The organism is Roseburia sp. OM02-15 (assembly GCF_003481835.1).
In the GTDB taxonomy this organism is placed as follows: domain Bacteria; phylum Bacillota; class Clostridia; order Lachnospirales; family Lachnospiraceae; genus Eubacterium_I; species Eubacterium_I ramulus_A.
In genome coordinates this window covers 1-461,373 of the sequence record NZ_QULX01000001.1, presented here as the reverse complement: position 1 = coordinate 461,373, position 461,373 = coordinate 1, and the positions used below count along the sequence as shown (strand labels likewise).

General features: G+C 42.7%; 405 protein-coding genes, 3 tRNA genes, 1 other RNA gene, 14 pseudogenes, 3 riboswitches and 1 other annotated feature (1 of these 427 only partly in view). Of the genes and pseudogenes, 156 read left to right on the top strand and 267 right to left on the bottom strand.

Annotated features, from left to right (window positions below):
• The 28 genes from DXB15_RS02150 to DXB15_RS02015 all read right to left on the bottom strand — a co-directional run.
• Positions 1-912 carry the 5' portion of an AraC family transcriptional regulator gene (locus tag DXB15_RS02150; protein ID WP_109214666.1) on the bottom strand. The gene continues 24 nt to the left of window position 1, outside the view, so the window shows 912 of its 936 coding nt (coding positions 1-912); it begins with the start codon at positions 910-912; its stop codon lies beyond the left edge, outside the window.
• A gap of 317 nt (positions 913-1,229) precedes the next feature.
• The gene (locus DXB15_RS02145; protein WP_118701877.1) at positions 1,230-2,996 is read right to left on the bottom strand and encodes a cache domain-containing sensor histidine kinase; all 1,767 of its coding nucleotides are present in this window, start codon (positions 2,994-2,996) and stop codon (positions 1,230-1,232) included.
• Positions 2,974-4,530 carry a helix-turn-helix domain-containing protein gene (locus tag DXB15_RS02140; protein WP_118701876.1) on the bottom strand — a complete coding sequence of 519 codons (1,557 nt, stop codon included), beginning with the start codon at positions 4,528-4,530 and terminating at the stop codon, positions 2,974-2,976. Before DXB15_RS02140 ends, DXB15_RS02145 begins: the two co-directional genes overlap by 23 nt.
• Positions 4,527-6,089, bottom strand: a complete 1,563-nt coding sequence (locus DXB15_RS02135) for a DUF3502 domain-containing protein (protein ID WP_158582170.1) — start codon at positions 6,087-6,089, stop codon at positions 4,527-4,529. Before DXB15_RS02135 ends, DXB15_RS02140 begins: the two co-directional genes overlap by 4 nt.
• Positions 6,090-6,550: 461 nt before the next feature.
• On the bottom strand, positions 6,551-6,967 hold the full coding sequence (locus DXB15_RS02130; protein WP_109214662.1) for an HAAS signaling domain-containing protein: 417 nt from the start codon (positions 6,965-6,967) through the stop codon (positions 6,551-6,553).
• A gap of 496 nt (positions 6,968-7,463) precedes the next feature.
• Entirely contained in the window at positions 7,464-7,979 is a 516-nt protein-coding gene (locus DXB15_RS02125) for a hypothetical protein (protein ID WP_109214661.1), read from the bottom strand.
• A 296-nt stretch (positions 7,980-8,275) separates the two neighbouring features.
• Positions 8,276-9,634: a M20 family metallopeptidase gene (locus DXB15_RS02120; protein ID WP_187119633.1), complete on the bottom strand. Its 1,359-nt coding sequence runs from the start codon at positions 9,632-9,634 to the stop codon at positions 8,276-8,278.
• 9 nt (positions 9,635-9,643) lie between these two features.
• Positions 9,644-9,901 (bottom strand): hypothetical protein, encoded by a 258-nt coding sequence (locus tag DXB15_RS02115; protein WP_109214660.1) that lies wholly within the window; start codon positions 9,899-9,901, stop codon positions 9,644-9,646.
• A 147-nt stretch (positions 9,902-10,048) separates the two neighbouring features.
• Positions 10,049-10,621 (bottom strand): NUDIX hydrolase, encoded by a 573-nt coding sequence (locus DXB15_RS02110; protein ID WP_109214659.1) that lies wholly within the window; start codon positions 10,619-10,621, stop codon positions 10,049-10,051.
• Between the two features lie 152 nt (positions 10,622-10,773).
• Positions 10,774-11,919 carry a hypothetical protein gene (locus DXB15_RS02105; protein WP_118701874.1) on the bottom strand — a complete coding sequence of 382 codons (1,146 nt, stop codon included), beginning with the start codon at positions 11,917-11,919 and terminating at the stop codon, positions 10,774-10,776.
• Positions 11,920-12,438: 519 nt separating this feature from the next.
• A complete protein-coding gene (tuf, locus tag DXB15_RS02100; protein ID WP_044964739.1) occupies positions 12,439-13,626 on the bottom strand; it encodes an elongation factor Tu in 1,188 nt (395 codons plus the stop codon).
• A 106-nt stretch (positions 13,627-13,732) separates the two neighbouring features.
• Positions 13,733-15,850, bottom strand: a complete 2,118-nt coding sequence (fusA, locus tag DXB15_RS02095) for an elongation factor G (protein WP_118701873.1) — start codon at positions 15,848-15,850, stop codon at positions 13,733-13,735.
• 15 nt (positions 15,851-15,865) lie between these two features.
• The gene (gene rpsG / locus DXB15_RS02090; RefSeq protein WP_207657009.1) at positions 15,866-16,336 is read right to left on the bottom strand and encodes a 30S ribosomal protein S7; all 471 of its coding nucleotides are present in this window, start codon (positions 16,334-16,336) and stop codon (positions 15,866-15,868) included.
• 198 nt (positions 16,337-16,534) lie between these two features.
• Positions 16,535-16,954 carry a 30S ribosomal protein S12 gene (gene rpsL, locus DXB15_RS02085; protein ID WP_109214647.1) on the bottom strand — a complete coding sequence of 140 codons (420 nt, stop codon included), beginning with the start codon at positions 16,952-16,954 and terminating at the stop codon, positions 16,535-16,537.
• A gap of 292 nt (positions 16,955-17,246) precedes the next feature.
• Entirely contained in the window at positions 17,247-20,960 is a 3,714-nt protein-coding gene (gene rpoC / locus DXB15_RS02080) for a DNA-directed RNA polymerase subunit beta' (RefSeq protein ID WP_109214646.1), read from the bottom strand.
• Between the two features lie 18 nt (positions 20,961-20,978).
• Positions 20,979-24,839, bottom strand: coding sequence for a DNA-directed RNA polymerase subunit beta (gene rpoB, locus DXB15_RS02075; protein WP_109214645.1), 3,861 nt, complete (start codon positions 24,837-24,839; stop codon positions 20,979-20,981).
• A 197-nt stretch (positions 24,840-25,036) separates the two neighbouring features.
• On the bottom strand, positions 25,037-25,414 hold the full coding sequence (gene rplL / locus DXB15_RS02070; RefSeq protein ID WP_109214644.1) for a 50S ribosomal protein L7/L12: 378 nt from the start codon (positions 25,412-25,414) through the stop codon (positions 25,037-25,039).
• 82 nt (positions 25,415-25,496) lie between these two features.
• Positions 25,497-26,057: a 50S ribosomal protein L10 gene (gene rplJ, locus DXB15_RS02065; protein WP_109214643.1), complete on the bottom strand. Its 561-nt coding sequence runs from the start codon at positions 26,055-26,057 to the stop codon at positions 25,497-25,499.
• A 78-nt stretch (positions 26,058-26,135) separates the two neighbouring features.
• Positions 26,136-26,282: a sequence feature (ribosomal protein L10 leader region), on the bottom strand.
• A gap of 80 nt (positions 26,283-26,362) precedes the next feature.
• On the bottom strand, positions 26,363-27,055 hold the full coding sequence (gene rplA, locus DXB15_RS02060) for a 50S ribosomal protein L1 (protein WP_109214642.1): 693 nt from the start codon (positions 27,053-27,055) through the stop codon (positions 26,363-26,365).
• A 57-nt stretch (positions 27,056-27,112) separates the two neighbouring features.
• Positions 27,113-27,541, bottom strand: a complete 429-nt coding sequence (gene rplK / locus DXB15_RS02055) for a 50S ribosomal protein L11 (protein WP_109214641.1) — start codon at positions 27,539-27,541, stop codon at positions 27,113-27,115.
• Positions 27,542-27,589: 48 nt separating this feature from the next.
• A complete protein-coding gene (nusG, locus tag DXB15_RS02050; protein ID WP_109214640.1) occupies positions 27,590-28,105 on the bottom strand; it encodes a transcription termination/antitermination protein NusG in 516 nt (171 codons plus the stop codon).
• 20 nt (positions 28,106-28,125) lie between these two features.
• The gene (gene secE, locus DXB15_RS02045) at positions 28,126-28,332 is read right to left on the bottom strand and encodes a preprotein translocase subunit SecE (protein ID WP_109214639.1); all 207 of its coding nucleotides are present in this window, start codon (positions 28,330-28,332) and stop codon (positions 28,126-28,128) included.
• Positions 28,333-28,358: 26 nt separating this feature from the next.
• Positions 28,359-28,508: a 50S ribosomal protein L33 gene (gene rpmG / locus DXB15_RS02040; RefSeq protein WP_021740506.1), complete on the bottom strand. Its 150-nt coding sequence runs from the start codon at positions 28,506-28,508 to the stop codon at positions 28,359-28,361.
• Between the two features lie 227 nt (positions 28,509-28,735).
• Complete coding sequence (locus DXB15_RS02035; RefSeq protein ID WP_118701872.1) at positions 28,736-31,444, bottom strand: SpaA isopeptide-forming pilin-related protein; 2,709 nt, start codon at positions 31,442-31,444, stop codon at positions 28,736-28,738.
• 17 nt (positions 31,445-31,461) lie between these two features.
• Positions 31,462-32,319, bottom strand: a complete 858-nt coding sequence (locus tag DXB15_RS02030; protein WP_109214637.1) for a hypothetical protein — start codon at positions 32,317-32,319, stop codon at positions 31,462-31,464.
• Entirely contained in the window at positions 32,294-33,214 is a 921-nt protein-coding gene (locus DXB15_RS02025) for a class C sortase (RefSeq protein ID WP_158582169.1), read from the bottom strand. The genes DXB15_RS02030 and DXB15_RS02025 overlap by 26 nt, the downstream gene beginning before the upstream one ends.
• On the bottom strand, positions 33,208-34,071 hold the full coding sequence (locus DXB15_RS02020; RefSeq protein WP_109214635.1) for a class C sortase: 864 nt from the start codon (positions 34,069-34,071) through the stop codon (positions 33,208-33,210). Before DXB15_RS02020 ends, DXB15_RS02025 begins: the two co-directional genes overlap by 7 nt.
• A gap of 8 nt (positions 34,072-34,079) precedes the next feature.
• Entirely contained in the window at positions 34,080-36,305 is a 2,226-nt protein-coding gene (locus DXB15_RS02015; protein ID WP_118701870.1) for a SpaH/EbpB family LPXTG-anchored major pilin, read from the bottom strand.
• Between the two features lie 657 nt (positions 36,306-36,962).
• Here DXB15_RS02015 and fliB point away from each other — a divergent pair.
• The gene (gene fliB, locus DXB15_RS02010; RefSeq protein WP_118701869.1) at positions 36,963-38,123 is read left to right on the top strand and encodes a flagellin lysine-N-methylase; all 1,161 of its coding nucleotides are present in this window, start codon (positions 36,963-36,965) and stop codon (positions 38,121-38,123) included.
• A 532-nt stretch (positions 38,124-38,655) separates the two neighbouring features.
• Complete coding sequence (locus DXB15_RS02005; RefSeq protein WP_118701868.1) at positions 38,656-40,353, top strand: glycoside hydrolase family 13 protein; 1,698 nt, start codon at positions 38,656-38,658, stop codon at positions 40,351-40,353.
• Between the two features lie 384 nt (positions 40,354-40,737).
• On the opposite strand, the gene DXB15_RS02000 is transcribed toward DXB15_RS02005, so the two are convergent.
• The 11 genes and pseudogenes from DXB15_RS02000 to DXB15_RS17180 all read right to left on the bottom strand — a co-directional run bounded on the left by DXB15_RS02000 (position 40,738) and on the right by DXB15_RS17180 (position 53,390).
• Positions 40,738-40,890 (bottom strand): hypothetical protein, encoded by a 153-nt coding sequence (locus tag DXB15_RS02000; RefSeq protein ID WP_330427440.1) that lies wholly within the window; start codon positions 40,888-40,890, stop codon positions 40,738-40,740.
• 8 nt (positions 40,891-40,898) lie between these two features.
• The gene (locus DXB15_RS01995) at positions 40,899-41,831 is read right to left on the bottom strand and encodes a carbohydrate kinase family protein (RefSeq protein WP_118701867.1); all 933 of its coding nucleotides are present in this window, start codon (positions 41,829-41,831) and stop codon (positions 40,899-40,901) included.
• Between the two features lie 111 nt (positions 41,832-41,942).
• Positions 41,943-42,209: pseudogene (locus tag DXB15_RS01990) on the bottom strand (ABC transporter permease); the annotation flags it as partial.
• Positions 42,210-42,357: 148 nt separating this feature from the next.
• The gene (locus DXB15_RS01985; protein ID WP_109214629.1) at positions 42,358-45,582 is read right to left on the bottom strand and encodes a hybrid sensor histidine kinase/response regulator; all 3,225 of its coding nucleotides are present in this window, start codon (positions 45,580-45,582) and stop codon (positions 42,358-42,360) included.
• The gene (locus tag DXB15_RS01980) at positions 45,572-45,796 is read right to left on the bottom strand and encodes a response regulator (RefSeq protein WP_242979773.1); all 225 of its coding nucleotides are present in this window, start codon (positions 45,794-45,796) and stop codon (positions 45,572-45,574) included. Before DXB15_RS01980 ends, DXB15_RS01985 begins: the two co-directional genes overlap by 11 nt.
• Entirely contained in the window at positions 45,784-45,966 is a 183-nt protein-coding gene (locus DXB15_RS01975) for a hypothetical protein (RefSeq protein WP_181369251.1), read from the bottom strand. Before DXB15_RS01975 ends, DXB15_RS01980 begins: the two co-directional genes overlap by 13 nt.
• Positions 45,967-46,017: 51 nt before the next feature.
• Positions 46,018-48,846, bottom strand: coding sequence for a transporter substrate-binding domain-containing protein (locus DXB15_RS01970; protein ID WP_118701866.1), 2,829 nt, complete (start codon positions 48,844-48,846; stop codon positions 46,018-46,020).
• A gap of 405 nt (positions 48,847-49,251) precedes the next feature.
• The gene (locus DXB15_RS01965; protein ID WP_118701865.1) at positions 49,252-52,050 is read right to left on the bottom strand and encodes a response regulator; all 2,799 of its coding nucleotides are present in this window, start codon (positions 52,048-52,050) and stop codon (positions 49,252-49,254) included.
• 93 nt (positions 52,051-52,143) lie between these two features.
• Positions 52,144-52,219, bottom strand: a riboswitch (cyclic di-GMP riboswitch).
• 133 nt (positions 52,220-52,352) lie between these two features.
• On the bottom strand, positions 52,353-52,670 hold the full coding sequence (locus DXB15_RS01960; RefSeq protein ID WP_109216757.1) for a helix-turn-helix domain-containing protein: 318 nt from the start codon (positions 52,668-52,670) through the stop codon (positions 52,353-52,355).
• Between the two features lie 214 nt (positions 52,671-52,884).
• Positions 52,885-53,097: an LPD25 domain-containing protein gene (locus tag DXB15_RS17185; RefSeq protein WP_243115584.1), complete on the bottom strand. Its 213-nt coding sequence runs from the start codon at positions 53,095-53,097 to the stop codon at positions 52,885-52,887.
• A complete protein-coding gene (locus tag DXB15_RS17180; protein ID WP_243115583.1) occupies positions 53,076-53,390 on the bottom strand; it encodes a hypothetical protein in 315 nt (104 codons plus the stop codon). The genes DXB15_RS17185 and DXB15_RS17180 overlap by 22 nt, the downstream gene beginning before the upstream one ends.
• A 253-nt stretch (positions 53,391-53,643) precedes the next feature.
• On the opposite strand from DXB15_RS17180, the pseudogene DXB15_RS01950 reads away from it, so the two are divergent.
• The 7 genes and pseudogenes from DXB15_RS01950 to DXB15_RS01920 all read left to right on the top strand — a co-directional run.
• Positions 53,644-54,003, top strand: a pseudogene (locus tag DXB15_RS01950) (conjugal transfer protein); the annotation flags it as partial.
• Between the two features lie 169 nt (positions 54,004-54,172).
• Positions 54,173-54,859 carry a response regulator transcription factor gene (locus DXB15_RS01945; protein ID WP_005342931.1) on the top strand — a complete coding sequence of 229 codons (687 nt, stop codon included), beginning with the start codon at positions 54,173-54,175 and terminating at the stop codon, positions 54,857-54,859.
• A gap of 101 nt (positions 54,860-54,960) precedes the next feature.
• Positions 54,961-55,899, top strand: coding sequence for an ABC transporter ATP-binding protein (locus DXB15_RS01940; RefSeq protein ID WP_035403278.1), 939 nt, complete (start codon positions 54,961-54,963; stop codon positions 55,897-55,899).
• Positions 55,877-56,572 (top strand): ABC transporter permease, encoded by a 696-nt coding sequence (locus tag DXB15_RS01935; RefSeq protein ID WP_106493214.1) that lies wholly within the window; start codon positions 55,877-55,879, stop codon positions 56,570-56,572. The genes DXB15_RS01940 and DXB15_RS01935 overlap by 23 nt, the downstream gene beginning before the upstream one ends.
• 15 nt (positions 56,573-56,587) lie before the next feature.
• Positions 56,588-57,325, top strand: coding sequence for an ABC transporter permease (locus DXB15_RS01930; protein ID WP_035403273.1), 738 nt, complete (start codon positions 56,588-56,590; stop codon positions 57,323-57,325).
• Between the two features lie 9 nt (positions 57,326-57,334).
• Positions 57,335-58,234: a sensor histidine kinase gene (locus tag DXB15_RS01925; protein WP_035403270.1), complete on the top strand. Its 900-nt coding sequence runs from the start codon at positions 57,335-57,337 to the stop codon at positions 58,232-58,234.
• 231 nt (positions 58,235-58,465) lie between these two features.
• Positions 58,466-59,521 (top strand): annotated as a pseudogene (locus DXB15_RS01920) (tyrosine-type recombinase/integrase); the annotation flags it as partial.
• A gap of 279 nt (positions 59,522-59,800) precedes the next feature.
• Here DXB15_RS01920 and DXB15_RS01915 read toward each other — a convergent pair.
• Genes DXB15_RS01915 through DXB15_RS01905 form a run of 3 tightly spaced genes read right to left on the bottom strand, consistent with a single transcriptional unit; the run spans position 59,801 to position 62,427 of the window.
• On the bottom strand, positions 59,801-60,382 hold the full coding sequence (locus tag DXB15_RS01915; RefSeq protein WP_118701864.1) for an SLATT domain-containing protein: 582 nt from the start codon (positions 60,380-60,382) through the stop codon (positions 59,801-59,803).
• Entirely contained in the window at positions 60,360-61,238 is an 879-nt protein-coding gene (locus DXB15_RS01910; protein ID WP_118701863.1) for an SMODS domain-containing nucleotidyltransferase, read from the bottom strand. Before DXB15_RS01910 ends, DXB15_RS01915 begins: the two co-directional genes overlap by 23 nt.
• Positions 61,239-61,263: 25 nt before the next feature.
• On the bottom strand, positions 61,264-62,427 hold the full coding sequence (locus DXB15_RS01905; RefSeq protein ID WP_118701862.1) for a DUF262 domain-containing protein: 1,164 nt from the start codon (positions 62,425-62,427) through the stop codon (positions 61,264-61,266).
• A gap of 179 nt (positions 62,428-62,606) precedes the next feature.
• Here DXB15_RS01905 and DXB15_RS01900 point away from each other — a divergent pair, with 179 nt between their 5' ends.
• Together DXB15_RS01900 and DXB15_RS01895 are read left to right on the top strand one after the other, a co-directional pair.
• Positions 62,607-62,843 (top strand): helix-turn-helix domain-containing protein, encoded by a 237-nt coding sequence (locus tag DXB15_RS01900; protein ID WP_118701861.1) that lies wholly within the window; start codon positions 62,607-62,609, stop codon positions 62,841-62,843.
• Between the two features lie 17 nt (positions 62,844-62,860).
• Entirely contained in the window at positions 62,861-63,850 is a 990-nt protein-coding gene (locus tag DXB15_RS01895) for a BstXI family restriction endonuclease (protein ID WP_118701860.1), read from the top strand.
• A gap of 28 nt (positions 63,851-63,878) precedes the next feature.
• On the opposite strand, the gene DXB15_RS01890 is transcribed toward DXB15_RS01895, so the two are convergent.
• From DXB15_RS01890 to DXB15_RS01845, 10 genes are all read right to left on the bottom strand, one after another.
• A complete protein-coding gene (locus DXB15_RS01890) occupies positions 63,879-64,898 on the bottom strand; it encodes a DNA-methyltransferase (RefSeq protein ID WP_118701859.1) in 1,020 nt (339 codons plus the stop codon).
• Between the two features lie 302 nt (positions 64,899-65,200).
• Entirely contained in the window at positions 65,201-65,608 is a 408-nt protein-coding gene (locus DXB15_RS01885) for a TnpV protein (protein ID WP_118701858.1), read from the bottom strand.
• Between the two features lie 10 nt (positions 65,609-65,618).
• On the bottom strand, positions 65,619-67,115 hold the full coding sequence (locus DXB15_RS01880; protein WP_187119635.1) for a coiled-coil domain-containing protein: 1,497 nt from the start codon (positions 67,113-67,115) through the stop codon (positions 65,619-65,621).
• 103 nt (positions 67,116-67,218) lie between these two features.
• Positions 67,219-67,485 carry a hypothetical protein gene (locus DXB15_RS01875; protein WP_118701857.1) on the bottom strand — a complete coding sequence of 89 codons (267 nt, stop codon included), beginning with the start codon at positions 67,483-67,485 and terminating at the stop codon, positions 67,219-67,221.
• The gene (locus tag DXB15_RS01870; RefSeq protein WP_118701856.1) at positions 67,460-67,687 is read right to left on the bottom strand and encodes a DUF5348 domain-containing protein; all 228 of its coding nucleotides are present in this window, start codon (positions 67,685-67,687) and stop codon (positions 67,460-67,462) included. Before DXB15_RS01870 ends, DXB15_RS01875 begins: the two co-directional genes overlap by 26 nt.
• A 174-nt stretch (positions 67,688-67,861) precedes the next feature.
• Positions 67,862-68,104, bottom strand: coding sequence for a complexin-2 (locus DXB15_RS01865; protein ID WP_118701855.1), 243 nt, complete (start codon positions 68,102-68,104; stop codon positions 67,862-67,864).
• A 91-nt stretch (positions 68,105-68,195) separates the two neighbouring features.
• The gene (locus DXB15_RS01860; protein WP_118701854.1) at positions 68,196-69,350 is read right to left on the bottom strand and encodes an AAA family ATPase; all 1,155 of its coding nucleotides are present in this window, start codon (positions 69,348-69,350) and stop codon (positions 68,196-68,198) included.
• Positions 69,347-69,670, bottom strand: a complete 324-nt coding sequence (locus tag DXB15_RS01855) for a plasmid mobilization protein (RefSeq protein WP_118701853.1) — start codon at positions 69,668-69,670, stop codon at positions 69,347-69,349. Before DXB15_RS01855 ends, DXB15_RS01860 begins: the two co-directional genes overlap by 4 nt.
• Entirely contained in the window at positions 69,648-70,748 is a 1,101-nt protein-coding gene (locus tag DXB15_RS01850) for a site-specific integrase (protein WP_118701852.1), read from the bottom strand. Before DXB15_RS01850 ends, DXB15_RS01855 begins: the two co-directional genes overlap by 23 nt.
• Positions 70,749-70,769: 21 nt before the next feature.
• Entirely contained in the window at positions 70,770-70,952 is a 183-nt protein-coding gene (locus tag DXB15_RS01845; RefSeq protein ID WP_022250156.1) for a helix-turn-helix domain-containing protein, read from the bottom strand.
• 232 nt (positions 70,953-71,184) lie between these two features.
• On the opposite strand from DXB15_RS01845, the gene DXB15_RS01840 reads away from it, so the two are divergent.
• From DXB15_RS01840 to DXB15_RS01755, 17 genes are all read left to right on the top strand, one after another.
• A complete protein-coding gene (locus tag DXB15_RS01840) occupies positions 71,185-71,709 on the top strand; it encodes a helix-turn-helix domain-containing protein (RefSeq protein WP_118701851.1) in 525 nt (174 codons plus the stop codon).
• Positions 71,710-72,572: 863 nt separating this feature from the next.
• Positions 72,573-72,887 carry a YdcP family protein gene (locus DXB15_RS01835; RefSeq protein WP_025580204.1) on the top strand — a complete coding sequence of 105 codons (315 nt, stop codon included), beginning with the start codon at positions 72,573-72,575 and terminating at the stop codon, positions 72,885-72,887.
• A gap of 21 nt (positions 72,888-72,908) precedes the next feature.
• Positions 72,909-73,286 (top strand): YdcP family protein, encoded by a 378-nt coding sequence (locus tag DXB15_RS01830; RefSeq protein WP_118701850.1) that lies wholly within the window; start codon positions 72,909-72,911, stop codon positions 73,284-73,286.
• 35 nt (positions 73,287-73,321) lie between these two features.
• Positions 73,322-74,719: an FtsK/SpoIIIE domain-containing protein gene (locus tag DXB15_RS01825; protein ID WP_118298623.1), complete on the top strand. Its 1,398-nt coding sequence runs from the start codon at positions 73,322-73,324 to the stop codon at positions 74,717-74,719.
• A gap of 151 nt (positions 74,720-74,870) precedes the next feature.
• Positions 74,871-76,094, top strand: coding sequence for a MobT family relaxase (mobT, locus tag DXB15_RS01815; protein ID WP_118701891.1), 1,224 nt, complete (start codon positions 74,871-74,873; stop codon positions 76,092-76,094).
• A gap of 51 nt (positions 76,095-76,145) precedes the next feature.
• Positions 76,146-76,367 (top strand): hypothetical protein, encoded by a 222-nt coding sequence (locus DXB15_RS01810; RefSeq protein ID WP_002570387.1) that lies wholly within the window; start codon positions 76,146-76,148, stop codon positions 76,365-76,367.
• Between the two features lie 185 nt (positions 76,368-76,552).
• On the top strand, positions 76,553-77,059 hold the full coding sequence (locus tag DXB15_RS01805) for a superinfection exclusion B family protein (protein WP_011861920.1): 507 nt from the start codon (positions 76,553-76,555) through the stop codon (positions 77,057-77,059).
• Positions 77,060-77,132: 73 nt separating this feature from the next.
• A complete protein-coding gene (locus DXB15_RS01800; RefSeq protein ID WP_055227446.1) occupies positions 77,133-77,627 on the top strand; it encodes an antirestriction protein ArdA in 495 nt (164 codons plus the stop codon).
• 25 nt (positions 77,628-77,652) lie between these two features.
• Positions 77,653-78,141: an antirestriction protein ArdA gene (locus DXB15_RS01795; RefSeq protein ID WP_055227448.1), complete on the top strand. Its 489-nt coding sequence runs from the start codon at positions 77,653-77,655 to the stop codon at positions 78,139-78,141.
• Between the two features lie 93 nt (positions 78,142-78,234).
• Positions 78,235-78,627: a conjugal transfer protein gene (locus DXB15_RS01790; protein ID WP_077715683.1), complete on the top strand. Its 393-nt coding sequence runs from the start codon at positions 78,235-78,237 to the stop codon at positions 78,625-78,627.
• The gene (locus tag DXB15_RS01785; protein ID WP_118701849.1) at positions 78,611-81,061 is read left to right on the top strand and encodes an ATP-binding protein; all 2,451 of its coding nucleotides are present in this window, start codon (positions 78,611-78,613) and stop codon (positions 81,059-81,061) included. The genes DXB15_RS01790 and DXB15_RS01785 overlap by 17 nt, the downstream gene beginning before the upstream one ends.
• On the top strand, positions 81,061-83,442 hold the full coding sequence (locus DXB15_RS01780) for a CD3337/EF1877 family mobilome membrane protein (RefSeq protein ID WP_118701848.1): 2,382 nt from the start codon (positions 81,061-81,063) through the stop codon (positions 83,440-83,442). The genes DXB15_RS01785 and DXB15_RS01780 overlap by 1 nt, the downstream gene beginning before the upstream one ends.
• Complete coding sequence (locus tag DXB15_RS01775) at positions 83,439-84,443, top strand: bifunctional lytic transglycosylase/C40 family peptidase (RefSeq protein WP_118701847.1); 1,005 nt, start codon at positions 83,439-83,441, stop codon at positions 84,441-84,443. The genes DXB15_RS01780 and DXB15_RS01775 overlap by 4 nt, the downstream gene beginning before the upstream one ends.
• 16 nt (positions 84,444-84,459) lie before the next feature.
• Positions 84,460-85,368 carry a conjugal transfer protein gene (locus tag DXB15_RS01770; protein ID WP_118701846.1) on the top strand — a complete coding sequence of 303 codons (909 nt, stop codon included), beginning with the start codon at positions 84,460-84,462 and terminating at the stop codon, positions 85,366-85,368.
• 72 nt (positions 85,369-85,440) lie between these two features.
• Positions 85,441-86,019, top strand: a complete 579-nt coding sequence (locus DXB15_RS01765) for a TetR/AcrR family transcriptional regulator (protein WP_118701845.1) — start codon at positions 85,441-85,443, stop codon at positions 86,017-86,019.
• Positions 86,020-86,040: 21 nt separating this feature from the next.
• Positions 86,041-86,805, top strand: a complete 765-nt coding sequence (locus DXB15_RS01760; protein WP_118701844.1) for a nucleoside phosphorylase — start codon at positions 86,041-86,043, stop codon at positions 86,803-86,805.
• Positions 86,806-86,857: 52 nt separating this feature from the next.
• On the top strand, positions 86,858-87,034 hold the full coding sequence (locus tag DXB15_RS01755; RefSeq protein ID WP_118701843.1) for a cysteine-rich KTR domain-containing protein: 177 nt from the start codon (positions 86,858-86,860) through the stop codon (positions 87,032-87,034).
• A gap of 87 nt (positions 87,035-87,121) precedes the next feature.
• Here the strand turns inward: DXB15_RS01755 and DXB15_RS01750 are convergent, their stop codons facing one another.
• Positions 87,122-87,478: a helix-turn-helix domain-containing protein gene (locus tag DXB15_RS01750; protein ID WP_118701842.1), complete on the bottom strand. Its 357-nt coding sequence runs from the start codon at positions 87,476-87,478 to the stop codon at positions 87,122-87,124.
• Between the two features lie 596 nt (positions 87,479-88,074).
• Here DXB15_RS01750 and DXB15_RS01745 point away from each other — a divergent pair.
• The 4 genes from DXB15_RS01745 (at position 88,075) to DXB15_RS01725 (ending at position 90,723) form a co-directional block, all read left to right on the top strand.
• Positions 88,075-88,497, top strand: a complete 423-nt coding sequence (locus DXB15_RS01745) for an RNA polymerase sigma factor (RefSeq protein ID WP_022615780.1) — start codon at positions 88,075-88,077, stop codon at positions 88,495-88,497.
• A complete protein-coding gene (locus DXB15_RS01740) occupies positions 88,494-88,733 on the top strand; it encodes a helix-turn-helix domain-containing protein (RefSeq protein ID WP_009255079.1) in 240 nt (79 codons plus the stop codon). The genes DXB15_RS01745 and DXB15_RS01740 overlap by 4 nt, the downstream gene beginning before the upstream one ends.
• Positions 88,734-89,307: 574 nt before the next feature.
• The gene (locus tag DXB15_RS01730; protein ID WP_011861908.1) at positions 89,308-89,502 is read left to right on the top strand and encodes a DUF3173 domain-containing protein; all 195 of its coding nucleotides are present in this window, start codon (positions 89,308-89,310) and stop codon (positions 89,500-89,502) included.
• A 36-nt stretch (positions 89,503-89,538) separates the two neighbouring features.
• Positions 89,539-90,723, top strand: a complete 1,185-nt coding sequence (locus tag DXB15_RS01725; RefSeq protein ID WP_118701841.1) for a site-specific integrase — start codon at positions 89,539-89,541, stop codon at positions 90,721-90,723.
• An 80-nt stretch (positions 90,724-90,803) separates the two neighbouring features.
• Here the strand turns inward: DXB15_RS01725 and guaA are convergent, their stop codons facing one another.
• Positions 90,804-92,348: a glutamine-hydrolyzing GMP synthase gene (gene guaA / locus DXB15_RS01720; RefSeq protein WP_109215054.1), complete on the bottom strand. Its 1,545-nt coding sequence runs from the start codon at positions 92,346-92,348 to the stop codon at positions 90,804-90,806.
• A gap of 457 nt (positions 92,349-92,805) precedes the next feature.
• On the opposite strand from guaA, the gene DXB15_RS01715 reads away from it, so the two are divergent.
• Positions 92,806-93,336, top strand: a complete 531-nt coding sequence (locus tag DXB15_RS01715; protein WP_109215055.1) for a nitroreductase family protein — start codon at positions 92,806-92,808, stop codon at positions 93,334-93,336.
• A 653-nt stretch (positions 93,337-93,989) separates the two neighbouring features.
• Here DXB15_RS01715 and DXB15_RS01710 read toward each other — a convergent pair.
• The 7 genes and pseudogenes from DXB15_RS01710 to DXB15_RS01675 all read right to left on the bottom strand — a co-directional run bounded on the left by DXB15_RS01710 (position 93,990) and on the right by DXB15_RS01675 (position 98,073).
• Positions 93,990-94,571, bottom strand: coding sequence for a M48 family metallopeptidase (locus DXB15_RS01710; RefSeq protein WP_118701840.1), 582 nt, complete (start codon positions 94,569-94,571; stop codon positions 93,990-93,992).
• A gap of 170 nt (positions 94,572-94,741) precedes the next feature.
• A pseudogene (locus DXB15_RS17655) lies at positions 94,742-95,221 on the bottom strand (hypothetical protein).
• Between the two features lie 276 nt (positions 95,222-95,497).
• A complete protein-coding gene (gene spoIIID, locus DXB15_RS01700; protein ID WP_109216464.1) occupies positions 95,498-95,755 on the bottom strand; it encodes a sporulation transcriptional regulator SpoIIID in 258 nt (85 codons plus the stop codon).
• A 90-nt stretch (positions 95,756-95,845) separates the two neighbouring features.
• Positions 95,846-96,139 (bottom strand): hypothetical protein, encoded by a 294-nt coding sequence (locus tag DXB15_RS01695; protein ID WP_118701839.1) that lies wholly within the window; start codon positions 96,137-96,139, stop codon positions 95,846-95,848.
• Between the two features lie 232 nt (positions 96,140-96,371).
• On the bottom strand, positions 96,372-96,983 hold the full coding sequence (locus DXB15_RS01685; protein WP_118701837.1) for a methyltransferase domain-containing protein: 612 nt from the start codon (positions 96,981-96,983) through the stop codon (positions 96,372-96,374).
• Between the two features lie 307 nt (positions 96,984-97,290).
• Positions 97,291-97,497, bottom strand: a complete 207-nt coding sequence (locus tag DXB15_RS17175) for a PspC domain-containing protein (RefSeq protein WP_256385899.1) — start codon at positions 97,495-97,497, stop codon at positions 97,291-97,293.
• A gap of 363 nt (positions 97,498-97,860) precedes the next feature.
• Entirely contained in the window at positions 97,861-98,073 is a 213-nt protein-coding gene (locus DXB15_RS01675) for a hypothetical protein (protein ID WP_109216468.1), read from the bottom strand.
• Between the two features lie 305 nt (positions 98,074-98,378).
• On the opposite strand from DXB15_RS01675, the gene DXB15_RS01670 reads away from it, so the two are divergent.
• Positions 98,379-98,897, top strand: a complete 519-nt coding sequence (locus tag DXB15_RS01670; RefSeq protein ID WP_109216469.1) for a transcriptional regulator — start codon at positions 98,379-98,381, stop codon at positions 98,895-98,897.
• Here DXB15_RS01670 and DXB15_RS01665 read toward each other — a convergent pair.
• The 4 genes from DXB15_RS01665 to DXB15_RS01650 form a co-directional block, all read right to left on the bottom strand.
• Positions 98,891-99,142 carry a helix-turn-helix transcriptional regulator gene (locus tag DXB15_RS01665; protein ID WP_256385898.1) on the bottom strand — a complete coding sequence of 84 codons (252 nt, stop codon included), beginning with the start codon at positions 99,140-99,142 and terminating at the stop codon, positions 98,891-98,893. The genes DXB15_RS01670 and DXB15_RS01665 overlap by 7 nt on opposite strands.
• Before the next feature lie 196 nt (positions 99,143-99,338).
• Positions 99,339-100,991: a Na+/H+ antiporter NhaC family protein gene (locus tag DXB15_RS01660; protein ID WP_118701836.1), complete on the bottom strand. Its 1,653-nt coding sequence runs from the start codon at positions 100,989-100,991 to the stop codon at positions 99,339-99,341.
• 216 nt (positions 100,992-101,207) lie between these two features.
• Entirely contained in the window at positions 101,208-101,774 is a 567-nt protein-coding gene (locus DXB15_RS01655; RefSeq protein ID WP_118701835.1) for a 4'-phosphopantetheinyl transferase family protein, read from the bottom strand.
• A gap of 10 nt (positions 101,775-101,784) precedes the next feature.
• A complete protein-coding gene (locus DXB15_RS01650; RefSeq protein WP_109216473.1) occupies positions 101,785-102,981 on the bottom strand; it encodes a pyridoxal phosphate-dependent aminotransferase in 1,197 nt (398 codons plus the stop codon).
• A 219-nt stretch (positions 102,982-103,200) separates the two neighbouring features.
• Here DXB15_RS01650 and DXB15_RS01645 point away from each other — a divergent pair, with 219 nt between their 5' ends.
• Together DXB15_RS01645 and DXB15_RS01640 are read left to right on the top strand one after the other, a co-directional pair.
• Positions 103,201-103,893: a GntR family transcriptional regulator gene (locus DXB15_RS01645; protein ID WP_109216474.1), complete on the top strand. Its 693-nt coding sequence runs from the start codon at positions 103,201-103,203 to the stop codon at positions 103,891-103,893.
• 113 nt (positions 103,894-104,006) lie between these two features.
• Positions 104,007-104,444, top strand: a complete 438-nt coding sequence (locus DXB15_RS01640) for a GatB/YqeY domain-containing protein (RefSeq protein ID WP_118701834.1) — start codon at positions 104,007-104,009, stop codon at positions 104,442-104,444.
• 192 nt (positions 104,445-104,636) lie between these two features.
• On the opposite strand, the gene DXB15_RS01635 is transcribed toward DXB15_RS01640, so the two are convergent.
• The 3 genes from DXB15_RS01635 to DXB15_RS01625 form a co-directional block, all read right to left on the bottom strand.
• Complete coding sequence (locus DXB15_RS01635) at positions 104,637-105,782, bottom strand: C40 family peptidase (protein WP_118701833.1); 1,146 nt, start codon at positions 105,780-105,782, stop codon at positions 104,637-104,639.
• 256 nt (positions 105,783-106,038) lie between these two features.
• Entirely contained in the window at positions 106,039-107,604 is a 1,566-nt protein-coding gene (locus tag DXB15_RS01630; protein ID WP_118701832.1) for a DUF3794 domain-containing protein, read from the bottom strand.
• 14 nt (positions 107,605-107,618) lie between these two features.
• Positions 107,619-108,032, bottom strand: coding sequence for a protease complex subunit PrcB family protein (locus DXB15_RS01625; RefSeq protein WP_118701831.1), 414 nt, complete (start codon positions 108,030-108,032; stop codon positions 107,619-107,621).
• Positions 108,033-108,243: 211 nt separating this feature from the next.
• Here DXB15_RS01625 and DXB15_RS01620 point away from each other — a divergent pair, with 211 nt between their 5' ends.
• Positions 108,244-108,978: a lysophospholipid acyltransferase family protein gene (locus DXB15_RS01620; protein WP_118701830.1), complete on the top strand. Its 735-nt coding sequence runs from the start codon at positions 108,244-108,246 to the stop codon at positions 108,976-108,978.
• A 192-nt stretch (positions 108,979-109,170) separates the two neighbouring features.
• Here the strand turns inward: DXB15_RS01620 and DXB15_RS01615 are convergent, their stop codons facing one another.
• The 3 genes from DXB15_RS01615 to DXB15_RS01605 all read right to left on the bottom strand — a co-directional run bounded on the left by DXB15_RS01615 (position 109,171) and on the right by DXB15_RS01605 (position 112,667).
• Entirely contained in the window at positions 109,171-110,580 is a 1,410-nt protein-coding gene (locus DXB15_RS01615) for a UDP-N-acetylmuramoyl-tripeptide--D-alanyl-D-alanine ligase (protein WP_243115581.1), read from the bottom strand.
• Positions 110,573-111,637: a D-alanine--D-alanine ligase family protein gene (locus DXB15_RS01610; protein WP_109216480.1), complete on the bottom strand. Its 1,065-nt coding sequence runs from the start codon at positions 111,635-111,637 to the stop codon at positions 110,573-110,575. The genes DXB15_RS01615 and DXB15_RS01610 overlap by 8 nt, the downstream gene beginning before the upstream one ends.
• Before the next feature lie 154 nt (positions 111,638-111,791).
• Positions 111,792-112,667, bottom strand: a complete 876-nt coding sequence (locus tag DXB15_RS01605; RefSeq protein ID WP_118701829.1) for a helix-turn-helix domain-containing protein — start codon at positions 112,665-112,667, stop codon at positions 111,792-111,794.
• A 308-nt stretch (positions 112,668-112,975) separates the two neighbouring features.
• Here DXB15_RS01605 and ymfI point away from each other — a divergent pair, with 308 nt between their 5' ends.
• Positions 112,976-113,704 (top strand): elongation factor P 5-aminopentanone reductase, encoded by a 729-nt coding sequence (gene ymfI, locus DXB15_RS01600; RefSeq protein WP_243115580.1) that lies wholly within the window; start codon positions 112,976-112,978, stop codon positions 113,702-113,704.
• Positions 113,705-113,950: 246 nt separating this feature from the next.
• Here ymfI and DXB15_RS01595 read toward each other — a convergent pair whose 3' ends face one another.
• From DXB15_RS01595 to DXB15_RS01585, 3 genes are all read right to left on the bottom strand, one after another.
• Positions 113,951-114,637 carry a MerR family transcriptional regulator gene (locus tag DXB15_RS01595; protein ID WP_109216483.1) on the bottom strand — a complete coding sequence of 229 codons (687 nt, stop codon included), beginning with the start codon at positions 114,635-114,637 and terminating at the stop codon, positions 113,951-113,953.
• A 169-nt stretch (positions 114,638-114,806) separates the two neighbouring features.
• Entirely contained in the window at positions 114,807-117,545 is a 2,739-nt protein-coding gene (locus tag DXB15_RS01590) for a sensor histidine kinase (RefSeq protein ID WP_118701827.1), read from the bottom strand.
• Positions 117,546-117,560: 15 nt separating this feature from the next.
• Positions 117,561-118,268: a response regulator transcription factor gene (locus DXB15_RS01585; protein WP_118701826.1), complete on the bottom strand. Its 708-nt coding sequence runs from the start codon at positions 118,266-118,268 to the stop codon at positions 117,561-117,563.
• Positions 118,269-118,769: 501 nt separating this feature from the next.
• On the opposite strand from DXB15_RS01585, the gene DXB15_RS01580 reads away from it, so the two are divergent.
• Complete coding sequence (locus DXB15_RS01580; protein ID WP_118701825.1) at positions 118,770-120,029, top strand: glycosyltransferase family 2 protein; 1,260 nt, start codon at positions 118,770-118,772, stop codon at positions 120,027-120,029.
• A 316-nt stretch (positions 120,030-120,345) separates the two neighbouring features.
• Here DXB15_RS01580 and buk (DXB15_RS01575) read toward each other — a convergent pair whose 3' ends face one another.
• Together buk (DXB15_RS01575) and DXB15_RS01570 are read right to left on the bottom strand one after the other, a co-directional pair.
• The gene (buk, locus tag DXB15_RS01575; protein WP_118701824.1) at positions 120,346-121,416 is read right to left on the bottom strand and encodes a butyrate kinase; all 1,071 of its coding nucleotides are present in this window, start codon (positions 121,414-121,416) and stop codon (positions 120,346-120,348) included.
• 221 nt (positions 121,417-121,637) lie between these two features.
• Positions 121,638-121,934, bottom strand: a complete 297-nt coding sequence (locus DXB15_RS01570) for a hypothetical protein (protein WP_109216841.1) — start codon at positions 121,932-121,934, stop codon at positions 121,638-121,640.
• Between the two features lie 495 nt (positions 121,935-122,429).
• On the opposite strand from DXB15_RS01570, the gene DXB15_RS01565 reads away from it, so the two are divergent.
• Genes DXB15_RS01565 through DXB15_RS01550 form a run of 4 tightly spaced genes read left to right on the top strand, consistent with a single transcriptional unit; the run spans position 122,430 to position 128,655 of the window.
• Complete coding sequence (locus DXB15_RS01565) at positions 122,430-125,630, top strand: thioester reductase domain-containing protein (RefSeq protein WP_109216840.1); 3,201 nt, start codon at positions 122,430-122,432, stop codon at positions 125,628-125,630.
• Positions 125,631-125,633: 3 nt separating this feature from the next.
• Complete coding sequence (locus DXB15_RS01560) at positions 125,634-126,551, top strand: acyl-CoA dehydratase activase-related protein (protein WP_109216839.1); 918 nt, start codon at positions 125,634-125,636, stop codon at positions 126,549-126,551.
• Complete coding sequence (locus DXB15_RS01555; protein WP_109216838.1) at positions 126,551-127,699, top strand: 2-hydroxyacyl-CoA dehydratase; 1,149 nt, start codon at positions 126,551-126,553, stop codon at positions 127,697-127,699. The genes DXB15_RS01560 and DXB15_RS01555 overlap by 1 nt, the downstream gene beginning before the upstream one ends.
• A complete protein-coding gene (locus DXB15_RS01550) occupies positions 127,696-128,655 on the top strand; it encodes an acyl-CoA dehydratase activase (RefSeq protein ID WP_109216837.1) in 960 nt (319 codons plus the stop codon). The genes DXB15_RS01555 and DXB15_RS01550 overlap by 4 nt, the downstream gene beginning before the upstream one ends.
• A 314-nt stretch (positions 128,656-128,969) precedes the next feature.
• On the opposite strand, the gene DXB15_RS01545 is transcribed toward DXB15_RS01550, so the two are convergent.
• The 8 genes from DXB15_RS01545 to DXB15_RS01510 form a co-directional block, all read right to left on the bottom strand.
• Complete coding sequence (locus DXB15_RS01545) at positions 128,970-129,569, bottom strand: DUF6465 family protein (protein ID WP_118701823.1); 600 nt, start codon at positions 129,567-129,569, stop codon at positions 128,970-128,972.
• 228 nt (positions 129,570-129,797) lie between these two features.
• A complete protein-coding gene (aroA, locus tag DXB15_RS01540) occupies positions 129,798-131,102 on the bottom strand; it encodes a 3-phosphoshikimate 1-carboxyvinyltransferase (protein ID WP_118701822.1) in 1,305 nt (434 codons plus the stop codon).
• Positions 131,103-131,119: 17 nt separating this feature from the next.
• Positions 131,120-133,612: a transglycosylase domain-containing protein gene (locus DXB15_RS01535; RefSeq protein WP_118701821.1), complete on the bottom strand. Its 2,493-nt coding sequence runs from the start codon at positions 133,610-133,612 to the stop codon at positions 131,120-131,122.
• A gap of 326 nt (positions 133,613-133,938) precedes the next feature.
• On the bottom strand, positions 133,939-135,318 hold the full coding sequence (locus DXB15_RS01530; protein WP_118701820.1) for an MATE family efflux transporter: 1,380 nt from the start codon (positions 135,316-135,318) through the stop codon (positions 133,939-133,941).
• A 474-nt stretch (positions 135,319-135,792) separates the two neighbouring features.
• Positions 135,793-136,296 (bottom strand): CarD family transcriptional regulator, encoded by a 504-nt coding sequence (locus DXB15_RS01525; protein WP_109216738.1) that lies wholly within the window; start codon positions 136,294-136,296, stop codon positions 135,793-135,795.
• Between the two features lie 372 nt (positions 136,297-136,668).
• Complete coding sequence (gene minE / locus DXB15_RS01520) at positions 136,669-136,956, bottom strand: cell division topological specificity factor MinE (RefSeq protein ID WP_109216737.1); 288 nt, start codon at positions 136,954-136,956, stop codon at positions 136,669-136,671.
• A gap of 13 nt (positions 136,957-136,969) precedes the next feature.
• Positions 136,970-137,761: a septum site-determining protein MinD gene (gene minD / locus DXB15_RS01515; protein ID WP_109216736.1), complete on the bottom strand. Its 792-nt coding sequence runs from the start codon at positions 137,759-137,761 to the stop codon at positions 136,970-136,972.
• 58 nt (positions 137,762-137,819) lie between these two features.
• Positions 137,820-138,518 carry a septum site-determining protein MinC gene (locus tag DXB15_RS01510; protein WP_109216735.1) on the bottom strand — a complete coding sequence of 233 codons (699 nt, stop codon included), beginning with the start codon at positions 138,516-138,518 and terminating at the stop codon, positions 137,820-137,822.
• Positions 138,519-138,983: 465 nt separating this feature from the next.
• Between DXB15_RS01510 and DXB15_RS01505 the strand changes: the two genes are divergently transcribed.
• Complete coding sequence (locus tag DXB15_RS01505; protein ID WP_158582168.1) at positions 138,984-140,000, top strand: magnesium transporter CorA family protein; 1,017 nt, start codon at positions 138,984-138,986, stop codon at positions 139,998-140,000.
• 3 nt (positions 140,001-140,003) lie between these two features.
• Here the strand turns inward: DXB15_RS01505 and DXB15_RS01500 are convergent, their stop codons facing one another.
• The 21 genes and pseudogenes from DXB15_RS01500 to DXB15_RS01400 all read right to left on the bottom strand — a co-directional run bounded on the left by DXB15_RS01500 (position 140,004) and on the right by DXB15_RS01400 (position 157,855).
• Positions 140,004-140,735: a sulfite exporter TauE/SafE family protein gene (locus tag DXB15_RS01500; protein ID WP_118701819.1), complete on the bottom strand. Its 732-nt coding sequence runs from the start codon at positions 140,733-140,735 to the stop codon at positions 140,004-140,006.
• A gap of 328 nt (positions 140,736-141,063) precedes the next feature.
• Positions 141,064-141,813: an ATP-binding protein gene (locus DXB15_RS01495; protein WP_118701889.1), complete on the bottom strand. Its 750-nt coding sequence runs from the start codon at positions 141,811-141,813 to the stop codon at positions 141,064-141,066.
• 187 nt (positions 141,814-142,000) lie between these two features.
• Complete coding sequence (locus tag DXB15_RS01490) at positions 142,001-142,543, bottom strand: TIGR00730 family Rossman fold protein (RefSeq protein WP_109215958.1); 543 nt, start codon at positions 142,541-142,543, stop codon at positions 142,001-142,003.
• Between the two features lie 302 nt (positions 142,544-142,845).
• Positions 142,846-143,562, bottom strand: coding sequence for a metallophosphoesterase (locus tag DXB15_RS01485; RefSeq protein WP_109215957.1), 717 nt, complete (start codon positions 143,560-143,562; stop codon positions 142,846-142,848).
• Between the two features lie 230 nt (positions 143,563-143,792).
• Positions 143,793-144,389 (bottom strand): hypothetical protein, encoded by a 597-nt coding sequence (locus DXB15_RS01480; RefSeq protein WP_118701818.1) that lies wholly within the window; start codon positions 144,387-144,389, stop codon positions 143,793-143,795.
• Positions 144,390-144,415: 26 nt separating this feature from the next.
• A pseudogene (locus DXB15_RS17650) lies at positions 144,416-144,562 on the bottom strand (helix-turn-helix transcriptional regulator); the annotation flags it as partial.
• Between the two features lie 219 nt (positions 144,563-144,781).
• Positions 144,782-144,979 (bottom strand): hypothetical protein, encoded by a 198-nt coding sequence (locus tag DXB15_RS01470; RefSeq protein WP_118701817.1) that lies wholly within the window; start codon positions 144,977-144,979, stop codon positions 144,782-144,784.
• Positions 144,976-145,773: a prolipoprotein diacylglyceryl transferase gene (locus DXB15_RS01465; protein WP_118701816.1), complete on the bottom strand. Its 798-nt coding sequence runs from the start codon at positions 145,771-145,773 to the stop codon at positions 144,976-144,978. The genes DXB15_RS01470 and DXB15_RS01465 overlap by 4 nt, the downstream gene beginning before the upstream one ends.
• Before the next feature lie 73 nt (positions 145,774-145,846).
• Positions 145,847-146,098 carry a hypothetical protein gene (locus DXB15_RS01460; protein ID WP_118701815.1) on the bottom strand — a complete coding sequence of 84 codons (252 nt, stop codon included), beginning with the start codon at positions 146,096-146,098 and terminating at the stop codon, positions 145,847-145,849.
• Between the two features lie 213 nt (positions 146,099-146,311).
• Entirely contained in the window at positions 146,312-148,261 is a 1,950-nt protein-coding gene (gene lysS, locus DXB15_RS01455) for a lysine--tRNA ligase (protein WP_118701814.1), read from the bottom strand.
• Between the two features lie 19 nt (positions 148,262-148,280).
• Positions 148,281-148,760 carry a transcription elongation factor GreA gene (gene greA, locus DXB15_RS01450; RefSeq protein ID WP_109215128.1) on the bottom strand — a complete coding sequence of 160 codons (480 nt, stop codon included), beginning with the start codon at positions 148,758-148,760 and terminating at the stop codon, positions 148,281-148,283.
• A 35-nt stretch (positions 148,761-148,795) separates the two neighbouring features.
• The gene (locus DXB15_RS01445; RefSeq protein ID WP_146190188.1) at positions 148,796-149,488 is read right to left on the bottom strand and encodes a hypothetical protein; all 693 of its coding nucleotides are present in this window, start codon (positions 149,486-149,488) and stop codon (positions 148,796-148,798) included.
• A gap of 218 nt (positions 149,489-149,706) precedes the next feature.
• Entirely contained in the window at positions 149,707-150,681 is a 975-nt protein-coding gene (gene dusB, locus DXB15_RS01440; RefSeq protein ID WP_118701813.1) for a tRNA dihydrouridine synthase DusB, read from the bottom strand.
• Positions 150,682-150,820: 139 nt separating this feature from the next.
• On the bottom strand, positions 150,821-151,591 hold the full coding sequence (locus DXB15_RS01435) for a type III pantothenate kinase (protein ID WP_109215125.1): 771 nt from the start codon (positions 151,589-151,591) through the stop codon (positions 150,821-150,823).
• Positions 151,592-151,610: 19 nt separating this feature from the next.
• Positions 151,611-151,943 (bottom strand): DUF6145 family protein, encoded by a 333-nt coding sequence (locus tag DXB15_RS01430; protein ID WP_118701812.1) that lies wholly within the window; start codon positions 151,941-151,943, stop codon positions 151,611-151,613.
• Between the two features lie 71 nt (positions 151,944-152,014).
• Positions 152,015-153,004, bottom strand: a complete 990-nt coding sequence (locus DXB15_RS01425; RefSeq protein WP_118701811.1) for a biotin--[acetyl-CoA-carboxylase] ligase — start codon at positions 153,002-153,004, stop codon at positions 152,015-152,017.
• A gap of 129 nt (positions 153,005-153,133) precedes the next feature.
• Positions 153,134-154,132, bottom strand: coding sequence for an ornithine carbamoyltransferase (argF, locus tag DXB15_RS01420; protein ID WP_109215122.1), 999 nt, complete (start codon positions 154,130-154,132; stop codon positions 153,134-153,136).
• 211 nt (positions 154,133-154,343) lie between these two features.
• A complete protein-coding gene (locus DXB15_RS01415; RefSeq protein ID WP_109215121.1) occupies positions 154,344-155,273 on the bottom strand; it encodes an SPFH domain-containing protein in 930 nt (309 codons plus the stop codon).
• 120 nt (positions 155,274-155,393) lie between these two features.
• Positions 155,394-155,837 carry an NfeD family protein gene (locus DXB15_RS01410; protein ID WP_177956980.1) on the bottom strand — a complete coding sequence of 148 codons (444 nt, stop codon included), beginning with the start codon at positions 155,835-155,837 and terminating at the stop codon, positions 155,394-155,396.
• Between the two features lie 237 nt (positions 155,838-156,074).
• Positions 156,075-157,220, bottom strand: coding sequence for a cell wall hydrolase (locus DXB15_RS01405; protein ID WP_109215120.1), 1,146 nt, complete (start codon positions 157,218-157,220; stop codon positions 156,075-156,077).
• Positions 157,221-157,534: 314 nt separating this feature from the next.
• Positions 157,535-157,855 (bottom strand): hypothetical protein, encoded by a 321-nt coding sequence (locus tag DXB15_RS01400; RefSeq protein WP_109215119.1) that lies wholly within the window; start codon positions 157,853-157,855, stop codon positions 157,535-157,537.
• Positions 157,856-158,253: 398 nt separating this feature from the next.
• On the opposite strand from DXB15_RS01400, the gene DXB15_RS01395 reads away from it, so the two are divergent.
• A complete protein-coding gene (locus tag DXB15_RS01395; protein WP_118701810.1) occupies positions 158,254-159,321 on the top strand; it encodes an undecaprenyldiphospho-muramoylpentapeptide beta-N-acetylglucosaminyltransferase in 1,068 nt (355 codons plus the stop codon).
• A gap of 270 nt (positions 159,322-159,591) precedes the next feature.
• On the opposite strand, the gene ribH is transcribed toward DXB15_RS01395, so the two are convergent.
• The 7 genes from ribH to DXB15_RS01360 form a co-directional block, all read right to left on the bottom strand.
• On the bottom strand, positions 159,592-160,053 hold the full coding sequence (gene ribH, locus DXB15_RS01390) for a 6,7-dimethyl-8-ribityllumazine synthase (protein ID WP_109215117.1): 462 nt from the start codon (positions 160,051-160,053) through the stop codon (positions 159,592-159,594).
• A 139-nt stretch (positions 160,054-160,192) separates the two neighbouring features.
• Positions 160,193-161,398 carry a bifunctional 3,4-dihydroxy-2-butanone-4-phosphate synthase/GTP cyclohydrolase II gene (locus DXB15_RS01385; protein ID WP_118701809.1) on the bottom strand — a complete coding sequence of 402 codons (1,206 nt, stop codon included), beginning with the start codon at positions 161,396-161,398 and terminating at the stop codon, positions 160,193-160,195.
• Between the two features lie 109 nt (positions 161,399-161,507).
• Entirely contained in the window at positions 161,508-162,164 is a 657-nt protein-coding gene (locus tag DXB15_RS01380) for a riboflavin synthase (RefSeq protein ID WP_109215115.1), read from the bottom strand.
• A gap of 146 nt (positions 162,165-162,310) precedes the next feature.
• Entirely contained in the window at positions 162,311-163,414 is a 1,104-nt protein-coding gene (gene ribD, locus DXB15_RS01375; RefSeq protein ID WP_118701808.1) for a bifunctional diaminohydroxyphosphoribosylaminopyrimidine deaminase/5-amino-6-(5-phosphoribosylamino)uracil reductase RibD, read from the bottom strand.
• Positions 163,415-163,672: 258 nt separating this feature from the next.
• Positions 163,673-163,830, bottom strand: a riboswitch (FMN riboswitch).
• Between the two features lie 216 nt (positions 163,831-164,046).
• The gene (locus tag DXB15_RS01370) at positions 164,047-165,054 is read right to left on the bottom strand and encodes a lysylphosphatidylglycerol synthase transmembrane domain-containing protein (protein ID WP_158582167.1); all 1,008 of its coding nucleotides are present in this window, start codon (positions 165,052-165,054) and stop codon (positions 164,047-164,049) included.
• Positions 165,055-165,111: 57 nt separating this feature from the next.
• On the bottom strand, positions 165,112-166,056 hold the full coding sequence (locus tag DXB15_RS01365) for a D-2-hydroxyacid dehydrogenase (protein WP_118701806.1): 945 nt from the start codon (positions 166,054-166,056) through the stop codon (positions 165,112-165,114).
• Positions 166,057-166,301: 245 nt separating this feature from the next.
• Positions 166,302-167,525: an MFS transporter gene (locus DXB15_RS01360; RefSeq protein WP_109215111.1), complete on the bottom strand. Its 1,224-nt coding sequence runs from the start codon at positions 167,523-167,525 to the stop codon at positions 166,302-166,304.
• A 329-nt stretch (positions 167,526-167,854) separates the two neighbouring features.
• Here DXB15_RS01360 and DXB15_RS01355 point away from each other — a divergent pair, with 329 nt between their 5' ends.
• Positions 167,855-168,736, top strand: coding sequence for an AraC family transcriptional regulator (locus DXB15_RS01355; protein ID WP_109215110.1), 882 nt, complete (start codon positions 167,855-167,857; stop codon positions 168,734-168,736).
• Positions 168,737-168,964: 228 nt separating this feature from the next.
• Here the strand turns inward: DXB15_RS01355 and DXB15_RS01350 are convergent, their stop codons facing one another.
• From DXB15_RS01350 to DXB15_RS01250, 20 genes and pseudogenes are all read right to left on the bottom strand, one after another.
• Positions 168,965-173,086 (bottom strand): fibronectin type III domain-containing protein, encoded by a 4,122-nt coding sequence (locus DXB15_RS01350; protein ID WP_118701805.1) that lies wholly within the window; start codon positions 173,084-173,086, stop codon positions 168,965-168,967.
• Positions 173,087-173,164: 78 nt separating this feature from the next.
• A complete protein-coding gene (locus tag DXB15_RS01345) occupies positions 173,165-173,911 on the bottom strand; it encodes a hypothetical protein (protein WP_118701804.1) in 747 nt (248 codons plus the stop codon).
• A 215-nt stretch (positions 173,912-174,126) separates the two neighbouring features.
• Positions 174,127-180,045 (bottom strand): endo-alpha-N-acetylgalactosaminidase family protein, encoded by a 5,919-nt coding sequence (locus DXB15_RS01340; RefSeq protein WP_118701803.1) that lies wholly within the window; start codon positions 180,043-180,045, stop codon positions 174,127-174,129.
• Positions 180,046-180,760: 715 nt separating this feature from the next.
• Positions 180,761-182,113: an MATE family efflux transporter gene (locus DXB15_RS01335; protein ID WP_118701802.1), complete on the bottom strand. Its 1,353-nt coding sequence runs from the start codon at positions 182,111-182,113 to the stop codon at positions 180,761-180,763.
• A gap of 54 nt (positions 182,114-182,167) precedes the next feature.
• Positions 182,168-182,626 (bottom strand): GNAT family N-acetyltransferase, encoded by a 459-nt coding sequence (locus DXB15_RS01330; protein WP_118701888.1) that lies wholly within the window; start codon positions 182,624-182,626, stop codon positions 182,168-182,170.
• Positions 182,595-183,191, bottom strand: a complete 597-nt coding sequence (locus tag DXB15_RS01325) for a histidine phosphatase family protein (RefSeq protein ID WP_118701801.1) — start codon at positions 183,189-183,191, stop codon at positions 182,595-182,597. Before DXB15_RS01325 ends, DXB15_RS01330 begins: the two co-directional genes overlap by 32 nt.
• A gap of 235 nt (positions 183,192-183,426) precedes the next feature.
• The gene (gene tnpB / locus DXB15_RS01320) at positions 183,427-184,530 is read right to left on the bottom strand and encodes an IS200/IS605 family element RNA-guided endonuclease TnpB (RefSeq protein WP_118701800.1); all 1,104 of its coding nucleotides are present in this window, start codon (positions 184,528-184,530) and stop codon (positions 183,427-183,429) included.
• A gap of 18 nt (positions 184,531-184,548) precedes the next feature.
• Positions 184,549-184,954: pseudogene (gene tnpA, locus DXB15_RS17645) on the bottom strand (IS200/IS605 family transposase).
• A gap of 75 nt (positions 184,955-185,029) precedes the next feature.
• Positions 185,030-185,683 (bottom strand): HAD family hydrolase, encoded by a 654-nt coding sequence (locus tag DXB15_RS01310; RefSeq protein ID WP_118701799.1) that lies wholly within the window; start codon positions 185,681-185,683, stop codon positions 185,030-185,032.
• 241 nt (positions 185,684-185,924) lie between these two features.
• Positions 185,925-186,161: pseudogene (locus DXB15_RS01300) on the bottom strand (transposase); the annotation flags it as partial.
• Positions 186,162-186,310: 149 nt separating this feature from the next.
• Complete coding sequence (locus DXB15_RS17165; RefSeq protein ID WP_109215103.1) at positions 186,311-186,538, bottom strand: hypothetical protein; 228 nt, start codon at positions 186,536-186,538, stop codon at positions 186,311-186,313.
• A 202-nt stretch (positions 186,539-186,740) separates the two neighbouring features.
• A complete protein-coding gene (locus tag DXB15_RS01290) occupies positions 186,741-187,418 on the bottom strand; it encodes a LysR family transcriptional regulator (RefSeq protein WP_118701798.1) in 678 nt (225 codons plus the stop codon).
• A 6-nt stretch (positions 187,419-187,424) separates the two neighbouring features.
• On the bottom strand, positions 187,425-188,903 hold the full coding sequence (gene malQ, locus DXB15_RS01285; protein ID WP_118701797.1) for a 4-alpha-glucanotransferase: 1,479 nt from the start codon (positions 188,901-188,903) through the stop codon (positions 187,425-187,427).
• A gap of 267 nt (positions 188,904-189,170) precedes the next feature.
• Positions 189,171-190,049, bottom strand: a complete 879-nt coding sequence (locus DXB15_RS01280) for a carbohydrate ABC transporter permease (RefSeq protein WP_021737521.1) — start codon at positions 190,047-190,049, stop codon at positions 189,171-189,173.
• Positions 190,049-190,891 carry a carbohydrate ABC transporter permease gene (locus DXB15_RS01275; RefSeq protein WP_109215100.1) on the bottom strand — a complete coding sequence of 281 codons (843 nt, stop codon included), beginning with the start codon at positions 190,889-190,891 and terminating at the stop codon, positions 190,049-190,051. Before DXB15_RS01275 ends, DXB15_RS01280 begins: the two co-directional genes overlap by 1 nt.
• A 101-nt stretch (positions 190,892-190,992) precedes the next feature.
• A complete protein-coding gene (locus DXB15_RS01270) occupies positions 190,993-192,360 on the bottom strand; it encodes an ABC transporter substrate-binding protein (protein WP_109215099.1) in 1,368 nt (455 codons plus the stop codon).
• A gap of 83 nt (positions 192,361-192,443) precedes the next feature.
• On the bottom strand, positions 192,444-194,087 hold the full coding sequence (locus DXB15_RS01265; RefSeq protein WP_109215098.1) for a sugar ABC transporter substrate-binding protein: 1,644 nt from the start codon (positions 194,085-194,087) through the stop codon (positions 192,444-192,446).
• Complete coding sequence (locus DXB15_RS01260) at positions 194,077-195,771, bottom strand: sensor histidine kinase (protein ID WP_118701796.1); 1,695 nt, start codon at positions 195,769-195,771, stop codon at positions 194,077-194,079. The genes DXB15_RS01265 and DXB15_RS01260 overlap by 11 nt, the downstream gene beginning before the upstream one ends.
• Positions 195,743-197,275, bottom strand: a complete 1,533-nt coding sequence (locus DXB15_RS01255) for a response regulator (protein ID WP_118701795.1) — start codon at positions 197,273-197,275, stop codon at positions 195,743-195,745. Before DXB15_RS01255 ends, DXB15_RS01260 begins: the two co-directional genes overlap by 29 nt.
• Positions 197,276-197,278: 3 nt before the next feature.
• On the bottom strand, positions 197,279-199,537 hold the full coding sequence (locus DXB15_RS01250; protein ID WP_118701794.1) for a glycogen/starch/alpha-glucan phosphorylase: 2,259 nt from the start codon (positions 199,535-199,537) through the stop codon (positions 197,279-197,281).
• Positions 199,538-199,731: 194 nt separating this feature from the next.
• Here DXB15_RS01250 and DXB15_RS01245 point away from each other — a divergent pair, with 194 nt between their 5' ends.
• Positions 199,732-200,598 carry a helix-turn-helix transcriptional regulator gene (locus DXB15_RS01245; RefSeq protein WP_158582166.1) on the top strand — a complete coding sequence of 289 codons (867 nt, stop codon included), beginning with the start codon at positions 199,732-199,734 and terminating at the stop codon, positions 200,596-200,598.
• Positions 200,599-201,004: 406 nt separating this feature from the next.
• On the opposite strand, the gene DXB15_RS01235 is transcribed toward DXB15_RS01245, so the two are convergent.
• From DXB15_RS01235 to DXB15_RS01145, 19 genes are all read right to left on the bottom strand, one after another.
• Positions 201,005-202,780 carry a Na/Pi cotransporter family protein gene (locus tag DXB15_RS01235; protein WP_118701791.1) on the bottom strand — a complete coding sequence of 592 codons (1,776 nt, stop codon included), beginning with the start codon at positions 202,778-202,780 and terminating at the stop codon, positions 201,005-201,007.
• Between the two features lie 210 nt (positions 202,781-202,990).
• On the bottom strand, positions 202,991-203,467 hold the full coding sequence (locus tag DXB15_RS17160; RefSeq protein WP_243115575.1) for a YibE/F family protein: 477 nt from the start codon (positions 203,465-203,467) through the stop codon (positions 202,991-202,993).
• Positions 203,468-203,535: 68 nt separating this feature from the next.
• On the bottom strand, positions 203,536-204,201 hold the full coding sequence (gene phoU / locus DXB15_RS01225) for a phosphate signaling complex protein PhoU (RefSeq protein WP_118701790.1): 666 nt from the start codon (positions 204,199-204,201) through the stop codon (positions 203,536-203,538).
• Positions 204,202-204,310: 109 nt separating this feature from the next.
• Positions 204,311-205,069 carry a phosphate ABC transporter ATP-binding protein PstB gene (pstB, locus tag DXB15_RS01220; RefSeq protein ID WP_109215090.1) on the bottom strand — a complete coding sequence of 253 codons (759 nt, stop codon included), beginning with the start codon at positions 205,067-205,069 and terminating at the stop codon, positions 204,311-204,313.
• 85 nt (positions 205,070-205,154) lie between these two features.
• Positions 205,155-205,991 carry a phosphate ABC transporter permease PstA gene (pstA, locus tag DXB15_RS01215; RefSeq protein ID WP_118701789.1) on the bottom strand — a complete coding sequence of 279 codons (837 nt, stop codon included), beginning with the start codon at positions 205,989-205,991 and terminating at the stop codon, positions 205,155-205,157.
• Positions 205,991-206,851 (bottom strand): phosphate ABC transporter permease subunit PstC, encoded by an 861-nt coding sequence (gene pstC / locus DXB15_RS01210; RefSeq protein WP_118701788.1) that lies wholly within the window; start codon positions 206,849-206,851, stop codon positions 205,991-205,993. The genes pstA and pstC overlap by 1 nt, the downstream gene beginning before the upstream one ends.
• Positions 206,852-207,021: 170 nt before the next feature.
• Positions 207,022-207,957 (bottom strand): substrate-binding domain-containing protein, encoded by a 936-nt coding sequence (locus DXB15_RS01205; RefSeq protein ID WP_118701787.1) that lies wholly within the window; start codon positions 207,955-207,957, stop codon positions 207,022-207,024.
• Between the two features lie 657 nt (positions 207,958-208,614).
• Complete coding sequence (locus DXB15_RS01200) at positions 208,615-209,109, bottom strand: gamma carbonic anhydrase family protein (protein WP_109215102.1); 495 nt, start codon at positions 209,107-209,109, stop codon at positions 208,615-208,617.
• Between the two features lie 255 nt (positions 209,110-209,364).
• Positions 209,365-210,228, bottom strand: coding sequence for an L-serine ammonia-lyase, iron-sulfur-dependent, subunit alpha (sdaAA, locus tag DXB15_RS01195; RefSeq protein ID WP_118701786.1), 864 nt, complete (start codon positions 210,226-210,228; stop codon positions 209,365-209,367).
• A gap of 137 nt (positions 210,229-210,365) precedes the next feature.
• Positions 210,366-211,031, bottom strand: coding sequence for an L-serine ammonia-lyase, iron-sulfur-dependent subunit beta (gene sdaAB, locus DXB15_RS01190; RefSeq protein ID WP_118701785.1), 666 nt, complete (start codon positions 211,029-211,031; stop codon positions 210,366-210,368).
• Positions 211,032-211,060: 29 nt separating this feature from the next.
• Positions 211,061-213,388, bottom strand: coding sequence for a transglutaminase-like domain-containing protein (locus DXB15_RS17155; protein ID WP_243115574.1), 2,328 nt, complete (start codon positions 213,386-213,388; stop codon positions 211,061-211,063).
• 15 nt (positions 213,389-213,403) lie between these two features.
• On the bottom strand, positions 213,404-214,603 hold the full coding sequence (locus tag DXB15_RS01180; RefSeq protein ID WP_158582165.1) for a DUF58 domain-containing protein: 1,200 nt from the start codon (positions 214,601-214,603) through the stop codon (positions 213,404-213,406).
• A 5-nt stretch (positions 214,604-214,608) separates the two neighbouring features.
• The gene (locus DXB15_RS01175; protein ID WP_118701783.1) at positions 214,609-215,544 is read right to left on the bottom strand and encodes an AAA family ATPase; all 936 of its coding nucleotides are present in this window, start codon (positions 215,542-215,544) and stop codon (positions 214,609-214,611) included.
• Positions 215,541-220,058 carry a leucine-rich repeat domain-containing protein gene (locus DXB15_RS01170; protein WP_118701782.1) on the bottom strand — a complete coding sequence of 1,506 codons (4,518 nt, stop codon included), beginning with the start codon at positions 220,056-220,058 and terminating at the stop codon, positions 215,541-215,543. Before DXB15_RS01170 ends, DXB15_RS01175 begins: the two co-directional genes overlap by 4 nt.
• Before the next feature lie 256 nt (positions 220,059-220,314).
• The gene (locus DXB15_RS01165; RefSeq protein ID WP_118701781.1) at positions 220,315-222,033 is read right to left on the bottom strand and encodes an ATP-binding protein; all 1,719 of its coding nucleotides are present in this window, start codon (positions 222,031-222,033) and stop codon (positions 220,315-220,317) included.
• A 201-nt stretch (positions 222,034-222,234) separates the two neighbouring features.
• Positions 222,235-224,178 carry a diguanylate cyclase gene (locus DXB15_RS01160; protein ID WP_243115573.1) on the bottom strand — a complete coding sequence of 648 codons (1,944 nt, stop codon included), beginning with the start codon at positions 224,176-224,178 and terminating at the stop codon, positions 222,235-222,237.
• A 278-nt stretch (positions 224,179-224,456) separates the two neighbouring features.
• Positions 224,457-224,807: an Hpt domain-containing protein gene (locus DXB15_RS01155; protein WP_109215080.1), complete on the bottom strand. Its 351-nt coding sequence runs from the start codon at positions 224,805-224,807 to the stop codon at positions 224,457-224,459.
• 475 nt (positions 224,808-225,282) lie between these two features.
• Entirely contained in the window at positions 225,283-226,557 is a 1,275-nt protein-coding gene (locus tag DXB15_RS01150; protein ID WP_109215079.1) for an MFS transporter, read from the bottom strand.
• A 428-nt stretch (positions 226,558-226,985) separates the two neighbouring features.
• Complete coding sequence (locus tag DXB15_RS01145) at positions 226,986-227,885, bottom strand: LysR family transcriptional regulator (RefSeq protein WP_109215078.1); 900 nt, start codon at positions 227,883-227,885, stop codon at positions 226,986-226,988.
• Between the two features lie 308 nt (positions 227,886-228,193).
• Here DXB15_RS01145 and DXB15_RS01140 point away from each other — a divergent pair, with 308 nt between their 5' ends.
• On the top strand, positions 228,194-229,144 hold the full coding sequence (locus DXB15_RS01140; RefSeq protein WP_109215077.1) for a flavodoxin family protein: 951 nt from the start codon (positions 228,194-228,196) through the stop codon (positions 229,142-229,144).
• A 164-nt stretch (positions 229,145-229,308) separates the two neighbouring features.
• On the opposite strand, the gene DXB15_RS01135 is transcribed toward DXB15_RS01140, so the two are convergent.
• Positions 229,309-230,796, bottom strand: a complete 1,488-nt coding sequence (locus DXB15_RS01135; protein ID WP_118701779.1) for a D-alanyl-D-alanine carboxypeptidase family protein — start codon at positions 230,794-230,796, stop codon at positions 229,309-229,311.
• 842 nt (positions 230,797-231,638) lie between these two features.
• On the opposite strand from DXB15_RS01135, the gene trmB reads away from it, so the two are divergent.
• Positions 231,639-232,283 (top strand): tRNA (guanosine(46)-N7)-methyltransferase TrmB, encoded by a 645-nt coding sequence (trmB, locus tag DXB15_RS01130; protein ID WP_109217006.1) that lies wholly within the window; start codon positions 231,639-231,641, stop codon positions 232,281-232,283.
• 65 nt (positions 232,284-232,348) lie between these two features.
• Here the strand turns inward: trmB and DXB15_RS01125 are convergent, their stop codons facing one another.
• The 6 genes from DXB15_RS01125 to metG all read right to left on the bottom strand — a co-directional run bounded on the left by DXB15_RS01125 (position 232,349) and on the right by metG (position 239,371).
• Entirely contained in the window at positions 232,349-232,660 is a 312-nt protein-coding gene (locus tag DXB15_RS01125; protein ID WP_109217005.1) for a GIY-YIG nuclease family protein, read from the bottom strand.
• A 596-nt stretch (positions 232,661-233,256) separates the two neighbouring features.
• Complete coding sequence (locus DXB15_RS01120) at positions 233,257-234,072, bottom strand: M23 family metallopeptidase (RefSeq protein ID WP_242979839.1); 816 nt, start codon at positions 234,070-234,072, stop codon at positions 233,257-233,259.
• 214 nt (positions 234,073-234,286) lie between these two features.
• On the bottom strand, positions 234,287-235,333 hold the full coding sequence (locus DXB15_RS01115) for a SpoIID/LytB domain-containing protein (RefSeq protein WP_109215730.1): 1,047 nt from the start codon (positions 235,331-235,333) through the stop codon (positions 234,287-234,289).
• 283 nt (positions 235,334-235,616) lie between these two features.
• The gene (gene rsmA, locus DXB15_RS01110) at positions 235,617-236,501 is read right to left on the bottom strand and encodes a 16S rRNA (adenine(1518)-N(6)/adenine(1519)-N(6))-dimethyltransferase RsmA (protein WP_118701778.1); all 885 of its coding nucleotides are present in this window, start codon (positions 236,499-236,501) and stop codon (positions 235,617-235,619) included.
• Between the two features lie 126 nt (positions 236,502-236,627).
• The gene (locus DXB15_RS01105; RefSeq protein WP_118701777.1) at positions 236,628-237,395 is read right to left on the bottom strand and encodes a TatD family hydrolase; all 768 of its coding nucleotides are present in this window, start codon (positions 237,393-237,395) and stop codon (positions 236,628-236,630) included.
• On the bottom strand, positions 237,395-239,371 hold the full coding sequence (gene metG / locus DXB15_RS01100; protein WP_118701776.1) for a methionine--tRNA ligase: 1,977 nt from the start codon (positions 239,369-239,371) through the stop codon (positions 237,395-237,397). The genes DXB15_RS01105 and metG overlap by 1 nt, the downstream gene beginning before the upstream one ends.
• A gap of 407 nt (positions 239,372-239,778) precedes the next feature.
• Here metG and DXB15_RS01095 point away from each other — a divergent pair, with 407 nt between their 5' ends.
• Positions 239,779-241,149: an MATE family efflux transporter gene (locus DXB15_RS01095; protein ID WP_118701775.1), complete on the top strand. Its 1,371-nt coding sequence runs from the start codon at positions 239,779-239,781 to the stop codon at positions 241,147-241,149.
• A 324-nt stretch (positions 241,150-241,473) separates the two neighbouring features.
• On the opposite strand, the gene DXB15_RS01090 is transcribed toward DXB15_RS01095, so the two are convergent.
• From DXB15_RS01090 to DXB15_RS01030, 13 genes are all read right to left on the bottom strand, one after another.
• Entirely contained in the window at positions 241,474-241,971 is a 498-nt protein-coding gene (locus tag DXB15_RS01090) for a zinc ribbon domain-containing protein (protein ID WP_146190205.1), read from the bottom strand.
• A gap of 329 nt (positions 241,972-242,300) precedes the next feature.
• Positions 242,301-243,611 (bottom strand): phosphomethylpyrimidine synthase ThiC, encoded by a 1,311-nt coding sequence (gene thiC / locus DXB15_RS01085; protein ID WP_118701774.1) that lies wholly within the window; start codon positions 243,609-243,611, stop codon positions 242,301-242,303.
• 104 nt (positions 243,612-243,715) lie between these two features.
• On the bottom strand, positions 243,716-244,246 hold the full coding sequence (gene thiW / locus DXB15_RS01080; RefSeq protein ID WP_118701773.1) for an energy coupling factor transporter S component ThiW: 531 nt from the start codon (positions 244,244-244,246) through the stop codon (positions 243,716-243,718).
• A gap of 125 nt (positions 244,247-244,371) precedes the next feature.
• On the bottom strand, positions 244,372-245,553 hold the full coding sequence (gene cytX / locus DXB15_RS01075) for a putative hydroxymethylpyrimidine transporter CytX (RefSeq protein WP_109215722.1): 1,182 nt from the start codon (positions 245,551-245,553) through the stop codon (positions 244,372-244,374).
• Positions 245,554-246,363, bottom strand: coding sequence for a bifunctional hydroxymethylpyrimidine kinase/phosphomethylpyrimidine kinase (thiD, locus tag DXB15_RS01070; RefSeq protein WP_109215721.1), 810 nt, complete (start codon positions 246,361-246,363; stop codon positions 245,554-245,556).
• Between the two features lie 93 nt (positions 246,364-246,456).
• Positions 246,457-247,257 carry an HAD family hydrolase gene (locus DXB15_RS01065; RefSeq protein ID WP_118701772.1) on the bottom strand — a complete coding sequence of 267 codons (801 nt, stop codon included), beginning with the start codon at positions 247,255-247,257 and terminating at the stop codon, positions 246,457-246,459.
• Positions 247,254-247,910: a thiamine phosphate synthase gene (thiE, locus tag DXB15_RS01060; protein WP_118701771.1), complete on the bottom strand. Its 657-nt coding sequence runs from the start codon at positions 247,908-247,910 to the stop codon at positions 247,254-247,256. Before thiE ends, DXB15_RS01065 begins: the two co-directional genes overlap by 4 nt.
• A complete protein-coding gene (gene thiM, locus DXB15_RS01055) occupies positions 247,897-248,718 on the bottom strand; it encodes a hydroxyethylthiazole kinase (protein WP_118701770.1) in 822 nt (273 codons plus the stop codon). The genes thiE and thiM overlap by 14 nt, the downstream gene beginning before the upstream one ends.
• A gap of 215 nt (positions 248,719-248,933) precedes the next feature.
• Positions 248,934-249,042: riboswitch (TPP riboswitch) on the bottom strand.
• A 177-nt stretch (positions 249,043-249,219) separates the two neighbouring features.
• Positions 249,220-249,420 (bottom strand): hypothetical protein, encoded by a 201-nt coding sequence (locus tag DXB15_RS01050; RefSeq protein WP_118701769.1) that lies wholly within the window; start codon positions 249,418-249,420, stop codon positions 249,220-249,222.
• 46 nt (positions 249,421-249,466) lie between these two features.
• Entirely contained in the window at positions 249,467-250,654 is a 1,188-nt protein-coding gene (gltS, locus tag DXB15_RS01045) for a sodium/glutamate symporter (protein ID WP_118701768.1), read from the bottom strand.
• A gap of 35 nt (positions 250,655-250,689) precedes the next feature.
• On the bottom strand, positions 250,690-251,646 hold the full coding sequence (locus DXB15_RS01040; protein WP_118701767.1) for a TAXI family TRAP transporter solute-binding subunit: 957 nt from the start codon (positions 251,644-251,646) through the stop codon (positions 250,690-250,692).
• A 197-nt stretch (positions 251,647-251,843) separates the two neighbouring features.
• On the bottom strand, positions 251,844-253,067 hold the full coding sequence (gene tyrS / locus DXB15_RS01035; RefSeq protein WP_109215714.1) for a tyrosine--tRNA ligase: 1,224 nt from the start codon (positions 253,065-253,067) through the stop codon (positions 251,844-251,846).
• 569 nt (positions 253,068-253,636) lie between these two features.
• Positions 253,637-255,010: a sigma-54 interaction domain-containing protein gene (locus DXB15_RS01030; protein WP_118701766.1), complete on the bottom strand. Its 1,374-nt coding sequence runs from the start codon at positions 255,008-255,010 to the stop codon at positions 253,637-253,639.
• 370 nt (positions 255,011-255,380) lie between these two features.
• Here DXB15_RS01030 and DXB15_RS01025 point away from each other — a divergent pair, with 370 nt between their 5' ends.
• The 4 genes from DXB15_RS01025 (at position 255,381) to DXB15_RS01010 (ending at position 260,781) form a co-directional block, all read left to right on the top strand.
• A complete protein-coding gene (locus DXB15_RS01025; protein WP_109215712.1) occupies positions 255,381-256,160 on the top strand; it encodes a cyclase family protein in 780 nt (259 codons plus the stop codon).
• Positions 256,161-256,251: 91 nt separating this feature from the next.
• The gene (locus DXB15_RS01020; RefSeq protein WP_109215711.1) at positions 256,252-258,210 is read left to right on the top strand and encodes a sodium:solute symporter family protein; all 1,959 of its coding nucleotides are present in this window, start codon (positions 256,252-256,254) and stop codon (positions 258,208-258,210) included.
• Between the two features lie 95 nt (positions 258,211-258,305).
• Entirely contained in the window at positions 258,306-259,481 is a 1,176-nt protein-coding gene (locus DXB15_RS01015; protein WP_118701765.1) for a thiolase family protein, read from the top strand.
• A 4-nt stretch (positions 259,482-259,485) separates the two neighbouring features.
• Positions 259,486-260,781 carry an acetyl-CoA hydrolase/transferase family protein gene (locus tag DXB15_RS01010; protein WP_118701764.1) on the top strand — a complete coding sequence of 432 codons (1,296 nt, stop codon included), beginning with the start codon at positions 259,486-259,488 and terminating at the stop codon, positions 260,779-260,781.
• A gap of 420 nt (positions 260,782-261,201) precedes the next feature.
• Here the strand turns inward: DXB15_RS01010 and DXB15_RS01005 are convergent, their stop codons facing one another.
• The 22 genes from DXB15_RS01005 to DXB15_RS00895 all read right to left on the bottom strand — a co-directional run bounded on the left by DXB15_RS01005 (position 261,202) and on the right by DXB15_RS00895 (position 286,840).
• Positions 261,202-262,173 carry an enoyl-CoA hydratase/isomerase family protein gene (locus DXB15_RS01005; RefSeq protein ID WP_109215708.1) on the bottom strand — a complete coding sequence of 324 codons (972 nt, stop codon included), beginning with the start codon at positions 262,171-262,173 and terminating at the stop codon, positions 261,202-261,204.
• A 371-nt stretch (positions 262,174-262,544) separates the two neighbouring features.
• A complete protein-coding gene (locus tag DXB15_RS01000) occupies positions 262,545-264,500 on the bottom strand; it encodes an oxidoreductase (protein WP_243115572.1) in 1,956 nt (651 codons plus the stop codon).
• A 496-nt stretch (positions 264,501-264,996) separates the two neighbouring features.
• Complete coding sequence (locus DXB15_RS00995) at positions 264,997-265,719, bottom strand: transaldolase family protein (RefSeq protein WP_158582164.1); 723 nt, start codon at positions 265,717-265,719, stop codon at positions 264,997-264,999.
• A 46-nt stretch (positions 265,720-265,765) separates the two neighbouring features.
• On the bottom strand, positions 265,766-265,984 hold the full coding sequence (locus tag DXB15_RS00990) for an SDR family NAD(P)-dependent oxidoreductase (protein WP_118701762.1): 219 nt from the start codon (positions 265,982-265,984) through the stop codon (positions 265,766-265,768).
• A gap of 50 nt (positions 265,985-266,034) precedes the next feature.
• The gene (locus DXB15_RS00985; RefSeq protein ID WP_118701761.1) at positions 266,035-266,340 is read right to left on the bottom strand and encodes a LysR family transcriptional regulator; all 306 of its coding nucleotides are present in this window, start codon (positions 266,338-266,340) and stop codon (positions 266,035-266,037) included.
• Positions 266,341-266,407: 67 nt separating this feature from the next.
• Entirely contained in the window at positions 266,408-267,337 is a 930-nt protein-coding gene (locus DXB15_RS00980; RefSeq protein ID WP_109215704.1) for an ABC transporter permease, read from the bottom strand.
• Complete coding sequence (locus DXB15_RS00975; protein WP_118701760.1) at positions 267,337-268,839, bottom strand: sugar ABC transporter ATP-binding protein; 1,503 nt, start codon at positions 268,837-268,839, stop codon at positions 267,337-267,339. The genes DXB15_RS00980 and DXB15_RS00975 overlap by 1 nt, the downstream gene beginning before the upstream one ends.
• On the bottom strand, positions 268,839-269,798 hold the full coding sequence (locus tag DXB15_RS00970; protein ID WP_109215702.1) for an ABC transporter permease: 960 nt from the start codon (positions 269,796-269,798) through the stop codon (positions 268,839-268,841). The genes DXB15_RS00975 and DXB15_RS00970 overlap by 1 nt, the downstream gene beginning before the upstream one ends.
• A 102-nt stretch (positions 269,799-269,900) precedes the next feature.
• Positions 269,901-271,094 (bottom strand): sugar ABC transporter substrate-binding protein, encoded by a 1,194-nt coding sequence (locus DXB15_RS00965; protein ID WP_109215701.1) that lies wholly within the window; start codon positions 271,092-271,094, stop codon positions 269,901-269,903.
• A gap of 305 nt (positions 271,095-271,399) precedes the next feature.
• Positions 271,400-272,587, bottom strand: a complete 1,188-nt coding sequence (locus DXB15_RS00960; protein ID WP_118701759.1) for a sugar ABC transporter substrate-binding protein — start codon at positions 272,585-272,587, stop codon at positions 271,400-271,402.
• Between the two features lie 188 nt (positions 272,588-272,775).
• Entirely contained in the window at positions 272,776-273,744 is a 969-nt protein-coding gene (locus DXB15_RS00955) for an ABC transporter permease (RefSeq protein ID WP_118701758.1), read from the bottom strand.
• Positions 273,744-275,249: a sugar ABC transporter ATP-binding protein gene (locus tag DXB15_RS00950; protein WP_118701757.1), complete on the bottom strand. Its 1,506-nt coding sequence runs from the start codon at positions 275,247-275,249 to the stop codon at positions 273,744-273,746. Before DXB15_RS00950 ends, DXB15_RS00955 begins: the two co-directional genes overlap by 1 nt.
• Entirely contained in the window at positions 275,249-276,217 is a 969-nt protein-coding gene (locus DXB15_RS00945) for an ABC transporter permease (RefSeq protein ID WP_109216922.1), read from the bottom strand. The genes DXB15_RS00950 and DXB15_RS00945 overlap by 1 nt, the downstream gene beginning before the upstream one ends.
• 30 nt (positions 276,218-276,247) lie before the next feature.
• Complete coding sequence (locus DXB15_RS00940; protein ID WP_158582163.1) at positions 276,248-277,273, bottom strand: zinc-dependent alcohol dehydrogenase; 1,026 nt, start codon at positions 277,271-277,273, stop codon at positions 276,248-276,250.
• A gap of 485 nt (positions 277,274-277,758) precedes the next feature.
• Positions 277,759-278,400: an RpiB/LacA/LacB family sugar-phosphate isomerase gene (locus DXB15_RS00930; RefSeq protein WP_109216919.1), complete on the bottom strand. Its 642-nt coding sequence runs from the start codon at positions 278,398-278,400 to the stop codon at positions 277,759-277,761.
• Positions 278,401-278,530: 130 nt separating this feature from the next.
• Positions 278,531-280,288: a dihydrolipoyl dehydrogenase gene (lpdA, locus tag DXB15_RS00925; protein ID WP_118701755.1), complete on the bottom strand. Its 1,758-nt coding sequence runs from the start codon at positions 280,286-280,288 to the stop codon at positions 278,531-278,533.
• 31 nt (positions 280,289-280,319) lie between these two features.
• Positions 280,320-281,669: a dihydrolipoamide acetyltransferase family protein gene (locus DXB15_RS00920; protein WP_109216924.1), complete on the bottom strand. Its 1,350-nt coding sequence runs from the start codon at positions 281,667-281,669 to the stop codon at positions 280,320-280,322.
• A 135-nt stretch (positions 281,670-281,804) separates the two neighbouring features.
• Entirely contained in the window at positions 281,805-282,785 is a 981-nt protein-coding gene (locus DXB15_RS00915) for an alpha-ketoacid dehydrogenase subunit beta (RefSeq protein ID WP_109216917.1), read from the bottom strand.
• Positions 282,786-282,799: 14 nt separating this feature from the next.
• Positions 282,800-283,753 (bottom strand): thiamine pyrophosphate-dependent dehydrogenase E1 component subunit alpha, encoded by a 954-nt coding sequence (locus DXB15_RS00910; protein ID WP_109216916.1) that lies wholly within the window; start codon positions 283,751-283,753, stop codon positions 282,800-282,802.
• Between the two features lie 371 nt (positions 283,754-284,124).
• Positions 284,125-284,613 carry a VOC family protein gene (locus DXB15_RS00905; protein WP_109216915.1) on the bottom strand — a complete coding sequence of 163 codons (489 nt, stop codon included), beginning with the start codon at positions 284,611-284,613 and terminating at the stop codon, positions 284,125-284,127.
• A 62-nt stretch (positions 284,614-284,675) separates the two neighbouring features.
• Complete coding sequence (locus DXB15_RS00900) at positions 284,676-285,758, bottom strand: iron-containing alcohol dehydrogenase (RefSeq protein ID WP_118701754.1); 1,083 nt, start codon at positions 285,756-285,758, stop codon at positions 284,676-284,678.
• Positions 285,755-286,840: an iron-containing alcohol dehydrogenase gene (locus DXB15_RS00895; RefSeq protein ID WP_158582162.1), complete on the bottom strand. Its 1,086-nt coding sequence runs from the start codon at positions 286,838-286,840 to the stop codon at positions 285,755-285,757. The genes DXB15_RS00900 and DXB15_RS00895 overlap by 4 nt, the downstream gene beginning before the upstream one ends.
• A gap of 456 nt (positions 286,841-287,296) precedes the next feature.
• On the opposite strand from DXB15_RS00895, the gene DXB15_RS00890 reads away from it, so the two are divergent.
• From DXB15_RS00890 to DXB15_RS00875, 3 genes are all read left to right on the top strand, one after another.
• Entirely contained in the window at positions 287,297-288,079 is a 783-nt protein-coding gene (locus DXB15_RS00890) for an SDR family NAD(P)-dependent oxidoreductase (protein WP_199670971.1), read from the top strand.
• Between the two features lie 209 nt (positions 288,080-288,288).
• Complete coding sequence (locus DXB15_RS00880) at positions 288,289-289,290, top strand: VOC family protein (protein WP_118701752.1); 1,002 nt, start codon at positions 288,289-288,291, stop codon at positions 289,288-289,290.
• A 121-nt stretch (positions 289,291-289,411) separates the two neighbouring features.
• Positions 289,412-290,251 carry an SDR family oxidoreductase gene (locus DXB15_RS00875; protein ID WP_158582161.1) on the top strand — a complete coding sequence of 280 codons (840 nt, stop codon included), beginning with the start codon at positions 289,412-289,414 and terminating at the stop codon, positions 290,249-290,251.
• Between the two features lie 687 nt (positions 290,252-290,938).
• On the opposite strand, the gene DXB15_RS00870 is transcribed toward DXB15_RS00875, so the two are convergent.
• The 5 genes from DXB15_RS00870 to DXB15_RS00850 form a co-directional block, all read right to left on the bottom strand.
• Positions 290,939-292,105 (bottom strand): thiolase family protein, encoded by a 1,167-nt coding sequence (locus DXB15_RS00870; RefSeq protein WP_118701751.1) that lies wholly within the window; start codon positions 292,103-292,105, stop codon positions 290,939-290,941.
• Between the two features lie 14 nt (positions 292,106-292,119).
• Positions 292,120-293,205 carry a butyrate kinase gene (gene buk / locus DXB15_RS00865; protein WP_118701750.1) on the bottom strand — a complete coding sequence of 362 codons (1,086 nt, stop codon included), beginning with the start codon at positions 293,203-293,205 and terminating at the stop codon, positions 292,120-292,122.
• 2 nt (positions 293,206-293,207) lie between these two features.
• Entirely contained in the window at positions 293,208-294,119 is a 912-nt protein-coding gene (locus DXB15_RS00860; RefSeq protein ID WP_118701749.1) for a phosphate acyltransferase, read from the bottom strand.
• A gap of 198 nt (positions 294,120-294,317) precedes the next feature.
• Entirely contained in the window at positions 294,318-295,109 is a 792-nt protein-coding gene (locus DXB15_RS00855; RefSeq protein WP_242979917.1) for an SDR family NAD(P)-dependent oxidoreductase, read from the bottom strand.
• A 198-nt stretch (positions 295,110-295,307) separates the two neighbouring features.
• On the bottom strand, positions 295,308-296,150 hold the full coding sequence (locus DXB15_RS00850; protein WP_109216744.1) for a 3-keto-5-aminohexanoate cleavage protein: 843 nt from the start codon (positions 296,148-296,150) through the stop codon (positions 295,308-295,310).
• Positions 296,151-296,513: 363 nt separating this feature from the next.
• Between DXB15_RS00850 and DXB15_RS00845 the strand changes: the two genes are divergently transcribed.
• Positions 296,514-297,419 carry a 3-hydroxyacyl-CoA dehydrogenase NAD-binding domain-containing protein gene (locus DXB15_RS00845; RefSeq protein WP_118701748.1) on the top strand — a complete coding sequence of 302 codons (906 nt, stop codon included), beginning with the start codon at positions 296,514-296,516 and terminating at the stop codon, positions 297,417-297,419.
• 133 nt (positions 297,420-297,552) lie between these two features.
• Positions 297,553-299,088 (top strand): sigma-54 interaction domain-containing protein, encoded by a 1,536-nt coding sequence (locus tag DXB15_RS00840; protein ID WP_118701747.1) that lies wholly within the window; start codon positions 297,553-297,555, stop codon positions 299,086-299,088.
• A gap of 467 nt (positions 299,089-299,555) precedes the next feature.
• Here the strand turns inward: DXB15_RS00840 and DXB15_RS00835 are convergent, their stop codons facing one another.
• The 3 genes from DXB15_RS00835 to DXB15_RS00825 form a co-directional block, all read right to left on the bottom strand.
• Entirely contained in the window at positions 299,556-300,284 is a 729-nt protein-coding gene (locus tag DXB15_RS00835) for a FadR/GntR family transcriptional regulator (protein WP_118701746.1), read from the bottom strand.
• Between the two features lie 143 nt (positions 300,285-300,427).
• Complete coding sequence (locus tag DXB15_RS00830; RefSeq protein ID WP_109216740.1) at positions 300,428-300,973, bottom strand: ECF transporter S component; 546 nt, start codon at positions 300,971-300,973, stop codon at positions 300,428-300,430.
• Positions 300,974-301,121: 148 nt separating this feature from the next.
• Positions 301,122-301,880 carry an amidohydrolase family protein gene (locus DXB15_RS00825; protein ID WP_109216739.1) on the bottom strand — a complete coding sequence of 253 codons (759 nt, stop codon included), beginning with the start codon at positions 301,878-301,880 and terminating at the stop codon, positions 301,122-301,124.
• A gap of 322 nt (positions 301,881-302,202) precedes the next feature.
• Between DXB15_RS00825 and DXB15_RS00820 the strand changes: the two genes are divergently transcribed.
• A complete protein-coding gene (locus DXB15_RS00820) occupies positions 302,203-302,847 on the top strand; it encodes a trimeric intracellular cation channel family protein (RefSeq protein WP_109216442.1) in 645 nt (214 codons plus the stop codon).
• A gap of 369 nt (positions 302,848-303,216) precedes the next feature.
• Here the strand turns inward: DXB15_RS00820 and DXB15_RS00815 are convergent, their stop codons facing one another.
• From DXB15_RS00815 to DXB15_RS00740, 17 genes are all read right to left on the bottom strand, one after another.
• Entirely contained in the window at positions 303,217-304,032 is an 816-nt protein-coding gene (locus DXB15_RS00815) for a hypothetical protein (RefSeq protein ID WP_118701744.1), read from the bottom strand.
• A gap of 7 nt (positions 304,033-304,039) precedes the next feature.
• Positions 304,040-304,588, bottom strand: a complete 549-nt coding sequence (locus DXB15_RS00810; protein ID WP_109216444.1) for a helix-turn-helix domain-containing protein — start codon at positions 304,586-304,588, stop codon at positions 304,040-304,042.
• 247 nt (positions 304,589-304,835) lie between these two features.
• Positions 304,836-305,003: a hypothetical protein gene (locus DXB15_RS16865; protein WP_158582160.1), complete on the bottom strand. Its 168-nt coding sequence runs from the start codon at positions 305,001-305,003 to the stop codon at positions 304,836-304,838.
• Positions 305,004-305,129: 126 nt separating this feature from the next.
• Positions 305,130-305,391: signal recognition particle sRNA large type (gene ffs, locus DXB15_RS00805), an RNA gene on the bottom strand.
• A 213-nt stretch (positions 305,392-305,604) separates the two neighbouring features.
• Positions 305,605-306,099, bottom strand: a complete 495-nt coding sequence (gene tadA, locus DXB15_RS00800; RefSeq protein WP_118701743.1) for a tRNA adenosine(34) deaminase TadA — start codon at positions 306,097-306,099, stop codon at positions 305,605-305,607.
• Between the two features lie 19 nt (positions 306,100-306,118).
• The gene (locus DXB15_RS00795) at positions 306,119-307,240 is read right to left on the bottom strand and encodes a nitrogenase component 1 (RefSeq protein WP_118701742.1); all 1,122 of its coding nucleotides are present in this window, start codon (positions 307,238-307,240) and stop codon (positions 306,119-306,121) included.
• On the bottom strand, positions 307,237-308,574 hold the full coding sequence (locus DXB15_RS00790; protein ID WP_118701741.1) for a nitrogenase component 1: 1,338 nt from the start codon (positions 308,572-308,574) through the stop codon (positions 307,237-307,239). Before DXB15_RS00790 ends, DXB15_RS00795 begins: the two co-directional genes overlap by 4 nt.
• On the bottom strand, positions 308,575-309,348 hold the full coding sequence (locus DXB15_RS00785; protein ID WP_109215792.1) for a nitrogenase iron protein NifH: 774 nt from the start codon (positions 309,346-309,348) through the stop codon (positions 308,575-308,577).
• Positions 309,345-309,620 (bottom strand): TM1266 family iron-only hydrogenase system putative regulator, encoded by a 276-nt coding sequence (locus tag DXB15_RS00780; RefSeq protein WP_109215791.1) that lies wholly within the window; start codon positions 309,618-309,620, stop codon positions 309,345-309,347. Before DXB15_RS00780 ends, DXB15_RS00785 begins: the two co-directional genes overlap by 4 nt.
• Before the next feature lie 260 nt (positions 309,621-309,880).
• Complete coding sequence (gene hypE / locus DXB15_RS00775; protein ID WP_118701740.1) at positions 309,881-310,888, bottom strand: hydrogenase expression/formation protein HypE; 1,008 nt, start codon at positions 310,886-310,888, stop codon at positions 309,881-309,883.
• A 247-nt stretch (positions 310,889-311,135) separates the two neighbouring features.
• On the bottom strand, positions 311,136-312,191 hold the full coding sequence (gene hypD / locus DXB15_RS00770) for a hydrogenase formation protein HypD (protein WP_118701739.1): 1,056 nt from the start codon (positions 312,189-312,191) through the stop codon (positions 311,136-311,138).
• Complete coding sequence (locus DXB15_RS00765; RefSeq protein WP_109215788.1) at positions 312,191-312,400, bottom strand: HypC/HybG/HupF family hydrogenase formation chaperone; 210 nt, start codon at positions 312,398-312,400, stop codon at positions 312,191-312,193. The genes hypD and DXB15_RS00765 overlap by 1 nt, the downstream gene beginning before the upstream one ends.
• Before the next feature lie 49 nt (positions 312,401-312,449).
• Positions 312,450-315,038 (bottom strand): carbamoyltransferase HypF, encoded by a 2,589-nt coding sequence (locus tag DXB15_RS00760; protein ID WP_118701738.1) that lies wholly within the window; start codon positions 315,036-315,038, stop codon positions 312,450-312,452.
• A gap of 289 nt (positions 315,039-315,327) precedes the next feature.
• The gene (locus DXB15_RS00755; RefSeq protein ID WP_118701737.1) at positions 315,328-316,365 is read right to left on the bottom strand and encodes a nitrogenase component 1; all 1,038 of its coding nucleotides are present in this window, start codon (positions 316,363-316,365) and stop codon (positions 315,328-315,330) included.
• A gap of 4 nt (positions 316,366-316,369) precedes the next feature.
• Complete coding sequence (locus DXB15_RS00750) at positions 316,370-317,650, bottom strand: nitrogenase component 1 (RefSeq protein WP_118701736.1); 1,281 nt, start codon at positions 317,648-317,650, stop codon at positions 316,370-316,372.
• Positions 317,651-317,708: 58 nt separating this feature from the next.
• Positions 317,709-318,470 (bottom strand): nucleotide-binding protein, encoded by a 762-nt coding sequence (locus DXB15_RS00745; protein ID WP_109215784.1) that lies wholly within the window; start codon positions 318,468-318,470, stop codon positions 317,709-317,711.
• 813 nt (positions 318,471-319,283) lie between these two features.
• Positions 319,284-320,099: a MerR family DNA-binding transcriptional regulator gene (locus tag DXB15_RS00740; RefSeq protein ID WP_158582159.1), complete on the bottom strand. Its 816-nt coding sequence runs from the start codon at positions 320,097-320,099 to the stop codon at positions 319,284-319,286.
• Positions 320,100-320,387: 288 nt separating this feature from the next.
• Between DXB15_RS00740 and DXB15_RS00735 the strand changes: the two genes are divergently transcribed.
• Together DXB15_RS00735 and DXB15_RS00730 are read left to right on the top strand one after the other, a co-directional pair.
• Complete coding sequence (locus tag DXB15_RS00735; protein ID WP_022036366.1) at positions 320,388-321,185, top strand: hypothetical protein; 798 nt, start codon at positions 320,388-320,390, stop codon at positions 321,183-321,185.
• Positions 321,186-321,484: 299 nt separating this feature from the next.
• A complete protein-coding gene (locus DXB15_RS00730; RefSeq protein ID WP_118701734.1) occupies positions 321,485-323,518 on the top strand; it encodes an NlpC/P60 family protein in 2,034 nt (677 codons plus the stop codon).
• Positions 323,519-323,822: 304 nt separating this feature from the next.
• Here DXB15_RS00730 and DXB15_RS00725 read toward each other — a convergent pair whose 3' ends face one another.
• On the bottom strand, positions 323,823-324,896 hold the full coding sequence (locus tag DXB15_RS00725) for a DUF6128 domain-containing protein (protein WP_147404749.1): 1,074 nt from the start codon (positions 324,894-324,896) through the stop codon (positions 323,823-323,825).
• Positions 324,897-325,066: 170 nt separating this feature from the next.
• On the opposite strand from DXB15_RS00725, the gene DXB15_RS00720 reads away from it, so the two are divergent.
• Together DXB15_RS00720 and DXB15_RS00715 are read left to right on the top strand one after the other, a co-directional pair.
• Positions 325,067-325,492 (top strand): Fur family transcriptional regulator, encoded by a 426-nt coding sequence (locus tag DXB15_RS00720; RefSeq protein ID WP_118701732.1) that lies wholly within the window; start codon positions 325,067-325,069, stop codon positions 325,490-325,492.
• A gap of 52 nt (positions 325,493-325,544) precedes the next feature.
• Positions 325,545-326,087 (top strand): NADH peroxidase, encoded by a 543-nt coding sequence (locus tag DXB15_RS00715; protein WP_021738063.1) that lies wholly within the window; start codon positions 325,545-325,547, stop codon positions 326,085-326,087.
• Between the two features lie 431 nt (positions 326,088-326,518).
• On the opposite strand, the gene DXB15_RS00710 is transcribed toward DXB15_RS00715, so the two are convergent.
• The 14 genes from DXB15_RS00710 to DXB15_RS00650 all read right to left on the bottom strand — a co-directional run bounded on the left by DXB15_RS00710 (position 326,519) and on the right by DXB15_RS00650 (position 340,159).
• Positions 326,519-327,541 carry a S66 family peptidase gene (locus DXB15_RS00710; RefSeq protein ID WP_118701731.1) on the bottom strand — a complete coding sequence of 341 codons (1,023 nt, stop codon included), beginning with the start codon at positions 327,539-327,541 and terminating at the stop codon, positions 326,519-326,521.
• A 225-nt stretch (positions 327,542-327,766) separates the two neighbouring features.
• Positions 327,767-329,680: an ABC transporter ATP-binding protein gene (locus DXB15_RS00705; RefSeq protein ID WP_330427435.1), complete on the bottom strand. Its 1,914-nt coding sequence runs from the start codon at positions 329,678-329,680 to the stop codon at positions 327,767-327,769.
• A complete protein-coding gene (locus DXB15_RS00700) occupies positions 329,670-331,415 on the bottom strand; it encodes an ABC transporter ATP-binding protein (protein WP_118701885.1) in 1,746 nt (581 codons plus the stop codon). Before DXB15_RS00700 ends, DXB15_RS00705 begins: the two co-directional genes overlap by 11 nt.
• 90 nt (positions 331,416-331,505) lie before the next feature.
• Positions 331,506-331,958: a MarR family winged helix-turn-helix transcriptional regulator gene (locus DXB15_RS00695; RefSeq protein ID WP_109215777.1), complete on the bottom strand. Its 453-nt coding sequence runs from the start codon at positions 331,956-331,958 to the stop codon at positions 331,506-331,508.
• A gap of 116 nt (positions 331,959-332,074) precedes the next feature.
• Complete coding sequence (locus DXB15_RS00690) at positions 332,075-332,332, bottom strand: hypothetical protein (RefSeq protein WP_118701729.1); 258 nt, start codon at positions 332,330-332,332, stop codon at positions 332,075-332,077.
• A gap of 79 nt (positions 332,333-332,411) precedes the next feature.
• Positions 332,412-332,549 carry a hypothetical protein gene (locus DXB15_RS16860; protein WP_158582158.1) on the bottom strand — a complete coding sequence of 46 codons (138 nt, stop codon included), beginning with the start codon at positions 332,547-332,549 and terminating at the stop codon, positions 332,412-332,414.
• A 271-nt stretch (positions 332,550-332,820) separates the two neighbouring features.
• Positions 332,821-333,369 carry a 2-oxoacid:acceptor oxidoreductase family protein gene (locus tag DXB15_RS00685; protein ID WP_109215775.1) on the bottom strand — a complete coding sequence of 183 codons (549 nt, stop codon included), beginning with the start codon at positions 333,367-333,369 and terminating at the stop codon, positions 332,821-332,823.
• Between the two features lie 12 nt (positions 333,370-333,381).
• Positions 333,382-334,119, bottom strand: coding sequence for a thiamine pyrophosphate-dependent enzyme (locus DXB15_RS00680; protein WP_109215774.1), 738 nt, complete (start codon positions 334,117-334,119; stop codon positions 333,382-333,384).
• 17 nt (positions 334,120-334,136) lie between these two features.
• Positions 334,137-335,213 (bottom strand): 3-methyl-2-oxobutanoate dehydrogenase subunit VorB, encoded by a 1,077-nt coding sequence (vorB, locus tag DXB15_RS00675; protein WP_109215773.1) that lies wholly within the window; start codon positions 335,211-335,213, stop codon positions 334,137-334,139.
• A gap of 15 nt (positions 335,214-335,228) precedes the next feature.
• On the bottom strand, positions 335,229-335,432 hold the full coding sequence (locus DXB15_RS00670; protein ID WP_109215772.1) for a 4Fe-4S dicluster domain-containing protein: 204 nt from the start codon (positions 335,430-335,432) through the stop codon (positions 335,229-335,231).
• Positions 335,433-335,530: 98 nt separating this feature from the next.
• Positions 335,531-336,262 (bottom strand): nucleotide-binding protein, encoded by a 732-nt coding sequence (locus DXB15_RS00665; protein WP_109215771.1) that lies wholly within the window; start codon positions 336,260-336,262, stop codon positions 335,531-335,533.
• Positions 336,263-336,955: 693 nt separating this feature from the next.
• Complete coding sequence (locus DXB15_RS00660; RefSeq protein ID WP_118701728.1) at positions 336,956-338,254, bottom strand: TIR domain-containing protein; 1,299 nt, start codon at positions 338,252-338,254, stop codon at positions 336,956-336,958.
• Between the two features lie 284 nt (positions 338,255-338,538).
• The gene (locus DXB15_RS16855; protein WP_158582157.1) at positions 338,539-338,709 is read right to left on the bottom strand and encodes a hypothetical protein; all 171 of its coding nucleotides are present in this window, start codon (positions 338,707-338,709) and stop codon (positions 338,539-338,541) included.
• Positions 338,710-338,737: 28 nt separating this feature from the next.
• Positions 338,738-340,159 (bottom strand): hypothetical protein, encoded by a 1,422-nt coding sequence (locus DXB15_RS00650; protein WP_118701726.1) that lies wholly within the window; start codon positions 340,157-340,159, stop codon positions 338,738-338,740.
• A 629-nt stretch (positions 340,160-340,788) separates the two neighbouring features.
• On the opposite strand from DXB15_RS00650, the gene DXB15_RS00640 reads away from it, so the two are divergent.
• Entirely contained in the window at positions 340,789-341,553 is a 765-nt protein-coding gene (locus tag DXB15_RS00640) for a PIG-L family deacetylase (protein ID WP_118701724.1), read from the top strand.
• Here the strand turns inward: DXB15_RS00640 and DXB15_RS17640 are convergent.
• The 18 genes and pseudogenes from DXB15_RS17640 to dnaA form a co-directional block, all read right to left on the bottom strand.
• Positions 341,480-341,668, bottom strand: a complete 189-nt coding sequence (locus DXB15_RS17640) for a response regulator (protein WP_118701723.1) — start codon at positions 341,666-341,668, stop codon at positions 341,480-341,482. The two genes, DXB15_RS00640 and DXB15_RS17640, sit on opposite strands and share 74 nt — an antisense overlap.
• Positions 341,669-341,943: 275 nt before the next feature.
• A complete protein-coding gene (locus tag DXB15_RS00630) occupies positions 341,944-343,092 on the bottom strand; it encodes a PucR family transcriptional regulator (RefSeq protein WP_158582155.1) in 1,149 nt (382 codons plus the stop codon).
• A 630-nt stretch (positions 343,093-343,722) separates the two neighbouring features.
• Positions 343,723-344,328: a cytidylate kinase-like family protein gene (locus DXB15_RS00625; RefSeq protein WP_118701721.1), complete on the bottom strand. Its 606-nt coding sequence runs from the start codon at positions 344,326-344,328 to the stop codon at positions 343,723-343,725.
• Between the two features lie 161 nt (positions 344,329-344,489).
• Positions 344,490-344,852, bottom strand: a pseudogene (locus tag DXB15_RS00620) (M20/M25/M40 family metallo-hydrolase); the annotation flags it as partial.
• Positions 344,853-345,398: 546 nt separating this feature from the next.
• Positions 345,399-346,439: pseudogene (locus DXB15_RS00615) on the bottom strand (amidohydrolase family protein); the annotation flags it as partial.
• Positions 346,440-346,460: 21 nt separating this feature from the next.
• Positions 346,461-346,766 carry a hypothetical protein gene (locus DXB15_RS00610; RefSeq protein ID WP_118701720.1) on the bottom strand — a complete coding sequence of 102 codons (306 nt, stop codon included), beginning with the start codon at positions 346,764-346,766 and terminating at the stop codon, positions 346,461-346,463.
• Positions 346,767-346,889: 123 nt separating this feature from the next.
• Positions 346,890-347,627 (bottom strand): YoaK family protein, encoded by a 738-nt coding sequence (locus DXB15_RS00605; protein ID WP_118701719.1) that lies wholly within the window; start codon positions 347,625-347,627, stop codon positions 346,890-346,892.
• A gap of 410 nt (positions 347,628-348,037) precedes the next feature.
• Positions 348,038-348,526 (bottom strand): iron-containing alcohol dehydrogenase, encoded by a 489-nt coding sequence (locus DXB15_RS00600; RefSeq protein ID WP_118701718.1) that lies wholly within the window; start codon positions 348,524-348,526, stop codon positions 348,038-348,040.
• Positions 348,507-348,659 (bottom strand): hypothetical protein, encoded by a 153-nt coding sequence (locus DXB15_RS16850; RefSeq protein WP_158582154.1) that lies wholly within the window; start codon positions 348,657-348,659, stop codon positions 348,507-348,509. Before DXB15_RS16850 ends, DXB15_RS00600 begins: the two co-directional genes overlap by 20 nt.
• Positions 348,644-348,811 carry a hypothetical protein gene (locus DXB15_RS17495; RefSeq protein WP_330427431.1) on the bottom strand — a complete coding sequence of 56 codons (168 nt, stop codon included), beginning with the start codon at positions 348,809-348,811 and terminating at the stop codon, positions 348,644-348,646. Before DXB15_RS17495 ends, DXB15_RS16850 begins: the two co-directional genes overlap by 16 nt.
• 97 nt (positions 348,812-348,908) lie before the next feature.
• The gene (locus DXB15_RS17490; protein ID WP_334294927.1) at positions 348,909-349,151 is read right to left on the bottom strand and encodes an aminotransferase class III-fold pyridoxal phosphate-dependent enzyme; all 243 of its coding nucleotides are present in this window, start codon (positions 349,149-349,151) and stop codon (positions 348,909-348,911) included.
• A 257-nt stretch (positions 349,152-349,408) separates the two neighbouring features.
• Entirely contained in the window at positions 349,409-349,663 is a 255-nt protein-coding gene (locus DXB15_RS00590; RefSeq protein ID WP_109215675.1) for a hypothetical protein, read from the bottom strand.
• Complete coding sequence (gene gyrA / locus DXB15_RS00585) at positions 349,650-352,178, bottom strand: DNA gyrase subunit A (RefSeq protein ID WP_109215674.1); 2,529 nt, start codon at positions 352,176-352,178, stop codon at positions 349,650-349,652. The genes DXB15_RS00590 and gyrA overlap by 14 nt, the downstream gene beginning before the upstream one ends.
• 441 nt (positions 352,179-352,619) lie before the next feature.
• Positions 352,620-354,536, bottom strand: a complete 1,917-nt coding sequence (gene gyrB / locus DXB15_RS00580) for a DNA topoisomerase (ATP-hydrolyzing) subunit B (protein ID WP_109215673.1) — start codon at positions 354,534-354,536, stop codon at positions 352,620-352,622.
• Between the two features lie 10 nt (positions 354,537-354,546).
• Entirely contained in the window at positions 354,547-355,629 is a 1,083-nt protein-coding gene (recF, locus tag DXB15_RS00575; RefSeq protein ID WP_118701717.1) for a DNA replication/repair protein RecF, read from the bottom strand.
• Positions 355,626-355,835, bottom strand: a complete 210-nt coding sequence (locus DXB15_RS00570) for an RNA-binding S4 domain-containing protein (protein WP_021738089.1) — start codon at positions 355,833-355,835, stop codon at positions 355,626-355,628. Before DXB15_RS00570 ends, recF begins: the two co-directional genes overlap by 4 nt.
• A 90-nt stretch (positions 355,836-355,925) precedes the next feature.
• Positions 355,926-357,038 carry a DNA polymerase III subunit beta gene (gene dnaN, locus DXB15_RS00565; protein ID WP_109215671.1) on the bottom strand — a complete coding sequence of 371 codons (1,113 nt, stop codon included), beginning with the start codon at positions 357,036-357,038 and terminating at the stop codon, positions 355,926-355,928.
• 374 nt (positions 357,039-357,412) lie between these two features.
• Positions 357,413-358,762 carry a chromosomal replication initiator protein DnaA gene (gene dnaA / locus DXB15_RS00560; protein ID WP_118701716.1) on the bottom strand — a complete coding sequence of 450 codons (1,350 nt, stop codon included), beginning with the start codon at positions 358,760-358,762 and terminating at the stop codon, positions 357,413-357,415.
• A gap of 233 nt (positions 358,763-358,995) precedes the next feature.
• Here dnaA and rpmH point away from each other — a divergent pair, with 233 nt between their 5' ends.
• The 8 genes from rpmH to rsmG all read left to right on the top strand — a co-directional run bounded on the left by rpmH (position 358,996) and on the right by rsmG (position 366,399).
• On the top strand, positions 358,996-359,130 hold the full coding sequence (rpmH, locus tag DXB15_RS00555) for a 50S ribosomal protein L34 (protein ID WP_021738092.1): 135 nt from the start codon (positions 358,996-358,998) through the stop codon (positions 359,128-359,130).
• A gap of 64 nt (positions 359,131-359,194) precedes the next feature.
• Positions 359,195-359,557, top strand: a complete 363-nt coding sequence (gene rnpA, locus DXB15_RS00550) for a ribonuclease P protein component (RefSeq protein ID WP_109215669.1) — start codon at positions 359,195-359,197, stop codon at positions 359,555-359,557.
• Complete coding sequence (gene yidD, locus DXB15_RS00545) at positions 359,554-359,763, top strand: membrane protein insertion efficiency factor YidD (protein ID WP_021738094.1); 210 nt, start codon at positions 359,554-359,556, stop codon at positions 359,761-359,763. Before rnpA ends, yidD begins: the two co-directional genes overlap by 4 nt.
• A 17-nt stretch (positions 359,764-359,780) precedes the next feature.
• A complete protein-coding gene (locus DXB15_RS00540) occupies positions 359,781-361,082 on the top strand; it encodes a YidC/Oxa1 family membrane protein insertase (protein WP_109215668.1) in 1,302 nt (433 codons plus the stop codon).
• A 14-nt stretch (positions 361,083-361,096) separates the two neighbouring features.
• A complete protein-coding gene (gene jag / locus DXB15_RS00535) occupies positions 361,097-361,723 on the top strand; it encodes an RNA-binding cell elongation regulator Jag/EloR (protein ID WP_109215667.1) in 627 nt (208 codons plus the stop codon).
• Positions 361,724-362,148: 425 nt separating this feature from the next.
• Positions 362,149-363,525: a tRNA uridine-5-carboxymethylaminomethyl(34) synthesis GTPase MnmE gene (gene mnmE / locus DXB15_RS00530; protein ID WP_109215666.1), complete on the top strand. Its 1,377-nt coding sequence runs from the start codon at positions 362,149-362,151 to the stop codon at positions 363,523-363,525.
• A gap of 233 nt (positions 363,526-363,758) precedes the next feature.
• Positions 363,759-365,666, top strand: a complete 1,908-nt coding sequence (gene mnmG / locus DXB15_RS00525) for a tRNA uridine-5-carboxymethylaminomethyl(34) synthesis enzyme MnmG (protein ID WP_118701715.1) — start codon at positions 363,759-363,761, stop codon at positions 365,664-365,666.
• Positions 365,667-365,670: 4 nt separating this feature from the next.
• A complete protein-coding gene (rsmG, locus tag DXB15_RS00520) occupies positions 365,671-366,399 on the top strand; it encodes a 16S rRNA (guanine(527)-N(7))-methyltransferase RsmG (RefSeq protein ID WP_109215664.1) in 729 nt (242 codons plus the stop codon).
• A gap of 199 nt (positions 366,400-366,598) precedes the next feature.
• On the opposite strand, the gene DXB15_RS00515 is transcribed toward rsmG, so the two are convergent.
• Entirely contained in the window at positions 366,599-367,549 is a 951-nt protein-coding gene (locus DXB15_RS00515) for an alpha/beta hydrolase (protein ID WP_109215663.1), read from the bottom strand.
• Between the two features lie 1,011 nt (positions 367,550-368,560).
• Here DXB15_RS00515 and DXB15_RS00510 point away from each other — a divergent pair.
• The 20 genes from DXB15_RS00510 (at position 368,561) to DXB15_RS00410 (ending at position 382,052) form a co-directional block, all read left to right on the top strand.
• The gene (locus DXB15_RS00510; RefSeq protein WP_109214822.1) at positions 368,561-369,328 is read left to right on the top strand and encodes a ParA family protein; all 768 of its coding nucleotides are present in this window, start codon (positions 368,561-368,563) and stop codon (positions 369,326-369,328) included.
• Between the two features lie 5 nt (positions 369,329-369,333).
• Positions 369,334-370,263: a ParB/RepB/Spo0J family partition protein gene (locus DXB15_RS00505; protein WP_118701714.1), complete on the top strand. Its 930-nt coding sequence runs from the start codon at positions 369,334-369,336 to the stop codon at positions 370,261-370,263.
• Positions 370,264-370,394: 131 nt separating this feature from the next.
• The gene (locus DXB15_RS00500) at positions 370,395-370,922 is read left to right on the top strand and encodes a DUF4446 family protein (protein ID WP_330427429.1); all 528 of its coding nucleotides are present in this window, start codon (positions 370,395-370,397) and stop codon (positions 370,920-370,922) included.
• Positions 370,923-370,925: 3 nt separating this feature from the next.
• A complete protein-coding gene (locus DXB15_RS00495) occupies positions 370,926-371,813 on the top strand; it encodes a DUF3881 family protein (RefSeq protein ID WP_242979788.1) in 888 nt (295 codons plus the stop codon).
• Between the two features lie 385 nt (positions 371,814-372,198).
• Positions 372,199-372,275: transfer RNA gene (locus tag DXB15_RS00490), tRNA-Arg, on the top strand.
• Between the two features lie 557 nt (positions 372,276-372,832).
• The gene (locus DXB15_RS00480; protein ID WP_009146480.1) at positions 372,833-373,048 is read left to right on the top strand and encodes a hypothetical protein; all 216 of its coding nucleotides are present in this window, start codon (positions 372,833-372,835) and stop codon (positions 373,046-373,048) included.
• Positions 373,045-373,974, top strand: coding sequence for a DUF6017 domain-containing protein (locus tag DXB15_RS00475; RefSeq protein WP_002304312.1), 930 nt, complete (start codon positions 373,045-373,047; stop codon positions 373,972-373,974). Before DXB15_RS00480 ends, DXB15_RS00475 begins: the two co-directional genes overlap by 4 nt.
• Before the next feature lie 6 nt (positions 373,975-373,980).
• Complete coding sequence (locus tag DXB15_RS00470) at positions 373,981-374,808, top strand: ParA family protein (RefSeq protein ID WP_002304313.1); 828 nt, start codon at positions 373,981-373,983, stop codon at positions 374,806-374,808.
• Complete coding sequence (locus DXB15_RS00465; RefSeq protein ID WP_002304314.1) at positions 374,765-375,691, top strand: ParB/RepB/Spo0J family partition protein; 927 nt, start codon at positions 374,765-374,767, stop codon at positions 375,689-375,691. Before DXB15_RS00470 ends, DXB15_RS00465 begins: the two co-directional genes overlap by 44 nt.
• A gap of 8 nt (positions 375,692-375,699) precedes the next feature.
• A complete protein-coding gene (locus DXB15_RS00460) occupies positions 375,700-376,227 on the top strand; it encodes a hypothetical protein (RefSeq protein WP_002304315.1) in 528 nt (175 codons plus the stop codon).
• Positions 376,228-376,281: 54 nt separating this feature from the next.
• Positions 376,282-376,923 carry a DUF3846 domain-containing protein gene (locus DXB15_RS00455; RefSeq protein ID WP_002588969.1) on the top strand — a complete coding sequence of 214 codons (642 nt, stop codon included), beginning with the start codon at positions 376,282-376,284 and terminating at the stop codon, positions 376,921-376,923.
• Between the two features lie 10 nt (positions 376,924-376,933).
• Positions 376,934-377,245: a DUF5720 family protein gene (locus DXB15_RS00450; protein WP_002304317.1), complete on the top strand. Its 312-nt coding sequence runs from the start codon at positions 376,934-376,936 to the stop codon at positions 377,243-377,245.
• A gap of 36 nt (positions 377,246-377,281) precedes the next feature.
• Complete coding sequence (locus DXB15_RS00445) at positions 377,282-377,764, top strand: PcfB family protein (protein ID WP_002304320.1); 483 nt, start codon at positions 377,282-377,284, stop codon at positions 377,762-377,764.
• Entirely contained in the window at positions 377,764-379,515 is a 1,752-nt protein-coding gene (locus tag DXB15_RS00440; RefSeq protein ID WP_002588968.1) for a VirD4-like conjugal transfer protein, CD1115 family, read from the top strand. Before DXB15_RS00445 ends, DXB15_RS00440 begins: the two co-directional genes overlap by 1 nt.
• Positions 379,516-379,527: 12 nt before the next feature.
• Positions 379,528-379,848 carry a hypothetical protein gene (locus DXB15_RS00435; RefSeq protein WP_002304332.1) on the top strand — a complete coding sequence of 107 codons (321 nt, stop codon included), beginning with the start codon at positions 379,528-379,530 and terminating at the stop codon, positions 379,846-379,848.
• Positions 379,849-379,853: 5 nt separating this feature from the next.
• Positions 379,854-380,246 carry a helix-turn-helix domain-containing protein gene (locus tag DXB15_RS00430; RefSeq protein ID WP_002304334.1) on the top strand — a complete coding sequence of 131 codons (393 nt, stop codon included), beginning with the start codon at positions 379,854-379,856 and terminating at the stop codon, positions 380,244-380,246.
• An 83-nt stretch (positions 380,247-380,329) separates the two neighbouring features.
• Positions 380,330-380,488 carry a Maff2 family mobile element protein gene (locus DXB15_RS00425; protein WP_118701713.1) on the top strand — a complete coding sequence of 53 codons (159 nt, stop codon included), beginning with the start codon at positions 380,330-380,332 and terminating at the stop codon, positions 380,486-380,488.
• A 136-nt stretch (positions 380,489-380,624) separates the two neighbouring features.
• The gene (locus DXB15_RS00420; protein WP_015514784.1) at positions 380,625-380,834 is read left to right on the top strand and encodes a helix-turn-helix domain-containing protein; all 210 of its coding nucleotides are present in this window, start codon (positions 380,625-380,627) and stop codon (positions 380,832-380,834) included.
• A gap of 269 nt (positions 380,835-381,103) precedes the next feature.
• On the top strand, positions 381,104-381,583 hold the full coding sequence (locus DXB15_RS00415; RefSeq protein WP_015514785.1) for a hypothetical protein: 480 nt from the start codon (positions 381,104-381,106) through the stop codon (positions 381,581-381,583).
• 43 nt (positions 381,584-381,626) lie between these two features.
• A complete protein-coding gene (locus DXB15_RS00410; RefSeq protein ID WP_022261510.1) occupies positions 381,627-382,052 on the top strand; it encodes a hypothetical protein in 426 nt (141 codons plus the stop codon).
• Positions 382,053-382,096: 44 nt separating this feature from the next.
• On the opposite strand, the gene DXB15_RS00405 is transcribed toward DXB15_RS00410, so the two are convergent.
• Complete coding sequence (locus tag DXB15_RS00405; RefSeq protein ID WP_006859270.1) at positions 382,097-382,918, bottom strand: helix-turn-helix domain-containing protein; 822 nt, start codon at positions 382,916-382,918, stop codon at positions 382,097-382,099.
• A gap of 251 nt (positions 382,919-383,169) precedes the next feature.
• Between DXB15_RS00405 and DXB15_RS16845 the strand changes: the two genes are divergently transcribed.
• The 26 genes and pseudogenes from DXB15_RS16845 to DXB15_RS00270 all read left to right on the top strand — a co-directional run bounded on the left by DXB15_RS16845 (position 383,170) and on the right by DXB15_RS00270 (position 413,181).
• Positions 383,170-383,361, top strand: coding sequence for a hypothetical protein (locus DXB15_RS16845; RefSeq protein ID WP_154314213.1), 192 nt, complete (start codon positions 383,170-383,172; stop codon positions 383,359-383,361).
• A 92-nt stretch (positions 383,362-383,453) separates the two neighbouring features.
• Positions 383,454-383,639, top strand: coding sequence for a hypothetical protein (locus tag DXB15_RS00395; protein WP_033118356.1), 186 nt, complete (start codon positions 383,454-383,456; stop codon positions 383,637-383,639).
• Positions 383,640-383,972, top strand: a complete 333-nt coding sequence (locus DXB15_RS00390) for a hypothetical protein (RefSeq protein ID WP_006859272.1) — start codon at positions 383,640-383,642, stop codon at positions 383,970-383,972.
• Positions 383,969-384,271, top strand: coding sequence for a DUF3847 domain-containing protein (locus DXB15_RS00385; protein ID WP_006859273.1), 303 nt, complete (start codon positions 383,969-383,971; stop codon positions 384,269-384,271). The genes DXB15_RS00390 and DXB15_RS00385 overlap by 4 nt, the downstream gene beginning before the upstream one ends.
• Before the next feature lie 287 nt (positions 384,272-384,558).
• On the top strand, positions 384,559-384,918 hold the full coding sequence (locus DXB15_RS00380) for an SdpI family protein (protein ID WP_006859274.1): 360 nt from the start codon (positions 384,559-384,561) through the stop codon (positions 384,916-384,918).
• Between the two features lie 152 nt (positions 384,919-385,070).
• Positions 385,071-386,660: a MobQ family relaxase gene (gene mobQ, locus DXB15_RS00375; RefSeq protein WP_006859284.1), complete on the top strand. Its 1,590-nt coding sequence runs from the start codon at positions 385,071-385,073 to the stop codon at positions 386,658-386,660.
• Between the two features lie 64 nt (positions 386,661-386,724).
• Complete coding sequence (locus DXB15_RS00370) at positions 386,725-387,366, top strand: CHC2 zinc finger domain-containing protein (protein WP_014081132.1); 642 nt, start codon at positions 386,725-386,727, stop codon at positions 387,364-387,366.
• 13 nt (positions 387,367-387,379) lie between these two features.
• Complete coding sequence (locus tag DXB15_RS00365; RefSeq protein ID WP_007884071.1) at positions 387,380-388,672, top strand: virulence-associated E family protein; 1,293 nt, start codon at positions 387,380-387,382, stop codon at positions 388,670-388,672.
• A 242-nt stretch (positions 388,673-388,914) separates the two neighbouring features.
• Positions 388,915-389,112, top strand: coding sequence for a hypothetical protein (locus tag DXB15_RS00355; RefSeq protein ID WP_006858666.1), 198 nt, complete (start codon positions 388,915-388,917; stop codon positions 389,110-389,112).
• 6 nt (positions 389,113-389,118) lie between these two features.
• A complete protein-coding gene (locus DXB15_RS00350; protein WP_007884068.1) occupies positions 389,119-390,783 on the top strand; it encodes a recombinase family protein in 1,665 nt (554 codons plus the stop codon).
• 89 nt (positions 390,784-390,872) lie between these two features.
• A pseudogene (locus DXB15_RS00345) lies at positions 390,873-390,956 on the top strand (Maff2 family mobile element protein); the annotation flags it as partial.
• 25 nt (positions 390,957-390,981) lie between these two features.
• Entirely contained in the window at positions 390,982-391,848 is an 867-nt protein-coding gene (locus DXB15_RS00340; protein ID WP_002304374.1) for a VirB6/TrbL-like conjugal transfer protein, CD1112 family, read from the top strand.
• Positions 391,849-391,865: 17 nt separating this feature from the next.
• The gene (locus DXB15_RS00335; protein WP_002304375.1) at positions 391,866-392,300 is read left to right on the top strand and encodes a PrgI family protein; all 435 of its coding nucleotides are present in this window, start codon (positions 391,866-391,868) and stop codon (positions 392,298-392,300) included.
• Entirely contained in the window at positions 392,260-394,647 is a 2,388-nt protein-coding gene (locus DXB15_RS00330; RefSeq protein ID WP_002588967.1) for a VirB4-like conjugal transfer ATPase, CD1110 family, read from the top strand. The genes DXB15_RS00335 and DXB15_RS00330 overlap by 41 nt, the downstream gene beginning before the upstream one ends.
• A gap of 3 nt (positions 394,648-394,650) precedes the next feature.
• Positions 394,651-396,387 carry a C40 family peptidase gene (locus tag DXB15_RS00325; protein WP_002304377.1) on the top strand — a complete coding sequence of 579 codons (1,737 nt, stop codon included), beginning with the start codon at positions 394,651-394,653 and terminating at the stop codon, positions 396,385-396,387.
• Between the two features lie 14 nt (positions 396,388-396,401).
• Entirely contained in the window at positions 396,402-396,659 is a 258-nt protein-coding gene (locus tag DXB15_RS00320) for a DUF4315 family protein (protein WP_002304378.1), read from the top strand.
• Positions 396,649-397,332 carry a DUF4366 domain-containing protein gene (locus DXB15_RS00315; protein WP_002578950.1) on the top strand — a complete coding sequence of 228 codons (684 nt, stop codon included), beginning with the start codon at positions 396,649-396,651 and terminating at the stop codon, positions 397,330-397,332. Before DXB15_RS00320 ends, DXB15_RS00315 begins: the two co-directional genes overlap by 11 nt.
• A gap of 151 nt (positions 397,333-397,483) precedes the next feature.
• Positions 397,484-398,716 carry an ATP-binding protein gene (locus tag DXB15_RS00310; protein ID WP_002304383.1) on the top strand — a complete coding sequence of 411 codons (1,233 nt, stop codon included), beginning with the start codon at positions 397,484-397,486 and terminating at the stop codon, positions 398,714-398,716.
• 177 nt (positions 398,717-398,893) lie between these two features.
• Entirely contained in the window at positions 398,894-400,969 is a 2,076-nt protein-coding gene (locus DXB15_RS00305) for a DNA topoisomerase 3 (RefSeq protein ID WP_002578949.1), read from the top strand.
• The gene (locus DXB15_RS00300) at positions 400,966-401,811 is read left to right on the top strand and encodes an LPD16 domain-containing protein (RefSeq protein ID WP_002304387.1); all 846 of its coding nucleotides are present in this window, start codon (positions 400,966-400,968) and stop codon (positions 401,809-401,811) included. Before DXB15_RS00305 ends, DXB15_RS00300 begins: the two co-directional genes overlap by 4 nt.
• 13 nt (positions 401,812-401,824) lie before the next feature.
• Positions 401,825-402,421, top strand: a complete 597-nt coding sequence (locus DXB15_RS00295) for a YodL domain-containing protein (protein ID WP_002304389.1) — start codon at positions 401,825-401,827, stop codon at positions 402,419-402,421.
• Entirely contained in the window at positions 402,418-402,624 is a 207-nt protein-coding gene (locus tag DXB15_RS00290; protein ID WP_002578948.1) for a transposon-transfer assisting family protein, read from the top strand. The genes DXB15_RS00295 and DXB15_RS00290 overlap by 4 nt, the downstream gene beginning before the upstream one ends.
• Positions 402,625-402,642: 18 nt before the next feature.
• Positions 402,643-410,973, top strand: coding sequence for an LPD11 domain-containing protein (locus DXB15_RS00285; RefSeq protein ID WP_118701712.1), 8,331 nt, complete (start codon positions 402,643-402,645; stop codon positions 410,971-410,973).
• Entirely contained in the window at positions 410,973-411,305 is a 333-nt protein-coding gene (locus DXB15_RS00280; RefSeq protein ID WP_002578947.1) for a plasmid mobilization protein, read from the top strand. Before DXB15_RS00285 ends, DXB15_RS00280 begins: the two co-directional genes overlap by 1 nt.
• Positions 411,306-411,421: 116 nt before the next feature.
• Positions 411,422-411,706: a hypothetical protein gene (locus tag DXB15_RS00275; protein WP_002578946.1), complete on the top strand. Its 285-nt coding sequence runs from the start codon at positions 411,422-411,424 to the stop codon at positions 411,704-411,706.
• A 62-nt stretch (positions 411,707-411,768) separates the two neighbouring features.
• Positions 411,769-413,181, top strand: coding sequence for a relaxase/mobilization nuclease domain-containing protein (locus DXB15_RS00270; RefSeq protein ID WP_002578945.1), 1,413 nt, complete (start codon positions 411,769-411,771; stop codon positions 413,179-413,181).
• A 301-nt stretch (positions 413,182-413,482) separates the two neighbouring features.
• On the opposite strand, the gene DXB15_RS00265 is transcribed toward DXB15_RS00270, so the two are convergent.
• The 3 genes from DXB15_RS00265 to DXB15_RS00250 form a co-directional block, all read right to left on the bottom strand.
• Positions 413,483-413,746, bottom strand: coding sequence for a topoisomerase DNA-binding C4 zinc finger domain-containing protein (locus tag DXB15_RS00265; protein WP_118219135.1), 264 nt, complete (start codon positions 413,744-413,746; stop codon positions 413,483-413,485).
• A gap of 145 nt (positions 413,747-413,891) precedes the next feature.
• On the bottom strand, positions 413,892-414,629 hold the full coding sequence (gene erm(B) / locus DXB15_RS00255; protein ID WP_118219131.1) for a 23S rRNA (adenine(2058)-N(6))-methyltransferase Erm(B): 738 nt from the start codon (positions 414,627-414,629) through the stop codon (positions 413,892-413,894).
• Positions 414,630-414,647: 18 nt separating this feature from the next.
• Positions 414,648-415,280, bottom strand: coding sequence for an N-terminal phage integrase SAM-like domain-containing protein (locus DXB15_RS00250; RefSeq protein ID WP_235844072.1), 633 nt, complete (start codon positions 415,278-415,280; stop codon positions 414,648-414,650).
• Positions 415,281-415,662: 382 nt separating this feature from the next.
• Between DXB15_RS00250 and DXB15_RS00245 the strand changes: the two genes are divergently transcribed.
• Complete coding sequence (locus DXB15_RS00245) at positions 415,663-416,040, top strand: helix-turn-helix domain-containing protein (protein ID WP_002578940.1); 378 nt, start codon at positions 415,663-415,665, stop codon at positions 416,038-416,040.
• Between the two features lie 162 nt (positions 416,041-416,202).
• Here the strand turns inward: DXB15_RS00245 and DXB15_RS00240 are convergent, their stop codons facing one another.
• Positions 416,203-416,757, bottom strand: a complete 555-nt coding sequence (locus DXB15_RS00240) for an ImmA/IrrE family metallo-endopeptidase (protein ID WP_002304410.1) — start codon at positions 416,755-416,757, stop codon at positions 416,203-416,205.
• Positions 416,758-416,808: 51 nt separating this feature from the next.
• Complete coding sequence (locus DXB15_RS00235) at positions 416,809-417,258, bottom strand: helix-turn-helix domain-containing protein (RefSeq protein ID WP_002304411.1); 450 nt, start codon at positions 417,256-417,258, stop codon at positions 416,809-416,811.
• A gap of 286 nt (positions 417,259-417,544) precedes the next feature.
• Here DXB15_RS00235 and DXB15_RS00230 point away from each other — a divergent pair, with 286 nt between their 5' ends.
• The 19 genes and pseudogenes from DXB15_RS00230 (at position 417,545) to DXB15_RS00135 (ending at position 431,803) form a co-directional block, all read left to right on the top strand.
• Positions 417,545-418,108, top strand: a complete 564-nt coding sequence (locus DXB15_RS00230) for a hypothetical protein (RefSeq protein WP_002304412.1) — start codon at positions 417,545-417,547, stop codon at positions 418,106-418,108.
• A gap of 262 nt (positions 418,109-418,370) precedes the next feature.
• Positions 418,371-418,676 carry a helix-turn-helix transcriptional regulator gene (locus tag DXB15_RS00225; protein ID WP_002304413.1) on the top strand — a complete coding sequence of 102 codons (306 nt, stop codon included), beginning with the start codon at positions 418,371-418,373 and terminating at the stop codon, positions 418,674-418,676.
• A gap of 514 nt (positions 418,677-419,190) precedes the next feature.
• Positions 419,191-419,598: a type II toxin-antitoxin system PemK/MazF family toxin gene (locus DXB15_RS00220; protein ID WP_002578938.1), complete on the top strand. Its 408-nt coding sequence runs from the start codon at positions 419,191-419,193 to the stop codon at positions 419,596-419,598.
• A 6-nt stretch (positions 419,599-419,604) separates the two neighbouring features.
• Positions 419,605-419,841: a helix-turn-helix domain-containing protein gene (locus DXB15_RS00215; protein ID WP_002304418.1), complete on the top strand. Its 237-nt coding sequence runs from the start codon at positions 419,605-419,607 to the stop codon at positions 419,839-419,841.
• 126 nt (positions 419,842-419,967) lie between these two features.
• A complete protein-coding gene (locus DXB15_RS00210) occupies positions 419,968-420,582 on the top strand; it encodes a helix-turn-helix domain-containing protein (protein WP_243036904.1) in 615 nt (204 codons plus the stop codon).
• Positions 420,583-420,586: 4 nt separating this feature from the next.
• Entirely contained in the window at positions 420,587-421,960 is a 1,374-nt protein-coding gene (locus tag DXB15_RS00205) for a site-specific integrase (RefSeq protein ID WP_002304423.1), read from the top strand.
• An 85-nt stretch (positions 421,961-422,045) separates the two neighbouring features.
• Positions 422,046-422,351, top strand: a complete 306-nt coding sequence (locus tag DXB15_RS00200; protein ID WP_002304425.1) for a hypothetical protein — start codon at positions 422,046-422,048, stop codon at positions 422,349-422,351.
• Between the two features lie 764 nt (positions 422,352-423,115).
• Positions 423,116-424,060 (top strand): ParB/RepB/Spo0J family partition protein, encoded by a 945-nt coding sequence (locus tag DXB15_RS00190; RefSeq protein ID WP_118701711.1) that lies wholly within the window; start codon positions 423,116-423,118, stop codon positions 424,058-424,060.
• Positions 424,061-424,074: 14 nt separating this feature from the next.
• Entirely contained in the window at positions 424,075-424,860 is a 786-nt protein-coding gene (locus tag DXB15_RS00185; RefSeq protein ID WP_118701883.1) for a ParA family protein, read from the top strand.
• Positions 424,850-425,026 (top strand): annotated as a pseudogene (locus DXB15_RS00180) (ParB/RepB/Spo0J family partition protein); the annotation flags it as partial. The gene DXB15_RS00185 and the pseudogene DXB15_RS00180, both read left to right, overlap by 11 nt.
• A 231-nt stretch (positions 425,027-425,257) precedes the next feature.
• The gene (locus tag DXB15_RS00175; protein WP_118701884.1) at positions 425,258-425,575 is read left to right on the top strand and encodes a hypothetical protein; all 318 of its coding nucleotides are present in this window, start codon (positions 425,258-425,260) and stop codon (positions 425,573-425,575) included.
• 64 nt (positions 425,576-425,639) lie between these two features.
• Positions 425,640-426,242: a Type 1 glutamine amidotransferase-like domain-containing protein gene (locus DXB15_RS00170; protein ID WP_118701710.1), complete on the top strand. Its 603-nt coding sequence runs from the start codon at positions 425,640-425,642 to the stop codon at positions 426,240-426,242.
• Positions 426,243-426,296: 54 nt separating this feature from the next.
• Positions 426,297-426,815, top strand: coding sequence for a ClbS/DfsB family four-helix bundle protein (locus DXB15_RS00165; protein WP_118701709.1), 519 nt, complete (start codon positions 426,297-426,299; stop codon positions 426,813-426,815).
• A gap of 268 nt (positions 426,816-427,083) precedes the next feature.
• Positions 427,084-428,424: an MATE family efflux transporter gene (locus tag DXB15_RS00160; protein ID WP_118701708.1), complete on the top strand. Its 1,341-nt coding sequence runs from the start codon at positions 427,084-427,086 to the stop codon at positions 428,422-428,424.
• Between the two features lie 22 nt (positions 428,425-428,446).
• On the top strand, positions 428,447-429,799 hold the full coding sequence (locus DXB15_RS00155; RefSeq protein ID WP_118280434.1) for an MATE family efflux transporter: 1,353 nt from the start codon (positions 428,447-428,449) through the stop codon (positions 429,797-429,799).
• Positions 429,793-429,984, top strand: a pseudogene (locus DXB15_RS00150) (LysR family transcriptional regulator); the annotation flags it as partial. The gene DXB15_RS00155 and the pseudogene DXB15_RS00150, both read left to right, overlap by 7 nt.
• A gap of 88 nt (positions 429,985-430,072) precedes the next feature.
• Positions 430,073-430,657 (top strand): LysE family transporter, encoded by a 585-nt coding sequence (locus DXB15_RS00145; protein WP_118004843.1) that lies wholly within the window; start codon positions 430,073-430,075, stop codon positions 430,655-430,657.
• Positions 430,658-430,741: 84 nt separating this feature from the next.
• On the top strand, positions 430,742-431,506 hold the full coding sequence (locus tag DXB15_RS00140; RefSeq protein ID WP_118701707.1) for a class I SAM-dependent methyltransferase: 765 nt from the start codon (positions 430,742-430,744) through the stop codon (positions 431,504-431,506).
• Between the two features lie 87 nt (positions 431,507-431,593).
• A complete protein-coding gene (locus tag DXB15_RS00135; protein WP_008392833.1) occupies positions 431,594-431,803 on the top strand; it encodes a DUF6219 family protein in 210 nt (69 codons plus the stop codon).
• A 301-nt stretch (positions 431,804-432,104) separates the two neighbouring features.
• Here the strand turns inward: DXB15_RS00135 and DXB15_RS17005 are convergent.
• From DXB15_RS17005 to DXB15_RS00115, 4 genes and pseudogenes are all read right to left on the bottom strand, one after another.
• A pseudogene (locus DXB15_RS17005) lies at positions 432,105-432,352 on the bottom strand (ATPase); the annotation flags it as partial.
• Between the two features lie 36 nt (positions 432,353-432,388).
• Positions 432,389-433,522: a sensor domain-containing diguanylate cyclase gene (locus DXB15_RS17135; protein WP_243115570.1), complete on the bottom strand. Its 1,134-nt coding sequence runs from the start codon at positions 433,520-433,522 to the stop codon at positions 432,389-432,391.
• A 213-nt stretch (positions 433,523-433,735) separates the two neighbouring features.
• Positions 433,736-434,149, bottom strand: coding sequence for a hypothetical protein (locus DXB15_RS17130; protein WP_243115569.1), 414 nt, complete (start codon positions 434,147-434,149; stop codon positions 433,736-433,738).
• 250 nt (positions 434,150-434,399) lie between these two features.
• Positions 434,400-434,564, bottom strand: a pseudogene (locus tag DXB15_RS00115) (ATPase); the annotation flags it as partial.
• Positions 434,565-434,603: 39 nt separating this feature from the next.
• Between DXB15_RS00115 and DXB15_RS17825 the strand changes: the two are divergent.
• From DXB15_RS17825 to DXB15_RS00100, 3 genes are all read left to right on the top strand, one after another.
• Positions 434,604-434,717 (top strand): hypothetical protein, encoded by a 114-nt coding sequence (locus DXB15_RS17825; protein ID WP_118701706.1) that lies wholly within the window; start codon positions 434,604-434,606, stop codon positions 434,715-434,717.
• Between the two features lie 66 nt (positions 434,718-434,783).
• A complete protein-coding gene (locus DXB15_RS00105) occupies positions 434,784-435,119 on the top strand; it encodes a hypothetical protein (protein WP_118701705.1) in 336 nt (111 codons plus the stop codon).
• 283 nt (positions 435,120-435,402) lie between these two features.
• The gene (locus DXB15_RS00100; RefSeq protein WP_158582153.1) at positions 435,403-438,714 is read left to right on the top strand and encodes a DEAD/DEAH box helicase; all 3,312 of its coding nucleotides are present in this window, start codon (positions 435,403-435,405) and stop codon (positions 438,712-438,714) included.
• Positions 438,715-439,345: 631 nt separating this feature from the next.
• Here the strand turns inward: DXB15_RS00100 and DXB15_RS00095 are convergent.
• Positions 439,346-440,548 carry a replication initiation protein gene (locus DXB15_RS00095; protein WP_118701703.1) on the bottom strand — a complete coding sequence of 401 codons (1,203 nt, stop codon included), beginning with the start codon at positions 440,546-440,548 and terminating at the stop codon, positions 439,346-439,348.
• A 1,373-nt stretch (positions 440,549-441,921) separates the two neighbouring features.
• On the opposite strand from DXB15_RS00095, the gene DXB15_RS00085 reads away from it, so the two are divergent.
• The 3 genes from DXB15_RS00085 to DXB15_RS00075 all read left to right on the top strand — a co-directional run bounded on the left by DXB15_RS00085 (position 441,922) and on the right by DXB15_RS00075 (position 444,654).
• On the top strand, positions 441,922-442,155 hold the full coding sequence (locus DXB15_RS00085) for a hypothetical protein (protein ID WP_109214837.1): 234 nt from the start codon (positions 441,922-441,924) through the stop codon (positions 442,153-442,155).
• Positions 442,156-443,370: 1,215 nt separating this feature from the next.
• Positions 443,371-444,276 (top strand): precorrin-6B methylase, encoded by a 906-nt coding sequence (locus tag DXB15_RS00080; RefSeq protein WP_118701701.1) that lies wholly within the window; start codon positions 443,371-443,373, stop codon positions 444,274-444,276.
• 3 nt (positions 444,277-444,279) lie between these two features.
• A complete protein-coding gene (locus tag DXB15_RS00075; RefSeq protein ID WP_118701700.1) occupies positions 444,280-444,654 on the top strand; it encodes a DUF3783 domain-containing protein in 375 nt (124 codons plus the stop codon).
• A 354-nt stretch (positions 444,655-445,008) separates the two neighbouring features.
• Here the strand turns inward: DXB15_RS00075 and pta are convergent, their stop codons facing one another.
• Complete coding sequence (gene pta, locus DXB15_RS00070) at positions 445,009-445,983, bottom strand: phosphate acetyltransferase (RefSeq protein WP_118701699.1); 975 nt, start codon at positions 445,981-445,983, stop codon at positions 445,009-445,011.
• Positions 445,984-446,118: 135 nt separating this feature from the next.
• Positions 446,119-446,784 carry a DUF1638 domain-containing protein gene (locus DXB15_RS00065; protein ID WP_118701698.1) on the bottom strand — a complete coding sequence of 222 codons (666 nt, stop codon included), beginning with the start codon at positions 446,782-446,784 and terminating at the stop codon, positions 446,119-446,121.
• A 297-nt stretch (positions 446,785-447,081) separates the two neighbouring features.
• On the opposite strand from DXB15_RS00065, the gene DXB15_RS00060 reads away from it, so the two are divergent.
• Both DXB15_RS00060 and DXB15_RS00055 read left to right on the top strand, forming a co-directional pair.
• Positions 447,082-447,154, top strand: a tRNA-Lys gene (locus tag DXB15_RS00060).
• A 416-nt stretch (positions 447,155-447,570) separates the two neighbouring features.
• Complete coding sequence (locus tag DXB15_RS00055) at positions 447,571-448,740, top strand: cation diffusion facilitator family transporter (RefSeq protein WP_118701697.1); 1,170 nt, start codon at positions 447,571-447,573, stop codon at positions 448,738-448,740.
• 7 nt (positions 448,741-448,747) lie between these two features.
• Here DXB15_RS00055 and DXB15_RS00050 read toward each other — a convergent pair whose 3' ends face one another.
• Positions 448,748-449,563, bottom strand: a complete 816-nt coding sequence (locus DXB15_RS00050; RefSeq protein ID WP_118701696.1) for a MerR family transcriptional regulator — start codon at positions 449,561-449,563, stop codon at positions 448,748-448,750.
• Between the two features lie 230 nt (positions 449,564-449,793).
• Here DXB15_RS00050 and DXB15_RS00045 point away from each other — a divergent pair, with 230 nt between their 5' ends.
• The 9 genes from DXB15_RS00045 (at position 449,794) to DXB15_RS00005 (ending at position 461,108) form a co-directional block, all read left to right on the top strand.
• A complete protein-coding gene (locus tag DXB15_RS00045) occupies positions 449,794-451,134 on the top strand; it encodes an MATE family efflux transporter (RefSeq protein WP_109216325.1) in 1,341 nt (446 codons plus the stop codon).
• A gap of 42 nt (positions 451,135-451,176) precedes the next feature.
• Positions 451,177-452,430: an arginine deiminase gene (arcA, locus tag DXB15_RS00040; protein ID WP_118701695.1), complete on the top strand. Its 1,254-nt coding sequence runs from the start codon at positions 451,177-451,179 to the stop codon at positions 452,428-452,430.
• Positions 452,431-452,641: 211 nt separating this feature from the next.
• Positions 452,642-453,487, top strand: a complete 846-nt coding sequence (locus DXB15_RS00035) for a fumarate hydratase (protein ID WP_109216323.1) — start codon at positions 452,642-452,644, stop codon at positions 453,485-453,487.
• Between the two features lie 16 nt (positions 453,488-453,503).
• Entirely contained in the window at positions 453,504-454,058 is a 555-nt protein-coding gene (locus DXB15_RS00030) for a Fe-S-containing hydro-lyase (protein WP_118701694.1), read from the top strand.
• A 177-nt stretch (positions 454,059-454,235) separates the two neighbouring features.
• On the top strand, positions 454,236-455,723 hold the full coding sequence (locus DXB15_RS00025) for an efflux RND transporter periplasmic adaptor subunit (RefSeq protein ID WP_118701693.1): 1,488 nt from the start codon (positions 454,236-454,238) through the stop codon (positions 455,721-455,723).
• An 18-nt stretch (positions 455,724-455,741) separates the two neighbouring features.
• Positions 455,742-456,524, top strand: a complete 783-nt coding sequence (locus tag DXB15_RS00020) for an ABC transporter ATP-binding protein (RefSeq protein ID WP_279233038.1) — start codon at positions 455,742-455,744, stop codon at positions 456,522-456,524.
• Positions 456,518-457,843 carry an ABC transporter permease gene (locus tag DXB15_RS00015; RefSeq protein ID WP_118701692.1) on the top strand — a complete coding sequence of 442 codons (1,326 nt, stop codon included), beginning with the start codon at positions 456,518-456,520 and terminating at the stop codon, positions 457,841-457,843. Before DXB15_RS00020 ends, DXB15_RS00015 begins: the two co-directional genes overlap by 7 nt.
• A 97-nt stretch (positions 457,844-457,940) precedes the next feature.
• Positions 457,941-460,856: an SF1B family DNA helicase RecD2 gene (gene recD2, locus DXB15_RS00010; protein ID WP_118701691.1), complete on the top strand. Its 2,916-nt coding sequence runs from the start codon at positions 457,941-457,943 to the stop codon at positions 460,854-460,856.
• A gap of 164 nt (positions 460,857-461,020) precedes the next feature.
• Positions 461,021-461,108, top strand: a tRNA-Ser gene (locus DXB15_RS00005).
• Here DXB15_RS00005 and DXB15_RS17110 read toward each other — a convergent pair.
• Positions 461,090-461,373: hypothetical protein (locus tag DXB15_RS17110; protein ID WP_207666150.1), on the bottom strand; the 284-nt coding region annotated here is incomplete at its 5' end. The two genes, DXB15_RS00005 and DXB15_RS17110, sit on opposite strands and share 19 nt — an antisense overlap.

Sequence of the window (461,373 nt, the reverse complement as noted above, 5' to 3'; positions counted from 1 at the left end):
GTTATAATTCATCGGATTATCGATTTCTTTTCCCGATTGTTTGCGCCATTCTCTTGGTGTTGTCCCGACAAATTTACGGAAATTTCTTATAAATGCACTGTCTGTCCGGAATCCTGCCTGGATTCCCGCATCACCAATACTGCAATCCGTATAACGAAGCAGCTCACATGCTTTTTTTACCCGAAGCAGGTTGATATAGTCTCCCGGTGTGATTTTCATGTATTCGCTGAATTTTCTCCGGAAATGCGTCTCGCTTAAGTGACTGAGCTGCGTCAGATTCTCAATGCGGATTTCTTCTTTGTAATGAGCATCCATATATTCCACTGTTTTTAAAATATCTGCCAGATATCGGTTGTGATACGTCATCGGCTCCTGCTCCCGGTCTCCCGGATTGAACCGGATGATCATCAAAAGCAGCGACAGAAGGGCTCCATTTACGGAATCCGTATAAAATTCATTCTTCTCCCGCAGTTCATCCAGCAGAATCAGCATCTGCTTTCCGACTTTCAGATCCATCTCTTTTGTGATCACGAACATCCTGCTGTGCAGTCGTGCGATCAGTTCCTCTGCCATCCTGCCTCTGTTTAAAAACTGTTCTTTCAGAAATTTTTCACTGTCCACATACAGATATTCCCATTTCTGCAGGTTATTGTCTTCGCCCTCTGTTCGATGCGGAAAGTTTCTTGGAATCACAATAACGGTTCCCGCCCGATATGATACAAGTTCATCGCCAAAATGCATGACACCTTTTCCCGAATAACAATATCCAAGTTCCAGATAATTGTGAAAATGCATGGGATCTGCTCCATAGCGTGTAATCCATTTTTCTCCAAGCAGCGGCAAAACCGGCATTCCCTGTGGCATTTCATAATAGCGAAATTCCACATTTTCTTTTTCCAGATGATTTTTCATAATTCCTCCAAAGACGAATACCTGTCTCTCATTCGCTTTCCATTTGCTGCTCACAAATATTCGTTTTCATCTTCAGCATTTACATAATCTGATTGTAACAACTCTGATTTTTTATTATACTTCTATCCCACACAGTTTTTTACGTTTTCTTCCATTTTCTGTTCTGTGTTTCTTTCTGGTTTTATTATATTCCATGGAATATGCACAATTTAAGAGGACTTTTTTTGTATTTTCTGCCATTTTTCAAACAAAAAAAGCACATGGAAGTTTGCATTTTCTTCCATGTACTTTCAAAAATTACCTGTCTGTTTTAATTTTTACCCGTTGTATTCTTCCATATCCTCTTTTTTGGGGAATTTCAATGTGATGGCGGTTCCGATTCCCGGTGCACTGTTGCAAATTACCTCAGCATTTTTCTCATAAAAAATCATCAGACGCGTTTTTACATTAGATAAACCGTAGTGTGTCTTACCATCATCCGGCGACGCTTCGTCCAGCATCTTTGGATCCATGCCCACACCATCATCCTGTACCTGAAGAACAATCTCATCCCCCATTAATCGTCCGGAAAGCCGCACCGTTCCGCGACCGCCGTCTTTTTCATCAATTCCGTGACTGACTGCATTTTCCAGAAGCGGCTGCAACGTGATTTTCGGAATCAGATATGGAAAAATTTCCTCATCAACATCCAGTAAAAATTGCAGTTTTTTCTTTTTGCGCATTACCTGAATTTCCATATATGCCTGACACATCCGGATTTCCTCACCGATCGTAATGATATACGCGCCACGACTCAAAACCATCCGGTAAAACCGTGACATGGAGGACAGTACACTTCGAATATTGTCTGTCTCACCTTTTACTGCCATCCAGTTCATCATGTCTAACGTATTATACAAAAAGTGGGGACTGATCTGCGCCTGCAGCGCATAAAGCTGTGCTTCCGATTTTTCTTTACCTAGCACATACTGTTCTTCCAGCAAATGCTGAATCTGTTCCACCATTTTATTGTAACGTTGCGTCAGTCTGCCAAGTTCATCTCTGTATTCCGGTACCGAAATTGACTCCATTATCCCCTGATCTACTGCTTCCATGGTAGTATCCAACTTGCGGATACGTCCCAGAAACGGTCTGGTCCCAAGCTGCAACAGCACGAAAGAAATCCCACAGACTATGATATAAAAAATGAGCATTTCCCGGATGATTTTTCCTGACTCCTGCATCAGAACGTTCCGCGGAACAATAGAAACCAGTGCCATACCACCTTCTTCCAGCTTTTTATTGCGCACAAGCCACGCACCATTTTCCACATGAGTATCCCCTGATGTTCCCTCTAATTTTGGCAGACGTTCCTCCGATATTTTTTGACTGCCACCGGACAAAAGAATCGTATCATTCTCATCCAGCAGATATAGCGTCTGCTGATCCATCATCCCATTCATACTGTCTCTGACGGCATCCACAGGAATCATGACTGCTACGATTCCAAGCAGTTCCGAATACTGCTCTGTATTCCAGATTGCCCGAAAATTTGCCAGATAACTTTTTTTCTGACCATAGCGATTCTTTTCATGTACCACGCGCCAGGAAGCTCCCGCCGTCTGTTCCAGATTTTGGGCATCTACCTTCCATTTAGTCAGATCATTTAACGGTCGATAACAGGTATTTCCGCTTTGTGAAATCAAAAATTTTTCCGGAATATAATACAAAATGGAAATATCATCGGAACTCAGTTCCAGCTGATAGGTATAATCCGACAACGCATCGAATTTCTGCAATTCCTGAACCAGACCGTCACTGTCATCACTGCGCAAAGCATCTCCTACCTGGTCAGACACTGTGACCAGCGAACCGATACGCCCGATGCGATCCTGAATATTATCCATAGTCTGTTCCATCCGGTCAAAGTTCTTATCCATGGTATACAGCTGCATCTGACTGGATTTTTGCACCATTCGATACAGCGTAATGCCAAAAATAACCGTGATCGGCAGAATACCGATTCCGAAAAAAAGCAACAACAGCTTTCTGGACAATTTCCAGTGATAAAAAAATGGCAGTTTACGTTGTCCCTTTTGTTTCATAACGCTTCCCCATCATCTTTCTGTAATCCGTCGGTGGCATTTTCCGATTTTCCCGGAACGCTTTTGCAAAATAATTTCCGTTGGAATAGCCGCATTTTGTCGCAATTTCATCCACCGTCTCATAAGTCTGCGTCAGCAATTGCTCCGCACGTTCCATACGCATTTCACTGATATACTGCTTGATTGTCATGCCAAGTTCCTGCTTAAAAAGCTGGTTCAGATACGTCGCAGACAACCCAAAATGATCTGAGATCATCTGACCGCCAAGGGCACTGTCTGACAGATGCTGACTGCAATAGGTACGGATATCACTGACCACCCGGCTGTATCCTTTCTGTTTCTCCAGACACTGTTCCATTCCCTGCAGCAACTGATAAAACCGTTTTTTCAGCTCCTGAATGTGCCTGCTGCCTGACAAATATTCCATATAATGCTCCACTGTCTCCAGTCCTGCATTTTTCAGGCTTTCCGGATAATCCTTCAAAATCTGACTGGCAAAGGTTTTTGTCAGTGAAATAAGCTGTGCGCCTTCCGGTATTACATCCTTCTGCGCGCAAAATTGTTCCAGCTGCTCCCAATACCAGTCACGGACACGCCACGGATTTTCCCGGTAAGTCTGAAGAAACACCTGATAAATTCCCGGATCGATAAATTCGTGTTTTACCAGATGCTGTAACTCCAGATAACGTACTTCCGGTTGAAAAAATCCCTGTTCCATGGCAAATTGTGCCATGCGGCTGCTGTTGTACACCTCTGATAACCGCTCCACAAAATATCCCACCGCAACGGTATACTCCGGGTATTTTGCCACAAACTGATGCAGCTTACGGCGAATCTCCTGCTGCCGCTTTGCTCCGCATGCCACAACTGCAACGGAAGTAGTAGCAGCCTCTGATTCCGGCATCAAATCAAACAACAGGAAATCCGTACTGTCTGCCAGATATTGTTCCAGCTGCTCCCTGCACTGCTCCAACTCTGTCATTTCATTCTCAAATCGGATTTCTACACACAGATATTTCTCATCTCTGGCACATACAAATCCGCAATTCTGGCAGATTTCTTCCAACAGTTCTTCCGCTATGTTTTTCTGCTGTAATAAGTGCAAAAATCTTGTCTTCTGATAGGAAATATTTTCTTTCTGCAGTTGTACTGTTTCCTGCTGTCTGCGGATTTTTCCTACTGCTTTTTCCAATGCCTCCAAAACTGCCTCCGGCTGAATCGGTTTTTCAATAAAAGCCACTGCCGACAGATCAATGGCATCCTTTAGATACTTTGTCTGCATATATCCCGTGATAAATATAATCTTGCACTCCGGCACCAAACGAATTGCTTCTTTGCAAAAATCAATGCCATTTTTCTGCGGCATACGAATGTCTGTAATGATCAAATCCGGCAGATACCATGACACGGTGTGCAGAGCCTCTTTGCCATTTTCTGCCTGCATTACTTCTTCGATTCCATATAATTCCCATGGAATGTTCTCCGCAAGTCCTTCCCTTGTATACACATCATCGTCCACAATCAGAAGCTTCATGATCGTTCCTCCCAATACTGATCCAGCTGTTGCTGCAAAATATTCAGATATTCCTGCAATCCTGCCTCGTACAGCTTGTCAATTGCCGTCTGATAATCTGCATCAATATCATCCGACACGCCACAACATAACGGCAGCAGATAGTCCTTGCGTACTTCCTCCAGCCGACTTTCAAGCTCCTTTAATCCATTATCTTCCCAGGTAAAATCAATGAGCGGATTGTCCGGTGCAGTTTTTTCTACTTCCTGCTGCCGCTTTTGCAAATCTGTATATACCTGTGCCCACTGCTTATCCTCAATATATTTCGGCAGCTCCAGCGTATGATCCGGGCTTCCTACCCAATAGGAAAAAGCGTCTTTACTTACAATTTCTTCATGTGAGATCTCACCGTCTTTTTTTTGATAATGAATCCCTTCCACCCCATAAGATATCAGGTTATAGAAATCCTGATCTGTATGCAGTTTTTCCAGAATCTTTACTGCCATTTCCGGATTCTGGCACTTCGCAGACACGGAAATACAGGACAATTCCTTTCCACTTCTTGTTTTTGTGATATTTCCACTGTACAGATCATAATCGAAAAATCCATATTCCCACTCCGGATGCTTTTCATACAAAACTGGTACATAGGTATCATTTACAGACCAGATCGGTGCATTTGTCTCACACGGTTTTTCATCCCCAAGCAACATTTCAAGAGCCGTCATACCCTCATTATCTGAGGAAGCTAAAATACCAGGATTCAGGATTCCATCCTGATACCACTGATGCACCACATCCAGAATCCGTCGAAATTCCTCTGTCTCAAAACGGCTCACCACGTTTTTCCCGTCTGTGGCATCCACCACCGCATACGGCATAGTATGAATTGATTCAATCTCCTGATATTCTTTGTTAAAAATCGGCCACAGAGCAGTCCATACCCGATTATCTGTAATCAATAAAGCGTTTTCATATCTTGGATCAGCTTTCGCGGCATACAGATAATTCTGCATACTCTCGAAATCTGTCACTTCCGGAAGATTCCAGTCCTTCAATAAATCACTTCGATAAAAAAATCCACCACCGGTATCACTGATGGAATCTGCCTTAAACTGCGGGATTCCATACAAACCACCGTTCCACTCCAGATTCGTCAGAAAATCCGCCCGGTAATCCTCATAATGAGCAAACAGATCCGGCACCAGATCACGATACTGATTCAGATCCAGAAATGCCCCTTTTGCTGCCTGCTGATAATAATCCGAAAAGTTGCCATTTGAGATAAAATCGTACTCACCGGAAGCGATCGCCATATTAAGCTGTGAACGCTCATCTCCCCATGGAATATAGTCAAACCGCAGATGACATCCCAGTTCTTTCGTCATCTCATCCAGTTCTTCGTAAAATTCATCCATTCCATTTTCCGGCATAGTTCCAACAGTGATCGCCCTCAAGGTCACATATGTATCCGCTTTTGCTTCGGAATCTGCCTCCTGTTTCGTCGCAGTTCCACATCCGCTCAGACTTAATGCTGCTATGGTACTAAATAACGTCAGATATCCAGCTGCCTTTTTCATCGTTACTGCTCTCCCCTGATTTTCCTCTTTCTGCCAATTCCAAAATCCCCTATACATATTTGCTGTAAAATGTGCATAAGGCAACGCACGATATACTTTCAAGAATGCTCCGGCATTCTTGTTGCGAGGTGCGCGTCATGCAATTGCATGACATACTTCAACTGCGCACCTCTGTAATCCTGCCGGAGGCTATATCAGATGGGGGATTGGCTCCCACCACTGATACTAGCTTGTTTCTCACCACCTATAGGACGCCACTGAAAAAGTCCTTATTTTGTGCAAAACAGTACAAGATAAAGTATACTTGTATGTTTTGTGCTACTATATATTGTATGTAAAAACGGTTTTTCAGTGGCGTCCCTATAGAGGTGGGAGTCATCTCCCATCTGATATACTTCTCCTGCACATCCCAGGATCCTCATCTAACACAAGATCTAATGCATTATTATAAAAATCTCAATCTAATGCATTATCGTAGAAATCAATACTGAAATACCAAGTACCGCACCCAGAATGATCAGTGTTCCATACCAGGTATTCAGTTTTAATTTTCCAAGACGAACGTCCCATCCTTCGTTCTCAATAAATTCCGCATGAAATCCATGCTCCGGATTCTGAACATTCGCATTGATCTCCTCTGCTGTCATATTTCCAATAGATTCGCGCTGCTGCTGTTTTTCCAGTTTTTCATAATGCTCTACAATCATATCTGCAACTTTCGCCGGATCACCCAGTTTGCGCATAACCTGCTCCATGGTCTTTCCGCCGGCAACCTGTTCCTGAATATAATCCTCATAAATGTGCATCTGATCGGTGATCTGATCGTCACTTAATCGACCTTCCAACTGTAATTTTAAAATATATAAAAAATCATCCATTTATTTTATCTCCTTCATCGTCATAGTTCTTCTTTTCATTATGATATTTTGCTGTTTTAAGAATTTGCCTTCCTCTTGTTACAATATTTCTTATATCAGAAATTTGCATCTTCCCTTATTATAATATTTCTTATTTTCGGTTACTTGCATTATCCCATTTTTCTAACATATAAAATAATTATACCGCATATAAAAAGAGACTGCAAAATTTAATTTCGGTACATCTATCAAACTTTGCAATCTCTTTCCTTATTTTCTGTTTTCTTTTTCTTAGGTAAAACGGACATTCGCAATCCGCTTTCGCTACTTGCTCATGAACGCAGTCGCTTTGCGCCCTGTCAGTGGGAGCTTAACTCCCACTGACATAAGCATCCCCCTTACCCACCACTTAGTGCTCTACGCACTTGAAGCGGGGAAATGCTTATTCTGCGTTCAAAATATGCATCCTGTAATCCCCGGCTTGCTTCTCCTAAAAATATTTGTCTGTAGCCATATATCAGGAATCCGCCTCCACGTAATATAACGTATCCGTATCGGTATCATAAATCGCAATACTGAAATTATACGACACACGCTCCAGAATCTGCTCATCACTATTCTGCTGTTCTGACTCCGCCTGCCGATCCACAAAGTAATAATATCCGTGTTCTACTCTTGGAAGCTGTTCCTCTGAAAAAGAAACATATGGACCGACAACCGTTACCGATAATCCCTCATCATATGTAACACCATAAAGCAATGCTTCTAAATTTTTTGTCAAAGGAAATGGCTTCCAGGCAGAATCTGCCTGAATCTGTTTTAATAAGGAATCATCCGCAAATGTCCATGTCTGCAAAGAATCTCCATCCCCATGAGAACCACTATGGGTATCTACATTTTCAATTAGGTTTCCCTGTGCCAACGCAAGATCCAGTGTCTTCGAAATCCGTGCCATCTCAACGGAATTTGTCAATTGTTGATTTCCTGATGCCCCTAAAAACAATGACAACATGATAACCCAAAACATTTTCATCGGCTTTTCCCCTTTCTCATTTCCAAAAATATTTAAGTCGAACGCACGTAAGACTTGGTGCGTGATTCTGGTCAGAGTAAACTGTGACATATTCTTTTCAGAATCTCTGCACTCTACACTTCGTTTTTTGAAGCTATCACTTATTATAAAATCGAAACGTTAGATTTTTTGAAAAGAACCTTTAAAATTTTTTTAATTTTATTTCTCTTTTTCACTAGAGAAATAGCCGATATTCATATTTAGAGGACGTGTGTCATTCATCACTTTCCTGAGTACATTTCTATCTTATTTTCCCTCTAAATTGCCAGAAGATTTTTGATTGCTTCCATATAGATCAGAACCGCTTCTTCCATTTCGGATACCAGAATAAATTCATCTGCACTGTGAATATGATAATCCATATCCAGTTTTTCCGGACCAAATGCAATAATATTTTTCAAAGATTTCGCATAAGTTCCGCCACCGATTACCATCGGTTCATGCTCAGTATCTCCTGTCACGTCCACGTATGCTTTATACAATGCTTCTACCAGCGGAGACTCCCGCGGGAAAAACAGCGGATCACCGATTTCTTCTATCTCGATCCGACCATTTTCATCTTCCAGTCTGCCTTCGCACATTTTGCGAACATCTGCTTCTTTGAAAGTAACCGGCACACGAATGTCAATGGTACAGGAAATTACGCCATCCTCTGTTTTTACAATTCCGTTACAGAATGTCAGATCGCCATAAGCGTCCTCACACTTCAAACCAATTCCGGCTCCATCACAGGAAGTTCCAAGGTGTGTGTTATAAAATTTTACAAAATCATCCTCAAAACCTGCTTTTTCCAAACATTCAAATGTTACGCCAGCTGCATTGATACCAAGTGCCGGTGTACTTGCATGCGCCGGAACACCTTTTGCATAAATTTCAATCTGACCGTTTTCTTCTGTTACTTTGTACTCCTGAAGTTTTGTGTCACCAAGCGCAACTTCCAATTTTTCTTTTAATCCAGCTTCTGCCGGAATCACGGTTGTACAACTGTCGCATACCGCATTGGATACAAAACCTCCATTCATGGAAATAATTTTGGTATGTTTGGAATATGCCATCATAGACATATGTCCTTTTTCGCCATGAATACACGGGAAATTTGCATCCGGTGTAAATCCGCAGGACAACTCCTCAGCGACCCCATTATAATGTTCCATACATTTCGAACCGGTCTCCTCATTGCATCCCATGATCAGACGTACCCGTTTATTCAGCTTCACGCCGGAATCACGAAGCAGCTTCATTGCATAAAGCGCCTCAATCACCGGACCTTTATCATCTGTCGTTCCACGTCCATATACATAATCTCCTTTGCGTGTCAGCACGAAAGGATCATAACTCCAATCTCCACCAACCGGCACGATATCCAGATGTCCCGCGATTCCTACGATTTCTTCGCCTTCGCCCATCTCCGCGTAACCGCAATAATTGTCCAGATTTACGGTATGAAAACCAAGTTCTTCTGCAATTTTCAGTCCTTCGCTTAATGCTTTTGCAGGACCTTCGCCAAATGGTTTGCCCTCTGTCGGTGTGCCAAGTTGAGAGTCAATCGCTACCATTTTACCTAAATTTGCAATCATCTCCTCAGATAATGCATGAATTTGTTCTTTGATATCCATAGTTCCTCCTTATGCATCAAAATCTACTTCAAATACGCCTTCCGGTGTACGCATTGTCAAAATTCCCAAATTAAAATCTTCATCCCGAACGGTAATATGATACTCGAAAACTACATCTTCCTCAAATTTTGATAACAACAGATATACTCCATTCTCTTTTCCATCTATCTGGTCACAGATATCGTTGTATACTGCCTCACCGGAAATCTCTCTCGGATAACCGGATGCCTTTATTTTCTGCTCAATCAGTTCATATAATTCGTTCATACTATGCCCTCTTTTCTACTATTTTTTAATATTATCAAAAATCACTATTTTTCTTTTTGTTATAATATATATTTATAAAAACACTTATTTTTCCTATTCCTTTTGCTATCAGCACTGCTTTTAAGTCAAAAAAATCGTTTATATTTTTTAAATCGTATATGCCGCTTTCTTTATGAGTTTCGCATATACATGTTCCACAAACCACGGCTCCGTTGATTTTTTCAATGCTTCTTCTGGCGTAAACCATGCCACACCACTATTTTCATCTGCCTTTATCGAAACCGCTTCTTCTGAATCAGCTTCCAATAAATATGTCACATTAAAATGCAAATGACTGGAAACATATTTTTCATTTTTCCAATGACCATCTACGGTAAGCGATTCCACTGAAAAAATATCCTTCGACACCGGAGTCACATTGGAAATACCAGCTTCTTCTTTCACTTCCCGAACCGCCACAGATAACAGATCTATCTCACCATCCGCATGACCACCTAACCATGACCAGGAATTATAAATATTGTGATATACCATCAGCACTTTGCTTCTGTCCTTATTTACCACCCAGGCAGATGCCGTCATATGTGCCACGACATTTTCGCGTAAAAATGCATTGTCGTTATTTTTTATCCACTCCAGAATGAGCGGTTTATCCATTTCTTCCTGCTCGTTATATGGCTGATATTGTTCGATACTGGCAATCAGCTCCTGTCGTGTCATAATTTTGTTCTCCCTGTTTTTATATTTTTCAAAATGTATCTTGATCTTCTCGCAGACTCATAGCATTTCTACGCCCATTCCGCCACATATTGATTTTAAATATTTCTATGTTTTAGAAGGCATCAGCAATACATAAAAAGTATCTTTCCTTTTTATCTATAATCATCTATTTTAAATCCGCATGCTTCAAATGCTGCTTTCTGATTCTGCTCCAATTTCAGCATTCTTCCTTCAGAATATGCAATGCTCTGATATTTTTCACTGCCAAAGAACACTTCTTCCTTTGTCGTCAGTTCTGGATTCTTATCTAACAACAGATCTGTATACCATTGTTGCATAATGACAGTTTGTGGCTCACCATTTACCTCCAGCATGATTTTTACATTATCATTTGTCACTGTTGATGTATAACGAACCCCATCGTAAATTACATCATAATTCCAGGAGTTCGCATTATAATCTTCCAGATCATTAAATGCAAACCAGTAGCCCTCATCCAGATTATATTTATCCAGACATTTTGCCACAGTCTCAGGAGACACTGTTAATTCAATCGCATCGCTGCCATTGTTTGCTTCTTTCACAGCAGTTTGAAGCTCAGATTTTCTACCGGCAAGCTCCTGCAAATAGGCTTCTGCATAGATGCCTTCATAAGTTGTCTCCGGACTCCATGTAAATTTATACCATTTATCATCTTCGCCGTCTACCTCTACCAGCTCATAATCCGGCTTAAAAGCAAAAAGATCATTCAAAACTTCATTTTCAAATACTTTTCGAAATATTGGTGCTGTATCACCTAATGTAACTCCATTCTCATCTGTACACGGAACGCCAACAAACGCTACTGGTTCCATTGCACCATCGTCAGTTACATTATCGAATACCCCTTCATTTCTTGCAGTATCTAAATCAATGGCACCTGCAATGCCACATAGTGATGCCATCAATTGTTGCAACACTGTTTCTTTATCTCTATTGTCACACACATCTTGATTTGTATAATTTTCTGTATTAATATAAGTCTCATTTCCATCGGAATCTGTTGTTGCTTCCATGTTGTCTGCTGTCACATACAATTCTTTTGCATCTATGATTCGATACTCTGCCTGAATGTAGTCTATCTGTTTTTCCTTTTGTTCCGATTTTGAACTATTTTTATTATTTGAAGTATCAGTTTCACTATCTAAACTCACAGATACATTATCTTTATTGTTTGCCTTATCAGAATTTCCACATGCTGTCAGACTAACTGCAACCATTGCTACACATAATAAAATTGCCACCATTCTCTTTTTCAAATTTTATGTCCTCCTCCAGCAAAATATATATGCCCTCTATATTGTAATCCAATGCATTTTTCTCTAATTTACAAAAGTCCCCTACTTTTTATTATTTTTTATATTTTAACATAAGCAATCTAAAAATTCTATCTGACTATTTACATTTGATTTAAGTTCCTTTTTAAGTTTCTATTTTATTTTCTAAAAAGCAAATCAACATTCGATCATATTCAAGTCGAACGCACGTGAGTCTTGGTGCGTGATTCTGGTCAGCGCAAGCTGACATCTTCTTTTCAGAATCACTGCACTCTACACTCCGTTCCGGTCGGCGCAAAACCATTGTCTCCCAGACAATGTGCGCCCTCGCGGAGCATTTATCTCAGTAGGAGATTGAACTCCCACTGAGAAATACTTGTTACTACTCACCACTTGCAGAAGTGGGAGTCTCAACTCAGACTGAGATGAATGTAAAAAAGGCTCCCAGGAAATCTGGAAGCCTCTTATTATACTATATTGTATTACAGTATCAGCAAGTGATTACTCGATGATTGTAGCAACACGACCTGATCCTACAGTACGTCCACCTTCACGGATAGCGAATGTAAGACCCTGCTCCATAGCGATTGGGTGGATGAGCTCGATTGTCATCTCTACGTTATCGCCAGGCATACACATCTCTGTACCTTCTGGAAGGTTGCAAACACCTGTTACGTCAGTTGTTCTGAAGTAGAACTGCGGACGATAGTTGTTGAAGAACGGTGTATGACGGCCACCCTCATCTTTTGTCAGTACGTAAACCTGAGCTGTGAATTTTGTATGGCATGTTACTGTACCTGGTTTTGTAAGAACCTGACCTCTTTCGATGTCCTCTCTCTTAATACCACGAAGTAATGCACCGATGTTATCACCAGCCTGAGCCTCGTCTAACAGTTTACGGAACATCTCGATACCAGTAACAGTTGTTTTCTGAATCTCCTCTTTGATACCAACGATTTCAACTTCCTCGTTGATGTGAAGAGTACCACGCTCTACTCTACCTGTAGCAACTGTACCACGACCTGTGATTGTGAATACATCCTCTACTGGCATAAGGAATGGCTGATCTGTTGCACGCTGCGGATCCGGAATATACTCATCAACTGTGTCCATGAGTTCCATGATCTTGTCGCCCCACTCGCCCATCGGATCTTCAAGAGCTTTTAAAGCAGATCCTTTGATGATCGGGCAGTCTGTGAAGTCATACTCTTCCAGAACTTCTGTGATCTCCATCTCTACTAACTCAAGCAGCTCCTCATCGTCTACCATATCACATTTATTCATGAATACAACGATGTAAGGAACACCTACCTGACGGGAAAGAAGGATGTGCTCTTTTGTCTGAGCCATAACACCGTCAGTAGCAGCTACTACAAGGATAGCACCATCCATCTGAGCAGCACCAGTGATCATGTTTTTAACGTAGTCAGCATGACCTGGGCAGTCAACGTGTGCATAGTGACGTTTTGCTGTCTGATACTCAACGTGAGCTGTAGAAATTGTGATACCACGCTCTCTCTCTTCTGGAGCTTTATCGATATTCTCGAAATCTACTTTCTCGTTTCCTTCTACTCTCTCAGCTAATACTTTAGTGATAGCAGCTGTTAAAGTTGTTTTACCGTGATCAACGTGTCCAATTGTACCAATGTTACAATGTGGTTTGCTTCTGTCAAATTTAGCTTTTGCCATTTTTGCGTCCTCCTTAAAATTGTATGCCTTCGGCATTCATAATTCTTAATTGAATCTTATCACTCGATACTTCGATTATATTAAAAAGGTCAAAGTATTTCAAGTTTTATTTTGCTTTTGCGGAAATAATTTTATCCTGTACAGACTTCGGAACCGGCTCATATTTCTCGAAGAACATTGAGTAGTTACCACGTCCCTGTGTTTTGGAACGTAAGTCTGTAGAGTATCCAAACATCTCTGCCAGCGGTACATAACCTCTAACGATCTTTCCACCGCCAAGGTCATCCATACCTTCGATACGTCCACGACGAGAGTTAATATCACCGATTACGTCACCCATGTACTCTTCCGGCATAGTAACTTCTACTTTCATGATCGGCTCAAGAAGAACCGGGCTTGCTTTCTGCATAGCCTCTTTGAAACACATAGATCCGGCAATATGGAATGCCATCTCAGAGGAATCGACCTCATGATAAGATCCGTCGTAAACTGTAGCTTTAACACCTACAACCGGGAATCCAGCAATGATACCAGCCTTAGCTGCTTCTTCAATACCTTCTCCAACTGCCGGGATGTACTCTTTCGGAATAGCACCACCAACAACTGCGGACTCAAACTTGAATGTCTCTTCTCCGTTTGCATCCATCGGCTCGAATTTAACTTTACAGTGTCCGTACTGTCCACGTCCACCAGACTGTTTTGCATATTTGTATTCCTGATCAACAGGTTTTGTAAATGACTCTTTGTAAGCAACCTGAGGAGCACCAACGTTTGCCTCTACTTTGAACTCACGAAGCAGACGGTCAACGATGATTTCCAGATGTAACTCACCCATTCCGGCGATGATTGTCTGGCCTGTCTCAGTGTTTGTATGAGCACGGAATGTAGGATCTTCCTCTGCAAGTTTTGCAAGAGCTTCACCCATCTTGCCCTGTCCAGCTTTTGTTTTCGGCTCGATAGCAAGCTCGATAACTGGCTCTGGGAACTCCATGGACTCTAAGATTACCGGATGCTGCTCGTCACAGATTGTATCACCTGTTGTAGTGATCTTGAATCCAACTGCGGCTGCGATATCACCTGAGTAAACTTTGTCCAGCTCAGTTCTCTTGTTAGCGTGCATCTGAAGGATACGTCCAACACGCTCTTTTTTATCTTTTGTTGCATTCAGTACATAGGAACCGGAATTCATTGTACCGGAGTATACACGGAAGAATGCAAGTTTTCCTACGAACGGGTCTGTCATGATTTTGAATGCAAGAGCAGAGAACGGCTCTTCATCAGAAGAATGTCTCTCTACTTCATTACCATCAAGATCAACACCCTTGATAGCAGGAATATCTGTCGGTGCCGGCATGAAATCTACAACGGCATCTAACAGTTTCTGTACACCTTTGTTTCTGTAAGCAGTACCACAGCAAACCGGTACAGCTGTACACTCACATGTAGCTTTTCTTAAAACAGCTTTTAACTGCTCAACAGACGGCTCTTCGCCTTCCAGATACATCATTGTCAGATCATCATCTAACTCACAGATTTTCTCTACTAACTCATCATGGTAAAGCTCTGCCTCATCCTGCATATCTTCCGGAATCGGCTCAATGCTGATGTCTTCACCTTTCTCATCGTTGTAGATATAAGCCTGCATCTCGAATAAGTCGATGATTCCTTTGAAGTCATCTTCTTTTCCGATCGGAAGCTGTAAGCAGATTGCGTTTTTACCTAAACGCTCACGAATCTGGTCTACTGCTCCGTAGAAGTTTGCACCAAGGATGTCCATCTTATTGATGAATGCCATACGTGGTACATTGTATGTGTCTGCCTGACGCCATACGTTCTCTGACTGAGGCTCTACACCACCCTTTGCACAGAAGACACCAACGGCGCCATCCAGTACACGAAGGGAACGCTCTACTTCTACTGTAAAGTCAACGTGACCTGGAGTATCGATGATGTTGATACGGTACTCTTTAGCACCCGGTGCAGGTTTATTTTCTTTCTGCGGTGTCCAGTGGCATGTTGTAGCAGCTGAAGTAATTGTGATACCTCTCTCCTGCTCCTGCTCCATCCAGTCCATGGTAGCAGTACCTTCGTGAGTATCACCAATTTTATAGTTAATACCAGTGTAATAAAGGATACGCTCTGTTAATGTAGTTTTACCTGCATCGATATGAGCCATGATACCAATATTTCTGGTTCTCTCAAGCGGATATTCTCTTCCTGCCATGGTGATTTCCTCCTCTTAGAATCTGAAATGGGAGAATGCTTTGTTTGCTTCTGCCATCTTGTGCATGTCTTCTTTACGTTTTACAGATGCGCCTGTATTGTTAGCTGCATCCATAATCTCATTTGCCAGTCTGTCTGCCATTGTTTTCTCTCCTCTTTTTCTGGAGAACATTGTTAACCAACGCAGTCCAAGTGTCTGACGTCTGTCCGGTCTTACTTCGATCGGTACCTGATATGTTGCACCACCGATACGTCTAGCCTTTACTTCAAGTACAGGCATAACGTTGTTCATAGCCTCTTCGAATACTTCGATAGCCGGTCTTCCGGTTTTCTCTGCAACACGATCAAAAGCTCCGTATACAATTTTCTGAGCTACACCTTTCTTACCATCTAACATGATGTTGTTGATAAGTTTTGTAACTACTACGTTATTGTACATAGGATCTGCTAAAACTTCTCTTTTCTGATTATGTCCTTTACGTGGCACGGTACTTCCCTCCTTAATCATGGTCTTGGCTTGCTGTCTTTCACAGCAGTTTCTTAATCGATTAATTCAACGGTACTCACATGTGTCTTTCTAATGTGTTCATGCTGGGAACATCTATCTTTATCTATTATCGTCGATAAAAAGAATTCCAACACTTACAATAGTTCTGTTTGTGATACTATTGGTCTTTTACAGGTCCTATTTGCCTGCTTTCGGTCTCTTAGCGCCGTATTTGGAACGAGCCTGACGTCTGTTTGCTACGCCTGCTGTATCCAGTGTTCCTCTGATGATATGGTATCTTGTACCTGGTAAGTCTTTTACACGACCACCACGGATCAGAACAACGCTATGCTCCTGTAAGTTGTGACCTTCACCCGGAATGTAGCTTGTTACTTCGATTCCGTTAGAAAGACGAACTCTGGCGATTTTTCTAAGAGCTGAGTTAGGTTTTTTCGGGGTTGCAGTCTTAACTGCTGTACAAACACCTCTCTTCTGCGGAGAAGCTGCATCTGTAGGTTTTTTCTGTAAAGAGTTGTAACCTTTCTGTAATGCAGGTGCTGTAGATTTCTTAGCAGATGTCTGACGACCTTTTCTTACTAACTGGTTAAATGTTGGCATTCTATTCACCTCCTGTATATTTTGTAAAAAAGTTTCCTGTGCGCTTTTGTGCACACTAAAATAGTATAGTGATTGTCTAATAGCTTGTCAAGCGTATTTTTCTGATTTTTCCCAGTTTTTTCTGTTTTTATACATATACAATGTGTTGCTTCTATATAAAAAGCAGATAATGATATTGTTTTATCCAATAACAGCGGATCAAATGTTATTTATAAAGAACTTTTACAACCTCTGACAGACATTTCTAATTGCAAAAAGACGATGCCCTACGGCACCGCCTTTTCTTTATATCTTATTCTGTTACAGTCTCTTCTGCATCTGCAGCTTCTTCTGTCTCAGTCTCAACGTCGATATCTTCTGCATCAATCTCTGTCTCAACATTTTCAACAGTTTCATCGCCTGCTAACAAATCGTCGCCCAACAGATCATTTGCATCAATCTCTGCATTCTCATCAATATCAGAATCCAGACGGATAGAACGATATCTCTTCATACCTGTTCCTGCCGGAATCAGTTTACCAATGATTACGTTCTCTTTCAGACCGATCAACGGATCAATCTTACCTTTGATTGCTGCCTCTGTCAGAACTTTTGTTGTCTCCTGGAAGGATGCAGCTGACAGGAATGAGTTGGTTGCCAGGGAAGCTTTGGTAATACCAAGCAGTACCTGTTTTCCTTCTGCCGGCTCTTTTCCTTCTGCAGCCAGTCTCTCATTTTCCTCCTCATAATCAAGGAAGTCAACCATGGTTCCTGGCAGGAAATCAGAATCTCCGTTGTTCTCGATACGGATCTTCTTCAGCATCTGACGAACGATAACCTCAACGTGCTTATCATTGATTTCTACACCCTGCAGACGGTATACACGCTGAACTTCCTGAAGCATGTAATCCTGAACTGCACGAACACCTTTGATCTTCAGGATATCATGCGGATTTACACTACCTTCGGTAAGCTCATCACCAGCTTCAAGGAATGCACCATCAGTGATCTTGATTCTGGAACCGTAAGGGATGAGGTAAGCTTTTGTCTCACCTGTCTCCGGGCTAGTAACGATGATCTCACGTTTTTTCTTTGTATCTTTAATAGTAGCAACACCAGCAAACTCTGTGATGATAGCAAGTCCTTTCGGTTTTCTTGCCTCAAAAAGCTCCTCAACACGAGGAAGACCCTGTGTGATATCATCACCGGCAACACCACCGGAGTGGAAAGTACGCATTGTAAGCTGTGTACCAGGCTCACCGATAGACTGAGCAGCGATAATACCAACTGCCTCACCAACCTGTACTGCCTGACCGGTTGCCATGTTTGCACCGTAGCATTTTGCACAAACACCGACTTTAGAACGGCAGGTAAGAATTGTACGGATTTTTACTTTTTCAAGCGGTTCTCCGTTCTCATCTACACCTTTGCTCATAACCAGAGCTGCACGTTTCGGTGTGATCATATGATTTGCTGCAACAAGTACGTTTCCGTCTGCATCGTGAATATCTTCACATGCAAAACGTCCTGTGATACGCTCCTGGAGGCTCTCGATTTCCTCTTTGCCATCCATGAATGCACTTACGTACATACCAGCAGTCTCACTTCTATCTTTACAGCAATCTGTCTCACGAATGATCAGATCCTGTGAAACGTCTACCAGACGTCTTGTCAGGTATCCGGAATCGGCGGTACGAAGCGCTGTATCGGACATACCTTTACGTGCTCCATGGGCAGACATGAAGTACTCCAATACGTCAAGTCCCTCACGGAAGTTTGATTTAATCGGCAACTCGATTGTTTTACCAGTTGTATCAGCCATCAAACCACGCATACCAGCCAGCTGTTTGATCTGTTTATCAGAACCACGGGCTCCGGAGTCAGCCATCATGAAGATGTTGTTGTATTTATCAAGTCCGGATAACAGCTCATGTGTAAGCTCATCATCAGTCTCTTTCCAAGTCTCAACAACCTCTTTGTAACGCTCTTCCTCTGTGATAAGTCCACGTTTGTAGTTCTTTGTAATAAGATCTACAGTATCCTGTGCCTGTTTGATCAGTGCCGGTTTCTTCTCCGGTACTGTCATATCAGAAATAGATACGGTCATAGCAGCTCTTGTAGAGTACTTATAACCCATTGCTTTAATATCATCCAGAACTTCTGCTGTGGTTGTAGCACCATGGATGTTGATAACTTTCTCAAGGATCTGTTTCAGACCTTTTTTACCAACATGGAAATCTACTTCCAGTACCAGATCATTTTCCGGTTTGCTTCTATCTACAAATCCAAGATCCTGTGGCAAGATTTCATTGAAGATGAAACGTCCAAGTGTAGACTCAACAGTTCCTGTCTTCTCTGTGCCATCCGGCATTTTCTTTGTCACACGTACATGGATTCTGGAATGTAATTTTACATATCCGTTCTCGTATGCAAGAATTGCTTCATTCAGGTTCTTGAAGTAATGGCCTTCACCAATACTTCCCGGTCTCTCCTGTGTCAGATAGTAAATACCAAGAACCATATCCTGAGAAGGAACGGCTACCGGACCACCATCGGACGGTTTTAACAGGTTGTTCGGGGACAGCAACATGAAACGGCACTCTGCCTGTGCTTCCACAGAAAGTGGAAGATGGACAGCCATCTGGTCACCATCGAAATCGGCATTGTATGCGGTACAAACAAGCGGATGCAGCTTGATTGCTTTACCTTCTACAAGGATCGGCTCAAATGCCTGAATACCAAGTCTGTGCAGTGTAGGAGCACGGTTCAACATAACCGGATGCTCTTTGATAACTTCTTCCAGAACGTCCCATACCTCTGTCTGAAGTTTCTCTACCATTTTCTTTGCGCTTTTAATATTATGAGCGGTTCCGTTTGCAACCAGCTCTTTCATAACGAACGGTTTGAACAGCTCGATTGCCATCTCTTTCGGCAGACCACACTGATAAATTTTTAATTCCGGTCCTACTACGATTACGGAACGTCCTGAATAGTCAACACGTTTACCAAGCAGGTTCTGACGGAAACGTCCGGATTTACCTTTCAGCATATCGGAAAGAGATTTTAATGCTCTGTTACCAGGTCCTGTAACCGGTCTTCCACGACGACCGTTATCGATCAGGGCATCTACTGCCTCCTGAAGCATACGTTTCTCATTACGAACGATGATATCCGGTGCTCCAAGCTCTAACAGTCTTCTCAGACGGTTATTACGGTTGATGATACGACGATACAGATCATTCAGATCGGATGTTGCGAAACGACCACCATCCAACTGTACCATCGGACGTAAATCTGGTGGGATAACCGGGATAACAGTCATGATCATCCACTCCGGTCTGTTACCAGACTCACGGAATGCTTCTACAACTTCCAGTCTCTTGATGATTCTTGCACGTTTCTGGCCTGTAGCAGTCTTTAATGCTGCTTTCAGTTCAACAGAATCTTTCTCAAGATCGATTGCTTCCAGAAGCTCTTTGATGGATTCTGCACCCATACCTACACGGAAGGATTTTCCGTATTTTTCGTATGCTTCCTGATATTCTGCTTCGGACAGAACCTGCTTATACTGCAGGTCTGTCTCGCCTTTGTCAAGTACGATGTAAGAAGCGAAATACAGTACTTTCTCCAGTGTTCTCGGAGAAATATCAAGGATTAATCCCATACGGCTCGGGATTCCCTTGAAGTACCAGATATGAGATACCGGAGCTGCCAGCTCAATATGTCCCATACGCTCTCTACGAACGTTAGATTTTGTAATCTCAACTCCGCATCGATCGCAGACAACGCCTTTATAGCGGATTTTTTTATACTTTCCACAATGGCATTCCCAGTCTTTGCTCGGTCCAAAAATACGTTCACAGAACAAACCGTCTTTTTCTGGTTTCAAAGTTCTATAGTTAATGGTTTCCGGTTTCTTTACTTCGCCCCGGGACCATTCCAATATTTTTTCCGGTGAAGCCAGTCCGATGCGGATGGCATCGAACGCTATGTTTGTGCCGACTTCTTTATTGTTTGTTTCTGGCATTTACAACGCTCCTTCCTCTTATTCTTCATCAAGAATGCTATCATCAAATCCGTCCATGAAATCATCTGTCTGAGCATCATTCTGATCGTCTTCTACATTTACCAGTTCTTCTTTTTCATTGAATTCCTGTTTTGAGAATCCCATCTCTCCGAAAGACTCTTTTTCTTCATAATTGAAGTTTCTGTCTCCGGAAATGATTGCGTTCAGATCTGTATTTCCATATTCGCTTGTTTCAAGCAGTTTTACTTCTTCGCCGTTCTCGTCTTCCAGTGTCACATCCAGACCAAGTGACTGTAACTCTTTCAACAGTACCTTGAAGGACTCCGGAATACCAGGCTCAGGAATATTATCACCTTTGATAATTGCTTCGTAAGTTTTTACACGTCCGATCACATCATCAGATTTTACTGTCAGGATCTCCTGCAGTGTGTATGCTGCACCATAAGCCTCCAGTGCCCATACCTCCATCTCTCCGAAACGCTGTCCACCGAACTGAGCTTTACCACCCAGAGGCTGCTGTGTAACGAGGGAGTAAGGACCAGTAGAACGTGCATGAATCTTGTCGTCTACCAAGTGATGCAGTTTCAGGTAATGCATGTGTCCGATTGTTACCGGGCTGTCAAAATACTCACCGGTACGTCCATCACGCAGTCTTACTTTACCATCACGGGAAATTGGAACACCTTTCCACAGTTTACGATGATCTCTGTTCTCATACAGGTAATCAAGAACTTCCGGAAGTAATTCCTCCTCATGTTTCTCTTTGAATTCTTCCCATGTTAAGTTTACATAATCATTTGCCAGATCCAGAGTATCCATGATATCTGTCTCTTTTGCACCTGCAAAAATAGGTGTGGCAACATTAAATCCAAGTGCTTTTGCAGCAAGGCTCAGATGAATCTCCAGCACCTGTCCGATATTCATTCGAGAAGGTACACCCAGCGGATTTAACACGATATCCAGCGGACGACCATTCGGAAGGAATGGCATATCTTCTACCGGAAGTACACGGGAAACAACACCCTTGTTACCATGACGGCCGGCCATCTTATCACCAACAGAGATTTTTCTCTTCTGTGCGATGTAGATACGAACTGCCTGATTTACACCCGGTGATAACTCGTCACCATTTTCACGGGTAAATACTTTTGCATCTACAACAATACCATACTCACCATGCGGTACTTTTAAGGAAGTATCACGTACTTCTCTTGCTTTCTCACCAAAGATTGCACGAAGCAGTCTCTCCTCAGCTGTCAGTTCTGTCTCTCCCTTCGGAGTTACTTTACCAACAAGGATATCACCGGCACGAACCTCGGCACCAATACGGATAATACCTCTCTCATCCAGATCTTTCAGTGCCTCATCACCAACACCCGGAACATCTCTTGTAATCTCTTCCGGTCCCAGTTTTGTATCACGTGCTTCTGCTTCATACTCTTCAATATGAATAGATGTATATACGTCATCCTGAACAAGACGCTCACTTAACAGTACAGCATCCTCGTAGTTATAACCTTCCCATGTCATAAATCCGATCAGTGGGTTTTTACCAAGACCAAGTTCTCCGTTTGCTGTAGAAGGACCATCAGCAATAACCTGACCTGCCTCCACATGATTGCCTTTGAACACGATTGGTCTCTGGTTGTAGCAGTTAGACTGGTTGCTTCGTGAGAATTTTGTCAGCTTGATTGTCTCTCTGCTTCCATCATCATCGTATTTGATTGTAATTTCATTAGAGCAAGCGCGCTCGATCACACCGGCACGTTTTGCCACTACACAAACACCGGAGTCAACTGCTGCTTTCGGCTCCATACCAGTACCAACTACCGGCGCTTCTGTTGTAAGAAGCGGTACAGCCTGACGCTGCATGTTTGCTCCCATCAGGGCACGGTTCGCATCATCGTTCTCAAGGAACGGAATTAATGCGGTAGCAACAGAGAATACCATCTGCGGAGATACATCCATGTAATCAAATAATGTCTTATCATACTCCTGTGTCTCTTCTCTGAATCGACCAGATACAGAGTTACGAACAAAATATCCGTTCTCATCCAGCTTCTCGTTCGCCTGTGCTACATGGTAATTATCCTCTTCATCTGCTGTCATGTATACAACTTCGTCTGTTACACGCGGATTTTTAGGATCAGATTTATCAATTTTACGATATGGTGCCTCTACGAAACCATACTCGTTAATTCTCGCATAAGATGCAAGAGAGTTGATCAGACCGATGTTCGGTCCCTCAGGTGTCTCTACCGGACACATTCTTCCATAATGGGAGTAATGAATATCTCGAACCTCAAATCCTGCACGATCTCTGGACAAACCACCTGGTCCTAATGCAGACAGACGACGTTTGTGTGTCAGCTCACCCAGAGGGTTGTTCTGATCCATAAACTGTGACAGCTGGGAAGAACCAAAGAACTCTTTGACTGCAGCTGTAACAGGTTTGATGTTGATCAGACTCTGCGGTGTAATTGTCTCAAGATCCTGTGTTGTCATTCTCTCACGAACCACTCTCTCCAGACGGGAAAGACCAATTCTGTACTGGTTCTGAAGCAGCTCACCTACCGCACGGATACGACGGTTTCCAAGGTGATCGATATCGTCATCGTTTCCGATACCGTACTCCAGATGCATGTTATAGTTAATAGAAGCAAGAATGTCTTCTTTTGTAATATGTTTCGGAATCAGATCGTGGATATTTCTGTGAATTGCTTCTTTGATATCCTCAATATCTGTATTTTCTTCCAGAATCTGTGCCAGAACCGGATAGTAAACCAGCTCATGAACGCCCAGTTCTTCCGGATCTACGTCTACATAATGGCGAAGATCAACCATCATACTGGACAGAACTTTTACATTTCTCTCCTCTGTCTGAATCCATACATAAGGAACTGCCGCATTCTGAATTGTATCTGCCAGCTCACGGTCAACTTTCTGACCTGCCTCTGCCAGAACCTCGCCTGTGCTCGGATCTACAACATCCTCTGCCAGTACATGTCCGTTGATACGGTTTTTCAGCATTAATTTCTTATTGAATTTATATCTTCCGACCTTAGCCAGATCATATCTTCTCGGATCGAAGAACATCGCCATGATAAGGCTCTCTGCGCTTTCTACAGACAGCGGCTCACCCGGACGAATTTTTTTGTATAACTCTAAAAGACCTTCCTGATAGTTTGTAGAAACGTCTTTTCCAAAACTTGCAATAATCTTTGGTTCTTCACCAAACAGATCAATAATTTCCTGGTTTGTACCGATACCAAGTGCACGAATCAATACAGTGATCGGCACTTTACGTGTACGGTCTACACGAACATAGAAGACATCATTGGAGTCTGTCTCATATTCCAACCATGCACCACGGTTCGGAATAACAGTGCAGGAATACAGTTCTTTTCCGATTTTATCATGGGCAATACCATAATAAATACCCGGGGAACGAACAAGCTGACTTACAATTACACGCTCAGCACCGTTAATTACAAATGTACCTGTCTCTGTCATCAACGGCAGATCACCCATGAAGATCTCATGCTCATTGATCTCGTCTGCTTCTTTATTGTAAAGTCTTACTTTTACTCTTAAAGGAGCTGCATATGTCGCATCACGCTCTTTACATTCCGGGATGGTATATTTAATCTCATCCTCGCACAATCTGAAATCTGTAAATTCCAGACTCAGATGTCCACTGTAATCAGCAATCGGCGAAATATCCGCAAACACTTCTTTGAGTCCTTCTTCCAAAAACCAATTGTAGGAATTCTTCTGAACCTCAATCAGGTTTGGCATTTCCAGAACCTCTTTTTGTCTCGAATAACTCATACGCAAACTTTTTCCGTTTATGACCGGACGTATCCTGTTTTTCTCCATTGACGCTTCACCTCTCGTTTTCTTTTTCTATCCCTGAAAAGGGCGCAATAAGCCCCATCAAACCACAATAGTGCATTTATCATAGTAGCATAGTATTTTTGCCAAGTCAAGGATTATTTTCACTTTTTGGCATCATTTTTGTGAGCACAAAAAAACACCAACCGGTTTCCCGGTTGGTGAAAATAATTCGGATAAAATTATTTAAGAGTAACTTTAGCGCCTTCAGCCTCAAGTTTAGCTTTGATATCCTCAGCTTCTGCTTTATCAGCACCCTCTTTAACCATCTTCGGAGCCTCGTCAACAACTGCTTTAGCTTCTTTTAATCCTAAACCTGTTAACTCACGAACAACTTTGATAACTTTAACTTTGTTCGGACCAACCTCTGTTAACTCAACGTCGAACTCTGTTTTCTCCTCAGCTGCGCCAGCACCGTCTCCGCCTGCTGCTGCAACTACAACGCCTGCTGCTGCAGATACGCCAAACTCTTCTTCACATGCTTTTACAAGGTCATTTAACTCTAAAACAGTTAACTCTTTAATCGCTTCAATAAATTCTGCGGTTGTTAATTTTGCCATTACTTTTTACCTCCAATTTTTCGATATTTTCATCTTTTAATATTCTAATTTTTAAGCTGCTATTTGCAGCTTCATCACCGGATTACTCTGCCGGTGTCTCTTCTGCTGCCGGAGCTTCCTCTGCTGTTTCTTCAGTAGCTGCTGGCTCGCAGTTTGCAGCACCACCCTGCTCTGCGATCTGATTGATAACGCGAGCGAAGTTTGTGATCGGAGACTGGATGCTTCCAAGTAATTTGGAAAGAAGATCCTGTCTGGACGGAACGCTTGCGATTGTCTGCATTCCTGCTGCATCATAATAATCGCCTTCCACAACACCAGCTTTGATTTCAAGTGCCGGAGCTGTTTTAGCAAATTTTGCAAGAATTCTTGCCGGAGCTGTTGCATCTTCTTTTGAGATTGCAATTGCGTTTGGTCCCTCAAGAACCGGTGCAAGTGCTTCAAACTCAGTACCTTTGAATGCGAAATTCATTAATGTGTTCTTATAAACTTTGTAAGAAACACCAGCTTCTCTTAATTCTTTACGTAACTGTGTATCCTCAGATACGGTAAGTCCACGGTAGTCTACAACTACTACAGACTGTGCACCATCGATCTGAGCTGCGATTTCCTGAACGATAGGCTGTTTCAGTTCTACTTTTGCCACGAATCGTGCACCTCCTTCTTAAATTTTGTTTCCTCAGACGAAAACGGGAATCCATTCACATAGGAAGTACTCACTTTCCATGCTACATAAAAATCCCTCTGTCACGCAGACAGAGGGAGAAAATTCTTCTTTACTAAACATTAAACTGTTTTGTAAATTCCCTCGGCAGGTTCTGCGTTTATGCCTTTCGGCACCTGCTGTCTTCGGCAATTTTGTAATCTTTCGATTACACACCGCTGTGTTTTCACACAACGGTGCAATTATATCATTGTATCATTTCGATGTCAACAACAATTCAAAACTTTTTACACATATTTAGCAGTGTTTAATTTAACACCAGGTCCCATTGTAGAGGTCATTGTTACACTCTTCAGGTACTGACCTTTTAATGCGCTTGGTCTTGCTTTGATGATGGCATCCATAAGGGTCTGGAAGTTGTCCGCTAATTGCTCTTCTGTAAAGGATGCTTTTCCAATTGGCACATGGATAATATTTGTTTTGTCCAGTCTGTACTCAATCTTACCTGCTTTAATATCGTTGATAGCTTTTGTAACATCCATAGTTACTGTTCCGGCTTTCGGGTTTGGCATTAAACCTTTCGGTCCAAGTACACGTCCAAGACGTCCAACAACACCCATCATATCCGGTGTAGCTACTACTACGTCGAAATCAAGCCATCCTTCGTTCTGGATCTTCGGAATTAATTCCTCTCCACCAACGAAATCAGCGCCTGCTGCCTGAGCCTCGTCTACTTTTGTACCTTTTGCGAATACAAGTACACGAACTGTTTTACCTGTTCCGTGCGGCAGTACAACAGCACCACGGATCTGCTGCTCAGCGTGACGTCCATCACAACCTGTACGGATGTGAAGCTCGATGGTCTCGTCAAACTTTGCTGTAGCGTTCTCTTTTACAAGTTTGATTGCATCTGCACTTTCATACTGAACTGTTCTGTCGATTTTTTTCGCACTATCGACATATCTTTTTCCTCTTTTCATGAATTATAACCTCCTGTGGTTGTATCGGGAGAGGACCCTCCCACTTATTTTCGTTAATTAGTCCTCAGCTACAGTAACACCCATACTTCTTGCTGTTCCTGCGATCATGCTCATAGCACTCTCTAAGGATGCTGCATTTAAGTCTGGCATTTTCAGCTCTGCGATCTCTTTGATCTGAGCTTTTGTGATTGTTGCTACTTTAGTTTTGTTCGGTACGCCTGAACCAGATTTGATTCCGCAAGCTTTCTTGATCAGAACCGGTGCTGGCGGAGTTTTTGTAACGAAGCTGAAGCTTCTGTCTGCATATACTGTAATTACTACAGGGATGATCAGATCGCCCTGATCAGCTGTTTTTGCGTTGAACTGTTTTGTAAACTCTACGATGTTTACGCCATGCTGTCCAAGTGCAGGACCAACTGGAGGAGCCGGTGTAGCTTTACCAGCAGGAATCTGCAGTTTGATATATCCTTCTACTTTCTTTGCCATTTGAGATTGCCTCCTTTGAATTTTTCGTAATCGTTCCTTTACTTACGCTTACATTTTCTTCACTTCTGCGAAACTTATTTCTACCGGTGTTTCGCGACCGAAAAGCTCTACATTGATAGTCACGATCTGTTTGCTCTCATTCATGCTCTGGATAACACCAACGGTATCTTTCCATACACCACCAATGATCGTAACAGTATCGCCTTCTTTGAAGTCGACTACCACTTTTTCTTCTTTGATTCCCAACGGTCTCATCTCAGCTTCCGTGAGTGGCACCGGCTTTGATCCCGGACCAACGAATCCGGTAACACCTCTGGTATTTCTGACAACATACCAAGTGTCATCATTCATCACCATATTGATGAGCACATATCCAGGAAACATTTTTTTCTGAACCTGCTTTTTTGCACCGTTCTTCAACTCAACGACATCCTGCATCGGAATTCGAACTTCAAGAATTTCTTCCTCCAGATGTCTGTTTTCAATTGTTTTCTCAATGTCTGCTTTTACCTTATTCTCATATCCGGAATAAGTATGAACTACATACCAGTTCGCCTCAGCCATAAAAACTCACCTTTGCCTTCCTAAAGATTTACAAGGAAATCAACACCATACTGGATACCCAGATCCAGCACCGCGATAATCGCACCCAGGATAACGGAAACAATTAAGACTGCTACAGTCTGTTTCCCAAGTGATTTTTTGTCCAGCCAAACGATTTTCTGGAACTCAGCCTTCAGACCGGTAAACCAGCTCGTTTTCGGAGCATCTTTTTTCTTGGTTTCTTCCATCATGTCACATCCTTTGCATCGCCGGATTATTTGGTTTCTTTGTGTAATGTATGCTTTCTACAGAATTTGCAATACTTGTTTACTTCCATTCTTTCAGGATGAGCTTTCTTATCCTTAGTCAGGTTGTAATTACGCTGTTTGCACTCTGTGCATGCCAATGTAATCTTTACGCGCACAACTTTCCACCTCCATTAAATTTCTTTGCAACTGTATGCTTTCATAAAATTATGAATCGCATTCAATTTTAGGCATAAAAAAAAGACCTACTTCCATCGCCCATCCACTATAGCACAGGAAGCAAGTCTTCGTCAACTATTTTTTCGCATTTTCCATATACTCGTTCTGTATCTTATGTAAAACATAACATATCATTCAGGACACGTAAATAATTATTTTTCATTTTTTAATTTAGATTCCATTTTCTTTCTCTCCGTTTTTGATAAAACAGGAAGATTCCCGTACCTGCAGCTGCCATACCAATTATCAGAAAAACACACGGCATTTTTCCAGAACCACCGGTTACCGGCATAGAAAATTCTGCTGCATTATCAATATGATATGTCAGATCATAAAAGCCATACATTTTCGTAACTTCATCATAAACCGCTTTGGATAAATCTGCATCACTCTTTTCCCATTCTTCCAGAGACTTCTCCAGAGGAAGCGTTACTTCAATTTCTTCTTTGAGCAGATGATAGCCTTCCTTCGTTTTTATTTCAGTAATTCGGTAAGTCTGCGGAATCAGATCTTTCCACTCGATCCTGCCCTCTGCATCCGTTGTTCCTGTATAAACGTCTCCGGTCTGTACACCTTTCATCTCAAAGATAACACCTTCCAGTGGGTGCTTAAACCCTTTTGAATCTTTCTTATACAGACAGATACTTCCCTTTCGTGGACTATCATATGCATTAACAGTAATATTTTCAGTCTCCAGTTTTTCAAATTTTTGATCATTAGAACCATACAGCTCTGCCTCAGCTCCATTCGCCCGCTGTTTGATCAGCATTTTCAATCCATCCGTCACAGAAGCTTTTTTATCTGCATTTTCTGAAAAGCACATAAATCCCTTCAGTTGAAAATATCGCGGCGGCACAACTTCTTTTAACACATAACTTCCCAAAGGATAAAAAATCTGTCCATCTGCATCCGTATATAACTCATCAGATTTCAACGTAGTTCCATCCTGCATAGTATAAACATTTTTCAAAAAACAAGAACTGTCTCCGATGGTAATTTTTCCATCCGCATCCGTATAAAAATACCATCTATGGTATGGTGTGTCCTCAGTTTTGCCATTCACATTCATATAATAGGAAAGTTCAAACACGGCGCCCTGCAGAGACATATTTCCACGCACGGCAAAAGGTTCTGAAAGCTCCTGATCCATTTTTTTCAACGTAAGTGGAAATGTATGTGTTCCCGGAACTTCTGTACAGACAATCTGCGTTGTTTCTTTTGGTGTCACTACTGCCCGATGAATTCCATCCATAACAGTTTCACCGTCATTTTCATTACACAACAAATATCCAGCGGATGCTGTTATTTCTTTTATATAATAAGTTCCTGCATGCAGCGTCACTATATTAGTATTTCCATCTGCATCTGTTCTCAGTATGTCGATCCGATTCTGATCTGCCAGGGCATCTTCCTGTGACGCATAAATTCCATATTCTGCGCCTTCCAGCGTATAGCAGACATTATCTTTTACAAGTTCTGCATTTTCAGATATTTTCTGCAATTTCAAACTTCCGGGTGCCGTATTGGAAAACTGCACTTCAACTGCATGTGTATTCAAATTGAAAGTCTGTTCCCAATATTCTGGATTCAGTTCATATCCGTCCGGAGCCTTCATTTCTACCACTTTCCAGGTATATGCTGTCTGAGATTTCAACTGTTCTACTGCTATTTTTACTTTTCCGATTACTTCATCTTTTGCACTCTGGTAAGCAGTTCCCCAGCTTCCAAAATCAAGCACTTTTTTTGTACTGGAGAAATAATTTGTATATAAAATATTTCCTCTCCAGTGATAGGATGCGCGCCCAGTTTCATCTGTCTTTACGGTCGCCATTTTTTCCCCATCTTTGTAGATTTCAAATTCTGCACCTGCCAGAACTTCGCCAGTATCTGCATCTGTTTTTTCTATGTGAATATCAAAAGACTGAGCAACCTGATTCCGTGCGCGATACGACGCCTGCAAATATTCCGTCCTTTTGAATACGATCCGCACGCTTCCACTGACCGGATTTATTACATTATTCCAAAGTGCTACCTTCTGCCTGCTTCCTTCCGCATAAATATAAACGCCACCACCTGTCGGAAGCCCCTTTTTTCTATAATTTAAGGTGATTGATTTTCCAGCAAAAGACGCATTGGTGGTAACTGTTAATCCTCCTTTTGCCGGGGCAACCTGAACACCTGCCGGAAGATTTACAAACTCGATCTGATCTGAAATGTTATTCTTATCCACAATCCATATTTTTTCTCCGGCATCAGCTGAAATCGTCTGCCCTGTATATGACGGAATCGTATTATAAGTACTAACTTTTTTCCAGACTTCTGCAATCGCCTGATCAACTTTCGCTTTTGAATCCAAATGAGCACAAGTATACTTTTTTGTATTCGTCAGCATATACCGGCTTGCCTGATTATAATCTTCATGATCCTTAATTTCTGACCAGATCAGATTCTGTGTCAACACGTAATTACATACCCAGTCTGAGCCAAAATAACTTTTTGCATAACACACTGCCTTGGTCAGATTGTTAATCTTGTCAAAACTCCAGCCATATCGATCCTGAAGCCATTTGACTCCATTTCCATTTTCCTGCAAATAAAAGCGTGTTCCGTTTGCAGTCAGATTATTCAATTCGGTAGCTGGCTCCATACAATATGCCCATTGTTCATTCAATAATAACATTGATTCTGTGCCATCCGCTCCATTTCTGTTGTAACTGGAAAATGCACCACTTAAATTTTGTTCGATATTTCTTTTTAATATCATGGAAGAATCTGCCGCAAACCCGGTAATTTCCCCAAATAGCAATATCGCAAACAGTATCAGCGCAGTAAATACGGACAGGGATAATAGTTTCCTTCTCTTTTTTTCTGTCATTTCGTTGTTTCCTCCCACTATGCTCTGCTGTTTACAAAATAATAACCATAGGCAAATCCGGTATATTTAAAATCTACCATTCCAGCACTGACATACCAAAATCCATTTTCGTTCTGTGCAACACCATTATAATCAAATCGTACCTTCCCATTTTCCAGATACCACCAGCCATTTTCATTTTTTGCCAGACCAGTGTATGTTGTATCTACAATACCATTTCTTACTTTCCACCAGGCATTATCGATTTTTGCAACGGTATCCATACTCGAATTGAATTTACCATTTGTCAGGTAAATAATCCCCTGATTTGCCGTAACACCGATAGTATCTTTTACCAATCCATTCTTACTGCTATCCGTCTTTCCTTTTGTCATCCAGTATATTCCATCTTTGCCTGCTGCCAATCCGGTATAAGTTTCATCTGCTTTTCCATTAACCAGATACCAGCCATTGCTTCCACTCATTTCTACCGTCTGATTCAATGGGAATTCACATTTTCCATTCGTAAATTTATATTTTCCAGATGTCGTATCAAAGATTCCACTGTTCCAATCTACCCAGCCGTTTACGACATGCCACCAGCCATTCCAATTCGGTACCAAAATAGATTCTGTATCTTTAACCACTCCCTGATCTACAAATCCCCATTGATTTCCTGTTTGGTCAGGGAACACTCCGTTTATGGTAACATCTGGCTTATCCCCATCATAAACATACTGCTGTTCCTCATTGATTTCCTGCGTAACAACCTTCCACTTAACCTCTGCTTCTGCTGCCTTTGCCAAAACTGTACTTCCATGAAAAAGTAACAACAGACTTCCCAACATCATAAACAGACGCATCCATTTTCTAACCACACGCTCTGTTTTCTGCATCTTTCCGCTTTCCCCCTTTCACATTCCTATATACCGTAAAAATCACGAATCCCGCCAATACTGCTACTCCTGCATAACGTATTTTTGTCTCCTGCCAAATTGTCTGATCCGAATTTGTCCTTATGCAATTTTGTGCTGATTCATTGTCCTGTACAAAGACCTTCTTTCCTGCCTCTGAAACACCCACGGTACCTGTCTCTTTCCGTTTTGCAGAAACAACATAACGATATTTCCCACTACTTCGGTAAGGATGACAGGTGATCAGCGTCACCTGATCGGTTCCCGATTGTATCTTTATCCGCTCTATTTCATCCGGTTCAATCACCTGAATATCCGATACTACATATTCCAAACGTTCCCATGGATTCGTCACAATGATACAATCCCCATGTTTCAGTGCATCAATATATTTAAAATACACCTGCTGCTTCCAGCCACGATGCGCTGCGATCACACAATTGGTATTGTTTCCGCCAATCGGAACAGATGTACCGCCCAAAACTGCTGCGCCCTGATTCAACTTTTCTTCGGATGCCCCAAGATACAGCGGAAGCGTACAATCAATGCTTGGGATTTCCACATATCCAAACATTTTATCTGATACAATTCCATCAATTTCAGGTGCTTTTTCCACATATGCCGGTTCATATAAACAGTTCTGCCCACTTTCAAACAATTCCTGATTATACCGTTGTATCTTTCCAAATAAATCCGATTTTTCCTCTGGTTCTGACTGCATGTGAAACTCTGCAATTTCTTTCTGTATTCGTTTGTCCTGATATTGCTGATGCAGATTTGGAGAAAAAAAAATCAAACATCCTGCCAATAAAAGTGCTGCTCCACACCAATGCTTCCATTTTTGTGCCACTCTGCCCGTTTTTTGTCTTTTCAACATTTCTTTCTTCCTTTTTTCCAAAGCATTGACAATACTTTGACAACAACTGCCAATCCCGCCATCATTGCACTGCCAGCCAGAATTGCATTCAGATATGCCCGCATCCATACCGAACCATTCCAGTCTGCCGTTTCTACCGGCACATCCACTTTCTTCACATCTGCATCCGATACCCGTTCTCCGGTCACGATCAGTCGATGTGTGTTTACTCCATAGGGTGTACAGGTAACCAAAGATATCAAATCCCGGTTTTCATCCGGGTAAAGGTGATCTGCCTCTTCCGGCAAAAGTGTCTGTATTTCACACACACAATATGTAAGACTCATATTTAACACCCGGATGTAAAACAGATCGCCTTCACTTAATTCCGTCAGATCCGAAAACATTCTGGAAGTATTCATTCCTGTATGAGCCAGAAGAAATGAGCGGTTACCCACGCCCCCAATCGGCAGCGCGGAACCTTCCATATGCCCAACCCCCTTTTTCAAAACTTCTTCCGATGTTCCATGATAAACCGGAAGTGACACATTGATCTTCGGTATTTCCACAAAACACATCATCCCGTTTTCTGTTGGGTTCAACACTTCTTCATAACGAATATCTTCTGGCAAGGATGTATCACAATATGGTTCCGTAAGCATTACCCGGCTGTTGACCAGCTCCTGATTATATCTTCTTGCAGCTTCCAGCTGTTTTGTAATCTCTGACGTTCCACTTTCTGCCGCATATTGTTCGTATACATTTGCACTGGAAGCCACATGATGTTGATACAGCCAATTACTGAACCATGGATACCCCATCAGTATCACTCCAAGTCCGATCAGTACAACCATTCCTGCCTGTCTGATTTTTCTCATATTGCACTTTATTTCATTGATAAGTCTTTTTTACGTGACATAAGGCTGCATCCTCCGGCAACTGCTGCAACACCAATGATCGTCACCAGATACAGTCCTCTTCCACCAGTCTGTGGTAACAGAAACTTTTTCGTATTCGTTACTGTCAAAATGACGGCTCCATTCGAATCTGTCATAGATGCATCCACCTGATCTACCTTTGCGGATGCTTTCTGGATTGCACCTACATACAGATCTGTTTTTCCGATCGTGCGACCGTTTGCTGTCTCGGATGCTGGTTTCCCAGCAGCCGTTCCTGTCAGCTCATCTAGCTGATCTGTTACAAGATTTCCATTTTCATCATAAATACCGCCATTGTAGTTTTTTACAATCTGTTCCACAGCTTCCTGATTCATTCCTGTCACGCCACAAACAGATGCGATCACGTCTCTGTCCGTCGCGGTAATATCAATCTCTACCGGCTCACGCAGCAGATTATATCCCCGATCCGTCGCTGTCTCTGTCAAAAGATACTGATCTGCTTCCAGCCCTTCGATCTGCAATCTTCCGCTGTCATTCTGTGGCACAAAGGCGGTTGCCTCCACTTCCTTAGCGGTCTTTCCAGTTACATAATATTTTCCGTCCTTCTCTGATTTTTCAGCAATCACGTAATAGTCATCTGCCTTATTTTGAAGTGTAAACTCTACCTTTTTAAAGTTTCCCTTATCATCAGAAAATGTCTTTGTCAGATCTACTCCATAGGTATACACATAATTTCGGTCTTCCAACATGTTGTAATAACCATCCGAAGTACGACTCCAGATCAAACTGACATTGTTCTGATTTCCTTCATCACCGATAATCACAGATGCATCTGATCTGACAGTTGCCGTATAAGAAACTACCATATAATAATCTGATAATCCCTCCTCACGGTTCTTAGCACCATTTAAAACATTCAGTCCCTGTTCCGTCAGCCGGATATTCATTCTTGTAGAGCCATCCGGTGTCTGCATTCCTGTGTCCGGATCCTGTACCGTCACATAGGCATATTCCTGAGAATAATCACCGGAATCCAGCTCCCACACAGAAATGGCATTCTCTGTATTATTACTGTTCGCATCTTCTGCATTATCATAAAATGCGATTTTTGCATCACGGTTATAACGTAAACCTGCTGCTAATGTGTCCGTGAAAGTATATTCACTCAGATAGGTAGCAGCTGAAGTAATATGCGGTAATTTGGAAACCAGAATATAATCCAGCACATCTCCCTCTGATGCCGTCACCGTATCCGCATAAGAGAAATCGTTCCCCGCTGTAAGAAAATCAGCAGTAGAAACCTTTTCCCCGTTCCGTGGCAGCACACTGTCAGCATACCTTCTCACACTTTTATCCAGCGTCGGGTTTCCTGTCTGATTCTTCGGATAACATACCATGTCATACAGCCAGGTATTTCCTGCTTCCAAGTTGGTAAACGGAAGCTGAACAAACCATGGATCTACCGTATCCACAACCTGTTCCGGAACTTCTGCCTCCACAAACAGATACAGTCCAAGTGGCAGATTTTCTGCATGTGTTTCCCCATGGCTGTCTGTCTTTGGCAAATTGATCACCCCAGCCACACTGCTTTGATCCGTTGTATCACTCAATGTTCCATAATCATACAGATAATGTTCCAGCTCATTTTTCGCAGAAACATTATCTTCTTCCAATATCTGTTCCATAGCATCAGAAATCTGCTGGCTTGTATAATGATACACGTCCTGATTTTGACACGGATACGCTTCATCCGATGTTGTCATATCAATCGCATCTTCTGCTTTCAACCCCAGGATTTCTGCCAGCCTGCCCGGAATCTCATAGACTAATTCCACCAGTGACGTTGCATCACTATGCACCATGTGCGTTTCCACATTTCCGACCCGCAGACAGGAAAACTGTACGCCTTCCATGCCGTAATCTGACAGAGCCTGTTCTGCCTTTGTATTTTGTTCACCATCTGCTTCATCCTGTCCCTGCTTGTAATCACCAGCTGCTTCTGCCGATGTTATATCGTATTTTCGAATCGTGATACTTCCCTTTTTTGAAAGATCTACCGTTGACGCTTCCACAGATTTTCCACGTTTCTCTGACCCCTGTTCATAAGCACGCTCTCCCTGAGCTGCCAGACCAGTCTGCACTAATGGTGCTGTTCCCAGAATAAGTGACAAAGTAACTGCCCCCATTGCAATCATCATTTGTTTTCTTCTCATATTTTACCTGTTCTCCTATTATTTACTTCGTTTTACATTTAGTTGTTTAAAAACTGTTACCGCTACTTATCATTTTTCCATGTCTATCACCTCTCTTCCGTGAAATCCAACACGTATTGTTACTCATCAAAACTGGAATCCTGTGTCGAAAATCGACCACGAAAATTAGATATGTCCATAGCAGACAAAAGAAACTGCATTCGAATGCATCGCCTGTGATTTTGATGTGGCTTCAGTATACGCATCCCGCTGTCACCTGTCAACCACACTATTTTTTTCATTTTCTGTATTTATACAAACTGCACAAAACAGGAAAACCTGCATAAAATCTTCCCTTTTTTCACTTTTCGCCCTTTTTTACCCCATTTTACCATAACGAAAAAATGCAAATTTTGTATAGTTTTTTCACCTTTTCTTTTTCCATTCTCCCATGGTACAATAGGCAGAACGCAATATTTATTTTTGTACATTCAAGAATGCTCCGGCATTCTTGTTGCGAGGTGCGCGTCATGCAATTGCATGACATACTTCAACTGCGCACCTCTGTAATCCTGCCGGAGGCTATATCAGATGGGGGATTGGCTCCCACCTGATATATTTTTTATGATAAATCACAGTCAAAATGAGCACTAACTGTTCCAAAAAGGAGAACTACATATGTTAGAACTTTACCCGAATTATTATTCAAAATTTACCTGCACCGCAGACCAATGTCCAATCACCTGCTGTCAGGAATGGAAAATTGCTGTGGATGATGACACTTACCGAAACTGGTTTACCATCCAGCCGCCCACAGATGTTACTCCGCAAAAAGCCACACTTTCTGCCTATACCACTTATCAGGAGGAAGCTCGTGTCATTCGCCTGAATGAGCAGAAAAAATGTCCGTTCCTGAAAGAAAACGGACTTTGCCGACTGGTTCTCGCACATGGAGATGCCGTCCTGTCGGATACATGTACTACATTTCCACGGGAATTTCATACCTTTTCCAATCACATAGAAAAGACTTTAATGCCAAGCTGCCCGGCGGTCATTGATCTGTGGAAAGAAGAAACCAAACTTTCTTTTCCTTCTGTCAATGCCAGTCTGTGTTCTGATACGGACAATCTGCTTTTTTCTGTTCGAAGCCATCTGATCTCTCTGATGCAAAACAGCCCAGACTCTCCGGAACATATTTTGCTGGAATGTTTTTATATTCTTCTGGAATTGCAGCAGCAGACGTTATCTTCGGATTTACTGGCAGATTATTTTTCAGAATCTGTCATTGGGCAGCTTTCTGATGCCATTGAACAGATGGATTTTCCACTGGAAGATACCTTGCTGGAATGTAATGAACTTCTTCAGGATCTCGCCGTCAATTACCAAAAGGAAGGGCTTTACAGCAGTTTTCTGACTCCGCTTCTGGCACTTGCAGATCAGATTTCAGAAGGCACTGTCAATTATGATCTGGCAGAAGAATGGGATGCTTTTGAACAGCAGTTTTTCCAATATCAGGCTCTGATCCGAAATTTTCTTGCAAATGAATTTTTCTCTGATCTGCTGTCTCCCGACGGCGATCTGGAAAGCATGATCGTACAAATGCAATGGATTGGCATGGAATATGGCGTTGTCCGCCACAGTATTTTTTTGAAATGGTTGCTTGAAGGAAAAGGAAATCTCTGCTATGAAGTGGTTCGTGATTCGCTGGTCATACTGACACGAATGACCGGATATGAAAAAGATGATATTTACGAATATCTGGAAAACAGTTTTGATTCCCTTTATTGGGACTGGGGATATTTTGCAATGATCGTATTTGATTTTTTAAATGTGCAGTGATTCTGAGAAAAAAGGACAAATTTTAAGCCCGATCGATGATTTTCTTCTCCGACCGGGCTTTTAATGAATTTCCTGTAATTTCATTGTCTACACCTTCAACTTTCTCAGATTATTAATAATTACTTATGTTCCTTTTGGACCGTACCTCCTATCTTAGATTTTGAGTTCTTCCTTCTCATTTCATTGGACTGTACCTCTATTTCTTAAGTTCTTTTGTTGATATTATAGTAACGCACTTCCCCTGTTTTGTCAATACTTTTCTGTTATTTTTTATTTATGTTACTTTTTTTCTGTCTTTTCTTTTATTTTCTTCATATTTACTGTTTTTTATTCCCAACTCTATGCTATGTAATGTATGATTTTTAAGTTATAATTCTTTATTTTACTCTTTGCATAAGTCTCTTTCTTTAATAACAGAATTATTTCTCTGGCGCAGCATTTCTAACCGTAGTATAATACATAAGTATATAAACTACTTCTATTTAACAATCATGGAAAATTGCCTGAAACCGGCAATAGTGAGGGTAAAACAATGAACAGAAAATGGTGGCATGACAAGGTAGCATATCAGATTTATCCAAAAAGTTTTCTGGATACCAACGGAGACGGTATTGGCGATCTGAGAGGAGTTATTTCAAAACTGGATTATTTAAAACAGCTGGGAATCGACATGATCTGGCTCTCTCCTGTCTATAAATCTCCGTTTGTAGATCAGGGTTATGACATTGCCGATTATTATGCGATTGCAGAAGAATTCGGTACAATGGAAGACTTTGACGAATTACTGGCAGAAGCAAAAAAACGTAATATGTATATTATTATGGATCTGGTTATTAACCACTGCTCCGATCAGCATGAATGGTTCCAGAAAGCACTGGCAGATCCTGATGGTGAATATGCAGATTACTTCTACTTTCGCAAGGGGAAGAACGGAAATCCACCAAGCAATTACCGTTCCTACTTTGGCGGAAGCTGCTGGGAACCAGTACCTGGTACCGACAAATATTATTTCCACATGTTTGCCAAAGAACAACCGGATTTAAACTGGGAAAACCCGGTTCTTCGTCAAAAACTTTACGATATGATCAACTGGTGGCTGGATAAAGGACTTGCCGGTTTTCGAATTGATGCGATCATCAATATCAAAAAGGATCTTAATTTTCCTGATTATGAACCGGATGGTCCAGACGGAATGGTCAACTGTTCCAAAATGGTAGACAGTGTCGATGGCGTTGGCGAATTACTGGAAGATTTAAAAAAACACACCTTCGAAAAATATGATGCCTTTACTGTTGGTGAAGTTTTTAATATGAAAGCCGATGAACTTGCTGAGTTCATTGGCGAAAACGGTCATTTTTCAAGCATGTTTGATTTCAGTGCACACTGCCTGACAGAAGGCAAACGCGGCTGGTATGAAGCCGGACCGGTTCAATTTAAAGACTGGAGAGCGGCTATCACCAATGCACAGCTTACCGCGCAAACCTGTGGTTTTGAGGCAAACATTATTGAAAACCATGATGAACCAAGAGGTGTATCACGCTTTTTACCAAGCTACGCACAGAACCCGGCTGGTACCAAAATGCTTGCCACTGTCAGCATTCTGTTACGTGGAATTCCTTTTATTTATCAAGGACAGGAAATTGGTATGCAAAATGCCATATGGAACAGTATAGATGAATTCAATGACATCAGCACCAAAGATCAGTATCGCATTGCAAGGGATGCCGGATTAACAGACCGTGAGGCTCTGGCTGTATGCAATCGAATGAGTCGTGATAATGCCAGAACCCCGGTACAATGGAGCGATCAGCCAAATGCCGGCTTTACCAGCGGAACCCCCTGGCTGAAGATAAATCCAAATTATACTCAGATAAACGTGGCAAATCAGGAAAACGATCCATCTTCTGTGTTAAACTATTATCGCAGATTAATTGCCCTGCGAAAATCAACCGCTTATAAGGAAGTATTCACCTATGGAAAATTTGTTCCTGCTTACCAACATACGGACTCTGTAATGGCATATTATCGTGAAACAGAAACTCAACGCATTCTGGTTGCTGCCAATTTTAGTAAAAAACCTGTTACCCTGAATTTGGAGCATCCGGCAAAACAGGTTCTTTTGTCAAATATGGAAGCCACAGACATTATGGACTCTACATTATCAGATTCCTTAGAATCAGCAACTCTGCCATTAAGAAGCTGTGAAATACTTGTTCTGGAATTAGAATAAATATGCATAAGTTTGTCTGTTTACTTCAGGCAAACAGCAAGATAAAAAAGAGAGAGGAACACCGAAATGATGAGGTGCCGTAACGAAGGTTTTGAAATCAAGTGGCAAAGACAATCGGTACGGTATATTGCAGAAAAATCTAAAAATCATATTTGGAGGAAACTGCATTCAAGTCGAACGCACGTGAGACTTGGTGCGTGATTCTGGTCAGCGCAAGCTGACATCTTCTTTTCAGAATCACTGCACTCTACACTCCGTTCCGGTCGGCGCAAAACCATTGTCTCCCAGACAATGTGCGCCCTCGCGGAGCATTTATCTCAGTCGGAGATTGAACTCCCACTGAGAAATACTTGTTACTACTCACCACTTGCAGAAGTGGGAGTCTCAACTCAGACTGAGATGAACAGAGCCATCGAAAAATGCTCCGTTAAGATCCAAGAGAACCACATCATCTCCGAAATGCTTCTTGATCCTGTTTGTAAATGTGGATTTACCGGAACCAGAACCTCCGGCAATCCCGATAATGATACTTTCCATTGCTTTGATTACCTCTGATTTTCTTTTGTAATTCCAAATTCTTCCGGCATAAAACGCGGGCAGATATTCTCGGAAGTACAGATAACAGTGGATGCCAGTCTCGTTCCGATACCACATGCCTCACGCAGTGTTTTTCCATAAGTCAGACCGATGCAGACCCCTGAGAAAAAAGCATCTCCTGCTCCGGTAGTATCTACTACATCTACTTTCAGTGCCGGGTAAACCCCTGCGTCACCTTCCAGTGTTGCATAAACAGCACCAGCTTTGCCCATGGTAACAACCATCTGCGGAATCTTTGCAGAACGGATACGATCCTGCAGAATTGCGCACAGTTCTTCCGGGGTGATATTTTCATAATCCTCAGAAAACAGAATTCCTGCCTCCTGCTGGTTGCACACGAAGCATCCTGTTTTTCGAATAAAATCCCGGCGCTCGATGGCAATGCTCATATTGGAAACCAGTGCATAAACCTTCTTATTATATTTTTCCGCATAAGCGAAAGTCTTTTTTGTTACATCCTGATCCATGTCGATTTCAATGGCAATGCTGTCTGCATTTTTGAAAATCTCATCGCCATGCTCGTCCAAAATCTCAGACATCGGTTTGTGATCCGGGCGCTTGGAAACGGATGCAACCACGTCACCTTTGTGATCAAATACTGCCAGCCATGTTCCCATGCCGTTTTTTACTTTTTTCATATATCTGGTATCGACTTTGTGGCGGTTTAGTTTCTGTATGACATCCTCCCCGATGGAATCGTCATCTACGGCTCCGATGAAAATCGGCTCCAGTTCTACGTTCGCAATATCTTCTGCAACATTTCTACCTACGCCGCCGTGGATCTGCTCGATGGTTCCAAGGTTTCTTCCGTATGGAATATAGGTGGATGTTGAAAATCCTTTGATGTCAATAAATACATCTCCGATAACTACAATTCCCATGTATCTTGCTCCTTTATTTTATCTGTATATTAACTTTATATGTCTCTTGTATCTATATCTTCAATTTACCCTTATCTCAGTCATATTTCGATACATTTTTTATAACAATTACTATCTCTGACCCTTGTCGTAAGGAATACCTTCTGCCTTCGGTGCTCTCGATTTCTTGGAAAACAGCGCCAGTACCAGAAGGGAAATAATGTACGGCAGCATCTTGTAAAATGTTGCCGGAATATTCAGGGAAGCCAGAAAATCAAATCCGGAATATACGTTAGATAATGCACGAAACAATCCGAACAGTACAGCTGTCAATGCGATCAGATTCGGTCTCCACTGTCCGAAGATCATAACTGCCAGTGCCAGGAATCCAAAACCTGCGCCCACCGCATACTGACCAGATGCTCCGATGTTAAACAGTCCAACTTTATAGGCAAACAGTACGGAAAGGGTGCACATCAGCAACGGTGCTGATTTTGCCAGCGTACTTCCAATATCATCTGAAAGTTGATTTTTTTATTATCGTGGCTTACATCCATTCGTGCAACATTCTGTTCAATTTTTCCATATCAAGAGGTTTCGCAATATGCTCATTCATTCCTGCACTCTTTGCAAGTATCACATCCTCCGTAAATGCATTTGCCGTCATTGCAACGATTGGCAACAGCTCACCTTTGTGTTTAGGCAGGGAACGGATAGCTGTAGCCGCCTCATACCCATTCATAATCGGCATCTGCACATCCATAAAGACCAAATCATAATATCCATTTGGATGATCTGCTACCTTATCTACAGCTTCTTTTCCATTTACAGCCGTTTCAATCTCAGCACCTGTCATACCTATGATCTCAGCTGCAACTTCTCTGTTCAGTTCATTATCTTCCACTAAAAGGATTTTCTTTCCTGTATAATCACTTGCAGCGATATTTTTCAGGTAATCTCTTGCATCCTGACTCGGCTTTCCGGATATTATTTTTTGCAGTGCTGCGGTAAGTCTTGAGCGGAACAACGGTTTTGAAATGAATTCATCTACTCCTGCTGCTTTGGCTTCTTCTTCGATTTTTGTATAATCATAGGACGTCAGAACAATGACAGAAACATCAGGTCCTATCTTTTGGCGTATCTGCCTTGTTGTTTCAATTCCATCCATTCCCGGCATCTGCCAGTCAATAATATATACAAAATAATCATTGCCATTCTCATGACGTTTCACCGCACGCTCTACTGCCTCTTTTCCTGACAGTACCCACTCTCCGTCGATTCCAATCTCATTAAGAGTAGCCACTGTTCCTTCACAGCATATCTTATCATCATCCACAACCAGCACGGGCAAATTGACCAGTTCATCAATAGTCTCTGACTTTTCATCTCGCAGACGAAGGAAAATAGTAACGGTAAATCTGCTTCCCTTTCCCAGCTTGCTTTCTACCTTAATGTTTCCATTCATCATATTGACGATATTTCTTGTGATTGCCATTCCCAAACCGGTTCCTTGGATTTCGCTGATGCGTTTATCATCTTCACGAGTAAACGGGTCAAACATAACCTTTTGAAATTCCTCGCTCATTCCCATGCCGTTGTCTTGAATCACAAACTCATAGCATCCTATATCCAGGGAAGTGGTAGGCTTTTCCGTAATAGAAAACAGTATCTTGCCGCCATCTGGGGTATATTTGATGGCATTACTCATAATATTGGTAAATATCTGTTGTACTCTTAAACTGTCTCCTCTTACATATTCATGTTCAATTTTGTTGAGCTGTACTTCAAAATTATGATGGTGAGCTTCAATCTCGGAACGTGTCATTGCGATCAAGTTATCTACCAGTTCATCCAGATTAAAGTCTTCTTCCGTCAGTTCGATCTTTCCATTTTCAATGCGTGACATATCCAGTACTTCATTAATCAAACCAAGCAGATGACGACTCGACTTGGTTATTTTTCCAAGGCAATCGATCACACGATCCGGATGATCAATATTTGCTCCGGCAATGGCTGTCATACCAACGATTGCATTCATCGGAGTCCGAATATCATGAGACATATTTGATAAAAATTCTGTCTTTGACCTGTTTGCCTTGTTAGCCGCTTCATAAGCTTCCTTCAAAGCAATCCTCGATTCTATCTCCGCAAGTTTTTCCTGAGTGGTATCCTGTGAGATCAACAGCACCTTTTCAAGTACTCCGTCTTTCCAAGACAAAGGAATGAAAGCCATGCTCTTAAAATTCTTTTCATCTTCCGTACAATATTCCAGCTTATAAATATCATCCATACTTCTAATCATGCCACGGATATGGTCTGCTGAAATCACTTTGTCAATCGTTTCATCCTTTGCCACCACTTTATAGCGGGATGCAATCCTCCTGATCAGGTCATGATATGTTCCGTAAGCATCGTATGGTGGCTTTTTTCCGTGCAGACTATAAAACTTATAAGTATCATCTTCCAGATTGCACATAGCAAAACGATTGACCAGACGCATTGTTCCCTGAAGAAGCAGATCCATCGCATCATTCTTACGTGTCAGCTCCAATATGTTTTCCATTTCTTTTCTGGCTTCTGTAATATCCCGGACAAAAATCATTGCATAACGGGAACCGTCATTTTTTTCTCCTCTCATAAGGACATTGCGAACCAAACGTTCCTCACCTTTTATCCGTATTCTGCATTCAAGAGTGATTTCTTTTGAACCTTCACTCAGTTTTTCAACAATAAAATTACGGTTGTAAAAATGAGAAACCGCTTCCTTGTCCTCATCAACAACATAATTATCCAGGTATGCCTGAATCAGTTCATCCCATGTATGGCTCTTTTCAAAAATCTCCAGAAGGGAATCCTCTACTTTTAGTGACTCAAAAGAATTATCCTTTAGATTTACATAATACTCGCAGATGTTTCCCTCTGTATAGGCGCGATGAAATGCCTCATTTCTCTGTGCTTTCATCTCGCTCTGCTTTCTCTTGTCAATATTTATGAATGTACCGACAATAAGACGTACTGTTCCGTCCAGACGTCTGGTTGTCTCGGCATTTGCCCGGAACCATTGATAGGAACCATCTTTCATCTTCAAGCGGTATTCACAGTCATATTTCACACTATCTGTTTTGTCTTGAATTGCTTGCTCTAACAGTGTAAGTGTTGCTTCCTTGTCTTCTGGATGTAACAAATCTGCCCACGATTCCAGTTTATTTGGGAAATCAAGAATGTCATGATACCCAAGCATCGTGCGAAACTCATGACTCCAGTACACTTCCTTAATATTTCCGCTTTTGTCACAATCAAAACGCCACATCGCAGAATGGATCACGTTATTGATCAGTTTCAGATTCTGCTGCATCCAGTCAATCTGAACAGACAATACCCATACCTGCTTTCCATCATCTGCTATGGCATCTTTCTTGCACATACGGACAAATACAGGTGTGCCATCGCTCATCAGCATCTGTCCTTCCCCACACCCTTGAAGACGTTGGAACCTGTCGTATTCAAGAAAGGTCTGGTTTTCTCCATAGAAAAGATTTCTCAGAGAACCTGATGTTTTCTTTTGAAATTCTTCAAACGTATATCCCAGATTCTTCAACATGTGTGAACTGACCTGTGTGATTGTAAGATTTTCATCATAATATCCTGTCATGAATCCAACAATATTCAGTTCGCTCACTGCATCCTGTACGATTTTTTGACAGTTTTCATTTAACTTTGTATTATTCAGTAAAAAGATATTATTATCACTTTGCTTTTCTTTATTGAACATTTTCATTCTCCGTATATTCTAAGTCCAACAGGGATGTAAGTACTTCCATTAGTTTATTTATATCAAAAGGCTTTGAAAGATGAGCATTCATTCCTGCTTCAGCACAATGTTCTTCATCACTCTTAAAAGCATTGGCAGTCACAGCAATGATCGGAATTTCAGCACTTTCTGAATCCATCTGGCGAATATGCTTTGCAGCATCTATTCCATCCATGACGGGCATCTGCATATCCATGAGAATTCCAATGCCTGTTTTAACTGTATATAACTCTGATCTTCAAGGAACTTTAATGCAAATCTCCGAATCAGTGCTTCGCTGTGAAGGCGTCCCAAGACAGCTTCATAGTTTCCTCCAATAGCTTCATAACACTCTTGCATTGTCATATTTTATTCCTCCTGTCAATTGTATTCCACTAATTCATGAACCTCTGCTAATCAATTATATACATACCTTAAAATCGTTTTTATAACTTCATCAATCACAATCGGCTTTGACAAATGTGCGTTCATTCCTGCATCCAGTGATGCCTGAACATCTTCTGCAAATGAATTAGCTGTCATTGCTATAATAGGAATGTTTTTTCCATCCGGTCTGTCATTCATTGCCCTGATCGCTTTTGCCGCTTCATAACCATTCATTTCAGGCATCATGATATCCATCAGGATTACATCAAATGTGCCTTCCGGATGATTTCTGAAAATCTCAACAGCATTCTTTCCATCCACAACTCTTTCTACATTCATCCCGAACTCTTCCAACTGCACGGCAGCAATCTCTGCATTCAGTTCATTATCCTCTGCAAGAAGGACATTCACACCTGTAAGATTTACCTTTTCAGAAAAACCTGTATCTGACTTATTACATTCCTTATCTGTAATTTCCAAAGGAATATCCACAGTAAAAGTGGTTCCCTCATACTTTTTACTCTGCACGGAAATGGTTCCACCCATCATATCTACATACTTCTTTACGATAGCCATCCCCAGTCCAACGCCATGGTACTGCGTTCTCACATCGGAATCTTCCTGTACAAATTCCTCAAAAACTTCTTTTGTAAATTCCTCACTCATGCCAATACCAGTATCCGAAATGCGGTAACGCATATTTATATATCCATCCCCGCCCTTTTCCTGACACCGGGCTTCAAATGTAATCTTCCCTCCATCCGGAGTGAATTTCACGGCATTGCTCAGAATATTGACCAGCACATCACGCAGGCGTGCAGGATCCGCAAGTACATTTGGAATCTTTGCTTCTTCACGCTGAATCTTAAAGTTGATATCTCTGTTCGTAAGAAAGCCTTTTGTAATATCCAATGCAGAATCTGTAATGTTTTTCACATCCGCCGGTACCGGATTGTAATTCACTTTTCCACTTTCGATGCGGGTCAGATCTAATACATCATTGATCAGCGACAGTAAATGCTCTGAGCTTTCGTCAATCTTTTCCAGACAATTTTTCACTTCGTCTGACGGATTGTTTTTCATTGCAATACCGGTAAATCCTATGATTGCATTCATCGGTGTCCTCATATCATGGGACATATGTGACAGAAATGCTGTTTTTGCCTTGTTTGCAGCCTGTGCATGCTCTGCCAGTTCCGCCATTTCCTCAGCTTTCTCCTGGGCCGCCTTCTGAGCTTTTTTTCTTGCACTGAGACGCACCATTGTCCCAGCCATAGCAGTCAGCAGCCATCCAAAAATAAGAAGAACCCAAACAGTAACAACAGGATGCAGACGTATCCAGTCAACAAATGTAAGCTCTGTTGCTTTGTATGTGGTATACTGTGCTGCAAGATCTTCAACGAGATTTTGGGGCATGGCATACATTGCTTTCGTCAGAATACCAGCCAGCGCATGGTTCTCAGTTGATGAAATTACCATGCGGTAGGTGAATGTAGGCTGTTCCAGCAGAGTATATGTCATGGTGCCCGTAGTGTCACTGTTCACAAACGCCTGTGCCATGTAATAGTAGACGAAGGCAGCATCTGCTTTACCCTCACGGACAGCTTCCATCATTTCCTGTCGGGTACTGCACATCAGTTTTTCTGCACCGGGTGCCATTGCATCTTCAATTGAATTTGATACTGTCTGGTCAACAGTAGCAACAACATTAATTTTTCCATCAAAGTCACGCCGTGTCACCCTTGCCAGCTGCATCGTAATGAAAGGTGCAGTAATCCCCCATTTTTTCGTCTCAGCATAGTTATCTGTTTCCAGGCGTGCATCGATGCTCATATCTGTGGTTTCCGTATTTTTCTGATAAGCAATATACTCATCTCTGGTGGCAGGTGTAAGAAACTCATAGGAAATCCCGGCATAGTCTGCAATTTTCCGGAAGTAATCCGGGATAATACCCTTCATCTCACCATTTTCATTATAAGAATATGGATAACGGGTCGGATCACACAGAACATGAAGCGGGTTGTCCTTGGAATACTGTGAAATAATACTTTTTTCTTTCTCCGTATATTCCAGATTCTTAGTTTCTATGCTTTCATAATTTTTATTGTAAAGCGTCGTTTTCCAGTCACCCTCAACCGCATTCATCTGATCGATCGCATAATTGATCTCATTCAGCAATTCTGCATTGCCCTTTTTAACAATGACATAGAAATCGCTGCTGCCAAATTTCTCCACGATTCGCTCATTGTTTGTTTTTCTCAGAGAACTGGTAACAATCGCATCAACTTTTTCGCTCTGAAGGGCTTCATCCATTTCTGTGGTCGTATCAAAATAAGATGGAACATATGTAAATCCTTTGTCGTCTGCAAAATCCGCAAACTCTTCATTCCGGGTGTTTCCGTTCAAAAGCGCCACACGCATACCGTTGTAAGTGCTGTAATTGCCGTCCACAATCGTGCTGTTGTCACTGCGGACGGTCAGCATCCCATAATTGGTTCCGATCGGACGTGAAAAATCGAACTTTTCTTCTCTGTCCGGTGTTTTGCGGGCAGATGTTACCATGTCAATCTCGCCATCTTCAAGCATCTGCTGCATATCATCCCAGCTCTTATCATATCCGACATATTCGTAATCTACATCCCAATAACGGGCCATCAGCCGAAGAAAATCATAGCCATACCCGCTGCGGTTGCCTTCTTCATCCATCACATGATAACCATCCATGGCAAAGAAACCGACTTTGACAGTTTCATGCTGCGGACTGTCCTCGGCTGCATATGCAGTCTGGGGAGAAAATATCATACACACACATACAAAAGCCAGTAATACTGCCACATATTTCTTTGCTCTCGAAATCATATTAAATCTCCTGTCTGTCCGTCTGTCTGTCTGTCTGTCTGTCTGTCAAATATATTTCTCTATACATCTCCTTGTCAACCTCCTGTTTTATTCAAATCGAACGCACGTGAGACTTGGTGCGTGATTCTGGTCAGCGAAAGCTGACATATTCTTCTCAGAATCACTGCACATCTACACTTCGTTCCGGTCGGCGCAAAACCATTGTCTCCCAGACAATGTGCGCCCCCGCGGAGCGTTTATCTCAGTCGGAGATTGTACTCCCACTGAGAAAGACTTGTTATTACTCACCACTTGCAGAAGTGGGAGTCTTCTCGACTGAGATAAAATTGCACTGCCGCATCAATATCTTCATCTAAATCTGCCACCCTGACCGGGGCTGCCAGAAACACAACACAAAGAATTGTCTTACTGTATTTTTTGTTTTAAAACCAATTGCAAAGTATCCTCTATTTTTTTACTGTCAATGGGTTTTGCAATATGCGCATTCATTCCGGCATCTATGCAGTCCCTAATATCATCCTGAAATGCATTCGCTGTCATGGCAATGATTGGTATCTCTTTTGTATCTTTACGGTTCAATGTCCTTATCTGTCTGGCTGCTTCTAATCCATCCATTACCGGCATCATCATATCCATAAAAATAAAATCAAATCTGCCCGGAACTGACTGGGAAACAATATCCACAGCCTCCTTGCCATTTTCTGCCGTAGTCACAACCATCTTTTCATCTTCCAGCAGCATTTTTGCAATTTCCAGATTTAGCTCATTATCCTCAACTAATAATACACTCTTACCCGACAGATCAGGCTTTTCCACTTTTTTTTGCTGTTCCTTCTCAGCATTATGATCAATCTCAAGTGGTATCGTAACGGTAAACGTTGTACCTACATTTTCTTTACTTTCCAGTTTGATTGTTCCATTCATCCTGTCCACAATATCTTTTACAATAGAAAGTCCAAGTCCGGCACCACTATATCCATTCGTTGTTTCTTTTCCTTCCCTTGCGTAGGATTCAAATGCATGTTTCTGAAATTCTTCGCTCATACCAAGTCCCGTATCAGAACATACAAATTCAAAAACCGCCGTCTTGTCATCACTTGAAATCTCATTGAAATACAGGATTACTTTACCACCGCTTCGGTTATATTTAACGGCATTTCCAGCAATATTCATAAGAAGGCGGTTTAGATATTCCTCACTGCCAATAACATATCTGTGATGAAAAGTACTCATGGAAACTCCGCCTTCAAAGCGGATACCATACTCCTTTGCATTTGTCTCAACAATCGAAATCTGTTTTACGAGCATTGCAACCAGATCAAATGGCTTGTGTTCCAGCTGTATTGTTCCAGATTCTACTTTTCCGATATCCAGAACATTATTCAGAAGGGACTGCAGATAGTCCATGGATTCCATTACCTTTGCTTTACATTCATATAATCTTTCTTGATCGCCATAATAACGCTCTGATATATTGATCATCCCAATAATTCCATTTAAAGGTGTCCGGATATCGTGGCTCATATGTCTCAAAAAATCTGTCTTTGCACTGTTCGCCTTTTCTGCCTGCTGCTGTGCCTCTTTTGCCTTTTTCTCTGCAATTCTGGCTTTTCGGAGTAATCCAAGTATCAGTATCAGCACGATCAAAAAAACAGATACAACAAGCACCATAAAACTCCAGAAATTGTCCCTTATAAACTCCTTTACCGTAACTTTCTTCAGATTACTGTCATACATATACACAGCATTGGAGAATTTTGAAGCAGACATTGTTTTTATAGTCTTATTCAGGACAGACAGCAGCATGCTGTTTCCATGTCTGACTGCAAATGACACCATACCGTACTTTTCCAGAAAAACACTGTACAGTTTATTATCATCGGAATATTGTTTCAGCTTGCCTGAGTCCATAATCATGCAGTCTGCTTTTCCATTATATACAGCCTTTTTTGCATCCTTCCAGGTAGCATATTCCTTCACATGCCACTGTGGATAATTGTAGGAAACATAAGACTTCAAATCACTCTCTTCTCTTGGTATCGCAACCGTATTTTCAGCATTTTCATCAAAACTCTTTTCAACCGTTACAGCCGCCATATTATACTTCCAGACAGTATCTGTCAGATCATAGCCCAGGTCTTCAGCAGCGTTCGTATTTTGCATCACATGAAAAATCATATCAATTTCTCCATCATGCAACGCTTTTTGCATATCCTCTTGTGAATCATATCCCTTGATATAAAATTTCAAAGTCTGCCCTTTCAGGCAGTTTTGTGCAAGCTGGATGTAATCCGTGATCAGGCCGCTCACTTTTCCGGTTTCTGTATCAAGAGTACTGACCCCGCCATCGTTTATCAAATAACCTATTTTGATTTCTCCATGCTCTGACAGCCATTTTTGTTCTTCTCCCGTCAGAAAATATACACTGTCCACTGACAGAAACTGCTTATGCAGTTCATCTGCATAATAAGGATCATCATCTGTGATCCTTCTCATAGCATTATCCAGCTCTGTCTTTAAATCAGAATGACTCTGGCCAATCGCAAAATATATTTTTGAACTTCCGAGATTCGTTAAGGCCACCATTCCGTACCCATCCAGACGGGAATCCTCTAACGATACAAAAGCGTCAATTTCTCCGTCTGCAATTTTCTTCAAAGCATCTTCATTATTTGAAACATTGACATGCTGTGTATGCAGATCATATTTCTTTTCCCACTCGTTCAATACCATTTCCGACAGGTAACCCATAAGCACCCCAATCTTTTTCCCATTGAAAGATGCAGTGTCAGAGGATGAGATGTCTATATGATCGGGTTTTACATAGACATAATATCTTTCGTCTCCCATTGGAATAGCGGAAAAAAGCATAGTCTCTGCCCGTTCCTCCGTATAAGAGATTCCTTCTATCATATCCAGCTCATCATTTTTTAATTTGTCGAAACAATTTTCCCATGTACAATCTACATATTCATATTTCCACCCGGTATAACCTGCGATTTTCTGCAGATATTCATATCCATATCCGCTTCTTTTTCCATTTCCATTTATCTTATCATACGTATCATCCGGTACACCAATCCTGACAACTCTCTCTTTCTGATTTTCTGCTGCAAAAGCATAAACCGGACAGATTGAAAAAAGGATGCAGCTGCACAATATAAAAATGATACCTCTTTGCAATACTGATTTATTCATTTTCATACTTTTCTCTCTCCCAGTAAAATTATTATAGTTACGCCTATGAAATAACACCACAAAAAAGCACTGTCATACAGACAGTGCACGTCATTTTATTTATGCAACTGGCTGCCATTTTACAGGCCCTGTAGCTTTGCGTCCCAGACTTTCATCTGGTTTGCCGATTTCCATATTATAGCTTTAATACTTATGCAAAAAACTAGTTTTATTATACTATAGCACTCTACTGTACACAAGAAAAACATTACCGTTTTAACGTTCAAAAACAAAAAAAGAACAGCCGATATATACATCGAACCGTTCTCCTACTTCCGAAGTCCACGCAGCATTGACATCACTGTTTCCTGCTCATTTGTATTCAGATCGTTCCATATCCTTAAAATTTCTTCCTGCTCTTCTGTCAGATTCTCTGAATTACCTTCCTGAAAAAACTGCGATAATGTCACGCCCAAAGCTGCACATATTTTTTCAAGTGTGATCAGCGACGGCAGGTTTTCCTGCGCCATGATTCTTCCCAGTGACGACTGGGAAATTCCAGACAGTTGCGATAATCTGTATTTACTGATATCACGCTTTTCACATAAAGATGTTATTTTATCCGCAATATACTTCTCTACCTGCAAGTAACTATACCTCATTTCCGCTATTACATGTTCTTATTGTACCTGTAATAATGAAAAAATATTAGCAATCAATTTTGCAAGTATTCATTCCCATTATAGGAAGTATACGGATAAAAAATATAAAGATACTTTCGTTTCCGCAAAAGTCATTTTTATATCACTTTTATAATAACACAGACAGTTATGTTTGTCACATAAAAGTTTGAAGCAGAAATCAATGAAGCAGCTTCTGTTCACCTTTTTCCGCATAATATACAGTCACATGTATCTTTGCGATTTTCGTAGGTTCGTCTGCCTTCGGATCACGTTTTGCATACCATTCTTTATCCATTTCTGCTGTTTTTGCATCCAGCTCGGACAACTTCTGACATCTTGGATTCATGAGATCACTTTCTTCACAATAGTTTACATACACCATTGGTTCCATATCTTTTGGAAATTCCGGTTCATAGGCTTCAGTCTTTCAATCAATACACCTGCACGCACAGAATGATCGCATTCCTCGTCTACAATATCCTTCAGATACGAAATATAGGAATGAATATTCCCGCTTCGCAAATCCAGCATTACTTCCTGTACCGTATTTTCTCCCATTTCCACATTATCTCGATACTCATACGGATCAAATGCTTCTGCAATCTCATCCAGTGCCTCAGCCAGCTGTTCTGTGGTCATCTTCTCTGGATACATTGCTTCCCGAACATCTCTCATCGGTTTCAAGAATGCTCCGGCATTCTTGTTGCGAGGTGCGCGTCATGCAATTGCATGACATACTTCAACTGCGCACATCTGTAATCCTGCCGGAGGCTATATTAGATGGGGGATTGGCTCCCACCACTGATACTAGCTTGTTTCTCACCACCTATAGAGGTGGGAGTCATCTCTCATCTGATATACTTATAGTCCGGCAATGCTTCATGAATTTTCTCAATTCCTTCCCTTACCAGTGCAATCTCCCCATAAAACCGAACATCATCCTACCCTTGCTCCGTCAGTACAGAAATCAAAGTATGAACCGAAAGCACAGGAAGCCGATGTCAGTGTCAGCTCCGATACTGTCAAGGACGCTACCGCTTTCTTGGAAACATTCTTTAAGCTCTATCCGACAGCTACGGAAAAAGAACTTACCTACTATGTCAAAGACGGTGTGCTTGCTCCTGTATCCGGCGATTATGTATTTTCAGAACTGGTAAATCCTGTCTTTACCAAAGATGGCGATAACCTCAAGGTCAGTGTGTCTGTAAAGTATCTGGATAACAAGTCGAAAATGACGCAAATCTCACAGTATGAGCTTGTGCTTCATAAGGACGATAACTGGAAGATTGTAGAATAAATGTTACAGCAGAATAGTATGGTAATTGTTTATCCAATCTATACTATTCTGCTTACAATTAGATTGACAAAATAAGAATCCCTCTCATATAATTGGTTGCAATGGTATTGAGGAAATACAACCTTAAATGTATAATGGGAAAGTAGCATTGCAGGAAAGAGGTAGGCTAATGAATAAAATATTGATTATTGAAGATGATTTAGAAATAAATGCGTTATTGGCTGATTTTCTAAAAGAAAAAGGATATGCTGTGCATTGCCAATATGATGGACTTCATGTTCTGGATTTTTTGAATAAAGAAAAAATTGATTTGATTATACTTGATATTATGCTTCCTTATCGGAGTGGTGATATTATTTTATCTGATGTACGCAAGAAATTTACGATACCTGTTATTATTATTTCAGCGAAAGAAACTACACAAAATAAAATCGACTTGCTTCGTCTGGGAGCAGACGATTATATCACAAAACCTTTTGATATGGAAGAAGTGCTTGCCAGAATTGAAAGTAATCTGCGAAGAGTACAATTTCAAAATAGCCAGACAGAATGTTTGCAATATAACAATCTGACTTTAGACCTAGAGAAAAATACAGCATTTTTGAATGGAATAGAATTATCCTTAACCGCTAAAGAATTTGGCATTTTAGAATTGTTGATGAAATATCCAGATAAAGTATTTTCAAAATCGAATCTTTTTCAAAGTGTTTGGGATACGGAATATATTGCTGAGGATAATACACTTAATGTTCATATCAGTAATTTACGCAATAAATTAAAAGCGATATGCTCTGATACAGAATTTATTGATACTGTTTGGGGCATTGGCTACCGCCTACATAAAGCTAAGGATTAAACGTTCCTTAGCTTTATTATTTTTTTAACTTTTCTCATTACGATTTAAGAAATTCTTTAAAATTGCCCGTTATACTGGTTTAAGTAAAGGAGGTTTGGGATATGAGTTCAATTATTTTAGAAGCAAAGTCTTTAACCAAAGAATATAAACAAACATTAGCATTAGACCACATAAATTTACAAATAAAAAAAGGAAAAATTTATGGATTTATTGGTCAAAACGGAGCAGGTAAGACTACTTTTTTAAGATTAGTCACAGGGCTTGCGTTTCCAACAAGTGGTACACTTTCTTTATGGGGAAATTCTGGAACAGAAGAATTGCAGAAACAGCGTAAACGAATTGGAAGTATGATTGAAACGCCTGCTCTATTCCCGTCAATGACTGCCTATCAAAATATGGAAGTACAGCGTATTCAACGAGGCATACCAGATAAATCAGTTATTAAAAGGACATTAGATATGGTTGGATTGCAAGATACAGGTAAAAAGAGTGTCCGCAATTTTTCATTAGGTATGCGTCAACGATTGGGGATAGCGATTGCACTTTTAAATACACCAGAACTATTGATTTTAGACGAGCCTATCAATGGTCTTGACCCTGCTGGAATTGTAGAAATCAGAAATTTATTGAAAATTTTGAATAAAGAATATGGTATGACCATTTTGGTTTCAAGCCATATCTTAGAAGAATTGTATCAAACAGCATCAGAATTTATTCTGATTGACCATGGAAAAATTATAGAAGAGATTTCTGATTATGAATTAAATGAACGGTGTAAACGACATATAGCTATTAAAACAACAGATGTTCAGAAAACGGTTCTGGTTTTGGAAGAGAATCTTCATACAGATAACTTTAAACTAATGCCAGATGGCATAATTCGTTTGTATGATTATTTGAATGATTTAGAGACAGTTGCGTCTGCTTTGGCAGAATCGCACATTCTTGTAACAGGACTTTCTGTATCTGGCGATACTTTGGAGGACTATTTTTTGAGCAAAATAGGAGGAACAAAAGATGTCAAATCTCCTAAAAACTGAGTTATATAAGTTGTTTCACAGTTGGTATTTTTGGGGAATTGGAATATTCAATCTCCTTTTAAGTAGCATATTGCTGTTAGATAGTAAAGAATGCTCTTCAAACTTAATTATGGCATCATTATACAATATTCCGTTACTCTATTTTTTGATTATAGTGTTTATAGCATTGTTCATTGGAAGTGATTTTAGTGGAAGAACTTTAAATACTTATATTACTGCCGGACATAAAAGAAGTTCTATATTTAGAGTAAAGTTAATTGTATCTCAAATAGGTTGTATTATCATTCTGGTATTTCCATTATTTGTACATGGAATTATTAGTCAATTTTATATTGGAGAAAAACTTTTTTGGAATGATAGCACATATACTATGGTTTTACTAACTCTGTTTGCCATGATAACACTGTGTGCATTACCGATGTTTTTTGCTTTTATTTTTCGTGATATGGGGAAAACACTGACAGTTTCAATGGTTTTATTTTTTGTTATGATTTTTTTACTGAACAGTGAATCTGCACAAATAATCAGCAGAATAATACCAATGGGACAACTTAGGTTAATTTCATTGCAAAAGGTCTATTCGACAAACTTTTGCTTGTTTGTAGATTTTTTATGGAATTTTATTTTATATTTCATTGCAGGTAGTGCTTTTTTACATACAGACTTGAAATAACCGGAGGTGTTTTTTATGGATAAATTATTAAAACTGGAAAAATATCAGTTGTTACATAATTCTATTTACTGGTGTGGTATGATTGGAATATTTATTTTAGGATTTTTTACAGCAGATACTTATGTTACAGAGGTCATGGGACCGACAGAAGAAATTGTTTCTTCTCTTGCTGATATTTTTAATGGAATGGTGTATGATTCTACGTTTCTTCTTATCATCATGTCGGCTATACTTGCATTGATTTTAGGACAGGAATTTTCTAAGAGAACAATAAACTTAGAGGTCAGTGCTGGACATTCCAGAAAACAAATTTTTACAAGTAAAATAATATCGTATTTAATTGCTTTTAATCTTATGGCTCTTGTCTATCCAGTTTCAGGGTGCATAAGGGAATTTGGACGCTTTGGTGTTGCAGACGTGGGAATGTTTTTTTACAATATTATAAAAGCAATCATTTATTCTTGTCTGCTTAATAGTGCGATATTTCTAATTGCAATACTTATTTGTTGCTATTTACAGGATGCTGTAAAAGCAACTTCGGTTACAGCAATTATTATTTTTGGTCTTAGCTTATATCTTGGCTATGGAATGATGTTGAGATTACCAGTCGGTTTTTTACCTACTTATCAAATCAGAATCGTTGTCAGCATGAAAACCTTTTTTCAACCTATAGCTATTTTAGTAGGATGTATATGGTCTGGTATATTGGTATTGCTTTCGTGGATAAAATTTTGTAAATGTGATTTTAAATAGGTGGAGAAAATGTCTAACATAGAATGGATTTTAATTATCATAACAATATTTTTAGTAATACTGCTATTTCGATATATTCAATTAAAAAAACAAATCCGTAATCTTGCGGATCAAGTTAATGAATTGAATTCTGGAAATTCACAGCAGATGTTAGACATTTCGTTGATTGATAAAGATTTAGAAAGACTGGCTGGTATATTGAATCAATATAATATCAGACAACGACAGGCTGTTGCAGGCGTATTACGCAATGAAGAGTATTTAAAAGAATCTGTTGCTAATATATCACATGATTTGCGTACACCTCTTACAGTCATTCTTGGTCATTTACAATTATTGCAAAAAGAAAATTTGGAATCCAGTCAAGCACAGCGTGTAAAAGTGATTTTTAGCAAAGCCGAAAAAATGAAAGAATTGGTAGAAACATTCTATGACCTTTCTATTTTGGAGGAACAGCAGACAGTTCCAGAAAAAGAAAAGTTTAATATATCTAATATGTTAATAAATTTAATTACGGAAAATGCCGTTGCATTAGAAAAGGAGAATATTTTACCCGAAATAAATCTCCCAGATTATTCAATATACGTATATTCTGATAAAAATATGGTAGAACGAATTTTACAAAATCTGTTGACAAATGCAATTAAGTATTCTGTTGGAACGATAAAAATAACACTTATGGAGAAAGAAAATAATAATATTATATTTACCATTGAAAATCCAATGAGTGACAGTTCAGAAATTGATTGCAATCGACTTTTTGACCGTTTTTATACAGGCGATAAATCAAGACATAATGGAAGTACAGGATTGGGACTTGCAGTAGTAAAAACACTTGTTGCCATTCTTGGCGGAAATATTGTTGCAAAAGTACATGCCAATAGCCTTATTATTACTCTTGAATTATAAAGTATTGAAGATATATTCGTATGATAATTCATTGAAGAGTGGACATCAAAATGTAAAGTCAATAGTTTGTAAAGTTCAGTTACAAACTATTGGCTTTTTTCATTACTGTGTAACAAGTAAATTTACGATAAAGAAATAAGGATAGTCGGCTCTTATTTGTTGCCTGCGGAGCAGATCAACAAATAAATGTTGAAGAATCTGTATAGGAAAACAGAGAAAACAAGAAGCAAAGAATATTCAAAACTGGTGTTAGCTTCTACCGAAGAATTAACAACAAAAAAAGATGGCATTTCTTTTCAGCAATTTATAGAAGAAACCTACCTGCCGTGGTATAAAACACAGGTAAAAGAAAGCACTTATCTTAATCGTGCTACTACCATCAAGAAACATTTTTCCTATTTTTATAAAATGGAAACAGACGAAATCGAACCTATCCATGTTCAAAACTGGCAGTTGAAACTTGCAAAAGATTTTAGCCCTAATTACATTCGTATCGTACAGGGAATGCTTTCTATCGCATTCGACAGAGCTATTGTTCTTGGAATTGCGAAGAAAAATCCTTCTCGTATGATAGGCAATATCAAAAGCAAGAAAACCAAAGTTGATTTCTGGACATTAGAAGAATTTCAAAAGGTTATTTCCTTACTCTGTAAGAAAGACTATTATGAACATTATCTGTTTATATCGTTCTGGTTATTATTTATGACTGGTATGCGAATTGGCGAAGCGTCAGCATTACATTGGTCAGACATAGATTTTGAAACAGGCTTGCTTAGCATTACCAAAACATTATATTACCGAACAATGACGGACTATAAATTCGTTGAGCCGAAAACACAGGCAAGTATCCGTACTATTTATATTGATTCAGATACACTCAATGAGCTAAAGGCTTGGCAAAGTGTTCAGCAACAGGTTCTTCCCGATTGTCCACTTGTACTAAGTTATAACGGAACTCCAACCAGTAAAACAACGCTTCCCAGAGCTTTGGAAAAGTTGTCAAATTTAGCAGGTGTTCATCGTATTAAAATTCATGCCTTGCGACATTCACACGCTTCATTGCTTATCAGCATGGGCGAAAATCCTTTACTTATCAAGGAACTTTTAGGACATGAAAAAATACAGACAACACTCGGCACTTATGGTCATCTGTATCCAAATACGAATCTTGAAGTTGCTAAAAAACTGACTGGAATATTACAAGTACAATCTGCTACTGAAAGCATTGCTAATTATACCAGCAATCAACATACAGCAATCTATCACAGAACAGTTGAAGAAAAATAATGCAATGAAAATGCAATCCTATAAAGGAAAAGCTGTAAAACCCTTGTAAACAAAGGCTTTACAGCTTAGCTCCAACTATTCAAACTCGGCAAATCCAAAGATATTATTAAATGTATTTGTTTAAGTTTTATGTCTTTTTTGCCGTTATTTTATTTCTGTTGCATATATTATTTTGGCTCGCTGATTTTCTGTTGCCAATTTGTTGCCACTTCATTATAACTACTAAATCCATCAATGACAACTTTTATTTAAAAATCCCTTCATAAATGTTTCTTTTTATCAATCTACCATTTGTCGATTACAGCGCCGAATAGAATTAGGCAACATTATATCAATCTCTTCTTCTGAAAAAGATTGTTCTTCCTCTGTTTTCAATGCTTTTTGTGCTGCTGTATAGCTCTTAGCATCCGTTCTAGGTGAATTACTGTATACCTCTGATGTTCTTTCTTGCAACTCATCTCGCTTATTTCGAATATCATTTGAATCCAACATCTCAAAATCTGTTAATAACGACACATACTCTTCTCTTATTTTCCATAATAAATCAGAAGCCTTTTTATGTTCTTGTGCTATTCCGGAAAGGTCAAAATTTTTAATATATGTATTTAATATTAACAATGCTAAGGAAACTATTGCTCCTAAAATACTAGCAATATTATCGTCAGAAAATATTGCTACCACAAAACCGCTTGTTGTGATTGCAGACAATACAATTTGTGCCACTTTAATTCTATCTTCTAATTTCACTGTCCGATTTATAAACTTATCATGGCATGTCTGTGAATATGTAACTCTTCCATATGCCTCCCGAATTTGTGATTCCAATTTATATCCTTGACTATTCCGGGAATTTCGTTCCATAAATCTCTCTCCATTTCTGTTTAGCTGAATATGAATAATTACTGTTCTCATATGATATTGCAGAAACTGCGTTATTATATGCCGTTTTTGCTTTTGTATGAAACTCTCCGTTTTTCCATACATAACGTTGACTTCCTGGTGCAAGCCAATAACTCTGATCTTCATCCAATTCTTTAAGATACTTGAAAAAATCTCTACTCATAAAATCATAATAAAGGTAAGATTTATCTTTATATTCCCAATCATTTATAAATTTATAAGCTAACGTATCTATAAGTATTCCACTCATCGGTACATTACAATTTCCTTTCCACGCTCTCGCCATTCTACAAAGGCGCTTCAAGTTTTTGTTTGTGTCTTTATTTCTACTATTCATTGCATCAATCTCTTTTTTGGGATCCGTTATTCTCCAACTTCCTCCATTATTAGAGTCAGGATAAGTATAACTTCCATCTGTATTTATAAAGGCAGGTACAATTTCAAAATTGATTCCATCCGAAAAGTTAATCCCTATTACCTGTCCATCACCCTTTACATATGATGTACTATAAGTCTTTTGCAAAACTCCCTTAACTTCCTGTAACAGCGCTGACTGTCCATTACTTTTGTATGCATTGAATTTTTCATAGGTAGAATATGGCAACTGGACAATAATATCTATATCACTCGTCCATATTTCTGTTCCACGCCCATATGAACCTACATATAAACTGTGTGTTGTTTCCGATGAACTATTCCAATAGTCCAAATTTATTCTTTTTGTTATCTGGTGATACCTATATTGAATTGTTGATACAGTATCAGAATCCATTCTCAAATTCGAACAAAATGTTGAAAAATAATCACTTACTGACATATTTTATTTCCTCCAATCCTTCATTCTATAAATTTAATAGATCCGAATATATCCTTCTTCGTGTCGTATTCGATTTATTAGTAAAAGTCACATTATTATACCAATCTATTAGATTATTTTTTTGTTGCTCTGATATTTTTTCTTTATGAAATACAAAATATCCAATAAGATAATTCACATAATCGGAACGATTATATTTTTCCAAATCATTATTTTCAATAAACCTCAAAGCCTTTTCCAATGCTTCTAATGTCATTTCAAAACATTCTTTTAATTTATCTGGATCTAAGTTACAAAGCTGATTTTCTTTTGTATCAGATGAAATGGGTGCAAAATTATTCGAATGTTTACCCGAAACTAGTACCTCATACGCTGGATTTAATGCTGCAATTGAATATGAAACATTTGTCTTCTGCGGTGTAAAAAAATCATATCCATATTCCTGTACCATATTACGATACACATGTGTATATTGGGTATATACATCAATACCATGGGCTTTCAATTTAGAAAATCTCATTTGAATAATACTTACACGACTTCCCGCATTATTCAAGACTTCAAACCAGTTAATCTGCTCATCCTCAGTAAGATCCGTTGCAAAATTAATTGTATATTGATAAGTCTTTATTTTATTTCTAATCTGTAATAACGCATTTACTACCATCGGTGCTGCTAAAGCTTTATTTTTCTCTGTGTAAGCAATTAGTTCATTATCATCTTTATTCAAAAGCACACCAACCGGAACCTGATTTTTCCGATATGCTTCCGCATTTATAACAAATTCTCCCTTTCCTAAATCTAACACTACACTTTTTAAATCTGGATGATTGCAATATGCTTTATAATTTGTTGTTAGCCTCTGTTGCCCATCTACAACAGACATCTGCCCTCTTACAGTTTCAGAAAGTAATTCCCTTTCTATAAAAGAAACTTGTGGTACTGCAAATTCCTTTTCTGTATTATTTATTATGTTAATGGAGATTGCAGATATGGGAGATTTACTTAAAAGTTGATAATTTAACAATTCAACACATTTTGCCAATGTCCAACTAACATCTCTTTGATATAAAGGCAATGTTAATTCATTCTTTTCTATATACTCACATAACGTAAAAATATATTCTTGTCTACTATTTTTTGTTGGATTAAGATTTGCAGCCTCCAACAATTGTTTATTAATATTCATTCCGTCTCCCTTCTAGCTGCTTTTTTTAGCAGCTTTATTATTTTTTATTAAATTTATCAGTTTTTATTCATTTTGTCAATAGCTGCTACTCTATTTTAATTTATATGCAAAACATTTTGTGACTTATAATCCGTTGTCTTATAATCTTCTTAATTTTATGATAAAAAAGAGGTGATTTTATGAATATTCAATTATATTTTGGCATGGCAATTAAACAATTACGAATTTCTCAAAAAATTAGTCAAGAAAAATTTGCATTACATATAAATATGGATCGAACCTATTATGCTTCTGTAGAAAACGGTCATCGTAATATTTCAATAAATAATATACAAAAAATTGCTGACGGCTTTAATATTTCACTAACTGAACTTTTTAGACTGGTTGATAAAATACGCACCGAAACAAATAATTAACTCAGGAGGTAAAAACTATGGCTAAGAAACTACCCAAATTACCAGAACTACTTGAAAGAAAAATAAGCAAAACTGGACAAACTAGGGGCGCTGATGATGATGTTATCTTTCAAAACAGAGTTAGCAGAAATAACACTGTTCTTATTCCATTCCATCAATGGATTAGAGATGAAAATTTAAGAACACTGGCTCTAGAAAATAAATTTGAGAAAGGATACATCGTACTTATCTCACCTAAAGATTACTTCAACTCAGGAAATCCAACACAGTTCCTCGATAATAATCATTTATCTCTTGGGGATAACTGCTTAGTTTTTTACGAAACACGTTCAGATTGGGATAAATATAATCCTGAAAAATTAAAATGGACACCTGCCAATAGCCGTGAAAAACCTTTGGGTGGAAATTTTGTTGCAAGAGTGCCTGCTACAACAGCTCTTGATTCAACTCGTTCCAAAAAAATAAACTTAGGCTTTGCTTCCCAGTCTCCCAAAGGTGCAGGAATTCGCTTATATGAATATGCACGTAAATTAACAATACAAGAATGTCGTCTTCAACTTGAAGCTGAATATTGGCTTTGCTTTGACAGCATAAAAGTCGCCTCTGAAAATGGTATGACCTTGGAAGATGCCCAATTCCGAAAATCTGAAATACTTAAGCGTTGCGAAGCCAACGGTTTACTCGATTATCAAAAATTAAAAGAAATGCGAATTATAAATGAAAACAACTGTACAATTTGTCCTCTTTGTTTAAAAGAACTTTCAGGAAATGAATTTTTAAATAAAGTAGCACAACCAGAAGGTCGTGAAGTTCCCGACCTAACAGTTACACAAGTGAATCTATTTCATATAAACGAGCTGAAATATGGCGCATTTAATCATAAACCTTATAACCTTGGTTGGGGACATCATTTCTGTAATGTTGTAGTAAAAGACTCTGGTATATATCCTACTCTAGAATGGATGCAAAGCGTTCTAGATGCAAACAAAGAGAATGGATTCTTTTAAACTCTAGCAAAAAATTAGGAAAGTCGGATTATTTTCCGACTTTCCCTTTTGCAAAATATTCTACGCTCTGCATCTTATCTGCCGCATAGTTACTCCATTTTTCTTCTATTTCAAACAATATACTTTTTCTCTCAAGTTCTAATGCCGCAACTCCTGTTGAACCTGAACCTGCAAAGCAATCTAACACAATATCTCCAGGATAAGTTGTTGCATTAATGGCATGTTTTAATAAATCAACCGGCTTTTCTGCTGGATGTTTTCCACGATATTGCCGAACATTTTCAAATGTCCATACATCAGTAAATTCCACGTCTTTATTTACATTAAATGGTCTTATAATATCCTCAAAATCAGGAATATCTTCTACACCCGCCTCTGTTAACGCAGCCTTTATTTTTTCATATTGTTCTCTACTCGGAATATTTCTCCCTGCTTCCCAATTTGCAACTGCTCCACCATGATTTACTTTTCCATATGCCCCTGTAATTTCTGCTAGTTTTATTGTAGACATCTTAACACTTTTTCTCCAAACAGTTAATTGGCTTCCAAAATAACTTTTAAAAAGATTTCCGTCTACTGCATTTTCCATAAAAATAATTCTTTCAGAATGAGGATACCACTGTCTTAATGATTCCTTTTTCATTTTTTGTTTCCAGCCATCATATCCTGGCGCGTTAGGTTTAGTCCACGTAATTTCCGATAAAATATTAAAGTACTGCGAAAACATTATTTGTAATTGAGCCGACATAGCTGACGAACAAAAACAAAAAATACTTCCATTGTGCTTCAGTACCCGTTTCCACTCAATTGCATACTTTTTAATCCACTCAATATAATCTGAATCTTTTGAAAAGCTTGTATCGCCTACAATATTACGTTTTTTAGTGGAATGATATGGTGGATCCGTTAAAATCAAAGCAATTGAATGATCTGGCACTTTATTTAGCAACTCTAAAGAATCTCCATTAACAACAATACTTGATTCTGTTCCCAAATCAATATCATAAAATTTTTCTTTTATATCTCCAAAAATTTTTTCTTTTTCCATTTTGGTAATCTCCAAATTCCATAAATTATATACAGTCATACTATAAGATCCGAATCAAAAGGTCAAAAGCCGTTCATGCTTGCACCAAAATAAGGTATCTAAATATTCCTCTCAAACATGAGGAATATTAATTCACACGATAAATCTGCGCTTTCCAAATGTTTTAAGATTACGATAACTCTGAATCAATTCATAAATGTCAAGTTAAAGATGAAATAGCTTTTCCTCCTAATATCGTACTATATAATTTTCTATTATTTTTCTTAATTTATGCACTTGGTTATTATAACAAAGCAATTCCCTCATATCAATGATTTTCTATAATCGTAATCAGACATAAATATGAATGTTTCATAGATTATCTCTTCCGCACAAGCCCTGATATTATTCATTCTCCCAACCCATGCCATTTGATCCTGCATCTTCAGTTCTTCCGTCACTCCCTGCTTTTCTTTCATCTGCTCCATCAATTTGTCCATCATCTGATTACATTCCTCGTCAATCTGATGCAGATGCTCATTTAACTTTCCTGCAAGCACCAACTCCAGATATAATCCTTTCCGATGCTCTTTCAAGTAAGCTTTTCTCAGCATTCCATACTTTCCAATCGAATACTCTGTCTCTTCCAGGAGGTACAGATCTGGATAGTACAGACCGTCCTCTCCTAAAGTGTAACTAATTCCGTTTTCTCCCATAATGTGTTTCTCCATGATTGTCCTCCTATCTTGCTCCCCGATCTTTGTTCCGACTACGGGTATGCTGTTTATTTTTCTGTTCATTCTGTATTTCTTGTTTCTTTTCTGCCAGCTTTGCTCTAATACCATGTGCTACTGGCTCTTTGCCCGTTTCCTTCTTCCATTTTTCTATTGCAGTCCGATACTGGCTATACTCAGTTTGAGAATCCTTAAAATCTTTTAAAAATTCCTGTACACTTCTATAACCGATCTTCTGCACAAGCCTTGGAAGGTAATCTTTCATATCTCTGATCTGGCTTTTCAGTTCATCAATTTCTTTCTGCAATTCTTTTTTCTTTCTTCCTTTAAACCATCCCTTAACCTCTGACAGTTCTTTCTTCTTTGCAGAAAGCTGTTTTTGTTTCTGTTGAATTGCACCGTTTTGATCTTCCAGCTCTTTATTCACTTTAAATAGTTTCGGATACTTTGATGCAAGCCTCGTCATTTTAGGTTGTTCCGGTTCTGCCTTTTCTTCTTTTGTTGTCTTGACTGCTGCCGTGCTATTTTCAGCAACATGCTTTGGGTGTTCTGTTTCCGTTTGCTCTGTCTGTTTTGGCACTTCCCTGGGTTTCTTAAACAGTACACTTGCTATTAAAAACTCCAATGCCTCAACAGCCACTGTTACAACTCTGGGAAATAATCGTGGTCTGTTTCCACGCCGGGCAATTGATTTCCTGATTGGCTCCGTGATTTCTTTCCGCTTCACTTCCATTATCTTCGGTTCCGGCACTCCACTAATCAACGCCATATCAACAGCTCTGTTCCATTCCCGGCGTTTTTGGTTATCTGCTTCTATTTCCTGTGCCTTCGGATTATTTTTTCCGATTTTCTTTGTTGCAAGATAAACACTGCCACGCTCAAATACCTGTAGTTTCTGTTTCTCGTCCTGCACATAAATATTGATTAAATCTGTATAAGAATGCTTTACCTCATCCAGAAATGAATTGCTCTTGAAGCGTTCATCTTTCGGAGTAAACAGCTTCTTCTCATAGACTTCTCCTTTCTTCACAATACTGCAACCTTCCCGAATCTCGCCATCTTCTCCTAATATCTCTTTCTTGGTTCGGACATGTTTTCCATTTTCATCATAAAACATATTTCTGCTGGCAATCTTAATGATTGGTTCATCCAGTAGTTTCCGTTCTGCAAATATCAAATGAATGTGATAATTGGTCTTTCTTTTATTGTGGTGCAAAGCAGCAATACACTCTGTTCCATAATTTTGTTTAAAATGATTTGTAAAAAGTTGCAACAATCTGTCTGGCTGATACTCTGTAAAACTCTCTGGTAAAGCAATGATCAATTCCCTTGCTTCAATGCATTTACCATCCGTCCCGCTTTTTACAAATTCTTCCTGATTACATTTTGCAAGTTCCCGCCAAAATTTCCGTTCTGTGGTTTCATAAACTGCATAAAGATTTTCCTGTTTTGCGTGACTGGATATATAAGTGATTCTGCCTTTTACATTGCTTAGTTTTGTCATTTGAATAAATGAATTTCTTCCGATAGGCACTCCCTCCTTGTCCTCGGAAAAATAAATTCCGCCATATCATTTGTGAGTGGATGCATCGGCATCCGTTTACGAACTAACTGCCGTTTCCGGCTACAATAGCTCCCGGCAGGGCGAAATACACAGAGCATAAACGAAGTTTGTGCGATGGGTGTATTTCGCTCTCAAACGCCGAGGGCTTTGTGAGATGCTTCCTACATCTACCATAACTTAGCTTTAGCTTTTCATTTTGGGCGTATCCGCCCTCTTTTTTCTGCCCGTATCCGGGCTTATTTTTTTCACTAACAACAAACCGACTATTACTCTTCCTTTCTGCTTTATTCCGGTATCCTTGCCCGTACATACTCCAGATCTCCACAATATTGTGTTCCAACCAAATACCATTCTCTCGCCAGATTCATTTCCATTCGTGTCTTTACCCACTGATCATCAACTAGAACTTCCAGACATTCTCCGCAGTGAAATCCTGGATCAATCCATAAGTCTGATGACAATAATCCATATCTTTTGTTATAACTGTTGTAACCTAATCTTCCTTCTCTCATGGTGTCATTCTCCCTTCATTTATCATTTCCGCAGGGACGCCCTGATTCAGGGCCCCCTTTTGAAAAGTTTTTTCTTCGCCAATCAACTACCGGCTACACCTTACAAACCTTCTCTTTGTCTGCTATTTACAGGTGCGTGGCACGCTCCTGTCATAAGGTCATCAAGCAGAATCTTTACCAACGAAAGTTCTCATGTATTCCACACTTATCCAAATACTCTTGTCTTGCCTTTTTCCGTTCTTCCTCGGTTGGTGCTGTTTTGAATGTTGTATATAACTGACATTTTACCATACTGTCTAATTTTTCCATCAATGCTTTTTCTATCTCCGGCAGATATTCCTCATTCCCGGCAAGATGATACTGGAACAATGCCAGTAATAAATCTTTTGGTATCTGCACCTGTGATTTTCTTTCCATGTTTCTCCTTTCCGTGACGGTCGTGACGATAGTGACGATATTTTCACTACCGACACGCTATATAAAATACCGTCGCAACCGTCGCATATCGTCACTCTTGTTTTCCGACAAAAGTTAATCTGATCTTTCTTCCATCATGTCCTCGTTCCGCTTTATACTGGATTCCATATTCCAGAATCAATCGTTCCAGGCTGACATTTAATTTTCGTGATAATGCGTTCGGCTGCATTTCCACCTGCAATACTTCCACAAGCTCTGTTGCTGTTCCTGCCCACTCTGGCGTAGTTTCTGTTACAAGTTCTTTGATTTTTTCCAACACTGGATCTTCTGGTTCTTTCCAAAGTTCTGTTTCTGTCTTGGTAAGTTCCCAGACACATCTCTCCCGATTAAAGTTCAACCACAGTTTCTGATCCTGCTGGTCACGCCCTGCCACTTTCAGAACTGCCTTATTATCTGTCCGTTTTTCTTTCTGCATGACGAATGCTCCATCCGCAGCTCCAAGCAATCCATTCGTGCCAGAAATCATATCAAAACTATCTGAAGATTCCATTTTCCTTGTATGATGCACAACCAGAAAACAGATACCATATTTATCACTGAATGCTTTCAGCTTCGTTACAATCTCATAATCACTGGCATAACTGAATTTATCTCCACCAACCTCACGCACTTTCTGAAGAGTATCAATGATAATCAGTCTTGCGTCTTTATGCTCCGTCACAAATGTTACAAGCTGCCTTTCCAGTCCGTCATTGAGCGATTTTGATTTTGTAGCGAAATAAAAATTCTCACTGCCTTCCATTCCAAACATCTGTGATAACCGCTTTTGCAACCTTGCATAATCATCTTCCAATGCCAGATACAGAACCGTTCCCTGTCTGACTGAAAAGCCCCACAATGGAAGTCCTTTACTGATGTGATACCCGATCTGTGCCATAAAGAATGATTTTCCAATTTTCGGCGAACCAACAAACAGATAAGTTCCGTTATACAGAAGTCCATCTACAATCGGCAATTTTGGTGGATATGCAGTATCGTATAATTCCATCATAGAAACTGTTTCCAGATCATCTGGATTCTTTTTATTTGCTGATTTTGCTATATTTTCCGCATTATTTGTGGCTTGCAGATTGCCCTTACCGGGCAAATCTGCTATACTTTGGTTGGTTAATTTATTACTTGATGACTGTTCCACATCTGCGCCAACAGATGCAATCGGAGCAGTCATTTTTTCTTTTTCTGTCATTCATTATCCCCTTTCAATCCATACAATGTCTCTGCGACCAATTTCAGGGTACTCAGCAACTCTTCGTTTTCCTCACCGCATTTTTCCAGACGTTTCAATTCTTCATAAATCTCTGCCATCTGATTTCGCAATGCTTTATACACTCTTGGATTTCCCTGTACTACAATTTCCCGATCAGTTAATCGTTTTGTGATATAGTCCTGCTTACTAAGTCCTGACAATCGGACACTTGCATCAATCTGCTCTGCTTCTTCCGGTGATACCCGGAATGCTACAATTTTGTTTCTCCATCTTCCTTTACTGTCCAGATTCTTCTCCATTTGATTTTTCCATCCTTTCAATATCCAGTTGTTCTGCCATCTGCGTCTGCTCACTTGGAAACAGGTGTGCATATCGGTAAGTAATATCAATGCTCTCATGTCCCATTCGGTCTGCGATTGCCAATACCGTAAATCCCATATTGATCAATAACGATACATGGGAATGTCTCAAATCATGCACACGAATTCGCTTCACCCCAGACACTTTTGATCCTCTGTTCATTTCATGATGCAGATAAGATTTGGAAATCGTGAAAATCCGTTCGTCCTCTTTCGGCTCATACAGCATTTTCAGATAATCCTGCATCTCATCGCACAAAAACTGTGGCATCTTAATGGTTCGATTACTTTTTAACGTCTTTGGTGGTGTAATCACATCTTCCCGATGCAGTCTCTGATAGGACTTGTTAATCCGTAGTGTATGCGTTTCAAAATTGAAATCTTCCGGTGTAAGTGCTAATAACTCGCCCATGCGAAGCCCACACCAGTAAAGTATTTCAAACGCATAATAGGAAACAGGCTTGTCCATCATGGCATCTGCAAATTTCAGATATTCTTCTTTTGTCCAAAACAGCATTTCCCGGTGTTCCTCTTTTCCCATATTTCCTGCTTTCTGTGCTGGATTAGATGGAAGATGGTAAAAATTAACTGCATGGTTGAAAATAGCACTTAACTGACTGTGAATTTTCTGCAGATAAGAAGCAGAATACGGTTTTCCATTTGGCTGACGGATCGCAAGCAGTTCATTCTGCCATGCAATAATGTCCCTAGGCTCAATTTCTCCTATCTTACGCTTTCCGAAATAAGGAAGAATTTTAGTTCTGGCAATATTTGTCTTCGTTCCCCAGGTATTATCACGAATTCGATTTTGCATATCCTCCACATAAATTTCATAAAAGCTTTCAAAAGTCATATCCAATTTGGCTTCTTTCTTCAACAATAGCTCTCGTTCCCACATCTGCGCTTCTCGTTTTGTAGGAAATCCTCTTTTGGATGACTGATGCGTTTCTCCTGTCCAATCGGTATAACGATAGACTACTCGCCACTTTCCAGTGGCATTATCTTTATGAATACTCATACAAATTCTCCTCTCTTTCTCTTACATTTCGCTGTAACATACTTTTTTGCGGAAATAATTGGTGTTTACTCTGCCAGCTACCGTAAGATAACCCAGCTTCTGTAATTCTTCATTTAGCTGTTTGACAATCTTATAAGCATAAGACTTGGAAACCCCCAGTTCCGCTGCAACTTCTTCTACTGTCATAAAAGTTCTGTTCGTCACATCGCATCTCTCCCTTCTTCTTAACGCAATTTGTTTATGTCGTTATATTTGCATGATACTAAACTTTTTTATTTAAGTCAAGTAATTTGACGAGAATATTAAATTTTTTTGTTTAAGTTCTTCTTGCTATCCGAAATTGCTCATGCTATACTGAACCTAAACAGAATTGTTTTATTTTCTATCACAATTAATTATGGCAACACGAATGACCACTATAAGGAGGCAAACAAAAATGGCAATCGGACAACGTATCAAATATTTTCGCAACCGCAAAGGCATGACACAAAAGCAACTCGGAGAACAACTGGGATTCATGGGAAAAACCTCAGATGTCCGCATGGCTCAGTATGAATCTGAAGCCAGAGTTCCTAAGATTGATCTTGTAAAACAAATGTCTCAGATCTTTGGTGTCAACACACATGCTTTAACTGTGCCCGATATTGATACTCACATAGGTCTGATGCATACACTATTTGCACTGGAAGATATGTATGGTCTGAAGGTAAAAAATGTAGATGGACAACCTCATCTCTGCCTTGACTCTTCCATATCTGCTCCCGGCTCCTCTGCCGATGAAATGCTTCGTGCATGGATGGAACAAGCTGACAAACTGAAAAACGGTGAAATCAGCAAGGAAGAATATGATGAATGGAGATATAAGTACCCGGAACTGGATACTTACCAGAAACGTGCCAAGGTACCATCTCAGGAACTGAGTGATTACCTCGTAAAAGAATTGACTAAAAAAGAAAAATAAAAGAAGAAAATAGAAAAACCTTACCGATATTCAGTTTTTTACTTCTGAAAATCAGTAAGGTTTCTTTATATACGTTATGAAATAAAATTTTTATCTCTTGAATAATCACAAAATGTTGCCATTTTGTTGCCAATTACTAAGCAAATTTGCTTGTAACCCGCATAAATACTGGTATCTTATAATTGTGTGGATTATTCAAACTCCAGACAGACAGTATGCCATATAAGTGAAAATCATTGATTTTAAGACATTTTCAGGAACTATCAACCACTAAAATCTATATGAAAACAAATTAAAAATGCAATAAAAATGCAATCGAAGTACATTCAGATTTTATAAGATAGACCAGCAAACCTCAATATCATCCCAAAATAGACGTTCAACAATGGGCGTCTATTTTTTGTTTCAAAATTAAATGGGGCTGAAAACAGCCCCGATGGGAATTGGAGATTTGACCCTCCCGGATTCTTCATGTCATGCCAGCCGTAATTTTTTCCATTGCCCCTGCACACTTTAGCAAAAATTCCCAGAAATTCCGTCGCCCACCATAATGCTTTTTACAGTTGTTATTATTGTCATAAGAGTACCTCCTGATATTATAAATCTCCACTGAAATCTACTTTTAAGTTGTTGGGAGTACATGACAGAGCTACATGAAAAAACACAAGCTAACAATCCTAACCATGACGATTTAATTTTTAACACCTAGATAATATCACAACCCTGTAATTTCTTCAATAGTCCCAGAAAGGATGTGATACCACGAAGAAATCACCACCGCCGGAGCGTTCACCTCCGACTTTCAAACCGGAACCTAAAACTAACCATCAAACACAACATTCAGAAAGGACAGGTATATCTATATGGAATTAAAATTCGTTATCCCCAACATGGAAAAGACATTCGGCAACTTGGAGTTTGCCGGAGAAGACAAGACAGAACAGAGAAGAATCAATGGACGCATGACGGTACTCTCCCGCAGCTTCAATCTTTATTCAGACGTACAGAGGGCGGATGATATTGTGGTTATCCTCCCTGCCGAAGCCGGAGAGAAACATTTTGACTTTGAGGAACGTGTGAAGCTCGTCAATCCACGTATCACCGCAGAGGGCTATAAAATCGGCACAAGGGGCTTTACCAACTACATTTTGCACGCTGACGATATGGTAAAAGCATAAGGAAAAGGAGGACATCAGACTATGAGATTAGCAAACGGAATCGTGATTGACAAGGAAGCAACTTTCGGGGCATTGAAATTTTCTGCCCTCCGCCGTGAGGTTCACCTCCAGAATGAAGACGGCTCGGTATCAGAAGAAATCAAGGAGCGTACCTATGACTTAAAATCCAGAGGACAGGGGCGTATGATTCAGGTTTCCATCCCTGCCAGCGTGCCATTAAAGGGGTTCGATTACAATGCAGAGGTGGAACTTATCAATCCTGTGGCAGATACCGTGGCAACGGCTACCTTTCAGGGAGCAGAGGTAGACTGGTACATCAAGGCGGAGGATATTGTTCTGAAAAAAGGGGCTGCCATGAATCCGCAGCCACCAAAGAAAGACGTTCCTCCTGCAAAATAACAGGAACATAAAAAAACGAAAGGAGGATTGTTCCTATGAAGCAGCTTTTCCCCCGTGGAAAACGTATCCGTCCCACGGATAAAGACCTTGTATTCTATACTGCCCTTGCTTCTCTGCTCCCTGTCTTTCTGCTGGTTGTCCTGCTGTTTCATATCGGGCAGATTGCCGGAACCAACTGGCAGGAAGTGTCCCTCTCCCAGATAGTACAGGATGTAAATATCCCTTATCTGCTATTTAGCATGGGCGTGGCAGGGCTGGTGTGCCTTACAGCAGTTCTTCTGTTCTGGCGATACCGCAGGGATGAAGTAAAGCAGCTCATCCACCGCCAAAAGCTGGCAAGGATGGTGTTGGAAAACAAGTGGTATGAATCGGAGCAGAGAAAGGAGGACGCTTTTTTCAAGGACTTGTCTTCCAGCCGTTCCAAAGAAACCATCACTTACTTTCCCAAAATCTACTACCGGATGAAACAAGGCTTGCTCCATATCCGTGTGGAAATCACCTTGGGGAAATATCAGGAACAGCTCTTAAACTTGGAGAGAAAGCTGGAAAGCGGCTTGTACTGTGAGCTGACGGATAAGGAATTAAAGGATTCCTATGTGGAGTACACCCTGCTCTATGATACCATTGCGAACCGTATCTCCATTGAGGATGTACAGGCAAAGGACGGCAGGCTCCGGCTCATGGAAAATGTCTGGTGGGAGTATGACAAGCTCCCCCATATGCTCATTGCCGGAGGAACCGGCGGCGGAAAGACCTACTTCATCCTGACCCTCATTGAAGCCCTGCTCCGCACCAACGCCGTCCTGTTCGTGTTAGACCCAAAGAACGCCGACCTTGCGGATTTACAGGCGGTTATGCCGGATGTGTACTACAAAAAGGAAGATATACTCGACTGCATTGACCGTTTCTATGAAGAAATGATGAAACGCAGCGAAGACATGAAGCTCATGGAGAATTACCGGACAGGGGAAAATTACGCTTATCTGGGGCTTCCTGCAAATTTCCTTATCTTTGATGAATATGTAGCATTTATGGAAATGCTCGGCACAAAGGAAAATGCCGCTGTCCTCAACAAATTAAAACAAATCGTTATGCTTGGGCGGCAGGCTGGCTTCTTCCTGATTCTCGCCTGCCAGCGTCCAGACGCAAAGTATCTGGGGGACGGAATCCGTGACCAGTTTAATTTCCGTGTGGCTCTGGGGCGGATGTCGGAAATGGGCTATGGAATGATGTTCGGGGAAACCACAAAGGATTTCTTCCTAAAGCAGATAAAAGGGCGTGGCTATGTGGATGTGGGAACCAGCGTTATCTCGGAATTTTACACGCCCTTTGTGCCAAAAGGACACGATTTCCTCAAAGAAATAAAAAAACTGATAGACAGCAGGCAGGAAGTGCAGGCGGCGTGCGAAGCGAAAGCCGCAGAAACGGACTGACCTGCTGTGGCTGGTGTGCCGCAAGGCACGCCAGCATGAACCCCTCGTATCTAACAGAGGGGTACAAATCGACAGGCAACAATCAAACAACAGGGCAGAATCCCACGATACACAAGGGATTCTCCCATATCCGGCGTATGTCAACAAGACTCTGAAAGTTGACATACGCTTTTTTAGACAGGAGGGATTTTCACTGAATGAAGAAACATGGGTACAGGACATCAAAGAAAAACGGGAAGTTTACGGCATCTCACAACAGAAACTTGCGTTAGCTGCCGGAATCACCCGTCCGTACCTGAGCGATATTGAAACGGGCAAGGCTCACCCATCCGAAGCATTACAGGAAGCCATCTCAGAAGCTCTGGAACGCTTCAATCCAGACAATCCCCTTGAAATGCTCTTTGACTATGTTCGGATTCGCTTTCCTACTACGGATGTGAAGCATATCGTGGAAGACGTGCTGCGGTTAAAACTCCCCTACTTTATCCATGAAGACTACGGCTTCTACTCTTACACAGAACATTACTATCTGGGGGATATTTTCGTTCTAGTATCGCCGGAATTGGAAAAAGGGGTTCTGCTGGAACTGAAAGGGCGTGGCTGTCGCCAGTTTGAAAGCTATCTTCTGGCACAGGAACGGAGCTGGTATGAATTTTTTATGGATGTTCTCATGGAGGACGGCGTGATGAAGCGGCTTGACCTTGCCATCAATGATAAAACGGGAATCCTGAACATTCCCCATCTGACAGAGAAGTGCCGGAATGAGGAATGTATCTCGGTCTTCCGCAGCTTCAAAAGCTACCGCAGCGGTGAACTGGTACGGCGTGAGGAAAAAGAATGTATGGGGAACACCCTGTATATCGGCTCCCTCCAAAGTGAGGTGTACTTCTGCATTTACGAAAAGGACTATGAACAGTACAAAAAGCACGATATTCCCATTGAAGACGCAGAGGTAAAGAACCGCTTTGAAATCCGGCTGAAAAATGAGCGTGCCTTTTACGCCATCCGTGACCTGTTAGAACATGACAATCCAGAACGAACAGCCTTTCAAATCATCAACCGCTATGTCCGGTTCGTGGACAGGGACAATGCAAAGCCCCGTTCTGACTGGCGTATCAATGAGGAATGGGCGTGGTTTATAGGGGAACACAGGGGAAGTCTGAAACTGACAACCAAACCGGAACCCTATTCCTTTGAACGCACCCTGCACTGGCTCTCCCATCAGGTAGCACCCACGTTAAAGCTGGCTCTCCGTCTGGATAAGATGAACCACACCCAGATTGTCCATGACATCATCACCCATGCAAAGCTGACGGAGAAGCACGAAAAAATCCTGAAGCAGCAAGCCGCCGCGGTAAAGAAGGTGGTGCTTTAACGGCGGCAATCTTAGAACCTAAGAACTTTTACAGAAAAGAAAGGAGATTTTATGAATTTCGGACAGAATCTTTACAACTGGTTTTTATCCAACGCCCAGTCCCTTGTGCTGCTGGCAATCGTGGTGATTGGACTGTACCTCGGATTTAAGAGGGAATTTTCCAAACTTATCGGTTTTCTGGTGGTGTCCCTTGTAGCGGTCGGTCTGGTCTTTAATGCGGACGGTGTAAAGGACATCTTACTGGAACTGTTCAATAAGATTATCGGTGCATAGGGAACCCATTTTACACTTCCGTTATGGAGCAAGCTCTGATTGCTTCATGGCGGAAGTCCACTAGGGGCTTGGGGAGCGTAACTCCCCAAAAGAAAGAAGATGTAATATGATAGTGTATGATAATTGAGATAAACTAAGAATGGTGGTATAATTTCTTTAATAGTAATTGAAAGTGGAGGAAATGTATGAAGGATTTTATTGATTTTTTGAAATTACCACCGAACATTTTAGGAGCTTTATCTATTGCCAGTGGTACATTATTATTATTGCCTCAAAAGTTAGCCCAAAAGTTTTATATTATAAATTTTCGAGAAAAATATGGTTTTACAATAGGCATTGTTTTTGTGATTTCCACAGCTTTACTAATCGTTTTATTACTATCTAAAATTTTTCATTTCTTTTATGACAAGTATGCTTCTAAGAGATTAGGAACTGCTCAGATTAAATATTTGAAAAATATGACACCAGAACAGGTGACAATCATTCGGGAGTTTTTACGTGAACCAACTCACACCCTGCCATTACCCATGAACAATGGATTAGTAATAGAACTTCAACATTTACAAATATTAACCCCTGCCGGACAAACTCATTTAGTAAGTATGTTAGACCCACAAATCAATTATTTTTTACAACCTTGGGTAATTAAAAAAATCAATAGTGATGAAGAATTAAAGCGAATATTTTATTAGAAAAATGGCAACTGACAAACAAAGTTAGTTGCCATTTTTTGTTCTAAGAAAGGACGTGATACTGATTGAGGAAATGAGAATCTACATCCTGAACACCACACGGTTTTACCATGAAGATTTTGAGGAATATCCTGGGGCATGGTTTTCCTGCCCTGTGGATTTTGAAGAAATCAGGGAACGTCTTGGGGTTCAGAGTGAGGAAGAAATCGAAATTGAAGACTATGAGCTGCCCTTTCCATTGGAGGGCAACACAAGGCTCTGGGAAATCAACGCCCTTTGCCGGATGGTACAGGAAATGCAGGGAACGCCCCTCTATTATGAAATGGATGTGGTACAAAAGCGGTGGTTTCCCAGCTTTACGGAATTTATCGACCACAAAGACCAGATACGCTGCTATCCGGTGCAGGACGGGGAATCCCTCGCCCGTTATCTGGTGCAGGAGGTACAGCTATTTGGAGAAGTACATCCAGACCTGTTGAACCATATCGACTACGCTGCCATTGGTCGGGAACTGGAAACCAGCGAAAACTACCTGTTTACGGACAATGGTATCTTTTATTACCGCTAAAAGGAGGTAGAAGAACTTGGAGGAAATGCGGATTTACATTGCCAACTTAGGAAAATACAATGAGGGCGAACTGGTCGGGGCATGGTTCACGCCGCCTGTGGACTTTGAGGAAGTCAAGGAACGTATCGGTTTGAATGATGAATATGAGGAATACGCCATCCATGATTATGAGCTGCCCTTTGAGATTGACGAATATACCCCCATTGAAGAAGTCAACCGCCTGTGTGAAATGGTGGAGGACTTACCGGAGTACATTCAGGAGGAACTATCAGAGCTACAATCCTACTTTGGCAGTATCGAAGAACTCTGTGAGCATGAAGACGATATTATCTGCCATTCCGGCTGTGATGATATGGCGGATGTGGCTCGCTGCTATCTGGAAGAAAGCGGACAGCTTGGCGAACTTCCGGCACACTTACAAAACTATATCGACTACGCCGCCTATGGGCGTGACATGGAATTGGAGGGAACCTTTGTTGTCACAAACCACGGCGTATATGAAATCTTACGGTAGACCCGTCTGTATCTCTTTCAGGAAATACAGGCGGATTTTTTGATTCAGGGGCAGCTCGTTTGCTGCCCCCATCTTTTAGAAAGGACGGACAACATGAAGAAAATACGAAGCTATACCAGTATCTGGTCGGTGGAAAAGGTACTCTATTCCATCAATGATTTTAAGCTGCCATTCCCCATCACATTTACGCAGATGGCGTGGTTCGTGGTATCGGTGTTTGCAGTGATACTCTTAGGGAACCTCCCTCCCCTTTCGTTCATTGACGGGGCATTTTTGAAATACTTCGGCGTACCCTTTGCCCTCACTTGGTTCATGTGCCAGAAGACCTTTGACGGGAAGAAGCCTTACGGCTTCCTGAAATCCGTACTGGCATATCTGGTACGCCCGAAACTGACCTATGCAGGAAAGCCCGTGAAGCTGGAAAAGGAATATCCGGCACAGCCCATCACGGCAGTAAGGAGTGATATTTATGGCATATCCGATTAAATATATCGAAAATAACCTTGTGTTCAACCATGACGGGGAGTGCTTTGCTTACTATGAGCTGCTTCCCTACAACTATTCTTTTTTAAGCCCCGAACAGAAATATCAGGTACACGATTCCTTCCGGCAGCTTATCGCCCAGAACAGGGACGGGAAGATTCACGCCCTGCAAATCAGCACGGAATCCAGCATACGGGCAGCACAGGGACGCTCCAAACAGGAAGTGACAGGTAAGCTAAAGGACGTTGCCTGTGCAAAGATTGACGCACAGACCGAAGCCCTGATTTCCATGATAGGGGAAAATCAGGTGGACTACCGCTTTTTTATCGGCTTCAAGCTGCTTGTCAATGAGCAGGAAGTCACCATGAAGCAGTTTCGCAGGGAAGCAAAGACCGCCGTTTCCGATTTCCTCCACGAAGTCAACCACAAGCTCATGGGGGATTTTGTTTCCATGAGCAATGAGGAAATCTGGCGGTTTCAGAAGATGGAAAAACTGCTGGAAAGTAAAATCTCACGCCGCTTTAAAGTCCGGCGGCTTAACAAGGACGATTTTGGCTATCTGATTGAGCATTTATACGGGCAGACCGGAACCGCCTACGAAGATTATGAGTATTACCTGCCAAAGAAGCGTTTTCAGGAGGAAATGCTGGTGAAATACTATGACCTCATCAAACCCACCCGTTGTCTGATAGAGGAAAACCAGCGGTATCTGAAAATCGAACAGGAAGACGGGACAGTTTATGCCGCCTACTTTACCATCAACAGCATTGTGGGGGAATTGGACTTCCCATCCTCGGAAATCTTTTACTATCAGCAGCAGCAATTTACCTTTCCCATTGATACCTCTATGAATGTGGAGATTGTGACAAACCGGAAAGCCCTCTCCACGGTACGGAACAAGAAAAAAGAGCTGAAAGATTTGGACAACCATGCATGGCAGAATGACAGCGAAACCAGTACAAACGTGGGGGACGCTTTAGACAGCGTGAATGAGCTGGAATCCACCTTAGACCAGAGCAAGGAATCCATGTACAAGCTGTCCTATGTGGTGCGTGTGACGGCTCCCGACTTGGAAGAACTGAAACGCCGCTGCAATGAGGTGAAAGATTTTTATGACGATTTGAACGTGAAGCTGGTTCGCCCCTTTGGGGATATGCTGGGGCTGCATGGGGAATTTCTCCCTGCCAGCAAACGGTATCTGAACGATTACATCCAGTATGTCACCAGCGACTTCCTTGCTGGTCTTGGCTTCGGGGCAACCCAGATGTTGGGGGAAACGGAGGGTATTTATATCGGGTACAGCCTTGATACAGGAAGAAACGTGTACTTAAAGCCTGCCCTTGCCAGTCAAGGGGTAAAAGGCTCCGTCACCAACGCCCTTGCTGCCGCTTTTGTCGGCTCCCTCGGCGGTGGAAAATCATTCAGCAACAACATGATTGTCTATTATTCCGTATTGTTTGGAGCACAGGCTCTCATTGTTGACCCGAAAGCGGAACGGGGACGCTGGAAAGAAACCCTGCCGGAAATCGCCCATGAAATCAATATCGTAAACCTGACTTCGGAGGAACAGAACAGGGGCTTACTTGACCCGTATGTGATTATGGAGAACCCAAAGGATTCCGAATCACTGGCAATCGACATCCTGACTTTTTTAACGGGCATTTCCAGCCGTGACGGGGAAAAGTTCCCTGTTCTTCGGAAAGCTATTCGTGCAGTAACAAACAGTGAAGAACGGGGGCTTTTCAAAGTGATTGAGGAACTACGGGCGGAGGGAACCACCATCAGCACCAGCATAGCCGACCATATCGAATCCTTTACGGACTATGACTTTGCACACCTGCTCTTTTCGGATGGGGATGTCACACAGTCCGTCAGCCTTGAAAAGCAGCTCAATATCATTCAGGTAGCGGATTTGGTGCTGCCGGATAAGGAAACCTCATTTGAAGAATACACCACAATGGAGCTGCTTTCCGTGGCAATGCTCATTGTAATCAGCACCTTTGCCCTCGACTTCATCCACACCGACCGCAGCGTGTTTAAGATTGTGGATTTGGACGAAGCATGGAGCTTCTTACAGGTGGCACAGGGCAAGACCCTCTCTATGAAGCTGGTTCGTGCCGGACGTGCCATGAACGCAGGCGTTTACTTTGTCACCCAGAACACGGACGATTTGCTGGATGAAAAGCTGAAAAACAATCTGGGCTTGAAATTTGCGTTCCGTTCCACAGACATCAACGAAATCAAGAAGACCCTCGCCTTTTTCGGGGTGGATTCCGAAGATGAAAATAACCAGAAGCGGCTCCGTGACTTAGAAAACGGACAGTGCCTTATCAGCGATTTGTACGGGCGTGTGGGCGTGATACAGTTCCATCCTATCTTTGAAGACCTGTTCCACGCCTTTGATACCAGACCGCCCGTAAGAAAAGAGGTGGAATGATGGTGATACATAGAACTTCCAACCGACCGCAATTCCCAGTTCCCTATCACGCAAAAAAGGGCTTGTCTTGGAAAATGGCAGGAAAAGTGATTGGCAGGGTGCTTCTGGCACTCCTGCTCATCCTCCTGCTGCTGGCAGTCTTCGGCACAGCCGCCCACGCTGCCGGACTGGTGGATGATACGGTGGACGCTGCCAACGAATACAGCAAATATCCGCTGGACAACTACCAGCTTGATTTTTATGTGAACAGCGGATGGGACTGGCTCCCGTGGAACTGGCTGGACGGTATCGGAAAACAGGTGATGTACGGGCTGTATGCCATCACAAATTTTATCTGGACAATCAGCCTGTACCTTTCCAACGCTACGGGGTATCTGATTCAGGAAGCCTACTCACTGGACTTCATTTCCTCTACGGCGGATTCCATTGGGAAAAATATGCAGACCTTGGCAGGCGTTACCACCAGCGGCTTGTCCTCGGAGGGATTTTATATCGGGTTCCTGCTGATTCTCATTCTGGTGGTAGGGATTTATGTTGCCTATACAGGACTTATCAAACGGGAAACCACAAAAGCCATCCATGCCGTTGTCAATTTCGTGGTGGTGTTCGTGCTGTCCGCTGCCTTTATCGCCTATGCCCCTGATTATATCGGGAAAATCAATGAATTTTCCGCAGACATCAGCAATGCCAGCCTGACCCTTGGTACAAAGATTGTGCTGCCAAACTCGGAAAGTCAAGGAAAAGACAGTGTGGATTTGATACGGAACAGCCTGTTTTCCATTCAGGTTAAGCAGCCGTGGCTCCTGCTGCAATACGGCAACTCGGATGTGGAAAGCATTGGGGCTGACCGTGTGGAAAGCCTACTATCAACCAGTCCAGACGAAAACAACGGGCAGGACAGGGAAGAAATCGTGGTGGAGGAAATCGAAGACAGAGAAAACACGAACCTTACCATCACAAAGACCATCAACCGCTTGGGAACCGTCTTCTTCCTATTTATCTTCAATATCGGTATCTCCATTTTTGTATTCCTGCTCACAGGGATAATGATTTTCTCACAGGTGCTTTTTATCATCTACGCCATGTTCCTGCCTGTGAGTTTCCTCCTTAGCATGGTTCCCTCTTTTGAGGGGATGTCAAAGCGTGCCATTACAAAACTGTTCAACACCATCCTTACCAGAGCCGGAATCACCCTGATTATCACGGTAGCGTTCAGCATTTCCACCATGCTCTATAACCTGTCTGGGGAATATCCGTTCTTCCTGACAGCGTTCTTGCAGATAGTGACTTTTGCCGGAATTTATTTCAAGCTGGGGGATTTGATGGGGATGTTCTCCTTGCAGAGCGGCGATTCCCAAAGCATGGGAAGCCGTATCATGCGAAGACCCCGTATGCTCATGCACGCCCATATGCACCGTTTACAGCATAAGTTAGGACGTTCTGTGGCAGCTCTTGGGGCTGGAACGGCTTCCTATCATGCAGGAAAACAGGCTGGCTCAGACCAGAGAACTGCTTCCCACTCCGGCTCTTCCAAACGGACACAGGCAGACCACAGCAGACCAGACGGACAGGCAGCACCGGAAAAGGAATCCGTATGGAAACGGGCTGGTTCTGCGGTAGGTGCGGCGGCAGATACCAAAGATAAGATAGCCGATACTGCCGGACAGCTTCGGGAGCAGGCAAAGGATTTGCCCGTTAATGCAAAGTACGCCCTTTACCACGGGAAAACACAGGTATCAGAGGGAGTACGGGATTTTACTTCCAGCGTGACCCAGACCCGAACTGCCAGAGCCGAACAGCGGAACGCACAGGCAGAAAGCCGCAGACAGACCATTGCAGAACGCAGGGCGGAACTGGAACAAGCAAAACAGCCGCAAAAGACAGCTTCCGAAGCACCCAAAGGGGCGGCTCCTGTCCATGAACGCCCTGTTACTGCAAAGCAGCCGGAAAATTTCCGAAACCATGCAGATACCGCTCATGCTGGAAAACCAGCCATGCAGCCAGCTTCCCCATCCATCAGGGAACGGGGACAGGTTCCTTATGAGCGGGCTGTGGCAGAGCGGTTTTCGGTTCCGGTAGTAAAAGCGGCTTCCATCCACCATGAACAGACACCGCCTGTAAGGACAGAACGCCAGATAGTCCCACCGGCTTCTCCTGTCCAGACAGACGAAAGGCAAAAGACAGCTCCAACCATCACACCGACAGTTCCCCGTCCGGCAAGACCTATCCAGAATGATACGGCTCCTGTGATACCGGAAAGAAAACGTGCTGCCCCTGTGGTCAAAGAATCCAACTTTACCATCCGGAGTACCACCGCCAGAAAGGAGTGGACAAAAACAGTACAAGCGGCTGCCAAACAGAAGAAAGGGGAGAAACCATGAAGTTAAGACACCTTTTCTTTGCCTGTTCCGGCGTGTTCGTGATGATGTTCTCCCTGCTCCTTTTGGTTGTGATTGTCTTCTCGGATAAGGAAGACGGAGGAAGCGGCGGAAACCTTATCTATGGGGGCGTGAGCGTATCACAGGAAGTCCTCGCCCATAAACCTATGCTGGAAAAGTATGCAAGGGAATATGGCATAGAGGAATACTTAAATGTGCTGCTTGCCATCATTCAGGTGGAATCCGGCGGCACACTGGAAGACGTTATGCAGTCCTCGGAATCTTTGGGGCTTCCCCCGAACTCCCTTAGTACAGAGGAATCCATCAAACAGGGCTGCAAGTATTTCTCGGAACTGCTCGCAGCGGCAGAAACAAAGGGATGTGACTTAAACAGTGTGATTCAATCCTACAACTACGGCGGCGGTTTCCTAGACTATGTGGCAGGACACGGGAAAAAATACACCTTGGAACTGGCAGAGAGCTTCGCAAGGGACAAATCCGGCGGAAAGAAAGTCACCTACACCAACCCTGTTGCCGTAGAGAAAAACGGCGGCTGGCGGTATTCCTATGGAAATATGTTCTATGTCCTCTTGGTATCGCAATACCTGACCGTGGCACAGTTTGATGATGAAACGGTACAGGCTATCATGGACGAAGCCTTAAAGTATGAGGGCTGGACGTATGTGTATGGGGGCGATTCCCCCTCCACTTCCTTTGACTGTTCGGGACTGGTGCAGTGGTGCTATGGCAAGGCAGGAATCGCCCTGCCACGAACAGCACAGGAACAGTACAATGTGACGCAGCACATCCCCCTGTCCGAAGCAAAAGCAGGAGATTTGGTCTTTTTCCACTCCACCTACAACGCCGGAACCTACATCACCCATGTGGGACTGTATGTGGGAAATAACCGGATGTACCATGCCGGAAATCCCATTGGTTACGCAGACCTGACAGGCTCCTACTGGCAACAGCACCTTGCCGGAGCCGGACGAATCAAACAATAAGAAAGGATGAACCGATATGATTCAGATTAGAAAAGAGGAAAACCAGAAAAAGCAGAAAGAAAAGAAACTGAAAGTCTACAAAGTCAATACCCACAAAAAAACTGTGATTGCCCTGTGGGTGCTGCTGGCAGTGAGCTTCCTATTTGCCGTCTATAAGAATTTCACGGCAATAGACATTCATACTGTCCATGAAACCAAAGTGATTGAGGAACAAATCCTCGACACCCACAAGATAGAGAATTTTGTGGAGAATTTCGCAGAAGTCTACTATTCATGGGAACAGTCCGCCGCTTCCATTGATAACCGGACAAATGCTTTAAAAGGGTATCTCACCGGAGAGCTACAAGCCCTGAATGTAGATACTGTCCGAAAGGACATCCCCGTATCATCTGCCCTGACTGATTTTCAGATATGGGAAATCACAGAAGAAAAGGAACAGCATTATCAAGTGACCTATACCATAGAACAGCGTATCACAGAGGGGGAATCCGGTAAAACCGTCCGTTCCGCCTATCAGGTGACAGTCTATGTGGACGGCTCTGGAAACCTGACGATTATCCAGAACCCAACCATTACCAGTGTTCCCGTAAAATCCGGCTACACCCCAAAAGCAGTACAAAGTGACGGTACGGTGGATTCCATCACCACAGAGGAAATCAACGAATTTCTCACTACCTTTTTCAAGCTGTACCCTACGGCAACTGCAAAGGAGCTGACCTATTATGTGAATGAGGGCGTGCTGAAACCTGTGGGGAAAGAATACATTTTCTCGGAACTGGTGAATCCTGTTTACAATCGAAACGGAAATCAGGTAACGGCTTCCCTTGCAGTGAAATATCTGGATAACCAGACCATGACAACACAGGTATCACAGTTTAATCTTGTGCTGGAAAAGAACGGGGAAAACTGGAAGATTGTAAAATAATCCTTGACTTTGCGGCACGAGTGTCGCATAATTATAAAAAGGGACACCTGTGTCGCAAAGGAGGTTATAGTAGTGAGTGCTAAAGGCGATAAGACCAAAGAACTTATTTGTTCAGAATCATACAAATTATTTGCAGAAAAGGGATTTAAAGAAGTCACAATGAAAGATATATGTGAAAAAACCGGACTTAGTCGAGGCGGTCTTTATAGACATTATTCAAGTACCGAAGAAATTTTTTCTCATATCATTAACGCTCTTATGCAAACACAAGAAAATGAAGTTTTAAACAAAATCGAAAGTCTAGTTCCTGCTAAACAAATTCTATTAGAACTATTAAATCGCTATCAAATAGAAATGTTAGATAGTAGTAATTGTTTAACTTTAGCAATTTATGAATTTTTTAGCACTTTACAGCGTAAAGGCAATGAAAATCTACTATATGAGCAATATTTATTAAGTAAAAAGACTTGGGAATCTTTAATTGCTTATGGAATAAAAACAAAAGAATTTAACGAAGTAAATGCCGCAGCCATTATTGACATAATTATATTTTCTTATCAAGGAGTACGGCTGTATAGCAACCTTATGTTTATAAGTCCTCAAATACCCGAAAACATCTTGTATATTATAAAAAATATTCTTTTAAAATAATTTGGAAAGGATGTGTCAAATATGGATACTACTATTTTTCAGAAATTCTATGAAGAAAAAACAGCGTTAATCAATCCTACAGATTGTATAAAACCCATTGATAATTTTCCCGAAGTATGTATTTCCACATTTTCCAAAAACATTATTGATAAGTTTATCTCTTTGAACTCCGTTCAAAAAATTGCGGAATTATATACAGCAAATGGAGTAAATCCGGTATATAAAATCAATTATAAAGGAAAAGAAATAGCTTTTTATTTATCGTTAGTTGGTGCAGCCGCTTGTGTATCTGGCTTAGAAGAAATTATTGCATTAGGAGCAAAAAAAATTATCCTTTTTGGAAGCTGCGGCATTTTAAATGATTCAGTTAAAGATAAAATCATCATCCCCACTTCTGCTGTTAGAGATGAGGGAACAAGCTATCACTATATTCCTGCAAATCAGGAATTATCAGTAAACCCAAAATACATAAATACATTGATTTCATGTTTAGATAAGTATGACTGTCCCTATGTAACAGGAAAAAGCTGGACTACTGATGGAATATATCGAGAAACCTTAGGTATTATCAATGACCGAAAAGCTCAAGGCTGTATCACTGTTGAATTGGAATTTTCAGCAGCTTTAGCTGTTTGTACATTTAGGAATATTCCTTTTCTTCAATTTTTATATGGAGCCGATTGTTTAGATAATGACACTTGGGATATTAGGGATTTGTGTGAATATGGGCTAAGTAAAGCAGAACAGCTTATGTTTCTAGCCTTAGAATGTGGTATCGCTTTATAAGTAGCACTCTCGCAATTCCTTTTTCAGCCATTTCATAAGGCAGGTGATTTTTATGGCAAAACAACAAATATGGGTACTTTGTCCTGTCTGTAACAGTAAAACACGAACTAAAATACGCAAAGACACGGAACTGGTAAATTTCCCTCTCTTTTGTCCAAAATGCAAAAAAGAAAATTTAGTGACAATAAAAAACGGTATTACAACCATTATCAAAGAGCCAGACGCTTAGACGCAGAGCCGATAATTTATAGGTTATCATAACTTATAGACTATCGGCTCATTTTAATTTCAATCTTATTCTTGCAGGCAATAGAAGTTATTTATCTTCCATTGCCTTGTATTTGACAATACCATCAGCAACGCTTTCCATGATAACAAGGTCTGCGTCTGTAAAATTGTCAATTTTGCTTTCAAGCTGTCTTCGTCTGCTGCTTTTTGCCAGACTATCAGAGGGTAAAAAGAACTCATCCACTGATACATTCAGCAGAGATACAAGGTCATAAAGCACCTGTAAACTGGGGTGCTGCCCTTTATTCTCAATATTGGTTAAATAGCGTGGGTCAATTTCAATCATTGCTCCCACCTGTTCACGGGTCAAACCCTGTTTTTTACGGGCTTCTTTTATAGCAAGCCCAAACGCCCTGAAATCATATTTATCTTCTTTTTTACGCATAATACACCACCTCTGTACATTTTACTGTTCCTGTTGTAATAGTGACAGGTATAGAAAAACGTATTACATAGTTGTACAGTTCCTATTGTGCGTATCAAAGATAAAACTATGCTGCCGAAACGGAAATTAAAAAAAACCGTTATTTGGCAGCATACTTTCCCTGCGTCAAAAATCACATCATCATTTCCAGACGACGGTTTAACAAAAGCCGCCGTCTTTTTTTGCCTGAAATACAGATGATTTTTAAAGTTCACTACTTGATACAGACAGCGGCTTACAGGAGGAAGCCGCTATGCAAAATATTTTCTTAAATATATCTACATTCGGTAAACCGTTAAAAAAAGCCATCCGCCTACACTAGAAAAGTCTGACCATCAATGTGGTTTTTTGCAATACATAGAAAGAACTATTGAAGCACACAAGCAGAACTATCGTCTGTTTGCGTGCTTTTTTAGTTGGAAGAAAAAGTTTTTAAATTTTTTCTTCTCAAAACGCAACTGCACCCCCTGTCCTGTCGGGACTAAGAGCGAAAAGGGGGAAAGAAGCAGAAATTCCTATCAACTCGCTCCCTTTCAAGGCTGGAAAGGGGGTGAGCAATGATGAAGCCATCTGAATTTCAGACAACCATAGAGAACCAGTTTGATTATATCTGTAAAGTCGCTATGGAGGATGAACGCAAAGACTATCTCAAAGCGTTATCCAGACAGTGTAAACGGGAAACCCTGTTTTGTGATATGGACGATTACACCGTTAATCTGTTTTCTTCCGAAGACACCTATCCATCCCACTTCCATACTTTTGAAATGGATGGATTTACTGTCCGTATTGAAAACAGCCTGTTAGCAGAAGCGTTGGAAAATCTGGATGGAAAGAAACGTGATGTTATCCTGAGATATTATTTTCTTGGATTTGACGATACGGAAATTTCAAAAATTCTAGAAGTCAACCGTTCTACCATTCAGAGAAGAAGACACGCCGGACTGGAATTTATCAAGAAATTTATGGAGGAAGAAGCATGACAGCAAAGCACCCTATGATTCCGTTTCCTGTGATTGTAAGGGCTGCGGACGGCGATATTGAAGCAGTCAACCAGATTGTACGCCATTACAGCGGTTTTATTGCCAGCCGTTCCATGCGTCCCATGAAAGACGAATATGGGAATACCCACATGGTTGTAGATGAAACCCTACGCCGCCGGATGGAAACACGTCTGATTGCAAAGATTTTATCTTTTGAAATCAGGGAACCAAAATAAAAATAACGCTTGCCTGTGGAAGCGTGGACAAGCCCATGCTTCCCAGACAGAGCTTGCCAGTCTATTAAAGTGCATTATCACCAGTGCATTTTAACAGGCTGACAAAGCCGGATTGTTCCTTGAAAAAGAAAGCGTCTAATCAACGCAGCATAAAGCAGCCGAATACGTTTCGATAGAAAGAGAGCCGTTGGGCTGGCACGCCGTGACCCACCAAAGGAGGGATGAAACCGGATAGCGATTCCTGCCAGCGTTCCATAAGCAGCTTACTGCAAAAGCTGCCGCCATGACCTTTCTATTGTGATAATGATACTTCCGTACAGCCTTAGTCCGTGTGATGATGTAGCACCGCTGGCAAAGGGTACGGCTGGATGAGAACCATGCAGGGGTGAGATTCCCATGAGCTTTAGCGAAAGCTGTTCGGCTTGCTTATATACTATTTTGAATTACAATTTTTCATTCAAAATCAAATAACTATTTGCAGGAAATACAATCTTAATATTACTTTTGCCATAAAATCTGATATAATATAGACAGATATTGAGGGTTTCATATCTGGTCTATGGAAAGGAGGAACATGATTACAGTAACAAAAAAAGACTTAATAGAACTGGGTTATGGGACTTCATTCGCAGCAGACATCATAAGAGAAGCAAAAAAACTTATGATTTCAAAAGGGCATACCTACTATCAGTCACGCAAACTGGACAGGGTTCCCAGAGAAGCTGTGGAAGAATTGCTAGGGATTACTTTTACTGATAAATCAAACTGATTGTACTTCTTGCACATTTATGTAAGGAGTGAACTCATGGCAAAAGACCCTATTAAGAAAGCAGAAAACGGAACTTATTATTTTAGAGCAAACTTAGGTTTTCATCCGATTACCGGAAAACAGATTCAGAAATACAAAAGTGGATTCAAGACAAAAAAAGAAGCCAGAGAAGCATATTCAAAACTTATGCTGACATCCACAGAGGAATTAACAGAAAAGAAACAGCAGCTATCTTTTCAACAGTTTATTGAGGAAACTTATCTTCCTTGGTATAAAACACAGGTAAAGGAAAGTACCTATCTGAACCGCCGTTCTACCATTCAGAAGCATTTTTCATACTTTTACAAAATGACGGTGGATGAGATAGAACCCATTAATGTCCAGAACTGGCAGCTTGAACTCGCAAAAGAATTTAGTCCAAACTATATCCGTATTGTACAGGGTATGCTCTCTATTGCCTTTGACAGAGCAGTTGTTCTCGGTCTTGCAAAGAAAAATCCGTCACGAATGATAGGAAACATCAAGAGCAAGAAAACAAAAGTGGATTTCTGGACACTGGATGAATTTCAAAAGGTAATTTCCCTGCTCTACAAGGGAGATTATTATGAACATTACCTTTTCATTTCATACTGGCTCTTATTTATGACCGGAATGAGAATCGGAGAAGCCGCAGCCCTGCAATGGTCGGACATCAACTTTGAAACCGGACTTTTAAGTATAACGAAAACGCTGTACTATAAAACAATGGACGAATACAAATTTGTGGAGCCAAAAACACAAGCCAGTATTCGCACTATCTATATTGACACAGATACCATCAAAGAATTGAAAGCATGGCAGGAAGTACAGCAAAAGGTTTTAAAGGGCTGCGACCTTGTACTAAGCTATAATGGGATTCCCACCAGTAAGCACACCCTCCCACGGGCATTAGAAAAACTTGCTGGATTGGCAGGCGTACACCGTATCAAGATTCATGCACTCAGACATTCCCATGCTTCCCTGCTCATCAGTATGGGAGAAAATCCTTTGTTGATTAAAGAACGGCTGGGGCATGAAAAGATACAAACCACGTTAGGAACCTATGGACATTTATATCCCAACACCAACGTGGAAGTTGCCAGAAAATTAACTGGCGTTCTCACCTATACTCCGGCAACAACCAGTGTTGCCGATTACACCAGCAATCAGCATACAGCAATCTATCACAGAGCAGTTAAATAAAAAAATGCAATCAAAATGCAATTCTAAAAGGAAAGAGCCTCAAAACCCTTGAAAATAAAGGCTTTGAAGCTCTGCTCCAACTATTCAAACTCAATCGTTCCAGGTGGTTTACTCGTCAAATCATAGAATACACGATTTACACCCTTCACCTCATTAATAATTCTGCTCATCACCTTATTTAGAACCTCATAAGGAATCTCTGCAGCTTCTGCCGTCATAAAGTCAATCGTCTTTACAGCACGAAGTGCAACGGCATAATCATAAGTTCTCTCATCACCCATAACACCAACAGAACGCATATTTGTCAGTGCTGCGAAGTACTGGTTGATATCCTGATCCAGTCCGGCTTTTGCAATCTCTTCTCTATAAATTGCATCTGCATCCTGAACGATACGAACCTTATCTTCGGTAACTTCGCCGATGATACGGATACCAAGTCCCGGTCCCGGGAACGGCTGACGGAATACCAGTCTCTCCGGAATTCCAAGCTCCAGTCCGGCTTTACGAACCTCGTCTTTGAACAGGTCACGCAACGGCTCAATGATTTCTTTGAAATCTACATACTCAGGAAGTCCACCTACATTGTGGTGAGATTTGATAACTGCAGACTCACCGCCCAGACCACTCTCTACAACGTCTGGATAAATAGTTCCCTGTGCCAGGAAATCAACGGCACCGATTTTCTTTGCTTCCTCTTCGAAAATACGGATGAACTCTTCACCGATAATTTTACGTTTTGCTTCCGGCTCTGTTACTCCAGCAAGTTTGTCATAATATCTCTGCTGTGCATTAACGCGAATGAAGTTCAGATCAAACTGTCCTTCCGGTCCGAATACAGCTTCTACCTCATCACCTTCATCTTTACGAAGCAGACCGTGATCTACGAATACACAAGTCAGCTGTTTTCCGATTGCTCTGGAGAGAAGTCCTGCTGCAACAGAAGAATCTACACCACCGGATAATGCAAGAAGTACACGTCCATCACCTACTTTTGCACGGATATCTTTGATGGTATTTTCTACAAATGCATCCATCTTCCAGTCACCGGCACATCCACATACTTCATATACAAAGTTAGAAAGCATTGTCTTACCTTCTACTGTGTGAAGTACTTCCGGATGGAACTGAATTGCATACAATTTTTTCTCCTCATATTCTGCTGCTGCCACCGGACAGTCTGCAGTGTGAGCAGTAATCGTAAATCCCGGAGCTGTTTTTGAAATATAATCAAAATGACTCATCCAGCAGATAGTGGATGGAGATACGTTGTGGAATAATTTGGAACTGTTCTCCACAAATACCTCTGTTTTACCATACTCACGCACCTCGGCGCGCTCTACTTTTCCGCCTAAAATATGCTGCATCAGCTGTGCACCATAGCAAAGACCAAGTACCGGGATTCCAAGTTCAAACAGCTCTTTTGTATAAGTCGGTGAATCCGCTTCGTAGCAGCTGTTCGGTCCTCCGGTCAGAATGATTCCCTTTGGATTCATAGCTTTGATCTTTTCGATATCAGTCTTATAGGAATAAATCTCGCAGTACACGTTGCACTCACGGACACGTCGTGCCACAAGCTGGTTGTACTGACCGCCGAAATCAATCACTATGACAGTTTCTCTGTTCATTGGATCGTTTCCTCCTTCGCAATAAATTATTTACATGTGATATTGATATTCATCATGGCTGATTTCACTTTTTATATATGATTCTATATAATTATATATAAAAAAATTTTTGCCATACATCGACAAAAACGCTTCGCCATTTCATTCTATTATATATTACTCCCACGCCACTTTACAAGAGGGAAAACGAAAAAATACATTCTCCCACAAAAGCTCTATATATAAGCCATACAATAATTGTTACGCCTGTCGTATGATATCCTTATCGTTAAAATCCACATTTCTATATTTCAGACTTAATGCCATACTGATATACACCCCGATGAATCAAAAAAACATTGAATCCTTATTTTTTCATAGTATAATAATAGATAGGAAAAACTAATTTTACGGTCAAACTGCATTTTTCATAACAGAATCAATGCAGTAAATTTTGTTACAGGAGGATGATACTACTATGGAAACATTAAAAACTATGACTTGTCGTAAATCAGTCAGAAGCTACAAAAACACATTATCAGATGCAGATTTACAGAAAATCCTACTGTCTGCACAGGCAGCACCGATCGGAATGGGAAAATATGATACCATGCATATGACTGTTATCCGCAATGCTGAATTATTACAGGAATTAGACCGCAACGGTGCTGATTTTTTTGGTGATCCTTCCACAAAACCACTTTATGGCGCTCCTTGCCTCGTAGTAATTTCCACACCGATTGAAAATCCGGCAATGGGTAACGTACAGTACTCCAACGCTGCTATGATGGCTGAGCATATGTGCCTGATGGCTACTGATCTTGGAATCGGAAGCTGCAATATCTGGGGCGCAATCGCTGCATTAAATGCCAAACCGGAACTGGTTGCAAAACTTGGTCTTCCGGAAGGACATGTTCCATGCTGTGCTGTAACACTTGGCGATACCGATGACACTTTCCCGGAGCGTGAGATTCCAGCTGATCGTATTGCAGTATCTTACATCGACTAATCAAAATTCAAGAATGCTCCGCATTCTTGTTGCGAGGTGCGCGTCATGCAATTGCATGACATACTTCAACTGCGCACCTCTGTAATCCTGCCGGAGGCTATATCAGATGGGGGATTGGCTCCCACCACTGATACTAGCTTGTTTCTCACCACCTATAGGACGCCACTGAAAAAGTCCTTATTTTGCGCAAAACAGTACAAGATAAAGTATATTTATATGTTTTTCGCTACTATATATTGTATGTAAAAACAGTTTTTCAGTGGCGTCCCTATAGAGGTGGGAGTCATCTCCCATCTGATATAAATTGTTTCGTTACGGTCCCGTTATAATAGAAAAACTGTAATAGTTATAACGTAACAGTACAACAAATCATAACAATAAAAATCGGACAGATATCGGGGATTCTAATAAATCTCTTTATCTGTCCATTTTTTATATCTTCTTATCAGTACCTCTCAGTAATTACAATGCTTTACACAAACCTATTTTTCTCTTTCACATCTTCACCCACTGCATCTACCAGTAATCACACCACTTTACACAAACTTATACTCTGCCCACTCCATTCACCAATAATCACACCAATTTACACTGGCTTATATTCCGCACTTTCGCATTTTCAACCGCTGCATCTACGCAATAATCGCACTGATTTACACCAGTTTATATTCCTTCAACCGCTTCCTTTGCACCTTATAATCTGGGCAATATTTTTCTACTTCCGCCCAAAAATCTGCGGAATGATTCATATGTCTTCTGTGCGCCAACTCATGAATCACCACATAATCCAACAGTTCTTCCGGCAAATAATATAACTGATAGTTAAAATTCAAATTGCCCTTGGAACTACAACTTCCCCAACGGGTTTTCTGGTTTCGGATTGTAATTCGTCCAACCGTCACGCCCATGATTTTGCTATAATATGCTACCCGTGAACCAATTTTTTCCTTAATCTGATCCAGATCTCTGCTTGAGAGTTGCACCACTGGGATTGCACCTGTTGTTTCCCGCTGTTTTATACGTGACTGCATCTGTTCTGTTTTTTGCCAAATCCACGTCTGCTCCCGTGTCAGAAAATCCTGCAGCGCACGTGCGGATAAACGATTCGGGATTCGAAGAAGTACCGTCCCATCTTCCCGCATCTGTAAGCCAATGCTTTTTCTCGCTGACCGGATCACATAAAGCGTCAGTGTACGACCATCTTTCTGTAATTCTATGCTTGTCTGATTGCTCATAGTATCCTTGTATATCCTCGTTTCTCTATATCTTTCAAATTATTTTTACATGTTGTCTCTGTTATAAATAATTCTATACATATCACAGTTTTCGTAATTTTACTTTTTGATAGATGCTGATTCCGCCCGCCTGTTCTCTTATTATTTTTTCAACACCACGTATTACATCATTATTTATACTGTCGAATCAACCGTTCAATTTCCTGTTTCATTTCATCGACTACATCATCCGGCGAAATAATTTTTACCCCTTCTCCAAGAGAAAATACCCATCCAAGGAACTGCCTGCTGACATGCACGTTCACACTAACTGTAAAATAATTTTCATCCTCCCACAACAAGTCCCACGGACTGATGTGATACCACGCACCATTGTGCCGCAATTCTGTCTCCTTTTTCACATTCCATTGATAATATTGAAATCGGATTTTTTACTTTCCAACGGGCTCGCCTTCTACTTCAATCCCCAGTTTTTCCAGATCACGTAGATCGTTATAAATGCTTTTTCTGTCAGCTGTAACCTCATACGTTGCTAATGCTTTCATGATTTCAGGCATGGTGATGTAATGTTCATCATCTGTTTTTTCTAACATGATCTGAGCTAGCCGTTCAAGAATGCTCCGGCATTCTTGTTGCGAGGTGCGCGTCATGCAATTGCATGACATACTTCAACTGCGCACCTCTGTAATCCTGCCGGAGGCTATATCAGATGGGGGATTGGCTCCCACCACTGATACTAGCTTGTTTCTCATCACCTATAGAGGTGGGAGTCATCTCCCATCTGATATAACTTAAATTTCTGATTCGTTCCTTTTGGCATTTCTGTACGTCCCCTTTATATTTTCTACCGTTCGTCAATTCAAGTTGATAATTCTAGTATAACACAATACAGAAAAAGGCAGAAACTATTCCTGCCTTTTCACCTTCTAGATATGATGTTGATGCAAATATTTTTCTCTGGTCGCCATTCCCCCACGAATGTGCCGTTCTGATTTGTTGACATCCAGCACAACTCTCGTCTTTACTGCCAGTGCCGGACTGATCTGTTTTAGTCTCTCTGTAATGTCCTTGTGAACTGTCGACTTACTGATACCATACTTCTTTGCTGCCTGACGAACCGTTGCCTTGTTGTCTATGATATAACGCGCAATTTCCATTGCCCGTTCCTCGATATAACCTTTCACTCAAATCCCCGCATAGTTTGCTTTTTTTACAATCTATGCGGGGAGATTTTGATGTATGTCTACATTGAAAATTTCTTACATCATACATCTTCAATACTTTCCATCCAGATACATAACACTAAGTTTTACCTGCGTCCGCTCGTTTCTTTTTTCTCCTGTGATCACATACCACAGCGCCTTTTCAGCTGTTGTGATCCAACCATGTTTCGGTACAATCTCAAAGTGCCACGTATCATTTGGCACACTGCACTCTACGTCCAGCGCATCCGTGAAATCATTTTCTTCACCCTGCATAATCGTAACTTTTTCCTCATTCTGATCATATTTCCAGATCCTGAAATGATAGGATTCCGCCTCAAGACTCTCGACATTCAGCTCTTCCACAAAATTTTTCCAGTTCTAATGTTTTTGAAAAATTTTGAGTTTTCCAGATAGCGGCTCAGTTGTGACTCGATCCGTCGGATCATGGATTCTGCCGTATAGAAAGCTTTCAATTTTTCTCTGTTTTCCTGCGAACGCTGAATCAAATGTGCGCAACCGATGGCGATCACAAATACAGCAACGAAAAATATTCCTGTTCTTATCTTTAGTTTCTTTAATTTCTATTGTTCTGACATCATACTTCCCCTTGCAGTTCAAAAATCGCAATCCGCTCCCGTGGATCATTTCCCGGGAACAGATCTCTGCAGTCAATTTCATCCACAAACATCAGCTCATTCACTGTCATCATATAAGAAATGTATTCGTCCGTCGGATAATAGAAAAACAACTGTATGTTACGCGGTTTTGCATAATAGGAATCCAGAATACGTCCCATTACCCGTTTTAAAAGTTCCAGCGAAAACGGATTAAAAAAGTAACACTGATCAACGTTTTCCGGTACTTCAAATGTTTCTGCATTCGCCTGCACAAAATCCACACGACCGGAAGCTGCCGAATCCGCTTTATTTTCCAGTGCACGTTCAAACACTCTCTCATCGTATTCTACACCGATGGAATGACATCTGGTCTGATACGACAAAAAGAAATCCACGCGACCTTTGCCGCATCCATAATCGATCACCGTATTTCCTTTGCGGATGTAACCGGCATTTGCCAGACGTTCCAACACACAATATGGTGTCGGTTCATAAGGAAATCTATGCTGGTCGGAATGGGAATCATCCCGCCCCATGGTTCGAATATGCAAAAGTTTATCCCATCTTGTTTCGTTTTTATCTTCTCTCATTATCCATCCTCAATTACTTTATTGCATTTGCCGTTTTATTTTACCTCTTTTCTTCTACATTTTTAAGACCTTTTCATAAAAAAATTGTTCATATGTTCAAAAATGAAAAATTTTGTCATTTTTTACATTCAACACTTTTCTTTCCCATTCAAACGTTGTTTTTCCGGACATAAAAATACCTCTAAAGCAACAGATTTTTATATTTAATCTGTTTACGTTAGAGGTATCATATCAGTATTTTGAAATGCATTTTTGCTTGCTAATATTTTATTATTCTACTAAGACCATTCATCTTTACAATTATTCACTAATATACTCTTCGTGGCATTACTACCATTGCGATAATATATGCAAGAATTCCGCTACCACCACAAAGTGTAACTACAACCCAGATCAAACGAATGATTGTCGGATCAATATTCAGGCATTCACCAATTCCACCACAAATACCACAAAGCATTCGGTTGGAATCGCTTTTGTACAATGTCTTGTTTTTTCCTTTTAATAATGCAATCACCGCAACAATCACTACGATCCAAACAATTAATCCTGTAACTCCAAATATACTTGCTAACATAATTTTTTCTCTCTTTCTTTATCTCTGTTCATTTACCAATACTGTTTATTACTAACTGCGCATTAACGACACGCCCTTTATTCGTTTACTTCCACATCTATGGCTTGTAACTGATCCATTACCCGTTCCACCTGACGAATTGCTTCCTGTTTTTCTTTTTCTAAATCATATGCCATAATCGGTACTCCCTTCGTTATCTGACCTGTTTGTGAAAAATTGAATCTCGCTGCTAATATAATTTTGTTACTCATCACCTATACCGCTGAGCTTCCTCTCACGTCTGATATACTTTATATTTTCCTATCTTCTTGTTACTAATGAAATCAGTCCCAATACGATTAAAATCGGGAATGCAATGTAAAGCAATCCACCTGCTACTAATGCGATTAAAATAATTGGTAAAAATACAATGGTGAGCACAATTTTTGAAATTCCCCATGCTGCTCTGATTCCGAAAACAAGCAGTTTTCCAAATAAAACTAACATACAGATTCCAAATAATAACGTTAACATAATTCCTCTTTCTATCAGGTTCATGCCTGATGCATAAAATTGTATTTCAAGCTTTTCCTTGTCATAAGCTTGCTGCCTCTTGATATTTCAAGTATAATATTCTTTGATATATTCGTACATACCGATTTCGGGGAAATAACTACTTCTATTTCTCCATTTTAGGGAATTACTCTTAAGTTAAAACTGCTATTTGCGAAATATTTTCTTAAGAATCTCTTCCAGATATTCCATATCCAATTTTATTACCAGGAATTATTGATCAGATAGCATGAAATCATATTTTACAGAAGGACAAAAACATTATTATGGGAAAACAATCAAAACGTGAACATAAAACAATTTATCAGTTATGCCGCGAAGAATGCGGACTTACCAGAGACGGTGCCAGTGAATTGATGGACGGTGTTTCTGCCGCCCGCATTGAAAAATTTGAATATGAACTTCAGGAGCCAACACCGTATGACATTCTGCAGATGGCAGACTGCTACAAGCGCCCAGATCTGTGTAACTACTACTGTTCACACAAATGCGCTATCGGCGACCGCTATGTTCCGGAAGTTGAGCCATCGGAATTATCCAGCATTATTCTGGAAACCATCGCATCTCTGAATGACATTCAGCCGCTTACCGACCGCCTGATTCAGATTACACGGGATGGCAAGATCACCGATGATGAGATCAAAGATTTTGCATTGATCAGTAAAAAATTAAATGATATTTCTCTGGCAGTAGATGCCTTAAATCTCTGGGTAGACAAAACCACCAGCGAAAATAATATCAATATCAAACTGCTCAATGAGGAAATGCAAAAGTTAAATCAGTGATCTGCCGGAATCCACTTACGGTAAGTATCCGGTGTCATCCCTTGATGTTTACGAAACACACTTCCAAAATAGCTGGGACTTTCAAAACCACATTTTTTTGAAATCTCAGCTATTGTTTTGTCCGGAAAACGATTCAACAATACGCAGGCATTCATAATCCGAATATCACACAGCACCTGCATGATGGTCTTGTTCATCCGCTTTTTAAAGTAGGAACACATATACTCTTTGCTCAGACCTGTCAGTTCACTTAATGATACATAAAAAACTCCTCTGATTACATTTATGACGAATCATTCATCTGTCATAAATATACTCAAAGGAGTTTTTTTATATCTGATTAACTATTACAACTCACACATATCTTCTACCCTTACTACATTCAAGAAAGTCTTCATGCAAAACATGATTTAACTGCATATGGTAAAGATACTGCAACGCTTAGATATCTTCTCTACCGAATTTCTTCCTTAATGCAAGTAATACTACGATCATAATTACCACACAAACCGGAAGCGCGATCCATGAAATCGCAAGTAATCCGACAGCATTTAACACACCGATCAATGCGTAACCGATACAGCACACAACCGCTACCGCCAGAGCATATGGAATCTGTGTCGTAACATGGTTTACATGGTGACAATGTCCACCTGCGGAAGCCATGATCGTTGTATCAGAAATCGGAGAACAATGGTCGCCGCAGACAGCTCCTGCAAGACATGCCGCAATGGAAATAACCATCATTGTTCCGGACGGGAATACCCCGATAACGATCGGAATCAGGATTCCAAACGTTCCCCAGGAAGTTCCTGTGGCAAATGCCAGTCCTGCTGCCACTGCAAAAATAATGATCGGCAAAAATCCCTGCAGAAACTGCGCGGAACCTGCTACCAGATCTGCAACGAAAATATTTGCGCCAAGCAGGTTTGTCATACCAGACAATGTCCATGCCATAGCAAGGATCAAGATTGGTGCAATCATTGCCTTAAATCCTTCCGGTACACATTCTGCAAACTCATGAAATGTAATAACATCACGAAGCATGTAATACACAAAGGTGAATAACAGTGCGATAAATCCACCAATCACAAGTCCAACAGAAGCATCGGAACCGGAAAATGCGGAAATAAAGCTTTCACCCTCAAAAAATCCACCGGTGTAAACCATACCAATAATGCAAGCTGCGATGAGCACTACAACCGGAAGAATCAGGTCAAGGACAATACCTTTGCTGCTCTCTGTTGCCTCATCGCTTTCATCATATGGTCGCTCCGGTGTTGTAAACAGATCACCTTTAATCGCGTTTAATTCATGAGTACGCATCGGTCCGAAATCTACCCGGAATACGACCATTCCAACGATCATAACCAGTGTCAGGATTGCATACAGGTTGTACGGAATTGTCTGTAAAAATACAGCAAACCCGTTGATTCCGGAATCTTCTGGAACAGAAGATGTAACCGCTGCCGCCCAGGAACTAATTGGTGCGATAATACAAACCGGTGCCGCTGTCGCATCAATAATATAGGACAGTTTTGCTCTGGATACTTTGTGGGTATCTGTAACCGGACGCATAACGCTTCCGACGGTCAGACAGTTAAAATAATCATCGACAAAGATCAGGATTCCAAGCACCATTGTAGCAAGCTGTGCTCCGATTCTTGTCTTGATCCGTTTGGACGCCCATTTACCAAATGCTGCGGAACCGCCGGCTTTGTTCATCAGCGCAACTAACATACCAAGCATAACAAGGAAGATCAGAATACCGATATTCCAACTGTTGGCAAGTTTAAATACCATACCGCCGCTCTCATTGAAAAACATGGTATTCATCATCAGTTCCAGATTGCCGTTGCTGTACAGCAGTGCTCCGACAATAATTCCGGTAAACAGTGATGAATATACTTCTTTTGTGATTAACGCCAGCGCAATAGCCACAACCGGTGGCAGTAACGCAAACACGGTCGCATAAGCAGCACAGGCATAGTTATCCGGATCTGCAACTTTTCCCGGTGTCACTACGGATACTCCGATCAGCACCGCAACGATCACAAGAAAACAGATCATAACAATAAGTTTCTTCTTTCGCATGTTACTCTCCCTTCATAACATCATCTTGTTACCACCCATATACAAAGGTGGAAATTATCTCTCATCTGGTATTCCTTGTAAAGCAGACATTCGCAATCCACTTTTTCTACTTGCTCATACACACAGTCATTTTTCTACCTGTATTCAAATACCATAGAGTGTTTCTTCTATACTACAAACTAGTATGAGTATTCCCCATACCAGTTTATAAGATTATCATTTTTTACTCTGTTCTGTCAATGAAAACAGCTTTATTTCTGCTTCCTGCTTCGCTGTCACAACCATATAGCACTCCGATTGAAAGGCGATCTGTTTTTGCCAGACACTTTCCTCTCCGGTCAATGTGCCATCCGGCTTCACCACCGAATAATAATCCATACCCTTTACAAGCCCAATCCCTGTATATTTCACATAGCTTTCCTTGTATGCCCACAACCGGCAAAAATTCTCATATCCATGCTGTTCCAGCCACTCTACTTCCATCGGATGAAAAAATCGTTTTGCCAGACGTTCTGCCTTGCAGTCATGTTCTTCCTGAATATCCAGACCAACTTCCTGCGGTGCAATTGCACAGCTCCACCATTCTCCACTGTGGGAAATAGAAAAGCAGATATCTGATACATATTCCAGAAACGGCTTTTTGTTTTTTTCCTGATGAATCTGCAACGTTTCCGGCAATTTTATCTGATGCGCCTTGGCATAAATGCGAATCACATGTTCTAATAACTCATGGGAAGCTTTGCTTTTTTCATCCCATTTCTGATAATAAATCTGAATCTCCATCACTTCTTAATTACAATACCTGCTCAGCCTGATATTTGTCATACAATCTCTGGAAAGCCGGTATGCTGCGTTTTGCAACTTCTGCCGGAACACAGTAGGATACACGCACCCAACCCGGACCGTAGAATGCAGTTCCCGGTGCCATCAGGATTTTTTCTTCTTTCGCACGTTCACAGAATTTTGTATCATCCTCTTCCAGTGCTTTTACAAACAGATAAAAAGCTCCGTCCGGATGGATACATGTGTAACCGATCTCTGTCAGGGCGTTGTACAGAATGTCTCTGGTCTCCTGATAAATGCTGATATCAACAGAAGCATCCACACATTTCAGCAGCATTTTCTGCTGAAGAGACGGTGCATTTACATAGCCCAGGTAACGCATGGAAGCGGTCATACCTGCAATCAGGTCTTCGTAATCCTGTACACAAGTCTCCATAGCAATGTATCCGATACGTTCGCCCGGAATGGATAATGCTTTACTGTAAGAATATACAACAATTGTATTTTCATAATAATGAGTCAGATACGGTACTTCGATATCGTAAGCCAGTTTACGGTATGGCTCATCGGATACCAGATAAATTGGATGACCGTATTCTTCCTGTTTTTTCTTTAAAATATCAGTAACCATGCGAATAGACTCTTCTGTATATACCGCACCAGTCGGGTTGTTCGGTGTGTTGATCAGAACGAATCTTGTTTTTGGTGACAGTGCTGCCTCAAAAGTCTCCGGATCTGGTTGTAATGTCTCCATATTGCAAAGAGCTGGAACCAGTTTTCCGTACATTGTCTCCACATAGCTCTTATACTCCCAGAAATACGGTGCAAATGTTACGACCTCGTCACCGTCATCCAGCAATGTATTTGCAATAACTACGATAGCTGCTGCCGCACCACTTGTCATAATAATACCCTGCTCTGTATAGTTGCAGTCATATTTTCCGTTCAGATAATTTGCAATGTGATTGCGGACTTCCGGATGTCCCACGTTTGCAGGATAGCCGTGCAGTGCCAGCGGTTTTTCTGTGTCGATAATCTCTTTTAATGCCTCATTAACTGCTGCCGGTGGCTCCACACTCGGATTTCCAATGGTAAAGTTAAAAATATTTTCTGCGCCGTAAATTGCTGCCAGTTTTTTACCTTCCTCAAAAATGTCACGGATACAAATGGATGAATCCAGTGATTCTCTTAAACGTTTTGAAATCATTATATATTTCCTCCAAATCCCCTATATCTTTTTCACGTCACTACTTTAAATCGTCACATTCTTCTGATATACTATCACATTTCAGAAAAAATGAAAAGATAAACTTGCGGTTCTCCAAAACTTTACATTGTTTCTCATTTTTGCTATACTTTTCCCAATAAGAACAGACACACACCGCAAGTATTCCATGGAATACCTATTTTATACAGGAGAACAAACATGATAAATCAGGAAAACAGCAAGTATGATTCTCTGAATCAGCCAGTGGAAAACAAGCAGCAACTTGCATACCAGCAGATCAAACAGGATATCCTGAATAATACTTATCCGGCAGGAACTGTCATGGTAGAACGAAAGCTTTGTGAAATCTACAATGTCAGCCGTTCACCCATCCGGAATGCCCTGCAGCAGCTGACCCACGAAGGTCTGCTCTCTTTTGTTCCGGGGAAGGGAACTGTCGTGGCATCCTTTTCCACAGATGATATTCTGGAGGTTTACGATCTCATCGAACTTCTTCAGGATTATGCCATCAAGGCATGTATCAATAAACAGAATGCTCTGGTGGTAAATGCACTGGAAATGGCTCTCAACAATATGAAAACAGCGCTGGAAAAAGATGATATTTTCCACTTTACCCGCTGGGATCAGAAATTCCATCAATTACTGGTCAGCTATTCTGGAAACAAACGTCTGGAAACGGTATATGATCAGTTAGACTGTCAGCAGATGCTGTTTATTTCCACTATATTGGATGATCGTGATCTGGCAGCACGCTCCTTACAGGAACACACCCAGATTCTGGACGCGATCCGCAATCAGGATTCCGATCTGGCACACCAGACACTGCACCAGCATTATCAGCATATCAAGCAGTATTATATAAACAAACTGCTGAGCCGTATTCATATTTAAGTAAATCTGGGATTTTTCCTGTTTTAATTGTGAATATCCGCTTGACGAAGCATTGTTTTGCTAAAAATGAGCAGACGCTTTTGTCTGCCTGAAAATACAGGAGGTACTACATTATGGAAATGCAGACATTACAAAAAGACATGATTGCCGCTATGAAGGCAAAAGACAAAGTACGTAAGGATGCCATCTCATCCTTAGTATCCGCAGTCAAAAAAGTAGCCATCGATGAGGGATGCCGTGATGACATCAAACCGGAGCTGGTTGCCCGCGTGATTTTAAAAGAGTTAAAAAGTGTAAAAGAACAGGTGGATACCTGCCCGGCAGACCGTACTGATCTGAAAGAAGAATATCAGGCACGTTATGACATTATCAGTGAATATGCTCCGAAGCTGCTTTCCGCAGAGGAAGTAAAAGCAATCCTTACTGAGCGTTTTGCCGACGTACTGGCAACCAAGAACAAAGGTCAGATCATGAAAGCTGTTATGGCAGAGCTGAAAGGCAAAGCTGACGGAAAAGTCATTAACCAGGTTGTTGCTGAACTTTGCAAATAATACAATATCTAATCTATTCCCGATCACATGATTTACTGTTGATCGGGAATTTTTTTACCCAAAATAAAAGTTATCTCCTGTCTAAGATACGAACACTTTTTCTGGCGAACAACATGATCAACTGTGCCTCTTTTTTGCACAAAAAAATCCTCTGAGCATAATGCCCAGAGGATTTTAATATCTGTTCTTTGATTAGAAAATTCTACGAACTGCAATAATGGATTTTCCGTAGTTTACAGGTCCGATCTTGATACCTGTGGATGGTGAACTTGCATGAACGATCTGACCACCGCCAATGTAAATTGCAACGTGACCACTGTAGCATACGATATCACCTGGCTGCATATCGGATGTGGATACTGCACGACCTACACCTGTCAATGCACCGGAGCTGTGTGGAAGTGATACACCAAAGTGTCCATATACACTCTTAACAAATCCGGAACAATCTGCTCCGTTTGTTAAACTCTCGCCGCCCCATACATATGGATTACCAACGAACTGGCAGCCATAGCTTGCTACTGCAGATCCTGAACCTGATCCTGATTTGGAACCTGAGCTGCTGTTATTGTTTGCTACATTGGAAACACCTGCAGTAGATGTTTTTACAGTCTGTGCTTCTGCAAGTTTCTGTGCGATGATCGCATTCTGCTCTGCAACAGTCTGTTTGTACTGTGCTGCAAGGCTCTGTGCCTGTGCAAGCTGATTTTCAAAATCAGACATCTGGCTGCTCTTCTGAGCTTTCATCTCTTCCAGATTCTTCTGCTGTTCCTGATATGTAGCCTGGTTTTCTTCCAGATCTTTCTTCTCTTCTTCAACCTGAGTTACAAGGTTTGCAACTTCTGTCTTTGTATTCTGATATTCTACCAGAAGGTTACGATCATAATCATATACCTTGGAGAAATTCTCTACTTTGTTCAATACATCTGCAAAGCTCTGTGCACCAACGAATGCATCCAGGAAAGAGCTGTCACCGTTCTCATACATGTAACGGATTCTGTTCTTCATAGCATCATACTGCTCAGCTTCTTTCTCTTTTGCTGCTGCCAGATCTGATTCTGCCTGTGCAAGCTCTACTTTTTTCTGATCAATCTGATCAGAGATCAGGTCCAGACTTACCAGTACATCTACTAAATCTGAATCTACTTTATCAATCTCTGACTGCAGACTGGACTGCTGGCTCTCAATATCTGCGATCTGACTGTTTACAGAATCAAGTTTGTTCTGCGCCTGATTCTTCTGGCTTCTTGCCTGAGAGAGGGATGTTGCTCCTGCGATCTGAGTTCCGGAAATGACCATAACCGCTGCCAGAACTGTTGCTAATAATCTCTTTTTCATATATATAAATACTCCTTTGTAAATCCTTTTTCAGCTACCTTTAGGATTATAACATCTTCATTGCAGGATTTCAACCAAAATAGACGCTTTTTAGAAATATTTCACACTTTTCTGTAATATCTTTGTAACAATTCTATGATTCTGTGCAAACCTCCGAATTTCTTTTTATTTTTACTATCTATTTTATCGTTTATCTCTATATTTTACTTTTATATATAGAAGTAATCGTCATCTCGCAGTTGATATACGTTCGGGCTCATCCGATATCCAGAACTTGTTTGACTACCAAAATTTTTCTTCCATTTAATTCGGTTTCCTCCTCCAGTTCATTCGTCTTGCGGATGGCAGACACCGTCGTATGATATTTCTTGGCAATCTCCCACAGGTCTGAGGAGCCGGTCAGGATCAGTCCCACAATCCCCGGCAGTTTTTCGTCTGCCTGTGCATCTGCCGCTTCTTCTTCGATCGCACTGATCAGTTCTTCCTCTTTTAATTTTGTAACCAATGCACTGACATTGATAATTGCCTGCACTTCGATCTCTGATGCATTTTTCATCAGGAAGGATAAATGTTCCAATGTTGTCTGGATCTCAATCTCACAGGTCTCATCCAGATCCTGCATTTCCATCTGACACTGAAATGGCACTAAACTCTCCATTGCTCCCACAGGCGCACTGTCGGAGCTTACCATATAAAAGACCTGCATCCGAACCGTTCCCTCGATCATAAGACCATTTGGCGAAATCTCCCAGTGTTCCGGTTCTACCGTTCCAAAACCGGCACCGATCTGTAGCACTTCTTCCTCTGTATTTTTTATCTGCAGCGTATCATTTACCCGACACTGACTCTCATTTTTCATATGAAGCTGCCGGATTTTTACCGGTTTTCGTTTCGGTATCAGCTGTTTTTCCAGCGAATATACATCTTCCAGCTGATTTTTGCTGATGTCCCGGTAAAGCCACATTCGAATCGGAATATCCGCTTCTGCCAGAATCACCCGTTCTTCGCCATCGGCATCCGCCTGCACACTACACCGAATCGCGCCGGGATCTGCTGTCAGATACGACACCATATCCGGGGAAGCTTCCGGAATCTCCAGCCGGCACTGATACGGAACGCGCATCTCTGCCCACTGCATGCGGTCTTCCTGCATTCCCAGATAAATGACAAACACCTGCAATTCGCCCTGTACAGTCACTTCCCCGGCTGCCACACGGACATTCATGCCAAAAAGCTGTGCCTGCTGCCAGAGTAACTGGCGGATATTCGGTTTATTTGAAGGCAGACGCACTTCTTCCCGCATAGCGCACAATTCTTCCCCGCGATAACACAGTTCCAGAAACTCCTTTTTTCGGTACAGATGCTCACAGGACTCCTCCTGTTCCATTCCCACCGGGATCTGCAATTCCAACCGTGTGCGGGCGGTGCAGTGAATCTCTAACAAAGCCTGAATGTTCAGCTTTCTGGCATTGATCATCCGAACCGTCAGATCTTCCAGAAACACCTCCGTCTGCGGCATGTCAAATTCTCCCGCTTCCTCCAGCATCAGTGTCTCCTGAAACGGATATTCCCCTTCCAGACTGCTGATTTTCCATTCCCCCTGTCCGGTGCGGTACAATACCCGAAACTGCAGCACACCGCGCACCATGATATGTCCGTTTCCACACTTACTTTCATCCAGCCGGACATCCCCGCGGCTTAGTATCACAGAAAAAAAATCCGGAAGATAATCCGGAAGATGATATGTTTCATCAAATGTTACCTGAGTGATCGCCGGTCCCTTTTTTTCTTCCATATAAAGAGCTTCTGTTTTTAATTCCATATGTTTCCCCTTTCCTATTCAAATACCACATTTTCTTCCAGTCGTTCGGTCTTGACGACAATATACGGATAGCTGACTGCCTTTTCTGCCTCCGCACCATTTTCCGGTCCAATGAGATCTGCCTCAAAATAAATCGCATTTTGCGCCAGATACAGATCTTGAACCTGTATACTGTATCCTCCGGTCTCCTGCATTCCAAAGCCACGCACAATATACAGGCTGTCATCCAGCATGCAGGTCATTTTGAAGTCTTCGGTATAGCGTTCATCAATTTCCTTTTGTAATTCCTCCGGAAGCTCCTGTTCTGTGACAACGGTATAATCCAGATCACGTACCTTTTGCGTCCCGGTCTTTTGTAATCCACAGCCTGTCAGCCCCAAAATAAGTACCAGCAGACTCACGGTAAAAATGCTGCTTATTCGTTTCATAAAAACTGCTACTCCCTGTCCCCGCTGTTTCTTTGGTCTATTCTATTTTTCAAATCCGAAAAATATGCATAGATTTATTAAAAACTATCTGCTATACTAGATAAGTCTTTTTAAAAGAAATTACATTTTTATTACATTTTAGAAATGTACTTTCGAAATCTTTTAAAGGAAAGATTCTGAGAGTACCTAAAAACTATTTGGAGGAAATATTATGTTAAGAACAATTCTTGCAGTTTTGTTCGCCGTCTGCTATCTGATCATCGGAATTCCGGTGCTTTTTGTAGAATGGCTCATCGGCAAAAAAAATCCGCACCTGCGTGACATCAGTAGCCTGCGCATGGTACAGTGGGCATTTCGTGTCATCTGCCGGATCTGCGGTGTAAAACTCACCGTAAAAGGGCAGGAAAATGTACCAAAGGACATACCGGTGCTCTATGTAGCAAACCACAACAGTTATTTTGATATTATGATCACCTATGCACTCTGTCCGGATCTGACCGGCTACATCGCAAAGGATTCTCTGGAAAAGGTTCCGCTGCTGAACATCTGGATGAAACGGCTCTACTGCCTGTTTCTGAAACGTGATGATATGAAAGCCAGCTTAAAAACAATCCTGCAGGCAATCGAATATGTCAAAAAAGGCATTTCCATCTGCATTTTCCCGGAGGGAACCCGCGGAGACAGCGATGAGATGGCACCGTTCAAAGAGGGAAGTATGAAAATTGCAGAGAAAACCGGATGTCCGATCGTTCCAATGGCAATTTCCCATACCAGAGACATTATCAAAGATCATATGCCATTTGTAAAACCGACACATGTTACGGTAGAATATGGTGCTCCGATCTATCCGAAAGAGCTGGCAAAAGAAGAGAGACGTGCCCTTGGCCGCCTTTCTCAGAATATGATTCAGGAAATGCTGGATGCACAGAAAGCATCTGAGCAATAAAAAAATATCTCTTTTGCACGAAGTATTGGCATTTTTCAGAAAAATAAAAACAATTTTATAACGCAAAAAAACTGGGAGTATAGCAAATTGCTATTTCCCAGTTTTCTTTTTATAGTTCTTGTCATAAAAAAATATTCTCGATATTTCTTATACTCTGCCTAATAACCCAAAAGTTATTTTTTATCTGATTTTTTATGCCTCCAACGCTTCTTCCAGCGCCTTTACAATCTTTGGAAACTCCATGAAATGAGAAGCTTTTACAAGTACCGTATCACCGGCTTCCACAAAATTGATCAATGTCTGTGTCAGTTTTTCACGGTCTGCAAAATACATTACTTTTGTATGTCCGCGCTGTGCACCTTTTGCCAGTTCCTCACTGAGAGTTCCACAGCAGAACAGAATATCAGCACCTGTATTTGCTGCATATTTTCCTACATCATAATGCATCTCACGCCCATTTTCTCCAAGTTCTCCCATGTCACCAAGAACCGCGATCTTGCGACCATCTGCCTGTGCCAGTACATCTAAAGATGCTTTCATAGAAACCGGGTTTGCATTGTAACAGTCATCGATGACAAGCACCTCACCCAATGTGATCAGGTTCGTACGTCCTGCAATGGTTTTTGCATGGGCGATACCCTGACAGATTTCCTCATTGGTCAGTCCCATGATACGTCCGACACATGCCGCTGCGCATGCATTGTATACATTATGTACGCCCGGGATCGGCTCATGGATCTGGCAGACTTCCTCTGGAAAATGCAGGTTTGCATTCAGTCCGCGAAGTCCTTTATTTTCGATAGCATCTGCGGTAATTTCATACGGCAGATCTGCTTTTTTAGCAGTACCATCTTCTACATAATAAAATACCGGTTTTACACCTTTTACTTCCTGCACAGTAATCAGCTTATCATCATTTCCGTTCAGCACAATATGTCCATCCGTTTTCAGGAAATCAAAAATCTCTGATTTCGCACGGAGTACACCGTCACGATCAATGAGATTTTCCAAATGGCACTGTCCGATGTTTGTCATGACACAGATATCCGGTTTTGCTACTTTTGCAATTCGATGCATCTCACCAAACTCAGAAATTCCCATCTCAACCACTGCCACTTCATGTTCTCTGCGAATGCGGAGAATCGTCAGAGGAAGACCGATCTCATTATTAAAGTTTCCTTCTGTTTTGAGCACGTTATATTTCTGGCTTAAAACAGCGGAAATCATTTCTTTTGTACTTGTTTTTCCAACACTTCCGGTAATTCCGATAATTTTGATAGAAAGTGTGGAACGGTAAAATTCTGCGATATCTTTCAGTGCCTGCTCGCTGGAAGCCACCTGAATGTACGGTCCTGCCGGATTTTCCAATGGTTCCTCGGATAAAACTGCCAGCGCACCTTTTTCAAATACATCCGGGATAAAACGGTGTCCATCCACGCGCTCTCCGCGGATCGGGATATATAAGTAGCCCGGCTCTACCTGACGACTGTCAATAACTGCGCCGGTGATCTCGCTGCCGCGCTGTGCATCGTCGCCTACATAAGTACCGCCGCATGCTTTTGCGATATTTTCCAGTGTCATCTGCTCCAATGTGTTATTCATGTTTTCCTCCGTATTTTTCCTGAGAAATCTGGATCAGACGCTCACACAGATCCTCGTACTGAATGCCGATGACAGCTGCTTCCTGCGGTAACAGACTTGTTGCTGTCATACCCGGCAGAGTATTTGCTTCCAGACAGAACATCTCGTTTTTGTCATTTAACAGGAAATCCATGCGGGCATAAGCGTCCAGACCAAGTTCACGGCAAACTGCAACAGCATGTTTCTGCATTTCTTTTGCAACTTCTTCCGGAATGTCAGCCGGACAGGTCTCAACTGCGCTTCCTGCTTTGTATTTGTTCTTGTAATCATAAAAACCTTCTACCGGAGCAATTTCGATAACAGGAAGTGCCTGCATGTCAATAACACCAACGGAAAACTCACGACCACAGATGTAATCCTCGATCACAATCTCATTTTCATATTTAAATGCTTCATCCAGAGCAGCTTCATACTCATCTGCAGTACGGACAATGGTAACACCGATACTGGAACCGCCGCAGCATGGTTTTACAACACACGGAAGGCTTAATCCTGTCTCTGCGAACGGAACACCACGCTGTGCTTTGCTCATGGAAATACCATGCGGTGTCGGGATGCCGGCTGCCTCAAACATTTTCTTGGAAATGCCTTTGTCCATAGCCAGTGCACTTCCAAGGTAACGGCTTCCTGTATACTGAATGCCAAACAGATCAAAGGCTGCCTGAATTTTACCATTCTCACCGTTCTCGCCATGCAGTGCCATAAATACGACATCCGCTGCCTGACAGATTTTGATCACGTTTGGTCCAAAGAAGCAGTCAGACTGATCTTTTCTCATTGCCTTTACCTGTGCGATATCCGGAGCTTCTCCCGGAATCTGTGTCCCTTCGGCACTTGCCTCTTCCGCACGCTCAAAAATTCCTGTGATATCTTCCTCTTGATCATGGTAACCCATGAAAACATCCAGCATAATTACGTTATGTCCTTTGGAGCGCAGTGCCTTACTTACCATAGCTCCTGTATTCAGGGAAACATCCCTCTCTGTGCTGAGTCCACCAGCTAAAACTACAATATTCATGATTATATTAATCTCCTTAATATGAAATACTTTTTTTACATTCTCTTTAGTTTAGCACATTTTTTTTATTTGTGAATGGTACTTATGCAAAATATCATACTTTTTTCGAATTTTCCATTTTCGCCATGGGATTCAACTACAAACTATGGTAATGTTAGTCTATGAACTTCGACAGGTACTTCTGACTTGTCATAAATGCGTCCAGCAGTTTTGAACAGCTTTCTGCCTGATCTGCTTCTGAAGTATCACCAAGTTTTGCCTCACAAGCTGCCAGTAAGTTCAACAAGACCGGTGCAAAATGATAACAGTCCGTATTGATACTGATGGTGAGACCTTTTGCGCTGTATTTGGCAGAACTTGGATACTTTTCTGCAATATAATAAATTTGTGCCAGCAAAACATGGACGGAGATCAGCATCCGCTCTTTCCACAGAATACCGCTGCCACATTTCAGATAGTGACGCATTCCATTCAGGACAGAAATGCTCCATAAAAAATCACCGTTTAACATCCGGCATTGTACCAGCATTTGAAAAATAAGGATTTCACAGTATGTATACTGCATTTCCCCATCCCACTTTTCCCGATAATTCTGGCAGCTCATGCCAAGGATTTTCGTCAGTCGCTGTTCCGTATCCGGCAGGGCAGCACCGCCCCACCACTGCAGAACAGTATTTCCAAGACTGAGCCACTGCTCATCCATAAGCTTTCTTTTTTGCACCAGTCTCTCATACTGCGCCAGTTCTGTTTCCAACAGCAGACGGTCTTTCAAAAGCATTGCCAGTGTCATTTGATCCTGCATCCTCTTTTTTTGCAGTTCATGCTCGCCGACATACACAAGACAGCGCTCCGATGACTCCCCCATACGATCCATCAGCGCTTCAAAAACTCTCACCTGCGGCATGCGTCGACCATTTTCAATTTTCGACAGCGTGCTGACTGAACAAATCCCAAATGCCAGTGCTTCCTGCGTCATTCCGCTTCTGATCCGCGCATCCCGGATCACATCACTGATCTTACATACTTCCATAACATTTCTCCCTTGTTTTTTGACTAATTATATCATTTTACATTAAATTAGGCTATGGATTTTCCCAAATTTAGTCTGTTTTTAATGTTTGGAATAGCATTTCTCAGGAATGCAACGGTATTCATTCTATACACGGTATCTGTCTTATGTTAAAATTCTTATGTTATATTTTTTAAATGTGATAATACAGATTGTCAAATTTTAACGCAAGTACCCGGAAGACTTATTATAAAAAATGCTCTGTGTACTTTATTAAAATGACAGAAACAAATTTTATACTAATAAATGATAAAGGAATGAATAAATTTATGAAAACAGCACTTATTACCGGAGCTTCCCATGGAATCGGAAAAGCAGCTGCCAGACAACTGGCACAGGCAGGTTACCGCCTGTTTTTAAACTGCCGGACTTCTGTGGAAAGTCTTTCAGCATATGCAAAAGAACTGACAGAAACTTATCATGTAACATGTACCCCTGTTGCCTGCGACATCTCAGATCATGCACAGGTGGCAGCAATGTTTCAACAGATTGAGGATTCTCATAGTGCTATTGATGTTCTGATCAACAATGCCGGAATTTCGCACATTGGTCTGCTGCAAGATATGAGTATTGACGAATGGAACAACGTGATAAATACGAATCTGACTTCCGTGTTCTCCTGCTGCAAATATGCGATTCCATATATGGTAGCTCAAAAACAGGGGAAAATCATTAATATCTCTTCTATGTGGGGTGTTTCCGGTGCTTCCTGTGAAGTGGCCTATTCAGCCAGCAAAGGTGGCGTGAATCTTTTTACCAAAGCACTGGCAAAAGAACTTGCGCCAAGTAATGTTCAGGTAAATGCCATTGCCTGCGGGGTGATCGATACCCGTATGAATGCATGCTTTGATGATGAAGAACGGACGGAACTGGAAAATGAGATTCCTGCCGGACGTTTTGCAGCGCCGGGAGAAGTGGCAGAAATGATTTTGAAACTGATTGAGGCGCCGGATTATCTTACCGGGCAGGTTATTACCTTTGACGGGGGATATTTGTAATGAATTGATTATTTACGTATAAAACAAAATCGGAGAATCCTTCCACGATCGCCAGACGTGCGCTCCCCTCATTTCACTGTGGTTTCATCGCGCTCATTCTCAGCTCCTGTAGATGCTGGTCGCTTCCCATTCGCGCAAAACCTTGTGAAAATCGGTTGCTTACTTAATCGCTTATCGCGGAAGGATTCTCCGATTTTGCATTTATATCTTGTCCACATTTACTACTTATAACTGTCAGCTTTTTCTTCAGACCGTACTTTCCTTGGTGCGGAACCGATGTTTTCCAGCTTTTTCTGCTTTTGCTTTTCTTCGGGACAGTTTTTCTTTCTGCTTTTTCTCTTTTCGATTCATCTGCCTGCTGCGGATTGCTTCGTCCAGTTTCCGGTAGCGTTCTTCTTCCTGTTCTTCCTGCTCCCGCATCAGATAATTCATTTCTTTGATGACTTTTTCACCCACATGCTCGGATACTGCCTGTCCCAGTGACTGGTTATTCTCAGCAATGGCGTTCCGGACGATATCATTCATCATTAACTGAAATTGTTCCAGTTTTGACATTCCTGCCGGGACAGTCTGATTCATCGATTCTTTGGTTTCCTGTGTTTTTGCCGGCAATGTATGTGACAGATCTTTGTCCGGAACGGTCTCCTGATCCGGCACCAGCTTCAGATGCTGGCTCTGCATTTCCTGCTCTTGTTCTAATAATTCAGGATTATCACTGTGCAGCATCATTTTGATGGCTTTGAGCTGATAACCTTCTTCTTTCCATTTCTTAATCTGTTCAAATTGATGGATATTTTCTTCTGTATAGTAACGGTGCCCCATCTCATTGCGTGGAACATCTAATTCCAGTTCTTCTTCCCAGTAACGTAATACATGAGATTCCACATGCATCATCGCTGCTGCATCTGAAATCATATATCGTACCTTTTTCACGACAATATCCTCCTTTATTACTGTTACATTAATTGTAGCACATTTATGACAGCACTCAAGAAAATCTCATCGTAAAATTTCGACACGATCCGCAACATGGCATTCCTGAAAAAAAGAGATGAACTTCCGTAACTTTTTCTTTCTTCTGTCCATCTCTTTCATCTTTTATTTATGATTCTGTCTGTTCGGTCTTTGGATTCTGCTCCTCTTTTTTGATTCTCTGGAATGTAATTGTTACTTTGAACAAGTCGCCATCCAGATACAGATCAAAAGTACCTTTCTGCATAACCGTCAGGTTTCGTGCAATCTCAAGGCCTAATCCGCTGCCCTCTGTACTTCTGGACACATCGCCCCGTACAAAACGCTCCATCAGCTCATCTGCCTTAAAGTTTAGCGGATTCTCGGACACATTTTTCATGGAAAATACGACGGTATCACCCTCAATGCTTCCGCTTACATACACCCTGGTTCCCGGCATCGCATATTTTGCCGCATTGTTATACAAGTTTTCGATGACACGGAACATCCGGCGTCCGTCTGCCATGATCAGCATCTGTTCTTCCGGAAGATCACAGATCAGATCCAGGTTCTTTGCTTCAAATTTTTCTTCAAATTCACCGTTTGTCTGCTTGATCAGCTGCTTCAGATTAATTTCCTGCATCGTCAGGGTAATGTTTCCGGAACTGATCTTGGAAGCCTCTACCAGATCTTCTGTCAGCTGTTTCAGACGAAGTGCTTTGCGATTCAGGATATCAATATAACCGGCAATCCGCTCATCCTGAATATTTTCGCGTTTTAGTATATCCACATAATTGATAATAGACGTCAGAGGTGTCTTGATATCGTGAGATACGTTAGTGATCAGGTCTGTTTTCAGACGTTCACTCTTCATCTCCGCATCTACGGCTTTTTCCACTCCATCACGTACTTTATTGATTTCTTCTGCCAGTTCCAGATTTTCTCCGGACATGTGCTCGGTATTGATACGGTAATCCAGGTTTCCTGCTGCCAACTGCTGAATTCCATCCTTGATCGCTTCTTTTCCACTGGTGCTCTTTAGCATTTTCAAATATACAAAAATATCAAATAATACCATCAGCACAAAGAAGATAAATGCCAGTCCACCCATACAATTAAAGCCAAAGGTACAAATGATCCACATAAAAATGATCTGCGCACCGATCAGTACAATATATGCGATCAGCAGCTGTTTGTTTGCTTTCTGGGCACGGTAAGAATTCTGAATTGTTTTTCTGGAAGCATCTACAGTTCTTTTTATTGCATGTGCAATACCTGCAATGATACTTCCGCCAATTTTACGTTCTTTGATTCTTCGTCCATAACTCTTCACATTCCATGCAAACAATACTGCTGCCAGGACTCCTAAAACCGTACACTGTGCCATGGCATTTCCAAACGCAGACGGTAATGTACTGTAATAATATCTATCATTAGAGGAAATGTGAACAACAGATTCCGCATATCCAACAACCAGTGCAACCCAGAGAATAATATCCTTGATTATCAAAATCTCGATTGGGAACTTATCCATAAGTACCGGATGAATCTCGTCATCTTCCGGTCTGCGTCCGGTCTGTACTCCGATCATAATAATCATTACAATTGCCAGACTTAAGAATACCCAGATAGCTGCGAAAACATTTATGCGGTATTCGCCATTTCCAAAGTTAAATGCAATCTGTCCGGATATATCCTGATAAGCCGTATAATACATGGAATCATAATATGATTGCGATGTTCTGCAATGATAATTGGTATCAAGTCCGACAAAAATCCTCCAGTTGCCGTCTCCCATAATATCTCTGATCATTCCCTTCAGTTCATCCGCCAGGAAAGTTACAGATGCATAACTATCTCCGGATGCCTCATCCATCATCAGATACAGGTATTTACCCTGTGCAGAATAATCTTTGCTCTGATACTGCTCTTCCAACTGGTCAAGGGACATGGCCTGTTCTGTATTCCAGGCCGGCACATTCGTATATATAGTACCATCATCTTCGTTTACCAGATATACATATACATTTGTATTGTCATATTGCTTTTGTATACTCGATGTCTGGTTTACCAAATCGTGTACCTGACTTGCTGCCTCCAGCAAATCATCATAATAATCGGAAAGCAGATTCAGCTGATCATTTTCACGTGCATACTCAGCCAGCGTTACACCGTTGATATTTTTGATAAATTTCTGCTCAACATCAATTCCGTTTGCATATACTACGTCCGATTCATTATTATAACATTTCACCTGATAAGAATCATATGCTTCCGGATGTCTGTTGTCACCGGTACTTCCATCACCTGCGTCAAACCAGCCACTGATATTCGTCGTTTCTACATTCACCGGTTCCGGAATATTGGTATCTGTGGCAGATTCCGCTGTAGGAACAGTTGTAGTTTCCGTACTGGAGTTAGAAGTCTTATATTCGCTGGTATCAGTTTCATCACCTTCTTCATATGCATCATACACATATTCATGTTTTGTCTGTGTCAGCCAGCAAAGGATCGGATAGCCATCAGAATTGTAAAATGCATCCAGATCGGACAGTTTATATTCCAAATTCTGGTTTTTGTTCTCTGCATTTACACCATCATTCAAGTTAGATATATCTAAAGTCAGATCACCATTATAAGCATTTCCTTGCAAAATCTTAGTTTCAGAGCGGAATTTACCCAGCTGGTCCTGTAGTTCCCGTCTCACATAGTGCTCTGCCTTCTGACTTTCCTCATAGGAAACCGGGCTCATAATCTCATTCACGTTCATGCCTGAAGAAAGCCCAGCCATACTCCATCCGGCACAGACTGCAGTCAGACCGCCGGCGATCAGAAGAACCGCCGTTGTCAGCATCTTCGCCCACATGCTGTAAAAATATTTTTTCTTCATAAAGGATCTCCTGTTCTACTCGACTTTAATATCCTCCACCTTGTAGCCGATTCCCCATACCACCTTCAGATAACGCGGTTCCTTCGGGTTGATCTCAATTTTTTCCCGGATATGTCGGATATGTACCGCTACCGTATTATCTGCATTGATGGCATCTTCGTTCCAGATTCTTTCATAAATCTGTTCGATGGAGAACACTCTTCCTTTGTTTTTTGTCAGGAAAAGAAGGATATTATATTGTATTGGTGTTAGTTTTTCTACGACTCTGCCATCGACTGTGACCTGCTTCATATCATCGTTGATCTCCAGTCCACCTGTACGGTAAACATTGGAAACTGTTTCCGGCGTCATTGTCCCCAATTTTGTATAACGACGCAGCTGCGATTTTACTCTTGCCACAAGCTCCAAAGAGTTAAATGGTTTTGTCACATAATCATCTGCTCCTACGTTCAATCCGAAAATCTTATCCGTATCCTCCGTTTTCGCGGAAAGAATAATGATCGGAATATTTGATTCTTCACGGATTTTTAACGTGGCCCGGATACCGTCCATACGCGGCATCATAACATCCATGATCAAAAGCTGAATATCGTTGCTTCGCATCATTTCGATGGCCTGAATGCCATCATATGCCTTTAAGATATGGTATCCTTCCGGAGCCAGATAGATTTCAATGGCATCTACAATATCTTTATCATCATCACATACTAAAATATTTATCATAATCTTTCACCTCCCCGTTATTATACTCGATTTGAATGCATTCGGAAAGGAATCGTTCCCTAATTCCTTTATGCTGACACTTTAACAGACAATTCTTTCCGGAAACCGCGCCAAATTCTTAACGATTTATGAAGATATCGCAACTCTTTATGAGCAGGAACTGAGACTGTATGGCATGAAGTTTAGACATATATCAGATGGGATTACAGAGGTGCGCAGTTGAAGTATGTCATGCAATTGCATGACGCGCACCTCGCAACAAGAATGCCGGAGCATTCTTGAATTTTTAACAACAAAATTTAGGTTGAAGAATCAATGATATTCTTCTATCACACGCCTTATATAATCTTATACTTATATAATATGGAAACGATTCATTTCTTTATCTTTTCAACCATGTTTCTTAAGGATTTGTTAATGATTGCCACCGTAAATCCTAACATTTAGCTGATATATTGAGTATAACGAAAATGAAAACACAAGCACAGGGAGGAACCAATTATGTTAGTTACAATCACCCGTGTGATCAACTGGTCGATCTTATTTGCATTCATTGCCTGTTTTGCTTATCAGATTATCTACTTGATCGCACCTTATATTAAGAAAGAGCAGCCCCACAAACCATTACAGCTTCATCGTTATGCAGTACTGATCGCAGCCAGAAATGAAGAAAATGTCCTTGGTGAACTGTTAGACAGCATTCACGCACAGAATTATCCGTCTGAACTGGTTGATATTTACGTTGTTGCTGATAACTGCACGGATTCTACTGCAGAAGTTGCTTATGCACACGGTGCTTATGTATATGAACGTTTTAACCGGATTCAGGTTGGAAAAGGATATGCCTTAAAATACTTACTGGATCAGATTTCACTCAGCGACAATCTGGAAGATTACGATGGATTCTTTATCTTTGACGCAGATAATCTTCTGGATGAGAATTACATAGCAGAAATGAACAAGACATTTAACGATGGATACGACGCCGTTACAAGCTACCGTAACTCCAAAAACTTTGGTGACAACTGGATTTCCCACGGTTATGGTCTCTGGTTCTTACATGAAGCGCAATTTTTAAACCGTGGCAGAATGAGAACTGGCAACAGCTGTATGGTATCCGGAACGGGTTATATGATCTCCCGTGAACTGATTGAGAAAAATGACGGTTGGAAGTTCTTCCTTTTAACAGAGGATATTGAATTTACCGCCGACTGCATCGCAAATGGTGTAAAAATCGGTTACTGTGAGCACGCAGAGTTTTTCGATGAACAGCCGACAAAATTTTCTGTATCCTGGCATCAGCGTATGCGCTGGGTCAAAGGTTATTTTCAGGTATACAAAAAATACGGCAGACAGTTATTATCCAAAGTTGGCAAAAAGGGCGGCTTCTCCTGTTTCGACATGCTGATGTCCAACCTTCCGGCCTTTATCCTGACAATGGTTGCCACCTTTGCAGGACTGACATTGACGATTCTGGCACTTTTAACAGCACAGGATTCTGTTTCAGCACTGCTCTGTGTCGGTAAGTTTACGGTAAATACATCCGCAGCTATGCTGGTACTTGGTATCTACACAACACTGACAGAATGGAAGCACATGCATATGGCATGGTATAAAAAAATCGGATATATGTTCACATTCCCGATTTATATGCTGACTTATATTCCGATCGCATTTGTTGCAATGTTTAAGAAAGTGGAATGGAAACCGATCGCCCATGGTTCCAGAACTGCAAAACCGGTTCGCCGGATTGCGTCTTAAACAGAGTTTTAAAATTGCCCCCAGTGTTTTTATATTTTTATATCTTTTAGGTTTTTAAGTCGAACGCCTGTATTTGGTCTCGGTCGCTAGCAATCGCTCTCTGAGAAAAAATACAGGCGTTCTCAATTTACGTAACAAGAAAATGTGTCTTCGCTTTAGTAAAAAATTAACAGTCATTTTTTATAAACAAAAAACCGCAGTAACACGAATATTTTCCGACTAATATCAGATAATCATCATGCTACTACGGTTCTATATAATTCAAGAATGCTCCCTTTATAGAAAATCCTTTCGGACTTCTAAGCAGAAATGTTAATTACTCTGTTCTTACAAATTCGTGTGCTTCTTCCTGTCCACGCAATACACGAAGTCCGCCAAGTGCCAGAGATTCCATCTCATTCTCACCCGGATATACGATAACCGGTGCGATCCACTCTGCATTTTTCTTTACTTCGTTTGTGAAGTACTCAGAATATGCAATTCCACCTGTCAGAATGATGGCTTCAATATCACCTGCAACTGTTGCAGCTTCCTCACCGATCTTACGTGCTACGTTTAATGCCATTGCATCATAGATCAGTTTTGCATGCTCATCGCCATTCTCGATCATTTTCTCAACTTCACGGCTGTCATTTACACCAAGATGTGCTACCAGACCGCCACGACTCTTCATTTTCTTGAGCATTTCTTTTGTAGTCATGCCGCTCTCACCAAAATATTTGATCAGAGACTGAACCGGAAGACCGCCTGCACGCTCCGGAGCGAATGGGCCATCCTCATCATTGATGATATCTGCAACTTTTCCGCCGTACTGTAAGGTTACGGAAATACCACCACCAAGATGTACTACGATCAGTTTGCAGTCTTTGTACTCTTTGTTATTCTCACGGGCATATTTCATAGCTGCAGCTCTTGTATTCAGGTTGTGACCGATACCTTTTCTTGTAATCTCTTTCAGACCTGTGATCTTCAGGATCGGCATCATCTCATCAACTGTTACACCGTCATAAATGAAAGCCGGGATTCCAAGTGGTTTTGCGATCGCATCTGCAATTACAGCGCCAAGGTTGGAAGCATGCTCCATTGCCGGTTTGTTTTTCAGCTGCCATACCATGTCATCATTTACACGGTAAGCGCCTGCCTTCAGAGGCGGAAGTAAACCACCACGGGCAACGATACCTGTCAGATCCTCCAGTTTTACATTTTTCTCTTTCAGAACTTCCATGATCATATCTTTACGGAACTCATACTGATCTACGATCAGGTCATATCTTGCGATCTCATCTGCAGAATGAGAGATGCTCTCTACAAAAATCTGCTGCTCGTCCTCATAATAAGCAATTTTTGTAGATGTGGAACCAGGATTTAAGATTAATAATTTTTCCATTGTAAGGTCCTCCTTCGACTCTTTTCTAAATTACTTCATACGCATTACCATTTCTGTCTCTCATTTTAACATATATTATATATAATATACAATATTTTCTTCGAAAATAGAGAAAAAAATATGACACTGAAACGATTTTGCATATAAATCATTCCAATGCCATATTCTTCTTATCTTTTATTTTTTACCATTCAAGAATGCTCCCCAAAAGCAGCTCCGCATTAATCCAGTTCATCACTTGTAAATAAAAGTTCCAGCACACGACGGCTCTCCTCCCACAAAGGCTCGTCTTCCTGTGGAAAATAATCAATGATCTCGATCAGATCTTTGTTTCGATTCAGGAACTCCAGCATTTCCATGGAAACATTTTTTCCTTCATCCCACAACCGTTCATATTCCGCGAAAAATTCCAGATACATCTCATACATGTCATTCAGATCTTTCCCCGGAAACAACTCATCTGTGCGCTCCTGTGCTTTCCTGATTCTTGTCTCTTTGTCCATGTTTTTTTGTTTCATATCATACCTCCATACATTTGTATTAGCTGCCTTGTCTTCAGACATAACATTCCTTTACTTTTTAATTATATTGCAATACCAACATTATACTACATTTTATGTTTATTAATCTATAATAAAATTGTAAATTTTTATTTTTCATCTTGCAAAAAAAGACACAACAAAGAGTTTATACTTATTTAACTTGATTCAACTCATAGAATGAACTATTATAAAGCTAAACTATCTTATATATTCAAGAATGCTCCGGCATTCTTGTTGCGAGGTGCGCGTCATGCAATTGCATGACATACTTCAACTGCGCACCTCTGTAATCCTGCCGGAGGCTATATCAGATGGGGGATTGGCTCCCACCACTGATACTAACTTGTTTCTCACCACCTATAGAGGTGGGAGTCATCTCCCATCTGATATATATAAGATAAAACCCATTATTTATATAGGATAACACTTTCTGAAATCCATCAGAAAAACAGAGGAGCAAAGTATATCATTATGAAAAAAATAACCTCACTCATTGACATTCTTTCCGCGCAGACCGAAAAAGCTCCGGAACGTGTCATCTACCGTTTTCTGGAATACAAAAACGGCGAATGGGACATGCAAAATATCACAATGCGTGCCCTCTACCATAAATCATTGGAAATTGCGTACATGCTGCGCAAAAAAGGACTCCGCCCTGGTGACCGGGCGGTTATTTTCAGTATGCAGGATTATGGTACTACTTATGCGATCCTTGGTTGTATGATGGCAGGTGTCACATTCACCGTCATCCCACCGCCACTGGACGAAGGAAAAGTAGCACGTTTTATCTCTGTGCTGAAATCCTGTCAGCCGAAAGCGCTGATTTCCAACTATGCCATGGAACAAGAATCCGGTGTCAGCATCACCGGCCGTCTGATCCGCGAGGCATTTACCAGTGTCATCCGTTTAAAACGAATCTACACGGATCGTCTGACTCCATACAAACGAAAAGACGTGATCGTGGAAGCAACGGAAAACCGTCTGGTTTACCTGCAGTACACTTCCGGTTCCACCAGCGCACCAAGAGGCGTCCGCGTCACATGGAAAGCACTGATGAAAAATCTGGAACAGTGTCAGGCATGCTACGATTTTAACAATGGTACCCTTGGTACCTGGGTTCCGTTTTTTCACAATCTGGGACTGGTCGTTACGATCTGTATGCCGATCTGCACCACCAATGCCTGTGCTTATTTTCTCTCTACGTTACAGTTTCTGGAAAATCCAAAGCTGTGGGTAAAAATGCTGCATGATTTCAATCTGACTCTGACTGTCGGACCAGGTTCTGCCTTTGATGCATGTACCCGTATTTTTACACCGGAGGAAGCAGCAAAATATCCACTGACACAGGTAACTCATTTTATGAACGGTTCGGAATTTATCAGTGCCGAAACCGTGGAAAAATTTTCCGAACTGTTCCAGATTTCCCCGAATGCCATGGCACCGGGCTACGGACTGGCAGAAAATGTCTGTCTTGCAACCTTTGCCAGTCAGGATTACCGTGTATTAAAGCTGGATTATGAAGCATATCAGAAAAACCGCGCGATCGTTCTGGACGAAGTTCCGGAAGGTACACAGGTCAAAGAAATTGTCAGTGTCGGTAAACCAGTCAAAGATCTAACTGTGGTCATTGGCAATCCCAAAACCAAAAAAGTATATTCAGACCTGCATATCGGAGAGATTTTTATTTCCGGTGACAGCGTAGCAAACGGCTACTGGGGCACTTTAAAAGAAAATGCTAATTTCCGCGTCAAACTGGAAGACTATGATTGTAACTTCTATAAAACAGGTGATCTTGGATTTTTATATGAGGGGCATCTGTATATCACTGGACGAATCAAGGAAATGCTGATCATCAACGGACACAATATCTTCCCAAGTGATCTGCAGGCGCTGATCATGCAGAAAGTACCAGCGCTTGCTACAACCTCCTTTGGATTTTTCTCCACGAATAACGGAAACAAAGAACAGGTGATCGCTGTCGTTGAATCCAAACCAGAAGAAGATTTCCAGAAGCGGGTCAGTCAGATCAACGCAGCTGTATCCGCGCGCTTCGGCTTCTCCTTCTATGACATTATTTTTGTTCCAAGAGGAGCAATCCCGCGTACAGACAACAGTAAACTGCAGATGTTAAAAGCAAGAGATCTGTATCAGCAGGGAAAATTAAAAATTCTCCACAGCAGCCATGCATACCGCACTGGCAGCTCAGAGACAACAATCATTGATAAGTCCATTGACAAAGCAGATGAGATCCTGCTGCAGGTAAAAGCTGTCTTTGAAAAAGTGCTGAACATCGAACAGTACAGCCTGACAGATTCCTTCTTAGAGCTTGGCGGCGATTCCCTGATGGGATTTGAGCTGGTAAGTAAAATTGAAGAACGGTTCCATGTAAAACTGGATCTACGTGAAGTACTGCTGGATTCCTCCGTGTCCGGTGTTGCTAATTATGTACGCCGCACATTAGCCGGTGCCAAAGGAGCTTCCAAAGCAGTCGATCTGGAACAGGAATGTAACCTTGATGCTTCCATTGCGCCGACAAATGCTTACACAGTGGCTCCACAGGATTGCAGAAATATTCTGCTGACAGGTGCTACCGGATTTCTGGGAGCTCAGCTGATCCGTGCGATCCTGACGCAATATCCGCATGACGGACTGAATCTGTACTGTCTAGTACGTGCAGACTCCGAAGAAGCCGGTCTGGAACGACTGATCAACAACATGATCCATTACCAGTGTTGGGATGAATCTTACCGCGCATTTCTGCATCCGGTCATTGGTGATCTCTCCACAGAGAAATTCGGTCTTTCCGAAGAGCTGTGGCAGGAGCTGACAGAAAAAATTCAGGTGATCTACCACAACGGTGCTTTGCTGAATTTTGTGTTCCCGTATGAGTTTTTGAAAGAAACCAACGTACACGGAACCGTGGAAACCCTGCGCCTTGCCTGCGCCGGTCAGCCAAAATATTATCACTATGTATCTTCCTACAGCGTTTATGATACGCCAAATAACAAGGGCAAACGGGTCTATGAAAACGATCCGCTGAACACCGCTCACGGCTTCTCCCTTGCATATTCTGAGACAAAATGGGTATCAGAAAAACTGGTAGGAATTGCACAGAAACGCGGACTTCACACTGTGATCTATCGTCCTGGCGATATCACTGGTGCTGCCAACGGCATCTGGGAAATGGATGACATGGTCAGCCGTATGATCGTCGGAACGATCCAGATGCAGGCGATCCCACGCACAAGCTACTGCATGCATATGACGCCGGTAGATTTTGTGGCAGATGCGATCTGCTGCATTTCCCGCAAACCGGAAGCCATGGATCAGGCATTCAATCTGGTCAACCCGGAGCCGGTTCCGGTGAAAAAGGCAGTTTCTTATATCCGCGCCTGCGACTATCCAGTCCGTTATATTTCATTCCCGGCATGGAAAAGCAAATTAAAACAGGCGGATGCATCAGAAAATGCCCTGACCCTGTTAGCCTGCCTTTTTGAGAGCGGTACTGACGCCAACCCTGGTGTCCTGCGTCACTTCATCGGCAAAGACACGGTCTATGACTGTACCAAAGCAAATCTCCTGCTGAATCAGTCCGGCATCAGCTGCCCACCGGTGGATGAAAAACTGTTTGCCGCTTACCTGAATTATTTTAAAAAGAATGGATGTATATAAAATATGAAAATCGGAATACCACGGGCTTTACTTTATTATCGTTACCATGTTCTCTGGGAAACTTTTTTCCGGGAACTTGGTCACGAGACCATTGCAAGCCCACATACAAATAAGACACTTATGGATGCAGGCAGTCACTACGCCATCGACGAAAACTGCCTCTCCAGCAAATTATTTTTCGGTCATGTCTCCGCACTGGAAGGAAAATGTGACGCAGTCTTTGTTCCGCGTATCGCAAACTACGGAAAAGACGGCGTGATGTGCTCCCGTTTTGAAGCGCTGTATGATATGGCAGCCAACACTTTCCGCGATCATGATATTAAATTTATCACCTGCAACGTGGATCTTCAGCAGAAATGTCCAGAGGAACAGGCTTACATGATGCTGGGTGTTTCCCTTGGAGCTTCAGAAATCCAGGCAAAAGAAGCTTATCAGAAAGCATATGCCGCATGGCAGAAAGCACATGAGAAACATATTCAGGAAGAGGAAGCAAAACTGCACGATGACCGCATCAAAATCCTTGTCGTCGGACACAGCTACAACCTCTACGATGAATATATCGGAAAACCGATCATGAAGGGAATCGAACAGCTGGATGCCGTTCCGATCTGTTCCGATGCCGTAGATTTAAAACAGGCTCAGACGGATTCCCTGAATATCTGCAAAGCCGTTCCGTGGATCATGAACCGCGAGCTACTTGGATCGATTTCCAAATATCACAACGATGTGGATGGTATTATCCTGCTTACCGCATTCCCGTGTGGACCTGATTCCATGGTCAACGAGATGATCATCCGCCGGATCAAAGACCGCCCGATCCTGAACCTGCTGCTGGACAGCCAGGACGGAAACGCCGGTATCGAAACCCGTCTGGAAAGCTTTATTGATATTATCCGTTTCCGAAAGGAGGCACGTCTGTAATGCCGGAAAAGAAATATAAACTCTGTTACCCGCAGTTGGGAAACTATGACATTCCGATCCAGTACTTTGTAAACAACGGTCTGCATCTGGAATATCTGGCTCCGCCTGCCATGACAAAACGAACCATTGAACTTGGTGCAAAATACAGTCCGGACTTCGTCTGTGCACCATTCAAATGTATGATGGGCTGTTACATCGAAGCCTTAGAGCAGGGTGCCAACGTTCTGATTCAGACCGGCGGAACCTGTCGTCTGGGCTACTACGGTGAACTTCATGAACAGATATTAAAGGATATGGGATACGATTTTGACATGTTCAATCTGACTCTCTTCCGCTACAAAAATCTGATTGGCATGTTAAAAGGCATGAGACAGTTTGCCCCAAATGCATCCATGCTTCAGATGGTAAAAGTGCTGCCTGCCACTGCCAGAATGATCACCGTTATCGATAAAGTGGAAGACAACTACCGTCAGAACATGGGATTTGAAATTGAAAAAGGCTCCTATGATAAAGTATACAACCGTTTTCTGGCACAGCTTCGCAAAGCAAAGGGATTAAGGGATGTCAACCGCATTTACAAACAGACCATCGCAGATTTTGATGCTATTCCGAAAAACAAACCGGAACATCCGCTGCGTGTCGGTGTGGTCGGTGAATATTTCACCATTATGGATCCTTATTCTAATCATGAAATTGAGAAAAAAATCGCACAGATGGGTGCGGAAGTACATCGCTGGATGAACCTTTCCAACAGTGTGCTGCTCTGTCCGGATGAGGGAACCCTGAAAAAATTAAAAGGCTACCTCACCTACGACCTGTACAAATTCCCATCTTCCCTCTGGGTCAATATCCAGAAAAAGCTTTCCAGCAAATACACCAAATTTGACATGGGAAGTTCCAGTATCTCCACCATCGCCCTGGCAGAGCATTATGCCGAAAAAGGCTTTGACGGACTGGTTCACGTAAAATCCTTCGGTTGTACACCGGAGATGGATGCCGTTCCGGTACTCCACAACATCAGCTCCGACTACAAAATCCCGGTGCTGTACTTAAACTATGATACTCAGACCAGTGATACCGGTATCGAGACCAGACTGGAAGCATTTTATGATATGATCGCCATGAGAAAGGAAGTAACAGAATCTTGAAAAAAGCATATTTAGGAATTGACATCGGATCTATTTCCACCAAAGGTGTCATTATCGATGAAGAAAAAAACATCCTCGCTGGAATTTATCTCTGGACGGAGGGAAATCCGATGGGCGCTGCAAAAAAAGTAATCGCAGCCCTTGGAGAAAAAATTGATCAGAATGAATATAAAGTCGTTGCTGCCGGAACAACCGGAAGTGCCCGTAAACTTGTCGGCGCTATGTGCAACGCCAGCATTGTAAAAAATGAGATCACGGCACACGCGGTTGGAACCACAACCCTGCACCCGGATGTCCGCACCATCCTTGAGATCGGTGGACAGGATTCCAAGATCATCTGTGTGGAAAACGGTGTCGCTGTGGATTATGCCATGAATACCCTGTGTGCTGCCGGAACCGGTTCTTTCCTCTCCAGCCAGGCCCGTCGTCTTGGTGTGGAAGTAGAAGAATTTGGAAAAATCGCTCTTGGAAGTAAAAATCCAACTCCGATTGCAGCCCGCTGCACCGTATTCGCAGAGTCCGATCTGGTTCACAAAATCCAGATGGGACACAAAAAAGAAGATATCATTGCCGGTCTGTGTAATGCCGTTGCAAATAACTACTTAAACAATATCGGAAAAGGTAAGAAAATCTTTCCGCCAATCGTATTCCAGGGTGGTGTTAGTAAAAATGAAGGCGTTGTAAAAGCCTTTGCAGACTCTCTGGGAGAAGAAATCATTGTAGATGAAAACGGACATCTGATGGGATGTTACGGTGCTGCGATCCTTGCACTCGGATGCGGCATTGAGAAACCGTTCAGCTTTGATGTGGCAGATATGGAATTTGTGACACGAGAAGTTGTATGTCCGAATTGTGCAAACCATTGTGAGATCATCTGCGTTTACCGCGATGGGGAACTCATTGATTCTTGGGGAAATCGTTGCGAACGTGGGGAAATCAAACAAGGCCAAGATTAGGGTGGCTTAAAATTTACCAAATTTACTTTTAATAAAAGAACGTCTGTATTTTGTCTCAGTCGCTAACAATCGCTCCTCGAGAAAAAATATAGACGTTCTTAATTTACACAGTGATATGAATTGGTAAATTTTTGCGCCACCCTGCACTTCGTGTCACAACGTAAGGGTAAGCAGTGTGGTTTAAACTCACAGACAAAAAGAAAGGGACTCTGGCTATTTTTTCTTGTCCAGCGATTGTTAGCGGACAAGAAAAAATAGCAGAGTCCCTTTTTATAACTTACATTTTAAACCACGCAATTACCCGAAACTAGATATTAGAAATCTACGCGACCAGTATACTGGTCATTGATTACATAATAAGCTGCATCCTCTTCCGGTTTCAGATACATAGTAATTGTTTTTACTGCTACGCCACCCTCTACAGAATTGAACTGTGCAATTGCACGCTCTGTTAATTCAGCCTCATCAAACTCTTTACCAAGATACTGTAATACGATCTTCTTGGTCGGTTTTCTTGTTACTCTTTTCTTAGTCTCTGTTTTTACAGCATCCGCTTTTGCTTTTACTGTTTTCTTTGCTGCTGTAGCTTTTTTCGTTGTAGCAGCTTTTGCTTTTGTAGCTGTCTTCTTTGCAGTTGTTTTTGCTGCTTCTGCAGTTTTCTCAACAGTCTCAGCCGCTTTTTCTACTGCTTTCTCTGCAGTCTCTTTTACTTCTGCTGCTGCCTCAGTAGCTTTCTCTGCTGCTTTCTCTACAGTTTCTTTCGCTGCTTCTTCTGCTTTTGTTGCTGTCTCTTTTACAGCTTCTTTTACTTCTACAGCTTTCTCCTCTACAACTGCTTTTGTTGCCTCAACTTTCTGAGCTGCTGTAGTTGTTGCCTTTGTTGTATGTACATTTGATGTCTTTCTTCTTGCCATGATAATTGTCCTCCCTCTGACATTTTCGGCATGTCTGCACGATTGCTGACCAATGCCAATTCATAATACCTGATTTTGGATTTCTGTCGATATTATTTAGAACTATTTCTTCTTATATCGTTTTGAATTGTACACCCATTCCCAGATTCTGTCAACAAATTAACAATTTACTATCTTTTTTCAGATCACCACTCAAATGTCATACATATTATAACAAGGACATCTATATTACTGCTTATTCAACAAGCCATCTAGCACCTCAAAGAAGTTTTCAAATGTTTTTTTACAGCATCCCGGATTTAAAATCTCAATACCTTCTGCACCAAGTCCCATCACAGCAAATGCCATGGCTACCCGGTGATCCTCAAAGGTTTCAATCTTGCAAGGCTGTGGCTTACCCGGATGGATGCACACCCAGTCATCCCCTTCTTCACAGGTGATTCCGGCATTTCTCAGATTCGTTACGATTGCATGCAGCCGATCACATTCCTGCCCGCGGATATGTCCCACATGTGTGATTTTTACCGAAGATGAAGCATATGGCGCGATTGCCGCCAACGTCAATGCCTGATCGGAAAAATCGTTCATATTCACTTCCAGACCTTTTAATCCATCCACTGGACCTGTCAGACGGATTCCATCTGCTTCTTCTGTCAGACTGCATCCCATCTGCTCTAATAGCTTCAGGAATTTCATATCTCCCTGCATGCTGTCCCAGTGTACATGCTTTACTTTTGCACTGCCGCCGCTCATAGCTGCTGCCGCATAAAAGTAACATGCCCCGGATACGTCCGGTTCGATCTGATACTCTGTTTTCTGATAACCATCAAATGGTGCTACTGTATAATCGCAGCCGTCAAATCCTGCTTCCACACCAAATTCCTGCATCATCTTCCTCGTAATACGAATGTAGGAACCATCCTTTTTCTCGCTGGTAATATGGATTCGTATGCCGTGTGGAAACATCGGCGCGATCAGCAAAAATGCACTTAAAAACTGTGTACTTGTGCTGATATCCAGATTCAGCACCGCTTCCTGCTCCAGACTCCGTATCTGCGCTCCTGCTCCCGTGATGCGCACCGGAAGATGCCATGCCTCTCCCAGCCATTCCGCGGATGCACCAAGACTGATCAGTGCCTCAAAAAGCGGCTGCATCGGACGTTTCTGCATCTGTTCCGATGCGTTGATCACAAAGGTTCCTTCCGATACGCCCAGCATTGCCGTCAGAAAACGTGCTGCGGTTCCCGCACTTCCCACATGAATGGAACCAGCCTGCACCGGAAGGACACCTCCGCATCCTTCCAGTTCAACGGTATGTTGTCCTTCATCGATCCGTACATCATATCCCAGTGACTGCAGGGAACTCAAAAAATGTCTGGAATCATCACTGAACAACACACCATGCAGATACACATGACCTTTGCAAAGTGCTGACAGTAATAATGCACGGTTTGTAATACTTTTAGACCCCGGAACCTCTACCGTCCACTGCGCCGGTTTTTTTAATGATCTTACCCTATAACTATCTGCCATTTCCTTCTCCATCCAATTTACTGATTCGCGTCTGTACCGGTTGTATTGCCGTCATTTGTTGTGGAACCGCCAGTAGTATCGCCGGTACTTCCACCCGTATTGTCACCAGAACTATCTCCTTTATTGTCACCGGAAGTATCGCCTGTATTGCCGCCTGTATTGCCGCCCGTATTATCTCCGGTATTGGAATCGGAAGAATCCGGAATATTGCCTCCATTGATACCATCCGTCTCAGAAGGAATATTTCCATCAATACCTGTATTGTTGTTATTATTCTGATCGCCTTGATTTGTATTATCCTGCGTCTGATCAGCCTGATTTGTTGTGTCGTTCTCCGCCGGTGCACTGGAATCGGAGTCATCAAAATCATAAACCTGATCCTTGCTGCCGGATGAATGCCTTGTGTCCAGATCAAAATCTTTTGCATCCAGACCTTCTGTCATGAAAAGCATCGCTTCTTTCCAAACTTTTTCCGGATAAGAATGTCCCCAGATTCTCTTCGTTGCACGCTGATCGTCATATGCTACATAAACAGAAATCGTATAATACGGTGTATAGCCACAGAACCATCCGACTTTGTTTTTATTTGTTGTACCTGTTTTTCCTGCTGCTTCAACATCAGAAGCGCTGTCCCAGTTCAAATCTTCCGCAGTACCACGCTTTAACACACCAGTCAGAATGTCTGTCATCTGATCTGCTGCAGACTGGCTGTATACACTTTTGCTGGTTGGATCTTCATAAATCTCGTCACCATTGGAATTCAGAATAGAAGAAATACAATCTGTCTGTGTATACTCACCATGATTCTCCAGAGTATAGTATGCATTTGCCATCTCAACGGTATTGACACCGTTTGTCAGACCACCCAGAGCAGCACTCAAATTATAATCATCCGATACTACAATTCTGGAGAAATTCATATCCTCTACATAGGAAAGTCCGACCTTTGGTGTAATCTCATTAAACAGAGAGTACGCACATCCATTGTAACTCTGCTCTACTGCCCGGCGTAAACTGTATTTCGTTCCACCCATTTTCTTAATTTCTGCTGAAGTAGATTTCTTTGCACTGGATACATCAATCTCTGTCAATGTAGAATTTGCTGTGTAGCCTTCCTCCAACGCCGGTGTATAAACTGCCAGCGGTTTAAAAGAACTTCCCGGCTGCATATAACTCTGGAAACCACGGTTCAGAGAATAGGTCTGCTGAATGGCATCCTGAGAACGTCCACCGATGATTGCTACTACTTTTCCGGTTTCGTTGTCAATGACTGTCATAGCACCCTGCAGTGCATAAATGCCTGTGGATTCATCCACCTCATCATCACTTTCCAGCTGTTCATTCAGAACTTTCTGCAAGCCCTTCTGCGCATCCAGATTCATGGTGGTAGTTACCTTATAACCGCCTGTATACAATTTATGTTTTGCCTGCTTATATGCTTCGTCATAATAATTGGTGTATGTTTTATAATCCTCATCGTCATCAAAATGATACTGGAATTCAAACCCATCCAGCTTCATCAGATAACGTACTGCACAGTTAATTGCATAAGTTACTTCATAATTATAGAAGTTGTCATCTTCATCACTGACTGATGCTACAGAAATATTCTCTCCTAAAGCAGATTCGCCATCTTCTTTTGTAATATAACCACACTCATACATATCTTCCAGAATCTTATTTCTTCTGGCAATCGCATTTTCACTGTTTCTCAGTGGATTATAGTATTCCGGTCTGTTTGGAATCGCACACAGATATGCTGTCTCGGACAGGGACAGATCATTGACAGACCGTCCAAAATATTTCTGAGACGCATCTTCCACGCCGTAAATACCATTTGCAAAACAACAGCTGTTGCAGTAAAACTCCATAATCTGCTCTTTACTGTATTTTTTGTTCAGTTCCCATGCAATAAAAATCTCTTTGATCTTACGGGATAATGTCTTTTCGTTGGAAAGGAACGTACCACGCGCCAGCTGCTGCGTGATCGTACTTGCACCTTCTGCCACCTGTCCTCTTGACTTGACGTAATTTAAACAGACACGGACAATTCCCTTGAAATCCACACCACTGTTCTTCCAGAAAGTACGATCCTCAACTGCCACAAATGCATTGACTACATCTGCCGGAATCTGATCGTATTCCAGATAAGTGGCATCCACATCTTCTGACAAAGCCGCCAGCTGAGTGCCGTCATCGCTGTAAATATAAGAAGTCTGTGCCAGACGGAACGTCTCCGGTGTACTCTCATCTACCAGTTCCTTTGCCTCTTTCATGCAGCCAAACAGTGTCTGTCCGGTTGCCTTCTTCAGCATCACATTTCCACCGATAAACAGTGCCAGGACCAAAACTGCCAGAATAATGAAAAAATTTTTCAACCGGCGCATGTTGTCTTTTTTCCGGGCTACTCTCAGTCGCTTCTGATACTTTTCTTCCGAAACCGGATTCTTCTTTTGCTGCTGCTTGACATATTTCACATGTGATTTTATTTTCTTTTTCTTCGTTGCCATACATTAACTCCTTTCGGGGATTTTCAGTACTTCGTAAAAATGTGTCTCGTATTACAAGCATGCTAATATGATTTTGCTCATTATTTCGTGATTTCATCACTCAATCACTTCGCCGTTCGCCAAAAGTGATCAAGCTCCCTATGGCTCTCTTGCGCTCATTATATCATAAGCAAAACCGGCTTATGATCAACATTCGCCGGTCGTCAATCATGCAAGCATGTTGACTCTCTTGCGCTCATTATATCATACATTTTCACTGGCGTTTCTTAAGATATCGTGATTTTACTTTTAAAATCATAGGAAAACTTATTTTATCTTATCTCTTTTTATGCGTCTTCACGCGTCAGCTTCTTCACCCACTTATAACTGCGGAAATGGAGGAACGCCGGCAATCCCTTAAATACCTGATCGGACTGGATCATAATAACAACGCCGACAACAGACCAGTGCCACCAGAACGCACTCATGAAGGACAACGGAATAACGATTGCCCAGGTACTGATCATGTTCATCATCATTGTAAATTTTGTATCTCCGCCGCCACGGATGATTCCCATACTTACCGGCATCTGATAGGACATTCCCACCATAATAAAACTCATAACGATGATCAGCTGATCTGCCATCACCAGTGCAGAATCATTCAAGTTGTACAGTGTCAGCAGCGGTTTTCTCAGTAAAAACAGCGCCAGTCCCAATGCCGCACCGATCAGCACATCGATGACTGCCAGTGTACGTGCATCCGATTTGATTCGTTTCATATCTCCACGTCCAACGGCAGAGCCGATCATAACTGCTGAGGAAGATGACATTGCTACAACGATTACCTTCAAATACTGATAAAAGGTAGTAGCTACGGAGTTTGCAGCGATCGCATCAGAAGAAAGATGTCCAAGGATCGCGGTCTGGAACGGTACGGAGATCGCCCACAGCACCTGAGATAACATAACCGGAATCTCTACCTTTGTATAATCCTGACGCAGTGCTGCATCAAATTTCATAAAGTTTTCGCTGAACAATTTTAATTTTTTATCGACTTTCAGCATGTAGATCACAACAATTGCCAGCTCAACAATACGTGCGATCAGTGTTCCGATGGCTGCACCGCGGATTCCAAGCTCCGGTGCGCCAAAACGTCCGAAGATCAATACATAGTTAATGCCAACGTTTACGATCAGGGAAACAATTGAGATATAGAACGAAATCTTTACAGTTTCCACACAACGCAGCGCCGCCATCAGCACGTTTGTAATAATAAACAGCAGGAAAGTATACTTGATGATACCAAGGTAAGATACACCCTCTGCAATGATTTCTGGATCATTGGTAAAAATAGATACCACCTGATGTGACAGGAAGGTGCAGATCAAAATGGTAATAATTCCACAGATCAGTCCCAGTTTTAACGCGATACCAGTCAGTTTCCGAATTGGCTGCATACGCTGCTGTCCCCAGTATTGGGCACCCAACACGACAAATCCCTCTCCGATTCCAAGAGTGATCTGCTGCACCATAAAGAAAATCTGGTTGACCGTCGCTGCGCCGGACAATGCATTCTGGCTGTAACTACCCAGCATAATGTTGTCTGCCATATTGACACTGTATGCCACAATATTCTGTAACGCAACAGTAATCAAAAGCGGAAACAACGTACGGTAAAATGTTTTGTCTTTTGTAAAAAAGCTCTCTTTTGTTTTCTGTCCCATTAATTTATGTACTCCTTTGATACTTCTATTCTGCCCATATTCAAGTCGAACGCACGTGAGACTTGGTGCGTGATTCTGGTCAGCGCAAGCTGACATCTTCTTTTCAGAATCACTGCACTCTACACTCCGTTCCGGTCGGCGCAAAACCATTTTAGCACAGACATAAGTTTCTTCCTCATATCTGACAGATTTCAGGGCACTATCTTAGATAGTATAGCACCTTTTATTTATAAAGAAAAGTTTCCGTTCGCATACTATGTAAGATGATGTGTAAACTGGCTAGTAAAATAGTTACAGTGTTACAGTTCACACGCGCAATTCGTAAAATAAAAGAAGATAAAGCCAAACTTCGACTTTATCTTGACATTTCTCTGCTCTATATAACTTGTATCTCTTTTATTATAATAATAAGTATCATTAAGATCATCACTACTATAATAGCATCCTCTCTAACTCTCGAATTTGAAAATGCATTTAAGCGGATGCAATATGCTCCTGAATATAATCATGCATATTTTCTTTTTCTATTCCAAGTACCACGGACAATTCCCCGTACAGCTCCTGCTCAGCCACACGCATATACCGCTCATCCAATGCTGTCACCTTCTTGCCCGCTGCCAGACGCTCGTCCTTTCTCTGGTGCAGTGTTTTTAAAATGCTGATCCAGGAACGGCCGCTGCACTCATGCAGAGCGGCTTTATAGCTGGCTTCGCGCTGCTTCTCATTCGGTACTTCCAAAACCTCAATGCTTGGAATATCCTGAATCAGACGCTTTGCCTCCTCCGGAGTCATTACTTTACGGATCATTACCTTGTTACTGTCAATCGGCAGATAGACCGTCTGCTCACTATTCTGCACCGGATGCATAATATAGAAAAGACGATTTCTGTCAACACCGGGAATATCTACGTGCGAAATATCCTGAATCTTGCAGACACCCTTACTTCCATAAACGACATATTCCCCTTTTTCAAACATACACAACGCTCCTTTCTTCTCATTTTAAATGGAAACTTCCATTTTATAACTTGTGTGTGGAAATAAATTGTTAGCCATTTCTCTTTTTTCAACAATTGTTATATATAGTATACCACACTTTCGCAAAAGAAGTCAGTGAATTGTATATATTTTCAAAAATTTTGTGACTTTTTACAATAATCAGTCGATTCGTTTTTATTAGTTTTGCACAACGTTTCTGTAATTCTTTACGCAACATAGACAATAAAGTATGTATTATTCTCTGTAGGCGGGCTTGTTTCATGATGGATTACCATAATTTTTCAATATAGTTATCTGAATTTTCCTATAATAAAAAAGAACCCTGATAACCAGAGTTCCTTTTTCCAGTCATTATTTTTCTTCTTTTTTCGGCGAATGATGCATATCACGAATCGGGATATTTGCATACAATGCCGGAACGGTTCCGTTTCCTGTGTCGGATTCGGTCTGTGTAATCTGGATATCTAATCCTTCCGCATCAATTTCCATATATTTGGAAATCACCTTGATGATATCGTTTTTGATCAGCTCCATCACATCCGGTGAACAATTAGCACGATCTGATACAAGTAACAACTTCAGGCGGTCTTTTGCTACATCCCCGGAACTTTTTCTTTTGAAAAAATCCATAAATCCCATAGTAAAAGCCCTCCTAGTTCTTCTTGAACAAGTTTTTCAGCTTGTCAAACACGGTCTGTTTTTCTTCCAGATTTAAAAATTCCACTGTCTCACCAAGGATTCTTCTGCAGATATTGGAATAAGCCTGTCCTGCCAGACAGTCGCTTCCTACCAGCGGCTCACCCTGATTGGTGGAGATAACGATATGCTCATCATCCGGAACTGCACCAAGCAACGGAATTGCAAGGATATCACATACATCATCTACAGACATCATGTCGCCACGTTTTACCATATCCATACGCAGACGGTTTACGATCAGCTCAGTCTTCTGAAGCTCATTTGCCTCAAGAAGTCCGATGATACGGTCAGCATCACGAATTGCAGATACCTCAGGTGTTGTTACAACAATCGCTCTGTCAGCACCTGCGATCGCATTTTTAAATCCCTGCTCGATACCAGCCGGACAGTCAAGAAGGATGTAATCAAACTCCTCACGCAGCTCATCGGTCAGTTTTTTCATCTGCTCCGGAGTAACGGATGTCTTGTCTCTCGTCTGTGCAGACGGAAGCAGGTATAATTCCGGATATTTTTTATCCTTGATCAGTGCCTGTTTGATCTTGCAGTTTCCTTCTACAACATCTACCAGGTTGTATACGATACGGTTCTCAAGTCCCATAACCACATCCAGGTTACGAAGTCCGATATCGGTATCGATCAGTACGACTTTTTTGTTCAGCTGGGCAAGTCCTGTACCCACATTTGCGGTAGTGGTTGTCTTACCAACACCACCTTTTCCTGATGTAATAACAATTACTTCACTCATTGCATCCAGTCCTCCATACTTTTACTTGTTTCCCGCCTGCAAAAACGGGCATCATTTCTTATTTGGTATAATCGTTCAAACTTGCACGTGTGATCGGCTCTATGTAAATATTGCCGCCCTTTGCAACAGCGATCTGTGCCTCCGGAATTACCGGATTCTTCTCTTTCCGACGCAGTCTGCGCATCGGTTTCATCTTTTTGTCCGGGCTCTTTGCCAGTATATCTCCGATCTGAATCTGAATCGGATCCATCTCAAGTGCCACGATGAAACAATTGCTGTCTCCTGCGGCTCCCGCATAGGCATTGCCCTTCAAAGCTCCAAGCACTATGATATTGCCCTGTGAGATAATCTTCGCACCCGGATTGACATCACCGACGATCACGACACTGGATACGCTCTCCAGCACCTGTCCGGAACGAAGTGTTCCGCGGTAAAATTCGCCTTCTCTGCCGGATACCGAATCGTAATAGGCTTCAATCTGCTGTTTTACCAGATCCGCATGCGTCTCATCATTATCCACAATACAGATGATCGATATACTTGTATTCTCTGTAATGGTCTCTATGATCTGATATTCTTCTTCCTGAGTGAGTGTACGTCCCTCAAAAGAAATCGCCATTTTCGCATTTTTGAAAAACTTCTCGGATTCCTGAAATTTCTCCTTAATTGCAGTCAACAGCTCCTGAAACGGCATGTCTTTGTCCAGGATCAGATTGATTCCATATTTGTTACTTTTTATGACTACTGCTTGTGACATGTATTTCCTCCAAATTCATCAGACAGGTTTTCAATGCACGGTTCTTCCGCACAGTAAACCATTCTTTAATTATACCGAATCTGGATAAATATGCAATGGTTTTTGCCGGAATCCACTGATAAAATCTGAGATTTTCGGATATTCTAACCAAGAGGAATCTTTCCCTCAGTCTACATTTAGCTCCCACTACGACAAACATACTGCAAAGATATGCACTCACTATGGAAAATAATCGTTTCTGTTCCATAACAAAATTTAGCAAAACAATTCATCTCAGTCTGAGTTGAGACTCCCACTTCTGCAAGTGGTGAGTAGTAACAAGTATTTCTCAGTGGGAGTTCAATCTCCGACTGAGATAAATGCTCCGCGAGGATGTGCAGTGATTCTGAAAAGAAGATGTCAGCTTGCACTGACCAGAATCACGCACCAAGTCTCACGTGCGTTCGACTTGAAAAGGAGTTATTTATGTATTACACACTACATCAGCGACTAAGAAAAATAGAACTTGATTTTAAACCGGATTTAAACTTGTCAAGGCAGAATCCCATTCAACACGACTCTGACCTGACAGACTCTATTCGACATAATACATCATCTTCAGATTCAACTTCAAACGATTCCACTTGCATAGAAACCGTGCTGACACTCTCCCCGGCACAATGGGAACAGCAAAAAGCATCCCTGCATTTTCCATCCTACGCTGGTCTGGAAAACACCATCATCCGCAGCTGCAAAGCAGAGATCTATCCCCATTACATCTCCGGAAGCATGTGTATTCCCGACCGCAAACGACTGTTAGAATCGCCACTCTGCTTTACGTTTTATATGAATGAAGCCTGTATGGTATTTGTATCGGATGATTCTGTACCTGACCGCATTATTGAAACGATGATTCACCGTTACGAAAGCCAGGAAATGTCTCCGGAACTATTTTTGTATGGATTTTTCTCGGAATTTCTGACGGATGATATGGAACTGTTAGAATCTTATGAACGCAAACTGTTTTTGCTGGAAGAAAATGCCATGCGGGGCAATATCCACGACCTGATGCCCCGGTTATTAAAAAACAGGCGGGAGTTAACCCGCCTGCGCAATTATTATGAACAGATTGACGATATGGCTGGACAACTGCAGGGCAACGTCCGAAATTATTTCGACCCGGAACGGCTGCAGCTGCTTCAGCTCATCGGCGACCGCGCCTGCCGTCTCCAGCAGGTGGCACAGCAATCGATTGATTACTGCCAGACCCTGCGGGATTTTGAACAGGCGCAATCCGATCACAAACAGAATAAAACCATGCAGCTGATGACGGTTCTGACTTCTGTCTTTTTCCCGCTCACCGTCATCACCGGCTGGTATGGCATGAATTTTACCCATATGCCGGAGCTGGAAGCCCGTTATGGCTATCCGTTGTTAATCGCCATCAGTCTCGGCGTGATCGCCGTGGAGTTCTGGATTTTGAAAAAACGTAAGATTATATAAAAGTTACAGATTATTGATGATCAGCACGATTCCGGAAAGAATCAGTAACACAATCACAATCTTCTTAATGACTTTCTCATTCAAAACCGAACTGCTCTTCATTCCAAGAAATACTGCTGCCAGCATAAACGGAATCAGGATCACGACCTGCTTAAGCACTGCAAGTGTCAGGATTCCAGTCGCTGCATACAAAATAATACGGATCGTATTTTCCACCACAAATACCACACAGATATTTGCCTTGAATTCATGACTGTTTTCCGCCACTCTGCTCACATAAGCCGCCAGCAGTGCACCTACACCATACAGACCGCAAAGCAGACCGGAAATAATTCCAATCAGTACCAATACAAATTTGGAACCGCCGGACTTTTTGTTGCTACTTTTGCTGCTTTTCATTTCCCGAAACAGCATTTCAATGCCAATGATAATAACTGCGATGCCAAAAATCACTTTCAACAGACCAGCATCTGTGTGTTTCAACAAAAAGATTCCCGGAATGCTGCCCGCCACGACCAAAGCGGTTAGTGGAAGCCAGATTTTCCAGTTCAACGATTTCCGTTCTTTCCAGACTAAAATAATATTGCTCGGATACCCCAACACTACTTCTAACGGTGAAATATTAATATTGTTTGCCGTGTAGCTTAAAATCCCGTTAAAAATCAGGGTGTTCGCAAAGCCGCATAGCCCCTTGATAAAAAATGCAACCAGTGTTGCAATGATAAACCAAATCATAAGTTTTCTTCTCCTTATTTACGTGTATGATTCTATAATACCTCTTGCTCTATACCAGATTTTTGACAAACAATTACAGAATCTTATTTTTATTGTGTATTACGAAAGATCAGCTGATTTTTGTAAATTCACAGTATCACTTATGATCGAATTTATCCAGTTTTTTATCCAAAAAACACGCAAACGTGACAATATAAGTCATTTTTGCGTGTTTTTCTTTTTCAGTTATTTTTAATATATATATTTTTGCTACTCACCACTTGCAGAAGTGGGAGTCTCAACTCAGACTGAGATGAAAATCAGCTCACACCTGATATTCTCTTACTGATTAATCCAAAATATTTCCATCAATGGAGATGGTCACTACCTGCCATGGAATAAATTTACCGCTTGCCTGTAATGCCTTCTTTGCTGCAGACTCCAGACCACCACAGCACGGAACTTCCATACGTACAATCGTAACGCTCTGAATATCATTATTGGAAATAATCGTTGTCAGCTTTTCGCTATAATCAATATCATCCAGTTTCGGACAGCCGATCAGAGTTACTTTGCCTTTCATGAAATCTTCATGCATGCGGGCATATGCATAAGCGGTACAATCTGCTGCGATCAGTAATTTTGCACCATTGAAATACGGTGCATTCGGAGCAACCAGCTTGATCTGGCACGGCCACTGTCCCAGACGGGAAACACTCTGCTGCGGTGCAGCCGGTGCGCTCTCCCCAGTCTCTTCCAGACGTTGGTTCAGCATACGCATCCGTGTGCCCGGGCATCCGCCAGCCATCGGTGCATGTGCCGGTGCGGAAGTTCCTGCTGATTTCGCGTTCTCTGCATCTTTTTTTGCTTTGTTTGCCAGAACAGCTGCCTCATCGTACGCTGCTGCTTCACGCTCAACAAATGTGATCGCATTGGTCGGACAGGCTGGCAGACAATCACCAAGACCGTCGCAGTAATCGTCACGAAGCAGTTTTGCTTTTCCGTTTACCATGCCAATGGCACTCTCATGACAGGCATTTGCACATGCGCCGCACCCGTTACATTTTTCTTCATCAATATGAATAATTCTTCTTACCATAAGTTTGTTCCTCGCTTTTTTATTTGTATTTTTTCGTTTTTTCAATTTAAAAAACATATCTTTTGTACCTTATTGTTGTTCTCTTTTGTAAGATGTACTTAGCATACAGTGGTTTTAGAGAAAAATCTGTGGTTTTAACCACGAAATATTTTTTATTGCAAAAATTTGTAATCATCACAGCTTATTTTTATAGCCATTCCCGCAAAAAGCCTTCCATTTCCTTCAAATCATCCGAAAATAATACATGTTTCATTTTATCTTCCGCCAAAAATCCCGCATCTTCCATCGTCTGAAACATCTGCTTCAACGGCTCATAAAATCCATTGCGATTAAACAAAATACTCGGCTTATGGAATACTCCGATCTTCGTCAACGTAATCGTTTCCGATATTTCATCCAACGTACCAATACCACCCGGAAGTGCAATAAACACATCCGCCAGCTCCAGCATTTTCCGCTTCCGCTCACTCATATCCTCTGTAAAAATTAATTTTGTCACATAAGGCTGTGGACGATTTTTAATAAAAGCAACATTTCCCGGAACAACGCCGATCACTTCACAACCAGCATCGTGTACTTCTTTTGCGACGATTCCCATCAGACCGGATTCACCACCGCCATATACCAGTGTATGTTTAGATGCTCCGATCCACTGTCCCAGTTCTCTTGCAGCTTCTGTATAAAGTTCCTCTTTGCCAAATTCAGATGCACAGTAAACAGCTATTTTCATATGTATCTTTCCTCCTGATTCATGAAATACTCTACAATCATTCTCAAATAATTTATCATGAACTCCCACAAACTTTCCTGTCAAACTAAAAAATACGCAGCCGTTTCCGGCTGCGCACTTTTTCGGACAATCCGCAATCACACGAAATGCACCGCTAAGCCTACGCTATTGAAAAAAGTGTCGTGGATTAGGCAACTGCAAGCAGAAGCCCTCTTCTCGAACGAATCATCCTTTTTCATTGTAGCACCAATAAAGCTCTATGAAAAGCCTAAAATTACGCTCTCAGCTTTTGCGTAACGACATCACGTTGTCCTTATTCCACAAAATTCCCACGTCAATGTATTCAACAGCAAGTATTCTTCTGTGCCTATCGGACTTCCATCACTACGCGTGGAAAATACATCACAGGAAATCAGATTTCCGGCTCTGCTGATTCCCTCCACAGGCGTATGCCCTACAACCTGAAGCAATTTACGCGGCTTATACAATTTCATTTTCGAATGTTGCGGTCTGAGCCAGATCGGTGATGCATCGTTCCACATCTCCGTTCGCCCCAGTTTATTAATCTCCCCTACAACCGCATCCACATCATCGTATTTTGCTTTCGGGACATATCCTTCCACAAAGTCATTCAACACACCTGCATGAGAAAAAAGCACATTATCAATTCTTTGCACATACTGGATCGGATTATTTTCCGGAACAGCCGAACGCAGATCAAGTAATTTTTTCTGAACGGTATAGGATGCCATGCTGCTGTATCCGGTTTCTAACTGATTCCAATAATAACTCAGGTCATGATTTCCAAAACACCATGCCGTATCAGGAAACTTTATCGCAAACTTAATTGCTTCATCATATGTTTCTTCATACAGGGAAACATCGTATTCCTTTCCCCAGTCATCTGCCAGATCCATCAGACAGACTACGCGATCTGCAATCTTCTGATGCATGAGTGCAGCGGCATGTTGAAACATATATGGTTTTAAATGAACATCGGGAATTACCAAAACTTTCATTGTCACACCTCATTTTTTCAACCGTAAATTCAAGTCGAACGCACGTGAGACTTGGTGCATGATTCTGGTCAGCGAAAGCTGACATATTCTTTTCAGAATCACTGCACATCCACGCGGAGCGTTTATCTCAGTCGGAGATTGTACTCCCACTGAGAAAGACTTGTTTTTACTCACCACTTGCAGAAGTGGGAGTCTTCTCGACTGAGATAAAAGGACTCATGCTATCGTTGCTAATCATAAATCCTAAATCCACTGATATGCCGTCCATTTAACCAGCGTTCTTTCATGTCTGTCTGTCCTTCCGGCGGCCAGATCAGTAATTCAGAAATCATAAAATCTGCATCCTTCATCGCGCTGGTATCCTGAATCTCACAATGATAAAAACCAAACCTTTTTCCTGGAAGCGAATTGCTCCGTCTGCAATTATCAATCAACGGACGAATGTCTGTCAGTTTTGCATCCTCCAGATAAAATAGAAATAAGTTCGGCATATCCTGAACAAAAGATAAGTCACTGATATTTTTGCCATACAAAATAAACAAATCGCAAAGCTCATGAAACTGCTGCACAAAACTGTAATCTTCTAGCGGAATCATAATATAGCATCCAAGCACTTTGCATTTTTTCACATCTGCCATAATAGCTTCATCCTGCAAATCTTCCACGGCCAATGTTACCCGCGGAGTTTTCATATTGATCGCACTAGAAGTCAACTTCCACGGAATAAAACATCCACCCACGTGTTTTCCATCTTTATTAATGGCAATACTTGTATATCCCTGCTCTGAAGCCGCCTCTCTTAATATTTCTCTGTCTTTTTCTTCCATATCCCAAATTCCTCATCAGTTTTTATTCAACGGTATTGGTTGTTCTTATTCTGCAAATTTAACCAATAACTTACCGTTGTTCCTACCATCCTTGACAGCTTCATAGCTATCTCAATTGATAAACTTTGCTCTCCACGAATCAGCGAACTCAAATTCTTTGGAGTTATATCAAGTCTTTTTGCAAAATTTTCCTAGGTAACACCACTTTCATCAATAAGCTCATTTATATAATATCCTGGACGAAATGCAATTGTGTTATTATGTTCTATATAGTTATTCATAACGTTTGCTCACCTCCGCTATCTCTATTTTGGCAGAAAGGTCGACATCACAATAATATCCTTCATGGTTTCTGCTTAGAGCTGGTCGTCTTCATAACTGATACGAAAATGTTATTGCAACAATTTTATTATATTCCTAATTATAAGCGCATTCTCTCCAAATACGCAATCAGATTTTTCATCTTCTGCTTCTGAGATATCCGTGTCAAAACCGATTCCAACTACACGCATGGTAACCGGACTTTCATCTGACACAAATACGTCGATGGCAGTATCGTCATTTACGCCATACAATACCTGTCCACTCATTTCTTTTCCTCCAGAATCGTATTTTTAAATCTCTGATTTTTTCTTTTTTTCTGCCACACCACAGACACCATTGCTGCCACCAGAAAACCAATACTGATCCATTGCGATGTTGACAGTCCTGCATAATATCCTCTCTCAGCATCGTACCTCAGATTTTCCAAGCAAAACCGCAAAATAGCATACAAGATCAAATAGGTTTCAACAGTATAATACCACTGCTTCTTTATCTGCAAATATAAAATAGCAAATGCAATGATCATTAAGCAAGCTGATTCTACCAACTGAACCGGGAATAATTTTATGCCCGGAATTGCATAAGAACCTTCCGGAAAAACGACCGCTCCAATTCCATCATATGGGATTCCATAACAGCATCCTGCCATAAAGCATCCCACTCTTCCAAAACTATGCATAAATGGTATAAGAAATATAAATTTCCGAACATATATCCCTGCCGGGATCTTGTGAATTTTTCCTGCCAGAAATACGAAGATCAATCCAAAGATCAATCCTCCATAAAATACAAATCCGCTCAACATTAAGGCATTAAAATATTGGAAATCTGTAATCCGCGACCAGTCGATGCTTTTATAAGAGACCAGAAGATACAATAGCTTTGCTCCCAGGAAGCCGCCTAAAATACAGTAAGCCTCTAATATCATCCAGTCATTAAAATCCAGTTTTTCATGCTTCAACACAAAAAAAGCAATGATATTCCCTATTACAACCCCAGATGCGATCAACAAACCATAGGACGGAATTGTCAAACCAAATAAATGTAAATATACGTGCATGTTTCCTCCTGAATATAAAAAAGGCTTCCGCATAATGCGGAAACCCCATTCTTAACTTTTCCAAACTTATAGACTAGTACAAACTAGCAAGACCAGCAGTGCAACCTATGCAAGCGATATATAAGATAAGGCTAAGTACTAAACCAATGATAGAGCAAACTAAACCACCGGTAGCGATACCTTTATGCTCCGGATTTTTTCTTCCAATCGCTCCTAAAACAATACCAATAATTGCTAAAATAGCGCCTAACCAACCAACTAATCCTCCGGAAACAGCGCCAATGATAATTGAAATAATACCAAGTACTAATGATGCTACAGCCATTACAACTTCCTCCTGTTTTCTTATCTTTTGTTTTTCTGTAATTATCGCAATAATTTATTATTTTGTCAATCTATTTATAAAATTTCTATAAATTTTTAATCAAAAAACTTTATTCTTGATAATAAAATATGCGTTTTACGCAAAATGGGCAATCCCATCAAGGGACTACCCATTCATTTTTTTATGCTATAAGAAATAATATCTATCTCATTTTTAGTACAGTTTTGCACCGGCCGGAATATGATTATCAACCATCAGAAGGTGAAGTTTCTCCTCTCCCTCTTCCTCATGGATTGCGGATAATAACATACCACAGGAATCAATTCCCATCATGGCTCTTGGCGGCAGGTTTGTGATAGCGATCAGTGTCTTGCCAACCAGTTCTTCCGGCTCATAGTAAGCATGAATACCACTTAAGATTGTGCGGTCTGTGCCTGTCCCGTCATCCAGAGTAAACTGTAACAGTTTTTTGGATTTCTTTACAGCTTCGCATGCTTTTACTTTTACTGCACGGAAATCAGATTTGCTGAATGTATCGAAATCTACCTCTTCTTTGAACAGCGGCTCGATCTCTACTTTGGAGAAATCAATTTTCTCATTTGCAGTGAAGAATCCGTTGTTGTCTCCTGCTGTTACTGCCTCTGCATCGTTTCCTGCTTTTGCAGCTTTTTTGTCAGAATCCAGACTCTTCATTGTCGGGAAGAGTAATACATCACGGATTGCCGGGCTGTTTGTCATCATCATAACCATACGGTCGATACCGAATCCGATACCACCTGTAGGCGGCATACCGATGCTTAATGCGTTCAGGAAGTCTTCGTCTGTGTGGTTTGCTTCATCATCACCGGCAGCGAATGCTTTTTCCTGTGCCTCGAAACGCTCTCTCTGATCGATCGGATCATTCAACTCGGAATAAGCGTTTGCCATCTCCCATCCGTTCATGAAGAACTCGAAACGCTCTACATAATCCGGATTTTCCGGTTTTTTCTTTGTTAACGGAGAAATCTCTACCGGGTGATCCATGATGAAAGTCGGCTGGATCAGGTGCTCCTCTACATACTCCTCGAAGAAGAGATTTAAGATATCACCTTTCTCATGGCGCTCCTCATATTCGATATGATGCTCGTCTGCAACTTTTTTTGCTTCCTCAGTAGAATGAATCTCGTTGAAGTCTACATTTGCATACTGTTTTACAGCATCAACCATTGTGATACGTGCAAACGGTTTAGACAGATCCATGGTGTGCTCACCGTATGTGAGGATCTCGGATCCGGTTACTTCCTTTGCTACATGACGGTACAGGTTCTCTGTCAGATCCATCATGCCGTGGTAATCTGTATATGCCTGATATAACTCCATCAGAGTGAATTCCGGATTGTGACGGGTATCAAGTCCCTCGTTACGGAATACACGACCGATCTCGTATACACGCTCCATACCGCCTACGATCAGACGTTTCAGATAGAGCTCCAGAGAGATACGGAGTTTCAGATCTTCGTTTAATGCGTTAAAATGTGTCTCAAACGGTCTTGCAGCGGCTCCGCCTGCGTTGGATACCAGCATCGGTGTCTCAACTTCCATAAAACCCTGTCCATCCAGATAACGACGGATACTGCTGATGATTTTGGAACGTTTGATGAATGTATCTTTTACTTCCGGGTTCATGATCAGGTCTACGTATCTCTGACGATAACGTGTATCTGTATCTGTCAGACCATGGAATTTCTCCGGAAGTACCTGTAAGCTCTTGGAAAGAAGAGTTACCTCAGAAGCATGGATGGAAATCTCTCCTGTCTTTGTCTTGAATACTTCACCTGTGATACCAAGGATATCACCTACATCATATTTTTTGAAATCCGCATAGGATTCCTCTCCGATATTATCGCGTGCCACATAAGACTGAATGCTTCCCTGCAAATCCTGTACGTTGCAGAAAGAAGCCTTTCCCATAACACGTTTGAACATCATACGACCGGCGATCGTTACAGTCTGACCTTCTAATGTGTCAAAATTGTCTTTGATCTCCATGCTGTGATGTGTTACATCATATTTTGTAATCTGAAACGGATCTTTTCCACGTTCCTGAAGATCCTGCAGTTTCTCGCGACGAACCTTCAAAAGCTGGTTAACGTCTACGTCCTGTCCTTTCTTTTGTTCAGCCATTTTCATTCTCCCTTTTCTCTTAGTTTGATCTCTGGATTTCCAGTACTTTATACTGTAAAACACCTGCCTGTGTCTCTACATTTACAATCTCACCGACTTTTGCACCAAGTAATGCTTTTCCAACCGGAGACTCATTTGAAATCTTGCCTTTCAGGCTGTTTGCCTCAGTGGAACCAACGATCTTATACTCAAGTTCCTCATCAAACTCGCAGTCAAGAATACGTACCTGACAGCCAACGCTGATCTTGTCCAGATCTACCTCATCCTCAACAACAACTTCTGCATGTCTTAAGATTTTCTCGATCTCTTCAATACGTGCTTCGATATCACGCTGCTCATCTTTTGCTGCATCGTACTCAGCGTTCTCTGATAAGTCACCCTGCTCACGCGCTTCTTTAATCTTCTGAGCGATCTCTTTTCTCTTTACTACTTTTAATTCCTGTAATTCGTTCTCCAGTTTCTGTAATCCCTGGTAAGTCAAAAGATTTTTCTTATCCATGTTTGTTGATCCTCCTGATCGTTTTTTATTTATCATTAATTTTGAAGAGTTTTATCCACTTTCACAATCAATACATTATAACCAATCGGTACTTCTATGTCAAGATTTTGCATCTTCTCTTCCTCAGTTTGTACAGCAGTTTCATGAATCTTCCACCGGCGCTTGTAAAAAGGAACATATAAAACCTTTGGCATCAGACGGTCTGTGTACATGATCCCCTGCCGCTCCAGGTCAAGTACCACGTTTGCATGGCTCTCCCGCATCGCATCCAGTGGAAAAATTCTGGTCATGAGACCGTATTCCATCTCCAGCCAGACGGTAAAAGACACAAAATCTTCCGGTCGGTTCGTACAGATTTCCAGAAAATTCAACCCCGGACTCAACTGTCGCAAAATCTGATCCACATCATCGTCCTCGCCAAATACCTGGTCCGGCGTATCCGTGTCAATGATCAGCGGTTTGAAATCGCGATATAACTGTTTTCTGGTCAGTCTGCCTCCCAGTTCTTCTTTTTCCTCCCGAATCACATCCTGTTTCTGCCACAGGATCTGTTCTATGATACTGCGGGTTGCAAAAATCCATGGATTTTCTGTCGTTTCCGGTTCCGGATCATTTGGTTGTTCCTGCACGTTATGCCGTTTTTTCAAAATACGGCAAAGGTATGTCCACATTTTTCGGAAGAAGTTTTTTATTTTGCTGACTTTTCCTGCACAGTTCTGTTCTGCCATAATCTGTTTTCCCACATTTCCTGTTTTTGATCTTCTTACAGTTTATGTGGAAAAAGTCGTTATTATGAATTTTTTACTATTTGTAATGTCTATGTTATTATAATCTTTTTACTATCTATAACGAAATTTCTACTATTGATTCTTTATCTGTTCCACTTCATCGTATCTGTTTCAGCATTTCTGTGACTTGCATATCATTTCTTTCCATGCACTTTACGCTATGCTTCTTCTGCCAGCCACTGTTCCAGCAATGCTTCCAGCTGTGCATAGCTTTCCACTTCATTGATCTTCCCGCGAAGTTTGGAAGAATTTTTATAACCGGCAGTGTACCATGCGGCATGTTTGCGGATCTCACGGATCCCAATGTAATCTCCCTTGATCTGAAGCTGTAAACGGGCATGTAAAAGCATCATGTCTGACACTTCCCGGCGGCTTGGTTTCGGCAACTCTTCACCAGTCTCAAGCTGATGCTGGATCTGTTTGAAGATCCATGGATTTCCCTGTGCACCACGTCCGATCATAAAACCGTCACATCCGGTCTGTTCTTTCATACGAACCACATCCTGCGCACACAAAATATCACCGTTTCCGATGACCGGAATGGATACTGCCTCTTTTACCTGACGGATAATATCCCAGTCCGCTTTGCCGGAATAATACTGCTGTCTGGTTCTTCCATGTACCGCTATCGCCGCCACGCCACAGCTTTCCGCGATTTTTGCGATCTCCACGGCATTGACATGTTCCTCATCAAAGCCTTTTCGAATTTTCACCGTCACCGGTTTTTTCACCGCTTTTACCATCTTGGTCAGAATCTCTTCCACCAGCTTCGGATCTTTCATCAATGCCGATCCCTCATGGTTATTCACCACTTTTGGCACCGGACAGCCCATATTGAAATCAAGGATCTCAAAGGGACGCTCCTCGATCTGCGCTGCCATAGCTGCCAGAATATCCGGATCTGATCCGAACAACTGCAGTGAAACCGGATGTTCCTCCGGATGAATCTCCATCAGTAATTCCGTATTTTTATTTTTATAATAAATCGCTTTTGCGCTGACCATCTCCATGCACAAAAGCCCTGCACCCTGTCTGCGGCATAACAAACGAAATGGCAGGTCTGTTACGCCTGCCATGGGTGCCAGTACTAAATTGTTCTCCAGGGTTACATTGCCTATTTTCAATTTATTCATACTGTACTCTTTCCGTTTTTTCTTCTATTTATCCTTGTATCTACGCTTGTTTGTTTTACATTTTCAATGTATCTGATCTGAGATTCTGCATTTTCTGAAATTACTTTTTCTGCTTTTCCAAGATCAGACTTTCCCAAAACTACTTTTTCTGTTTTTCAAAGATCAGACGCATGCCCTGTAAGGTAAGCATCGGATCATAAATATCAATGGCATTGGTCTCTTTTTCAATAATTCTTCCAAGACCACCGGTTGCCACAACTTTGATATTCTCCTTGCCAAACTCTTTTTTCATCTGTTTGACAATGTATTCTGTCTGTCCGATCTGACCATATACCAATCCTGCCTGCATACATGCAATGGTATCCTGCGCCAGAATGCTCTTCGGTTTCTTGATCTCAAATTCCGGCAGTTTGGCAGCCATACTCCACATCGCCTGCGCGGAAGTACGGATACCCGGTGCGATCACACAAGCGGTAAAGGTACCATCTGAATCTACCAGATCAAAGGTAGTTGCCGTACCATAATCAATCACGATCGCCGGTCCACCATACAGCTCATAAACTGCTGCCGCATCCACGATACGGTCTGCACCTACCTGACGTGGGTTTTTGGAAGTCACACGGATTCCGGTCTTTACGCCAGCCTCGATAATAATTGGTTTTGTATTAAAATATTTGATGATGGCACTTGTCAGGGAATGCATAACGTTCGGTACTACGGATGCAACGATGACATCTGTAATTTCTCCAACTTTCACCTGATTATGCTCCAGCAGCTCACACATCACCATACCGTACTCATCTGAGGTACGTGTCTGAATTGTTGTCATTCGAAATGTGGTACGCAGTTTTTTCCCTTCAAATACACCCAGTGTGATATTTGTATTCCCGATATCTACGGTTAAAAGCATTTTTCCAGTCCTCCACTAGCTAGTTTTCAACGTTTATCTGATGAGTCACTTTATAATACATTTCCAGTGATTCCAACAATTCCTGCTTTGTGTTCTGCAGCTGTTTCACTTTCAGAACACTTCCAATCTCATCATACAGCAAATCACCCTCATCTGCCGCCGTCTCAAAGATCAGTTCTCCGTCTTCATCAAATTTCAAGGTAAGTGTACCGCCTACATCTTCTGTATACAATACACACATCAGTTTCAGTTCATCCTGGATTCCCTGCGGTAATTTCTGAAAATCCGGATTCAGATAATATTTTTTTGTATATGCGCTGGATCCACACAGCACTACTTCTTCCTGATTCATAAATGATCATTTTCTCCTGTTATCTATTCTTCTGTCCAGTTCGTCTATTCTGGCAAACAAAGGTACATTCATCACACATATCCATACACACCACGAACGGATACTTCACCGGAGGAAACATGGGCAGTTCCGTCTTCTGTCTGTACCAGAAGCTCCCCACTCTGACTGATTCCCTGCGCGACGCCGGTATACTCCTGCCGCGGGTCAAGCACACGCACACTGCGCCCACGGTTGATAAGATGACTGTTATACTCATTCATCAAACCGGACAGATCCTGTGTTTTCAGATAAAGAGCATAATATTTTTCAAACTCTGCCATAATCTTTGCAGCCAGTTTTGCTCTGCTGATGCGCACACCCGTCAGCAAATACAGGGAGGTAGCTGTCGCAGCCACTTCCTCCGGAAAAATTTCATTGGAAACGTTGATTCCCACGCCGATCACAATATAGTTGATATAATCGATCTGTGCGCTCATCTCTGTCAGAATGCCACATACTTTTTTGCCGTCACATACGATATCGTTCGGCCATTTGATCTGTGTGTCAATTCCAACCACATCTTCAATGCCCGCCCGGACCGCAAGTGCCATCACAAGGGTCAGCATAGAAGCATTTCCCGGTTGAATATCCGGTTTTAACAGCAAAGTCATAAAAATACCTTCGCCGGCTTTGGAATCCCAGGAACGTCCCCGGCGTCCTTTTCCAGAAGTCTGACAATCGCTGAGCACCAGCAGACCGTGCTCTGCACCTTCTTCTGCCAGCCGTTTTGCCTGATTGTTGGTAGAATCGGTCTCATCAAACACCACCAGATGCTGTCCCGCCCAGTCTGTTTCCAGATATTTTTGAAGCTGTTCTTCCGTCAGCAGATCCGGTTCTTCTTTTAACCGATAGCCTTTGTTTCTCACTGCTTCAATCACATATCCTTCTGCTTCTAGCTGACGGATTGCTTTCCATACCGCTGTGCGGGATACACCAAATTTTTCACTGATTTCCTGTCCGGATATAAAATCCTGACAATTCTGCAAAAGTTCCAGAATTTTCTTTTTCACAGTTTTCTCCATCCTATCATACAGTTCATACCGTACGTATTCTGTCTTGTCTTCTATTGGATATTCAATCAGATATGCTCAACGAAGACAACGTACTTTTTTATATTTGGTCAATTCAGAGCATACGCTCCATACGGATGATTATTTCTCAGCTCCGCCAAGGGTTGCATACATAACCGCTTTGATGGTATGCATACGGTTCTCAGCCTCATCGAACACGATAGACTGCGGGCTTTCGAATACCTCATCTGTTACTTCCATTGCATCCAGACCAAATTTGTCATGGATCTCTTTTCCGATCTTTGTATTCAGATCATGGAATGCCGGCAGACAATGCATGAATTTTACCTGCGGTCCTGCATTTTCCATTAATTTTGCATTTACCTGATATGGTGTCAGCTCCTCGATACGGCTTGCCCATACATCATCCGGCTCACCCATGGATACCCATACATCTGTATAGATAACATCTGCACCTTTGGTTCCTGCCATTGCATCCTCTGTCAAAGTGATGGTTGCACCTGTCTCCTCTGCGATGGCACGGCACTGAGCAACTAATTCCTCATTCGGGAAATATTTTTTATTTGTGCATGCAGTAAAATGCATACCAAGTTTCGCACATACGACCATCAGAGAATTTCCCATATTATAGCGGGCATCGCCCATGTATGCAAGTTTAATTCCTTTTAAATGTCCAAAATGCTCTTTGATGGTGAGCATGTCTGCGATCATCTGTGTCGGATGGAACTCATTGGTCAGACCGTTCCATACCGGAACACCTGCATATTTTGCAAGTTCCTCAACGATCTCCTGATCGAAGCCACGATACTCGATACCATCGTACATACGTCCAAGAACGCGTGCAGTATCTGCAATGCTTTCTTTTTTACCGATCTGGGAAGCAGACGGGTCAAGGAATGTTGTATGCATACCAAGATCAAAGGCTGCTACTTCAAAAGAACAACGGGTACGTGTACTATTTTTTTCAAAAATCAGGGCAATGTTTTTGCCTGTCAGTACATCGTGACGAATACCTTTTTTCTTTTTCTCTTTCAGCTCTGCGGATAAGTCAATCAGATATGTAATCTCTTCCGGTGTGAAATCCAGTAATTTTAAAAAGTTTTTTCCTGTTAAATTCATTTCTTTTTTACCTCTCAGTTTATTATCATTCAGCTTTTTCTATTTTCTGCTGTAAAAAATCGCATCTTGCCTGTGTTTCTTCGACAGAAAATGGTAAAACACCTTCTGTCATGTAAAAACTCATGTCAAAGGATATGCGCAATCCGCCTACGCTACTTGCTTGATTTGATTAAAAACAGGGCTGCCGTGCGGGCAGCCCATGTTACTATTCTTACTTTTCTTTTACATCTGCTGCTACTTCTACCAGAGATTTGGCAAGTCCTGCCATACCCTGAATTTCTGACGGAATAATAATCTTTGTTGCTTTGCCGTCTGCTGCTTTTGCAAATGCCTCCAAACTCTTGATCTGAAGAACTGCTGCATCCGGAGAAGCCTCTTTCAGGAAGCGGAGACCATCGGCGTTTGCCTGCTGGATCTTCAGAATCGCTTCTGCCTGACCTTCTGCTTCTTTGACGGTTGCTTCACGTTTTGCCTCTGCACGAAGGATTGCTGCCTGTTTCTCAGCCTCCGCATCCAGAATTGCAGATTCTTTCTTACCTTCTGCAACCAGAATGGTGGATTTCTTCTCACCTTCTGCACGAAGGATTGCCTCACGACGTTCACGCTCAGCCTTCATCTGTTTCTCCATCGCATCCTGAATGGCCTGCGGCGGAATGATGTTTTTCAGCTCTACACGGTTTACTTTGATTCCCCATGGATCTGTTGCGATATCCAGGGAAGCTCTCATTTTTGTATTGATGGTCTCTCTGGAAGTAAGTGTCTCATCCAGCTCCAGATCACCGATGATATTTCTCAGTGTTGTTGCTGTCAGATTTTCAATCGCCATGATCGGATTTTCCACACCATAGGAAAACAGCTTCGGATCTGTGATCTGGAAAAATACGACAGTATCAATTCGCATGGTAACGTTATCTTTTGTAATAACCGGCTGCGGTGCGAAATCAACAACCTGCTCTTTTAACAGAACTCTTTTTGCCACACGGTCGATGATCGGCATTTTGAAATGAATACCAACCTCCCAGGTTCCCTGATATGCGCCCAGACGCTCTACAACATATGCGTTCGCCTGAGGTACAATCTTGATGCATGATGCCAGAATCAAGATAACTACTACGATTAGAATAATAATTGCAATCACTATATTGCCCTCCTTTACACGTTCAAAAAGAATATGTCTGCTTTAGGTAATCGGATTTCAGGAATGTCACAACTCTCTTACTGCAAAATACGCATCATGTAGCACATGACATATGCCTCCCAATTACTCCGGACACTTAACCATCAGTTTTACCCCGCTGATAGAAACAACGCTTACAACGTCATCCTTTTTGAATTTTTGCTTTTCATCCACACTTCTTGCTGCCCATTCCTGACCGCGTATCATCACACGTCCGGTTGACAGAAGATTATCAATCGGTTCTATTACGACTGCTTCTTCTCCGATCAGTGTCTGTGCATTTGTGCGAATGTGCTCCGAATTGAATTTTTTCTGAGCCAGTGGTCGGATCAGCAGAACCAATACCAACGACACAATCAGAAACACGATTACCTGTACAGCGACTCCACCCTGAGCCACGCTAACAAAAAATGCTGCCAGTGCACCGCCTGCAAACCAGATGGTCAGCAATCCCACGGTCGCGATCTCGAGCAGGATAAATGCTACCAGAAGAACCAGCCATATCATTGGCGCTGATAATGAAAACATGTCGATCCCCCCTTTTCCTTGTTTTCACCAATATACTATATTTTCTCCCGTTTTACAATAATAATCACAAAAAGAGAGACCACATTCTTGCCGTTTTCCGGCAATTTTTGTAGTCTCTCTGTATAAAGCACGGTAATTCTTAAAAAGAATATAGCAACTTCTGTTGACTAATATCACGCACCAGGTCTCGCTCACGTCCAACCTGAATTGCATAAATTGTTCCGCCTATAGCTTTTCTTAATAGAAAATCTGTGATCCGATCACTGTACCGGATCCGCTTGTTCCTGCATGGAAATATTTTGCTCCGCCTGTATTATCTGCACCACTTAATGCTTCTGCTGCTGCCTGATAACAACTGGATGAGATATTTCCGCTGCTTAATACTCTTGCAAGCTTTCCACTGGAAGCCGGTGTAAACTGACCGCTCTGGTAGATAACACCGGAAATGCTGTTCGGGAAAGATCCGCTTTTTACACGGTTCATGACAACAGCTCCAACTGCAAGCTGACCGGAATACGGTTCTCCGCCTGCCTCACACTGGATGATGGCTGCCAGAAGCTGTGTGTCACTGGAAGAAGCGCTGACTGCTTCAGAGCTTGTTGTAACTGCTGCACTGTCTGAGCCTGAGTTGCTGTTTCCTGCCTGAGCTGCTGCTTCCTGTGCTGCTTTCTGAGCGGCAGCTGCTTCTCTTGCACGGATTTCTTCCATGCTTACGGCATCGTCAATATTTAATGCAACGTCTACATAGTCTGCTGCAACATATGCAGTTGTTCCGTTGCAGTCTACGGAAACCCATCCGTCAACTTCCTCTGCATCTGTGTTTACTGTCAGAGATGCGCCGGAATCGATGACGTCAAGAATTTTTGCATCTGTGTTGGATGCCTCACGAACACGGATACCATCTGCATTCGCGGTTGCCTTTGTCTCACAGTTTTCTTCTGCATAAGTGTGAGCATCTTCGCCAAATACACAATATGCATTATTTACATAACCTTCTACGTCTCCGGATTTTACCTTGGTCCATTCATCACCGGTCTCAAGTACTTCCGCACCGGAGCCTGCATAAAATTTTCCAACTACTTCCGCATCCGCAGATGCTTCTTTTCGTATATTCAATGAACTGTCTTTATCAACTGTTACCAGCATTTTGTCTGCCCACTCAGCAGCTTCTGCCGCTGCCTGTGCGTTCTGTTGTATGATCTGAACAGACTGAACTCCTGTGCTTGCCGCCTGGCTTACACGGTCTGCCACATTTGCATTTACTGTAGCGCTCTCCGTCGTGGTTCCTGTCTCAGCAGCACTTGCAGAAACGGCTGTTGTGACGGATGTGAGTGCCAGAGCTGCTGTAATAATTCCGCTTTCAATAACCTTTCTAAATTTCATTTGACCTCCTGATTCAAACCTTTACAAAATTGCCCGTAAAAATTTGTTAATTGATTTTATAATTTGTTTTGTGTTAGTATTACAATTCCAATTACTAATTATGCATTTCTGTTAAATTTGTTACAGAATTGTTACACAAACGTTGCACGCATTATAACAACCCATTTTCAGGATGTCAACCCTATTTTTCACTTTTTGTGCACTTTTTACCCATTTTTTCCTTGAAAAAAGATGATTTTTATACCAAATTGCACATTTTTGTGCACTTTTTTGGGATTCCATCATCTTTTTCAAAATACAATTTATTACATCATTTACGGAAACATTTCCTGTATGACACTGCCAAATAATTCTTCCTCTGACTTTGTTACAGCATGTCCTCTTTTTGCACTTGTTTCCGGTTCTTTTCTTATGTATTTTTCACGATCTCTGCCACTGTCTGTTGCTCTCTGACTCATGGCAATTTTCATTACATCTTTTGATTTTTCCGTCAGACGGATGATCTGTTTTCTGCATCGACGCACCCCTGCCAGATTGATTATCATCAGTACTACAATACACCCCAGAATACCCAGAATCAGCTCTGTCGTATGCTGTGTATATATCATTTCTGCAAAATGAATCAGTCGATCCATTTCACGCCTCCTTCCCGTCATGGATCCTGTTCATGACATTTTTGTTACATAGCAAGTGTAACAAAAACATACACTTTAGAAAAGGGGCTTTGCGGCTCTTTTCGCCGCAAGTTTCGACCTGTTTCTTCCTATTATAATATTTTTCCAGTTTTTAATACTTAACTGATCAATTTTCATCAAAAACCGGAAGTTAATCAACTCGTAGAGATGATTCTGAAACAGAAAATTCTCTCCTTCTAAGGAAATCTGCTATTACTGAACACTTACAGAAATGGCGGCTCAATTCTGTAAGTGTTGAATCCCTTTTTTGACGAAGAGAAATACTTGTCACCCCATGGGAATAGGTGTATATTTGTAAGAAATGAAGTCAGATATCTGAAACAGAAAGGATTCATCATATGAAAAAAATCATTCTCACCGGCGGTGGTACTGCCGGACATGTTACACCAAATATTGCGCTTCTTCCGCGCCTGAAAGAACTGGGTTATGACATTTCCTACATCGGTTCTTATGCAGGTATGGAAAAAGGACTGATCGAACAGCAGAATATCCCGTATTACGGCATTTCTTCCGGAAAACTGCGCCGTTATTTTGATCCGAAAAACTTCTCTGATCCATTTAAAGTAATGAAGGGATATTTTCAGGCAAGAGCTCTGATGCGCAAATTAAAACCGGATATTGTATTCTCCAAAGGCGGATTTGTCAGTGTTCCGGTGGTTCTGGCAGCAAAACATGCCAAAGTGCCGACGATCATCCATGAATCTGATATTACTCCGGGACTTGCCAACCGTATCGCGATCCCGGCAGCAAGCCGTGTATGCTGTAACTTCCCGGAAACAATTCCACATCTGCCAGAAGGAAAAGCTGTATTGTCCGGTTCTCCGATCCGTGCAGAGCTACTTCACGGAAGCAAAGAAGCTGCTTATACATACACTGGTCTCAACAGTGAAAAACCTGTCATTCTTGTAGTTGGCGGAAGTTCCGGTTCCAAAGTCATTAACGATACTGTCCGCAGTATTCTTCCGGAACTGCTGAAAAATTATCAGGTGATCCATCTGTGTGGAAAAGGAAATCTGGATGCTTCCCTGAATAACACAGCCGGTTATGTACAATATGAATATGCAAACAAAGAGCTGGCAGATATGTTTGCCGTTGCAGAACTTGTAATCTCCCGTGCAGGTGCTAACTCTATCTGCGAATTGCTGGCATTACGTAAACCAAATATTCTGGTTCCGTTATCCAAAAATGCAAGTCGTGGCGATCAGATTCTGAATGCAAATTCTTTTGAAAAACAGGGATTCAGCTATGTGATCGAAGAAGAAGCGTTGTCTGATCAGACACTGACTGATGCGATTCATACTGTATGGGAAAAACGCAAGGATTATATTCATGCAATGGAAAGCAGTGATCAGATGGATGCGGTTACAACGATCACAGATTTGATTGAAAAACTTCGGAAACATTAGATCTTGTTTGGTGTGGCTTATTTGTGTGGCTTAAAATTTACGATATTATGTTTTGATACGAACTTCTGCATTTTGCCTCAGTCGCTAACAATCGCTCCTTGAGGAAAAATGCAGAAGTTCTCAATTTACATCGTGATATTTGTAAATTTTTTGCGCCACACTGCACTGCGTGCCGCATGTATATACATGCTTCTCTAATGATAAAGCAAAAGAGCAAAAAGACTTGTTTTTTATAAATAGTCCTTTTGCTCTTGTTTTTTTACTCTTTTATTAGATGTTTTTCATCAGATTTACCATCTCGATTGCGGAGCAAGCAACATCATAGCCTTTGTTTCCTGCTTTTGTACCTGCACGCTCGATCGCCTGCTCGATGTTGTCAGTTGTCAATACACCAAACAGTGTCGGTACGCCTGTCTCAAGGCCAACCATAGCAGTTCCTTTGCTGACCTCAGCGCACACATAATCATAGTGGCTTGTGGAACCTTTGATAACTGCTCCTAAACAAAGTACTGCATCGTATTTTCCGGAAGCTGCCATTTTCTTTGCAACGATCGGGATCTCAAATGCACCCGGAACCCATGCCAGATCAATGTCCTCATCTTTTACACCGTGACGTACACAAGCGTCCTGTGCGCCGCCAACCAGTTTTGATACGATAAACTCGTTAAAACGTGCTGCTACAATACCGATTTTAATTCCCTCTGCTACTACATTTCCTTCTAAAACTCTCATTTTCTTATCCTCCTGATTTGAATTATTACGTTTATTTCTAATTTTTACTTTATATTTCTACTTCTTTTATCACTCTGTATTTACTTTACAAAATCTCTCCAAACATTCAAGAATGCTCCTGCATTTTACCGGTTGTATTTTATTCATAGTTTGTCATATGATCCATTTTTTCCTGTTTGGTTTTCAGGTAAAAATAGTCAAATTTCTGTGCTTGGATCTGGATCGGTACGCGCTCCTCAATGGTGATGCCATATCCTGCAAGTCCTGTGATCTTGGTTGGGTTGTTTGTCAGCAGACGCAGGCGTTTTGCTCCGATATCACGCAGGATCTGTGCGCCCACTCCGTACTCACGCATATCAGCCGGGAAACCAAGTTTGATATTTGCTTCTACGGTATCATACCCCTGCTCCTGCAGCTCGTATGCTTTTAATTTATTGATGAGACCAATGCCACGACCTTCCTGGCGAAGATATAACAATACGCCTCTACCTTCTTTTGCAATGGCTTTCATTGCTGCATCTAACTGTTCTCCACAGTCGCAGCGGCTGGAACCAAACACATCTCCGGTCAGGCACTCGGAATGTACACGGCAAAGTACCGGCTCACCATCTGCCACATCGCCCATAACAAGTGCTACGTGATGATCTCCGTTTAAAATATTTTCATATCCATAAATCTCAAAGTTACCATATTTTGTCGGGAGTTTTGCATCTGCTTCGCGGCGGATCAGACTCTCATTTTTAAGACGATACTCAATGATATCGGTAATTGTGATAACGGTCAGATCATGTTTTTCTGCAAACTGCAACAGCTCTGTGGTACGCATCATGGTTCCGTCCTCGCGCATGATCTCACAGCAAAGTCCACACGGTTTTAAGCCTGCCAGTTTTGCCAGATCAACGGTTGCCTCTGTATGGCCGTCACGCACCAGTACGCCGCCGTCTTTTGCACGCAGTGGGAACATATGACCCGGTCTGCGGAAGTCTGACGGTCTTGCATCGTCTTCCACACATTTCAATGCAGTGTAGGAACGCTCTGCTGCGGAAATGCCGGTTGTGGTGTCTACATGATCGATGGATACGGTAAATGCAGTACAATGATTATCTGTATTCACACTTACCATCTGATCCAGTCCCAGTTTATCGCAAAGCTCACCGCTCATCGGCATACAGATCAAACCTTTTGCTTCGCATGCCATAAAGTTTACATTTTCCTGTGTTGCAAACTCTGCCGCACAGATCAGATCACCTTCATTTTCTCTTTCCGGATCATCAATTACTAAAATTACTTTTCCGTCTCTCAAATCCTGTAATGCTTCTTCTACTGTTCCAATTTCTTTTGCCATTTTTTTATCCTCCAAGTTTCCCTTAACTTTCATTCATTTAAGTTTTAATTACTTTTCTATCATCTGTTTTTCAATTTACTTGTTTATCGCATTTCTGATTCCTGTAAATTTAGAATCCATATTTTTTTAAAAAGTCTTCGGTGATTCCGATTTCTTTTTTTGTTTCTTCTTCTCCCGCTGCCGGCTGCAACAGTTTTTCCACATATTTTCCAATAATATCGCATTCCAGATTGACGATGTCGCCAACGCCTCTGTCATGCAAAGCGGTTACCTGCTGTGTATGTGGGATGATGGACACTTTAAAACAATGTTCATCCACATAAGCCACGGTCAGGCTGATACCATCGATTGTAATGGAACCTTTTTCTACGATATAGCGAAGCAGGTTCGGCTTTGCTGCGATGGTGTACCAGATTGCGTTGTCATCCGGTTCAATGCTCTGCACCGTTCCGGTGCCATCGATATGTCCCGATACGATATGACCGCCAAATCTGCCGTTTGCCGGCATCGCCCGCTCCAGATTTACGCTTGCCCCAGTACTTAACTGCCTCAGAGAACTTCGGTTCATTGTCTCTGCCATAACATCTGCGGTATAATAACTGCCGCCCATGCTCGTCACTGTCAGGCACACACCGTTGACTGCAATGCTGTCTCCGATCTGACTGCCTTCCAGCACTTTTTTGCATCCGATGGTCAGTACACAGGACCGGGCGCCACGTCGTACATTCTGAATGGTTCCCACTTCTTCAATTAATCCTGTAAACATGTATGATCGCCTCTTTTCAAGTTAACTTTTAATTTTATATCAATTACTGTTCAGGTATTGTTGTCTTATTACTCTTCCTGAACACTATGTAGCAAGTATTCTTTGTTCAAGAAATTCTTTTCACTTTATCTTCGTTTTTTGCATCGTTATTTGACATAGCCAACAATGCAGAAGTCATCGCCCAGACGTTCAATCTCCATATTTTTCAATGTGATCGCATCTGCCATTCGGTCGATTCCCATTCCCTCTACCGGAGAGCGTGCATCCATGCCGCCGATGAGCTTTCCTGCAATGTAAGCATATACTTTATTTACGATACCATCTTCCAGTGCAGAAGCATTTAACGTTCCACCGCCTTCCAGTAAAATACTGTCAATGTTCTGCTCACCAAGTTTTTTCATCAATTCCACCAGATTGACTCCGTGTGCACCTTCCGTGCCGATCAGCTGAATGCCTGCCTCTTTTAACTTCCTGATTTTCTCCTGCTTTCGCTCTGCTTCTAACGCTTCCTGACTGCAGGCAACGATCGTCTCAATTTCTGATGCAGTTTTTACGATCTGACTTGTCAGTGGAATGTGAAGGTTGGAATCGCAAATGATTCTCACCGGATCCACACCGCCTTCCACGCGGCAGTTCAACATCGGATCATCTGCCAACACCGTTCCGATTCCTACCATGATGCCCCGGTAGCGTCCCCTCATCCGATGCACCTGCGCTCTGGCCGTCTCTCCGGTCACCCATCTGGAATCTCCGGTGGCACAGGCGATTTTTCCGTCCAGAGTCATGGCATATTTCATAACCACAAACGGTGTCTTTGTCGTGATGTAATGATAAAATACTTCGTTTAACTTCAGGCATTCCTCTTCCAGAATTCCGGTCTCTACATAAATGCCATGATCCCGCAGGATCTGTACACCTTTACCTGCCACCAGTGGGTTAGAATCCATACTTCCCACAAAAACCCGGGCGATTTTTTTTTCAATGATAATGTCCGTACACGGTGGGGTTTTTCCCTGATGACAACACGGCTCCAATGTCACATACAAATCAGCTCCTGTGGTATCTTCTGTACAGCGGGTCAATGCATTTCGCTCCGCATGAAACTCTCCATATTTCTCGTGATACCCCTCACTGATGATCCGTCCGTCTTTAACTACCACGCAGCCAACCATCGGATTCGGTGATGTATGACCTTCTCCCTTTCGCGCCAGTTCCAACGCCCGTTTCATATATTCTTCTTTTTCCGGCATAAAAAAACACTCCCTTCAATCTTCCAGGGATTTTCTGCTTCCATAAATTTTTGCGTTGCCTGATGTGTCTGTGTTTCATCGCCTGATGCTCTTGTTAGTTTTATGTAACATTCACATCCCGGCTCCGAAAATTTTTCAGATCAAAAATTTATGGTAAAAGAAAATCCCTGAGAAATAAATCTCAGGGAGTGAAAATCTTTTTTGTTAAATGGACTTCAAAACATTTGTTTTTCTGTCTCATTTAAGTATTTATTTTCGCTTGTTCTTCTTTCATCCAGACTATACTGTCGGCTTTGGAATCTTCTGCTTACCAGAATCACCAAATCAACGCTTTCACGCTCGCGGGCTATACCGCCGGTCGGGACTCTCTGCTTCGAATTGCATTCGGTTCAGTTCACCCTGCCCTGAAGATTTCTTTGCTTTTTCTGCACATATGATAGCACATACTTTTTTCAAATGCAATAGCTAATTTTTTACTTATTTCTGCCAATACACAGGTTGTTACAGTTCACACGCGCCATTCGCAAAACGCCCTTTCGGGCTTCTCCGTAGCTTTGCTACTGTTTTTGCTCACAAAAAGGCGCTCCCTTCATCACTATGCATCCAGGTAATTCCTCATGCAAGCATGATCATTACCTGAATCCATGTGATGAGTGAACTGTAACCACAAGTTTACTGATCAGAATCAGCACACCGCCCACTACAAAGGGGAAAATAAAGGTTGCCACACGGTAAAGAACCGTGATCGCACCAGCTTTATGCACACCAACTAATACGGCAAAAAGGTTCGTCATAATCAGTTCTACCGCTCCAACCCCTGCCGGTGTCGGAATTACCGCTGCCGACATAACAGACAGCGATGTAATTGACAAAGAATCCAATATTGAAATTTCATTTGTTCCAAACAGGATCAAAAACGGAATACAATACCAGAAGCACAGTTTTGCCATATTTTTCAACACCATAGAAATCAGCGATGGTACATCCTTCAACAAGCGGGATGTTGATTTTTCCATGATATCACAGCTTTCTTCCAGTTTTTTCAATGCCGGAGTCAGTTTTCCGCTTTTATTAAACTTACGCACAATCCACAAGATCAGCTGATGAGATTTCGCCGATACCGCAAAAATAATCAATGCGATACTGATAATCGCGGTCAACACATATGCAAGCCCCAGATACACGCCATATTCTCTATAATTCACAGACATTACTTTCCAGTTCAAGATAAATAAAAGTCCGCTGAACAGTGCCACACTGACTTTGTGCACCATGTACTGAATCATATAAAGTCCGGTTGCCTCCGAATAGCCAACACCTTTTTTTCCCAGATACACGATTGCTGCCACACCGGAGCCGCTTCCCAGTGTAGATAAACGGTAAAAGGAACAGTTAAAAGCACAGTAAACGGCTTCCCGGAACTTGAATTTTGGATTATATCTGCGCGCCAGTGAATAGGTGATCCATGCCTCAAATAAATGATAAATCACGGTTGCAGCCATAATCGCCACCAGCACCGCAAAAGATGTTTTCTGAAGCTGTGCAACAATATCCCCTGCGGAATCCTTAAATGTATACCAGATGATCAGAAGCAGTATCACCACAAAAATCAGCTTCGCCAATCGTTTTTTATTTTTCATAAAGATACGTTCTCCTTCCATCGTAACCTATGTATTTTCATCCATCGCATTTTCTCATTATTTTTGCTTAACTTCAAAAAGCTCCTTCACCTGCTGTAAAATAATGTCCATCAGACGCTTGCGCGTCTCCACCGCCGCCCATGCGATATGCGGCGTGATCACAAGTTTCTCGCTATCCTTGATGCAACGCAGTGGATTGTCCTCACGCATCGGCTCCGCGCTCAGTACATCCAGGCCTGCTGCCGCGATCTCACCCTGTTCCAGCGCATCTGCCAGATCCGCTTCCACCACGATTGGTCCGCGTCCCACGTTGATAAAAATCGCACTGTTTTTCATTTTTGAAAATGCAGCTGCATTCATCAGCTGTTCCGTCTGCTCCGTCAGCGGTGCATGCACGGACACAATATCAGATGTCTTAAGCAAGGTATCAAAATCTACGCGCTCGTAGCCATCCTCCGTATGGTTTCCGGAAGTGGAATAATAGATCACATGGCAGCCAAAAGCCTTTGCCAGATCTGCCACCCGTCTGCCGATGGCTCCCAGACCAATGATGCCCCATGTCATACCGCTAAGCTCATGAAAATGATTTGCAAAATGTGTAAACATAGCATCATTTACATACTTCTCTGATTTAACATAATTGTCATAATAGGGCATTTTCTCCAACAAATAGAACAGTAACGCAAACGTATGCTGCGCCACACACTCTGTAGAATAGCCTGCCACATTTCTCCATGCAATATTCCGCTTTGCTAAGAACTCCTTGTCCAGATTATTAGTACCTGTGGCAGTCACGCACACAAGCTTCAGATTTTGTGCCGTTCCGATGGTCTGCTCGTTGATCTCCATCTTGTTGATGATGACCACATCCGCATCCTTCACACGCTCCGGAACCTCCTCCGGCTTACTGCTTCCGTAACGAACCACTTCACCCAGAGACTCAAATCCACTGAGATCAATGTCCGTTCCAATTGAATTATCATCTAAAAAAACTATCTTCATATCTTTCACATTCCTTCTGTACTATCTGCTTCTGTTATCTATCTTATTGTGGATTTCAATGTTTTCCCTGTCACATCTGTTATTTTCTGTAACATTCCTTACATTCATCCATTTTTATCACCCTTTACCAATGATTCTTTTCTGACTTCGCCCATTGTAACTCATTTTATAAAAAAAAGAAAGTGGCAGTCCCACAAAAGGACTATTCCACTTTCTTAATTTTTTATGATCTGATATTCTATTATTTATTTTGCTTTCGGTCTGCGTACTCCGAAAGATACAACAAAACCAAGAACCGTTACGATGATCATCATGAAAATAGTTGTCATGAAAGATCCGCTTGCGTCATACAGTTTACCTGCAATAGTAGAAGCAAAAGATGCAATCAGCAGGTTTGTATTTATCAGTGAGAAGTTCATAGAATAGTTCTCACGTCCGAAGAAATCACTGATGATAGCAGAGTTTGTCGGTGTAACTCCACCATAAGCAAGTCCTCCTACAACGAAACCGATCACGATGAATGCAAAGTTTCCGCTCATCAGAGCAAGTACAAGAATCAGAGCAGCAACGATAAAAATGATCATATCAAGGATCATTGTAAATCTGTGACCTTTTTTATCAAATAATCCACCAAAGATTACACGTCCGATACCGTTGAAAATAGAGATCAGGCCTACAACAGTAGCAATGTTTCCATCAGATACAGTAGTTCCAACCTGGCTTGCGATACCACTTGCCTGAGAAACCAGTGCAAGACCTGCAGCACTCACCAGAATAGCCCAGATATAGTAAAACCAGAATGTCGGCATCGTAGCCATTTTTCCTGTGTTTACTTCACAAGCCGGCTCACGTACTGCTTTTTTCTGAGCAGATGCAGCACCCGGATTGTAACCAGCTTCCGGTTTTACAAAGAAGAAGCTGCAGATCACCATTACAACTACGATGATAATACCGAGAATACGGAAAGTTTCCTGCCACTTGTCTGTTCCATCAGACGGTGTAACAGCTGCAAACACTTTACCAATGATAAAGCTGCTCAGACCAAATCCCATCAGAAGAATACCTGAGATCAGACCCTGTTTGTCCGGGAACCATAAAGACATGGTACTCATAACTGCGTTATAAGCAAATCCTGCGCCAAGACCACACAAAACACCGAATCCAAGATACAAGGTAGCCGGTGAAGTGCCTGTGGTGGAAGCGATCATAAATCCTGCCAGAAATAAAATTCCTGAAAGAATGATGTAGATCTTCGGACTGACTTTTTTTGCCATCATACCGGCAATCAGACATCCGATACAGAAAAATGCCATAACCATGGTAAATGTCATAGATAACTGTGCTGCTGTCCAGTCCGGACGGGAAGCACCGATAGATTTGGACATAACGGACCAAGCATATACCAGACCTGCGAGAAGCAGAGTGATAACACCGATGATCGCATATACCCAGCGATTCAAGTTTTTCATACTTAATTTCCTCCTAAATATATTACTTATATTCCTTAAAAAACAGAGAAACTTCATTCCCCCCTTGCAACTTTTCTATTATAATTGAAATTCTTATATCTTGCAAGATTTTTTCTTTTAAATTTATATCCCTTTTCTGGTAATTGTGTGTAAATTTGCATATTGCTATCTGACTCCTCATGTTTTACACCTGTATTTCTCTTTTCAATACGTCCTCTTTCACATATGATCTAAGTGTTTTATCAACAAACAGTATCTCTTTTTCCCAAATTCTGCTATAATAAGAGCACACCAAATCGTAATGACACAATGATATAAGGAGCAACATTATGGCAAATCAAAATATGAGAGAACAGCTCGCCCTGTCCTTATCAAATGATGTACTGACAGGCGCGCTCGTTCAGAAGAAGAAAGCCGGATATCAGTTTGGTTTTCACATTCACACGACCATTGAAATTTACCGAATAGTTTCCGGAAGCTGCCATATGGATATTGCTTCTGAATCTATTCACTGTAAAGCAGGAGATTTTATTATGATCCTGCCAAACGTTATTCACTCTTTCCGTGTTGATTACAGTGGGGACTGTGAATATCAGCAGATTCATTTCCGCCCGGATACCTTCACAAAAATCATCTTGAGTGATGATGGCATTTATCCCATCGGTATGATGCATGCGATCCGTTTTCACTGTCAGACTTACTATAGACAGGAATCTGATCAGGTACTGGATGACTGTGTAAACAAAATTATTTCGCTGCACTCCTCGACAGACAGTTTATTTACTGCTGCGAATATCAACATCGCCATTATGAACATCATGCTTCATATTCTGGACAAAAAGCGGCCGAATCACGATTTTACTGATCCGAACCTGCAAAACAGCTATGTGGCATACACTCTGGATTACATCCACAAAAACTATATGCACAAGATTCTTCAGGAGGACATCGCAAAGGAACTTCAGATTTCCGTCCGTTATCTGAGCAGCCTGTTCAAAAAATATATGACGATCACACTGTCCAACTATATCAATATTTACCGCATCAACAAATCCATTGATCTGATGCAGGATACAGATAAATCACTGACGGAGATTGCTCAGATGGTTGGTTTGAAAGATTCCCAGCATTATTCCAAACTGTTTATGACAGTGATCGGGGAATCTCCTTCCAGCTACCGGAAATCCTATATTAAAAACTATTACAACTAACACACATGCAGAATGATCAGATATCTTTATCAACGATACCTATGATCTGCAATATTTTGTAAAGTGCGGTGATTCTGAGAAGAATATGTCAGCTTACGCTGACCAGAATCACGCACCAAGTCTCACGTGCGTTCGACTTGATTCAAGCACAACAGAAGCGGCTCTCTTTCGAAAGCCGCTTCTTTTTTCAATCAGTACACTATGGGGTAATTCTATATCGGTTATTTACTAATTGAACACTTTATAAATTTTTCCATTGATTCTGATGTCATCGCGATTGGAGAAGTCCACTTTACCATTCTTAATGTACCACCAGCCATTTTCATTCTGGGCAAGTCCATTGTAATTAAAGTTTACTTTTCCGTTTTCGATTCTCCACCAGCCGTTGGCATTCTTTGCTACTCCTGTGTAGGAGAAATCTACTTTTCCATTACGGATATACCACCAGCCGTTTTCATTTTTCTCTACACTGTTGCAATTGAAATCTACTTTTCCGTTGACGATTCTCCACCAGCCGTTTGCATTCTTGGCGATTCCTGTGTAACCAAAGTCCACTTTTCCGCCGCGGATGTACCACCAGCCGTTTTCGTTTTTCTCTACACTGTTGCAGTTGAAATCTACTTTTCCATCAACGATTCTCCACCAGCCATTTGCGTTTTTGGCGATTCCTGTATAAGAGAAATCTACTTTTCCGCCGCGGATGTACCACCAGCCGTTTTCGTTTTTCTCTACACTGTTGCAGTTGAAATCTACTTTTCCGCCGCGGATGTACCACCAGCCGTTTTCGTTTTTCTCTACACTGTTGCAGTTAAAGTCAACTTTTCCATTGACAATGCGCCACCAGCCGTTCTCATTTTTTGCAATTCCGGTATAGCTAAAATCTACTTTACCGTTCTTTACATACCACCAGCCGTTTTTGTTCTTTGCAACCGTTGTAACGCCAGTATCTACTTTGTCATTTTTGTAGTAATACCAGTTGCCATCTGCATCTTTTGTATCGGATAATCCGTCTGCATATGCTTTTAATGTCTTGAATGTCACACTTCCTGCCTCAGAACGATTGCCTTTTGCATCCAGTGCGTAAACTTCTACTTTATAAGAAGTATCCTGCTTCAGATCGCTAAGTTCATATGCCGTGTCTTTTACCAGTGCATCGTTGTCTTTCTTGCCGTTTACATATACATCATATCCTGTTACACCTACGTTGTCGGTAGATACTTTCCAGCTGATTGCTGCGCCGGCTCTGGTAATATCTGCTGCTGCAACATTCGCCGGTGCACTCGGAGCTTCTCTGTCTGTTTCTACTGTTGTAAATGTAACTGCCTCAGATGCATCTGATTCATTTCCTGCTGCATCTACCGCTGTAACGGTTACTGTATACTCTGTATTATCTGTCAGGCCTGTTAAAGTATAGGAAGTATCTGTGATCAGTTCATCATTTACTTTTTCATCGTTGACATATACGTTGTAACCTGTAACGGCTACGTTATCAAGTGCTTCTTCCCAACTGATGGCTGCTGTCGACTCTGTTACATCAGCAGCGGTTGCATATTTCGGTGTTTCCGGTACTGTGGTATCTGCTACCGCTTCATCTACATAGGAGATAATCGGAGTGATATGAGCAGATGGTTTTGATGGATTCCCATTTGATTTTGCAACCACGCGGATATAATCACCGGCTTTTACTTCCAGCGCATCGATAGATTTCCATTCACCTTTCTTTTTACTTTCAGAAAGTGTTACATTCTGCAACTCGGTATCATTGTGCATCAGACTCAGTGTTGTGCTTCCGGCTGAGTTTCCAGGCTGACGCAGATATGGCTCATCATCTTTAATATTAAAGGAAATCACGCCACTCTTTGGTACACGGTATGCCATTGCAGTATAAATATCTGTTTTTGGTGGTGCAGAAAGCAGACCATGATTTTTCTCAAGATTTGTTGCTTCCTCATTATATTTTTTTCCATCTACTCCAGGTCCGTAATAAATATTTACAACCCAGTTTGGCCATTCAGCATCATAGGTTGTCATATTGTTCCAGGAATCACTACTGTTATTTTTAATCTGACCAAACCATACATTACCCTGCTGTTTGTTTACATAATCTAATACCCAATGATAGTCGTTCTTTACTGCAATTTCGTAATCACTTGTTGTACCATCTTCCGCAGTAATACGAAGTGTCATTCCGTCTGCAATCGTTTCTGTATTTGCTAATACTTTGTCATCAGAAATTACACTTACGGTTGCGGTACTGCTTGTTTTTACATTCTGTTTTACTTCGCTGACAGTTGCCGGATTCTTCTCGGTAGACGGAATCTTGATTGTTGTTCCTGTCATCATATATACAGTAGATTTTAATTCGCAGTCAGAACTTGCTACAATCGTATATGTTTTGGATTTCTCGCCATAGGAAATTGTTACTGTGCATCCACCGTTTACTACATCATTTTCAGCTAAAACTTTATCACCGGATTTTACTGTAACCTGCGTACTGCTGTCTATATTAAGATTCTTCAGTAATTCTTTGACTGTTGTATGTTTTGCCAGACCACTGATCTGATCATTTGCCACATTATATACATTAGAAGTAGCAGTTACTGTTACATAATCACTTTCTGCAGCTCCAATCTCCGGGATATCTGTCAGTGCATGTCCGAAGAAATCATGCTCCAGATCATATCCGTTGTTGTCTGTGATCACTTTACCTGCATTAATTGCCGGCGAATCTTCTGCCAGTTTATAACCGTCAAATACAGATGCATTCTCTTTGATATAAGCAATACCTGATGTATTTGAAGATGGACCGGATCCTGCATCTTCCAGAACTTTTGTACCTGCATTTACAACAACGGCATTCTTATCTCCGCTTGGTGTATTTGCAAAGTTATAGTACAGGTTATTGTCATACTGAAGTGTTCCGCCCGGATACCAGTTCTGATTTAACGGCGTTGAGCCACCATAATAGAAAATATTATTCTCGAGCACTGCATTTCCACCGGTACGGTCAAAAATACTCTTAATATTCTCATTCATATAGAATGTATTGTTATAAATATGAGCATCCGGATTGCCTGGTAAATCTAACGGACCTGTCAACTCGTTCTCACTGATATTATAACGGAATGTTGTATTCACAGCCTCTGCTCCACAGAACATGATTGCTCCACGGGAGTTTCCGTGACTGTAATTGTACTGATAGAGTGTTCCGTCTGTCCAGTCTGCATCCCATGCCTGACCATCGCCATTACCATGATAAGCATACTGATTATTATAACATTCATTATACTGGAACACAGAATCTTTACATTTCCAAGGCCAGATTCCGGCTGCTACACGCTGCCAGCCACTTGGATAATCTGTCGGATTCATCTGACGGGAACAATCCTCAGCCACATTGTACTGAACCAGTGGCTGATCTACATACATGGTTGTGATTGCATCACCACCGGCAGCTTTAATGTAATTGTTCTGAATTGTCACATTACTGGAAGCATATTTTTCCAATGCTGCTTCATTCAAATGTGCACTGTTAAGCTGTGCCCATGCATAGGTATAAGCTGCTGCGATACCCCAGCGGTTTGTTGTTACAACACTACAGTTTTCAATTGTCAGATCATTGAATTTGGAAGCGCCGGTAGCATTCTCATCTGTTGGTTTCTCTACAATAAAATAAATACCACCATTTGCCATATGTTTGTTGATAACATTGCCGTCTACATCATGAACATACAGATCATCCAGAACAATATGATCTACCGTACCTTTATCCTTCGCTACACCAGCCACACCGGTACGATCCATAACATTTGCGTCGTTATATTTTAATCCATCGTCTACTTTACTGGTCTCTCTGTCATTTGTCAGCTCCAGACCTCTGATCTCTATGTATTCTACATCTTTCAGCAAAATGGTTGAAGAAACATTTCCCTTCCATTTATGTCCTGTATTATCCAGATGATTTCCATAATCCTGATACCATACACCGGTGCCATTGGCGTCAATTCGTGGTCTGTTGCCTTCACCATAAGTAGAAATCTCTATCGGTGCTTCTGCACTTCCGCTTCCCTGTACATGAAGGTACTGATCTGTAAATACAGATCCCTTCTCCAGAAGTACTTTATCTCCCGGTCCTAACGTAATCTCATTAATTTTATCCAGCGTTTTAAACGCTTTTTTCTCCGATGTTCCATCATTGGCATCATCACCATTCTGAGAACTTACATAATATGTAGTCCCCTGCTGTCCGTCAGCTTCTTCTGCATGTGCGATGTTTGCCGGCATCATGCTTACTACCGTAACACCGGTCAGCATCATTGCAAGTAATCTGCTCGCCCATTTTTTTCTCATGTTTCTTCTCCTCCTAATTGTATGACTGTAATCACCGGATATAATTTTTTTATACCAAATTCCCCATAGTCCAATTGATTACAGTTGTTTCAAAGTAAACTGAGATAAAGCATCCATATCTCCGTCCACTTCAGCAACCTTTGCTTTTTCTTCTGTCATTTCCTCATATTTTGCACGACGCAATTCATCAATGACTGCTGCACGCGCTTCTGACAGATCCACCTCTCTGGCTTCTTCTCCGACAAACCAGTCATCATTATCATAATGTTTCTGAATTTCCTCCTCAGTAAAATTCATATCTTCATTTGATTTATCATTCATATATGTTTCCTGAAGATAATTCAGTTCATAATCCTGATACATTTCTGTGGAATATTCTTTCAATCCATAGACAGTCTCACCTTTTTCGATTTTCTCACTTCGTGACTGATTTTCCTGCTCCATACGGTTCAGCATCCCCTCATAGGTCGCATCTTTAATATAGCCTTTGTCTTTTGCGATATCATATACTGCATGCATATATTTCAACTGTTCAACTGTCTGCTGCGCCAGATATTCATATCCGGTTTTTCCATTTTTATAAGTCGTCGTCCAAAGTTCATCTTCTGAAACATCATGCTTCTCCGAACGAAGGGTTACCATCGTGTTGTACTGCACCAGATTCATGCATTGAATGTACTCTTCTTTACTGATCTGAGTCCCGTTAATTGTCAGTGAAAATGCCGTCTTCTGTGCATGTTTCCAACCTCCGACACAGGTTATAGCAATCACTGCTACTGTCAGAACCAGTACGATCAGCCATTGCTTTTTCTTTCCTTTTTTCATGTAAAATACCCCTGTTTTGTGCTACCTTCTCACTGTGTTTTAGCCTCATTATATCGCTTTCATGCATCAAAAACTTGGTATTTTCAACTTTCTTACCGTCTCTTTTTACACAATTCGGAACACAAAAAAATGGAGCACTGCTCCGCAGATATATTATCTGCGTTACAGCGCCCCACTTCTTCACTTTCCGTTATTACAAACCGCTTCAGAAGTTATTATTTCTGAACTTTACCGTTAACAACGTTGTGTGTTCCGCCATTGTAAGAGAAGTCTACTTTACCATTACGGATGTACCACCAGCCATTTTCATTTTTAGCGATTCCGTTATAGTTGAAGTTTACTTTACCGTTTTCAACTCTCCACCAGCCGTTCTGGTTCTTTGCTACACCTGTGTAGGAGAAGTCTACTTTACCATTGCGGATATACCACCAGCCGTTTTCGTTTTTCTCAATGCTGTTGCAATTGAAATCAACTTTACCATTGACGATTCTCCACCAGCCGTTTTTGTTCTTTGCAACTCCAGTGTAACCAAAGTCTACTTTACCGCCGCGGATGTACCACCAGCCGTTCTCGTTTTTCTCAACACTATTGCAGTTGAAATCAACTTTACCATTGACGATTCTCCACCAGCCGTTTTCGTTCTTTGCAATTCCTGTGTAGCCGAAGTCTACCTTACCGTTTGTAATCTTCCACCAGCCGTTCTCATTCTTTGCTACTGTGTTTGCTTTGAAATCAACTCTGCCGTCTGTGATCTTCCACCAGCCGTTTTCATTCTTTGCTACGGTATTTGCTTTGAAATCTACTTTACCGTCTTTTACATAGAACCAGCCGTTTATGTTCTTTGCTACGGTTGTTACATCAGTTGCAATCTTGCCATTCTTGTAGTAGTACCAGTTGCCATCCTCATTTTTCACATCTGCCAGACCATCCTTCATCTGTAATCCGCTCATAGCGTCTTTCAGATTTGCAAGTGCCAGTTTTACATCATACTGAGTCGCATCGGCATTCGCCATAACATCTTCTGCTGCTTTCAGTTTTGCTGCAAATGTCTTCCAGGATTTTGCAGAATACTGTTTCTCTTTGGAGAGAAGTTTGTTTGCGGTTGCAATCTGTGTTTCCAGACCTGTGCTTACATCGCCACCGTTTTCTACTTTATTCATAACGCGGATCTCAGATGCAACTGCCCACCAGTTGGTATCTTTTGCTTCTGTTGCAAGTAATCTTACGTTTGTCACATTCTCTACCGGCTCAAACTCTGTGATCTTCCATCCTGAGGAGTTCTCCCATTCTCCTTCCTGAACTAACTGATACTTATCAGAACCAGCTGTTTTTACAGAAAGCTCGAATTTTGTGATTGTTGTAAGGTGTCCGCCCATCTTCGGTCCCGGTAAATAACGAAGTCCGTTTACTGTATGTGCCTCCGGGAATTCGAAATCAATCCAGCATTCTCTGTTTTTGATTGCGGAATTATATCCATCATAGTTTGTCATCCAGTGCGTATTGGTATCACCATCAATTGCATATGCCGGGTTACCAAATTTAGAACCATAGTGTGTACCATTGTCCTTGCTTCCTGCTGTTACTTTCACGCCTGCAACCGGAATGTCAAATTCTTCATCTCCCATTGCAGGAAGCCCACGAGTTGACAGATACTCTAATACTGCATTCAAATGACGATAACATGCTTCAATTTCTTCGGAAGAAGTTTTGTCTCTGTTTAATGCAACATTTGCATCATCAATTGCTTCTGACAATGTCTTCCAATCAGCTCTTGTATATTTCTCTTCATCCAGATCTGCTGCTTTTGTAATCAGTTTCTTTAAGGTTTTTGCTGTAATTCTCTCATCTACACGCTCAATTACAAGGTTATCAAGAACAAGCTCTTTATATCCGCCGAAGTTCTGTGCGTTTCCCTCGGATCCCTGCAGATCTGGTGCTTTATCTGTTGAGTAAATACCAAACCATGTCTGTCCGGAAAGGTCACCTGTGATCTCAAAGATATAATGTCCGTCTTTGTCTTTGCCCATGTGTTTGTTCAGTGTATCAACTTCTGTTGCTTCTGAGAACTCGCCGCTGCCTACTACAACGCTGTATGTTCCATCACTACCTGCCTGGTAATCAAAACTTACACGATATTTTACACCTGGCTCGAAGCGGAAGTTCTGAGGAATTGTCTGGTATGCAAGAGTCTGTCTCTGTGTCAGACCATTGATCTTAACTGACCAGTTTCCATCCAGAACGTCATCCATCTTCTTAACATCCCAACCTGCCTGTGTATACGGTGCATGTAGCTCGGACAGATGGATTCTGTTATCTTCTACGCCTTCAATACCGCTGACAACGAATGGGTAGATTCCCTGTACGTTATTTTCGAAATCTTGCTCGAATTTCACGATATTGCCGTCTTTGTCTCTTGTGATATTCTGTGCATCATTTTCTACGATACGAACATCATCAAAGTAAGCATCTCCTTCGCCTGCTGCTTTTGCAAGTGTCAGAGTTACTTTTCCGCTTTCCGGAGCAGTAAAGTATACATACATATTCTGGAAATAACTGCTTCCGTCTACGGTTGCACTGGAATTACTGTGTGTATATGCTTTTACAAAGTTCTTTGCGATAGAACGCTCTGTATAATTTGTTGCAAGAACTTCATCTCCGCATTTTACGGTCATAGATGCTTTACAATCACTTCTGTTGTCCACACCTACGAGTACTGCGTACTGCTGACCCGGTTTCAGATCTGTCAGTTCCTGTGTCATAGCTACATCACCGCTCAGTTTCAGCATCGGATTGCTGTACTGACTCTTAGCAATTTCAGCTGTTCCATCACCAACTTTTGTCCAGTTTGTAGCAAGAGAAGCTGCTCCACCGTTAAATCCGGCATCTACGATATGCATTCCCTGGCTCCATGTTACAGCGATATTGCCTTTCTCACCTTTGCATACAACATAAGGTACCTCAGCTTCTGCTGTAAGTGTCAACTGTCCATTTACGATATCAACAGTCTGCTCATCTGTCTTACCTTCATCGGTCAGACGATATACTTTAACATTCTTTAATCCGGCCCAGCTGTCCGGAACATCCCATGTCGTTGTGCCACCCCGTGTATTCCAGTGATATAATTTTTCTTCAGAAGAGCTTACTTTCTCACCTGTCTCTGAATCCCAAACCCAAGGAAGCAGATAGCTCTCTGTTCCGCGGTTACGTTCATTCTGGATATCAGAATCGGAACGGTCACCTGCAGAAGGTGCACCCTGTGCTACTACTTTACCATTTAATGTCATGGTTCTGTTTCTGTAAGCAGCATCGGATGGATTATCGGAACCTCTTGTCAGTACCAGTTTATTTCCATCATCATCTTTCAATGTGATTTCCATATCCGGTGTCCAGTTTGCAGCTCCGCCTGCATTTACCGGTTCTCCATCTACCCATTTGATTACTTTGTAATGCTGGATAAATTTGGTTGTTACATCATGTGTGAACAGGTTTGTGATATATGTATCATAATCGTTACGTCCCTGCCATCCCTCAAAATCTTTCATGTTATAGCCGCCAAGCAGTGGCATCATAGCTGCGCCGCCATATTTCGGATAATCAGCTACCCAAGAGTCTTTCTGATGGTTACGAAGGAATCTCATAACCTCACTGTTCTGACCTTTCTGGTTTGATCCACCATAAGTTAAGTCAGCTGCCCAGTGCTGGAATGTTGCATCATACTCGTTTGCTACACCCCACTCATTTGCCATACGCCATCCATTGCTGTTGATCTCTTTTGACAGTTTACGTGTCTGCCAGGAGTCATCATCAGCACTTCCGGTATTATTTCCCCAGATATCTACATATACGAAATCAAGGTTTGTTCCTACCAGTTCTTCCAGATCATCAAAACGTGCTTCACGGTCGCCAGTTGCCAGATCATAAATACTGTCCAGACCTACTGCCTGATCCAGCCAGTTCCAGCCATAACGTAAATTTCCACTTTCATCACGACGTACATTGTCATCTTTGAACGCTTTTGCTTCCGGATACATCTCGCCGGCATTTACATGGATACCGAATCTTGCACCGTATTTAGCACCCTCTGTCATCAGAGTATTCATGTCATCAGCACCACCGATACGTTTACCGATATCAGCATAATCCGGATGTGCGGAATCGTGACCTTCATTTGCGTAACCTTTTAACAGTACGGACTGTCCCAGACCATCTGTATTCAAAGCTACTTTCTTTACATTATCCAGAGTTGTCAGGAACGGATTCTGTGCCTGTCCGCCAAAGTTCATGGCAATACGGTAAGCTACCAGTTCCGGCACTTCTTCGCTCTTATACGGATTGTTCATAATGGAACGGAATGCTACTGCACCATCCTGCCAGTCGATTTTATCATCTTCATTCATATCACCGGCAATAATGATTTTGGTCTGAGGCATTTCTGTCTCTTTTACCATATAGCTTCTATTATGAGAATCTGTTACAACACGATGATAATACCATGCACAACTGCTCAGTCCCAGAGATACATACTCCTGTTTTTTCTGTGTGGTTGCCTGTACACGGGTATTCTTAGAACCTCCAGTTACCCTTGTTGCTGCTGTATATCCATCATGTTCGGAATTACTCCATAATCCGGCACTCATCTCATCATTTGAAACAAATCCATATGCATAATCTCTGTTCAGAGATGCTTTATCATTTACTTCCACATACTGATCACCACTGATTTTTGTATCGGATGACATCGCAGCACCTTTAAAGTTTGCACCACTCTGTGTACTTCTTACGGAAATCAGACTCTGGTTTGGAATCTCAATGGTCTGAACCGGATTTCCGTCCACACTGTCTTTCAGATTATTTTTGATATCGGTGATATTGAATGCCAGTGTATTGTCTTTTGCTACCAGTTCTGCGGTGATCACAGCATCAATCTTGTCACCTTTTACAGTCATGACATAAGTTGCCTTGTCTGCTTCAAACGTAGCTTTTACATCTTCATCTGAAAGATTTACGGCTGTTCCGTTAATCTTTACTGTGTTGATCTTATCTGTCTGACCATAAAATACTTTTCCTGCCAGATCACCTTTCTTCATCTCATATCTGGCAACACTTGGAAATGTCTTGGAAACAACAACATCCATGTCTTCTGTGGAAAGTGTCTCTGTTTCCATTTCTGCTTCTTTCACCAGTGTAATATCTGACACTTCCAGATTCTGCTCGCCAACGGTAATATCCTGAGTTGCACTCTCATATCCGTCACGGATTACGCTAAGCTGATACTGACCCGGTTTTACGTTAATGCTGTAAACGCCGTCCTCGTTTGTTTTTATGCTCTGTTTTCCAACTGCAACTGTTGCATTGGCAATCGGTTTACCTTCTGCATCTACAACTTTACCGCTTACTGCAAAAGTCTTGATCTGATCCACTGTCTTCTGTCCGGTATAGTGAATATTCTTTACAAATACATCTGTCGCATTTCCGCCGTAGCTTCCGCATTTGAATGCGATTTTATTGCCCAGACCACCGATTTCACTGAAGTCTTCATTCTGGAATGCAACTGTATCACCAATCTTAACTGTTACTTTTTTAGCTGCAGTCCACTCGATGTGTACATTTACTTCCTCACCACTGGTTGGTGATGCAATTCTGCCACCAGTATACCACGGACTTCCACTTGCACCGTATTTCTGCCAGAACCATCCGCCTGCATCAAAGCCGATCATCATACCAACAGAATCGGTATTGTATCCAAGATATACACCAAAACGGTTGTTTGTAGCTTCCGTTGCGTCTGTTTTGATTGTAAAATCAAAATATCCATCTTTGGAAAAATCAAATGTGGTTGGATTAACAAACATTGCCGGTTTGGAGCCTGGATCATTTCCATTGCTAACTCCTGATTTGAGATGCAGCCAGCTACCCTCTACTTCACATACTGCATCGTCCCCAACTTTATTTTCCAATGTCCAGTCATCATCGATGCCATCAGTCAACTCTGCCTGTGCCTGAACATCGTCTGCATTCTGTTCCACTTCAGTTGCATTTGCAGTGATCGGATACAGACTTGTCGGAACCATTGTTCCAACCATAGATGCCGCCATAGCCAGGCAGAGCATCTTGACCACAAGTTTCTTTCTCATACTTTTTTCTCCTCCTGCATGATCCCCATAGTTGCCTTTGTTACCGGATGTAATAAACTTGTTTCACATCCTTTTATATTTATATAGAGAGCAAAATTCCCACACCTTCGGCATGGGAATTTTACTATATATAATCATTAAAAATGGAAAAGAAGATCCTTCCTCACTGGCAATGGACAGACAGATGTATCTGTTTTCTCCTCATCTGTTTCATGTTCCCCGATCCTTAACATAAGTAATGTCTTTTATCAATTCCGCAGGTACAACCGTCCTACCTTTGCCACAATATACAGTTCAAATATTCAACTTCTTTTTGTCGCTCTGTCTGTTTCACCAAATTTCATTAAGTACTCTTTTTTTCTCGCCTACACCATATTGTGTCTGCTCTTTAAAGGTGAAAAATGTATGCCAATCCCCATTTTAACATACATGTTTTTTTTCTATGTCACAACAATGGCTCCTCATTTTCACAGTTGCACACATAACACCTCTTAATGAATTTTTCTTTGGATTACATATTTTTATATATCTGAACTACTTTACGTGTTTCATTATATACCCTTTCCGGATTGAATGCTTGCCGTTTTCACTTGCCCGAGCAGACCTTTTTATACAATTCGGAACAAATAGAAAAAGATCCAATCTCCATTTCTGAAAATCGGATCCTTTTTCTGACTCCATGTATTACACCTCTGTTTTATCCACAAAAACAACTTTATTCCCTGCCAAGTTTGCGATACACGGTCACAATCATGGTAATAAAGCATGCCAGTCCACCGATGGCATTGGAAATCGGCTCCGCAATAAACACACCATGCACGCCCAGTCCAAACAAATACGGCAGGATCAAAGTCAACGGAACTACGATAATAATCTTTCTGAAAATAGAGAAAAACATCGCATGTTTTGCCTTTCCAAGTGCCGTAAACGTCGACTGTCCGCAAAACTGAAACGCCATAAAGAAAAATCCGAAGAAATACAAATGCATTGCCGAAATTCCAAGCGTCAGCGTATCACCACTTCCGCCAAACATCCGGATAAACGCTCCCGGAATCGCGGAAACCAGCCCCCAGACTGCCAGTGTATACACAATCGTAACTCCCGCCATGGTCCGAATCGTCTTTTTCACACGCTCATATTCCTTTGCACCGTAGTTGTAGCCAAGCACCGGCTGACTGGCGCTGGTAAATCCCTGCACCGGCAGAGAAATAATCTCCCGCACAGAATTGATAATTGTCATAATGCCGACATACACATCTCCGCCGTGGGTCTGCAGCGTCGCGTTGCACACCATCTGTACCGTTGAGTTTGTGACCGACATGGTAAATCCGGCCAGACCAAGTCCCATAATTTTCTTCACACGCGCCCCTTGAAGCTGCATAGAACGTCTCTGAATTCGGATCAACGCTTTTTTTCCAGTCAGGAAACGCACCGTCCACACAGCCGCTGCCGCCTGTGAGATTACCGTTGCGATTGCAGCTCCGCGTACCCCCATATTTAGTACAAAAATAAAGATTGGATCCAGCGCAATATTCAAAGCCGCACCGATCACGGTTGTACACATGCCGATTTTTGCAAATCCCTGCGCATTGATAAAGTTATTCAGTCCCAGACCGAACATGACAAAAATCGTCCCAAGCAGATAGATCGTGATATACTGTTCCGCGTAAGGAAGCGTCACCTCACTGGCTCCCAGAAGCATCAGCAGCGGTTGCTTGAAAATCAGTCCTGCCACCGTCAGTACTACCGCAAAAAACAAAAACAGTACCACACAGTTTCCAAGAATATATTCTGCTTCCCTGTCATTTTTCTTTCCACGCTCAATGGAAAAAAGCGGCGCACCCCCCATTCCCACCAGATTTGCAAACGCAATTACAATGGTGATCATCGGCAGACACACACCAACGCCCGTCAGCGCATCCATAGAATCGCCGCCGATCCGCCCGATAAACATACGGTCCACCACGTTATAAAGAACGTTCATCAGCTGCGCCAGCGTCATTGGAATTGCCAGACGCATCAAAATTTTAATAATGCTTCCCTTTGAAAAATCTCCATTCTGTGTCATTCCTGACTAAGCACCTGCTTTCTAAATCCCTCCAAAATACATTTTTTGTGCTTTTTAGTGCCCACAATTACAGCACTTATGAATGCTTTCTGCCTGAAACTGCATCGGAAGCCATTGCTTTCCATCTTTTTCATATAATTCGCCATAAGAGGTGAATCCAACTGTCTCAAAAAGCGGTACCGCTTCCTGCAGTACATCCGCATTGATCATCTGTGCCCCTGACATCATTGCTTTGTCGATCAGCAGACGTACAATAAAATCACCATATTTCTTTCTGCGAAACTCCGGCAGCACAGCCACTTCCTTCATCTGATAGGATTCTCCATCGAAAGAAATCCCGCCGGTTGCAACCGGCGTTTCCCCTTCATACGCCAGGGCATACATGCAAAACGCGTCCGGTTCTTCCTTTATCGGAAGCTGCAGTTCCTGACCTAACACCGCATTGCGGATATCTGTCACCTGCTGCATCTGCTCATTTTTTTCACTCCCACTTACTAATTTCCCGAATACCATAGCCACTTCCCCCTTCTCCTGTTGTCTCTGTTAAAATCCCGCATCCATTGGCAACCTGCCACTCATAAAAAGATTTTTTCGGCAGTCCATAACGCTCCATAACAGACATAATTGTACCACCATGGCACACAATTGCAATCTTCTCCAGGTCTTTTTCTCTCGCCTCAGCGATGCATTTTTCATATGCTTCGCAGCACCGAGCGCGAAAATCCGCGCCGCTCTCACCATGCGGAATCAGCATCTGACCATTACTGTCAATCCACGCCTGATACACCGGATCATTCTTCAATTCTTCATAATTTTTATATTCAAAATCCCCGAAATCTGTTTCCTGCAGTCCGTCCCACGGCACTTTTCTCTGTTCCGGGAACAAAAGATCCGCCGTGTCCCGACAGCGAATCATCGGACTGACATAAATCAGATCCGCTTCAAATCCAATCCCCTGCTGCTTTCGCATTTTTAATTTTTCTTTTGCATCTGCGGTCAGCCCTTCATCCGTTCTGCCGACATAACGCCGCTCAACGTTACCCTGCGTCTGACCATGGCGAATCCATAAAATCTGCATGTTTCATGTTCCTCTTTATTTATACTAAATGGATATTCGCAATCCATTTGCACCACTTGCTCATCCCCCAGCAGCTGCTCTGTGATTATTCATCTGCAGGATCGAAACATATAATTTTCCTTACTGGGTGAACTACCCATTGTCTAAAGCCAATGGGCTTCCTGCTTCGCAGACCTCGTAACCTACTATCTCCACAGGCGTTAATTCGGTCAGTCCCTGCCCTATATTGTTATTTTTATGCTATTTGTCTTAATCCTTCTTCCAGTATATTTTTTGCTGCGTTGATATCCCTGTCATGATTTGTTCCACAGACAGGACATGTCCATTCCCTTACTAATAGATTTTTTATCTCTGTATTTTGGTATCCACAGACTGAACACAGCTGACTACTGGCATAGAACGTGTCTATTCTGACATATTTCCTGCCATTCCACTTTGCCTTATATTCTAACTGTCTTGTCAGCTCATACCATGATACATCACTTATAGACTTTGCCAAACGGTGATTTTTTATCATGTTTTTTATCTGCAAATCTTCCGAAACTATCACTTGGTTTTCGCTGATAATCTCATGGGACATCTTGTGCAGATAATCTTTTCTGGTATTTGTTATTTTTTCATGGCATAATGCTATCTTTTTCTTTGTTTTGTAGTAATTTTGACTTCTTTTCTCTTTATGGGCTAACTGCCTTTGCAGTTTCACCAGTTTCTTTTCGTATTTTCTGATGATTTTTGGATTTTCGTATTTCTTTCCAGCAGAAGTAATACATAACTCCTTAATACCTAAATCTATTCCTGTATTTTGATTTACATGTGGCAGTTCCACATGTTCTGTTTCCACTAAAATTGATACATAATATTTTCCACTCGGAATTTGTGATATCGTTGCCGATTTTATCTGCCCGCTAAAATTTCTGTGCAGTTTTGCTTTTACATTTTTTAATTTAGGCAGTTTTACTCTATTTTCCTCGAAATCTACTGCTATATTGCCATTCGTAAAATTTGTTGTATATGACTTATGATTATCGTGTTTACTCTTAAACTTCGGATAACCTGCATGTTCCTTAAAAAATTTCTGATATGCAGCATCCATGTTGTAAATCGCATTTGTCAGAGCAAATTTATCCACTTCTTTCAGCCATTCATATTCTTTCTTTAATTGTCTGTTGCAGTAATTGTTACAGTCAGTTTTACTAACTGATTTTTTCTCTTTCTCATATATTTCTTTCCGGTATGCCAGTGTCTGATTATATACAAAACGGCAACAGCCAAATGTTTTTGCAATTTGTATTTTCTGCTCATTATTAGGATATATTCTGTATTTATATGCCTTTAACATCCACTGGCACCTTCTTTCTCAACCTTGATTTTCTATATATCTCTTCAGCATTTCTTCCGATACATTTCCTACACTACAGGCAAAATATCCATCTGTCCCAAAGGTATGTTCTTTCCAGAATTGTTTTCGTAAATATTGGGGATATCTTTTCCATATATGGTATGTTGTATAGCTCTTCATCAGGTTTACAATCTTACTAATAGACATTGTTGGTTCTGTCTCTATCATATAGTGAATGTGGTCTTTATCTGTTTCCATATATCTTATTATCACACTGTGTCTCTGACATATCTCATACGAAAACTGTTTTATATCATCTGATATCTGTCTCGAAACCAGTAATTTCTTCCTATTATTTGCAGACGAAAATAATGTGATATTGTAATAGGTATTTGTGTCTGTTTTTAGATTTCCATGTTCCCATGCCATGAGTACACAATAATTTCTGATTTTTGGCTACCTTAACCCACCGTCTAAAGCCAGTGGGATTGCGGTAGCCTTATTTCAATATAGACTCTGTCAGTTCTTTCGGCGTTGACACAATCTGTATTGCTCCATTTTCTTTTAAAAACTCTGTAGATTTGAACCCCCAGTTTACACTGACGCACGGAATTCCCGCATTTGCTGCTGTCTGGATATCTACTTCAGAATCACCAATGTAAATACAATTTTCCGGTTTGACATTTAATTCACGCATTGCCTGAAATACCGTATCCGGAGCTGGTTTCTTATGAATAGCAGGTGACTCACCGATAGCAACTTCTATTTCATCCGCAAAGAAATCTTTGCAAAGTCCTTTTACAGCAGCATCAAATTTGTTGGAAACAATAGCCAGTTTATAGCCATGTTCTTTCAACGTATGAAGCATATCAATAATCCCATCATATGGTTTCGTGTTATCCAGCATATGTTCTTTGTAATGCACCGGAAAATCTTTCATGCAGGCATCATAATTTGGATTATTACGTCCGTCCGGCAATGCTTTTTCCATCAGTACATAAATTCCATTGCCAACTTTTTCTCTGATTTCTTCGCATGTATAAACAGGACCGCCATATTTTTTCATACAATAATTCACACTGTTGGTCAGATCCTGTATTGTATTTAATAATGTTCCATCAAGGTCAAATATTGCTGTATTTCGTGTAGACATTTCAAGTTCCTCCTATGTCACTTTAGCCATATTAAAAGCGAATTGAATTAATCCGTTTGATTTCGTTGCCATTCTAGCAGAAAAAAAAAGTTTCGTCAAAAATAGCATTCAGAGTCATTTAAAAAATTTACTGCACGAAATGGATCTTCCCGATACTTCTTGTCGGTAGTCTCTTTCTTGAACATGGAAAATTTCATGTACTTTTCCATTCCGTGCTGTTCACAGAAGATGTAATTGTTGTAAGATACATGAAGCGGAGATTAACTTTACACTGATCCTCCAGTTCACGCAATGATATATAGCCATTCGCCATAAATCCGAACAAAACTGTTTTCAACATGCTGACCGGGTCATATCTGAGTCTTCCTGTATAATGTTGAGGAATATTTTTCAGATATTTCTCCAGTTCGATTTCTCCCATAAATCTGTCAAAAGTCAGCACTGGATCACAGATGTCCAAATAATCTTGAATTATCATTGGCAAAACTGCCTGTTTTGGGTTAGAATAGATTGTGTTATTATTTTTTTTTACAAATTAATTATAACAGAAAGAAAGACCTTGAGTTCATTATAAACTCTTGGTCTTTCTTTTTTTCGGGACTATTCTTTTTTCACAGCCCCTTAAAATTATTCCAGATACTGTCGCAGTGCTGTCACATATTCCTGACCAAGTTTACTCAAAATCAGATTTTTTCTGGTCACATACCCAATCTCCATCTGATTTTCTTCCTGTGAATCGTCAAACCGTCCATCATTCCGAAACGGTACCGCACGATAATCACTGCCGTTTAATTCTTCACAGATCAGACCGGAACACAATGTATATCCATTCAGTCCAATCATCAGATTCAGCATAGTTGCACGGTCATTTGCATGAATGATCTGACTGTATTCATCTCAGTCTGAGTTGAGACTCCCACTTCTGCAAGTGGTGAGTAGTAACAAGTATTTCTCAGTGGGAGTTCAATCTCCGACTGAGATAAATTCTCCGCGCGGATGTGCAGTGATTCTGAAAAGAAGATGTCAGCTTGCGCTGACCAGAATCACGCACCAAGTCTCACGTGCGTTCGACTTGAATCGTTGGAAGCAATTCCTCCGCCAGATAAAAAGAACTGTTATCTCCCTGTTCAAAAGACAGGCAGGGATATTTTTCCAATTGCTCCATTGTCAAAAAAGATTCTTCCGCCAGCGGGTGTCCTTTCCATAAATATACATAGGCTTTGCAGGAAATCAATGGATGAAATTCCAGATTTGCTGATTTAAACAGTTTTTCCATAGACTTCCGGTTAAATTCACTCAGATACAACACACCGATCTCACTTTTCATAGTGCTTACTTCCTGAATAACTTCTATTGTCTTTGTCTCGCGGATTGCCAGTTCGTATTTTGACATATCCAGTTTTTTCGCCACATCAACAAATGCCTTTACCGCAAAAGAGTAGTGCTGGGTGGATACCGCAAATTTCTTTTTATAAGAACCGCCTTCTCCATAACGCTGCAGCAACTGCTCATACTCCCGGTAAAGTTCCCGGGCATACGTCAGAAATTCCACACCATCATTTGTCAACGTCACGCCTCGTCCGGTACGGAAGAAAATCGTAATTCCTACTTCTTTTTCCAGTTCTTTTAATGCATTGGTCAGCGATGGCTGTGAAACATACAACTGCTCTGCTGCCTTATTTAGTGATTTCGTCTCTGCAATGGTCAATATATATTTTAACTGTACAAATGTCATGCTCATTTATCGCCCATACAATGTTGTTAACTCTCTGATCTGATCTGCTAATTCTTTTGTCAGACATCCCTGCGTCATTCGCCACCGCCAGTTATTCCCGAGCGTAGACGGTGTATTGATTCTTGCCTCACTTCCAAGCCCCAGATAATCCTGCAATGGAATAATACACAGATCTGCCACACTCGCCAGTGCCAGACGGATAAAATCCCAGTGAATTTGCCTCTTTGGTGTATTTGCATTATTCATATATTTCTGAGATAATTTCAGATCTTCCGGATCTAAAACTTTATACCAGCCGCAAAGAGTATCATTATCATGCGTTCCTGTATACACTACACAATTTTTCTCATAATTATGTGGCAGATAATCACTCTCTTCTCTGGAATCAAAAGCAAACTGAATCACTTTCATTCCCGGGAAACCTGAATCATGCAATAACCGGCGTACACCATCCGTTAAAAATCCCAGATCTTCTGCAATTACATTTACATCGCCCAGTGCATCTTTCAAAACCTGCATCAGACTCATGCCCGGTCCCGGCTCCCAGTGTCCGTGTTCTGCTGTCTCATCCCCCGCCGGAATACTGTAATATTCGTCAAATCCGCGAAAATGATCAATACGAATGCAGTCATACAAGTTCAGACACTGTGCGATTCTCCGAATCCACCACGCATAACCGGTCTGGCGATGATACCCCCAGAGATACAGCGGATTGCCCCATAACTGTCCGGTTGCAGAAAATGCATCCGGTGGGCATCCTGCCACTGCAACAGGATTTAGCTCTTCATCAAATTGAAACAGCTGCGGTTCTGCCCAGGCATCTGCGCTGTCCAGTGCCACATAAATTGGAATGTCCCCGATAATCTGAATGCCCGCCTGCGCCGCATACGCATGTAGTTTTTTCCATTGACAGAAAAACAGATACTGCTGAAACTGATAAAACTGTATTTCCTCATGCTGTCCATGCCAAACCTGGTCCAGAGCTGCAAAATCGCGTCTTTTATATTTTTCTTCCCATTGCAGCCAGCTTGCTCCTTTATGCATATTTTTTATTACCATAAACAATGCATAATTTCCAAGCCACCAGTCATTTTCCTGACAAAAAGCAAAAAAATCATCTGGTGGTTGTTTCAGAAAACGATTGCATGCCATACGCAAAATTTTATATCGGTTCTGGTAAAGCTTTGCATAATCAATGGATTCCGGATTCTTTCCAAAATCAAAACTATCACACTCTTCTTTCGTCAAAAGCTGCTGCTCCACAAGCTGCTCCAGATCGATAAAATACGGATTTCCGGCAAAAGATGAAAAAGACTGATACGGGGAATCCCCATAACTGGTCTGTCCAAGGGGCAGTACCTGCCAGTTTTTTTGACCTGACTCTTTTAAAAAATCTACAAATTGATAAGCCTCTTTTGAAAAACATCCTATGCCATATTTGGATGGAAGAGAAAATACCGGCATCAGAATTCCACTTGTTCTCATAGTTTATATCCTCACGTTCTACACATTTATACTTTTCAAGTCGAACGCACGTGAGACTTGGTGCGTGATTCTGGTCAGCGAAAGCTGACATATTCTTCTCAGAATCACTGCGCATCCTCGCGGAGCGTTTATCTCAGTCGGAGATTGTACTCCCACTGAGAAAGACTTGTTATTACTCACCACTTGCAGAAGTGGGAGTCTTCTCGACTGAGATAAAAAGTCCTTTTTGCTGCACTGCTTGTAACAAAAAGGACTTTTGAGCGTTTGTTAACCTTTGACTGCTCCTGCAGCTACGCCTTTGATAATATATTTCTGACAGGTCAGATAAAATACAATGATCGGTAAAATTGCAAGTACAAGCATTGCCATCATTGCGCCCATATCAATGGATCCATAGCCACCGCGCAGATACTGAACTGCCATTGGAATGGTTGGCTTTTCACTGTCAAGTACCAGCGTCGGAAGCAGGTAGTCGTTCCAGATCCACATTGCATTTAAGATTGCAACTGTGATCATAGTCGGGCGGAGCATCGGGACTATTACTTTAAAATAAGTCTGAACCGGTGTACAGCCATCGATCATTGCTGCTTCTTCCAGAGAAATCGGAATCGCCTTGATAAATCCACAGAACATAAACAGCGACAACCCGGCACCAAATCCCAGGTAAACCGGTATGATACCAAACATATTGCCAAGGTGAAGAAAATCTGTCACTTTAGACAGTGTAAACATAACCATCTGGAATGGAACGATCATTGCAAATACAAACAGATAATACAATACTGTGGATAATTTGCATGTAACTCTTGTAATCCACCATGCAGCCATGGAAGTCAAAAGCACGATCACGATTACAGAGCAGATGGTAATAAAAGCAGATCTTCCGGCTGCTACCAGCAGTCCTGTTTTCTGAATACCATTCACATAATTGTACATTCCGGAAAAAGTATCCGAATTTGGCAATGCGAACGGTGCATCACTGATATAAAGTTTGTTTTTAAAAGAATTCATCAATACAAGGAAAATCGGGAACAGGAAAGCCACAGCTAAAAGTGTCATCACAATCGTAATCACAATACCGGTACCTTTTGATACTGCCGGATTTTCAATGATCTCATTTTTGTTTTGTTTTCTCTTTTTCAGCATTAGTTCTCAACCTCCTTACGTCTTGTGAAGTATAACTGTGTCAGTGAGATTGCTGCTACGATAATAAAGAAAATAACCGCTTTTGCCTGACCGACACCTTCCCAGCCGTTCCTGTTGTAGAATGTCGTATAAATATCGTATGCCAGCATTGCGGTTTTCTTTGCCGGTCCGCCTGCTGTTAATGCCAGGTTCTGATCAAACAGTTTGAAGCAGTTCGTAAGTGTCAGGAACAGACAGATGGTAACAGATGGCATTGTCATCGGAATAATAATCTTATACAATGTCTGGAATTTATTGGCACCATCAATTTCAGCTGCCTCAATCAATTCTGTCGGTATATTTTGAATACCGGCAATGTAAATGATCATCATATACCCAATCAACTGCCAGTTTGTCAGAATGACCATGCCCCAGAAACCATATTTCGGGTCTGCTGTGATCGTTACATTAAAATGTGCCAGCACGCCGTTGATCAGTAATTGCCAGATATAGCCAAGTACAATTCCTCCGATAAGGTTTGGCATAAAGAAAATGGTTCGAAAAATATTGGTTCCTTTTAATCCCCGTGTCAGTCCATATGCCAGGGCAAAGGAAATTACATTAATTGTAATTACAGATACAACCGTAAATTTCACGGTAAATAACAGTGCATTAATAAAATCTTTGTTTGAAAATGCCTTTACATAATTTGCGATTCCAACCCAGTGTGCATTTGTAACTGTCGTAAATTTACAGAATGAAAGCACGATTCCCATAATAAATGGAATGATGAAAAACAGGGTAAATGCAATCAATGTAGGTAATACAAAAAGAGCAAAATATTTTTTATATGTCTTTTGCATAAATCTCCCTCCCTACGGATACAAATGTTTTCTTCGTAAAACAGAAGAGGAGGCGGCCGATGACCGCCTCCTGCCCCTGAGAATTCTACTATCTAATACGACTACTCAGCTGTTGCTTCTTTCTCAGATGCCCACTCATCTACTGTATCTGATACCACAGCATCCCATTCTTTATTGCCATTTGCATACTCAAGAAGAGATGCGCCATAATCATCTTTGAATGTCTGGCTTGGGAATGTTGTAAAGTTCCACGGTACAGTTGTAAGGGAATCATCTTTCATGTATCTTACTACTTCCTGTGCTAACGGGTCAGAAGAAATCTCATCATCGCCAAATGTGCTGAACGGTGTGATAAACTGAAGATCATTTGTTACCATCTCTTTTCCTTCATCAGAACTGAACACCCATTTCAGAAAATCCAGGGATGCTTTCTGATCTGCCTCAGATGCATTGCTGTTTACACACATGTAGTTTTCTGTACCGATGCACAGTCCCTGTGTCTCTTCGCCTTCTACGCCTGTATAGATCGGCATAAATTTCACGTTTTCTTCTTTTACTACGTTACCACTTACTTTGCTGATCTGAGACCATGCCCAGTTACCATTCTGAACCATAGCAGCTTTTCCTAATGCAAACTCTGACATAGAATCATCTACTGTCTTGGAACCAACCATTGTAGGCTCAACGGTTGAGTTGTTCAGATACAGGTCGAAGATGTTTTTATAGTTCTCATTATATTTGAAAGTAATCTCATCCTCATCTTTTACATTTGCATCTTTGTACTCATAGTAAATCGGAAGATTCATCAGATGTGTCTGCCATCTCCAGTCTTCACCCGGTGCAAAGGATGTGGATGCAAATACACCATCAATGCCAAGATCATCTTTGTGCGCTGTCATATCTTCTACAACTGCCTTTAATGTATCAAAGTTTTTGATATCATCCATGGATGTTGCTTTTGCGCCCGGAAGTGCAAAATACTTATCCATGATTTCTTTATTATAGATAATGCCGTATCCTTCTTCTGCAAACGGAATGCCGTATACACCATCACCTTCTGTGATCGCAAGGTCTTTATCTACCAGCATATTGTAAAAATCGGTATCCTTCAGATCTGCACAATACTCTTTCCAGGACTGATATCCAACCGGTCCGTTGATCTGGAATAAAGTAGGAGCATCACTTTTAGCCATCTCTGATTTCAGTGTCTGCTCATACTGATTGGATGCTGCTGTCTTTACTTTTACCGGAACACCTGTCTCCTCCGTATATTTTGCTGCAACTTCTTCCCACTGATCTGCAATCTCCGGTTTGAAATTCAGGTAATATACAGATCCTTCTGCACTGCTTCCTTTTTTCTCAGCTCCTGCGGAAGACGTATCTCCACCTTTCGCTCCACCGCAGCCTGCTAACATACCGGTTACTGTCAATGCGGACAGACACACTGCCAAAAATTTTTTCATTTTCATAAAAAATACCCTCTTTCCTTTTCATTATCGTATCAAGTGCATACCTCTTTGATACTTATAATTTTATAGAAAGAGAGTCATATTTAATACAAAAGATTTTCAAGAATCATGTTCTTTTTCCACGATTCTGTAAAAAAATCAAAATAGGATATTGGTTCTTCTCCTGTAATGATCTTCATAAAAGCCAGTGTCTCCATATCTGTCATATCCTGCGGTAACTCCCGATGTGAATACGGTACATAGTCTTCATTAACATAAGACACATCCGCCTCTTCAATCAGCCGTACTGCCTGAATCCGTGAAGCATAGGCAGCCCAGTAAACAGGATCTCTGTCTCCATCAAGGAATCTGCGGCAACTGTCATAATAAGCCGATTCCAGAGAATTCATGGAATCTGTCTGTCGCGGATAATGCAAAGCCAGCCAGATATGATCTGTTGTTGTAAACACAGCATTGCTGAAATCACAGTTTGCCACAAGCGGACGTGCCGTGGTATCAACCCCACGTTTCTGGTACAGGTCAATTTCTTCGCTCCCATCGTGACGGTATCGCGCATTGTCAAAAAGTGCGGTCATAATCTTCATGACGATCTCCGGATGCTCATATCCTTTTCGCACCACGATACAGGGAGATGTTTTTCCATATATGTAAGAATGAACTTCTCCATACTCATCAGCGATCACATATGGTTTCCACTCCGCCCCCGGATTTGCCTCCACTGCTTCTATCAGCGGATTATTCGGTGCCCACCACCAGCCAAAAAAAGCTCCACAGCGGTTATCACGTATCAGTTCTCCGATTTCTCCCGGTGTCCGCATCATATAATCCTGATCCAGAATACCATTTTCATACCATCCATGAAGATATTCCAGTGCCTGCCTGGTCTCTTCCGTTAATGATCCATAGACATAACCGTCATCACTATCCTGCAGCCATATCCCCGGATAGGCATGAAATACGGAAAAAACAGGATCCACAGAGAAATTCGAAGAACCGTTCCCATACAATGTTGCCATACATGGCAATCCGATATTTCCATTTTCTCCCGGATCATTTTCCCGGAATGCCTGGATGATCTGCTCCACATCAGCAAGCGTCGAAGGTTCCGGAAGTCCCAGTTCTTTCCGCCAATCTTCCCTCACCCAGAACAGATTACATCCATAATAAACCTGCGTGGAAGGAAGTGCCATCAATTTTCCATCAATGGTCACAGATTCCAGTAATTCTTTTCCATAGCTGCTGTACATGGATTTGATCATACTGGAAGTTGCCTCCTGATAAGCATCTGATAAATCTTCAATCATGCCATACTCTGCCAGTTTCTCTACCTCATCCGGACCAGATACCAGCATCACATCCGGAAGACTATTTTCAGCAATCATTCGCTGAATATACAGATAATAATTTTCATCCTCCGACACTTCCAAAACATCTTCATTTTGTACGTTAAGTGTTTTTTTCAAATATCGTGTATAAGCATTATCCTCATAAGTATCGCCATCCGGCATACCGGAATTACCGGAAGCAGTCATTTTTGCCAGTGTATAGGTCACTGTCTCCGGATAGGGTATCAGTGGTGATTTCTCTGCCTTCTCCCACGAAGTGGCTGCCTTTTCATCCGCTTCCTGTTCTGCCACATCACAGTCAATTTCAAATGATATCACACCGAGAAGTACGCACATCATTCCCATAACGATAGCCTGTGCTCTTCTTTTGCTATGACTCATTGCTTTCTCCCTTCTGTACCTTTGGAAAATGCAGTAATACCTCCGTACCTTTTCCCTCTTCGCTTTTGATCTGAATGGTATAAGTTTCCCCGAAGCTCAGTTTCATTCTGTCGTTTACGTTTTTGACACCATATCCCAAAGCATGATATTCCAGAACATGTGCAAGCGTATCTGCATCCATCCCAACGCCATTATCACGAATGCTGACATAAATCACCCCGGAATCTGTCTCCTCCCAGATACGGAACCAGATCTGATGATCCGGATCCTCCTTAATATCAAGACCATGCTCTAACGCATTTTCTACGAACGGCTGGAAAATAAGTGAAGGAAGTTCATAATCCAGCAATTTTTCATCTACATCATAATGCACTTTAAAGTCATTATCATGCATCCAAAGTTGCAGCTGTACATAAGCCTGAATATTTTGAAGTGCCAGCCGCAGGCTGATCCAGGTTCTTCCTTTATTTAAAGTTGTCCGGTAAAATGCAGAAAGTGCAAGCGTCACCTGACTGATTTCATCTTCGCCGGCCTCAATTGCTTTCCAGTTGATCATCGACAGAGAATTATACAGGAAATGCGGATTGATCTGAGCCTGCAATGCTTTCATTTCAAATTCTTTCCGGGCAATCTGCGTTTCATAATTTTCTCTGATCAATTCCTGGATCCGCTGCATCATATGATTATAACTGTTGATCAGGATTCCCATCTCGTCTTCGCGGTTGCTGTGGACTGTTGCCTGAATGTTTGTTTCATCCATAGACTGGATTTCTTCTGTCAGTTCTTCCAATGGTCTGGATAAATATTTTGCAAATCTCCTTCCCAGCAGAATAATACAGACCAGACAGGCTCCTACCTGCACAGCGATCATAAGAAACGCTCTTCTGGAAAATGGACTTAAGTTGGATTTCTTTTGAAAATAAGTAACTGTCGCATCCATCTGATTCAGATCCTGCTGCACCCATAAATAATCCTTTTTATTCTCTCTAAAACTTACATATATGCCATTTTTATCTGTACATTTTTTCCCGGAAAAATTCCATATTTCATCGTTCTGCGTCTGCACATGAACACCATACTGATCCACTGCAAGCTGGTTTAATGATTCAAATAATGTCGGAATATCTGTGCGAACTGCCACATAACTTTCAATTCCGGAATAACTTGGAATTTTGTATATCGAAATCAGGTCTAATGTACTTTCATCAAATACCCATTCCTTATCCCTGATTCCATCTCGATACCAGGACTCTTTGTACAGATCCTCCAGTGGATGCGTTTCATTTCCGAAAGACTGCTGAATGCTCTCGGAGTAGATTGTAACAGATTCCATGATCAGATTCTGATACTTCAACGCACCGATGGTATTTGATACTTCCTGATACAGTTCATAACGCTGTGTCTTCTTTGTCGGATCGCACTCCAGAAAATTGATAACATCCTGATTGTATACGAAATAATTCATCATCTGCTGGCAGGTATACATCTGATAATCTACAATCCCACAGGCCTGCTGCAGTGTATTCGTCATATCTTTTTCCCTGTATTTCAGCACGGTGTGATAGGAATTGATTCCAAGTGAAATACCCAGTATCATAACCGGAAGCATACCGACCAGACACAGAATTGTCAGCATCTTTTTTCGAATGGATAGTTTATGAAAGAACTGTTTCAGTCTGTGCATCTGTCATTCCACCCTTTCGATACTGTTCCGGACTACATCCACAATACTCACGGAAATTTTTACAAAAATAAGATACATTTGAAAAACCAGTTTCTTTACATATCTGCACAATCTTCATAGATGTATCGGAAAGCAGTTTTTTTGCCTGCTCCATCCGGTAATTCCGAATAAAACGGCTGACCGTATCTCCGGTTTCTTTCTTAAATATATAACTGAAATATCCCGGTGACAAATACACCAGTTCGGATAATTTTTCCACACTGATATCCTCACTGTAATGTTCATAAATATAACTTTTTGCCTGTGCAACTTCATTTCTGGCACCATCATTGTTGGCTGCCAGACGTTCTTCCATATTCTGAATGAGTGTTTCTACAAGACTTATCACTTCCTGGACAGACTGCATTTCGTATACCTTCTGAACCGCTGTTTCCAGTTTTTTTCTGTCCTGATGCTGATGCGTAAAAAATTCTTTTACCAGATTGGAAAACAAAAATCTCGTATAGATCTGCGAATAGCTGCTCAGATCTCCCATGCCATTTTTCAAAATATGAAAATGTTCCCACAGATGAGTCATATCATCCAGGCGGATATTTTCGATCATCCGGCTGATAGTTTCATCCAGGAACTGCTCACTCCCGGTATCTTCCGATACGTGATCCGGTAAAAATACTCTTGTTTCCTTCTGATAAAATTTATTTTCTATCAGACTTTCAAGCATCTGAAAACGTTCCGGCAGTTCACTTCGATCCGTAACCGGCTGACCGACTGCCACATAAAAACGATTTCCAAACGTGTGATTCATCCATTCAGCTAAATCTGTTGCAAAAACTTTCTGCTCACATACGCCAAAAAGGACACAGAGTTCCTGATTCTGTGCCAGATTTAAAAAGGATAATTTCTGCTTGCTATATTCTGTCAGTTTTTGAATAAAAACTTCTTCTGATTCTTCAAAAAAATTATCTTCACTCTCAATTAAAAGCAAACCTCTGATCTGATCCCAACGGTCAATATTGATCTTTCCACTGATTTTATTTAACAGATCGTCATTTCCCTGACAAAGGTATCTGAAAAGAAAATAATTTTCCAGAGAATCCTGATTCCACTGACTGCGCTGTGCTTCATTTCTCCGCTCGGTAATTCTCTCTACCAGAAAATTCAGCGTGTTTTCGAACTCAGCAGGATCCACCGGCTTCAGCACATAGTTTGAAACGCCGGAAGCCATTGCCTTTTTCGCATATTCAAACTCACCATATCCGGAAAAAATTACCATTTCCAGATTTGGCTGTAATTTGTGAGCCACAGAAACCAGCTCAATACCATCCATAAATGGCATTTTTATATCTGTCAGCATAATATCCACTGCCCGATGCTGCAAAATTTCGCAGGCCGCCTTTCCATTGGCGGCCTCCAAAATTTCCATCTCTTCACTGCGCCGGTTCAGCAGAAAACGAATTCCCTTTCGCTCCAGTTTTTCATCATCTACTACCAGAATTGTCAGCATACATTAATCCCCCAATTTCCATATATCCTGATTGTATTCCCGGATGGTACGGTCAGAAGAAAAGAACCCTGCATTGCTGATATTCACCAGCATTTTCTTTGCCCATGTTTTGCGGTCTGTATAATCTTCCAGCGCCCGTTCTTTTGTTCGGATATAATCTTCCAGATCCAGGAATGTCATAAACCAGTCTTTATTTTTCAGTTCACTGCTTAAACGCTCTAAATTTTCTTTCTTTCCAATCTCCATCATCTGTGGACCGGTGATAAATTCCACAGCCTTTTGGATCATCGGATTTTTTGTATAATAATCGGATGGTCTGTAATCACTTTTTTCATAATGTGCAATTACTTCATCACTCTTTGCACCAAAGATATAGATATTGTCATCTCCGACAAACTGATGGATTTCTACATTTGCACCATCTTCTGTTCCAAGTGTCACTGCTCCGTTCAGCATAAATTTCATGTTTCCGGTTCCGCTTGCCTCTTTGGATGCAAGTGAAATCTGTTCTGAAATATCACATGCCGGGATTAGTTTTTCTGCTAATGTAACGTTATAATTTTCTACCATAACCACATTCAGATACGGACTCACTTCCGGATCATGATTGATCAGTTCCTGCAGGCAGAGGATCAGATGAATGATATCTTTGGCGATCACATAAGCCGGTGCTGCTTTTGCGCCAAAGATCACCGTGATCGGAGTCTTTGGTAATTTCCCACTTTTTATTTCCAGATATTTATAAATCACATACAATGCGTTCATCTGCTGTCGTTTATACTCATGAAGCCGTTTGATCTGAATGTCAAACACAGAATCCTCATTCAGTTCTATGCCCTGTGTCCGTCTCAGATACTCTGCCAGTTGATGTTTGTTTTCTTTTTTTATCTGCAGAAGATTCTGCAGTGACTGTTCATCCTCTACAAACTTCTCCAGCTTCTTCAACTCTGTTGCATCTTTTTTGTATCCATCACCAATCCACTCCGTGATCTGATCTGCAAGCATCGGATTGCAATGAAGCAGCCAGCGGCGAAACGTAATTCCGTTTGTCTTGTTGTTAAATTTCTCCGGGTAAAGCTGATAAAAATTATGAAGTTCTGTCTCTTTCAGGATTTCTGTATGCAAAGCTGCAACGCCATTTACGCTGAAGCCATAATGAATATCGATATGTGCCATATGAACCACATCGTTACGGTCAATGACAGCCACACTTTCATCCGCATATTTTCGTCGTACTTTATCATCTAAAATTTCAATAATCGGCACCAGCTGTGGTACGATTTCCTGCAGATAATGCAATGGCCATTTTTCCAATGCTTCCGCTAAAATTGTATGATTGGTATATGCACAGGTGCGGCTTACCACATCAATTGCATCATCCACAGAAAGTCCCCGGGCAATTAATAAACGGATCAGCTCCGGGATGATCATCGTCGGATGTGTATCATTGATCTGGATGACTGCATAATCCGGCAAATCATAAAGGTTACATCCCCGTGCTTCACATTCTTTTAAAATCAGCTGTGCGCCATTACTTACCATAAAATACTGCTGATAAATACGAAGCTTGCGACCATCTTCATCACTGTCATCCGGATAAAGGAATAATGTCAGATTTTTGGCAATTTCTTTTTTATCGAAAGAAATCCCATCCTCTACAATGCTCTCATCCACAGAATCTATATCAAAAAGTTGTAATTTATTGGTACGGTTACCATATCCGGTTACCAGAATTTCGTACATGACAGACTGCAATGTCATATTTCCAAAAGACACCGGAAAACCGACATCCGTACGTTTTAACCAGCCACTCCGGTCCATCCACGGATTTTTTGTTTCTTTCTGCATGTGATCTGCAAATTTCTGCTGAAATAATCCAAGATGATAATTCAGTCCAATACCGGCTCCGTTATAACCAAGTGTTGCAATCGAATCCAAGAAACAGGCTGCCAGCCGGCCAAGTCCTCCGTTTCCAAGAGATGGCTCTGCCTCTATTTCCTCGATTTCGCAGATATCTTTTCCATTTGCAGCAAGCATTTTGCGGACATCCTCATATATTCCGAGATTGATCATATTATTAGACAAAAGTTTTCCGATCAAAAACTCTGCAGATACATAATATACTTTCTTTTTCCCTGCATTAGATTCCTTCTGTTCTGCCATATCCTGCACAACAGTCATCAGTGCCTGGTAAATCTCCTGATTACTGCTTTCTGAAATTGCTTTTCCTAATTTTTCCGATACTAACATTTCCAGTTTCATAATAAAATTCCTTCCCGACCTTATAGTCTATTCTTTCAAAAAAAACTGATACGCAGGAACCATTTGATTCATTGTATCATATTTTTTCCTGTTCGTGCGTTTCTGCTTCTATTTTATACGGCATTGTTATTTTTTTCTTGCAGCATAATATCCTTTTATAGTACAATTCTATCAAAAACAGAATGGAGTCCAGCATGAAACAACCAAAACCAGAACAATACCACGAAAAAAAGCGTCATACGGAAGATCAGTTTCCGTATAACACTTATCTGTGCACTATACCGGATGATTTTACGGAAGTACCTGTTCACTGGCATGAAGAAGCAGAATTTATCGTCATTCAGAAGGGATCCGGCACAGTTTTTGTAGACCTGACACACTATCATGTGACAGCCGGAGATATCATCATTGTTCTTCCGGGACATCTGCATGCCATCAGAGAAATTTCAGGTCAGAAAATGGAATATGAAAATATCATTTTTCGTCCGGAATTACTATCCTCCGATAACCACGACGTCTGTTTTGAAAAATTTCTGTATCCATTGTTCTCAGGGCAAATTCACACAGTCGTCCACATTCACCCACGTCTGTCCTACTATCCGAAAATTCATGATCTGATCCGGACAATGGATCAATTATGCAGTAAAAAACCTGCCGGATATCAACTTGCTCTCAAAGGCTCTCTGTTTCTTTTCATGTTCCAGCTTCTTTCTCTGGACGAAAAAAAAGAATTATCCAACATACAGCAACGGTCACTGGACAAGTTGAAATTCATCATCACGTTCACGAATGAACACCTGGAAGAATCTATTTCCATTTGCCAGATTGCCTCTGCCTGCTATTTCAGTGAATCACACTTCATGAAATTTTTTAAGACACATATGGGTATCAGCTATATCCATTATCTGAATGATGTCCGACTGGCACATGCCAGAAATCTGCTGGTTTCATCAAATCTGTCTATTCTGGAAATCGCACAGAAATCCGGTTTTGAAAATGCTTCTTATTTCAATCGGAAGTTTAAAGACAAATATGGCATTACTCCACGCCAGGCAAGATAAAAAATCGCTTAAGACTCACGGTCTAAGCGATTTTTCTGTCAGGAAGGTTTTTTTACATCCCCGTCTTTATCTTCCAGTATTGATCTATACTCATATCGCGGAATAAAATTCCGCCTATCACATTTTTTATAATATTCCATAAAAATACGATCCATAACCATTGGAATCTGACTTTCATCCGGATCAACGCATGCTACATCATGTAGTTTATTGCCACAAAATTTATATACACATGTAAATTTGTGTAAGTGCACGTCGTGCGGCACGCAGTGCAGGGTAGCGCAAAAATTTATCAAAAACACTGTGTAACTTAAGAACTCCTACCATTTTTCCTCAAGGAGTAATTGCTAGCGACTGAGGCAAAATGGTAGGAGTTCATTATAAAACCTAAATGGTAAATTTTAAGCTACCCAAAAAAATACAATTCCCGATAATGTTCATACCGATCCTGGAAATTCTCCGTATCTTCTTTTTTCACAGAATGCAGATACGCATGACGTCCCATATCCTCCTCACTGCTCTCCAGAATACTTACACCAATATTGGAACAATGATCCGCAATCCGCTCCAGGCTCGTTGTCATATCCGTCAGCACAAATCCCATCTCAATGGTACATTTGCCCTCTTTCAGACGGATAACATGACGCCGTTTCAGCTCATCGCTGAGGTCGTCAATAACCTCCTCCAACGGCTCGATCTCTCTGGCCAGTTCCTTATCGTTATTACTCAGTGCCTGAACGGTCAGATTTACCAGATCTGTTACCGCTCTGCGCAGATACATGATCTCGGAACTTCCCTCAAAGGACATTTTCAGACCTTTCTCCTTCATCTCCTGCGCGCTTTCCTTTAAGTTCACGGCATGATCGGAAATTCGCTCAAGATCGTTGATACTGTGCAGAATGACAGACATTTTTGCACTGTCGTTTTCCAGCATATTGCGGTTTGTGATCTGGATGACATAGGAACCGATCTTGTCCTCGAAATGATCGATTCTGTTTTCCAGTGTTTCCACAGTTGCTGCTTTTTCCTCATCGTACTGATCCATCAGACCAAGCGCATCTACTAATGCTGCCTCACTCATATGTGCCATATAAGCGGTTGCTTCCATACAGTGACTGATTGCCAGTCCCGGCTGCTCCAGAAAACGAACATCCAGTTTTTTCAGCTCTTCCTCAGACTCCTGTACACCATGCTTACGCTCTGTATGATCCTCTTTGATGGACATGTACGCCAGTTTTTCCAGTACTTTTGCAAACGGAAGCAGTACAAGAGTAGCTGCTATGTTGAAGATACTGTGTACAACGGCGATTCCTGCCGGTGTGGCTGCATCTCCAAGAAAATCAAAATGTACAAATGCATTTATGGAATAAAATACGATCATAAATAACGCTGTACCTATGATATTAAAATACAAATGCACTAACGCGGTTCGCTTTGCATTTTTGGATGCTCCAATAGAGGAAATAATTGCTGTTACACAGGTACCGATGTTCTGTCCCATGATGATTGGGATCGCACATCCAAAACTTACCGCTCCGGTGCTGCACAATGCCTGCAAAATACCGACAGATGCGGAAGAACTCTGAATGATTGCTGTCAAAATCAGACCTGCCAGCATACCAAGGATCGGATTTGTAAACATAGTAAGAAGATGTGTAAACTGCGGAACATCTTTCAGTGGCTCTACCGCGGAACTCATGGCATTCATACCAAACATCAGTACCGCAAAACCAAGTAAAATGCTTCCCACATCTTTGTGTTTGTCATTTTTGGATGACATCATCAAAAGCAGTCCGATAATTGCCAGAATCGGTGAAAATGATGTTGGTTTCAACATCTGGATAAAAAAGCTGCTGCTCTCAATACCGGAAAGACTTAAGATCCATGATGTAATTGTGGTACCGACATTGGCACCCATGATAATTCCGACTGCCTGGGACAGTTTCATAATTCCGGAGTTTACAAAACCGACTACCATAACGGTTGTAGCCGATGATGACTGGATAACGGCGGTGACACCGGCACCAAGTAATACCGCCTTGATCGGATTTGATGTCAGTTTTTCCAGAATTTTTTCCAGCTTACCACCGGAAACCTTGGTCAGACCGTCTCCCATAACATTCATTCCATACAAAAACAGGGCAAGTCCGCCAATCAACGATAAAATCGCAAATATGTCCATAAAAAGATTCCTCCTGATTTTTCTCCCCAGTTCACTCAGCACATATATTAAGAAAACGCTCATGCTCGCATGAGGAGTTTTTTTTAATACTGCAAATGTTTCCAATTGAACTGTCATTAAGTAATAACATCATCTAACAATTACCACTCTAATTGATGTATGTAAAATTCAGGAGATTCGAATGTAAAGTCTTTGTAAATTTTTTACATTCTATTTACATTCACATTTTTGTTTCTTTTCCGGTGCTGCTTTTTTCTCTCTAGTCAGCAGCATTGACATGATCAGGGACGTGATCGGAACCGTAAGGATAATGCCGATGGTTCCTGCAATTCCCCGCATGATCTCGATGGCAATGGAATACATATTCAGTATCTGATGCATCTGATAAGAATATGCATAAATGATCATGACCACAGTGATCGTTGCCGCGATAAACGGTGCTTTATCTGCGGTATAATCATCAGACTGTGCCTGCTGTCCTTCTGCCACCTGTGAGTAAATGGTCTTGTCAAGCAGTGTGGAAATTCCTTTTTTTGTAATTGTAAAGTCATCTGCGTAACGGTTTCCATTATAATCATAAGCTTTGATCGTAAAGGAATCATCCGTAAAATCAATGGTTGAGAAAGAAGGCAGACATGCATTGGTTCTCTCTGCAATGTAGTACGGAGTGTAGTTTAACAGGATCAAAGTCCGCTATTACTTATTTGTAGTCCACTCAACGCCTGTGGAAGGCGTGAGTGAACTGTCTTACTTTCTTACAGAACTGGTTCCGGATTAATGGTCGGATGGGTTCCATTGATGGAGAAAATAACCCATTCTGCAATATTTGTTGCATGATCGCCGATTCGTTCAAAATATTTTGCAACCATCAGCAGGTCTGTTGCTACTTCTGCGCCTGCGCCGTTGTTCTGGATCAGCTCGATCACTTCTTTTTTTATATCATCAAACATGGCATCGATCACGTCATCTCTTGCAATGACTTTCTTTGCCATCTCAATATCTTTTGCCACAAAGGCTTCCAGACCTTTCATTACCATCAGCATACATTCCTGGGACATCTGTTTCATGCGGTCCATCATCGGCAGGTTTTTCTCATTTACCAGAGATAAGGATAATTCGGAAATATCCGCTGCCTGATCACCGATTCGCTCCATGTCTGTGATCATTTTCAATGCTGCTGAGATCAGTCGGAGGTCTCTTGCTACCGGCTGCTGTTTCATCAGAAGTTTCATACAGAGGGTTTCAATGTCTTTCTCCTGTTGGTCTACTTCTGAGTCAAATTCCATGTTTTTTCTTGCTTTTTCTGCATCCTGATGTACCATGGCTTCAATGGCATGCTCGATTGCCTGCTCTACCATGTGTCCCATCTGGATCAGCTCACCGTTTAAGGTATTTAACTGTCTGTCAAATTGATTTCTCATTTTTTATGTTCTCCCTTGCACTTACACATTGTTCCAAAATCTGCTCATCCGTTGTTCAAAATACACTGCTAAAACTCCGGATAAATTTCAGAAACTTCTGCACATCTGTTTAACCAAATCTACCGGTAATATAATCTTCTGTCTTTTTCTCCTTCGGTGTGGAGAATAACTGATCGGTATCACCATACTCTACAAGGTCGCCCAGAAGGAAAAATGCGGTCTGGTCAGACACACGAACTGCCTGCTGCATGTTATGTGTTACCATAACGATGGTGTACTGAGATTTCAGCTCCATAACCAGATCTTCGATCTTTGATGTGGAAATCGGATCCAGTGCGGAAGTGGACTCATCCATCAGTAATACTTCCGGATGAACTGCCAGCGCACGGGCAATACAGATTCTCTGCTGCTGTCCACCGGATACGCCAAGGGCACTTTTTTTCAGACGGTCTTTGACTTCGTCCCAGATTGCTGCGTCACGAAGTGATTTTTCTACGATGTCGTCTAACTGTGCTTTGTTGTGGATACCGTGTGTTCTCGGTCCAAATGCTACGTTATCGTAAATGCTCATCGGAAATGGATTTGCCTTCTGAAATACCATACCAACCCTTTTTCTCAGCAGGTTTACATCCATGTTATTTCCGTAAATATCTTCGCCGTCCAATGCGATCAGACCGTCGATCTTACATCCTTCTACCAGATCATTCATACGGTTTAAGGATTTTAAAAGGGTGGATTTACCACATCCGGAAGGTCCAATAAACGCGGTGATCTGATGTTCTTTAATCTCAAGATTAATATCTTTTAATGCATGGAAATCTCCGTAATGAAGATTCATATGCTCGATTGTCATTTTATTTTTTAACATGTTCGTTTCGTTATCCTCTCTCACATATTGCTGTTTGCAAATACGTTTCCTGTCACTTTTGTTTCGTAACCAAGATTCCAATACTTTAGTCCCGCTGCATTTTCTTTGCAATGACGGAAGATAAAATATTGATCAGAAGTACCATTATCAGCAAAATAACTGCTGTGGCAAATGCCTGATCCGTATGTAATCCTTCCTGGGAAAGTACATACATATGTACGGCCAGTGTACGTCCGGATGAAAGCAGGTTCTTCGGTAAGGTTGCCATGGTTCCTGCGGTGTAGATCAGTGCTGCTGTCTCACCGGCGATTCGTCCGGTGGAAAGAATGACACCGGAGAGGATACCTGGAATGGCACTTGGAAGTACGATTCTAAATACTGTACGGAGTTTGCCTGCGCCCAGTCCGAAACTTCCTTCACGGAAGCTGTCCGGCACTGCCAAAAGTGCTTCCTCTGTGGTTCTTAAAACGGTTGGCAAAACCATGATCGCTACAGTTAAAATACCTGCCATTAAGGAGTAGGACATATGGCATGCGGTTACGAAGAACAACATACCGAACAAACCGTAAACGATGGACGGAATACCTGTTAATGTTTCTGCTGTAGTTCTGATGATTTTTACCAGTTTATTGCCTTTTTTTGCATACTCTGTCAGGTATACTGCAGAGAATACACCGATCGGAACTGCGATCAGCAATGCCACACCGATCATGATCAATGTGTTGATAATAGACGGAAGCATTGATACGTTATCACTGTCATAATGTAAGGAAAACAGTGACGGTGTCAGATGCGGGATACCTTTGCCCAGAATATACACGATCAGGTAGCCAAGCATCACAATGGTAAAAATTGCAGCCAGAATGATCAGTATTTTTAAAATCAGAGAGCCGACATAAATCTTTTTCTTTGTCTTTTTCATTATTCCTTCTCTCCTTTTCCTTTGATAATACTGAACGCCAGGTTAATGATCAGGATGAATACAAACAGTACCACACCGGTTGCGATCAGTGCTTCTCTGTGAAGTCCGGTTGCATATCCCATCTCAAGTACAACGTTTGTGGTCAGTGTACGCACGCCTTTTAAGATTCCCTGCGGCATACGCGGCTGGTTTCCGGCGATCATTACAACCGCCATGGTCTCACCAATGGCACGGCCGATACCAAGTACTACACCGGCTAAGATTCCGGATTTTGCTGCCGGGATCACGCATCGGAAAATGCTTGCCTCCTTTGTTGCTCCCAGTGCCAGTGCACCTTCAAAGTAGGCGTTGTTTACGGCACGGATGGAAGTCTCTGTCACACCAATGATGGTCGGCAGGATCATGATTCCAAGCAGGAAAGATGCGGTCAGAATGCTCATTCCGTCTGTCCGGTTTGTTCCGAAGATCATACGAACCGCCGGTACGATGACCATCAAACCGAAGAAGCCGTATACAACTGACGGGATTCCTGCCAGAAGCTCTGTTGCCGGTTTGATGATTTTGTAAAGTCCCTTCGGACAATATTTTGCAAGAAAGACTGCAGTAAAAATACCGATCGGCACACCTACTGCAATGGCACCGCCTGTAATGTACAGACTTCCGATGATCATCGGGAAGATGCCGTATTTATCGTTTCCGGGCTTCCAAACCTGTCCGCCCAGGAATTTTCCAAGTCCTATTTTTCCCATTGCCGGGATTCCGTTTGCAAATAAGAAAATGCAGATCATGGCTACTGCCACGATGGAAATACAGGCAACAAGCAGGAAAATAATTTCAAACACTTTTTCTTTTCGTTTCATATGTTTTGTTTCTCCCTATGGGAATGCGCCACACAGATTCTTTTCTACATAAAGCGGACATTCACAATCCACTTTCGCTACTTGTTCATGAACACAATCGCTTTACGACCTGCGTTCAAATCGGAATCTGTAGTGACGCATATATAATTTGTGTTATTTAATGGAACTGATTATTTTACAGCATCCCACTGTGTAACTTCACCTGTGAAGATCTGTTTTACCATATCAGAGCTGATCTCATCGATCGGGTTTGCATTATTTACGATAACTGCGATACCGTCAAGAGCGATCTTTGTAGCTGTAACGCCTGTCTCCTCGTCTTTCAGATCACGGGAAGCCATTCCGATGTCACATTTTCCATCGATAGCGGATGTGATACCTGTTGTGGAATCTGTTGTCTGCTGCTCGATCTCAGCGTTCGGGTTCACCGCTTTGTAAGCCTCTACCAGTTTCTCCATAACCGGTGATACGCTGGAAGAACCATCGATTGTGATCTTTCCGCTTGCTCCTGTAGATGTGAATGTGTCACCCTGTGCTACAGAGATATATCCGTCATCTGCGATTACCTGCTGTCCGTCAGCACTCATGATGTAATTGATGAAATCCTGAGCCACATCACTTACGGTATCTTTTGTGATGATGTTGAACGGTCTGGATACTTTGTAAGTTCCGTTGGATACGTTCTCTGTAGTTGCCTCAGCACCATCGATTTTTACTGCTTTTACGGTGTCATTTAAAGAACCAAGGGAGCAGTAACCGATTGCGTATTCGTTACCTGCTACCGTAGACATCATAACCTCTGTGTTGTTTGTGATGGTTGCGTCTACCGTTGTCATATCTTCTTTCTCGCCTGCATCATTTTTTACTTCGATGCCAAACAGCTCGATGAAAGCGCCTCTTGTACCGGAACCGTCCTCACGGGATAATACGCTGATATTTCCAGAAAAATCAGAAGATGCATCTGCGCTGCCTGTGCTACCGCTCTCTGTTGCTGCGCTTCCTGCGTTGTCTGCTGCTCCGTTATCGCTGTTTCCACATCCTGTAAGTCCAAGTCCTGCTACTGTTGCTGCGCAAAGTACAAGTGCCATCATTTTTTTCAGTTTCATTTCGATTCTCTCCTTTTCGATTTACATCTTTTTCTTGTTTATTTTTTATGTACAGACCTGCATTGCCTTTGGCTTATTCGGGTCATGCTGGCAAGTTGTTTTGTTTGCCTTACGACGTATACTTTAATCAGATTTGGCTTTTCATACTATCAGGATTGCGCAAAAAAAAAGTAAAGCTTTTGTAAAAAACTTTACTTTCGAAGATATTTTCAGGGAGAATCTTTATTTTTCACAGAAATAAAAGCACAAAAAAGAGCTATCCGACTTTCTCGTCATCAGATAGCTCTGTCACCTGTTAAATCTAAGCTTCACTATATAACCTCCCTTTCTTCTATTTCTTTTGTCTCAACTATGGATCTCTACCTCTCAATGGACTTGTCCTCCTTTAACTGATTGTTTTATAATGATAAACTCTGTCAAAAGAGATTATTTTCTTGCTTACTCCATTGGACTGACCTCCTGTAGTTATTTAACGAAAGAAGATTTTTTATTTTGTTTTCTCTCTTCTTTTGTTGTCTTTATTGTATTGCACTTTAAGTGATTTGTCAACACTTTTTCTGTATATTTTTTATATTATTTTAAATTATCTGTTAATTATGTTTTATTGCATTATTTTGTCTATTTCAAGAATGCTCCGGAATTTTTTCAAATCGAACATCAGTCTCCAAACTGTTCTCTTGCAGTTTCAATATAATCTAAAGCATCTTCATGGTTCTGCTTTATTTCCTCGGCAGTCACTTCACGTCTGACTTTTGCCGGAGAACCAACTGCCAGCATACCATCCGGAATCACTGTTCCCTGTGTCACCAACGCGCCTGCACCGATGATCGCATTTTTTCCGATCTTTGCTCCATTCAAAACAATGGAACCCATGCCGATTAGTGCACCATCTCCGATCTCACATCCGTGAATGATCGCTGCATGACCAACCGTGACATGATCCCCGATCACAACCGGAAAACCTGCGTCTGCATGAAGAATGCAGCCATCCTGAATGTTGCTGCCTTCCCCGATAGTGATACTGTCATGGTCTCCTCTGGCTACTGCCTGATACCAGAGACTACTGTCTTTCCCCATACTGACAGCACCGACTACCGTTGCATTTGGCGCAATGTACGCACCACTTCTATTGCATGCTTTTTCTTCTTTCATCACTTTATACCTCTCCTTTTGTATAAAATTTTGTTCTTCTCCACCCTTCAAGTCGAACGCACGTGAGACTTGGTGCGTGATTCTGGTCAGCGAAAGCTGACATATTCTTTTCAGAATCACTGCACATCCTCGCGGAGCATTTATCTCAGTCGGAGATTGAACTCCCACTGAAAAATACTTGTTACTACTCACCACTTGCAGAAGTGGGAGTCTCAACTCAGACTGAGATAAAGTTTGCTATTCTCTGAAATCCCCTTACGACTGGTAATGCCTTGCAGACTCCGTCGTTGCCAGACCGCCCTCGCTGGTCTCTTTTAAGCAAGCCGGTAACTGATTTCCAATCCGCCGCATACTGTCAATGACTTCATCCGGATCAATGGCACTGCGGATTCCTGCCACGGCAAGCTGTGCCGATGTCACCGCATTGACTGCTCCATAAGAATTCCGCTTGATACACGGAACTTCCACCAGACCTGCCACCGGATCACAAACCAGACCAAGCATATTTTTCAATGCCAGAGCTGCCCCATGCATAATGGCTTCGGCATCTCCGCCCTGAAGACAGACCAGCGCTCCCGCTGCCATGGCACTGGCAGAGCCGATCTCTGCCTGACATCCGCCGGACGCTCCTGCCAGAGAAGCATTCTCTGCGATGACTTTTCCGATTCCGGCTGCCACATAAAGCGCCTGCACAAGCATTTCTTCCGTTGCCGGAAAATCTTCTGCAAAACTGAGTAATACCGCCGGAAGTACGCCACAGGAACCTGCCGTCGGTGCTGCAACGATACGCCGCATACAAGCGTTGGATTCTCCCATTTTTATTGCTTTTTCCATGACTTTTCCGATAAACGGTCCGCAGATATTGTTTCCGGACGCATTATATTGTTCCAGCTTTTCTCCGTCTCCGCCCGCGCGCCTGCTTGCAGAACGGCGCGCTCCGTCATAATCCTGATCTGCCTGCCACATTGCCCGATACATCTCATGCATTTTGGCAAAGGACTGTTCAGCAGTCCGCTCGCTCTCAATCATATCCGCCTGCTGTACAATCTCCCATACAAATTTCTCCTGTGCTTCTGCCAGTTCTACCAGCTCTCTCAGACTGTGATATTCTACTGCCATAATTATGGTTTCCTTTTCTACCTGTTATTCTATTCCCATCTACATCCTATTTGTGGAATTCGATCGGCGCTCAGTAAATCTTATAATTCAAGAATGCTTCTATAAAAAATAAGAGAACATCTTTTACCTTAGTAACATTACGCCCCAATTCCGGCAAAATACGTCACTTTCAGCACGCCTTCCACCTGTTCTAACCACTGAATGCCATCCTCGGAAATTGGCTGATCACATTCCACCACCATAACTGCCTGCTCACCCTTGGCAGAACGATACACCTGCATGGTCGCAATGTTGACATTTTTCTTTGCCAGCATGGAAGTAACTGCCACGATACATCCCGGCTGATCCATATTGTGTACGATCAGTGTCGGACATTCCCCTGAAAATCCAGTGTTGATGCCATCGATCTTATCAATACTGATCCGTGAACCACCGATGGAAGACACCTGTACTTCCGTATATTTTTCTCCGACACCGGTTAATCGGATCACTGCCGTATTCGGATGAGCTTCCTCCAGATGCGCCTCACCAAACGCCACCGTTATCCCACGCTGTGCAGCAATCTCGAAACTGTCTGCGATCTGGTAGTCATCCGGCTGCATCCCCAGCAGACCTGCAACCAGCGCTTTCTTCGTACCATGTCCTTCCCCAGTTGCCAGAAAGGATCCATACAAAAGGATCTCTGCTTTGCAGATCGGTTCTCCCAACAGTTTTCCTGCCACATAACCCATTCGCACGGCTCCCGCAGTGTGGGAGCTGGATGGTCCGACCATGATCGGACCTACGATATCAAATAAATCCATCGCTGTACTCTCCTTATTTTTCGGTCTGTTTATTTATAATGACGCAGACAGTAGACCGCATCATAGCGCAGACGCAGACGGATCCGCCAGTTACTTTTTTTGTCTACTTCTGAAATTTTTGTCAAAAATGCGTCTACCGTACGCTCCTCAAACTGCTTGAGGATCATGCCTCCGTATGCTGCCTTTTCCAAAAGAACACAGACACGTTTGTACTCTCCCGGACTGGTCTCAGAAAAAGTATCTGCAATCGCGGTATCGGTATCTTCCATATTCCATCCAAGACTTGCATCAATTCCACGGATCGCAAGCAAATGATAAATTTTCTTCGTCTTGTATCCAATCCGCTCGCTGTCTGAAAAATAGCTTTCATGCTGTTTCCAGATGTATTCTGCCAGTATTCTTAAAATCTCTAATACAACAAAGATAGCAGTAAGCAGGATCACCAGCAAACCAACAATCCCAAGACAGATGGCTGCCACATTAAATACTTTTTTCAGGATTTCCGGTGCTTTTGAACCCTGATTACCGGAATTTTTCACAATGTTTGTATCATAGCCATTGTTGCTTAACACCGCATTTTTCTGAACGGTATCCGGCAGACTTACCATCTGCTGTAATGATACAGAATCGAAATAATATCCCGGTGTCACATCTACCGGAAGCCAGCCGATTCCGTCAAAATAAACTTCTACCCATGCATGTGCATCTTTGCCGGTCAGAAATACCTTTCCGCCGTTTGCTGCGGACTGTTCCTCTGATACAAAATACCCTTCTACATAACGCGCCGGAATTCCATGTACCCGCAGTGACTCTACTGCTGCGGATGCATACAACATCGAATTTCCCTGTCTGGATTTTGTCAGGAAATAGCGGATCGGATCATAACTTTCCGGTGCTGCCATCGGTTTTTCCACATATTTCACGTTATTATTTAACACCGTTCGTACCTGACTTAAGGCACTGTAGATACCATCGCTTTCCGGATCATAATCATCCCAGAAAATTTCATTCATCAATTTCACCGTATCTGCATCTGTCTGTGTATAATTCTCATATACAAAATCACGATACACTGATTCCGTTTGGCAATACTGTTTCTGCGCCTCTGTGGTCGGATCGCTTACCCAGTCCTCTGCCACTGTCAGCTCTGCCGGTCTGGAACCGGACAGTTCTGTTCCGGAATAAGAACCAGCTCCACGCCAACCGGTACTAAACAGTCGGGAAGAACGTTTCTCTTTATAATTGGAACCGTTTACTTCCTCCATGCTGACTGGCAGATAGAAATAATATCGGGAAGCGTCTGTCACCGAAATACTCAGCTCATTTTCTTCCGGCTGGTTGTCCTCGGAGCAGAGTGCATAATATTCTGCCACCTGCATCTGTGGGTGAAATCCCTGCTGTAAAAACCATTTCATGATTCCGGCATTTTCATTGCCATACGTATAAGAAGGCAGTTCATGCCATACTCCATTCTGATATACTTCGCCTACAAAGCCTCGCAGATAGAGCATTTTCTGCTGCCCTGTCTGAACCTGGAGCATCTCATTCGAATTTTTCTGCAAGGAAGCTGCCTGTCTGAGATCTCCCTCCGGCAGAGAATCCTCACCGTAACGCCAGGTTCGGATCTGTTCCTTCCACTGTTGTCTTGCCTGTGTCACAGAATCCAGATTTTCCTGTGGAAGCGTCAGACCACCGATCACGACAATCACCGACACCACTACAAAACAGAACAGATTTCTGGCAGTAACGTAACCGCCCTGAATTGCCAGAAATAATCCGGCTAATCCGATCAAAAACAGCATGCCCATATATGGTTGAAACATACCTGTCATCAATGCAAGCATCGTCCATGCCATACTGTATCCAATGCCACAGATCACTTTACGGTCTTTTACCATCCACCAGCAAAACTGTGCACAGAAAATGACCATCAACAGTGTAAATGACTGCATTGCCGCATTTTCCTGCGAAACGGAAAGCAGTGCCACACCACCATCGTGTACTTCATTCCAGTACATAAGGATCATGTTGATCCAACTTTTGGCACCGGTCCAATATCCGTGAAAACCGGTCAGGATCAGTACCAGAAGCCATGGTCCTCCATAGTAGAATACCTTCATCCACTGTTTTTCTCTCTTTCTCTGTGACAACACACAGCAGACCAGTGTGGCGATCATCAGCAAATATACCATTGCCGATATCGACGGATACTCATTCCCCTCTGCATGCAGTACACTCAGACTGCCAAGGCACAGACAGAGGCTCAAAAGAAGGTGGATTCCTACTTTAATATGTAATTTTCCCTCACTATCCGGTACAATCCGATCAACGGTAAACTGTTTTTTCGTACGTTTCATAGTAATCTATTATCCTTAACAAATAATCCGGTACATTTCTTCTGTCTTATCTACCGGTATATCGATCATTTCACAGCTTCCACTCACGCTGCTGATCACTGTATCCAGATCTGCTCTGGCACTGACCACGGTGGTTCCAATCTGACCACTTAACGTATGCAGATTTTGCTGATATACGCCTGCAGACAGGATCAGTAACCGTGTAAAATATTCTTCCAGATGCTCTGTGATAAAATATTGCAGCGCCTGTCCACTGTACTCTGGAATCGGACTGCTCATCCACAACATCAGCATCCGCTGCAGATCCCGTCGATCCCGCACTTCACAAAGCTGCAGACCATTTTTACCCGGAACCGCCATACAGAATGCACATCCAAGCCGCAATAACTGTTCTCCGATCGCAGTACCAAATGCTACAGCTGTATTGATTTCTTCTACAGGATTTTCCTGCGGTTCTCCATGTTCGTCTGCTGCTTCTATATTCATAACTTTACGTCCCAGATCCGGTAAAAGTACCATATTGTAATGAGACGGATCGCTGGCTTCCCGCAAAATGAGATTCTCTGTCTTGCTGGAAAGCTTCCAGTGTACCAAACGGATATCGTCTCCCGGCACATATTCCCGGATATCAAACATCTCACTTGGATCATTTCCTTTCCGGTTCTGCATGCGCCCTTCTTCACGGGGTGCTCCAATGGTTGCCCGGGACATTTCCACATGCACGTTCACGGAACGCGGATATACGATGGTCTGTACCGTCTCAAAGGGACGAATTTTCCTTCGAAATAATTTTAACAGATCCTGCAGTAAAATCTCTGCACACTGTATCTTCACTTCCCCACAGCGCCGCGCCGGAATGGTCAGCTCCACTTCCCTGGATTTACCGGACAAATACATGAAATAATATTTGCGTTCTGTACTGCAAAACATGGTATTTTCAATATCCACGCCCATCAGAATACTACGTGCTGCATACAGAGGGAATCTGGAATACATCTTTACCTTTACTTTCAGGTCTTTTCCTTCCTGTGTTCCGGAAACAATTTCCATATCCACCATCATATTTCTGGCATCTACACGGCTCAATACAGCCATCAGCACGGCAAGCACCACCATCATGATCAGCAGAAATAACAGGAACCGATTACTAAATAAGAAAACAAGCACTGCCAGACACGCCATCAGGACAAGATAGCCGATCCTGTTTTTGTTCATATCCTTTACTCCTCTGTTCCAGGTCTGAGTTTCAGCAGAATTTCTCCCAGAATATCTTTTGCCTGAACGCCTTCTACCTGCGCCTGTGGACGCAACACCAGACGGTGTGCACATACATCACAGAATACACTCTGTACATCTTCCGGAATCACATAATTACGCTCCCGGATCAGCGCATTTGCCCGCGCCATTTTAACAAGTGCAGAAACACCACGCGGAGAGATACCAAGTTCGATCAGCGGATGACGTCTGGTCTCCTCACACAGACGGATCGCATAACGCAGTACGCTGTCTTTTATCTCTACAGAAGACAGATAGTTCTGCACTTCCAGTACGTTCTGTGCATTTGTCACCGGTTTGATATCCAGCAGCGGATTGTGATAACGCTGCGCGGTAATGATCTGCATCTGGCTCTCAAGCGTCGGATAACCGATGGACAGACATACCATAAAACGGTCTAACTGTGACTCCGGCAACGGCTGTGTTCCGGAGAATCCCAACGGGTTCTGTGTTGCGATACAGATAAACGGCAGTGGCAGCACATGTGTCTCACCATCGATACTGATGGTATTTTCTTCCATAACCTCCAGAAGCGCTGACTGCGTCTTCGGTGAAGTACGGTTGATCTCATCTGCCAGAAGAAGCTGACAGTTTGCAGCTCCTTCCCGGTATTCAAATTCATTCGTCTGACGGTTAAACATCGTAAAACCGGTAATATCTGACGGCAGTGTATCTGTTGTAAACTGAATACGTTTATTGCTGAGTCCAAGCACTTTGGAAAATGCCAGTGCCAGTGTTGTCTTTCCGACACCCGGAGCATCCTCCAGCAGTACATGTCCTCCTGCATAGATTGTCATAAGTACTTTTTCAATGATCTCTGTTTTACCGATAAAAGCCTTACTGATCTCTTCTACGATCTGTTTTGACTGTTCCACGATCATTCCTGTGTATCCTCCTGTTCCGGGATCGCCGCATCTGTATCTTTTGTCGCTACATCTGCATCCTCACTCTTTTTCTTATCCTTGTCTGCAGATGTATCTTCTGACTCTGCACTGTCTGCATCTTCATGGTCGGAATCTGTACGGTCCGCATCTGTATTTTCAGAAGCGGCGGTATCCAGATTTCCGATTCCTGTATTTACCATCCATATATTGGAATTTTCATAAACTGTATTGCCAGAAACATCCGTATTGGTATTTTCCTCTGTGGTTCCTTCCGTCGTACCATCTGGATCAGTATCCGTTGTCTCTCCGGAGCCATCCGAAGTATTGTCTTCTACCTGCTCCGGGTCCAGTCCCATCATGGCACGGATACGGTTATGGGATACTACCAGACGCTTGTTCACTTCTGTCAAAATCTCCTCATTCGTCGGTTCTGTACCATTCTGTTCTGCCAGATCTGCCTCAACTCCTGCCCACATATCTTCCGCAGTATCATAGCCGGCAAAAATGTACTCCCACATACTAATATAAAAGTCTTCCCAGCCTTCCGGTACCTGAATATGAATGCGGCTGTCATCGATTCCAAAGGAGAACGGCACTCCATTAAGGATATCATCATCGCTTCGGAACAAATTCGGCGCCCAGCCTTCAAATACCAGCGTAACGCTGTCGCTCTCCACACCGGCAAAGGCATTGCTGTAAATAGCAGACAGACCATTTGGAATTACTACTTTCTGCAGATTTTTCGCCTTGGAAAAAGCACCCGTTCCAATATTATCCAGATATCCTCCGGATGCCAGTCCGATTGTTTCTGCATCCAGCGTTGCTTCCGTACAATATGACGGCACTCCGGTCAATGTGACAAATCCATAGCTGTCAACCGTATACTCATACCATTCTGATAATCTGGATACCTCCTCCATTCCTAATGCTTTTCGTGCACGGTTCTCTGCTTTCAGCAATGCTTCTGCCACATAAGCATCTACTTCTTCATCTGACGGGAACTCCCAGGTATCCCAGTTTATATGCTGCCATCGAATATCTTCCCACATTCGATCGTATGCAGACTTATTCGGATAATCAATATAACCGGCAAAAGCATAGCGCCAGTCACGTATATACATTTCCTTTGAACTCTCCGGCACATGAATCCGTAATTTTTCCAGTTCTTCTTCCTCTGTCCAGCCATAATTAAACTGATATTCCCTCGTTCCATAAAGCATCAGCTTCGGGGCTGATTCGCTGTTAAAGTATATATCCCGCAGACTGTCACATCCGGTAAATAATCCGAAATAAACTGCGGAATTGTCAAGGAACTCACCAAGCGACACGTTTGTCATATTTTTACAATCTTGAAATACACCCTCTCCCAGATAAACACTGGCATCTACCGTGAAATCTGTAATGGAATTACAACTGGTAAATGCATCGTTATCCAGATAGAAAAAGGTTCCTGACAAAGTGATACTTCCACCCAGATCTGAATTGCGGAATGCACCCGGATCCAGCCAGTGCAGTCCCAACATATCATCCCAGTTTACAGAATAACTTCCGGATGGACTTTTCGTATCCGCCAGCGCATAGTGAAACAGCTCCGTGGTGCTCTCCGGCAATGTCACCTGATCTGACACTTCTCCGCCTGACCGCAGGCCAATCCATGGAGATCCATTACTATCCAAACCATATAACATTCTGGCATCTCCACCAATATCCACCAGACCATAAGAGGCTACCCCTGATGCTGCCGTAAAAGAAAGATGCCCGTCAAAGTAACCGGTAGAATCCGTCGGCGTATAAAAATAATACAGTCCGGTATTAATCGAATAACTGTCAGAAATCAGCGGCGCGTAATCATCTTCCATGATGCCTTCCATCGCATTGGATGCCACAAATCGCAGACTGTCACATCCGCAAAACGCCTCATTTCCAATTGTGATCGTATCGGTAGAATTAATTAAAATTCCCTGCAACTCAACACAATCTTCAAAAGCATTGTAACCAATCTTCTTGATACTTTCCGGAAGTGTTACCCATTCCAGATCCTGACAGTCAGAAAAAGCCTGCTCTGCAATGGCATTGATTTCAAGCGAAGTTCCATCCTCTGCTGTCATTGTGCCATCAAAAGAGGTAAGATTCTCCGGCACACTCATCAGCGTAATGCCCGCATCTGATATTCTGTAATAGTAACCCTCTGCTGATTTCTGTAGCAGTTCTACGGAAACATCCTTATCCGTTCCGGAATCAGCCAGTTCTTCTTTTACTGTATCATACTGCTTCTTGGAATAACACCAGATAACAGTTACATCACTGTCATTTAAGCATCCTTCTTCCAGATGAAGTGTTGTTCCATTTTTAGGCAAAATCAGTGTCTCAATACCTGTTCCTTTGGAAAAAGCATCTTTTTCAATCTGTTTTGCAGTATTTGGCAATGTAACGGATGTATTATTTTTTGAAACGATTCTGCGTATTTCACCTTTACTGCTTATAACAACACCACTTTTCATCGTGTATGTAACGGACGGATCATCCGCAGATGCCACACTGTTTCCGGTTCCATAGCGGATATTTGCATTATTCTCCTCCAGAAACTCCTCCATATAAGACTCCGGTACTACCAGTTTACAGTGATTAATATTTTCATAACTGAGTGACGGTACACCATCCAGCGTCTCTGCCTCAATATGAATCTCGGATATCTGATTATCTGCATTCAGGTTTATATTGGTAATCGCCGCAGGAATTGTCAGTTTCTTTAATTTGTAAGGAATTCCAAGGATTTCCGTAGCTTCTTTGTTCAGCAACACACCCGCGTCTGTGGACTGATAAACCGGATTATCCTCATCTACCAGATAGCCACGGTTGACATGTAATCCTTTACTGCTGTCAGCAAGATATATTACCGTATCCGGGATTTTCAAATAGTCAACATCCAGATCTGTGGATTCGTCAATCGACACTGCCTGAATATATTCCGGCACAGTCAATTCATCATATTGCATTCGGTCAAGAATCGTACCATCCTTCATTCGTTTAACAGCTTTATTTGAAATACCTGTCAGTGTCTGCAAATAAGTCAGACTGTTTCCAGATGGATCAATTTTCCCGTCATCTGTCATCCAGAACACATTAAGCTGAACCGTATATTCACTGCTGAGTGGTACGTTCTCTGCCGGTTCAAGGATATGTCGTCCCTCTGTGGAAGTATATAACCACGAAACCAGTTTTCCATCTTCCATCCATCCAGGGAACAATGTTGTTAACGGTTCGGTTCCCAGATAGTCCCACTGAAACCGATACAGATTCACAATGGAGCCTACCTCCGGATTTTGATCATAATTCAGAATCGTATCTGTATCGATCACAGAATTTTCTTCCTGAATTTCTTTGGAAAGTACAAAGACACGATTTGCTTTTAAACCATACGGCACCTGGCGCTCTACCCATGGTTTATTTTTGGTCAGTCGATAAGACACCTTGATAATCATGGTATCATCCGTCACCGTGGTCGGAATCGTCAGTGGAAATTGATCTTTCCAGGTTGTACCGCCATCAAAAGATACCGCATCAATCCGGATAAACTGATTCAGAGCACTTTCTCCCCAGACATAGCGATTTTCCCGGTCATTGGAATATACGAACGTATCCAGCGAATTATATATCAGCGTCTGGTCAATCGTCTGTCCTTTATACATATAAACGGCATCCGCATCCCAACGCTGACAGATTACTACACCTGCATAGTCACCATCTTCATCTTCGGTAACATCTGAAATGCCATCATCCGGATAAGGATGATCAATAACACCATCTACCCGGTTGTTCCATTCTTTCTTTACTTCGGGATCTTTTGCGGTTGCAGACGGTCTTTTGGTACTGGAACCACTGTTATTGTTGTCAGAATTGTTATTCCCATTATTTTTGTCATCTGTGGACGGTGTTTTATTTGTATCAGAGCCGGAATTATTGCTGCTCCCATTTCCATTCGTGCTGTTCTGGTTATTTCCACTGCCATTACTGGCACCATTTCCATTCGGATCCGTGATCTGCCCGGTTCCGTTGCCGTTGATAATGATATCTGCATTGGAAGTATCATCTGTCAGATTATAGACCCCGCCATTCTGACTGCCAGTTCCATTCTGTGTACCGGTGAACTGATCGTTATTTCCACTGGCATCGCCACTGTTCACGCCAACGGTTACAGCTGTCGCACGACCATTCTGCAGATCTTTCTGGAAGAGATAGTCCGACTGGTTTGCATTTTCCTGATTGTTGTCCTGCTGATCATTCTGATTTTTTTCCCAGAGTTCACTGTTATCGCCGTTATCATCCTCGGTATGCTCTACCTGATCCTTGTTATCGGAAAAAACGACCTGATTATTCTGAAGCTTACGGTTGGAATCTTTTGGTTGAAAATTCACCCCGCTCTGGTAGGCAACTGCCACCGTTACCGCACCTGCCGTGATCACAGAAGCAGCAGCGATCGCCACACCCGCTTTTTTATTTCTATTTTTCATCTATTATACCCACTTTTCTCTTGCGCATAATCTTTCAAGAATGCTCCGGCATTCTTGTTGCGAGGTGCGCGTCATGCAATTGCATGACATACTTCAACTGCGCACCTCTGTAATCCTGCCGGAGGCTATATCAGATGGGGGATTGGCTCCCACCACTGATACTAGCTTGTTTCTCACCACCTATAGAGGTGGGAGTCATCTCCCAGCTGATGTAACTTCCTTTTTCTCTGTCGCTTGTCTATTTTTTATCACTCATTTATTTTTTCTGAACATTCAAAAAACTGCCGATATTTCGCTGTAATGCTTCAAAATCAATCGGTTTTGCATAGTGACCATTCATGCCACATGCAATTGATTTACGCTCATCCTCCACAAACGCATCTGCAGACAGACCAAAGATCAATACGGTCTGCGCATCCGGACGATTCAGCTGACGGATTGTTTCTGTTGCTTCCCTTCCGTCCATGACCGGCATCTGTATATCCATTAATATGAAATCATAGTAATTTTCTGGTTTTTCTTCAAACATCTGTACCGCAAGTTGACCATTTTCTGCCACATCCACCTGCGCGCCGAAACCGCCAAGGATTTCCTCTGCAACCATGGCATTGATCTCATTATCCTCTGCCAGCAGAATCCGTCTTCCATAGAATACAGATTCTCCGGATACTTCTTCCTCCTGACGCTCCTCGATTTTTGCAGCTTCCTGAATACTTGCTTCATCTGCGATCGGTAAGTGCAGAAACACAGAAAAATCGGTTCCTTTTCCCGATGCCGTATGAATGACGATCTCACCACCCATCAGTTTTACGATCTGGTCAGTGATCGCCATACCCAGACCGGTTCCACCGTACTTCTTCACCGTGTCAGAATGTTCCTGATCAAACGGGCGGAAAATACGCTGTACATAACTTGGATCCATACCAATACCGGTATCACGCACGCTGATCATCAGATCCAGTGTCTGTTCCTGGATCATCATCTGACGGAAGGTGACGATGATCTCACCTTCGGAGGTGAATTTTACGGCATTGGAAAGGAAGTTGATGATCACCTGATCCAGACGCAGTTCATCACCAACCACATAATCCACTGTAATATCTTCAAAATTAACCGCATAACGGATATTTCTTGCTTCCAGGTTCTTGGCAAACATATCGTACAGGCGCTCACGCATACGATTCAAACTGAACGGTTTGTGCTCCAGCTCTACCTTGCCTGCCTCAATACGTGACATATCCAGAATGTCATTGATCAGTGCCAGCAAATGTCCTGCCAGTTCTTCGGTCTTGTCCAGATACTGCATAGGCGGAGCCTGTGGTTCCATTTTCTCTTTTGCCAGCCGGAGCATACCCATGATACCATTCATCGGGGTACGGATCTCATGGGACATCCGGTACAGGAAACTTGTCTTGGACTGACTTGCTTCTTCTGCTGCATCCAGACGATCTTCGTATTGCAGAATCTTCTCATGTAACTGTGTGATTTCATACACAGACATCAGATCATAGACACCATCCTCTGTCCGTCGAAATCCAAGCAGCAGCCATTTTCCGGTATTCCATTTGACCGATTCTTCCAACGGTTCTTTGCCATCCCACTGTTCATACTTTTTCCAGAGCCTTTTCTCATCCTCCGGATCTGCCATATTAAGTCCGATATTTCGAATATCCTCCTGCAGCATCCGCAGATTCAGACCAAGCATGTCATAAAAACTGTCTGTAGCATAAACCGGCAGGAGATCCTCCCGGCGAACCATAATGCACGCCTCATTTCTCCAGTCATTGCAGGCTTCTAAAAAGTCTCGCTCCACACCTTCGATCTGCGCTCCGCCTGACCGGTCATTTCTGTATTTTTTTCGTTTGTAAGCAGTTCCAAGCAAAATAAATGCCACTGCCACTTCAATACATGCGATCACAACCAGCCAGAAATGTTCGCCGATCACGGTCAGTACACCTGCGATTCCAGTTACCACAACTCATGTCCCCCTGACAATTCAAAACAATAATAATAACGCATCATTAATTTCCACCACCGGTTACTGCTTTCATAACACAATGTAACCATTTTATGATAAAAGCTTGCCAGCGCATGTTTTTCATACGCAGACAGTTCTTTTTCTCCAAATTTGACTTTCTCAATATTTCTTTCCGATAATCATGCACCTAGCAGGATTTTACCCCCCCCGATAGACTTCGTCAGGTATATCTGACTGTATATCCTTCAGACACTCAATCAGTATCGGATTAAAATTACCACACTCTCCATTCAGGATCATCTCTATTGTCTTTTCATGGGAATAACCTTCCTTGTATACACGTTTGCTCACAAGCGCATCGTACACATCTGCCAGGGAAACCACCTGAGCAGCAATCGGAATCTCCTCTCCCTTCAGACCATCCGGATATCCTTTGCCGTCATAGCGTTCATGATGCCAGCGACAGATCGAATATGCCATTTTCACCAACGGTTCCTCCTGATACCATTCCAGATCTTCCAGAATGGACGCACCAATCAGCGTATGTGTCTTCATGATCTCAAATTCTTCCGCAGTCAGTTTGCCTCTTTTATTCAAAATTTTATCGTCGATACCGATTTTTCCAATATCATGCAGCGACGATGCCATCACAATGATATCCTGCTCTAACCAGGAAATATGATACTTATCGGTCACTTGCCGCAAACGCTCCAACAACATTTTTACCAGCACATTGATATGCTGTACATGTAGACCACTCTCTCCATTACGAAACTCTACGATATGGCTCAAAATTGCCACCATGATCTTGCGGCTCTGCTCCTTCGCCTTGATCTGTTCTGTCAGGATCGTGGTCAGACGGCGCTGTTTTGCATATAATTTAATGGTATTGTATACACGTCGGATAACTACATTGGCATCAAACGGTCGATTGATAAAGTCAGAAACGCCCATGTCATAGGCTTTTCTGATATATGCTGCAGAATTTTCACTGGAGATCATAATAACCGGTGTATCTTCGATCCATTTTTGGTGGTTCATCTGCTCTAACACCGCAAAGCCGTCCATTCCCGGCATGACAATATCCAGCAGCAACAGAGAAATATCTCTGCCATACTGTTTCATCATATCGATACACAGCTCCCCGCTTTCTGCTTCCAGAATTTCAAAATCGTCATGCAACATTTCATAGAGAATCGCACGGTTCATTTCCGAATCGTCCACAATCAGAATTTTCTGCTTTGTACCGTCACTGTAATGCTTCTTCCAGTCCGTGGGATGACGATCTCTATCCCACTCAGTCACAATGGAATTTTTCTGTTTCTTTGCAATGTACATCACCTTATCTGCCCGGGACATTGCTTTTTCCACGGTCTGTTTTCTTGCAATCACAGCACCGATACTGACGGACAGAAAGACACCTCTGCTGTCCGGAATCTGTATCATATGAATCTGATACTGAATTTCTTCCAATTTTTTCTCAAAATCTTCTTCTGAGACATTTGGCATGACCAGTAAAAATTCATCTCCGCCGTAACGAATCAGCGCATCCGTCTTACGAATCAGACCCATAATAGTGTAAGAAACCAGATGAAGTAAACGATCACCCAGATCATGTCCGTATGTGTCGTTGCTCACTTTAAAATCATCCAGATCCAACATGGCAATGCCGGCATTGACAATCTTATTTCGCACACAATCTTCAAAATACCGTCGATTGTAAGCACCCGAAAGCGCATCAATATACAGCTTGTCAAACAGAGAATCCTTGACATTTCCGGACAGGTCGATTCCTTCCCGTTCAATGATCAATTCTTCCTCCACCTGATGCGCCATCTCCATTACATATGGTTTGCCGTCAATTTCCACATACCGGGCAACGATCTCATACAGATCACTTCCGATATATTCCAGTTTGGTTTTCTGATTCTTTTCCACAAGCACCTTTGCTGCGATACATCCGTGTTCACTGCGCGCCTGTTCGGAACAGGATTTGCATTGACACATCTGCGTCAGTTTTTCTTCCTCTGACTCAATTGCCTCGTTGCTGCCAACTTCCTCTGCACTCAGCAGACGTACTTCTTCAAATATTTTTCTGAACAGGTCAATTTCTGCCTGTGCCTGCTCCCAAGTCATACTCATACCCTTTATCATAGCACTCCTTTAATCATTCCTGATTTTATTGATAAGATATAGCATTTTATCCAAATTCAAGAATGCTCCGGCATTCTTGTTGCGAGGTGCGCGTCATGCAATTGCATGACATACTTCAACTGCGCACCTCTGTAATCCTGCCGGAGGCTATATCAGATGGGGGATTGGCTCCCACCACTGATACTAACTTGTTTCTCACCACCTATAGAGGTGGAGTCATCTCCCATCTGATATACCATTGATCTCATCTTTTGCAGTATGTTTCCTTACGCGTCAAGTGCCTTGATCGCATCTACCGTAATCTGATACTGTTTTTCCACTTCTGCCAGTGCTTCCTCATAACCGACCAGTTCTCTTCCTCGTAAAATCTCTGTCAGTTTTGAACTCTCCTCAAACAGTTTTGTAAATCCAAGATTAGAGCAGACACCTTTCAATGTATGCGCTCCACGGAAAGCCAGTTCTGCATCTTTTGCCTCAATTCCGTCCAGAATCATCTGATAACTGGAATCATCCAGAAACTTTACGGCAAAACGCTTAATAAAACTCTCACTTCCAAGACGCTGCATTACCTCATCAAAATCTGCACCCATTTTGTCATAACACTCTTTGATACTCATTTTGTCCTCCTGTATCGAACCTTATAAATCCATATAAATCTTTATAAAATGCAAAAAGCCACGCATAGGGACGCGTGGTTTCACGATATGTTGTAATCAAATAATTCTCTTTTCAGTATTTTATCCTGCTGCCCTAATCTACCGTTCTGTCATTCCTTTTGCTGCCGTGTTATTTGACCTTATACTGCAACCTGCATTTTACCATATAGAACTATTATAGAGGATTGCACATGGAATCACAAGTAAAACGTAACAACTTTTTGGTTTTTTATGCAAATTTTTCCATGTTTAATTATTGTCCTTTGTATACATAAAATGCCTATTTTCTGCTTTTATTTTTTATCAATAGAATTTTCAGTATCATTTCCTATCAAGCAAAAAACTGCCGGGCGAAACATCTTCGTCCGGCAGTCCTATTGTAATAATTCAGGGAATATGACTAAAACAATATTTTTTCTAATTTATGTTCTGCTGATTAGCGAACGTCTTTGTCGATCGGCTCTACTTTTAATGCACACATAGCGATCAGACCAACTACTGCCATAATTGCCATGATGATGTAAGCAAGCTGACATGTCTTGTCAATGCTGTTGCAGGCAGATACTACAGTGATACCAACACCTGTCATAACAGAGTTCAGCGGCTGGATAACTGAAAATGCATTTTTGAAATCATAACGTCCCCAGATAGCTGCTGTACAGGATACCATTAAGTTGGAAGATCCACCTAACATTACAGCAAGGATCGGAAGGGAGATATAATGTAATACAGTTACATGTGTTAAGCAGCAAAGAACTGCTACAAGTGCCATAGCGTTGATCAGGATACCGGTTTTCTTTGTACCAATCTTAACGTCTAACCAACCTACTACAATAGATCCCGGGATAGCAAGCACACCTGCGATACCAAGCATCTGAAGTACGTTCGGAAGCTCATATCCCATAACCATAAATTTTGTTACGAAGTTTGACATGATACCCATGGACATGAATCCTGTGATACCAACTGCGATCCAGAGAACCCACATACGTCCTGTTTTCAGACATTTACCAGCTGTCCATTTGGATGTTTTCAGATACTCAAGAGCCGCCTGATGCTCAGCTTTTGCTTTCTCACCATCGAATGCAGGGTTGTTATCCGGGTATCCACCTTTTTCTTCCGGGAAATCACGAACGAAAAGGATTACTACGATACCAACGATAATTGCAATAACTGCGATTGCTACATAGTACATGGAATATCCAGCACTTTCAGCAAACTTACCTGCTACTGCAGATGTTGTAGCTGCAGATAACGGATAACCAGCTGTACACAGACCCATGGCTACACCACGTTTTGTCGGGAACCAGTGTCCGATGATCTCACCTGCAAGCAGCATAGCAGATGCAAGGGAGAATGTGTAGATTACTACATAACATACAACAACACCTACTGTGTTGTGCATCTGACCGATTGCTACTGTAAATACAGCAGTGATGATCATACTTAATCCCCAGTAAAGACGGATTGAATGCTTATTGATCAGACGACCAAGAATAATACTTCCAACGATACCAAACGGTACTGCAATAGTTGACATTGCATAAATAGCACCCTGATTGAGTTTCAAAACATTAACGAAAATGTCACGTGTTACGTTCAGGGAATCTGATGTCAGTGCGGAATACACATAACATGAGAAGAACGCCAGAATAACTACGATGTAGCCTTTTACACCGAGGTTCCAGCTACTGGTCTTTTTGTTGTTCATTTCAACTTCCTCCTATAATACCATTAAACCATATGTTACCTTCAAAACCTTACTCCCTACAGACATTTGTCCGTCACGTCCATGGGGTAGTTTCGAATGCGATACCCGTATTTTAGCTTAAGAATTTCTTAAAGTCAATCTATTTTCACCAAACCAGAGCAGTCCGTCCTTCTCTTTTATATGCAATTTGCACAAAGAGTTTTCACTTATCCGTTTTGTGCATTAGTGTTATGCGTTATACAAATTTAACTCTGCATTTTTTTCCGGCATTTTCCAGATTTCAACATTTTTTTCTAAAATCGCCGTTTTTGTTAATCCATTTTTGTTATTAAAAAATTGCCGTTCTCTTCATTATAATGTTTTTATTTCCGTACTATTTTTGAGATTTTTGTCTCAAATCCCTTAAAATCGTGTATCTTATAAGATTTTTATAAAATTTTTGTTAATTTTTTCTCAAGCATTTCCATAAAAATTGCGATCGCCGGATTGTAATTATTCTTACACCATGCCATAGTGATGTTATGATTTTTCGCCTCCGGCACATCAATATCGCGGATCACTACATGAGGATTCTGCTTTTCGATACTGCGGTTTGTAGTAATCGCAACACCATTTCCAGTCTGAACCCACAGCATGACGTCCTCCATCTTCTCCACCGGAAAGATATTCGGGTGCAGTCCACATCGCACGCATAGATTGGTGATATACCGATAGCCTTCCTCACTTGCTTTCGGTCCTAACTGGATAAAGCGCTCCTCCTTCAGATCCGCCAGCGAAATCGTCTCCTGCGCCGCCAGCGGATGGTTTCGGTTCAGCATGATGCAGGAATCAAACTTCTGAATATTTACGGTCATAAGATCCGGTTTATCATACAGGGAAAAACCATAGGTCAAAATGAGATCCAGATCCCGGGCATACAACCGCTCCGGCAGTTCCTTCAGAGAAAATCGCTCCAAACTCATTTCGATATTTTCATATGCCTCCCGAAATTCCCGGATCACATCGTCAAACAAACCGGAAATATCATAGATATCCAGAAATCCGATATGCAGATTTCCCTCATATCCGGAATTGGCATGTCTAGCTTCCTCCACCGCCTCCTCATAGTCTGTCAGCAAATGTAGCAGGCGGTTATACAGCACACTTCCACCCGGTGTCAATTTCAACCGCTTTTTATCCCGCACAAAAAGTTTCGTTCCAAGTTCCTGTTCCATGGCACTGATCTGGCGGCTCAATGCCGGCTGCGTGATAAACAGACATTTTGCTGCTTCTGTAAAACTCAGGCACTCTGCCACTGTGACAAAATATTTGATCTGATTAAATGTCATATCCGTTTCCTGTCCTTCCCGTTATTTTTTATCTATTTACAAACCTATCTATTCTCAAATATAGGTCATTGTCCATGCAAATAGTATCATTTCCATAACCTATTTGCAACAAATCCATTACCAAAAGACATATTTCTATAATACTTTTGCATGTATTGAGAAAGATACATCACTAGTCAGACCAGTTGCTTCCTGTTACACTGAATTTAACCAAGAAATCCATTTATAAAATAGCAACTTACTTTTTGGATTTCAGCTACAAATTCAGGTTACTTATTGAGGTTATTAAAAATTTAGGAGGTTTTACAATGAAGATTTTAGGTATCGTGGCTGGACGCCACAACGGAAACAGCGAAATTTTAGTAAAAGAAGCGCTGCTTGCCTGTCAGGAGGCTGGTGCTGAGTGCAAACTGATCAATTTATTTGATTACAACATCGAGCATTGTACCGGATGTGAAGCATGTACCATGCAGATGGGTGATGTAGCAATGGGAAAACTTGATAAATACAATGGCTGTATCTTAAAAAGCAAAGATGATATGGACAAGATCGTTCAGGAAATGTACACCTGCAACGGAATCATTGTTGGTGTTCCGACCTATGATCTGACACCAAGTTCTCTGTATCTGAAATTTGCACAGAGATTTCTGGCATACGAGCTTTCTTTCCTGCTTGAGATCGGTGCAGTCAAAGAAGATCCGCATATGGTAGGCGGACTGATCGCTGTCGGTGGTTCCTGCCATGACTGGCAGACACTTGCTCTGGAAGGCATGGGCGCGACCATGTTCACACAGTCTGTACAGGTTGTTGACCAGATGCTGTCCACAAGAAATGGTCGTCCGGGTAACGTATTACTGCGCGACGAGCAGATTGAGCGTGCTCACAAGATGGGCGAAAACATTATTAAAGCAATCAACACTCCGGTAGAAGAGCGCGGATGGCTTGGTGATCCGGATCAGGGAATGTGCCCGAGATGTCATTCCGCACTGATCTACAAAGGCGACAAACATTGGGATGGTATTGAGTTCCCATTCGAGTGTGCAGTTTGTGGTGCAGGTGGAGATCTGGTAAAAGACGAGAATGGCGAGTACAAATTTGTACTTGCTGAGAATGGTCTGATCCGTGATCGAAATGTAAACTCTGCCCGTGCAGAGCACTTAAATGAGATCATTAAGACGAGAATTGATTTCTTTGAGCATATGGATGTGGTTCAGCAGAAATATGGAAAATATAAAGAACTGAAATTCCCGGCTATTTAGGGTGGCACAACGCAAGGGTAAGCAGTGTGGTTTTAAAACACAACGTAAAAGAAAGGGACTCTGGCTATTTTTCTCGGCCAGCGATTGTTAGCGGACGAGACAAAATTGCAGAGTCCCTTTTCATAACCTACATTTTAAACCACACAATTACCCGAAATATGATTTTAGCGTCCACCACGCTTGTTCCACTTGCGGTTATTTTTTATAGTCTTAAACCGGCGGTCGCGTCCTTCTTTTCTACGATGGATACGACGGATATTATTATACAGTAACCAGATGATGAGCACGACAATAATTGCTCCCACAACACCTCCGCCGATCAACAGCAGTTTCTTTTTGCTGATCTGTGTATTGGATTTTGTCGCAGAAGTATTGTTATTCTGCGCATCGTTCCCGGTTTCTGCACTTTTTTCTGACAGCTCTGTCTGGTTATCGTTTTTACTTACCGTACCAGATTTTTCCCCAAACGGATAAGCAGTGATCTTCGCTCCAGTCGTGACCACATTGGCAGTTCCAACCTGTCTTCCACCATAAGAGTAAACCAGCGTTCCAAGAATGCTGTCACTTGTCTGATCATAATTAACCTCTGTCTGTGTATCTGCAAAATTTGCATTCGCCGGAAGTATGATCTGTGCCGTACTGTCTACTTTTGCAAAGGCATTCCATTCTGTAAACAAAGAATTTCCTGTACTTTGCGTATTTTCGTAACGGTTTTCATTCTGTGATACGTTAAAAAGTTTAAAGTTGTCAAAACAATAATCAAATAATGTTCTGGTATCGCTGTACTGACCGCCTGCGCTGCATCCCATAACCACGCAGATCAGTGTCATGCCATCTTTTTCTGCAAAAGTTACCAGTGTATTTCCGGCATCAGAAGTCCATCCGGTTTTACCACCTACACAGTATTCATACAGATTTTGACGACCTTTGTATGCACTGATCATCTGATGATGATTGTTCAGCGGAGTTGGATCCGCATGTTTGTTTGTCGGCGGGATTTCATAACGCACGGTTCCCACGATTTTACGGAACATACTGTTTTTGATTGCTTCTCTGGAAATCAGTGCCATATCGCGGGCGCTGACCACATGATTCGGATCCGGCAGACCGTTACAGTTGTTAAAATGCGTATTGGTGCAGCCAAGTTCTGCTGCTTTTGCATTCATCATATCGATAAATTTCTGATAGTCACCACCACCCACATGCTCTGCCACAGCGTAGGAACATTCATTTGCCGATTCCAGCATGATCGCGTACAGACACTGTTCCAGCGTCATTTCCTCATCCAGATCTCTGGCAATATGGGAAGTGCCACCTTCATTTTCGTATACCGCTGTTGCCGAAAAATGTACAACCTCATCCAGACTGCAATTTTCCAGTGCCAGTAAAGTCGTCATGATTTTCGTAATACTTGCCGGATAACGCGGTGTATCCGCATCTTTTTCAAATAAAACGGTGCCAGTGGACGCATCCATTACTACTGCACTTGATGCCTGCACTTCCGGTCCCGTCGGCCACTGTGCTGCCTGCGCCTGCGTGTTCTGTTCGCTGACATCTTCCCCCTCTGCAAAAGCCGGCGTTGTGCCAAATATGCCAACCGCCATTGCCACACACAGGAAAATGCCTGTCATTCTCTTTAATATTTTTTTCATTTTTTCCTCCAAATATGCCAAACTTCATCGCAGCTTACGCTGACCGGAATTACACACCAGGTCTCATTTCAAGAATGCCTTGAACGTCGTTTGCATACCTTCGTACCTTTACTCTATTTTTCCCATAAATGTGTTGATTATATTCTTCCCCAAAAAACTCTGCACATCTTTATAGAGTATTTATCTCAATCAGCAACGGAATTCTTATTGAAAACGGTCTGTCCCTTCATCATTTATAGATATGAGAGGATTCTCTATTAAGTTCAAGTCGAACGCACGTGAGACTTGGTGCGTGATTCTGGTCAGCGCAAGCTGACATCTTCTTTTTAGAATCACTGCACATCTTCGCTGAGCATTTATCTCAGTCGGAGATTGAACTCCCACTGAGAAATACTTGTTACTACTCACCACTTGCAGAAGTGGGAGTCTCAACTCAGACTGAGATAAATAAAAATTCACACAACAATTATCATAACAAAATTCACATATTCCGTCCAGTAGAAACACCTCTCAAGTGTTAAGAAACAGGCATTACAGCGAAAAATTCAGGATATCTTAATAAAATTCACCCGTATTTCTCTGCAAAACAGCGGTATTTCTCTTGTCGCTCCATGAAACTTATAGTAAAATACCAAGCAGACACAAAATTTTCTATAAAAAATTACTAAGTACAAACCTAAGACGTTTTCTATAAGAAAACTACCAAATATCGTAAGTACATAAATACAATAGTGGACACCGTTTGTGTCTGATTTTTTACTATAATTATCACAATTCCATTGTTTTTATAATGGAAATTTTACAAAACAAAAGTATTTTTAACGATGAAAGGAATTATTTTTATGAGATTAAGAAATGTACCGGGCTCCCGGGAAACCATCGCTGATCATCCGCTGTGTTTTCTGGAAGAAGACCCACAGGCCGGAAACTGGCATACAATATTTGGAAATGACAACCCGATCCGCATTGAAGTAGGCATGGGAAAAGGACAGTTTATCACCACTCTGGCTCAGCAGAATCCGAATATTAACTACATCGGTATTGAGAAATACTCCAGCGTGCTTGTCCGCGCTCTGGAAAAAACAGATGCTATGGAGACACAGCCGGAAAATCTGCGTTTTATCCGTATGGATGCAGAAAACATCTGTAATATGTTTGCAAAACATGAAGTGGATGGTATTTACCTGAATTTCTCCGATCCATGGCCAAAGGACCGCCACGCAAAACGCCGTCTGACTTCCCAGACCTTCCTCGGCAGATATGATAAAATTTTGAAACCGGAAGGACATGTGGAATTCAAGACCGACAACAAAGATCTGTTCCAGTTCTCCCTAGAGCAGGTAGAGCCTGCAGGATGGCATTTAGATGCATTTACCTGGGATCTGCATCATGACGAAACACTGAACCAGGGAAATGTTATGACTGAATATGAACAGAAATTTTCCTCCATGGGAAATCCGATCTGTAAGATGATTATCTCAAGATAACATCCATAGCGTATTTATCAACGTCGATCAAAATGAGCTACCTGGAATATTAGGCAGCTCATTTTTTAATCTCTGTAAATAAGCAACTCCTGTTCCTCCACAGTCAGTTCCGAACGCCATTCTTCTGCGGCAAGAAGTTTCAACTTTTCACTTTTTGTAAAGCGTTTGATCCTTGCCTCACGACTCATCGCTTCTGATTTTGTGTCATACACTTCCAGATACACCAGCTGCAATGGTCCGCGTCCCCGTGTATATTTGGCACCCTTTCCGCTGCGATGCTGTTCCAGGCGTGCTGCAATATCATTCGTCCATCCAGTGTAGAGACTTCCATCCCCGCACTTTAAGATATATGTATAATTTCTCGTTGTTTCTCTCATGTTCTCTCCAATATTACCCTTATTTTCTTAAATTATTTCTTATTCAGCATATTTCATCTATATCGTACAATAACAGACTCATCCTGTTTCATCTCAGTCTGAGTTGAGACTCCCACTTCTGCAAGTGGTGAGTAGTAACAAGTATTTCTCAGTGGAAGTTCAATCTCCGACTGAGATAAATGCTACGCGAGGATGTGCAGTGATTCTGAAAAGAAGATGTCAGCTTGCGCTGACCAGAATCACGCACCAAGTCTCACGTGCGTTCGACTTGAATCATCCGAGCACCATTTTCATCGGATTCGTATATTCCAATTGCAGTTTCTCTGCTCAGGGCGCACAGTCCATATTTTTCGCATATCTTACTGCACACCCCAAACATCCTTATAAAAAGCAATCGAACCTGCTGTATTTTATTCACGTACCTTCCTTTTTACCGACCAACGTATAGCGTTTTATCCAGATATCAGGTGAGACGTCTGACACCGGATACCAGGATTTTTCTTCTCCGGTAAAACTGTATTTATTTTTTCGATTGCGAATATTAACCGGTACACTGTTATTATACACAGATTCGCTGCAATGCGTGAACAAAACTTTTATCGAATATAGTCCATCGGATTTACCGGTTTTCCTTCTTTTGTCATGGAAAAATACAAGTTTGCGCCTTCTACGGAATAGTATTTGGTCGGCTCTGCCAGATAACCGATAGTATCGCCCTGTTTCACGTAATCTCCCGCGGATACTTCGACTTCTTTTAACTGACCATAGATTGCCTGATAGCTGTCACCAAGCCCGATGGTCACAGTCTGTCCTGTTTCTGCAGTCGTATCCACACCGATCACCTGCCCGTCTGCTGCCGCTGTCACGCGGTCATTGACTGCTCCCGCAATGATCAGTGCCGGATTATACTTATACTGATCCAATGTGGCAAAATAAACCGAACTGTCCATGCTGTAGTTCAAGATCACATCGCCTTCCAGGGGCCAGCTGATGGTGTCCGATGCAGAAAAATGCATCACCGGTTCTTCACTGGTCTGCACCTGACTGTTTAACGCCGTCGTATCGGTGCTTCCCTGTACCGGATCTGTCTGTGAGATCCCTGTTGTATCAGTCTGTGCGCTGAGATTGTCGGAAACCTGTGATTCCGGTGTCTGTGCCGCCATGGTTTCCTGGGTCTCATCCCCGGTAGAGGTGGTATCTGTCTCAGGCTCCACCCAGTCGTTTTCTGCCAGTGCCACCGCTTCATTTTGTGCGTTTTCCGCATTTTTCTTTTCTCTCTGATAAGCCCCCGCCATGGCAATGACTGCCACCAGCATGATCACTCCTGCGGTCAGATATGATTTCTGTGTATGGATGATTCGTCGCCGTTTTTCCTTTTTTTCAACATGCTCTGTCTTTTTCTGCTTTTCCATTTTTCTCCTCCAGATTCCAGTTCTTACTTATGGTTTTACTGTTATTCTTTCCGAAAAAAATGGATTTATTCAATGCAGTAAAAACGGACTGCAAAAAATACGGAAAATGAACTATGATACCTGCTATAAGAAAAAGAGTTTATTCCTTTATCGCAATTATAGTAAATTAATGAATCATATTATATGCCGATTTCTATATACCCTCAACTAACTTTTACCATGATTTGATGCTGACACCAGTATAATAGTAAGTCAAAATTTCGCGGCAGTTTTTCCCCTGTTTTGCCCGCTCATTTGCCCCATACTGGCTAAGTCCCAATCCATGTCCGATGCCTTTTGTGACAATACGGATTTTCCCGTCCAGTTCAGACAGATAGAAGCAGGCAGAATTCAAATGCAACGCCTGACGCACCGCTTCCCCGTTTGCTACCGTTATTCCATAGGTTACCTCCGTCACATATCCGGCACTGTCGCGTTTGGATAATTCCAATGCGCCGGGCATTTGAGCCGCATCCAACACCTCATCTTGAAAAATCAATGCCAATGCATTTACAAAATCCTGTTTTTCCATGTAACTGACATTCAAAAATCCGTCCGCAAGCATATCATCTTCGCTGTCGACACTCTGTAGCCAGATATAATCCTCCTGACCGGGAACTTCGGATGCGTTTCTGGTTTTACAATTTGCGGCATAATGATAAGCTGCCTGAATCGTCTGATCTTCACAGGTCAGGATTTCGCCGGATGTTTCCTCCACTGCCTGTCTGAGTTTTTCCATGTTGGATTCGTAAGAAGTTCCCCAAATTTTCTTCAATTCCTGTTCTGTGTAACTTTCTAACTCAGAATCAGATACAGTCCATTCTATATTTGTGTCCTGAATCTTTTTACTTTTGTCTGAGTCATTTTCACTTGTTGTACTTTTTCCTGTCTCTTTTTTTGCTGACAGATTTTCTTCCGATACATTTTCACCTGTCTGAGTTTTGCCTGCTGCATCTTCATCTGTTTGTGCTTCTGCCAATGCTTTCTGATAGCTTTTCCACAGGTTGGTTCGGGCAATAATCGTCTGTGCCTTCAGGCATTCCGATTCACTATCTATCGAAATTTCCCGTGCCACCACAAAGGGCAATTGTTCTTCGATCTGCTCCTGTACAGGATGTGTCTGTTTTCCTCCAAAACCGCCTCTCACCCAAACGGTCAGCAAATACGGAACAAAAATAATTAATATAAAAATTGAGCCATAAAGTTTGAATTTTTCTTTCATTCTAAACTTTATGACTCAGATTATTTTTTATTCCACAGATAATTTATTTTCAAGTCGAACGCACGTGAGACTTGGTGCGTGATTCTGGTCAGCGCAAGCTGACATCTTCTTTTCAGAATCACTGCACATCCTCGCGGAGCATTTATCTCAGTCGGAGATTGAACTCCCACTGAGAAATACTTGTTACTACTCACCACTTGCAGAAGTGGGAGTCTCAACTCAGACTGAGATGAACTTTAATATTCCTATCATCTGCAGAATTTCAATTCTTATCCGATAATTACTACATCTCAGAAAAAGCATTCGATAAAGCTGCAAATTCTGCAAGTGTCAATGCTTCACCACGGATTGTCAACGGTTTATCAATCGCTGTGATCGCCGCCTCAATCTGCTCCTTGGTGAAATTAATCTCACCGGAATTTTTCAGTCCATTTACCAGTGTTTTTCTGCGCTGATTGAAGGATGCGCGGATAATACGAAACATCAGTTTTTCGTCTTTGACATCAACGACTGGTGTCTCATGTCTGGTCAGACGAATGACTGCGGAACCAACATTCGGACGCGGCATGAAGCAGTTCGGTGGCACGTTTGCCACGATTTCCGGATTTGCATAATACTGTACTGCCAGAGACAGAGCACCGTATTCCTTGGAACCCGGTCCTGTTTTCATACGGTCTGCAACTTCCTTCTGCACCATGATCGTAATGCTCTCGATTGGCACATGGCTCTCGAACAGACCCATGATGATCGGTGTCGTAATATAATATGGCAGATTGGCTACCACCTTGATCGGACAGCCGCCGTTTTTCTCCTCTACCAGTTTGTTGATATCTACTTTTAAAATATCTTCATTGATGACAGTTACGTTATCAAATGCTTTCAGTGTGTCACCTTCCAGAATCGGGATCAGCACTTTGTCGATCTCCACCGCAACAACCTCACGGGCTGCGCAGGCAAGATACTGTGTCATGGTTCCGATACCCGGTCCAATCTCCAGAACAAAATCGTCTGGTGTGATACCGGCCTCGTCGATAATGCGCTCCAGCACATGAGTATCGATCAGGAAGTTCTGACCAAATTTTTTCTGAAATGCAAATTTATAACGGTTTAATACCGCAATGGTCTCCTGCGGATTTCCAAGATACGGTTTTGGTCTGTTTTCACTCATATTCCTATGTTCTCCTATATTATATGAAAAACAATGATTTTCCATATTCAAGTTTTATACTCTGCAAATATTGTCTATTTCTAACCAACTCAAATGCAAATGAGAATTAATGCACAACTCACTTTCTTATTTGGATAAAAACAGCTTTCTTGCATTTTCTTCGGTAACAGCAATCACTTCTTCTTTGGAAATTCCTTTCAGATCTGCGATTTCCTGTGCCACATAATCGATATACGCGGAATTGTTGCGTTTTCCGCGAAACGGTGTCGGTGCCATGTACGGACAGTCTGTTTCCAGCAAAATGCGCTCCAGAGGAATCTGTCGTGCAGTTTCTTTCGCCTTTTTCGCATTTTTAAAAGTCACCACCCCGCCAAGTCCGATATGATATCCAAGCTTTACATATTCCTGCGCCATTTCCGGAGAATAGGAATAGCAGTGAATCACGCCGCGCTGATTTTTACCACGGGCAGCAATCAGATCAAAGGTATCTTTTGCCGCATCGCGGCTGTGTACCGCGATCGGCAGATCCAGCTCTTTTGCCAGATCCATCTGACGCACAAACCAGTGCTGCTGCACTTCGTGGGGCTGTACATCCCAGTGATAATCCAAACCTATTTCGCCAATGGCTACCACTTTTTCTTCGGTGCGGGCTGTTTCCCGCAGACGGGCAAAAGTCTGATCATTTAAGTCTCCTACCTCATCCGGGTGAACGCCAACCGCCGCATAGACAAATGGATACTGATGCGCCAGCTCCACACTGCGCCAACAGCCGTCTAAAGATGCGCCGACATTTATGATCGTGCCGACATTCTGCTCCGCCATGCCGAGAAGCAGCACCTCTCTGTCTGTATCAAACTGTTCATCATCATAATGTGCATGTGTGTCAAAAATCATTAGCAGATCTCCGCTCCGGATGGCATTGTTTTCTCCGGTGTCATCAGGGACAGATTACCCTCTGCGTCCTCTGCGCATAACAGCATACCTTCAGAAAGAACGCCTGCCAGTTTTGCCGGTTTCAGGTTTACAAGTACCATGACTTTTTTGCCGACCATCTCTTCCGGTGTGTAATGTTTCTGGATTCCGGAAACGATCTGTTTTACCTGACTTCCGATTTTTACCTGAGAGCAAAGCAGTTTTTTGGATTTTTTCACTTTTTCGCAGGCAATGATCTCGCCAACCTGGAACTGCATTTTTCCAAAGTCTTCAAAAGTGATCTCTTCCTTCGGCTCAATGTCGATGACTTCCTCGTCTGCTTTTGCTTCCTCAGCCGGTGCTTCTTCTTTTACCTGCGGATGAAGTTCTTCTACTTTTTTCATAACCTCTGCAAGGTCAAGACGCGCGAACAGGATTTCCGGTTTATCTGTTACTTTCAGACCATTCTCACGCAGACCGAAAGTTGTCAGATCGTCAAAATCACGCTCTGTGCCGTTGATCTGAGCAAGGATTTTTGCAGATGTCTCAGGCAGGAAGCTCTTTAACAGTTCTGCACCGATGTTGATACTCTCAACCAGGTTATAAAGTACTTCTGCAAGACGATCCTGTTTTGTCTCATCTTTTGCAAGTGCCCAAGGCATGGTCTCGTCGATATATTTATTACATCTTTTGAATAAGGTAAATACTTCTGAAATTGCATCTGCCACACGCAGCTGATCCATTTTTGCAGCTACTTTGTCGCGGGTTCCTGTTACAACTGCTTTGAGGTCAGCATCTACGTCTTCCTCAACGCCTGTTTTGTTTACCACGCCGCCAAAATATTTGTTGCTCATGGAGATGGTACGGTTTACAAGGTTTCCAAGGGTATTCGCAAGGTCGGAGTTTACACGCTCAACCATCAGCTCCCAGGAAATGGTTCCATCATTTTCAAACGGCATCTCATGAAGTACGAAGTAACGAACCGCATCTACGCCGAAGAAATCTACCAGCTCATCTGCATACAGTACGTTTCCTTTGGATTTACTCATTTTTCCATCACCCTGAAGTAACCACGGATGTCCAAATACCTGTTTCGGCAATGGAAGATCCAGTGCCATCAGGAAGATCGGCCAGTAAATGGTATGGAAACGGATGATATCTTTACCGATCAGATGAAGGTCTGCCGGCCAGTTTTTCTTGAACAGGTCAGAAGAATTACCATCTGCATCGTAACCGATTTTTGTGATATAGTTTGTCAGCGCATCAAGCCATACATAAACAATGTGCTTCGGATCAAAATCTACCGGAATACCCCAGCTGAAGGATGTTCTGGATACACACAGATCCTGCAGTCCCGGAAGCAGGAAGTTGTTCATCATCTCATTTTTTCTGGAAACCGGCTGAATGAACTCCGGATGAGTGTTGATGTAGTCGATGAGGCGGTCAGCGTATTTGCTCATTTTGAAGAAATATGCTTCCTCCTGAGCCGGCTGAACCTCACGGCCGCAGTCCGGGCATTTGCCGTCTACCAGCTGAGACTCTGTGAAGAAAGACTCACACGGTGTGCAGTACATTCCTTCGTAATATCCTTTGTAAATATCTCCCTGATCGTACAGTTTTTTGAAGATTTTCTGTACCTGTTTCTCATGATCCTCATCAGTTGTACGGATGAAGTTGTCATAAGAAGCATTCATCAGATCCCAGATACGTTTTACTTCTCCGGCAGTTTTGTCAACATACTCCTTCGGTGTAATACCGGCTGCCTCTGCCTTTAACTCGATTTTCTGACCATGCTCGTCTGTTCCGGTCTGGAAGTATACGTCATAACCTTCCTGACGTTTGTAACGGGCGATACTGTCTGCCAGTACAATCTCATAAGTATTTCCAATATGCGGTTTACCTGATGTGTAGGCAATCGCTGTTGTCATATAATATTTTCCTTTGCAGGTTTTACACATAATCAAATCACTCCTTTTTTGGTATTTATCGGATGAACTGTCTGCATAATAATCTACTTAAATAAAGACTCAACAGTTCTTTTTTCCTAGTAGTTAAGCGTATCACAGGCACCTTGAAAAGTCAATGAAGCAGGCAGTCATAATGCCGGATTTTTGCGCCGACCGGAACGGAGTGTAGAGCGCAGTGATTCTGAAAAGAAGATGTCAGCTTGCACTGACCAGAATCACGCACCAAGTCTCACGTGCGTTCGACTTGAATTTACATCTTCTATTTTCATATTGATTCCTGTAAATAAGTAGCGTTATAATATAAGTTATCGCTGTTAACCAATTCACAGATAAAAAATATATCTTTATTCAAGTCGAACACATGTGAGGCTTGGTGAGTAACTATAGGAGGAATTGATATGGGAATTGCTCTACATAAAAGAAAATCATCCGGTTCTACCCTGATGACAGAAGGTACGATCTGGAAACACATTTTACTTTTTTCCATTCCGCTGATTCTTGGAAATATGCTTCAGCAGTTATATAACACCGTGGATTCCATCGTCGTTGGAAATTCACTCGGAAGTGAAGCGCTGGCGGCCGTTGGTTCCAGTTCTTCTCTGATCAGTCTGCTGATTTCCTTCAGTATGGGGGCCGCAGCCGGTGCCGGTGTCATTGTCTCACAGTTTATCGGAGCACAAAATAAGAAGGGCATTCATGAATCTGTACATACTGCTCTGGCAATCGCACTGATCCTTGGTGTCGTGCTGACCGTGCTTGGTATCACACTCTCTCCGCAGATCCTGCGCTGGATGGGAACACCGGATGAGGTTATGCCACAGTCCGTTATTTATTTAAGACTGTATTTTGCAGGACTGCTGTTCAGCGTTCTTTATAATATGGCAAGCGGTATTTTAAACGCAGTTGGTAATTCCAAGCGTTCCCTGTTGTACCTTGCCATTGCTTCTTTTACAAATATCGTACTGGATCTTTTATTTATCCCGGTGTTAAAAATGGGAATCGCCGGTGCTGCCATTGCGACCGATATTAGTCAGGTGCTTTCCGCGGTGCTGTGTATGTTGTATTTGATGCGGGTAGATGAAAGCTACAAAGTAGCATTAAGAAAAATCCGGATTCACAAAGAAGTGGCTGTTCGTATCATTCAGGTTGGTGTACCAACGGCAATCCAAAATACTGTTATTTCTTTTGCAAATGTACTGGTTCAGTCCAGTGTCAACAGCTATGGTGCACTGGCTATGGCAGGATTTGCAGCTTATATCAAGATCGACGGATTTAATATTCTGCCGGTTATGAGTTTCAGTATGGCGGCTACCACATTTGCCGGTCAGAATTATGGTGCCGGAAATATGGATCGTGTACGAAAAGGCATGAACGTAACTGTTGCCATGGGAGTGATTTACTGCCTTTGCATTGGCGGCATTTTGTTACTGTTCTCACATCCGATCATTGGTGTATTTTCCAAGGATCCGACGGTAATTGAATATGGTGTCCGTGCTATGTGGTACTTCTGCCCGTTTTACTTTATGCTGGCTATCATGCATGGCCTGGCAGGAGCGATCCGTGGAATCGGAAAATCTGTGCCGCCGATGGTTATTATCCTGATTTCACTGTGTGTGTATCGTGTCGTATGGATTCAGTTGGCTGTGCCGCATATTCCAACCATTGATGGCGTGTATATGGTATATCCGATTTCCTGGCTCATTGGTGCGATACTGATGATCATTTATACGAAAAAGGCGTTTCCGAAGCAGGTTTCTGCGGAAATTTAAGTTGTTAAAAGGGTCTGGTTTTATTTTGTCTCCGCAGCTAACAATCGCTCGCTGAGAAAAAATAAAACCAGGCCCTTAATTTACGTACACAACAACGGTTATGCAGCCACTAATCTGTTTCGCTATAAAATCCGTCTATTACCTACATCTAATGTGTAACCGCATGTAAATGCGTCACGCAGCGTAGTGTGGATGAAAATTTCAACATATCAATGCGTAAATGGAAAAAAGTCTATTTTTTCTCAGCGAGCGATTGTTAGCCGATGAGACAAAATAGACTTTTTCCCTTCACAATATCAAATTTTCATCCACACGGAGCAAGATTTATTCTTCGGTTTTATCCTCATCTTCAAATGCTTCCTCAGCTACCGGTGCATCTTCTGCATCTGTCTCAGCTTCAGTTTCTGTTGTCTCCTCAGCTGCCTCTTCCTCAGAATCAACTACTTCACCTTCATATACTTCCGGCTCCGGTTTTTCGCATTTTGCACCACAATTCGAGCAGAAGTTTGCACTATCAGCAACAGCTCCACCACACTCCGGACATCTTCTGATTCCACGGATATCATCTTTTGCTGATTTTAATTCACCGATTTCTTCAAAAGCGGCTCTAATCTCAGCAATCTGCTCGTATTCCGGATTCTCATCATCTTTGTGAGCCTGATAATAAGCCTGTCCAAGATCCTGATAAAGTTTGCGGATCGCTCCTTCACGTTCCTGAATATCTAATGTGATTCTCGCTGTATCTTTAATCTCCTTCGCTTTGCTTAAACCTGTTTTTCCTGCTGCGGAAATTGTGTTTCCTAATTTGTCAAAAAAATCCATTTTCAAAACCCCTTTCTGTGTATGGTTTTCAAGTTTTTCTTTATTATACCGTAATTCTGCCATTGCACAAGGAATTTTCTATAAACTTTTTATTAACTGTGATAACTAGTACATTCTGATAGATTCAAAAAAAGAGACCCATGTATGCCATAGAATTAAAAATTAATCCCTATTGACATACATGAGTCTCATTCATTAAGATTTGCCAGATTATCCTAAAAACGATAAACAGGTTGTTGACAAATCACACAATTCTTACTGTGCAAACTACTCCCTCACGAAGTTCCTTAAAAGAATCTCTTAATGAGGACGATTTGTCAATGTTTTTCTTATAAAATATCAATATACTCCCCTGCAAGTGCCTTATTCATACTGCGCACTGCACAGAATTTACCACACATACTACATGTGTCACTGTGATCTTCTTCCGGGCTTCTGCTGTCGCGGATTGCTTTTGCAGTCTCCGGATCCAGTGCACATGCATACTGGGCATCCCAGTCAAGTTTCTGACGGGCCTCTGCCATCTTGTCATCGATATCACGGGCTCCCGGAACACCTTTTGCAATATCTGCTGCATGAGCTGCAATTTTAGATGCGATAATTCCCTGTTTTACATCTTCTACGTTTGGAAGTGCCAGATGCTCTGCCGGTGTGACATAACACAGGAAAGCTGCTCCGTTCATTGCTGCCACAGCACCACCGATGGCACTTGTGATATGGTCATATCCAGGTGCGATATCAGTTACGATCGGTCCTAATACATAGAACGGGGCGCCCATGCAGATACTCTGCTGTACTTTCATATTTGCAGCTACCTGATCAAGCGGCACGTGACCCGGACCTTCTACCATAACCTGTACGTTGTGATCCCATGCTCTCTTGGTCAGCTCTCCAAGTCTTACCAGCTCTTCAATCTGACATACATCTGTGGCATCTGCCAGACAACCCGGTCTGCAGGCATCACCTAATGAAATGGTCACATCATATTCTTCACAGATATCGAGAATCTCGTCGTAGTACTCGTAGAAAGGATTTTCCTCTCCGGTCATGCTCATCCATGCAAATACCAGACTTCCGCCACGGCTTACGATATTCATTTTACGTTTGTGTTTCTTAATCTGTTCAATGGTCTTTCTTGTGATTCCACAGTGGAGTGTGACAAAATCCACTCCGTCTTCGGCATGCATCCGAATTACATCAATGAAATCTCTGGCTGTTAATGTTGCCAGATCTCTCTGATAGTGGATGACGCTGTCATAAACCGGAACCGTACCGATCATCGCCGGACATTCGCTCGTCAGCTTTCTGCGGAATGGCTGTGTATTTCCGTGGCTGGACAGATCCATGATCGCCTCAGCGCCCAGATTTACCGCGCTCATTACTTTCTGCATCTCGATATCATAATCTTTACAGTCTCTGGATACCCCCAGATTTACGTTGATCTTGGTACGCAGCATGCTGCCGACTCCCTCCGGATTCAAGCAGGTATGATTCCTGTTTGCGCAGATGGCTACTTTACCCTCTGCTACCAGCTTCATCAGCGCCTCGGACGTCATATGTTCTTTCTTCGCAACCGCCTCGATTTCCGGTGTTACGATTCCTTTTCTTGCTGCGTCCATCTGTGTTGTGTAATTTCTCATTTTTTCTCCTTCTTTCATGAATGACTGTTTATGCCCACAACATTTTTCTTATGCGACAAAAGGTGGTGCCCCCAATTTGCCGCCATGCATTACCTACTAATACATCATGATTTTTTCAAAACCGATGTACGTTCCGGCCGTATCTGACTGATCACGCCGCCTTTTTGCAGCGCGCCTACCAGAAAATAAGCCAGAATACTTCCTACGACTGTGGAAACAAGAAATGGCACAATGTATACAAACAAACCGCCCGGATTCAGTCCCATAAACAGTTTTGCAACCGGATAAGCAGCAAGTCCGCCAAGGATTCCTGTTCCGGATGCCTCTGCGATACAGGTCAGCCACAGTTTTCGGAATGCCATGTAAGCCAGACCGCAGCATAACGCGCCGATCATACTTCCCGGAAATGCCATCAGGCTTCCCAGTCCCAGAAGATTACGGATCAGACTTGCACAAAATGCAATACCAACGCCCCATCCCGGACCAAGTACAACCGCTGCCAGAATATTTACCATATGCTGTACCGGTGCACATTTGCTTCCAAAAATCGGAAAACTGAGCAGACTGCCGACAACAGCAACTGCTGTCAGAACCCCCGCCATCGCAAGTTTTTTCACTGTGTCACTCTGTTTCATTTACTCTCAACCTCCTTTTTTCTTTTTCCTGTTTTTACGAATCTTTTGTCCGTTAATAAGTTTTCTTTCGTAAAAGAATCTCATACTGACCTGAATCGTATCTTAAGTCTCACCTATGTTTGACTCTATTTTTCTGTGGATTTCTCACCCACAACTTTGCCGACGATCACGCAGATCACGATCGTGATCACCATGTCCGGCAATGTATTTCCAACTGGCAGATCCACCCGCATGAGCAGTCGGTAAAGAACGAAACCGATCACCCAGATGATAAGATTGCGCCAGTCAAAAGCATTTTTACGTCTGTCCCTGTGCAACAAGAAGAAATCTGCGATCTGAATTGCGATCATCGGTGCAAATACCGATCCGATCAGATACAGAAAATCTGTAATATCGTCCATCGGGAACAAAATCGCTCCCACAGTTCCAATGATCGTCACCACAATAGCGGCGTATTTTCCTTTGATTTTACTGAAAATGGATTCGCTGGAAATCCCGGCAGAATACGCATCCAGAAACGTGGTAGTTACGGTAGAAAAAACAATGATCAGCAGACCGGCAATACTGAGTCCCGCTTTCAGTAAAATCTGTGCAATGTCAGATTCTCCGGTAAACAGCGCTGCTCCCATTCCGATGACATACATCCAGCAGCTTACAATGCCGTATACAATGGCACTGACTGCCGTTGCTTTTACCGGTTTTTCCGCTTCTCTTGTATAATCGCTGATCAGTGGAAGCCAGGAAAGCGGCATTGCCACAGCAAGTTCCACCGCTGCTCCAAAGGAAAGACTGTCGTCTGCGGTACTTTGAATGACATTTCCGTCAAAAAAAATTACTTTGCACAAAACCAATGTCAGAATAAAAAGCAGTACCATCGCTGCGGTATTGATTTTTCCAAGATTTGTAATGCCGATCAAAATCCACACAACGATCAGTGCGCCAATGATCAGACACCAGAGCCATCTTCCGGTCGAAACCATGCCGTCTACTGCCAAAGCTCCATCATAGATCATGATAGCGGTCCATCCTACCAGCTGAAGGACATTTAAAATGGCAAAAAACTGACCACCTTTATTTCCGAAGCTGCTTTTTACAGTCTCCATGGCACTGAGACGGCTTTTTCCACCGATCACACCTGCCAGAAACAGCATGACACAACCAATGACATGTCCGATCAAAATCGCTGCCAGACCTTTTTGAAATCCTAAAGAAGAAAAATAGGTTCCTGTCAGAATTTCAGCAATGGATACGCCCGCGCCAAACCAGATCAGTCCGTTTTCCAAAAGGGAAGTTCTCTTTTCCATCACTTACTCCCCCTGTTCTTTCGTAAATTCATTTTCAATGGCAAATCCGTGATCCATCGGTCCGCTTCCTGCCCCCAGATCCAACATTGCTGCCAGTGCGCCGGAAATATATTCCTTTGCACGCTCTACCGCCGTTTGCAGATCATAACCTTTTGCCAGATTGGATGCGATCGCGGAAGAAAGTGTGCATCCCGTTCCGTGGGTATTCGGATTATCGATACGTTTGCCTTTGAACCAGTGATAGCTGCCGTTGGCAAAAAGCAGGTCGTTGGCATCATTTAACTGATGGCCTCCCTTACAAAGCACGGCACAGTCATATTCCTTTGAAATCTGCTCTGCTGCTTTGATCATGTCTTCGGCACTTTTGATTTTCATCCCCGTCAGCACTTCTGCCTCCGGAATGTTCGGTGTCAAAACAGTGGCAAGCGGAAATAATTTCTGTTTTAAGGTATCAATAGCATCCTCACTGATGAGGCGCGCTCCACTGGTCGCCACCATCACCGGATCCACCACGATATTTTTCGCCTGATAATGCTTTAATTTCTCTGCGATCACGCAGATCAGTTCTTTTTCAGAAACCATTCCAATTTTGACTGCATCCGGAAAAATATCTGTAAAAATGCAATCAAGTTCCTGCCCTAAAAACTCCGGCGTTGCGTTTAAGATTCCTGTGACACCGGTCGTGTTCTGGGCGGTCAGGGCAGTGATCGCGCTCATGGCATATACGCCATTTGCCATCATTGTCTTGATATCCGCCTGGATACCGGCGCCTCCGCTGGAATCGCTTCCGGCGATCGTTACTGCTGTTCTCATAAACTTAATCTCCTCTCATTTGTCTCTTATTTGTTCAGCATACGTTTTCTAATGCGACAGGAAGTGGTGCCCCCGACCTATCGCAGATATTTACTAATTTGTCCAATATTGCTCAAACTCAGATAACCGCTTTAAATATAATTCCCCTGTCTGGCGCACACCCTCCTGATCCGTTTCTCCGTCAGCATCGTATACGCCGATTGCCCGAAAGCCTGCCTTTTTAGCAGTTTTCAGTGCATACAGAGAATCTTCAAAAACCAGTGTTTCTTCCGGTTTTGTGCCAAGGCTTTCTGCTGCCAGTTGATAGATCAGCGGAGAATGTTTGCTTTCTCCCACTTCTCCGGTGGTATATATCTGCTCCAGATAATCAAACAAACCGATTCGCTGCAATGCTTTCGTCACATGCTCCCGTGGACTGGAAGTTGCCGTGATCATTTTTACATTTTGCTTCTGTAAAAACTGTAATAGCTCTTTTGCGCCTTCTTTTGGCTGCACTTCGTAAAAATAGAAATCCTGAATCATCTGCTCGATGCCGTTTAAAATTTCCTGCGGTGTATCTGGCAAATGGTACTGCTCCTTTAAATAATCTGCACCCTGCTCCATGCTCATAGAGAACAGGATCTGACCCAGTCCATCTTCCGGCTCAATGCCACGTTTTTTCAGATACCGCACTCCAAGATCGTTCCAAACTGACATAGAATCTAATAACACTCCATCCAAATCGAAAATTGCTCCACGAATACCATTTTTTTGTGCTTCATCTTTCTTGCACATATTCTCTTGAACTACATCTGTCTGCACTGTATCTTTCTGAAACGCATTCTCCCGCATCACATCTGTCTGCATAGTATCTTTCTGAAACACATTCTCCTGCATCACATTTTTCTGACTCATGCTTTCACCATCTTCTCGGTTGCAGCTTTCAGATTTTCTGCTGCCTTCTTGATATCCGGCTGTGCATAAATCGCACTGATCACAGCGATACCGCAAATACCGCTTCCAGCAAGTGTGTATACATTCTCCTGTGTGATTCCACCAATGGCAATGACCGGAATGGATACCGCTTCACAGATTGCTTTTAACGTCTCATGCGGCACTTCTGTCGCATCATCCTTAGAACCGGTCGGGAATACCGCGCCGACGCCCAGATAATCTGCGCCGTGTTTTTCTGCTAAAATCGCCTGCTCTACGGTCTGTGCTGACACACCGATAATTTTGTCCGGTCCTAATTTTGCACGGACATCTCCGGCTTCCATGTCGCTCTGTCCCACATGCACGCCGTCTGCATCCATCGCCAGTGCGATATCCACATTGTCATTAATGATAAATGGTACGTTATATTCACGGCAAAGCGCCTGCAAATCTTTTGCTTCTTCCATAAAATGCGCTTCATCCAGCTGTTTTTCTCTTAACTGTACAAAGGTCACTCCGCCATCCAGACTCTCCTTTACAACAGAATGCAAGGTTCTGCCGTTTAACCAGTGGCGGTCTGTGACTGCATATAAAAGTAACTGATCCTTTGTCAATGTATTTCTATTGAATTTCATATTTTGCCCCCTGCGCTAATGTTTCCGCGTTCATATTGTAAATGGCATCAATAATACGGTTGCGATAAGTGGAATTGCCATCGCCTTCCTGCATGTTGCGCCAACCGATCTCACCGGCAAGTCCCATCACACAGACTGCCGCCGCTGCTGCTTCCAGTTTATTATCCGGATTTGCGGTAATATATGCTGTCATCACACCGGATAACTGACAACCGGTTCCGGTAATTTTTCCCATCTCCGGTCTGCCGTTGCGGATGACATAACATTTCTCTCCATCGCTCACCAGATCAATCGCGCCGGTAATTGCCACGATAGAACCACTCTGCTTTGCAAAATTTTTCACAAAGGCAACTGCCTGATCCAAAGTGTCCTCTGTCACAGCGTCTGCCACATCTGCATCTACACCTTTTGTAGTACCGCTGCCGGATGCCAGTGTCTTGATCTCGGAAATATTTCCACGGATCACGGTTGGATGTAAGGTATCCATCAGTTCAATGGCAGTGTTGGTACGAAGTGCGGACGCGCCTGCGCCAACCGGATCAAGTAAAACCGGGTGTCCCAGCTCATTTGCACGTTTTCCTGCAAGTAACATTCCCGCGATCGTGCGTTTATTTAAGGTACCGATGTTGATATTCAAACCACCACAAATTGTAGTGATATCTTCTACTTCTTCTGCTTCATCTGCCATAATCGGGCTTCCACCACAGGCTAATAATACGTTTGCCACATCGTTGACGGTGACATAATTTGTAATGTTGTGTACCAGAGGTACCTGTGTTCTTACGTTTTCCAGACATGTTCCTAACATTTCTCTTTTCTCCTTAAAAAACAATCTATTCTCAAGAAATACATTGTTGTATGATTTTATAATCATCTTTTTAAAACATACTTCTCTATAACAACTAAAATTTCAAAATGTACTACTTTGCGATTCACACTCACGCTTTTCAAGGGCACATCCTTTTACAACAATAAAGCGGATACACCAAAATCGGTATATCCGCTTTATAAACAATACAAAAAATACTGCATCCGCTATATCCCTACGTTGGCATTATCCAAATCAGGTTACGGGTCCAGACCACTTAGTCCGCTCTCAGCCTGCTGTCGGCAAGCTCCCCTTTTTCTTATTCTCTTATCGTATTTTACAGATGAACTTCTGCAAAATTCCAACCCAGCAATTATCTGACGTTTTTCAACATCAAGCCCTTGTTGATTGACGATATTATAGCACTGCACCACTTTAATTGCAATAAGTATAAGCATTTTTCTTATACCATCTTAAAGATATCATTTTCAGCACAATTCTTTATTTTTTCTTTTTTCTAATATGAATCTCCGGGATCGCCACAGATTCATAAGTGATGGAATCCTGTTCTTCTTCGCCCTCTTCATCTTCCACTTCCGGTTCAGTATGTACCTCCGGAACTGCCAGATTTTCATATTTTACATCATAGGATTCGTGTGTTGTTTTCTTACCGTCCTGTTGTTTTTTCTTTTTCCAAAACATAGAGTTTCCTCCAAAGTAATATGTTTGTGTTTATTATAAGTTAAAGTTACAGCAAATTGATAAAAAATGTAATGATCAGACTGTTCAAAAAGTCTGCGAAAAGACTTCCGATCAGCGGAATGATCAGATAAGCCTTTACGGATGGTGCATAACGGTCGCAGATTGCCTGCATGTTTGCCATGGCATTCGGTGTCGCACCCATACCAAATCCGCAGGTTCCGGCTGCAAGTACTGCCGCATCGTAATCACGTCCCATAACGTTGAATACAATGAATCTGGCAAAGATAAACATCAAAAGTACCTGAACGGACAGCAGGATTACCAACGGCAATGCCAGTGCTGCCAGCTGCCACAGTTTCAGTGTAATCATGGCAATACCAAGGAACAGGGACAGACAGATACCACCGATATCGTTAATCTCACCCATGTAAATTGTAAACTTACCGGAATATTCTCCAATATTTCTAAACAACGCTGCCGCAATCATAGCTCCAATATAAATCGGGAATGTCATACCTGTTTTTGTCAAAAGCCATGAGAAAATTGTTCCCAGACCAATAGCAAGGATCAGCTGAAATACAGCTGCCGCATACATGGAAGTATGACGGGTATGTTTTTTCTCATCCTCTACCAGAAGGCTGTCATCCTCTGCTACTGCGGTGGTGATTAGGTTCTTTTTCTCCACCAGAGATTTACCGATCGGACCACCGATCAGACTTCCGGTGATCAGACCGAAAGTTGCCGCTGCTGTACACAATGTCGTTGCACCGGAGACATTAAAATCTTCCAGAACCGGTCCGAAAGCACCCGCGGTACCATGTCCTCCAACCATCGGGATAGAACCGGTACACAGACCAATCAACGGATCCAGGTTCAGGACTTTTGACATTCCTACTGCCAGGAAGTTCTGACACAGGATCAGTCCTACAACCAGTCCTAAGAACACGATCAGCGATTTACCACCGCTTTTTAAAACTTTAAGGTTTGCCTGAAATCCTACAGAAGTAAAGAAAAATACCATGCAGACTTCTCGCAACGTATCATCAAAGGAAACTTCTGCAATTCCGGTTCCATATAGTACGCAGGTCAGGATTGCAAAAAGCAAACCACCAACGACCGGCGCCGGAATACAGAATTTTTCCAGAAAATTAATTTTTTTCTTCAAAAATCTACCAAGTAACAGAACCAGTACCGCAATGGCAAGGGTCTGATACATATCTAAATGTAGTTCCATAAAAATCCTTTCAAACTTATCAACAAGTACCTTTTTTACTCATTCACAGTGATTCCATGTTTTTCGTAATAAGCCGCAGCTCCGTCATGGAATGGAATTGTCACATTTTCCGTCGCACTGGTTTCATCCAACTGAAGATCCAGCGGCAGGGAATACTGAATATCCTGCTTGCGGCTGAATAACTGTTCGGTCAGAGTTTCCACTGTTTTATCACTCAGCTCATCACTGACAAGCAGAAGTGATTGCACACCAACGGTTGTTGCCTCCTCAGACTGTCCGCTGTATGTATACACCGGAATTGTATACGGTGTATAGAAATCATACGCTGCCATCAGTTTCTGAATATGTGTCTCATCAAGTGACAGCAGACGGATGCCGCGCTGACGGGTCAGCTCCTCGATAACGGTTGTCTGTACACCGGCAGTACAGAACATGGCATCGATTTTTTCAGAAACAAGTGCCTCTGCTGCCTGGGTGTAATCCAGATTTTCACAGTCTACCAGTTCATCAGAAAGACCATAAGCCTCAAGGATCTGTTTTGCATTTCGCTCAGTTCCGGACTCTTCCTCACCGATACTTATTTTTTTGCCAAGCAGATCATCCACACTGTGGATGTCAGAATCCGCACGGACAACGATCTGGCAGGCTTCGGTATACAAAGCTGCTACCGCACTGTAACCGTGCAGTGGTTTTTTGTTAAAATCTCCGGTTCCGTGGTACGCATCGTCAGTCAGATCCGCCTGTGCGATCGCCATCTGAATGTAACCGTCAGAAAGCAGACGGATATTTGCTGCTGATCCCGCGGTTGCACGCACGGAAAACTGCAGACTGTCATCATCCTGAGCAACTACCTGTGTGTACGCATTTGCAAACGCAGAATACATACCGCCCACGGCAGCGGAGCCAAAACGGATGGATGTTGTGGATGTGCTTCCACAGCCCACAGCGAAAACCAGAGAGAGACTTAAGAATAGTGCTATTATTTTTTTCATGAAGTTTCTCCTTGTAAATTTACTATCAGTACAGTACATTCCTCTCCATTCAGATTACTTTTCATGCAAGGCAAGCATTATCACTTTCTGAATGCATGCAAGGAGCACACTGTAACTTACAGAAAGCAGAGCGAACATAGAAATATTATGCTGGCTCTGCCTGTCTGTTACTATAATCTGATCTTATTTTTCAAATCTTACTCAAAAATAATTTTGCGGTAGTTCTTTTTACCACGGCGTAATACAAAGTCTTCTTTGTTGATGTCTTCCGGTTTGTAGGAAGCTTCGATAGAAGCAACTTTCTCGCCGTTTACGGCAACTCCGCCCTGCTGTACTGCACGACGTGCCTCGGAACGGGATGCGCATAATCCGGAAGCAACCAGCAGACCCATGATGTCAATCTCGCCGTCACGCAGATTTTCTTCTGTGATCGTTGCAGTCGGCATATTTGCTGCATTTCCGCCGGAGAACAGTGCGCGTGCGCTCTCCTGTGCTTTTGTAGCTTCTTCCTCGCCGTGAACCAGTTTTGTCAGCTCAAATGCAAGGATCTCTTTTGCAGTATTTAACTGGCTTCCTTCCCATTTATCCATCTCATCGATCTGCTCTAACGGAAGGAAGGTCAGCATACGCAGGCATTTTAATACATCGGCATCGCCAACGTTTCTCCAGTACTGGTAGAACTCGAATGGAGATGTTTTCTCCGGGTCAAGCCATACAGCGCCGGACTGGGTTTTACCCATTTTTTTGCCTTCAGAATTCAGAAGCAGTGTAATGGTCATTGCGCATGCGTTTTTACCAAGTTTACGACGGATCAGCTCTGTACCACCAAGCATGTTGGACCACTGATCGTCACCACCAAACTGCATGTTGCAGCCGTATCTCTGGAATAACTCATAGAAATCGTAGCTCTGCATGATCATGTAGTTGAACTCTAAGAAGCTTAATCCACGCTCCATACGCTGTTTGTAGCACTCAGCAGAAAGCATACGGTTTACGGAGAAATGCGGTCCGATATCGCGCAGAACTTCTACATAATTTAAGCCAAGCAGCCAGTCTGCATTGTTTACCATTAATGCTTTTCCATCGGAAAAATCAATAAAACGGGACATCTGTTTTTTGAAACACTCACAGTTGTGGTTGATGGTCTCTTTTGTCATCATCTGACGCATGTCAGTACGTCCGGACGGATCACCGATCATAGCTGTACCGCCGCCGATAAGGGCGATCGGTTTGTTGCCTGCCATCTGCAGTCTCTTCATCAGACACAGAGCCATGAAATGTCCTACATGAAGGCTGTCTGCTGTCGGGTCAAATCCGATGTAAAATGTTGCTTTTCCGTTATTGATTAATTCTTTGATCTCTTCTTCATCTGTAACCTGGGCGATCAGACCACGGGCTACTAACTCGTCATAAACTGTCATAATGTACTCTCCTTTTTATCCATGTTTAAAATAGTTTTCTTATACACTTTGTAATTATTCAAAAATCAGTCTCAGGCTTTTTATGTCTTATAATTACAAAACCCGCCCTCACGCACTGTACATGCATAAGGACGGGATAAAATCTCGTGTTACCACCTTAATTCACAGACCGCTCACACGATCCGCCTCACCAAGTATCTGACAATACTTCTGCAATATAACGGTTGCTCCCGGCACAGCCTACTGATCATCAAAACTTTTCTTCCATATTTTATGACTCAAAATATCTTTAAAAATCTATTTTTCCGTCCGGTTCTGATAACGTTCAATGCGCAGCTTGTGAATGTATTCGGTATCAGTTTTCCATGCGCCTCTCACCATCCGGCAGCTCTCTGTATGTTCCGCTCATACTTACTTGTTTCAGTCATTGCTGTTTTTGTCTGCAATTATTTTTTACACGCTCATTATTATAAAAGTTGCGTTTGGAAATGTCAATGTAAAGTTTGCGCTTCCTACAACATCCGCCTGCCGGAGGCTATATGGGGGATTTTCATGTCCAGAAAGATTATTTAGATCAGTCCATGCTCTTTCAGTTTTTCGTAAAGAACCGTTCTTGAAATTCCCATCATTTTCGCAGCCTGCTGTTTATTTCCATGCGTTGTCTGTAATACTTCCTGAATAATATTCTTTTCAAACTCCATTCTCAACAGCCGCAGATTATAAGTAGTCTTCGGTGCTGATGAGTAACGACTGACCAGGGTTTTGAAAGACTCTGAATGGACAAAATCTGCCTGTGTCAAAATTGGTGAAGTTGCATTGTTCATTGCCACCTCCACATAATTTTGCAGTTCACGAATATTTCCCGGCCAGTCATATTTCATGAGGAAATTCAGTGCTTCCGGCTCAATTCCCTGTACAAATGTCCCCATCTCCCGATTCAGTTTTTCAATCATATTCTCAACCAATAACGGAATATCCTGTTTATGTGTTCTCAACGCCGGAGCCTGTATGCGAATGACATTCAATCGGAAATATAAATCCATTCGAAACGCACCTTTTTCTACCAGATCAAGCAGCGATTTATTTGTTGCCGCAATCACACGAATATCAATTGGTACACTATCTGCACTTCCCACCGGTGTCACTTCATGTTCCTGAAGAACGCGAAGAAATTTCGGCTGCATTGTAACCGGAAGCAGATTTACTTCATCCAAAAAAATGGATCCATGATTGGCAACCAGAAAACGTCCTTTTTTGCCATCTTTTAATGCCCCGGTAAATGCTCCCGACGTATAACCAAAGAATTCAGATTCCATCAGATCTTCCGGAATTGCCGAACAGTTAACGCGGACAAAATCGGAAGTAGCTCTTGGACTCAACGTATGAATGGAATGTGCAATCAACTCTTTACCCGTTCCTGTTTCCCCCTCAATAAGAACGGTTGACGATGATGCTGCCGCCTGACGGATCTGATTTTTCAAATGCAAAATCTCCGGACTTTCTCCTATAATATTTTCCAGAGAATACTTCGCTCCATGCTCTCTGCTCAGGCGCTTCTGATAGTACTCCACTTTTTCAGACAAGGCCTGAAGCTGCTTTTCCAATTGCATTGCTTCTCTCGCACCATGAACAATCGTGTATAAAAAACACCCTACCACCTTTTTATCCGCAGAAAACCGTGGAATATAATTTGTAAACATTGTTACATCATTCAGGACAACCGGATGACCAAACACTGGCTGACCGGTCTCATATACCTGATGTGCCAGTGTATCCGGTACAATGTCTTCTACTCTGCGCCCCAACGCATTTTCCTCTGTGCAGTTTGTCATCCGGCACCAGTTTTCGCTGACATATGTATAACGTCCATTTGCATCCAGAATAGCAAATGAATTTAATGCATTCATAAACTCTCTGGCATCCTTCATTGATAATTGTGCCATATCCCCACCTCTTTCTTTCGAAATATTTTATCATGTTTAGCACTTTTATTCAACTTTCCATTGTATTTCAGTAACTATTTTATTCATTTTGCATAATCCCTGTCAGTTTTTCCTTACATGTCATTAAAACCATACATGCATAAAAAACGTATTATCTGCAATCTTTTTTAAAAAAACAATCATTTATGTACGGATATCCTGACACTGTATATTTTCTGAAATCCGCCAAAACAGCGGATTTCTGCTCTGGCATGTTTCTTGCTGTTTGTTAAGAGGTAACAAAAATGGGGGACAGGAAACTGTCAATGTCCATTCTGTGTTTTGTCCTTTAAATATCAGAATGTGCAGAAAAATGTTAGGAGGTTTAGGTATGAAAATCAAAAAAATTGTAGACATCAGCATGGTTCTTGAAGAAGATCTGCCAAGTGATCCGGAAATTCAAATTCCGCATATCCAGAGAAGAAACCATAAAGATACTGCACCGGAGATGGGCAATTATTTTCCGGGTGCAACAATCGATGATCTGCCGGAAGGAAACGGATGGGCGATCGATTTTGCCCAGTTATGTACCCATTCCGGTACTCATCTGGATGCCCCATGGCATTATTATCCAACCATGAACAATGGGGAAAAAGCATGGACCATTGATGAAGTTCCTTTAGAGTGGTGTGTCGGAAACGGTGTAAAAGTAGACATGAGAGACAAACCGGACGGATACAGACTGATGCCGGAAGATTTTGAAGAATATTTTAAAAAAGTCGGTTATGAACTTCAGCCGGGAGATATCCTTTTGCTGAACACAGGTGCAGACAAACGTTGGGGTACCAAAGAATACCTGGTAGCCGGCTGTGGTGTCAGCAAAGCAGCTACCTTATGGATGATCGATAAAGGAGTGCATGTCTGTGGTACAGACGGATGGAGTTGGGATGTCCCGCTTCCATATGAAGCAAAAATGTTCCAGGAAACCGGAGATGCTTCCGTACTCTGGGAAGGTCATCGTGCCGGTGCCGAAAAAGCATACTGCCATATCGAAAAACTGACCAACCTGGAAGCACTCCCTCTCACCGGATATACTGTATGTGCATTCCCGATTAAGATTAAAGGTGCAAGTGCCGGTTGGAGCCGCGTCGTTGCTATTTTTGAAGAATAACGGTTTCCCATAAATACTTTAGTATGATAAAAATCCGACAATTATATTTATCTTCTAAAGGAAGAAATTACTGACATGAAAGGAGAAGCATATGGCTACTCAAAATATCGTTTTCTTAGTAATATTTATTATCTTTTTAGCATTCCTGTTCATATCCAGTTTTGTCGCAAAGAACTGGGTCAAGGAAACCGATGATTACGTTCTGGCCGGTCGTCAGATTTCTACCGGAATGAACATCTTCGGTGTTATCGCAATCGGATTTGCCGGAACTACCATGGCTCTGGCTCCCGGCTTTGCCATTCAGTTTGGTTTTAAAGGATCTTTCCTCTGGAGTGCAATCTACAGCTTCTGCGGACTTGCATTTTACGGCTTACTTTATTCTAACTTTGTTCGCCGCTGTGGTGCTCAGACACTTCCGGAGTTCCTGGAAATGCGTTATGACGGCAAAACACGTTCCGTTATCGCTATTACATCTGTTGTAGGTATGCTCGGTATCATGGCAAACAACATTGTATCCGCCATCACAAATATCTGTGCATACACAGGCTGGAATAAAGCTGTTGTTACTGCTGTTATTTTCGCAGTTATCATTGCTTTTACATACATTTCAGGTATGTGGGCTATTTCCATGACTGACCTGGTACAGGTTATCATGGGTATTATCATCGTTCCGCTTGTTATGGTACTTGTTATCAAACAGTATGGTCCGCTCAGCGGTCTCGCAAGTGCATGGCCAAATGGCAACCCGATGGGTGAAGGTTTCATGGGAACCATCCCGAACGCAGGACTGACTTATCCGTCCGTTATCAACTTTGTAATTCTGTTTGCATCCGCTCTGGTTTGGGGAAATAACTACTACTGGATGAAGATTGCAAACTGCCGTTCTGAAAAAGTTGCACGTAAATCCTTCGTATGGTCTGCATTTTTACTGCTGATCATCTTCTGTGTACCGCTTGGTATCGTTGGTCTGTACGCAGGTGCTTTCCATCCGGAAGTATTTACATTTAATGGCGGTACTGTAATGCCGACAGGTGCTTACGGATTTATCGCTTCCACATTGATTCCGTTATTCGGTTCACTGGCCGTTATCGGTGCTGTAGCAGCTTCTGTTTCTACATCTGCTACCTCAGCACTTGGTGCTTCTGCCGTTATGACACGTGATATTTATCAGCGTCTCATCGACAAGAGCGGAGATCCGAAAAAGAGACTTCGTGCTTCTAAATGGATCCTCATCATTGTTGGTGCTGTAACATTTATCCTCTGCCAGTTCCCGGGTGGTCCTACTTACCTGTTTGCATTTGCAAACTGCTGGCTCGTTCCACCATCCGTATTATTATTACTTGGTATGGTTTGGAAAAAATTCAACTCCACCGGTGCTTTCTGGGGCGCATTATGTGGAATGGTTGTCATGGCAGTATTTGAATTACTGGAATTAACCGGTGTATTCGTTGTCGGCAGCTACATTTACCTTGCTACTCTTGGTCTGATCGTATCCTTTGTGGCAGCTATCATTGCCAGCCTGTTCGGCAAACCGAAATACTTCGGTGAGTCTGACTGGGAACGGGTTCCAAACGATCACAACCGTGAAAATATCACATTAGATGCTACTGATAAAGAAGCTCTTCGTCTGATCTGTGTAGGTCACAAATACATGGCTGACATCACAGATTACATGGGTCTGGATTCCAAAGTTACAGATGCAGCGATCGAACATCTGGATCGTGGCGGTTACATCCAGAGAGCAGGTCTGAACATGTCCAAACTGTACACCTTCTCTGCTACAGATAAAGGCCGCGCAGTGATCGGTCTCTCCGGAAATGATGCAAAACTCGCTTCCGTTGGTCTGACCCCGGATTATGTAGAATTCCTGAAACTGGTAAAAACCGGTGATGCTCACAAACAGAACGAATGGATCGCCGCAAAGAAGATTCGTTCTATGCAGATGGCTGCTATCTCCTCTCACCTGACCCGTGAAGGATATATCAAAGAAAAAGGCTTAATGCGTCGTAAATATGAAATTACCGAAAAAGGCCTTGCAGCAATCAAATAATATCTAACCATAAACAATCATAACTTCTGAACAATTCCGAACGCCGATCACACTGTCGGTCGTTCGGAATCGTTCTCAAAAGGGGAAAATAATTTATGAATACAGAGAAAAAAAATCCAAGAGATGCCGTTATTGTTGCCGCAGGCCGTTCTGCCATGGCAAAAGCATTCAAGGGTTCCTTTGCAGAAACTCATCCAATTGAATATGGTGCACAGGTCTTAAAAGGTGTTCTGGCCAAACTGGATCATTTTGATCCTGCACTGATCGATGACGTCATCGTCGGCTGTGCCTTTCCGGAAAAGAGAATGGGATACAATGCCGCAAAACTGATCGTACAGCGTGCAGGGCTTCCCGATTCCGTCTGCGCACAGACCATCAATCGTTTCTGTTCTTCCGGTCTGCAGAGTATCGCCACCGCTGCCAATGCCATCAAAGCCGGCGATATGGATATCATTGTAGCAGGTGGCTGTGAACAGATGACAGGCATGAATATGGTCGATCCCGATATCGAAATTGACGAAAAATTGATGGAAGAAAATCCTGATGCCTATATCATCATGGGCGAAACCGCTGAACTTGTCGCTGAAAAATATAATATTTCCCGGGAAGATATGGAAGAAATGGCTGTCCGAAGCCATAAACTGGCGGCTCAAGCACAGGCGGCCGGCAAATTTGATGAAGAAATCATTCCTGTCACCACTACTTTCCAGGGCAAAGAAATTACTGTCACAAAAGATGAGGGCATCCGCCCGGGAACCAGTATGGAAAGTCTGGCTACTTTAAAACCATGCTTCCGTGAGAACGGTCGCGTCACTGCAGCTACTTCTTCTCAGATGACAGACGGAACCGGTTTTGTCGTAATGATGGCAAGAGAAACCGCTGAGAAATTAGGTTATACACCAATCGCACGGTTCGTATCTTTTGCCGTTGGTGGAGTTCCTGCAAATGTCATGGGAATCGGTCCGATCGTTGCCGTTCCAAAAGCACTGAAAAAAGCAAACCTGACACTGGATGACATCAGTGTTGTGGAATTAAACGAAGCATTTGCTTCTCAGGCACTCGCATGTATCAAAACACTGGAAATTCCGATGGAAAAAGTAAATCCAAATGGCGGTGCCATGGCCCTCGGGCACCCATTGGGAGCAACCGGTGCATTCCTTACCTGTAAAGTTCTCTCGGAATTAAAACGTCGAAATGAAAAATATGGCATGGTAACCATGTGCATTGGTGGTGGAATGGGAGCAGCCGGCATCTTTGAAATGGAGTCCTGACACAATGACCTTTCAACAATTATACGAGCAAAAACTTACCGATCCGGAAATAATTGCAACACAGATTTCTCCTGGATGGAGAGGTTTTCTGGATGCACCGTTAAGTCAGCCTTATCGTCTGATTCAACTGATAGAACAACGTGCAAAAGAGGGAAAACTGCAGGATTTGACACTGAACACCCTGTTAGATGTCTATCCATACGAATGTTACCAGGAATCCTGCGCATCTTCCATTCATGGAATATCATGGTTTTCCGGTGTCTCTGCACGCAAGGGAATCGCACAGGGATATGGTGACATCGCTCCCTGCAATTATCATGAAGTACCAGACCTGATCGACCAGTACGAACATATTGATTTTTGGTGTACCCGGGTAAGTCCCATGGACGAAAACGGATATTTCTCTACCTGTAATGGCTCTCTGGGAGAAATTCTGAAGAAAAAATCTTCTCATATCTTTCTGGAAGTCAACCATAACCTTCCGCGTCCCTGTGGTACACCAAAAATCCACATTTCGGAAGTCACAGCACTTTATGAAAGCAACGATTCCATTCCAATTATGAAGCGTGGAAAAATGGACGACACAAGCACGACCATCGGAAATCTGATTGCAGAAGAAATCCCAGACGGCGCCACGATTCAGTTTGGTATCGGCGCAATTCCGGATGCTGTCGGAAGCGCCCTGATGAATAAAAAGCATCTCGGCATCCATTCTGAACTGCTCACCGACAGTATGATCGACCTCATAGAAGCCGGCGTCGTTGACAACTCCCGCAAACCGTTAAACACAGGAAAAACGATTGCTACTTTCATGATGGGATCCGCGCATATGTATGATTTTGTCAGTGATAATTCGGATATTTTGTTATTACCAGTCACACAAGTCAATGATCCGTACATTATCGCACAACATCCGAATATGATCAGCGTCAATGCGGCTCTGGAAGTCGATTTTTACGGTCAGGTCTGCGCAGAATCCATCGGAACCATACATATTTCCGGCAGCGGTGGACAGGTTGATTTTGTAAAAGGTGCCACAACATCAAAAGGTGGCAAAAGTTTTATTGCCTTTCATTCCACTGCCCAAAATGGTACGGTCAGCCGGATTCGTCCAACACTGACGGACGGTTCCATCGTAACCACCGGAAAAAACGATGTAGACTACATTGTGACTGAATATGGAATCGCAAAATTACGTGGTAAAACAATACGACAACGTATTCAGGCTCTGATTTCCATCGCACACCCAAAGTTCCGGGAAGAACTAATCTATGAGGCCCGAAAACGGCTTCTCATGTAAAATGGAATGTCACAATTATAAAATTTCTTCGTTTCAAACAGTATATAGCCAGAAGGATTTTGGTTATTTCAAGTCGAACGCACGTGAGACTTGGTGCGTGATTCTGGTCAGCGCAAGCTGACATCTTCTTTTCAGAATCACTGCACTCTACACTCCGTTCCGGTCGGCGCAAAACCATTGTCTCCCAGACAATGTGCGCCCTCGCGGAGCATTTATCTCAGTCGGAGATTGAACTCCCACTGAGAAATACTTGTTACTACTCACCACTTGCAGAAGTGGGAGTCTCAACTCAGACTGAGATAAATCACCTCAAGTAGACAAGATCATTTCTATCTTTTCTATGAGGAACACAAAACTGCCGCATTTCGAATCATGCGGCAGCTTTTTAAACACACTCTGGTTTTGGACAACCAATCAGCGTTACTTTTCTTCGAAACGCTCGTCTGCTTCTACAAATCCATGTTCTTTTGCCCACTTCGGAACATCGTTACGGATATCATCCCAACTTCTGATCGGCTGCTGTAACCACTCATTTTCGCCGCGTGTATAACGATAATGATGAACTGCGGACATATCTTTCTCATCTACCTGAGCCTCACCGTAATCTTTCTGAGCGATTCTGTAAATGGTACTGTACTGCTCACTTAAGGTATGGATCTTCAAATCGTCTACCAGTAATTTCTCTAACGGGCGTTTGCAGAGGTGAGACATGATTGTACGTGTCTCTCTTGGAAGGGATTTGATCATACGTGCGATCTCCCATGCACGCTCTACTACTTTTCCCTTCGGGCAAAGTTCATTGACCCAGCCCCAGTCAAGTGCCTGCTGAGCTGTCCACTGACGGCAGGTATAAGCATAATAGTTTGCACGTTTTGTTCCAAGGAAATGCTGCATCAGCATAAACATTCCATCACCCGGGATCAGACCAAAGAATAAATGGTCATCATCAAATTTTGCATCTTCTGCACAGATTGTAACATCACATAATAATGCAGAATCCCAGTGGAAACCCGGTCCCGGAATCGCACCGATAGTCGGAATATTAATATCAAAGATCATGTTTTTGATCAGGTCATAATCATCAATATACTGATGATCGAAACGCTCATCTGCATAAGTCTGCCATCCGTTTGGATCTTTATCCATCATCCAGCTGTCACCGGTATGTGTCCAGATCAGGATCTCATTTTTACGATCCAGAGAAATGACACGGCTTAACTGACTCATTGCTCGGTGACTGGAACCGGACCAGCACATAACGTGGTCTTTGGTTTTCATTGTTACCTGTAAAATACCGTCTTCACGGTACAGGTCAAAATGATCTTTGAACCACTCTTTATATTCTTCCAGTTCCGGTAATTTGACATATTCTGCCATGATATCTTTTTTCATAATGTTTGATTCCTCCTTATTTCCCAATACGTTTGTCTCAGTCTGTGTCGAGACGTACACTTCTATGATTTGATACCATTATTAATCGCAATAACCATGCCAGATTGTCCGTTTTTTCATTTATTCCCGTTTTCATGCGTGTTTACGGTATTTTTTGAAATTTTAGAATGTAGTTTGCGTTCTCTTTTTGCATTGAAATTCTCAAATTTGCAGAAATAATTTGTATAAACGCAAAAAATCATGAAATTCCAGCTCCCATTTTTAATCTCATAACAGACAAAATTTGTAACTTTCCCTATTCTTTTTTTGTTTTATAACAGACCAAAATATAAGGACGATTCTGAAAAGAACCGTCCTCACGCTTTTACATTTTATAAATATTTTGCAATGTAGTAACCATCAAAAATAGCCTGTGTTACTTTATTCGGTCTGACTGCATCACCAATCACATACATCTCGATCTCCATTTTCTGTACCATATCGGCAACGGTTGTATCGGAACGCATACCTGCCGCACAGATAACAGCATCTGCCGATACAAAGATTTTATTTCCATCTTTGTCCAGTCCTTCCAGACCTTTGTCTGTGATATTTTCTGCTTTCGTATCTGTCAGTACCGTAACATATTTCTCCAGCTCCATTCCAATTGCAATCTTATGGAAACAGTTGCAGTCTGCAGCTGCCTCGGAGCGCATCTCCACAACGGTTACTTTCTTGCCCAGTTTTCCAAGATGGATCGCAGTCTCACAACCTACCAGTCCACCACCAAGGATTACGATCTCATCTCCTAACTGATCCGTACCTTTTTCCTCTACTTCTGATGCAAGATATACATTATTTCCGTTGATTCCCGGAATTGGTGGAATGATCGGTACTGCTCCGGTTGCCACAATCACGACATCCGGCTTGATCTCCTCGATCAGCTCCTGCGTCACTTTTGTATTGTAACGAACCTCTGCATTTGTTTTTAACAGCTGTGTTTTCAGCACACGACTCAGTTTATACAGGTCTTCTTTAAAATCCACGGTCTGCGCAAATTTCAGTGCCCCGCCAAGGTCATCTGTTTTCTCACACAAAATAACATTATGACCGCGCTCACTCGCTTTGATCGCTGCCTGCATACCGCCCGGTCCACCGCCGATCACCAGCACTTTTCTGGATGGTGTCGGTGGAACATAACGGAACTCAGAAAGTTCATTTCCAACGATCGGATTAACGGAACATTTTGTTCCCATAGCTTCTACGGAATGTCCCAGACACTCAAAACATCTCAGACACGGACGGATCTCATCTTCTCTGCCACTGAATGTTTTCTTCGGTAATTCCGGATCTGCCAACAGCGCACGTCCCAGTTCTACGATATCCGCTTTTCCGGAAGCAATGATCTCCTCCATCTGTGCAGGATCATTCAGACCGCCGACACAGGAAACCGGTACTTTTACTGCCTTTTTCACCGCTTCTGCCAGATATACATTACATCCGTGCTCAAAAAACATACTTGGATGAGTACGCACAAATAATCTCTCTACCTCATGACTTCCACAGGAAACATTGATCAGGTCTACTTTGTCTTCGATCAGTTTTGCAAACTCTACATAATCATCCAGATGCATGCCTCCTTCCACGAAATCATCGCCGTTCATACGCACTTCGATCGGGAATCCTTTTCCAACAACCCGGCGCACTTCATCCAGTGTCTCTAAGAAAAATCTTGCACGGTTTTCTAATGAACCTCCATATTCATCGGTGCGGTGATTCTGTAACGGGGAAAGGAACTGGCTGAACAGCCATCCATGTGCCGCATGAACATTTACCATATCGAATCCGGCACGTTTCGCCATTTCAGCTGCCTTGCCATAATATTTTGTCAATTCATGAATCATCTCTTTCGGCATTTCGTAAACATGCTGTCCATCCGGCAGAATTTCTTCACTCGGTCCATAAGCCACTTTACCTTCTTTGATGTCTCCACCAATACTTGTGATTCCACCGTACTTGCCACCATGTGACAGCTCAATATTTGCCAGTGCACCACGACGTTTGATATCTTTCACCAGCATGGTCAGTGACGGTAATAATGTAATGTCATCCAATGCAGGCTGAAGATTATGAGAAGAACCGCTGGCTCCATGAATAATGCATTCTCCCATAGATACAACCGCACATCCGCCACTTGCTCTATATTCAAAAAAAGCTCTGTTATCGGTTGTCAGATGACCTTCCGGTGTATATCCCATCAGACCGGTCGGTGCGGAAAAAATACGATGTTTTGCTACAACATTACCGATGCGGATCGGTTTGGATAGATTTGAATATTTTGAATTCACTGTTGTTTGTCCCCCTTTTTTACACCTGAAATTCAAGTCGAACGCACGTGAGACTTGGTGCGTGATTCTGGTCAGCGAAAGCTGACATATTCTTCTCAGAATCACTGCACATCCCCGCGGAGCGTTTATCTCAGTCGGAGATTGTACTCCCACTGAGAAAGACTTGTTATTACTCACCACTTGCAGAAGTGGGAGTCTTCTCGACTGAGATAAAACATATTATCTTATTTCATCAGCAAATTTCATGCCAGATTGAAATACATTTTTTCTCCTGTTTTCTCTATTTTTTCACAAAAAACGCCTATTTTCCAGCACAGTTTTGGTAAATGTGTAAAGTGCTGTACTCCAAAAATAAGGCTTGTTTTGCAAAAACGCAAAATCTCATCCTGATAAAACAGCCCACGAAACCAATATGATTCGTGAGCTGTCTTTCACACTATATTTTTATAAAACCTGATTGGCTTACGCTGGTAAAGCAAATTACTCCTTAATTTGCTTAAATTAAATCATATGCATTTTTATTTCCGTACACACTCTCCCATGAATTTCTTACATCATGATTCAAATTAATGAAATGACGTGCATTAAAGCAATTATCAAAATCAATCGGATCAAGGGCAATGGACGTTGCACCGGTGCTGATCAGATAGCTTAACTCATCTGGTGTTCTCGGTGCACATGCCATAATGCGACCTTCCGATCCAGACACCTCAATAAATTTGGTAAGTGCAGAATATACAGCTTTGGCATCTACTCCCACGTAGAGTCCATATTCATCTGCTCCGCCCATCTGCATAAAGCAGAAAAATGTAGCTACATATTTTGCTCCTGCCTGTAAAGCACAAACACCCTGAAGTGTTGACATTACCTGAGTACCGCAGATATCAATATCTCCTGCCAGCTGCTGCATTGCCTGAATTCCACCTGAAGTACACGGGATTTTTATCACTGTCGGATCTCCGGAAATTTTTAAAATTGCTTCCGCATCCCGCATAATGCCGTCATAATCATTGGACGGTGTCTGAATAAATAATTTTCTCTCCCCAGTTGCTTCCCGAAGCTCTTTGACAATATTTGCAAAATCAGGTCTTCCAAGACGGGACACCATCTGTGGATTACAGCACACGCCTGCAAACGGATATTTGTCAATCATATTTCTGACAATTGCCGGATCTTCCGTGTTAAGATAAATATCAAACTTACTTTCAAATTTTCCCATAATAATCTCCTTCTCCATGATCGGATTTATCTTTTATCCCCTGCTGTTATATATCTGCTTTCCATTTTTCTGCTTCTGTGCTTCGCTCAACTGCTTCGCGGTCGGTAACATCTAATTCCTGTACAAAAACCCGATCCCCATATCGTTCCCTGTAATCCTGCATATTCTCCGGATCAATCGACACGGCGACCACCTGATCACCTCTGTTTAATGCTGCTTCTGCGTATTCACGCCCCAATCCAGTAGATGCACCGTAATATACCAGTTTTTCATAAAATACCTACATCCTTTCTGTTTTGTTAAGTTACATTCATCTTATCCTACGGCTGTGCTTCCCAGTGTCACCACACCGCTTAACTTATGCGCATCTGTTTTTAATTCGTTTCTAATCTCTCTGTACTCCTGAAAGGTTTTTGAGAAAAACGCTGCCAGACGTTCCCCCGCTCCAGTAAGCTGTAAGGTAGATTTGTTCCGCCGAAAAAGCTCCAGACCAATTTCTTTCTCCAGCAGTGAAATCTGCCTGCTGACTGCCGGCTGTGAAACATACATTACTTTTGCAGTCTCTGTAAAACTCATTTTTTCAGCAGCCATTAGAAAATACTGTATCTGCTGAATTGTCATAAAAACCACCTCTTGGTTGTCTTATAAAAAACAGCCCACAAAACAAATTTCATGAGCCGCTTTTTTACTATTCTGTACGACCTTTTCCTCTGTTAAATCTCATTGTAAGGAAAAGCACGATCATCAAAAGAACACCTTCGATCGCATTTAAGTAATCCGGACTGATACCCGCAAGGTATAATCCGGTAACCATTACTGAGATCGTAAAGGCCCCTATGATCATCTTGTAAACCTTGGAACTTAATCCACCGGATACCAGAACGCCTCCAAGATAAATTGCCATCATAACTTTCATTTCCAGGAATGATCCCATGGTTGTACTGGATCCTCCCTGCTGGATCAACATCATAATACCTACCAATGAACCAATAAATCCGGATATCACATATGCGATAATACGTATTTTATTGACATTGACGCCCATGGAAAGCACCATCTGCTCATTCTCACCCATTACTTTGCAATAACGTCCAAATCGTGTCGATTCAAAGATGAACCCAAATACAACAACAACCACGATTGTAAAGACAACTTTAAACTGAATCTTATTCAATGCTATAATCTGCATTGGTGCAATAATAATGTTATCGCCAACCAAAGCAGCCAGCAAACCCTTCAATCCAATCAGCATCGCCAGTGTTGTCATAAAGGATGATACCCTGCACTTGCTGACCACAATACCATTTAACAGCCCAATTCCAAGTCCGATCGCAATCGATACCGGGAAAAACCAGACAAACCCAAAGCGGCTTGCCACCATACACGCTGCGGTTGCTGATACCGCTGCTGTACCACCAATGGAAAGATCTGTACTTCCCATTGCAATAATATAAATAACTCCGGCACCTCCGATAATGATTGGCAGTGACTGCTCCAGAAGATTTTTAATGTTAAGAGGTGTGATTAATTTCCCACCTGACATCGTTCCAAGCACAACGAAAAGAGCAGCCAGCACTATTACGGAAATCCAATTTTTTATTTCAAATCTTTTTTTCATCAGATCATCACCTCAATAATAATTTCTTCCTTAAACTCTGGTCCACGCTCTATGCTTTTGACGATTTTATTATCTTTCATTACGATAATATCGTCACACATACCGATCGCTTCACCTAATTCATCAGTAATCATTATAATTCCAAGGTTTTTCGCTTTTGCTTTTTTCAGACAATCATACAGATACGCCTTAACACCAACATCTACACCACGTGTCGGGCAATCAACGATCAGGATATCCAGATCCTTTAACAGCCAGCGTCCCAGATTTACTTTCTGCTTGTTACCTCCGGAAAGTTCTCTCATGTTCTGATATACATCCCTGCATTTTACCTGATACTCCTTTGTTGCATCCAATGCCAGATGATTCAGCCAGGACATGTTGAGCCTTTTGCTCTTTCCCTCAGCTTCTTTCAGTGAAGGCAGTGTAAAATTCTCCCAGATCGGAGCATCCATCATCAATGCATCCGTATCTCTGTCTTTTGGCGCATACCCAACCCGATTGTATAAGGAATCTTCCTGGTTTTTAATATCTATGTTGCAGGTATTAAGATGTACCCGTCCTTTTGTAAGCTTGTCTATTCCATATACAGCCTTTCCAATCTCATGAATTCCAGAATCTGATAAACCACAAAATCCCAGGATCTGTCCTTTGTGCAATTTAAAAGAAATGTCTTCCAGACCATTTTCTGTACACATCTCACCCACTTCAAGAAGAACATCATCTTCATAGCTTGGTCCATGGTCATCACGATAATAATCTCCATCCAGCTTTCGGCCAACCATTCTCTGCTTCAACTCATCAGATGTGATATCCTTACTTTTCACGGTGTCAAGAAGTGCACCATCCCGGAGAATGGAAATCGTATCTGTAATCTCGATCATTTCCTCAATATCATGGCTGATCAGGATAATAGAACGTCCCTGCTCTTTAAATTTCCGGATCAGTTTATACAGGCATTTTCTGTTATCTTGCGAAAGTGACTGCGTCACCTCATCAAGAATAAGGATATCCGGATCTGCAGAAAGTGCACGGACTAACTCAACCATTTTTCTATGCTCAATATTCATGTATCCGGCCGATACATTCAGGTCAATTGACGGAAGTTCCCATTTTTTTGTAATTTCTTCCACCTGTGCCTTGATCATCTTATTGTTTACAAGACCAAAATGTGAGCATTTTTTCGTCTTTCCAAGAAAAATATTAATGCCGGCAGGAAGGTTGCTGACCATACCTAATTCCTGTACAATGATCGCTACTTTGCTCTCATTGGCACTGACAGGGCTTGTCGGTTTATAAGGTTTTCCGTGAAGTGTCATCTCTCCACTGTCATAAGGATACATTCCGGCAATCTGTGAAAGAAGTGTCGATTTTCCAGATCCATTTTCCCCGGCAAGACCTCTTACTTCACCAGCCTCAAGCTGAAAATCAATATCTACATTTGCATGTGTCGGTCCAAAGCTTTTGTTAAGTTTTTTAATATCAAGAATAATTTCTGCCATTATTTAACAACCCCCTTCGCACCTCTCTGGGCAATGATTCCAAAGATAAGAACGATTGCACCAAGCACAACCTGCTGATAGGTTCCTGAGCGGACACCAAGCTGCGTCTGAACATTAAAGATTGCCATGATCAGTATGGTAGAAATCGGAATAGCAATCGTGATATTGATCTTTTTCTGCATAACCTGTGCAAGCAGGACTGCTGCCAGCGCCTGGAAAATATTTGAAATAGATGATAATCCTGCGGCCGCCGTTGCACGTCCGGAATAACTTTCTGTAAGAAATGCAGAGCATCCGAAAAAGATTCCTGCGATCAGACCACAGCATAACAGTGTTTTCATAATCGGGATTCCCATCTGTTTTGCCACATGCGGATTGTTTCCGACCGCACGGATATTGATTCCAACAGAAGCCTTATTATATAAAATGTAAGCCACGATTCCGCCAATAATAAGAATGATATAGATCCATGGTGACATACCAAAAATTCTAAGTTCATTTTCAAGCTGAACGACCTGTTTTCCTTCAGCCAAACGTTTATTCGAATATACGACACCGATAGACTCATAAATAAGAGTCATTCCCATACCAGCAATCCATGACGGAATTTTCGAAAGATTAAATACCAGAAAGTTAGCCATTGTAAGACAGATACCAATCAAAAGACCGCCAACCAGGACTCCCGGGATACCAACACTGTTTCCCCATGTACCTGCAAGATTTGCTCCCAGAATAACCATAGCACCGATGGAAAAATCCGTTACATTGGCAGCAAACAGAAAACATAATCCCCATGCTGTAAAAGTAGGAATAACCGCCCCCGCGATAATAAGCATCCAGTTATTTACCGTAAGAAAGTTATATTTACAAATAACATTGATAATAAACATTACGGCAATAACAACTGCAATAATTATCAGGAGACTAATAGTACTTTTTTTACTATCTTTAGCTCTCATCAATACGATCCCCCTCTAAAAAATCACCGGATTGGATAAGATTCTATCCGATCCGGTAACCTCTAGCTTAATTCAAAACCATTATCTTAATTTCATATATAATTATCTTGAAATACCATCCATGTAGATCTGTGAATAATTCTCAAGGAATTCTACAAAATCATCATATGTTACATCCGGATTATATCTGTACAGTAAGTTTTTGTAGTACTCCTGAGGAACGATCGGCTCACCGGATTCCATCTTGTCAACATATGCCTGCGCATTTGTTTCATCGATCGTACACGGCATCATCTGGTTAAAGAACGGCGCTTTTCCGTTTTCATCAAGGATTGGATGTCCATCCAGCCAGTTGCATGCAAGTGCTGCTGCCACAGAACACTCCTCAAGCTGTCCACCGTTAAGTGCTGCCAGTTTTCCATCCAGAATAAGCTGTGCCATATCCGGAGTAAAATCTGTGGTATAGATCTTAAGCTCTTTGGAATAAGAATCAGATCTTGCTGCGATCGCATTGATCGTACCTGTTGCAAAATCGGAACCTAATGCATAGATACAATCAGCAGACTGTCCGTATGCTGTAATTGCATCGTTGGATTTATCTACAGCTTCACCAGGGTTTGCACATACTGCAGAGCCAAGGATTTCTCCCTTACCTTCATCTACAAACGCTGCGGTAAAGCCTTTTTCTCGTTCATCATGGGACGCATCACCGATGGATGATCTTACTAAAATAACTTTTTTGCATCCATCTTCAATACACTTCTGACCAATTTCATAACCGAACTGATAATCTGAACATACAATTGTTCCTGCATAGGTAGATTTGCTCTCTACTGCTGCTTTTGTAGCTTCATCACCCGGTGTTTTATCATAAAGAACAAACGGAATTCCATTTTCTTCACAAATCTGTGATACAGACATAAAGGAGGGCGGTGTTACACACATTTCCAGAATTGCCTGGCATCCATCAGATATCTGTGTCTGAACATCTGTTGTAATCTTGTCTGCAGTAAATTCATTGCTGATACCATCGACCGTGATACCAAGTCCTGAATAATTGACATTTGCTGTCTTTGCATTTGACTCCAATACATAAGAACCAGATCCCCATATATTGGTTCCGAATTTGTACTCCGGATATTCCCCGGAATCATCTTTTGAGGTATTCGCTTCTGCTGATGCAGATTTTGTATCAGCTGTGCCTCCATTGTTGCTGTCTCCTGCTGTGCCACATCCAGCAAGCATTGCGGCAGTCATTGCGGCAATCATTGATAATGCCAAAAGTCTCTTTTTCATAATAAATTTCTCCTTCCCTTTAATTTGTTATAATTTTAATCTGAAAAAACCTCCAGATGTCAGACCTGTAAAGTCTAACACCTGGAGATCATATCACATTTATCTCAGTCGAGAAGACTCCCACTTCTGCAAGTGATGAGTAATAACAAGTCTTTCTCAGTGGGAGTACAATCTCCGACTGAGATAAATGCTCCGCGGGGATGTGCAGTGATTCTGAGAAGAATATGTCAGCTTTCGCTGACCAGAATCACGCACCAAGTCTCACGTGCGTTCGACTTGAAATCACTATAAATTATTTTAACTGATTAATATTTGTCAATTTTTGCATAGCTGTCATCAGCATAGTTCTTCAGTGCAGTAATAAAATCATCATATGTTACATCTTCACCGATCAGGTTCATAACTTCTTCCTGTGTCAGAGGGCTCTTCTGGCACTCATCCCAGAATTTCTGGAATTTCTCACAGTTGGAAGAATCACAGTAGAATAATGTAAGGTCTTTTGTATACGGAGCTTTGCCATCTGCATCAAGAATCGGATGTCCGAGCAGTTTGTTGATCAGAAGGATTTCAGCAAATCCGGCACCTGTATTAGCACCGGCAGAGATGATCTCTACTTTGCCATCGATAACATCCTGAATCAGATTTGGAGTTGTATCACAGCCGTAAATCTTGTAATCAAGGCCCATTTTTTCTCTGACACCTTCCAGAGATGTGATATATCCAGCACCTGCTCCAATAGCAACGTCTGCATCTTTGTTTGCAGAAAGAAGGTTAGAACCTTTCTCATCGCCCTGTCCCGGGTTATCGCAACGTGCTACATCAAGAACTTTGCCACCTAATTCCTCAAATTTCTTTGTGAAACCAGTGATTCGATGATCGTGGTTGTAGTCACCCTGAGCACCTGCAAGGATAACGGCTTTTCTTCCACCTGCTTCATAAGCTTTCTCTGCAAGATAAGCTGCCTCAGCTTCCGGATCGAATAATACAGTACCTGCATACAACGGATCTTCTTCCATTGTTTCTACATCTGCATCAACCGGCGGAGTTGCAAAGAATGCATATGGTACATTTGCTTCCTGGCAAGCCTGTGAAATAGCCGGGAATACAGTCTCTGCAATACCGATCATACAAACACCGTCCGGTCCTTTGGAAAGCTGTGAACGAAGCTGCGTAACAATGTTATCAACTGTAAACTGGTTATCTACAACGTCTACTGTAGAGCCTACATGCTGTGCGACAGAATCAATGATCCACGCGTTGATATCCAGTGAGTATTCACCCTGGCCAAAGTCATTTGTTGCAAATGTGTAACCAAGATTTGAAAGGTCACCGGACTGACCACCTGAAGAAGATGTATTCTCCTGCTCAGAGGATCCCCCTGTTCCCTGAGTACCATTTGACTGTCCGGAATCACCGCCGCTTCCACAACCGGTTAATGCAAGTGAACTTGCCATAGCTACTGCCAAAACCATTCCCAATAATCTTTTTTTCATTTTTTTCCTCCTTAAAAAGCTTTTATCCTAAAACCACTCTGGCTTTATTCATTTCAAGAATGCTCCGGCATTCTTGTTGCGAGGTGCGCGTCATGCAATTGCATGACATACTTCAACTGCGCACCTCTGTAATCCTGCCGGAGGCTATATCAGATGGGGGATTGGCTCCCATCTGATATAAGTTTCTGTTAAGCGTCTTTTGCATCTTTCGCAAGCAAAAGCTCCATATCGCTCTTCTTAAGAGCCATCTTGTTTGAATAGATCGTAACGCAAAGGATTACGATAAGCAGGACACCTTCAATGATCTCGGAAGGAGATGTTGCTACACCACAGGAAACAAGTCCGTTCTCAATAATAACAATCGTAAATGATCCGATAATCGCTTTGAAAAGTTTACTTGAAAATCCTCCAGTAACAAGGATACCACCAAGGAAAATTGCCATCTGGATCTTCATCTCCATCATGTTACAAAGTGTACTTGACGCACCTGATACTTTACCAAGAAGGATGAATCCAAAAACACCTGCCATAAATCCTGAAATACAGAAACAGATAAAACGGATCTTATTTGTATTAATACCGATCGCCTTTACGGTTCTCTCATTTTCACCCATACTCTTGCAGTAATATCCGAATTTTGTCTTCTCAAATACGAAAAATACGATTACTACAAAAATGACAAGAATAATCAATGAAACCTTGAAGCTTGAAATAGTAAGCAGATATCTTGGTGCTGTAACTGTCTTCAGGGACAGAATAAAGTTCATCAATCCTCTTAATCCGATCAGACTTGCAAGTGTTGTCATAAAAGAGTCCGTTTTAAATTTTGTAATAATCCAGCCAAGGAAAGCACCGATCAGGGTACTGATAACAAGTGTCAGCGGAATCATCAAAAATTCTGATGTGGACTGTGAAATAAGTGCTGCGATTGTTGCGGAGAGAGCTGCATTGGCACCTACCGAAATATCTGTACTTCCGATGGATACAACAAAGATAACTCCCAGCGCTCCCAGTGCTACAGGCACTGTCTGAATTACAATATTTTTGATATTAAATAATGTTATGGTATTCCCATGAGATCCAATTGCAAAAAAGACAAACAGACCAAGCATGATAATTATGGGCATAACATCCAAAACATGAATTTTTTTTCGCATTAGATCATCTCCTCAATCATTTTTTCTTCACTGAAGTGGGAACTTCTTCCAATTTCTTTCTTGACCATACCATCTTTCATAACAATGATATTATCTGCCATACCCATAGCCTCTGTAAGCTCATCTGTGATAAGCAACATAGTAAGACCTTTTTTCTTTGCTTCCTGCATTACGTGATAAATGTACGCTTTTACACCGATATCAACACCACGGGTCGGGCAGTCAACGATCAGAAGTTGCAGGTCTTTCAAAAGCCATCTTCCAAGATTTACTTTCTGTTTATTTCCACCGGAAAGACCATTCATATTCTGATTTACGCTTGTACATTTTACCTGATATTCTTTCTTGGCTTTATCTGCCATCTCTCGCATTTCTTTTGCACTGACATATCCGAATTTCTTGGATATTTCTTCCAGAGACGGTACACAGAAGTTGTTCTGAATGGTTGTCGCCATCATCAACGCTTCCTCATCTCTGTCTTTCGGAACATATGCGATTCGGTGCTTTAATGAGAACATTGCATCTTCTATCTCAAGATTTTCGGCGTTTAATAAAACCTTACCCGATGTTGGTTTTACCAGACCGTAAGCAGCCTGTCCTACATCGTGGATACCGGAATCGGAAAGTCCACAGAACGCAAGGATTTCTCCTTTATGAACTTCAAAACTTACGTCTTTTAATCCGGTACCTGTTGACACGTGATCAAAGGAAAATACTACTTCATCCTCGTAGATTTCTTCTTCATCCACGCGGTAATAATCTCCGCTCATCTCACGACCGACCATCATTCGTTTGACATCATCATCTGTTACATCGCTGGTCTCTACGGTTCCAACTGCTCTTCCATCTCGAAGTACTGTAATGGAATCGGAGATACGAAGTGTTTCTTCCAGATCGTGGGAAATCAGCAAGATCGCTCTTCCAAGTTCTTTGAACTTTTTAATAAGCTCATAGATTACTTCACGGTTGTCATGGGAAAGAGACTGTGTTACTTCATCCAGGATCAGGATATCCGGATCTGAAGAAAGCGCACGGGTAAGCTCAATCATCTTTCTGTTCTCAATGTTCAGTCCGTCTGTACTGCGGTTAAAATTGATTTTTGGTAATCCCCATTTTTCCAGCTCTGCATTTGCTGCTGCAAAAATCTTTTTGTGATTAATGAAACCATGATTTGAAAACTTTTTCGTTCTTCCAAGATAAACATTAATTCCTGCCGGCAGGTCTGCAATAAGACCAAGCTCCTGAACAACGATTGCAATCTTATTATCATTTGCATCCATTGGACTCTTTGGTGCATATACCTGTCCATTCAGATACATCGTACCGGAATCACTTCCGTAAATTCCTGCAATCTGTGAGAGTAAGGTTGATTTTCCGGAACCATTCTCTCCTGCCAGTGCACGAACCTCGCCTCTGTGAAGTTCAAGGTTGATATCCGCATTTGCATGGGTAATACCAAAGCTTTTGTTTAATCCTTCAATTTTTAAGATAGTTTCACCATACATTACTTAACTACCCCCTTTACACCACGCTGTGCGAATACCGCAAAGATAATAACTACGCTTCCTAAAAGGAATTCCTGGAATGTTCCGGAAGGAACACCCAAAAGTGTCAGTACGTTGAAGATAACAACGATAATAAATGTACTGATCGGTACCGCAATAATACGGTTGATATTTTTGGAAAGTGCCTTTGCAAGAAGTACTGCTGCAAGTGGCTGGAACACAGTGGAAAGAGATGTCAGACCACCCTGTGCCGGAGTAAAAATGGAAACACTCTCTTTTACCACACCAGCGATGCCGAAGAATAATCCGGCAATAATGCCGCCGATGATCAGTGTCTTTGAAACATTGATACCCATTGTTTTTGCAACGTTTTCATTACATCCTGCCGCTCTGATATTGATTCCGATGGTTGTATGGTTATAAATGATATAGGAAATAACCACACAGATAATGAGTACAATGAAGATCCATGGCTGTGAACCAAGAATACGGTTCTCATCTCTCAGGAATTCTACCTGAAGTCCTTTATTGGCACGCGCCTGAGAATAAATTCCTACGATCGCCTCATATGCCATTGTCATACCAAGACCAGCAATCCATGGTGGAATTTTGGAAACACGATAAATCGTGAAGTTGATAAATCCACATGCAACACCAACTGCGATACAGCCTACCAGCATTGCCGGAATCGCTGCTACCGGACTTCCACATGCATTACCGATAATACCTGCACAGTTCGCAGTAAGCAGAACAATTGCCCCTGGCGAAAGGTCTGTAATATTACAAGCAAAAATGAATGTAAATCCAAGTGCGATGATTGTTGGAACTGCCATATTACCGGCAAGGATCAGCAGGTTGCTCGGCGACAACAGAACAAAACCGGTAATAATATGTAATACGATCAATATAGCTACTACCACAACAGCAATTATAATGATCTTGTTTTTACTCTTTTTTTGAGAGCTCATTCAAGTTTTCCCCCTTTCTTACCACATTTTCTATGGTACCAGGAACAATTTAATTCCTTCTTTTCTCTGGAACATTTCAAATCCCTCTTTCCAGTTTTCCAGCGGGATTCTTGCACTTACATAATCGTCCAGTTGTAATTTATCTAATTCATATAATTTAACTAATTTTTCCCATGTAGAATTTGCAGTTGCAAATGTTCCCTTGAAATCAAGTTCTTTTCGATTGATGGTATCCATTGCTACGGTTACATCTTTTCCGTACATACCAACCTGTGTCCATGCGCCCTGTTTGCGAATAGCATCCAATGCACCAGGAATCGCATAGGGACTTCCGGAACACTCCAGAACAATGTCTACACCGCCATCTGTTACTTCTTCTACTACTTTCTTTAAATCATCTCCGTTATCTACCACGCGGTCAGCTCCCTGTTTCAGCGCTAGCTCTAATCTGGCTTTGTCTGCCGGTGTCCCGGAGATGATCGTATAAGCACCACACAGCTTTGCAAGCTGATTACACATCAGTCCCATAAAACCAGGTCCTGTAATCAGTACTTTATCTCCCGGTTTGATATCTGTCTGCTCTAACACCCCACGTACGCAGCAGGCAATCGGTTCGCTTAATGCCGGAAGATCTTTTCCTCTCATAGACTCTGGTACTTTCATACAATGATCAAACGGTGCGACTGTATACTCTGCCATACCGCCATTTAAGTTGATACCAATAGATCTCTTTTCGTTACAAAATACATAATCACCTTTTTTGCAGTAATGGCAATGACCACATCCGATGATATTATTTACAATGACCTGATCCCCAACTTCAAATCCGGATGTTTCTTCGCCAGCTTCTTCTACTACTCCGGTAAACTCATGTCCCAGTGCAACCGGTACAGAATGTGGATAACCATCTTCCATAATATGTAAATCTGTTCCACAGATTCCGGTTGCCATGATCTTGATCAGCAATTCGTTTTTCTTTGGAACAGGTTTTGGAATATCCATGATGCCAAGTCCATCCATTCCTTTTCCAACTTCAGTTTTTACTAATGCTTTCATTGTAAAATCCATCTCCTTTTTTCTTTCTCGTTTCCGATTCTTTGCTTATATAATTCGCAAAACATGTGCCACTTTTCGTTTTTTATGCATTTTTCAAGTATTTGCCTGTTTTCATCGCATTTTTTGTGCACTTTTACCTGTTTCTTACACTTTTTTGCACTTTGTTCCTTTTTAAAACAATTGGTCAAATGTAATTACAATTCCATCGAATATGATTTTTTGCACAAAAACATCATGTCAATTTGTTTTTGTGCAAAAAAAGATTTCCTTTTTGCAAGAAAGCAAATAGTGCTCTCCTGTATACAGGCAGCTATGCAATCTCGGAAAATAAAGATGCCCTGACCGACGTATTGTCAGTCAGGACACTTTCCCACTCTTGATACTATTATAACCCTATGTCATTTACACGAAAGTGTGCTATCACACACCAAGTCTCACGTGCGTTCGACTTGAATTGTCATCTTTTCAAAAATGCCTCGGCATTCTTATTTCACTGCTGCTTCTACTGCTGCCAGGATCTCCGGGCACTTGCAGTCTGCTTTAAACAACTCCATACGTTTGCCTGCAAATGCAGCCTGAACCATCTCATGTACATCCGGATCTTCGTTTGCAAGGATCTCTTTGATGTCATGATGTGCTGCTTCTTTTAATTTTGTTAATAATGCTGCATTACGCTGCTCAGATGCTGCTGCAGTCTCCGGATAACCGCCACCCGGCTCCTGTACGAATAATTTTTCAAATACATACTCAAGGTTTACTTCAGCACCCCATCCCCAACCTTTTGCAAATGGCAGAGACATACAGTTACCGGCATTTACCTGTGTAAACAGATAAGAGTCAGCCGGATCTACGACATGACCACACTGTACGCCTGGCATTGCGTTGCATGCAAGCATGGCACCCTCACCGGTTCCACAGCCTGTTACAACGAAATCTGCTGCACCTGACTGTAAGAGAACAGCTGTTAAAATGGCATTCTGGTTGTATGTCTGACGATTGTCATCCATATCAAACTGTCCATAGTTTACAACAGTATGTCCGTTTGCTTCTGCTACTTTTTTCAGTGTCTCATATACGATCTCATTCTTTGTACAGGTACTCCACTCCATTACTAATGCGATTTTCATTTTCTATCCTCCGATTCATTTCTATGTACGCTCGGAATCTTTTAAACGATAAATTCCAAGCGTATATTTCTAACATTTTTTTCTATCAGGGATCATTTGTAGAACCCTGAATGATATTATTTACTGTGTTTTATAAAGAGTTAATCGCTTTTCCAAGCCATGCAGACATAAATGTCTCACCAAGCGCCTCATTTACGGTTGGATGCGGGTGAATTGCATGGATCATCTCATCTGCAGTCAGTTCTGAAGACATTGCAACAGACACTTCACCGATCATGTCGGTTGCATGACTCGCATAGATGTGAACACCAAGGATCTCACCGGTCTCACCTTCCAGAATAACTTTCATCATTCCGTTTGTTGTGCCTTCGATCAGGGATTTTCCATTTGCCATCATCGGGAAACGGCCAACTTTTACATTGTCGTACTGCTCTTTTGCCTTTGCCTCTGTCAGACCAATGGAAGATATCTCCGGATTGATGTAGATGCAGGACGGAATCTGATCATAGTTCATATCGGCATGGTCGCCACAGATATGTGCTACTGCAACCATTCCTTCGTGGGAAGCAGTATGCGCCAGCATTACTTTTCCGTTGACATCACCAATGGCATAAATATTCGGAATGTTTGTCTGCATTACTTCATTGACTGCGATGGCACGTTTATTAAATTCAATGCCGATGCCTTCTGCATTTAATCCTTCCGTATTCGGAATACGTCCTACCGCCATCAGAATTGCATCTGCTGCCACATCAAGTTCTTCACCATTCAGTTCATAATAGACATGATTATCTTTGACACTCTTTACTTTTGCGCCCAGATTAAATTCCACACCATCTTTTTCCATCTGTTTCTGTGCCAGACCGGAAATTTCCGGATCAACCATCGGAAGAATGTGATCCATCAGCTCCAGAACAACAACTTTGGAACCAAGTTTGCTTAACAGATATGCGAACTCGATACCGATAACACCGCCACCGATGACAGCGATCGTGCCCGGAAGTTCATCCATATCCAATGCTTCATTGCTGGTAAGAATGTTATTTTCGCCTTCCACTGCAATGAATGGCGGCATAAATACGCTGGAACCGGTTGCAATGATAATATTCTCTGCTGTGATCTGTTTGTCCCCTACAGCAACCGTGTGATTATCTATAAAGGAACCTTTTCCGTTTTCAATGGTAACACCGTTTGCACGAAGCAATGCCTGTACACCACCAGTCAGGGTATTTACCACTGTTTTCTTTCTCTGCTGCAGTTTTTTCATATCAACGGTCACTGCCGACGCATCGATACCGGTCACTGCATAAGCCGGTGACTCTTTGATCTCTGAAACAAGATCTGCTGTATGGATCATTACTTTTGTCGGGATACAGCCTACATTTAAGCAGGTTCCGCCAAAATATGTTGCCTCCACAATACATGTTTTTTTGCCAACCTGAGCAGCTTTGATGGCTGTCTCATATCCACCGGGTCCGGCACCTATCACTACGATATCATAATCATAAGATTCTGCTGTGGTCTCCCCGACAGCTTCCTCTGCTGCTTCAACGATATCGTCGTCATCGTCATCATCCAGCAGCCCCTCATCCTGAGCATCTGCCACTTCTAAGGTTTTATGATTTGCCAGTGCAGCTTCTGCATCTTCCCCCGGCTCACCGATGACGCATACCGGCGTCAGTACCGGAACGGTTACTTCCGGCTCCAGTGCAATTTTTAACAATGTTCCGGAAGCACTTGATTCTACAGTAACTACTGTTTTATCTGTATGAACATCGAAAAGAGCTTCTCCTCTTTCCACTGTGTCCCCTTCATTTTTCAGCCATGCAGCGATTGCACCAGAATCCTGTGTATAGCCAAGTTTCGGCATTACAATTACTTTTGCCATTTTTTCCTCCACCTTTGAAATAGACATTTGATTACATAAGAATCTTAATTGGGTTCTCAAGTAATTCTTTGAAGTATTCTACATACTGAGATGCCAGTAATCCATCAATGATTCTGTGGTCAACAGAAAGTTGAACATTCATCATCGGTCTGATCGCGATCTGATCATTTCCTTCTTCGTCAGTGATGACAACCGGTGTCTTTCTGATCGAACTGATGGAAAGGATACCTGCCTCCGGCGGATTGATGATTGCTGTAAAGTTGCTGATACCAAACATACCCAGATTTGAAATTGAGAATGTTCCACCGGTATATTCTTCCTGTTTCAGACGACCTGCTTTTGCTCTCTCAACCAGATCTCTTGTCTCAGAAGCGATTGCAGTCAGTGTTTTCGCCTGTGCATTTTTTACAACCGGAACAATCAGTCCGTTATCTCCGGCAACTGCCATTCCTACGTTCGTGCTCTTGTAGTAGATGATCTGATCACCCTGCAGAGATGCATTCAGTTTCGGATATTTCTCCAGTGCTTTGGATGCAGCTTTGATCATCAGATCGGAAGCAGCGATCTTCTGTTCGCTCTTGTCATTGAGCATCTTTCTGAATGCATTGAACTCTGTCATATCAATACTGTCTGTAAAGTACAGATGCGGAGCTGTAAATTTGCTCTCAGATAATCTGTCACCGATAATTTTTCTTACGCCTGCATATGGGACAACGCTCTCAACGATCATATCGTCTTTGCTCTCCACAGCTGCTGCCTCCTTCGGAGCTGCTTTACTTGCAGCGACAACATCTTTCTTCATAATCTTGCCATTGATACCAGTACCTTTGACCTCTGTCAGGTCAACGCCGGTTTTCTTCGCAATTTTCTTTGCAAGCGGTGACGCTTTGATATCTCTCTCTGTGATACCGCCTTCAAAACCGGTACCTTTGATCTCTGCAACAGAATTGATGTCAATGTCATTTTCTTCTACATATTTTTTTGCTCTGCGGGACAGTTTCAATTCTGATACGTCAACTGTCTTTTCCTGCGGTGCTTCTTTTTCTTCTGCTTCATCTTCATCATCATCCAGAAGTCCTTCATCCTGAGCATCTGCAACTTCCATCGGTTTATAATTTGCCAATGCAGCTTCCGCATCCTCACCCGGCTCACCTACAACTGCTACCGGTGTCAGAACCGGAACAGTGATCTCCGGCTCCAGAGCGATCTTTAATACAGTTCCGGAGCAATTGGACTCTACGGTCACAACTGTTTTATCTGTATGCGCATCAAAAAGAGCCTCTCCTCTTTCTACTGTATCGCCTTCATTTTTCAGCCATGCAGCAATGGAACCTGTGTCCTGTGTATAGCCGAGTTTTGGCATTACGATTACTTTTGCCATTTCTGTTTCCTCCATACCAATTTCATGTACTCCTGCCGTTTTCTATCATCTTTTTTCAGGAATACATTTCCATTCAATGTTACCTGTCAGCACTCATTTCCTATAATCTGCTTCATATGTATTCTGCATCAGTGGTTAAACAAGCTCTTTGATCGCATTCAGAATTGTTTTTTCTGTAGGTACGATCAGTTTCTCTAATGCCGGACTGAATGGAATCGGAACATCCGGAGCTGCCAGACGGGAAATCGGCATATCCAGATCATAGAATACGTCTTTTTCAATCGCTGCTGTGATCTCTGCTGCCACACCAAAGCTTTCATAGCCTTCATCAACAATCAGAAGTCTTCCTGTTTTCTTTACAGATTTTACAATTGTTTCTTTATCTAACGGAACCAGTGTTCTCAGATCAATGACTTCAACACTGATGCCTTTTTTTTCAAGATGTTTTGCAACATTGACACACTGACCAACTTGGTATGCACTTGCAACGACAGTCACATCTGTTCCTTCATGAACTACAGCAGATTTTCCGATAGGGATCAGCAGGTTCTCATCTGCATCATCCGGCATATCATATTCCATACTAAACTGTTTTCTGTGCTCCACTACAATAACCGGGTTATTATCTCTGATCGCACTCTTTAATAATCCTTTTGCTGTATAGGCATCTGAAGGAATAACAATCTTTGCTCCCGGGAAATGTGCGATCGGTGCAAGTAAACTCTGAGAATGCTGTGCTGCTGCTGCCCTTCCGGCACCGATTGTTGTACGGATTACCATCGGAACGTTTTTCTGTCCACCGGACATGTAGCAGACTTTATTCATCTGGTTAACGATCTGATCCATTGCTACGAGCATGAAATCCGCAAACATAATCTCGGAAATCGGGCGCATTCCTGTCAGTGCCATACCGATACACATACCGGTAAATCCTGCCTCACTGATCGGTGAATCTTTCATTCTCAGATCACCGTATTTTTCACGGAGTCCTTTGGAACACTTCCATGTACCATCACCAACACCGATATCCTCACCAATCATCATTACCATTGGGTCTCTTGCCATTTCTTCATCAAGGGCCTCTCGAACTGCATCACGATAAAATATTTTTCTCATTATTGATTTCCTCCCTAGTCGACAAAAATATCAGTCATAAGTTCTGATGCATCAGGATATGGACTCTCTGCTGCAAACTCACATGCTTTTTCAATCTCTGCGTCAACTTCTTTTTCAATTGCTTTCAGTTCTTCGTCTGTAAGATATCCTCTGTCTTTAAAGACTTTCAGCGGATCTTTTTTCTTCCATTCTTCTAATTCTCCGTCAGGTCTGTATGCACAGTTATCACTTCCGTTATGTCCGTGATGTCTGTATGTCTTACACTCTACGATAGCCGGTCCTTTGCCTTCTCTGGCATCTTTGACTGCTTTTCCTACTGTCTCATATACCTGCTCGATATCATTTCCATCAATTGTGTATCCCGGAATGCCATAACCAATGGCACGTTTTGCAAGATCATGTTCTTTTGTGACACGTCTTGTATCAACCGTAATACCATAAAGGTTGTTTTCAATAATATATACAATTGGAAGATCCCAGGCGGCTGCCATGTTGATACATTCATGGAAAGTACCTTCATTCGCTGCTCCATCACCAAAGAAGCAAAGCGTAACCTGATCTGTTCCTCTGTATTTTGCACTGTATGCTGCACCTGTTGCTGTCGGAATACCACCGCCAACGATACCGTTTGCTCCGAGGATGCCAAGATCCATCGCCATAATATGCATGGAACCACCTTTACCTTTTGAATAACCGGTAGCTTTTCCAAGGATTTCTGCCATCATCTTGCCCATATCTGCACCGCGGGCAACCAGATGTCCATGTCCACGATGAGTGGAACCGATATAATCCTGTTTGTCAATTGCAGCGCACGCACCTGCTGCGACTGCTTCCTCACCAATGTACAGATGAGCCAGACCAGCCATCTGACCGAGTTTGTAAAACTCAAAAACTTCTTCTTCAAATCTACGAATTTTATACATTGTTGCATAAAACTCTTTGGCACGCTGCTTTGTCATTTTAGCCATGCTATTTGTCCTTCTTTCTTTTTTAATTCTTTGTTTATTTTTCTTGCACAATTTGAAAACTTTCTCGCTCCAACTTGCATCTGCCTTAGGAGATGCAAAATGCATGCCAGTTTTTTAAATCGTTCAAAATCTGAAAAAAAACGGCTTATTTTCGGGGTTTTTCACTACGGCTTCACATCTCTGGTCTATTTCTTTTTGGAATCCTGCAAACTTCTTTGAGTTTTTTGCAAATCAGTTCTCAAAAAATTCAAGAATACTCCTGCTGTAAAAACTGTCAGCCACACTGCTTTCCTGTCAAACAAAAAAACTTTCCGCAAGGCATATGACATACCTTGCAGAAAGTCTTTTTTGATACACTCCGTTATACAGAATTAATCTTCATCATCCGGAACCGGATTCTTATCATGTAACTCAAAGATGGTTCCAAAGTACTGACTTCCATCATAGTAATCCCAGCTCTGACCAAGTGCCGGATCTACATCACCTTTCTGACAGGATTTAATTCCGTTTGCTTTCATGACCTCACGGAATTTCGCATTGTCCGGTGTTACAATCGCAATATGGTTGATCACACCTTCTCCGTGTTTTTTCAAATGTTCTGCATAGATACTCTTGTCATCCATCGGCTGAATGATTTCCAGTTCAAAGCCATCTAACATGCAAATTGCTACTTTTACATCAAAATCAACTCTTTTTCCATTTACTTTCGTGTTTGTAGCCGGAGCTCCGATGCCTTTTTTTGTATCAGCCACAACAGTCCATGGACCAACCCCGAGCATCTCCTCATAATATTTCACCATTTTGTCAAGGTCTGCCGTAACCATACCAATCTGTGTAATTTTTGAAATCTGTCCTGCCATAATTCATTCCATCCTTTCTGGTATTCATTCAGTATTCATTTTCTTCTGATACTCATCTGTTTTTAATATTCATCTATGTGATCACATAAATACTGTACATAATTAATTGCGCCTTCGACCATATCTTCTGAGTGATCACAGCAGAGATTTACCATGAAATGGTCATTCAACAATTCTTTTCCTGCCTGTTTTGCAATTGCTTTCACATCTTCAACGCCCATGTCACCAATACAGCACGGAAGTCCCACTGCACGACCAAACTTAATCAGGCAAATCGTTTCTTCCATTGGGTATTCTTCCAGTACTGTCTGAATCAGCAGACCGATAAATACACGTTCACCATGTGTAAAACTGTGTCCGCCCGGAATTCCCGCCAGCCAGTCACCGATTCCGTGTCCCGCTGCGCATCCGCCAGAATTCAATCCGCCAATACCGGATAAGAAGCAATTTGCTTCTATGACATTTTCCAACTGTGGAGTTACCGATTTGGTCAGTACTGCACGGTAAGCTGCCAGACCGTCTGCGGTAATAATTTCCTTACAAAGTTCCGTCATTCCGGTCGCAAACTCTGCAATATGAATTCCATTCGGATTCTGTCGGCAGGTTTTCCCTTCATACCAGGTTGCAATCGCATCACCCATACCTGCTGCCAGCAGACGGGCCGGTGCATTTGCAATGATTTTCGAATCTGCGACAACCAGATCCGGGCATTTAGGGAACCGTGTATCATAGATAATCTCGCTTCCGTCATCCGTATAAGTCAGAGCCATGAAAGTGCAGGGGGCATCAGAAGATGCCGTTGTAACGATCATAACCAACGCTTTGTCAAATTTATTTCCTATGGTTCTTGCAATATCCATGCAGCCGCCTCCGCCGACACCACATACAATATCCGCATTCCTTACACATTCCATTTCTGAAATACGATTTACTTCTGACTCGCAGCATACTTTACCGGATTCGATAAAATCATATTTATAATCTGTACCGACAAAGCTCTCTGTCAATGCCGCCTGTGAAACACTCAGTGAAATAGTATCACCGATAAACACATAATTTTTTCCATAACAGGAAGTGTATTCTGGGAATTTCTTCAGAATATCACTCCCGATCATAAATGTACCCGGAAAATATAATTCTTTCATTCCTCTACCTCCTGTAACGCATCCGCAACATTCTGTGCCTGTACAAACGCTCCTGTGACACGGCTTATGCTGTGATCACAACAAAGATTTACCATAAAATGATCATCCACTAATCCCTCTGCCAGTTCTTTTGCTGTGGCTTTCACATCCATGACACCCAGATCACCAAGGCAGACTGGCAATCCGACTTTTCGTCCAAATTTCATGAAAGATACTAATTCTTCTTTTGGATACTGTTCCAGAATCAACTGCACCATCAAACCTACATAAACACGTTCACCATGCATAAATTCATGTCCACCCGGAATCTGTCCGAGAAAATCACCGATTCCATGTGCTGCTGCACACCCGGTATTTGCTCCGCCGACACCTGACAGGAAACAATTTGCTTCTATTACATTTTCAAGTGCAGGGGTTACTACATGCGTCTTAACAGCTTCATACGCATCCAGACCATCCTCCAGTATGATTTTGCGTGCAAGACCTGCCAGAAGCATTCCTGTTTTTGCAATCTCTGTTCCATGTGGATTTAACTTATTCGTCATTGCTTCATAGTAAGTTGCCAGGCCATCGCCCATACCTGCTGCAATATGTCTGGTCGGAGCAGTTGCAATGATATCCGAATCAACGATTACCAGTTCAGGACTCTTATGAAATAACTGATCTCCTACAACACTTGTTCCATCTTCAGAATAAAATACGGACACCGAAGAACATGGTGCATCTGATGCAATCGTCGTCGGAATCATCACCAGATTCTGACCATTACGATTTCCAACAGTACGAACCACATCCATCGCGCTGCCTCCGCCTACGCCACATAAAACATCTGCTTCCTGTACGCACGGGATTGCTGCTACCCGGTCAATTTCTGCAGGTGTCGCAATTTTTCCACACTCTACAAACTCATATGTACTTTGTGTTCCCTCAAAACTTTTTTCCAGTTTCTCTTTTGCTGATGCAATGGCGCGTTTTCCACCCACAAATACAAATTTTCTGCCAAAGCAATTTGCCTGTGCTTCAAATTCTTCCAGAATATTACTTCCCAATTTAAAGCATCCCGGAAATCTTAATTTTCTCACATCTGTCTCCTCTCTTATACTTTCATAAATTAATTGTATAGCCCCTTTTTCGTTCAAGAATGCTCGAAAACAGGATCATACATGGATACCTTACAGGTAGCAAAACCTATGCCTGTAATTTTTTTTCATAACATTTCTCAAGATTCCCCCGATTCTGCGCCTTTTGGAAATCCATAACAGCATTTTTACAACCTTTTATTTGCAAATGTACCTGTTGACATTTGCAAATGTACCGCGTTTTTTTCTTTTTACTTATTAAAAATGTACCTGTTTTCCGCTTTTTCAAACAGGCATCACTTTTGCTGTCTATAAAGTATCAAAAACGATAACTATGGGGCTTTCAACGGAAAGGTTCCATGCGCACATGACAAATGCATTTTTCCGAAATCTTGTTTCAATGCCTTGTTTGCAAAAAGATTTCGAGTGTACATGAAATGTAAATGGAGGATTTTTATTATGGGAATGTTTGATTTCACTGACCGCGTAGCGGTTATCACCGGAAGTACTGCCGGACTTGGAAAAGGAATGGCTATCGCCCTGGCAAGACAAAACTGCAATATCGCTCTGATCGCAAGAAGGGCTGACAAACTGGAAGAAGCTGCCGCCGAGATTCGTACACTTGGTGTAAAATGCCTGCCGGTTCCATGCGATGTTACTTCTGATGAATCTGTTGCAAATGCCGCAGACGCAATTATCAGAGAATTTGGCCGGGTAGACATTTTAGTAAACAATGCCGGTACCGGCGGACCGGCATGCCCGGTGGCAGAGCTGCCGATGGAAACTTATAAAAATCTGGTAGAACTGAATATGACCAGCGTATTCCGTATGATAAAGACATTTGTTCCTTATATGGAAAAAGCAGGATATGGAAGAATCGTCAACGTAGCATCTGTTCTTGGCATGGTCGGACATCTCGAAGTATCACTGGCAGGTTATGCATCTGCAAAAGGCGGCGTTATCAGTCTGACAAAAGGAGTTGCCGCCGAGCTTGCTACCAAAGGAATTACGGTCAATGCCATTGCTCCGGGCACATTCCCGTCAGAAAGCAATGGAAATGAATTTATGGAAATGAATATGCCGTTTGTGCTCCGTACAACACCGATGCAGCGAACCGGCACACCTACTGATATGAATACAGTCGGCGACATGGATGCAGCAATTGTATTCCTCGCATCTGAGGAATCCCGCTACATCACCGGTATATTACTTCCGGTAGACGGCGGATGGACCTGCTGCTAGCTACGTCGAGGCTTTTTCACCTGTGCAGTCGAATTTGCAAACAAGTGATTGGTATAGTTATTTCGAAAACGATGTACTAGTACAGTGTTTCTTAAAAATAATAAGTATCTCATCAAAGAATTTAATTTTATATGTACTCTCGGAATCTTTCGAAAACGAGTCATTCTGGCTAGATTCCGAAAATACAGTTATCCTTAAGGAGGACTTACATGATGAATTATAAAGAACTTCAGGAACGATGCAAAAACCGCAATTTTGACCAGATCGTGATCGTCACAGATGATATTTTCAAAGAAATTGCAGAATTTAACCGTGTAGAGCATGTGACTCCGGGTGTGACAGGAATTCGTACGAATGAGACAAATCCCGGATTAAAAGCAGGGGATACAGAGCTTGCTTACACAGAGCGTTACGCAACGATCTTTTATAACAATACGTCCCTGTGCGTGGTACAGCCGGTAGAGGGTGACACCCTTTACAAAAAATATCAGGAGCGCTTCGGCAACGGCATCTGCTGTGCCCGCGAAAGAATCCCTGTAGCTGACTGGGATGACACACTGGCACATTACACCGCAAAGGGTGCAACAATCGCACAAACTTATGATTCCGATACCTGCCATGCAGTATGGCTTGATCTGATGAATGAACTCGGTATTATCTTTGAGGCAATCCGTGATGACAGTGTAAAAGACACACCAAGTCATATTCACCCGGCCCGTATCGCACAAATCAACATTTCTACACCGGACGTAAGAAAAACTATTGCCCGCCTGACAGATCTGTTTGAAATCGGACCATGGGAAGTTGGCGATCAGTGTAACGCTGCTGCTCACGATTATGCTTTCACGGTAAATGGTGAACTCGTACCACAGGATTTCTCCTACCTGCTTGCAATCCTTGTATGCGGAAATATTGAGTGGGAAGTCATCGAACCGGTAAAAGGAGAACTTGTTTACAGCGAATTTATCGAAGATCATGGCATTGGCTTCCATCATATTCTGCAGGAGTACCATGTTGCTGAGTGGCAGGATATCCTTGCAGACTACGCTTCCAATGGCATTGCCATGAACTGTAAAGGAAGTATCGGACCGGTTGACTGGTGCTATATGGATACCGTAAAAGAGCTTGGTTACTTCAAAGAGATGCGTACCGACGCTGTGATGGATCAGCTTCCGGATGGCTACTTCCAGTTCTGGTATCCGGAACCGTAAATTTTTAAAACACATACCCTGCAACGATTCGGAGAACTGCTACTTTTCAAGAATGCTCCGAATCGTATATGCAAAAAATAAATCAGAAAATGGTAAACGCAATACAGAAAGGAGACTCATTATGAGCCAGTTAGCAGAAAAAGTAATGAACCGCTTCCGACTGGACGGTAAAACCGCAGTCGTAACAGGAGGCGCAGGAAATATTGGAAGTCACGGTGCTGCTGCTTTTGCAGAGGCAGGTGCAGATATCGCAATCGTTGATCTGCCGGTCTGCATCGACAGAGCAAAAGCTGTTGCTGAAGATTTAAGCAAAAAATATGGGGTAAAGGCACTTGCATATGGCTGCAACCTCACCGATGAGAAAGCCGTTGCCGAAATGTTTGAAAATATTCACAATGATTTCGGTCATGTTGATATCGTACATAACAATGCCGGTGTCGGCGGCGCCCTTGTTCCGGATATTGAAGAATGGGACAGCGAACATGATATGCCGCATATTGAACATTTCCGTCAGGTTATGGATATTAACTTTATGAGTATCTACATCGTTGCTGTTACTGCAGCACGTATGATGAAAAAAGAAGGTCATGGCGGAAGTATCATCAACACCGGCTCCATGGCAGCTCATGTTGTAAATATGGGAACAATCTTTGAAACAATGGACGATGCTTCTTACGGAAGTGCCAAAGCTGCTGTATTATACTTTACACGCCACTTTGCTTCCCAGGTTGCCGAGTTTGGCATCCGCGTAAATTCTATTTCTCCCGGATACTGCTACAGCCCGGGATTACATGACGGACTGCCAAAAGAAACATTGGATCTGTACAATAATTCTCAGCCGGTAAGACGTATGATGGACGTAGAAGAACTTCAGTGTGCACTGCTCTATCTTGCAAGTGACGCATCCAGCTACTGCTACGGTACCGAGATGCTGCTGGACGGCGGACATACCATCTGGTAATTCTTGTTTAGGGTGGCTTAAAAATTTACTACGTTAGGTTTTAATAGGAACTCCTGTAATTTGTCTCAGTCGCTACCAATCGCTCCTTGAGAAAAATTACAGGAGTTCTTAATTTACTCATTGAATTTAGTAAATTTTTGCGCCACCCTGCACTTCGTGCCACGCATGCATATAAATCACTGGAATAATACGCTCTGTGTTGCATGCGCTAATTTATATGATGTAAAAATCTTGGATTTTGAGTCAGAGAGAAAGTTACTCCATTGTAATGCAACACAAAGTGAAGTCGTGTGCATTGGCTGACTTTAATGCCGTAAATAAAGAAAACAAAGAATCCTGTCAGGGAAAGCGATTCAGTGAGCGACTGAGTTTCACAAGGTTTTGCGCGAACGGGAACCGACCAGCTTTTATAGGAGGTGGGAATGAGCGCGATGAAACCGCTGTGAAATGAAGGTAGCGAATGTCTAGCTTCCTGACAGGATTCTTCGTTTTCTTATTATAGTCAAACGGATATTCGCAATCCGCTTCGCTACTTGCTCATAACCGAATAACTGCTCCGCAGTTTATCAGAAGGAGCTTGCACTCCTCCTGATACAAGCAAGTCCCCACCCACTGCTTATTGCTTTTCGCAATTGAAGCAGGGGACTTACTTGATTCGGTTAAATTTTCACTTACACGTTATACTGCTTAGATCCGCTCAAACAGTGCAGCTCCACCCTGACCGCCGGCCATACAGAATGCTACTACACCATATTTTGATCCACGACGCTCCATCTCATACACCAGTTTTGTGGTAAGGATTCCGCCGGTTCCTGCCAGTGGATGACCAAGTGCCAGCGCTCCGCCGTTTACATTTACTTTACTCATATCCAGACCAAGCTCCCGCACGCATGCGATGGACTGGGAAGCAAATGCCTCATTTAACTCGATCAGATCAATATCATCCAGTGTTAAACCTGTCTTATCCAGTAATTTGCGGATCGCACCTACCGGTCCGATTCCCATAATACTCGGATCACATCCAATCACTTCAAAATCCACAAATTTTGCCCAGATCTTCTTGCCTTCCCGGATGGCACGTTCTTTTTCCATGACAACAACTGCGCCGGAACCATCACTCATCGGTGAGCTGGAACCTGCAGTCACACGACCGTCTTTGCGAAAACACGGTTTTAATTTGCCAAGAGATTCCATGCTGCTGTCCGGTCTGACACATTCATCTTTATCAATGATGGTTACATTTCCTTTGCGGTCTGTCACCGGAACTGGAACCATCTGCTCATCAAACAGACCTGCTGCTACAGCAACTGCTGCTTTCCTGTGGCTTTCTACTGCAAATGCATCACATTCTTCTCTTGTGATACCATATTTATCACACAGGTTTTCTGCTGTCTCACCCATGCTGTAATTGTAACCTTCCGGCCCGGTATAACGCATGCCCCACTCTGGTGGATTTAACTGATATGCCTGTTTTGCACGATTCATCAGATATGGGCGTGTGGAATCACTCTCCACACCACCGGCAACAAATACTTCGCCGTGTCCGGATTCGATCATCATAGCGGCCAGTGCAATGGCATTTAATCCGGAAGAACACTGTCTGTCAATGGTAAATCCCGGTACGGCGATCGGAAGTCCCGCTTTTAACAGTGCTACACGGGATAAGTTTGCATAATTATCATTTCCAAGGTTACCAAAAATAACATCATCGATACAAGCCGGATCAATTTCTGCCCGCTCTACTGCCGCTTTAATTGCTGCAGCTCCCAGATCAATTGCTTCCAAAGATGCGAACATGCCTCGCATTCTTCCCACCGGTGTTCTTGCAGCGGATACAATTACTGCTTCTTTCATAATTACAATTCCCCCTATCTGAGTTTTTCATCCTCTTTATAAATTCTGGCAGTCTCCTCGCCGTTTAATACACGGGTAATACCTGCTGCCAGCGCTTCCATCTCATACTCACCCGGAATAACGGCCAGTGGATGGATGAATTTTACACGTTTCTCTAATTTTTCAATAAACATTTTGGAATGGGCAATTCCGCCGGTGACAACGATTCCGTCAATCTCACCGTCTACTGCTGTTGCCAGACCACCGATGCATTTTGCCAGTTTGTAGATCATTGCATTGTAAACCAGCTCTGCATACTCGTCTCCATCAGCAATTCGTTTTTCCACTTCCCGGACATCGTTTGTTCCAAGATATGCCGTCAGACCACCTTTTCCACGTACCATGGCAGATACTTCATCAAAGGTATATTTACCGGAAAAACACAGTTTTGCCATGCCGATACTCGGGAGTCCACCGGAACGCTCCGGGGACATGGTTCCGTCCTCATCCGTGCAGACATCTACGATCACGCCGTTTTTGTGCAGTCCGATACTGATTCCGCCGCCGGTATGAACCATGATCAGAGTCAATTCCTCATATTTTTTACCAATGCTTTCCGCATACATTCTGCCGACTGCTTTTGTATTCAGGAAATGTCCCATACTCAGCTTGTCAACCAGCGGGCATCCGGAGATGCGCGGCAGATCATCCATCTCATCTGCAGTATTTCCATCGTAAATATATGCTTTGATGCCCAGATTTTTGGCCATCTCATATCCGATCATCGCTGCAAGAGAAGATGCATGCTGACCACTTGGGCGATAGGTCAGAACATCGATCATCTCATCATTGACTTCATAAGCACCCATATGGATCGGTGGCAGGGAACCGCCGCGGCAGGCGATTGCTGTCAGTTTTGTCATATCGTATGCAATCTCATCTAAAAATTTCTCTACCTCTGCTTTTCGAAACGGTACCTGATCTACGATCTTTGGATACTGTGCAATGGTCTCTGCAGAATGTGTCAGATTTTTACGATACAGTTCTTTTCCGTTTTCATAAATGGCAATCTTTGTAGATGTAGAACCAGGATTAATAACAAGCAAATTAATATCTCCCATGGTTATGCTCCTTTCTGTGATGCGATGGCACCTAAAATAATCGACTGGAATTTATCATCAATTTCCGCTGCCCGGGACATCAATACAATCGGTACTTTTGCTCCCACAATGATACCAGCTGCCCTTCCGCCGCAGATTGTCATCATTTTACCCATCATATTTCCCGATACCAGATCCGGGCACACAAGCATATCTGCATCTCCGCCCACCGGACTCTGATAGTTCTTGATCTCCACAGATTCTTTCTCCAGTGCCAGATCAATGGAAATCGGTCCTTCCAGGTAACAGTCGGTAAATTCACCGTTCTCCCACATCTGTTTTAATTTCCATGCATCTGCGCTTTCCTGAAGTTTTGGATTCAATGTCTCAGAAGCTGCCAGTACGGCGATCTTCGGTTTTTGGATTCCCACAGAGTACATAACATCCAGTGCATTCTGAATGATCTGTTTTTTGGCTTCCACATCCGGTTTTGTATTTAATGCAGAGTCTGTCAGCGCGATCAGTTTGTGATACTGTGCGATCTCTACAAAATCGAACTTGGACATCAGTCTTCCGGTTCTCATTCCTGAAGTTTTTGCTACAATGGCAGACATCAGGTTCTTGGTTTCCAAAAGTCCTTTCATGAGGAAATCCACCTCACCTGCATGTACCAGTTCAATGGCTTTTAAAATGGCTTCTCTCTCTCCCGCTTCGTCAATAATGTGGTAGTCTTCTTCTTTTTCTCCGATCTGTGCCAGAAGATTTTTGATCACTGGTGCATCTCCGATCAGAACTGCCTCAATGGCACCTTCTTTTCTGGCACGGGCTACTGCTGTCAAAGTATGGTCATCTTCCGCTTTAATGACTGCAAGTGTTTTCTTCGTGCAGTTCTCCAGACAATACGGAAGCAGTTCTTTTAATGCTTTTATTTCCATGTCATTCTCCTTAAAAATTCTTTGTTTATATCTATGTACATTGTTTGTACAAAAATTTTTTCATTTGACAGGAAATTTACGCAATTTCCTATCAAATGAAAAAAGGGGCAGGGATCTTTGTCCGAAGCCCTGCCCCCTCTTTCGTTGAGCTATGTAAAACTATGAATAAAAAACAACACTTATATTTCTTAAATTGGCTTATCCGATTGCTGTCATACCGCCATCTGCGTATACAATCTGACCCGTCATGAAATCAGATGCATGAGATGCAAGGAATACTGCCGGTCCCATACAATCTTCTACGGTACCAATTCTCTGTAATGGTTTATCATCACCAAGGTGAAGAATTTCCGGATGCTCTTTGATCAGATCTTCCATCATCGGTGTTACTGTATTTGTAGGTCCGATAGCGTTTACGCATACTTCCGGTCCAAGGTCGCATGCAGCTGTTCTGGTAAGCATATCCAGCGCACCTTTTGTTGTACAGTAGCTTGCGTTTCCGCCTAAGCATGCACGTGCACCACGTGTGGAAGATACGTTAATGATCTTGCCGTATCCGCGCTCTTTCATCTGTTTGCCAAAGTATTTGCAAAGCATTGCGATACCAACAACATTTACCTGAAGCATACCGTCCATAATTTCTTTCGGGAGTTCTGTCAGGTGATGTTTTACGTTGTATCCCTGAGAATTTACAAGTACATCAATGTAACCTTTGTCTGCGATGATCGTATCGTATAATGCCTTGATGCTTTCCTCATCAGATGCATCTACGGTGTATACAGTTACATCTTTTCCTGTTTTCTCTTTGATTTTCTCTTTTGCTTCCAGCAGTTTCTCCATGTTACGGCTTGCGATAGACACATCTGCACCGTAAGCTGCAAGTGCCTCTGCGATGCCTGCGCCGATTCCGCCATGTCCACCAACTACTAAGGCTTTTCTGCCGTCCAGTCTAAACATTGTTCCAAGATCAAATTTGTATGTTTCGCTCATTTTGTAAAAACCTCCTTATTTGTTTTCAACTAGCCTATTTAATTGCAAAATGTGTGCCAGTTTTTTATTTTTATCAAATCCCCGTAGTTACGGTATTTTCTGTACTTTCTCCCGAAAAGACGCCTGTTTTTTCTGCGATTTTATTTGCATGACTGCTAATTTTTTTCAAAAACGCAAATTTTTTGTCTGATTCCGGTCTTATCTTGCAAGCGGCGGGATACCAAGAATCTCTCTTGCCTCTGCCGGTGTTGCTACCTGTTTTCCAAATGTTTCTACTGCTTTTACTGCACGCTCTACCAGACCAACGTTCGTTGCCGGAACGCCTTTGCTGAAGTATACATTATCTTCCAGACCAACACGAATATTGCCGCCCAGTGCCAGTGCTGCATACATGATCGGCAGATGCTGTTTGCCAACGCCAAATGCAGACCAGGTAGAACCTTCCGGAATATGATTTACCAGATATACCAGATTCTCTACCGTTGCCGGCATACCACCCAATACTCCAAGGCAGAACTGATAGTGGATCGGTGTGGATAAATGACCTTTTCCCGCAAAATAATTTGCGATACCAAGCATACCTGCATCAAAAATCTCTACCTCCGGTTTGATGCCGCGCTGCATATACACGTCACCTAACTCCTCCAGGAACTGTGGCGGGTTCATAAATACTCCGCCCGGCATCCAATTGAACGTACCGGCATCATAACTTCCCATCTCAATGCCATCCAGCTCTTTGTGATGTCTCATACGGTCTTCATAAGTGGCTGTACCGGTATTGTCGCCGGAAGAAGTACAGTTGATGATTACATCACAATCTTTTTTCGCACGGATCAGTTTGATGGTCTCCTCAAATTTCTTCTCATCCATACATCCGATACCTTCATCATTTCTCATATGAAGATGAACGATGGCAGCTCCCGCTTTCCAGCATTTGTAAGCGTCCTCTGCAATTTCTTCCGGTGTCAGCGGAATACTTGCATTTTTCTCCTTCGGTGTTACGGCTCCTGTCAGTGCTGCGGTAATAATAACTTTATCCATTTTTCTTTTCCTCCAAATTTTTATTTTTTTCCTATTCTCTGTAATTTTGTGATTTTAATATCTTTCCATAATACCTCCCATTTTTATTTCATCTGCTTCAAGTCGAACGCATGTGAAGCTTCTCACAAAGAACAGTTATCTTTTTGCAAATGCGCAAATTTTTTTTCCAAAAACCAGATGTATGTTGTTCCAAATACAGCCGATCTTCTGTTTTTTACCTGAAAACCCATGCAAAATGCTATGAATTTTTCGCATTCCCCCTCTTATACTGCAAAAACCATGCCTGTATGACGATGGCATCAATTTTGCACAATTATTAAGTATCAAAAAAATAAATAAATGAAAGATCAGGAGGTTTTTACGATGAAAACTTATAAAGCTGCCTTTGTCGGCACAGGAATGATTGGTGCTGGTCTTGCTGCCAATGCCGCTTTGAACAATTTTGACGTTACCTTATACGATGTCGTTGACAGGGATAAAATGAAGTCCAACTTAACACACATCATGGATATTCTGGTAGAAGCGGAAGCTATCACACAGGAGGAAGCAGATGCTGCGCTGGCAGATGTCCGTTACACCAATGATCTGGAAGATGCTGTCCGCGGAGCAGATTTCGTACAGGAGTGTATTCCGGAGCGCCTTCAGTTAAAACAGGATACTTACCGGACGATTCAGAATGTAACCGGTCCGGATACCGTGATCGCAAGTTCCACATCCGCAATCTTTCCAAGCAAACTGCAGGAGGGCGCTATGTATCCGGGTTCCATCGTCGTTGGACATCCGTACAACCCGTCTTATCTGCTTCCGCTGATCGAGATCTGTGGTGGAGAAGGTGCAGATCCGACCATTATGGCAAAAGCAAAAGAAATCTACGAAGCAATGGGAAAAGTTCCGGTTATCTGTAAAAAAGAGATCAACGGATTCGTTGTAAACCGTCTGTCCTGGGCAGCGCTTGCATCCGCAAAAGAGTGTATTCAGGAAGATATCTGCTCCGTAGAAGATATCGACAAAGCCATCATGTACGGTCCCGGTATGCGTATGGCTGTCACCGGTCAGATGCTTACCATGAGTCTCGGTGTAGACGGCGGTTTCCGCAAAATGGCAGAAAAATACGGCAACGAGCCATCCGAATACGATGAAATCTATGCACAGGGTGTAGATGAAGAAATCGCAAACCGTCCGGACTGGCAGGGAAATACAGTTGATGATGTATGCAAATACAGAGATAAAATGTTTGTACAGCTTTTAAAACTGCAGAAACTTTTGTAATTATTTGGCTTTGTGTATGCGAAATTTATACAGATGAAAAAATAGTAACCTGTTGAACATATTTCTTGTCTATATTATAATGTGACAGTAGTAGCATTTATTTTTACATAAGGGAGACAAGAAGGGGAACAAAATGACAGACAGAGAAATCATGCTCTCCGCGGAGCAGCGTATTGATGAACTGATGAACAAAATGCTTGGTTCTGATCCCGTTTCCAAAAAGCAGGTCCTTCAGGAACTCAAAGCAGTCAAAGAGTCTGTTCATCAGGTTACCACATCTACTATTGATTACCAGATCGTTGTCGATAATCTGGATGATAATATTTTAATTGCAGATGCATCTGAAACAATTTTGTATGTGAACAAAGCATATCAAAAGTCTTCCGGTATTCCAAAAGAAAACCTGATCGGCAAAACCGTTTCTCACATTGCAGAAACCACCGATTATTTCACGGTTACCACCGTGCCGGATGTTATTCAGAAAAAAGAACCGGTGATGAAGCTGTCCTATCTTCCGGGACAGAAGAATCCTAGTATTGTTGTTGGCATGCCGATTTTCTACAGTAATGGGGAATTGCAGTATATTATAGCAACCAACCGCGAATTATCTACCTATACGAATCTGCGTGATAACTACAACACATTTTTAAATCTGCTTTCTGATATGAAATCTGCCAAGAATGCCGTACAGGTCATTCAGGAAACTTTTACCTTATCCGAAAAGCAAATGATCGGCGAAGGAAAAGAGATGACTCAGATCCGAAAGTTCATCTCCAATGTTGCATCCACAGATGCCACCGTTCTGGTTACCGGAGAATCCGGTACCGGTAAAGAGCTCATCGCCGATGCAATCTATACCGCAAGCAAACGAAATAACATGCCTTTTATCAAGATCAACTGTTCTTCCATTCCGGCACAGCTTCTGGAATCCGAACTGTTCGGTTATGAAAAAGGTGCTTTTTCAGGTGCAAATGCACAGGGTAAAAAAGGTCTGTTTGAAGCAGCCAACAAAGGTACGCTTCTGCTGGATGAGATTGGCGATATGCCGATGGAGCTGCAGGCAAAACTGCTGCGTGCCATCCAGAGCAATGAGATCACCCGCGTAGGCGGTACCAAACCGATCCCTCTGGATATCCGGCTTATCGCTTCTACCAACTGCAATCTGAAAGCAAAGATTGCGGAAGGAACATTCCGAAGCGATCTGTATTACCGTCTTCACGTTATTCCGATCAATGTTCCACCATTGAGAGAACGTAAAGACGATATTGCGCTTTTGTGTGAGCACTACATAAATATCTTCAATGAGAAATACGACAAACACCTTGTATTATCCGAAGAAAATAAAGATGCCTTGATCGGCTACAGCTGGCCGGGCAACATCCGTGAACTTCGAAATATCATGGAATATTTGGTGGTATGCGCCTCCGATATGGATCATCTGGACAACTCTTTCCTGTACAGTATCTTTGATCTGGAGGGCATAGATTCCTATATGGAAGTCAAGAAAAATATGACCTTATCCGAAGCGGTTTCTTCTTACGAAAAAGAATTTTTAACCCTTGCCATCAAGGATGTTAAGAATCTGAAAGAAGCCAGTGAGATTCTGGATGTGGATATTTCCACGGTTTCACGAAAATTAAAACAACATGGATTATCTTTGAAGAAATAAGTTACCTATTTATATTTCTCAAACGTTCAAGAATGCTTTTTAACAAACAGGAGACGGTGTATCCGAAAAAGATCCATCGTCTCCTGTTGTGCAGAACACGGGCTCACGTACGTTCAACCTGCATTTGCAAAATATCCTGTTTCTTTTTGCAAAAATACCTGTTTCTTTTTAGGAAATCACGAAAAAAGCCCGTTTTACGCTGTTTAAAAACTGGCATGATATTTGCATTAATATAAGTATCAGCGAAAGCTGGGAGAACAGAGGAATATACTTAGAACTTAACAATTGCCTTTTTATTTTTTAGAATTACCCTTCCTCATATAGAATAATATAAATTGATTTTTTCATTCTGTTCTCTTCCTCGTTAAAAAGAACCAGATTGTCCTGCCCTGACACTCTGGTTCTTTTTCATCTCAGACTGAGATGATGCGATACTTAATACCTAGTCTTCTCATCAAATACTTATATTATTTTGCCAGAATATCACTCTCTGCATCGATCAGATGCGTTGTCATCCATTTAGCAGCTTCCTCTTCCTTCTGGTTCTTTACTGCCATATAAATCTTTCTATGTACATCCAAAATCAGCTCATACCGCACCTTCTGTGTGCTTTTCTTGCCTCTGTTCAGAATCTCTGTCAGAGATTTTTCAAGCACATTCCTGCACACCTGCAGCATAATGGAATACATACTGTTCTGGGAAGCCTCCGCCACAGCTACATGAAACTCCATATCGCACGCCATAAATTCTTCCGCATTTCCAATTGTACTTTCTGATCGCTGAAGAATTGTTTTTATTCTCTCCAGATCCTCATCGGTACGGCGTTTCGCTGCCAGACGTGCCGCTTCACACTCTGTCAGACGTCGAAATTCCAGAATTTCTTCAATGGTCATGCCCTTCATCTGAATGATGGTCTCCAGAGACTGTACGGCATTATCTACATTTAATTCCTGCACAACGGCTCCGCTGCTGCCGGAATAAATTTTTATATATCCTTCCCGCTCCAGCATACGCATCGCTTCACGTATGGTCGGACGGCTTCGGTGCATCATTTCCATCATTTTTCGTTCCGATGGAAGCCGCTCACCCGGATGGATTTCTCCGTCCAGAATCAACTGTCTGATCTGATTATAGATTTCTTCGCTCGCCCGTTTAGTCTGAACAGGCTGTAATTCAATCTGAATTTCATTTCTCATGCGTTTCCTGTCCTTTCACATATGTTGTAATTATAGCGATTTAATTGTATCTGTGCAAGGATAAAAACGCAATTATAAAAAGAACCAGGTTATCCTGCCCTGACACCCTGGTTCTTTTTCATTTATAACATTTTTTCTTATTCTTATTTGACCATACCGGACAGACGACCTGCTACACCTGATTTTTTCAAAAGCATGTAGATCACAAATCCGATCACGATACCTGCGCCGGTCTGGAATGCCAGTGCCGGAATCTCGATAATGGCGGTTTTTCCACCATACAGCACAACTCTTACCAGTGTGTACGCAATGATGTGAAGCACACCACCTGCAATGGCACCGATCAGGAAAGATCCTTTTTTATCTTTTAACACTTTGTGCATAATCAGTCCCATTACAATTGCCCACATGCATTTGATCAGCAATGTTGGAACAACCCAGTAGAAATATCCGCCAATAAAATCAGATAATCCGCCGCCGATGGCACCTGCAATGGCACCTTTTTTCATACCGAATAAAGCAACGGTCAGCAGGATCATGCAGTCTCCCAAGTGTACATAACCACTGATGGTCGGGATTTTAAAAATATAAGTTCCCAAAAATACCAGAGCAGCCATTGCTGCTGTCACCGTGATATCAACGGTCCGGATCTTCTGTCCGGTGCTTGTTACATTTGTCTGTGCATCCATTTTCTTTACTCCTCTCAAACTCTCCATTTTTCATTTTTGTCATTTTTTCTGATAAAATTCGTCTTAATAAAGTCACATTCATCAGTCGCATATTTTCAATCGGATTATACTGCTTACTCGTAATTAATATTAACTCTGACAGCATAAATTAGATTGTCTTTAATTCCATGAATTTCTTCGCATTGTTATAAAATACATCTTCCAGCTGTGCATCATTTAATCCACAGGAATAAACACGCTGAATCTCTACACTCGGATGATGGAACGGGGAATCGATACCGAACATGACGCGCTCGCTTCCCACGGTCTCATAAGCATTTTTGATCTGACATCCCATCGGCATTCCGGATACTTCCAGAAACAGGTTGTCATATTTGTACGCCATGTTCAGACTGCCTTCGATATAAACACCATGTCCGTGTCCCATATGGATCATAACGGTCGGCACATGCGGATGGCGCTCTGCCAGCAGACCGATCTGCCACGGCAGGGAATAAGGCGGATGTCCACAGTGGATAAATACCGGCTTTTTGTACGCTTCTGCAATCTCCATGATCGGATCCACCATCGGAGAATCCGCGGTAAATGCATCAAAAAGCGGCTGCATTTTTACCCCTGCAAAATTTTCATCCCGCAGATAATGCTCCAGCATATCATATGCTTCCTGTCCTTCATTGGCATTTACCCAGCAAAGCGGAATGATCTTGTCCGGCGCTGCCTGATATGCCTCTTTCAGTTCCTTATTCAGATGACATCCTGCCGGACAAAGAATCGTTTTTTCAATATTGTACTCCTCCATCTGTTCTGTCAGACGGCTGAGGTCAAAATCAATGTTAAACGGACTTCCGAATTTTCCAATGTGGGAATGTGCATCTATTTTCTTAAAATGGTTATAGTGGTTATCCATAAGAAACACCTCTTCGTTCTTTATGTTTTTCTGATAAATTTTGCTTTGTTTGATTATAATGTTTTCACCGATGATTAACTTGGTGTCTATCTTAACCCCACATTGGTATATTTAACACTTCCAGTTTTTGCATTTTTGACCATGCCAGTTTTGGCTACGAGTGGCGCGGATGAATGGAATATAACTATTTTTGATAAAGTTTGACTTGGATTTTAGAGGAGTTTCCGTGAACTATTTTTTAGAGTAGACAATCAATCCCTAAGTATGCTATGTTAGATGTACTGCGCCTCTAGGCGCCAATCTCAACGGGGAGGATATTAACGTGACAAACTTAATGTCTGTATTTGAGATCATCGGTTCCATTGCATTTGCAATTTCCGGAAGCATGCTGGCGATTAAAAAAGAAATGGATCTGTTCGGTATTCTGATTCTTGGTATCGTGACATCCGTAGGCGGCGGTGCCATTCGTGACATTGTCATCGGTAACACTCCGCCTGCGATGTTTCAGAATCCGAAATGTACGGTTATTTCATCCATTACGGCAATTGTTGTATTTCTGATCTGGAAATTGTACAACAGAAATACCATTGCAGAAAAAATCGCCCGTCGTACGGATAACATGTACCACAATCTGTTGTTCTGGTCCGATACATTGGGACTGGCAGCATTTACGATTCTTGGTATGGAAGCTACCATCAGTTTCCTACATACGGATCAGTGTCTGCTCATCGCATTTGTCGGTCTGATCACAGGCGTTGGTGGCGGTATTCTGCGTGATCTGCTGGCAGGAGAAATTCCTTATGTATTGCAGAAGCATATTTACGCAACGGCGTGTATTTTCGGTATTGCAGGGTACTATGTGCTGTATCACTTTATACCGGAAAGTATTGCTGCATTGATCGGATTTTGCCTGATTCTGGTCGTTCGTTATCTGGCAAAACAGTTTGAGTGGAATCTGCCGCGATAAAAGGCAAAAATGATTTCAAAATTTATGTATTGAAAAAGAAATCTGGTTGTTTTGTCTTGCACGCTAACAATCGCTTAGCAAGAAAAAACGGCCAGATTTCTTTATTTACGTTGTATGATATTTGCTTTTTACTATATTCAAGTCGAACGCACGTGAGACTTGGTGCGTGATTCTGGTCAGCGCAAGCTGACATCTTCTTTTCAGAATCACTGCGCTCTACACTCCGTCCCGGTCGGCGCAAAACCATTGTCTTCCAGACAATGTGCGCCCTTGCGGAGCATTTATCTCAGTCGGAGATTGAACTCCCACTGAGAAATACTTGTTACTACTCACCACTTGCAGAAGTGGGAGTCTCAACTCAGACTGAGATCAATTTTTAAACAGATATTTATATTTACGCATCTGCTCAAATAAAATATCTTGAACGCGATTTTTCTCCTGTTCAGAATAACCCGGTATTTCCTTTAATAATCGTTCTACATCTTTTTTTGTAAAATGAAAATACAGATTTGTTCCGCATACTTCTTCTGAAACATCCAATTGTTCCTCAAAACTACCGCTGATTGTTTTTGCCCTTACTTCTGAAAGCGCATCATATACATCGGTTCCCAACGGATAGTCCATGCTTGTGTCTGAAAGCAAACCAGCGCCATGATCAAAGATAGGACAATACGCAAAGTCACCTTTTTGATTCATCAGCACAGCTATATTGTGCATATGACGATCTTCGTTTACAAACAGCGCATCAATTGTCAGCAATTTGTTCAGATAGATTCCAAAATCTTTCAATCCGGTAATACGCTCCACCTGCATCACCAGAAATTCAAACCGCTCCTTCACAGAAGATTGTACATGCCATACCGCTTCATACAAACTTTTCTGGAAAAAATTTTGAAACAAGCGCTCCAAGGTTATAATCTGCCAGTCATCATACAAAAAATTTTTGCTTTTTACACCATTATAAAAAACATTTTTATATTTTATCTGTTCATAATCGTATTGTACAAATTCATTTTTTCCCAAAGAAGATTTTTCCAGCAAGTGCGATACCATATATTCGGCAAGTCCTTCATATCCGGTACAATCCGCTTTGTACCAGATACCTTCATTTTCCCATTTAAGCTGATTTCCCTTGGAAGACTGTCTGTCGGCTTTTCGTTCATTCTGTTCAAACAATTCGATCATGAATTTCTCACCTCTCTATTCGAATCCAAAAATGATCTTCTGCCATTCTGCCTTCCGTCTTCTGAATGATCATCAGCGGATCATAAAATGGCAGATCAAGATCTTTTAATATCAGTTTCATTTTATCACGGCTTTTTGGAAAACAACGGGACTCTAAAAATGCCTCATAGTCTTCATAGGTTGGTTCCTTCAGATTTCCAAAAGCCTGAAACATAATATTATCTGTATAATTTTTGATTTTTACCCGTTTTTTTAGTTCGTCTACATCGATCAGCGTACATATTTCCTGCTCATGCATATACCACATACGCAAACCATATTCCTTGTCCGGAATCTGTATTTTCATAACGTACTCCGGATGATTTTCTAATATTTTTAATAATAGAACAACCGGACCGGTAATTTTATCTTCTTTTGTTTCCCATCGTTCCATGGTTGCTTTGGAAACACCTAATAATTCCGCAAATTTCTTCTGCGTTAACTGCAATGTTTTTCGTACTCTTTTTATATCTGAACCGGTCACATATTCCTGAATTGCAAAGTTTATATTATTCATATGATATATCACCTCTTTTTTATTAAACCATTATTTTGATGGCTTTTCAAGCAAATAAACACTTATTATGATGGTTTTTATAAAAATGAATGTACGTGTTGAAAAAGAAATCTGGTCGTTTTGTCTTGCACGCTAACAATCGCTTAGCAAGAAAAAACGGCCAGATTTCTTTATTTACGTTGTGTGTATCACTCATTACTATGATGATTTTGAAATCAAATATACTTATTTTCCTTCTGTTCCGGCTTCATACTGGCTTCCTTTCAGATGATTCTGTTTTATATAGACCGCTTGTTTCTGATACCGCGTCCAGAGCATCCTGTTCATGCTTCAGATGCATCAGACATATTCGGTAAATCATATCGCAATTGCGCTGATAGACCGCTTCCATCTGCGCTTTTGTAAGTACACTCATTATCCCCTGACTCCTTTCACTACTAACACGACTGTGAATTGCATTTTGTCCATTAATAAAAAAATTTTCTTAAACAAAAAAGCCGTGTACAACAGACAATCATTATCTGTTCTACACGACTTTTTTATGAGCATCCCGCTTCGAATTGCAATCCCAGACGTTACTCTTACAGCCAACTCATCCCAGGCACCCTCACGGCACACAAGAGGTCCTACTTAGGGCTGCTCCATTCCTAACCTGACCCGGTTCATAAGTTCCTGTTGCGTGAGACCCAAAAATCTACGTCGCTTATAAGAGGCAGCTCTACAATTGACAACCCTCTACGGGATATCACCCCAACTATAGCGGATTGATGGTACAAGGTACCGCTACCACCCCGGCTGCTCAGTTTCTAAGTATATCATCAGGTGTTGGTAACTGTCAACAGATTTTCCTTCATTCACTCTATCCATTTTTCTTTTTATACTTTTTATTTTTCTTTATACCTTTTTATACTTCTTTATAGTTTTTTATACTTTTTTCAAGAACCTCAATCTCCTGATTTTTATACAAATTTTCACTCAATCTTTTTGACAATTTTTCAAAAATACTCCTGAAGCCGCTACATGGTTTCAGGAGTATTTTTCTTTTGTTTTTTCTTTTTCCGTAATTCTTTAAAAAAGCTGCTCAGCATAGAAGAACATTCTTCCTGGCAGACACCCTGCACAATTTCCACCTGATGATTAAATCCTGCGATCTGAAGCAGGTTCAGAACCGATCCGGCACAGCCTGCTTTCGGATTCATGCTTCCGATCACCACGCGGTCGATCCGCGACTGTACCAGTGCCCCGGCACACATCTGACATGGTTCCAATGTCACATACATTGTACAGCCTTCCAGCCGCCAGTCTCCCAGTTTTTTGCTCGCCTTGCGGATTGCATTTAATTCCGCATGGGATAAGGTATTTTTGTCTGTGTTTCGACGGTTGTAACCACGGGCAATGATTTTGCCGTCTGCATCATTTACAATGACGCAGCCAATGGGTATTTCATCGATGGCATATGCCTTTTTTGCCTGTTTTATGGCTTGTTTCATGTATTTTTCATCTACAGTCATTACTATATCCTTTTCATTCCTAAGATACAACTATTCTACCCGAAAAAGCTACATGAGGCAATTCATAAAATTCACATTCTTTTGGGCAGATTGGTTTATATAACGGATCTGCCACGATAATTTTTTCATCTTTCAATGCTTCTTCCATGGCTTCTTCGCCAAGGACAATAGCGTCTTTTTCTCCGATTAAATCTTCGCATTCTTTTAACGGACACAGTACACGGGTTGAACGTCCATATGTTTTTTCAATGCCAGCTGCCAGAGAGCCCATGGTGACAGGCTCACCGATCAGGGTGATTTCGACGTCTTTCTGCATGCGATTGTTCAGATATACGATGATCGAACTTCTTTCCTGTTCCTCTACTTGTTCCAATGCTTTAGAAATATCCTCTGCCAGCCATTCATTTGGTGTTCCGATCACATACGGTGTTCCAAATTTTTCCTGGAGCACTTTTGCTGCCCGCAGTCCAACCACAGACGCTACCAAGTTGACATTCGCTGCTTCTGCCATTTGCAGGGTTTCCAATGCATCGCCCATCGCCCAGGTGGAAAAAACATTCCAACCATATTTGTGCAGATTTTCTTTCAGGAGTTCTACGTTTTTCTGTGGTCCAAAATCTAACGGCGTTACACCTAACAAGTTTACACTACGTCCAAATTTATTTTCCTTTTCCAGCAAATTCAAATTCTGTGTTTTTTCCATAAACCGTTTTGCGATTTCTTCCAGCGCAATACCTGCGCCGTACACATAATCGTGCATACCATTCGTTGGCACAGCAAACGTTGGAATCCCGGTTTCTGTCTCAATCACTCTTGCGATCGCCGGAAAATCGGTTCCATTCATAAAAGGAATCGGAGAACCTGCAAGTGCAATAAATTTCGGATGCAGTTCTCTGGCGGCATGTTCGATATCATCAATAAATTTCCGGTCATTTCCCATGATCGCATCAATTTCCGTAAGACCTGAGATAAAGATCAGACTGTCCTGATCGTACCAGCGGATCTCATCGTGTGTATTGTAAGTAGAATTACATCCGGAAGGATCGTGCATGACTGTCATTCCGCCCAGCTCGTACAATGCGGAACAAACGCCGGACACATCTGCCGTATAAATTGGTATGATTCGATAAGATTGTCTCATAGGCAGCACTCGCACCCCCATCCCTTTTGTACTACAAGTTTTTCCGTGTCTTTTTCCTCGCGGTATGCTTCCATCATCAGTTCGGCGGTTCTGCGGATACTGTCAAATCCATACAGACCTTCGCCCTGCACCAGATTGACAAAATGACGGCTGCGACTGAAATATGCCGCTTTCTGTCCGATCGCAAGCACTTCCTGTTCGCCGCCTCTTGGCAGCACGCGCATTTTCACCTGAATCGTTGCGATCAATTCCAGTTCCGGTACATGTTCCTGCAGCCAGTCAAATGCTGCTTTTTCCTCCGGACTGATACCATCCAGATACACCGCTTTGACGTTAAATCCATGCGTCAGAAGCAGTTTTGCCAGTCCCAGCGGTCGCGGATGATACAGATAATCCAGCGTGATCGGCATATCTTTGATCAGCGCTTTCGCTTTTGCCAGAACTTCCTCACAGGCAGAACGTTCCACATCCAGTGCCTCCCTGCTCACTTCTGGAAGTCCCAATGCATCTGTCAGTTGCTTTAACTGCTGCTCAATTTCTTCATAATCAAAACTGCCCGGCAGATACAGATGCTTCCGTGCTAACCGCTGCGCCTGCGTCTCCATGCCATATTTTCCCGCCGGATAAATGTCAAGAAACAATCTTCCCTTACTCATATCCAACAGGTCCTGCCACGTTTCACAGGTTGGAAGTTCCCGCACGGTATAACCATATCGTCTCAATAAACGCTTGATATCACTGCTTTCATTCAATGCAAAATCACTGCCAAACACCGATACTGTTTTTGCATCCGGCTCACATTCCGGCAACGGATCATACATGGCTTTTCGCAGCTTCTGATCCGGCGTCAGACCATGTTTTTGCATGATCGGATCCATGTAACAGCGGATAAAACAAATATCCGGGAAACGGCGTTCCAGCTCGTCATAAATATAATTCAGATTGCTTCCCACAAAATGGTGCAGACATACTGTAAACAGCAAAACTGCTTTTGGATGATCTCCACGCTTGTTCAACACGTCCGTTACACCTTCAATCGTGATGTCCTCTAAATTGCCGTTTAAAACATGCTGTTCTTCCACAATGACAAAAGAAAAACGATCTGCCGCGTTCATTTCCGCCGCTGTCAGCACAACGCCGCGCATGCAGTTGTCCGCGCAGACATAAATCTGAATTGCCTCTGGAACCTGCATTCCCGTATGTACGATGTTCCAGTTGCCATGAACCGGTGAATTGTACTCCAGTTCTGAGGCAAATGGTGCAGGAAAGGATGCGTCTTTGATTTTTACCACAGCGTCCTTTGGATCTACTGTTTCACCTACTCGCTGCAACATCTAAGTTTCCTCCTGTAATACGCCACCACATAAGATGTACATCTTTCTAGCAATCGTACGATATTCCTCTGCCATAGCACTTTCTGGATAACATTCCATCAATGTCATCCCCTGTTCTTCTGCCAATGCCACTTGCTCGCTGTGGGATAACGTTCCAATCACCTTTGTATGAAAATCGTCTGCCAGTTCTGCCACTTTTTCTTCTTCTCGCGGAACATCCCGGCGATTTAAAATAATTCCGCCAAGCTGTGCATAACCACGGTTTTTAAAATTATCTACTGCCATGGCAATATTTGCCGCCGCGTGAATCGCCATATTTTCTCCGGAAGTAATGATAAACACCTTGTCTGCGTAACCGTTTCGCATCGGCATGGAAAATCCGCCACAGACTACGTCTCCAAGCACATCATATAAAATGACATCCGGCTTGTATACATCATACGCCCCGGTTTCTTTTAATTTTTCCAGTGCCGTGATAATGCCGCGACCGGCGCAGCCAAGTCCCGGTGTCGGTCCACCTGCTTCCACGCAGATTACACCGTTGTAGCCAATGCGGATCATATCTTCCAGCTGCAACGCCTGTTTTTTCTCATTATATAAATCCAGTACGGTAGGAACTGCTTCCCCGTGACGAAGCTGAATCGTGGAATCTGCTTTTGGATCGCAACCGATCTGCATCACCGTTAAGCCCAGTTCTGCCAGTGCTGTTGCCACGTTGGAAACTGTGGTGGATTTTCCGATTCCGCCTTTTCCGTATACTGCTATCTTGATCACTGTTCTGCTCCTTCCTCTGCCGGAGTGATGACATTGGAGTACGCGGTTTTCGCGGATACTCCTTTTAAACGCCCGATTTTTCCGGAAAGTGCGCTGATGGTATTTTGCGGCGCATCAATGGCAATACTGATGATGCTGATGCCCTTCGGGCGATATGGGATGCCCATTCTGCCTACAATGTACTGACGCGCTTCGTGAAGCATTGCATTTAATTCTTCGATGGCGTCTTCCTGCTCTACAATAATTGAAATAACCGCCACTCTGGTGTCCATGTCTGGTTTCCTCCTTTTCTGGCTGATAATTTATTTTTTGAAGCGCATGAAAGCAGAGAAAACGACACGCAGACACGAACAATTTCCTGCATACGCTGCGCCGCTTATCTCCGCCCGTTCCCGCGAACTCACCCGCAAAACCGGCGGGTTCAAACACACTCCCACGGGCGGGCTATGCTCGCTTCTGCAACGGAAATTGCTCTACCGTCTTGCGTTGCAGTTTTCTTCTGCTCTTCATTGCGCATTCACAAAATGACTTTCTAGCAAATTCTTGGAAGTAGCTCGCCGCCCGGCTGCGGCAACAATGCCTGTGTACCGATCTCTGTCTCCATTACGACTCTGCCCGGCTCATCGGCAATAACTTCTCCGATAATCGCTGCATCTGCGGAATACGGGCATTTGCGTAATGTTTCCACAATGGCATCTGCCTCTTCCTTCGGTGCCATGATGACAAGTCTGCCCTCGCATGCAAGGTATAACGGCTCCAGTCCAAGCATTCCGCAAACTCCTTTTACTTCCGGCTGTACCGGAACAGCTGCTGCATTCAGACGGATTCCCACATTGCTCTGTCCTGCAATTTCATATAAAACGGTTCCGACACCGCCTCTTGTGGCATCGCGGATGACATGCAGATTGTGTGTAGTGTCCATTACAGCTTTTACAGTTCCCCATAACGGTGCACAGTCACTGGTCACATCCGCATCAATACCAAAATCTTCTCTCTCTAATAAAATGGTGCATCCATGACGTCCGATATCACCGGTTACAATGATCGCATCTCCCGGTTTTGCCAGCTCGCCGCCAACAGTTACACCTTCCTGAATCTCGCCCATTCCTGTGGTTGTGATAAAGACGCCGTCCACTTGACCTTTTCCGGCTACTTTTGTGTCTCCGGATACGATATGTACGCCAGCTTCTTTTGCTGTTTTTTCCATTGCTGCTGCAATCTCTTCCAGTTTTTCCATCGGAAAGCCTTCCTCAATGACAAAGGCGCAGGTCAGATACAGCGGTTTTGCACCCATGCAGGCAAGGTCATTGACGGTTCCACAGATGGACAGTTTTCCGATATTTCCACCCGGGAAAAATGCCGGGGACACGATAAATCCGTCTGTGGATACTGCCATTCTTCCTGCTGGCGGAACCAATACCGCCGCATCGTCTGCGGTCAGATCGGAGTTTGCAAAATGTGCTTTAAACACCTGATCGATCAGTTCAGATGTCTGTTTTCCCCCGGCACCATGTGCCATTGTGACTGTTTTATTTTCCATTATTTTTTCCTTCTTTCTATTTACTTTACGAACGATTTATGCTAAGAGAGAAACACATGCAGACACGGCTAATTTTCTGCATCCGTTGCGCCGCTTATCTCCGCCTGTTCCCGCGAACTCACCCGCAAAACCAGCGGGTTCAAACACACTCCCACAGGCGGGCTATGCTCACTCCTGCAGCGAAAATTAACCTACCGTCTTGCCTGTGTTTCTCTCTTTAGCAACAAATCTGTTATATAATTTAAATTTATGAATACTGATAATATGCGGAGCAGGATCCCTCGCCAGATACCATGCAGGCTCCTACCGGATGCTGCGGTGTACAGCCTTTTCCGAACACTTTACAATCGGATGGTTTGCATTTTCCCTGTAATACGTCTCCGCAGCGACATGCAGGATTTGGTTTTCCTTCAATTTTTGGCATCTGATATTTGATACGGGCATCAAAATTCTGCCACTCTGGTCGTAACTTCATTCCAGACGCCGGAATCACGCCCAATCCACGCCATTCGGAATCACATGCTTCCATCATTTCATCTACCAGAACCTGCGCTTCTTTGCTTCCATCCTGTGTCACCACACGCGGATAACAGTTTACGAAAAACGGCTTTCTTTCCTGGAATTTTACCAGTGAAACCGCCAGCGCTGTCATCAGTTCCCTTGCGGTAAATCCTGCCACAACACCGCTGACGCCTTCCTCGGTCAGCGCTTCGCATAAACGTGTTCCTGTGATGGCATTGACATGTCCCGGATATAAAAATACATCTGCGCTGCCCTTTAATGCCTCGTAAGCCTGCGGCATGGTCTTATTTGCAACCAGTAAAGAATAGTTGTCCAGACCATCTTCTTTTGCCGCTTTTACGGACAGACACCCCGCCGGTGTCGTTGTCTCAAATCCAACGGATAAAAATGTTACCTGCTCTTCCGGATGCTCCTTCGCATATTTTTCAGCATCTGCCGGTGAATATACAATGTGGATTTTTGCGCCCTGTTCTCTGGCTCCCGCAAGGCTCATCTTTGTACCCGGCACGCGCACCAGATCGCCAAACGTACAGATCGTCACGCCTTTTTCCAGTGCCAGATAAATCGCCTCATCAATAAAGCTGACTGGTGTTACACAGACCGGACATCCCGGTCCTGAGATCAATTCCACCTGCTCCGGCAGCAATTTTCGGATACCCAGACGGAAAATTTCATGAGTGTGGGTGCCACACACTTCCATGATCCGCACTTTCGGACCATTGTAATTTTCAATGATCTCACGGGCAGTTTTCTTTTTATTTTCGCTGTTTGTCTCCCCCATTACAGAAATTCCTCCATGAGCTGGTCTGTTTCGTTATCATCCTCATCGGTGATCTTTGCGATTGCCACACCGGCATGAACCATAACGTAATCTCCCGGCTCCAGATCTTCCAGAAGCTGAGAGGAAACTTCTCTTTTTGCACCGCCAGCGTCAATGACAGCCGTTCCATTACTGATTTTTACTACCTTTGCTGATAATCCTACACACATTTATTTTTCCTCCTAAAAATGCAATTATTTGTCATTGCATATATAAATGTTAAATATCTTTTTGTAACCAATGCATTCCGTAAGCTGCCTGTCCGATGGCAATTCCACCATCATTTGGCGGAATCATACGATGGCGCAACACCTCAAAACCTTCCTTCATCAAGCGTTCTTCTGTCAAATGCAGCAATAATCGGTTCTGAAATACACCACCACTCAAAGCAACCTTATTTCTACCGGAACTTTTTCGTGCTTCTATACAAGCTGCCACAATTTGTTCTGCCAACATCTGATGAAAGAGATAAGCCAATGCTCCACTGTCTGCACCTTGCAATTTTGCTTCTACAATTTTCTGCACCAGTGCTTCCGTATTCAACACACACGATACTTCAGATTCAGATACAACCTCAGATTCTTCTCCTGTTTTTTGTTCTACAAGATATTTCCGCAATGTATTTAATGCATTTATGATTATTGTATCTGTAAACAAATTCTCTGCATCATTTTCATCTGCTGACTTTGCAATTACATCCGATTCACTGCTCTGTTTTGCGTTTTCTGCCAGTCTGTTTTTCTGCTCAAATGCCTCTGCCGCAAACTGCAATGCCGTAGATGCCTCGCCCTCAAAACTCGACTGCCGTCGGATTCCCAAAATTGCGCTGACCGCATCAAAAACCCGTCCTGCGCTGGTTGACATTACTGCATTGATCTTTCGTTCCGCCATTGTAAACTGCACCTTGCTTTCCTGTTCGCTGCAAAGCCCCAATTTTTCAATGATCTCCCATGCTTTCGCCCGGTCTTTTGTATATCCATAGATCATGGAAACAGCGATACGCCATCCCTCTTTTGCAGAAGCGTCTCCACCAATCTGTAAAAACGGTGTAATGCTGCCAAATCTCGTAAAATCCTGATAATCCGCCAGCAAAATCTCTCCGCCCCAGATCGTACCATCCGTTCCGTACCCGGTTCCGTCAAAGGAAACTCCAATGACCGGCTCCTGACAGTCATTTTCCGTCATGCAGGATAAAATATGTGCATAATGATGCTGCACCTGAAGCATCGGATAGCCAAGACTTTCTGCCACAACCGTAGAATTGTATTTCGGATGCAGATCACAAACGACTACCTGCGGCTCCACTTCCAATAATGTCTGAAACCGGTGAATCGTCTCCTGCAAAGCTTTTACCGTCCGCAGATCTTCCAGATCTCCCACATATGGAGAGGGATAAAAACGACTGTCCACACCGATGCAAAACGTATTTTTCAACTCACCGCCAACCGCAAGCACCTGCCCTTTCCAGTCCACTGATGTCATAAACGGCAACGGTGCGTAACCTCGGGAACGCCGAATCATATACGGTTCATTTTTATAAAAATCCATGACTGTGTCGTCGGCACGAATCCGAATTTTTCGATTGTGAGATAAAATGGCATCGCACAAATGAGATAACTCTGCGACCGCTTCCTCATCATCCCGACAGATCGGCGCACCGGAAGTATTTCCGCTTGTCATCACCAGTAAATCCGGCATTTTGATTTCATCATCATACTGAAAAATCAATAACTGAACCGGTGCATAAGGAAGCATCACACCAACTTTCGGATTTCCCGGTGCCACAGACGGAGCAAGTCGTGTCTCAGATGCATTTTCCAGTTTTAGTTCTTTATCCAACTGTAGTTGATTTTCTAACGAACCTGTTTTACTACCCGCTTCTATATCTATAACAGGATTCGCATTTCCCAACTCCAGTTGTTTTTCTCCTGTCATTTGCACATCTGGGCGTCTGTCCAGCAGCATGATCGGCTTCTGATGCCCGGTCAGAATCGCTTCCTGCTCTGGTGTCACAATACATTCCCGCTTTACCACAGTTTCATCTTTTGCCATAATCGCAAAAGGTTTCGCCGGACGACGTTTTAACATACGCAAACGACTGACCGCTTCCTCATTTGTTGCATCACAGCACAAATGAAAACCACCGATTCCCTTGATTGCCACGATTCCACCATCGTGAATCACCTGTCGCGTATACGTAATAGCCTCCCTGCCACGCTCGGCTCTGCCGATCAGATACACCTCCGGACCACACTCATTGCAGCACACCGGCTGCGCATCGTAACGCCGCGTCTCCGGATCATAATATTCTTTCGCACAATCCGGGCACATCGGAAACTCCTTCATGCTGGTACGTTCCCGATCGTACGGCAGCGAATCCAGAATTGTCAACCGCGGTCCGCAGCAGGTACAGTTGATAAACGGATGCAAATACCGCCGATCTTTCGGATTGTACATTTCTTCCTTACACTCATCACAGATGGCAATATCTGGAGAAACAAAAATCTCGCCTTTTGTCTTTTCACTCTCGATAATGTCAAAAGCATCAAACTGCGGTGCATCCTCTGCCGAAATATCCTCTGTATTTATTTTTAAAATCGCCGCTCGTTTCGGTGGACGTTCCTCTAAATCTTTCAGAAATCCATCTACCTGATCAGCGGAACCCTGCGCATAAATTTCCACATACGGTCCTTTATTACAGACATTTCCACGAATCCCGTTTGATGTCGCATGGCGGCTCACCGTTGGTCGAAAACCAACCCCCTGAACGATACCGTAAACTCGGATTCGCCGTGTTATTTCACTCATTTCTACTTTCTTCTCCTGTTTGACTTGAAATATTCATATACACTTGGCATTACATTAATGCCGTGCACAAAATTAATATGGATTGCACATATGCAGTTCGGACGATAGAGCAATTTTCGTCGTGGATGTGAGCATAATTTCGCCCCCGTGAGTGTGTCTGAACCCGCCGGGTTTGCGGGTGAGTTCGCGGAAGGGGGCGATAATCTATGGCGCAACAGCCACAGAAAATTGTTCGTGTCCGAATGCATGTGTACAACCATATTAATTGTGCATGGGGCACAATCTCCCGTTACGCCAGTCGACCAGACACTGCAAAATGCACCGTATCCACGAATATCCCCTCAAACTTCGGCGTCATCCGCTCCATACAATGATCCGCATAGATCACATCAAAATCGCCATTTTCCACCAGCTCGATATAATCATCCTCATCCCGCAAATGCAGATCTCCATCCTGCCGAAGTTCGGGCTTCATCATAAACCAGCTTGCCACCGTCACCTGCGCATCCGGCGCTTTTTTCAAAATTTCTTCCCGGATTGTATTTCCGATTACCTGCTGCTGCACAACCAGCACCTTTTTCCCGCTGTAATCCATATCAGAAACCAGTTCATCCACCAACGGATAACCGATCTCATACGGTGTTCCGAAAGTTCTCTCCAGATATTTTGCTGCTTCTAACGCCGCCGGTGCCACCACGATATGTTTTTCCACATTAGATACGGTTTTTACATCATCCAATCCATTTCCCATACCGTAACAAATGGCATTTTTTCCTTCTGCCGCAAAACGCTCCCGGATGCGGTCTGCCGCACGCAGATCACTGATATCCTGCGGCGTCATGCCAAGGATTCCGATATTTCCCGGAACCATTTCTTCTTTTTCCCCGGCAAACACACGAAACAGCTCCAGCCATGCTTTTGCGCTGCCTTTGTCATACAGTTCCATACCATCGGTGTCCACCGTCAAAATCGGCAGATCCACTTTTTTCTCCGTCATACGCTTTAACGCATGATAATCCGTTCCGATGACAGCCGGAACCGGTGTTCCAATGATCGCCACAAATTTTGCATCCAGCTTTGTCACCGCATCCGCAAGTTTTGCCACCAGACGGTCATCTCTGCCAAGAATCGCATCCATATCGCGAAGCCCTGCGCTGAACAGTGCACTTTTGCTCTCAAACCAGCGCGGCTCATCGAATCCACAGATATTTCCGGTACAGCCGCCGGCATCACAGATTACGATAATTCCGCCAAATTCATATAACACAGACACCGCGCCGGACTGATCCGGTGCAAAAGGTGTCAGATATTTTCTCAGTCCTCTCATTGCTCTATACCTCCGCCAGTGCCTCAAACAGTCTGCGGACACCGGCATAACCGTATGGCTGCCGCTCCCCGTTCCAGAGCACATTTGGACAGTTTTTATGATAATAACCGGCATCTTTTCCAATGGTGAGATTTACTTCGGAATCTGTTCCGTCGTAATACAGCATCGTCGGTTCCAGATTGGAAAATACTTTCGTTTCCGGGCTCAATGCCGCCAGCTGTTTCATATAGACAAAATTTTCACCGGATAACGTTCCGTAAATCTCCGGCACATGGAAACCATAACGTACCAGTGCCAGCGCCAGTTCAAATGGATCTCCGTTCATCCACTCACCCACTGCAAAGGATGCATCCGGATGAAGTTCTTTAAATTTTGCCACCGCAGCTTCTGCTGCTTTCCGCGGTTCCTCATCATCAAATGTGATACCAAGAGCAGCGCCAAAGGCACGATACTGACTGGCAATCTTATCAACCTGATATAATCTGCGCAACTCAATATATGGAATTTTCAACCGATCATGAAAATCCTCTGCTGCAAACCTTGCTTCCGGGTGAAGCACTAAGTTAAAGTTCGCCTCTGACATGGTCTGATATTCTTCATAATCCTTACATCTGGAAATCTCATGAATCGTCTTTACCCCCGCGCCATGAAGTAGATCATACAGCTCACAGTCATCCACCAGCGGGGAGAAAAATCCCAACAGATTCACCACATTTCCTTTTTTCTTCTTCGGCTCAAGCAGGGAATAAATCGACTGACGCACGTGCACCATCGGCGGCTTGCGTCCCTCTCTTGTCAGCGCATACATATAACACGGTTTTACCGGAAGTCCCGCTGCTTCCTCCGCCTTGCGACAGACACGCTCCATATCCGTTCCAAGTAGCGCATCCACGCAGGTGATACAGATCATCACAACGGATGGCTTTTTCTCCAATCCCTCACAGATTTCTGCCACCGCTTTCGGAATTTTTTTCAAATGGCGACCAGTTACAATATCCGTTTCATCCATCAGCAGATAATAAAAACGATCGTGATAAGCCCGCATAGAACTCAAAACTGATGTATTTCGCCCGCAGCATCCCGGTGCCACGATCAGCATAATGGAACCCGGAACCGCCAGTCCCGCACGCTTGACACCAAAGCCCTCCGCTCCCGGTGAGTTAAAAGCCAGCGTCGCCGGAGAACTGTAGATCAAATGCGTATGGGAAATGAGCTGCTGCGGAATGTTCTCTTTTCCAAAACGATTCAGTTCTTCCACCGTACAAAAATATGCTTCCTGTCTCATATATTTTCCTCTTCTTTCCATAAATCAGTCCACTCTGTCTTTCAGAATGCCTGCTGCCTTATGCGTTTTCCTCTTCCTTTAATAATAATTCCGCCAGATCAAAGAAACATTTGCTGATCTCGGAATCCGGATCACCCTCGATCACTGTTTTTCCCTGATCTTCCCATCGGATAATTTCATCGCTTCGCGGCACTTCGCCCACGATCGGCACACCGATTTTTTCTGAAAATGCCTGCACCTTTTCCGTCTCATTTTCCACATTTCGATGGTTCAGCACGATACCAAATACACGGGCATAACTGCGATCCTCAAAGTTGCGTACCGCACTGGAAATATTATTTGCTGCGTACAGCGCCATTTTTTCTCCGGAAGTAACGATCAGAACTTTCTCTGCATAACCCTCGCGGATCGGTGCTGCGAAACCGCCACAGACCACGTCACCCAACACATCATACAAAACCACATCCGGCTTGTAATGTTCAAACAGTTCCATATCTTCTAAAAGCTGGAATGTCGCAATGATTCCACGACCTGCACAGCCAAGTCCCGGCGTCGGTCCGCCAGTCTCGATACAAAGAATCCCGCCGTAACCTTCCTTTGAAATCTGCGCCAGCTCATCCGGCTCCTCATCCTCTTCTCTCATGTAATTCATTACCGGGCGAAGCGGCTCTCCCCCAAGTAAATTGATCGTAGAATCTGCTTTCGGATCACAACCGATCTGAATGACACGTTTTCCCATATTTGCAAAAGCGGCTGCCAGGTTGGAAGTCACTGTGGACTTTCCGATACCGCCCTTTCCGTAAATTGCTACCTTTAACATACTTTCCTCCTGATATTCCCTTACACAACTGCAATATTTCACGTATACTCGACTAAAATTTTCCGCATCCTACCACAATTTATGTTTTCTTAGTTTTCAAGAATGCTCCGGCATTCTTGTTGCGAGGTGCGCGTCATGCAATTGCATGACATACTTCAACTGCGCACCTCTGTAATCCTGCCGGAGGCTATATCAGATGGGGGATTGGCTCCCACCACTGATACTAGCTTGTTTCTCACCACCTATAGAGGTGGGAGTCATCTCCCATCTGATATATTTCACAAATCAAAAAGAACCATCTTCCCGGCAATTCGTCGGAAAAATGGTTCTGTAAATCCAGTCCTCTCAGGTCTCACATCTATCTGATTCAAACAACTAACCTGAATAAAAATACATGTTCCACTGAAATATATGCCAAACTTCACTGCCATTATCCAAAATTGAATGCAAAACTTCATGTACATTCAGCTCAAGTTGAATTTCAGCCCAAACATTATACTTTATAATTTTACGATATGGAACAACTATTCCCGCTCGGATCTTCCTTGCCGTCAGAGTTTTCTTATTTTATTTTGCAGCCAGATCATAGACACATTTTTCATAACCAACTCGTTGCTCTGCCTGCGTACCATAAAGCAATCATTCACGATCGCTTTGCTTTCTGCTTTCCTATTGCGTCTTTTTCACCAAATATTTTACTTTTTAAAATAAATGCATGAATCAGAGACAATATTTTAAATCAGTATATTTATTGTACTTGCTTTTTTGCAAATTAGTCAACTATAACCTCTTGATATAAGAAAGTCCCCCTGCTTATTGCTTTTCACAATCGTTACAGGAAACTTCTTTAATTTGTTTAAATTGTAACTCCACCGGATACTCCTGAAAATAAACCGGCGACGTGATGCAATCCGATTCCACGATCGTAAACTTTGCATGACTCGCAAAATATTCCGGATATAACTCGTCCGCCTTCATAATACTTTTCGGCGGACAGCGCAAACATTCATAAATTCCTGCCGGCATGCACTTATACTCCGGCAGCTCCTCGCAGTTTTCAAACACTTCCACGTATACAAAATACGTCACCTGTCCATCTTCCACATCTGCCATCATCCCGGAAGGATAATTTGCCGATAGCTGATGCTTCTGCGCCAACTCAAACAGTTCACTCAGCTTTTTATGAAATTCTACCGAAGACAGTCCTTCCTTAATTTCTCTTCTTAAAATATTCCGCTCCGGAATCTCTCTCCTGTAAAATCCTTCACAATCCCGGTATTTTTCCGTATCCTGAATGCCCCGTTCTGCCAGCTGCAAACGTTTCAGACAGCTCTGCAATTCACCGATTTTTTCATAAGCACGAATCTGACCATCCCGAAGTAACCCTTTCAGGTCAAACTCTCCTGTCGGCTCCACATACTGATTCCAGTTTTTCAGCGGAATATCCAGAATCTGCAAAAACTTAATCATATCCACAGCCAGCATCTGCTCATTTTTGTAATAACGGTATCCCGTATCCGGGTCGCAGTATGCCGGTTTCAGGATTCCTATTTTTTCATAATAGCGCAGAGCCTTGATAGAAACCTGCTTCACTCTTGCCACTTCCCCAATTGTCATATACCCGTCCATGTGCGCCTCCATACTTTTTATTTATGTGCTCTCAAAATTCTTTCTTATATACATAAGCCTCTTATAAACTTACAATCGTACCTGCCCATTTTATCTTGTATACATTTCCTTTTTCCTTGACTCTGCCCTTAGGGTAAGGTTTACAATAATTTTATCAAACATAAACATGTTCCGCAAGAAATCATTTTATATCAGACCATCCATTTTCATTTATGCGTATGTCTGCTATAAATAGGTTTTTGCAGATCAGGCAACACATATTTATTCAAATTTATGGAGGTATTTACAATGGCAGTAATGAACAAAACACTGATCATCCACCACATTAACGACATCGACAACATTCCGGCCATGGAGCGCTGGTTTGTACACCACCATTGCCCGGAAGTAATGGCACAGGAACCATGGCTAACACGCTACGTTATGTACCGTGTAATGCCACCGGCAAAAGGCATGGAAACCATGGGATTTTTCAACTACCGTGTGCATGAAAATCTCGGACTGGACGTAGAGGGCAGAAGAAGCCTGCGCGGACTTCTCGGTATGACACCGGAACCGGTTGAAAATGCCATGACCGTTGCAATCGCAAACATCCCGGCTGAACCGACAGAGGATTTCTTCGGCCAGACCATGAATCATGCAGGCAAGACATTTATCCGTTTTGTATACATGATGTCTTATCCGAAGGGTGTTTCCCGCGAAGAAGGCGAAGACTGGTTCTTAAATCATTTTGCACCGGAAGCATGCAAACTGCCGGGACTGCTTCGTTTCTTCTCACACAAAGCATATGACAAACAGTATTCTCCGATTCCGCTGCCGGAAGGTGATGGTACTCCGGAATTCGTAGATGTAAGTGAAGACAACATTTTCTTCCATCGCTGGGATCGTGTATGCGAACTCTGGTTTGAGAACAACTCCGCATGGACAAATGCGTTTATCAACAATCCGCCGGCATGGACTGTTCCATCATGGGCAACACGCGATACCTTCCCATTCGTAGAACCGATGAAAGACTTCGTGTGCACAAGCCTGTTAGAGCGTCCGGATCAGAATATGCTGAAACACTATGATGGCTGCATCTTTTAATTTCGGGTAATTGTGTAGTTTTTTATTAATTAATGTAATTCATCTCATCATAACCATATTTTTCCCGGTGTTTCTTTTTGAAATACCGGGATTTTTATGCTCATCTGAAAAAACAGCTTTTTTCACAACGCAAAAAATATTAAGATTATTTTAAATCGTCATTTTTCTTCCATTCAAGGGTAGTCCTCTCAAACAAAACTTGCTAATATATAATTGTTCGGGTTCCTCATATATTTCCGAACCTTCCCTTAATTTTTATCTATATGTAAATATCAGCTTTTAACAAGGAGACTAATTCTATGAAAAACAAACAGATTGCAGCAGTATTATTCTCTGCAGGACTTGCTATTGCCGGTATGACAGCTCCAGCGTCAGCCGCACCGGCAGATAATTCCATTGCCGTTGAAGCAGAATTGTCTGAACAAAACGAGAACTCACAGGAAAACAATGCCACTGTGCAGACTTCTGAAAAATCAGATGAAACACAAGGCGAAACATCCAGCGATGGCGAAACACCAGGTGATGGTGAGACACCAGGTAATGGCAAAACACCTGATAATAGTGAAACACCTGCCGAACAGAAAAATGGATTTTTCTATGATGAGACCACTCAGACATGGTCACTCTATCAAAACGATGTCCTTCAGTCTGATTTTACCGGATTCTATGAGGGCACGATCAACACTATCACCGCATGGTACTACGTAGAAAACGGTTCCGTTGATCTGGAACGTTCCGGATTTATCCAAGCGAAACGGAACGATGATACAACCGAAAACTGGTGTTATGTGAAAAACGGACAGCTCCAGACCGATTACACAGATGTTGTAAAAGTCGGAAATGAATGGTGGTATGTCAAAAATGGTGTTGTCCCAGCTTCCGGCACAACTGTTGCACAGAATGAAAACGGTTGGTGGTACATCAAAAATGGTAAAGTTGATTTTAACTACAACGGTTTTGCACAAAACGAAGATGGCTGGTGGTATATTCGTGACGGTAAAGTTGATTCTGACAGAAACGATGTGATAAAAGGTGCCGTCAACGGTCAGTATGCATGGTGGCATATACGCAACGGCAAAGTAACCTTCGATAATACAGTTGCCAAAAACCAGAACGGCTGGTGGCGTATTGAAAACGGTAAAGTTAACTTCAATTGTAACTCCGTTGAGAAAAACGAAAACGGCTGGTGGTATATCTGTGGCGGTAAAGTTGATTTTAACTACACCGGTATCGCCAAAAATGTAAATGGTTGGTGGCGCATTGTCGGCGGTAAAGTCGATTTTGGCTGCAACTCCGTAGAAAAGAATGAAAATGGATGGTGGTACATCCGTGGCGGTAAAGTTGATTTTAACTATACCGGTATTGCCAAAAACAGAAATGGTTGGTGGCGCATTGTCGGCGGTAAAGTCGATTTCAACTGCAACTCCGTAGAGAAAAATGAAAATGGATGGTGGGTACTTCGTGGCGGCAAAGTTGATTTCAGCTACAACGATGTCGCTCAAAACAGAAACGGCTGGTGGGTGATCAACGGCGGTAAAGTAAACTTTGGTTTCAACGGCACCTACAAAGTTGGCGTCCGTGACTACTATGTTTCTGGTGGAAAAGTAAATGGCTGCAACTACTATATGCCGCAAAACAGCATCAGCCTTCCAAGTGGCGGATACAATCTTTCTACCGCAAATATCGGTTTGAAAGTTATCAAAGTCAATCAGGAAGTCTGCGGAAACAGCAGTGAGCGTTACACATCTGCCACAGAAAGGGCAGTCCGCAATTTCCAGTCCAGACACAAATTATCCGTAACCGGTTATGTGGATCTGACTACCTGGAAAGCAATGGGCTATTCCGAATATGACTGGTACAACCTTGGAACTTACCGCACTCCGATGAAAGTAACATATACCAGCAACCGTCAGGATCGTATCAATGCCATGATCCAGACTGCTATTGATTATAAAAATGCCGGTACTGGCTATAAAGTTGGCTGCTCTGGAACTCCGGGATCTTACGTTGACTGCTCCGGTCTGATTTATCAGTGCCTGTATGCTGCCGGTATTAATCCATCTTCCAATATCGTAGACCATGCACTGGCAATTCATGAATATACCTCTATCAATCTGGCTGCAGATAACAGACTGGGAAGATCTGTTGATACCAATTCTCTCCAGCGTGGAGATCTGGTTTTCTATGGAAGAAATGGTAAAAGCAGTGTCTGCCACGTTGCAATCTATGCCGGAAATGGAATGATCTATGATTCCTGGCCGGGACGCGGTGTTACTTACCGTTCCGTAAATATCGGTGGATATCATGTCGTAAGAGCAAGACGTGTATTCTAACATATTCAAGTCGAACGCACGTGAGACTTGGTGCGTGATTTTGGTCAGCGCAAGCTGACATCTTCTTTTCAGAATCACTGCACATCCTCGCGGAGCATTTATCTCAGTCGGAGATTGAACTCCCACTGAGAAATACTTGTTACTACTCACCACTTGCAGAAGTGGGAGTCTCAACTCAGACTGAGATAAATCAACCCCTGTTTCATTTTGTGAGACAGGGGCTTTTAATTTACAAAGATGCGTAGAAATATGCCATACTTTGCACGAAGCATATCTCACACCGGGAACATCGGTTTTTCTTGAATTATTTTCTCATATCCAGATACCGATACCAGTATCCGAACTCTCCCGTTTTCTGCCGTGTCACCTGTTTTGTCCGAAATTCTGGAAATCCGAAAATTCCTGCCAACAACTGTTCCTGATTGGAAAACACGCCCGGAATCCCCAGAAACCACTGTCTTGCTTCCCCTTCCATATATCCAAACAAAAGCATCTGATAATTATAATATCCATGCAGCAAAAAACGGTTGTTTGCCAGATAATGATACTGCTTCGGAAGCACTTTAAAGTCCTGTAACTGAAGCTTTACACCATACACTCCGTCATCCTCATCAAACGGGCAGAACAATGTGTGCGTCGCTGTAAAACGCTCCCATTGGTTTTCCCATGCTGAAAGCAGTTTTCCCATTCCCACAGTAACAGAAATGTTTTTTTCCGAAACCGTCGCGGTCTGCTGAGTTGCCTGTAGTTCTTTCGGCTCTACCGATGTTGCATTTGGCATATCCTCTCTCTCATTTTTGATTCGATCTTCCTTTGACTCCTCATTTTTATTTTCTGAAGAATTCATCTCGTTCTCTGCCTTTGGTTTGCCTTCTGTTAAAACTGATACACTCTCTGCCTTTTGTTTATCTCCTGTTAAAATTGTCGCCTTCTCTGCTTTTTGTTTATTTTCTGTAAAACTCACAATATTCTCTACCTCTTCTAACGTATTTCCTTCAGAAGTCTTTGAATCCTCTGTCTTAGCTTCCCATGGTCTGAAATTTTTCCACCTCGTCTCCTGATCATCCCACTGACTAGCAACAAAGGTATCTTCCCCTGTTACAATATAAATTCCACGGATCTGACTGATCGCATATTCCGTACCATTCACATGATCCGCACTGCATCCAAACACCTTCCCCGCCATATGATCGTGTACTGCCATGGAACCCAGAAACAATCCTTTGGGAAAATCAATATTATCATTCAGAAGATAGACTTCCGTTTTATCCGCTGTAATTCCTTTCAGCTGTATCTGAATCCTGCACTCCTGCTGCCGCACTTCGACCTTGGCAAATCCACAGTTTTCCATCTTTTTACCATTTTCATATCGAAACATATACGTTACAAATCTCTGATATCCGGGCACAGTTCTACTCCCTGTACGTCTTTATATAACGTATGAATAAATTTTCTAAAAATTCCTCATAATTTTGTTGACAAATCAGACGCTGCATGCTATATTAATTTCAACAACAATAATCATTATCATTTTTGAAAGGAAAATAAATGTTAAAGCACAGCAAACAACGAGATGCAATCGAACAATTTCTGGCTACCAGATATGATCATCCCACCGCAGAGACTGTTTACATGAATCTCCGGGAAGAATATCCAAAGCTTAGCCTGGCAACTGTTTACCGCAATCTATCGCTGCTTGCCGAACTGGGAAACATTCAGAAAATTCCCACCGGAAACGGACCTGACCGCTTCGACGGCAGACCGGAACCTCACAACCATTTTCTTTGTGATGAATGTGGCAGCATGATAGATTTACAAATGAACAGTATTGATCATGTGGATGAGATCGCCGCCCAGACATTCGACGGTGTGATCAAGGGACATTCCATTTTATTCTACGGCATTTGCCTGGAATGTTTGAAAAAAGAAAAGGAACAAAAACAAAAACAGAACAAACCAGTTGGAGACAGCTGATTTAATAAAAATGATATTAAAACTAATTTCAAGAGAAAGGAAATGAATTATTATGAAAAAATTTGTATGTACAGTATGTGGTTATGTTTACGAAGGCGAGAAAGCTCCGGAAGTCTGTCCAATCTGTAAAGCTCCGGCAGAGAAATTCAAAGAGCAGACCGGCGAGAAAGTATGGGCTGCTGAGCATGTAGTAGGTGTTGCACAGGGCGTCAGCGAGGACATCCTTGCAGACTTAAGAGCAAACTTCGAAGGCGAGTGCTCTGAGGTTGGTATGTATCTGGCTATGGCAAGAGTTGCTCACAGAGAAGGTTATCCGGAAATCGGTTTATACTGGGAGAAAGCTGCTTACGAAGAAGCTGAGCATGCTGCAAAATTCGCAGAGTTACTTGGCGAAGTTGTTACAGACAGCACTAAGAAAAACCTTGAGATGCGTGTAGATGCTGAGCATGGCGCTACAGAAGGAAAATTTGACCTTGCAAAACGTGCAAAAGCTGCAAACCTTGACGCAATCCATGATACCGTTCATGAGATGGCTCGCGACGAGGCAAGACACGGAAAAGCATTCGAAGGATTACTCAAGAGATACTTTGGCTAAGCTACAAGCCATGCAATAAAAAAGGAGATATCACATCGGGGGAGCTTGCTCACCAAGATGTGGTATCTTCTTTTTTATTATACGGCGCCAGCCGTCCATGAGGAAGTAGCGTCAGCGAATTCCGAATGGCGCATGGCTTGTATACGTATATTAGCGGCAAGGGAATTTATTCACTCTCCAGCCTGATTCCTTTTTTAGATGTTAAAATATTTTAAAGCGGCGGTCAACTCTCATTTTTATTTCTTCACCGCCGTTTTAATTTTGGGCAAGACCATTGAAATTAAAGTTTACTTTTCCACCCCAAAATCACATTCATTACATATACTATTTTCTACTACTCACCAAAACTCTCTTTTAAAAAAGACCAAACGGTATTTCTACCATTCAGTCTTTTTTTCCGAATAAAAATTTTTCCTATGATTGCACACTTTTTAGTTGAATTCCATCTCTACTTCCACATCATTCCCCACAGAAGTCACCTTCGCATAACTTCCACAGATCAGCGGCATCGCCGGTGGAATATGTCCGATATCCAGATCCATAATGATCGGCACGTTATATTTTCCAAGAATTCCTGTCACAGCCTCATACTGATCCAAACCTAAGAATTCCTCTCCATTACAATATGGGCGGCCAATCAAAAAGCCTTTAACATGTCCGAACCATCCTGCCTGTTCCATTTGCCACAGTGCACGGCGGATTCCCATAACATTCAGATCACAGGCTTCAATAAACCAGATGATTCCGTCCTCTTTGTAACGCTCTGTAAATTCCTGTACTTTATCGTACTTCGTACCAAGGAGCAATGTCAATACATCCAGGCAGCCGCCAACCAGACGACCTTCCATTTTGATGTCTGTATCCGGCACTTTTTTACGGATACATGGCTCTGTCACATTATAAGGTACTAATGGATTTTCTTCATCCTTTAATCCTTCTTTTTCATATAGATCATAGCCTTTGATGGTCAACTTTTCTCCTGTCAATACATCAAATGCATCCTGAATCGCCGGATGCCATGGCTCCATACCAAAAGCTGCCGCGCACGGTCCGTAAATAGATGCCACATCACAAAGTGTGGTCAACAGAAACGTCATATTTGTATTGTCGGAATAACCAAGATACCATTTCGGTTTTGCCTCTTTGATTTTTTCAAAGTCTACATATGGCAGATCTTCACACATCAGTTCTCCACCACCGCAGGAAATCAGAACGTCACTGGTATCATTGCAGTAATATTCCATCAGCTCCTGCCCGCATTTTTCCGGTGTATTACTGATACCGATACCGCATCCTTCATAGCAATTTGGTCCCAGTTCTGTGCGGTAACCCATTTTTTCAAACTTATCCAATGCATGTCCAAAAGCTGTTTTGTACGGTTCAATGTTGCAGCCAAAGGATGGTGCCACAAAGCCGATACAGCCATTCTTTTTTAAAAATTCCGGATATCTCATAAGATTCTTCTCCTGTTTAAACTTCATTTATTTTACTAAGATTTTTATCTAATTGTAATTCTGTCTAATAACCAAATTTTTACCAGATAAAATCATTATAACCGATAATAAAAAATGCCGCCAGTCTAAAAGACCAACGACATTTTCTTATGTTATTTCACTGGGCTGAATGTTTCTATTTCTGAACGAACCTTCCAAAAATATCACATTCATAAAATACATGCTTTACTCCAGCTCAAACGCACCCGTATACAGCTGATAATATTTTCCTTTTTCTTCAATCAGCTTATCGTGACTGCCTCGCTCAATGATATGTCCCTGCTCAAGAACCATGATAACATCAGAGTTCTGTACCGTAGACAGTCTATGTGCAATAACAAATACAGTACGGCCTTTCATCAGAGCATCCATGCCACGCTGTACGATGGCTTCTGTTCTTGTATCGATGGAAGAAGTTGCCTCATCCAGAATCATAACAGGCGGATCTGCAACTGCCGCACGGGCAATAGAGATCAGCTGTCTCTGTCCCTGTGACAGACCGCTTCCGTCACCGGAAAGGACAGTGTCATAGCCATTTGGCAGCATACGGATAAATCCGTCTGCATTTGCCAGTTTTGCTGCTGCGATACACTCTTCATCTGTTGCATCCAGTTTACCATAACGGATGTTCTCCATTACCGTTCCGGTAAACAGGTTGACATCCTGAAGAACCACGCCAAGAGAACGACGCAGGTCTGCTTTCTTGATACGTCCGATATCCAGTCCGTCATAAGTGATCGTACCTTTCTGAATATCATAGAAACGGTTGATCAGGTTTGTAATAGTGGTTTTACCTGCTCCGGTTGCACCCACGAAAGCAACTTTCTGTCCCGGTTCCGCATACAGTGTAATATCATGTAAAACCGTTTTCTCCGGAACATAGCCGAAATCTACATCGTGGAATTCCACATGTCCAAGCATCTCTACCAGCTCTGTGCTGCCGTCTGCCTGTGGCACTTTCCATGCCCAGTGACCGGTACGCTGTGTACACTCTGTCAGAACATCACCGTTTTTCTCTGCACGAACCAGAGTGATGTTTCCATCATCTTCTTCCACATCTTCATCCAGAAGTTCAAAGATACGCTCTGCACCGGCAATCGCCATAACAACGAAGTTTAACTGCTGGGAAACCTGACTGATCGGGTTTACAAAACTTCTTGATAACTGCAGGAAAGATGCGATAGCACCAAGTGTCAGTACGCTGACGCCTGTCAGACTGATATTTGTCACGCCGCTGATACCAAGCGCACCACCAACGATAGCTACAACAACGTAAAGGATAAATCCAATGTTGTTCAGGATCGGCATCAGAATATTTGCATAAGAGTTCGCTTTTGTTGCATTCGCACACAGCTCACCGTTTTTCACATCAAATCCTGCTTTTGCCTGCTCCTCATGGCAGAATACTTTAACAACTTTCTGTCCGTTGATCATTTCCTCTACATAACCGTTGACATCACCCAGAGAAACCTGCTGCTTGATAAAGTATTTTCCGCTTCGTCCTGCCACAGAACCGATGACTTTCAGAATGATAAATACGAAAGCGATAACGATCAGTGTCAGCCAGAAACTGATACTCAACATGGAGATAAATACAACCACGATGGTCATTACAGAGTTCAGTAACTGTGGAATACTCTGAGAGATCATCTGACGCAGGGTATCGGTATCATTGGTATAGTGACTCATGATATCACCATGAGAGTGTGTATCAAAATATCGGATCGGCAGTTTCTGCATGTGTGAGAACATCTCATCACGGATTTTTTTCAAAATGCCCTGTCCGATGACAACCATAAAACGGTTGTACAGATAAGACGCAATAACACCGGCAAACAGAATGATCGCTACTTTGATCAGATAATGAAGCAACCCTGAAAAATCTGCCTGAGACTGTGTCAGCAGCGGGGTAATATAATTATCGATCAGTCCCTGAATAAACAACGCTGAATATGCAACAGTTCCGGAAGAAATCGCGATGCAGATAATTACAAAAATAAAACGGACCTTATATGCACCCAGATAACCAAGTAAACGTTTTACGGTTCCTTTTGTATCTTTCGCTGCAGACATATGTTTTTTATTGTCTTTACTGCTCATCGTCATCTCCTCCTTTCACCTGTGATTCATATACTTCACGATAAATATCGCTGCTCTTTAATAATTCATCATGTGTGCCGTAAGCACTGATTTTTCCATCATCCATAACAATGATATGATCTGCATCCTGAACAGAAGAAATACGCTGTGCAATGATGATCTTGGTGGTATCCGGAATCTCCTCCAGAAAAGCCTTACGGATCAGTGCATCTGTCTTGGTATCTACCGCACTGGTAGAGTCATCCAGGATCAGAATCTTCGGTTTCTTCAGTAATGCACGGGCGATACACAGACGCTGTTTCTGTCCACCGGAAACGTTATTTCCCCCCTGCTCGATATAAGTATCATATTTATGCGGGAAAGTCTGGACAAAATCATCTGCCTGAGCCAGTTCACATGCATGGATCAGTTCTTCATCTGTCGCTTTCTCATTACCCCAGCGCAGGTTCTCCTTAATAGTACCGGAGAATAACACGTTTTTCTGAAGTACCATCGCTACAGAATCACGCAGCGTCTCAAGGTCATAATCACGAACATCCACGCCACCGACTTTGACATCACCACCGGTAACGTCATACAGTCGCGGGATCAACTGAACCAGACTGGATTTTGCAGAGCCGGTTCCACCGATGATACCGATGGTCTCACCGGAATTAATTTTCAGATTAATGTTATCCAATACCGGTTTGTCTGCTTTCTTCGCATAGTAAAATTCTACATTTTCAAATTCGATAGAACCGTCAGCAACCTCGGTTACTGGATTCTCTTTGTTCTGAATATCGCTTTCCTCTGTTAAAATCTCAACGATACGCTCTGCAGAAGATCGCGCAATGATGATCATAACGAATACCATGGAGATCATCATCAGACACATCAGGATCTGTAACGCATAAGTGAACAGACTCATCAGCTCACCGGTTGTCAGACCACCGGCTACGCCTTTTACGTTACCGCTGACAATGATCGCTTTTGCTCCGATCCATGCAACTGCCAGCAGACAGATATTGATTGCTGTCATCATGGACGGCATGTTAAATGCAAGCATTTTTTCTGCTTTTGCAAAGTCTTTGTAGATTTTCTGAGAAATTTTTCCGAATTTCTCATCCTCATGCTCCTCACGGATAAAAGATTTTACAACTCTTACACCATGAAGGTTTTCCTGAACAACCTCATTTAAGCGGTCATAAGTACGGAATACACGCTCAAAATACGGATGAACGTGCTGTGCTAACCAGATCAGTACAAATCCAAGTACCGGAACGGTAGCTAAGAAGATCAGTGAAATTTTCACATTGATCGTAAAGGACATAACCAACGCAAAAACCAGCATGATCGGCGCACGGAATGCAATACGGATGATCATCTGATATGCGTTCTGTACATTTGTTACGTCTGTGGTCAGACGTGTTACAATACTTGCCGTTGAGAACTTATCAATATTGGAAAAAGAGAAGTTCTGAATCCGGTAGTACATATCCTTTCTTAAATTTTGGGACAGACCGCAGGATGCGATCGATGCCTGATGTCCCGCCAGCGTACCAAACGCCAGTGAAATCATTGCCAGTACAAGAAGTAAGATACCATATTTCCAGATGACCGACATGCTGCCGGCTTCAATTCCTTTGTCGATCAAACTCGCCATAACAAATGGGATCAGTACTTCCATGATAACTTCTACGGTTACAAAAATCGGAGTAAGAATACTCGCCTTTTTATATTCCCGCAACGATTCCATTAACTTTTTTACAAGTTTCACGATTTGCTTTCCTCCTGTTTTTTAATTATTTATATCCAACAATTTTTCCTGATCACGATGCCTCTTATTTCATCGTGCTGTTGCCTCTTTCATATTTTTCTGCATGCGGTGCATGTAGTCAAAAAACTGTTTCATCTCCTGCTCAGTAAAACCTTTTGACAGGATCTTTTCCACCTCGGTGAAATCCTCCACCATGAGTTTATTCACTTCTCTTGCCCGATCGGTTAAAACCAGCTTTTTCAGACGCGCATCCCACGGCACGCTCTGCCGCTCGATCAGTCCTTTTTCCACCATCAGGTTTACCACCTTGGAAGCCGTTGACCGGGTGATCTCGAAACAGCTTTCCAGATCTTTCTGAAATACATCCTCGTTATTATCTGTCTTATCTGAAATATATCCAATAATCCATGCATTTGCGCCTGTCACACTGTCTATTTTCTTCTTGTTCGGTGCATTCTCGATCCACCGATGGATCTGGTGCGACAGGATCCTTACATCGTTGCCGATGTGATCTTTTTGCATATCACGCCTCCTTCCCAAAACATTGTTTATTATAAGGCAAAAAATGTTTGCTGTCAAACAGTTTGACAGCAAACATTTCTATCTTTTTTGAAAATTTTTGTTCAATTTGCTATATTTTATTTTCCTGCTACAAGCCGCTTTGCTTTTTCCAGATCCTCCCTGTGCACACGGATAGAATATTGATACAGTTCCTTTGTATCTACATCAGTCGTCACTCCATGTCCATAGAAACGTCGTACTCCTGTGCTCTCATCCGTGCCTGTTGTATGTGTTTTATACCGAATCTTATAATCAGAACGTATATCACAGATACGATTGTACTCTGTCACATCTGTCCCCTCATAAATTGTTTCCCCGTTAAATACTGTGATCATACATTTCTCCTTCTCCCTGATAGAAGAAAACCCCCGCTTATTGCTTCACGCAATTAGAACAGGGATTTTCTTAATTGGATTAAAAAATAATATCCGATTTGTTTTTCAGTAAAACAATTCCTGAAATCATGACCAGCAGTCCAATAATCATGGCACACACGCCGGCGATAATCCCCAGTATTCCGGAGTGTTTCATTTTAAAATAAATTTTCTCCATCTCTTTGTCTCTCCTCATAAAATCACAAATCTGTTATGCTTATTATTTTACCATTATTCTGTCCTTATTCCCATAGTTTTTTCTAACCGAAACATAAATTTTTCATAAAAACAATTTTCCATCACACTTCTCATTTGACCTGCATTACTTCCTGTATTGTATGATTCAGGAATCGCTGTACGAAAAAAAGCGACTGACCCGTACCTGACGAATCAATCGCATTTTTTTATTTTTTAAATGGATTTTGGATCCCGCTATGTTTAAAGAAAGACTATCTCTGAGAACGTCCGATCTCAAGACCTTTCTCGAAAGCTTCTTTGTTCAGCGGAAGTAATTTTGCTTTTTTAGCAAGTTTATGCTCGATTGTTCCCCATACAACTTCCGGAGATACAACCTCTGTATAACCAACGTATACACCAAGCATGATTACGTTTAATACTTTTGCATTTCCCATTTCCAGAGCCATCTCTGTAACCGGAGCTTTTACCACTTTGATATCAGTTCTGTCGATATCCTCTTCCGGTACGATAGAGCTGTTGATGAAAAGTGTACCACCCTGTTTCAGAGTCGGGAGGAATTTCTGCAGGGACGGACCGTTCATAACGATCAGATCGTCCATAACATCACCCAGAGGTGCACCTACCATCTCGTCGGAGATTACAACGAAACAGTTCGCTGTACCACCACGCTGCTCAGCGCCGTAGGACGGGAAGAAAGTAACGTTTTTATCTGTAGAATCACAGGTTGCAGATGCAAGGAATTTACCAAGAGTCATGACACCCTGTCCGCCGAATCCGGCAACACATAAATTTGTTTCCATATTGTCTTCCTCCTATTTATCTCTGATTACGCCCAGCGGATATTCCGGAAGCATTTTCTGCTCGATGAAATCCAATGCGTCTAACGGCTCAAGTCCCCAGTTTGTCGGGCAGCTTGTTACGATCTCTACCATAGAGAAACCTTTTCCGTCGATCTGATTCTGGAACGCTTTTTTGATTGCATTTTTGGTTTTGATAACATTCTGCGGAGTATTGCAGCTTGTTCTTACCAGATAAGCCGGAGCTGTAAGTTTGTCTAAAATCTCACACATATGCATCGGGTAACCATGCTCTTCCGGGATACGTCCTTTCGGAGCTGTGGAAGCTTTCATACCAACCAGAGTAGTAGGAGCCATCTGTCCACCTGTCATACCGTAAATACCATTGTTGATGAAGATAACAGTGATGTTCTCACCACGGTTTGCTGCAGAAACAGACTCTGCAAGACCGATGGAAGCGAAGTCACCATCACCCTGATATGTGAAGTACAGGCTGTCCGGATTGCTTCTCTTCATACCTGTTGCTACTGCACAGGCACGACCATGCGGTGCTGTAATTGTATCATATGCGATATAATCCATGTGAAGACCGCAGCATCCGATACCGGTAACCATAACTGCTTTCTCTACCAGGTTCATCTCTTCCAGAGCTTCACCGATTAATTTTACAACCGTGCTGTGCATACAGCCCGGGCAGAATCCGGATACTTTATCTTCCTGAATTGTTTTTGTTCTTGAATAAACTAATTCCATGTTCCGTATCCTCCTTATTATCCTAAAATCTTTTTAACAGCCTCGATCACTGCCTCACGGCTCATGATGTTACCACCGGAGCACAGGCATGTCTCGATAGCGCAACGACCTTTAACACCCATCTCTACGTCCTCGATGAACTGTGCCGGGATAGACATCTCTACATCAAGAACTGCTTTACAGATATCGTAGTTGATCTTGTCATAAGAAGCATATGGGAACGGGCTAACTGTAATAGGACGGATCAGACCGATCTTGTATCCTTCTTTACGAAGCATATCTACAACAGATTTGCAGATACGGGCGGAGATACCATAAGCGGTAAGAACAAGCTCAGCATCCTCTACCTGATACTCTTCTACCATTACATCTTTTTCCCAGCTGTCATACATTTCAGAAGCTCTCTCGTTCCACTCCTGCATTTTCTTTGTATCCCACTGACCTGGCTGGATCCATGAACGGTTTGCATAGTCAAGCTCATGACCGATACAAGCCCATTTCTTTTTGCCTTCTTTGATTGCAGCAATCTCTTCCTCTGTCTTCATCTCAGGAAGTTCAACCGGCTCCATCATAGTACCGATTACACCGTCTGCAAGAAGAAGAACCGGGTTCATGTCACGATCTGCATAATCAAATGCTGCATATGTAAGGTCAACTGCCTCCTGTACAGTAGACGGAGCCAGAACCATCATACGGAAACCACCGTTACCGGAAGCTTTTGTAGCCTGGAAATAATCCTGCTGTGCCGGCTGGATAGCACCTACACCTGGGCCTCCTCTGGAGATGTTTGCGTACACAATTGGAACACGTGCTGCTGCACAATAGGAAATTCCCTCGCTCTTTAATGCGATTCCCGGGCTGGAAGAAGATGTCATAGATCTTGTTCCTGCTGCTGCTGCTCCGTATACCATGTTTACAGATGCAACCTCAGACTCACCCTGTACAAAGTTACCGCCTACTTCCGGAAGTCTTCTTGCAAAATACTCCGGAATCTCGTTCTGCGGTGTGATAGGATATCCGGCGAAAAATCTACAGCCGGCTCTTACTGCTGCTTCAGCGATAGCCTCACAGCCTTTCATTAATACTCTTGCCATAATCTTTCTACCTCCTTATTTGTAGATCTCTATCGCACCATCCGGACAGATACGTCCGCACATACAACAGGCGATACAAGCATCCATGTTTGTCGGTACTACATACTCGTAACCTTTAGAGTTTACATCATGTCCGATTTCCAGTACGTTCTTTGGACAGAATTTGATGCAGTAACCACAGCTTTTACAGCGTTCTGATTTAACCACGATTTTTGCCATCGATTAAATCCTCCTCTCAAGATAATAAATACTTGTTAAAAAAATTATTTTTTAAACACCAATATTCAGCGGTGTTTGAAAGCTTTTTTTCGGAATTCTCAGCCCCGACCCGGAACCGGCTGACCGTTTGGAAGGTCATTCTGCAACCACGGATAAGTCAAATACAGTTCCACCGGAAATACCGGCACGTCTGAAGAATCTTTTACTTCCTCATACAGATCTTCTCTGACACATGCAAAATCCACTGCAATATACGGGGTCACCATCTCAGACATCTTTCGACTGCCCTCGATAAATTCTTTTGCCGTTGTAGTAATTCCATTGTTCGGATTGTTTACCATGTGAAGTTTGCCAAGCTGAATATGGGAAACACCAAGAATCTGTCCCAGTGTACCATCGATATGATCAATATCATTTGACCACGGACGATACGCATTCAGTACATAATATACAATGGTATTGTCTTTGTTCAGCTTCGGTGCATAACCGCCAATGGCACGCGCTCCGATGTGATCTCCACCGACATCCATAACCACGTAACAGTCTTCATCCTTTAACAGACGATTGACACCGCCGACAACGGTCGGCGCATCCATGAACTGTTTTTCATGGTGACAGATAATTCCCATTTCTTCCATCTGTACTTCTACATCTCTGGAGCGAAACAGCGGTTTCGTCATATCCATGTCAAAGAAATGTACCGGCTTATCCTGAAGCTGCACCAGCCACTTTGCGAAATTAATGGAAATCTCGCTTTTTCCGCTTCCGGCTTCGCCGACAAATACAAAATTAATGTTGTCTCCAATGAGCTTTTTTAATTTCTCCTGCATCTTTGCAGCTTCCTCCGTTCCATTTCCTGATCGGAAATTTTCTCACTGGAGACATTCTACTACAATTTTTGCGGTTAGTCACGACTTTTTTGCAAAAAATATGAAATATTATGCATCTTGCACGATTTTAGATTTTGTAAAAATGCATTTGCGTCCCATTCTGTTATGTAATCTGCACAGTTCAAGTCGAACGCACGTGAGACTTGGTGCGTGATTCTGGTCAGCGCAAGCTGACATCTTCTTTTCAGAATCACTGCACTCTACACTCCGTTCCGGTCGGCGCAAAACCATTGTCTCCCAGACAATGTGCGCCCTCGCGGAGCATTTATCTCAGTCGGAGATTGAACTCCCACTGAGAAATACTTGTTACTACTCACCACTTGCAGAAGTGGGAGTCTCAACTCAGACTGAGATGAATGATGGTTTTGCCAATAAAAAAATTGCCCACAGATATCAACATTTTCAAACCTGATATCTGTGGGAGATTTTTCTCATCTGTATAACTTTATTTTTCGATCTCTTATTCAACATTCAAGAATGCCTCGGCATTCTCGTTGCGAAGTGCGCGTCATGCAATTGCATGACGTACTTCAACTGCGTACCTCTGCAAGTCTACACTCCGTTTCGGTCGGCGCAAAACCATTGTCCACCGGACAATGTGCGCCTGCCGGAGGCTATATCATATGATGTCCTTCATTCTATCGAAAAAATGATTACCTCTGCAATCGTAACCACTGCTATAATCACCATGAGCCAGACAGCAAAACCTAATAGATGCCAGCCTGTTTTTTTATTCTTCAGCAATGGTAAGACATCCTGTATGTTTCCGACATCAACCCATAGCAGCATAAAGGTGCCACAAATGATAATAATCCCAATCCATAGTACGGATGGCACTCCTACTATCCGGAAAACAATTTCTGCATTCACCCAAATCCCAAGCACGTATAAAAAACCTAGCAGAACTGCTTCTAACACCATTTGATCTGACCGCGATACCAGATTCTGAATCTTGCCCCTCAGTCCCCCGCCATAATCTTCATCTTCATAATACCATTCATCCTCTATATCCAAATCATCTTTCTCATTCAATTCCGGCGTTTTATCTGTAATCCTCCGCACACAGGTATCCTGATCGAAATCCACAAAACAAAAGCCGTTATTCTTGTTTTTGAACAATTCAAAAACCGCATTCGCTGTCTCATCATTCTCAAACATGAAATATCGATACTGTCCACGATCGTTTTTTTCTGCTCTGACAATACATACATCATCTCCTGATTCCATTTCCATCCGTTCTTCACTTTCTTCATCTTCCGGAATCAGAATCAGGTATCGATTTTGATCGTATTCTACCCAATCCAGAATAGCACAACGTACCTCAATACTATACGTGCCATCTTCTTTTTCCAATTTCAGTGCAGAACATACCGGTCTCCAGTCATCTTCGAGCAAGTCATCCTCTGATTTTTCTATATCTGCAAGATTATTTATGAGCTCCTCCAGATGAAATTCTTCTCTCATCCATTTCAGAATTTCATCTTCTTTTTCATAACACTGCTCAATCCCTTTTGCTTCCAATAATTTCCGGATAAATGCTTTCTCAGAGTCATAGCCGGATTTGTAGACTGCCTGCAGACGCCCCATCCGCATTCGCATTGCCCCTGGCAGTTGCGTTTCCTCTAAATATACCAGTGTCTGAGATTTGCCCAGATCCCTCGCATATTTAATTTCATCCTTACAATTCAATGAATTTATGTAATTTGCGGAAATCATTGCCAGAAAAAATTCACATTTTTCAATATGTTCTGCTATATTTTCATCCCATTCTGTTCCCGGATCAATACCCTCATCGTACCATACACGATATCGCTTTCCCTGCAACAGTCGTATGATCTTAATCACTTCCGGCCGATCTATATGTGAATAACTGATAAAAATATACGGTTGATCTCCCTCATACGGATCTTCTAAAATACCTGCTTTCCGCATCTTTCCTAACTCTCCCTGATAATAATAAATTCAAGTCGAACGCACGTGAGACTTGGTGCGTGCTTCTGGTCAGCGCAAACTGACATCTTCTTTTCAGAATCACTGCACTCTACACTCCGTTCCGGTCGGCGCAAAACCATTGTCTCCCAGACAATGTGCGCCCTCGCGGAGCATTTATCTCAGTCGGAGATTGAACTCCCACTGAGAAATACTTGTTACTACTCACCACTTACAGAAGTGGGAGTCTCATCTCAGACTGAGATGAAGTTTTACCGCAACCGTCTTCACATAATGGTTACGGTAAACTTAGCTGAACTTGTATTGTTTTCCCCATCTTCTTTCTGTTTAAAAAACAGATCTACATTGTGGATAAAATTTGTAACCTGAAAATTTAATGTCATTATTTTACCATACCCGCCAGTAGTTGTCACGATGTACGGCTTCGTCTGCTCCATTACACGCATCCGGTCTCTGGTTCATCTTTCATTTCGTATGACCATACACATAGCGCAACCTCAGCAGCCGCAGATAACAATCCTGCAATTTTTTCCTGAGTTCCTCAGAATTTTCGATTTCCTGTTCGCCAAACATCCACCTGTCATATTTCTCATTCATCAGTGCAAGTTTTGGCAAAATCTCACTGTTCTTCTTTGCCAGCTTCAGGAAGTACCGGCCCAGTTCCTCATACTCCTGAAAGGCTTCTGTCAGTTCCAGACAAATTTGAAACAAATGAAAAGACGGTTTTTCCCGTTCAAACGTTCGCCTCTGCTGAATTAAGAAATCATACCCTTTCTTTTTTCCTGTTTTTTCCAGAACCATTGCTTTCAGAGCGACTGCCTTCACCCGGTATAACGACGCTTCTTTTTCCTTCGAATACTGTTCAAGAATTTTGAAAAGCTGCTCCAGCACCCTTAATGTTTCTTCTTCCCGTCCGGTAAATCTGGTTTCCAGCACATCTGCCATCTTCAATAGCAGTGTCCATTTTTTCAGATAAGAATAATTACCCGGGCCAATCAAATGATATGCCAGTTCATACATTGTCAGTGCAAATTTCGCATTATTCTCAGACAGATAATAGTCACCGATTGTTTCCTGAAACATATAAGCACTTCCCTGAGACAGGAAATTGATCGATATATGTTTACTCAATAACCGGCCCACTTCCTTGCTGACACTATCGAAGGGATATTCATAAAACCATTCCCTGTACAGTCGCATCACATAATCCCTGTCATCTCCGTTATAAGTAACCGGGCAGTCAGGTACTTTAAAATGATGATCTCCAAGCTCCATATGTGCCGTAAAAAGTCTGACAGACATTTCTTCCATATCAAATATAACTTCCGCCAGAAGATTATCCTGCTCAATCTCATAAGTATCTTCAAAATCCCGCTGCGAAATCACATAGATATTATTCTTGTCTGTAACATTGATATATCCGCCGGCATCCACCCTCATACATTCCTCGCCCCACTGGCGCAGAGTAATTGCCTCCGGAAGTCGTAAAAATGTCTGACTGACACCAACTGGTACATAGTATCCCGGATGTTCCTGATCCTGCCGGTATTTTTGCCAGAAAACGGTATCTGTAATGATCCATTCATTCTTATTTCCATGCTCATCAACAAGAACACTTCCGTCTTTTCCGATCTTGGTTGCGATCCAGTCGTTTTCACCGGTTTCGGCATCCTGTCCTACTTCGGCTTCTTTTTCCATAATGAGATCACCATCGGCAGCGACACTCCAGGAAATCACTTTTTCGCCAGGTGTTCCCTTCCTTGCCATAATACGCGTCCATTTTTTCGCAATAATCAGGTTGGCACCTTCCTTTGCCAGCTTTTGCACATAAGCTGAAATATTCTCAATTTTTTTATAATGCACCTGTTTTTTCTCTGTCTGTTCCATCCTGCTTCTCCTGTTCTGAAAAAGTTCTTTTTTCCTTTTTCTGATTATAATATGTTATGCTCCCTGTGTCATTTCAAACATGTATGTTTGTTTATACTTATTAAATCATTTCGGATGATTTTCAGCATTGACAAAAAAATTTGATTCTGAAACCTGAATATTCATTATTTGAAACCACAGTTTTATCTGTTCATTTTCAAGTCGAACGCACGTGAGACTTGGTGCGTGATTCTGGTCAGCGCAAGCTGACATCTTCTTTTCAGAATCACTGCACTCTACACTCCGTTCCGGTCGGCGCAAAACCATTGTCTCCCAGACAATGTGCGCCCTCGCGAAGCATTTATCTCAGTCGGAGATTGAACTCCCACTGAGAAATACTTGTTACTACTCACCACTTGCAGAAGTGGGAGTCTCAACTCAGACTGAGATGAAACAATGAACATACATAAATCATTCAAAAACAAAGAAAACTTTTGCAGACGTTAAGAATTTTTTAAGATTTCAGTGGTATACTAAATTTATTAAAATTCAGGTCGAACGCACATGAGACTTGGCGCGTAACTCCGGTCAGCGTAAGCTGACATATTCTTTTTAGAAAAAGACACTACTCCGAAAGGGACGAATTTACCATGAAGAAAAAACTGATTTCTCTGCTGCTGTGCCTTGTACTGTTCGCGGCATTATTTGGCGGAGCACTTTACTATAGTATAAACGCAAACGAAAAAGCGGTCTGGTATTTTTCCAGTGACTGCGAAGGCAAATTGAACAGTCTGTCGCACGTTCCCCAAAGTGCCCTTGCCAGCTATGACTCTCTGATGATCGTCGCGCATCCGGATGATGAAACAATCTGGGGCGGTTCTCATCTGTTGAACGGAAACTATGTAGTTGTGTGCATCACCAATGGCAATAACAAAACCCGCCGCCGGGAATTTGAATCTGTCATCAGACAAACCGACTCCATCGGCATTATGCTGACCTATCCGGACAAAACACTTGGGAAACGCGATAACTGGAACAGCTGCAAAACGGAAATTGAAAAAGACATTGCTTCGATTCTGAAAATGAATGACTGGAAAACCATCGTAACCCACAATCCGGAGGGAGAATATGGGCACATTCACCATCAGATGACCAGCGAACTGACCACAACTGCTGTCTCTGACCAGGAACAGCTTGACCGGCTTTACTATTTTGGGAAATATGTGAAAGCGAAAAATATGGATTCCGACAAATATAAAAAATACCTGACCAATGCCATCTCCGGTCAGGAATTAGACCGTAAAATGGCATTGACCAGGTTATATGGTTCTCAGGAAAAAGTTATGGAGCATCTTGGTCACATGCTGCCTTACGAAAACTGGATTCCAGCATCTCAATCAACTTCTCAACATTAACCGGTTTGGACAAATGTCCATTCATACCGCTTGCCAGAGAACGTTTTACATCTTCATCAAATGCATTTGCACTCATAGCTATGATCGAAATCTGTCGGCAATCCTCGCGGAGCATTTATCTCAGTCGGAGATTGTACTCCCACTGAGAAAGACTTGTTATTACTCACCACTTGCAGAAGTGGGAGTCTTCTCGACTGAGATAACCCAGCTCACTGTCTGCCATACGTGATAATGCTTCCTGTCCGTTATAAGCTTCTTCTATGATCACTCCGTAATCTTCCAGAATTGTATGAACGTTTCCACAAAATCTCCATAAAAGTAAGAAAGCTTTTACTGGGTATCACCTCAACACACAATAAAAGCTTTTCTTTCACTATTAATTTTCCTTTATTACAACAATTCCCGTACCTGATATGCAAGGATCAGTTCAAACCGACTCTGCAAACCACTGAAATCCCTGCCAAGGATCTTCTTGATCTTATTTAACTGGTAATTAATGGTGTTTCTGTGCACGTACACCGCATCTGCCAGTGCCTGCACGCTGCCGTCCAGCTCAAGATAGCGGCACAGGAGTTCCAGATACTGTGTGTCATTTTCCCGGTCATAACGTTCCAATGCACCAAGCGTCTCGTGATAATAACTCTCCAGAACTTCATTATCTCCCACGGACAACAGAATCTTTTTCGCACCAAATTCATCATAAAAAAGTGGACTTTCCCCACGTTTTCGTGCCAGACGCAACAGGGTACAGACTTTTTTATAGTTCTCAGACAAATGCTCGATTCCGGGTTCATTCTGACTGACGGCAATCTTTAACGTCACAGTATCGGAACCTTCCTGCGCCTCCAGACGTTTTGCCAAATCATGGATCTCCTCGTTTGCGAAATCATTCAATACGATAAAAATAGACTCTGAAGACACAAAATATCCGATGGTTCCCACCATTCGCTCCACCCGGCGCAGCAGATGCGACCGAAACATTTTCTGCCGGTAGACATTTCGGTTCAGAAAATCAATGTCGATTCCCATGATGCAGAATTTTCCATTTACATTAAAGTTATTGCGGGCAAGAGCCGGAAGATATTCTCTGGCATTTTTCGGATCAAACACGATATTTTTCAATGTGTCCGCCAGATTTTCTTCTTCTTTTTCGTTCTGGAAGATCTGGTTGGAAAAATCTCTCGTAATGTCCACCAGACGGGTTTTCCACGGCACTTCCAGCAATGGAAAATTCATTTTATTACAATAATCAATGACGGACTGTGGCACGGATGTAATGTAAGGTCCCACATTAACCACCAGACCACTGGCTTCCCGCTCATACAGATTTTCTACAAATTCCAGTAGCCATTCATTGCCGTTCTGCGCAATTCCCGTGGTAAAGATCAGTTCTCCGCCGTGAATGAATCCACCGGTCTCCACGTCCTCCAGGGTATGGATCCACTGCACGATATTGCCTGTCCCGTTCTCTCCTGCCAGAATCCGCATTCCGTACAGATAACTTGCTTTTTCACATAACTGCCTCAGTAAAATAGCCATACACATCGCTCCTAACTGAAAATTTTCCGCAATAATCCTACAGAAATCACACTATTTAAGTCTCAAAAAAGCTCTTATTGTAATCACACAGAACTCAATTGCAAAATCATCTCTAAATAGTTCCAATTTCTGTAAAAAAGAAGCCATGACCAGAAATGGTCATGGCTTCTTTGCGTCTGTCTTCGTTATTCTCCGTCAGCATTTCCCTAAATACTGACTTTTGATATATAGTAACGGTATTTTACAAAAAAGGCAAGTATATTTTTCACAATTTTTCTTGTGCTGCGGCACAAACATTCTTGAACAGCCCCATTTTTTCTTTTTGCTCACATATTTTTTTCTTGAAACAGTTTTCTCTCAATAAAAGGTTTAACCTAATCTCCAAACCGATAATTGACATAATCCACGTTCAAGTCGAACGTACGTGAGACTTGGTGCGTGATTCTGGTCAGCGCAAGCTGACATCTTCTTTTCAGAATCACTGCACTCTACACTCCGTTCCGGTCGGCGCAAAACCATTGTCTCCCAGACAATGTGCGCCCTCGCGGAGCATTTATCTCAGTCGGAGATTGTACTCCCACTGAGAAATACTTGTTACTACTCACCACTTGCAGAAGTGGGAGTCTCAACTCAGACTGAGATAAATTTTACACAATTATCAATTCCAACTTTATAGCTGTTCAGCACCAGATCATAGTTCATCGGATCTCTCCACTCACCGCCGTAGGTGTAATGGTTATAATACTCACTGCGGTATTTATTTGTCTTTTTGTACATCTGCAGCGCACGCTGTTCCGATACGTTTGTCCGCTCCATGATCGTATGAATGCAGGCGCTCTGCGGTGCTTCGATAAAGACGTTGATGACATTTCCATATGGTCGCAACACGAAATCTGCACATTTTCCGATGACGATAAAGGATTCGCTTCGTGCCATGGTCTGAAGAATATCTGCCTGAATGTTAAACAGGTTATTGTCGGAAGTAAAGTCTTTTTCTCTTGGTTCCAGCACTGTGGAGAATGGCATGGATGCCAGTTTTTTTGCCAGAAAACCGCCGTTCAGACGTTCATCCATATCGACAAACAGCTTTTCATCGATGCCGCTTTTTTCGGAAGCCATCGTCAGAATCTGGCGCTCATAGCACGGAATACCAAGTTCTTTGGACAATGCCAGTCCGACACTTTTTCCACCTGCACCGAAATTTCGGGCAATGGTAATTACATAATTTGTTCGCATTTTCTCACCTCACTCACACGTTCAATTGTAAAATGCTATTCTACTTGTAGTTTTTATTCTGTTTTTCCATGTGAGATAGTAAAATACTGTCACAGATTATCTTTTCCATCCCACATGGTTTTTTCTTACATATTTTTCTGAAAAACTTGTATTCGTTTGTATTAATCTTCTTTATCGCATTTCAGAACCGCATTTAATAATACAGAAGCACCCATGGTACACTGTTTTGTGGATGTAAACTCCGGTTCGCAGTGGGAATGACCATCTTTGGAAGGAACAAATACCATGGTTGTCGGGAGCATGTAGGATGCAAACTGTGCATCATGTCCGGCGCCAGAGTTGATTCTCTGGTTGGAGTAACCAAGTTCGTCAACAGCTTCCTGTACATAGCCAACTAATGTCTTGTCGTAGTAAACGGTATCACGCGTCCATGCTACTTCATAATTCACTTTACATTTTGCAACTTCTTTCGGCATATTTTCAATGATGCTGACTACCTGAGCGATAACTTTCGGAATTTCCACGGCACTGTCTAATTTGCTTCTCCGACAGGCACTCATGCACACCGGATTGCTGCAATCCATGCATGAAACATTTCCGACTTTTTCGGCAGCTCCCATATGATTTTCAAACCGGAAGGAGCGTATGATGTCGCTGACCGGAAGATGTGAGGTGCACGCATGACTGCAGGGAGCGTTTTCACATAACAGACAACGACTGGTCTAGGTTTCCAGAAATAATTCCCGATTAAACATGTTGCTCCTCCTTTCTAAGCTAACGTGTGCCAGACTGCGATTCAGTACCATTTCAAGAATGCTCCGGCATTCTTGTTGCGAGGTGCGCGTCATGCAATTGCATGACATACTTCAACTGCGCACCTCTGTAATCCTGCCGGAGGCTATATCAGATGGGGGATTGGCTCCCACCACTGATACTAGCTTGTTTCTCACCACCTATAGAGGTAGGAGTCATCTCCCATCTGATATACATGATGTATTTTTTATCTTTCCTACAGCACTCATTTCCATATTGCTTTACGGTATTGAATCTGCCAGTCTTTGCACTCAAATTTATTTTTCTACTTCTCTTGGTACTCGTTTGACGTATTGTCCCATACCCGGTGTTCCGGTGAACTCACCGTTATCGTATACAAGGTTTCCTCTGAGGTATGTCTGTACCGGATAACCGTGTAATTTTTTTCCTTCCCAGATGGTATGATCATAATCGGAATGCATATTTGATACGGAAATCGTGAAATCTTTGTCCTTATCGTAAATAACGATATCTGCGTCTTTTCCGATACTCAGAGAACCTTTATCAGTGCACCCGAAAATTTTTGCCGGATTAGTGAAGCAGAGCTCTACGACTTTTTCAAATGTAAGTTTTCCGGAATTTGCTGCATCCAACATGTATGGATACATGTTTTCCACACCGGCACATCCGTTTGGAATTTTTGTAAAATCATCTTTACCCCAGTCTTTCTCATAGGACTGGAACGGACAGTGATCGGTTGCTATCGTATCAATAAATCCATCTTTGATTGCTTCCCATAAGGCATCCAGACTTTCCTGTCCTTTCATTGGCGGGGAGCATACGAAGTTGCGTCCGTCTTCCCGTTTGTATACATCACAGGTAAATTCCAGATACTGCGGACAGGTTTCCACATAAACCGGTGCGCCTTCTTCTTTGGCTCTGATGCAGGCTTCCAATCCTTCTTTGTCCGCCATATGCACGATATAGATCGGTGCATCTAAATGTTTTGCCCAGTGAACCGCTCTCTGATCGGCTTCTGCCTCTACAAATTCCGGGCGGCTCAAGTAATGATACCAGGCACTTATTTTTCCTTCTTTCAGGAAATTTTCTGTATTTAAGTCAATCAGATCCGGATTTTCCGCATGTACATTGATCATTGCTCCCAGTTCTTTTGCCCTGAGCAGCAATCTTGCCAATGTCGCATCGTCTACCATCATGCCTTCTTTTTTGTATACAAGGAAGCATTTAAAACTTGTGATGCCTTCTGCTACAGCTTTCTCCATCTCATCTAAAATTTCACCGTTATTTAAGTTTGTGATACAGCAATGCATTGCATAATCCACGCAGGCTTCTTTTTCCTCCTCAACCGAAAAATTTATTTAATGATATTTCTTCATTACGATTGCTCCCACGATCATTAAACCCGCGTAAAATATAATTCCGATGGCAGATACCATCACCGTGGACTTGATATTTACCAGCATCGCGGACCAGTTATCATGAATGATCGCCGCGATTCGTGTCGGGAGCGGAAGGGTAAATACATCCGTCCGCAAAATTGCGTGTATTGCCTGTGACTGCCACAGGATAAAAAAGGCGGCAGAGAAGTTTTGTTGTGACTTCTTTGCCGCTTTAAAGTTTCCTGTGAAAAGGTTGTTCCTTAATTTACGGTTGATTATACGCATTCGCTAAAACAATTTCAATTTCTCAGTGCACAATTTTTTTTGTGCTGTTGCACACAGTATCACCATCAAAAGAACGACAGGTCAAACATATGTAAGACCTGCCGTTCTTTGTCTATTACTTTTTTACTTTTGTTCTGTTTCCAGAAGTTCTGCATCTTCCAGTTCTGTTTCCGCCTCTTTCGCAATTTCCTGCGGCCGCTCAGATTCAAGTACCATACTGTGTTTTACCACCAGAATCCAGCCCATTGCCAACGGTACAGATCCCAGATATGCCGCGCGCACCGCAAAGGCATTGACTGCTATCGCTCCATAGCATGCCCCGATAAAAAAGGAAAGTACTGTATTGGTATACAAAATTCCTTTTTTCTTAAATTCCGGATCTTTTGTCAAAAAATACTGCGTCCAGCCGAGCATGGCCTGTTTGAAATTATTACTGGAAAAGATGGTCGCACTGTTGTAGCCGTTTGCCGATGAATATACGCCCCACTGAAATGCAGAACAGAAAAAAATCGGATACAGACCAACCAGCACTGGTTTTAACGGCAGTAATGAGGATACCACTAATCCTGCTGCATCCACCAGAATCGCCAATTTACGCATATTTATGTTCGTATAATTCGTCAACAGGTAGGAAACTACCACTCCGCCGCCAAAAAGCGGTAATGCAAGCACTCTTAACAGCACATCGTACCACTCGCCTGATACTAAAGATGCTGCCATTTCCATGATATTTCCGGTCTGCGCCGAACCAAAATTTCCCATATGTAATAAAATCGCGTAAGCTCCAAGAAATCCACCCACAAGAGCAAAATTCCAGTGAATCAAAGCTTCCCACTGATCTTTTGTTACTTTTTTTCTCATTGTATTTGCCTTTCTTTTCAGAAATTGTAATGTCTTTGATTTTTTCCTTGCCTATCATAGCACTATCTCTTTTATTAAGCAAAAATTTTTTTACATACAAAAAGCACCCAGAGTTTAAATGCAGTCATTCCATAACCTGCGTTCAAACTCTGAGTGGTTTCCACACATATTTCATCTCAGTCTGAGTTGAGACTCCCACTTCTGCAAGTGGTGAGTAGTAACAAGTATTTCTCAGTGGGAGTTCAATCTCCGACTGAGATAAATGCTCCGCGAGGGCGCACATTGTCTGGGAGACAATGGTTTTGCGCCGACCGGAACGGAGTGTAGAGTGCAGTGATTCTGAAAAGAAGATATCAGCTTGCGCTGACCAGAATCACGCACCAAGTCTCACGTGCGTTCGACTTGAACTTCTACCTGGCATACGCCGCCTTATAAATCTCCTGACAATCCTCAAAGGTCGGCGCCTTCCGTGTATTTCCCGGACTTCCGCTATCCAGCGCATCCTGCGCCATCTTCGGAATCGCCGCATAGAACTCCTCTCGCGGAATTCCATACTTCTCTAACATCGGCACTTCACACACCTCACAAATATGCTCGATCGCTTTTAGGAACTGCTCTGCTGCCGCGATATCGCCCATTTGAGCATCTGCCACACCAATTGCCCTTGCAAGGTCTGCAAACCGCTCATACGTCCCTTTTAATGCGAAGGAAAAGCATGCCTTCAGCACCATGGCATTGGAAATACCATGCGCCACATGAAACAGTGCTCCGATTGGGCGGCTCAGTCCATGCACCAGTGTCACACTGGAATTGTTGATGCAGATTCCTGCCTCTAATGCCGCCAGTGCCATCTGATGTCTGGCTTCGCGATTTTTTCCATCACGATAAGCAATCGGCAAACATCTCCGATTTCACCACATACGGTCCCGTCACCAGCAGCGCCTTTTTCCCGCATTGTTTCAGATATCCGACCGCCTCAGAGAGGCAGTCCCTTCCGGTAAAAATATGTTCCGGGATCAGATAGTGAGCCATGAATCCACCTCCGTTAATACTTCATCTACTTTTACCATTTCCTCACGCAGCTGCTCCTCGGTAATGATCAACGCCGGGTTGACAAAAATCATATTTTCGTGGGAATAGGTCATAAATTTCTTTGCCTTTAACATACCGATGATCTTGCCCATGGTTCCTTCCGGATCTTTGCCATATGGTACTAACGGTTCTTTTGTTTCTCTGTCTTTGACAAGCTCAATGGATGAGAAAAGACCGATGTAACGAACATCACCGATACACGGATGTTTCTCTTTTTCTTCCTGTATACATACGGGCGATTTTTACCGCATTTTCATTGGCATCCGCACCGGCATTTGTGAAAAATACTTTGCCGAAATTATCCGGAAGCCGATCAATGATTATTTTTCCAAGAGTTGCTCTGCTTTCTGCCGCATAAGCCGGTCCCACAAATTTGAATTTATCTACCTGTGCCTTGATGGCATCTCCGATTGCTTTATTTCCAAATCCCACATTCAGGTTTACAAGCTGAGAGGACATATTGGGTTTAAAAAAGGAGCCCGCACCATATTCGGTGTTGGCTCCTTTGCGCTACCTTTATGTCTTTTGGTTAACGCCATTTTAATTTGTTTTTTCGGTGGATACAAGGATTCTAAGCCTAAGTTTTTCTGTGCTTAAGCACACACAATGCAAAGATAGTTTTTTATATTCATTCTGCAAACTGCGTGCCATATGACATTTCCATAATCATTCTGCACATCTCAACCGTCTTATCTTTTCTTCCTGCTTCTTCTCACCCTGAACTTCGGGCATTCCACCACCTGACAGCGAAAACTCTGCTTGCAATCCTGTCTGCAATCCTGACACATTTCATTGTACTGGATTTCCTGCGCCTCGTTCAGCATAAAATCTGCTTCGCCCATGGGCATACCATAGATCAGCTCCGACAGATCTAACTGTTCATATGTCTCCGCATTTTCTCCATTTGAAAATGCTTCTTCCGTCAGCAGATTACTCTTGCTCATCGCCTGCTGCCTCTGTCGCAGTCTCTGCTTCGATACCTTTGGCATCCTCTGCAACTTCTTCACCTTCTAAAGTCTCATCTTCTTTGACTTTGGTGATACTTGCTACTTTCACATCATCTTCCATGTTAATCAGTTTCACGCCTGATGTGACACGACCAAGGATAGAAATATCACTGACTTTCATACGGATGATAATGCCCTCAGTGTTGATGATCATGATCTCGTTATCATCATTTACAGCCTTCACGCCAACCAGATTTCCGGTCTTCTCTGTGATCTTGTAGCATTTTACACCTTTACCGCCACGGTTCTGAGCAGTAAATTCATCAATGGAAGTACGTTTTCCAAGTCCGCGCTCAGATACGATCAGCAGATGCTCACCCTGAGTGTTGAGCTGCATGCCGACTACTTCATCACCGTCTGTCAGACTCATACCGATAACCCCCATGGATACACGACCGGTGCTTCTTACATCAGTCTCATGGAAACGGATACACTGGCCGTATTTTGTCACAAGGAAAATATCCTGTGAATCATCGGTAAATTTAACCTCGATCAGTTCATCATCTTCTCGTAACGTAATCGCTGCCAGACCTGTCTTTCTGACATTTGCATAATCGGTGATTGATGTTTTCTTAACAATACCGTTCTTGGTTGCCATAAACAGATACCAGCCCTCTTTGTACTCCTTGATCGGAATAACAGCTGTGATCTTCTCACCCGGTGCCAGCTGCAACAGGTTGATAATAGCAGTTCCGCGGGCCGTTCTGCTTGCCTCCGGAATCTCGTAAGCCTTCATACGGTATACTTTTCCGGTATTGGTAAAGAACATCAGATAATGGTGGGAAGTTGTCATAAACAGCTCCTCAATATAATCATCATCGATGGTCTCCATACCTTTGATACCACGACCGCCACGATGCTGTGCACGGAAATTATCAGCGCTCATACGTTTGATATAGCCAAGTTTTGTCATTGCAATGACAGTATTTGTCACTGGAATCAGGTCTTCCATGGAAATATCGTACTCATCGTATCCGATGGATGTACGTCTGTCATCGCCATATTTAGCACTGATCACCATGATTTCTTCTTTGATAACACCAAGCAGTTTTTTCTCATCTGCCAGGATTGCTTTCAACTCAGCGATACGTGCCATCAGCTCTTTGTACTCAGCTTCCAGCTTCTCGCGTTCCAGACCGGTCAGAGATCTCAGTCGCATATCTACGATTGCCTGAGACTGTGCATCGGTCAGACCAAAACGCTCCATTAATCTTGTTTTTGCTTCCTGTGTCGTACGGCTGCCACGGATGATGGAGATTACTTCATCAATGTTATCCAGCGCGATCAGTAAGCCCTGTAAAATATGGGCACGTTCTTCTGCTTTGTTTAATTCAAATTTTGTACGTCTTGTTACAACGTCTTCCTGATGTTTCAGGTAATATTTCAGCATATCAAGCAGGTTTAATACCTTCGGCTCATTATTGACCAGAGCCAGCATGATAACACCAAATGTATCCTGAAGCTGTGTATGTTTAAATAACTGATTTAAGATAACGTTCGGGTTTACGTCTTTTCTCAACTCGATACATACACGCATACCCTGACGGTCAGACTCATCACGGAGATCTGTGATACCGTCCACACGTTTATCTTTTACCAATTCAGCAATTTTCTCAATGAGACGGGCTTTATTTACCATGTATGGAAGTTCTGTAACAACGATACGGTTTTTGCCATTTGGCATCGGCTCGATATCTGTCACGGCACGCACACGAATCTTGCCACGTCCGGTACGATATGCTTCCTCAATACCTGCGGTACCAAGAATCATGCCTCCGGTCGGGAAATCCGGACCTTTGACAACATCCAAAATTTCCTCAATGGTTGTGTCTCTGTCTTCTTCTACACGGTTATCAATGATTTTTACAACAGCACCGATGACTTCACGCAGGTTGTGTGGCGGAATGTTTGTCGCCATACCTACGGCGATACCTGTGGTTCCGTTTACCAGAAGGTTCGGGTATCTGGAAGGAAGCACTACCGGCTCTTTCTCTGTCTCATCGAAGTTTGGCTGAAAATCAACGGTATTTTTGTTGATGTCAGCCAGCATTTCCATGGAAATCCGGCTCAGACGCGCCTCAGTGTAACGCATGGCGGCTGCACCGTCACCATCTACAGAACCAAAGTTTCCGTGACCATCCACCAGTGGATAACGTGTAGACCATTCCTGTGCCATGTTTACCAGAGCACCATAGATAGAGCTGTCTCCGTGTGGATGATATTTACCCATTGTATCACCGACAATACGCGCACATTTACGATGCGGTTTGTCCGGTCCGTTGTTCAATTCGATCATGGAGTAGAGAACACGGCGCTGTACCGGTTTTAATCCATCTCTGACATCCGGAAGAGCTCTGGATGCGATTACGCTCATGGCATAATCGATGTAGGATTTCTCCATGGTTTTCTTCAGGTCCACGTCGTGGATCTGATCAAATATCTTGTCGTCCATTTATATTCCTCTCTTTGATGCGGGAAAAATGTGTTTTATTTTTTACGAAACTGTTGTGAAAAACCACACGCAGACACGGACGATTTTCTATCTTCGTTGCGCCGCTTATTTCCGCCTCCTTCCGCGAACTCGCTTGCAAGATCAGCAAGCTCAAACACACTCACGGAGGCGGGCTATGCTCACTCCGATAACGAAAATCGCCCTACCGTCTCGCTTTGTGGTTTTTCACTTCCAGTTTCTGTATAAATTTCAATATTCTATTTTTCCCTTATTACGTTTCGTCTGTCACTACAGCATGTATAATGTATAGCAAATCAGACATTACAATGTCTGATTCATCCATTCGCAATCCACTTCGCTTCTTGCTCATAGATGTTACGTTCGTCAAATACATACCTTCTTTTATGCCAGCATAACGCATGTATGTATTTTCCTCACTTGCTATACATCTAAGTTCTCTACGTATTTCGCATTGGCTTCGATGAAGTCACGACGCGGCTCTACTTTGTCTCCCATCAGGGTTGTGAATGTAAGGTCAATCTCTGCAGTTGCAGCTTCGTCCATGGTGACACGGCGCAGGATTCGTTTTTCCGGATCCATGGTTGTCTCCCAGAGCTGTTCTGCATCCATCTCGCCCAGTCCTTTGTATCGCTGGATCTTGTTGCTGGAGTCACGTCCTACTTCTGCCAGAATGGCATTTAACTGCTCATCACTGTATGCGTACCATACTTTTTTGTTTTTCTCCAGTTTGTACAGTGGCGGCTGTGCCAGATATACATAACCCTGTTTGATCAGTTCCGGCATGAAACGATACAGGAAGGTCAGCAGTAAGGTACTGATATGAGCACCATCCACATCGGCATCGGTCATAATGATGATCTTGTGATAACGCAGTTTTGTAATATCAAAATCCTCATGGATACCGGTTCCGAAAGCAGTGATCATGGCTTTGATCTCGGCATTTCCATAAATCTTATCCAGTCTTGCTTTCTCTACGTTCAGGATTTTTCCACGCAGCGGAAGAATTGCCTGTGTTGCACGGCTTCTTGCTGTCTTTGCGGAACCACCGGCGGAATCACCCTCTACAATGTAGATCTCGCAGTTTTTCGGATCTTTATCGGAGCAGTCTGCCAGTTTTCCCGGAAGGGACATTCCCTCCAGAGCGGTTTTTCTTCTGGTCAGATCACGGGCTTTACGGGCTGCCTCACGGGCACGCTGTGCCAGCAGGGATTTCTCGCAGATTGTCTTTGCAACCGTCGGATTCTGCTCTAAGAAATAAGTAAGTTGCTCACTTACCACGCTGTCTACCGCACCGCGGGCTTCGCTGTTTCCAAGTTTCTGTTTTGTCTGTCCCTCAAACTGAGGCTCAGAGATTTTAACACTGATGATAGCGGTCAGACCCTCACGGATATCCTCGCCGGAAAGTGCTGCTTCGTTTTCTTTCACCAGTTTGTTTGCCTTTGCATAAGAGTTAAATGTCTTTGTCAGGGCATTTCTGAATCCGGCAAGATGCGTACCACCTTCCGGAGTCGTGATATTGTTTACAAAACTGAAGGTTGATTCGTTGTAGGAGTCATTGTGCTGCATTGCAACCTCTACATAGACACCGTCACGCTCTCCCTCACAGTAAATAACGTTTTCATACAGAGCTTCTTTGCTCTTGTTCAGATACTGAACAAACTCTTTGATACCGCCTTCGTAATGGAAGGTTTCTGTGCGCTCCTGTCCCGGTCTCTTGTCTGTCAGAACGATGCGCAGGTTTTTGGTCAGGAATGCCATTTCACGCAGACGCTGACGCAGTACATCATAGTCATATACAGTATCCTCAAAAATGCTTCCATCCGGAGAGAACGTTACTTTTGTACCAGTCTGCTCTGCCGGGCAGTCACCAACGATTTTCAGCGGATACATGGTTTTTCCACGCTCATAACGCTGCTGATAAATGTGTCCGTCTCTGCATACCTGAACTTCCAGCCAGTTCGAAAGGGCGTTTACTACGGAAGCACCTACACCGTGCAGTCCGCCGGATACCTTGTACCCTCCACCGCCAAATTTTCCGCCTGCATGCAGAATGGTAAATACAACCTCTACCGCCGGTTTTCCAGCTTTGTGGTTGATGTCTACCGGAATTCCACGGCCGTTATCGGTAACGGTAATGGTATCACCTTCATTGATCACTACATTTATCTCCGAGCAAAATCCTGCAAGTGCCTCATCCACTGCGTTATCCACAATCTCGTATACAAGATGGTGAAGTCCGCGGGAAGAAGTACTTCCGATATACATACCCGGTCTTTTTCGTACTGCTTCGAGACCTTCCAAAATCTGAATCTGATCTCCACCGTATTCTGTACTCATTCCTGTCCTCCTACTGTTCTGCTATCGTGCCTTCCCTGACGAAAAACACTTTATTTATGTGAAATCTATTTTTAACAAATTCATCCAGACCCGTACATGTGATGATGGTCTGAATATCATGGATGCTGTTCAGCAGATAATTCTGCCGGTTGCTGTCAAGTTCTGACAACACATCATCCAGAAGTAATACCGGCGTATCGTGGATCAGCTGTTTTACCAGCTCGATCTCCGCCAGTTTTAACGAAAGTGCAGATGTCCTCTGCTGCCCCTGGGAACCGTATTTGCGGATGTCCGTCTCATTGATCAGGAAGGAAATATCATCCCTGTGCGGTCCGTAAGACGTCATTCCCATTTTCAGATCCTTCATGCGGGATTCCTCCATGCGCGCCGCCAGCTCCTCTGCCGTGGCAGACGGTTCATACACAAGTTGCAGCGTTTCCTTATTTCCGGAAATATTCTGATGGATTCCCCGAACCATTTCATTCAGTTCCTGCAAAAACGCCTGTCGGCGCTGAATGATCTTCGTTCCATAGAGCACCAGCTGCTCATCCCACACCGGAAGCGTTGCCTCCATATCCGGCCGGAAATGGATGTCCTTCAGCAGTTTGTTACGCTGCTGCAAAATCTTGTGATATTTCGTCAGATTGTGCAGGTAAATGCTGTCTAACTGACTTAATTCCATATCCATGAATCTGCGGCGCCCCGCCGGTCCGTCTTTGATAATATTCAAATCTTCCGGAGAAAAAACAACCAGATTCAGGATTCCAAACAGTTCTCCGGCTTTCCGGATCGGAATGCCGTTGACTGCGATTCCCTTGGCACTGTTTTTCTTCAGATGAATATCAATCCTGTTTTCCACACCGTTTTTTTCCACAATGGTGCGGATATGTGCCTCGTCCGCGTCAAAGCGGATCATTTCCTTGTCCTTGCTGCCTTTGTGGGACTTTGTGGTTCCGCTGACATACAGGGATTCCAGCACATTCGTCTTTCCCTGGGCATTATCTCCGTACAAGATATTGGTTCCGGCATCAAAAGCGATGCCGAGAGCCTGATAGTTGCGAAAATTCTTTAATTCCAGTGATTTTATAATCATTTGCCGATCTGAACACTCTCTCCGTTAAATGTAATGACATCTCCTTCGTGGAGCTTTTTGCCGCGCTGGTATTCTACCTCTCCGTTGACCTCTACCTGTCCGTCCTGGATCAGCATTTTGGCATCCACACCGGAGCCAACCATACCTGCAAGCTTCATGGCTTGGCCAAGTTTGATAAAATCATCTCTGATGATAACTTTTTCCATTTGTCTCTCCCATCTTCCGTTTAATCGTAAAACCTTACAAAAGGTTCTACAACCAAACCTCTGTTTTCTGTATTACTGACACCACTGCGTTTATACGGTTGCTGCGTTAAAGTTAACCGGAAGAATCAGGTATGTATAAGTGCCTGCATCATCCTTGATAAAGCAAGGTGCCTTCGGGTTTACCATATATAAAGTAACTTCTTCATCATCAATGGCGCGAAGTGCATCGATAAAGAAACGCGGGTTAAATCCGATCAGCAGATCTTTTCCCTCTTTGTCGATCTCAAGTTCCTCATTCATGGAACCTGCAAAGGAATTGATCTTTAACTGAAGGCTTCCGTCCTGAATGTTCAGGATGATCGGTTTCTTGTCACCCTCACGGATCAGCAGAGTTGCACGGTCAATACAACTTAAAAACTCACGTTTGTTTACTTTTACCTTTGTATCATAATCAGAAGAAAGCATCTGATCAATGTGGAAATACTCGCCTTCGATCAGTCTTGATACCACCTTTGTCTGATCAAACTCAAATAAAATGTGGTTGTCTGCAAAATAAATATCCACCATATCCTCAGCTTCACCTGTCAGGATCTTGCTGATCTCCTGAAGTGTCTTTCCAGGAACGACAACCTTTAACGGACTGTAGTTTTCTTTTAACTCGATATTTCGGATGGAAATACGGTGTCCGTCCAGAGATACAACTCTCAGACGGTTCTCGTTGATTTCAAAAAGTTCACCGGTCATCAGTTTGTTTGTATCGTTATCTGCGATAGAGAAAATGGTCTGGCGTACCACATCCTTTAACGTAAACTGGGAAATGGTGATGGACTCATTTTTCTCAATATATGGAAGATAAGAAAAATCTTCACCGGATTTTCCTGCGATGGTAAATTTTGCTTTTTCACAGGTAATGATGGTCTGGAAAGAATCATCCGACTCGATCACAACCTCATTATCCGGAAGTTTACGAACAATCTCAGAAAAGAATTTTGCATCCAGTGCGATGATTCCTCTCTCAACGATCTCTCCTTCAATCACGGTCTCTATTCCAAGTTCCATATCATTCGCAGTCAGCTTGATCTCATTTGCCGATGCATCAATAAGAATACATTCCAGAATCGGCATGGTTGTTCTGGACGGAACAGCCTTTGATACAATGCTGACACCTTTTACCAGGTTTGCTTTTGAACAGATTATTTTCATAATGTTAATAACTCCTTTCAGGCATCATAGCTTCACATAATATATCTATATATAAATGGTTTTCGTCGTAATCGTCTTAGCGCATGTGTATAAGTGGATAACGTTCCACCACCTTACGTTAAGCAGATTTTCACCATATTTTTTTCTGTTTTTTGCTGTGGATTTGCTACTTACAGTTTGGGGACAATCTGTGAAAAATTCCGTTTTTCTCCGGCATCAGAGCACACCTTAAAGGATCTCACGTACATTTTCTCTCAACGTGATACCTGAGATTTCCGTTTTTCCACAGATTTCCACAACGCTTTCCTCTGTTATCTACACGTATATCAACATGTAATCAGCATGTTTCATCTGTTTATCCACATATTGTCCACTTAATTTGGGTTAATTTTCTTCTTGATCGTCTCTACCGTCTTTGCAACAGCTTCATCTGCACTGACATCCTCTGCCACCTTCTTAATCCCATGAACCACCGTGGAGTGATCTCTGCCGCCAAGCACTTTTCCAATGGCTTCCAGCGATGCATCCGTCATATTTTTACACAGATACATGGCAATCTGCCTTGGTTTTGCCACATCATTACTCCGGGATTTTGACAAAATCTGTTCGATACTGATGCCAAAATGCTCCGCAACCACTTCCATAATGAGCTGTGGTGTCACAATGCGTGGCTTGTCCGGTGAAATGATATTCTGCAATTCCTTCTGCGCGATCTCCATGGTGATCTCCGTCTGAACCAGATTGACGTACGCCATCAGCTTATTTAAGGCACCTTCCAGTTCACGGATGTTCGACTTAATATTGACCGCTATGTAATTCAGGATCTCATCACTCAGCTCAAATCCATCCCGCTCCGCTTTCTTTTTCAGGATTGCCATACGGGTTTCATAATCCGGCGAACCGATATCTGCCAGAAGTCCCCATTCAAAACGGGAACGGATGCGTTCTTCTAATGTCTCCATTTCCTTTGGCGGACGGTCACTGGACAAAATGATCTGCTTTTTCGCCACATGAAGTTCATTAAAGGTATGGAAAAATTCTTCCTGCGTGCTTTCTTTTCCTATAATAAACTGCACATCATCGATCAGAAGCACGTCGATACTGCGGTATTTCTCCCGAAAACGGCTCATAGCAGTATTATTGCCATTTCTAATCGCCTCAATCAGTTCATTGGTAAATGTTTCCGATGAAACGTACAGCACCTTCATCCCCGGATGATTTTCCTGAATAAAATGTGCAATGGAATGCATCAGATGTGTCTTTCCCAGACCTACACCACCATATAAAAACAGCGGATTGTAGATTTCTCCGGGTGATTCTGCCACTGCCAGCGACGCTGACTGTGCAAACCGGTTATTATTTCCCACTACAAATGTATCGAATGTATAGTTCGGATTCAGGTTCGACCGTTCCGCTTCCTCTGTCGTAGCCTGCCGCGCCGGATGCGGCATTTTGAGTTTTCTGGCCTGCTCCGGAAGAACAAATTCAATCTCATATTCCATCCCGGTGATCTCTGCCACTGCAACCTTGAGTGGAAGGTAATACTTCTTATTAATATAAGTAAGTCCCATCTGCTCACTGGAAACCAGTACAAAAATGCGGTTATTCTGGATAGAAAAGATCTGAAGCGGCTTCAACCAGGTATTAAAAGAAATATCTGTCAGCTCATGTTCCCGTTTTACAGTCAGAAGGATCTCACTCCATTTTTCTTCGACTAACTGCATAACTATCTCCATTTCTTTATTAGTAGCGGTAAGTATCCAATGTCTATGATAACTCAAATCGCGCCATTTTTCAATGAAAACTTCCGAACCGTACAGGGGATAATAGACGGGGCAAAAATGGATTTTCGGGCGTTTTACACGTTTTTCTAAAACTTTTCAATTTTCTATTGACTTGTCTGACTTTTTTTGTTATCATCCGAAATGATGCTACGAGGAATGGAGGTGTATCACATATGAAAATGACTTATCAGCCGAAAAAGAGACAGAGAGCGAAAGTTCACGGTTTCAGAAAAAGAATGAGTACAGCAGGCGGAAGAAAAGTTTTGGCCGCTAGAAGATTAAAAGGAAGAAAAAAATTAACAGCTTAGGCCACAACGTTTGTGGTCTTTTCTTCTCTTTAGACAAATTGTTGTAAATCAGAGGACAAGAGACATGCATTTTTCAGAATCATTAAAAAAGAACAGAGATTTCCGGACAGTTTACCGGGAAGGTAGATCTTATGCAAACAGACTTTTAGTCATGTATACGCTGAAAAATGACTCGGACAGAAACAGATTAGGAATTTCCGTTAGTAAGAAAGTTGGTAACAGTGTTGTCCGGCACCATATTACCAGATTAGTAAGAGAAAGTTACAGACTGCATGAAGAGATGTTCCATAGTGGTTGGGACATTGTAGTCATCGCAAGGGCAGGCGCAAAAAACGCATCATATCACGAAATCGAATCCGCATTGCTGCACTTGGGAAATCTTCAGAAAATTATGAACCCCGAAGAAAAGAAGATGGAATCACATTGAAAAAAATATTGATTTTTTTAATAAAATGGTATCGTAAATATATTTCTCCGATGAAAACCACGAAATGTCCGTATTACCCGACCTGTTCCACCTATGGACTGGAAGCGGTAGAGAAGTATGGAGCATGGAAGGGTGGATTACTTGCGCTCTGGCGCATTTTACGCTGTAATCCGTTCTCAAAGGGTGGTTACGATCCGGTTCCATGATTATAGGAGGCAACCAGATGGATTCCTTATTTTTACTTACTCAGAATTCAGGTAAGATTTTAGGACCAATCGCAAAGGTACTCGGTTACCTTATGAACGCAATCTACGCTTTTATGGATAAATTTTTACACATCCAGAACGTAGGTTTAACAATCATCTTATTTACGATTGTTATCTATCTTTGCTTACTTCCGCTTACCTACAAGCAGCAGAAGTTCTCAAAGATGTCACAGATCATGAATCCTGAGATTCAGGCAATTCAGAAAAAGTATAAAAACCGAAGAGATCAGGCATCTGTTCAGGCAATGAATGAAGAGACACAGGCCGTTTACCAGAAATACGGCGTATCCCCGTCCGGTAGCTGTGTATTTATGCTGATCCAGCTCCCGATCCTGTTTGCTCTCTATCGTGTTATTTACAATGTACCGGCATACATCACAAACGTTAAGAGTACATTTGACGGCGTTGTAACCGGTATTATGGGTACCAGCGGATATCAGGATACCATGAACAGTTTCCTTGAGACAGTTTCCAAGAAAAACTCCGTATTCCGTGGTATTTCTCTGAATTTTTCAGGAACGACTCAGCAGGCTCATGATTCTATCGTTGACGTATTGTACAAATGTACCAGCGATAACTGGACATTACTCCAGGATAAATTCAGCGGTCTGTCAGATGTTATTGCAAGTACCCAGTCTGCAGTAGAGCATTTTAATAACTTCCTCGGAATCAATATCGTATATTCTCCGAAGACAATTATTACAACAAGTGCTCACGAAGGACATTATGTACTGATTATTCTGGCTTTACTTGTACCGATCCTTGCAGCTTTAACACAGTTCCTGAATATCCGTCTGATGCCACAGGCAGCTTCAAACGGCGGACAGCAGGAAGCTATGGCAGGTCAGATGAAGATGATGAACTACATGATGCCTTTATATTCTGTATTCATCGTATTCTTCCTTCCGGTCGGTGTTGGTATCTACTGGATCGCAGGTTCCGTAATTCGAAGCTTCCAGCAGTTCCTTCTGAACAAGCATTTTGATAAGATGGATCTTGAGAAAGTGATCAAAGAGAACCAGGCAAAAGCAGCTGCAAAGAATAAGAAGAAAATTGAGAAAAAAGGCGTAGCCGGCGAACAGATCGCAAACGCTGCCAAAGTAAACACTCGTAATATCCAGTACAGATCTATGGCAGACAAAGCAGCTTCCGTTTCCACAAAAGATGTGAAACAGGATACAAACAAAAAATACAAAGAGGGAAGCATGGCTTCCAAAGCAAATCTTGTAAAAGATTTTAATAACAAAAATACAAAATAGGGGAGGGCATTGTAATGGATTTTATCGAATTTACAGGAAAAACTGTTGATGATGCACTTACAAACGCTCTGGTTGAGTTTGGCGTAACAAGCGATCAGATTGAGTATGAAGTGTTAGAAAAAGGCAGTTCAGGATTTCTTGGATTCAACAGTAAACCGGCAAAGATCAAAGCCCGTAAAAAATATACCGTTGTAGATCATATCAGAAATTTCCTTTCTCAGGTATTTGACGCTATGGGACTGGAAGTTGAGATTCTGATCAAACCTTCCGATGAAGAAAATGTATACGATGTAGAGCTGAAAGGCAATGAGATGGGCGTTCTGATCGGCAAACGTGGTCAGACACTTGACTCTTTACAGTACCTTACAAACCTCGCGATCAACAAACATTCTGAGACTTATACCAGAGTAAAACTTGATACAGAGGATTACCGTAAGAGAAGAAAAGAGACACTGGAAAATCTCGCAAGGAATATTGCTTACAAAGTAAAACGTACGAAAAAGGCAGTATCTCTTGAGCCGATGAACCCATTTGAGAGACGTGTGATCCATTCCGCATTGCAGAATGACCGTTACGTTTCTACACACAGCGAAGGTGATGAGCCTTACAGACATGTTGTAATTACATTAAAAAGACAGTAATTTTTGAGTTTATTTTAAATTAAAAAACTTTCAGCAAAGACGGATGTGGACACGGATAATTTTCTGTGTCTGCTGCGCCGCTTATATCCGCTTCCTTCCGCGAACTCACTTGCAAAACCAGCAAGCTCAAACACACTCACGGAAGCGGGCTATGCTCGCAGCCACGATGAAAATTAACCTATCGTCCGGCATCCGTCTTTTGCTGAAAGTTTTCTTTACGTTATGAAATAAAAATATTATAATAAAAAAACAAGATGCATAATTGTGAGAGTACGAAGTACGAAACAATTCGTATGGCATCTTTTGACCCCACCATCTAATTTATTTTCTATTAGATACTTTCGGATTCTTTGATTATAACAAAATAACTATTTTGAAATGTTCCGAAAGTATATTAATATTTAATCTGAGAGAAGAACACAAATATGAAAACTGATACAATCGCAGCGATTGCAACAGCCATGTCTAATTCCGGTATCGGAATCGTCCGCATCAGCGGTGACGAAGCATTAGAAGTTGCAGATCGCATTTTTCGTCCAAAAAAGGGAAGCCGCAAGGTTTCCGATATGGAGACACATACCATCCATTATGGCTATGTGGTAGACGGTGAAGAAGTAGTAGATGAAGTTATGCTTCTGATCATGAAAGCACCGCGCAGTTATACCTGCGAAGATACCATCGAAATCGACTGTCACGGTGGTGTTCTGGTTATGAAAAAAATACTGGAAACAGTTTTAAAATATGGAGCCCGCCCGGCAGAACCGGGAGAGTTTACCAAACGGGCATTCTTAAACGGACGTATTGATCTGTCCCAGGCAGAGTCCGTAATCGACGTAATTAACGCCCAAAATGAGCTGGCGCTAAAGAGCTCCGTCAGCCAGTTACAGGGCGCCGTTTTGGAGAAAATAAAGGACATCCGTGCCGTTGTACTGCATGAGATCGCCTTTATCGAATCCGCTCTGGATGATCCGGAGCACGTTTCACTGGATGGCTATCCGGAGCAGTTACGTGGGATCATGAGCGATGCCCACTCCAAAGTAAAAAAACTGCTGGATTCTTCCGATAACGGAAAAATGTTAAAAGAAGGTATCAACACCGCCATCGTCGGAAAACCAAACGCCGGAAAATCCTCCCTGCTGAATATTCTGGTGGGAGAGGAGCGTGCCATTGTTACAGAGATTGCCGGTACAACACGCGATATTCTGCAAGAGCAGATTCAGATCGGTGGCATTGGATTAAACGTCATTGATACTGCCGGGATCCGCGACACAGAAGATATTGTTGAAAAAATCGGTGTCAACAAATCCAGAGAATATATTGAAAAAGCAGACTTGATCATCTATGTTGTGGATTCCTCTACAGAACTGGATGAAAACGACCAGGAGATCATTGAAGCCATTCAGGATAAGAAAGCAATCGTTCTGTTAAATAAATCCGATCTGGATGCCAAGACTGATGCAGCCATTTTACAGGAACGTTTAGACAAACCGATTCTTTCCATTTCAGCAAAAAATAACACCGGAATCCATGAGCTGGAAAAACTCATTGAGGAGATGTTTTTCAGTGGAAAACTGTCCTTCAATGATGAAGTATATATCACAAATATCCGTCAGAAAAATGCTCTGGCAGAGGCAGAGAGCAGCCTGAAAATGGTGTTACAGAGCATAGACGACGGAATGCCGGAAGATTTCTTTACCATTGATATGATGAATGCCTATGAGGTCTTAGGCACGATTATCGGCGAATCTGTGGGTGAGGATCTGGTAAATGAGATCTTCAGTAAATTCTGTATGGGTAAATAAACTAACAGGATTTAGCTCAATTATTGTTTTGTGAAATAATAATTAGATTATAAACAAGTACTATAAGTAAATTACAAATATCTGCTCGGATAAATTCTCTTTGTAAAAACATGGAGTAATGTTTATTTTGTATATTGTTTGTATGTTATATAATCAATAGAAAATATGATAGTATTTTCCATTTGTTATATAGCAGTTGTAATATAAAGTAATATTTCTATGAGGAAAAATATATGCCAGTTATAAAAGAAAATTATGATGTTTGTATCGTCGGCGCAGGTCATGCGGGCTGCGAAGCAGCCCTTGCCTGCGCACGACTGGGACTGGAAACCATTCTTTTTACCATCAGCATTGAAAGCGTAGCCATGATGCCGTGTAATCCGAATATCGGAGGCAGCTCCAAAGGTCATCTGGTGCGCGAAATCGATGCCTTAGGCGGTGAGATGGGCGTCAATATCGACCATACCTTTATCCAGTCTAAAATGTTAAATAAATCAAAAGGACCTGCCGTTCATTCCCTGCGTGCACAGGCGGACAAAGCCGATTACAGTGCCAGAATGAGACAGGTATTGCAAAACACCGACCATCTGACACTGCGTCAGGCAGAGGTTACCGAATTAATGGTAGAAGATAAGCAAATTCGTGGTGTGAAAACGTTTTCAGGAGCAGAGTATTATGCAAAAGCGGTCGTACTTTGTACCGGTACTTATCTGAAAGCCCGCTGTCTTTACGGAGATGTGGTCAATCACACCGGGCCAAACGGACTGCAGGCAGCTAACCATCTGACCGATTCCCTGGTTGCAAATGGAGTAGAAATGTTCCGTTTCAAAACAGGTACACCGGCACGTATCGACAGACGTTCCGTTGATTTTTCCAAAATGCAGGAACAGCTCGGCGATGAGAGAGTCGTACCGTTCTCATTTACAACCAATCCGGATGATGTACAGATCGATCAGGTCAGCTGCTGGTTGACCTATACCAACGAAAAAACACATGAGATTATCCGCGAAAATTTAAGCCGATCCCCGCTTTTTTCCGGCATGATCGAAGGAACCGGTCCTCGTTACTGTCCGTCTATCGAAGACAAAGTAGTGAAATTTGCAGATAAAAACCGCCATCAGGTATTCATTGAACCAGAAGGAATTCACACCAATGAAATGTATATCGGCGGTATGTCCAGCTCCCTTCCTGAAGATGTACAGTATGCGATGTACCACACTGTACCGGGATTAGAGAATGTCAAGATTGTAAGGAATGCCTACGCAATTGAGTATGACTGTATCAATCCGCGTCAGCTGTATCCGTCTCTGGAATTTAAGGAAATCTCCGGTCTGTTCAGTGGTGGACAGTTTAACGGAAGTTCCGGATATGAAGAAGCAGCAGCTCAGGGACTGATTGCCGGAATCAATGCTGCTATGAAAGTAAAAGGTAGAGAACCGCTGATTCTGGATCGTTCCGAATCCTACATTGGCGTATTGATCGATGATCTGGTTACAAAAGAAAACCATGAACCATACCGTATGATGACTTCCCGTGCAGAATACAGACTGTTACTCCGTCAGGATAACGCTGATCTGCGTCTGACCAGACACGGTTACGAAGTCGGATTAATTCCGCAGGAACGTTATGACTATGTTGTAAAAAAGGAACAGCTCATCGAAGAAGAAGTACAGCGTGTGGAAAATGTTCATTTAGGAGCATCCGCACCGGTACAGAAATTGATGGCAGAGTACAACAGCCAGCCACTCAATACCGGTACATCCCTTGCAGAACTGATTCGCCGTCCGGAATTAAATTATGATGTTTTGGCACCGATTGATCCGGAACGTCCGGAACTGACAGAGGACGTCCGCGAACAGGTAAATATCAATATTAAATATGACGGATATATCAAACGCCAGATCAAACAGGTAAAACAGTTTAAGAAACTGGAAAGCAAAAAGCTGCCGCCATACTTTGATTACAATCAGATCAGCGGCTTACGCATGGAAGCACAGCAGAAACTGAACCTGTATCAGCCGATCTCCATCGGACAGGCTTCCCGTATTTCGGGTGTGTCCCCGGCGGACATTTCTGTCATTTTAGTATATTTGGAACAATTACACTATCAGCAGAAAAAAGAACAAGAACAGGATAAATAAACGTATGAGTTATGATCTGACCAAATTCAAACACGGTCTGGAAGAACTGAACATCACTCTGACAGACGAACAGATAGAACAGTTTCTGCAGTATTATGAAATGCTTGTAGAAAAAAATAAAGTAATGAACCTTACTGGCATTACAGAATACGAAGAAGTCATTCAGAAACATTTTCTGGACAGTCTTTCTCTGATCCGCGTGATTCCGGATATTGCCAGTCAGAAACTGACCGTCATCGATCTTGGAACCGGTGCCGGTTTCCCGGGTATTCCGTTAAAAATTGCATTTCCGGAATTAGAGATTACCCTGATGGATTCTCTGAACAAAAGAATCCTGTTCCTTCAGGAAGTGATCGATGCACTTGGCCTAAAAAAAGTATCTGCCGTTCACGGAAGAGCAGAAGAGATGGCTTCCAATGCTACGCACAGACAGCAGTATGATCTCTGTGTTTCACGTGCAGTCTCCAATCTGGCAGTGCTGACAGAATACTGTTTGCCATTTGTAAAAAAAGGTGGATTATTTGTTTCCTACAAATCCGCAGATTCTGATGCAGAAATTCAGGAAGGAAAGAAGGCGATTTCTATTCTTGGTGGAAAACTTACTTCCGTAGACAAATTCCAGTTACCGGATTCCGATCTGAGACGTGCACTGGTTTGTATTAAGAAAGTAAAAGATACACCAAAGAAATATCCAAGAAAAGCAGGTACACCTGCAAAGTTACCACTTAAATAACAAATATATGGTATAAAAAATATAAGAGAGAAAATATATTGATTACACTTGACGAATGACAAAATCACAAAATAATAAAATTGTAATAGAAATAGAACTGCTGTTGAAAAATAGCAGTTCTATTTTTCTGAATTTATCAGTCAAAAAAGACACAACAGAAATGTTTCACGTGAAACATATTTGCTGTGTCTTTTTATCATTATGAGTGAAGAATAATATTTACCAGATGTACAAATTTATCCGGTGCTTCCATCTGTGGAAGACAAGTAGTATTCGGAATATATGCATCTTCAATCGCTGGATTGAACTCCTGATAATCATTAATAACATCTTCAATAAACGGATGCTCTTTTCCACCGATCAGACAAATGCTGTTGTTGATCTTTTTAATTGCAGATACCACATTGATATTGGTGTAATAACTTTTGATACTTGCAAGCAGATATTTTCCACCGCCATCACCAATATGTGCTGCCTGATAGTAAGTCTGGATCGTTTTTTCAGAAACCATGTGTCCTTTGTAATAGTAGTTATTTACAAATGCATCAATGATCCGGTTCTTACTTACTTCCATATTATAAATAAACGTACCGATAATTGGCAGTTCAATCAGGAACTTCAGCATATTTTTTCTACGTCCCGGTGCTTTTGCCAGTTCGTACAAGTCAGTTGGTGTTACTCCGATGATCTTATCATAGTATTTAGATTCCATCTGACATCCCATAATTACAAAAGAAAGGGAATCTCCTGTAGCAATAACATCTGTCTTTTCTTCAATTACTGCATGGATAAAATCATTTACTAACTGAACATATAAATAATTGGTGTATGTCATATTCGGTTTTTCAGAGCGTCCACATCCTAATAAATCAATGGCATATACGGTATGATCCTCAGACATTTTTTTGATCACTGCTTTCCACTCATAAGAAGATGAGGTCGGATCCAGATCATGGATCAGTAATACAGGCTTTCCTTTTCCGCTTTTTGTATAATAGATATTTCCATACTTCCAGTGATAATATTTTCCACCACCGGTCGGTAAATGGTCTGTCATATGTGAGAAAACACTGATCAGCTTATTAATAATAATAATCAGACCAGCTACAATACATAGTAATAATGCGCTATTCTTAATATGCTTTTTCATCAATAAACCCCTTTCGCATTTAATCATTTTAATACCTATATTATAATCCATTGCCCCTTGAGATACAAATACTTTTTTTTCAAGAATGCTCCGGCATTCTTGTTGCGAGGTGCGCGTCATGCAATTGCATGACATACTTCAACTGCGCACCTCTGTAATCCTGCCGGAGGCTATATCAGATGGGGGATTGGCTCCCATAGCTTGTTTCTCACCACCTATAGAGGTGGGAGTCATCTCCCATCTGATATATCATTCGCTTATCTCATAAGATTGCGTACTTACAGAAAAAGTAATTTCCTAATTATATGAATAACGGAAATATCTTTTGTAGCAATTCAAGTCGAACGCACGTGAGACTTGGTGCGTGATTCTGGTCAGCGAAAGCTGACATATTCTTCTCAGAATCACTGCACATCTACGCTTCGTTCCGGTCGGCGCAAAACCATTGTCTCCCAGACAATGTGCGCCCCCGCGGAGCGTTTATCTCAGTTAGAGATTGAACTCCCACTGAGAAAGACTTGTTATTACTCACCACTTGCAGAAGTGGGAGTCTTCTCGACTGAGATAAATTAATGCCTTTTTAAATGTTTCACGTGAAACATTATAACTTATACTTTTTTATTGTCGCCCGCTCATTTTTCAATTTTTTTCTTTCTATTTTCCATCTGCATTTTTTAATCACAACTTACTATTTTTAAGTTCCATTTACGTTTCACGTGAAACAGTTTTTCCATACGAATCTATTTTTATCCATGTTTCACACTTTTTTTAGATGTTTCACGTGAAACATTTTGTTTTTTTGTAGATATCCATTTTAAAAAGTGTTATACTCAAAAAAGTAATATTTCACAGTATAAAAATGCCGATATGTAGTTGTGCAATATTTTTTTAAAACATAGCAGCTTACACTGATAAAATTACGTACAGTCTACAGTCTCATATGCGTATAACTTGAATTTTCGCATAAATACTGATGAAATCAGAGTATAACTAACAGGAATGAGGAAACTTATGGGAAGAATTATTGCAATTGCAAATCAGAAGGGTGGCGTTGGAAAAACAACCACCACGATCAACCTTTCTGCTTGTCTGGCAGAAGCCGGCAAAAAAGTATTGACCATTGACATGGATCCACAGGGAAATACCACCAGCGGATTAGGTGTCGATAAAAACGAATGTGAAAATACAGTCTATGAATTAATTCTTGGAGAATGCAGTTTTCAGGAATCTCTTGTACATACAGAGTTCGAAGGTCTTGATCTGATCCCATCCAATGTCAATCTGGCGGGAGCAGAGATTGAATTATTAAACATTGAGAACCGTGAATATGTACTTCACAATGAAATTGAAAAAGTAAAAGATGATTATGATTTCATTATCATCGATTGCCCTCCTTCCTTAAATATGCTTACTGTCAATGCTATGACAACTGCCACAACCGTTTTGGTCCCGATTCAGTGTGAATATTATGCGCTGGAAGGTCTGACACAGTTAATGTACACCATCAATCTGGTACAGGAGCGACTGAATCCATTATTAAAAATGGAAGGTGTCGTATTTACCATGTATGATGCACGTACAAATCTTTCTCTGCAAGTTGTGGAAAATGTCAAAGAGAATCTGGACACAACCATTTACAAAACCATTATTCCGCGAAATGTACGACTGGCAGAAGCACCAAGTCACGGAAAACCGATCAACGTATATGATCCACGGTCAACCGGTGCCGAAAGCTACCGTTTACTTGCGCAGGAAGTAATAGACAGAGAGGACGATTAATCAATATGGCAGCAAAAAAAGGTGGGCTCGGGAAAGGACTGGATTCCCTACTCGTGAACAAAGTAAATAAAACAGAAGCTGCAGAGAAACCTGCTACAGCTTCCACCACAACAACTACAAAGAAGAAGAGTACCAAAAAAGAAACACCTGACAGTATGGTAAAAATCTCCCTGGTAGAACCAAATCGGGAGCAGCCAAGAAAGCATTTTGATGAGGACGGATTGCTAGAACTGGCAGAATCCATCAAACAGTATGGCATTTTACAGCCACTGTTAGTTCAGGAAAAGAACGGATATTATGAAATCATTGCAGGAGAGCGTCGCTGGAGAGCAGCAAAACTGGCAGGTTTAAAGGAAGTGCCTGTCATTATCCGCAAACTTACCGATCAGCAGATCGTAGAAATTTCACTGATTGAGAATATCCAGCGTGAAGATCTGAACCCAATTGAGGAAGCACAGGCATATCGCAGATTAATGGAAGAATTTCATTTAAAACAGGATGAAATCGCCGAACGTGTTTCCAAAAGCAGAACAGCAGTAACCAACTCCATGCGTCTGCTCAAACTTTCCAAACAGGTTCAGCAGATGGTGATCGATGAAATGATTTCTACCGGTCATGCCCGTTGCCTGATTTCCATTGAAGATCAGGAATTACAGCATCAGCTGGCACTTCGCATTTTTGATGAAAAACTCAGTGTACGTGAAACAGAAAAACTGGTCAGAAAATTACTGCAGGGCGACGATACATCAAAGAAAAAGGAAAAAGATCCTGTATTATCTGCCATTTATGCAGATCTGGCCGATCAGATGAAACGTATCTTTGGAACCAAAGTAGAAATTCATCAGAAAAACGACCAAAAAGGAAAAATTGAAATTGAATATTACTCACAGGACGAATTAAATCGTCTGGTTGAACTTATTCAGAGTATTCAGTAACCCAACAACTTTTGCAGGACATCAGAACCTGAATCTGCCAGAAACTGAATACACTAAAAATAGAATGTGCTGGAATCACAGATATCATCTGATTGTCCTCAAAATTTCAAAAACGAAGAGAGGACTAAACATTGGATTATTTAAAATTGCATATTGAAGATTTGACCGGCATCAGTCTTGATGTGATCACCGCCGGTCTCGCCGCCCTTGTTCTGATTCTGATCATCATCATGATCATAAACGGAGTCAAGATGCGCAAATTGAAAAAACGTTACGAAGCATTTATGTCCGGCAAAAATGCCGCTTCCTTAGAGGATACCCTGGTAAAACGTCTAAATCAGGTAGATGATCTGATTGCTTCCGATGAGGACACAAAACGCAAAGTTCAGATGGTTCTTGACCACCTTGACAATACTTACCAGAAAGTCGGACTTGTAAAATACGATGCCTTCAATGAGATGGGCGGCAAACTTTCCTTCTCCCTTGCACTGTTAAACCGAAAAAATGACGGATTTATTATCAACGCAATGCACAGCAGAGAAGGCTGCTACACTTATATCAAAGAGATTATCAACGGCAACTCTGTGATCATGCTTGCAGATGAAGAAAGAGAAGCTCTTGATATGGCATTAGAAAACACCTATGAACAGGGAAAATAATCTATGATACATACATTTTTAAGATCTATTGGATTTCGCGATCTTACCAAAAATGCAGAACTGTACCCCGTACTGGAATCTATTTTGAATCGTCCGGATGAGCAGACCATTGTAACCGATGAAACAGGAAACGAATTTGCATGTTTCTCCAAAAATTTTGGAACCGACATTGGCATTATGGTTTGTGGAAATTTTATCAACGACAAAGAATTTCGTATGGAATATTATTATCCTTATCTGCACGGTTCTCAGATCACCACAAATGAGATGATCGAAATTGAACGCCACGCAGGAAGAGAGGCATTTGCCGGAATCTGTGACGAATTAAAATTAGGCGTCACACTGATTTTTTATATTGAAAATATTGCTGATGTGCTGCGTGAGAAAAAATATGCACTGCATGGCACACGTGGACCGGAAAACGCTGTATTGGCAGGTCTCTCTACCGGCGGAAAAATTCTGCTGCCAGTTATGAAAACAAGTAAGATGCTGGCAAACAAAGAAAAATCTTCTGAACAGCGGTTAAACCTGATGAAACAGGCACGGGACGGAAATAAAGGTGCCATGGAAAACCTGACCATGAACGACATGGATCTGTATTCCTCCCTTTCCAGACGTGTTATGAAGGAAGATGTTCTTTCTATTGTAGAGAGCAGTTTCATTCCATACGGAATCGAAAGTGATCAGTATGTTGTGATCGGAGAAATTCTGAATTTTTATGAAGCAGAAAACAATCTGAGCAATGAAAAGCTCTGGATTCTGACCCTCAACTGTAACAACCTGATTTTTGACATTTGTATCAACCAGAAAGATCTGCTAGGCGAACCGGAAGTAGGACGCCGTTTTAAAGGCAGAATCTGGCTACAGGGACATGTCAATTACGGGTATTAATTTCATACAGTGATACATTATATTAAATATAGAGCATTTCCTGTATACACAGACCACACAAAAACAAACACAGGAAATGCTTTATTATTTTTATTATGATAAAGTGCAGGAAAATACTTTTTTATAATAACATAACAATAGAAGTAACAATTTTACATAATATAGGAACCGCCTTTTTATTACGATCGCATTTTTAGGATGAATGCTTGCAGAAAACATGGTTCTCTGCTATGATAGAGAAGTTAGCAATCATATTTTTATGTTCTCGTAGTTAAATGGATATAACAAGCGCCTCCTAAGGTTGCGTTACAACGGCCACCTCAAAAAAAACTAAATAAGGGATTGCAGTTCGACTTTGATCGGGCTATAATCATATATCAGACACGTCCATATAGCTCAGCTGGATAGAGCACACGCCTCCTAAGCGTGGGGTCGGAGGTTCAAATCCTCTTATGGACGCCAGTGAACAACGCCGAAAGCCTTTGTTTTCAAGGGTTTTCGGCTTTTCTTATATAAAAAGCTACGAAAAAGCTCTTTCACTGTATGAGATAAAATTCTACTCCAAAATTTGATTTTTGACAACCCCTCCAGAATCGAACGGTTGTTATAAGACAAAATCGCCAGCTAATTTTTAGCAGAAAACGGGCTGTTCTTGCTAATGAAAATGCCCTTCCTGCTAATCAGCCCCAAAATCGTGCCAAAAATCCAGCTAATCAAAAAAGGCGGATGTTTTGAATACCATGCAGTTATAGCAGATAAAATTAAATATCGTTATGTACATAGAGCGTCTATTTGCCCCGCATTGGGGATGGATAGGCGCTCTTTTTTTATGCCCAAACCCATGGGCAAATACAAGAGATTGGAGGTGTTTTATTTGAGCAAGCCTGTTTATACCGCAGACAAGCCGAGCGACTGTCATTACTGCTACTTCTGGACGAATGGCAGAAAGGGCTGCCGTCTGGGTAGAAATAATTGCTACTACTTAATCTCTTTGCCGCCGAAACCCAAGTCGGAATGTGATGGCTGTCCCTATGGGCGAGATCACCCGTGCATTGGTTGGTGTACGAAGAAGGTTATGCGTGAAGTGGGGCTTCGTTGATATGGATGTGTATGAACAGGAATACCGCTTCTACTATTTTGCCCGATGTCCTTACGAAAAGACGGATACGACTTTCCGCAGCATTCCGCTGACAACAGAAAGTTTTCCGCAGAAAGAAGGTGGTGAAGCCGTGTGAGTTTTGATTATTTTTACGGTCAGCAATCCGATCTATTCACATTCTATCGAGTTCCGAAGGTGTTGTTCACGAACGAGAGGTTCTGGAATATTTCTGCCGATGCCAAGATGCTGTATGGCATTTTGCTTGACCGCATGAGCCTGTCTGCCAAGAATGGTTGGATAGATAAAAACGGTAGAGTGTATATCATTTTTACAATCGACGAAGCGAAGATGGCTCTGAACTGTGCTGAACAAAAGGCTATCAAGCTGCTCAGTGAACTTGAGAAGAAAGCAGGATTGATTGAACGTAAGCGCCAGGGTTTGGGAAAGCCCAACCTGATCTATGTGAAGAACTTTATCTCTGCTGTGGATTCACAACTCTTGAATTGTGAAAATCACAATTCTGGAACAATGGAAATCACAACTCAAGAACTTCCGAAATCACAATGTAATAATACTGATATTAAAAATACTGAATTTAGTGATACTGATTCTATCTTTCCTTCCGGAAATGGTGGAATGATGGACGAGAATGACCGGTATCAAGAATACTTTGATTATTTCTCGGATCAGCTCAGTATGGATTTGTTGAAGAAGGATTACCCTTACGATTCCGAAATGCTGGATAACATTCTGGAGTTGATCGTTGAAACAGTTTGCACGAAGCGACCGTTGATTCGCATTGGTGCAGAGGAGCGTCCGGCAGAAATTGTCCGCAGTCGGTTTATGAAACTGAATGCCGAACACATTCGATATGTTATGGACTGCTTCAAGGAGAACACCACAAAGATTAGAAATATCCGTCAGTATATGCTGACTACGATATACAATGCGCCGACGACAATAGACACCTACTACGATGCTCTTGTTCGGCACGATATGTCACACGGATATTTGGAAGGAGGATTTAAGAAATTGAAAATGAAGCGAGAGGAAGGAGAGTGACGATAAATGTCGAAAAAAGCAACCATCATTGCGGTGGTCAATCAGAAAGGAGGCACTGGAAAGACCACCACCACCGAGAATCTGGGCGTTGGCTTGGCTCTTGAAGGAAAAAAGGTGCTTCTGGTAGACACCGATCCCCAGGCTTCCCTGACGGTCAGTTTGGGCAATCCCTGCCCGGATGATCTGTCTCCGACACTTTCCGATCTGATGGGAAAGATTATGATGGAAAACCCTATTACTCCCGATGAAGGGATTCTTCATCATCCGGAGGGCGTTGATTTGGTGCCGTCCAACATCGAACTCTCAGGTATGGAGGTAGCACTGGTCAATGCCATGAGCCGGGAAACCATTCTCCGGCAATACCTGGATACAGTCAAACAGAATTATGATTACATTCTTCTTGACTGTATGCCGTCTTTGGGTATGCTGACCGTCAATGCGTTGGCAGCTGCCGACAATGTGCTGATACCGGTTCAGGCAGCATACCTTCCTGCAAAGGGTCTGGAACAGCTGCTTGGAACCATCAACAAGGTCAAGAGGCAAATCAACCCGAAACTGAGGATTGAAGGGATTCTTCTGACGATGGTGGACAGCCGCACCAACTACTCCAAAGACATCAGCAATCTGATTCGGGAGAGCTACGGCGGAAAGCTGAAGGTTTACAAGACCGACATTCCCCGCTCTGTCCGTGCAGAGGAAATCAGCGCAGAGGGAACCAGTATCTTCAAGCATGATCCCAAAGGCAAAGTTGCCGAAGCCTATAAAATTCTGACGAAGGAGGTGTTAAACAATGCAGAAAAAAGGCGCAAACATCAGCTTGAAGGGGTACGATGATATTTTCTCCACCGATCAATCCAGAGCTGAAGCCCAGCAGGAGCGTGTGCAGGAAATTCCGCTTTCTGAGCTACACCCCTTTGAGGGACACCCCTTCCGTGTGGTTGATGATGAAGAAATGATGAAAACGGCAGAGAGCGTCCGAGATTTCGGAGTTCTCACTCCTGCGATTGTCCGTCCTGACCCCGACGGTGGTTATGAAATCGTTTCTGGTCACAGGCGGCACCGGGCATCGGAGCTTGCGGGTAAGGAAACCATGCCTGCGATTGTTCGTGACCTGGACGATGATGCAGCCATTATTTTGATGGTTGATGCGAATTTGCAGAGGGAGAGTATCCTGCCGAGTGAAAGAGCATTTGCTTATAAGATGAAGCTGGATGCGATTAAACATCAAGGTCAACGCACCGATTTAACTTCATCCCAAGTTGGGATGAAGTTGCAGGCAATGGATATAGTCGGTCAGGAGGCAGGAGAAAGCAGAAATCAGGTACACCGTTATATCCGTCTGACCGAACTGATTCCGGAACTGCTGGATATGGTAGATACGGGTCAGATCAAATTCAATCCTGCGGTGGAGCTTTCCTATCTGGCAAGTGAAGAACAGAAGGATTTTCTTTCTGCAATGGATTATGCTCAAGCAGCTCCTTCCCTTTCGCAAGCACAGCGAATTAAAAAGCTCGCACAGGAGGGCGAGTGTACGCTGGATGCGATGTGCGAGATTATGAATGAAATCAAGAAGGGAGAGCTGGACAGAGTAACCTTCAAAACGGATTCGTTGCGAAAATACTTCCCGAAGTCCTATACCAACAAGCAGATGGAGGATAAAATCATTCAGCTTTTGGAGCAATGGCAGAAAAAAAGAGAAAAATCAATGGAAAGGTAAGGTAAAAAATGTTTACACCCAAAAACATTCAGGGCGCTTTGGAAGAACTCTACGACCTTTGCGATCCTGATTATATGGTAGATATGCTCGTAAACTACAGTGAGGAGTTCGATGATATTTCTCCTGCGCTTCTGGCAAAGTCGTTTCAGAAAAATGCCGAGATGATTAGCGAGTATCGAGTATTGTCCTCTGCTGGTGAGGGTATCGACTATCAGGGAAAGGTACTTCTGAACAGCAGAGCCGTGCGGCTTCTGTCCTATGTAGAAGATATGAGCGGCGATGAAAAAGTTCGCACGATTCAGAGCAAGGAGCTGTGGTTAGCAGAAGATATGACATTCTATGTGGTGTCCTGTATGTCTACGATCACGATGGACAAGGAAGAAGCCATTTGTCTTAACGAACACCGCAGCGTGGTTACTACGGTGGAATGCGAGGACGATATTTTCTTCGACATGGGTTCCCTGATTTGCGAACTGGACGATATTTGCTTGTTCGAGCTTTTAGCCGATGTGGATGCGACTATTTATGAACTGTAACAGGTTCATGGATGGTCGCTTTTCTTATTTCCAAAGAAACGGAGGTATCGAAACTTGAAAGAATACGATGTGAAGATCACCGAAACCTTGGAGAAAACGGTTACGGTGCAAGCAGAATCTCACGATGCGGCAGAGGAACAGGTTAGAGCCGCTTATTACAATTCGGAGTACATTCTGGACTCCGAAAACTTTACCGGTGTTGCGTTCGGCACGACCGAGGAACGGGAGGTTCAGAAAGAACAGGCAGATACCATGAATGTGTTGCTGGTAAAGCCGTTCATGTATCCGCAGGCTGTGCAGATCGGCTGTGAGCTGGAGGATTTGCAGAAAGCCGTAGGTGGCGATATTGAGGCAACTTATCCGTTCAATGAGCCGGTTGCACTGGTGATGCACGACGAAGGTAAACTCGTAGGCAAAGAACTGAACCGTGCGCTGCGTGATGATGACGGCGATATTTATGACATTATCGCCGGTGATTTTCTGGTTGTGGGATTGGGCGAGGATGATTTTTGTTCTCTGTCCCCGGAACTGATGAAGCAGTTTGAGGAACACTTTCATCAGCCTGAGACTTTTGTACGCATGGGGCGCAGCATTATGGCGCTTCCCCTGCCGGATGACATGGTGAAGAAAGAAGATGCACCTGTCAAAGCTGATTCGGTTCCCCACAAAAGTAACCCTGACCGAGATGTTCTGTAAGGAGGTTCTTATGCAAAGAAATTCGACGATTGGAGAGCTGATGGAGCGAAAGCGGATTCAGGATGGTGCCAAGGAGTACCAGGGACATACCTATATGGACTTGGCACGATTTGATGACGCCACCAAGCACATGATTATTTTCGATGTGCTGACCGATGAATCGCCTGTCGGTTGGAAAGGCGAAAGAAATCGCCTGTATTTGAGCGATGTGGGTTATCAGAAGGCTCTGGATAACCAGAAAGCTGGCAATATCAAGATTATCAGCCATGCCGCAGTTGCCAAGGGCAATCTGTATTACGACCACAGAGATATGGCACGATAATCTGTTCACTCTACTGCTTGCAGGAGGTGATGAATCATGCAGGAAGAAGTTGAAAACAGAACAGTAAACCTGGCGATCAGCACAACCAAGCTGACGGGGCGCACTATCATTGCCGGTATCCGCAAGTATTTGCAGCACCGGGAAAAAGTGAAGATGAAAAAGGCACGAGACCCTGCCGTTCATGGAAAGCAATCCGTGAAACAGCTTTTGGGACAGAATCAGGGTGCTACGAATGTTGAGATCGACAAAGAGAGTATCCGTGATTTTGAAAAGCTCGCCAAGAAGTATGGCGTGGACTTTGCCGTAAGAAAAGATAAGTCCGTTGATCCTCCCCGGTTTCTTGTTTTTGTCCGTTCTAAAGATGCAGATGCTTTGGATGCAATCTGCAAGGAACATCAGGCAAGGGCATTAACCAAGAATGAAAAGCCGAGCGTTCTGGCGCAGCTGAAGAAGTTCAAGGAAATTGTCGCAGCGATTCCGAAGAAGGTTCGAGAGAAGAAACAGGAGCGTGATCTGTGATGGATAAGAGAAAAATGAAAAAGCTCCTGATTCTGAATTTACCGTATTTTCTGGTAGGGTTGTTCGCTACGAATTTAGGAGAAGCATGGAGATTGGCTGAGGGGGCAGATTCATCTGCGAAAATCCTCAGCTTTTTTCATGCCCTTCCGATAGCCCTGAACAATCCGTTTCCCAGCTTTCACCCGTTGGATTTGCTGATTGGTATTCTCTGCGGCGCAGGACTTCGGCTGGCTGTCTATCTAAAAGGCAAAAACGCAAAGAAGTACCGACACAATGTTGAGTACGGTTCTGCTCGTTGGGGAACGGCAAAAGATATTGAGCCGTTTATTGCACCAAAGTTCGAGGACAATGTGATCCTGACGAAAACGGAGCGGCTGATGATGAGCAATCGCCCGAAGAATCCTGCCAATGCCCGAAATAAGAATGTTCTGATTATCGGCGGTTCGGGTTCCGGTAAAACTCGCTTTTGGTTGAAGCCAAACCTTCTCCAGATGCACAGTTCCTATGTGGTCACTGACCCGAAAGGCAGCATCGTGATTGAGTGCGGCAACGCCCTTTTGAAGCATGGCTACACCATCAAGATTTTCAACACCATCAACTTTCAGAAGTCGATGCACTATAACCCATTTGCCTATATCCATTCAGAAAAAGACATTCTGAAACTGGTGACAACGCTGATTGCCAACACAAAGGGTGATGGAAAAGCCGGTGATGAGTTCTGGACGAAGGCGGAAACGCTGCTCTACTGTGCCTTGATCGGATATATCCACTATGAAGCTCCGGTTGAGGAACAGAATTTCTCCACCCTGATTGAGTTCCTGAACGCAATGGAGGTGCGGGAAGATGATGAGGAGTTCCAGAACCCGGTGGATCTGATGTTTGAAGCCCTGGAAAAGAAAAAGCCGAATCACTTTGCAGTCCGTCAGTATAAAAAATACAAGCTGGCTGCCGGCAAGACCGCTAAGTCGATTTTGATTTCCTGCGGCGCTCGTCTGGCTCCTTTTGATATTCAGGAGGTCAGAGATGTGACTGCCTATGACGAGTTGCAGTTGGATACTCTCGGAGATAAGAAAACGGCGCTCTTTCTGATTATGTCAGATACGGATGCGACGTTTAATTTTTTGATCTCCATGATTTACACACAGCTGTTCAACTTGTTGTGCGAGAAAGCAGATGATGTGTACGGCGGCAGACTGCCGGTTCATGTGCGCTGCTTGATTGATGAGATGGCAAACATCGGTCAGATTCCCAATCTGGAAAAACTGGTAGCGACAATCCGAAGCCGTGAAATATCGGCTTGCCTTGTTCTCCAGGCACAATCACAGCTGAAAGCCATTTATAAAGACAATGCCGATACCATCATCGGCAACATGGATTCCCGAATTTTCCTGGGTGGTTCTGAGCCAACCACGCTCAAAGAACTGAATCAGGCATTGGGAAAAGAAACTATCGACACCTACAACACCTCCAACACCAGAGGTAACAGCCCGTCTTACGGCTTGAATTATCAGAAGTTAGGCAAAGACCTTGCGAGCGTAGATGAGCTTGCGGTTCTGGATGGCAGCAAGTGTATTTTGCAGTTGCGTGGTGTCAGACCGTTTCTTTCTGACAAGTACGATCTGACGCAGCACCCCAATTATAAGTACACATCAGACTTTGATAAGAGAAATGAGTTCAACATTGAGCAGTTTCTGAGTCGAAGGTTGAAGCTCAAGGCAGGTGATGAGTTTGTGGTAGTCGATGCGGATTAAGGAGGTTTCTGTTTGGAAAATCTGAAAACGGTATCTGCCCTGGTTAAGAACATCTTGGAACACGACCACAAGGCAAGAAATACCGACAATCATTTGTACCTGATGGTACTGGAACACTATTCCGGTCTGCGTGGCATCGACATTCATGCCATGACGGTTCCTGTGTTTTTGAAGGAACTGGATAGACGCAGCTTTCCGGGGTTTGAAACTGTCCGCAGAAGCAGACAGAAAGTGCAGGCAACCTACCCTGACCTTGCTCCCAGTGAAGCCGTAGGCAAGCGCAGAGCAAAAAATGAGGTTGTATATCGAGAATTTGCAGAAAGCGAGGTGTAAAAAAAATGACTTGGTGGATCACGGATACCTCTATTGGGCAGCGATTGAAGTTCGTTAGACGATTTCGCCGCCTTACCCAGAAAGAGCTTGGACTCCTGATGGGGTATTCCGAGAAAACAGCGGATGTCCGTATTGCTCAGTATGAGAAAAACGCTCGAACCCCTAATGCAGAAACCACAGCGAAACTCGCAGAGGTTCTGAAGGTTTCACCTGTCGTTTTTTCACCGACAATCTGTGCTTCTCGTGAAGATTTGTTGCAGTCAATGTATTGGCTGTTTCTTATGAAAGGTGGTGGTGATATATATGATTGTGAAACTGAATATGCAAGAAGCAGAATGGAACAGAAACTTGGCGTGATAACCGTCGAGGAGTTCCTTGAAAAGATTCTCGTAAACTAAGCCTTCCGTCCGGTTTTGATGCCGGTAGTACGGAGGGCTTTTTCTATTCTCAAAACAATTTCAAATTTTAGGAGGAAAATATTATGGCATTTTTCAATAGCGCAGTAACCGTTCTTCAGACTCTCGTTATCGCTCTGGGCGCAGGTCTTGGCATCTGGGGTGCAATCAATCTGCTTGAGGGCTACGGCAACGATAACCCCGGCGCAAAGTCCCAGGGCATGAAGCAGCTCATGGCTAATTAGATGTAATAAAAGCGGAGAAAGGAAAAGCACAATCCAGACGGAACCGGCGGTGTAGTCAAGAAATATTGTGGAAACGCAAGATTTCTGCTATAATGGGTATAAAACACTTGACGATGGAAAGAAAGGCGGGAAGCCTATGCACATTAGTTATCAGCCACTATGGAACACACTGAAAGAGCGTGGCATGAGGAAAGAGGATTTGCGGCTTGCCGCCGGTCTTACCACAAATATGATTGCCAACATGGGCAAGGGAAAGAATATCAGCATGGAAACGCTGGTTCGCATTTGTGAAGCCTTGAATTGTGGTATTATGAATGTGATTAAATTAGAACAGGACAATATCTAAAGCGATATAATTTTATATTTGATTCGATTTGCACAAAATTTAAATTTTAATGGTGTATATTTTCTATTGCACCCAATGTAAATAAGTGCTATCATAAAATAAAACAAGTACATTTGAAACATTTTATGATTTGAGAGTGTGCTTGCAGGTTAGTAGCATATTGCCAATAACTGAATACAAAAAATGTAGGTTCTGGTCATTTTAGAAAGGAGTATTGTTTATGAAAAAAATTTAGTAAAAGATTGTTTACCTCGTTGGTAGCGTTTTGTATGCTTTTTTCTGTGAGTGCGGTTCCTGCTTTTGCAGCGGAAACAACAACGGAAATAACGGATACTCAACAGCCGGTAGTCATTGGAGAATATGACGGATACTTAACCGATGTTATGATTTCCGATGGTGTCACCAAAAGAGCAGTCGCTAATGTTCGTATTAACTCTTATGCAACTTATGATGAGGATGATGGGATTCAAGTTCATGTGAAGTTGTATGTACCGTGGTATGAATCTCCAAAACCGGAGTTCACTGGTATGACTGGTACAGTTAATGTGCTTATGAACAAAAAATCCACCAATACGGCATTTGCAGAATTAGCCGACGGTGAAGAAACAATCGAAACTGATGTGGATACTGGAAGAACAGGTAATAGCGGAGATAAGGGAACGGTTTCTGTTTCTGGTGTTGCTACCGCTAATAATGCCTTGGCAGGCGGTGGAGCTTTCGCTATTTCTTACCCTGTGACACTTCCCTAATTAAATGCAAAACAGTTGTGAATTAAGGTTGGTAATAGGTAAAATGAAACGGTTATTGGCAATATGCGTATGTTTTTTTATGTGTGTAGGCTTATGTTCGTGTGATTCTTCCCAAACTCGGTCGGTATCATCATATAACTGGTCTTTAGAATTTATTACTGATTTAGATGGTAATATGTTATTCTCAGGTTCAGTGCATGATGACATACCAGTATTGGATTTGACATTGAGTTTTGAAGAAAAAAGTTTTATCTTAACAGATAACACTCATAAACAAGAATGGACAGGTACATATTCGCTTGAAAAGATTGACAATTCTTCTTCGAAACTCGGATTAACTTTTGAAAATTTAGAGGAGCCTGTTACAGGCGTATATGGAACAAGAGTTTATTCTGATGATTCAGAAAGCGCAACAATTACATTACAAACTGATGAAAATATCCTGTCTTTTGTTGGAGAAGATTCATAAATAAAAACAGCCGCTGTAGGAACAAAATCCTACAACGGCTGTTTTTATTTCCACGGCCTGCGCCGGAAGTTCATACCAGACTGTTTTATCAGCGGGGATTTCTTGAACAGCTTTTTCAAAAGGCTTCGTTCCTCTTGTGAGAGCCGCTTGTATTTGAGCCGGAACGCCTTGCAGAATATCTCCGTGAATTGCTGAACCCTGTCCCCCGGAGATTGCATGGCCTTTTGTACTTCCCGTATAAGTTCATCGGCAGGCGTGGTATCCGGCGCACTTTCGCTGTCATTTTCGTGCGCCTTGCGTATATCATGGAGAATGACGTCCCATGTTTTGTGCGTCACATGGCAGAAAAAATCTTCTTCCTCTATCTGACAGGCTTCCAACACTTTGATTGCCCGGTCTGCCGCAGCTTCGGGGTGTTCTTCCAGTACCATAGCCCGTAAAGCAGCCAGTGAGCTGTTTGTGTCATGGAAGTGCATGGTTGCTATCCCGTCCACATAGATTTCTGCGTCTGCCAGCAATTCCTTAAATTTTTCATGGGAGATAATCTCACACAGCAGCCGGTTATTGAAGCGTTCACTTTTCAGCAGTTCCACGACTTCATCACTCAAATGTAATTCTTCTATCGGGGTGTTTTCATATCTCCGATTATTGGTAAGGCCGAGCAGATAGTCAACCGACACCTGATAGAAGTCTGCCAGCTTCAACAGGCTGCCGTGGTTAATTTCCTTGTATTCGTCGTTGTCGTTTTCATAACTGCCGAGGGCTGATTTTGAAATGCCGGTTTCCTGTGCCAGTTCTTCCAGATTCAAGCCCCGTTCCACCCGTAAATCTTTCAGGCGTTCCTGTACGGAAATGCGGGTTTTCATAAACACATCGCTCCTTCCTGCGGCTGGCTGCCGCTGTTATTCCTTATTATACCATATACCGTTCCGAAATCGTGGAATTTTTCGATTTTGGGGCGGTTTTCCTATTTTATGGACATACGGGAAAGGGTTCAAAAATGAGCTATGATTAAGTCAGTTCATCGATGGATTATTTCCAATCGAATGACCGGCCTGATGGGATATGCTCCCCGGCGATGTAGCGCAACGACCTGCGGCAAGGAAATGGAGGAACCTTGACCGCAGCGAGCGTACCAACGGGAACGAAACGCCGCTGTGAGATTCAGGGGCAGGAACGACAGCAGGACAACCCGGCAGAACTGATACCAAAACGCTACCCAAACACGACAAATCGGCGGGGTGTAGTCTGCCCCGTCCGTAATACTATGGGGCATTTCAAAGCGGCTCTATGGCCGTATTTTCCTTGAAAATCGCCCCGAAACATGACACCAAAAACCTTTATCCGCCTGTTCCCGTTGTTACGGCTGAAATGGGCGGATTTTCTATGATAGGAGGCACTATGCCGAGAATGAGCAAGAAACGGAAGTTGGAGCTTTCCTTCTTCCTCAATGACCGGGGGCGTGTGGCCTACAACGACCTGTGCCGGAAGTGCCAGCATAAGTGCAAGCAGAGTTTCCGGGCTGTCGTGATAGACTGCCCCCATTACCTGTCAAAACGAGCCAAGCGAAAGGAGAAAATCAGTTAAATGGAATTTGAATTTATGAGCGCAGACACGGTTCTGCCGCCTTGTATGCCGCTACCCGCCGCAATGCTTCGGCTGCCGATCAGCAGCACAGCAAAAGTCATGTATGCCCGTCTGCTGAACACCACCCTTACGGCAGGGATAGAGGATAGCAACGGCATTTTGTTTGTCCGTTTTCCTATCATGGAATTAGCGGCAGCCCTCTCCCGCAGCCCCGTCACTGTGAAGCGTTCCCTGAAAGAATTGGAGGACATCGGGCTTATCCTGCGGGTGCGCCGGGGTGTGGGAGAACCAAACCGCATTTACACGCTGCTTCCCAAAGGAGGGCTGCCATGATAAATGAGAAGCTGGAAAAGCTGAATCAGGAGATTGCCAAAGGCGAAGCCAGACTGCGGCGGGCGCAGCATGAAGAAAAAATACTGGAACACCAGGTGAAGCAGCTTACCCGGAAGGAACGGACGCACCGGCTCTGTACCAGAGGAGCTATGCTGGAAAGTTTCCTTTTAAGGCCGGAAGTGCTGACAGACGAGGATGTGATGGACATTCTGAAACAGGCATTTTCTCAAAGTGGCATGAAGGAAATAGTTGCAGAAAGCGTGAAAGGGCGGGTAGCCGGGGAATCCCTTACGGAGTAAGGGCGCAACTATACACCGGTCAAGCCGGTGCGTTGCGCCCTGCCGGGGGCTTCCTGCGGAAAGCGGATGATTTTCAGCACCGTTGCGGCTGCTTCCAATCATCACAGGGGACGCTACACTTCCCCTGCGCTGGCTGCGCCAGCTACCCCTTTGTGGACTTGCCGCCCGGGAACACCTTGCGCTGCAAGCTGTTCCCGTCCAGCAAGTTTACAATTTATCTATTCCAAAACAGGACTGCCCGTAGTATAATAAAGCTAATGACGAACACTATCTAAGGAGATGGTTTTATGTATGGATTGATTGCTTTGAATTTCATCATACCCTTTGTTATGGTTTTTGTAGGATATATCTTAAAGAAGCACCCGGTAAAAGATATGACATCCGGTAACGGATACAATACGCCTACATCTCGGAAGTCACAAGAGCATTGGGATTATGCACAAAGCATAGCACCTAATATTTTTATTGGTATTGGCAAAACATTAGGTTTGGTAGAAATCGTTTTGTGTATATCCTTACTTCTTCTTAATATTTCTACACAGACTACCGTATTTGCAGGAGTAGTTGTTGGAATTATTTTTCTGATTTTTGGATTTTATAAAACAGAAACTGGAATTACAAGTAAATTTGCGAACAAAAACTTTTAAGCTATTAGACAGCTTTCCATCATCGAGCCAACCTGACCCGAATCTTCAAAACTGAATACTAATCGCCTACCAGCGACACCACTAAGCAGGAAATCAGAAACGGTTTCCTGCTTTTCTTTTGCCCAAAATCAACCACAGGAAGGAGGAACGCTATGCCCTGTCCACACCATGATATAAAAATAATCCAGCGCAGCAACCACCAGTCAGCCGTTGCGTCTGCCGCCTACCAGAGTGGGGAACGGCTGTTTTCCGAGTACGACCAGAAGCAGAAATACTATTCCCATAAAAGCGAGATTGTCCATACAGAAATCATGCTGCCGCCCCACGCCCCACCAGCGTATGCAGACCGCAATACTTTGTGGAACGCCGCCGAAGCTATCGAGAAGCAATGGAACTCCCAGCTTGCCCGGAGAATCGTGCTTGCCATACCGAGGGAAATCCCCCCGGAACAGCACGCCGACCTTATCCGGGACTACTGCCGGGAGTTTTTTGTTTCTAAAGGCATGATTGCCGATTTTGCCATCCACGACAAAGGGAATGGGAATCCCCACGCCCACATCCTGCTGACCATGCGGGCAATGGACGAAAACGGGAAATGGCTTCCCAAGAGCCGGAAGGTTTATGACCTTGACGAGAACGGCGAGCGTATCCGGCTCCCGTCCGGGAGCTGGAAAAGCCACAAGGAGGATACCGTGGACTGGAACGACCAGAAGTACGGAGAGATCTGGCGGCAGGGCTGGGCGGCTACCGCTAACCGCTATCTGGAAGCCAACGGACGCCCGGAGCGCCTTGACCTTCGTTCCTATGAACGGCAGGGGCTTGATAAAATCCCCACCGTCCATATGGGGCCAGCAGTCAGCCAGATGGAGAAACGAGGGATACAGACCAACATCGGCAACTTGAACCGGGACATCAAAGCCGCCAATTCCCTTATGCAATCTATCCGGCAGATGGTACGCCACCTGAAAGGCTGGATTGCAGACCTGAAGGAGAAAAAAGCCGCCCTGCTGGAAGCCTTGCAGGAATCGAAGGAACCCACCCTGCCGGAGCTGCTGGGGAAATATCTGGATTTGCGCCGGGAGGAACGTACAGGCTGGACAAGCAAAGGCCAGCTTACAGGCAGCGTTGCCGATTTCAACAAGGTTATGGAAGCTATCCGCTATCTGCGGGAAAAGGAGCTGTCCACTGTGCAGAGTTTGGACGCTTATCTGGATACCGTCAGCGGGCAGGCCGTTTCCATCCGGGCAGAGATGAAGCCGAAAGAACAGCGTATGAAAGAAATCAACACCCTGCTTTCCCATATCGCCAACTTTGAAGCCCATAAGCCGGTTCATGTGGAGTATGCTGCCATCCGGTTTAAGAAGCCACGGGAACAGTTTGCCGCCGCCCATCGGGACGAGCTGGACGCCTATAATGCCGCTATCCGTTATTTCAAGGTGCATTTGAAGGAGAAGAAGTACAGCATTAAAAAGCTGAATGAGGAACAGACACAGCTTGCCGGAGAAGTTGCCGGATATAAGGAACGGTTGTCCGCATTACAGGAGGATGTGAAGATTCTCCGGGATGTGCGTCACTGGCTCAATCAGGTTCTTCCGTCTGAACAGTACCGCCAGACCGCCGAGCCGGGAAAGAAACCGTCCATCCAGCAGGCAGTCAAAGGCCGGACGCAGCGTATCCGGGAAGAACAGGCCGAGAAACGGAAGCAGCCCCGCACAGAGAAAAAACAGGATATGGAACTTTAATAGGCGCTTGCTATTTTCTTTTTCGAGAATGACAGGCGCTTTTCTTATTTTCAGGAGGATTTATTTGAATGTATTTAAAGCTGTCAAGCAGTCTGTTACCACCCGGCAGGCTGCGGAGCATTTTGGAATCCGGGTGGGACGAAACGGGATGTGTGTCTGCCCCTTCCATGCTGATAAAAACCCCAGCATGAAGGTTGACCGGCGCTTTCACTGTTTCGGCTGTCAGGCAGACGGGGATGTGATTGACTTTGTTTCCCGTCTGGAAGCTGTCAGTCCGAAGGAAGCCGCCCTCATGCTGGCGCAGGAGTTCTCCATCCCCTATGAGGACAGGGAACCACCCGGCAGGAGAAAACCCAAACCCCGGCAGGAAACCCCGGAACAGCGGTTTTGCCGCATGGAGCGTTACTGCTTCCGGGTGCTGTCCGATTATTACCATCTTCTGCGCCGCTGGAAACGGGACTATGCCCCTAAGATGCCGGAAGAAGCATGGCACCCGCTTTTTGTGGAAGCCTTGCAGAAGCAATCCCATGTGGAATATCTGCTGGATGTGCTGCTCTCCCCGGATATGGAGGAACGGGCAGTCCTTATCGTTGACTATGGAAAGGAAGTGAGCAATCTTGAAAGACGAATGGCAGAGCTTGCCGCCCAAGATACGGCAGGCCGCAGAACAGACCATACAAGAAGCAGCCCCGCCCCGGAGCATTGAGGAAGTAAAGGCCATGCTGGAAAGCACCGAGAAAGGCAGCGTCCGCAACAGTATCCGCAACTGCCTGACCGTCTTTCAGAATGACCCGCTGCTTTCCGGGGCAATCGCAAAAAATCTGCTGACCGAGCGAGTGGACATTGTAAAGCCCATCGGCTACCACCGCATCGGCACCGCCATCACGGACACGGATATGAACTATCTGCTCCTGTATCTGGAAGAAACCTATGGGCTTACCAGTGAGAAAAAGATTACCGCCGCCATCGGGATTGTTGCCAATGAAAACGGCTACCACCCCGTCCGGGACTACCTGAACGGCCTTTCATGGGATGGGCAGGAGCGTATCCGCTATTGCCTGCGCCACTTTCTGGGAGCCGACACCGACCAGTACACCTATGAAGCCCTGCGGCTGTTCCTGCTGGGAGCCATCCACCGGGCATTTTGCCCCGGCTGTAAATTTGAAGTCATGCTCTGTCTGGTGGGCGGTCAGGGAGCCGGGAAATCCACCTTTTTCCGGCTGCTGGCAGTAAAAGACGAGTGGTTTTCCGATGATTTGCGGAAGCTGGATGATGATAACGTGTACCGCAAGCTGCAAGGCCACTGGATTATCGAGATGTCGGAGATGATTGCCACCGCCAATGCCAAGAGCATTGAGGAAATCAAGTCATTTTTAAGCCGACAGAAGGAGGTCTATAAAATCCCATACGAAACCCACCCGGAGGACAGGCTGCGGCAATGTGTGTTCGGCGGCACTTCCAATGCCCTTGACTTCCTGCCCCTTGACCGTTCCGGCAACCGGCGCTTCCTGCCGGTCATGGTGTACCCGGAACAGGCCGAGGTTCACATTTTGGAGGACGAAGCCGCTTCCAGAGCCTATCTTGCACAGGTCTGGGCAGAAGCCATGACGGTTTACCGCAGCGGGGATTTTAAGCTGTCTTTCAGCCCGGAAATGGTGCGCTATCTCAAAGAACACCAGCGGGATTTCATGCCGGAGGACACCAAGGCCGGGATGATACAGGCATACCTTGACCGCTATACCGGCGGCATGGTGTGTTCCAAGCAGCTTTTCAAGGAAGCCCTGAACCACCCCTTTGACGAGCCGAAGCAATGGGAAATCCGGGAAGTCAACGACATCATGAACCATTGCGTGACGGGCTGGAATTACTTTTCCAACCCCCGTGTGTTCCCGGAATACGGCAGGCAAAAGGGCTGGGAGCGTGAAACGAAAGCAACGGACATCAGCAACGGAGCTGAAAAAATCCCGGAAGGATTTGAGGAAGTCACGGAACAGATGGAGCTTCCCTTCTGAAAAATGCAGCCGGTTGCCGACCCTGTTGCACTCCCGTTGCCGAGCCGGTTGCCGGGAAACCCCCCGTAACTGCGGGCTTTTCCCCTTATCAGCAACCAAAACAACAGAAAAATAAAAGAAAATAAAAATAAGAGCCAAACTGCCAGACAGAGATAGTTTTCAGGTTTTTTGAAGCCCGTTGCCGGACTTCGTTGCCGACCTTCTCCTTGTCTGGCTTATTCTATTATGGAGGATAACTGCCTATGGCAAAAACGAAAACAGAGATTCATGTTACCACAGTTTTTGACGGCGAACTGGACGCCACAGACGTCTTTGTGAGCCTGATTGCCCAAAAATATGGGCAGAATACCAGCAAAGAAAATCTTGCGAAAACACAAGATTTAGAGTATAATAAGGATGAGGTTCAGAAGAACCGTGTTCCGTCTGGATTGTGCGGGTAAACGGTTATGATGAACGGATATGAATATACAGACATGGACGCAATACTGGCAGGCAGCTTCCGGGCAGCCATCTATTGCAGGCTTTCCAAAGACGATGACCTTGACGGGGAGAGCGCCAGTATTGCCAACCAGCGGGATATGCTGGAAAAATACTGCGAAAAGCAGGGATGGGAGGTTGTGGCAGTCTATCAGGACGATGGCTACACGGGGCTGAACATGGAGCGCCCCGACCTGAAACGGATGCTCAAAGCCATCGAGCGCAGGCAGATAAACCTTGTCATAACGAAAGATTTATCGAGGTTGGGCAGAAATTATTTGCAGACCGGCACACTCATTGAGGACTTCTTTCCCCGCCACGGCGTCCGCTATATCGCCATGAATGACGGTATCGACACCATGCGGGAGAATAACGACATTGCGCCGTTCAAGAACATCCTCAACGAGATGTACAGCAAGGATATTTCCAAGAAGGTACATTCCTCTTACCTTCTGAAAGCCCAGCAAGGCCAGTTTACCGGCTGTATCGCCCCTTTCGGGTATCAGAAAGACCCGGAGGACAAAAACCATCTGCTGGTGGACGAGGAAACCGCCCCCATTGTCCGGCAAATCTTCCGCTGGGCGCTGGAAGGACACGGCCCGAACTTTATCCGGCGCAGGCTGGAAGAACAGAAGGTGCCTTGCCCTACATGGTGGAACCGGGAACGGGGCTTCCGCAATGTCCGCACTAAATGGGAAAAGAAAGACCCGGTAAACGGGCGGTATATGTGGGATTTTTCGGTAATCAAGGACATCCTGATGAATCCCGTCTATACCGGGGCTATCGCTTCCCAGAAGAAGGACTACCGCTTCAAAATCGGCACCATCGGGGAAAAAAAGCCGCAGGACTGGATTGTGGTGGAGGAACGGCATGAGCCGATTGTTGACCGCAAGAGCTTTGACATCGTGCAGGACAAGCTGAAATCCCGGCAGCGTTCCCGCCAGACCGGGGAAATCAGCCTGTTTGCGGGGCTTCTCAAATGTGGCGAGTGTGGGAAATCACTGACTATCCGCTACACCAACGACAAGCACCCGAAGCAGATTTATTCCTGTAAGACCTATAATGCCTATGGGAAACAGCACTGTACCCAGCACCGTGTGGAGTACGAAACCCTTTACCGCCTTGTGCTGAACAAAATCCGGGAATGTGCGAAGGCCGCCCTGATGGACGGGGAAGCTGTTGCCGGACGGCTTACCAACACCTGTGAAGCCGAGCAGAAAGGCCAGCGGGAAGCGTTGGAGCGTTCCCTGACGAAGCACGAGGAACGGATTGAGGTACTGGAAAAAATGGTGCTGCGGCTCTATGAGGACATGGTTGCCGGACGTATCAGCGAAGCAAACTTCAATCTCATGCTGGATAAGACGCAGAAGGAACAGGCTGAACTAAAGGAACGGGTTGAACAGGGGCGCAGGAAGCTGGCTGATGAAATCCGCCTTGCCGTGGACGCCAAGCAATGGGTGGACGCCATTCAGGAATACGCCGACATCACGGAGCTGGACGCTGCCACCCTCAACCGTCTGATTAAAGAAATCGTTGTCCATGAACACATCGACAGCGATAAGACACGACACATTTCTATTGAAATTCATTTTAATCTCAAACCCATCCCGGAGGTGGAACAGGTCACGGCCTGACCTGTTCCCGCCGGGGCGGTTCTAAAAAAATTCCATAAATTTCTTGACACGCCGCCGCCCGCCATCGAGCAGAGTTTTACACCTATTTTGGTATGAAACAGCTCATGGCTGGCGGCGGTGTTGCCCTCATCGGCACCACCCTTGTACCTCTGCTCTCCGGACTGTTCGGTTAATCACAAAACAAGGAGGTAATCGCCTTTGGACAGCATACTCCAACAGATCACAGACTGGCTGAAAGAAATGCTCGTTTCAGCTATTATGGGAAATCTGTCGGGGATGTTTGAGTCCGTCAACAACCAGGTTGGCGAGATAGCAACCTCCGTTGGCATGACCCCGGCGAATTTTTCGCCGGGTGTCTTTGCCATGGTACGAAACATCTCCGAGTCAGTGATTATCCCAATCGCAGGCTTGATTCTGACCTTCATTGCCTGTTATGAGCTAATTCAGATGATTATTGACCACAACAATCTGGCAAATTTTGAAACCTGGATCTTCTTCAAATGGGTGTTCAAGACTTTTGTTGCGGTCATGTTAATCACAAACACATTCAATATCACGATGGCTGTGTTTGATGTGACACAGCACGTTATAAACGCAAGCGCCGGTATCATATCCGGAAATACTGCCATAGATGCTTCGGCATTGGAAACAATGGAAGAAACGCTGATGGCAATGGATTTGGGTCCTTTGCTCGGCTTGTTCCTGCAATCCTTTATCGTGCAGGTCACGATGTCCGCTTTGGCAATCATCATCTTTGTGATCGTCTACGGTCGAATGATTGAAATTTATCTGATGGTCAGCCTTGCCCCGATTCCGCTTTCCACTTTTGGAAACAGAGAACAGAGCAATATCGGACAGAATTATCTGCGTTCGCTGTTTGCAATCGGATTCCAGGGATTCCTGATTATGATCTGCGTGGGCATTTATGCGGTGCTGATTCAGTCTATCGCATTCAGTGATGACATCATCGGTTCTATCTGGGGTGTTATGGGCTACACCGTCCTTTTGTGCTTCACCCTGTTTAAGACTGGTTCGCTTGCGAAGGGTGTATTCAGCGCTCACTAAGGGAAGGAGGAAATTGTTTGGCAGCGTATATTCCCGTACCTCGTGACCTGACGAGGGTAAAAACAAAAGTGTTCTTCAATCTGACGAAACGGCAGTTACTTTGCTTTGGTGCGGCGGCGCTCATCGGAGTGCCGATTTTCTTTCTGGTCAAAGCAACCGGAAATGTGAGCCTTGCAGCACTGTCCATGATGATCGTCATGTTACCGTTGTTCTTTCTGGCAATGTATGAAAAGGATAGTCAGCCGTTGGAAGTGGTTGTAGAACACTTCATTCAGACCAAATTCGTTCGTCCCAAGGTTCGCCCTTATCAGACGGACAACTATTATGACGCTTTGATGCGTCAGTACAAACTGGAAAAGGAGGTTGAACGAATTGTTTTTCAAAAAGAAGCCACAGGCAAGAAACATCAAAATGCCTGCAAATCTGAATCGGAAGCAGCAGCGAGAAATTAAAGCTGTTGTGGAACGGGCAAAGAAGGACAACGGTATTCCGCAGACTGCACAGCAGTCCATTCCCTTTCAGAGAATGTTCCCGGATGGCATCTGCCGTGTCACTGACAGTTATTACACCAAGACCATTCAGTTTCAGGACATCAACTATCAGCTGGCACAGCAGGAAGATAAGACTGCCATCTTCGATGAGTGGTGCAGTTTCCTGAATTTCTTTGACAGCTCCATTCACTTTGAGCTTTCCTTTATGAACCTGAGTACCGATGCTGAAAGCTTTGAAAAGAGTATCCGTATCCCGTTCAAGAAGGACAGCTTCAATCCCGTCCGTGCCGAGTATAGCCAGATGCTGAAAAAGCAGTTGGCGCAGGGCAACAACGGCTTGACCAAAACCAAGTACCTGACATTCGGCATTGAAGCCGAATCCATGCGGCAGGCAAAGCCGAGACTCAACCATATCGAAAACGATCTGCTCAATAACTTTCGGCGTTTGGGTGTCATTGCCACTACCATGAACGGCAAAGAGCGGCTGCATCTGATGCACTCTATGTTCCACATGGGTGATAATGATAAGTTCTTCTTCGATTGGAAGTATCTTGTGGAATCCGGGCTGTCCGTAAAGGACTTCATTGCTCCGACGGCGTTTGCCTTTAAGACCAACCGCACCTTCCAGATGGGCAGTATCTTCGGTTCGATGTCTTATCTGGCAATTACGGCATCAGACCTGTCTGATCGTATGCTGGCGGATTTTCTGGATATGGAATCCACGCAGATCGTGACCATGCACATCCAGTCGGTTGACCAGACTGCGGCGATTAAGACCATCAAGAGAATCATCACCGAGCTTGACCGTTCCAAAATCGAGGAACAGAAAAAGGCTGTGCGTTCTGGCTATGACATGGACATTATCCCATCTGACCTTGCTACCTATGGTAAAGATGCGAAGTCACTTCTGAAAGAATTGCAGAGCCAGAATGAGCGAATGTTCATGGTGACATTTCTGGTGCTGAACACCGGGCGCACCGAGCAGGAACTGGAGAACAATGTGTTCCAGGCACAGAGCATCGCCCAGAAGCATAACTGCAATCTGCGTCGTTTGGATTTTCAGCAGGAATCCGGACTGATGAGCAGCCTGCCTTTGGCACAAAACCTGATTGAGATTCGTCGTGGCCTGACTACCAGTTCCACGGCTATTTTTGTGCCTTTCACCACGCAGGAGCTGTTCCAGAATGGTGGAGAAACGCTCTATTACGGGCTGAATGCTCTGTCGAACAACCTTATCATGGTGGACAGAAAGAAGCTCAAGAACCCCAACGGACTGATTCTGGGTACTCCCGGTTCCGGTAAATCCTTTTCCGCAAAGCGTGAAATCACCAATGCGTTCCTGGTTACGGATGACGATATTATCATCTGCGACCCCGAAGCGGAATATGCGGCTCTGGTTCACAAGTTCAATGGTCAGGTGGTAAAAATCAGCTCCTCCAGTACCAACTATATCAACCCTATGGACATCAACCTGAACTACTCTGAGGATGACAACCCGGTAGCACTGAAAGCTGATTTTATCCTGTCCCTCTGTGAGTTGATTATGGGCAGTAAGGATGGCTTGCAGCCTATCGAAAAGACGGTTATCGACCGTTGTGTGCATCAGATTTACCAGAGATATTTCGACAATCCTGCCCCTGAGAATATGCCGATCCTTGAGGATTTGTATGATGCCCTTCTGAAACAGGACGAAAAGGAAGCCCACCATGTAGCGACCGCCTTGGAAATCTATGTTAAGGGTTCTCTGAAACTGTTTAACAACAGAACCAATGTGGATATTCAGAATCGTCTGGTGTGCTTCGACATTAAGGAGCTGGGCAATCAGCTGAAAAAAATCGGTATGCTGATCGTTCAGGATCAGGTCTGGGGGCGTGTAACTGCCAACCGTTCTGCCGGTAAATCGACCAGATATTATATTGACGAGTTCCATCTGCTTCTGAAGGAAGAACAGACGGCAACCTATTCCGTAGAAATCTGGAAGCGATTCCGTAAATGGGGCGGCTTGCCGACCGGTATTACTCAGAATGTCAAAGACCTGCTTCGTTCCCCGGAGATTGCCAACATCCTCGAAAACTCTGATTTCATCTATATGCTGAATCAGGCAAGCGATGACCGAAGTATTCTGGCACAGCGGTTGAACATTTCGCCGCATCAGCTGTCCTATGTAACCAACTCCGGTGAGGGCGAAGGACTTCTGTTCTATGGCAATGTGATTCTGCCGTTCATTGACCGATTCCCGACAGATCTGGAACTGTATCGCATTATGACCACGAAGTTAAACGAGGTGGCACAGGAAAAGGAGGCGTAATGTATGGCGAAAAGACCTACACGACTCCGTTTTACCGAAGATGACCTTGCAGATTCTCATGTGAAGAAAGCTGCCGACCGTGCAGATAAGGCGGTTGATAGGGCTGAAAAAGCGGCAGACAAATTGGCTTCTAAAAAGGCAAAGCCGAAGCTAAAGCTGGAAACAGATGCAGCCGGTTCCCGTAAAGCAAAGCTCCGTTTTGAAAAAGCGGAGTTTACGGAAATCGAGCGCCCATCTGTGGCAAAGCACATGGCAAGCCGTGGTGCCGCAGTCACGCTCACATCCAAAGCACATCGGGCGGTGTCAGAATATGAGGATGATAATATCGGCGTTCAGGCTGTGCAGGAAACGACCAAGGCTGTTGAATCCACTGTCTATACCGTCGATCATGCCGTTTACAGTCACAAGCTGAAAGCCTACGACAAGGCGGAAAAGCTGGTTGAGAAGTCAGATAAAGCAAATGTAAATGCCCTGTATGAGAAGTTCAAAAAGGACAACCCCGATGCCGGTTCCAATCCCTTTTCCCGTTGGCAACAGAAAAGGGCAATCAAGAAAGAATATGCTGCCGCCAAAGCCGGTAAGAATACCGCTTCGACAACGGCTTCTGCATCTAAGGGTGCAGGCAAGGCAACGGGCAAAGCAGCTCAGGGAGCCAAGAACATCACAGAAAGAGTAACGGAGTTCTGCACCACACACTCTAAAACGATTCTGTTTGTTTTGATTGCCGGACTGCTTTTTATGATACTCTCAGGGATGTTCTCGTCTTGTTCGGCTATGTTCCAAGGCGGCACACAGATCATTCTGGGAACTTCTTTTACTGCAAAAGAGGAAGATATTATTGGTGCGGACAATGATTACAAGGCTTTGGAAGCTGCGCTCCGCAATAAAATCAATAATATCGAGCGTACTCATAGCGGATATGACGAGTACCGGTATGACCTTGATGAAATCAACCACAATCCTTATGAGCTGGCGGCGTATTTGACGGTGAAGTTTGAGGATTACACCAGAGATGAGGTGCAGGCTACCCTGCAATGGCTATTTGAGCAACAATATGAGCTGACCCTGACGGAAGTAGTAGAGATTCGTACACGAACAACATCTTCTACTGATCCCGAAACGGGAGAGACAACAACAGAGGAAGAAGATTACGAATATTATATTCTGAATGTGAAGCTCAGAAATAAGGGCTTGAACAGTGTGATTTCAAATTCCGGCTTGTCGGAAGATGATATGGAGCGATATAGAATTTTGCTTCAGACAAGGGGCAACAGACCGGATATTTTCGGAAATGACATTTACGCCACCCCTGGCGGCGAGTACACCGATTATGATATTCCGGGCGAAGCGCTGACAGACACAAGATTTGCCAATATGATTCGGGAAGCTGAAAAATATCTGGGATACCCGTATGTGTGGGGCGGCAGCAGCCCGTCTACCTCCTTTGACTGCTCCGGATTTGTTTCCTATGTAATCAATCACTGCGGAAACGGTTGGAGTGTTGGTCGTTTGACCGCAAACGGTTTGATGGGCGTATGCGACATTATCCCGAAAAGCTCTGCCAAACCGGGAGATTTGATTTTCTTCCAAGGCACTTATGATACCTCCGGTGCATCACACGTTGGTATCTATGTTGGCAATGGTATGATGATCCACTGCGGAAACCCCATTTCCTACGCTTCTATCGAATCGAATTACTGGCAACAGCATTTTTACTGCTTCGGCAGAATCAGAAACTAAAGGAGGGATGGCGATTGAGTGCCAAGTTAGACAGAATAGGTGCAGACCTTGAAAAAGCCCGTAAGAAACGGGCAGAATGGGATGCTAAGGTGAAAGACCTGGAACGCAGATACCGTGAGGAGGAAAATTCCGAAATCCATGAGATGGTTCATGCTGCGAACCTGAATCCCGAACAGCTTTCCGAGCTGCTCCGTATGTTTGCTGCGGATATGGCTCCGAAGCCTGATACGATCAATACTATGAATGAGGAGGAAACGCAGAATGAGATTTAAGAAAATTGGAGCCGCATTGCTGGCGTGTGCAATGTGTTTTGGCGTGTTTTCTACAACGGCATTTGCCTATGTAGATGAAAGCGTAGCGACTGAAGAACCTGCGGTCGAAGAAAAAGTTCCCGAAACAGAGCCGGAGGAGCCGATGCTACCGCTTACTCCCGACGGCAATCTGACTTTGGTTGATGACGCTGGCTCGCCTACGAAAAGCGGAAAGCAGTTCATTACCGCTGTAACCAAAAACGGAAACTACTTCTATATCATCATTGACCGTGATGATAAGGGCGAGGAAACCGTGCATTTTCTGAATCAGGTGGATGAAGCCGACCTGCTCAAGCTGATGGACGAGGAAGAAGTTGCAGAGTTCACCAAGCCGGTTGAGGAAACAAAGCCGGAAGTAGTTGAAACAGTTCCTGAAATTACAGAACCGACACCGGAGGAAAAGCCGAAATCCACAAATATGCTCCCGGCGATTCTTACTCTGATTGTGCTTGCCTGTGGTGGTGGATTCTTCGTATTTAAGAAAGTCCAGGAAAAGAAGAAGGCACAGGAAGCGGCAAAGCCTGACCCAGATGCTGATTATGTGGACGATGACGAGGACTATGGGTACGATCCGGAGTTTGAGGACGACGATGAAGATAGCTCCGTCGATGAAGATGATAATGAACCTGTGTAAACAGGATAGGCTTGATGCCTGGGGCAGCCTTCGGGTTGCCTTTACATAGTTTCCGCTTTCAAAAAATAAAAAAATTTGCGTTTTTGAAAGTGACATCTTGCATATACTATTAGCAGACAGTATAATAAGTACAGCGAAGCGGTTTCGAGAAATGAAAAAACTTCAATTTTTGAAAGCGGGTGACTATATGAAAACAATCACGAGAGCAAAATATCTCGATAGAATCATTGAACTGAATGGTACTCCTGACATCAAGATCATCACGGGCATTCGTCGATCTGGTAAGTCCAAATTGATGCAGGCGTATATTGCGTATCTGAAAAGCAATTTTGAAAACATCAATATTATCTTCATCGACTTCATGGATTTGGCGTATGAAGAAATCAAGGAATACCATGCCTTACACGCCTATGTGGAAGAACATTATCAGGAAGGAAAAACGAACTACCTGTTTGTAGACGAGGTTCAGATGTGTCCCAAGTTTGAGTTGGCAATCAATAGCCTGTACTCTAAGGGAAAATACGACATCTATGTAACAGGCTCTAATGCTTTCCTGTTGAGTGCAGATCTGGCAACTCTGTTTACCGGACGCTATATTGAAATTCATGTGTTTCCTTTCAGCTTCCAGGAATATTGCCAGTATTATGATGATATTAGTGACAAAGATAAGCTCTTTGATGAGTACGCTATCAAGGGCGGTTTAGCAGGTTCCTATGCTTATAGAACCGAAAAAGACAGAACAAACTATATCAAAGAGGTCTACGAAACGATTGTTACAAGGGATTTGGTACAGAAATATACTCTCCCGGACACTTTGGTTTTACAACGTCTGAGCGAGTTCCTTATGGATAATATCAGCAACCTGACTTCTCCGAATAAGGTCAGTCAGCTACTGACAGCAAATGAGACTCCAACCAATCATGTAACCGTCGGCAAGTACATTAAGTATTTGTGCAATGCTTTTGTATTTTATGATATTAAGAGATATGACATCCGAGGTAAGAAATACCTTGAAAGCTCTGAAAAGTTCTATTTGTGTGACAGCGGTATTCGATATGCAATACTGGGAAGCAGAAATATAGACTATGGCAGAGTATATGAAAACGTTGTTTGTATCGAGCTTCTTCGCCGTGGATATGATGTCTATGTCGGCAAGCTCTATCAAAAGGAAATCGACTTTGTTGCTCAGAGAGGTAGCGAAAAGATTTATATTCAGGTCAGCGACAACATTTCCGGGCAGGAAACATTTGAGAGAGAATGCTCTCCTCTGCTTCAGATTCGAGACGCTTATCCGAAAATGATTATTGCCAGAACCAAACATCCCCAATATAGCTATGAAGGAATCGAAATTCACGATATAGCCGATTGGTTGCTACAAGAATAAGCAAGGTGAAATATCTCCGTCATTCTCTTTTGAAATGATGGAGATATTTTTATTATGACGGAGATTGTAGAACAGAAAATTGTATCAGGTTGCAAAAATCCTTTCCGAACTTTTTACATAGCAGTCATGCACTACGGTGTGTGGCTGCTTATTTTTTTGTGAAAGGAGCAGATGCAAATGAAATTAGTTTTGGCTGAAAAGCCTTCGGTTGCACAGAGTATTGCCAAAGTGTTAGGTGCTGCCAAGCGTGAGGATGGCTACTTAGAGGGAAACGGATATGTGGTCAGCTGGTGTGTAGGGCATTTGGTGGAGCTGGCACAGCCGGAAGTCTATGATGCGAAGTACAGCAAATGGGCTTATGCAGACCTTCCTATCTTCCCGATGGACTGGCAGTATGAGGTTTCTGCCGGTACGAAAAAACAGTTTGGGATTCTGAAAAAGCTCATGGCCAGAGAAGATGTTGCGAGTCTTGTGTGTGCAACAGATGCCGGTCGTGAGGGCGAGCTGATCTTTCGGTTGGTGTACCACAAAGCCGGGTGCAGAAAGCCGTTTGAGCGGCTTTGGATTTCCTCGATGGAAGATGTAGCAATCAAGGAGGGCTTTGAAAATCTCAGGTCTGGAACGGAATATGATGCTTTGTATGAAGCAGCACTGTGTCGAGAACGAGCCGACTGGATTGTTGGTATTAACGCTACTCGACTTTTTTCGACCCTTTACGGGCAGACCCTGAATGTTGGTCGTGTTATGACCCCTACCCTTGCTATGGCTGTTATGCGAGAAGCTGCCATTTCCGCATTCAAGCCTGAACTGTTCTACACAGTTCAGATTGGATTGGATGGTTTTACGGCTGCAAGCGAACGCTTCAAAACCAAGGCAGCAGCCGAAGCTGTCAAACAAAGCTGTTCGGTGGCAATCGTTCAGAAAGCTGAATGTAAGGAGAAAACAGAAAAGCCGCCTGCGCTCTATGACCTGACCAGTTTACAGAGAGAAGCCAACCGTGTGCTTGGCTACACGGCACAGCAGACCTTGGACTACACGCAGAACCTCTATGAAAAGAAACTGGTCACTTATCCCCGTACCGACAGCAGGTTTCTGACGGAAGATATGGCACATAGCCTGACCGACCTCGTAAAGCTGGCTTTCCACACATTCCCCGTGGAGGATGTGGATAACATACCAGTTCATGCAGAGCAGGTTGTGAATAACAAAAAGGTCACAGATCACCATGCCATCATTCCGACCAGAGAATTGCAGAAATGCAATCTGAGCGAACTTCCCAAGGGTGAACTTGCAATTTTGCAACTGATCTCGAATCGGTTGTGCGTAGCTGTTGGCGATCCGCACCGATACGCAGAGACAGTTATTGAGCTGGACTGTGGCGGTACCGTGTTTTCCACCAAAGGCAAAACTGTTGTGCAGGATGGATGGAAAGCTCTGGTTCAGAAAAATGATTCGACAAAATCCGACGAAAACGTGCAGACACTCCCTTCTGTTTCCGTTGGTGACGAAATGACCGTCAGCGGCACGGAAATCAAGGAAGGGAAAACATCTCCCCCTAAACACTTTACCGAGGATACTCTGCTTTCTGCTATGGAAACTGCCGGTGCGGACGAAATGCCTGATGAGGTGGAGCGCAAAGGTTTGGGAACGCCTGCGACCCGTGCCGGTATCATTGAGAAGCTGGTTCGCATCGGTTTTCTGGAGCGTAAGGGTGATAAGAAAACCAAACACCTGATTCCGACCCACAAGGGTACGGCTCTGGTAACAGTCATGCCGGAACAGATTCAGTCCCCATCCATGACGGCGGATTGGGAAGAAAAATTGTTGCTCATTGAGAAAGGCGAATATGCCAGCGAGGACTTTATGGACGAGATCAAAGATGTGATTGCCGGTCTGATTCAGAACTATGAAGTAATCCGTGATTCCGAGGTTATGATGTCGAAAGAAGCCAATTCTATCGGCAAATGCCCGCTCTGCGGCAGTGCTGTAGAGGACAAAGCCAAGGCATTTTTCTGTTCCAACAGAGCTTGCAAATTTGCCCTCTGGAAAAACAATCGCTACTTTGCGAGCATCGGCAAGAGCATGACTTCTGCCACGGCGCAGAAATTGCTTGGTTCCGGCAAGGTAAAGCTCAAGAATTGCAAGTCCGAAAGAACGGGCAACACCTTTGATGCCACCGTCTTTATGGAGGTATCAGATGATGGCAAAACGAAGTTCAGTATGGAATTTGAAAATGGAGGAAAGCGCAAATGACAAATGAGTACAACCCGGATGGTAAGGAAATCCGATTTATCGACAGCCATTATAAGGATTTGTTTCATATCCCCGATGGCAGCTGTGTGCAGATTCACTACCCGGATGAAATGGTTGTGAAGCCCTGCACCTTCATTGACGAGTATCATACGCAGATCGGATACAATGTGTTTCATATCTGCCAGTTTGCAGAAATTATGGAGCGCAACGGCGCAAGCTATATGCCGGAGCCTGAGATTATGGGCGATGAAGCCGCATGGAAGGTCGGAAAGGATAGAATCCTTGCGGTGCAGACCTGCGAAGATGGTTACGACTACACCCTGTTGGATGAAAACTACAACGAGATTGATGGCGGTCAGGTTGATAACCCTGAACTGTCCATGCTCGAAGTCCGCCGGGATATTCTGGAATCCTTCGGGCTGGAGCGCCGGGAACTGCGGGCAATGTTCTATGAGGATGTCATGGAGCAGGCTTTTGAAGTCGGCAGACAGGCGGTGGTGGTCAATGACCCTATCGCTGAGCTTGCTTTTAAGCTCGACCGTTTTGCAGAGAACTTCGACCCCTATGAATATATGGATCAGGTCGATGATGTGCAGGCGCATATCCAAGAAATCAAGGCAGATCTTGCCGCTGGTAATACGGCTCCGTATCGTGAGTTCCTGAATACAGCCATTGAAGAAGCCCGTGAGGAAACTGCGGTTGAGGTTGCCAAAGTGCTGAAAAGTCAGCTGGATAAGCTCGACTCTCCGAAGCGTGAGTCGGTCATGGAAAAACTGGCACAGGCCGCAGAAAAAGCTGCGCCTGCCAGTCCCTCTCCCAAACGCAAAGAGCCTGAACGATAAGGAGGACACGGATATGAAAAACGAAAAATGGGATGATGTTCACGGAAATACCACCCCGGATGACAGAATGGTTGCTTTTCTGGAAAGCCCCACGGATTCCTATGCGATTCTTCAGCTGCGGGAAGATGTAGACGATAATATCCCGCTCATGTTTGCAAATTACAGCTACCTTCAGAAGAAAGAAATGGAGCCTGAGATTGACCGTTACGAGGTGGTCTATCATGGCTCCATTTCTATGTCCGAGGATGTGAATCGGCAGCTGGAAGATTTGTATGTAAAGTTCAATATTGACCACCCGGATGATTTCCGTGGTCACAGTATGTCGGTCAGCGACATCGTAGCCTTAAAGGTAGTCGGTGAGGTATCCTTTCACTATGTAGATTCTGTTGGGTTTCAGAAGCTGGAAAACTTTATGAAGTCCGAAAACTACCTGAAAAACGCAGAGATGGCAATGGAAGATGATTATGGGATGATTGACGGTATCATCAATAACGGAAAAGCGTCCGGATTAGAGGAACGTCCTTCGGTGTTGGAGCAGTTAAAGGAAAAGCCCGTGCCGGATGTTTCCCATAAGCCGCCCAAGAGCCACCCGGAAAGGGAGATTGAATGATGGATTTCACACAGGATGAGCGGAACATGATGATGCTTTACAGCCCTGGCACAAGGTCAGGGCTGTGTGAAGCACTGACACTGATGAAGGAACAGCTTTCGGAGGACGAGTCAGAGCTTTTTGCTTTGGCAGACTCGGTTCTCCGTAAAGTTTCAGCCATGGACGATGCCGCCTTTGAGAAGCTGAACCTTTATCCGGATTGATAGGATTGGAGGGATACAATGAACGCAAAAGAGCGATTTTATTCCGGATTAGCAAAAGAAACGATTGGGAAAATCACCTCGAACACAGATAACTGGACTTCGTTTTTGAGAACGATGTCCCGCAACTATGAGTTCACCTATCCGGAACAGGTGATGATTTATGCTCAGCGCCCCAATGCGACCTTTTGCAAGCCCTATGAGGACTGGAACGCTGAAAATTACCGCAGATATGTAAAGCGTGGCTCTACCGGCATTGCTCTGTTTGTGATGAACAGGGATAAACCGTATCTGCGCTATGTGTTTGATGTGGCGGATACCGGCGTTCGCCGTTCTTCCCCGGAACTGAAACCGTGGGAGGTGACGCCTGAAAACCGCTCCTATGTCATGGAAGCGATGGAGCGTACCTTCGGTGTTGCCGCTGACGGGGTACTGGAAGCACAGCTTGAAGATATTGCATCCGCACTGGCGGCTGAGTATTGGGACGATTACAAAAAGCAGTTCCTCGACATCGTTGCCAACAGCTTCCTTGAGGAGTATGATGAACTCAACATCGAAGTAGCTTTCAAAAATGCGGTGGCAAACAGCGTATCCTATACGATGTATTGCCGGTTCGTGGAAAGTCCCGACAACTACTTCGAGCATGAGGATTTCCAGAAGGTGTTTGATTTTAACACCAGACAGACGGTAAATGCCCTTGGTACTGCGGTGAATGCCATCAGCACAAGGATGTTTCAGGAAATCGAAAAAGCGATTGGAGAACATGAGCAGATTAAAGCTACCGAAAGGAGTACAGATTATGAGCGAGATGACTTACAGACAGGCCGGAGATTATCAGATTCCGAACCTTCAGTTGGAGAACGAGGGAGAGAAACCTCTGGGCAAGTACGGCAGGATGCGTCGAGCATTTTTGGAACAGAACAATCCGATGCTCCTGAACGACATGATTCTGACGGAGAGCCTGTTCCCGCACCTGTGGGAGATCGAGGAAACAGCGAAAGCCAGAGTGGAGTTTCTGATGGAGCAGTACCTGAAGGACAGCCCCGCACCGGACAAGGAAACGCAGCAGATGGCGTGGGTGCAGCACATGAACAGCCTGAAAGCACAGGCGGAGGAAGTCGTGATGACGGAGCTTATCAACAGCTGAGTCTGAACCTTTTCCTCTCCGAAAATGAACAAATCAGTTTTATCGACCGAGCAGAGAGCTTTACGCCCTCTGCTTTTTCTTTTGCCCAGGAAGAAATCGACCACTTCCTTCTGCTTGGTAGCAATACCGATGAAGCCCGAAAAGTCGTAGCGCTGGAATATATGAAGCAGAAGCCGTTGGAAGAAATCGTTCAGACCTTAAAGCAGGTCTATCACGGCGGCTATGGTCTGAAAGAAGATAGCGGGAATATCTGTGCGTGGTATGCCGAGGACGGTATCCACCTTGCCAAAGGTTCCTCTGCCATTGACAGCCCCAGAGCGCAGATCGTTTCTTGGGAAACGGTTGCCGAGCGCATTGGAGAACTGCTTGAAAATGGTCGGTTCGCAACTAATGTGGAACTGGTAGAAGCATCCGGATATGAGCGTCAGAAGTTGGCAGAATCCCTGTGGCATCTTTATCACGATTTGAGTGAAGAAGCCCGTTCCAGCAACTATCTGGCAATTCTTCATCAGGAACCGTTTCGTGGTTTCCCTGACGAAACCGCAGACTTGGCTGAAAAGTTGGATGACCCTCGTTTCCACGCAACCTTGGTACAGCAGTATTCGGAATTTAGAAAAACCCTTGCGGAAAATCCCGATCTGCTTCGTTTTCACTATCACAAGCTGAATCTCATTCAGAAACAGCTGTATGAGTTGAATATGCCTTTGCGTGAGTATCAGACCGATATGATGCAGATGCCCCTTGTCCGCCAGTTCATTACGGATGATGAAGTCAATGCAGACTTGACCCGTGGAAGCGGCTTTTCCGGTGGTAAAGCCCGTATTTATAACTACTGGCAGGAGAATCATTCTGCCAAGGAAAAGATGGACTTCCTGAAGCATGAATACGGAACCGGTGGTCATTCCCATGCCTGCTCTGGTGCAACGCACAGCGGTCAGGATCACGATGCCAAGGGTGTTGCTTACACCAAGAGCGGTTGCGATAAATTGCAGATGTCCTGGGCGCAGGTGGTGCAGAGAATCGACGGTCTGATACGAAAGGGACGCTACCTCAGCCCGGAGGAAGAAGCGGAACGACAGGCTATCGAAGAAGCTAAAACTGATCCGTTGGAAGATGTTTATGACCGTTTCGCAGTGATTGATACCGAGGATGGCGAGTATGCGATCTGGGATAATCAGACCGATGACTACTATGTAGACCCGGAAGGCGTTACGGAATACTTCACGGACGAATGGCTTGCCAATGACTATTTGGAGGAAGTTCGTCAGTCCGTAGCTGCGATGGAGTCGGTTCAGCCAGAAGCGCCTGTGGCAGAGCCTGCCGAAGTTGTGGAAGCATCTGCTTCCGAGGAACCGAAATGGAATTATCAGGTCGGTGACACGGTATATCTGGACGATACAGCTTTCCGTGTGGAGCAGATCACGGACAGAGAAGTTCAGCTGCGTGACCCTACGCTTGCTTATCCCATCTTCCGTGCCGAGAATCGTGAGAATTTCGAGCGTATGCTCTCTCAGGACGAAAGAAACCATGCGGTAAGGGTTGATGCCCAAACCGAAGAAAAGCCCGTTACAGAGGATTTTCTGGGCAAAACCGAACCGAGGGACTACACCCCTGAGTATCAGCTGTTAGACCGTCTGCGTATGGACTGCGAATACTTCCTTGGTGCAGGACAGCACAGCGAAAAGCATCTGTGGGCAGGCAACCGCCATGCACAGATTGCCAAGATGCGTGAGCTGTATGAAATGATTCCCGACAAACCAGAATGGCTGACACCTGAGATGATTAACAGCTACGAGGAGCGCATGGCTCCCCGCTATCTGGTTGCCGCCTACCATCACTTTGAAAACGGCTTCGATGATAAACTGGACTACTACACTCTGGAAGAAGCGGAAAAAGCTGCCCAGGGCTATGTGGACGGAACCATGGAGGATGACGGATTCAAGTACGATGGTGCTGCCGTTTACGATCAGCAGGAGCATAAGTGCATCCGTATCTATGGGGACTACCCTGACGAAAAGGCACACGCACAGGTCAGAGCCAGTGCGGAACCCGAACAGCAGGAACCGGAACACTTCATCGATCATTTTTATGTTGCCGAGGACATTCAGAAGCGGGGTGCGCTGGACATCAAGGAATACAGTTCCTTTGATGATGCCCTGCGAGCCTACTATGCACTTCCTGACACGCAGAGAAAAGCCCTGGGTGCAATGAATACCAGAGATCTGCCGGGTAGTCTGGACTTCGTACAGTGCGTAGATGGAAAGGACACCATCATTCAGGATTATGCCCAGGTGGACGGATGGCAGAATGCCGAAGTCATGGACATTATCGCTCAGCTTGAGCAGTCCATCACCACCAGAGAAATCCCACCTGTTCCTGCGGTGAACTTCCACATCACGGATGACAACATCGGTGAAGGTGGACCGAAGCAGAAATTCGCAAGAAACATCGCAGCCATTGAAACTCTGTTCAAACTGGAAAGCGAGAACAGGAACGCCACTACCGAAGAACAGGAGATTTTGTCGAATTATGTCGGTTGGGGCGGTCTGGCAGATGCCTTTGACCCGGACAAGGGAAATTGGGCGAAGGAGTATCAGACACTGAAAAACCTGCTTTCCGAAGATGAATATGCTGCGGCAAGAGCTTCCACCCTGAACGCACATTACACCAGCCCTACGGTCATTCGCTCCATCTACGATGCGGTCGGACAGATGGGCTTTGAAACAGGAAATATTCTGGAGCCTGCTATGGGTATCGGCAACTTCTTTGGTATGCTCCCTCCTGAAATGCAGAGCAGCCGTTTGTATGGTGTGGAACTGGATTCCATCACCGGCAGAATTGCTCAGAAGCTCTATCCCAACGCAGAAATCAAAGTAGCCGGTTTTGAAACGACAGACCGCCGAGACTTTTACGATCTGGCTGTGGGTAATGTCCCTTTCGGCAACTACAAAGTGTCCGACAAGCCGTATGACAAGCTGGGATTCTCCATTCACAACTATTTCTTTGCCAAGGCTTTGGATCAGGTTCGTCCCGGTGGTGTGGTCGCTTTTGTGACAAGCCGTTACACCATGGATTCCAAGAACTCTGACGCAAGGCGATATATGGCGCAGAGGGCGGAACTGCTTGGTGCAATCCGTCTGCCAAACGATGCCTTTAAGAAAAACGCAGGCACGGAAGTCGTGTCCGACATCCTGTTCCTGCAAAAGCGTGACCATCCGATTGACATTGTACCGGAATGGGTAAACCTTGACCGCACCGAAGAAGGACACACCATGAACAGCTACTTTGTCGCTCATCCTGAAATGGTTCTGGGCGATACGGTGGAAGAAAGTACCGCCTACGGCATGGACATTACAGTGCGTCCCATTGAGGGCATGGAACTGTCCGAACTTCTGAAAGAAGCAGTTTCCCACATCCAAGGAACCTATCAGGCTGTGGAGCTTCCCGAAGCTGACAAGGGTAAGGAAATCGAAACCATTCCTGCAACCCCGGATGTAAAGAATTTCTCTTATACCGTGGTGGATGGCAATGTGTACTTCCGTGAAAACTCCCTGATGCGCCGTGTAGACCTGAATGAGAAAGCAAAAGACCGTGTGATGGGCATGGTGGAACTTCGTGGTATCGTCAACGAGCTGATCGAATATCAGCTTGAGGATTACCCGGATGAAATGATTACTCAGAAACAGGCAGAACTGAATGATGCCTACGATGCGTTTGCCGCAAAGAACGGGCTTATCAATAATCGAGCCAATGGTCAGGCATTTGCTGACGATTCCTCCTACTATCTCCTGTGTTCTCTGGAAAATGTGGATGAGGACGGCAATCTGAAAAGCAAGGCGGATATGTTCACCAAGCGAACCATCAAGCCGGAACGCAGAGTGACGAGCGTGGATACGCCGTCCGAAGCTCTGGCAATCTCTATCGGTGAGCGTGGCAAGGTGGATTTGCCGTTTATGGCACAGCTGCTTGGAACACCTGGAGAATACGATGCGATTCAGGCAGAGCTTCGAGGGGTGATCTTCAAAGACCCGATGGCTCCCGATGCTGTGGAAGTTGGATGGCAGACTGCCGATGATTACCTTTCCGGTGATGTAAGAAGCAAGCTGCGTGTCGCACAGATGGCGGCAGACAGGGATTCTTCCTTCCACATCAATGTGGAAGCCTTGCAGAAAGCACAGCCGAAGGACTTGGATGCGTCCGAGATTGATGTGCGTTTGGGTGCAACATGGATTGATGCCGATTATATTCAGCAGTTCATGGAGGAAACCTTTGAAACGCCGTATTACTTGCGCCGTTCCATTGAGGTCAAGTTCTCCGAGCTGACCGCAGAGTGGCGCATCAACGGTAAGAGTTCTCCCAACTACAACGATGTGGCGGCGTATGTCACCTACGGTACAGAGCGAGCCAACGCATATCGGATTCTGGAGGAAACGCTGAATCTGAAGGATATTCGTATCTATGATACGATTGAAGATGCAGATGGTAAGCAGAAGCGTGTCCTCAATAAAAAAGAAACTACCCTGGCACAGCAGAAACAGCAGGCAATCAAGGATGCGTTCCGAGATTGGATTTGGAGAGATCCGCACAGACGAGAAACCCTTTCCACCAAGTACAACGAACTTTTTAACTCCACCAGACCTCGTGAGTATGATGGCTCTCATATCCGTTTCGGCGGCATGAACCCGGATATTACCCTCCGTGAACACCAGAGAAATGCTATCGCTCATGTGCTATATGGTGGAAATACGCTGCTTGCACACGAAGTTGGTGCGGGCAAGACCTTCGAGATGGCTGCATCGGCTATGGAGAGTAAACGGCTTGGATTGAGCCAGAAATCCCTGTTCGTTGTGCCGAATCACTTGACCTTACAGTGGGCAAACGAGTTCCTGCACCTCTATCCGAGTGCCAAGCTCCTTGTTGCCACCAAGAAGGATTTTGAAACAGCAAACCGTAAGAAGTTCTGCGCTCGTATCGCAACGGGTGACTATGATGCAGTCATCATCGGTCACAGCCAGTTTGAAAAAATCCCGCTTTCTGCCGAACGACAGGAACGGCAGCTGCGGGAGCAGATTGATGAGATCGAGGGTGCGATTGCGGAGCTGAAATGGCAGCGTGGCGAAAACTTCACGATCAAGCAGATGGAGAAAACACGAAAATCATTGGAAGCCAGACTGGACAAGCTCCTTGCCGCTGACAAGAAAGATGATGTCATTACCTTTGAGCAGTTGGGTGTAGACCGGCTGTTTGTGGACGAAAGCCATGCGTTCAAGAATTTGTTCCTCTACACAAAAATGCGAAATGTGGCAGGTCTGTCCACCTCCGAAGCCCAGAAATCTTCGGATATGTTTATGAAGTGCCGCTATATGGATGAGCTGACCGGCGGGCGTGGTGTGATCTTTGCAACCGGTACTCCAGTAAGTAACTCGATGACCGAGCTTTATACGGTCATGCGCTATCTCCAGTACAGTACGCTCCAGCAAAAGAACCTGACCCATTTTGATTCCTGGGCATCGACCTTCGGAGAAACAACAACTGCGATTGAGCTTGCACCGGAGGGAACCGGCTATCGTGCCAGAACCCGATTTGCGAAGTTCTTCAACCTGCCTGAACTGATGAATATGTTCAAGGAGGTTGCCGACATCAAGACCTCTGACCAGTTGCATCTCCCTGTTCCCGAAGCAAAGTTTGAAACGGTTGTGGTTCAGCCCTCTGAGTACCAGAAGGATATGGTGGCTTCCCTTTCAGAGAGAGCAGCAGATGTTCATGCCGGTATTGTAGACCCGTCCGTCGATAATATGCTCAAGATTACCAGCGACGGACGAAAATTGGGACTGGATCAGCGGCTAATGAACACCCTGTTACCCGATGACCCTGACAGCAAGCTCAATGCCTGCGTGGGAAATATCCTGCGTATCTGGCAGGACGGTCAGGCTGACAAATTGACCCAGTTGGTGTTCTGCGACCTTAGCACACCGAAAAATGATGGAACCTTCAATGTCTATGATGATGTCAAAACCAAGCTGATTGCAAACGGTGTGCCTGCGGAAGAAGTTGCCTTTATCCATGATGCAGATACCGAGGCAAAGAAAAAAGACCTCTTTGCCAAGGTTCGTACCGGGCAGGTGCGAGTGCTTCTTGGCAGTACGCAAAAGATGGGTGCAGGAACCAACGTCCAGGACAAATTGGTGGCAGTTCACCACTTGGATGTGGGTTGGCGTCCGTCTGATATGACCCAGAGAAACGGTCGTATCATCCGTCAGGGCAACCGGAACAAAGAGGTTCAGGTGTATCAGTATGTGACCGAGGGAACCTTCGATGCCTACCTGTATCAGACCTTGGAAAACAAGCAGAAGTTTATTTCTCAGATTATGACCTCCAAATCACCGGTTCGCTCCTGTGACGATGTGGATGAGCAGGCGCTGTCCTATGCGGAGATCAAGGCGCTGTGTGCCGGCAATCCGCTTATCAAGGAAAAGATGGACTTGGACATTGATGTGGCAAGGCTGAAGGTGCTGAAAGCTGACCACCAGAGCCAGCAGTACCGTATGGAAGATAAGCTTCTGAAATACTTCCCGGCTGAGATTGAAAAGCAGACAGGCTATATTCATGGCTTTGAAGCTGATATTAAAACCGTGGAAGCACACCCGCAGATTGCCGATGGCTTTTGCGGCATGGAAATCATGGGCAAAGCCTACACCGAAAAGGCAAATGCCGGTGAAATCCTCCTTGCGGCTTGTAAGGACACGAAAAGTGCCGATCCGGTTCCTCTTGGCAGTTACCGTGGCTTTCAGATGGAGCTTTCGTTTGACAGTTTCCGGAACGAGTTCGATGTGACCCTGAAGGGCGCTGTGAGCCACAGAGTAGCCCTTGGAACGGACGCACGAGGAAATATCACCCGACTGGACAATGCCCTTGCAGGCATCCTTGAGCGCTTAGAACGAGCCAATGAGCAGTTGAATAATCTCTACAATCAGCAGGAAGCAGCCAAGGCGGAGGTTGGAAAACCGTTCCCGCAGGAAGCAGAGCTGACAGCCAAAAGTCAGCGACTGGCAGAACTGGATGCAGCCCTGAATATGGAGGACTCTGTGGAAAATCGTGACGAAAGAAGCGAGTCAGAGCGTCCTTCTGTGTTGGCTGATCTGAAATCCAAAGCGGAGCATATCCCGCCTGCAAAATACTCTGAAACCCGTGAGGAGGTGTTGTAATGGCAAAGCGAGATCAGGATGTTCATTTCCTTGCATCCAAGGAGGAGGTCGAGCGAATCCATGAGAAGATGGACGAGCTTGGCATCCGCAGCATGGGAGCCTATCTGCGGAAAATGGCTCTGGATGGTTACTGTATCAGACTGGATTTGCAGGATGTGAAAGCCCTGGTTTCGCTCCTGCGAATCTGCTCCAACAACCTGAACCAGTACGCAAAGCGAGCGAACGAAACAGGCAGCATCTATCGTGCTGACATTGAGGATTTGCAAAAACGGCTGGAGGAGATCTGGACGGACATGAGAGAAGTTCTTGTTCGCCTGTCCTCAATCCAGTAATCCGACAACTTGTTGGGAAGTCGCAGTTTCGGCTGCGGCTTTTACATAAGGGTTGACATCATTGCGTTATGGCAGATACCCTTGTACAATATAATTAAAAGAAAGGGGTTGAGCCTATGAAGCTGGTATTGAAGATATTGGCACTGCCGGTGCTGTTCGTTGTAAAAGTGATTTGCATTCTTGGAAATCTGCTTACAAATGTTGTGTCCTATGTAATTGGTTTATTGCTCTTGGTCATTGGCGGATCTGCGATTTACTGCATTGTAAAGGCTTTGTGGCAGTCCCTGCTTATTCTTGTGGTTCTTGGAATTGCGACAATAGCAGCGGTGTTCTTGCTCGTCTGGGCTGTTATGAAAGTCGAGAATATTGGAGAAAGTCTGGGAGCATTTATCAGGTCATAAGATAATATCAGAGAAAAGTCACCGACCGGTGGCTTTTTCTTTTTGGGAAGGAAGTGATGGGAATGGCAGCGACAAGATTGATTGCACTCCATGTGAATAAGGGAAAGACGGTCGCTCAATGTTTGGCAGACAGAACCGACTACTCACAAAATGCCGCAAAAACCAATGATGGCGAATTTATCAGTTCCTATGAGTGTGATCCAAAGACAGCAGATGAGGAATTTCTGCTTTCCAAACGGCAGTATCAGCATATTACCGGCAGACAGCAGAAGAACAATATCATCGCATACCAGATACGCCAGTCCTTTAAGCCGGGAGAAATCACCCCGGAAGAAGCGAACCAAGTCGGCTATGAAACAGCGATGCGATGGACAAAGGGAAAACACGCTTTCATCGTTGCGACCCACATCGACAAATCCCACATTCACAATCATATCATTTATAATTCGACCTCGCTGGATGCCACACGGAAATTCAAAAACTTCTTTCTTTCCGGTCTGGCGGTGCAAAGACTCAGTGATATGGTTTGCCTGGAACACGGGCTGTCCATTATTACACCGAAGCCGTATCGGGAGCGCCAGAAAAGAACTGTTTATCCCAAGAAGCGTACCCAGCGTGACGAATTATGTGATGCGATTGATGCGGTGCTGAAGCAGAAACCAAAGAGCTTTGATGGCTTTGTTCAGGCTCTGGCTGACATGGGATTTGAGTTCAAGGATGGAAAGCAGCCTGCGTTCAAGGGCGAGAATCAGAAGCGTTTCATTCGGCTGCGTTCCCTGGGCGAAGGATATAGCAAAGAGGAAATTCAAGCGGTTATCTCCGGCAAGAACCTGCACAAATCAAAAGGCGGCTCTGCCAAGGCTCCTGCCCCGAAGCAGTTCCAGATGCTGATTGATATTCAGGCAAAGATGGCCGAGGGCAAGACGGTCGGTTATGAAAAGTGGGCGAAGAAGTTCAACCGAAAAGAAGCTGCCCGAACGGTAATCCTACTGAAAGAAAAAGGCTTGGGCAACTACGACGATCTGACTGCTCATATTGAAAATCTGTCTGCCCGGTTCGATGCGCTTTCTGATTCTATCAAGGTCGCAGAGAAACGTATGGTTGAGGTTCAGGCGTTGCAGCAGCACATCAAAAATTATCGCAACACAAGGCAAATTTATATCGAGTACCGCAAGTCTGGATATAGCAAAAAATTCTTTGAAGAACACCGTCAGGAAATCACAATTCATAAAGCGGCGAAGCAAGCCTTTGATGAATTGCAGATTACAAAGCTCCCGTCCATGCAATCATTGTATGAGGAGTTTCATCAGCTGGCAGTCCAGAAAAAGCAGGACTACGCTGAGTACCGTCAGATCAGAAAAGAGAAAGAAGAACTGCTGATTGCCAAACGGACGGTTGAAACGATTTTGAATATCGACAGGCAGAAAGAGCAGGAAAAAGAGAAAGAGAAAGAGGAAAAGAAGAACTTCCGTTAAAGCAAAAAGCCACGGTCTGCACTCCCCAAAGGGTGCGGATCGTGGCTGCTTTTTTGCTTTTCGATTTCGGTGCTTTCAACCATGGGCAAATTTTTATTCTACTGTTCTTTGAGAAACGATTGAAAATCGTGTAGCCATCATCGGCAGATGATGTTCAAAGGGGATTGGGGATGCTTCCCCAACAAGCAAATTTGCGAAGATTGCACCGAAGGGAAAATCGAGAAAATGAGTGAACCTGTACAGGTTTACACTGCTTGCCAATTTGTGAGATTATGAATTTAGTATCGAGAATAGGGTACACCTAAATTTTGCAATGCTGCAACCCTATCATCGTTGCATGGATGAGTTGAGTATCTTTCGTTTTGATTCCTTTTACCAGGGTTTCTTTTCCCTCTAGTAATTCTTTTACATTTGTTTTGGTGAGTTTTTTCTTTCTAAAATGTTCAGCTAAAGTGAAGGTACATTCAGGATAATTTGAACAACCATAAAACGATTTTTTTAATACAATATTGTTGCCACACTTAGGACATTTTCCTACAAGGGGTCCCGAGCGCTTAGTGGGAATTTGTACCCCTTATCGATACAAATTCCCCGTAGGCGCTAGGGACCTCTTTAGCTCCTTGGAAGCTGTCAGTAGTATACCTAATAATTTATCTACATTCCCTTTAGTAACGTGTAACTTTCCAAATTTACAAAAGCGACTCATAGAATTATTTCCTCCCGTTAAATGATAGATAACTATTAAAAATAGACAATACTTGCTCATAAGTAACGGTACTTAAATTGTTTACTTTGGCGTGTTTCATTGCTTGATGAAACTGATTTTTAGTAAACAGTTGACGATATTCTCGATTGACCCATTTTGAAACAAAGTACGTATATAGCTTCCAATATTTATCTGGAACATCTGTGGTATGGCGGGTAAGTTTTATTAAGACACTGTTTACTTTTGGTTTAGGATGAAAGCATTCCGCTGGCAGCTTAAGCAATTGCTGAATCGAGACTTGAGTGTGCAAGAGCAACCCTAGTGTTCGGTGAATATCCAAGGTACGCTTGTAGAATCCTTCTTCAACAATCAGATAGATGTCAGACGCATGGCTTTCAAAAACCACTTTTTTAATAATTTGTGTGCTTAAATGGTAAGGAATACTCCCAACAATTTTATACCTCTGTTTGTTAGGGAATTGAAACTGTAGAATATCTTGGTGAATTAAAGTGACACGAGTATTCAGTTTTAATTTTTCTGACGATAAGTTGAATAGATGACTGTCTAATTCAATAGACGTTACCTGTTTACTTATTTTAGCCAGTTTCGTCGTTAAATGCCCTTTACCTGTTCCAATTTCGTAAACGGTATCGGTTTCTTTTAAATTCAATTGTTTTATTATTTGGTTGAGTACTTTTTCACTCGTTAAAAAGTTTTGAGAATATTTTATATTTTTGTTCATGTAATCACTCCTTCTTAATTACAAATTTTTAGCATCTACTAATATACCAATATTGCAGGAATCAAGATTAGAATACAAGTATTGGCATAATTTTTCCTGTTCAGCACGACTCAAAACTCTCATTTCCTTCGTTTGACGTTTTATCTGTATAGATCGTGCGTCACAAGAAATGGCTTTCCCGTTTCGGGTGGCAAATTGTAAGACATTTCGAATTAGAGATAAAATATCTGAAACAGTTTTAGAGGAAAGTCCATTCTCCTTTAATCCACCAGAAACAAGGAAAAAATTACACTGCGTTTCAATAAACTCGTGTGTTATATCACGCAATTGTTTGCTTCCGAACACAGGAAGTATATACGAGCTGAGAAGATTCCTATATTTGTTGCTTGTAGATTCCTTCACTTTAGGACATATAGCTTGAAACCATTCCATAGCAACCTGTTCAAATTGATCTGAGCTAATTTCTGGATCGACAGTGACAGAATTACTCGTGCACGAACTTTGACTGATAAGTTTTGCCTTGACTTCTCGATATGACTTTGCATAAACATAACCGTAATTGGCTTTGCCTGTAGAAGATCGGGACTTAATGTATCTTCCTTCCCATCTGCCGTCTTTCCTTTTGTAAATATTTTCTCCTTTTCGTGCCATAAGGTACACCTCCTTCAATATGACTATAATTCTGACGGCAAATTGTGACTTTGGAACTTTCTAAGATGGATTTTTGTGCAAAACCTCGTGTTTTATGTCCCTAACATATTGACAAACAGTGCGACAATTTGTAAAATAAAGATATAAACTAAAAAAAACAGAGAAGAATGCGATTCGTGGAGTAATGTACTCTACGAATTTTTTATTTTAAAGAACCTCAAGATAGCTCATATTGTCGTCTTGGGGTTCTTTTCATTCTATCATTTAATGCAATCTGCCTATAAAATTTTATCATATTGCATTTATAAATGCAACTTGCACCCGATGTTGGTTGTTGAGATTTTTGGTACATTTTATAATGTATAGCAGAATCATACACAGCATGGAGGTGATTGAAACGCAACCGGAAATTGATTACGTTAAGATTGGTCAGCGCATTAGAGCTGCCCGACTGGAAAAGGGTTATAGTCAGGCTGATTTGGGTGCGTTGGTTGGTTGCTCGAACAATCATATGAGCCATGTTGAAGTTGGACAGACGAAAGTTTCTTTGGCAATGCTTCTAAAACTGGCATTCGTCTTGGAAAAGAACTTTGACTATTTTTTACTGGATACCCCATATGCAAAATGCGACAGCATCATTGATAATGAGATTGCTGCAAAACTGAAAAAGTGTAATGTAACAACATTGATAACCGTAGGAAAGTTGATTGATGTCTTGATTGACCAGCAAGAGATGATAAAAAAAGCGGAGCTTGATTGATATAATGAAAAAGAAGCCCATTGACGGTACAGAGTGAACTGCTATGGGGTTCTTTTTTGCAGCACAATATACTGATTCTTTAAGAAGCAAAAAGTCCACCAGTCATGATGCACTACGCATCGTACTGGTGGACTTTTTCTGTAAAGATATAAAAATAGATATTCATATATCGCCATAACCAATGTCGTTATCGTAGGCATGAAGATCTTCTTTCAGGAAATCTGCTTTACGAATATACATCGAATTTACCAGCTCTCCTTTTTCGTGGAGCAGGCTGAATTTGTAGTCTAATAATGCTGCCGGTACATAGAGCATTTTAGCCGTTTCAAAAAATGTGTGTTCCGAAAGGCATTCCAGGACTTTCCCATCTTCTAACAGAAGCTCCGCCGCAAAGAAGTTTGCTTCATTTTCTTCGATTGATCTATCATCAAAAACTTCCATTTCTTGAAAGCCGTGCATCATAGCGATTTTTGTATGCAGGACAGCGTGTCCTAATTCATGTGCGACTAATATACGCTCCAGGATACCGTTCACATTGTGATCTATCACGATATTCTTTTGTCTGGACTGGTAATAGAAGAAGCCCTTCAATTTCTTCTGTAAATCGTAATAGTGGATTTTGATACCTAACAGCTGACATAGCTCGTAAGGGTCTCTGGTGTGATATTTTCGCACAAGCTTATCGACAGTTTCAATGATATGCTCTGCCGTTTTCATTTGCTTCACCTCCGAATCGCACACAGAAAACATATTCTGTGCTTGAGGATTTTACTCTTTATCTTTATGCTTTCTGTATTTCTTCGGAGTGTACTTTTCCCGTGCTGTTTTCTTAGAGTCCATATAAACTGACATAATCGCCTGGAAGAATACATCTTTTGCGTCCTCGTCCAATTCTCCACCGGCAAACAGAGAATTTACACGACCCAACACTTCCTGAGCTTCTTTTGCTCCTTTTGAACCGAAGTTTTCCTTTGCCTCTAAAATAAACATATCCTGATCTATATGGCTCTGGCTATCCGTTTCAGATTCGTCCAAAAGATAGGACACAGAGATATGCAGTGCTTCAGCAAGTTTTCTGATGTTGCTTTTTCTGGGGAGTGTTCCGAGCTGCTCATAGGTGTAAAGGGATCTTTCGGAAATGCCGGTCATCTGGGCAAGCTCCGTTTGAGATAGGTTCATAGCCAAACGAGCTTCTTTAATTTTTTCTCCAAATGTCATGGTAGTATCCTTCCTTTCAAAAAATATTTATTCGTAACTTCCGATTATTTGTTGACAAACTTCTGGAAAATGCTATAATAAGAATCATAACAGAAGTTTTAATTCCACTTAATTATATATCGGAACTTTTATAAAGTCAAGAACTTCCGATTTCACTTCTGTTATTTTAATCAAATATCGGAAGTTATAGTCATTCTTGTCCCATGGTATTTGTTTCCCTTTAGCCAAGTGACAGGAGTTAGAAAGGAATTCTTATTTTATGGATTAGGCTGAAAGGAGATTCTGAATGAGCAGATATAATACACAGGTATTAAGCAGTATTCGAATGCTTTGCCGGATGCAGAACATTGACGAGAAGGTTCTGTATGAAAGAGCAAAGCTGATTTTATCCATATATCGAGAGGTGTGCTGGTCTACCATTGATCGTGCGAATGATGTATGTGATACCCTTATTTGTACTTACGGTGACAGCTTAGATGGTGCATTGATTTATCTGGAGAACTTTGCTCCGGATGAAGCGAGAGAACGATTTGAAGAACGCATTCGCAGCTTATTTGAGACAAAGTGGATCATTGAACTGGTAGATATGGCTATGTTGAAAATCAGAGAATATCCAGATAAAGGCGCTCTGTACTGTGAGATTATCTCAAAGGCATATCTCAACCGCTTCAAGTACAGGGAATCAGAAATGCTGGAGGTTTTGAATATGGAACGCAGCACCTACTATGACCGAAAGAAAGAAGCGATACTGTTATTTGGTCTGTCACTTTGGGGAACAGCCATTCCTAAATTGAAAGATTTCCTGGAAAGTGCCCGGGAGGAAGAAGCATTGTGTTATTGTGAATGCTAAGACAGGATTTTAGTCCGACTAAAATCCGATGAAAATACGACGGTTCCCCTACTGAAAGTCCGACTTGTCCAGTGTTAAAATGGCTATGCTGGGAGATAGCGGCATAAAATTGAATAGAGAGAGTTACGCCTCGTGCCTGTAATGGGTACGGGGCTTTTTTTATACCTGCCTATTTTCCCCCATAATTAACACAAAGGCATGAACGAGAGCTTGGAGTAATTTACTCCGGCTCTTTTTTTATGCCTGCAAGGAGGACAGGCAGATGGCAAAGGGTATTGAGAATCGGGCACGATCTCCTCCCGCTGTTTTTGATTTTGCAACTTCACAAATTCAAAAACACGGAGGAACGAAAATGTATTACGACTTGGTTGAAAGCGGAAAAAGAATTAAAGCCTTGAGAAAGGAACATGGGCTTACACAGGAACAGCTTGCGGAGCAGTTAGGTGTTGCCGCAAACACCATTGCACGAATTGAAACCGGCAACAGAGGTATCTCTATTGATTTGGCAATCGAACTGGTTGTGCGCTTTGAGACAACCCTTGATTACATATTTTTAGGTCGTGAATAACCTCAAAACTATACCTACGAGGCAATAAAAACTTGCATGAGGAACAGGTACAATTTAGATACAGCCAAAGAAAATCGGCTGCTTGATCCTTGAAAACTGAATACACAGTCATCGAATACGTTCCTGTTGCCGGTGCGAGAGCATCAGCCACATCAGCGGTACGCCGAGACGTATCGGATAGAGAAACAGAACGACTTTCTTCTATAAATTAAGCGCTTGTCTCTCTCCCGATGCCAGCGATCAATACTGGCTTGTAAATATTGGGTTGCTCCCAATACGGCCATGAAAGCAACAGGATTAAAGATACTTCTCTACGGAGCTGGCGGAGAACCCGGCAGAGGTTAGATTCCTATGGAACTGATTCGCAATCAGTCGTTCGGTGATTCCCTGAGGGCGTAAGCCCTCTTTCCCAGGGGTGCGTGGCAAATATGGGACACATAGACTTTTGGACTGACTGCCTGATTCCTTTCTGGCAGTCAGTTATTACATAGCCAACGAAAGGAGGTCATGGCACATGATGAAAGAAAATTGGGTATATTGCCGTGGTGATATTTATTGCGCCAAGCTGGACCCGGTAGTTGGGTCGGAACAAGGCGGCATCCGTCCGGTTATCGTCATTCAGAACGATACCGGTAATAAACACGCTCCCACATTGATTGTGGCAACGGTCACCACCAGAATCCATAAGAAAGCGAATATGCCGACGCACTTTGTTATTTACGACAATCCTGCATTCAAAGAAGCGTCCGTTGTTCAGCTGGAACAGATTCGTACCATTGATAAAAGCAGGATTGATAATTACTTAGGTAAGGTAACGCCCCGTGAAATGGTAGCGATTGAGAAAGCCTTATCTGTCAGCCTGGCAATGGAACAGCTGAAAAAGCGTTCCCCAAAACATAAAGCAAAGAGAGCGAAGGAGTGAACATAAATGTTTGAAGAAAGAATCGCTGCCATGAATCAGCGCACCGAAGAAGCGATGGCTGCTAACGCAGTTCAGTTTGATAAGAGAACCTATACGGTTGATGAGATTCAGGATATTCTGGGCATCAGCAGAACCAGCGCATACAACCTTGTGAAAAAGAAAGTTTTCCATAGCGTCCGCATCGGTGGCAGTATCAGAATCTCCAAAAAGAGTTTTGATGAGTGGTTGGATCATCAAATGTAAGATTTGTCAAGGGCGTCGTACAACCCGGCGACAAACTTCAAAACATATTGAGAGTTCGATAAAATGTAGCCATGACAAGAAACACATGGCTACATTTTTTACATAGGAGGTTGTACGATGGCGGAAATGAGAAAACGCACGAGTATGTCTGTTCTGGAAATGGGCAGGATGCTCGGTCTTGGTAAAACGGAGTCATACTGGCTCATTAAGAAGAATTACTTCAAAACCATTCTTGTCGGCAACACCATGAGGGTGATGATCGACAGCTTTGAAGAATGGTATGCCAATCAGTTCAAATACCAGAAGGTCGATGGAACCCCTCCCGGCGAGGAATTGAAGAAAACTACATATTCAATGGAGGAGCTTGGACAGCGCCTTGGGCTGAAAGAAGCGACTGCTTACGAACTGGTTGCCAAAGGGCATTTTGATGTGGTCGATGTCCTGGGCAAGCGCAGAGTGACAAAGGAGAGCTTTGAAAGATGGTATGCTTCTCAAACCGATTACCGCACGGTAGAGGATCAGGAACTGGATGCAGATATTATGGCATCCACCTACGGTCTGCCGGAAATGGCAAGAATGCTTGGGGTACATCGTCAGACCATTTACTATATCGTTGCCAATGAAGATTTTGAGCTTATCAAGGTTGGCAGGTATAAGCGAGCTACCAAAGAGAGCTTTGAAAAATGGTATCACAATCAGACCCGCTACCAGTTAGCGGAAGATAGACAGGAAAGGAGCTGATTACATGGCATCTATCGTTAAGAGAAAAAAGAAGTATTCTGTGGTTTATACATACACCGATGAGAACGGCAACAAGCGTCAGAAGTGGGAAACCTTTGAAACGAATGCCGAAGCAAAGAAAAGGAAGTTGCAGGTTGAATATGAGCAGGAGTCCGGAACCTTTATTCCCCCTTCTGCTAAAACCGTCAATGATCTTTTGGATGAGTATATGTCAATCTATGGTGTGAACACCTGGGCGATGTCTACCTATGAAAGCAGAAAGAGCCTGATTGCAAACTATATTCGTCCCCTCATCGGTGATATGAAGCTGGAGGATGTCACGCCGAGAATCATGGACAAGTATTACCGAGATTTGCTTTCTGTCAAAGCGGTTTCTTCTAAGTATGTAAAAGCCCGTACAGAATATCTGACTCCGCATACTGTCCGAGAGGTTCACAAGACATTGCGAAATGCTTTCAATCAAGCGGTCAAGTGGGAATTGATGACCAGAAACCCTGTGGAGCACGCTACGCTGCCGAAAGAAGAACACAAGACCAGGGATATCTGGACAGCAGAAGTGCTCCAGAAGGCTCTGGAAGCCTGTGACGATGATATTCTTCGTCTGGCTATTAACCTTGCCTTCTCCTGTTCCCTGCGAATGGGCGAGCTTCTGGGGCTTACCTGGGACTGTATTGACATTTCCCCCACCAGTATTGAACTTGGTCAGGCAAGCATCTTCGTTGAAAAGGAGTTGCAGAGAGTAAATCGTGAAGCGATGGCAGATCTGGACGGTAAGGACATCATGTTCAAGTTCCCACCGACCTTCGCCAGTACGCATACCGCATTGGTTCTCAAAACTCCTAAGACCAAAACAAGTGTCCGCAAGGTGTTCTTACCGAAAACCGTAGCGGAAATGTTGGTACAGCGAAAGGCTGACATCGAAGAACTGAAAGACCTTTTCGGTGACGAGTTCGTAGACTTCAATCTGGTTTTCTGTTCTTCCAATGGCAAGCCGATTGAGGGGCAGGTTATCAACCGTGCTTTCAATAAGCTGATTGAGGAGAAGGGACTGCCGAAAGTGGTTTTCCATAGTCTCCGACATTCCAGTATCACTTACAAGCTGAAGCTGAACGGCGGCGATATGAAATCCGTTCAAGGCGATTCCGGTCATGCACAGGTCAAGATGGTAGCGGATGTTTACTCCCATATCATCGACGATGACCGCAGACTGAACGCTGAAAGAATGGAAGCTGCGTTCTACTCAGGCAGACAGGCAACGCCTGAGCCGGTTCAACCAGCCGCAACGGAAAGCTCCGCTGATGATAAAGAACTTCTTCTGAAGCTTCTGCAAAATCCGGAAATGGCAGCACTCCTGAAGTCGCTGGCAAAAACATTATAGTAACTGCAAGGGCAGATCCTTTTACATAGCTACAATAGCTGTAAAAGGGTCTGCCCTTATTTTTTTGTTATGGAGGTCAACGAGTATGGATAGAATCTTTATGGACGAGTATTACGAGCATCTGAGAGCTGACAATATCGAGGCATTTTCCAAGGAAAGGAACGACGAATATGTTGGCAGAGCTGAGGAATACAAAGCAGCAAAGTCGGCATTGCTTGAAGGATTGGGACTTGAGCATTTGTTTGACCATAGCCATGAACTGACTCCGAAAGAGAAAGAAATATGGATGCTGTTCGATAGGGTTGATGTAGCAGAGCTTCTTGCAAGGGATGCTTTTGCCAAGGGTGCTTATATGCTCGGCGCTGAGGATAGAGAGATTATGCTGAAATAAAAAAAGACCTGCTTCGGCGGGTCTAAATTACATAGAATCATTGAGTCTGAAAAACCTTTGAAATTCTTAATAATTCTGGTTGAAAAATTCATTTTGAAATGATATATAAAACAGACTGAAATCTGTGTCTAAGGACACCCGCACCCTCACACGAGAATGAATAGGATTTCCTATCATTTCGCATCACGAGAAGTTACATAGTGACATTTACTTGCACTTGCAACGTCCACCAAAAATCGAAAGACTTGCTAATTTCGAGCCAATCGGACGGTGTAAAATCCCTCTGAATTAGCTATCACAGCGTAGTATCAGATGGGATTTGAAATGCTGAAAAACCTTGTATTTCCAAGCATTTTTAAGCATTAGATGCCACTTCCCGATGTCGTATCGGGTCTACTCCTAAGCGAGGGGTCGGAGGTTCAAATCCTCTTGGCGACGGGCTTCAAAGCGTTCGAAAATGTTAGCTGGATTAGCTGACAACGAACGCTTTTGTTATTTTCAAATCACGTTCGTGACACAAAATTCCATTCAAAATGATCAATTTCCAGCTAACGCAATCCGATTTTTGTTAGCTGACAGCTAATCAAAATTACCGGTTTGCAAACATGGGTTTTAAGAAGTCCAGCTAACATTTGGGTTCCGCTCCGTTGTCACCCCTTATTCGGGGATGTAAATCAGAGAAAAGGCGGGAAAAGAAACAATCTCTCCCAAACCTGCAAACATGAATTAGCTGAAACAGTATTCAATTCTATTAGCTACAGCTAATGGTCAAACAGCAATGTCTGTTTGGAACTTTACTATCTATAAAAGTTCCAGGCAGGCATTTTTTATTTCCTGAATCCTGGAGGAAAGGAGTCAAGATGACTGAGCCAAACAGACAATCAGGAGAAAGCGAAGAAAGAATCATAGAAATTGAGATTGAGCGTCTTCGTCCATTCAAAGAGCATCCGTTTCAAGTGAAAGATGATAAGGAAATGTTTCTTCTACAGGAAAGCATTGAGAAGTATAGCATTTTAAATCCGCTGATCGTCAGACCAGTACCGGATGGCTACTATGAGATCATATCCGGCCACAGAAGAAAACATGCTGCGGAGAAACTAGGATACCGTAAAGTACCGGTGATCATCCGAGTATTAAGTGAAGATGATTCCATTTTAAGTATGGTAGATTCCAATCTTCACAGAGAACGGATCAGTTACAGTGAAAAAGCTTTTGCTTACAAACTGAAGAATGATGTATTGAAAAGAAAAAGTGGTCGAAAAAAGAGCCAAGTTGACCACAAAACACCAAGAAAACGATCGATAGAGATTATCAGCGAGGATTGTGGTGATAGCCCAAAACAAGTGCAGCGTTATATCTCATTGACAAAACTGATACCGGAAATGTTGCAGAAACTGGATGATGAGATCATTTCTTTTTGCCCGGCTGTAGAGATAGCTGCATTAAATGAAACAGAACAAAAGGAACTGCTTGTAGCAATGGAGTATGCACAGGCCCAGAGAATCCGGCAACTGAGTAAAGAAAAGCAGTTGTCACTGGAAAAGATGGAAGAAATCATGTGTGAAGTGAAAAAGGGCGAGATCACAAGAGTGGCATTCACAAACGAGCAGTTACACAAGTATTTTCCAAATTCCTATACACCGGCAATGATGAAACGGGAAATACTGGCACTGCTGAAATTATGGAAAAAAGAATCATGGGAAAGTTAAAGGAGGAAGAAATCATGTGTAAAGTTATATCCGTAGTAAACCAGAAAGGCGGCGTTGGAAAGACCACCACAACCGTAAATGTAGGCATTGGACTGGCAAGAGAAGGTAAGAAAGTGTTGCTGATCGACGCGGATCCACAGGGAAGTTTAACTGCAAGTCTTGGATATGAGGAACCGGATGATCTCCGTATCACACTGGCAACGATCATGATGGATGCCATCAACGAAGAAGAAATCTCCCTGGAAGATGGAATCTTACATCATCAGGAAAATGTGGATCTTCTCCCGGCAAATATTGAGCTTTCCGCATTGGAAGTAACGATGGGAAATGTTATGAGCAGGGAAATGATCATGAAAGAATATATCGATGCGATAAGATGCCGATACGATTATATCCTGATCGACTGTATGCCGAGCCTTGGTATGATGACAATCAATGCACTGGTCTCTTCTGATTCTGTTCTGATACCTGTGCAGGCCGCATATCTGCCTGTTAAAGGACTTCAGCAGCTGATCAAGACCATTCTTACAGTAAAGAAAAGACTGAACCGAAAACTGGCGATTGAGGGCATTCTCCTGACTATGGTAGATTTCAGAACCAATTATGCAAGGGACATTGCATCAAGAGTACACACAACCTACGGAAGCCAGATTGAGATATTTGAAAATGTGATCCCGATGTCTGTAAAAGCTGCTGAGACCAGTGCAGAGGGAAAAAGTATCTACATGCACTGTCCGAAAGGAAAGGTTGCCGAAGCATATATGAACTTAACACAGGAGGTTTTGAAGAATGAAAAATAGAAGTGGCGAAAAGATCAAACTGGCAAGTATTGATGAACTGCTTGGTGTGGTAAATGAAGAATCTGCAATGGAGATAGAGATCAGTAAGATCCATCCGTTTAAAAATCATCCGTTCAAGGTGCTGGATGATGAAAAGATGCAGGATCTGGTTGAAAGTGTAAAGATTACCATGATTGGGTACAGGTTGCATTCCTGTTTTCGCTGAGTGTTATTCTGTATCTGATCCTTTTTGCAGGAGTGTTCGTAGATACTGTACTGGACATGACAAGAGAACGTATTATTGATTTTATTATATCGTGAGGAGAATATGAAAATGAGTGAAAACAATAATTATATTTAGTTACCACCACTAAAAAAAGACACACCATCTGATGTGGTAGCATTTATGTGGGAGTACATGAAAGTACCGGAGAATTCAAGAGAAAAAGTTAAGAATCTGCTTAAAGATGCAAATGAAAATGGAGTAAAATTAAGTCATCAGGCACCAACTCTGTATGATGTTGTCCCAAAAGAAGAAATTGCTGAATTTGAAGAGCTTATGCGCAAAACCATAGCTGACATTGTATCAGAAGCCAGTAGCGTTGCCTGTTGGGTGTATGTGCAGAAATATGTGAAACAGAAAACTCTTGATGAAATGCTGCAAGAATTGCCAGGAGCAGGCCAGTTTATCATTGTCATGGATACCTGGTTCGAAAGACTGATGGTGGATCAATAGAAGTTGTGATAGAATGAAGAAAACGATTTGATGTGCAAATCGGTATTTATAAAGGAGAATATTGATGAAACTATTTTTATGTTCGCACTTTTCAAGTGTGGGAAGTCTGATAAAGGAAGAAATTGAAAATAAGAAAGTCGCATTTATTCCAACAGCCTCACTGCGTGAAGGCTACACCGGTTATGTCGGCTCGGCTCGAAAATTATTCAAAAAGTTGGGAGCAATCGTAACTGAAATTGATATTTCAACGGAGGCTTATTCAACGATACAGTCTGTTTTTGAAGAAGCAGATGTGATATATTTTACCGGCGGAAATTCTTTCTTTCTTATGGACCAGCTCCGTAAAACGGGAACTGATGGGCTACTGAAAAAGGAATTGGCAAATGGAAAATTGATGATCGGCGAGTCGGCAGGCGCAATTATATGCGCTCCAAGCATCCAATATATCGAGCAAATGGATGAAAAGCCAGAGGACTACTCACAAGAAGATGATGCAGGGCTTGATTTGATTGATTTCTATGTTCTTCCGCATTATCTTACAGCACCATTTAAGAAAGTTACCGAGAAAATAATGACTGAGTTTTCGGATTTGAATCTATGCCCGATTAACAACCGTCAGGGAATTGTAATTGATGGTAAAGGTTCAAAGGTTATTTGCAAAGACTAATTTGAAAATTCCTGTTTTTGAAACTGGAAAATCGGAAGCTGAGGAGATAGACTATTGAGAACATATGAGAATAAAGACGAGCTTAAAAACGAGATAAATAAAAGCTTTGCAAAATATATTTCAGACTTTAATGATATTCCGGAGCATTTAAAAGATAAGAGAATTGATGAGATCGATCGAACTCCGGCAGAAAATCTTGCTTATCAGGTTGGCTGGACAACTCTTGTTATTAAATGGGAATCAGACGAAAGAAAGGGTATTCCTGTTAAAACTCCTTCGGATAATTTTAAGTGGAATCAGCTTGGCGAATTATATCAATGGTTCACAGATACATATGCTCAGCTGTCACTGCAAGAATTGAAAGACAGATTGAATGAGAATATCAACTCTATTTATGCAATGATTGATTCTCTGAGTGAGGAAGAATTATTTAAACCACATATGAGAAAATGGGCTGACGAAGCAACTAAAACAGCTGTCTGGGAAGTATACAAATTCATACATGTTAATACAGTTGCTCCATTCGGAACCTTTAGAACCAAGATTAGAAAATGGAAAAAGATTGCACTATAACTTCAAGTTTGCAGAACTAATAGAGAAATAACATATAAAACAATAAATATGGCGCCACAATTCCGTAATGATTAATGCTTGAAAGTCTCCTGAAAGAATGCTATAATACTGAGCGTAAAATTTGAGTGGACTTTTCCGGATTCGGTCATCTTTTTGCCACACAGCTATCTTGTGATAGCCGTGTGGCTTTTTTGTTGTCTGCATACTGGAAAATCTGGCAGAACGGAGGATGGAAGCTGCCGGACACTTTGTGGAGAGGAGGGAAAGTATGCAGACCAATAATAAAATGGCGGTCGCTCCTGTTGGAAAGCTCATCTGGCAAATGTCGATACCGCCGCTGATTTCCATGTTCCTGCAATATTCCTATAACCTGATAGACAGCGCGTTTGTGGCGCGGTTGAGTGAGAATGCATTGACCGCTGTTTCTCTGTCATTCCCGATTACAACATTGATGAATGCAGCGTCTATCTGGATCGGTGTCGGCGTGAATGTGCTGATAGCAGGGTATCTTGGACAGAAAAAGCAGGATGAGGCAAATGCAACTGTCACACATGGATTGTTACTGGCTTTTGGAATAGGTGCTTTGCTCAACCTTATGTCATTACTGATTATGAAATCCTATTTTCGGGCATTCACCAATAATGAAGAAATTTATCAGCTGAGCATCGCCTATATGAGTGTGTGCTCCTTCATGCAAATTCCCAATATGGTGCATATCGCCATCCAGAAGATGATACAGGCCACCGGGAACATGGTCGCTCCCATGTGGTTCCAGATCGCGGGCGTGGTCGTTAACTTCGTGTTCGACCCCATTCTGATTTTTGGGATTGGTATTTTTCCGGCTATGGGAATCCGCGGTGCTGCGGTAGCTACCGTTGCAGGCTATCTGCTGTCCATGATTTTGGCATTTGCTTTACTGCTGGGCAAAAAGCAGAAAGTGCAGGTGAAAATCAAAGACTTTCATTTGAAAAAGCAGATGATCTACCGTATTTTTGCCTTTGGCCTGCCATCTTTTATCATGAACGCCCTCAGTTCGTTTGTGGTGACCTTTGTCAATCTGTTTTTGGTGGCGTATTCCGATACGGCGATCGCTTTCTTCGGCGCATATTTTAAGGTGCAGCAGCTGATTGTTATGACGGTAAACGGCTTGATTCAAGGCTGTTTGCCTGTCATGCGGTTTAACTACGGCGCAGGCAACAGCGAACGGCTGCATTCAGCTTTCCGATATGGAACTGTTTTGGTCACCGGCATGATGATACTGGGGACGTTGGCTGTCCTCCTCTTTCCGGCGCAGATTCTGGGATTGTTTATGGCGTCGGAAGCCATGCGCTCCTTTGGAATCTCCGCCATGCGGATCATGGCGGCAAGCTATCTGTTTTGCGGCCTTTCTACGATGATTTCCACCTATTTTCAGACCACAGAAAAAGTAGGGTCCAGCATGGCGATCCAATTATGCAGGCAAATGCTTTTCCTTGTGCCTGCCCTGTGGTGTCTGGACAAATTGTTCCAGCTGAACGGAATCTGGCTTGCATTTCCGGTTGCGGAAACTGCCACTTTGCTCGTTGCACTTGTGATGATGGCATGGCATCGACGCAAAAATATCTCATAACGTGTTTTGCGAAGGAGGAATTATGAACGACACTTTCATGAAAGAGAAACCGATATTGCCGCTGATTTTATCCATGTCCCTACCGATGGTGTTATCCATGCTGGTCAACTCCCTCTACAACATTGTGGACAGCTTTTTTGTCGCGCAGATCAGCGAGGAAGCGATGACGGCGTTATCACTGGTTTACCCGGTTCAAAATTTTATCAATGCGGCTGGAATTGGGTTTGGTGTTGGGATCAACGCAGTGATTGCCTTCTATCTGGGCGCGGGAAATCACGAAAAAGCAGATCAGGCTGCCACACAGGGACTTGTGCTTGCCGTGATTCATGGCGTTGTTATGACAGTCTGCTGTATCGCAATTATGCCGGTTTTTCTGCGGATGTTCACTGCATCCGAAGCGGTCATTGAACTTGGCGTCCGCTATTCTGCCGTTGCGTTCGGCTTTACACTCATTGTTACCGTCAGCATGATGTTTGAGAAACTGTTCCAGGCAGTAGGAAACATGAAAACGACCATGATCAGCCTGATGTGCGGGTGCATCACAAACATTGTCTTGGACCCCGTTCTGATTTTTGGCTATGGTCCATTCCCGGAAATGGGGATTGAAGGCGCAGCGCTGGCCACCGGCATCGGGCAGGTTCTGACGCTTGCGATTTATCTGGTCATCTACTTTGTGCGGCCCATTCGCGTGCATATCCGCAGGCAGTACATTCTGCCCGGCAAAAAGATGGTCATAAAGCTGTATTCCATCGGCATTCCCGCAACCCTGAATCTTGCACTTCCGTCACTTTTGATTTCGGCGCTCAATGCGATTTTGGCCGCCTATTCCGAGGTGTATATCCTGGTTTTGGGAATCTATTACAAATTGCAGACCTTCATCTATCTGCCAGCGAATGGCATTGTGCAGGGGATGCGCCCTTTGATCGGCTATAACTACGGCGCGGGCGAAAGTAAAAGGGTCAGTCAGATATATCAGATCGTCCTGTGCATGAACGGTATCATTATGGTGCTTGGGACCGCGATATGCCTGCTGATTCCCGGCCAGTTGATGGGGCTGTTTACCCACACAGAAGCGACGATCCAGGCCGGGGAAACCGCCCTGCGCATCATCGGGGCCGGATTTATCGTCTCGGCGGTTTCTGTTACTTCTTCCGGCGCATTGGAGGGACTGAGGAAAGGCACGCCCTCCTTGCTGATTTCCCTTTGCCGGTATGTGGTGGTCATCCTACCGGCTGCGTTTTGGCTCAGCAGGCTTTTCGGCGCCGTCGGCGTCTGGCATGCGTTTTGGGTCACGGAAGTGATCGCCGCGGTCATTTCCCTTATCATTTACCGCAAGTCGATTGCAAAACCTGTGACGACGGCCCGAAAGGAATGAATGCCTATACTATTTCAAGTGGCATTTTCCCGAAATATTTGAATGGAGAAAATATCATCTCTGTTCCGCTTGCAGAAAATGAAACAATGCATATTGGATATGTGCTGAATGAAAATCAGGAATTAAGTGAACTTGGAAAAAGCTATCTGGAAGAATTACGAAAATATGCTCCAGCCAATCCATAGTTATAGACTATGGATAATCATATAAAATAGGTGTTATGTATGTACCACTGTTTGCTGATATAATAACAGCAAACAGTGGTTGATGATTATGCCTATGGCGGTACTGAGCAATTTTCTGATTTATTGCGTTATAAATGCCTTTACTCCGGGACCGGGAAATATTCTGGCATTAAATACCGTAACAAACTATGGATATAAAAAAGGAAAGCCGCTGTTCTTTGGAATTTTTGCAGGCTACTATGTAGTGCAAATCTTATGCGCAATTTTTGTATATGGGGTTAGTTCTTTGCTTCCAAATGCAATGGAAGTGATGAAGTACATCGGAGCAGCCTATATCCTGTGGCTTGCGATTCATATTGCTTTCAGTAAGTCGTCAACAGAAAACGCAGAGCAATCGGCATCGTTTCTGAAAGGCTTCATGCTGCAATTTGTCAATGTGAAGATCTATATGTTCGGAGTTACCTCACTAACGGGTTATGTTGTAGGATATATGTCCTCTTTTCCGGCTTTGCTGTTTTTTGAGCTGGTTATTGCAACAATCGGAACGATCGCAACCTGTACTTGGACTGGCTTGGGCGTACTGATTCAGAAGTTTTATCTGCGGCATTTTCGTGTTATTAACATTATCCTTGCACTAACATTACTGGAGTGTATTTGGGGAATGTTAAGATAATTGTTGCTTTGAGAGCAATTCTAATTAACAAATTCAAGTTTGTAAGGAACAGAAACTTTGAAGTTTACAGCGAGGTAAAAGTTTATGAATAACTATAATGAAGTGAAAAAATCATTTGGTACACAAGCAGAGAAATTTGCTTCATATCATATGTCTAAGGCAGAATATACCGATTATTTGATTCGTAGTATTCAGGCAAAGGGCAATGAACATGCATTGGAGGTTGCTGCTGGAACCTGTATATGTGGAAGAGCAGTGGCTCCTTATGTTAAGGACATTACTTGTTTGGATTTGACAGAAGCAATGTTGGAGCAGGGAAAAAAACTGGCAAAGCAAGAAGGTATTCAGAACATATCATTTGTATCGGGGAATGCGGAATGCTTACCTTTTGAAGATGAAACATTTGACCTTGTGATTACAAGACTTTCATTGCACCATTTTGTTGATCCTGAAAAGCCTTTTCGGGAGATGCAACGAGTTTTGAAAAAAGGTGGAAAACTTGTTATTTGGGATATGGTAGCGACTACAGAAGAATTGCGTGAAACTAATGACGCTATTGAAACGATGCGTGATAACTCACATACAAGAATACTTAGCAGAGAAGAATTTGAAGCATTGTTTGAGGATGCTTTTGAGCTTCAGCTTGAAGAAACAACTCTTGTTCCTGTAAATCTACAAAGTTGGATGGATTTGACAAGTACACCAGAGGATATTCAAAAAGATATTATTGATAAAATGGAATACGATTTGAATGGTGGAGATAAAACAGGTTTTAATCCCTATATCAAGGAGGGACAAATATGCTTTGACCATAGGTGGTTATTGCTGATTGGAAAAAAGGAAAACTAATCCCCATTTATCAAGAAAAAGAAACTTTCAGTTTGTATATATCTTTTAAAAGGTATATGATTAAGAAAAACGGCAGGAGGTATCTGAATGAAATCACATAAATATTGGTCTATCGGTGCACTGATTACAATGCTTGGAACTTTTTATACAGGTTATAAGGGATCAAAAGAAGGCCATAAGTACTTTGCAGCAAGTTCTTTGCTTTGCATGATTATGGCTATTTATACAGGACACAAGATGATTTCTGGTAAAAGTAGGAAGAAAAAAGAAGTTTCAGTAGAGAGTGTTGAAGATTAAAAAACAAAATATTTTAATAAATAACGCCGGTGCGGGATTTTTGATATCCAGTACTGGCGTTATTTATTCTACAGGGGCTTGGGGGTGTAGCCACCAAATATATTATTAATTTTCTTCTATTTTTGTGAAAATGAGCATTTGTCAGTTCGCATTCCTTGTCAAAAGACATCGGATCACAGTTCAGTACATCCATATAAAACTCTTTTCGTAGGATGCTTCGTCTGAATTCATCTGCAATCTCCGTCATAATAAAAATATCTCCATCATTTCAAAAGAGAATGCTGGAGATATTTCGCCTTGCTTATTCTTGTAGTAACCAATCGTTATATCGTGAATTACGATTCCTTCATAGCTATATTGGGGATGTTTGGTTCTAGCAATAATCATTTTCGGATAAGCATCTCGAATCTGAAGCCGAGGAAAGCATTCTCTCTCAAATGTTTCCTGCCCGGAAATGTTGTCGCTGATCTGAATATAAAACTTCTCGTTGCTTCTCTGAGCAACAAAGTCGATTTCCTTTTGATAGAGCTTGCCGACATAAACATTATATGAAAATAGATCATATGCTCTGTTTTTTGCAATATTTTATCTTGCGAATTTATCATTGTAACGAATATGCATATCTTCCCAATCCATGAACAATACATAAAATACTTTCCCGTATTGCGGACTCTCTACAATTCTTCCATGATCAAGAACAGAAAAATAAGTTCCGTCAGCTTTTCGAAGATGAAAGTGAACATAGTCATTTTCATTACCATTGTCAATCTGTTCCCAGATACTTGATTCTATCTGTTGCTGTTCATCTTCACGAATCAAGTTGCGAAAACTTTTCTTAGTAAGTCTGAACAGTTCATCTATATCTTTATATCCGGACATATGAAGAAATTCATCATTTGCAAAAAATAGTTCATCATCTTCTTTGTCAGCTCTGTATATGACGAATGCACCTGGAAGATGTTCCGCGATATCCTTGAATGCGAATCCAAGTTGTTTGCGGGCACCTGACCGAAGACCTTCCCTGTAGGCCATACATCCATTTTTACCATGAAGCTTTATTTCATAAAGAGCGGCATCTGCGCAGCGCATGAGTTGTGAACGATTGGGTGCAAATGTTGGATATTCTGCATATCCTAGAGAAATATAAAATGCATGTTTCTTACCATGGTATGAGAATGATTTAGGAAGTTTGGTGAATTTCTGCAGCTGTATATCTGCTTCTACAAAGGTACAATTTGGTAAAAGAATGCAGAATTCGTCACCACCATTTCTTCCAAGTAATGCATCGGATGGGAAAAAAGTCTTCATGCTGTCTGCAAGATTCTTTAGTGCCCTGTCTCCGTAATTATGTCCATAGATATCATTAATAAACTTGAAATCATCGATATCAAGGAGCGCAGCCACAAAATGTGTTTTTGGATTTTTTTGAATCATTTTTTCTGCAAATTCATCAAATCCATAGCGGTTATAAATATTTGTAAGAGAATCTGTGTGCGCCAGTATCTGAAACTTTTTCTTATGTTCTTTTGCTACTAACCATACTCTGGTAAGAACTGACATGAGAAGGCTTATTGTAAGAAAAATTCCGATGACGATTATCAGTAATGTGGCATTTCTCCATCCACTTTTAGGAGTTACTTCAAATTTCCAGTTTTCGTCTCCTATTGTAAATGTATAAGAAACAGGACGATTTATTTGCCCATCTGATTGATAAACCACTTTATAAGTATCACTCCATGGAGCGTCTGTTTTTGAAATTTTGTATTCGTATCCAAAATTTGAAAGTGCACTGATTGAATCTGAAAAAATATCCGGAACACGCAGGATAACAATAGTGAATCCCCAGAAATACTCATGTCCGTTTTTATCTTTCAGGTATACGGGATTGCGGACTGCAATTCCATATCCTCCCTGTTTTAATTTGAAGGGGCCCTACGTAATGATTGTATGGTTGTCTCTTGCGTAACAGGAAATTTTTCCGCGGTCTTTATCATGAATCAAATCAATCTTACCTGCCTCATTTTCATTAGCCGGATAAATATCTGTAACAACACCATTAGGAGCGAGCTGTACACTTTCAATAGAATCAGACATAAGATTTCCTGCAATTGTTTCAAACTGATGGATTTCGCCATCTTCACTTATTAAGATTTGCTTCAAGGTATCTGTGATCTCTATTCCATTTGTAATTTCATTCTTTATTCGTTCGCCATAGGTGACTACGTTTAATTGTGCTGTTATGTGTCTCTGCTCTTTTTCGTGGGTGTCTGTTTTGTATACAATCAAACTAACAAGGCATATGCCCAGTAAAAAAATGATAAGAGGCACAAGTGTTTTCTTTTTCACTTGGTTCACCTCATTTTGTCCATGGGAATTATTATAATAAAGCATTATATCACAGAAGTTGAAAAACAGAATAAGTTTTTTGGGAAAAACAAACTGTGCAAAATCTTTATACATTTATGACAGAAGAATGTATATCGACAGGGATTTGTGAAATCTATATATTTTAAGAAGGAGCCTTCGCTTATTCGAAAGCTCCTTTTCTGCATACCTTACTTTTTCAGCCTTAAGCCATCTCGAAATACTTCGCCCACACACTGTCGCTGACCTGATTCAAAAATGCTCCGGCATTCTCGCTGCCTCTCTGAGCAACAAAGTCGATTTCCCTTTGATAGAGCTTGCCGACATAAACATCATATCCACGGCGAAGAAGCTCGATGCAAACGATGTTTTCATATACTCTGCCATAATCCATATACAGCCTTTGAATGAAGTAGGACTGTACACCTATCGGAAAATGCTGTTGGAAAAAGAACTGCAGAAAGTGCATGAACAGAATCATTTTGCATATACGATTCTCAGACCAGCCTTTGTATTCGGACCATATAATTACGCACCGAGAGAATCCTAGTTTATCCAGAATGTCATCCAGAATCATTCTGTCTATTATCCATCCGACAGCACCGGCCATTTTCAGATGATCTATGTCAAAGATGCCGCCGAAGCAATTATTCGCTGCATCCAGTCTGAAAAAAACCATAACGAAGCCTATAATTTAAGCGCACCGGAAGTTCTCACCTACCGGACATTTCTTGATGAACTGCACAACGCCAGTGATGTGGATTTTACCGAACAGAATGTGACCGTTGCCCGCTCACTGACTGCCCGAATTCCATTTCCTTTCCCATTAACAGAAGCAGAAAGTGAATTATTCGACGGTTCCAAACTTACCGATGAACTCAGTCTGACTTACACACCGTTTTCCGAAGCACTGGCAGCAACTTACCGGGCCATGAAAGGCATTTATCTGTAATGTTTTTATTTTTAAGCAAATGTAATCGAACATTTTTTCGATTTTATCACGGTTTTCACTTGTGCCATCATAGATTCCTAATGTATAATGATAACATCTGATTTATTATTTTCTTACAACTGATAACTATATTTTTGATACCAGGTTCAAGAATGATCCCGGCATTGTTGCTCCCACCTATAGCGGTGGGAGACATCTCTCATTTGATATATCTATTTTTATCTTTTTAATGCAAAATATAGTTATCAAACTTATTACCAAAGAAAGAAGGAGCTCTGAATCTATGTGGACAGAACGTGATTTACAAACGATGCTGGATCCTCAGCTTTTTTATCAGGGACGACTGATTGAGCTGACCGGCGGCGTATATTCTTTTGAAACTTATAAATCCACATCCGAATATGGTGATCTTCAGTTGGATATCGTTGCAGAAGTTCGGGACAAAAATGAGCATTCCTACTCTGTAGAAGTGACCATGTACTACGATGACGACATGGAAGAAGATCGTTTTGACTATTATTGTCCCTGTAATTATTTCCGCGAAGAAAAAGACCTGTGCAAACACTGTGTTGCCACATTGCTTCACTATATCCATAAGCCCAAAAAATCATTACTTACGATTGACGATGATTTCACGCCAGATGAGCCAAAACATACCTTTTCACGTATTCCCCTGGTTGAACTCCCTGAGGACAATACCAGTGCCCGTTCTACAGATTATGGAATGGCACAGCTTTTACGTCGGATGGGAGAGCAGGAAAACTGGCTTCTTACCTCCGGTTCCATCGCAGGCAAAATTCATCTGGAAGCAATTTTACATACAGACACAAGATATCCATGTGTTTCCCTGAGAATCGGCGAAAACAAAATGTATGTAGTCAAAGATATTGCAGCTCTGGTGAATCGCGTACAGACCGGACAGTGGTTTGCTTATGGAAAACAATTCGGATTTACCCATCAGCTGGAAGCCTTTGATGCGGAAAGCCGACCGCTCATGGAGTATTTTATGCGCCAGTTTGAAGACAGTGACGCATGGTATAACTTCACAAGTTCCAGAGAATATTTTCTTCGGCATGAGACGCTGGATTCCTTTATGGACGTTGTGCGCACCACAGGAATCTATCTGGCACCTTATACAAAATCCTCCAAACTGTGGTATCCGGTAGACGAACCCTATCGGAAATCTCTGCAGATTTCATCCGTAGAAGATGGAATTGAACTGACGTTGGAACAACCACCGGTCATTTACAGTCACGACTGGCAATATGTATTTTCCGATCAGAAAATCTACCGGATCAGCCGTCGAAATTCAACCGCACTAAATACATTTGAGAAAAATATGACTATTCGCTGGGACGGAAACTGTTTTATCGCTAATGACGATCTACCGGTATTTACCCGTGATTTTCTTCCAGAACTGGAATCCGTGTATCAGATTCAGAAAATTGGCTATGTTCCGGAAAAATACCTTCCAGATGAAGCTGCTTTCCGTGTATATCTGGATCTTCCACAACAGAATCTGATCACCTGCGATCTGGTGGCAGACTACGGAAATGACCAGGTTTACCATGTTTTTGACGGCAGTAATCGTCAAAAAGACAGGAATCGAAATATACGGGAAGAAGCAAAAGTTGCTGCACTCATCTCCAGTTATTGTAATGCCATCGATGATCGAACCGGCAATCCAGTAGCTTCCAGTGATGAAAACTGCATGTTCGAACTTCTGACCAAAGGACTGGGAGCCTTTGAAGAAGTTGCTGAAGTCTTTATCTCTGATCGTTTGAAAAAAATCCGGGTAATTCAGCCGCCGAAAATATCCATCGGTATTACGATGAAAGAAGATCTTCTGAATTTTCAGATTGAATCAGACAGCATTGATCTGGACGAACTGGCATACATTTTGTCCAAATACGACCGCAAAAAGAAGTTTTACCACTTAAAATCCGGTGAATTTTTCCCTGTAGAGGACACAGATCTGGATACTCTGGCTCAGTTACAGGAAGGACTGATGCTCACTTATGAGGAACTGGCTTCCGGTGATATCACCCTGCCAAAATTCCGTGCCCCTTATCTGGACGAACAGCTACGGCAGGGAAGTTTTCTGTCCGTACAAAAAGGAAAAAGCTTCCGCGAACTGATCCGAAATATGAAAACAGTGGAAGACAGTGATTTTGAAGTTCCGGAAAAATTCCAGAAAGTATTGCGCGAATACCAGAAAACCGGTTATCTCTGGCTGGAAACCCTTTGCCAGAACGGTTTTGGTGGAATTCTTGCTGATGATATGGGACTTGGAAAAACCCTTCAGGTGATTGTATTTCTCTACGCCCATTACATTGAACGGCAGGAAACACACAAAAATACACTGATTGTCTGCCCTGCATCCCTTGTATACAACTGGGAACGGGAAATCCACCATTTTGCACCGGAACTGACCGTTTATACCGTAGCCGGAAACGTAGAAGAACGAAAATCCGTGCTTGAACACCACCAGAAAGGTGCCATTTTCATCACATCCTATGATCTGCTCCGCCGGGATATTGAACTGTATCAGCAGCTGACCTTCGCCTACCAGATCATTGATGAAGCACAGTTTATCAAAAATGCCACCACGAAAGCAGCAAAAGCGGTCAAACAGATTGCTTCCGATTTTCGCATTGCCCTGACCGGTACACCAGTAGAAAATCATCTGGGCGAATTATGGAGTATTTTTGACTACCTGATGCCCGGATACCTTTATTCCTACAAGCGGTTCCATGTCACCTTTGAAATCCCGATCGTTCAAATCGGCAATCCCGCTGCACTGGAACGTTTGCAAAAACTGATCGCGCCGTTTGTGCTGCGCCGTCTGAAAAAGGATGTATTAAAGGATCTTCCGGAAAAACTGGAGAAAAACATGTTTACGCCGTTAACAGGAGAGCAGGAAGACCTTTACCGGGCACATGTCCAGCGTTTGGAGGTATTGTTATCCAAACAGTCTCAGGAAGAATTTAATCAGTCCAAAATTGAAATTCTTGCGGAACTGACCAAACTGCGGCAGCTTTGCTGTGATCCGGCACTATTATATGAAAATTATCAGGCAGGTTCTGCCAAACTGGATCTGTGTCTGGAACTTGTTCAGAATGCAATCTCCGGCGGACATAAAATACTGATATTTTCCCAGTTCACTACCATGCTGGATGGCATTGCAGAGCGTTTAAAACAGGAAAATATTCCATACTATGTACTGAAAGGCTCCACGCCAAAACAGGAGCGTATGCAGCTTGTAACCGCCTTCAATCAGGATGAAACACCAGTATTTCTGATCTCCCTGAAAGCCGGCGGAACCGGACTAAACCTGACAGCAGCAGATATCGTGATCCATTACGATCCATGGTGGAACACCGCGGTACAGAACCAGGCAACCGACCGTGCACATCGTATTGGTCAGAAAAACAAAGTCCTTGTGTACCGTCTGATTGCACAGAACACCATTGAAGAAAAAATTCTGAGACTACAGGAAAAGAAAGCACAGCTGGCAGATCAGATTCTTGGTGGAGAAACAACTAAAAATCCGGCATTTTCCAGAGAAGAATTACTTGCATTGCTACAGGATTAAGCTCATAAAAAGGCAGAAGATTTCATTCTTCTGTCTTTTTTAACGGACAGTTATAGGTAAATTTACGGACATTTATGGGATGTATATTTATGCAAGACATTTATAGGAAAACTAGCAGACATTTATGGGCTATATCCTTATACACACCACCTATAGGTAAACTAACGGACATTTATGGGCTATTTCTTTATACACGCGCTCTATAGGCGAACTAGCGGACATTTATAGGCTATATTTTATAAACGCCACCCATGGGTAAACTAACGGACATTTATAGGTTATATTCTTTATGCACGACATATATAGGCAAACTAACGGACATTTATAGGCTATGTTTTTCATGCACGCCGTCTATAGGCAAACTAACGGACATTTATAGGCTATATTTATCCCCGCCATCTATGGGTAAACTAACAGACATTTATGGGATCTATTTTTTATGTACGACATATATAGGCAAACTTGCGGACATTTATAGGCTATATTTTTTACTCACGCCATCTATAGGCGAACTTACGGACATTTATGGGACCCAATTTTTGTACAAAAAAATGTGATGTACATTTCTATACATCACATTTTCTTATTATTGACTTTATTTACACCATTATTTTTTACAAAATCCATAAAATTATTTCGTAGAATCTGCCTTTGCATAATGTTCCAGACGCATCTGTTCCATATATTCATCGAATTCTTCTGTCTGTTCCTGAGAATATCCCTTTACTTTATGAATCGGCGCATCTTCATATCCATTCTGAATCGCAGCAGTCAGCCAGCCGATCAGATTTTTGATATTTTCCTGCTTACATGCCAGTTCATACGCATATTCAATCTTATTAATATCATAATTTGCTACTTTTAATAATGCTTTCGCCTGAGAAATCTTGATCTTTTCATCAATAATATCCATGACTTTATCGATCAGATCATCCAGTTCTGCATCTGCTGGTGTCGGAACTTCTTCTTCCAGTGTCGGTTCCACCGTCATATCTTTCTTCGTTACTTCAAAATCAATTCCATAGATTTTTCCGCCACGACCGCTTCGCATCAGATCATATTTTACAGAAATATCAGACTTCTCATTGATCTCATTGACCGCAACATCCAGAACACGACGCTTGAAATCACACCATTTATCAAAGGATTTCAGCTTTTCATGCACTAATTCGTTGACAATATAGTCATAATCGATCTCTTTTTTCTCCAATTCACGCTGAATATCACGGTTGATCTTGCCTTTATCATCTTTAATCTGAACGGTTCCAAGATGCAGCTTGATCTCCGAAACACCATATTTTATATGGAAAACATTGCCTGTTTCCTTATCATATTTCGTATGATAGGCGCGCGAAGAAAGCAGTTCGTACAGACGGTATGACCATCCGGAACGAAATGACAACATCATAGGAATATTTAACATGGTAAAATTAGCCTTCAGATCATAAATATAATCTTTGATCTCAGGCTCAAACTTAATTTCCATCGTACCGGAACCGGATTCATAACTTACCACACCGACCAGACTCATACATTTAAAACTTCCATCTGCAGATTCGATGAACATGGTTCGACCTGCCAGAGAAGTAGCAACGTCTTTCAGATATGTACCCATTGCATTTCCGGTTACATGTAAAACTTCTTTAATTTCTTTCGTACGGAGTGTCGCCACCGGACGCCCCTGATCACTCAAACGCACTTTTGTCAATGCCAGTGCCAGCACTTTGTTCTCTAAAAGCGATGCTCTGTATACGGAGGAAATCAGAAAATTACTTTTCTTTAACATGTCCGGGAACATCGTTTTATCCGATTTCGCTATCTCATTCTTTGCCATTAGTGATAAAGTTCCTTTTTATATTCTCTCTTTTGTATCCCTCAAAACGATCTGATGCAAAAATGCACCAGATAAACTAACTATTTTCCGTTCTAATTTACTTCCTTAATTATGCCTTTAAATCCTCAATTTGTCAACGAAAAAACTGTCAGACTTTTTTGAAAAAGTTATCAACACCCAAAAATGTCCGTTAAAAGATTCAAATCCATCCCATAAACGTCCGTTATTTCACAACAATATCCCATAAATGTCCGCTAAAAAATTTTTAGCATCCTACATTTGTCCACTAAATATCCATTTTTTCACCCAGAAATGTCCATATCTTGTATTTTGGCATCCCATATTTGTCCGTTTCTTTCGATGGGGTCCTACAAATGTCCGTTAAAAACATCCGTTCGAACCCACAAATGTCTTATTCTTATTTTTTTACATCCTATAAATGTCCGTTTCTTCAAGGGGTATCCCACATTTGTCTGTTAGTTCCCAAACTACTATCCTAAATTTGTCCGTTAAAAAAGTATTATTTCCGAACTTACGGCACAATATGTAGATATCTCTTAAAACTAAACATCCTATAAATGTCCGTTAAAACATTTGTTTGCCTCAAAAATGCCGTTAGTTCCACTCATTGATCCCAAATTTGTCCGTTTCTTCCACAAAAATCTCCCGAAAAGTCCTACATTTGTCCGTTAATTAACCAAAAAGCATCCTAAATCTGTCCGTTAGTTCCAGTTTTTTAATCCCATATCTGTCCGTTTCTTTCCAAAAAACAATTGTAAAACAATTCAATTCTCCTCAAAATTGCCGTTAGTTCACAAATTATTGCCCATAAATGTCCGTAAAATAGCAAAAATGGCCAAAAATAAGACTCAATTTTTCTTTTAACGGACAAATCTGGGACCAATATCTGCCTTTTTCTTTGCCCATTTATGCCTTTTTCTTCGCCAATAGCCCGCTTTTTCTTCGATTTTCCGGGCATCCCACATTTGTCCGCTTCTTCACCTACGTATATTCGCATCTTTTCCAACCAGCCACCGTCATTTAGCCTGTAAATGTCCGTACTTTATTTTCAAGAATCCCATAAAATCAACGTTTTTCGACATTTTTTGTGGATATAATATAAAGAATATAAGTATGTTGTTTACAAATAAATAAAAAGAATAGAATATTATCAACAACGGTGTCGTTGATAAACAAAAAATTTTTTCACTTACATCAAAACCAATCTTTTATTTCTATATCAATGAGAACAACAAGAAAAAAAACTTCAATACTTAACTTAAACTTTTTTTCTGTTATACTTGAGCATGTTGTTGTTGATAACTCACACAACCAATTCATAAAAAAATAATTATCAACAGAGGGTGAATTTTATGGAAAAGGGTATTGAAGTAATTGCAAGATATCATTATCAACAGGGATATTTTGTTGAAGTGACAACGGAAAGATCTGTTTTGGCTGGCAGAGATTATTGGTTATGTAAGAAAAACAGTCCACGAAAAGTGTTCATGTTCAGCAGTAAATTTAAAAATGAAGATCAGGAAGTGCATCAGATCATTGACCAGATCAAAAACAATGTTGAAAAATATGAACATACAAATATGTAGTTAAAAAAGAAAAAGCCATCCGGATTTTTAATAATAAGAAATACTTATTATAACTCAAAAACCTGGGTGGCTTAAATTATACATAGAAATGCATAAATATACATTTTATTAATAATATGCATATTTTAATACATGCTAGCTTTTTAATAATTATGTTCAGATACGAAATAATTTCGATTTGATAACTGGTGCGTGATAAAATTATATTTAGAGACAGCAGGAAAAGTTTTTGATTATATTTTTATCTCAGTCGAGAAGACTCCCACTTCTGCAAGTGGTGAGTAATAACAAGTCTTTCTCAGTGGGAGTACAATCTCCGACTGAGATAAACGCTCCGCGGGGATGTGCAGTGATTCTGAGAAGAATATGTCAGCTTTCGCTGACCAGAATCACGCACCAAGTCTCACGTGCGTTCGACTTGAATATTTAAGAAAAAAGATAATTTCACATTTTTACGAAATAAAAAACCGGGTTCCTTACGAATCCGGTTTTTTGGGGGGAGAGTGAGTTATGAAAAATTTATCTATATAAAGGAAATAGTTTTTTGTCGCCCCTGAATGTGCCAATGCTGGTTAACTGACTACCCTCAGAAGCTTTTTATATCTGACAGTGATTCTAAAAGTATATCAACTCATATTAATTAAAATCACTGAACCAAGTCTCATATTCGTTCGACTTGATCTTTTTACCTCAGGTTAAGGCTTTCATCAAATTTCAAATGTTTGTTATGCGTTTCACTTGATTTATTTGATACTGTTATATTACCGGGAAATTGTGTTCTTTTTGTGGCTGAAATATGAAGAAAAAAGAAAGTATCTCTTAACAAATTATAATAAGGCAAATCTGTAGTATTTTACGGAAATGATACCTTAGGTGTGAAATGATTTACATTATTATAGATGTTACACGCCAAATACACGGAGAACAGTTACAGTTCACACGCGCCATTCGCAAAATGCCCTTTCGGGCTTCTCCGTAGCTTCGCTACTACTTTTGCTCATAAAAAGGCGCTCCCTTCATCACTATGTATCCAGCTAATTCCTCATGCAAGCATGATCATTACCTGAATACATGTGATGAGTGAACTGTAACGGAGAACATTCTGGGATGTATTCGAAAAGCATGGATTTATTGACGTGTGTTTTTGATAATGGTAAAATTAACATAATTAGATGCTGAAGGCATTTTTGATTAATGTATTGGGAGGTATTTTTTATGGAACAGCAGATTTTTACCAACGAGAGCATTTTATCCTGGCTGCAGTATTTTGCGAAAAACACAGCCATTGATCTGGAAAAAGTAAAGATGCTTGATATCACCCGAAAAAATAAAAACCTGATTCCGACAGTTGAGTCACACAAAGCAGTATTGGTGTTTACGGAAGCTGGAATTGACGATATTTTTTACCGGATGTGGAACGCAGGACTGGGGGACTGCGATGTATGGTATAACGAGGGCTCAGAGCCTGCAGGCGAGATAAAACACGATAAAGTGAGCAATATGATCAACCGTGGCATCAACGCATCCGCAGGCATGCTGATCGTAAATGAGCATGCGCGTAACACCTACAAGATTGGTATGGACAACCATAATTTTAAACGTGGTTCCATTCATTATGTAGGAAGCGAGATCCGTTCCGTCATCTTAAATAAGATGCATGTAGGGCGTCAGGACGACATTTGTGTCATCAGTGGAGAAAGTATTGCGGTAGAGGCTGCAATCATCGCTACAGAGGGCACTGTGATCGCTGTAGAATACAACAAAGACGACCGTGCGACCATGGAAGAGAACATTGACCATTTTGGCTTGCACAACATTCAGGTGATCGATCATGTGGATGAGGAGACGATGAAAGGATGTCCGGTTCCGTCACTGGTATTTATGGTGGCATCCGCAAGTATGGAGCAGGAGATTGAGTACCTGACAAAATTAAATCCGCAGATCAGCATTGTGATCTATACATTAGATTTTGGCGTAGCGGCATCTATTTCCGGCATTTTTGAAAAATACGGTATCAAAGATACTGAGGTTATCCAAATTTCCGTAGCCAGATTGAACAGCAAAAATTCTTTCGAGCAGCAGCCGGCACCATGGATCATTACAGGAAAGGCAGACTGCTAAAAAATGGCGAAAGTATTATTATTTCAGTGTGAAAATGAGAATGAGATCCGTCAGATTCTGACACCAATGAAAATACAGGCGGTGTCTGTCCCGAAGACGAAATTTCATATGGCATTGGGGGATCTTGCCAGGGGAAAAGATGATGGTGGGTATTTCGGCAGTGAGTATCCGAAGGGCAGCATGATCATAATGTGTGACTTTACGGAGAAGCAGCTAGATCGGCTTCTGATGGATTTAAGAAACCATAAGGTAAAGATAGACTATAAAATGGTTATGACGGCTACAAACGCCTCCTGGGACGTTCTGCACGTATATTTCGAGGCGCAGCGTGAGAAGATGATGTACGAAATGGCACAACGGGACCGGAAGCGCTTTTAAGATCTTGCTTGGTGGATGAAAATTTTAGGTTGTGAAAGCGCCAGTCAGCAATCTTACCTCTGCAGCTAACAATCGCTTGCCGAGGTAAGATTGCCTGACTGACGCTATTTACGTTACGGCAATCATAAAATTTTACGCCACGACGGCGCTGCGTGCCAGAAAGAAACTTTCCAGTTGTAAATAATGGAAAATGTTACAAGTATTGTAGAAAAATAAGTATCGATATGAAATAGGGATATGTAACGTAAATGAAAGAAAAGAAGAAATTTTCCTCAGCAAGCGATTATTAGCTGCGGAGGTAAATTTCTTCTTTTCTTTATCACAACCTATCGTTTAAAAACAAGTTTTCAAAACTTAGCTTAAAGCTGCAGTAATGATAGCCATGGAGTAAACTTCCAGAGCGTTGCATCCTCTAGACAGATCGTTGATCGGTGCATTCAGACCAAGAAGGATCGGACCGTAAGCATCGAATCCACCAAGACGCTGAGCGATTTTGTAACCGATGTTACCAGCGTTGATGTCTGGGAAGATAAATGTGTTAGCATGTCCGGCAACTTTTGAATCCGGGCATTTTGTCTCAGCAACACGCGGAGATACAGCAGCGTCGAACTGAAGCTCACCATCGATAGAAAGATCCGGAGCAGCTTCTTTTGCTTTTGCACAAGCGTTACGCATTTTGTCAACGTCCTCACCTTTACCGGATCCGAGTGTTGAGTAGCTAAGGAAAGCAATCTTAGGATCGATACCGAAGATTTTAGCACACTGAGCTGTCTCAAGAGCGATCTCTACCAGATCATCCTCAGACGGTTTGATGTTGATTGCGCAGTCACCCATTGCCAGTACTTCGTTGTCGCCTGTAGCAGCCGGACGAACGAGGATGAAGCAAGATGATACGATCTTGTTGCCTGGTTTTGTTTTGATAAGCTGAAGAGCCGGACGAACGGTATCAGCTGTAGAATATGTAGCACCACCAAGTAAGCAGTCAGCAACGCCCATTTTTACAAGCATTGTTCCGAAGTAGTTACCATGAGATAATGCTTCGCGGCACTGCTCCTCTGTCATTTTACCTTTACGAAGTTCAACCATCTGTGCAACCATCTCATCCATGCGGTCATAGTTCTTAGGATCGATGATCTCTGCACCGTTGATATTGTAGCCTGCTTCCTCAGCAGCAGCTCTAACTTCAGCTTCATTACCAACTAAGATTGGTTTTAAGAATGTACCTGCAAGCAGACGTGAAGAAGCTTCCAGAATACGTGCATCTGTTCCCTCAGTAAAGACGATTGTACGAGGGTTGTCTTTTAATTTCTGTATTAATGTTTTGAACATTGGTTTCGTTTACCTCCATTAATAATTTAATATACTCGTCATTTCTATTTTATACGTTTTGCTTTAAATTGCAAGCTACTTTGCCTATTGTTTCTCATAAAAAAATGATATTTTTTTGTTATTTTGTATGAAAAATTACAGTTCAAATAAAGATGCCTGTATCATTTCGCCGGGATTCAGCGTTAAAATGTTAGGATCATTGGTTCCGACGATCAGATGTTCCAGTGTGGAAATGTTTCCGGAAACCGTATTTCTGGTAAAATTCAGGCAGGCAGCAGCCTGGTCCGCATATTGTTCCACCGGTTTTAAATCAAAGCATCCGGTATCGATCACAGATAAGGTGTGATAGCCGTTATACATGGTTCGCAAAATCATATCACGCATTTCCGGTTCGTACTGGCGGGATAAAATTTGGTACTGCTGTAAAATCGCTTCTTTATCCAGTGTCCATCCGCGGGTCAGGTAGAGCGCATCAGTTTCGGTCTGTTTACGTTCGGTGCGCGGTTGTTTGCAAAGTAATTGATTAATGCAGTCATCAAAACGCGGAAGACGAAGCAGCGTATGTTTGCTGATAAGTCCTGCGGTTCCGTTGCCGCAAAGCCCAAAAGTCAACAGAATTTCATCTTGATTTTGCAAGGCATCAATATAATGCTGCAAGATTCGGTTCAGTTTTTCCGGCGTGCTGTGCAGACCGCGTTCCACCCAGATGACGGGAAGATCAATGTCCGTTTGTTGTAAAATATGATTGACCTCATCTGCAAGCATGGCGCAGGAGATGAGGGTCCGCTTTTTCTTATCCATAAGAGTAAATGCTCCTTTACTTGGAGGTATTAATCGTATCGTATGTTACAGTTCACTCATCACATGTATTCAGGTAATGATCATGCTTGCATGAGGAATTAGCTGGATACATAGTGATGAAGGGAGCGCCTTTTTATGAGCAAAAGTAGTAGCGAAGCTACGGAGAAGCCCGAAAGGGCATTTTGCGAATGGCGCGTGTGAACTGTAACTATCGTATCATAAATAACAACTTTTTTCCAAAAATACTTGCATTTTAGTTTTATATCCGTTATAATAGCACTTGCGTTAAAGACGTATGCGCCTTTAGCTCAGCTGGTAGAGCAGTAGACTCTTAATCTATTTGTCCAGGGTTCGAATCCCTGAAGGCGCATTATATGAGGTCATCCAAGCGGATGACCTTTTTGAGTAGGATGACAGGGATTCGAACCCATACGGGTTCGGTCTTCGCTTCGCTCCGGTCGGTCCAAATCCGAGATCCCCCGGATCTCGTGGACCCCTGAAGGCGCATTGTAAGTCATCCGATTGGATGACTTTTTTACTATCATAAAAACGAATAGAAATACGAAGCATCTCAGAGCAGCATCTGAGGTGCTTTTCTTAGTATACGGGAAGTTAGAAATGCGTATCTTTTGTAAGAAATATGAAAGAAAGGTAAGCAGACTGAAAAAAAGGTAGGACAGGAATAACTGAAATAATATGGACTCTGGATTGGCGCTGTCCCTAACGGAGTGTAGATTTGCAGAAAGAATGCTAAGAGTATTCTTGAAAAAGGGAGTGTGAAAAATTATGACTGAGTTATTGGTGAAACTTTTTGTGAAAAACAGTAAGGACACGAAAGATACAAAGGTTCGACTGGCCTATGGAAATCTGGCAGGAATTGTAGGTATTTTATGTAATGTACTGCTGTTTGCTGGAAAATATATTATCGGAACGTTATTCGGATCCATCGCAATTGCAGCAGATGCGGTAAATAACTTAAGTGATGCGTCCAGCAATATTGTCAGTCTGCTTGGATTTAAACTGGGATCAAAAAAAGCAGATGAGGAGCATCCGTATGGTCATGCGCGGTATGAGTATCTGGCGGGACTTGTGGTCTGTGTCATTATCGTGGCTATCGGCTTGTCACTGGCAAAAGAAAGTATTTTGAAAGTCATTCATCCGTCAGAAGTGGATTGCAATGTGCTGATGATCGTAGTACTTCTTATTTCCATTTGCGTAAAACTGTGGATGAGTATTTTTAATAAGAAAATTGGTATGAGAATCGAATCCGATACACTGATCGCGACGGCGGCAGACAGTCGAAATGATGTGATTTCTACGTCAGCTGTTGTAGTTGCAACTATTTTATGTAAGGTGACAGGGTTAAATATTATTGATGGTATTGCCGGTATCGGTGTGGCTGTATTTATTTTGTACAGTGGTATTGGACTGATCAAAGAAACGTTAAGTCCGCTGCTTGGAAAAGTACCGGCAGCAGAATTTGTCAATCATATTACGGAGAAAATTCAGTCATATCCGGGAGTAATCGGAGTGCATGATCTGATGATCCATGATTACGGCCCGGGAAATCTGTTTGCCACGGTGCATGTGGAATTTCCGGCAGAAACACCTGTCATTGAGGCACATGAGGTCATGGATGAGATCGAGCGTGATTTTCAGGAACAGGAGCATATGATTCTGACAATTCACTATGATCCGATCGTTGAGGAAAATGCGGAAGTGGCAGAAATCAGAGCTTTTGTCAGCAAGGCTGCAAAGGAGTTTGATGAGAGACTTTCCATTCACGAAGTCCGTCTGGTTCCGGGAAATGAGTCCAGTAACGTAATTTTTGACTGTGTAAAACCGGCTGGATTTAAAAGCAGCGATGGCGAGATTTCATCTTATCTGCAGAAACGTGTGGCAGAATGGAATCCGCGCTATCGCTGTGTGATCAAAGTAGAGCAGAGTTATGTCTGAGTTATCCTTATTGTATAATTTCAACTTCAATCTGGGTTACAAAGTCATCGGTATTTTTTTCAATAAAACTATTTACCACGTCATATTCGATGTACAGATCGCTGGTTCTAAGGTTATGCTTCTTTTTATAATTTCGTATTCGCTCGTAAGTCTCACCAATCGTACTCCAGTGACCGATGTGATAGGCTGTCAGATATTTTCCGGGAGGAAGTATCTGGCAGTTTTTGATCGAGGGTTTCTGATGCATGAGCAGTGCAACGTTGTCGTAGGCATCGTAAATGCCGTGCTCTACATTTTTTCCATATTGAAAATAAGCAATATCGTAATCCAGATAGGGATTATTCTTTTGCAGCAGCGTAATTAATTCATTGAGTTTTTTTGAAAATGACTGAGTGGAAGACGGATCTGCTTCTTTATAAAGGTAATAATATTGTGGATAGGTATTTATTTCAATTGTGGAAAAATCGGTTTGTTCGGCAATTTTTATCTTCTTTCTCTGCTGTTGCATCCATTTTTTCATAGTCTGCAGTTTTTTTATCTGTTGTGTAATCTGACTTTCTCTTTCAAGAAAAATTTGTTGAAAAAGTTCCGGGCTTCGCTGTGATAGATAAGTTTGGATTTCCTTTAAAGGCATGTCCAGATCACGCAAAACCAGAATGGTGTTTAGAATCTCAATCTGATCAATGGAATAGAAGCGGTAACCGTTTTCATTAATGTATTCTGGTTGAAACAGACCGATATCATCATAGTGAAAAAGTGTATGTTTGGTAATTCCCATCAGTTGGGCCAGTTCTCCGGTAGTCAGATAATCTTTGCGTTCCATATAATTTAAATGCTCCTGTTTTGTAAAAAAAATATAGTGTAAAAATCTGCTTGACTATAGGGTTACCCTATACTGTATGCTGACAGATGTCAAGAACGAAATGATTAAAAAGAGCATTCTCGAACTGTCATATTCTTCTCAGGATCACTGTTGGTGACAGATAGAATTATCATAATCAGTAGAAAGTAATTGGATAGTAATTAAATAGTAATTAGAAAGCAGGTGTTTTTATGAGTATGTCTTTGAACCAAGAGTTTACTCCTTTGAAATTGTTGCGATTTGCGGCACCATCCATCATTATGATGATGTTTATGTCGTTGTATACGATCATTGATGGAATGTTTGTATCACGTTTTGTTGGAAGTAATGCATTATCTGCAACTAATATTGTGTACCCGGTTGTAAATATTATGATCGCAATTGCAACGATGCTTGCGACTGGTGGAAATGCTATCATCAGTAAATATCTGGGAGAAGGAAAAAAGAAAGAAGCCAAAGAAAGGCTTACCATGTTTGTGGTCATTACTTTAATTGTCAGTGTAGTGATTATGCTGATCACGCTGATTTTTCTGGATCAGATCTGCTATCTGCTTGGTTCTACCGATGAATTACTGCCATATTGCAGAAACTATCTGATGATTCTTGCATTTTTTGCTCCGGCTTGTATGTTACAGTCTTTGTTTCAGTGTTATCTGGTAACTGCAGAGCGTCCGACACTGGGACTGGTTCTGATCATTTTAGCAGGAGTTTTAAATGCAGTGCTGGATTATGTAATGATCGTGCATTGCCATCTGGGAATCAGCGGTGCAGCGCTGGCAACCGGACTTGGTCAGTCGATACCGGCAATTGCGGGATTGATTTTCTTTTTCACAAATAAAAAGGGACTTTGTTTTACACGGTTTCGTGTGAAAGTTGGAGATTTTTTTCATGCATGCTATAATGGCTCTTCCGAAATGGTATCTCAGCTGGCAGCAGCTATTATCACGTTTTTATTTAATTCAGTTATGATGCGGCTGGCCGGTGCAAATGGTGTGGCTGCCATCACGATCATTTTGTATGGAGAATTTTTATTTAATTCCTTTCATCTTGGATTCGCTGTTGGAATTGCTCCGATTGTCGGTTTTCAGTATGGTGCACAAAATAAAGCTCAGCTGAAGCGTATATATAAGACAACTTTTATTTTTGTAATTGCATCATCTGTTGTGATTACTGTGATCGCTGCATTTCTGGCAAAACCAATCGTTTCGATATTTACAAAGGATCCTGGAACCTGGGAACTGGCCTCTGTAGGATTTCAGATTTTTGCGATAAATTTTCTGTTCAGTGGGGTTAATATTGCATCTTCCGGATTTTTTACCGCTCTGTCTAATGGAAAAGTATCTGCGCTGATTTCTTTTTGCAGGACATTGCTTTTTACCGTTTTATTTTTACTTGTGTTGCCGCACGTACTGGGCTTGAACGGTGCGTGGATCGCGATTCCTTCCTCGGAACTGTGTACATTAGTCCTGTCAGTCTGTATGCATGTGAAATATTTTATAAAAAAGAGTGAAAAAAATTATATTTTGGGATAAAATGTACGTTATGAATGAACGGGAGAAGGAGGACGCCGTAAAATGGCAATCCATGTAAAAAGCGAAATTGGAAAACTGAAAAAAGTTATGCTCCACAGACCCGGTCAGGAGCTGGAACATCTGGTTCCGGAAGATCTGGAGAGGCTTTTATTTGATGATATTCCGTACTTGAAAACCGCAAAAATCGAACACGATATGTTTGCAGAAATCATGCGGGGACAGGGAGTGGAAGTGGTATATCTGGAAGATCTGACCGCAGATGTACTGAAAAATCCGGAGAAAAAGGAGCAGTTTGTCCGGGAATTTATTGCAGAGGGCGGTGCTTCGGCAGCGAAAGTCCGTGACCAGTTGTACGACTATCTGATGAAAATTTCAGATGAAAAAGAACTGGTGTTAAAGACCATGTCCGGAATCCGGGCTTCTGAATTGAATGTAAAAATGAGCTGCCCGCTGGTAAGCCTGGTGAAAAAAGAAAGTCAGTTTTTACTTGATCCGATCCCGAACCTTTATTTTACCAGAGATCCTTTTGCCTGCATAGGAAACGGTGTCAGTCTGAACCGTATGTATTCCCGAACCAGAAGAAGAGAAACACTTTACGGAAAATATATTTTAAAATATCATCCGGATTTTGCCGGAAAAGTGCCGTTTTACTATGACAGAACGATGGATTTTGCCATTGAAGGCGGAGACATTCTGAATCTGAGCAATAAGGTGATCGCTATCGGAATTTCACAGCGTACCACACCGGAAGCCATTGAACTTCTGGCACAGAATATTTTCGTGGATAAAGCGTCAGAGATTGAAACGATTATCGCATTGGATATTCCGGCTGTACGTGCATTTATGCATCTGGACACAGTATGCACGCAGGTGGATTATGATAAATTTACGATTCATCCGGGTATCATGCAGACGCTGCGTATTTTTGAAATCAAACCGGGAGATCGGAAAGGACAGCTGAAAGTAACGGAGTCCGATGCGATGCTTTCGGATATTCTTGCAAAATATCTGGAATTGGATAAAGTGACGTTGATCAAATGCGGTGGAAAAGACCGGATTGCTTCTGAGCGTGAACAGTGGAACGATGGTTCCAATACTCTTTGCATTGAGCCGGGAAAAGTTGTCGTATATGATCGAAATTATGTGACCAATGAGATTTTACGTCAGCATGGCATTGAGGTGCTGGAAATGGCAAGTTCGGAGCTTTCCAGAGGTCGGGGAGGCCCACGTTGTATGAGCATGCCGCTGGAGCGGGAAGACCTGTCAGGGGGGAGCTTTTCTATATCTACGTCTTGATTATAAGCATGATTTCTAAATAATATAATTAGAAAACCATTCACATTTCTTTTTGTTTGAGCTATGATAAACGTATCTATGGGAAAACATCAGAGGAAGTGGATGGTTTTCTTTTTTACAGGATTACAAAAATGTGCAGAAGAATGACATACATTTTTGACTATAATCTTATTGTTAAAATAGCTTACAGAAAAATGTAGGGAGTGAAAAAATGATCAGAGAAATTAACGTAAAAGAATTAACCGATAACATCAGCGAGATGTGTATACAGGCGAACCATTATCTGTCACCGGATATGGATGCATGCATGAAACAGGCCGTTGAGACAGAAAAATCAGAGCTTGGAAAAAAAATTCTGAATCAGCTTCAGGAAAATCTGGAAATTGCAGATAAAGAGATGATCCCGATTTGTCAGGATACCGGAATGGCCGTTATTTTTATGGAAATAGGGCAGGACGTACATTTTGTGGGCGGTGATTTTGAGGAAGCTGTCAACGAAGGTGTCCGCCGTGGTTATGTGGACGGCTATCTGAGAAAATCTGTTGTAAAAGATCCGCTGATCCGTGAAAATACAAAAGACAACACACCGGCAATTCTTCATACAAAAATTGTTCCGGGCGATAAAGTAAAAATTACTATTGCACCGAAAGGGTTCGGCAGTGAAAATATGAGCCGCATTTTTATGCTGAAACCGGCAGACGGTATCGAAGGTGTAAAAAATGCGATTCTGGCGGCAGTCAAAGATGCAGGTCCAAATGCCTGTCCGCCAATGGTTGTGGGCGTAGGTATCGGTGGAACTTTTGAAAAATGTGCCCTGCTTGCAAAACAGGCGCTGACCAGACCGGTAAATGAACATTCCGACATTCCATATGTCAAAGAAATGGAAGAAGAAATGCTGACAAAGATCAATCATCTTGGTATTGGACCGGGGGGACTTGGCGGCACAACCACAGCGCTGGCAGTCAACATCAATACTTATCCGACCCATATCGCAGGACTTCCTGTGGCAATCAATATCTGCTGTCATGTCAACAGACATGCGGTAAGAGAACTGTAAGACAGGAGGTTTTATCATGGATAAACATATACATACACCAATTACAGAAGAAATAACTGCTGACTTAAAGGCCGGCGATTACGTTTATATCACAGGTACACTTTACGTGGCCAGAGATGCGGCACACAAACGCATGATGGAAGTACTGGATGAAGGAAAAGAACTTCCAATTGATATCAAAGACTGCACGATTTATTATATGGGACCGTCTCCGGCCAGAGAAGGACGGCCGATCGGTTCTGCCGGTCCGACTACCGCAAGTCGTATGGACAAATACGCTCCGCGTCTGCTGGATCTGGGGGAAAAAGCCATGATTGGAAAAGGAAAGCGTACCAAAGAAGTCATTGATGCAGTCATCCGAAACAAAGCTGTTTACTTTGCAGCTATCGGCGGAGCAGGTGCATTGCTTTCAAAATGCATCAAAAAATCTGAGATTGTATGCTACGAGGACCTTGGTGCAGAGGCAATCCGCAAGATTGAAGTCGAGGATTTCCCAGTTATCGTAGTCATAGACTCTGAGGGAAATAATCTGTATGAAACTGCCATCAAAGAATTTGCGGTTGTTGATTAAATCTATTTAAAATTTAATATTATTAAAACGAAATCAGAGCCTCCTTCTGCAACCGCCAGTCGCAGGAGGAAGCTCTGATTTCTTTTTATAAAAAATTAAGAAATTCATACATTTTTTACAAGGTTTTATCTTATATAATAGCATCACTTACATTAGGTAAATACAGGAGGACTGACGGTGAAAAAAAAATTTAAACACAAAAAACTGGTGATTGTGTTGGTTATCATTGTAGCAGCAATCATTGTGCTGGTTGGCGTAGCCAAACGAAAGTTAAACAGTGTAGCAGAAGCGACCAAGATTGTACAGTTGGAAAAAGTAGATAAACGTGACCTGTCCGATTTTATATCTCTGACAGGAACGGTAAGTGGTGAGACGAAGATCAATTATTCTTCTACAGCTGCGACTGAGATCAAAACTGTAAATGTTCAGGTTGGAGATGTTGTAAAAGAAGGCGATGTGATCGCAACTCTGGATAAAGATTCTATTCAGAAACAGATTGATGTGCTGGAAAAATCTCTGTCAAATGCAGCTGCATTAAAGCAGAATGAAAGCAATCAGAATCAGCGAGCCCTTGAGCGTGCCAAAGAAGATCAGCAAAATCAACTGGCACAGGCAAATGACAGTATCAACAGTGCAGAAGCTGCGTATACAGCAGCACAAAATACTGTAAATTCATTAAATAACCAGATTAAATCTGTATCAGATCAAGTAAATGCGGCATCCGATGAAGATACTAAGGCAGAACTTCAGGAAAAACTTTCCAATCTTCAGGATCAGCTTTCCAGTGCAAAAAGTGATCTTACGTCTGCAGACAGTGCCCGCAAAGAAGCAAAAAATAATTATACGAGCGTAAAATCCTCCACCGATGATGCGATTTATTCTGCCCAGAGCAGTATTGAGTCTGCAAAATATAACCAGACTGATAACAGTGATACACAGACGCAGCTGGATCAGTTGAGAAAACAACTGGACGATTGTACGATCACAAGTAAAAGTGCAGGTATTGTTACTGCAGTCAATGTTTCTGTCGGTGATGTAAATACAGCAAATGCTACATTAGTAACAGTAGAAAATAATACTGATATGATCGTGAATGCAAGTGTAACAGAAAAAGATATTCTGAAATTGAAGGAAGGTATGAAAGCAATCATTACTTCTGATGCGTTGGATGATCAGAAAATCAATGGCGAGATTATTAAAGTAGTAAAAGTATATAATGCTTCCCAGCCGACGACGGAACAAACCGGAAAGGAGACTTCCGGAGCAGCCAATACAGGTGGATTCTCGGTACAGATTAAATTAGAACCGTGTAATCTGATCAGTGGTATGAGTGCAAAGGCAAAAATTGTTCTGACAGATCGTGAAAATGTGCTGTCCGTACCGTATGATCTGGTGCAGCAGGATAAGGATGGCAAAAATTACGTACTCTGTGCAGAAGAAAATAAAGATGGTACTTATACAGCTGTAAAGAAAAATATCACAGTTGGTGATGAGATTAATTATTATACAGAAGTGACCGGTGGCGATCTGAAAGCAGGAGATTACATTATCATGGATTACTCTATATCCGAAGGAGATACTTTCCAGGGAGAAAGAGGAAGTGATGTAAGTGAAACGGAAGATGGTGGTTCTACAGGTATGAGTTCCAAAGTAACTGCGGATTAATCATGGAGGTTTTTATACATGTCAAATGAAATTATGATCCGCATGGAACAGATTGTGAAGACATATTACATTGGTCAGCCAAATGAATTGGAGATTTTACATGGAATTAACCTTGATGTCAAACGGGGCGAATTTATTTCTATTGTAGGAGAATCCGGTTCCGGAAAAAGTACTCTGATGAATATTATGGGTATTCTGGACCGTCAGACTTCCGGTAATTATTTTCTGGAAGGAGAGGATGTCAATAGCATGGATGATACCGTGCGAAGTGTCATGCGGAATAAAAAAATAGGGTTTGTATTTCAGAATTTTAATCTGATTCCCAGAGCTAATGCCTTAAAAAATGTAACCCTGCCTTTGATGTACAGTGAGCATCGTCCGAAAAATGCAAAGGAAATCGGTATGCAGATGCTGGAACTGGTGGGAATGGCAGATCGTGCCACACACCGTCCGAATGAGCTGTCCGGTGGACAGAAACAGCGAATTGCTATTGCCCGGGCGATGATTAATGATCCTTCCATTATCCTTGCAGATGAGCCGACCGGTGCACTGGATTCCCAGACCGGTCATATGATCATGGATATTTTTCACAAGCTCCATGAAGAACAGGGAAAAACAGTAGTTCTGATCACTCATTCAAAAGAATTGGCTGCAGAGACCGAGCGAATTGTCACATTAAATGATGGTATGATCGTATCCGACAGTAAAAAAACAGAGAAAGGCTGTGATTTGTCAGGTCATCATAAGATGAATGATGGATGCAATAAGCCAGAAATCGGAGAGGAGGGAATGATATGCTGATAGAGAATATTAAAGAAGCCTTTCAGAACCTTCTTTCCAATAAAATGCGTTCCCTGCTGACCATGCTTGGAATCATCATCGGTATTTCTGCGGTTATCACGATTACGACCATTGGAACATCCATTAAATCAACGTTGAATGCTACATTAAACTCCCTTGGTGGAAACAGTATCAGCGCCAGTGTGGATGCTATTTATCCGGAGGATGATGCGGACTGGTCAAACTGGGAATATCCGAAGATGACAGCAGATGATTATATTACGCAGGATATGCTGGATGAATTACAGGAAACATATCCGGACGAAATCGCAGGTTTTGGTATTTCAGCTTATCTTGGCAGCGGTCAGATTTACAAAAACAGTGATAAATATGCGAATGTGGACGCAACAGGAACGACAAAAGAAGAACTGGAGTACATGAAAATAAATATTCTTCGTGGACGTAATCTGACAAAGCAGGATATGAAAAAGGAAAAACGTGTATGTGTTGTATCTGATACGATGGCATCCTATTACTTCGGCAGTGAAGATCCTGTCGGACAGCAGATTATTTACAGTGGAAGTGATGGTTATTCTTATGAATTTACAGTAGTAGGTGTGTATGAATATAATGCTGCTATTTTTGGTAAACAAGATACGACGGTTCCGGAAAAAGACCGCAGCACTACCATGTATATTCCCGCCACAACTGCAAATAAATTAAACCATAGTGAAGCGACCAATGGATATACGTATGTAAGTGTCCTTTTAAAAACAGGTGCGGATCAAAATCAGGCAGAAACAGATATTCAGAGCTTTTTTGCAGACAAATATGCGAAAAATGAAAAATGGCAGGTCACAACGTACAATATGTCTTCGGATATGGGGATTATTAATACGGTCATTAATGTAGTAACCGTGGCAATTTCTTTTATTGCCGCAATTTCCCTGATCGTCGGTGGTGTTGGTGTCATGAATATCATGTTGGTGTCTATCACTGAAAGAACAAAGGAAATCGGTATCCGAAAAGCGCTGGGTGCCAAAAATAAGGCCATCAAGCAGCAGTTTCTGATCGAGTCGGTGGTACTTTGCCTCGTTGGTGGAATCATTGGAATTCTAATCGGAATCCTGTTTGGATTCATTCTCGGAAAAGTGGCGATGCTTGTCATCAACAGCTACTACAGTGATTATGCAGGTTATATTATCATGAATGTACATCCGTCTGTATTAGCAATTATCCTCTCCGTATGCTTTTCAATGCTGATCGGTGTGTTCTTCGGATCTTATCCGGCGAAGAAAGCAGCAAAAATGGAAGTTATTGATGCGCTGAGATATGAGTAAATTTTTTAACTCAGACTGAGAAAAACTATTGATGATTGTACTTTAAAATGGGATATGATAAGATACGAAAAAGAATGAATAGAAAGTAGTGATACTCATGTCCACACAGAAAGGAACTCTGATCAATAAATACACACCAGACTATGTCATCTTTGACCTTGAGACGACTGGAATCTCACCGAACTATGATGAAGTGATTGAGATTTCAGCGCTGAAGGTTAAAGGTGGCGAAGTAGTGGATGAATTTAATACGCTGGTGAACCCGGGCCGCAAGATTCCATTTGGAGCGACGAAAGTGAATGGAATTACAAATGCGATGGTTGCGGAGGCACCGGCGTTTTCGCATGTTCTGGCAGAGTTTCTGGATTTTGCGGAAGGTCTTGTTCTGGTGGGACATAACATTGCACGGTTTGACATGAAGTTCATCTGGCGTGACGCCGAGCAGTATTTTGGCGAAATTCCGCAGAACAATTATGTGGATACGTTGCAGGTGGCGCGAAAACATTTACCGAAGATGGATCATCATCGTCTGGTGGATCTGGCGGAGCATTATGGTATTTCATCGGAAGGTGCGCATCGAGCACTGAATGACTGCTATATGAACCAGAAAGTGTATGAGTGTATGGTGTCTGAGATGCGTGAGGCACAGAAGAAGCGTGTGGAGGAAGCCAGAAAAAAGGCATCGGAAGCAGCAAATAGAAGTATTGGTCAGAAATCGGAAGAGTCGATAAATAATCAGGCAAACAGTCATCAGGTACAGACTGAAAACGTACAGTCGCAAGCTGTAGAAGTGCAGCAGCGTCCACAGCATTTTACGGTAAAAATCCGCGGAGTAGTAGAACGCATTACCTATCAAAATCCGGAAAATGGCTACACAGTGCTCAAATGTGCCGTGAAAAGCTACAAAGAACTGGTGACGGTTATCGGAAGCCTGCTGGATGTCAATGTTGGTTCAGTTCTTCTGATTTACGGCAACTGGAAAGTGGACAGTCGTTACGGAAGACAGTTTGCGGCAGAGAGCTGGGAAGAAACTCTTCCGGCCACAGTATTTGGTATTGAAAAATATCTTGGTTCCGGTCTGATCAAAGGCGTTGGTCCGAAATATGCGAAAAAGATCGTGGCGCAGTTTGGAACGGAGACGCTGGAAGTCATTGAGACAGACATTTCACGTCTGCAGGAAGTAGATGGTATCGGTAAGAAAAGGATAAAAATGATCCGGGACAGCTGGGAGCGGCAGAAAGAGATCAAAAACGTTATGCTATTTTTGCAGGATCACGGTGTCAGTACATCTTTTGCAGCAAAAATTTATCGCCAGTATGGCAACGAAAGTCTGGAAAAAATGAAAGAAAATCCTTTTCAGATGGCAGATGATATCTGGGGCATTGGATTTAAGACAGCAGATGGAATTGCACAGAAGCTTGGTTTTGCAAAGGAGGCTTACGTCCGATTACGCAGCGGTATTATGTATACACTGAGCAATCTGGCGGACGAGGGGCATGTGTTTGCATATCAGGAGCAGCTGATCGCGAAGGCAGCAGAATTACTGGAAGCGGAAGAATCCAGCATCGTAATGACTCTGGATCAAATGATCATGGACAAAGATCTGATCTGTGAAACGGTAGACTATAACACAGATCAGGCAGAAATGAAAGCTATATATCTGCCGGCATTTTATTATGCGGAAGCAGGTGTGGCAGGCAAATTAAAACGTCTGGCGCAGGCACCGGCAGCAGACCGGCTCTGGCATGCACTGATGGATGCACGGCAGAAGACAGGAAACGAAAGCCTGTCCATTGATGTTAGTAAAATTCAGGAAAAAGTACACATGGAATATGATGAGATTCAGGCGGATGCCATTAGAAAAGCAGCTGTTTCCAAAGTTATGGTATTGACGGGAGGACCTGGAACCGGAAAAACCACGACAACGCAGGGGATTATCGCCGCTTACCGTTCGTTTGGATTAAAAATCCTGCTGGCAGCACCGACAGGTCGTGCCGCTAAGCGTATGACAGAAGCAACCGGATTAGAGGCAAAGACAATCCATCGTCTGTTGGAGTGCAAACCGCCGGAAGGATATCAGAAAAATGAGGATAACCCGCTGGAGGGAGATGTGCTGATCATTGATGAGTGTTCTATGATTGACATGATACTGATGAACGCGCTGCTCAAAGCAATTCCGGAGGGAATGCGTCTGATACTGGTGGGGGATATCGATCAGCTCCCATCTGTTGGCGCAGGTAATGTATTGCGCGACATTATTGATTCCGGTGTGTTTCCGGTGGTTCGTCTGACCCGGATTTTCAGACAGGCACAGAGCAGCAGGATCATCATGAATGCACATGCCATCAATGAAGGCAAATTCCCGGATATTTCCAATGGCAAAAATACGGATTTCTTCTATATAGAAAAAGAAGACCCGGAGGAAGCAGTTCAGGAGATCGTCCGACTGGTAAAAAATAACCTTCCGCGCTATTACAAAACACCGTGGAATCATATTCAGGTGCTGACACCAATGCAGAAAGGTATTGTCGGAGCGGCAAATTTGAATCTGGCTTTGCAGGAAGCGTTGAATCCTCAGGGAGACGGTCTGCGCCGGGGCGGATATCTGTTCCGTGCCGGGGATAAGGTCATGCAGATTCGCAATAACTATGAAAAAGAGATTTTCAACGGGGATATTGGAACCGTGGAGTCAGTGGATCTGCAGGAACGGATGCTGAAAGTAAATTTTGACCAGCATATCATAGAATATGAAGCATCGGAGCTGGATGAACTGGTGCATGCTTATGCCACAACCATTCATAAAGCGCAGGGATCGGAATACCCGATCGTGGTAATGCCTGTTTTGATGAACCACTATGTGATGTTGCAGCGAAATCTGATTTACACCGGCATCACCCGTGCAAAAAAGGTTCTGGTAATAGTAGGAACCAGAAAGGCATTGTCCTATGCGGTCAGGAATGTGACTGTTACGAAGCGGAACACTTTTTTGAAGGAGCGTTTATGTGAAACATAAGGTTTTCAATATGATTAAAAGTTGGTCGCAAAATTCGTAGTAAAAGTATGTAATAGAAGAAGTTGCAGGATTCTCAAAAAAGTTAAAAAAAGCTATTGACAAAAAGGCAAAGGTCTTGTATAGTAGATAAAGCGTTACGGCGCATCAATTTTATAAAAAAATATGGAGAAATACTCAAGAGGCTGAAGAGGCGCCCCTGCTAAGGGTGTAGGTCGTTCGCGCGGCGCGAGGGTTCAAATCCCTCTTTCTCCGTTATTTTTTTGCTCTAAAAACAGGGCTGAGAAATAAAGTTGAAAATAAAAGAAAAAAGTTGTTGACAAGCGCAAGTGCTTATGATAATATATACAAGCTGTCGCGTGAGTGACACAACAAAAACAAATAGCTTTGAAAAAAGTTAAAAAAGTTGTTGACAAGCACTTAAACATCTGATAGGATATAAAAGTTGCTAAGCGGCAACGAAACAAAGAACTTTGATAACTGAACAGTGAAATAACCTTGAAAGATTCATTGAGAACAG

Coding starts and splice junctions, on each gene's coding strand:
- DXB15_RS01770 (WP_118701846.1), top strand. CDS start 84,460: ATGATTCAGATTAGAAAAGAGGAAAACCAGAAAAAGCAGAAAGAAAAG.
- DXB15_RS01350 (WP_118701805.1), bottom strand. CDS start 173,086: ATGAGAAAAAAATGGGCGAGCAGATTACTTGCAATGATGCTGACCGGT.
- DXB15_RS00300 (WP_002304387.1), top strand. CDS start 400,966: ATGACAAATGAGTACAACCCGGATGGTAAGGAAATCCGATTTATCGAC.
- DXB15_RS01800 (WP_055227446.1), top strand. CDS start 77,133: ATGAGAATCTACATCCTGAACACCACACGGTTTTACCATGAAGATTTT.
- rplK (WP_109214641.1), bottom strand. CDS start 27,541: ATGGCAAAGAAAGTAGAAGGATATATCAAACTGCAGATTCCTGCTGGT.
- DXB15_RS00745 (WP_109215784.1), bottom strand. CDS start 318,470: ATGTTAAAGGTAGCAATTTACGGAAAGGGCGGTATCGGAAAGTCCACA.
- DXB15_RS16860 (WP_158582158.1), bottom strand. CDS start 332,549: ATGGAGAAAATTTATTTTAAAATGAAACACTCCGGAATACTGGGGATT.
- DXB15_RS01510 (WP_109216735.1), bottom strand. CDS start 138,518: ATGTCACAAGCAGTAGTCATAAAAAGTAACAAATATGGAATCAATCTG.
- DXB15_RS01260 (WP_118701796.1), bottom strand. CDS start 195,771: ATGCACAGACTGAAACAGTTCTTTCATAAACTATCCATTCGAAAAAAG.
- DXB15_RS01630 (WP_118701832.1), bottom strand. CDS start 107,604: ATGGAATTAAAAACAGAAGCTCTTTATATGGAAGAAAAAAAGGGACCG.
- DXB15_RS00280 (WP_002578947.1), top strand. CDS start 410,973: ATGGCAAAGCGAGATCAGGATGTTCATTTCCTTGCATCCAAGGAGGAG.
- DXB15_RS00135 (WP_008392833.1), top strand. CDS start 431,594: ATGAAATCACATAAATATTGGTCTATCGGTGCACTGATTACAATGCTT.
- DXB15_RS00835 (WP_118701746.1), bottom strand. CDS start 300,284: ATGAGAAATGAAATTCAGATTGAATTACAGCCTGTTCAGACTAAACGG.
- DXB15_RS00955 (WP_118701758.1), bottom strand. CDS start 273,744: ATGCGAAAAAAAATTCATGTTTTGGATGTTATGCCCATAATTATCATG.
- DXB15_RS01930 (WP_035403273.1), top strand. CDS start 56,588: ATGGATAAATTATTAAAACTGGAAAAATATCAGTTGTTACATAATTCT.
- aroA (WP_118701822.1), bottom strand. CDS start 131,102: ATGGCAGATAGTTATAGGGTAAGATCATTAAAAAAACCGGCGCAGTGG.
- DXB15_RS01555 (WP_109216838.1), top strand. CDS start 126,551: ATGCCGGAAAAGAAATATAAACTCTGTTACCCGCAGTTGGGAAACTAT.
- DXB15_RS01485 (WP_109215957.1), bottom strand. CDS start 143,562: ATGAAAGTTTTGGTAATTCCCGATGTTCATTTAAAACCATATATGTTT.
- DXB15_RS01250 (WP_118701794.1), bottom strand. CDS start 199,537: ATGAAACTGGAAATGTTAGTATCGGAAAAATTAGGAAAAGCAATTTCA.
- DXB15_RS00230 (WP_002304412.1), top strand. CDS start 417,545: ATGAGCAGATATAATACACAGGTATTAAGCAGTATTCGAATGCTTTGC.
- DXB15_RS00515 (WP_109215663.1), bottom strand. CDS start 367,549: ATGAAAAAGCATATTAAGAATAGCGCATTATTACTATGTATTGTAGCT.
- DXB15_RS00450 (WP_002304317.1), top strand. CDS start 376,934: ATGCAAAGAAATTCGACGATTGGAGAGCTGATGGAGCGAAAGCGGATT.
- tadA (WP_118701743.1), bottom strand. CDS start 306,099: ATGACTGTAGATGAAAAATACATGAAACAAGCCATAAAACAGGCAAAA.
- DXB15_RS00765 (WP_109215788.1), bottom strand. CDS start 312,400: ATGTGTGTAGGATTATCAGCAAAGGTAGTAAAAATCAGTAATGGAACG.
- DXB15_RS01395 (WP_118701810.1), top strand. CDS start 158,254: ATGAAAAAAATCATTCTCACCGGCGGTGGTACTGCCGGACATGTTACA.
- DXB15_RS01355 (WP_109215110.1), top strand. CDS start 167,855: ATGGCAAATCAAAATATGAGAGAACAGCTCGCCCTGTCCTTATCAAAT.
- guaA (WP_109215054.1), bottom strand. CDS start 92,348: ATGAACAGAGAAACTGTCATAGTGATTGATTTCGGCGGTCAGTACAAC.
- DXB15_RS01965 (WP_118701865.1), bottom strand. CDS start 52,050: ATGAAAATGAATAAATCAGTATTGCAAAGAGGTATCATTTTTATATTG.
- DXB15_RS00420 (WP_015514784.1), top strand. CDS start 380,625: ATGCACATTAGTTATCAGCCACTATGGAACACACTGAAAGAGCGTGGC.
- DXB15_RS00975 (WP_118701760.1), bottom strand. CDS start 268,839: ATGGCAGAAATTATTCTTGATATTAAAAAACTTAACAAAAGCTTTGGA.
- DXB15_RS01425 (WP_118701811.1), bottom strand. CDS start 153,004: ATGGAGAAAACTGTGAAAAAGAAAATTCTGGAACTTTTGCAGAATTGT.
- DXB15_RS01605 (WP_118701829.1), bottom strand. CDS start 112,667: ATGGAAGTATGTAAGATCAGTGATGTGATCCGGGATGCGCGGATCAGA.
- DXB15_RS00985 (WP_118701761.1), bottom strand. CDS start 266,340: ATGACAATTCAGCAGATACAGTATTTTCTAATGGCTGCTGAAAAAATG.
- DXB15_RS16850 (WP_158582154.1), bottom strand. CDS start 348,659: ATGGCTCACTATCTGATCCCGGAACATATTTTTACCGGAAGGGACTGC.
- DXB15_RS00780 (WP_109215791.1), bottom strand. CDS start 309,620: ATGGACACCAGAGTGGCGGTTATTTCAATTATTGTAGAGCAGGAAGAC.
- DXB15_RS00250 (WP_235844072.1), bottom strand. CDS start 415,280: ATGGCACGAAAAGGAGAAAATATTTACAAAAGGAAAGACGGCAGATGG.
- pstB (WP_109215090.1), bottom strand. CDS start 205,069: ATGTTAAAAAATAAAATGACAATCGAGCATATGAATCTTCATTACGGA.
- DXB15_RS00750 (WP_118701736.1), bottom strand. CDS start 317,650: ATGAGACAGGAAGCATATTTTTGTACGGTGGAAGAACTGAATCGTTTT.
- DXB15_RS00035 (WP_109216323.1), top strand. CDS start 452,642: ATGATCAGAGAAATTAACGTAAAAGAATTAACCGATAACATCAGCGAG.
- DXB15_RS01200 (WP_109215102.1), bottom strand. CDS start 209,109: ATGAAAGAAGAAAAAGCATGCAATAGAAGTGGTGCGTACATTGCGCCA.
- DXB15_RS01160 (WP_243115573.1), bottom strand. CDS start 224,178: ATGAGTATGACTTGGGAGCAGGCACAGGCAGAAATTGACCTGTTCAGA.
- sdaAA (WP_118701786.1), bottom strand. CDS start 210,228: ATGGCAGTAGAATATCACAGTCTGAGAGAGCTGGTAGAACTGGCAGAA.
- DXB15_RS02005 (WP_118701868.1), top strand. CDS start 38,656: ATGAACAGAAAATGGTGGCATGACAAGGTAGCATATCAGATTTATCCA.
- DXB15_RS02115 (WP_109214660.1), bottom strand. CDS start 9,901: ATGAACGAATTATATGAACTGATTGAGCAGAAAATAAAGGCATCCGGT.
- DXB15_RS00315 (WP_002578950.1), top strand. CDS start 396,649: ATGAGATTTAAGAAAATTGGAGCCGCATTGCTGGCGTGTGCAATGTGT.
- DXB15_RS02020 (WP_109214635.1), bottom strand. CDS start 34,071: ATGAGAAAAATCAGACAGGCAGGAATGGTTGTACTGATCGGACTTGGA.
- DXB15_RS00715 (WP_021738063.1), top strand. CDS start 325,545: ATGAAAAAATTTGTATGTACAGTATGTGGTTATGTTTACGAAGGCGAG.
- DXB15_RS01625 (WP_118701831.1), bottom strand. CDS start 108,032: ATGAAACGAATAAGCAGCATTTTTACCGTGAGTCTGCTGGTACTTATT.
- DXB15_RS01095 (WP_118701775.1), top strand. CDS start 239,779: ATGGGAATTGCTCTACATAAAAGAAAATCATCCGGTTCTACCCTGATG.
- DXB15_RS01050 (WP_118701769.1), bottom strand. CDS start 249,420: ATGTTTTGGAAAAAGAAAAAACAACAGGACGGTAAGAAAACAACACAC.
- DXB15_RS00790 (WP_118701741.1), bottom strand. CDS start 308,574: ATGTTGCAGCGAGTAGGTGAAACAGTAGATCCAAAGGACGCTGTGGTA.
- DXB15_RS00395 (WP_033118356.1), top strand. CDS start 383,454: ATGCCGAGAATGAGCAAGAAACGGAAGTTGGAGCTTTCCTTCTTCCTC.
- DXB15_RS00415 (WP_015514785.1), top strand. CDS start 381,104: ATGCTTTTTTCTGTGAGTGCGGTTCCTGCTTTTGCAGCGGAAACAACA.
- DXB15_RS01725 (WP_118701841.1), top strand. CDS start 89,539: ATGGCAAAAGACCCTATTAAGAAAGCAGAAAACGGAACTTATTATTTT.
- DXB15_RS02110 (WP_109214659.1), bottom strand. CDS start 10,621: ATGACACGACAGGAGCTGATTGCCAGTATCGAACAATATCAGCCATAT.
- pstC (WP_118701788.1), bottom strand. CDS start 206,851: ATGAAACGAAAAGAAAAAGTGTTTGAAATTATTTTCCTGCTTGTTGCC.
- DXB15_RS01940 (WP_035403278.1), top strand. CDS start 54,961: ATGAGTTCAATTATTTTAGAAGCAAAGTCTTTAACCAAAGAATATAAA.
- DXB15_RS00030 (WP_118701694.1), top strand. CDS start 453,504: ATGGATAAACATATACATACACCAATTACAGAAGAAATAACTGCTGAC.
- gyrB (WP_109215673.1), bottom strand. CDS start 354,536: ATGAGTACAGAATACGGTGGAGATCAGATTCAGATTTTGGAAGGTCTC.
- DXB15_RS01255 (WP_118701795.1), bottom strand. CDS start 197,275: ATGCTGACAATTCTGGTAGTAGATGATGAAAAACTGGAGCGAAAGGGA.
- rplL (WP_109214644.1), bottom strand. CDS start 25,414: ATGGCAAAATTAACAACCGCAGAATTTATTGAAGCGATTAAAGAGTTA.
- DXB15_RS02140 (WP_118701876.1), bottom strand. CDS start 4,530: ATGAAGCTTCTGATTGTGGACGATGATGTGTATACAAGGGAAGGACTT.
- rsmG (WP_109215664.1), top strand. CDS start 365,671: ATGAGTTATGATCTGACCAAATTCAAACACGGTCTGGAAGAACTGAAC.
- DXB15_RS00310 (WP_002304383.1), top strand. CDS start 397,484: ATGAAAAAACTTCAATTTTTGAAAGCGGGTGACTATATGAAAACAATC.
- DXB15_RS00045 (WP_109216325.1), top strand. CDS start 449,794: ATGAGTATGTCTTTGAACCAAGAGTTTACTCCTTTGAAATTGTTGCGA.
- DXB15_RS01125 (WP_109217005.1), bottom strand. CDS start 232,660: ATGAGAGAAACAACGAGAAATTATACATATATCTTAAAGTGCGGGGAT.
- DXB15_RS01545 (WP_118701823.1), bottom strand. CDS start 129,569: ATGGCAAGAAGAAAGACATCAAATGTACATACAACAAAGGCAACAACT.
- DXB15_RS00140 (WP_118701707.1), top strand. CDS start 430,742: ATGAATAACTATAATGAAGTGAAAAAATCATTTGGTACACAAGCAGAG.
- DXB15_RS01385 (WP_118701809.1), bottom strand. CDS start 161,398: ATGGCAAAAGAAATTGGAACAGTAGAAGAAGCATTACAGGATTTGAGA.
- DXB15_RS01235 (WP_118701791.1), bottom strand. CDS start 202,780: ATGGACATATTTGCGATTTTATCGTTGATTGGCGGACTTGCCCTGTTT.
- DXB15_RS00665 (WP_109215771.1), bottom strand. CDS start 336,262: ATGCAGGAGAAATTAAAAAAGCTCATTGGAGACAACATTAATTTTGTA.
- DXB15_RS01570 (WP_109216841.1), bottom strand. CDS start 121,934: ATGAAACAAAAAAACATGGACAAAGAGACAAGAATCAGGAAAGCACAG.
- DXB15_RS00160 (WP_118701708.1), top strand. CDS start 427,084: ATGCAGACCAATAATAAAATGGCGGTCGCTCCTGTTGGAAAGCTCATC.
- mobQ (WP_006859284.1), top strand. CDS start 385,071: ATGCCCTGTCCACACCATGATATAAAAATAATCCAGCGCAGCAACCAC.
- DXB15_RS00210 (WP_243036904.1), top strand. CDS start 419,968: ATGAGAAAACGCACGAGTATGTCTGTTCTGGAAATGGGCAGGATGCTC.
- DXB15_RS01590 (WP_118701827.1), bottom strand. CDS start 117,545: ATGAAGAAAAAATATTTTTACAGCATGTGGGCGAAGATGCTGACAACG.
- DXB15_RS00830 (WP_109216740.1), bottom strand. CDS start 300,973: ATGGATGCACAGACAAATGTAACAAGCACCGGACAGAAGATCCGGACC.
- DXB15_RS02035 (WP_118701872.1), bottom strand. CDS start 31,444: ATGACAGAAAAAAAGAGAAGGAAACTATTATCCCTGTCCGTATTTACT.
- DXB15_RS00225 (WP_002304413.1), top strand. CDS start 418,371: ATGGCAAAGGGTATTGAGAATCGGGCACGATCTCCTCCCGCTGTTTTT.
- DXB15_RS01030 (WP_118701766.1), bottom strand. CDS start 255,010: ATGGCACAATTATCAATGAAGGATGCCAGAGAGTTTATGAATGCATTA.
- DXB15_RS01330 (WP_118701888.1), bottom strand. CDS start 182,626: ATGGTATTCGGGAAATTAGTAAGTGGGAGTGAAAAAAATGAGCAGATG.
- DXB15_RS01985 (WP_109214629.1), bottom strand. CDS start 45,582: ATGTTCAATAAAGAAAAGCAAAGTGATAATAATATCTTTTTACTGAAT.
- DXB15_RS01180 (WP_158582165.1), bottom strand. CDS start 214,603: ATGAACAAAAACAGGATCGGCTATCTTGTCCTGATGGCGTGTCTGGCA.
- DXB15_RS17495 (WP_330427431.1), bottom strand. CDS start 348,811: ATGGGCAAGATCATCGGTATGTTAAAGGCAAAGAAATTTATGACCTAT.
- DXB15_RS00540 (WP_109215668.1), top strand. CDS start 359,781: ATGGATTCCTTATTTTTACTTACTCAGAATTCAGGTAAGATTTTAGGA.
- DXB15_RS00720 (WP_118701732.1), top strand. CDS start 325,067: ATGTTAAAGCACAGCAAACAACGAGATGCAATCGAACAATTTCTGGCT.
- DXB15_RS01015 (WP_118701765.1), top strand. CDS start 258,306: ATGAATACAGAGAAAAAAAATCCAAGAGATGCCGTTATTGTTGCCGCA.
- DXB15_RS01205 (WP_118701787.1), bottom strand. CDS start 207,957: ATGAAACTGAAAAAAATGATGGCACTTGTACTTTGCGCAGCAACAGTA.
- DXB15_RS01795 (WP_055227448.1), top strand. CDS start 77,653: ATGCGGATTTACATTGCCAACTTAGGAAAATACAATGAGGGCGAACTG.
- DXB15_RS00850 (WP_109216744.1), bottom strand. CDS start 296,150: ATGGATAAAGTTATTATTACCGCAGCACTGACAGGAGCCGTAACACCG.
- DXB15_RS01615 (WP_243115581.1), bottom strand. CDS start 110,580: ATGAATAACACATTGGAGCAGATGACACTGGAAAATATCGCAAAAGCA.
- DXB15_RS00740 (WP_158582159.1), bottom strand. CDS start 320,099: ATGGACGGGTATATGACAATTGGGGAAGTGGCAAGAGTGAAGCAGGTT.
- DXB15_RS17640 (WP_118701723.1), bottom strand. CDS start 341,668: ATGCTCCGCGAGGATTGCCGACAGATTTCGATCATAGCTATGAGTGCA.
- DXB15_RS00325 (WP_002304377.1), top strand. CDS start 394,651: ATGGCGAAAAGACCTACACGACTCCGTTTTACCGAAGATGACCTTGCA.
- rplA (WP_109214642.1), bottom strand. CDS start 27,055: ATGAAAAGAGGAAAAAGATATGTCGATAGTGCGAAAAAAATCGACAGA.
- DXB15_RS00995 (WP_158582164.1), bottom strand. CDS start 265,719: ATGGGAAAATTTGAAAGTAAGTTTGATATTTATCTTAACACGGAAGAT.
- minE (WP_109216737.1), bottom strand. CDS start 136,956: ATGGGATTTATGGATTTTTTCAAAAGAAAAAGTTCCGGGGATGTAGCA.
- DXB15_RS00915 (WP_109216917.1), bottom strand. CDS start 282,785: ATGAGAAAAATATTTTATCGTGATGCAGTTCGAGAGGCCCTTGATGAA.
- DXB15_RS00215 (WP_002304418.1), top strand. CDS start 419,605: ATGTTTGAAGAAAGAATCGCTGCCATGAATCAGCGCACCGAAGAAGCG.
- buk (WP_118701824.1), bottom strand. CDS start 121,416: ATGGAAAAATTATTAATCTTAAATCCTGGTTCCACATCTACAAAAATT.
- DXB15_RS01895 (WP_118701860.1), top strand. CDS start 62,861: ATGGCTAAGAAACTACCCAAATTACCAGAACTACTTGAAAGAAAAATA.
- nusG (WP_109214640.1), bottom strand. CDS start 28,105: ATGGCTGAGGCGAACTGGTATGTAGTTCATACTTATTCCGGATATGAG.
- phoU (WP_118701790.1), bottom strand. CDS start 204,201: ATGAGAAATCAATTTGACAGACAGTTAAATACCTTAAACGGTGAGCTG.
- rpsL (WP_109214647.1), bottom strand. CDS start 16,954: ATGCCAACATTTAACCAGTTAGTAAGAAAAGGTCGTCAGACATCTGCT.
- DXB15_RS00055 (WP_118701697.1), top strand. CDS start 447,571: ATGACTGAGTTATTGGTGAAACTTTTTGTGAAAAACAGTAAGGACACG.
- DXB15_RS01805 (WP_011861920.1), top strand. CDS start 76,553: ATGAAGGATTTTATTGATTTTTTGAAATTACCACCGAACATTTTAGGA.
- DXB15_RS00095 (WP_118701703.1), bottom strand. CDS start 440,548: ATGGCAAAGAATGAGATAGCGAAATCGGATAAAACGATGTTCCCGGAC.
- DXB15_RS00355 (WP_006858666.1), top strand. CDS start 388,915: ATGGCAAAAACGAAAACAGAGATTCATGTTACCACAGTTTTTGACGGC.
- DXB15_RS01865 (WP_118701855.1), bottom strand. CDS start 68,104: ATGGAAAGAAAATCACAGGTGCAGATACCAAAAGATTTATTACTGGCA.
- DXB15_RS00365 (WP_007884071.1), top strand. CDS start 387,380: ATGCTGGAAAGCACCGAGAAAGGCAGCGTCCGCAACAGTATCCGCAAC.
- greA (WP_109215128.1), bottom strand. CDS start 148,760: ATGGATAAGAAAAATCTTTTGACTTACCAGGGATTACAGAAACTGGAG.
- trmB (WP_109217006.1), top strand. CDS start 231,639: ATGAGATTAAGAAATGTACCGGGCTCCCGGGAAACCATCGCTGATCAT.
- DXB15_RS00760 (WP_118701738.1), bottom strand. CDS start 315,038: ATGAGTGAAATAACACGGCGAATCCGAGTTTACGGTATCGTTCAGGGG.
- buk (WP_118701750.1), bottom strand. CDS start 293,205: ATGGGAGATATTAATTTGCTTGTTATTAATCCTGGTTCTACATCTACA.
- DXB15_RS01145 (WP_109215078.1), bottom strand. CDS start 227,885: ATGACATTTAATCAGATCAAATATTTTGTCACAGTGGCAGAGTGCCTG.
- DXB15_RS01825 (WP_118298623.1), top strand. CDS start 73,322: ATGAAGCAGCTTTTCCCCCGTGGAAAACGTATCCGTCCCACGGATAAA.
- DXB15_RS00680 (WP_109215774.1), bottom strand. CDS start 334,119: ATGGAATTAGTTTATTCAAGAACAAAAACAATTCAGGAAGATAAAGTA.
- thiW (WP_118701773.1), bottom strand. CDS start 244,246: ATGAAACAGAGTGACACAGTGAAAAAACTTGCGATGGCGGGGGTTCTG.
- DXB15_RS01675 (WP_109216468.1), bottom strand. CDS start 98,073: ATGTTAACGTTATTATTTGGAATCTGTATGTTAGTTTTATTTGGAAAA.
- DXB15_RS01325 (WP_118701801.1), bottom strand. CDS start 183,191: ATGCAGATTTTATGGATTCGCCATGGTCAGACGCAGGGTAACGTTGAG.
- DXB15_RS01155 (WP_109215080.1), bottom strand. CDS start 224,807: ATGAGTATCAAAGAGTGTTATGACAAAATGGGTGCAGATTTTGATGAG.
- DXB15_RS00825 (WP_109216739.1), bottom strand. CDS start 301,880: ATGGATAACCACTATAACCATTTTAAGAAAATAGATGCACATTCCCAC.
- DXB15_RS00285 (WP_118701712.1), top strand. CDS start 402,643: ATGAACGCAAAAGAGCGATTTTATTCCGGATTAGCAAAAGAAACGATT.
- DXB15_RS01025 (WP_109215712.1), top strand. CDS start 255,381: ATGAAAATCAAAAAAATTGTAGACATCAGCATGGTTCTTGAAGAAGAT.
- DXB15_RS16855 (WP_158582157.1), bottom strand. CDS start 338,709: ATGGAGCAGACGAAGCCGTACATCGTGACAACTACTGGCGGGTATGGT.
- DXB15_RS01635 (WP_118701833.1), bottom strand. CDS start 105,782: ATGAAAAAGAGATTATTAGCAACAGTTCTGGCAGCGGTTATGGTCATT.
- DXB15_RS00980 (WP_109215704.1), bottom strand. CDS start 267,337: ATGAAAAAAAGATTTGAAATAAAAAATTGGATTTCCGTAATAGTGCTG.
- DXB15_RS00460 (WP_002304315.1), top strand. CDS start 375,700: ATGTTTACACCCAAAAACATTCAGGGCGCTTTGGAAGAACTCTACGAC.
- DXB15_RS01745 (WP_022615780.1), top strand. CDS start 88,075: ATGATGAAGCCATCTGAATTTCAGACAACCATAGAGAACCAGTTTGAT.
- rnpA (WP_109215669.1), top strand. CDS start 359,195: ATGCATTTTTCAGAATCATTAAAAAAGAACAGAGATTTCCGGACAGTT.
- DXB15_RS01470 (WP_118701817.1), bottom strand. CDS start 144,979: ATGAGTGGACAGGTATTGTATGGCGTAAATGACGATACTGCCATCGAC.
- DXB15_RS02130 (WP_109214662.1), bottom strand. CDS start 6,967: ATGGATGATTTTTTATATATTTTAAAATTACAGTTGGAAGGTCGATTA.
- DXB15_RS01140 (WP_109215077.1), top strand. CDS start 228,194: ATGAAGATTTTAGGTATCGTGGCTGGACGCCACAACGGAAACAGCGAA.
- DXB15_RS01885 (WP_118701858.1), bottom strand. CDS start 65,608: ATGGAGAAACACATTATGGGAGAAAACGGAATTAGTTACACTTTAGGA.
- DXB15_RS01335 (WP_118701802.1), bottom strand. CDS start 182,113: ATGACACAGAATGGAGATTTTTCAAAGGGAAGCATTATTAAAATTTTG.
- DXB15_RS00330 (WP_002588967.1), top strand. CDS start 392,260: ATGCCTGCAAATCTGAATCGGAAGCAGCAGCGAGAAATTAAAGCTGTT.
- rpoB (WP_109214645.1), bottom strand. CDS start 24,839: ATGGAGAAAAACAGGATACGTCCGGTCATAAACGGAAAAAGTTTGCGT.
- DXB15_RS01340 (WP_118701803.1), bottom strand. CDS start 180,045: ATGAGAAAGAAACTTGTGGTCAAGATGCTCTGCCTGGCTATGGCGGCA.
- DXB15_RS00840 (WP_118701747.1), top strand. CDS start 297,553: ATGACAGACAGAGAAATCATGCTCTCCGCGGAGCAGCGTATTGATGAA.
- DXB15_RS00495 (WP_242979788.1), top strand. CDS start 370,926: ATGATACATACATTTTTAAGATCTATTGGATTTCGCGATCTTACCAAA.
- DXB15_RS00065 (WP_118701698.1), bottom strand. CDS start 446,784: ATGGATAAGAAAAAGCGGACCCTCATCTCCTGCGCCATGCTTGCAGAT.
- DXB15_RS01970 (WP_118701866.1), bottom strand. CDS start 48,846: ATGATTTCGAGAGCAAAGAAATATGTGGCAGTATTACTGGCTTTTGTA.
- DXB15_RS00050 (WP_118701696.1), bottom strand. CDS start 449,563: ATGGAACGCAAAGATTATCTGACTACCGGAGAACTGGCCCAACTGATG.
- DXB15_RS00870 (WP_118701751.1), bottom strand. CDS start 292,105: ATGAAAGAAGCAGTAATTGTATCCGCTGCAAGAACACCGGTGGGAAGA.
- DXB15_RS01780 (WP_118701848.1), top strand. CDS start 81,061: ATGGTGATACATAGAACTTCCAACCGACCGCAATTCCCAGTTCCCTAT.
- DXB15_RS00625 (WP_118701721.1), bottom strand. CDS start 344,328: ATGCGAACAAATTATGTAATTACCATTGCCCGAAATTTCGGTGCAGGT.
- DXB15_RS00815 (WP_118701744.1), bottom strand. CDS start 304,032: ATGATCGAATTGTTTGAACAGAATGAACGAAAAGCCGACAGACAGTCT.
- DXB15_RS01565 (WP_109216840.1), top strand. CDS start 122,430: ATGAAAAAAATAACCTCACTCATTGACATTCTTTCCGCGCAGACCGAA.
- DXB15_RS01840 (WP_118701851.1), top strand. CDS start 71,185: ATGGCAATCGGACAACGTATCAAATATTTTCGCAACCGCAAAGGCATG.
- DXB15_RS00920 (WP_109216924.1), bottom strand. CDS start 281,669: ATGGCAAAAGTAATCGTAATGCCAAAACTCGGCTATACACAGGACACA.
- DXB15_RS00610 (WP_118701720.1), bottom strand. CDS start 346,766: ATGCGTATAATCAACCGTAAATTAAGGAACAACCTTTTCACAGGAAAC.
- DXB15_RS01715 (WP_109215055.1), top strand. CDS start 92,806: ATGGAAACATTAAAAACTATGACTTGTCGTAAATCAGTCAGAAGCTAC.
- DXB15_RS02000 (WP_330427440.1), bottom strand. CDS start 40,890: ATGGAAAGTATCATTATCGGGATTGCCGGAGGTTCTGGTTCCGGTAAA.
- DXB15_RS00385 (WP_006859273.1), top strand. CDS start 383,969: ATGATAAATGAGAAGCTGGAAAAGCTGAATCAGGAGATTGCCAAAGGC.
- thiM (WP_118701770.1), bottom strand. CDS start 248,718: ATGTTAGGAACATGTCTGGAAAACGTAAGAACACAGGTACCTCTGGTA.
- DXB15_RS01245 (WP_158582166.1), top strand. CDS start 199,732: ATGAAACAACCAAAACCAGAACAATACCACGAAAAAAAGCGTCATACG.
- DXB15_RS00390 (WP_006859272.1), top strand. CDS start 383,640: ATGGAATTTGAATTTATGAGCGCAGACACGGTTCTGCCGCCTTGTATG.
- DXB15_RS01290 (WP_118701798.1), bottom strand. CDS start 187,418: ATGACATTTGTACAGTTAAAATATATATTGACCATTGCAGAGACGAAA.
- DXB15_RS01400 (WP_109215119.1), bottom strand. CDS start 157,855: ATGGATCGACTGATTCATTTTGCAGAAATGATATATACACAGCATACG.
- DXB15_RS01460 (WP_118701815.1), bottom strand. CDS start 146,098: ATGGCTGTAGCATCATTAGTACTTGGTATTATTTCAATTATCATTGGC.
- DXB15_RS00290 (WP_002578948.1), top strand. CDS start 402,418: ATGATGGATTTCACACAGGATGAGCGGAACATGATGATGCTTTACAGC.
- DXB15_RS01560 (WP_109216839.1), top strand. CDS start 125,634: ATGAAAATCGGAATACCACGGGCTTTACTTTATTATCGTTACCATGTT.
- rpmH (WP_021738092.1), top strand. CDS start 358,996: ATGAAAATGACTTATCAGCCGAAAAAGAGACAGAGAGCGAAAGTTCAC.
- recD2 (WP_118701691.1), top strand. CDS start 457,941: ATGTCCACACAGAAAGGAACTCTGATCAATAAATACACACCAGACTAT.
- DXB15_RS16865 (WP_158582160.1), bottom strand. CDS start 305,003: ATGAGTGTACTTACAAAAGCGCAGATGGAAGCGGTCTATCAGCGCAAT.
- DXB15_RS01905 (WP_118701862.1), bottom strand. CDS start 62,427: ATGAATATTAATAAACAATTGTTGGAGGCTGCAAATCTTAATCCAACA.
- DXB15_RS01850 (WP_118701852.1), bottom strand. CDS start 70,748: ATGAGTATTCATAAAGATAATGCCACTGGAAAGTGGCGAGTAGTCTAT.
- DXB15_RS01890 (WP_118701859.1), bottom strand. CDS start 64,898: ATGGAAAAAGAAAAAATTTTTGGAGATATAAAAGAAAAATTTTATGAT.
- DXB15_RS01980 (WP_242979773.1), bottom strand. CDS start 45,796: ATGGATGGAATAGATGCTGCAAAGCATATTCGCCAGATGGATTCAGAA.
- DXB15_RS00480 (WP_009146480.1), top strand. CDS start 372,833: ATGGCTGTCCCTATGGGCGAGATCACCCGTGCATTGGTTGGTGTACGA.
- DXB15_RS01660 (WP_118701836.1), bottom strand. CDS start 100,991: ATGCGAAAGAAGAAACTTATTGTTATGATCTGTTTTCTTGTGATCGTT.
- DXB15_RS01435 (WP_109215125.1), bottom strand. CDS start 151,591: ATGCTTTTAACCGTAGATATCGGGAATACAAATATCACACTGGGTGTA.
- DXB15_RS00570 (WP_021738089.1), bottom strand. CDS start 355,835: ATGGAAAAAGTTATCATCAGAGATGATTTTATCAAACTTGGCCAAGCC.
- DXB15_RS01365 (WP_118701806.1), bottom strand. CDS start 166,056: ATGAAGATAGTTTTTTTAGATGATAATTCAATTGGAACGGACATTGAT.
- arcA (WP_118701695.1), top strand. CDS start 451,177: ATGGCAATCCATGTAAAAAGCGAAATTGGAAAACTGAAAAAAGTTATG.
- jag (WP_109215667.1), top strand. CDS start 361,097: ATGGATTTTATCGAATTTACAGGAAAAACTGTTGATGATGCACTTACA.
- lysS (WP_118701814.1), bottom strand. CDS start 148,261: ATGGCTGAACAAAAGAAAGGACAGGACGTAGACGTTAACCAGCTTTTG.
- gltS (WP_118701768.1), bottom strand. CDS start 250,654: ATGGAACTACATTTAGATATGTATCAGACCCTTGCCATTGCGGTACTG.
- DXB15_RS01880 (WP_187119635.1), bottom strand. CDS start 67,115: ATGACAAAACTAAGCAATGTAAAAGGCAGAATCACTTATATATCCAGT.
- DXB15_RS02120 (WP_187119633.1), bottom strand. CDS start 9,634: ATGGATATCAAAGAACAAATTCATGCATTATCTGAGGAGATGATTGCA.
- DXB15_RS01405 (WP_109215120.1), bottom strand. CDS start 157,220: ATGAAATTTAGAAAGGTTATTGAAAGCGGAATTATTACAGCAGCTCTG.
- DXB15_RS01755 (WP_118701843.1), top strand. CDS start 86,858: ATGGCAAAACAACAAATATGGGTACTTTGTCCTGTCTGTAACAGTAAA.
- DXB15_RS01775 (WP_118701847.1), top strand. CDS start 83,439: ATGAAGTTAAGACACCTTTTCTTTGCCTGTTCCGGCGTGTTCGTGATG.
- DXB15_RS00445 (WP_002304320.1), top strand. CDS start 377,282: ATGCAGGAAGAAGTTGAAAACAGAACAGTAAACCTGGCGATCAGCACA.
- DXB15_RS00590 (WP_109215675.1), bottom strand. CDS start 349,663: ATGAGCAAGAGTAATCTGCTGACGGAAGAAGCATTTTCAAATGGAGAA.
- DXB15_RS01105 (WP_118701777.1), bottom strand. CDS start 237,395: ATGATTTTTGACACACATGCACATTATGATGATGAACAGTTTGATACA.
- DXB15_RS00270 (WP_002578945.1), top strand. CDS start 411,769: ATGGCAGCGACAAGATTGATTGCACTCCATGTGAATAAGGGAAAGACG.
- DXB15_RS01505 (WP_158582168.1), top strand. CDS start 138,984: ATGTATTACACACTACATCAGCGACTAAGAAAAATAGAACTTGATTTT.
- DXB15_RS00940 (WP_158582163.1), bottom strand. CDS start 277,273: ATGAAAGCATTAGTAAAAACTGAAGTTGGAAAAGGAATGGATGGACTT.
- DXB15_RS01535 (WP_118701821.1), bottom strand. CDS start 133,612: ATGGCAACGAAGAAAAAGAAAATAAAATCACATGTGAAATATGTCAAG.
- DXB15_RS01830 (WP_118701850.1), top strand. CDS start 72,909: ATGAGATTAGCAAACGGAATCGTGATTGACAAGGAAGCAACTTTCGGG.
- DXB15_RS01790 (WP_077715683.1), top strand. CDS start 78,235: ATGAAGAAAATACGAAGCTATACCAGTATCTGGTCGGTGGAAAAGGTA.
- DXB15_RS00155 (WP_118280434.1), top strand. CDS start 428,447: ATGAACGACACTTTCATGAAAGAGAAACCGATATTGCCGCTGATTTTA.
- DXB15_RS01900 (WP_118701861.1), top strand. CDS start 62,607: ATGAATATTCAATTATATTTTGGCATGGCAATTAAACAATTACGAATT.
- DXB15_RS01915 (WP_118701864.1), bottom strand. CDS start 60,382: ATGGAACGAAATTCCCGGAATAGTCAAGGATATAAATTGGAATCACAA.
- DXB15_RS00075 (WP_118701700.1), top strand. CDS start 444,280: ATGGCGAAAGTATTATTATTTCAGTGTGAAAATGAGAATGAGATCCGT.
- DXB15_RS01870 (WP_118701856.1), bottom strand. CDS start 67,687: ATGAGAGAAGGAAGATTAGGTTACAACAGTTATAACAAAAGATATGGA.
- DXB15_RS01005 (WP_109215708.1), bottom strand. CDS start 262,173: ATGAAAAAAGATATCATGGCAGAATATGTCAAATTACCGGAACTGGAA.
- mnmE (WP_109215666.1), top strand. CDS start 362,149: ATGAAAACTGATACAATCGCAGCGATTGCAACAGCCATGTCTAATTCC.
- recF (WP_118701717.1), bottom strand. CDS start 355,629: ATGATTATAAAATCACTGGAATTAAAGAATTTTCGCAACTATCAGGCT.
- DXB15_RS00700 (WP_118701885.1), bottom strand. CDS start 331,415: ATGGAATCGTTGCGGGAATATAAAAAGGCGAGTATTCTTACTCCGATT.
- DXB15_RS00430 (WP_002304334.1), top strand. CDS start 379,854: ATGACTTGGTGGATCACGGATACCTCTATTGGGCAGCGATTGAAGTTC.
- DXB15_RS00220 (WP_002578938.1), top strand. CDS start 419,191: ATGATGAAAGAAAATTGGGTATATTGCCGTGGTGATATTTATTGCGCC.
- DXB15_RS00670 (WP_109215772.1), bottom strand. CDS start 335,432: ATGGCAAAAATCGTGGTTAAATCAGAACGCTGTAAAAGCTGTGGTTAC.
- DXB15_RS00170 (WP_118701710.1), top strand. CDS start 425,640: ATGAAACTATTTTTATGTTCGCACTTTTCAAGTGTGGGAAGTCTGATA.
- tnpB (WP_118701800.1), bottom strand. CDS start 184,530: ATGTTAAAGGCATATAAATACAGAATATATCCTAATAATGAGCAGAAA.
- argF (WP_109215122.1), bottom strand. CDS start 154,132: ATGAATTTAACAGGAAAAAACTTTTTAAAATTACTGGATTTCACACCG.
- DXB15_RS00705 (WP_330427435.1), bottom strand. CDS start 329,680: ATGAGCAGTAAAGACAATAAAAAACATATGTCTGCAGCGAAAGATACA.
- dnaA (WP_118701716.1), bottom strand. CDS start 358,762: ATGCAGTTAGTCGAAGAAAAATGGAGTGAGATCCTTCTGACTGTAAAA.
- DXB15_RS00190 (WP_118701711.1), top strand. CDS start 423,116: ATGGTCAAACAGCAATGTCTGTTTGGAACTTTACTATCTATAAAAGTT.
- DXB15_RS00970 (WP_109215702.1), bottom strand. CDS start 269,798: ATGAGAGCTAAAGATAGTAAAAAAAGTACTATTAGTCTCCTGATAATT.
- DXB15_RS00960 (WP_118701759.1), bottom strand. CDS start 272,587: ATGAAAAAAAGATTATTGGGAATGGTTTTGGCAGTAGCTATGGCAAGT.
- DXB15_RS17165 (WP_109215103.1), bottom strand. CDS start 186,538: ATGCTGAATCTGATGATTGGACTGAATGGATATACATTGTGTTCCGGT.
- minD (WP_109216736.1), bottom strand. CDS start 137,761: ATGAGTGAAGTAATTGTTATTACATCAGGAAAAGGTGGTGTTGGTAAG.
- DXB15_RS17825 (WP_118701706.1), top strand. CDS start 434,604: ATGCTGTTGGAAAAAGAACTGCAGAAAGTGCATGAACAGAATCATTTT.
- DXB15_RS01650 (WP_109216473.1), bottom strand. CDS start 102,981: ATGATTTCAAAACGTTTAAGAGAATCACTGGATTCATCCATTTGTATC.
- DXB15_RS00755 (WP_118701737.1), bottom strand. CDS start 316,365: ATGAGAGGACTGAGAAAATATCTGACACCTTTTGCACCGGATCAGTCC.
- DXB15_RS00175 (WP_118701884.1), top strand. CDS start 425,258: ATGAAAGTACCGGAGAATTCAAGAGAAAAAGTTAAGAATCTGCTTAAA.
- pta (WP_118701699.1), bottom strand. CDS start 445,983: ATGTTCAAAACATTAATACAGAAATTAAAAGACAACCCTCGTACAATC.
- DXB15_RS00890 (WP_199670971.1), top strand. CDS start 287,297: ATGGGAATGTTTGATTTCACTGACCGCGTAGCGGTTATCACCGGAAGT.
- ribD (WP_118701808.1), bottom strand. CDS start 163,414: ATGCCGGAAAAAGAAGAATATATGAAACGGGCGTTGGAACTGGCGCGA.
- DXB15_RS01935 (WP_106493214.1), top strand. CDS start 55,877: ATGTCAAATCTCCTAAAAACTGAGTTATATAAGTTGTTTCACAGTTGG.
- DXB15_RS01380 (WP_109215115.1), bottom strand. CDS start 162,164: ATGTTTACAGGATTAATTGAAGAAGTGGGAACCATTCAGAATGTACGA.
- DXB15_RS01730 (WP_011861908.1), top strand. CDS start 89,308: ATGATTACAGTAACAAAAAAAGACTTAATAGAACTGGGTTATGGGACT.
- DXB15_RS00465 (WP_002304314.1), top strand. CDS start 374,765: ATGCAGAAAAAAGGCGCAAACATCAGCTTGAAGGGGTACGATGATATT.
- DXB15_RS01610 (WP_109216480.1), bottom strand. CDS start 111,637: ATGAATATTGTAGTTTTAGCTGGTGGACTCAGCACAGAGAGGGATGTT.
- DXB15_RS00650 (WP_118701726.1), bottom strand. CDS start 340,159: ATGGAACAGACAGAGAAAAAACAGGTGCATTATAAAAAAATTGAGAAT.
- DXB15_RS01710 (WP_118701840.1), bottom strand. CDS start 94,571: ATGAGCAATCAGACAAGCATAGAATTACAGAAAGATGGTCGTACACTG.
- DXB15_RS01265 (WP_109215098.1), bottom strand. CDS start 194,087: ATGAGTCATAGCAAAAGAAGAGCACAGGCTATCGTTATGGGAATGATG.
- DXB15_RS01585 (WP_118701826.1), bottom strand. CDS start 118,268: ATGATAAATATTTTAGTATGTGATGATGATAAAGATATTGTAGATGCC.
- DXB15_RS01275 (WP_109215100.1), bottom strand. CDS start 190,891: ATGCAAAAGACATATAAAAAATATTTTGCTCTTTTTGTATTACCTACA.
- malQ (WP_118701797.1), bottom strand. CDS start 188,903: ATGAGAACAAGTGGAATTCTGATGCCGGTATTTTCTCTTCCATCCAAA.
- DXB15_RS02125 (WP_109214661.1), bottom strand. CDS start 7,979: ATGAAAATGTTTTGGGTTATCATGTTGTCATTGTTTTTAGGGGCATCA.
- DXB15_RS00425 (WP_118701713.1), top strand. CDS start 380,330: ATGGCATTTTTCAATAGCGCAGTAACCGTTCTTCAGACTCTCGTTATC.
- DXB15_RS00910 (WP_109216916.1), bottom strand. CDS start 283,753: ATGGCTAAAATGACAAAGCAGCGTGCCAAAGAGTTTTATGCAACAATG.
- DXB15_RS00945 (WP_109216922.1), bottom strand. CDS start 276,217: ATGAGCTCTCAAAAAAAGAGTAAAAACAAGATCATTATAATTGCTGTT.
- DXB15_RS01875 (WP_118701857.1), bottom strand. CDS start 67,485: ATGTACGGGCAAGGATACCGGAATAAAGCAGAAAGGAAGAGTAATAGT.
- DXB15_RS01345 (WP_118701804.1), bottom strand. CDS start 173,911: ATGAAAAAAGGAAAGAAAAAGCAATGGCTGATCGTACTGGTTCTGACA.
- DXB15_RS01490 (WP_109215958.1), bottom strand. CDS start 142,543: ATGAAAATAGCTGTTTACTGTGCATCTGAATTTGGCAAAGAGGAACTT.
- DXB15_RS02135 (WP_158582170.1), bottom strand. CDS start 6,089: ATGAAAAAGGCAGCTGGATATCTGACGTTATTTAGTACCATAGCAGCA.
- tyrS (WP_109215714.1), bottom strand. CDS start 253,067: ATGACAGTTTATGACGAGTTAGTAGCCCGTGGTCTGATCGCCCAGGTT.
- DXB15_RS01855 (WP_118701853.1), bottom strand. CDS start 69,670: ATGGAGAAGAATCTGGACAGTAAAGGAAGATGGAGAAACAAAATTGTA.
- DXB15_RS01760 (WP_118701844.1), top strand. CDS start 86,041: ATGGATACTACTATTTTTCAGAAATTCTATGAAGAAAAAACAGCGTTA.
- DXB15_RS17185 (WP_243115584.1), bottom strand. CDS start 53,097: ATGGAACCAATGGTGTATGTAAACTATTGTGAAGAAAGTGATCTCATG.
- DXB15_RS01500 (WP_118701819.1), bottom strand. CDS start 140,735: ATGATTTGGTTTATCATTGCAACACTGGTTGCATTTTTTATCAAGGGG.
- ymfI (WP_243115580.1), top strand. CDS start 112,976: ATGAAAACAGCACTTATTACCGGAGCTTCCCATGGAATCGGAAAAGCA.
- DXB15_RS00660 (WP_118701728.1), bottom strand. CDS start 338,254: ATGCGGAAAGCAGGTATTTTAGAAGATCCGTATGAGGGAGATCAACCG.
- DXB15_RS00510 (WP_109214822.1), top strand. CDS start 368,561: ATGGGAAGAATTATTGCAATTGCAAATCAGAAGGGTGGCGTTGGAAAA.
- DXB15_RS01430 (WP_118701812.1), bottom strand. CDS start 151,943: ATGAATCAGGAAGAAGTAGTGCTGTGTGGATCCAGCGCATATACAAAA.
- DXB15_RS01785 (WP_118701849.1), top strand. CDS start 78,611: ATGGCATATCCGATTAAATATATCGAAAATAACCTTGTGTTCAACCAT.
- DXB15_RS00185 (WP_118701883.1), top strand. CDS start 424,075: ATGTGTAAAGTTATATCCGTAGTAAACCAGAAAGGCGGCGTTGGAAAG.
- DXB15_RS00880 (WP_118701752.1), top strand. CDS start 288,289: ATGATGAATTATAAAGAACTTCAGGAACGATGCAAAAACCGCAATTTT.
- DXB15_RS00100 (WP_158582153.1), top strand. CDS start 435,403: ATGTGGACAGAACGTGATTTACAAACGATGCTGGATCCTCAGCTTTTT.
- DXB15_RS01010 (WP_118701764.1), top strand. CDS start 259,486: ATGACCTTTCAACAATTATACGAGCAAAAACTTACCGATCCGGAAATA.
- DXB15_RS01640 (WP_118701834.1), top strand. CDS start 104,007: ATGGAAATGCAGACATTACAAAAAGACATGATTGCCGCTATGAAGGCA.
- DXB15_RS01620 (WP_118701830.1), top strand. CDS start 108,244: ATGTTAAGAACAATTCTTGCAGTTTTGTTCGCCGTCTGCTATCTGATC.
- hypD (WP_118701739.1), bottom strand. CDS start 312,191: ATGGGGGAGACAAACAGCGAAAATAAAAAGAAAACTGCCCGTGAGATC.
- DXB15_RS02030 (WP_109214637.1), bottom strand. CDS start 32,319: ATGCAGAAAACAGAGCGTGTGGTTAGAAAATGGATGCGTCTGTTTATG.
- DXB15_RS00605 (WP_118701719.1), bottom strand. CDS start 347,627: ATGAGAAAAAAAGTAACAAAAGATCAGTGGGAAGCTTTGATTCACTGG.
- hypE (WP_118701740.1), bottom strand. CDS start 310,888: ATGGAAAATAAAACAGTCACAATGGCACATGGTGCCGGGGGAAAACAG.
- DXB15_RS00900 (WP_118701754.1), bottom strand. CDS start 285,758: ATGAAAGAATTATATTTTCCGGGTACATTTATGATCGGGAGTGATATT.
- mnmG (WP_118701715.1), top strand. CDS start 363,759: ATGCCAGTTATAAAAGAAAATTATGATGTTTGTATCGTCGGCGCAGGT.
- DXB15_RS00410 (WP_022261510.1), top strand. CDS start 381,627: ATGAAACGGTTATTGGCAATATGCGTATGTTTTTTTATGTGTGTAGGC.
- pstA (WP_118701789.1), bottom strand. CDS start 205,991: ATGAAAAAGACAAAGAAAAAGATTTATGTCGGCTCTCTGATTTTAAAA.
- DXB15_RS00405 (WP_006859270.1), bottom strand. CDS start 382,918: ATGAAAACCCGCATTTCCGTACAGGAACGCCTGAAAGATTTACGGGTG.
- ribH (WP_109215117.1), bottom strand. CDS start 160,053: ATGAGAGTTTTAGAAGGAAATGTAGTAGCAGAGGGAATTAAAATCGGT.
- DXB15_RS00965 (WP_109215701.1), bottom strand. CDS start 271,094: ATGAAAAAGAGACTTTTGGCATTATCAATGATTGCCGCAATGACTGCC.
- DXB15_RS01280 (WP_021737521.1), bottom strand. CDS start 190,049: ATGCTGAAAAAGAGAAAACAAAACAAAAATGAGATCATTGAAAATCCG.
- DXB15_RS01495 (WP_118701889.1), bottom strand. CDS start 141,813: ATGGTAAGAAGAATTATTCATATTGATGAAGAAAAATGTAACGGGTGC.
- vorB (WP_109215773.1), bottom strand. CDS start 335,213: ATGGCAAGAGTATTAATGAAAGGCTGTGAGGCTATCGCTGAAGCAGCA.
- DXB15_RS00245 (WP_002578940.1), top strand. CDS start 415,663: ATGGAGGTGATTGAAACGCAACCGGAAATTGATTACGTTAAGATTGGT.
- metG (WP_118701776.1), bottom strand. CDS start 239,371: ATGTGTAAAACCTGCAAAGGAAAATATTATATGACAACAGCGATTGCC.
- DXB15_RS00640 (WP_118701724.1), top strand. CDS start 340,789: ATGAAGAAAAAACTGATTTCTCTGCTGCTGTGCCTTGTACTGTTCGCG.
- DXB15_RS02025 (WP_158582169.1), bottom strand. CDS start 33,214: ATGTTGAAAAGACAAAAAACGGGCAGAGTGGCACAAAAATGGAAGCAT.
- DXB15_RS00695 (WP_109215777.1), bottom strand. CDS start 331,958: ATGCAAAAAGATCACATCGGCAACGATGTAAGGATCCTGTCGCACCAG.
- DXB15_RS00200 (WP_002304425.1), top strand. CDS start 422,046: ATGGATAGAATCTTTATGGACGAGTATTACGAGCATCTGAGAGCTGAC.
- DXB15_RS01655 (WP_118701835.1), bottom strand. CDS start 101,774: ATGGAGATTCAGATTTATTATCAGAAATGGGATGAAAAAAGCAAAGCT.
- DXB15_RS01685 (WP_118701837.1), bottom strand. CDS start 96,983: ATGAGAGAAGATAAAAACGAAACAAGATGGGATAAACTTTTGCATATT.
- DXB15_RS00630 (WP_158582155.1), bottom strand. CDS start 343,092: ATGGCTATTTTACTGAGGCAGTTATGTGAAAAAGCAAGTTATCTGTAC.
- DXB15_RS01945 (WP_005342931.1), top strand. CDS start 54,173: ATGAATAAAATATTGATTATTGAAGATGATTTAGAAATAAATGCGTTA.
- tuf (WP_044964739.1), bottom strand. CDS start 13,626: ATGGCAAAAGCTAAATTTGACAGAAGCAAACCACATTGTAACATTGGT.
- DXB15_RS00020 (WP_279233038.1), top strand. CDS start 455,742: ATGTCAAATGAAATTATGATCCGCATGGAACAGATTGTGAAGACATAT.
- DXB15_RS01975 (WP_181369251.1), bottom strand. CDS start 45,966: ATGACAATGCAAGAGTGTTATGAAGCTATTGGAGGAAACTATGAAGCT.
- DXB15_RS01750 (WP_118701842.1), bottom strand. CDS start 87,478: ATGCGTAAAAAAGAAGATAAATATGATTTCAGGGCGTTTGGGCTTGCT.
- DXB15_RS01120 (WP_242979839.1), bottom strand. CDS start 234,072: ATGGAAAAGCAGAAAAAGACAGAGCATGTTGAAAAAAAGGAAAAACGG.
- DXB15_RS00240 (WP_002304410.1), bottom strand. CDS start 416,757: ATGAAAACGGCAGAGCATATCATTGAAACTGTCGATAAGCTTGTGCGA.
- DXB15_RS00205 (WP_002304423.1), top strand. CDS start 420,587: ATGGCATCTATCGTTAAGAGAAAAAAGAAGTATTCTGTGGTTTATACA.
- DXB15_RS01135 (WP_118701779.1), bottom strand. CDS start 230,796: ATGAAAAAAATATTAAAGAGAATGACAGGCATTTTCCTGTGTGTGGCA.
- DXB15_RS17155 (WP_243115574.1), bottom strand. CDS start 213,388: ATGAAACGTACGAAAAAACAGTTTACCGTTGATCGGATTGTACCGGAT.
- DXB15_RS01370 (WP_158582167.1), bottom strand. CDS start 165,054: ATGAAAAATAAAAAACGATTGGCGAAGCTGATTTTTGTGGTGATACTG.
- DXB15_RS01465 (WP_118701816.1), bottom strand. CDS start 145,773: ATGCACGTATATTTACATTTATTTGGTTTGACAATTCCGTCCTATGGT.
- DXB15_RS01645 (WP_109216474.1), top strand. CDS start 103,201: ATGATAAATCAGGAAAACAGCAAGTATGATTCTCTGAATCAGCCAGTG.
- DXB15_RS01835 (WP_025580204.1), top strand. CDS start 72,573: ATGGAATTAAAATTCGTTATCCCCAACATGGAAAAGACATTCGGCAAC.
- DXB15_RS00795 (WP_118701742.1), bottom strand. CDS start 307,240: ATGAGACAATCTTATCGAATCATACCAATTTATACGGCAGATGTGTCC.
- DXB15_RS00470 (WP_002304313.1), top strand. CDS start 373,981: ATGTCGAAAAAAGCAACCATCATTGCGGTGGTCAATCAGAAAGGAGGC.
- DXB15_RS01525 (WP_109216738.1), bottom strand. CDS start 136,296: ATGTTTGAAAAAGGGGAATATGTCGTTTATGGAAGTAAGGGTGTCTGC.
- DXB15_RS00275 (WP_002578946.1), top strand. CDS start 411,422: ATGAAGCTGGTATTGAAGATATTGGCACTGCCGGTGCTGTTCGTTGTA.
- DXB15_RS01410 (WP_177956980.1), bottom strand. CDS start 155,837: ATGTTTTCATTATCAGCGCCAATGATATGGCTGGTTCTTCTGGTAGCA.
- DXB15_RS00855 (WP_242979917.1), bottom strand. CDS start 295,109: ATGAGCGAAACATACAAATTTGATCTTGGAACAATGTTTAGACTGGAC.
- DXB15_RS01040 (WP_118701767.1), bottom strand. CDS start 251,646: ATGAAAAAAATAATAGCACTATTCTTAAGTCTCTCTCTGGTTTTCGCT.
- DXB15_RS02015 (WP_118701870.1), bottom strand. CDS start 36,305: ATGAGAAGAAAACAAATGATGATTGCAATGGGGGCAGTTACTTTGTCA.
- DXB15_RS01445 (WP_146190188.1), bottom strand. CDS start 149,488: ATGGCAGAACAGAACTGTGCAGGAAAAGTCAGCAAAATAAAAAACTTC.
- DXB15_RS01740 (WP_009255079.1), top strand. CDS start 88,494: ATGACAGCAAAGCACCCTATGATTCCGTTTCCTGTGATTGTAAGGGCT.
- dnaN (WP_109215671.1), bottom strand. CDS start 357,038: ATGAAAATAATCTGTTCAAAAGCAAACCTGGTAAAAGGTGTCAGCATT.
- gyrA (WP_109215674.1), bottom strand. CDS start 352,178: ATGGACGACAAGATATTTGATCAGATCCACGACGTGGACCTGAAGAAA.
- DXB15_RS01670 (WP_109216469.1), top strand. CDS start 98,379: ATGGGAAAACAATCAAAACGTGAACATAAAACAATTTATCAGTTATGC.
- DXB15_RS01480 (WP_118701818.1), bottom strand. CDS start 144,389: ATGGAAGAAAAAGACAGAGAAATATTAAGAGAGGCGGCTTCAGAGCAG.
- DXB15_RS01580 (WP_118701825.1), top strand. CDS start 118,770: ATGTTAGTTACAATCACCCGTGTGATCAACTGGTCGATCTTATTTGCA.
- DXB15_RS01020 (WP_109215711.1), top strand. CDS start 256,252: ATGGCTACTCAAAATATCGTTTTCTTAGTAATATTTATTATCTTTTTA.
- DXB15_RS00350 (WP_007884068.1), top strand. CDS start 389,119: ATGATGAACGGATATGAATATACAGACATGGACGCAATACTGGCAGGC.
- lpdA (WP_118701755.1), bottom strand. CDS start 280,288: ATGGCAAAAGTAATTGTAATGCCGAAACTTGGCTATACACAGGATTCT.
- DXB15_RS00145 (WP_118004843.1), top strand. CDS start 430,073: ATGCCTATGGCGGTACTGAGCAATTTTCTGATTTATTGCGTTATAAAT.
- fliB (WP_118701869.1), top strand. CDS start 36,963: ATGTTAGAACTTTACCCGAATTATTATTCAAAATTTACCTGCACCGCA.
- DXB15_RS01150 (WP_109215079.1), bottom strand. CDS start 226,557: ATGAACAACAAAAAGACCAGTAGCTGGAACCTCGGTGTAAAAGGCTAC.
- DXB15_RS00440 (WP_002588968.1), top strand. CDS start 377,764: ATGGATAAGAGAAAAATGAAAAAGCTCCTGATTCTGAATTTACCGTAT.
- DXB15_RS01270 (WP_109215099.1), bottom strand. CDS start 192,360: ATGAAAATGAAAAAATTTTTGGCAGTGTGTCTGTCCGCATTGACAGTA.
- DXB15_RS01860 (WP_118701854.1), bottom strand. CDS start 69,350: ATGACAGAAAAAGAAAAAATGACTGCTCCGATTGCATCTGTTGGCGCA.
- DXB15_RS01810 (WP_002570387.1), top strand. CDS start 76,146: ATGAATTTCGGACAGAATCTTTACAACTGGTTTTTATCCAACGCCCAG.
- thiC (WP_118701774.1), bottom strand. CDS start 243,611: ATGAGAAATTACACAACACAGATGGACGCAGCAAGAAAAGGAATCGTA.
- DXB15_RS01910 (WP_118701863.1), bottom strand. CDS start 61,238: ATGTCAGTAAGTGATTATTTTTCAACATTTTGTTCGAATTTGAGAATG.
- DXB15_RS00810 (WP_109216444.1), bottom strand. CDS start 304,588: ATGAATAATATAAACTTTGCAATTCAGGAATATGTGACCGGTTCAGAT.
- fusA (WP_118701873.1), bottom strand. CDS start 15,850: ATGGCAGGAAGAGAATATCCGCTTGAGAGAACCAGAAATATTGGTATC.
- DXB15_RS00930 (WP_109216919.1), bottom strand. CDS start 278,400: ATGAAAATCGCATTAGTAATGGAGTGGAGTACCTGTACAAAGAATGAG.
- DXB15_RS01170 (WP_118701782.1), bottom strand. CDS start 220,058: ATGAAAAATAGAAATAAAAAAGCGGGTGTGGCGATCGCTGCTGCTTCT.
- DXB15_RS00845 (WP_118701748.1), top strand. CDS start 296,514: ATGAAAACTTATAAAGCTGCCTTTGTCGGCACAGGAATGATTGGTGCT.
- DXB15_RS00305 (WP_002578949.1), top strand. CDS start 398,894: ATGAAATTAGTTTTGGCTGAAAAGCCTTCGGTTGCACAGAGTATTGCC.
- DXB15_RS00015 (WP_118701692.1), top strand. CDS start 456,518: ATGCTGATAGAGAATATTAAAGAAGCCTTTCAGAACCTTCTTTCCAAT.
- DXB15_RS01115 (WP_109215730.1), bottom strand. CDS start 235,333: ATGAAAGAAAAATTCAAACTTTATGGCTCAATTTTTATATTAATTATT.
- thiE (WP_118701771.1), bottom strand. CDS start 247,910: ATGAAATTCAATAGAAATACATTGACAAAGGATCAGTTACTTTTATAT.
- DXB15_RS01175 (WP_118701783.1), bottom strand. CDS start 215,544: ATGATCGTGGAACAGTCAAAACAGATCGTAGAAGAGATCAGTAAGGCT.
- DXB15_RS00690 (WP_118701729.1), bottom strand. CDS start 332,332: ATGATCACAGTATTTAACGGGGAAACAATTTATGAGGGGACAGATGTG.
- thiD (WP_109215721.1), bottom strand. CDS start 246,363: ATGAGAACAGCAGTAACGATCGCCGGAAGCGATTCCAGCGGAGGCGCC.
- DXB15_RS00730 (WP_118701734.1), top strand. CDS start 321,485: ATGAAAAACAAACAGATTGCAGCAGTATTATTCTCTGCAGGACTTGCT.
- secE (WP_109214639.1), bottom strand. CDS start 28,332: ATGGAAGAAACCAAGAAAAAAGATGCTCCGAAAACGAGCTGGTTTACC.
- DXB15_RS00875 (WP_158582161.1), top strand. CDS start 289,412: ATGAGCCAGTTAGCAGAAAAAGTAATGAACCGCTTCCGACTGGACGGT.
- DXB15_RS00295 (WP_002304389.1), top strand. CDS start 401,825: ATGAAAAACGAAAAATGGGATGATGTTCACGGAAATACCACCCCGGAT.
- DXB15_RS00860 (WP_118701749.1), bottom strand. CDS start 294,119: ATGGAAATAAAAGCATTAAAAGAACTGCTTCCGTATTGTCTGGAGAAC.
- DXB15_RS01090 (WP_146190205.1), bottom strand. CDS start 241,971: ATGGATTTTTTTGACAAATTAGGAAACACAATTTCCGCAGCAGGAAAA.
- DXB15_RS00380 (WP_006859274.1), top strand. CDS start 384,559: ATGTATGGATTGATTGCTTTGAATTTCATCATACCCTTTGTTATGGTT.
- DXB15_RS01310 (WP_118701799.1), bottom strand. CDS start 185,683: ATGTCTACACGAAATACAGCAATATTTGACCTTGATGGAACATTATTA.
- DXB15_RS00950 (WP_118701757.1), bottom strand. CDS start 275,249: ATGTATGGTGAAACTATCTTAAAAATTGAAGGATTAAACAAAAGCTTT.
- DXB15_RS00235 (WP_002304411.1), bottom strand. CDS start 417,258: ATGACATTTGGAGAAAAAATTAAAGAAGCTCGTTTGGCTATGAACCTA.
- DXB15_RS00080 (WP_118701701.1), top strand. CDS start 443,371: ATGGAACAGCAGATTTTTACCAACGAGAGCATTTTATCCTGGCTGCAG.
- dusB (WP_118701813.1), bottom strand. CDS start 150,681: ATGAATAAATTGAAAATAGGCAATGTAACCCTGGAGAACAATTTAGTA.
- rpoC (WP_109214646.1), bottom strand. CDS start 20,960: ATGCCAGAAACAAACAATAAAGAAGTCGGCACAAACATAGCGTTCGAT.
- DXB15_RS00085 (WP_109214837.1), top strand. CDS start 441,922: ATGGAAAAGGGTATTGAAGTAATTGCAAGATATCATTATCAACAGGGA.
- DXB15_RS00725 (WP_147404749.1), bottom strand. CDS start 324,896: ATGTTTCGATATGAAAATGGTAAAAAGATGGAAAACTGTGGATTTGCC.
- DXB15_RS01530 (WP_118701820.1), bottom strand. CDS start 135,318: ATGGGACAGAAAACAAAAGAGAGCTTTTTTACAAAAGACAAAACATTT.
- sdaAB (WP_118701785.1), bottom strand. CDS start 211,031: ATGGATTTATTTGATATCGTAGGTCCGATCATGGTCGGACCATCCAGC.
- DXB15_RS00685 (WP_109215775.1), bottom strand. CDS start 333,369: ATGGAAACAAATTTATGTGTTGCCGGATTCGGCGGACAGGGTGTCATG.
- DXB15_RS01065 (WP_118701772.1), bottom strand. CDS start 247,257: ATGAGTCAGAAAAATGTGATGCAGGAGAATGTGTTTCAGAAAGATACT.
- DXB15_RS01995 (WP_118701867.1), bottom strand. CDS start 41,831: ATGGGAATTGTAGTTATCGGAGATGTATTTATTGACATCAAAGGATTT.
- DXB15_RS01925 (WP_035403270.1), top strand. CDS start 57,335: ATGTCTAACATAGAATGGATTTTAATTATCATAACAATATTTTTAGTA.
- DXB15_RS02145 (WP_118701877.1), bottom strand. CDS start 2,996: ATGAAACAAAAGGGACAACGTAAACTGCCATTTTTTTATCACTGGAAA.
- DXB15_RS00505 (WP_118701714.1), top strand. CDS start 369,334: ATGGCAGCAAAAAAAGGTGGGCTCGGGAAAGGACTGGATTCCCTACTC.
- DXB15_RS00710 (WP_118701731.1), bottom strand. CDS start 327,541: ATGAGATATCCGGAATTTTTAAAAAAGAATGGCTGTATCGGCTTTGTG.
- DXB15_RS00735 (WP_022036366.1), top strand. CDS start 320,388: ATGGCAGTAATGAACAAAACACTGATCATCCACCACATTAACGACATC.
- DXB15_RS00905 (WP_109216915.1), bottom strand. CDS start 284,613: ATGGCAGGACAGATTTCAAAAATTACACAGATTGGTATGGTTACGGCA.
- DXB15_RS01360 (WP_109215111.1), bottom strand. CDS start 167,525: ATGAAAAACTTGAATCGCTGGGTATATGCGATCATCGGTGTTATCACT.
- rsmA (WP_118701778.1), bottom strand. CDS start 236,501: ATGAGTGAAAACAGACCAAAACCGTATCTTGGAAATCCGCAGGAGACC.
- DXB15_RS00105 (WP_118701705.1), top strand. CDS start 434,784: ATGATCTATGTCAAAGATGCCGCCGAAGCAATTATTCGCTGCATCCAG.